Source organism: Micromonospora sp. NPDC007220 (assembly GCF_040634035.1).
In the GTDB taxonomy this organism is placed as follows: Bacteria; Actinomycetota; Actinomycetes; order Mycobacteriales; family Micromonosporaceae; genus Micromonospora; species Micromonospora reichwaldensis.
On the sequence record NZ_JBEYEU010000003.1, the window covers coordinates 34,901 to 459,738 of the forward strand.

Here is a 424,838-nt window from a genome sequence, read left to right on the forward strand (position 1 = left end):
ACTGCGGGGCTCGCAACCCCAGCTCACTCCTCGCGCTCACGGGGCCACCCTTGTTCGCGACTGCGGGGCTCGCAACCCCAGCTCACTCCTCGCGCTCACGGCGTCACCCTTGTTCGCGACTGCGGGGCTCGCAACCCCAGCTCACTCCTCGCGCTGACGGGTGCACACTCCACGATGGTCTCCAGGGCCCGCTCGAAGTCCGCTCGGGAGATGCCGGCGCCGATGGTCAGCCGCAGCCGGGACCGGTTGTCCGGCGTGGACGGGGGCCGGAAACAGCCGACGGCGACTCCCCGGTCGCGGCAGTCGGCCGCCCAGGCGCTCGCCGCCTCAGGGCCGGGAGCGGTGACCGAGACGACCGCGCCGTCGGGGGCGGAGACCGCCAGCCCGGCAGCGTTCAGCCGGCGTACGACCAGGGCGGCCCGCTCGGCCAGCTCCGCGCGCAGGTCGTCGCCGGCGCGGGCCAGCCCGACGGCGGCGTGCACGCCCGCGGCCACGGCCGGAGGCAGCGCGGTGTCGAAGATGAAGGTCCGGCCGGTCTCGATCACGTGCCGGACGAACTCCGCCGGCCCGGCGACCACCCCGCCCGCGCCGCCGAGGGCCTTGGAGAGGGTGGCGGTGACGACCACGTCGGGCTGGCCGGCGAGGCCGGCGGCGGCGACGCCCCCGGCGCCCGCCGGGCCGGTCACCCCGAGGGCGTGCGCGTCGTCGACCAGCAGCAACGCGCCGTGCTCCCGGGCGACGGCGTGCAGCCGGGCCAGCGGGGCCAGGTCGCCGTCGACGGAGAAGACCGACTCGGTGACGACCACCGCCGGCCGGCCGGGCGCGGCGGCGAGCGCGGCGGCCACCGCCGCGACGTCGGCGTGCGGGGTCACCACCGTCTCGGCGCCCGAGATCCGGCAGCCGTCGATCAGGGAGGCGTGGTTGTGGGCGTCGGAGACGAGCAGCGTACGGGGCCGCACCAGCGCCCGGACCGCCCCGAGGTTCGCCAGGTAGCCGGAGGAGAAGACGAGTGCCCGTTCGGCGCCGAGCCAGTCGGCGAGGGTGTCCTCGAGCGCGTGGTGGGCGTCGGTGGAGCCCCGCACCAGCCGCGACCCGGTGGCCCCCAGCCCGTACGCCGACAGCGCCCGCGCCGCCGCGGCGGTGACCTGGGGGTGGGTGGCCAGGCCGAGGTAGTCGTTGCCGGCCAGGTCGACCACGGCGTCGCCGGCGGCCCGAGGTCGCAGCCGGCGGGTCAGCCCCGCCTTCGCGCGTAGTTCGGCGCGGCGGTCGAGCGCCGCCAGCCAGTCCGCCACCGTCACCCCCACGCCGCCCGGCCGGCCGTCGTCGGCCGATTCCGCCGGGCGAAATTACCACCCACGGCCCCGGGCCCGGCGTGTCCACCCCTGCGCCGGCGGCCCGACACGCGGGCCGTTTCTCCCGGCCAGGTGGCCTTGTAGGGTACGAGCCATGCCAGAGATCCTCGACCAGGCCCGAACCCAGGTGCTGGAGAACGGCGTCGGTCTCGACGAGGCCGGCGTCCTCGCCGTGCTGAACCTGCCCGACGAGCAGCTGCCCGCCGCCCTCCAGCTCGCCCACGAGGTGCGGATGCGGTGGTGCGGGCCCGAGGTGGAGGTCGAGGGGATCGTCTCGCTGAAGACCGGCGGGTGCCCGGAGGACTGCCACTTCTGCTCGCAGTCGGGCCTGTTCACCTCCCCGGTCCGGTCGGTCTGGCTGGACATTCCCTCGCTGGTCGAGGCGGCGAAGCAGACCGCGGCGACCGGGGCGACGGAGTTCTGCATCGTGGCGGCGGTGCGCGGCCCGGACGCCCGGCTGATGAAGCAGATGCGCGAGGGCGTCGCCGCGATCAAGGCCGAGGTCGACATCCAGGTGGCCGCGTCGCTGGGCATGCTCAGCAAGGAGCAGGTCGACGAGCTGGTCGACATGGGCGTGCACCGCTACAACCACAACCTGGAGACCTGCCGCTCCTACTTCCCCAACGTGGTCACCACGCACTCCTGGGAGGAGCGCTGGGAGACCCTGCGGATGGTCCGCGAGTCCGGCATGGAGGTCTGCTGCGGCGGCATCCTCGGCCTCGGCGAGACGGTGGAGCAGCGGGCCGAGTTCGCCGCGCAGCTCGCCGAGCTGGACCCGCACGAGGTCCCGCTGAACTTCCTCAACCCCCGCCCCGGCACCCCGCTGGGCGACCGGCCGGTGGTGGAGGGCAAGGACGCGCTGCGCGCCATCGCCGCCTTCCGGCTGGCCATGCCGCGCACCATCCTGCGGTACGCGGGCGGCCGGGAGATCACCCTCGGTGACCTGGGCACCCGCGACGGCCTGCTGGGCGGCATCAACGCGGTGATCGTCGGCAACTACCTGACCACGCTGGGCCGGCCGGCGACGGCCGACCTGGACCTGCTCGACGATCTGAAGATGCCGGTCAAGGCGCTCTCCGCGACGCTGTGACCGCCCAAGTGACGACGAGTGACGCGGTGCCGGCGGCCGACAGGGCGCCGGCCGCCTGGTGCGACCGCTGCGGCGAGGCCGTGGCGGCCGGGTCGCACGACGGGTGCGCGGCGGCCCGGGTGCTGGAGCCGCCGCGCTTCTGCGCGCACTGCCGCCGCCGGATGAAGGTGCAGGTGCTGCCGGTCGGCTGGGCGGCCGTCTGCGTCGAGCACGGCGAGATCCGGGGCTGAGGGCGATGCTGCGGGGCCGGGCGGTGACCCTGCGGCCGGCGACGGCCGCCGACGTGGCGGCGCTCGCCGCGATCCGGGCCACCCCGGAGGTCCGGCGCTGGTGGCGCGGCGGCGACGACCTGGTCGCCGCCGTCCGGGCCGACCTCGCCGACGAGGCCCTGACGGTGTACGCGATCGAACACGACGGCCGGGTGGTCGGCGCGATCCAGTGGTACGCCGAGGACGACCCCGACTACCGGCACGCCAGCATGGACGTCTTCCTCGACCCGGCGGTACGCGGCGCGGGGCTCGGCGGAGACGCGATCCGCACCCTGGTCCGGCACCTGATCGACGAGCACGGCCACCACCGGTTCACCATCGACCCGGCGGCGGCGAACACGGCGGCCGTCCGGGCGTACGCGAAGGTCGGCTTCCGTCCCGTCGGGGTGCTGCGCCGCTACGAACGCGGCGAGGACGGGCGCTGGCACGACGGGCTGCTGATGGACCTGCTCGCCGACGACCTGGCCGACTGAGCCGACCGGGTCGAGCCTCGTCAGCGGCCCGGCGGGGCGGGGCGGATCGTCCGCAGCCATCGTCGGCGCCGCCGCCAGAGCAGCACCGCCCCCAGCACGGCGGCGACAAGCAGGGCCGGCGGCACGGCCACGAACAGGATGACCGGCCGGGCCGGGAACGGGCGAGGGTCGGTCGCCGGAGCGCCGAAGCGGCCGGCCACCAGCAGGTCCCGCGCCACGTCCATCGCCCACACCTGACCGGGCGGGTCGAGCAGCGTCTCGACGTGACCGTCGGGGCGCAGGGCCACCAGTTGGACGTGCCCCGTCTCCCAGTAGCCGGTGTCGTTCCAGTCCGGGAGGTCGGTCGTGCTGGTGCCCGGCTCCGGCTCGTAGCGCAACGCCACCAGTTCGGTCCCACCGCGCCAGCCGAGCGCTCGCAGTGCCTGCCCGCGTACCGGCGGGAGCGCGGGGCCGGCGCCGTCGCGTCCGGTGGCGGCGTCGACGTACTCGACACGCCAGGTGCGGGCGGCCCGCTGGTCCGCGTCGCACCGGGTCAGGCAGCCGTCCAGGTGGAGCACGGCGACGGCTGAGCCGTCGGGGGTGAACGCGCCGATCCCGGCGAGCCGGCGTTCCGGCCCCAGCCGCCTGGACCAGGACGACTCCCCTTCGCGGTCGAGCATGACCAGTTCCTCGCCCGCGCTGACCACGATCCGTGAACCGTCCGGGGAGAAGGCGGCCAGCGAGCCGGTCCGCACGCTCCACCGGTCGCCGAGCCCCGGCCCGAGTTCCCTGGTCGCGCCGCTGGCCAGCTCCAGCAGCACCAGCCGGCTGGGCCGGCGGTCGTCCTCGGCGTCGTGGTCCACGGGTTCCGCCGAGTGGTGCAGGACGAGCAGTGCGCTGCCGTCGGGCGCCCAGGCCACCGGTGTGCCGCAGCAGGTGCCGCCGGCCCAGCCGGTGAAGACCCGGCGGCTGCCGTCGGTGAGGTCGGTGACGCCCACCCAGCCGTCGTTGGAATCGTCGGCGACGTACCGGCCGTCCGGGGAGAGCAGCACCTCCTCCCCCGCGACACTCTCCCGGCCGCCGTAGAGCAACATCCGGTACCGGCCGTCGCGGCCGAGGACCGCGACCTTGCCCTCGTGGTCGAGGCCGTCGACACCGCGCAGGCCGAGGCCGCCGCCGCTGAACAGCAGCGAGGCCGGCCCGGGCGGGTCCTGCTGCACGGTGGCCTGCCACATGTACGGCAGGCCGATCCGCTCCGGCACGCCGTCCGGGGCCGCCGCCGGCGTCGCCCACGGGCCCGGCGCCGTGAGCCCGGCCGGCACGCCGAGCGCGCAGGCCAGCACCGCCACCAGCGCCGCCCCCGCGGTACGCCAGCGGGCCCGCCGCCGCTGCCGCCGCCCGGTGGCCCACGGGTCGCCGGGCAGCCGGGCCGGCGGCATCCGCTCGCCCAGCTCACGCAGCGCGATACGCAACTCCTCGCTCATCGGTCCTCCCGGGTGGTGACGCCGACCAGGTCGGCCAGTTCGGGGGCGTGTGCCCGCAGCCGCGCCAGGGCGTCCCGCGTCTGGCTCTTGACGGTCGAGACCGAGCAGCCGAGTGCGTCAGCGGTCTCCGCCTCGGTGAGGTCCTCGAAGAAGCGCAGCACCAGCACGGCCCGTTGGCGTGGGGCGAGCCGGCCCAGTGCGGCACGGACCACCATCGCGCGGGCGACGCCGGCGGTCCCGTCGGGCATCGCCTGCTCCGGCGGGTCCGCGCGCAGGTCCACGTCCCGCCAGCGACGCCGCCAGAGCGAGACGTGCTGGGTGTACATGGTCCGCCGGACGTACGGCTCGGGGTCGCCGGCCGCGCTCACCCGCTCCCAGTGCCGAGCTACCCGGACCAACGTGAGCTGCACGAGATCCTCGGCCTGGTGCTGGTCACCGGTCAGCAGCCACGCCGCCCGGGACAGCGCCGCGATCCGCCCGGACACGTACGCCCGGAACGACTCCTCAGGGTCCACGCCCACCTCCTGACACGGAGCACGCCCGGCGGTGGCCGCGCGGGTGGGTCCGGCGGGGAGCTTTTCAGGCGTCCCAGATCAGGTCGCCGTCCGGCAGCTGGCGGGCGCCCTCGGCGGGGCGGTGCGGGGTGAGCCGGCCGTCCGGCATCAGGTGGGACACCGGCACGCCGCGCCCCAGCACGGCGACGTCGGCGATCAGCCGCCGGTGGCAGCGCCACCAGACGCTCTCGCTGCACATCACCGCCGTGGTCCGGGCCGCCGCGTCCGCCAGCACCGCCTCCAGCGCCGCCCGGAAGTCTGCGGTACGGGTGTACGCCGCGTACGCCCGGAAGGCGGCGACAGTCCACCAGGTGTCCGGCTCGTCGGTGCCGGCCGGGGTGTGCCGCCGGCCGCCGAGGCGCTGCTCCCAGCGGTAGTCCACGCCGGCCGCCGGCAGCCAGCGGGCCAGTTCCTCGCGGCGTACGTCAGGGTTGGTCCGGCTGGCCGGAAACCGCCGCACGTCCACGACGAGCGCGACCCCGGCGCCGGCCAGCAACTCGCCCAGCCGCTCCCGGTCCGCCGCCCCGTGCCCCACCGTCAGCAACTCCACGAGGAGGGAATGCCCCGAATCGCGAGCGGTTACCGCCCGGGATCTCCGCGCGGGGCGGCGGGAGGCGCAGCCGGCGACGAGGGTGCGACGGGTGTACCCCGACCTTCCGGCCGACGAGGCCGACGCGCTCGACTGGCTGACGTTCGAGCAGGCCGGCGTCGTTCACCACCGCCCAGGCGACCCGTTCGCTGACCGAGGGCACCGTACGCGGACGCGTGCGCTCCGGACGGTGGCGTGCGATCTGCCGGGGTGTCGTGCTGATGGGCAACGGCCGGCTGACCCGGGACCAGCAACTGTGGGTCGCCGTGCTCGCCACCGGGCCCGGTGCTGTCCTGGCCGGCCCGACGGCTGCCGCCGAGGCGGGCGTACGCGGACTGCGGCGCGAGCCGCTGCACGTGCTCGTGCCGGCGCACCGGCGGGCGGGGCGCACCGTGCTGGGCCGGCTGCCGATCGACATGCCGGCGGTCGTCGTGCACCGCGCGTCGAAGCTGCCACCGGCGCATCTCCAGCTCGCCCGACCGCCGCGGACCACCACGGCCCGGGCGCTGGTGGACGCGGCCGCACCGTCGACCAGGCGCAGGCGGCGCTGGCGGCCGGCTGTCAGCAGCGACGGGTCACGCCGGCGGAGTTGTCGGCGGTGCTGGACGCGCTGCCCCGGGCCCGTCGGCGGGCGTTGATCCGGCAGACCGTGGCCGACATCGCCGGTGGCGCGGAGGCGCTCTCGGAGATCGACTTCGTCCGGCTCTGCCGCCGCCACGGCCTGCCCGCGCCTCACCTCCAGCAGCGGCGCGCCGACGCCTCCGGGCGGACGCGGTGGCTCGACGCGTACTGGCGGGAGTGGGGGTTGCACGTCGAGATCGACGGCGCGCACCACATGGACGTCCGGCACTGGGCGGCCGACATGCGGCGCCAGAACGACGTCTGGACCTCGGGGGACCGCGTCCTCCGCTTCCCGGCGTGGCTGATCCGCGCCCGCCCCACCGAGGTGGCCGACTCCCTCCGCCGCGCCCTGACGGCCGCCGGCTGGCGCCCCGAGGGATGAATCTTGGACAGTTGCCGTTCCGCGAGAACGGCAACTGTCCAAGATTCCGGCTGGCGCGGACGGTGACGTCCGCCGGTGGCGCGGACGGTGACGTCCGCGCCCGCCGGGAACGCGGACGGCGATGCGTCCGCGCCAGCCCGCCGGTGGCGCGGACAGCGCCACCGGGGATCAGGCTAGGAGACGGTGCAGGGGGTGCCGTTGAGGGTGAACGCGGCGGGCTTGGGGTTCGATCCGGTGTGGGTGCCGTTGAAGCCGAAGCTGGTCGACGCGCCCGGCGCGAGCCGGCCGTTGTAGGAGAGGCTGGTGGCGGTGACCGCGGCGCCGGTCTGGGTCCACGTCGCCGACCAGCCCTGGCCGACCTTCTGGCCGGCGTGGGGGAAGGTGAAGGCGAGCGTCCAGCCGTCGATCGCGGTGGTGCCCGTGTTGGTGAGGGTGACGTTCGCGGTGAAGCCGCTGTCCCAGCCGCTGGTCGTCCAGGTCACGGCGCAGCCGCCGGACGCGGGCGGGTCGGCGGTGGTGACGGCGACCGGCGCGGACGCCGCCGAGGCGTTACCGGCCGCGTCCACCGCCACCACGTGGAACTGGTACGCGGTCGCGGCGGTCAGCCCGGTCACCGCCAGCGTGGTGCCGGTGGGCGAGCCGACCAGCGTGTCCCCGCCGGCGGCCGACCGGTAGACGCGGTAGCCGGTGACGGCGACGTTGTCGGTCGACGCGGCCCAGCTCAGCGTGAGCCCGGTGGCGGTGACCGCCGAGGCGGTCGGGGTGCCGGGGCGGGTCGGCGCGACGGTGTCGGGTGCCGGGGCGGCCGGCGTGGTCACCTCGGCCACGGGCGAGGCGGCCGAGCGGTTGCCGGCGCCGTCGCGGGCCCGCACGGTGAAGCGGTACGTCCGCTCGGGCAGCAGCCGGGTCACGGCCAGGGTGTTGGTGGCCGAGTTGAGCAGGACGAGCGCGTCGCTACCCACCTGCGCCTGGGTGACCTCGTAGCCGGCCAGCCCGCTGCCGCCGGCGTCGGTGGCCGCGGGCCAGGTGAGGGTCAGCCCGGTCGCGGTGACGGCCGAGGCGACGGGGGTGCCGGGGGTGGTCGGCGCGGTGGTGTCCGGGGTGGCCGGGCCGGGCTCCTCACCCCAGATCCGGGTGGCGCCGGAGTAGAGGGTGACCTTCCGGTTCGGTCCCGCCGTCGCCTGGTACGACGGGTCGTTCGTCGGGTCCCAGGTGCCGCCCTCGGGCACGCCGATCTTGAACTGCACCTCCATCCGGTGCTGCGACTGCCCGGCGGGCGCGATGGTGTGCCCGGTGCAGTCCACCTCGACGTACCAGATGTCGCCGGAGAACTGCCTGGCCGTGGCCGGCGACGGGCAGCCCTGGGTGTAGCCGGGGGTGACCGTGACGGGGCCGGTGCCGTCGGGGCGGAAGTAGTAGCGGAACTTGCCGTCGGTCAGGGCGCGGGCCGGGAAGGCGGACTTGTTGTAGACGATGGCCTTGAGGCCGGTGGCGCGCGGCTCGGCCTGCATCACCGTGGTCTCCACGGTCAGCTCGTCGATGTCGGGCGTCTCGGCGCGGGGGAAGCCGGCGAGCGGGGTGCCGCCGTACTCCTGGGCGAGCCGGGCCAGCGCGGAGCTGAAGCCGGCGTTGTAGTCGGTGGCGACCTCGTTCATCACGTAGTCCGACCGGTTGTCGGTGTACGCGTCGTTGGCCGCCGACGGGCCGCCGACCAGCGCGCCGTAGAGGGTGTGCCGGGTTTCGACGGGCACCGTCTGGCTGTCCCACCAGGAGCCGTGCGCGGTGCGGTGGTGCGGGTTCTTCGGGGAGTTGGCGCCGAAACCGATGACGTAGCTGGAGGCGCGCGGGTTGTCACCGAGGGCGTAGTTGATCTGCCGGACGGCGAAGTCCTTGTAGCGGGCCTTGCGGGTGGCGTCGGTGGTCTTGTCGCTGTAGACGAGGGCCGCGAAGGACGTGTTCGCCGCGTAGCGCAGCGCGCCCCACGAGTCGAGCACGGCCATCCCGCCGGGCGAGTACGGCACCCGCTGCCCGTTGACGCCGACGGTCCAGTAGTCGAGCCAGCGGTTGGCGTCGTCGACGTACTTCTGCTTGCCGGTCAGGTTGGCCAGCAGCACGTACGCCCCGAACTGCTTGTTGTCCCAGGCGATGGTCCACTTGTAGGAGCGGGTGGTGCTCTGGTTCTCGGTGCCGAGCTTGTCGTACTCGCTCTCGGCCTTGGCGAGGTAGGCGGCCTCGCCGGTGGCCCGGTGCAGCCAGATCGCGGACCAGACCAGCTCGTCCTGCCAGCCGCTCCAGGAGCGGTAGAAGCTGGTCGCGTCGGTGATGCACTCGTGGTAGCTCTTGCGCACCGTGTCGGCGAACGTGTGGAGCTGCCTGGCGTGCCCGAGCAGCTTGTCGGCGTAGGCGGCGTCGGTGGGCCGGAAGACCATCGACGCCGCGGCCATCGCCGCCGCCGTCTCCCCCGCCAGGTCCGCGCCGCCGCAGCTCGCGTCGATCTTGTACGCGGGCCGCGCCATCTGCATCACCTCGGCCGGGCCCCACCACTTGTGGTCGTCGTCGCCCTTGCCGACCTGTCCGTAGAGCACGTTGGGCGCCGGGTGCGCCTTGATGAAGTAGTCGTTGACGAAGCGCAGGTTGTTGAGCAGGTGCGGCAGCTGGCCGGAGGCGACGTAGCCGGCGCGGTACTCGACGGCGCCCCAGGCGAGCATGGTGGCGCTGAACGCCATCGGGAAGCCGAACTTGACGTGGTCGCCGGCGTCGTACCAGCCGCCGGTGAGGTCGCGCCCGACGTCGGCGCCGTCGGTGAGCGCGGAGTCACCGCGCCAGGAGACCCGGTTCCAGTCCGGCAGCGGGCCGGACTGCTGCGCCTCGTAGAAGTAGAGCGACTTCTGCAACGCCTCGGCGTAGTTGAAGGCGGCGGCGGGCGCCGCGGCGGCGAGGGGCGCGGTCCGCGTGGCGCCCCCGGCGGCGGGCGTCGCGGCGGAGGCGGGCGCCGGGGCGGTGACGGCGAGGGCGAGGCCGGCGGCGAGGGCGCTGCCGGCGGCCAGCAGGCGGGGCAGCCAGGGCTGCTCGCCCGGCCGGCGCGGACGTCTCGGGTGACGCATGACGGGCTCCTGTCGGTGGCGTCGCCGGCGGCACCTGGGACGGCGCGCGGAATGGTGGTCGGGGCGTGCCGGCGAGGGTGGTGGGGGTGCGGCCACGGGCCCGGGAGCGCTCCCATGGATGACCGACAATGTAATGCGACGGTCGCCGGTTTGTGAAGACGCCTGCGGGGCGCCCGCAGAGCGCCCGCGCAGGGGGGCTGACGGGAAAGCCCTTACCTGCACACCGGACGTACGTCACACCATCGAGATGCATGGATCGAATTACGGCGTACGGGCAGGTCATCGCCGGGACGGGTGGGCGAATAAGCGCGTCGCGGCCGGGCGGGCGACGGGCCGGGCGTTCCGGCATACGAACGTACTGTTGCCCGCCCCTTTCCGGCGCGCGACAGTACGCCCACACCAGCGGTGCCATCGACGTTGCCGCTCCCCCGGCCAACCTGAGGAGATCGCGATGGCTCTACGACTCGCCGACGGCACCGCCTGGTCCGACACCCTCGCCCGCGCGGTGGCCGCCGCGCCCGAGGCGTTCGGCTCCCCGGTCGACGGTGTCACCACCCTGCACAACCTCGTCCGCGGTGACTGGCACGCCGTGGGCACCCCCAGCCCCGTACGCACGCCGGTGGACAACACCGTGCTGGTCAACCTGGCCCGCCTCGACGCGGAGTCCGCCCGCGCCGCGGTCGCGCACGCCGCCGCCGCGCACCGGGCCTGGGCCGGCACCCCGCTCGCCGAGCGCAAGGCCCGGGTCACCGACGCCCTGGACGCGCTCACCGCCCACCGCGACCTGCTCGCCCTGCTGCTGGTCTGGGAGATCGGCAAGCCGTGGCGGCTGGCCTGCGCCGACGTGGACCGGGCGCTGGACGGCGTCCGGTGGTACGTCGACGAGATCGACCGGATGCTCGCCGACGGCCGGGAGCCGCTGCCGGGACCGGTCAGCAACATCGCGTCGTGGAACTACCCGATGAGCGTGCTCGTGCACGCCGAGCTGGTGCAGCTGCTCGCCGGCAACGCGGTCATCGCCAAGACCCCCTCGCAGGGCGGGGCGGTCTGCCTCACCGTCGCGCACGCGCTGATGCGCCGGGCCGGGCTGCCCGCCACCCTGGTCTCCGGCGGCGGCGAGGAGCTGTCCGAGGTGCTCGTCCGGGCGCCCGAGATCGGCGCGGTGGCGTTCGTCGGCGGGCGCTCCAACGGCGGCAAGGTCGCCGCCGCGCTGCTCGACTCCGACAAGCGGCACTTCATCGAGCAGGAGGGCCTCAACGCCTGGGGCATCTGGAACTTCTCCCAGTGGGACCTGCTCGCCGGGCACCTCAAGAAGGGCTTCGAGTACGGCAAGCAGCGCTGCACCGCGTACCCGCGCTTCGTGGTCCAGCGGGACCTCGTCGACGAGTTCCTCGACATGTACCTGCCGGTCGTGCGCTCCGTCCGGTTCGGGCACCCGCTCGCCGTCGGCGACGACTGGACCGCCGGTGACCCGCTGCCCGAGCTGGACTTCGGCCCGCTGATCAGCGCCGCCAAGGCCGACGAGCTGCGCCGCAAGGTCGACGAGGCGGTACGCGGCGGCGCCGTGCCGCTGCACCGGGGCAAGCTCACCGGCGCGCCGTTCCTCGACGGACAGGACACCTCCGCGTACGTGGCCCCGTCGGTGCTGCTGGCCCCGCCCGGCCGGTCCCGGCTCATGCACGCCGAGCCGTTCGGCCCGGTCGACACCATCGTCGTGGTGGACACCACCGACGAACTGCTGGCCGCGATGAACGCCTCGAACGGCGCGCTGGTCGCCTCGCTGGCCTGCGACGACGAGGAGCTGGCCGGCAAGCTCGCGGTCGACCTCCAGGCGTTCAAGGTGGGCATCAACAAGCCGCGCTCCCGGGGCGACCGGGACGAGCCGTTCGGCGGCCGGGGCGCGTCCTGGAAGGGCGCCTTCGTCGGCGGCGACCTGCTGGTGCACGCGGTGACCCAGGGCGGCGACGGCCGCCTCTACGGCAACTTCCCCGACTACAACAGCTACCCGACGACCTGAGCTGCGAGGAGGGCACTCTGTTGACGCACAGCGATGGCAGGGTGCCCTCCCTGACACCCGACGGTCGCCACGGCGACTCGCCTGGTCGCTAGCATCGACAGGTGTCCGCACTCGCGCAGATCTCCCTCGGGGTGACCGACTGCGAGCGGGCCGGCGCATTCTGGGCCGCCGCGCTCGGCTACCGACGCCGCCCGCCCCGCTATCCGGGCGACGACTGGATCGTGCTGGAGCCGCCGCCCGGCCAGCCCGGCGCCGCCCTCGCCATGGACCTCAGCGAGAGCCCGGTCGAGGAGTTTCCCCGGATCCACTTCGACCTCGACGCCGGCGAGGTGGACCTCGACGACGAGGTCTCCCGACTGGTCGCGCTCGGTGCCCGCCGGGTCGACTGGCCGCACTACCCCGCCGACCCGCACCCCACCGAGCCGCCGTACGTGGTGCTCGCCGACCCGGAGGGCAACCGGTTCTGCGTGCAGGGCCGCCACACGGGCGACGGCTGACACCCCACCCGTGCCGTCCGGACGGCGGCGGACCTCACACCCCGTGCCGCGCGGACGCGCCCTCGACCAGCGGAACGGTGAGGGTCACCAGGCCGCCGTCCCGCTCGGCCGGCGTGGGCCGGCCGAGCCGCCGCACGGTGCGCAGCATCGGGGCGTTCTCCGCGTGGACGTGCAGCACCAGGGCCGCGTAGCCGGCCTGCTCGGCGTGCCGGACCAGCCGGCGCAGCAGGGCCGAGCCGAGGCCCCGACGCTGCCAGTCGTCGCGGACCAGCAGCGCCACCTCGGCCTCGTCGCCCTCGGCGAGCAGGTTCGCCATCGCCACGACCGACTCCGCCCCGGTGTCGCCGGCCGGCTGCGTCGCCCCAGCGTCGCCGGCCGTGGCGAGCAGGGTCACGCCCCGGGCCGGCTCCAGCAGCCGGCGCAGCCGGGCCGTGGCCGGCGTCCCCGCGCCGCCGAGGTAGCGCCGGTACCGGCTGTGCGCCGAGCAGCCCTCGTGCAGCTCGACCACGCCGGGCAGGTCGTCGGCGGTCGCGGGCCGTACGGTCGCCTCGGCGCCGTCGGGCAGCACCAGGGTGACCTGCTCGGCGGCCCGGCGCACGACGGCGGCCGACAGCTCGACCAGGGCCTGGGCGCGGGCGTACTCGGCCGGGGTGAAGCCCGGCACGGCGCGGCGCAGCGCGTACGACCCGCCGGCCGGGTCGTCCAGCAGCATGGTGGTGTCGGCCAGCCCACCGCCGCAGCCCGCCGACGCGGGTCGCCAGGCGACCGCGTCCGCGCCGAGCAGGGCGCGCAGCGCCTCCCCGGTCGCGTCCGGGTCCCGCACCAGCCGGGTGGCCAGCCCGAGTGCCCGGGTCGGCTGGTCGGCGAGCCCGCGCGCCTCGCTGCGCGCCACCCAGCAGTCCCGGCCCCGCCCCCGCCGCACGGCGGCGACGAGGCCGGCCTCGTCGAGCGTGTCCGGCGCGTCGACCAGGAAGTCGTCGACGGCGCCCCGCTCGGTGGTGTGCACCTGCACGGCGAGGATGTTGACCCCCCGCAACGCCAGGCTGGCCGTGAGCACCGACAGGTAGCCCGGCCGGTCGTCCACGGTCGCTCGGATCCGCCACAGCGTCATGGTCCGCTCCCTTCCGCCTACGACCCTCGTCGGTGGCTGTTGCGGGCCGGTTGCCCGGGGGTGACGGCTACGGTTCCGTCGCGCGACCTGCGCCACAGTGCCGGCCGTCGGGCCGGCGCAGAGGTCCCCGCTGGCTCAGGTCCGGGCCGGCTCGGCGACGTGGGGCCGGCTCAGGGCTTGGCGGCCACCGGCGGCGCCCCGACCAGGTCGAGCCGGTCGCCGAGGATCACCGCGGCGGCCCGGACGAGCTGCGCCAGCCGGTCCACCTCCGTGGCGTGGAACGCCGCCGCGGCCGGCGTACCGGCGCACTCCCGGGCCACCACCAGCACCAGGCCGGCCCGGCCGAACGGCGCGACCGCGACGTGCGCGCCGCCGGGCGTGCTGATCGCCCGGGCCCGCAGCGGGGTCACCTCCGGCAGCGGCGGCGGTACGGGCGCGCGCCAGCTCGCGTACCCGACGGTCGCCTCCCCGGCGGCCCCGCTCCGGGCGGCCCAGTCCACCGGCACCACCGCGGCGACCGCCCAGTCGGCGGCGAGCAGCCCGGGAACGGCGTCGACCAGCGTGGCGACGCCGTCGACCGGGTTGGCCGCGACCTGGGCCAGCAGCTCGGCGTCCTGCCCGGAGGTGGTGGGCGCGCCGATCGCCCGCCACACCCCGTCCACCCGGACGCCGGGGATCGCCGCCAGCCCGGCGAGCAGCCGCTCGACCCGCGCCGCGCCCGGCCAGACCACGGTGAAGTCGTCCACCGCCCGCCCGCCGAGCCGCTCCAGGACGACCACCTGGACGATGTCCGCACCGGACACGCCCATGGTGCGCGCCACCTGACCGAGCGTGCCCGGACGGTCCGGCAGGGTGACCCGAACTCGCAGCAACATGTCTGAACCCTCCGCTCGGCGGGCCGGCACCGCTGGCCGGCAGGCTGGGCCCCAGCCTGGCCGGTGGGCGTTTCGCCCCTGTTGCCGCGGCATGTCCCGAGGGTCAACTCCCGACCTTGACAACATGGCGGAGCTGCCATCAACTAAACGGATGACCGAGCCGGCCGTCGACGCGCACGGGCCGGGCAGCAGCCCCGCCGCCGCCCCCCGCGGGCTGGATCTCGACCGGCTCGCCGCCCACCTGGCCCGGCACCGGCCCGAGCTGGCCGACGGCCCGCTGCGGGCCCGGCTGATCGCCGGCGGCAAGTCCAACCTGACCTACCTGCTGCACGCCGGCGGGCACGAGGTCGTGCTGCGCCGCCCGCCGCTCGGGCACGTGCTGGCCACCGCGCACGACATGGCCCGGGAGTACCGGGTGATCTCCGCGCTGGCGCCGACCGACGTGCCGGTGCCCGCCGCGCTGCTGCTCTGCGAGGACGCCGAGGTGATCGGCGCGCCCTTCTACCTGATGGAGCGCGTGCACGGCGAGGTGTTGCGCACCCGAGCCCAGACCGACCCGCTCACGGACGGCCAGCGGCGGGAGCTGGCGCTGGCGATGATGGACACCCTCGCCGCGCTGCACGCGGTCGAGCCCGCCTCGGTCGGGCTGGGCGACTTCGGCCGCCCGGAGGGCTACCTCGCGCGGCAGGTCCGCCGGTGGGCCGGCCAGCTCGACCGGTCCCGCAGCCGGCCGCTGCCCGGCATCGAGGAGCTGCGGGACCTGCTCGCCGGCACCGTGCCGGAGGGCGCCAACGCCGGCCGGATCGTGCACGGCGACTACCGGCTGGACAACCTGCTCGCCACCGTCGACCCGGTGGCCGTACGGGCCGTGCTCGACTGGGAGATGGCCACCCTCGGCGACCCGCTGGCCGACCTGGGGCTGCTGCTGACCTACTGGGACGTGCTCGGCGGCAGCGAATCGGCCGCCGGCAACCCGGTCGCCGACGGGCTCGGGCCGCGCGCCGGGTTCCCCACCGGGACGGAGCTGATCGAGCGGTACGCCGGGCGCGGCGACGTCGACGTCGGGCCGTTGCACTGGCACGTCGCGCTCGGCTGCTTCAAGCTCGCGGTGATCTGCGAGGGCATCCACTACCGGCACACGCTCGGGCAGACGCTCGGCGAGGGCTTCGACCGGATCGGCGACATGGTGGCACCGCTGGTCGAACACGGGCTGACCGCCGCCAGGGAGCGTTGATGGACTTCGCCTACGACACCCGCACCGAGCAGCTGCGGGCCGAGCTGACCGCGTTCCTGGACGAGCACGTGTACCCGGCCGAGCCGGTGCACGCCGCGCAGGTGGCCGCCGCCGGCGACCCGTGGGCCCGGCCCCCGGTGATGGCCGAGCTGAAGGCCGAGGCGCGCAAGCGCGGCCTGTGGAACCTCTTCCTCCCCGACCCGCGCCACGGCGCCGGCCTGACCAACCTCCAGTACGCCCCGCTGGCCGAGCTGACCGGGCGCAGCCCGCACCTGGCCCCGGAGGCGCTCAACTGCGCCGCGCCCGACACGGGCAACATGGAACTGCTCGCCGAGTTCGGCTCGCCGGAGCAGCAGGAGCGCTGGCTGCGCCCGCTGCTGGAGGGCGAGATCCGCTCCGCGTTCTGCATGACCGAGCCGGAGGTGGCGTCCTCGGACGCGACAAACATCGCCACCCGGATCACCCGCGACGGCGACCACTACGTGGTCGACGGGCGCAAGTGGTGGTCGTCCGGGGCGATGGACCCGCGCTGCGAGATCTTCATCGTGATGGGCAAGACCGACCCGGCGGCCGACCGGCACCGCCAGCAGAGCATGATCCTGGTGCCCCGGGACACCCCGGGCGTCACCGTGCGGCGGGGCATGACGGTGTTCGGCTACAGCGACGCCTCGCACGGCGGCCACGCCGAGGTCGACTTCGCCGACGTCCGCGTACCGGTGGAGAACCTGGTCGGAGCGGAGGGCACGGGATTCGCGATCGCCCAGGCCCGGCTCGGTCCCGGCCGGATCCACCACTGCATGCGGCTGATCGGCATGGCGGAACGGGCCCTGGAGCTGCTCTGCCGGCGGGCGCTCGAGCGGGTCGCGTTCGGCCGGCCGCTCGCCGAACAGGGCGTGGTACGCGAGTGGATCGCCGAGTCCCGGGTGCGCATCGAGCAGGCTCGGCTGCTGGTGCTCAAGACCGCCTGGCTGATGGACACGGTCGGCAACAAGGGTGCGCACACCGAGATCCAGGCCATCAAGATCGCCACTCCCGCCATGGCCGAGTGGGTGATCGACAAGGCCATCCAGGCGTACGGCGGAGCCGGCGTCAGCCAGGACACCCCGCTCGCCGCCCTCTGGGCCCAGTCGCGGACGCTGCGCCTGGCGGACGGCCCAGACGAGGTCCACCGTTCCTCGCTGGCGAAGCGCGAACTGCGCCGCTGGTCCAACTGACCCCAAGACACCCCACACCGCGCTTCCCGCCCGCTCCCCCAGCCCGGCCCGTTGATCATGAAGTTATTGTCGCGACACGCCGACGTCGAGGGCGACAACTTCATGATCAACCCGGGGGGTGGGTGGGGTGGTGGGTCAGGCGGAGGCGCGTTCGATCAGCTGGGTGTCCAGGAGGATGTGGGGCGACGGGAGCTCGTCGCCGCGGATGCGGCTGACCAGCAGGCGGGCCATCTGCCGGCCCATCTCCTCCACCGGCTGGAAGACCGTGGTCAGCGGCGGCTCGGCCTGCCGGGCGATCGGGGCGTCGTCGAAGCCGATCACCGCGACGTCCTCCGGCACCCGCCGGCCCGCCTCGCGCAGCGCGCGCAGCGCCCCGAACGCCATCAGGTCGGAGGCGACGAAGACGGCGTCGAGGTCGGGGCAGTCCTCCAGCAGCCGACGCATCCCAGCCGCCCCGCTGCCCTCGCTGAAGTCGCCGTACGCGATCATGGCGGGGTCGACCCCGCCCCCGGCGGCCCTGACGGCCTCCTTGTAGCCGGTCAGCCGGCCCAGGCCGGCGCCCATGTCCTGCGGGCCGGCGATGGTGGCGATGCGCCGCCGCCCCCGACCGGCCAGGTGTTCCACCGCCCGCCGGGCGCCGCCCACGTTGTCCACGTCGACGTAGTACGCGGGCTGCGCGCCGGGTTGCAGCATCCGGGCCGGGCGGCCGCCGAGCACGGTGGGCAGGCCGCGCTCCTCCAGCAGGGTGGGCAGCGGGTCGGAGTCGTGCAGCGACAGCAGCAGGACCCCGTCGACGTGCTGGTTGGTCAGGTGGTGCTCGACCCGCTCCCGTTCGATCGGCGACTGCACCATGGCCAGCCAGAGCTGCAACGGGGTCTCCAGCAGCCCCGAGCTGACGCCCCGGACGATGCCGGCGAAGAACGGCTCGGTGAAGACCCGGTCGCCGGATTCCGACACCACCAGGGCGATCGAGTCGGTGCGCTGTGTCACCAGGGCACGGGCGGCCCGGTTTGGCACGTACCCCAGCTCGGCGATGGCCTGCTGCACCGCGGCGCGCGCCTCGGGGCTCACCTGGGGTGAGCCGTTGACCACCCGGGAGACCGTCCCGCGACCGACGCCGGCGCGGGCGGCGACGGCGTCGAGGGTCGGGCGCCCGAGCGACCGGGTGCGCTGCGTTGTCATTGTCTGCTCCTCCGACGGCGGACCGGCCCCGGCGCCACCCCGTGCGGGGTGGCGCCGGGGCCGCCCGTTGATGGCTGGCCCTGGCCTATTGTGCGGCCAGACCGTTGCGTCGGATCACCTCGGCGTACCACCTGGCGCTGGACTTGGGAATGCGGACCTGGCTGTCGTAGTCGACGTGGATCATCCCGAACCGCTTGGTGTAGCCCCAGGCCCACTCGAAATTATCCATCAGCGACCAGGCGAAGTACCCGCGCAGGGGCACCCCGGCCTCGATCGCCTCGTGCGCGGCGCGCAGGTGGGCGTCGAAGTACGCCAGCCGGTCGGCGTCGTCGACCTGCCCGTCGACCACCTCGTCCACGAAGGCCGAGCCGTTCTCGGTGACGTAGAGCGGCAGGTCCGTGTACTCCTCGTGCACCCGGCGCAGCGTCTCCACCAGGCCGGGGGCGTCGATCTCCCAGTTCATGTCGGTCACCGGGACGCCCCGGGTGACGAACCGGACGTCCTCGCTGCCCGGCCAGCACGACGGCGCCCGCCAGTACGGCTCCGGCTCGGCGTCGGGATCCGGCGCGGCGACGACGTGGCGGCTGTAGTAGTTGACGCCGACCACGTCCAGCGGGGTGGAGATGGTCGCCAGGTCCCCGTCGCGCACGTGCCCGAAGTCGGTGACCTTGGCGAGGTCGGCCATCAGGTCCGCCGGGTAGGACCCGCGCAGCAGCGGGTCCAGGAAGAAGCGGTTGGCCAGCCCGTCGATGCGCCGCGCGGCGTCGACGTCGGCGGGCGCCTCGCTGGCCGGGGTGACCGGGTAGAGGTTGACCGTCACCCCGACCTCGGCGGTCGGCCGGGCCGCGCGCAGCGCCTGCACCGCGAGGCCGTGGCCGAGCATCAGGTGGTGTCCGGCCCGTACGGCGTCCGCGCCGTCCGAGCGGCCCGGCGCGTGCACCCCGGAGCCGTAGCCGAGGAACGCCGAGCACCACGGCTCGTTCAGCGTGGTCCAGTAGCGCACCCGGTCGCCGAGCGCGTCGGCGACCAGCGTGGCGTAGTCGGCGAACCGCGCGGCGGTGTCCCGGGCCGGCCAGCCGCCGACGTCCTCCAGCGGCTGCGGCAGGTCCCAGTGGTAGAGGGTCAGCCACGGCTCGATCCCGTGCCCCAGCAGTTCGTCGACGAGCCGCCGGTAGAAGTCGAGCCCCTCGGCGTTGGCCGGGCCGGTGCCGCCCGGCTGCACCCGCGGCCAGGAGACCGAGAACCGGTACGACTTCAGCCCCAGCTCGGCCATCAGCGCGACGTCGGAGCCCAGCCGGTGGTAGTGGTCGCAGGCCACGTCACCGGTGTGCCCCTCGACCACCCGTCCCGGGGTGTGGCTGAAGGTGTCCCAGATCGACGGGGTCCGGCCGCCCTCGGCCGCCGCGCCCTCGATCTGGTACGCGGCGGTGGCCGCGCCCCAGAGGAAGCCGGGCGGGAAGGTCAGCGGCGGACGGTCGTCGACGACGCCGACGGCGGGTGGGCTGGCGGGGTTGCTCACGACTTGACGGCACCTTCCATGATGCCGCCCACGATCTGGCGGCCGAACACGATGAACACGATCACCAACGGTAGAGTGCCGACCGCCGTGGCGGCGAACACCTGCGAGTAGTCGGTGTAGTAGGCGTACGACAGGAAGGCCAGCGAGACCTGGAGCGTCGGGTTCTCGGAGGTGAGCACCGCGTACGGCCACAGGAACGAGTTCCAGGTCTCCATGAACGTCAGCAGGCCGAGCACTGCGGCGGCCGGCCGCAGCGCGGGCAGCACGATGCTCCAGTAGATGCGGAAGGTGCTCGCCCCGTCCACCCGGCCCGCCTCGATCAGCTCGTCGGAGATGGCCTGGGTGGCGTACTGCCGCATCATGAACACGCCGAACGCGCTGACCAGGAACGGCACGGTCACCGCGTAGAGGGTGTCGAACCAGTTGAGGTCCTGGATCATGCCCCAGAGCGGGATGAGGCCGAGCTGCGTCGGGATCATCATGGTGACGATGATCGTCAGCAGCAGGGCGTTGCGGCCCCGGAAGCGCAGCTTGGCGAAGGCGAAGCCGGCCAGCGAGCCGGTGATCACCACGGAGACCGTCACGATGCCGGAGACGATCACCGAGTTGAGCAGGCCGGTGAGGAAGTTCGCCGCCTCGTTGTCGAGTACGCGGCCGAAGTTGTCGCCGAACGACCCGGACGGCGTGACCGGTGGCGGGACGTCGTTGATCGAGTCCAGGCTGCGGGTGGCGATGACCACCATGTAGTAGAACGGGTAAATCGAGAACAGCGTCGCCAGGACGAGCGCGACGTAGGTCAGCGGGCTGGTGCGCCACAGGCGCCGGGATGCCGAGTTCATCTGGGCGTTCCTCACTTCACCGTGCGGCGGACGAGCAGGAAGTTGATCCCCGAGACGAGGGCGATCATCAGGAACATCGCCCAGGCGACCGCGGCGCCGTAGCCGGCGGTGTTGAGGTTCTCGATGCCCAGCTCGTACATGTACATCGCCAGGGTCTGGAACTCGCGCTGGTCGCCGCCGATGATGTTGCCGTTGGCGAAGACGAGCGGCTCGGTGAAGAGCTGGAGCCCGCCGATCGTGGAGAGGATCACCACGAAGACGAAGGTCGGGGTGAGCATCGGCAGGGTGATCCGCCAGAACTGCTTCCACTGGCTGGCGCCGTCGAGCGCCGCCGCCTCGTACAGGTCGCGCGGGATGGCCTGCATGCCCGCGAGCAGGATCAGGGTGTTGTAGCCGGTCCACCGCCAGTTGACCATGGAGGCGATGGCGGTCCAGGAGCTCCAGCGTTCGGCGTCCCAGTCGACCGCGTCGATCCCGACGAAGCTCAGCAGCCAGTTGATCACGCCGAAGTCGCGCTGGAAGAGCATGCCGAAGACGATCGCCACGGCGGCGACCGAGACCACGTTCGGCATGAAGATCGCCATCCGGAACAGCGTGCGCGCGCGCAGGAAGGTGCGGTTGAGCAGGTTCGCCAGGAACAGGGCGAGCAGCAGCTGCGGGATGGTCGACAGCAGGAAGATGCCGAAGGTGTTGAGCGTGGCGTTCCAGAAGTACTCGTCCTTGACCAGGGCGACGTAGTTGTCGAACCCGATGAAGCTGTGGTCGCCGATCAGGTTCCAGTCGTGCAGGGACATCCAGGCGGTCCGCAGCATCGGGTAGAGCCCGAAGATGCCGAAGACCACGAAGAACGGCGCGATGTAGAGGTACGGCGAGTACTTGAGGTCCATCCGGGTCAGCGAGTGCGACCGGGACCGGCGCCGCGCGGGCGGGCGGGGTGGCGGTGCGGCGGGAGACGGCGGCGCCGTCGTGGCCGAGAGGCTCATGCGGGGTCCTTTCCCGGCGTCGGCACGGGCGCGCGCCGACGCCCAGGCGCTCTTACGCGAAAACGGGACGGCGCCGATGGCGTCCGGGGCGGAACGGGGACGGCGCCGGTGGCGTCCGGGTGTGTGGACCCGGACGCCACCTGGCGATGAGGTGGGTCAGAAGGCGCCCTGCGTCTTGGCGTCCTTCGCGAACTGCTCCCAGGCCTTGTCCTTCGTGGCCTGTCCCTGTTCGTACGAGCGCAGCGCCGGCTCGAACGCGTTCTCCTTCACCGCCTGGTGCTTCGGGCCGAGGTGCAGCGGCTGGATCTTGGCGACGCTCTCACCGAAGATCTTGCCGGTCGGCGCGTTGTTGAAGTACTCGTTGGTGTAGGCGAGGAACTCCTGGTTCTTCAGCGCCTCCAGGTTGGTCGGCAGCGGGCCCTTGAGCTTGAACGCCGCCACCTGGCTCTGCGCATTGGTCAGGTACTCGGCGAGCTTCGCCGCCTCCTTGGGGTACTTGCTCTGGGTCGGCACGCCGAGCCAGGAGCCACCCCAGTTGCCGGCGCCGCCGGGCACCGGGGCGACGTCCCACTTGCCCTTGTTCTGCGGGCCGGAGTTGTCCGCGACGATGCCGAGCATCCACGACGGGCAGAAGGTCGCCGCGAAGGTGCCCTGCTTGAAGCCGGCCGACCACTCCGGCGACCAGGTGGCCGTCTCGGCGGTGATCTTGGCGTCGGCCATCGCGACCGCGGTGTCCCAGGAGGTCTTCACCGCCGCGCTCTTGTCCGCGACGACGTTGTCGTCCTTGTCGTAGAACAGCTCGCCGCCCTGCTGGAACATCACCGCGCTGGCGGCGGTGGTGACCGAGTCGAGCAGTCCCTTGCCGGTGGCGGTGCGGTACTTCTTACCGGTCTCGATGAAGGCGTTCCAGTCCGGCCAGAGGGCCGCGACCTGGTCCCGCTCGACCGGCAGCTTGGCCGCCTGGAAGAGGTCCCGGCGGTAGCAGACGGCGAGGCTGCCGACGTCGGTCGGCAGGCCGATCAGCCGGCCGTCGGGCGCCTTGCCCAGCTCCCACTTCCAGGGCAGGTAGTCCTTGCTGTGGTCGGAGACCAGCGGGGCGAGGTCGGCCCAGTTGGCCGGGTTGGCCTTGAACTCGTTGAGGATGCCCTCTTCCAGGGCGACCACGTCGGCCGCGCCCTTGCCGGTGGCGAGCGCCCGCACGATCTTCGGCCGGTACTCGTTGAGCTGGGCGGTCTTGCGCAGCTCGACCTTGATGCCGGTGTCCTTCTCGTACTGCTTGATGATCTCGTCGTAACCGAACTCGCCGAACGTGTCGACGACCAGCTTGGCGGGCTTCTCGCCGGCCGCTGGCGCGTCGTCGTCCTTGCCGCAGGCCGCGAGACCGCCGATGGCGGTTATCGCGGCCAGGGCGGCAGCCGCCATGCGGGTGCGCCGCGTGGTGAGGCTCATCGGAGACCCCTCTTTCGGTGGTGAGGCTGACTGGGTGTGGTGGGGGGTGCCGTGCGCGCCGTCTGCACCGGTCGGGGCCGGTGGTCGACGTCCGGAGCGGGGCGCGGGTGAGTCGTGCCACGTTCGCGGGAGCGCTCCCATGAGATTGCCGGCGGGTGTCGAAGGTGTCAATAGGCCCATGGGAGCGTTCCCAGATCGTTACCGCGTGTGCGTACACCCCGACTGCCGCACGTCGCGGGCCGACCCGCCGGGCGGCGCCACCTGGGCACCCGCCCCGTTGAAGCGGTTCAGCAGGCCCGGACGCGGGCGACGGACACGCTGAGCGGCCCGTCGCGCACCCTGCGTGCGGCCGGAACGCGCCGCAGCCGAACCGGCCCCAACGCGCCGCAGCCGAAGCGGCCGGAACGCGCCACAGCCGAAGCGGTTCAGCGGCAGCAGCGGTTCAGCGGCAGCGGCGGGGGTGCGCGGCGAAGGCGGCGCAGGAGTTCAGCAGAAGCGGCGGGGGCGCGCGGCGAAGGCGGCGTGGCGGTTCAGCAGAAGCGGCGCAGCAGGGTGCCGGCCCGGCCCGCATCGAAGGCGGCCGGGTCGAACCGGTCGCCCACCCGGTCCCGCGCCTCCGGGTGCCCGGGGTGGGCCGGGTCCGTCAACGCGGCCAGCAGCGCCTGGTAGCCGGCCGGGCCGCCGACGTCCTCGGACGGGCACGCCCGCTCGCCGTCCAGGCAGGACGGGTACCGCTCGTCCGGATCGGCCGTGAAGGCGTCCTCCACCACCAGGTCGTGCTCCCACCAGTCGCCGAAGTCGTACGTGTAGTGGAAGCGGCTGCCCTTGCCGAGCACCGCGTCGAGGCGGACGTCCAACTCGTCGCGCAGGGCCAGCTCGCCGTCGGGATCGGGCTCGCCGTACTGGCGACCCTCGATCTCGAACGAGTGCAGGTGGCAGTCCCGCCAGCCCATGGCGTGCTGCACCACCCGGTGCAGCCGGTCGAGGGTGTAGCCGCCCGGGACGAGCACCCTGCGCCAGACGGGCGGCCGGACCCCGGCCAGGGAAATCTTCAGCTGGAAGATCTGACGCGGCATGCTGTCCCATCCTTCCTCGGCATAGGCTGCGGGCATGATCTGCCGAGCGTGCCGGGCCAGGCGGCACGACGACTGTCCGGGGCGGAACTGGTGCGACTGCCAGCACCGTACCCCCCGACCCACCCCTCCCGTCACCGGTCCGGCCGGCGAATGAACGTCGGAATCCCGATTTCGGCGCTCTGGCCGCGGGCGTCGGCGCGACCGCTGGACGACGCCGCGCTCACCGCGCTCTACGGCCGCTCCGACCGCCCCCACCTGCGGATGAACTTCGTGACCAGCGTGGACGGCGGTGTCTCCGTCGACGGCTACTCCGCCGGGCTCTCCGGCGAGCCGGACAAGCGCGTCTTCGGGCTGCTGCGCATGCTCTGCGACGCCCTGCTCGTGGCCGCCGGCACGCTGCGGCACGAGGGCTACCGGGCGGTACGCCTCAACGAGCGGCGCCGGGCGTGGCGCCGCGAGCACGGGCTCGCCGAGTACCCGACGCTGGTCGTCGTCTCCGGCTCGCTCGACCTCGACCCGGCGCAGGCCGCGTTCGCCGACGCGCCGGTGCGGCCCGTGGTGCTCACCCGGGCCGACGCCGTGGCACCCCCCGGCCTGACCGGGGTCGCCGACGTGGTGCGCTGCGGCGACGGCCGGGTCGACCTCGCGGCGGGCCTGGCCGAGCTGCGCCGCCGCGGCCTCGGCCAGGTGCTCTGCGAGGGCGGCCCGCAACTGTTCGGCGCGCTCACCGCCGCCGACCTCGTGGACGAGGTCTGCCTCACCGTCGCCCCGCTGCTGGCCGGGGCGGGCCCGGGGCGGATCACCGCCGGCGACCCCAGCGACGTACGCCACCTGCCGCTGCGACACGTGCTCGCCGCCGCCGACGGGGTGCTCATGCTCCGCTACGCCCGCGACCGACCGTGACCGGGCGGGCACCCTGCGGTTGACGAGCGCCGATGGCGGGGTGGCGTCCGCCGCGTCGCGTGGCAACGTGTCGTACTCCTCGGGCAGGATGCAGGGCGTGTGCCCCGACCGCGACGACCAGCCGACCGGAGTTGCCCGATGACTGACGACGGGTTCGACGGCCCGGGCGAGGTGGTCGGCCGGGTGCTGGGCACCGCCGATGCCACCCCCCTGCAGTTCTGGACCGCGGTCTCCCCTGACAGCTACCTCCAGCTCGACGACGTCGTGGTGACCCGGCGGGAGCTGCCCGACCGCGAGCCGGTGACGATCGCCGGGGTGGTCACGCAGGTCCGCGCCCGGCACGAGGGCGCCCAGTTCGACTCCGACGTCTTCGCCATCGCCGACGGCACGCTGCCCGCGCAGGTGCAGGAGGCCGCCGAGATCACCACGACCCGTGTCGACCCGGAGCTCTACGTGCCGCCGTCGCCCGGTGCGGTGGTGCACCGCGCCGAGGGTGACGCCCGGGCCCGGGCGCTGCACTTCGACCGGATGGAGCGGCGCATCCCGATGGGTATGGGCCGCGACGGGGTGCCGGTCTACCTCAACGCCGACTTCCTCGACGGCAGCCGGGGCGCGCACGTGTCGATCTCCGGCATCTCCGGGGTCGCCACGAAGACGAGCTTCGCCACCTTCCTGCTCTACTCGGTCTTCCGCTCCGGGGTGCTGGGCGGCGACGCCGTCAACGCCAAGGCGCTCATCTTCAACGTCAAGGGCGAGGACCTGCTCTTCCTCGACCATCCCAACACCCGGCTGGACGACCCCACCCGCGCCGCGTACGCGAAGCTCGGCCTGGCCGCCGGCGCGTTCCCGGACGTGCGGGTCTACGCCCCGCCCCGGGTGGGCGACTCCTCCGGCACGCCCGACGTGAGCAGCCGCCTCACCGGGGTGGACAGCTTCTACTGGACGCTGAGCGAGTTCTGCGCCGACCGCCTGCTGCCCTACGTCTTCGCCGACGCCGACGACGAACGCCAGCAGTACACGATGGTGGTGCACTCGGTCACCGCCCACCTGGCCCGGCACGCGCAGCCCGCCGACGGCGGCATCAGCATCGACGGGGTACGGCTCGGCTCGTACGCCGACCTGGTCGACCACGTCGTCGAGCAGCTCAACGACGACGAGACCCGCTCCGACTGGGCCGGCAGTGCCGTCGGGCTGGGCACGGTCAACGCGTTCGCCCGGCGGTTGATCGGCAGCAAGAAGGACCTGTCCCGGCTGATCCGGGGCGACCTGGCCACCCGCCGCCCGCACTCGATCAACACCGCCGAGAGCGCCCAGGTCACCGTGGTCGACCTGCACAACCTCCCGGACCGCGCGCAGCGGTTCGTGGTCGGCGTGACGCTCAAGAGCGAGTTCGAGCGCAAGGAGAAGGCCGGCACCGCCAAGCCGCTGCTCTTCGTGGTGCTCGACGAGCTCAACAAGTACGCCCCCCGCGAGGGCTCCTCCCCCATCAAGGAGGTGCTGCTCGACATCGCCGAGCGGGGCCGCTCGCTCGGGGTGATCCTGGTCGGCGCCCAGCAGACGGCGAGCGAGGTGGAGCGGCGGATCGTCACCAACTCGGCGATCCGGGTGGTGGGCCGGCTCGACCCGGCCGAGGCGTCCCGCCCGGAGTACGGCTTCCTGCCGCCCGCCCAGCGCCAGCGCGCGCTGCTGGCCAAGCCGGGCACGATGTTCGTCAACCAGCCCGACATCCCGGTGCCGCTCTGCCTGGAATTCCCGTTCCCGGCCTGGGCCACCCGGGTCTCCGAGGCCGGCCGCGCCCCGTCCGAGACGCTCCGGTCGATCACCCAGTCCGTCGACCCGTTCGCCGTCGTCGGCTCCGGTGGCGGCACCTCCGACGACGACATCCCGTTCTAGGGGGACATACCCGTGAAGATCCTGCACACCTCCGACTGGCACGTCGGCAAGGTCCTCAAGGGGCAGTCGCGGGCCGAGGAGCACAAGCGGGTCCTGGCCGGCGTGATCGACGTCGCCCGCGCCGAGTCACCCGACCTGGTCATCGTCGCCGGTGACCTCTACGACACCGCCGCCCCGACGCCCGAGGCCACCCGGCTGGTCACCCGGGCCCTGACCGCGCTGCGCCGCACCGGCGCCGACGTGGTGGCCATCGGCGGCAACCACGACAACGGCCAGGCCCTCGACGCGCTGCGGCCCTGGGCCGAGGCCGCCGGCATCACCCTGCGCGGCGGGGTCCGGGACAACCCGGACGAGCACGTCGTCGACGGCACCACCGCCGGCGGTGAGCGCTGGCGGCTGGCCGCGCTGCCGTTCCTCTCCCAGCGCTACGCCATCCGCGCCGTGGAGATGTACGAGCTGACCGCCGCCGAGACCACCCAGACGTACGCCGACCACCTGGGCCGGGTGCTGGGCCGGCTGACCGAGAGCTTCACCGAGCCGGACCGGGTGCACCTGGTCACCGCCCATGTCACCGTGGTCGGGGCGACCACCGGCGGCGGGGAGCGCGACGCGCACACCGTGCTGGGCTACGCGGTGCCGGCGACCGTCTTCCCGGGGACGGCGCACTACGTGGCGCTGGGCCACCTGCACCGCTCGCAGCGGGTGCTGGGCCCCTGCCCGATCCGCTACAGCGGCAGCCCGCTGGCGGTCGACTTCGGCGAGCAGGAGAACGTGCCGTCGGTGACCGTCGTCGAGGTCACCGCGACCACGGCGGCGCAGGTACGCGAGGTGCCGGTGACCGCCGCCACCACGCTGCGGACGGTCCGGGGCACCCTGGCCCAGCTCGCCGAGATGGACGTGCCGGACGCCTGGCTGCGGGTCTACGTGCGGGAGCAGCCGCGCGCCGGGCTGCGCGAGGAGGTGCAGGAGCTGCTCCCGCAGGCCCTGGAGATCCGGATCGACCCGGAGCTGCTGCCCGCCCCGGGCAGCGGCACGCGGGTGGCGCAGCGGGCGGGCCGCTCGCCCCGGCAGCTCTTCGCCGACTACCTGGACAGCCGGGGGCACACCGACGACGGGGTGCGGGAGCTCTTCGACGAGCTCTTCGAGGAGGTCGAGCACTGATGCGGCCGATGCGGCTGGACATGGCGGGCTTCACCGTCTTCCGCGACGAGACCACGATCGACTTCACCGACGCCGACTTCTTCGCGCTGGTGGGGCCGACCGGGTCCGGCAAGTCGACGGTGCTGGACGCCATCTGCTTCGCCCTCTACGGCACGGTGCCCCGCTGGGGTGGGGCGCGCGGGCTGGGCAACGCCCTGGCGCCGTCGGCCACCGAGGCGCGGGTCCGGCTGGTCTTCGAGTCCGCCGGTTCCCGCTACGTGGCGACCCGGGTGGTCCGCCGGGACGGCCGGGGCAACGTCAAGACGGCCAACGCCGGGTTGCAGCTGATGCCGGCCGGTTTCGACGTGACCAAGCTCGACACCGGGCTGAGCCCCGACGACCTCGGCGAGGTGGTGGCCGGCACCCCCGCCGAGATGGAGCAGGCGGTGCTGGAGGCGGTCGGGCTGCCGTACGAGCAGTTCACCAGCTGCGTGGTGCTGCCGCAGGGGCAGTTCGCGGACTTCCTGCACGCCAAGCCGGCCACCCGGCAGCAGATCCTGGTCAACCTGCTCGGCCTCGGGGTCTACGAGGACGTGCAGAAGCGGGCGACCGCGCGGGCCGCGCAGGCCGAGGCGAAGCTGGAGGCGGTCGACCAGGCGCTCGCCGGGCTCACCGACGTCGACGACGCCGCGCTGGAGGCGACGACCGGGCGGGTCGACCGGATGCGGGAGCTGGCCGGGGCGGTGGCGGGCGCCGTACCGGAGCTGGAGGCCGCCCGGGCGACGGCGCGGGAGGCGGGCGCGGCCCTGGCGGCGCTCGACGCCGACCTGGCGGTGCTGGCCGCCGTGCGCGCGCCGGACGGGGTGGCGGAGGTGACCCGGGCGGTCGCGGCGGCGCGGACCGGCGCGGACGAGGCGGCGACGGCCGTGTCGCTGGCCGAGGAGCGCGAGGAGAAGCTGCGCGGCGAGCTGGCCGCCGCCGGCGACGAGAGCGCGCTGCGGCTGCTGCTGCGGGCGTACACGGATCGGGAGAAGCTGGCCGGCGAGGCGGAGGCGGTCCGCGCGGCGGTGACCGGGGCGCAGGCCGAGCACGGCGCGGCGGTGGCGGCGCTGGCCGAGGCGCGGGCGGCGGCCGAGCGGGCCGAGGCGGAGCTGGAGGCGGCCTTCCGCGCCCACGAGGAGGCGAAGGCGACCGACCAGGCGGTGGCGCTGCGCGCGCACCTGCGCGCCGGGGCCGCCTGCCCGGTCTGCGAGCAGACCGTCGCGTCGGTGCCGGCGGTGCCGGCCGACTCGGCGGTGGCCGCCGCGACGGCGGCGGGACGGGCGGCGCGGGCCGCCAGCAAGGCCGCCCAGTCCGTGGTGCAGGAGCGCGACGGCGCGGCCCGGGAGCTGGAGCGGGTGCTGCTGCGCGCGCGGGCCCGCCAGGACCAGGTGCAGGCGCGGCTGGCCGAGCTGGACGACCAGCTGACCGGGGCGGCCGAGCCGGCGGTGCTGCGCCGCGAGCTGGACGACCACGCGCGGCTGCGCCGGGCGCTGGAGGAGTCGGCGGCGGCGGTGCGGGCCGGCCGGGACGCCGCCCGGCGGGCCCGGGCGGCGGTGGACGCCGCCGAGGAGCGGCTGCGGGCGACCTGGCGGGCGTTCGACGCGACCCGCGACGGGCTGGCCCGGTTCGGGCCGCCGACGGCGGACCGGGAGGACCTGGGCGCCGCGTGGGCCGCCCTCACCGGATGGGCCGGCGAGGAGTCGGCGCGCCGCCGCGCGGAGCGGGCCGGGCGGGCCGCGGCGGTGACGCAGGCCGAGGCGGTGGCCGCCGGCGTCGGCGAGCGCATCGCGGGCGTCCTCGCCGCCGCCGGGCTGCCGCCCACCGACGATCCGCTACGCGCCACCGACCGCGCCCTGGAGCGGGCCGAGGCCGACCTGCGCGAGCTGGAGCGGCGCCGGGAGCAGGCGGGTGGCCTGCGCGAGCAGCGGGCCGGGTACGAGCGCGAGGCGCAGGTGGCGCGGGCCCTCGCGGGGCACCTGCGGGCCAACAACTTCGAGCGGTGGCTGCTCGCCGAGGCGTTGGACCTGCTGGTCGACGGCGCCTCGGGCATCCTGCGGGAGCTTTCCGGCGGGCAGTACGACCTGGTGCACGACAAGGGCGAGTTCTTCGTGGTGGACCACCACGACGCGGGGCTGCGCCGGGGCGTGCGCACCCTGTCGGGCGGCGAGACCTTCCAGGCGTCGCTGGCGCTGGCGCTGGCGTTGTCGGAGCAGCTCGCCGGACTGTCCACGACGGCGGCGAGCCTGGAGTCGATCGTGCTGGACGAGGGCTTCGGCACGCTCGACGCGGCCACCCTCGACACGGTGGCCGCCACGCTGGAGAGCCTGGCCGCCCGGGGCGACCGGGTGGTCGGGGTGGTCACCCACGTGCCGGCCCTGGCCGAACGCATCCCGGTCCGCTTCGAGGTCAGCAAGGACGCCCGATCGGCGCGCGTCGAACGGACCGGCCGGTGAGCGGGGCCCGGGCGCGCGCGACGGAAGGATCGCTGCGGTGACCGATCCCCGGTTCTTCGTCGACGCGTGGGATCCGGCGTACGGCGCCTCGTTCGAGGCGGCGGGCGGCGGCGGTCCCGCGGCGCCGAGCAGCGCTCAGGTCGACGCGGACGCCGAGCTGCCGGCGGTCGACTGGCGGGCGATCGGGCCGCGTCCCGGCGTACGGGCCCCCGACGTGGTGCTGCTCGTCGACGGGGTGCGCCGGATCGACGCGAGCGTGTGGACGGCGGAGGACGACGGGGCGTCCTTCCCCGGCCTGGCCGCGTCGTACGCCGCCGGGGTGGTCCGGTGCGACCTGGAGCGCGGCGCGGCGCAGCTGGCCGGCGCGCGGGTCGGCCGGGGGCTGTTCACGGCCAGTCCCTCGGCGGTGGACGTGGTGGCCGGCAGCGTCCGCTACCCGGTGCACCGGGTCAGCGGCACGGGCGAGCTGAACAAGCTCCCGGCCGCCGTGCAGGGGCCGCTGACCGCGCTCGAGGTGGAGGTCTCGGGGGCGGCCCGCACCGACGGCGACCTGCTGGTGGTCGACGGCCCGCTGCGCAACCGGCGGCAACTGCCGCGCACGGTCGGCTACATCAAGACCCAGCACAGCCAGTACCTGGACGCCCGGCTGACCGCCGTGGTCACTCAGCTGGCGGCCGGTGAGCGCTCCCCGGTGTTCAAGCTCGGCACGGCCTGGGGCGGCTGGTCGTGGTATCTGCGGCTGCCGGTGGCCCTCGGCGCGCCGTGGGCGGGCATCGTCCGGATGGAGTGCTCCGCCGAGCTGAGCGTCGACGAGGCGGTGGGGTTGGCCGACCTGTCGCTGGTCACGCTGCCCCGCTTCGCCTCCACCCCCTACAAGGACCCTCGGGCGCCGCAAAATCTGATCCCGATCGCCGGCCTGGAGCGCCGGCTGCGGGCGCTGCTCGGCGACGCGCGGCTGTTGCACCGGGTGCTCACCGCCGCCGCCCGGGGACGGCGCTGATGGGACGCAAGCGGGCGGCCGACACGGTGGCCGCGCGGGTGGACACCGGCCAGGCCGAGCTGGTGCCCGATCCGGACCGGCCGGGATCGTGGACCCTGCTGCTGGACGGCGCCCCGCAGTCGCACGTGGACCTGGCCGACCCCACGCACCTGGAGTTCGAGTACGTCCGGCGGCTCGCCGCCGCGATCGACCTGGTGGCCCCGGCCGGCGCGCCGCTGCGGGTGCTGCACCTCGGCGGCGGCGCGCTGACCCTGCCCCGCTACGTGTCGGCAACCCGGCCCGGCTCCACCCAGCGGGTGGTCGAGGTGGACGGCGCGCTGGTGGAGCTGGTCCGTCAGGCCCTGCCGTGGCAGCCGGATCCCCGGCTCAAGGTGCGGGTGGCCGACGCCCGCGCGGTGCTCGCCGCCAGCCGGGACGCCAGCTACGACGTCGTGGTGGCCGACGTCTTCGCCGGTGCCCGCACCCCGGCCCACCTGACCTCGGTGGAGTACGCCGCCGAGGTGGCCCGGGTGCTGCGGCCCACCGGCTTCCACCTGGCGAACGTCGCCGACGGCCCGCCGCTGCGTCACGCCCGGGCGCAGGTCGCCACCCTCCGGTCGGTGCTGCCCCGGGCCTGCCTCGTCGGCGACGCGGCGGTGCTGCGCGGGCGGCGCTACGGCAACCTGGTGCTGGTCGCCGGCAGGGTCGAGCCGCCGGTGCCGGAGCTGACCCGGCGCGCCGCCGGGGACTGGTTCCCCGGTCGGGTGCTGGCCGGCGGGGAACTCGACCGCTTCGCGGGCGGGGCGCCGGTCGTCCGCGACGCCGACGCCACCGACTCGACCCCGCCGCCGCCCGGGATCTTCTCCGTGCGCCGCTGAGCGGAGTCCGCTCCGTGCGCCGTCGGGCGAGGTGCCCAACGCCGGGTGCGGGTGCGCCGGGTGCGGGAGCGGAATCTTTTCCGCGTGCCGTTGATCCGTTCGCGTGGGCGATGCGTACCAACGGGCGGCCGTGCCCGTGGGAGGCGGCCGATGTCATCGGACACCCGGAGGTCTGCATGCACGCGGTGGCGGCCGGTTGGCACGGCGACAGGGCGCGACCGGACTGGATGTCCGCGCGGTCCCAGTCCCGGCCGGACGCGGCGGCACGCGGGGTCGACGCCCGCCAGGCGCCTCGCCAGAATGGGCCGGTGACGCCGAAATCCGCCCCGGGGCGCCACCAGGCGGCACCGTCCACCGAGGCGGGTCACTCGGACCGACTGATCCGGCTGCTCTACGCCGAGCACGCCGGGCCGCTGCTGGCGTTCGTCATGCGACTCACGGGCGGCGACCGGCAGCGGGCGGAGGACATCGTCCAGGAGACGCTGCTGCGGGCGTGGCGCAACGCGCACCGGCTGGGCGTGCAGGGGCAGGGCTCGCTGCGGCCGTGGCTGGTCACGGTGGCCCGGCGGATCGCCATCGACGAGCACCGCAGCGAGCAGGCCCGGCCCGCCGAGACGTACGACCGGGACCTGACGGCGTTCGCCGAGGCGGACAGCACCGACCGGGTGCTGCGCACGATGACGGTGGCGGACGCGCTGCGTACGCTGAGCCAGTCGCACCGGGAGATCCTGGTGGCCACGTACTTCCGGGGTCGGACGGTGCCGGAGGCGGCCGAGGAGCTGGGCCTTCCGCTCGGCACCGCCAAGTCGCGGGTCTACTACGCGCTGCGCGCGCTGCGCACGGCTCTGCAGGAACGGGGGGTGACGGAATGAGCCGGGCGGACCACATGGACGTCGCGGCGTACGCGCTCGGCGTGCTGGACGAGCGCGACACGGAACGGTTCGAGGAGCACCTCGCCACCTGCTGGGCGTGCGCCGCCGAGCTGGAGACGATGGTGCCGGTCGTGGGCCTGCTCTCCGACATCGACGGCGAGACGATGGCCGCGCTGGAGCAGACCCGTACCGACCCGGCCCTGCTGGACCGGACGCTGGTCGCGGTCCGCGCCCACCGGCGGCGCAACCGGTTCCGGCAGCTGCTCGCCACGGCGGCGGCGGTGCTGGTCCTCGGTGGGGCGACCGGGCTCGGCTTCGCCAGCATCGCCGGTGACAGCGCCCCCGAGGTGGTGGCCGAGCCGACCGCCACCGCGCAGGTCGCCCCGCCGACGGTCAGCCGCTCCAGCGATCCGAACGACCCGGACATCGGCGGGACGCTGCCGGAGGGCGACCCGGTCAACGTCGTCGACCCGACCACCGGCGTCGAGGCGAGCTTCTTCGTCGTGTCGAAGGACTTCGGCACGGGCGTGGACTTCATCCTCGCCAAGCTGCCCGGGCCCCGGACGTGCCGGCTCGTCGTGGTGCGGAAGAACAACAGCACCGAGGTGGTCTCCACCTGGTCGGTGCCCGGCACCGGGTACGGCACCAACGCGCGTCCCGAAAAGCTGAGCCTGTCGGCGTCGACGTCGACGCGACTCGACGACATCAAGCAGTTCCAGGTGCAGTCGGTGGACGCCGGCGGGGTGGCGAGCCCGCTGGTCACGGTGCAGATGTAGCACCCCGTCGCGGAATCGGCGCCGGTCAGCCCGCACGACCGGCGTCGATTCCGCGTGCCGTTTCCACGAATGCCGTTGACGGAAACCGCACTCGTCGCGGGAAACGGATTTCCGGCCCGTTCGGTTCAACGATTTCCCGTGACATCGACCACGCTTTCGCATTCAACCTTGACAACGCTCTATCCGTATTGACCGGTGAACCGCATCAACGAGGAGGGCACGTGGCACAGATGAAGCGAACCGTCATCGTGGCGAGCGCGATGGTCGCGTTGACGGCCTGCGCTCCCGCCGGTTACGAGGGGGCGAACCCGGGCGCGGCCAACCCGGTCGCCGTGACCGCCGCCGAACCCACCGCGGCGGCCGAGCCCTCGGTCTCGCCGTCCCCGGCCGCCGACGCGCCGCCCGCCGACGCGGACCTGACCGAGGAGCTCAACGGCCGGAAGGTCGCCCGGATGGGCAGCGTGGTCACCGACCAGGACGGGTGGATCCTCTACCGCTTCGACAAGGACACCAACGACCCGCCCTCGTCGAACTGCGTCGACAAGTGCGCCCAGTTGTGGCCCCCGGCGCTGACCGACGGCGACCCGGAGCTCAACGGCGTCTCCGACGACAAGGTCGGCACCGTCACCCGTCAGGACGGCACCCGGCAGATCACCCTCGGCGGCTGGCCGCTCTACCGCTACGTCGGGGACAAGAAGCCCGGCCAGTGGAAGGGCCAGGGCGTCGGGGGCACCTGGTTCGTGGTCGCGCCGGACGGCAAGAAGAACCTCAGCTGCCTGCCGCCGGGAACCCCGAAGCCGGTCGCCCCGCCGTCCGACGACAAGGCCGGGCAGGGCGACTCGAACTACTCGTACTGACGTCACGGTCCCGGTGGCCGGTCCCGGCGCGGCCGGTCGCCGCCCCGGGACCGGCGACGGCACCGGGCCGGCGTGCGCCCGGCGGTGTCGCCGGTCACGGGGCGGGGACGTGACAGCATGTGCGGGTGACCGGGACCGAACCCACCGCGCGTCGGGAGCTGCGCCCGCCCGCCGGGTACCGGCTGGCCGCGTCGGTCCGGGCGCTGACCTTCAGCCCGTACGACCCCTGTGCGCGCGTCGCGGCCGGCACGTTCTGGTGGGCCGCCCGCACCCCGGACGGTCCGGCCACCCTCGCCCTGCGGCCGGCCGGCGGCGCCCTGCTCGCCGAGGGCTACGGCCCGGGTGCCGACCGGGTGGTGCAGTGGGCCGACGCGATAGCCGGGCTCCGCGACGACGTGAGCGGGTTCGGGGCGCTCGCCGCCGCCCACCCCGTGGTGGCGCGGCTCGCGGCCCAGCACCGGGGGCTGCGCATGCCCGCCACCGGGCAGGTCTTCCGCCAACTGCTGCGGGCGGTCTTCGAGCAGAAGGTGACCGGCAAGGAGGCCTACCGGGCGTACGCGGCGACGGTGCGGCACTTCGGCGAGGCGGCGCCCGGGCCGATGCAGCCGCTGCTGCTGCCGCCCGAGCCGGCGGCGGTGGCGGCCACCCCGTACTGGGTGTTCCACCCGTTCGGCGTGGAGCAGCGCCGGGCCGAGACGCTGCGCCGCGTGGCGGCCGTCGCCGACCGGCTGGAGCGCTGCGCGGACTCCGCCGAGGCCACCCGCCGGCTCACCGCCGTCGCCGGCATCGGCCCGTGGACCGCCGCCGAGGTGGTGCGCATCGCGTACGGGGACCCGGACGCGGTCAGCGTCGGCGACTTCCACGTGCCGAACACGGTGGCCTGGGCCCTGGCGGGCGAGCCGCGCGGCGACGACGCCCGGATGCTGGCCCTGCTGGAGCCGTTCCGGGGGCATCGGGGGCGGGTCTGCGTGCTGCTGGCGGCCGGTGGCGTCCAGGCGCCGAAGTACGGTCCGCGGATGCCGATCCGCTCCTTCGCCCGGTTCTGACCGGGTCCCGGCGGGCGTCGCGGCGGCGGATGCCGGCGCCGACAGGTGACGACGTGCGGGTCAGGGTCGGGCGCAGAGACGGCGCAGGGTGCGGCCGAGCCACCAGGCGTACGCCCGCTGGAAGGCCCGACCGGCCGGCCCCGCGGCGCGCATGACCCACCGGTCCGGCCGGCTGAACGCGACCACCTCGAACCAGACGCGGCCGGCGGCGTCGCGGCTGACCACGAACGCCTCCTCGCCGCGCGCCGGGTGCCCGGGCAGCGTGCCGTACCCGAAGCCGGCCCGCCGCCCGTCGTCGACGGCCCAGACCACCTCGCAGGGCGCGGCCAGCCGCAGCGGGCCGACGCCCAGCCCGGAGACCACCCGGATCCCGGGCGCGGCGCGCTCGGCGGCGGCGTCGATCCGGATGCCGGCCGCCCGGTGCAGGCGCCAGCCGAGCACGGCGTCCCCGGCCGCCGGGAAGCAGGAGTCGGGCAGCCGGACCCGGTGCCGCACGTGCCGCCAGCCGGCCGGCAGCTCGCCGGTCTCGGTGGCGCCGACGTGCGGATAGGTCAGTGCCGGCACGGCGCACCCCCACGGCTCGACGGGACACCGCCAGCGTACGGGCGGCGCGGGCGGCCCGCCCGACGGCCTGTGGTTGGCTGTCGGAGTGATCATCGAGCCGCGCATCGCTCCCGCCGACGTCACGGACGCCGGCGAGATCCTCACCGTGCAGCGCGCCGCGTACGTCACCGAGGCGCAGCGCTACGCCGACCCGTTCCTGCCCCCGCTGACCGAGACCCTGGACGAGGTGCGGGCCGCGCTGGCGGGCCCGACGACGGTGCTCACCGCCCGGCTCGGCGACCGGCTGGTCGGCTCCGTACGGGCGCACGTCGACGGCGACACCGCGCACATCGGCCGGCTCTCCGTGGCCCCGGACCAGCACGGCCGGGGCGTCGGCGGACGGCTGTTGCGCGCGGTGGAGACGGCCTGCGCAGCCCGGGTGCGCCGCTTCGCGCTCTTCACGGGCGCGGACACCGAGCAGAACCTGCGGTTCTACCACCGGCACGGCTACCAGGTGGTCGGGCACCGCCCGGACGCGAACGGCATCCGGCTCGCCCAGTTGGAGAAGGCGGTCAGTCCCGCTCGCAGCGGCGCCTGAGCCCGTCGGCCTCCATCCGCAGGTAGCGGCGCATCAGGTCGCCGTAGAGCCAGCCGACGGGCCCGGCGAGCGGCCCGGACTGCGTGAGGGCCAACTCGACGCGGCTGCGCCCGTCGGGCAGCGGCAGCACCCGGTGCTCGCCGAGCGTGCGTACCCCCGGGCTGCCCGAGACCCAGGAGAACGACCGGCCCTCGGTCAGCTCGGTGACCCGCCACACCGCCGGTCGCAGCTTCGGCTGCGCGAGCCGGGCGGTGGCGCCCACCGCGAGCGGTCCCGCCTCTCCCCGTTGCGCCCGGCGCACCGAGGGCGTCCACTCCGGCCACCGCTCGACGTCGACCAGCACCGCCCAGACCCGTTCCGCCTCGGCGGCCACCTCCGTACCGGCCTCGAACCGCATCGCGCCCCCTCCCCGTGTCGGCGCCCGGCGGCGCCGCTGCCAGTCTCGACGACGCCGCGCGCGGGATCGTGACGAGGCGCCCGCCGGCCGGTCCGTGTCCGCCGGCGCGCGGGGGTGCCGGGTCGGCGGGTCGCCGGGCGTCCGCCGGGCTCGGCCGCCGCCGGGTCAGGCGGCCTCGCGCAGGTCGGCCAGCCCGAGGGGGGTACGCCGGCGCAGCAGTTCCTCCAGCTCCGCCACGGAGCCGGCCTCGCCGAGCACGTCCTTGCCCCCGCCGAACTGGCGGGGATAGCGGCGCACCAGCCGGTACCGGTAGCGGCCCCGGATCAGCTCGACGCTCACCCGCCACCGCCCGCAGCACCCGCAAACCCACTCCGACACCCCGCGAAGGTAGCTCTGACCTGCACTTTTATGATTCGCCCGGTGCGGTACGAGCGGCGCGCGGCCGGACACGCCACCCGCCGCGCGGACGTGATCTGCCTCACGACTGTCGGTGCGGTCTGGTTGACTGGTCGCCGTGAAGCTGCCGATCAGTCCGCCGGTCGAGCCGATGCTGGCCAAGAGCGTCCCGCGGGTCCCCACCGCGCCGGGGATGACCTACGAGCCGAAGTGGGACGGCTTCCGGTGCATCGTGTTCCGCGACGGCGACGAGGTGGAGCTCTCCAGCCGGGGCGGCAAATCGATGACCCGCTACTTCCCCGAGGTGGTCGAGCAGGCCCGCCGCCAGCTGCCCGAGCGGTGCGCGGTCGACGGCGAGCTGATCGTGATCCGGCGCGACGGCCCGGGCGGGCAGCCCCGGCTGGACTTCGAGCTGCTGGCCCAGCGCGTCCACCCGGCCGCGTCCCGGGTGAGGATGCTGGCCGAGACGACTCCGGCCGACTTCGTCGCCTTCGACCTGCTCGCCCTCGACGACGAGACGCTGCTCGACGAGCCCTATCCGCGACGCCGGGCCCGGCTGGAGTCGGCGCTGGCCGGGGTCCGGCCGCCGGTGCACGTCACGCAGGTCACCACCGACGTCGACACCGCCCACCGCTGGTTCGACGTCTTCGAGGGCGCCGGCCTGGACGGCCTGATCGCCAAGCCGGCCGACCTGCCCTACGAGCCGGGCAAGCGGCTCATGTTCAAGGTCAAGCACGCCCGCACGGCCGACGTGGTGGTGGCCGGCTTCCGCTGGCACAAGTCCGGCCCGGTGGTCGGCTCGCTCCTGCTCGGCCTTCACGACGACGACGGCGTCCTGCACCACGTCGGGGTGAGCGCGTCGTTCACGATGGCCCGCCGCGCGGAGCTGCTGGAGGAGCTGGAGCCCTACCGTGACGTCGGCGCCGACCACCCGTGGGTGCACGGCGACCACGAACGCGGCCAGCGCCTGCCCGGCGGGGTGAGCCGCTGGACGGGCGCCCGCAACCTCGAGTGGGAGCCGCTGCGCCCCGAGCTGGTGGTCGAGGTCGGCTACGACGCCATGGAGGGCGACCGGTTCCGGCACACCGCCCGGTTCGTCCGCTGGCGGCCCGACCGCGAACCGCAATCCTGCCGCTACGACCAGCTCGAGCGGCCCGTACGGTTCGATGTGGACCAGGTGCTGCGCGGCGATCCCACGGTGACCGTGGGGTCCGCCGCCGGTCCGGCGTAGCCTGGCCTGTCGACCCGATCACGGAGGCTCGCTCGTGACCCGCACCCCCGACCGGATCCGCCGGTTCCGGCTCACCCTCGCCGGGCTGGCCGCCGCCGCGCTGGTCGCCGCCGGCTGCACCCTTCCGGCGATCGCGCCCCGGACGGAGGCCGGCGGCGAGGCCGCCGCCCCCGGCACGGCGCCCACCTGGCGGGCCTGCCCGGAGGTGGCCGAGGAGCTGGTCGGGCGCGGGGCGCCGGGCATGCGCTACGAGTGCGCGCGGATCAAGGTGCCGCGCGACTGGGGCACGGGCACGGGCGGCGGGGCGACCGCCGGACCGGGCGCCGGGCAGACCTTCGAGATCGCGCTGCTGCGGGCCCGGTCGACGAAGCAGCGCGACCGGATCGGCTCGCTGGTGATCAACCCGGGCGGGCCCGGCGGCTCCGGCGTGGACACCGCCGTCTACCTCTCCTTCGGCCCGAGTTTCGGCGGCCTGCCCGCCTCGATCACCGACCGGTTCGACATCGTCGGCTTCGACCCGCGCGGGGTGTCCCGCTCCAGCCCGGTCAAGTGCATCCCCGACGCCGAGCTGGACGCCAGCTTCGGCTACGACCCCGACCCGGAGAGCCAGGAGTCGTTCGACGGCTTCGTCGCGCTCAGCCAGAAGATCGGGCGTGGCTGCGGCGACCGCTACGGCGACCAGCTGCCGCTCTACGGCACCGAGCAGGCCGCCCGGGACATGGACGCGGTCCGCGCCGCCGTCGGCGACGACAAGCTGACCTACCTCGGCTACTCCTACGGCACCCTGCTCGGGGCCACCTACGCCCAGCTCTACCCGCAGCGGGTACGGGCGCTGGTCCTCGACGGCGCGGTCGACCCGCGGCAGGGCCTGATCGCCGGCTCGGAGGGCCAGGCCAAGGGCTTCGAGCGGGCCTTCGGCAACTTCGCCACGTGGTGCGCGGCCAACGCCGGGCGCTGCCCGATCGCCCCGGACGCCCGGGCCGCGGTCACCTCGGCGATCGACAAGGCGCGGGTGTCCCCGGTACGCGGTGACGACGGCCGGGAGGCCACCGCGGGCTGGGTCTTCTACGCGATCATCTCGTCGCTCTACACCGAGTCGGGGTGGCAGGAGCTGGCCGTCGCCATCGACAAGCTGGAGGGCGGCGACCCGGGCGACGTGTTCCGCCTCGCCGACGCGTACGCCGACCGGGACTCCGACGGGCACTACTCGAACATGTTCGACGCCAACCTGGCGGTCAACTGCGCCGACGAGGAGGAGAAGCCGAGCCGGGAGCGGATCCGGCAGCTCCAGTCGCAGTGGCGGGCGAAGTACCCACTGTTCGGGCCGGCCCTGGCCGTCGGCCTGCTCTCCTGCACCGAGTGGCCGGGCGGTCGCGACCCGTACCCGACGGGCCGGGCCGACGGGGCGCCGCCGATCCTGGTGGTGGGCACCACCGGCGATCCCGCGACGCCCTACGAGCAGACCCCGGCGCTGGCCGCGATGCTGGGCGTGGGCCGGGTGCTCACCTGGGAGGGCGAGGGGCACACCGCGTACCCGCAGACCTCCTGCATCACCGAGGCGGTCGACGCCTACCTGATCGACCTGACCGTGCCCCGGGAAGGGCTGCGCTGCCCGGCCCGCTGACCGGTCGTTCCGGCGGCAGGTCGGGCAGGTCGATGCCCTGCCGGGCCGCGATCTCCTCCAGCAACGCCCGCATCCGGCGTACGTCGGCCTTCAGCTGCTCCTGCTCCTCGTGTTCGAAGGCGTCGTCGTCGACGATGAGCTGACTGGCGAAGTGCGCGGTGATCAACGGGATGACCAGCAGCACCATTGTCGAGATGAGCAGCGCGGCGAGGGTGCGGCCCTGCCAACTCACCGGGGAGATGTCGCCGTAGCCGACGGTGGACGCGGTCACCACCGCCCACCAGACGGCGTCCGCCGGGCTGCGCTTCTCCACGTGGCCGTAGATCACGCCGGCCACCACGATCATCAGCAGGTAGGAAATGATCAACGTACGGGGCGAGTTGGCGAACCAGACCAGCCCCCGGTAGATCAACCGGAACGGCAGCAGCAGGACGTCCATGGACAGTCATGTTGCCCCCCGTACCCGAGCGCTGCCCGCTCATCGGTCCCGCTCACTGTGCCACGCTGGCGGCATGAGTGACGTGATCTTCCGTGAGGCCGTCCGCGGCGACCTGCCTGCCGTGATCGCCCTGCTCGCCGACGACGTGCTCGGCAGGACCCGCGACTTCACGGAGGTCGACGCCGCGTACGAGAAGGCGTTCGCCGACATCGACGCCGACCCGCGCAACCAGCTGATCGTGGCCGACGCGGACGGTGAGCTGCTCGGCTGCATGCAGCTCACCTACATCCCCGGCCTGGGCCGGCACGGCGCGGAGCGGCAGCTGATCGAGGCGGTCCGGGTCCGCTCCGACCTGCGCGGGCGCGGCGTCGGCCGGCAGATGATCACCTGGGCGGTCGACCAGGCGAGGCAGCGTGGCTGCGCCCTGGCCCAGCTCACCACCGACAAGACCCGCCACGACGCCCACCGCTTCTACCTCAACCTGGGCTTCCTCCCCACCCACGAGGGCATGAAACTCCCCCTCTGACCCCCACGCCCCACGCCCCACGCCCCACGCCCCACGCCCCACGCCCCACGCCCCACGCCCCACGCCCCGGCGATCATGCAGTTGCGGTGCCCCGCAAAAAGGGCAAAGCGGTGAACAACTCCCACCACAACTGCATGATCGACGCGAGCGGGGCGGGCGGCGCGGGCGGCGCGCGAGGGCGGGAGAAGGCGGGGTCAGGTGGGGAGGAGGTGGCCGTCGCGGAGGGTGAGGACGCGGTCGGCGAGGTCGATCAGGGCCGGATCGTGGGTGGCGACCAGTGCGGTCATGCCCCGGGCGTGCACGACCGCCCGGAGCAGGTCCATGATCGACCGGCCGGTCTCGGAGTCGAGTTGGCCGGTGGGCTCGTCGGCGATCAGCAGGTCCGGCTCGTTGGCCAGGGCCCGCGCCACGGCCACCCGCTGCTGCTGCCCGCCCGAGAGCTCGTACGGGCGCTGGCCCGCGTGCCCGCCGAGGCCCACGAGCTCAAGCAGCACCGCCACCCGCTCCTCCCGCTCGGCCGCCGGGACCCGCGCCAACCGCAGCGGTACGCCGACGTTCTCGGCGGCGGACAGGATCGGCACCAGCCCGAAGGTCTGGAACACGAAGCCGACCGTGCCGCGGCGCAGCTCCAGCAGCTCCTTCTCACCGGCGCCGGTGACGTCGTGCCCGGCGACCACCACCCGGCCCGAGTCGGGCCGGTCCAGCCCGCCCACCAGGTTCAGCAGGGTCGTCTTGCCCGCCCCGGAGCGACCGCGCACGGCCACCAGCTCGCCCCGCCCGGCCGAGAACGACACGTCCCGTACGGCGTGCACCGCGTGCTCGCCGCGGCCGAACGTGCGGCTGACCCCCTCCACCCGGACCACCTCGTCGGTGACCGTGGCGCCCGCCACCACCCCGGCCGACCGGTCGTCCGACGTCACGTCGTGCTCGCTCATGATCCCGCCCCGCTGTGCTCGGCGCGGTCGACCGGATCGACCACGCGGTACCGACTGATGCCCCGTCCGCCCACGGCGACGGCCCTCCGCCCGCCCACCGCGCCGGCTTCCCGCCCGCTCACCGTGGCGATGCCACGCCCGCTGGCCGCGCAGGCCTCCCGACCGCTGACCGTGGCGATGCCCCGGCCGCTCACCGCGGCGTCTCCCGCTCGTCCTGCGGCCGGTCGCCCGGGCGTACCTCCACGTGGTCCGGCTCCAGGTTGAGCCGCACCCGGTCGCGCAGCGACAACGCGTCCACGAACGGCGCCGGCAGCTGCATCCGGCCGCTGCGGTCGAGCACGGCGTACTCCTCGCTGACCAGTTCGGTGCTGCCGTCGGCGCCGATCCGCGCGGTCCGGCGTACCTCGGAGGCGGTCCTGCCGTCGCGGATCGCGACGGTCCGGCGGACCTGGGTGGCCACGGCGTGGTCGTGGGTGACCACCACGATGGTGACGCCGAGCTCGGCGTTGATGGTGCGCAGCGCCCCGAAGACGTCGGCCCCGGTCGCCTCGTCCAGCTCACCGGTCGGCTCGTCGGCGAAGAGGACCTCGGGGTCGTTCGCCACCGCCACCGCCACCGCGCAGCGCTGCTGCTCGCCGCCGCTGAGCTGCCCGGGCCGCCGGTCCGCGCAGTAGCCCACCCCGACCAGGTCGAGCAGCTCCCGGGCCCGCTCGCGGTGGGCGCGCCGGCCGCCGCGCCGCCCGGCGAGCCGCATCGGCAGCTCGACGTTCTCCAGCGCGGTCAGGTACGGCAGCAGGTTGCGGCCGGTCTGCTGCCAGACGAATCCGACCATGCTCCGCCGGTAGCTCAGTCGCCGCCGGGTGGAGAGGTTGAGCAGGTCGTAGTCGCCGACCCGGGCGATGCCGGCGGTGGGCGTGTCCAGCCCGGAGAGGATGTTCAGCAGCGTCGACTTGCCGGAACCGGAGGCGCCCACGATCGCCACCAGCTCGCCCCGGTCGATGACCAGGTCGAGCCCCTGCAACGCGACGACCTCCACCCCCTCGGTCTTGAATATCCGGACCAGCCCGTCGCAGACGATGTGCCCACGCAACCGGTCCCGGCCGCCGGCCCGCTCGGCCGCACGCTGGGCGGCCCGCTGTTGCAGGGCGGCCAGGTCCGGCACGGCGGTGGTCTCCGCGGTAGCGGTCATTGTCAGTTCTCCTCTCCGAGCCGGAGCACCTCACCGAGGCGCATCCGGCGGTTGTTCAGGGCCTCGACGGCGACCGCGAAGCCGAGGGCGAGCGCACCGAGCGCGACGACCGCGGCCGCCAGGCCGGGCTCGAACGCCACCCGGACCTCGACCCCGTCGGTGAAGGCGGACAGGCCGAGCACCGGGGTGAGCAACAGCGGCAGGACCGTGCCGACCAGCGCACCGGTCACCACCGAGACGCCCACCAACGGGACCAGCTCCACCAGCAGCAGCCCGCGCCACTGGCGTCGGGACAGGCCGAGGGTGCGCAGCCGGGAGAGCACCTGGCCACGCTCGCGGGCACCGGCGAGCACCGTGAAGGCGATCGCGAGCAGGCCGAGCGCCGTCCCGCCGGCTGCGCCGGCGGTGAAGCCGAAGGCGAGCACGCCGTTCGCGCCGCCCTCGCCCACCTGCCGGCGGGTGTCCGCGAAGGTCAGCACCTCCACGCCGCGCGGGCGCTCCCGGCCGGTGACCGCGCCGCCGGTCTGGAAGCGGGACTGCCCCGCGTCGCCGGCCCGGCGCAGCGCGTCGCCGTCCAGGTCGTCGCCGGCCACCAGGAAGCCGGTCGGCACGGCGGCGTAGTCCCGCCGGGGCAGGGACTGCCAGGGCAGGACGACGAACCGGCTGCTGTCCGCGCGCAGCAGCGGGAAGCTCTCCGCCTGACCGGCGACCCGGAACTCGTACCGCTGGCCCTGGGCGCTGACGAAGGCGGAGCCGTCGAGACCGGCGTCGGCCAGCTCGGCGGCGACCGTCGGGGAGACCACCGCGGGCAGCGGGCCGCCTCCCCCGGCGGGGGCGAGCAGCGCCGCCGGCACGGTCACGTCGACGCCGGACTCGCGGACGATCCGGGCCAGGGCCGGACCGTCGACCATGAGTACGGTCACCCCGCCGAGCCGGGTCTCGGTGCCGACGGCGTCCTTCGCCAGGCGTTGGCCCGCCTCGTGCAGCACCGGGCTCGCGGCACGGACCCCCGGCAGCCGCTCCAGCTCGGCGCCCGTGTCCGGGGCGATCCGGTCCCCCAGGATCAGGGCGTCGGCGGGGACCACCCGGCTGGCGGCCCGGTCCCGGCTCGCCTCGATCCCGGCGGCCGTCACCGCGCAGAACGCCGCGGTCGCGATGGCCAGTACGACGACCACCAGCGGCACGGCGACGACGGACCGGCCGGCCCGGGCGGTGCCCAGGAAGGCGACGCTGCCCCGGGCCCGGGCCGCGAGCCGGCTGACCAGCCGCAGCGGCCACGGGTACAACCGCATCGCGACCACCGCCGCGGCGACGGCCAGCAGCACCGGCACCGAGACCAGCAGCGGGTCGACCTCCCCCGGGGTGAGGCCGCGGCGGCGCAGCAGCACGACCGCGAGACCCGCGAGGACCAGCAGCCCCGCCTCCACCGTGAGGCGACGCGCGGAGGGGCGCGACCGGATCAGGTCGCGCCGACCGGCACCGCCCCTGGACGCGGCGAGGGTGGCCACCGGCAGCGCGAGGGCCACCAGGACGGTCGCGGCGACGGCGGACCACAGGGTCTCGCCCGGTGCCCCCGGGGCGAGGCCACCGACCAGCCAGCCGAGCGCGCCGGCGGGCGGCACCACCAGCAGCGCCTCGGTCAGGCTGCGGCCCGCGCTCGTGGTGGCCGCCCCGCCCCGGGCCCGCAGCAGGGTGAACTCCGAGCGGCGGCGGCGCACCAGCAGCCCGGCGGCCAGCACGACGAGGCCGGCCAGGGTGGCCAGTACGCCCGCGGCGATGACCCCGAGCACCGTCCGGGCGCTGTCCACCTCGGCGGAGAACTGCCGCAGCGGGATGTCCAGCCCCTGGACGAGGTTGCGGCCGCCCGCCTCCCGGGTCATCTGCTGGAGTCCGCCGATCACCTGGTCCAGCTCGCGGGCGTCGACGCCGTCGGCGCCCAGGCGGTAGCGCCAGCTGAACGTCAGCGGCCAGCCGGCGACGGCCTGGCGGTTCAGCGCGGCGCCGTCGACGACGCCGACGGCGATGAAGGGTTGGCCGTCCCCCACCGGCTCGACGATGCGCAGCAGCGGCGGCAGCCCGTCCCAGAACCCGTCGGCGGCGTCACGGGGCTGGAAGAGGCCGACCACGGTGAGCTGGGTGGGGGGCGGGGAGTCGGCGGTGAGCGGCTCCGGCGCGGCGAGGGTGAGCCGGCTGTTGAGCCGCAGGTTCAGCTTGCCGGCGACGTCCGCGGCCAGCGCCACCTGCACCGGCTGGTCCTTCGGCGTGTCGGCCGGCCAGCGCCCCTCGACCAGCGTGCCGGCCTCCTCGATCCCGGTCACGGACCGCAGGCCGAGGTGGACCAGGAGGTTCTTCGCCGCCAGGTCCGGGCCCCGCACCAGGCTGGCCGCGGTCTCCCCGGCGTACCACCGCTGGTCGACCATGCGCCCGACGACCGGCGGCATCGCGCTCTCGATCGCCGCCAGGTCGCCCTCGTGGGCGTCCACCACGGAGGTGCCGTTGTCCGCCGCGGCGAGCGGCCCGGACGAGTACGTCACGTCCCGCTGCTGCGGCGGCACCGCGCCCAGGTGGGCCTTCAGGCCCTCCTGGGCGTGCCCGTTGACGATCCTGGGCACCCCGCTGATCACCAGCGTGGCGACCAGCGTCAACGCCGCGAGGAGCAGGAACTGCCCGCCGTACGCCCGAATCCGGCGGACGACCGCCCCGATGCTCACCACGCCCCGTCTCCGCTCCTGGTCGTCCCTACGCTCCCGGTCACCGGTCTCCCCCGATCCGCAGCTGCGCCACGGCCACCCGCTGTCGGATGCCGAGGGCGATGAACGCGCTGAAGGCGAGTGCCGCCAGCAGCAGGCCGAGCGCGGTCAGGCCGATGGGCAGCCAGGGCAGCACGAAGGCGGCCTCCGGCACCGGCCGGCCCGCGGACGGCGTGAGGATGACCAGCGGGGCCATGGTCCCGCCGACCGCGGCGCCCAGCAGCAGGCCCACGCCGACGCCGATCCCGGCCAAAAAGGTCTGCTCGGCCAGCAGCGCGCGGGCCAGCAGCCGAGGACTCGCGCCGAGCGTGTGCAGCACGGCGAACTCCCCGAGCCGGTGCCGGGCGGTCGCCCAGACGTCGACGATCAGGCCGACCAGGGCCAGCAGCACCGAGCCGAGCGCCGCGGCGAGCAGCCCCGTGCGGGCCCCCTGCCAGTACGGGTCGCCGGCGGCCCGCTCGGCCACCTCCCGCCGGTCGAGCAGCGTGGCGCCGGTCAGGTCGGCCGCCGCGCGGGCCGCCTCGGCGTGGCCGGCGTCCTCGGTGCCCAGCCACCACTCCGGCACCGGCCGGACCCCGCCCCGGTCCCGGATCAGCCAGTCCGCCGCCGCAGGCAGGTCCAGCAGCACGCCCTCGCCGGCCGCGGACGGCACTGCGTCCAGCTCACCGACGAGCGTGACCGGCAGCGTCGCGCCGGACAGCACCAGGTTGACCGTGTCGCCGACGCGCAAACTCAACGCGTCGCGTACGGCCGGGGTCATCAGTGCGGGTACCGGCCGGTTCTCGCCGGCCGGCACCACGGCGAAACGGCTCGGCGGCTGGAACGCGAACCGGCCGCCCTCGCGGTACTCGACCTCCCAGTCGGCCTTCAGCCCGGCGGCCGTGGCCGACGCATCGACCGGTTTGCCCTGGCCGTCGACGGCCACCCACCCGCCGTCCAGCGACGCCGGCCGGGCCGCGCCGTCGGCGCCGACCAGCCGCAGGTCCGACACCTCCAGGCGGTACGCGCGCCCGCGCGCGCTCCCGCCGTCGGCCTCGAAACCGGACAGTCGTAGGGCGCCCTCCCCGGCGGGGACGGCGACGGTGAACGGCGCCGGTCGGCCGTCGCTGCCGCTGTTGCCCGCCGGAAGCCGGAAGGCCAGCCCGTCCGCCCGGGTCAGCAGCACCCAGAGGCCGATCTGGTGCGGCGTGACGGCGTCGCGCACGGGGGTGCGTACCGTGCCGGTGAGCGACCGGGTGCCGGCGGGCAGTTCCAGCCCGGTGGGCGCGCCGCGCGCCCGGGTCAGCCGGTCGAGCAGTGCCGGCGCGGGCTCGTCGGTCAGCCTCTCGTTGAGCCGCAGCACGTCGGCCGCGGCCGCGGCGTCGAGGCTCACCACCGTCGTCGGCAGGTCGGCGCGGCCGAGGCGGATCTCGTCCCGCCAGGCCGGCAGCGCCTCGCGGACGCCGGGCAGAGCGGCGAGCTGACCGGCCCGACCGTCGGGTGCCGAGCCGGTGCGCTCGACGACCCGCAGGTCGGCGCCGACGGTGTGCTCGGCCTGGTCGGCCTGCGACAGCTCGCCGGTGGTCACCAGCGACCACGCCAGGGTGCTGCCGCCGACGGCGAGGGCGAGCAGCAGCACGGGGCCGGCGTGCGGGCGCCGCCCCGCCTGCCACATGCCGAACATGGTCGCGGTCCACGGTCTGCGGTCGACGAACCGCTCGGCGAAGCGGGTCGCGGGCGGCAGCAGCCGCAACGCCACGACCGCGCCGGCCAGCACGCCCAGCGTCGGCGCCGCGACCAGCAGCGGGTCCACCCCGAGCCGGCCGGCCGCCCCGGCGACCGGCGACGAGTACTGGCGCAGCTGGGTCCAGGCCAGCACCGCGAAGCCGACCAGCACCAGGTCGAGGCTGGCCCGCTGGACGCTCGCGGCGCGGGTGGGCCGGGACCGGGCCGCCATGTCGGCGACGTAGGTGCCGGCCCCCCGCAACGTCGGGACGACCATCGCGACCAGGCAGCCGGCGGCGGTGGCGGCCGCGGCGGCCCAGATCAGCGTGGTGTTGCCGGCGGCGAGCGTCAGCGGGGTGGCGCCGCCGGTACCCACGTGCCGCAGCGCCTCGCCGGCGATCAGGGGCCCCAGCACGCCGGCGGGCAGGACGACCAGGGCCGCCTCCCGGGCCGCCAGGCCGGCCAGTTGCCGCCGCGCGGCGCCCCGGGCCCGGAGCAGGGCGGTCTGGCCGCGCCGGTCCTCGTGCAGCAGGGCGGCGACGAGCACCAGCGCGTACCCGCCGAGGACGACGATCAGCAGCAGCGGGGTGGCCAGCGAGGAACGGCCCACCAGGTCGGCCCGGGTGACGCGGTCGAGGAGCCGGTCGATCGCCGTGACGGTCTGGCCGGAGGAGCCCAGCCCGGCCGCCTCGGGCACCTCGGCGAGGGCCGCGGTGAGCGCCTGCCGCACGTCGGACAGCCGCCCCGCGCCGGCCGCCGCCGCGAGGTCCGGCTCGACGACCCAGGACGCCGACACCGAGCCCGGGTACGTGGCGACGAAGTCCGCCGGGTCCAGCACGAACGGCCCGTACGAGGTGCCGGCGTCCGCGGCGCTGCCCGCCCCGACCCCGGGTGCCAGCCGCCAGTACGGGTCGGCCGCGTCGCGGGGGCGCCAGGTCCCGACGAGCACCACGGTGCTGGCCTCGTCGGACCGGCGGTCCAGCATCGGCACCCGGTCGCCGACGGTCATCCCGAGCATGCCGGCGACCTTCTCCGGCAGGGTGACCTGCAGCGGCGAGGCTCCCGGGGCGGGCCAGGCGCCGCCGGTCAGCTCGGCGTGGCGGGGCAGGTCGTCGAGGGCCGCCAGGGTGGCGAAGACCGGATCGTCGTCGTCGCGGGCCACGGGGCCGAGGTCGCCGGTCAGCTCGCGGCCACCGCCGTAGCGGGCGGCGTCGACGGTGACCGGCGCGCCGCCGAGGCCGGCGGCGAACCCGTCCCGGACGGCCCGGTCCCGGGCGGCGAACTCGGCCGCGTCCCGGCCGGCCGCGCCGCTGACCAGGAGGCTGCGCTCCTCGAACGACGCCCCGCTGAGCAGGGCACGCTGGCCCGCCTCGACGGCCCGCCGGTTGTAGTCAGAAAGCCCGGTGACCAACGCGACCGCCACCAGGGCCGCGACCACCGCGGCGAGCAGCAGCCCACGCGCCTCGCGGGCCCGCCTCCACACCAGCTTCATCCGATGCCCTCCCCTGGCCCGTTGTCGGGCCGACGATCAGGGAGAGCGGTGACGTGCCGGGAAAGGTTCGCGCCCGTTACTTGATCGTTATCCGGAGGCGCCCGACCGGTGGGCGGGGCCGGCGACCCGGCGAGGGTGGCGCGGTGCGCGGATGTGCTTCCATCACCGGATGGAGATCGCCCTCACCGCCCTGATGGTGGCCGTCGTCGCGCTGCTCGCCGCCCAGTTGCCCGGCAGGACCGAGCAGGCGCGGACCGCGTACCGGCTCGCCGAGATCGAGCGCCGGCTCCGGCTGGTGATGGACCACCTGGGCGTGGTGGACGCCTCGCCCGTGCCGCCGGAGGTGGGACAGCACCTGGCCCGGGGCGACAAGATCAAGGCGATCGCCGCGTACCGGAAGGCGACCGGCGCGGACCTGCGCTCGGCCAAGGAGGCGGTGGAGGCGTACGGCGACCGCCGGTGACGGCGGGCACGCGTCCCGCCCGTGCCGGCGGGACGGCGGCGATCGGGCGGGCCGGTCAGCGGGGGCGGTCGCGGTCCTTGGAGGGCTGCACGCGCTTCGGCTCGCCGGGCATCTTCGGGTGGTCCGGCGGGTAGGGCATGTCGCCCTGGCCGGCGGTGTCGTCCCGGTCGGCCCACTCCAGCAGCGGGCTGATGTCCCACGCGGTGTCGTCGATGCCGGCGTGCGGATCGCCGCGCTCGGCCAGCCGGGCCGGGACGGTGCGCAGGTCGAAGTCGTCGGGGTCGACGTCGGGCAGCTCGTCCCAGGTGACCGGGGTGGACACGGTGGCCCGGGCGTTGGCCCGCAGCGAGTACGCGCAGGCGATCGTGCGGTCGCGGGCCATCTGGTTGTAGTCGACGAAGACGCGCTCGCCCCGCTGCTCCTTCCACCAGGCGGTGGTCACCAGCTCCGGCCGGCGCCGCTCCAGCTCGCGGGCCAGCGCGATGGTGGCCCGGCGCACCTCCGTGAACGTCCAGCGTGGCGCGATCCGCAGGTAGACGTGCACGCCACGGCCGCCGGAGGTCTTCGGCCAGCCGGTGGCGCCCAGCTCGTCGAGGAGCCCGCGCAGCTCTCCGGCGGCGGCAACCGCGTCGGCGAAGTCGGTGCCGGGCTGCGGGTCGAAGTCGATGCGCAACTCGTCGGGGCGGTCGACGTCGGCGGCACGCACCGGCCACGGGTGGAACACGATGGTGCCCATCTGGGCGGCCCAGGCCACGTGGGCCAGGTCGGCGGGGCAGAGCTCGGCCGCGCTGCGACCGCTCGGGAAGCTGATCGTGGTCGTCCGCACCCAGGGCGGCACGCCGCGCGCGGGCACCCGCTTCTGGAAGAACGCCTCCCCCTCGACGCCCTCCGGGAAGCGCTGCAACGTGGTGGGACGCTCGCGCAGGGCGCGCATGATGCCGTCACCCACCGCGAGGTAGTAGTGGAAGACGTCGGCCTTGGTGAAGCCGCGCTGCGGGAAGATCACCCGGTCGGGGCTGGTCAGCCGGACCTCGTGCCCGGCCACCTCGATCAGTTCGGCCGCAGCCTTCGTGCCACCCATTGCGCGACCATATGCCACACCTCCGACGTCCGACGTACCGTTGGCGGGTGAGTCTTGACGAGAGTGAACTGCCCCGTACCGAGGAAGAGTGGCGGGTCCGGCTCAGCCCGGAGGAGTTCCGGGTGCTGCGGGAGGCCGGCACCGAGCGCCCGTGGACCGGCGAGTACGTCGACACGAAGACGCCCGGGACCTACCACTGCCGGGCCTGCGGCGCGCAGCTCTACCCCAGCGACACGAAGTTCGACTCGCACTGCGGGTGGCCCAGCTTCGACGACGCGATCCCCGGCTCGGTCAAGGAGATCGAGGACCGCAGCCTGGGGATGAGCCGCACCGAGATCCGCTGCGCCCGGTGCGACAGCCACCTGGGTCATGTCTTCCGGGGCGAGGGTTTCACCCCGAAGGACACCCGGCACTGCGTCAACTCCGTCTCCATCCGGCTGGAGCCGCGCGCCGACGCCTGATCCGGCGCCCGGGGTTCAGGCGCCCCGGGCCGGCGTCAGCCCGGCCATCAGCGAGACCTCGGCCGTACGCGACCGCTCGACGCGACCGGCGAAGTCGCGTACGCGCGGGTCGGCGCCGACCGTCTGGTGCGCCCGGGCCAGGTCGGCCGCCGCCTCCTGGTGCGGGACGAGCAGGCCGAGCAGGACGCGGTCGACCTCGCCGTCCGGGGCGGCCCGCAGGCGTGCCATGTCCTCGGCGGCAGTCCCGTGCTGCCCGTGGTCGTGCCGGCGGGCGGCCTCGGCGGCGGCCGGTCCGGCGTCGCGCAGCCAGCCGCGCATCGTGGCGAGTTCGTCGATCTCGGTGACCTCGATGGCGGCGACGAGGGTGTGCAGCTTCCGGTCGGTCACCCGGTCGCGGCTGAGCCGCACCATCTCCAGCGTCTGCTCGGTGTGTGCCGCCAACATGGCCAGGAAGACCACGTCCAAGCCGTTCATCTCGGTCGCGCTGGCCGCGGCCGGCCCCGGCGGCGCGGGGACGGACGACGCCGGGGCGGTCCGCGCGGCGCAACCGGGGACGGTCAGCAGGACGGCGAGCAGGACGACCGTGGGCAGCCGTCGCATGGCGTACTCCGATCCGGGAAGGGATGACGGGTGCGGGCGCCGGGGGGACGGGCCGCACCCGTCCGGTCAGACCTGCGTCCAGAGCGCCGGCACGTGCGGCGGTTCCCAACCGGGGATCGCGGTGTGCGCCTGCCGGCAGCGGTACGTCAGCCCGCCGTAGGTGACCTGGTCGCCGACCTGGTAGGCCCGGCCCGCCGTCCAGCTGCCGCCCGGCGCGGGCGGGGTGGTCGGGGCGGCGGTGGGGGTCGGGGTGGGCGACGGGGCCGGCCCGGTCGGGCTCGGCGTGGGCGACGGGTTGCCGCCCCCGCCGACCTGGAGGTCGACGCAGGAGTAGAACGCGTTGGCGGTGTCCGCGATGTTCCACACGGCGAGGACCTTCTGCCGTCCCGGGTGGCCGCCCAGGTTGACGGTGTGCGAGACGGTGGCGCCGGGCTGCTGCCCGCCGCCGTTGAAGACGGCCACCCGGGTGCCGCCGATGAAGTACTCCCAGTTGCTGGTGGCGTGCCGGGCGGTGTTGGTCCAGGTGAAGGTGACGGAGCTGCCGACCGAGGTGGCGGGCCAGCCCCGGCTGTCGTCGTTGAGGACGGCGAACTGGGCGATCCCCGCGTGGCAGCTGCGCAGCCCCTTCGGCCCCTCGACGCTCTGCGGCTCGTACTTGATCTGCCCGCAGTCGGGGACCCGCCCCTGGGCGCAGAGCGCCTGACGGCTCGGCGGGCCGGACACGTAGCCGTGCGCCTGGGCGGGCGCCGCGACGGCGAGTGCGGAGACGACGGCACCCGTCGCCACGAGCGGGATGGTGATTCTTCGACGCATGGTGGCAGCTCCTTCGGACTTCGGCCTGGTGAGGCGCCATCAACATAAATTAAAGCTTGTTAACAGTAAAGACTCCTGTCGATAGAAACATCGCACCTTCTGCACACGCAGGGTGACCATCAGAGCAGCAACAGGCTGCCCCGCTCGTCCACCCGGTCGGCGGACTCGTCGTCCAGCCAGACGCCACCGGTGGCGAGGTAGCGGAAGCGGTACTCCCCCGGGCCGAGTCGTACGGTGACCGTCCGGGTGCCGTCCCGACGCGGGAGGAGTTCGTGCCGCCCCGGCTCCCAGCCGTTGAAGGAGCCGACCACGCTGACCGGGCCGGGCGGGGTGTCGCGGGGCAGGCTGAAGGTGACCCGTACCTGGTTGCCGAAGAGCTTGTTCCGCTTGATCATGTCGTGTTCCTCCGGGGTCGCGCGCGGTCACCCGGTACAACGCCCGACACGCCGGGGGCGACACGCCGCCACCCCGGAGTGACCTGGGCCGATCCGCCCACCCGGCACGGTCCGGTTGCCGCACGCTCGAGGAAATGTGTCGGCCTTCGGGGGGTTCTGTCGTGGCGACGTGCGAGGTCTGCGGTAACGACTACTGGATGGCGTTCGAGGTGCGGACCGTCAGCGGCGACGTGCACACCTTCGACTGCTTCGAGTGCGCCGCGCACAAGCTGGCGCCGATCTGCGAGCACTGCCAGGTCAAGATCGTCGGGCACGGGGTGGAGGTGTCCGGCCGGTTCTTCTGCTGCGCGCACTGCGCCCGCGCGGAGGAGGGCGCCCGGGGCGCCGAGATCCGCGACGCGGTCGGCGCCCGCCCCGCCTGAGGCCGGCGGTCGGTCGGCTCCCGCCGCCATGGCCGCCCGGTCGGCCGGGCGCACCGGCGGCACGCGGGGCAGCGGGGCGGCTGGCCCACGGGCCCGGCCTACCATCGGGGAGTGCCACAGCCCCCCGTGCCGAGGACCGCCTCGTTCGCCGAACTCGACGCCCGCACCTTCCACGACCTGCTCCGGCTCCGGATCGACGTGTTCGTTGTGGAGCAGGCGTGCCCGTACCCGGAACTCGACGGGCGCGACGTCGAGCCGGGCACCCGCCACCTCTGGCTCGACGACGGCGGCGCGCCCCTGGCGTACCTGCGGATCCTCGCCGACCCGGGCGGCGTGGCGCGGATCGGGCGGGTGGTGGTGGCGCCGAAGGCGCGCGGCGGCGGGCACGCGGGCCGGCTGATGGCCGCGGCGCTGGAGCTGGTCGGCGACCGCCCCTGCGTGCTGGAGGCCCAGTCCCACCTGGTCGGCCTCTACGCCCGCCACGGCTTCGCCGTCGCCGGCCCCGAGTACGTCGAGGACGGCATCCCGCACACCCCGATGCGCCGGGAAGGCATTGACCGAAGCCGATAAATGTGACAGCCTCCGGGCAGAGCCGTCGCGGAAGCCACGCAGCGCGCACGGGAGGGGCAACTCCCGGGCCGTCCGGGCGTCGTCGTCCGACCTCTCCTCCCGGGGGCTCCCCATGTCCACTCAACTTCGCACCTCCCGCCTGGCGTGGCTGCTCGCCGTCGCGGCGACCGCCGTGCTGCTGCTGACCACCGCCCTGGCCAACCCCGTGTCGGCGCACGGCTCCGTGGTGGACCCGGCGTCACGCAACTACGGCTGCTGGCAGCGCTGGGGCAGCGACTTCCAGAATCCCCGGATGGCCACCGAGGACCCGATGTGCTGGCAGGCCTGGCAGGCCAACCCGAACGCCATGTGGAACTGGAACGGCCTGTTCCGCGAGGGCGTCGCCGGCAACCACCAGGCCGCCATCCCCAACGGCCAGCTCTGCTCCGGCGGCCGGACCGAGGGCGGTCGCTACAACGCCCTCGACACGGTCGGCGCCTGGAAGACCGCCCCGGTCTCCAGCAACTTCCGGGTCCGCCTCTACGACCAGGCCAGTCACGGCGCGGACTACATCCGGGTGTACGTGACCAGGCAGGGCTTCAACGCGCTCACCGAGCCGCTGGGCTGGGACGACCTGGAACTGGTCGGCCAGATCGGCAACACCCCGGCGTCGGGGTGGAAGCCGGAGCCCACCGGCGTGTCCATCGAGATCCCGGCGAACGCGCCGGGGCGGACCGGGCGGCACGTCGTCTACACCATCTGGCAGGCCAGCCACCTCGACCAGTCGTACTACCTGTGCAGCGACGTCGACTTCTCCGGTGGGCCGACCAACCCGCCGCCGACGACGCCGCCGCCCACCACTCCCCCGCCCACCACGCCGCCGCCGACCACTCCCCCGCCGACGACGCCGCCGCCCACGACCCCGCCGCCGGCCGGGGCCTGCACGGCGACGTACCGGGTGACCGGGCAGTGGACCGGAGGCTTCCAGGGCGAGGTGACGGTGACCGCCGGTGGCGGGGCCGTCAGGGGCTGGTCCGTGACCTGGACCTACGCCAACGGCCAGCAGGTCACGTCGACGTGGAACGCGACCGTGACCACCAGCGGCACGCGGGTCGTCGCCCGCAACGCGGAGCACAACGGGTCGCTGGCCCCCGGGGCGAGCACCACGTTCGGCTTCCTCGGCTCGTGGTCCGGCACCAACAGCGTGCCGACACCCACCTGCACGACCGTGGTCTGATCCGCACCGGAACCCCGGCCGGGGTCGCAGCCCACTCCCTCCGGGCGCAACCCCGGCCGGCCCGCGTCGGCACCCTCAGGCCGCTGTCGAGCTGCCCCACCGGTGAGACCGCCGCCGGACGCCCGCCCCGCCGCCCACCCGAGCGGCGGCGCGGCGGTGCGGCGGTGCGGCGGGCAGGCGTGCGTCAGACCAGGCAGTTGACGATGTCGGCGACCGAGCGGCGACGACCGGTGTAGAACGGGATCTCCTCCCGGACGTGCCGCCGGGCGCCGGAGGCCCGCAGGTCGCGCATCAGGTCGACGATCCGGTGCAGCTCGTCGGCCTCGAACGCGAGCATCCACTCGTAGTCGCCGAGCGCGAACGAGGCGACCGTGTTGGCCCGCACGTCCGGGTAGCCGCGGGCCATCTTGCCGTGCTCGGCGAGCAGCTCGCGCCGCTCGGCGTCCGGCAGCAGGTACCACTCGTAGGAGCGGACGAACGGGTAGACGCAGACGTAGGAGCGCGCCTCCTCACCGGCCAGGAACGCCGGGATGTGGCTCTTGTTGAACTCCGCCGGGCGGTGCAGCGCCATCTGCGACCAGACCGGCGTGAGCGCCCGGCCCAGCGTGGTGCGGCGGAACCGCAGGTACGCGTCCTGGAGGTCGTCGCTGGAGGCGGAGTGCCACCAGATCATCAGGTCGGCGTCGGCACGCAGCCCCGAGACGTCGTACGTGCCGCGAACGACCACGTCCTTGCCGGCCAGCTCCGCGAAGAGCGCCTCGACCTCGCCGGTGACGTTGTCGCGCAGCGACGGCAGCGGGCTGGTGGCCCGGTACACCGACCACATCGTGTAGCGGATGCTGTCGTTGAGCTCCCGCAGCCGGGCCGCGTTGGTCTGCTCGGTCATGTCCCCGGTCCTCCCAGTGCTGTGATGATCTCCTCGGCCGCCGTCTCGCCGGAGCGGACGCAGATCGGGATGCCCACCCCGTCGTACCCGGCGCCGGCCAGGACCAGGGTCGGGTGGCTCGCCCGCAGGGCCGCCCGCGCGGCGGCCACCCGGTCGGCGTGTCCCGGGGTGTACTGCGGCAGCGACCCGCCCCAGCGCTGCACGTGGCCGGCGACCGGTGCGGGCAGCGGCACGCCGAGCACCGCCGACAGTTCCCGGTGCACGGTGGCGGCCAGGTCCTCGTCGGTGCGCTGCACCTGCCGTTCCTCGCCGTAGCGGCCCACGGAGGCGCGGACGAGCGCCAGCCCGTCGGTGCGGCGCAGGTGGCCCCACTTCGTGGTGAAGAAGGTCGACGCCTTGATCAGCAGGCCCTCGATGCCCGGTACCAGGAAGCCGGACAGCTCCGGCAGCTCCGGCTCGGGCAGCGCCAGGGTGACCAGCGCGACGCTGGCGTAGTCCAGCCCGCCGACGCCCTCGGCCACCCGCGGGGCCGGGCCGCCGAGCAGCCGGGCCGCCGGGCGGGCCGGCACGGCCAGCACCACGGCGTCGACGTCGACCGACTCCGCCTCGCGGGTGGGGCCGACGGTCAGCCGCCACCCGGCCCCGGCCGGGGTCAGCTCGCGTACCGCCGCGCCCCGCCGGATCGTCGCCCCGCTGGCCGCCGCGGCGGCCTCGACCAGCGTGCTGAGCCCGCCGGCCAGGGTGCCGAAGACCGGCGCCCCCGGCGCGCGGGGGGCCGCGGCCTGTGCGGCGCGCACCGCGCCCACCAGGGTGTGCTCCACCCGGGCGGACCGGGCCAGCGCGGGCATGGTGGTGGTCAGGGAGAGGTCGTCGGCCCGGCCGGCGTAGACGCCGCCGAGCATCGGGTCGACCAGCCGGTCGACCACCTCGTCGCCGAACCGGGCCCGCACCAGCGCGCCGACGGAGACGTCCTCGTCCGCGCCGAGCAGCGGGCGGCCGGCGTCGACGTCGGCGTCCGCCGCCGGCCGCGCGACCGTGGCCACCCGCTCCAGGTCCCCGGGTACGCCGACCAGCGTGCCGCCCGGGATCGGGCGCAGCCCCCCGTCGACGACGAGCGCGGCCTGCCCGACGGTGGGGTGCACGATCCGCTCGCCCAGGCCGAGCCGGCGGACCAGGGCCACGGCGGCGGACTCGCCCCCGGCCGGGTCGCGCATCAGGAACGACTCGGCGCCGAATTCCACCGGTGAGCCGGCCAGCTCCCCGGTGCGCAGCTTGCCGCCGAGCGCGCCGGACTGCTCGTACACCGTGATCTCGGTGCCGGCGGGAGCGCGGTCGCGCAACCGGACCGCGGCGGCCAGCCCGGCGATCCCGCCACCGACCACCGCCACCCGCCACGGCGCCCGCATGCGGCTCAGCCCCGGTCGCCCGACTCGGCGGACAGCTCGTGCACCAGGGCGACCACCCGGGTCAGCACGTCGGGGTCGGTCTCCGGCAGCACCCCGTGCCCCAGGTTGAACACGTGCCCGGGGGCGGCCCGGCCCTGCTCCAGGATCCGCCGCACCTCGGCCTCGACCACCGGCCACGGCGCGAACAGCACGCACGGGTCGAGGTTGCCCTGCACCGCCCGCTCCGGCCCGATCCGCCGGGTCGCCGCGTCCAGCGGCGTACGCCAGTCGACGCCCACCACGTCGGCGCCGGCCTCGCCCATCGCGCCGAGCAGCTCCCCGGTGCCCACCCCGAAGTGGATCCGGGGCACGCCCGCGTCGGCCAGCCCGGCCAGCACGCCCGCCGAGTGCGGCAGCACGAAGCGGCGGTAGTCGGCCTCCGACAGCGCGCCGGCCCACGAGTCGAAGAGCTGCACCGCGGACACCCCGGCGGCCACCTGCACCCGCAGGAACTCCAGCGTCACCTCGGCCAGCCGGCCACAGAGCGCGTGCCACAGCTCCGGCTGGCCGTACATCATCGCCTTGGTCTTCGCGTGGGTCCGCGACGGGCCGCCCTCGACCAGGTAGCTGGCCAGGGTGAACGGCGCGCCGGCGAAGCCGATCAGCGGGGTGTCGCCCAGCTCGGCGACGAGCATCCGGACCGCCTCGTCCACGTACGACACGTCGTCGCGGGTGATCGGCCGGATCCGCTCCACGTCGGTCAGGGTGCGCACGGGCTCGGCGACCACCGGGCCGGTGCCCGGCACGATGTCCAGGTCCACCCCGGCGGCGGCGACCGGCACCACGATGTCGCTGAACAGGATCGCGGCGTCCACACCGTGCCGGCGTACCGGCTGGAGGGTGATCTCGGTGACCAGGTCGGGGCGGCGGCAGGACTCCAGCATCGCCACGTTGGCCCTGATCGCGCGGTACTCCGGCAGCGACCGGCCGGCCTGGCGCATGAACCAGACGGGGGTGTGCGGGCCGGACTGACGCCGGCAGGCCCGGACGAAGGGCGAGTCGGCCGGTCCGCCGGGGCGGGGGTCTTCGTCTCGGGCGTCGGCGCCCGTCGTCGTGGTGCTCATCGCGGCCATCGTGCCACGGGGGACGCGACCGGCAGCGGGCAGCGCCGCCTTTTGTGACCCCGGTCAGCCCGCCGGCGGCGGGACCGGCCGGGCGGTGGCGGCGGCCCCGGCGTCAGACGGCGTCGGCGCGCCTCTCGGGCGGGCGGGCGGCCGGCGGCATAGGCTGCCGGCATGGCCCCCCCGATCGCGCTCCCGGAGACCTTCGCCCGCGCGGTCACCGGGCTGCGGTCCGCGGCGCCCCGATCGGAGATCGTGCTGGAGGAGGTCGGCGCGCCGCAGCGGCTCGCCCCGTACACCTTCGCGCTCTCCGCCACCGTCCTGCGCGACGGCGAGGAGGTGGCCTCCGGGCGGCTCATCCTGCTGCACGACCCGGCCGGTCACGAGGCGTGGCAGGGCACCCTGCGGCTGGTCACCTACGTGACGGCGGAGCTGGAGGTCGACCTGGCCGCCGATCCGCTGCTGCCGGGGGTGGGCTGGACCTGGCTGACCGACGCCCTGGAGGCGCAGGACGCGGAGCACCGGGCGATCGGCGGCACCATCACCCAGACCATGTCGACGCGCTTCGGTGACCTGGCCGGGCCGCCCGCCGCCGGCGACATCGAGATCCGCGCCTCCTGGACGCCGGTCGACGACGACCTCGCCCCGCACCTGCTGGCCTGGTGCGCGCTGCTGGCCTCGACCGCCGGGCTTCCCCCGCCCGGGGTGACCGCGCTGCCGGAGCGTCGCCCCGCCGGCGCGGCCTGACCCCGCGACGGGTCACCTCACAGATACTTCTCGGCCTCGTTGCAGACCTTGTCCATGCCCTGGATGGCCTTGTCGTAGGCCGGCTTGTTGCCGTTCGCCGCCGCGGCGAGCGCGGTGGTGAGCTTGTCGAGGCAGTTGGCGATGACCTTCTTCTGCCGGGCCTGCTCGTCCCGGTCGTTGCGGGTGCCGGTGAGGTCCTGCTCGGTGTCGCCGAGCTTGTCCCGGACCGCCTGGAGGTCGGTCTTGAGCTTCTCGATCTCCTTGCCGTTCGCCGTGATGGTGCCGTCGCGCTGGCTGACCTCGCTGGCCATCTTCTTCTCGGTCCGGTCCAGCTCGTTGGTGGTCGACACGAACAGGCCGGTCATCACCCCGCCGAGGACGAAGAGCAGCCCGGCCACGACCGCCAGGACGAGCACCTTGTGACTCTTGCGGGGGCCGCCGGGCGCGGGGGCGCCGAAGGGCGGGGCGGAGCCGGGCGGGGCGGACAACGGCTGCCCGTACGCCGGCCCGGAGGCCGGGGGGACCGACATCGGCTGCCCGAAGGCCGGCCCGCCGGAGGCCTGCCCGGCGTGGGGCGACGCGCTGCCGGGGCCGAAGCCGGGCGACGCCGGCGGCGCCGACTGGGGGTAGCCGGAGGGTCCGGCCGGCGGCGCGGACTGCGGGTAGCCGGCGGGCGGGGCCGGGTTGTACTGCTGCGGCGCCGGGGCGTACTGCTGGCCGGCGTCCTGCTGTTCGGGCGTGTACGGGCGCGGGCTGCCGTAGGTGGTGCCGTGCGGGGCGCCGCCCGACGGCGGCTGACCGGGCGCGGCCGGCGGGTACGGCGGGTAGCCCTCCGGCCCGGTCGGTGGCTGGGACATGTCGTTCTTCCTCCACGTGTGCTGGTCCGGCGTTGGAGCCGCCGGGCCGAGGGGGTGGTTGGGCGCTGACGGGGTCAGCAGATCTTGAAACCGTCGCAGGCGACCTTGATCGGTACGGCGAGACCGATCCCCTCGGCGTTGCGGGCCTTGGCGGTGGCGATGCCGACGACCTGCTTGCTGCCGTTGATGACCGGGCCGCCCGAGTTGCCGGGGTTGATCGGGGCGTCGAACTGGATGACCGGGCCCTCGCCGCCGCCGGCCTCGCGGAAGGCGCTCACCACGCCGGTGGTGACGCTGTCCTCCAGGCCGAGCGGCGCGCCGACGACCACGATCTGCTGCCCGGACTTCACCGCGGCGGACGCCGCGACCAGGCCGGTGAACTTGCCGTTGGTCCGCAGGTGGGCGACGTCGTTGGTCTCGTCGACGCGCACGATGGTCGCCGGGAAGCGCTGGTTGGTGCGCTCCAGGAAGACCTCCCGCTCGCCGGTCTGCCAGAGCGCGTCCACCACGTGGTAGTTGGTGAACAGGTTGGTGCCCCCGCCCGCGGCCGGCTTGCCGATCGCGAACGCGGTGCCGGTGGAGTTGCCGGCCCGGACCCGGAACACGCTGGGCAGCACGGCGCTGGCCACGGCCTCCGGGTTGAACGCGGCGCCGGCCTGCTTCTCCAGCGCCCCCGCCCGGGACTCCAGGCCGTCGAACCGGGTGCCGTCGGCCGCCTGCGCCGCCGCCACCCGGCTGTCGGTGTCGCCCAGCCGGTTCGAGAGCCGGTTGATCTGGTACGCCTGCACGCCCGTCACCACGGCCAGCAGGCCGGCGAGCACGAGCGCGGTGACGGTGAGCCCGCGCCCCTTCGTCGCCGGCGCCGGCCCGACGGGGTACGGCTGGCCCGGCCCGGGGCCCTGGGGGTGGCCGTGGGCGGGCGGCTGACCGGGGACACCCGGCGGCGTCGACCCGGACGCGGGGGGCCAGCCGGGCCCCGGGGGGACCCCGGGGGGCGTCGACGGGCCCGGGGCGGTGGACGGCGCGCCGCCGTGTCCCCAGCCTGCGGCGGCGGGCGCGGCGGCCGGGGCGGGCGCGTTGGCCGGGGCGGTGCCCCACTGGCCCGGCTGCGCCGGCGGCGACCAGGCGGGGCGGGGGGCCGGGGGCTGCCCGGGGGCGCCCGGCGGCAGGTATGCGGAGCCGACCGGCTCGATCCGGGGTGGCAGTGGCCCGGGGCGGGCCGTCCCCGGCGGGAACCCGCCGTCACCCGGTCCCGCCGGGCCCTTGTCCGCCGACCCGTAGCCAGTCATGATCGCCTTGCCCTCCCCGTAGACGCCCCGCTCCGCACGCGGGACCCTGATGATGCCGTACCCGCGCAACGGCCCGATGGACCGTACCTGCGTCAACGGGCTTTGTCTTCCCCTATGTCCGGCCTCCGGAAGGGCATCCGGCGGTCGCCCGGCAACACACACCGGACCGGCTTCACCCACCGCGTCGCGTCGCGCACTAGGGTTGTCAGGTGACCGACGAACCACCCCTGCGCCGTCGGCCCGCCGAAAGCCGTACGGGAAACGATGCGCACCACCCGCCGTCGGCCCGACCGGAGCCGGAGGCCGCGGGGACCGAACAGACCGCCGACGGGCCCGTTCCGCTGACCGCCCCGCGCGAGGGCACACCCCAGCCGGCGGCCACGCCCGGCGAGCTGGACGACGTCGTGGCCCGCTTCGCCGCAGGCACCGGCCCCGTCGCCCTCGACGCCGAACGCGCCTCCGGCTACCGCTACAGCCAGCGGGCCTACCTGGTGCAGCTGCGCCGGGCCGGTTCCGGCACGGCGCTGATCGACCCGCTGCCGCTGCCCGACCTGAGCGCCCTCGACACGGTGATCGGCGAGGCCGAGTGGGTGCTGCACGCCGCCAGCCAGGACCTGCACTGCCTGGCCGAGCTGGGGCTGCGGCCCCGCCGGCTGTTCGACACCGAACTGGCCGCCCGGCTGGCCGGATTCGAGCGGGTCGGCCTGGCCGCGCTGACCGAGCAGCTGCTCGGCTACAGCCTGGAGAAGCACCACTCGGCGGCCGACTGGTCGAGCCGCCCGCTGCCGGAGTCCTGGCTGACCTACGCCGCGCTCGACGTGGAGATGCTGGTCGACCTGCGCGACGCGCTCGACGAGGAGCTGGCCCGGCAGGGCAAGTCCGCGTGGGCGGCGGAGGAGTTCGCCGCGCTGGTGCGCACCGGCGCCCGGCCGCCGAAGGTGCGGGCCGAGCCGTGGCGCCGCACGTCCGGCATCCACCGGGTGCGCGGCGCGCGGGCCCAGGCCCGCGTCCGTTCCCTCTGGTACGCGCGGGACCAGATCGCCGCGCGGCGGGACGCCGCCCCGGGGCGGGTGCTGCCGGACTCGGCCATCGTCGCGGCGGCGGAGCTGGATCCGAGGGACGAGAAGACCCTGCTGACCCTGCCCGGCTTCGGTGGCCGCTCGGTGCGCCGGCTGGCGCGCACCTGGCTCGCCGCGCTCGACGACGCGCGGCAGCTGCCCGAGGACGCGCTGCCGGTCGCCCCGACGGTCGAGGGTCCCCCGCCGCCGCACCGCTGGGCGGAACGGGACCCGGTGGCGGCGGCCCGGCTGGCCCGCTGCCGGGAGGTGGTGGTCCGGATCGCCGGCGCGCACCAGCTGCCGCCGGAGAACCTCATCGCTCCCGACTCGATCCGTCGGCTGGCGTGGGTGCCTCCGGAGGAGGTCACGGAGGCGGCCGTCGCGGAGACCCTCCGGGGCTTCAACGCCCGCGAGTGGCAGATCGCCCTGCTCCTTCCCGCCCTCACGGAGGCCCTCACCGATCCGCCCCCCGCGCCTTGAACCGGCGGTGTGGGGTGGGCCACACGGGGGCGGGTGCCAGTGTTGGTTACTGGCGAGTAGCATCCGGAGGAACACGCCCGTGCCGGCGACCTTCGTCCGGTCCGTAGTGCCGCCTGCCGGCACGGAGGCCGGATCAGGTCGAAGAGGAGGCTCAAGTGCCCCGTGAAGTTCGGGATGTCGTCTTCGTCGACGGCGTCCGTACCCCGTTCGGCAAGGCGGGTGGCATGTACGCCAACACCCGCGCCGACGACCTGGTGATCCGCTGCATCCGCGAACTGCTGCGCCGTAACCCGCAGCTGCCGCCGGAGCGGGTCGAGGAGGTCGCGATCGCCGCCACCACCCAGATCGGCGACCAGGGCCTGACCATCGGCCGGACCGTCGCCCTGCTGGCGGGCCTGCCCAAGACCGTCCCCGGCTTCGCGATCGACCGGATGTGCGCCGGCGCCATGACCGCGGTGACCACCGTCGCCAGCGGCATCGCCATGGGCGCGTACGACGTCGCGATCGCCGGCGGCGTCGAGCACATGGGCCGCCACCCGATGGGCGAGGGCGTCGACCCCAACCCGCGGATCGTCGCCGAGAAGCTCGTCGACCCGTCCGCGCTGGTCATGGGCGCGACCGCGGAGAACCTGCACGACCGGGTCCCGCACATCACCAAGGCGCGCACCGACGCCTTCGCGCTCGCCTCGCAGCAGAAGACCGCCAAGGCGTACGCCAACGGCAAGCTCCAGGACGACCTGGTGTCCGTGGCGGTCCGCGACGAGGAGAACGCCTGGGGCATGGCCACGGTCGACGAGGCCCCCCGCGACACCTCGCTGGAGAAGCTCGCCACCCTGAAGACCCCGTTCCGCCCGCACGGCAAGGTCACCGCCGGCAACGCGGCCGGCCTGAACGACGGCGCCACCGCCAGCCTGCTCGCCTCCGAGGACGTCGCCCGCGAGCTGGGCCTGCCGGTCGCCATGCGGCTGGTGTCGTTCGGCTTCGTCGGCGTCGAGCCCGAGGTGATGGGCGTCGGCCCGATCCCGTCGACCGAGAAGGCGCTGCGCCTCGCCGGCCTGACCATCGACGACATCGGCCTGTTCGAGCTGAACGAGGCGTTCGCCGTGCAGGTGCTCGCCTTCCTCGACCACTTCGGCATCGCCGACGACGACCCGCGGGTCAACCCGTGGGGCGGCGCGATCGCCATCGGCCACCCGCTCGCCTCCTCGGGCGTGCGGCTGATGACCCAGCTCGCCCGGCAGTTCGCCGAGCACCCCGAGGTCCGCTACGGCGTCACCGCCATGTGCATCGGCATCGGCATGGGCGGCACGGTCATCTGGGAGAACCCGCACTGGGAGGGTGGAGACAAGTGAGCGCGCTCGCCGCACCGAACGAGGTCGTCACCCGGGCGCTGCTGCGCCAGGTGAACGTACCGGGGCTGGACCGGCCGGCCGCCCTGATCACCCTGGACAACGGCTTCGACCACACCAAGCCCAACAGCTTCGGCCCGGGCGGCCTGACCAGCCTGGACGAGGCGATCACCGCCGCCCTGGCCGCGAACCCGGCGTTCGTGGCGGTCACCGGCAAGCCGTACGTCTTCTGCGTGGGCGCGGACATCACCAGCCTCCCGCAGCTCGCCGACCGCGAGCAGGCGCTGGAGATCGGGCGGCTCGGCCACCGGGTCTTCGCCCGGCTCAAGGACAGCGAGGTCCCGACCTTCGCCTTCGTCAACGGCGCGGCGATGGGCGGCGGCCTGGAGCTGGCGCTGCACTGCCACTACCGGACGCTCTCCGGTGGGGTGGCGGCACTGGCGCTGCCCGAGGTCTTCCTCGGCCTGGTCCCCGGTTGGGGCGGCACGCAGCTGCTGCCGAACCTGATCGGCATCCCGGCGGCGACCCAGGTGATCATCCAGAACCCGCTGATGCAGAACAAGATGCTCAAGCCGAAGCAGGCCGCCGAGATGGGCATCGCGGACGTGCTGCTGGAGCCGGCGGACTTCCTGGAGCGGTCCCTGGAGTGGGCCGCCGGCGTCGTCCGGGGCGAGGTCACCGTGACCCGGCCCGAGGTCGACAAGGACATGTGGGCGGGCGTGCTCTACTTCGCCCGGCAGACCCTCGACCAGCGGCTGCACGGCGCGGTCCCGGCCGCGTACAAGGCGCTGGACCTGCTGGAGACGGCGAAGGACGCCGACTTCGCCACCGGCACCGCCGCCGAGGACGAGGCCCTCGCGGACCTGGTCTTCTCCGAGGAGCTGCGCAGCGGCCTCTACGCGTTCGACCTGGCGCAGCGGCGGGCCAAGCGGCCGGCCGGCGCGCCGGACAAGGGCCTGGCCCGCCCGGTCACCAAGGTCGGCATCGTGGGCGCCGGCCTGATGGCCAGCCAGCTCGCCCTGCTCTTCGCCCGTCGCCTCCAGGTGCCGGTCGTCATGACCGACCTGGACCAGGGCCGCGTCGACAAGGGCGTCGGCTACGTGCACACCCAGATCGAGAAGGCCGTCAGCAAGGGCCGGATGGACAAGGGCACGGCCGCCAAGCTGTACGGCCTGGTCAGCGGCTCCGTCGACAAGGGCGTCTTCGCCGACGCCGACTTCGTCATCGAGGCGGTCTTCGAGGATCTCGCCGTCAAGAAGCAGGTCTGGGCCGAGCTGGAGAAGATCGTCAAGCCGGAGGCGGTGCTGGCCACCAACACCTCCAGCCTGTCGATCACGGCGATGGCCGAGGAACTGGAGCACCCCGAGCGGGTGGTCGGCTTCCACTTCTTCAACCCGGTCGCGGTGCTGCCGCTGCTGGAGATCGTCCGGGGCGAGCGCACCGACGACGCCACGCTCGCCACCGCGTTCGCGGTCGGCAAGCAGCTGAAGAAGTCCTCCGTGCTGGTCTCCGACGCCCCGGCGTTCGTGGTCAACCGGCTGCTCACCCGCTTCCTCGGCACCGTCTTCGCCGCCGTGGACGCGGGCACCCCGCTGGACGTGGCCAACAGCGCGCTGGACCCGCTGGGCCTGCCGATGCGCCCGCTCGCCCTGCTCCAGCTCGTCGGGCCGGCCGTCGCGTACCACGTGGGCGGCACCCTGCACGCCGCGTTCCCGGACCGCTTCGACGTGAGCGAGAACCTCAAGCGGATCGCCGACTCCGGTCAGCCGATCGTCGTCGACGACCAGGTCAACGACGAGGTGGCCAAGCTGCTCGTGGTGGGCGACCAGCCGCTCACCGCCGAGCAGGTGCGCCAGAACGCGCTCGACGCGCTGGCGCAGGAGATCCGGCTCATGCTCGACGAGGGCGTCGTCGCCGAGGCGCAGGACATCGACCTGTGCATGATCCTCGGCGCGGGTTGGCCGTTCCACCTGGGCGGCATCACGCCGTACCTGGACCGGACCGGCACCTCGGAGCGGGTCACCGGCCAGCGGTTCCTGCCGCACGGGGTGGCCAGCCTGCCCGCCTGATCCACACCGCCCCCCGCGTTCGCGGTGGTTGCCCCGTCCAGCTTGGATGGAGGTGGCCACCGCGTTCGTCGTTGCGGCCGATACGGTCGGGGTCGGGACAGCGGTACCGTGCCGTGGCTGGCTACGATCACCCGTTCGCACCCTCGCCTGGAGCTGATCATGTCCTCACCGCCGGTCGATCCCTGGTCCGGGCAGCCGGAGCACGACGCCCACTACGACTTCCATCCGCCGCGACCGGACGGCTACCCGGCACCGCCCGCCGATGGTTGGGCCTCCCCGCCGCACGGGCAGCCGCCGGCGGGTGGCGGCTGGCCCACCACGCCGCACCCCCACCCCCCGCAGGCCCAGCCGTACCCCGGGCCCACGTCCGCCCAGCCGTATCCCGGGCCCACGTCCGCCCAGCCGTACCCGGGGCCCACCTCGGCACAGCCGCACCCCGGGCCCACGTCGGCCCAGCCGCACCCCACCCAGCCGTACGGCGGCTATCCCGTGACGCCGCAGGGCGGGTTCCCGGCCAGCCCGTACGCCGGCTACCCGCCGCCCCCTCCCGGCGCGGGCCGGCCGGCGAGGCCCCACCAGCTGGTGCTGTCCCTCGGCATCGTCGGGCTGCTGGTGCTCTGCCTCGGCGGAGGTGGCATCGCCTACCTCGCCTACGAGGGCGATCAGGGCGCCGACCCCAGGCCCACGCCGACCGCGTCCCCCACCGCTGCGGCGCCGAGCGCCACGCCGAGCGCCGACACCTCGTCCGAAGCCGCCCCGTCGCCGGAGTCCAGCGACGCCCCGCAGATCAGGGTCGTCACGCCGGAGACCCTCGGGGGCCGCCCGAAGAGCACCGAGCCGACCCTGCGGAAGGCCGCCGACGACATGGTCCGCGAGCTGCAGTCCTCGGTGCGCGGCGAGACCGGCGTCGCCGGCGCCTTCTACGGCAGCGCCGACAAGCGGGACATGGTCATGGTGATCGCCGCCAGCACCTTCGTGCTCAACCCGGAACGGGAGCTCGACGACGCGGTCAAGGGCATCTCGAAGGACCTGGCCGTCAAGCGGTTGACCACCATCGCCCCCGGACCGCTCGGCGGCCTGGCCAAGTGCGGCGACGGCGAGTCCGCCGGCGTGCCGCTGGGCGTCTGCGCGTGGGCCGACCACGGCAGCGTCGGGCTCATCGTGATGTTCTTCTCCTCCTCGGCAGCCACGGCGGCGGAGTTCGTCGCCTTCCGCAGTCAGATCGAGCAGAAGTACTGACCAGCACCCGCCCGGTGCGCGCCGCCGTTCACGACCGACGCGGCACGTCGGGCGTGGCCGGGGCCGCACGGACCACCATCTCCCTCGCGCAGACCCGGAGCTGACCGATGTCCTACCCACCCGCCAACTCCTACCCGCCGCCGGACGGCGGGGGCGGCCCGTACGGCTCGTACCCGCCGGCACAGCCCGGCGGGTACGGACCGCCACCGGCACAGCCCGCCGGGTACGGACCGCCACCGGCACAGCCCGCCGGGTACGGACCACCGCCGCAGGTTGGCGGGTACGGACCACAGCCCCACGCCGGCGGGTACGGACCGCAGGCCGGCGGGTACGGGCCACCGCCCGCGCAGGCCGGCGGGTACGGGCCACCGCCGTACGGGGGCGGGTCGGGGGCGTACGGCGGCCCGCCGGCGCCGCGGAAGTCGAACGCCGGCAAGATCGTGCTGATCTCGCTCGCCGTGGTGCTGGTGCTCTGCCTGGGCGGCGCGGCGATCGTCGCCTTCGCCGTCAAGGACGACGTCAAGGAGACCGTCGACGCCACCCGGACCCGGGTCGTCGCGCCGGCGACCCTCGCCGGGCGGCCCAGGGCGACGGACCCGACCCTCCAGGCCGGCGCCCGGGAACTCGAGGCGGAACTCAACAAGACGATCCCCGGCGCCAGCAGCACCGTCGGCGAGTTCTACGGCACCCTCACCGGCAGGAACCTCGTGATGATCGCCGCCGCGTCCGGCTTGAACCCGGACCCGGCCAAGACGCTCGAGGACACCATCAGGGGCGCGCGCACCAGCGACGTGCGGCTGGGCGAGATGAAGACCGTGGATCCGGGACCGCTCGGCGGCGAGGCCAAGTGCGGCGACGCCAAGGCGCAGGACGTGCCGCTCGGCGTCTGCGTGTGGAGCGACAAGGGCAGCGTCGGCATGGTCATCATCTACTTCAAGACGGGCCAGCAGGCCCACGCCGAGTTCGCCACCATCCGGGGACAGGTCGAGCAGAAGTCCTGACCCGTACGGCAGCGCGGGGGCCCGCCCACGACGGTGGACGGGCCCCTTTCGCCTCAGCCCGCCGTGGCGGCCCGCTCGGCGGCGCTGCGCAGCACGCAGAACTCGTTGCCCTCCGGGTCGGCGAGCACCACCCAGCCCGAACCGTCGGGGCGGCGCTGGTCGGCGACCTGGGTGGCGCCGATGCCCACCAGGCGCGCGACCTCCTCGTCCCGGGTCCGGTCCGTGGGCTCCAGGTCGAGGTGGAGGCGGTTCTTCACCTCCTTGCCGTCCGGCACCGCAACGAAGAGCACCTCCGGTCCTCCCGGGGGCAGCAGCATGGCCTCCGGGTCGCCGGGGAAGTCGTCCGGCTGGCGGGGGCAGTCGAAGACCTGCGCCCAGAAGCCGGACAGCGCGTACGTGTCGCGGCAGTCGATGCAGACGTTGTGGATCCGTGCGCTCACGGGTGTTCCTCCTCGATGGTCGTACCCGCCCGCTCCGTCGCGCCGGCGCCGAGCACCCGCTCGGCCTCCCGCGCCCGGGTCCGAACGGCCGGTTCGAGACGGACGCGCGCCCGGTTCTTCACCGTCCCGGCCTCGGGGACCGGTGGGAAGAAGACGTGCGGGGTGGCCGGCAGCGCCGCCTCCGGACCACCGGGGGCGTCGTCGCCGTGCCGGACGTACCCGGTAACCGCCGGCCAGGAGCCGGAGCGGGCGTAGGTGTCGTGACAGTCGAAACTGGTGTTGTGGATCCGTGGATACACGGAGTTCCTCCGCTGGGGATGAGGCGCCCCGCGTGCGTGAGGGTCAGCCGGCGAGACGGGGCGCGGAGATCATGACGGTGAACATCGACGCACCCCCCTCCGGTCCTCGAGCTGACGCCGTGATCCTTCCATCGGGCCCGTACTCCCCGCAACCCCGGGGTGGCCCGTCACCGCCGGGCGGCCGGCTCCTGGGCGGTGACCGCCGGGGCCGCCTCCGCCGCCGGCAGCGTCACCGTGACCTCCAGCCCGCCACCGGTCTGGGCGACCACCTTCACGGTGCCGCCGTGCGCGTCGCAGACCGCCCGCACGATGGAGAGCCCGAGGCCCGAGCCGCGCGCGCCGGTACGCTCCCGGCCGCCGCGCCGGAACGGCTCGAACAGGCCGGGCACGTCGGCCTGGTCCACCTCGAAACCGGTGTTGCCCACCACCAGCCACGACCGGCACCCGTCCGACCCGGTACGCACCCAGACCCGGCCGTGCAGGTGGTTGTAGCGGATCGCGTTCTCGATCAGGTTGCCGGCCAGCCGGTCCAGCAGCCCGGGATCGCCGACGACCGGCGCGGACTCCAGCGAGGTCTGCACCCGCAGCTTGATCCGCTCGACCTCCCGGCGTACCGCCGACAGGGCGTTGGCGGTGCCGGCGGCGAGGTCGCACTCGGTGCGGCGGCCCAGCCGGCGGCCCGCCTGGGCCTCGCTGCGGGCGAGCACCAGCAGGGCGTCGACCAGCCCGTTGGCCCGCTCGGAGGCGTCCCGGACCACGGTGGCCATCCGGCGGTACTCGGCGGCGTCCGCCTCGTCGTCGCTGAGCGTCACGTCGATCTCGGTACGCATCACCGCGAGGGGGGTCCGCAGCTCGTGCGAGGCGTTGGCCACGAAGCGCTTCTGCGCCTCGAACGCGGCGGCGATGCGGTCCAGCATCTCGTCGAAGGTCTCCGCCAGCTCGGCCACCTCGTCGTCGGCGCCCGAATAGCCGATCCGCTGGTCCAGGGTGGTCTCGCCCAGCCGGCGGGCGGTGGCGGTGACCTGGTGCAGCGGGCGCAGCGCCCGGCCGGCGACCGCGTACGCGCCGGCCACCGCGACGACGCTGATCGCCAGCAGCGCCACCAGGCCCTTGACCAGCAGCTCCGCGCTGGCGGCGTCGAGCAGTTGGCGCTGCCACTGCGCGGCGTCCAGCGACCGGCCGTCCGCCAGCACCACCACGGTGCCGGGCAGCAGCTCGTCGGTCGGGCGCAGCGCGTCGCGGACCAGCAGCCAGGCCAGCAGCACCAGGATCGCGCCCGCGCCGACCAGCAGCACCCCGTTGAGCAGGGTCAGCCGCAGCCGCAGCGTGGGCCGCAGCCGGGCCCGCCGGGTCGCGGCACCAGCGTTCGTTCGCGACTGCGGGGCTCGCAAAACCGGCTCACTCCTCGCGCTCACAGCCCCACCTTCGTTCGCGACTGCGGGGCTCGCAAAACCGGCTCACTCCTCACGCTCACAGCCCCACCTTCGTTCGCGACTGCGGGGCTCGCAAAACCGGCTCACTCCTCACGCTCACAGCCCCACCGTCTCCGCCGTGCGGTAGCCCGCACCGACCACCGTCTCGATCAGCGGCGGGTCGCCGAGCTTCTTGCGCAGGGTCATCACGGTGACCCGGACGATCGTGGTGAACGGATCGGTGTTGGCGTCCCAGACCCGTTCCAGCAACTCCTCGCTGGAGACCACCGCGCCGCGCGCCTTGAGCAGCTCGCAGAGCACGCCGAACTCCTTGTTGGTCAGGTCGACCGGCTGGCCGCCCCGGGTGGCCACCCGGCGGGCCGGGTCGAGGACCAGATCGGCGAGTTCGAGCACCGGCGGCGCGGCCGGGGTGGCCCGGCGGCCGAGCGCCTGCACCCGGGCGACCAGCTCGTCGAAGGCGAACGGCTTCGGCAGGTAGTCGTCCGCGCCGAGCTGCAGCCCCTCCACCCGGTCGGCGACGGTGCCGCTGGCGGTCAGCATCAGCACCCGGGTGAGCGTGCCGGAGGCGGCCAGCTCGGCGCAGATCTGGTCACCGTGCACGCCGGGCAGGTCCCGGTCGAGCACCACCACGTCGTACCGGGTGACGAACGCCATCTCGTGGCCGCTGTCGCCGTCGTAGGCGACGTCCACCGCCATCCCCCGCTTGCGCAGCCCCCGCGCGATCGCGTCGGCGAGGTTGCGCTCGTCCTCGACCACCAGTACCCGCATTCCGGCCTCCTCGCGCCCCTGACCACCCACAACCTAGTGCCGGCAGCCAAACCGGGCCGCACCCGCCGTCCCGGTCCGACCCCGTTGCAGAAAACCTTCGTCGTACGCAATGCTCTTGGCGGCAACCTTCACGACGGATGGGAAGACGCATGACCGACGCGGCGCCGACGATCCGACGGGACGTCACCTACCGGGGCTTCCGCCTTCCCGGCGACGCCGGGCTGGGCAGCCTGTCCGGGCTGCGCGCGGGCGGACGGGGCCTCGAACTGGCCGACCCGGCCGACCGGCTCGACCACACCGACGCCGACGGCCGCACCCGCCGGTACGCGGCCGGCAGCTGGACGTCCCCGCCCGTGCCGGTCGGCTTCGCCGTGCGCGACGTGGTGCCCTCGTGGACCGGGGACACCCCCGGCGACTGCTGGCTGCGGGTGGAGCTGCGGGGCTGGCACGACGACGCGCCGGCCACCGGGTGGTACGTCCTCGCCGACTGGGCGGCCGACGACCACGCGATCCGCCGGACGTCCGTGCCCGGGCAGCGCGACGCCGACGCCCGGGTGGACACGGACACGCTGGTGGTGACGGGTGCGACCGTCACCGGCTGGCAGGTCCGGGTGACCCTGCTCCGGCCCGAGGACGCCGACGCGACCCCGGTGCTGCGCGCGGTCGGGGCGGTCGCCGCGGGCCCGCGCCCGACGGCTGCGGCCGGGGCGTCCCGGCCCACCGCAGCGGGCTCCCCGCCGGTGGCGGCCGGGCCCGCCCCGGTCACCGGGCCCGAGTTCCGCGCCCCGGGTCCGGCCCCTGCGAGTGGGTCCGCCGCGACGGTCCCGGCCGCCTGGGGCACGGTGCTGGACGTGCCGCGCTACTCGCAGCGGCTGCACGCCGGCGCCCACCCGCAGTGGGGTGGCGGCGGGGATGCCTGGTGCAGCCCCACCTGCACCTCGATGGTGCTGGCCTTCTGGGGCGCCGCCCCGGCCCCGACCCGGTACGCCTGGGTGGCTCCGGCCGGCCCTCGCCCGGTGGTGGTGCACGCCGCGCGACACTGCTACGACCACGCCTTCGCCGGGGCCGGGAACTGGCCGTTCAACACCGCGTACGCGGGCCTGCACGGGGTGGACGCCTTCGTCACCCGGCTGCGGTCGCTGGCCGAGGCGGAGGCGTTCGTGGCCACCGGCATCCCGCTGATCGTCTCCGCCGCGTTCAAGTCGGGCGAGGTGCCCGGGTTGGACTACGACACCGCCGGGCACCTGATGGTGCTGGTGGGCTTCACCGCCACGGGCGCGCCGGTGCTCAACGACCCGTACGCCCCGGACGACGACGCGGTGCGCCGGACCGTCGACCGGGACCGGTTCGAGGCCGCCTGGCAGGGTGGCAGCGGCGGGGTGGCGTACGTGCTCCGGCCGCCCGGCGTGCCGCTCCCCCCGGCGCCGGAGCAGCCCAACTGGTGACCCCGGCGGCGTCCGCGGCACCGGACGCGGCGGCTCAACCGGGATAGCGCCAGACGCCGAGCTCGCCGGTCTGCAGCCGGCACACCACCGTCTCGGCCCGGCTGCGGCAGTCCCCGGTCGCGCCGCGGAGCACGTCCAGCACCCGGGCCCGGCCCTCGGCGACGTCCAGCTCGGCGACCACCACCCCGCCACCGGCGGCGGCCGGCCGCACGGCCAGGAGCCGTTCGTCGGCGTGCCAGGTCATCAGCTGCCAGGTGCCCAGGTCGGCCACTTCCCGACCGGTGGCCGCGTCGAGCACGCCCAGCCGGTCGCCGAGGGGCCCGGGCGCGACCGCCAGGAGCCGGCCGCCCTGTGCCGACAGCACCCCGAACCACCGCCCGCCGACCCACCGGAGCGCGCCGGTCGCCGGGTCGAGCGCGACGAACCTGTTTCCCCCGGGCACGCACAACAGCTCGCCGCACTCGGTGACGTGCTCCACCATGGGGACGCGCGCCTTCCACCGCCGCCGCAGCCCGTCCAGCCCGTAGGCGGTCACCACGCCCGCGGCCGGCCGGACGACCAGCAGCAGGTCGTACGCCACCACCACGTGCCCGGAGGCCTCGTCGAGGCCCAGGTCCGCCGCGTGCACCAGTGCGCCGGAGCGGGGGTCGCGCACCTCGACCCGCCCCTCGGCGGGGACCCGGACGATCCGCTCGACCCGCCCGTCGCGGAGACTGTACGTCGCGCCCTCGCGCGTCGTCGGCACCGACCACAGGGCCTGCCCGGAGGCCGGATCCACCGACCGCACGGCGCCGCCCTCCTCCCCGCCGGTCTGCATCAGCAGGATGCCGGCCGGGTCCCACCAGGGGTAGCCGGGCTGCCGCCAGAGCCCGCGGCCGGTCGCGGCGTCCAGGGCGATCGTCTGCCCGTCGTCCTGGTCCCCGGTGACGGAGAAGAGCACCATCCCCGGCCCGGTCTGGACCTGCCAGAACCGGCCCGCCGCCGCGACCCGGGAGCGCCACACCGGGGTGGGTGGGGCGTCGTCCGCCGGCGCCCGCTCGGGCAGGGCGTACGCGCGCACCTCGACGGTCCCCTCGGGCTCCCCCTCGGCCGGCTCGACGACGTAGAGCCGGTCACCGTGCAGGAACGCCTCCGACCCGAGGCGGGCCGGCACGACGAGCCCGACCCGGGCCGGTACCGGGGCGGCCGCCGCCACGGTGGCCACGAGGAACGCGAGCGCCAGCGCGACCCGCAACGGGCGGCCGACGGCGCGCGGCGGGCGGGGCGGCGGCGCCTCGCGGCCCGGCTCGTCACGCACCTCGCCGAGGTCGATGAGCGTCACGCCCGCCCCTTCCGGTCGCGGTCGCCGGGCAGTTCCCACACGCCCAACCCACCGTCCTCGCGCCGGCAGGCGACGAACGACTCGCGAGCGCCGCACTCCCCCACCACGCCGCGCAGTGCCGCCAGCACCCGCACGCCCTCCCCGCGCTCGTCGATCCGGCCGACCAGGTACCGCCCGTCGCGCTGCCGGCGGTGCACGGTCGTCGCGTCGGCCGAGAGCCACGGGGCGCCGGCCCGCCAGCGGCCCAGTTGCCGCACCGGCCGGCCGGTCGCCGCGTCGAGCAGCACGTGCTCCGCGGCGCCACCGGAGGCGCGCCGGACGGCCAGCAGCCGGCCCTCGACGGCGACCGGCCCCAGCGCCGCGTTCTCGCTCCGCCACCGCAGGGCGCCGGTGGCGGGATCGAGCAGCCGGGTGGCGGGCGAGCCGTCGTCGACACAGATCAGGGCGCCGCAGTCGTAGACGTCCGGCTGGTCGGCCGGGCCGCGGGGCACGCTCCACCGCCGGCGCAGGCCGGGAATCTCGTAGCCGCTGAGGACGCCGCTGGCGTCGGTGAGCAGCACCAACTCCTCCGTGACCGTCAGCACGCGGGAGCGGTCGGGCACGGTGGTCGCGGCACGCGCCGCGCCCGTGTCGGGGTCGCGCAGCTCCAGCCGCCCGCCGGCGAGCACCGTCAGCAGGCTGATCCGCTGGTCCCGCCGCGACAGGTGCGCGTCCTCGAATGCCAGCGGCTGCGACCACCGGACGGCACCGGTGGCGGGGTCCACCGAGCGCAGCACGGACGCGCTCGATCCGGCGAAGCCCGACAGCAGCAGGTGCCCGGCCGAGGTGGCGCCGTGCAACTGTCCCGCGCCCCGCCAGCGCACCCCGCCGTCGGCGAGGGAGAGCCCGACCACCTCGGACGCCGTCCGGTCCCCGGCCAGGCCGACCGCCAGCAGGTCGCCGGCCCGGACGGCGTGGAACACCCGCCCCGGCGCGGGCAACGGCACCCGCCACAGGGGACGGCCGGAGGGCAGCCGGTGGGCGGCCAGCCGCGACACCGGATCCCCGTCGGCCACCGTGCCGGGGCCCGACGGCTCCGCCACCAGCAGGACCCCCTCGACGAACAGGAGATTCGCGTCCGGGCCGGCCGGGACCGTGACGCCCGGCGGTTGCGCGGGCCACGGCGCGGCGGCCGCAGACGTCACCAGGCAGAGCAGGGCGACCAGGGCCGGGGCCCAGCGGCGGAGGAACCGGCCCGGACCGGGCCCGGCGGCCCCGTCGACGTCCCGTCGCTCGCCCAGGTCGATGACCGTCACGTGGCGTCCTCCCCGTCACACCGTGGCCTCCGGCGGACCGGCAAATCGGCCGTGGGGGCACCGGCCCGGCAAAAGCGACGCCGGAGCGCCTGTACGATGGCGCGTCGTGGCTGTGCCGGTGGTAGACCCCTCGCTGAACTCCGTCTCCGAGCCCGTCGCGGCCGAGCCGACGCGCCGGCCCCGGCGCAGGCCCTCCCGCGCCGACGTACTGGCCATCGGAGCCTATGTCCTGCTCGGCGTTTTCGTGTGCCTGAACTACTGGGTCGACGTGCAGAACCGGGTGTCGTCGCACCTGCCCACCGACCACAGTTGGTTCGAGTGGCTCTTCTCGCACGGCGCGTACTCGGTGCGGCACCTGGAGAACCCGCTGTTCACCGAGCGGCAGAACGCCCCGGACGGGGTGAACATGATGGCGAACACCTCGCTGCTCGGGGTGACGCTGCCACTGGCGCCGCTGACCATGCTCCTCGGCCCGCAGGTCATGTACGCGCTCTACCTGGGCGGCGCGCTGGCCGCGACCGCCGGCACGTCGTACTGGATGCTGTCGCGGCACCTGGTGCGCTCGCGCGCGGCGGCCTTCGTCGGCGGCGCGTTCCTGGGTTTCGCGCCGGGCATCGTGCACCACGCCAACGGCCAGCCCAACTTCGTCTCGAACTTCCTGCTGCCGCTGATCGTGGTGCGGGTGCTCCGGCTCGGCGAGCCCGGCCGGTGGCGGCGCAACGGGATCGTGCTCGGCCTGCTGGTGGCGTACCAGATCTTCATCAACGAGGAGATGCTGCTGCTCACCGCGCTGGCGTGCCTGGTCGTCGTGGTCGCGTACGCGATCATGCGGCCGGCGCGGACGCGGGCGGTGGCCGGCACCTTCGCCGCCGCGCTCGGCGTGGGCGGCGCTCTGGCGCTGCTGCTGACGGCCTACCCGATCTGGTTCCAGTTCAACGGCCCGCAGTCCTACCGGGGGTTGCAGGGCGGGGTGTTCCACAACTGGGGCGAGGACCTGGCCGCCTTCGTCACCTTCGCCCGCGACACCGTGGCCGGCGACGAGGCGGTGGAGAAGACCATCGGCCTGACCGAGCAGAACACCTGGTTCGGCTGGCCGCTGGTGCTGCTGTCGCTGGTGGCGCTGGTGCTGCTGGTCCGCCGCTCGCTCGCCGCCCGGATCCTCGCGGTGCTGGTGGTGGTCTTCACGGTGGCCTCGATCGGCCCGAAGGTGCGGATCAACGGGGTGGAGACGGAGACGGACGGCCCGTGGGCCTACGTCTCCGACGACCTGCCGCTGGTCGAGATGATGATGCCGACCCGGCTGGCCCTGGTCGTGGCGGCGGCGCTCGGCGTGCTGCTCGCCCTGGCCTGGGACACCGTCGCCGGCAGCGGCCGCCCGCCGGTGCCGGCCCCCCGCGCCGGCTCCGACGGCGACGACCGCGCGGCCGGTGCCGACGCCGCCGGGTCGCGCCGCCGCTGGCTCCGGCCGGTCGGGTACGCGGCCGTCGCGCTCGCCGTGCTGCCGCTGTTCCCGCGTCCGCTGCCCGCAGAGCCCGTCGACCCGCCGCCGCACTTCATCACCGCCGGCGGCTGGCGCCCGTACGTGCCGGAGGGCCGGACCCTGGTGCCGGTGCCGATCCCGAGCAACGTGCACGGCCTGCCCACGCTGCGCTGGAGCGCGCTGACGCAGCACGCGTTCCCGATCCCGGGCGGCTACTTCATCGGGCCGAACGAGCTGGGCGAGGGCGTCTTCGGCGCGCCCAACCGTCCGACCAGCACCCTGATCTACTCCACCATGGACAAGAACGCCGTCCCCTCGCTGACCGACGAGAACCGCCGCCAGGCCGTCGAGGACCTGCGCTTCTGGCGGGCGTCCGTGGTGGTCCTCGGCGCGCATCCCCGGGAGGCGGTCCTGCGCGAGCTGATGACCGCGCTGATCGGCCCGTCCCAGCGCGTCGACGACGTGTGGCTCTGGGACGTCCGGCCGCTCGTCGGGTGAGCCGGCGACCGTCGAGGCTCAGCCGGCCGCCGGGCGACCGGCGGCGGGGCTGAGCCGTCAGCCCACCAGCGGACGGACGTCCCAGACGTGGGCGCCGGCCACCTCCCGGCCGGGCCCGAGCAGCGCGTCGAGCGTACGGCGCACCGGGTCGCCGTGGTGCAGTCCGCCCTGCACCACCAGCGCGGCGCGCCAGTGCCGCAGGTCCTCGACCGCCTGCCGGCGGTGCTCGTCGGTGACCACCGGCACCTCGCCGGTCTCGGCCACCCGGCGCAGCAGCTCGGCGGTGGGGCGGTCCGGGGCGCCCCACCGGGCGGCCGGGTCGTCGGCGCCCCGGGGGCCGATGAAGTAGCCGCCCGGGGCCGGGAAGGCCAGCCCGGTGCGGGCCGACCAGAGCATCGCCGGGCTGAGCCCCGCACCGGTCACCGGCGGCACCGGGACGAGGGTCCGGCCCGGCGGGACGTGGGCCCGCCAGCCGCCCTCGGCCACGAACGCCGGGACTGGCCAGGCCGGCACGGTCCGGATCGGGGTGGGGATCAGCGGCAGCAGCGCGGCGGCCACCGCCCCGCCCCAGAGCAGCCGCACCGGCACGGCGCCCACCCGGGCCTCGGCCCCGTCCCCGGGGCGCAGCCGGTCGGCCCCGGCCGCGGGGCGCAGCCGGTCCAGGGAGAGGGCGAGCAGGATGCCCAGCACCGGAACACAGACCAGCGGGAAGCGCGCCGGCACCGCGTGGTCGAGCAGCGGCAGCTCGGCGACCAGCCGGTACGGCCCGGGGATGCCGGTGGACGTGCCGTCCAGGCGGACCTGCTCGCCCAGCGAGAGCAGCGCGAAGAGCAGCCCGCAGGCGGCCAGCGCGCGGACCAGCGGCCGGCGCCACAGCCAGATCACGATCACCACGGCGAGCACCAGCAGCCCCGGGCCGAAGAAGGAGTTCTCCTCGGTGGGGTTCGGCGCGAGCAGGCCGGGCAGGTGGTCGTCGCCGAGCACCGTCTGCCGCGCCGAGGCGGTGAAGGACGCGGCGTCGAGCTGGTAGCCGTACGCGTGGAAGGGCATCCCCCGGTAGTGGCCCGGGCCGAAGAACTGGAACCACAGCGGGTACGCCAGCAGCGGCAGCGCCACCGCCACCCCGACCGCGAGGCGGCCGAGCAGCGCCGGGGCCCGCCGACGCGCGCTCTCCCGGTCGGCCACCGCGTACGCCAGCGCGAACGTCCCGGCGGCGAGCACCAGGAAGACCAGCACCTCCTCGCCGAGGAAGACCTGGTACGCCACCAGCAGCCCGAGCAGCGTCCCGTGCCGCCACACCCGGCGCGGGTCCGGGTGGAACACCAGCGCCAGGATCACCGGCACCAGGAACTGCGCCGCCATGTGCAGGTGCGCCCCGGCCTGCGCGACCATGCCGGGGGCGAAGCCGCAGAAGAGCCCGCCGACGGCCGCCGCCGCCCGGGAGTCGACGAGCCGGCGGCGCAGCAGCGCGTACCAGGCGGTCGCGGTGCCGGCGAGGCAGCAGACCACGGCCACCAGGAACGCGACCTGCGAGCCGAAGAGCAGGGTGACCGGGGTCAGCGGCACGCCCAGGCCCAGCACCGAGGTGTTGGCCATCAGGTTCACCCCGTCCGGGGCGTTCAGCTCCCCGCTGTACAGCGGGTTCTCCAGGCCCGTCACCGCCCGGGCCGCGCGGGCCAGCATCCACTCGAAGAGGACCTGGTCCCCCGCCTGGTGGAACAGCCGCCCCGGGCGACCCCACTGGCCGAGGGTCAGCAGCACCGCCAGGGCGAGGTAGCCGGCGACGACCAGCGCGTCCGGCGCGCGCACCGGCAGCCGGCGGGACCGCCGGGCGGGTGCCGCCCCGGCGGTGCCGGTCGCCGCCGGGGCGGTCATCAGGTCGGCTGGTCGGTCAGCGCCCGGACGTCCCAGACCCAGACGTCCAGCTCCCGGCGGCCGGGACCGACAAGCTGCTCGACGGTGCGCCGCAGCTGCTCGGAGTGGTGCTGGCCGACCGGGAGCACCAGGACCGCCGCCCGCCAGTGCCGCAGCTCGTCGAGCGAGCGGCGGCGCTGCCGGTCGTCCAGCTTCGGGATGCGGCCGGTCGAGGCGACCTCCTCCAGCAGCCGCCCGACGCCGCTGGGCCGGCCGCCGAAGCGGCCGGGGTCGCCGGTGTTGCCGTTGCGCGGCGCCAGGAAGTAGCCGCCGGGGATCTTGAAGTCGAGGTTGGTGGAGGCGGCCCAGCGCATCCCGTGGGTGTGCCCCATGTTCGGCACCGGGATCGGCACCAGCGTCTGGTCCTCACCGACGTAGCCGCGCCACCGGTCGGCGGTGATGAAGTCCGGTACGGGCGGGCGGGAGGTCACCTTCAGCGGCATCGGCGCGATCGGCAGCAGCGCCAGGACGAGCCCGGCCACGGTGAGCGTACGCAGCGTCCGCCGCTCGACCGGCAGCGTCCGGGAGCGCTCGACGGCGAGCGCCAGCAGGATGCCCACCACCACGCTGGTGATCAGGCCGAAGCGGGTGGGCACCACCGCGTCGAGCAGCGGCAGCCGGACCAGCCACTCCCAGGGCCCGGTGAACAGCTCCCGGTGCCACCAGGACACCCGCTCGCCGAGGGAGAGCACCGCGAAGAACGCCCCGGTCGCGGCGAGCGCCCGGACCAGCATCTCCCGGCGCAGCCAGGCCACGATGCCGACGGCGATCAGGGCGAGGCTCCAACCGAAGAAGGCGTTCTCCTCGGAGTAGTTCGGCGCGAGGTTGACGTTGGCGCGCTCGTCGCCGCCGATCGTCGGCGAGCCGGGCGCGAAGAAGGCCGCGATGTCGTTGCCGTAGTCGCGGACCGCGTCGCTCAGGCCGTGGTACGCCATCGGCCCGGCGAACTGGACGTAGAGCGGGTACGCCAGCAGCGACCCGGCGAGCACGGTGCAGATCGCGAGGGCCTTGGCCAGCGGTCGCCACGCCGCCGACCAGAGCCCGGGCCGCTGGGCGAGCACGGCGAGCAGGAACACCCCGCAGGCGAGCGCCGTGAAGAGCAGGATCTCCTCGTTGATGAACGCCTGGGCGGTGACCATCAGGGCGAGCAGCACGCCGTCGCGCCACGGCCGTCGGGACCGGGTGATGACCAGCACCCGCCAGACGATGAACGGCAACAGGAACTGCGAGATGATGTTGGGGTGCCAGTTGGCGTGCGACAGCATCGCCGGCGAGAACCCGCAGAACCAGCCGCCGACGGCCGCCGCCAGCGGGCTGCGCACGACGTGCCGGGAGAGCACGAAGTACCAGGCCGAGGCCGTGCCGGCGAGCGCGAGCGTGACCAGCACCACGAAGGTCACGGCCGGCCCGAAGAGCAGCGTCACCGGCACCATCGGGATGCCCAGCGCGAGGATGGCCGTGTTGGCCATCAGGTTGACCCCGTCGGGGTAGTTGAACTGCTCGGTGAAGAACGGGAACTCGCCGTGCAGCACCACGCGTACCGAGTGGGCGAGGAAGAACTGCACCTGGGCCGGGTCGCTGCTGTAGAGCGAGGCCACCCGGCCGGCCGGGTCCACCCAGATCTGGCTGGTGACCCACACCGCGGCGAGCAGGAACAGGCCGAAGACCGTGAGGTCCTGCCGACGCCGGGTCCACCGCCGGGGCCGGGCCGCGCCGTCCGCCCCGCGGGCCTCGCCGGAGGGGGCGGCGGCGTCGGTCGCTTCGGTGGCGGCCACGGCCGCGCCGGGAGCGTCGGCCTCGTCGGCGCGGGCGGCCCCGTCCGGCGTACGGTCACCGGCGCCGCCGCCCACGGGCGGCGCCACGGGTTCGGACGCGGGGGCCGCGGCGGCGTCGGATTCCGACCAGGATTCGGCGCGGGTCTCGGCAGGCGTCACAGTCGGCGGAGTCTACCCGAGCGGGACATTCACCCTGAAACCACGGCAGTGTCCTCTGTGGTCGGCATCGCCCACCGCCCGCGACCTGCGCACGGACGGTGGGCGAGGTGGCGCGTCCCGGTGATCCGACATCTCGTACTATGGCGCTTTCCGTTGAACGACGGCTGAGGCGATCGAGGGGGCGTACAGGTGGCTCCAGTCCGCCGGCGCGGCATCACGGCCACCGCACTGCTGACTCTGCTGCTCACCGCGACCGCCTGCGGGCCGGTGGCCGACCGGCAGCCGGGCGACCTGCGGGTCGGCTACGACAGCCTGGACGGCGACCTGACGGTCTGGCCGCCACGCGGCACCCTGGCGGGCGACGCCGCCGTCCGGTCGGCGGTGACGGAGGCGGTACGCGACTGGCGGTCACCGGCCGACGACCGGGTGCACCTGCCCACGTCCGGGATCCTCTGGTCCGGCGAGGTCGGCGGCGCGCCGCTGGCCCTGGTCGCCGCGGACGTGCCCGGCGAGAGCGCCTCCTGGCTGCTCCAGGTCACCACCGAGGACGGCCGGTACGCGGTCACCCGCGCCGCCGAGTACACCGACCCCGGCTACCTCGTCTACTCCGACGTGCTCCCCGTGCACACCTCCGACGGGCGGCGCTACCTCACGTCGGGCCGGGTGCAGCGGCTGCTCGGGCCGGACGGCCGCGCGCTGCGGCACACCGACGGCCTCACCGAGCCGGTGACCGTGCCGGCCTGCCGGGCGGTGCCGGTTACCGCCACGCTCAGGGCCACCGAGGCGCTGCCCCGGGGCCGCGCCGCCGACCGGCTGCTGGACCTCGGCACCGGCACCACCGACCCGCGCTACCCCCTCGTCCGCGACGAGAGCGGCTCCGGCAAGCGGGCCCTCACGGGCCTGGACACCTGCGCGCTCGCCGGCGAGGAGGGCCCGTTCGGCAGCGTCCCCCGGCGCATCGGCGACCGGGACGCGCCGCGCTCGGTCCCGTCGTCGTGGCCGATGACCAAGCTGACCGTACGCACCCTCGGCGAGGTCGCCCTCGGCGGCGGGGAGCCGGCGGAGCTGGAGCAGTTGAGCTGGGAGACGGCCGACGGCACGATGACCGCCGTGGTCTACCGCCCCGCCGACGGGGGCACACCGGTGGTCTCCCCCGCCGACCGCTCCAACCCGTTGCAGACGTACACGCTGCCGGTACCGGGGCAGCCGCTGGCCGTGCTGAGCTGGCGGCCGACCGCTGACAGTTCGCTGTCCACGCCGCCGGACACGCCCCGGCTGGTGGACCGGCCGGGGCTGGTCGTGGTGCCGGCGCCGACCCGGTCGGAGACGTTCAGCCTCGCCGAGGCGGAGAAGACGCACTACCGCTCCCTCGGCGGTCGCTGACCCGGCGTCGGCTCCGCTGACCGGCACGCGAGACGCCGACGGCGGGTGACCCGGTCTCCCGGGGCACCCGCCGTCGGCGGTCTGGAACTCAGTTCTGTGCGGTCGCGTCGTCGGCGGCGATCACCGGCTCGACCGGCTCGACGTCCAGCCGGGAGATCCAGCCGGTGACGTCGCGGGCCACGTCCTGCGCGGTCAGGCCGAGGTCGGCGAGGATCTGCGCGCGGGTGCCGTGCGGGTGCCAGTCGGCTGGCACGCCCAGGTCCTTCAGCGGCACCCGGACGTCGGCGTCCCGCATCGCCTGGGCGAGGGCGTCACCCACGCCACCGACCCGGACGCCGTCCTCGACGGTGACCACGAGGCGGTGCCCGGCGGCCAGCTCGACCAGCTCGGCCGGGACCGGGCGGACCCAGCGCGGGTCGACCACGGTCACCCCGAAGCCCTGCCCGGCGACCCGGGTGGCCACCTCCATGCCCAGGTGGCCGAAGGAGCCGACCGCCACCAGCAGCACGTCCTTGCGCGCCGCCTCGGCCAGCACGTCGACGGTGCCGACCCGGCGCACGGCCGGCAGGTCGGCGGCGACGGTGCCGGTCGGGAAGCGGACGATGGTGGGGCCGTCGTCGACGGCCACAGCCTCGCGCAGCTCCTCGCGCAGGGTGGCGGCGTCGCGGGGCGCGGCGATCCGCAGGCCCGGCACGACCCCGAAGACGGACATGTCCCACATGCCGTAGTGGCTGGGCCCGTCGGGGCCGGTGATGCCGGCCCGGTCCAGCACGAAGGTCACCGGCAGCCGGTGCATCGCCACGTCCAGCAGGACCTGGTCGAAGGCGCGGTTGAGGAAGGTCGCGTAGACCGCCACCACGGGGTGCAGCCCGCCGAGGGCCAGGCCGGCGGCGGAGGTGGCCGCGTGCTGCTCGGCGATGCCCACGTCGTAGACCCGGTTCGGGTGCTTGCGGGCCAGCTTGGCTATGCCGGTGGGCTCGGCCATCGCGGCGGTGATGCCCACCACGTCGGGCCGCTCGTCGGCGATCGCGACCAGCTCGTCGGCGAAGACGTGCGTCCACTTCACCGACGGGGCGGCGACCAGCTTGCCGGTCTCGATGTCGAAGGCGCTGCCGGGGCCGTGCAGGCAGTCGGCCTCGTCCTCCTCGGCCGGGCGGTAGCCGTAGCCCTTACGGGTGACGGCGTGCACGATCACCGGGCCGCCGAAGTTCTTCGCCGCGCGCAGCGCCGACTCGACCGCGGCCACGTCGTGCCCGTCGACCGGGCCGACGTACTTGATGCCGAGGTCCTCGAACATCGCCTGCGGGGCGACGGCGTCCTTGATGCCCCGCTTGACGGCGTGCAGCACCTCGTACATCGGCCGGCCGACCAGCGGCGTCGAGCCGAGTGCCTCCTTGACGGTGTCGAGCACCTTCTCGTAGCCGGGATTGAGCCGCAGCGAGGAGAGGTGGTCGGCGAGGCCGCCGATGGTCGGCGCGTAGGACCGGCCGTTGTCGTTGACCACTATCACCAGCGGGTTGCGGGCGGTGGCGATGTTGTTCAGCGCCTCCCAGCACATGCCGCCGGTGAGCGCGCCGTCGCCGACCACGGCGACCACGCTGCGCTGCTCGCCCCGCAGCGCGTACGCCTTGGCCAGGCCGTCGGCGTAGGACAGGGCGGTGGAGGCGTGCGAGTTCTCGATCAGGTCGTGCTCGCTCTCGGCCTGGCTCGGGTAGCCGGAGAGGCCGCCGCGCTGGCGCAGCCGGTCGAAGCCGGCCTGCCGCCCGGTCACGATCTTGTGCACGTACGCCTGGTGGCCGGTGTCGAACAGGAACCGGTCGCGGGGCGAGTCGAAGACCCGGTGCATGGCCAGGGTCAGCTCGACCACGCCCAGGTTGGGGCCGACGTGCCCGCCGGTACGCGAGACCTTGGCGATCAGGAAGTCACGGATCTCGGCGGCGAGGACGTCCAACTCCTCGGCGGACATCCGCTTGACGTCCTGCGGACCCCGGACGGTGGCCAGCAGCCCGGTGTGGTGGACCGTGCCCTCTTCAACGCTCATGACGCAAGAGTCTATCGGCCGTCCGACACTCCGCAGGCTGGCCCGGACGCCCGCCCACCGACCGGGGGTGCTGAGCGCCTGGTCAGCCCCCGGATGGATCGCGGGCGGCCGGGGGCGTCAGGCCGCGATCCGCAGCCGCCGGGGCGCCGGGACGGCCGGGGCGCCCCGGTACGCCGGCCCGGAGGGGGTCCAGGAGCCCAGCACGGCGGCCCGGTCGGCGCCGGTCACCGAGGGCAGCGCGCCGGGCAGCCCGTGCCAGGAGAGCCAGCCCAGCAGGGCGAACGCGTACGCCTCCTTGGCCTGCGCGGGCACCCCCAGCTCGTCGGTGGTGCGCAGCCGCCAGCGCCCTGCCCCGAGGGCCGCCAGCCGGGCGGTCAGGGTGGAGTTGCGCACCCCGCCGCCGGCCGCCACCACCTCCGCCACGCCGTGCCGGTCGCACTCGGCGGCCACCACCCGGGCGGTCAGCTCGGTCAGGGTGGCGAGCACGTCGTCGGCCGGCACCGCCTCGCCGAGGGCGGCCAGCCGGGCGTCCAGGTAGCCGGCGTGGAACAGCTCCTTGCCTGTCGACTTGGGCGGCGGGGCCGCGTAGTACGGCTCGGCGAGCAGCGCGTCGAGCAGGCCGGGGTGCACCCGACCGGCCGCCGCGCGGGCACCGTCGAGATCGCAGGGGCGCCCGAGGAGGCGGCGGGCCGCCGCGTCGAGCAGCGCGTTGGCGGGCCCGACGTCGTACCCGAGCACCGACGCGCCCGGCGCGAGCACCGTGAGGTTGGCGATGCCGCCCAGGTTGAGCGCGGCGCGTGGGGCCGCGTCGTCGGCCGGGTCGAGCAGCAGCGCGTCGAACGCCGGGACCAGGGGCGCGCCCTGCCCGCTGGCCGCGACGTCCGCCGAGCGCAGGTCGCTGAGCACGGGTACGCCCACCCGGGCGGCCACCCGGGCCACCGCGCCCAGTTGCAGGGTGCCCCGGGCGCGCCCGTCGGCGACCCAGTGGAAGACCGTCTGCCCGGGCGAGACCACCGCGTCGACCGCGCCGCCGGCCAGCTCGACGCCGAGGGCCGCCGCCTCGGCGAAGACCTCGCCGAGGCGGTTGTCCAGCCGGCAGACCGCCTCGATCGTGGTGCTCCCGGGCGGCAGCAGCGCGCCGATCGCTTCGCGCAGTTCGTCGTTGTAGTCGAGGGCGCGGTGCCCCAGCGGGCGCAGCCGCAGCGTGTCCCCGTCGAGGGTGAACTCGGCGGCGGCCACGTCCACCCCGTCGTAGGAGGTCCCCGACATCAGTCCGACGATCTTCATGGCGTCAGGCTAGCGGGCGGCTCCGTCGGGCGGCAGGAGCAGACCGACCAGCTCGACGTGCTGGGTCATCGGGAACAGGTCGAAGCCGCGCAGCACGGTCAGCCGCCAGCCCAGCCCGGCGAAGGTGCGCACGTCGCGGGCGAAGGCGGCCGGGTCGCAGGCCACGTACGCCACCGCGCGGGGACCGGCGGCCACGACGTCGCGCACCACCCGGGCGCCCGCGCCGGAGCGCGGCGGGTCGAGCACCACCACGTCGACCGGGCCGGTGATCCGGCGGCGGGCCAGCGCGGTCTCCACGCGGGCCGGCACGACCTCCACCCGGGGCAGGTCGCGCAGGTTCTCCCGGGCGGCGGCGACGCCCTGCGCCGCCGACTCGACCAGGGTGACACGGCCCGCGTCGCCGACCCGGCCGGCGAGCGCGGCGGCGAAGAGCCCCGCCCCGCCGTAGAGGTCCCAGGCCCGCTCCCCCGGGCGCGGGTCGACCAGCTCCAGCACGGCGTCGACCAGGGTGTCGGCGGCGGCCGGGTGGACCTGCCAGAACGACGACGCCGGCAGCGTCCACTCCCGGCCGGTGGCCACCTCGCGGACCCGGTCCGGGCCGCTCACCGTGCGGGGCGTCCCGTCGGCGACGGCGGTCACGGCCACGTCCCCGCCGGTGGAGGCGACGGTCTCGACCGCGTCCGCGTCCGGCCAGCGCGCCCCGGTCGGGGCCAGCACGGGCAGCTCGCGGATCGCCGGGTGGGCGATCAGGCAGCGGTCGATCGGGACCACCTCGTGCGAGCGGTGCTTGAGCAGGCCGGCCCGGCCCGCCCCGTCGACGGCGTAGCGGACCCGGGAGCGCCAGCCGAGCGGCCCGCCTGGCAGCGCCTCGACCCGGACGCCGAGGGCGTCCAGCTCGGCCTCGGTGAGCCCGCCGAGGCGGGTGAGCTGCTCGCGCACCACCGCCGCTTTCCAGTCGAGCTGGGCGGCCGGGGCGACGTGTTGCAGGTCGCACCCGCCGCACCGGCCCGGCTTCGCGTACGGGCAGGGCTGCTCGACCCGGTCCGGGGCGGCCTCGAGCACGCTCACCGCGTCGGCCCGGACGAACCCCTTGTGCACCTCGGTGACCTCGGCGACCACCCGCTCGCCGGGCAGCGCGTGCCGGACGAAGACCACCTGGCCGTCCACCCGCGCGACGCAGTGCCCGCCGGGCGCGACCGCCCCCACGGTCAGCTCGACCCGCTCGGCCTCCTCCAGCCCCCGGTCGTTACCGTGCGCCCTCACCGTTCACCTCCACCACTCTGGCCGCTCTCGCCGGGCGGCGCGGACACGACGGGCGGGACGCTCGGCGGCAGGGTGCCGCGCGGCGCGACCCGGGGGCCGCGTGCCGGCCCCCGGCTCAGTGTGGCGTCCAGCCGGTCCAGGTCCTTGCCGGCGGTCGAGGCGAGCTGCCACGGCACGCTGGTCACCATCACCCCCGGTTCGAAGAGCAGCCGGCCCTTCAGGCGCAGCGCGCTCTGGTTGTGCAGCAGGTGCTCCCACCAGCGCCCCACCACGTACTCCGGGATGAAGACCGTGACCACGTCGCGCGGCGACTCCCGGCGGACGCCGGCCACGTAGTTCAGGATCGGGCGGGTGATCTCCCGGTACGGCGAGTCGACCACGGTCAGCGGGACGGGCAGGTCCCGCCGCTCCCACTCCGCCTGCAACTCCCGGGTGTCCTTCTCGTCGACGTTGACGGTCACCGCGGTCAGCGTGTCCGGCCGGGTGGCCCGGGCGTACGCGATCGCCCGCAGCGTCGGCTTGTGCAGCTTGCTGACCAGCACGACGGCGTGGTTGCGGGCGGGCAGCACGGCGCGGCCCTCGTCCGGCGGGGTCAGCTCCGCCGCGACCCGGTCGTAGTGCCGGCGGATGCCCAGCATCAGCACGTAGATCATCGCCATCGCGGCGATGGCGATCCACGCGCCGAGCAGGAACTTCGTGACGAGCACGACGATCAGCACCGCGCCGGTCATCGCCATGCCGAAGGTGTTGATCGCCCGGGAGCGGAGCATCCGCCGGCGCGCCTGCGGGTCCCGCGCGGTCCTCAGGTGCCGGTTCCAGTGCCGGATCATGCCGGCCTGGGAGAGCGTGAAGGAGACGAAGACGCCCACGATGTAGAGCTGGATGAGCTTGGTCACCTCGGCCTGGAAGCCGACGATCAGCACGATCGCGGCGACGGCCAGGAAGACGATGCCGTTGGAGAAGGCCAGCCGGTCGCCGCGGGTGTGCAGCTGCCGGGGCAGGTAGCGGTCCTGGGCGAGGATCGAGCCGAGCACCGGGAAGCCGTTGAACGCGGTGTTCGCGGCGAGGAAGAGGATCAGCGCGGTGACCCCGGCGACCACGAAGAGCAGCACCGAGCCGGAGCCGAAGACCGTCTCCCCGAGCTGGGTGGTGACGGTCTTCTGCACGTACCCCTCGGGGCCGGAGATGATCTGGAGCCGCGGGTCCTCGACGAACTGCAGGCCGGTGAGGCGGGACAGCCAGATGATGCCGACCAGCATCGCCACCGAGATGGTGCCGAGCAGCAGCAGCGTGGTGGCCGCGTTGCGGCTCTTCGGCGCCTTGAACGCCGGCACCCCGTTGGAGATCGCCTCCACGCCGGTCAGCGCCGCGCAGCCCGAGGAGAAGGTGCGCAGCAGCAGGAAGACCAGGGCGAAGCCGGTGACGCTGTGCTCGGCCTGGATCTCCAGGCCGGCGCTGGGCGCGCGCAGGTCGTGGCCGAGCACGAACACCCGGACCAGGCCGGTGAGCAGCATCCCGACCATCACGATGATGAAGCCGTAGGTGGGGATGGCGAAGGCCGTGCCGGACTCCCGCAGGCCGCGCAGGTTCACCGCGGTGAGCAGCACCACCGCGGTCACCGCGATCAGCACCTTGTGGGTGGCCACGAACGGCACCACCGAGCCCAGGTTGGCCACCCCGGAGGAGACCGAGACCGCGACCGTGAGCACGTAGTCCACCAGCAGCGCGCTGGCCACCGCGACCCCCGCCCGGGGTCCGAGGTTGACCGTGGCCACCTCGTAGTCGCCGCCGCCCGAGGGGTAGGCGTGCACGTTCTGCCGGTAGCTGGCCACGACGGTGAGCATCACCACCACGACGGCCAGGGCGATCCACGGCGAGAAGAAGTACGCCGAGGCGCCGGCGATGGAGAGGGTCAGCAGGATCTCGTCGGGCGCGTACGCGACGCTGGAGAGCGCGTCGGACGCGAACACGGGCAGCGCGATGCGCTTGGGCAGAAGCGTGTGCTTGAGCCGGTCGGACCGGAACGGTCGACCGAGGAGCAGCCGCTTCAGCAGCGAGGTGGGTCTGGCCACAACGGCCAAGCGTACGACCAGCCGGGTGGGCGTCGTGGGGTGGTCGAGCGCGGCGGGGCGGACCGGCGGAGTACCGTCGGTCCGCACTCGCGCCGGGAACGTGGCAGGCTCGCAGACGGCACGCTCACCGGCCGGTGTGGCGCACCTTGAGGAGGGACGCGGTGCATGTCGTGATCATGGGTTGTGGCCGGGTCGGCTCGACCCTCGCCTACAGCCTGGAGTCCCGGGGGCACTCGGTCGCGGTCATCGACCATGACGCCGACGCCTTCCGCCGGCTCGGCCCGGACTTCGCCGGGATCACCGTCACCGGCGCCGGCTTCGACGGGGAGGTGCTGCGGCAGGCCGGCATCGAGCGGGCGGACGCCTTCGCGGCCGTCTCCAGCGGCGACAACTCCAACATCATCTCGGCCCGGCTCGCCCGGGAGACGTTCGGCGTGTCCCGGGTGGCGGCGCGGATCTACGACCAGCGCCGCGCGCAGGTCTACGAGCGGCTCGGCATCCCCACCGTGGCCACCGTCCGGTGGACCGCCGAACGGATGCTGCGGCACCTGGTGCCGGAGGGGAACGTGGAGATCTTCCGCGACCCGACGAGCACGGTGTCGATCATCGAGGTGCCGGTGCACAAGGACTGGGTCAGCCGGCCGGTACGCGCCCTGGAGGGGGCGACCGGGGCCCGGGTGGCGTACCTGATCCGCTTCGGCATCGGCACGCTGCCGACCCGCTCCAGCGTCGTCCAGGAGGGCGACCAGCTCTTCATGCTGGTCACCGACGACATCGCGGAGACGGTCACGTCGGTGGCGGCGGCGCCGCCGGAAGGAGGGCTGTGAGCATGCGCATCGCCATCGCCGGCGCGGGCAACGTGGGCCGCTCGATCGCGCAGGAGCTGATCGACAACGGCCACCAGGTGATGCTCATCGAGCGCCAGCCCAGGATGCTCCGCCCCGACCGGGTGCCGGCCGCCGACTGGGTGCTGGCCGACGCCTGCGAGCTGGCCAGCCTGGAGGAGGCCGACATCGCCGGCTGCGACGTGGTGGTCGCGGCCACCGGGGACGACAAGGTCAACCTGGTGGTCTCGCTGCTGGCCAAGACCGAGTTCGCGGTGCCCCGGGTGGTGGCCCGGGTCAACCGGGCCGAGAACGAGTGGCTCTTCACCGAGCAGTGGGGCGTCGACGTCGCGGTGAGCAAGCCGCGGGTGATGGCGGCCCTGGTCGAGGAGGCGGTCACCGTCGGCGACCTGGTCCGGCTGATGACGTTCCGGCAGGGCGAGGCGAACCTGGTGGAGATCACCCTGCCGCCGACCGCCCCGTACGTCGGGGAGCCGTTGCGCGCGGTCCCGCTGCCCCGCGACTCGGCGCTGGTGGCGATCCTGCGCGGCAAGCGGGTGCTGGTGCCCACGCCGGACGACCCGTTGGAGGCCGGCGACGAGCTGATCTTCGTGTGCACGGCGGAGGTCGAGGACGCGGTCCGCGCGGTGGTGCTCGGGGCGGACAGCGTCGAGCGCACCCGCGAGCAGCGCTGAGGCGGCGGCCTCAGCCGCCGGGCAGCGCCTCGGACTCCGCCTCCCGGGTGACCCGGCGCACCGTCCAGACCGTGATCAGCAGCAGCAGCACGTACGGCGGGTAACCCAGCACCAGCCGCGCCACGCCGAGCGCCGTGTCCTGGTGGGCGAGGTAGAGCCCCGCCTGCACGCCCACCTTGGCCAGCCACACCACGCCCCACAGCACGGTGAGCCCGGTGAAGGTGCGTACCAGGCGCGGATCGTCGCGCCACTCCGAGCGGCCCTTGGCCACCAGCACCGACCAGATCCACCCCACGAGGGGCTGCCGGAGCGCCGCCGAGAGCAGCAGGGCCAGTCCGTAGCCGATGCCGTAGAGGATGCCGGGAAGGTAGAAGTCGCGTTCGTCGCCGGTGCGCCAGGCGATCGCGGCGCCGACGGCGACGCCGAAGAGCCCGTTGACCGCGTGCCGGACCGGGCGGCGCTGCGCCAGCCGGAGCCCGGCGATCGCGAGGGCCACGGCCACCGAGGCGATCACGGCGGGCCGCAGCTCGCCGATGATGTTGGCCAGCACGAAGACGACCACCGGGATGCTGGACTCGACCAGGCCCCGCCAGCCGCCGAGCTGGTCGGCCATCTGCTCGGCGAGGGTGGGCAGCGGCTCCTCGCCCTGCGGGTCGCTCTCCGGCTGTGCCGCCCGGTGCTGTCCCGTCGTCATCGCACGCCTTCCGTCCGCCGCGGCCACCGGATCACTTCGGCGGTTCCAGCTCGTAGTACGGGTTGTAGATGACCTTGCGGTCGTCGCGCACCGCCACCCGACCGCGCGCGGTCAGGTGCCGGCCGGGCTCGATCCCGGCGATGTGCCGCCGGCCCAGCCAGACCAGGGTGACCACGTCGCTGCCGTCGTAGAGGTCCGCCTCCAGCGTGGGCAGGTTGGTCCGCGGGGTGTAGACGACCGTACGCAGCCGACCGGCCACCGAGACCACCTGGCCCCGCATGCACTGCCCGGCCGGTACACCGCCGTGCTCGGCGCTCTCCCGGCGCAGCTCCTGCGCCTCGATCTCCGCCTCGCTCGCCGTCAGCCGTCGCAGCATGCGGCGCAGCGGACCCCGGCCCTCGTCGGTCGACATGACCTCCGCGTCACCCTCTCCACGCTGGGCCGACGCGTCGCCGGCACCCGGGACGACCCCGGCGACGCCGGAACCGTCCCGCCAGCGTACGCCGACGGGGCCGGTCCCGGCGCGTCGTGACGGTCGGTCAGGCCTCGCGGGGCGCGGGCGCGGGGTTACCGTCGGCCGGTGCCTCGGTGCCCGCCTGGTCGGCCACCTCGCGGGGCAGCCGCAGCGGCAGCGGCTCGCGCACCGGCTTGGCCTCCTGGCCCCGGTCGACCACCAGGCCGTCGAGGCACTCGGCCAGCGGGCCGGCGGCGGCCGGGTCGGTGGCCACCTCGCCCTGGTAGACGCCGCGGACCATCCAGCGCGGCCCGTCGATGCCGACGAACCGCAGGGCGGTCAGCCCGTCCGGGGTACGCACCCGGGCGTGCAGCTCGGTGCCGTACTCGCCCTGGACCTCCTGGGCCGCCGCGCCGTCGTTGAACAGCGACTGGCGGATCTCCTCGCGCACCTCGTCCCAGATGCCCTCGGAGCGCGGCGCGGCGAAGACACCGAGCTGGAGCGCGTTCGGACCGTGCACGAGCACGACCTGCTGGATCACGCCCTCCGGGTCGGCCTGCACCCGCACCTCGACATCCCGCACCGCCGGAATGTGCAGGCTGCCCAGGTCGAGCCGCTGCACCCCCTCGGGCGCCTCGGAGATGTCGTACGGGCCGCGGGCCGGGGTCGACTCCTCGTGCGAGTCGAGGACCTCGGTCGTCCGCTCGTCACGGGCGTGCCGTCCGGCACTGTCCCGCTTCCGGGAGAAGATCACTGCGCCAACCCTCCGCTGTTCGCTCTCACCCTGCCACCTCTTCCGTCCGGCCGCCTGCCCGGTCCCGCTCTTCCCGTCGCACGTCCGGCGACCGCCGTCCGTCCGGCGCCGCCGGGGCCGCGTCCTGCCCGCCGTCCGCCGGGGACGGCACCAGGCCGCCGTGGCCGCCCGTGGAGCCGTGGCCGCCGGTCCCCCGCCGGGACTCGGGCAGCTCGGCCACCGGCCGGAAGTCCGCCCGCGCCACCCGCTGCACGACGAGCTGCGCGATGCGGTCACCACGGGAGATCTTCGCCGGTGTCTCCCGATCATGGTTGATCAGGTTGACCAGGATCTCACCCCGGTAGCCGGCGTCGACCGTACCGGGCGCGTTGAGCACCGTCACGCCGAGTCTGGCGGCGAGCCCCGAACGGGGGTGGACCAGGCCCACGTACCCCTCGGGCAACGCGATCGCCACGCCGGTCGGGACCAGGGCCCGGCCGCCGGGTGGCAGCTCGACGTCCGCCGCGGCCACCAGGTCCGCGCCGGCATCGCCGGGATGGGCGTACGCCGGCAGCGGCAGCTCGGGGTCGAGCTGCCGTACGGGCACGGGTACGACGTCGGTCACGGTTCTCCTCTTCCGTCCGTTTCCTGGGGTGACCCTGCCATCCTGCCGGTTCCGTCGCCCGTCGTGCGCCGTACCCTCGCAGGAGTGAGCCTGTCACCATCCTCGCCGTCCCCGGCGCCGCCCGCGGCGGTGCCCCCGCAGCACGCCGAGCGGCTCGGTCTGCCCTGGTGGCTGTGGCTGGGTGGCCTGGCTGCGGCCACGCTGCTGGCCCTCGAGGTCTGGATGGGCGCCCCCGGCGTCCGCGCCTGGCTGCCCTTCGTCGTGCTGCTCCCGGCGACCGTCGCCGGCCTGGCCTGGCTGGGCCGGATCCGGATCGCCGTACGCGACGACGAGCTGCGGGTGGACGACGCCCGGCTGCCGGTCCGGTTCGTCGCCGACGTCGTCCCGTTGGACGCCGCCGGCCGGCGTGAGGTGCTCGGGGTCGGCGCCGACCCGCTGGCGTTCGTGGTGCAGCGGCCGTGGATCCCCGGCGCCGTGCAGGTGGTCCTCGACGACCCGGCCGACCCCACCCCGTTCTGGGTGGTCAGCACCCGGCACCCGGTCGAGCTGGCCGAGGCGCTCCTCGCCGCCCGCGACGCCGCCCGGACCTGAGTTCGTCCGGCGCCCGGTCGCGCCGTCCCCCTGCCCGACGCCGGTCCCTCCGCTCGGGCCCCGGCCGCCCAGGCGCTGTCCGTCCGTCCGGCCGCTGCCCGTTCGCTCCGACGCTGTCCGGCGGCGTTCGGGACCCTGCCCGTGCTCGGTGCCGGTTGCCCGCTCAGCGGGCGCCGGGGAGGGCCGGCGGGGCGTCCGGCAGGGCCTTGGCCTGGCGACGCAGGTCGCTGCGGAGCTGGTCCGCCATGGTCCGGGTGGCCCGGCGGTTGAGGTAGCTGGCCACCGCCGCCCCGGTGAGGAAGGGCCCGAGGGTGGTCAGGTTGCGGCCGAAGCGCTTGAGCAGCGTGTCCCGCAGCTCCTTGCGCGCGGCGGTGCCCAGCACGGCGCCCACCCCGACACCGGGCATCATCGGGTTGATCCCCCGCTGGCCGGCCCAGGACTGCACCAGCGCGACGGCCCGCTGGGTGCCGCCGCTCGGCACCGGGACCCCGTAGACCTCGTGCAGTTCGCCGATCAGCTTCAGCTCGACCGCCACCACGGCGACCGTCTCGGCGGCCAGCAGGACCGGCGCGGAGAGCAGGGTCGGGGCGACCGCCCACTCGACCGCCGCCACTCCCCCGCCGGCGGCGCCGATGCCGGCCGTCGTCCGCGCGGCGTTGCGGACCAGCCGCTCGGCCAACGCCTCGCCGTCCAGGCCGTCGAAGTGCCGGCGCAGGGTGGCCAGGTCGCGTACGGGCACGTGCGGGGCGACCTCGGCGACCGTGTCGACCATCCAGCGCACCGCGCTCTTCGGCTTGAACAGGTCGGTCAGCCCACGCGCCCGCGCCTGCCCGACGAGCCGGCCGAGCAGTTGCCGCCGGCGCGCCGGCTCGACGTCGTCGGCGGTCAGGGCCGCGACGGTGGCACCCAGCTCGTCCGTGCCGCGCGCGGGCACCGCGTCGGCATGGTCGTCCCGCGCGACGGGGTCGTCCGCGCCGTCGGCGCGGCCCTGGTCCGCGCCACGCGTGCCGCCGGACTCGCTCCGCTCGCTCATGGACCGACCTCCCGAATGGACCGACGTCGTCATGACGGTCACCCGTCAACGAGTCAAGCAGGTCCCCGGGAATGCCGCACGGCGACTCGGGCAGCGGCGGCCCCGACGAGGGAGCCGCCGCTGGTGCGGACGCACGGTGTCAGACGCACTCGCGGCAGATCAGGTCGCCGTTACGCTCGACCGCCAACTGGCTGCGGTGGTGCACCAGGAAGCAGCGGGCGCACCGGAACTCGTCCTGCTGCATCGGCAGCACCTTGACCGTGAGTTCCTCGTCCGCCAGGTCGGCGCCGGGCAGCTCGAAGCTCTCGGCCACCTCGGCCTCGTCGACGTCCACGGCGCCCGACTGTGAGTCGACGCGTCGGGCCTTGAGCTCTTCCAGGCTGTCCTCGCCGAGGTCGACCTCGTCGCGACGCGGGGCGTCGTAGTCGGTGGCCATCGGTTTCACTCTCCCATATCGATGTTGTCGCTTCCGGTTGTAACGCCGGACGACGCTGTTTCGGTTCCGCTGGCCGGCCACCACTTGTGTCGGTCACCCGACCCGAAGACAGCACGGACGGAGGCATCCCCAAGGAACACCCGACGAGCGCGGAACCATACCCCCCCATTTGGCGAGGCATGTATACCGCCCTCGTGGCTGAGATGTACGCCCCCGCACGCGAAGTTGTTCCCAATGTGACTCAGGCGACACGAAGATAGGGGTAGTACTACCCGGTTCCCGGATGGCGCGCCGGCATGTCCGGCTGTTTCCACGCGACGGCCGGACAACCGTTAACCTCAGCGGCGTACTCGACGGCCGGCGGGGCGGCCCGACCACCGGCGGCCGCCACCACCCACCCACTGTCCGGGGAGCACCCTGATGAGCTTTGCACGAGTGCGAGCACTCGTTGTCGTCGGCCTGCTGGCGGTGCTGGCCCTCGTCTTCGTGGTCGTCGCACTGGTCCGCGACACCCAGAGCAGCGCCGGCCTCGCCGGAGGCTGCCCCGAGGGCTGGCCGATGGCCGACGTGACCCTGCGGGAACCCAAGGACGTCAAGATCAACGTCTACAACGCGACCGACGAAGCGGGTCGGGCCAGCACCGTCGCGGACGACTTCCGCAACCGTAAGTTCCAGGTCAAGAAGGTCGGCAACGAGAAGAAGCACATCGACGACATCGCGGTCCTGCGCTACGGCCCGAAGGGCGTCGGCTCGGCGCACCTGCTGCGGGCGTACTTCCTCGACAACGCCGAGTGGGACTACGACGCCAAGCGCACCGACGACGTCGTCGACGTGGTGCTCGGCGGCGGCTTCCAGCAGCTCGCCACCACCACCGAGGTCAACCAGTCCCTGGGCGACCTCGGCGCGCCGGTCGCACCGGCCGAGTCCTGCCCGATGTCCGAGGACGACTGACCACGCCGTGCCCCCGGTCCCGCCGGGGGCACGGCGCCGGCCGGTCAGGGACCGCCCGAGGCGTCCAGGTCCGCGAGGCGGTCGTGCAGCGGCTTGAACAACGCCGCCGGCGCGGCGATCACCAGGTCCGGGCCGGCCGGCAGCCCGCCCAGCCCGGCGACCAGCAGCCCGGCCTCGGTCGCCACCAGGGCACCGGCGGCCTGGTCCCAGGCCGCGAGCCCCTTCTCGTAGTAGGCGTCCACCCGCCCCTCCGCCGCCAGGCAGAGATCCAGCGCCGCGGCGCCGAACCGGCGGATGTCCCGGATGTGCGGGATCAGCTCGGCGACCACCCGGGCCTGGTGCGCCCGGCGCCCCGGGTCGTAGCCGAATCCCGTGGCGACCAGCGCCTGGCCGAGATCGGTCTCCGTGGAGCAGCGCAGCCGCTCGCCGTCGCGCCAGGCGCCCCCGCCGGCGGTGGCCGTCCACTCCTCGCCGGTGCTGACGTTGCGCACCACCCCGGCGACCACCTCGCCGTCGACCTCGGCGGCGAGCGACACCGCACAGTGCGGGATCCCGTAGAGGTAGTTGACCGTGCCGTCGATCGGGTCCACGATCCATCGGACGCCGCCGGGGGCGACCGGGCCGGTCTCCCCCGCCCCGTACTCCTCGCCGAGGACGGCGTCGCCCGGCCGCAGCCGGCGCAGCGCGTCGATCACCTGCCGCTCGACCGCCCGGTCGGCGGCGGTCACCACGTCGGTGACCGTGCTCTTGGTGGCCGCCACCGACACGCCCTCGACCCTCATCCGGTACGCGGTGGCGGCCGCGTCCCGGGCCACCTCGACCGCGATGTCCAGCAGTTCCGCCGGCGCCGAGCGATCCATCGTTCGTCCCCTTCCCGCACGGCCGGGGTGTTCCGGGTCACGCGCTGTACCATCCTTACAAAGTCCACATCTACGTCGAATCGGCGGTCCCCGCCGCCGGTCCGCCGTGCGGCGCGGGATGATCGCCGCAGACGGCGTTACAATTCACCCCTGCCCACGCTGCGACGGACCGCCAACGACCGGCCGGCCCGGGACACGGGGGTCCCTCAACCACATCGCCCGGCAAGGTGCCCCGCTCTGCGTCGGACGACCCGGCCGTGCTCGCTCTTCGCCTCCGGAAGGTCATTCGTGACAGAACCCCGCCAGACCGGCGCCGACGTTCGCTCGCTCACCGACACTCTGATCGCCCACGCGCAGAGCGCGGGCGGCCAGCTCACGTCGGCTCAGCTCGCGCGCACCGTCGAGTCCGCCGAGGTGACTCCGGCCCAGGCCAAGAAGATCCTGCGGGCGCTCTCCGAGGCGGGAGTGACCGTGGTGGTCGACGGCTCGGCGAGCACCCGCCGCCGCGTCGCCGCCGCCCGATCGGCCACTCCCGCGTCCCGGGCCACCACCGCCAAGACCACCAAGAAGGCCGTCGCGCCCGCCCCGAAGCAGGCGCCCGCCGCGGACGAGGCCCCGGCGCCCGTCCCGCGCAAGGCCGCCCCACGCAAGGCCACCGGCACGACCGCCGAGGTGGCGGCCAAGGCCGCCGCGCCCGCGAAGGCGACCAAGGCGACCCGGGCCACCAAGGCGACGGTCGCCGCGGCCGGCGCCAAGCCGGCCAAGGCCGGCGGCAAGGCCAAGGGCGAGGGCGCCGAGGGCGACATCGACCCGGAGGAGCTGGCCGCCGCGATCGAGGACGTGGTCGTCGAGGAGCCGGCGGAGCTGACCCGCGCCGCCGAGACCGACGCCGCCAACTCGGCCAGCGACAACGACTTCGAGTGGGACGACGAGGAGTCCGAGGCGCTCAAGCAGGCGCGTCGCGACGCGGAGCTGACCGCCTCCGCCGACTCGGTCCGGGCCTACCTCAAGCAGATCGGCAAGGTCCCGCTGCTCAACGCCGAGCAGGAGGTGGAGCTGGCCAAGCGGATCGAGGCCGGGCTCTACGCCGCGGAGCGGCTGCGGGCTGCCGACGAGGGCGAGGAGAAGCTCACCCGCGAGATGCAGCGGGACCTGGGCTGGATCTCGCGCGACGGCGAGCGCGCCAAGAACCACCTGCTGGAGGCCAACCTCCGGCTGGTGGTCTCGCTGGCCAAGCGTTACACCGGTCGCGGCATGGCCTTCCTCGACCTGATCCAGGAGGGCAACCTCGGCCTGATCCGCGCGGTCGAGAAGTTCGACTACACCAAGGGCTACAAGTTCTCCACGTACGCCACCTGGTGGATCCGGCAGGCGATCACCCGGGCCATGGCCGACCAGGCCCGCACCATCCGCATCCCGGTGCACATGGTCGAGGTCATCAACAAGCTCGGCCGCATCCAGCGCGAGCTGCTCCAGGACCTGGGCCGCGAGCCCACCCCGGAGGAGCTCGCCAAGGAGATGGACATCACACCGGAGAAGGTGCTGGAGATCCAGCAGTACGCCCGGGAGCCCATCTCGCTGGACCAGACCATCGGCGACGAGGGCGACAGCCAGCTCGGTGACTTCATCGAGGACTCCGAGGCCGTGGTCGCGGTCGACGCGGTCTCGTTCTCGCTCCTGCAGGATCAGCTCCAGCAGGTGCTGCAGACGTTGTCCGAGCGTGAGGCGGGGGTGGTACGCCTGCGCTTCGGGCTGACCGACGGCCAGCCGCGCACGCTGGACGAGATCGGCCAGGTCTACGGGGTGACCCGGGAACGCATCCGGCAGATCGAGTCCAAGACGATGTCCAAGTTGCGTCACCCGTCGCGTTCGCAGGTGCTCCGGGACTACCTGGACTGATCGCGATCGTCAACCGAACGTGTCGTTTTGACCACCTGGCGTGCAACGTCGGAAGGTGATCGTTCGGTTGCACGATTGTGATCGTTGACGTGGCACCCTTGGTGCACGGCACACTGTCCCTGCCATGTGTGACCTCGGTCCCCCGCGGGCACACAGGGAAGGCAGCGCCGGGACAGGGTGTTGCACGATAGGTGAGCAAAGACCGAAGAGAGTGTTCATCGGTGACGACCAGAGGAGGAAGGCGATGACCCCGACCCTCACGCCGCCGCCCGAGACGGTGGCTCCCCCAGCCGCCGATGAACGGTGCGACCGCTGCAATGCTGCCGGCAAGCTCCGGATCACTCTGGCGGGTGGGAGCGAGCTGGTGTTCTGTGGGCACCACGCGAACAAGTACGCGGAGGATCTCGTGAAGATCACCGTGCGGTTCGCGACGGACCCGGAGTTCAGCTGGCGTGGCGCCGATCTGATGGCGAACTGAGATCCGCAAACCCACGACATAGCCGGCCGGAGGCCCCCTGAGGGGGCCTCCGGCCGGCTTTTGCGTCTCCCCCGCCCGGCACGCCCGATCCGCCCGGCACGCCCGATCCCGGGCACCGGTGGCGGGCCGGTCGACAGCCGTCAGAGGGTCTGGACGGTGGCGATGCGTTCCTCGAGCTGCTCGATGGTGGCCTGGGCGCTCGGCGGGCCGCCGCAGAGGCGGCGCAGCTCCGCGTGGATCTTCCCGTGCGGCTGCCCCGTGCGGTGGTGCCGGGCGGCCACGAGGCCGTTCAGTTGGCGGCGTAGGGCGACCCGACGCTGGGCGGCACTCATTGGTGCCGGCGGCGCCGTGGGCGCCGCAGCGGCCGCCTCAGCCGGCCTGGCGGCCCGACGGCGCTGGGCCGCGAGCTGTTCCTGCTGCCGCTTGGTCAGCAGCAGGGCCACCTGGTCGGCGGTGAGCAGCCCGGGCAGGCCCAGGTACTCCTCCTCCTCGGGGGTGCCGGCCTGGGCGGCGGTGCCGAACGAGGCACCGTCGAAGATCACCTGGTCCAGCTCGGCCGTGGCGGAGAGCGCGGCGAAGCGCTTCTCCAGCTCGCCGCTGGCCTGGTCGTCGCGCTGGGCGCGCTCCAGCAGGTCGTCGTCGAAGCCCTCGCGCTCCTTGGGCTTGCCGAGCACGTGGTCCCGCTCGACCTCCATCTCGCTGGCCAGCCCGAGCAGGTGCGGCACGCTGGGCAGGAAGACCGAGGCGGTCTCACCGGGGCGGCGGGCGCGGACGAACCGGCCGATCGCCTGCGCGAAGTAGAGCGGGGTGCTGGCGCTGGTCGCGTACACGCCGACCGCCAGCCGGGGGATGTCGACGCCCTCGGAGACCATCCGGACCGCCACCAGCCAGCGCTGCTCGGACGCCGCGAACGTCGCGATCCGCGCCGAGGCGCCCACGTCGTCGGAGAGCACCACCGCCGCGCGCTCGCCGGTCACCTGCGCGATGAGTTTCGCGTACGAGCGGGCGGTCTGCTGGTCGCTGGCGATGATCAGCCCGCCGGCGTCGGGCATCCCCGCGTTGCGCAGCACGGTCAGCCGGGCGTCGGCGGCTCGCAGCACCTGCGGCATCCAGTCGCCGGCCGGGTCCAGCGCGGTCCGCCACGCCTGCGCCACGAGGTCCTGGGTCATCGGCTCGCCGAGCCGCGCCGCCAGCTCCTCCCCGGCGTTGGTGCGCCACCGCGTCTCCCCCGAGTACGCCAGGAAGAGCACCGGCCGCACGACGCCGTCGCGCAGCGCGTCGGCGTAGCCGTAGACCGAGTCGGCGCGGGATCGCAGCAGGCCGTCGCCGCCCCGCTCGTACTCGACGAACGGGATCGGGTTGTCGTCGGAGCGGAACGGGGTCCCGGTGAGCATCAACCGGCGCTCGGCGCCCTCGAAGGCCGCCTTCACCCCGTCGCCCCAGGAGCGGCTGTCCCCGGCGTGGTGGATCTCGTCGAGGACGACCAGGGTGCGCCGGGTGAGGGTGCGCCGCTTGTGCACGTGCGGCGCCATGCCCACCTGCGCGTACGTCACGACCGCGCCGTGGAAGTCGGCGGAGGAGTGCAGGTCGGCGTTGCGGAAGGCGGCGTCGAGCTGGATGCCGACCCGGGCCGCCGCCTGCGCCCACTGGGTCTTCAGGTGCTCGGTCGGCGCCACCACGGTCACCGCCTCGACGGTGCCGTCGGCGAGCAGCTCGGCGGCGATCCGCAGGGCGAAGGTGGTCTTTCCGGCGCCGGGGGTGGCGACCGCCGTGAAGTCGGGGTCCCGCCGACGCAGGTACTCCACGAGTGCCTTGCGCTGCCATGCGCGCAGTGCCGGAAACGTCTCGATCGCCGGCAACCGGGCCGCCACGGGAAGCTCCTCTCCGACCGCCTGACGGCGGACCCCGGGCGAGGGCCACGGGTACCGCCGCCCATGAAAACGCCTCCGCGCAGTGGGTGCCGCGAAGGCCGACCCAGCATAACCAGCGCCGCCCCGCCGGGCCCACGCGACATACGGGCCACGCCGGTCCCACCGCCTCCGCCCGGTTACGAGCGCCGCCCTGGGTCACTCCCGCCGGCCGCGCATGCCCGTCCTGGACGGCCGCGTGGTCGGCACCGGCGCGGACCACCGGCGGCGCAGCGACACCAGGCGCAGCAGGAAGACGAAGACCGCCGCGGCCGTGAGCCAGCCGGCGTTGGCGTGCCCGAGGGCGTCCAGCAGCACCACGAGGATCGAGCCGGCGAGCGCGGCGACGGCGTAGATCTCCCGCCGCAGCACCACCGGGATCTCGGCGGTGAGCAGGTCCCGCCCGAGGCCGCCGCCGATCGCGGTGAGCATGCCGATCACGCAGGCCCCCACCGCCGGCACCTGGGCGTCGAGGGCCTTGACCGTGCCGGTGACCGTGAACAGCGCCAGCCCGGCCGCGTCCAGCACCAGCACGGTGGTGCGCAGCCGGGCGAACTGGGGGTGCAGCCAGAAGACGGCCGCGGCGGTCACGGCGGCCGTGGCGGCGTACCGCCAGTCGCCGAAGGCCAGCGGCGGCGCCTCGTCGATCGCCAGGTCCCGGAAGATCCCGCCACCGAGCGCGGCCACGAAGCCGACGAAGACGACGCCGAAGAGGTCGAGCCGTTTGGCCACCGCCGCGGAGGCCCCGGAGGCGGCGAAGACCGCCACCCCGGTGAGGTCGGCGAGGAGCAGGGCGGTGGAGGTGGTCACCGGCGAAGGTTACGTGCGCGACCGGGAGGGTCGCCCACGCTCACTCGCCCCAGGAGTCGTAGATCTCCTTGCACTTCGGGCAGACCGGCGAGCCGGGCTTGGCGGCCTTGGTGACCGGGAAGGTCTCCCCGCACAGCGCGACGACGAAAGTGCCCATGACGGCGCTCTCGGCGATCTTCTCCTTGCGCACGTAGTGGAACATCTCGGGACCGGTGTCGGCGTCCTTCAGCTCCGGACGCTCGAGAACCTCTGTGCTCACTTCTGCACCTCCGACCGTCAAGTCTGGCAGGTCACCCCCGCTCCGGTCCACTTCAGGTCGCCCGGACGGGGGCCGTACGGTGGTGACGTGACCGACTTTCACATCCGCTACGGCAGCGAGGTTGCCGACGCCCTGCGCGACGGGCGTCCCGTCGTCGCCCTGGAGAGCACCATCGTCTCGCACGGCCTGCCCCGGCCGGACAACCTGCGGGTGGCCCGCGAGATCGAGCAGGCCGTCCGGGACGCGGGCGCGGTCCCGGCGACCATCGGCATGGTCGGCGGGCGGCTGGTGGTGGGCCTGGACGACGCGGAGCTGACCCGGCTCGCCACCGTCGACGGGGTCGCCAAGCTCTCCGTACGCGATCTCGCCGTCGCCGCCGCGACCGGCGCGGACGGCGCCACGACCGTGGCCGCGACCAGCGCGGTGGCCGACGCCGCCGGGATCGGCGTGTTCGCCACCGGCGGCCTCGGCGGGGTGCACCGGGAGGCGGCGCAGACCTTCGACGAGTCCGCCGACCTGGTCACCCTGGCCCGTACGCCGATCGCGGTGGTCTGCGCCGGGGTCAAGTCGATCCTCGACGTGGGCGCGACCCTGGAGCGGCTGGAGACCCTCGGCGTCGGGGTGGTCGGCTTCCGGACCCGGCGTTTCCCCGGGTTCTTCATCACCGACGGCGGCTTCGACCTGGACTGGTCGCTGGACTCCCCGGAGCAGGTCGCGGACGTGCTGGCGGCCCGCGAGCAGCACGGCGCACACCACGGCGGCCTGATCGTGGCCAACCCGCTGCCGACCGACGAGCAGCTCGACCCGGAGCTGCACGACCGGACCCTCGCCGACGGGCTGGCCCTGCTGGAGCGCGACGGGGTGACCGGCAAGGCCGTGACGCCCTACCTGCTCGCGCACTTCCACTCGGCGACCGAGGGGGCGAGCCTGGCGGTGAACGTCCGGATCATCCTGCGCAACGCCGACCTCGCGGCCCGGATCGCCGTCGCCGCGGCCGCCCGCCGCGCCGGGGCATGACCGCAGGCCGCGTCCTCGTCGTCGGTGACCTGATCACCGACGTGGTGGCGGTGCTGGCGGGGCCGGTGGCCACCGGGTCGGACACGCCGGCGGCGATCCGGTTCAGCGGCGGCGGGCAGGCCGCCAACACCGCGGCCTGGCTCGCCGCGCAGGGCGTACCTGTCACGCTGGTCGGCGCCGTCGGCGACGACGACGCCGGGCGGGACCGGGTGGCCGAGCTGGAGCGGGCGGGGGTCGACTGCGCGACGCGGGTGTGCCCGGACCGCGCCACCGGGACGGTCATCGTGCTGGCCACTGCCGGGGAGCGGTCGATGATCACCGAGCGGGGCGCGAACCTGCGGTTGACCCCGGGGGACGTCGACGCGGCCCTGACGGCGACGCCGGACGCGCGGCACCTGCACCTGTCCGGGTACACCCTGCTGGACGCCGAGTCCCGACCGGCGGGGCTGCGGGCGTTGGCTGCCGCCCGCGAGCGCGGGCTCACCACCAGTGTCGACGCGGCCTCTGCGGCCCCGCTGCGGCGGGTCGGCGCGGCGGCCTTCCTGTCCTGGGTACGCGGGGTCGACCTGCTCCTGGTCAACGCCGACGAGGCGACGGTGCTGGCCGGCGGGCTGGACCCGGCGGCGCAGGGGCGGGCGCTGTCGGCCTCCGCCCGGCGGATCGTCGTCAAGCAGGGCGAGGCCGGGGCGGTCTGGGTGGACCGGGACGCCTCGGTGGCGGTGGCGCCGGCCCGCCGGGTGTCGGTGGTCGACGTCACGGGGGCCGGGGACGCGTTCGCGGCCGGGCTGCTGGCCGCCTGGCTCGACGGCGCGCAGCCGGCGGTGGCGCTGGGCCGCGCCGGCGATCTCGGTGCCCTCGCGGTCTCCCAGATCGGCGCCCGCCCCTCCCCCTGACCTCGGGCCGGAGGGTGGGGTGGATCAGGGCTCGACGTCGATGATCTTGTGCGGACGTTCCTCGGCGGTGAGGCTCATCGGCGGGGTCTCGTCCCGGTGCCGCGGCTGGAAGCGGTTGGCCAGCCGGTGCTCCTCCTTGGGCGGGCGGTCGTTGGCCAGCAGCACGGCCAGCCACGGAATGAGCACCATGCCCAGGGCCACCATCGGCAGCCAGAGCCAGAGCAGTGGGGCCTGCACGCCGACCAGGACGGCACCGACGATCACGCAGGCCACCCGGATGCCCATCATCAGCACGTAACGCTTCTGACGGCTGGTGAGCTGGTCGTCCTGGCTGCGCGAGGCGTCGGTGATCAGGATCGGCTGGTACGCCTGACGCTTCACCACGGACCTCCTCGAGGGGGTTACGCCCCATCCTGTCACCTGCGGCGCGTGATCAGCGAAAATCGCTCGACCCGGCCCCGTGTTACCTGCGTGGTACGCTCGCGCCGTGGGCAGCAGGTTCAGCTTCACCGACGAGGCGTTGGCCAACCTGAGGGTCTACGACGTCACGCCCGGGGAAGTCTGGGAGGCGCTGCACAGCACCCGCCGGGTGATCCGACACCTCGGCGACGACGTGATGGTCGTCTACGCCGCCGCCCGCCGGGGGCGCCGGCTGGCCGTGCTGCTCGCCGAGGCCGACGGCACCGACAACGACTGGGACATCCTCTCCGCCCGCGAGCTGAGCGACGTCGAGGCGAAACGCTACGACGAGGCCGTGCGGAGATCTCGCCGATGAGGAGGCGGTGACGATGAACCGTAACGACGCGACCAAGCAGTTCCACAGCGGCGGTGACCGGCTCGCGGAGCTGATCGACGGGAGCCAGCAGGTGGAGCTTCCCACCCCCGACACCGACACCCCCATGGTCAGCCGCTCGGTGCGCCTGCCGCTGGAGACGTACGAGCAGGTCCGCGCCGCCGCCGACGCGCGCGGCATCGGGGTCACCACGCTCATGCGGCAGTGGATCGAGGCCGGCCTGGCCGACCTGGACGACTCGGCCACGGTCTCCCTCGCCGACGTCCGGCGGGCGCTGGCCGCCCTCTCCCGGCCGACCGCCGCCTGACCCACCCCGTCACGGCGCGGGAAACTCGCCGCCACCGGTCCCGCCGTGCCCGAGCGGCGACGCGGCCGGCTCGGGCGGGCGGCCCCTGCTGCGCCGCGCGTCGGCGGACGCCACCCCCGCCAACACCACGGCGACCAGCGCCAGGGCCACCATCGGTGACACCAGGGTGAGCGCCGGGCCCAGCAGGAGCAACACCAGCAGGCCCGCCACCCGGGACCGGGACACCCGGCCGAATATCTCGTACTCGAAGCGGGCCCGGGCCGCCAGGAAGATCGCCGGGCCGCCGACGACGAAGACCAGCCAGGTCGGGTCGGTCCGGCCGTGCGGGTGCACGATCACCAGTTCGTAACCGACGGCGGTGCTCAGCACGCCGACCACGATGACCAGATGGGTGCTGCTGGCGGAGGTGCCCAGCCGCCCGGGCGACCGGGCCACCCGCAGCGCCTCGGCGAGCAGGTGCCCCGCCCGGTGGAAGTAGATCCGCCAGAGCAGCGCCGTGGTGGCGAAGGCGGTCGCGAAGGCGCCGGCCCGGTCGGCGCTGAACTCCGTGCCGCTGTACGTCAGCCCGATGACCAGGATGGTCTCCCCCAGCGAGATGAGGAAGATCTGCTGGTACCGGTCGGCCAGGTGCTCACCGGCGATCAGCCAGCCGGCGGTGCGCGCCGGGCCCAGCCGGGGCAGCGGCCAGCCGAGCAGCAGGCCGGCGAAGTCGACGACCACGGCGAGCGCCCAGAGCGGCAGGCGCAGCTCCTCCGGCCCGACCGCCCCGGTCAGCCACGGCACGGCCCCCGCGGCGGCCCAGGCGAAGAGCCGCAGCGGGACCGTGCGGCGCGGATGGCGGCGCAGGGCCGTGGCGATGATCAGAGGCCGGACGAGCATCACCGCCAGGTACGCCAACACGAACGAGGCAGCCCGGTCCTCGAACGCCCGGGGCAACGCCACGGCCATCACCATGGCGCCGAACATCGTCCCGACCACGACGAACTGGATCACCGGCTGCTCCGGCTCGTACCGGCTGGTGACCCAGGTGGTGATCGACCAGAGCAGCCACAGGGCCAGGAAGAGCACGCCCGTGCGCCCGATCTCGGCCAGCAGCATCCCGCCGGAGCCTCCGGTGCCCTCGACCAGGCGCAGCGAGACCCGGGTCAGCGCGAAGACGAAGACCAGGTCGAAGAAGAGCTCCAGGAAGGTGGCCCGGGGCGAGCTGTCCTCCGGCCGCAGCAACCGCCCGCCGCGTTCGTCCGTCATCGGCTGCCCGTCGTCGCCATCCTGGCTACAACGACCGCCACGACGGCGCGGTTGCGTCAGCCCCCGGTGGACTTCGCCTTCGCCGCCGCCTTCATCTGCTGCTTGTACTCGCGCACCCGGCGCAGCGAGTCCGCGTCGGTGACGTCGGCCACCGACCGGTGGGCGTCCGGGTCGCCGTAGTCGCCGGCCGCCTCCCGCCAGTCCTTCGGCGTGACCCCGAACCGCTTGCCGAGCAGCGCGACGAAGATCTGCGCCTTCTGCCTGCCGAAGCCGGGCAGCTCACCGACCCGGCGCAGCAGCTCCCGGCCGTCGCCCACGTCCGACCAGAGCCCGGCGGCGTCGCCGTCGTACCGGTCGACGAGGGCCCGGCACACCTCCTGCACCCGGGCCGCCATCGCCTTCGGGAACCGGTGCAGCGCCGGTGGCCGGGCGAACAGGGCGACCAGCGCCTCCGGGTCGTGGTCGGCCAACTCCCGGGCGTCCAGGTCGCGCCCGAGGCGCTGCGCCAGCACGTACGGCGAGGAGAACGCCTTCTCCATCGGCACCTGCTGGTCGAGGACCATCCCCAGCAACAGGGCCAGCGGATCCCGGTTGACGAGTTCGTTGGCCTCGGGGTCGATGGGCAGTGCGAGCGTCATGGCGCCATCCTGCCCTGACCGGCGACCGGCGGAGGTGCGTAGGCCGCAGTTGGCAGGGCACGTGTCGGCCTGCGGGCCAGCACCGGAGCGCAGGTGACCCGGCTGCGTGCGGCCGGGGCCCGGCTCTGATCCGCCGGGTGGCCGGACCCCGCTGCCGGGCACCAGGCAGGATGGCGACGTGGACGGACACGACATGTTGCTCTCCCCCGCCGGCGTCGAGGCGCTACGGACCGCGTTGACGCGGGCCGGGTTCACCTCGAACGGCATCGCCACCCGGCTCGGCCCGCAGGCCACCGGCGGGGTGGCCCGCAACGACTTCCGGGCCGCGCTGCGCGCCACCGAGGACCGCGACCCGCTCGGCACCCTGATCCGGGTGTTCGTCTGCGAGCAGACCGAGCCGGAGGCCGCCGTGGCCGCCGCGCTGGCGCCGCTGTCGCTGGCCGAGGCGCTCGCCGGGGGCCTGGTCGAGCGGCACGGCGACGGGCTGCGGATGGGCGTGGACCTGGAGCCGTACGGGGACGAGTGGTGGGTGCTCGCCGACGTGCCCGCCAGTGCCCGGCCCGGCCGCCCGCTGCACGCCGAGCACGTGCTCGGCATCGGCGGGGCGACGCAGACGCTGATCGGCGCGACCGTCCGCCGGCCCGTCGAGGCCGCGCTGGACCTGGGCACCGGGTCCGGCGTGCAGGCCCTGCACCTGGCCAGCCACGCGCGGCGGGTCACCGCCACCGACCTGTCGGCGCGGGCGCTGCGCTTCGCCGCCACCACCGCCGCGCTCAACGGCCAGGACTGGGAACTCCTCCGCGGTGACATGGTCGCCCCCGTCGCCGGGCGGCGCTTCGACCTGGTGGTGAGCAACCCGCCGTTCGTGGTGGGCCCCGGCACCACCACGCACGTCTACCGCGACTCGGGGCGGGTCGGCGACGCGATCGGCGCGGAACTGGCCGCCGCCGCGCCGGGCCTGCTCACCGAGGGCGGCACCATGCAGTACCTGGCCAACTGGGTGCACGTCGCCGGGGAGGACTGGGGCGAGCGGGTGACCGGCTGGTTCGCCGGCACGGGGCTGGACGCCTGGGTCATCCAGCGTGAGGTGGCCGACCCGATGGCGTACGTCAACCTGTGGCTCACCGATGTCGGCGAGGCGGCCGACCCGCGCCGGATGGCGGACTGGCTGGACTGGTTCGACGCGCACAAGGTGGAGGCGGTCGGCTTCGGCATCGTCTCGCTGCGCCGCTCGGGCCACGACGACCCGATCGTGCGGGTGGAGGACCTGCGCCAGCGGGTGGAGGCGCCGCTCGGCGACCGGGTCGACACGTGGTTCGACCGCCAGGACTGGCTGCGCGCCCGCGACACCGACGGGCTGCTCGCCGCCCGCTTCCGGGCCGCCGAGGGCCTCCAGCTGCGGCAGGAGGCCACCATGGGCGACGAGGGCTGGGCGGTGGACCGGCAGGTGCTGGCCATGCCGCACGGCCTGCGCTGGACCGAGGAGATCGACCCGCTCGTCCTGGCCCTGGTCGGCGGGGCCGACGGGCGGCTGGCGTTGCGCGACCAGCTCGCCCTGCTCGCCGCCGCACACGACGTCACCCCCGGGGAGCTGGCCGAGGCGGCCGGGCCGATCGTCGCGCACCTCGTCGAGCGCGGCTTCATCGAGCCGGTCACCGACTGATGCGGGCCGTGGTGCAGACCGTCGGCCGGGCCGCCGTGACGGTCGACGGCGAGGTGGTCGGCGCGATCGACGACGGGCTGCTGGTGCTGCTCGGGGTGACCCACACCGACACCGTCGAGACCGCCCGGACCATGGCCCGCAAGGTGTACGAGCTGCGAATCCTCGATGAGGAACGGTCCGCTGCGGACACCGGCGCGCCGGTCCTGGTGGTCAGCCAGTTCACCCTCTACGGCGACGCCCGCAAGGGTCGCCGTCCGAGCTGGACCGCGGCGGCACCGGCCGAGGTCGCGGAGCCCCTGGTGACGGAGGTCGTGACGGCGCTGCGCACCCGGGGCGCCAAGGTGGAGACCGGCCGCTTCCGCGCCCACATGCTGGTCGAGAGCGTCAACGTCGGCCCCCGCACGGTGCTGCTCGACATCTGACCGGCCGGGCCGGCGGCCGGCGCCGGATCCCGGTGGCGGAGTCCCGTCGTGGCGCAACACCGCCGCCGCCAACTGTTCACGGGGGTCGGCCGACGACGGTAGAACCATCGCATGTCATCCCCCTCACAGCCCTTCACCTGGGGTCGCACGAGACGGCGGCTCACCGCCGCCGCGGCGGCGACCGGAATGGTCGCGGCCGGCCTCGCCGCGATCCAGGCCCCGGCGACGGCGGCCGGCCCGTCGCCGGCCGCCCCCGCCGCCACCCGGGACACCCACACGGTCACCCTGATCACCGGCGACGTGGTCACGGTGACCACCTCCGCCGACGGCAAGGCCACCGCCGAGGTCGACCGGCCCGACGACGCCACCGGCGGCGTGCGCTTCCGCCAAAGCGGCGACGACCTGTACGTCCTGCCCGACGAGGCCCTGCCGCTGCTGGACAGCGACAAGCTCGACCGGCGGCTGTTCAACGTCACGGACCTCATCGAGATGGGGTACGACGACGCGAAGACCCCCACGCTGCCGCTGATCGCGGCGTACACCCCGGCGAAGGCCCGCACGGCGAAGCCGGCGCCACCGCGCGGCGCGAAGCTGGTCCGCGACCTGCCCAGCATCCAGGGCGCGGCGCTGTCCACCGAGAAGAAGCAGGCCCGCACCCTCTGGTCCACCCTCGCGCCCGCCACGGCGACGGCACCGGCCCGGGCCCTCGGCGGCGGGGTCACGAAGCTCTGGCTCGACGGCCGGGTGACGGCGGCGCTGAAGGAGAGCGTGCCCCAGGTCGGCGCGCCCGCCGCGTGGGCCGCCGGGTACGACGGCAGCGGAGTACGGGTCGCGGTGCTCGACACCGGGGTCGACCCCAGCCACCCCGACCTGGTCGACCAGGTCGACGACAAGGTCAGCTTCGTGCCGGGCGAGGACACCTCCGACGTCAACGGGCACGGCACCCACGTCGCCTCGACGATCGCCGGCACCGGCGCGGCCTCCGGCGGCGGCAACCGGGGCGTCGCCCCGGGCGCGGACCTGATCGTCGGCAAGGTGCTCGACAACGGCGGGTACGGCCTGGACTCCTGGATCATCGCCGGCATGCAGTGGGCGGCCGAGTCCGGGGCCGACGTGGTCAACATGAGCCTCGGCGACGGCTCGCTGACCGACGGCACCGACCCGATGACCGCCGCCGTGGAGACGCTCTCCGCGCGGCACGGCACGCTCTTCGTCGTCGCCTCCGGCAACTCCGGCCCGCAGACCATCGGGTCGCCCGGCACCGCGCCGAGCGCGCTGACGGTCGGCGCGGTCGACAAGCAGGACGCGCTGGCGGGCTTCTCCAGCACCGGCCCGCTGGCCCGCACCGGCGCGCTCAAGCCGGACCTCGCCGCACCCGGCGTCGGGATCGTCGCGGCCCGCTCGCAGCAGGCCGCCGGTGAGGGCGCGTACCAGGGCATGGACGGCACCTCGATGGCCACGCCGCACGTCGCCGGGGCCGCCGCGATCCTCGCCCAGCGGCACCCCGACTGGACCGGGCAGCAGCTCAAGGACGCGCTGATGAGCAGCGCCAAGGGGTTGTCCGACGACTACCGGCCGTACCAGGTCGGCACCGGCCGGCTGGACGTGGCGGCGGCGGTGCGCGGCACCGTACGCGCCACCGGCTCGGCGTTCTTCGGCACCTTCGACTGGCCGCACGAGCCGACCGACGCCCCGGTCACCCGGTCGGTCACCTTCACCAACTCCGGCACCGCCGCCGTGACCCTCGACCTCGCCCTGACCGGCGGCGGCCCGTTCACGCTGGGCGCCTCCACGGTGACCGTGCCGGCGGGCGGCAGCGCCGACGTCGCGGTCACCGGCGACCCGCGCGGCGACGCCCACGGCGAGCTGACCGGCTACCTGGTCGGCACCGACGCCGCCACCGGCACGGCGGTCACCCGTACCGCGCTGGGGCTGCTCAAGGAGAACGAGCGGTACGACCTGAAGGTCAAGCTGGTCGGCCGCGACGGCAAGCCGGCCAGCGCGACGGTCGTGGTGAACCGGGCCGGCGAGCCCAACCCCGGGCAGTACCCGGTCGCCGGCGAGCGGACGCTGCGCCTGCCGAAGGGGACCTACACGGTGGAGGCCGTGCTGGACGTTCCCGGCGAGCGGTCCGACCGGCTCGGCTTCGCCCTGCTGGTGGACCCGGAGACAGTGCTCGACCGCGGCGCCGAGGTGGTGCTGGACGCGCGCCGGGCACGGCTGCTCGACACCGCCGCACCGGAGCGGACCGAGGACCGGCAGCGCAAGCTGGACTACACCGTCGGGTACGCCGACGGCAGCGACTTCCGCGCGGCGTACCAGCTGCCGATCCGCTACGACGACCTGTACGTCCTGCCGACCGAGCGGGTCAGCACGGTGTCGTTCACCATGGCGGCGCGGTGGCGCAAGGGCGAGCCGATGCTGAGCCTGCGCATCCCCGGCCGGTCCCCGGTCGACGCCACGGTCCAGCCGGGCAGCACCATCACCGCCGGCACCGAGACGCTGCGACCCGTCTACGCGGGCACCGGCGCTCCGGAGGCGTACGCCGGTCTCGACGTCAAGGGCCGGGCCGTGGTGGTGACCCGCAGCGACGCGGTCGACCCGACCGCCCGGGCCGCCGCCGCGGCGGCCGCCGGGGCGAAGCTGCTGCTGGTCGTCAACGACGGCGCCGGCATCCTCAACGAGTGGGTCGGCGAGTCCGCCATCCCCGTCGCCACCGTGCACCGCGACGCCGGCAAGCAGCTGATCGCCGCGACCCGGGGCGGGCCGCGCAAGCTGACCGTCACCCGGGTCCCGTACGCCGGCTACGTCTACGACCTGGCCCGGGTCTGGCCCGGACAGGTGCCGGACCGGTCGCTCGCCTACCACCCCCGGCAGCGGGACCTGGGCCGGATTGACGCCCGCTACCACGCGGCCGTCGACTCCCCCGGCTCCGGCTACCGCTACGACATGGTCTTCAGCCCCTCGTTCGGCTTCCCGGAGAGCGAGTCGCACCCGGGCACCCGCACCGAGTGGGTCACGCCCGACGTGGTCTGGCACGAGGTGCACGACCAGGGCGGCTGGACCGACACGGCCTACCTCAACACGTACGCCAAGGGCAGCACGACCAGGCTGGACTGGTTCGCGCCGGCCGTCCGACCGGCCTTCAGCCGGGCGTTCGGGGTGCGCAACAGCCGCTACGGGGACTACATGACCCTGAACGTGCAGGCCTGGAGCCCGTCGGACGACGTGTTGGAGCACGGCGGCAACCTGGAGTGGGGCTCGGTGCCGACCCACCTCAAGCTCTACCAGGGCGACAAGCTGGTGGACGAGAACACCTGGAGCTCGGACCTGCAGTGGACGCCGGTGCCCGCCGGCACGCTGCCGTACCGCCTGGTGCTGGACGCCTCGCGGCCGGCCGACCGGTGGCGGCTGTCCACCCGCACGCACACCGAGTGGGACTTCGTCTCCGGCTCGAACACCGCCGACAACTTCGTCCCGTTCGCGCTGCTCCAGCTCGACTACGCGCTGGAGACCGACCTGCGCGGCGACGTGAAGGCGGGCACCACCCAGCGGATCAGCGTCAAGGCCGGGCCGCAGCCGGGCGGCACCGGCACCGGCACGGTCACGTCGGTCACGCTGGACGTCTCGTACGACGACGGCGCCACCTGGCGGAAGGTCACCCTGAGCAAGGGCGCGGGTGACCGCTGGACCGGCTCGCTCGCCCTGCCGAGGCAGCCGGGTGGCTTCGTGTCGGTGCGGGCCGGCGCCAAGACGGACGCCGGCTTCGGCATCCGGCAGGAACTCATCCGGGCGTACGGCCTGCGGTGAGCTGGTTGGCGGGGCCCCGGGACACGCAGCGTTCCGGGGCCCTTCCCGACGACCCGTCGGCCTTCCCGGGCTGGTCAGGACCGGTGCCGGTGTCCCATACTCTGCCTGCCGCAGCGGGCAGAGGGAGGCAGCCACCGATGCTGGGCGCGTTGGGGCTGAGCCCCGAGGACGAGGCGGTCTACGGCCTGCTGGTCCGGCGGGGCCAGTCCGGCCCGGCCGAGTTGGGCGACGCCCTGCGGAGGCCCGCCGCGGCGGTCGAGGCGGTGCTCTCGCAACTGACCGCGTACGGCCTGGTGAAGCACGGCCCGGAAGGGCAGTTCTCGGTGGCGCCGCCCGCCGTCGCGCTCGGGGCGCTGATCAGCGAGCAGCGGGGCGCCCTGCACAACGCGGAACTCGCGCTGGTCAGGCTCGCCGAGGAGTACCGCTCGTCGATCGCGGGGCGCACCATCGACGAGCTGATCGAGGTGGTCAGCGGCGTCGACGCCGTCCGGCACCGGTTCGCGCAGGTGCAGCACGCCGCCCGCACGCAGGTGCGCAGCTTCGTCACCACCCCGTTCATCGCCGTACCGCCGGGCGCCAACGCGGTGGAGTCGACGGCGGTCGGCCAGGGGGTGCGCTTCCGCGTCGTGATCGACCGGCCGACACTGGCCGAACCGGGGGTGGTCACCGAGACGCTGGAGTCGCTGCGCGACGGCGTCGAGGTGCGGGTGGTCGACCACCTGCCGATCAAGCTGGTCCTGGCCGACGCGGAACTGGCCCTGGTGCCGTTGACCGCCACGCCCGGCGGCGAGCCCGGCGCGGTGCTGCTGCACCGCACCGGGCTGCTGGCGGCGATGGACGCGCTGTTCGAGATCGTCTGGCGGCACGCCCACCCGCTCGACTCCTCGGCGCTGACCGCCCCCGCCGGCGACGACGCCGACAGCCAGGCCGCCGACGGCCCGACCGAACTCGACCGGAAGATCATGGCGCTGCTGCTGGCCGGGCTCACCGACCCGGTCGTCGCCGCCCAGCTCGACCTGTCGTTGCGGACCCTCCAGCGGCGCCTGCGCCACCTCATGGACCTCGCGGGGGTGCAGACCCGGATGCAGCTCGGCTGGCACGCCGCGCGGCACGGCTGGGCCTGACGGGGCCGCGGGCCCGGCGAGCCCGTGGCAGGGCCGGCGCACACCGTGGCGTCAGGAGAAGAGGCCGCGGCGTTGCAGCGACTGACGGATCCAGCCGTCGAGCTGGGGGGTGAAGTCGGTGCGTTCGGCGGTGGCGTGGTCGACGGTGAAGCGGCCGAAGGCGTCCCGGCCCTCGGTGAACAGACCGCCGCGCTTGTCCAGCTCCAGCACCACCTGGATCTGCTGCGGGTCGGTGACGAGGGTGACCTCCAGCTGGTTGATCGCCCCGGCGTACTGCGGCGCCGGGTAGAACTCGATCTCCTGGTAGAAGGGCAGGGTCTGCCGTACGCCGTAGATGTGGCCCCGCTCCACGTCGGCCCGGGCGAACCGGAAGCCCAGCCGCAGGAACGCCTCCAGGATCTTCTGCTGGGACGGCAGCGGGTGCACCGCCACCGCGTCCAGGTCGCCCTTGTCCACCGCGCGGGCCACCTCCAGCTCCGTACGCAGCCCCATCGTCATGCCGTGCAGGTGCTGCCCGTACAGCTCGGTGAGCGGCGTCTCCCACGGCACGGCGAAGCGGAACGGGATGTCGTGGCGCTGCCCCGGGGCGAGCCGGAAGGCGCCGGTCGCGGCCTGCCGGTGGAACTCCTGCGTGGTCTCGTAGTCGTTGTCGCCGCTCTCGACCTCGACCCGGGTGACCAGGCCCAGGGCGACGTACGACACGTCGACGAGGTGGTCGCCGCCAGCCACGTGGATGACGCCCTCCAGCTGGCCGCCGGGGCGGCAGTTCGGATTCGTCAGCACGGTTTCCACGGACGGGCCACCCACACCCATCGCCTGCATGAGCCGCTTGAAGACCACGACACCCTCCACAACCTGTTCGGTACGCCGACGTCGCCGGCGGGCCGGCCGTGCGGGCCGACCGCTGGCACGGTAACCGCCGGCGGCAACCAGCGCTCGGCGACGAGCCGCCCACGCTGAGCAGGGCATCGACGGAATTCGTGTCGGTTCCCCGATCGCCTCACTCCCGTTTCACGCCCCGCCCGCCAAGCTGTGTGTCACACCGGCACCACTGGGCCGGATCCAACGGCACAGACGTGGACACGGGGAGAAACTGAGATGGCCCTGCAGATGACGGAGCACCGGACGCGCCCTGCCGGCACCACCGAGGCCGCGAGCGCCACCGACACCCTGACCGACCTCGACGCCACCGACGAGCGCGGCGTCTCCACGGACCTGGTCCGGGCATACCTGAACGGGATCGGCCGGACGAAGTTGCTGACCGCCGCCCAGGAGGTCGACCTCGCCAAGCGGATCGAGGCCGGGCTGTTCGCCGAGGAGAAACTCGCGACCTGCACCCCCGTCTCGGCGGAGTTGCGGGCCGACCTGGGGCTGATCGTCGCGCAGGGCCGCGCCGCGAAGGACCACCTGCTGGAGGCGAACCTGCGCCTGGTGGTCAGCATCGCCAAGCGGTACACCGGTCGCGGCATGGCGTTCCTCGACCTGATCCAGGAGGGCAACCTCGGCCTGATCCGCGCGGTCGAGAAGTTCGACTACGCCAAGGGCTACAAGTTCTCCACGTACGCCACCTGGTGGATCCGGCAGGCGATCACCCGGGCCATGGCCGACCAGGCCCGCACGATCCGCATCCCGGTGCACATGGTCGAGCAGGTCAACCGCATGGTCCGGGCCCGCCGCGAGCTCTCCGTCTCGCTGGGCCGCGAGCCCACCGTCGCCGAGGTCGCCCGGGCCATGGACATCCCGGAGTTCCAGGTCATCGAGCTGATCTCGTACGACCGGGAGCCGGTGAGCCTCGACCAGGCGGTCGGTGAGGACGGCGAGAGCGCGCTCGGCGACTTCGTCGCCGCCGTCGACCCGAGCGCCGAGCCGGGCGACGCCGCCGCGCAGGGCGAGCTGCGCAACGAGGTCAGCATCGTGCTGTCCACCCTGTCGCAGCGGGAGCAGGCCGTGATCCGGCTCCGCTTCGGCCTCGACGACGGCCGGCAGCGCACCCTCGACGAGGTCGGCCGGGAGTTCGGCCTGTCCCGGGAGCGGATCCGGCAGATCGAGAAGGTGACCCTGCTGAAGCTGCGTGACCCGGAGCGGGCGCAGCGCCTGGAGGCGTACGCCTGCTGACGTTTCCTGGACCACGCGAGGCCCCGGCGGTTCGCCGGGGCCTCGCGTCCGTCCGGACCGTGGTCCTTGATCCCGGCTGCCCGACGGGCTACCAATAGCCATGAACTGGACCCTGGAAGTGGTGGTCGTGCCGGTCTCCGACGTGGACCGGGCCAAGGCGTTCTACGCCGACCGGCTCGGCTTCGCCGTCGACCACGACACGACGTTCGGCGACGACGCGCGGATCGTGCAGCTGACCCCGCCCGGCTCAGGCTGCTCGATCGTGATCGGCAGGGGGCCCCTGCCCGAGATGCCACCCGGCTCGCTCAAGGGCCTCCAGCTCGTCGTGCCCGACCTGCGCCGGGCGCGGGCGGAGCTGGTCGAGCGCGGCGTCGAGGTCAGCGAGATCCAGGTGCTCGGCGAGAATCCGCGCCCGGTGCCGGACCCGTTGGACAACGTCGGCTTCGTCCACTTCGCCGACCCCGACGGCAACGCCTGGTCGGTGCAGCAAATCTCCGACCGGGCGGCCTGACAACTCTAACAATCGATCCCAACGATCGGCACGGCAGTTCCGCCTCCAGGGATAAGCGCAGGCGCGCCGTACGAGTGCGATCGGGCACGAGATCATTTCTCTTCGAGGAGACTCCAGAATTCTTGTACCATCACGGGCACTACAGCGCGCGGATCAACACCAGCCATGATGTCTTGAGGCCTCGCATGGCGTTTGAGGAAAAGCTTTTGACCTCCGGCCGACTTGACTTCCTCACTCAGAATTCCGCTCGCGAGAAACGCGGACCTCACCCTCATCCATTGCGAATTACCCACAATGGAAGGCATGCCATTGCCGTCAGTCTCGGTTACGGTATTGGTCTTCGAGAAAATCCGGCACAGTCGATCAACCAAATCAATAATCTCAGACCGAACCCTCCTTGTCTCAGCGGGAGTACCAGCCGCCGGCAAGCCGCAGGCCTCCAAAGCGGAGCGCATTTCTCTTGGCGAATAGAGCCACCGCTCACCTCCGGCCACACGGATGCCTATTCCGTAGAAGTCGTCCACTGCAAGGCCTGCAAAATCTAAAGTAGTGCTGGACGGCTCTACCAAAGGACGATCGAAGGTCAGGTTACTTGCCGTGCATTGCACGAAGCGGACTCCACTTAGATCGGTGCCCACAAACCTGCAGTCAACAAAAGTTGACTCCTGTAATTCCGTACCAGCGAGGCGGACATCCCCCATGACAAGACCTCTAAACGAAAGCCTCTCGCATCTAAGGCCCGCCACGATTGACGCAGCGAGATTGCCCGCATTGCGGCGGACCTGCTCTACATCACCGTGCGCGTACTTGAGAGAACTAGATAGGCAGTCAATCCGCGTTTGCATGCTGCCGTCTCTTGCCCGCCTTCCTGCAAGCGCTGCCGCCTCCTCAGGAAGTCTGCCCCTGCGCAGAAGGCGACCTAAAGCCGACGGGTCGTTAGCAGCCCAAGTATCTGCGATTGGATCAGCGAGAAAGTATGAATAAAATATGTCATGCTCGAAGGCTAGGCTACCAGGAAGGGTCCCAGGAGACAGGAGAGCCGCCGAAGGTAGCCGCTCTACGACCTCCGCTAGGGCCTCTCCTTGTAGCTCCATGAGCTCGCCCAGTAATCTGCCAAGCTCCTTGACGGAAGAATAAGAAAGCTGCCGGACCTCCTGCCGCCACATTTCTTCGGCAAGTTCCGTCAAGAAGAACCGGAACTGATCCGTTGTAAGAAGCGGGCGGCCCGATCCAGCACGAAGCTTCTTTGTCACTTCACGGTTGATGTAGCCGGCGACAAGGCGATCGAGCAACGTAGCGCCACCCGGAAGAGCGTCCTCCAGCAATACGTCTGCCGTACTCTTCACGAATAGTGGCTTCCCTGCCACCTCCTTCACCTCAGGTGTTGCCAGAACGGCAGAAACTTTGCCCTCAAACTCATCGAGATCACCGCCGACGAGCCCTTGGTCCGCCCCAAATAGCCTGAGGTAATGCGTCCGTCTGCCCTCATCCCAATCGAGGAGCCGAACGCCTTGCAGGTGCCAAGCGTCCGGCGTCTGCTCCAAGACTGTATTCGTCCTCGTCAAGAATTCTTGCTCATAGTAGGAGCTTCGGGCTGCGGTCACCAGGCAACCATGCCCGCTCAAATCAGAGATGAATTTTGCGAGGCTACTAAAGGCCTCCTCATAGCTTCCAATACTGCCCACAAGCTCGTCAAATCCATCGATCGCTACGATCATGGCGCCACAACGAACTAGCGGGCTTATTGCATGATAGGGGAAACGCGCCCGCAAGTCATCCAATTCGGCAGCGAGCGCTTCGTCAAGCTGAGCCAAGCGACGGCCCTGGGCATCAACATACAGCCACAGTGACTCAGTTGCTCCGTTAAGATATTCGATCGCCTTTCTGCGCGCCACGTGACGCAACAGACTTGTTTTACCTACTCCAGCCTCAGCCGAAAGGAAGACTACCAGCGTCCGCCCTTCTCCAGGAACACTAAGCCTCGATAGCAATGAATCGGCATCCTCGGGCGACATTAACCCGAGCGGCTGCTCAAGCAGTTCAGCCAAGGGCGAGACGTAAGGGCCGGCCTGCCCGACGATATTTACAGCGTTCCTTGCAACGCCACGGAGGTCCGCCATGTAGGGACTCGCAAGAAAGCTTCGGTACGTCAACTCCTTGCCATCAACTTCGACTTTCTCAGGGAAGGCCGAGGTGTCGTACTGCAGAAAGAACCGAGCAGATCGGGGTGTTCCATCCTGCATCCATCTTCCCCGAAACCATCGGCCCCCTTCACCCCTAACCACTACTTCTGTAGCAGGATCAGCAAAAGCACCCAGGTCCCGTGCGAGAACCTCAGTGGAGGATTGGCGGTCTGCTTTCATCATCTCCAAGATCCATCCACTAGAAATGTGACGGAGAGGTTCGAGAAATGCGGATCATTGGCGGTCGTGGATCTCCGACGCAACCAACGGAGGGGTGTTCTTGTTTGAGTCGCCAGGGTTAACATAGCAGGCAGATAGTCGTCGTCGTCGGCAACCACAACAACCGTATCATGGCCCCCAATTCTGGCGAAGTGCAGCGCATCCTGCGCGAGCATCTGATCTACCATTTTCTGGCCGCCGTTTTTGTAGGTTCCCACAAGGATTGCCGACGGCTGACATGCGAGAGAGCGAGCTATGCTGGGCCGTACCCGCATCCCCTCCCGCAGGCCCTGCAACCGTCGCAACTGCTTGCGCAGGCGGTTGAACTGCTCAGTTGGATTTCCGATACGGTCAGTAAAGCCGCCATACAATCTGCAGTCGACATCCACGATACCGTCCCGGCGCGGCGCACGTAATGACACCTGCAGCAATTGCCCTACAAGATCCACTAGCTCTTCATAGTCCCGGTCAGTCCTAACTCCTGGATCAACATTGAATACATCCACAAGAGCAATCACATCCGATACGGCAAGCAGTGGGCCGCTACGAGAGGGAGAAGGAATGCCCATGCAGCTACTCCTATGCCCGGAACCGAGCCATGAAGAATCTTCAATAAAGAGTGTTAGTTATATCCAAGAATCCTCCCTCTTTCAAGCGTCACTTGGTGTACCTCACAGGCGGCGGGGGCCGGTGTCGGGGCGGGCCACGGCGGAGCCGACCCGCACGGTGGCGTGCAGCACCGAGATGCCGTCGGGGCGGGCGAGCACCGGGTTGAGGCTCAGCGCGCGGACCCGGGGCTGCTCGTCGGCGAGCCGGCCGACCCGCAGCAGCAGGTCCGCCAGGGCCGCCCGGTCCACCGGCGCCGCGCCGCGGTGCCCGCGCAGCAGCGGCGCCGCCCGGGGCTCGTCGACCAGCTCGGCCGCGTCCAGGTCGGTCAGCGGCACCGCCCGCCAGGCCCGGTCGCCGAGCAGCTCCGTGGCGACGCCGCCCAGCCCGAAGCCGACCACCGGGCCGAACGCCGGGTCCTCCACCAGCTCGACCACGCAGGCCACACCGGGCGGGACCATCGGCTGCACCAGGACGTCCGCGCCGAAGACCGCCGACATCTCCGCGTACGCGCGGTGCACCGTGGCCGGGTCGGGCAGGTCGAGCCGGACCGCGCCGAGGTCGAGGCGGTGCCGCAGACCGGGGGCGGCGGCCTTGAGGGCCACCGGGAGACCCAGCCGGGTCGCCGCGTCGACGGCCTCCGCGGCGGAGCGCGCCGGCACCGACTCGACCACCTCGATCCCGTACGCCGCGAGCAGTTCCGCCGGGTCGAGGGCCTCCGGGCGCAGGGCGGCGTGGGCCGCCTCCCGGTCCACCCGGGGCAGCTCCGGCGGCACCCCGGCGGGCCGGCGCAGCCAGTCGGCGTACGCGGTGACCCGGGCGAGGGCGCGCACGGCCTCCTCCACGCTCGGGTAGGCGGGCACCCCGGCGGGCGTACGGCCGACCAGGAACGTCGCCACGGCCGGCTTGCCGGCGGCGAACGCGCTCGGCAGCGCGGCGGTGAAGTCCGACTCCGTGTCGGTGAGCTGGCCGGGCAGCGGCGGGGCGAACACCACCACCAGCGCGTCCACCTCGCTGTCGGCGCCCGCCTCGGCGAGCGCGGCGGCGAACTCGGCCGCGCCGGCGCGCGGGCCGACGTCGCGCGGGTAGCCCCGGGCGACGGTGAGCCCCTGCGCGGCGCAGGCGGTGGCCGCCAGCCCCGTCAGCGCCGAGGAGTTGCCGACCACGCCTACCCGACGGCCGGCGGGCAGCGGCTGGTGGGCCAGCAGCACCCCGACGTCGAGCAGCTCGGCGACGGTGTCCACCCGGATCACGCCGGAGTGGGCGAACAGCGCGGCGACCGCCACCTCGTCCGGGCCGGCGGAGTCGCCCACCCCGGGCGGCCGGGCCGGCGAGGCGAGCGCCACGACGGGCTTGTCCCGGCCGATCCGGCGCGCCAGCCGGGCGAACTTGCGCGGGTTGCCGAACGTCTCCAGGTACAACATGATCACGTCGGTGCCGGGGTCGTCCTGCCAGTACTGGAGCAGGTCGTTTCCCGAGACGTCGGCCCGGTTGCCGGCCGAGACGAAGCTCGACAGGCCCAGCCCCCGCCGGTCGGCCTCGGCCAGCAGCGCCACCCCGAACGCGCCGGACTGGCTGAAGATGCCCACCCGGCCGGGCACCGGCAGCCGGGGGGCGAGGGTGGCGTTGAGGCGTACCGCCGGATCGGTGTTGGCCACCCCCAGGCAGTTCGGGCCGACCACGCGCATGCCCGCCGCGTACGCCGCGCGGACCAGCGCGCGCTGCGCGGCCGCGCCCTCGCCGCCGGCCTCGGCGAAGCCCGCCGAGATGACCACCAGGCCGTGCGCGCCCGCGGCGGCCGCGTCGGCCACCACCTCCGTCGCCGCCTCCGGCGGGACCGCCACCACGGCCAGGTCGACCGGCACGCCGGCATCGGCCGCCGAGGAGTACGCGGGCAGCCCGGCGACCGTCGTCGCGCCCGGATGCACCGGGACCACCGCGCCGGTGTAACCGCCGTCGCGCAGGTGCCCGAGCACCGCCGCGCCGACGCCCTGCCCGGTGGCGCTGGCGCCGTAGACGGCGACGCCGCGCGGGGCGAGCAGCCGGGCGACGGAGCGGGCCTCGGTGCGGTGCTCCCGGCCGCGCTGCACCTCCAGCGTCGCGTCGGTGGGGGCGATCGGGAAGCTCAGGTGCACCACGCCGTCGGCGAACTGCCGCTGCACCTGGTAGCCGAAGTCGGAGAAGACCCGCAGCATCGCGCCGTTGGCCGGGAGCACCTCCGCCACAAAGTTGGCGATGTCGTTGCGGCGGGCCGCGTCGGCCAGGTGCTCCAGCAGCACCGAGCCGATGCCCCGGCCCTGGTAGGCGTCCTCGACCACGAACGCCACCTCGGCCTCGGGGGCCTGCGGGCCGAGCCGCTCGTAGCGGCCGACGGCGACGATCCGGTCGCCGACCAGCACCACGAACGCCTCCCGGTCGCGGTGGTCGACGTTGACGAAGCGTTGCAGGTCGCGCTCGGGGATGCGCGGGTACGGCGAGAAGTAGCGCAGGTAGCGGGTGCGCTCGGAGAAGCGCGAGTGCATCGCCACGATGCCCGGCCCGTCCGACGGACGGATCGGCCGCAACTGCACGGTGCTGCCGTCGCTGAGCAGCACGTCCACCGGTTGTTCCACAGTGGTCACCTGTGCGGTCCCCTCCGCCCGCCGGATCAGTCGCGCGGGTCGTGCGGATCGAGCCCGAACAGCGGGAAGGCGGTCTTGCGGGCCGCCGCGATCGCCCGGTCCACGGCGCTCGGCTCGCCGGTCGGCTGCCACGGCTCGTACGCCGGGTCCACGTCGTCGGTCATCCGCAGCGGGATCTGCCGGCCCGGCCGGCGCCCGGCGGCCAGCTCCCGCCACGCCGGCGGGGTCAGCGTCGCCGGGTCGATGGGCTCCCCGGCCGCCACCGCGAGCAGGTGCGTCCAGGCCCGGGGCACCACCTCGACCAGCGCGTACCCGCCGCCACCGGTGGCCACCCAGCGGCCCTCGCACAGCTCGTCGGCGAGCGCCCGCAGGGCCAGGTAGGTGGCGCGCTGCCCGTCCACGGAGAGGTTCAGGTCGGCGAGCGGGTCGAGCCGATGTGCGTCGGCGCCGCACTGGGTGACCAGCACCTGCGGCCGGAACGCGCGCAGCACCGACGGCACCACCGCGTGGAAGGCGCGCTGCCAGCCCGCGTCGTCCAACCCGGGCGGCAGCGGAACGTTGACGGCGCTGCCCTCGGCGCCCGGCCCGCCCGTCTCGTCGGGAAAGCCGGTGCCCGGGAAGAGCGCCAGCGGCGTCTCGTGCACGCTGACCGTGAGCACCCGGGGGTCGTTCCAGAAGACCTGCTGCACCCCGTCGCCGTGGTGCACGTCCACGTCCACGTACGCGACCCGCTCGGCGCCCAGGTCGAGCAGGCGGGCGATGGCCACCGCCGGGTCGTTGTAGACGCAGAACCCGGAGGCCCGGGCCGGCATGGCGTGGTGCAGGCCGCCGGCCACGTTGACCGCCCGCCGGGCCTCGCCCCGCCAGACCGCCTCGGCCGCCGCCACCGTGGCGCCGGCGACCAGCGCGCTGGACTCGTGCATCCCCTCGAAGACCGGGTTGTCGGAGGTGCCCAGCCCGAAGCCGGCGAAGAGCGGATCGCGGGGGGCGACCTTCACCGCGGCGAGGTAGCGCGGGTCGTGCACCCGGCTCAGCAGCGCGTCGTCGGCCGGCTCCGGCTTCACCAGCCGCACCCCGGGACGCGCGAGGACGCCCAACTCCCGGGCGAGGGCGAAGGTCAACTCCAGCCGTACCGGGTCGAGGGGATGGTCCCCCATGTCGTAGGCGAGCAGCGACTCGTCCCACACCACCACCGTGTCGTCGGACATGGCCCCATCGTCGCACGCGCGCCCCGGCACGCCCGCGCACGCGCTGCTCAGCCGCCGGGTGTCGCCCGGCGTCCGTTGCCCGTTCAGCCGGTCGGGGTCGCTCCGGTGGCCACCGGGCGGGCCGGGTCGGCGACCCAGTTGCTCCACGAGCCGACGTAGAGCGCGGCGTCCGGCCGGCCGGCCAGGTGCAGCGCGAACACGGCCTGCGCGGCGGTCACCCCCGACCCGCAGTACGCCCCCACCGGCCGGTCCTCGCCCACCCCGGCGGCGGCGAACCGCTCGCGCAGCGCCTCGACGGCGGGGAACCGGCCCTCGGCGACGTACTCGCCGGCGGGCAGGTTCACCGCGCCGGGGACGTGACCGGCGACCGGGTCGATCGGCTCGGTCTCGCCCCGGTAGCGGGGCGCGGCGCGCACGTCGAGCAGGACACCGTCGTCGGCCGCGGCCAGCCGGGCCGCCTCCCCCGCGTCGAGCACCGGCAACGCTCCGGGCCGCACCTCCACGTCGCCCGGCTCCGGGGTCGGCACCGCCGTGCTGACGGGCAGCCCGGCGGCCAGCCACGCCGGGAAGCCGCCGTGCAGCAGCCGTACCGGCCGGTGGCCCGCCCAGCGCAGGGTCCACCAGGCGCGGGCGGCGGCCATGCCGTCGCCGCCGTCGTACACCACGACGGGACGACCGGCGCGCACGCCGGCGGCCCGCAGCGCGGCCTGGAGGGCGGCGGCGTCGGGCAACGGGTGCCGGCCGGCGGGTCCGGGCGGCCCGCAGAGCGCGGTGTCCAGGTCGACGAAGACCGCGCCGGGCAGGTGACCCGCGGCGTAGTCCTCCCGACCAGGCGCGCCGACGAGCCGCCAGCGCACGTCGAGCAGCGTGGGCGGGTCGGCCTGGCCGAGTTCGACCGCGAGCCGACCGGCCTCGACAAGGAGATCATCGGAGGCGGACATGGCATCCAGTCAACACCATCCCGGCGCGGACCTGGCGGTTCGCCGTGGGTCGTTCGGTGAACACCGAGGTAGCATCGTTGGCCGGAGGTCCGCTGACGTGAAGCATGATCTGGTCGACACGACCGAGATGTACCTCAAGACCATCCTCGAGCTGGAGGAGGAGGGGGTTCCGCCGCTGCGTGCCCGCATCGCCGAGCGGTTGGGGCAGAGCGGGCCGACCGTCAGCCAGACCGTCGCCCGGATGGAGCGCGACGGCCTGCTGACCGTCGAGGGCGACCGCCACCTGGCGCTCACCGCGCACGGCCGCAGCAACGCGGTCTCCGTGATGCGCAAGCACCGCCTCGCCGAGCTGCTGCTGGTCAACGTGATCGGGATGCCCTACGAGGAGGCCCACGAGGAGGCCTGCCGGTGGGAGCACGTGATGAGCGACGCGGTCGAGAAGCGGGTCTACGACCTGCTGAACCGGCCGACCCGCTCGCCGTACGGCAACCCGATCCCGGGGCTGGACGAGCTGGGCACGCCGGAGCAGGCGACCGCCGCCCCGATCGAGGGCGAGCGCAACCTGGCGTTCCCCGGGCTGTCGGGGCCGGTCGTGGTGCGACGCATCTGCGAGAGCGTGCAGACCGACGCGGACGTGCTCCGGCAGCTGCACGCCGCCGGCGTCGACCCGGGCGCGACGGTGACGGTGGCGCAGGAGCGCGACGGGGTCTCGATCGACCGCTCGGGCGACCGCATCAGGTTGCCCCGTGAGGTAGCCTCCCGCGTCTTCGTCGCCGCCCACTGACCCATTCCGCGCGTCGCCGGATCGGGCCGGACGCAGCGCGCCCACACCGGTCGACGCGCGGCACGGCTGCCCAGGTCGGAGTCAGAGCGACCGGATGTCGAGTTGCCCGGCCAGCGTGACGAGCGCCTCCGCGAGTCGCTCGGCGTCGGCCCTGGCCGTGTCGCGGGCGGTGGCGTAGCGCAGGGTGACGAGGCGGCCCTCGGCGGCCAGCCAGCCCACCTCCGCGACCGGGCCGAAGGCGCCCTTGGCCGAGGTGGTCCGCCGGTACGCCCGCTGGCCGAGCCCGGTGACCTTGGCCGCCTTCTCCGGCACCACGTCGGCGGTGAAGGTCGCCGCGTCGATCGACGTCCGGGTGACGGTCAGCGTCAACTCCGGCAGGGCCTCGCGACCGGCGCGCACCACGCAGGTGTGGCTGTCGCCCGTCGCGCTGGCCGCCGCGACGTCGAAGCGGACGCCCGCGTGCTGCTCGATCACGCCGAAGTCCAGCAGCCGGCACGCCCCGCCGGAGGAGGCGGCGGCCAGGTCGACCGTGACCGGCGCGGGCGGTGGTACAGCCACCGGTTCCGCCTCCCCGCCGCACCCCGTCACCAGCAGCAGGGTCACCCCGGCGCCCACCATCCGCCCGCGCACGATCACTCCTCCGCTGCCCACCCCGACGTGTCCGCCGGACACCGTATGGCCCGCCAGAGTCACTTGTGAAGACCGAAGGAGCATAGGGGTCCGACATCGGGCGAGGACGCGGCGCGAACCACGCCTTCACCGGCGGAGGCTGTGCGGACCCACCGGTGTCAACGGCCTGAGCACGGTGCGGCTATCGGCAGTCGTGACCGCCGAGAGCCGGGACCGGGTGAGGGCTCAGGCGACCGGACGCATCCGGCCCCAGTGCCACCAGGGGATGGAGAAGCCGAGTTGGTCGGCCCAGCCGAAGAACTTCTCGCTGCGCGGGTAGTACGTGCCGTACCAGAACAACGGCACCCACTCGGTGTCCCGCGCCCACACCTTCTGGAGCTCCCGGTAGTGCTCACGGCGCTCGGCGCGGGTTCCGGCGTTGCGCGCGGCCAGGTAGGCGGCGTCCACGTCGGCGTTGCGGTGCATACACATGTTGTTCTGCCCGCCGGTGGAGTACTTCGTCGCCGTGATCTCCGGGTCCGGCGCCATCGAGCCGCCGACGATGATCAGGTCGAAGTCATGCTGGTCGCGGACCTGCCGCGCCCAGTCCACCGAGGAGAGGCCGGCGAAGGTCGTCTCGAACCCGACCGCGCCCAACTGGCGGCTGATCATCTCAGCGATCGGCCGGTGACCGTGGAACGTGTCCATGTAGAACATGGACAGCCGGCCCCGGACACCCGAGGAGTCTGCGGTGACACCCGCCTCATCCAGCAGCGTGCGGGCCCGCTCCGGGTCGAAGCGGGGGGCCTTGGCGTCGGCGTTGAACGCCCATGATGAGCCGATCAGGTAGTGGCCCCAGGCCTGGGACACCCCGGGGTCGCCCAGTTCGGCGATCTCGTCCCGGTTCACCGCGTGCGCGATGGCTTCCCGTACCCGCTGGTCCTGCCATAGCTCGCGCCCGTGGTTGAAGTCCAGCAACGCCATGCCGGGGCCCCGCCGCTTGAGGACCTCGATCCCGGGAACGCCCTCCACCAAGCCCAGCCGGTCCCGGGTGACGGTGTCCTGCGGCGCGAAGTGGGCCTCGCCCCGGGCGATCATCCGGGCGCACTCGTCGCGGTCCGCGACGATCTTCAGGATGATCCGGTCGATCTCCGGCTGCGGCCCCCAGTGGTTCTTCACCGCCTCCAGGATGATGTGCTCACCCGGAATCCATTCGGCCAGTCGGAACGGGCCCGAACCCACCGGGTCCAGGTTGTGCGGGTTCGTCGCCCAGTCCGTTCCCTCGTACAGGTGCCGGGGCAGGATGTGCGCGAAGATGAAATTCCCCAGGAGTACGAGGAATCCCGCGTTCGGGGTGTGCAGGTGGTAGTCGACGGTGTGGTCGTTGACCGCGACGATCGTCTCCACGTCCCGCAGGAACATCCCACCCTGGTAGCCCATCTTCTTGGCGTGCAGGTGGGTGTAGACGATGTCGTGCGCGGTCAGCGGGGTGCCGTCCTGCCAGCGGGCGGCCTTGTTGAGGTGGAAGCGCCAGCGACGCGACCCGTCCAACTGCTCCCAGTGGGTCGCCAGATCCGGGAACGGGTTCACCTCGTACCACTCGTTCAGCACGACGCGGTTGTAGATGTTGTTGCAAGCCAGATAGCCGGCGCTGCCTGTCACGTTCCGGTATACGTCATTGAACTCCACCGCGTCATGCGGGGTAGCCACCACGAAATCTACGGACATGCGTGCCTCTCTGTTCTGTTGTTCGGTGACGGCTACAGGGCGTCGCCGTGCGGGCACGGCGGCAGGCCGTCGGTTTCCGTCGGCCACCGGCGTTGCAGCATTCGCGGCTTGGCCCGCTCGATCCGGGGGTCCGGCACCGGCACCGCGGCCAGGAGTTCCCGGGTGTACGGGTGCGCCGGCTCGCCGATCACCTGTCCGGTCGGGCCGAGTTCGACGAGCTGACCGCCGTACATCACCCCCACCCGGTGGGAGATGTCGGCAACCACGGCAAGGTCGTGGGCCACGAACAGGTAGGAGACCTGCCGTTCCCGCTGCAACTCCTTGAGCAGGCTCAGCACCTCCGCCTGGACCGACACGTCCAGCGCCGACACCGGCTCGTCGAGCACGATCAGCTTCGGATTCAGGGCCAGTGCGCGGGCGATGGCGATGCGCTGACGCTGGCCGCCGGAGAACTCGTGCGGGAACTTCCGCAGGCTGGCGGCGGGCAGGCGTACCTGGTCGAGGAGCGTCCGGGCCCGCGCGCCGTCCACCGGCAGCCGGTGGATCCGCATCGGCTCCGCGAGCAGGTCCGCCACCGTCATCCGAGGATCCAACGAGGTGTACGGGTCCTGGAACACCACCGAGATCTCCTGCTGCAACGCGCGGGCGGTGGCGCCCTTGCGCTGGGAGACATCCTGGCCCAGGAACAGCACCTGACCCGAGGTCGGCTGCTGCAACCCGAGGATGGTCCGCAGCAGCGTGGTCTTACCCGACCCCGATTCCCCGACGATGCCGAGCGTCTCCGCCGGGCCGACCGAGAACGAGGCGGAGCAGAGGGCGTGCACGATGGCCTGCCCGCGTCGTCGGGCCGCCCTGGGAGCCCGGAAGTGCTTCACCAGGTCCGTGACCCGCAACAGTTCGGCGGACCCGCCGATGGGCGTCTGCGCGCTCATTGCCCCTCCCCCGCCTGACTGGTGATCCGGGGTGCCAACGACAGCAGCTTCCTGGTGTAGTCCGACTCCGGGTTGTCGAAGATGGCGAAGACGTCCCGCTGCTCGACGATCTCGCCCTGGTACATCACGGCGACGCGGTCCGCGATGCCGGCGACGAGGGCCAGGTCGTGGGTGATGAAGAGCATCGCCGCGCCGGTACGTTCCCGGGCCAACGCCAGCGTCGCCATCACCTGGGCCTGCACGGTGACGTCCAGGGCAGTGGTCGGCTCGTCGGCGATGATGAGATCCGGATCGTGCACCATGGCCAACGCGATCGCGATCCGTTGGCGCATTCCGCCGGAAAGCTGGTGCGGATACTGGTCGAGCCGAGCCTCCGCGTCCTTGATCGCCACGCTCTCCATCAGCTCGATCGCGCGCCGTCGCGCCTCGGCCCGTTTGACCGTGCCAGCCAGTGCCATCGAGTCCGCGAACTGGGCACCGATGGTGAGCACCGGGTTGAGGGTGGTCGACGGGTCCTGGAGAATCATCGCGATCCGCCGACCCCGGTATTCGCGCCACTGCGCGAAGCTCAGACCACTGAGCTCGGCGCCGTCGAAGTTGATCGACCCGCTGCCCACCGCGTTGCTGGGCAGCAGCCCCACCATGGACAGCGCGGTGAGTGACTTTCCGGACCCGGACTCACCGACGAGGGCCACCACCTCACCCGGCCTGACCTCCAGGTTGACGGCGTCCACCGCGATGTGTTCACCGAACCGTACGGAGAGGTCCGACACCTTGAGCAGCGGCTTCTGCAATGGTGCCGGATCGCCGGACACCGGATGCGGCTTGCGCCTGCGCAGCCGGCGAGGTGTCGCCAGCGGGTTGGTGGGCGAGGACTTCGGGTTGAAGGCGTCCCGCAACCCCTCGCCGACGTAGTTGACCGACAGCACGATCGTGACGATCAGCAGACCCGGGAAGTAGAACAGCCACGGGCGGGTCAGCACCGCCGACTGTGCGTTGGCGACCAGCAAACCCAGTGAGGTGTCCGGGGGCTGCACACCGAATCCGAGGAAGGACAGGCTGCTCTCGGCGAGGATGGCCACGCCGAACATGAGCGTTCCCGACACCACGATGTGGTCTGACGCGTTGGGCACCAGGTGCCGGAACATGATGCGGATCGGACTCGCCCCCATCACCCGGGCCGCGTCGATGAAGGCCAACTCGCGCATTCCGAGCACGACACCTCGGACGAGGCGGGCGACCGACGTCCACATCAGCGCGCCGAGGACCATGGCCAGGCCGAGCCAGGAGACGCCCTTACCCGCGACGAGCGAGCCCAGGAACGCGGCGAGCGCGATGGTGGGCAGGGTGAGCACGAGGTCGACCGTGCGCATCACGGCCGCGTCGACGAACCGCCCGAAGTAGCCGGCCGCGACACCCATGACGACGCCGATGACACAGGCGATGATCGTGACCGAGCCCGCGATGAGCAGCGACTGCTGCATGCCCCGCAGCACCAGCGCGAACAGGTCACGGCCCAGGGTGTCCGTGCCCATCGGGTGTTGCAGGGACGGGGACTGCGACAGTTCGGGGGTGATGTCGGTGTGGTCGTAGGGCCACAGCGGCGGCACGATGACCGCCGCGAGGATGACGATGAGCAGGACGGCAAGTGCACCCATGCCCACCTTGTGCCGGACGAACCGTCGGAAGGTGACGGCCATCTTCGACGTCCCGGCCGTTGGCGCGAGATCGTTGGCCAGCTCAGGACTTTGCATAGCGCACCCGAGGATCCACAAGGCCGTACAGGATGTCGGCGATCAGGTTGAATACGACCACGGCGGTGGCGGCGATGAGCAACCACGCGAGTACGGCGTTGGTGTCGCGGGTCGCGATCGACTCCAGCAGGAAACCGCCCATTCCGCGCCACTGGAAGACCGTCTCGGTGATCACCGCACCGGAGAAGACGACCGGAAGGTCCAAAGCGACGATGGTGACGATCGGGATGAGCGCGGGACGGACCACGTACGACCTGACGATCCGTCCTCGGCTGAGGCCCTTGAGCACGGCGAACCGGACGTGGTCGCCGGCCAGTCCCTCGGCGACCGCCGCACGCTGGTAGCGGCTCCAGGTCGCGAAGTGGACCAGGGCCAGCACCAGCGTCGGTAGCACCAGGTGCCCGGCGATGTCCGCGATCCGGGCGCCTATCGCCTCCGGTTGTGGCACGGAGACCGCACCCACCGTGTAGAAGAGCTGATAGCCGGTCGCGTCGTTCAGCCCGATCGCCCACTGCTTGAACAACACGGCCAGCCAGAACGACGGCAGCGCGAGAAGCACGAACGCGGTGGGAGTCATGATCAGGTCCGGCCAGCGGCGCTGGTGCAGTGCCGAGACCGTGCCAGCGATCAGGGAGAGGACGAGTGCGAGCACGATGGCCAGCACCACGAGCCGCAGTGTGACGCCGACCCGGGTGCCCAACTCGGCCCCGATGTCCCGGGTCGCGATGGTCGACGGGCCGAAGTCTCCGGTGAGCACCCCGCCGAGCCAGTTCAGGTAGCGCACGGGGAGGGGGTTGTTCAGCCCCAAGCGCTCTTCCTCAGCGGTGATCACCGACTCCGGGACCGGCGGCTGCCGGTCCCGGAGCTCAGCCAACGGGTCTCCCGAGACCGAGATCACAGTGAAGATCACGACGGAGGCGAGCAGCAACACCAGGACGGCGCTGGCGAGCCGTCTAAGGATCAGCCGAAGCATGGCCTCGCTCCTCCTTCCCTCGGGAAGATCTGCATGTTGGGTACCGGGTCCCTAGACGGCGCGGATTCTGCCCCAGTGCCACCACGGCACCGAGTAGCCGACCTGGTCGGACCAGCCGAAGAAGTCCCGGCTCCGGGCGAAGTAGGTGCCGTACCAGAACAGCGGCACCCACTCGGTGTCCCGGGCCCAGATCTCCTGAAGCCGGCGGTAGTGCTCACCACGCTCGGCGAGCGTGCCCGCGGTGCGCGCGGCCAGGTAGGCGGCGTCCACGTCGGGGTTGCGGTGCTGGGCCATGTTGTTCTCGCCCCCGGTGGAGTACTTCGGGGCGGTGATCTCCGGGTCCGGTGCCATCGAGCCACCGACGATGATCAGGTCGAAGTCGTGCTCGCGGCCGATCCGGCGCGCCCAGTCCACCGACGACAGGCCCTCGAAGTTCACCTCGAAGCCGATCGCGCCCAACTGCCGTTTGATCAGCTCGGCCAGCGGCTTGTGGCCGTGGAAGCTGTCCATGTAGAACAGCGACAACCGGGCCCGTACGCCGGACGCGTCGGCCTTCATGCCCGCCTCGTCCAGCAGCGCCCGCGCGCGTTCGGCGTCGTGGGCCGGCGCCTTGGCGTCCGGGTTGAACGACCACTCCACCGAACCGAGCAGGTAGTGGTCCCAGGCCTGGGACACTCCGGGGTCGCCGAGTTCGGCGATCTCCGCCCGGTTCACCGCGTGGGCGACCGCTTCCCGCACCCGCTTGTCCTGCCAGATCTCGCGGCCGTGGTTGAAGTCCAGCAGCGCCATGCCCGGCCCCGGGTCCTTCAGCAGCTCGATGTTGGCCGTGGCCCCGTCGAGCAGGTGCAGCCGGTCCTTGGTCAGGGTGTCCTGCGGGAAGTAGTGCGCCTCACCCCGGGCGACCATCCGGACGCACTCGTCGCGGTCCTTGACGATCTTCAGGATCAGCCGGTCGATCTCCGGCTGCGGGCCCCAGTGGTTCTTGACCGCTTCCATGATGACGTGCTCGCCCGGAATCCACTCCGCCAGTCGGAACGGACCGGAGCCCACCGGCTTGAGGTTGTGCGGGTTCGTGGCCCAGTCGGTTCCCTCGTACAGGTGCCGGGGCAGGATGTGGGTGAAGATGAAGTTGCCCAGCAGGACGAGGAATCCGGCGTTGGCGGTGTGCAGGTGGTAGTCGACGGTGTGGTCGTTGACCGCCACGATCGTCTCGACGTCCTTCATGAACCGCCCGCCGGTGTAGCCCATCTCCTTGGCGTGCAGGTGGGTGTACACGACGTCGTGCGCGGTCAGCGGCGTGCCGTCCTGCCACCGGGCGGCCTTGTTCAGGTGGAAGCGCCACCGGCGCGACCCGTCCAACTGCTCCCAGTGCGTCGCCAGATCCGGGAACGGGTTGATGTCATACCACTCGTTCAGCACGACCCGGTTGTAGATGTTGTTGCAGGCGATGTAGCCGGCACTTGCGGTGGTATTGCGGTAGACGTCGTTGAACTCAATCGCGTCGTGTGGGGTCGCCACCACAAAGTCGATCGTCATCCGGTTCCTCTCTCGCTGAGCAGAGAACTACTTACGAAGTCCCCACTGCTCGATATTCATCGTGGTTCCGTACTTGCTGGGATTGATGAAGATGTTGCCGAACTTGCTGGGATACGCGGCCATCTGCGGACTGGCGAACAGCGGCAGCACCACACCGTCGGACATGAGCGTCCGGTCGATCTCATTCATCAGATCGATCTGCTTCTGCGGGTCCAGCTCCGTCGCGGCTGCCGCGAAGAGTCGATCCGCCTCCGGCGACGAGTAGCCGAACGAGCGGGCGGCCTTGGTGCCGTACCACTGCTGGAGGGAGAGCGAGCCCAGGTCGAGGGCGGTGCCGGTGGCCATGATGTCGAAGCTGCCCGCCCGCAGCGCGGGAGAGTAGCGGGCGCCGTCGGCGGCGTCGATGGTCACGGTGATGCCCAGCGGCTTGAGCTGCGACTGGGTGATCTGCGCGAGTTCCATGCGAAGGACATCGGTGGACAGGGTCAGCATCTTCAGGTCACGCAGCGGCTTGCCGTCCGGGAGGATCAGCTTGCCGTCGGTGATCTTGTATCCAGCCTTCTCAAGGATATCGAGAGCAGCCTTGGTGTCACCCTTGCCGATGTTGAGCTCTTCGGTGTTCTCACGGTAGGCGGGGATGCCACCCACCTTCTGCCCGGGCACGTACACACTGCTCTTCGAGGTCGGCTGATCCGGGGCGAACTGGCCCACGGTGCGCTTGCGCATATCGTCCAGGTTGAGCCCGGTGGAAATGGCCTTGCGTAGCGCCGGGTCGCTCATCACGTCGCCGGTGGTCTTCATGCCGAGGTGGAAGTAGGTGAGCGTCGAACCGAGCAGGACGGTCATGTTGTTCATGGCCCTCACCTGGTTGACGGTGTCGACCGTCGGGTTCTGGTACGCGAGGTCGATCTCACCGTTCTGCAGCGCGGTGATCTGTGCGCCCTGACCGGCGATGTAGCGGGTGTTGATGGTGTCCAGGTGCACCGGGTCGCCGTACCACTTGGGGTTCTTGACCATCGTCATCGAAACGCCGTCCTGGTATTCCTTCACCAGGTACGGGCCGCCCGAGAACTTCGGCACGTTCTTGCCGAAACCGTCGTTGAACGAGGTCGCCAGGTTCCCGTACGACGCGGCCACGTGCGCCGGCAGGATGTAGTTGAACAGCGCCTGCCACTGGGCGAACGGCTGCGAGTAGGTCATCGTCACCGTCTTGCCGTCCGCGCTGGTGTCGACGGACGTGATCAGCGAGTAGCCCTCGGTGAAGGCGGCCTTGCACTCGGCGCACTTCTTCGGGTCCTGCACGGCCTGCGTGTACTCGAAGTCCTTGCCGGTGATGGGTGTGCCATCGGACCAGACGGCCTTCGGTTGGATCTTGTATTCGACCTTCATCGGGTCGGTGCTGACCACCTCTCCCGATTCCAGGAGTGCCTTGTTGAGCACCACGGTGGTGTCCGGGTTGGTCAGGAACGGGTGTGGATAGAACGGCCACTGCTGCTGGCGCTGGCCGGTGGTGTCACCGGCGGCCGACAGCGGGTTCCAGTCCACGGGGGCGCTGGCAGCGGCGATGGTGAGCGTCCCGCCGTCCGTGACCTCGGTCGAAGAGGTCGGAGCGTTGGGCTTGTCGTCGGCGATCTTGGTGCAGCCGGCCATCCCGGCGAGCGCGGCAAGCGCGACAACGGCCACGAGGCGTCGAGGGGTTTTCACTGGCACACGTCCTCTGAGCTGAATGAGTGGTATGCGGCTTTCGTTGAATGCGGCGCGACTCAGGCGGCGGCTGCCAGGGTGGCTGGACTCCGCAGCAGGAACCCCGAAGTGCGAGGTCAACGCACATGAAGCTAAGTTCGGGTTATGTTCTGGTCAACAGAGAAATGTCCATGGACATATTAGCCGGCGGGTTGTTTGACCAGCCACGACATGTTCCTCGGCTGACTCCGACCCGCCCCTGCCCCCGGAAGGACCCACAGCGGGCGAGCGCTACGCCCCGGTTCGACCCCCACCTGAGGCACTACAGTCAGCACCGGCATGCCCCTTCGCCCGAATCACTTCTGGCGCACACCGTCATCAGAGGACACAAACCGTGACACCACCGGCGCCGCTGGACAGCGAGGAATGCCTGCGGCTCATTCAGTCACAGCTCACGCTGCGTACCGCCAACGCGCTGGCTCGCGCGATCATCGACATGATCGCCTCGGGCGAACTGCCGGCACAGTCCCAGCTGCCCACGGTGCGGGATCTGGCGACCCAGTTGGGGATGAGCCGATCGGCCGTGGCGCAGGCATGGAAGACCCTCAGCCTGCGGTACGTGATTGAGACCCGGCGTCGGGGTGGCACCTTCGTCCTGGGGCCACCGCAACCCCCGCGGGCCCGACGGTTCGACAGCATGGTCCGCACGTCGTCAACGATGCCGATCGACCTGGGAAACCTGCGCAGCGACGACCTGACGCCGCCGGATCTGGCTCCGGCTCTTGAGTACGCGCTCGGCAGCCCCGCCCTGCACAACACCTTTGCCGATCCCATCACGCCCGAGCTGGCGGCATCCGTCCGGCCGTACTGGCCGTCCGAGACCAATCACTTCCTCGCCACCCACGGCCCCATTGACGCCCTCGAACTGGCGCTCACCTCGGTGGCTCGCCCCGGCGACCGGGTGATCATCGAGTCGCCCAGCCAGGCGCGGGTGCTCGACATCCTTGAGTCCATCGGCGCCACCGCCGTCCCGATCCGGTACCAGGCGAACGGCCCCGACCTGGACCAGTTGCGGGTGGCGTTGATCAGCAAGCCGGCCGCGATGATCTACCAGCCGAATGGGAGCGCCCCCTCGGGCCGGACCGTGGACGACAACTGGATCGAGGCCGCTGCGGCGCTGCTCCGCGACGAGTCGTTTCCGATCTTTGAGCTGTCACTGACCCCGCTGATGCGGTCTCGACAGCGGTCCCTGGCGAACCACCTGCCGAGCCGGGTCGTCCACATGCAGAGTTACAACTTCTTCTTTGGCGCGGACCTGCGCGTCGCCGTGGTCGGCGGCGGCCCGGAATACATCGAAATGATGTGGATGCGGCTCACCTACTCATCTCGATGGGTCAGTCGAATTCTCCAGCTCGCGTTGGCATTCCAATTGACCGACGCCAGAGCGAAACGCCACACGAGTAAATTCGTCATCGAGTGCAGACGGCGACATGCCGCATTCAGCCAGGCCCTCGCCAGCTACGGGTTCGACGTTGAAACGACTGACGGACCGCACATCTGGCTGCCCGTTCCCGACGAGCATTCGGTCTGTACACGACTCAGCCGGCACGGCATCGTCGTACACCCCGGCAGCTTCTTCGAAGCGGGACCGGTCCTGCAGCAGCACGTGCACATAAACGGCACCGCACTGGGCCGTGGCCTGGACCCCACGGCCCGATTGATCGCCGAGGCGTGTCAGTTGCCCGCGAAGGTTGGCGAGATCTCCTCAGTCTCGGTCCACCGGTGAGTGCCGGGTTGTCGGTAGATCAGCTTGCCGTTCTGCCGTGTCAGTCGTCGACGTACGGGCAGTGCCGGCAGCCGCGACCGCAGCAGATGCCGCGCCGGGCCAGGAAACCCGCGCTGAGCACGAAGAGGCCACTGGTCGGGTCAAGGTAGCCGGCCTCGCCGGCGGTCAGGGCTGCGGCGTGCGCGGCCAGGATCCGCTCCCGTTCCGGGTGCTCCGGCGGCAGCCGGGACGGGTGGGGCTCGGTCAGCGGCCGGTCCGCCAGCGGTCGCCGCTCTCCGGTCACCGGCGCAGTCTAGACACGCGTTCGTCGCCCCTGTTCCAGGCCGGTCGACGCGTCGGCACGGACCGGCTCGGGGGCCGGGACGGGGCGCCGAGCCAGATCGGCGAGGAACGCCGACTCGGCCAGCGTGTCGGTGCCCTGGGTGAACACCACGCCGGTGGCGCCGGCCGTTAACCGGTGGCGTCGGTCCGGGCGGGGCCGGCAGGCTGACCCGATGGACCATCGCCGGGCCGGGCGCCCGCGACGCGCGTCAACCCCCGGGGCGTCGCCGACGCCAGCACGGCGTTCGCTGACGCGGGCCGGGGAGCCGACGTGACGCAGCAGGCGACCACACCTGTCGGGGGTGCCGCCCCGAGACGGCCCTCGCTGCTGCGCAGCCGCAACTTCGGGCTGCTCCTGGCCGGGCAGACGGTCAGCGAGCTGGGCACCCGGGTCTCCAACGTGGCGGTTCCGCTGCTCGCCGTCGGCACGCTCGACGCCAGCGTCTTCCAGGTCGCGCTGCTGACCGCGCTCGCCTGGCTGCCGTACCTGATCTTCTCCCTGCCCGCCGGGATCCTCGCCGACCGGGTCGACCAGCGGCGGCTGATGGTCGCCTGCGACCTGGGCCGCGCGGCGTTGCTGCTGTCGGTGCCGGTGGTCGCCCTGGCCGACCTGCTCACCCTCGGCTTCCTGTACGCGGTGGTCGGGATCTCCGGCGTGCTCACCGTCCTGTTCACCGTGGCCCACAAGAGCATGCTGCCGAGGCTGGTGCCGCCGGACCGGCTCGTGGACGCCAACGCGAAGCTCACCGTCAGCCAGGATTCCGCCGAGCTCGTCGGTCCGACGATCGGCGGCGTGCTCGTCGGGCTCGTCGGCGCCGCGAGGACCTTCGTCGTCACCGGCCTCGCCTTCGCCGTGAGCGGGTTGACCCTGCTGCTGATCCGGGAGGCCCCGGGCGAGCCCGCGCCCCGGCGCGACCGGGTGCCGCTGCGGGTGGAGATGACCGAAGGGCTGGGCTTCATCCGCCGCCAGCCGATCCTGCGCAGCATCCTCGCCTGCACCACCGCCTCGAACTTCTTCGTCATGGCGTCCGGCTCCATCGAGGTGGTCTTCCTGCTCGAGGAGCTGCACGCCACGCCGGCGCTGGTCGGGCTCGTCTTCTCGGTCAGCGCGGTGGGCGGCCTCGTGGTCGGCGCGTTCGCCGGCCGGTTGACCGCGTGGCTCGGCTCGGCCCGGGTGATCTGGGTGGCGATGGCCGCCCCGGGCCCGCTCTACCTGCTCATGCCCCTGGCTCGGCCCGGCTGGGGGATGCTGCTCTACGGCATCGGCCTGGCCGCGTTCTCCGCCAACGCGGTGCTCTACAACGTGGCCACCCTGACGTACCGGCAGCGGATCACACCGCCCGCCCTGCTGGGCCGGGTGAACGCGGCGTTCCTCTGGGTCTGTTTCGGCGTGATCCCGCTCGGCGCGCTCACCGGCGGCGCGCTCGCCAGCCAGCTCGGGCTGCGGCCGGCGCTGTGGATCTGCGTCCTCGGCACGTGGAGCGCCGCGCTCTTCGTCGTCCTCTCCCCGCTGCGGCGGATGCGGGACATGCCGGCGGCCTGACCGGTCGATGCCAGCCCTGGCTCCGGGCGGAACCCGACGCCGGCCGATCAGGTCGCACGCTGCGCCGGGTGGCCCCGGGCACCGGGCCGTCTTCCGTGCGCACGGAAGCACGTTGGCTTTCCGCCCCGCCCGGCCTATGGTGGCTGCATGTGTTCGACCGGTCAGCAGATCAGCACCGCCGTCGTGGTGACGGCGGCGCCCGCTGCTGTCTGCCGGTGCGCCCTGCGGGTGAACGTGGCGACCCGGGTGGTGCGATCCGCGGTCGCACCGTCGTGCGCCGGCTCGGTCGCCTCCCGACTGCCGAGCCCCGCCGGACGTGGCCCTCCGTGAACCGATTGCAACTCTTGCGAACGGCCACCAGGGCGAAGCTATCCAGCTTCGGCCTTTTTTCTTTTTCCCGAGGAGCTACGCCATGACCACGCCCACCCAGTCCAGCGAGCAGAAGTGGCTCGACGACCTGCGTACGACACTGACCAACGACTTCGAGGCGCAGACCGTCCGGCTGACGCAGCTCACCGCCGACACCGGCGACCCGGGCGAGGCGCACACCCAGAGCGCGCTGATCGCCGCCACCCGGCGGAGCATCGAGCAGGTCAGCGGGGCGCTGCGCCGCCTCGCCGAGGGCCGCTACGGCATCTGCGAGCGCTGCTCCGCCGCGATCCCCCGGGAGCGCCTGGAGGTGCTGCCGCACGCCCGCTTCTGCGTGCCCTGCCAGCAGAAGCAGCAGTGACGTACGCGGGCTGCCGTGCCGGCGCACGGCACGGCAGCCCGTCGGGTCACCCGAACCAGGTCATCGCCTGCCCGTGCGGGCTCGTCCAGGCGAGTGGCCGGCCGTCCAGCGCGAGCACGTTGTACAGCGCCTCGTCCGGCGGCTCCGGCAACGCGTCGTGGGGCAGCACGTCCGGAGACTCGTTGGAGATCCAGTGGCCGGGCAGGCGGCGTACCGCGTCGGCGAACGCCGCCCGGCGCGGCGCCGGCACCTGGTAGAGCACGGAGGTGTGGAACACCACGAGCGTCGCGCCCGCCGGCGCCCGCGTGGCCAGCGCGGGCAGGTCGTCCGCCAGGTCGCCGCGGGTGAGCAGCGGCGGGTCGGCCGCGGCGACGGCCGCGGCGGCCCGCAGCCGGGCGCGGCGGTGCGTGTGCTCCGGCCAGATGAGGGCGTCGAGCCAGGCCACGTCCGCCGGCTCGGTCACCCGCAGCGGATTGAGGTCCAGGCCGGCCCGCCACACCACCTCCGGTAGCCGGTCCGGCGGGGCCAGGCCGGAGGCCGCGCAACCGAGGACCGGTTCGCCCGCGCCGAGCGCGTGGTCGCCGTAGCGGTAGGCGTACCGGTCGGGGTAGAGGCAGAGCCCGGCGGACGCGCCGACCTCCAGCAACGCCAGCGGCTGCGGCAACGCGGCGAGCACGGGCAGCAGTACGGCACACCGCCCGGGCTCGTTCGTCTGGGTCGCGCGGGTGCGCAGTTCCGCCTCGATCGCCGGCCAGTTCGCCAGCGCGAAGTCGCGGAAGGCCGCCGGGTCGTCGACCGGCCCGCCGAGCAGTCGTACGACGCCGAACAGCAGGTTCGGCTGCCGCCTGGCCGGCGGGAGCGCGGCGAGCAGGGCCAGCAGTTCGTCGTCGCGGGAGACGACGAGGGACAGGCGCTCGTACGCCGGCGACACGCCGCGCGCCTCCCGGGTGGCGAACTCGACGTAGCTCTCGGCAATCGTCATGCTCCGATGATCGCAGTCGATGCCTCACGACCGGAGCCACCCCCAGGAAATGCCGGTGCAACAGCCCAGCGGGGATATGGGTCAGGTCCTCGGCCGCCACGCCAGGTAGGACCACGTGTAGACGCACAACGACACCGGCGCGCCCTCGATCACGCTCAACTCTCACTCCCCACGGCCACTGCGATGTGTAGGGCGGCCTGTGCGGGAGTGAGGTGCGTGGTGTCGACGACCTCGGCCTCGGCGTGCAACCACGTGCGGGCCGCCTCCGAATAGGCATCGAGGTACCTGAGACGAAATGGTGAAGGGACGGGATGTTCCCCCTCGATGCGCCCGCGAAGTGTGTCGCGGTCGGCATGGAGCACGAAGTGCCTCACCGGGATGGCATGTTGGGCGAGGCCAGCGCTGATCTCACGCCAGTACTGCTCGACCAGGACAGTCATGGGCACCACCAGAGTGCCGCCGGTGTAGTCGAGGACGCGTCGAGCGGTCTCGACGACCAACTGCCGCCACGGCGGCAAGTGCTGGAAATTGTCCGTTTCGGGCAGCCCCGGCGTGATGTCCATGAGTGTTTCGCCGACCTTCTCGGCGTCGAACACCCGCGAGCCCGGGATCAGTTGCTGCACGAGGGCACTGGTCGTTGTCTTGCCTGCGCCGTGGGTGCCATTGATCCATACGATCATGGGACTCGATGCTAACGCCGTGCCGCCGACGCGCCGGCCTTGTGGCTGGGCCTGCTTGTCGCGGAGCAAGCAAGGTGGGCCGGCGGATGTCCACCGGCCCACCTTGTCACTCGTACGTCAGCTGCAGCCGCTGGTGGAGCCGCAGCCCTCGCAGACGTAGCAGCTACCGGCCGGGCGCATCTTCGTACCGCAGGTGAAGCAGAGCGGCGCGTCGGCGGCCTTGCCGATCACGGCCTCCAGCAGTTCGGTGCTGGAACCCACGGACGGCGCCGGCTTGGCGGCGGCAACGTCGGCGGTCTCCTGCGCCGGCTGGGCGATCGGGCCGGTCTTCGGCTCGGTCGGCGCCTCGACCGGGGCGGAGGCGGCCATCGCGGTGAGGTCCGCACCGCTCGCCTCCGCCTCCGCCTCGGCCCGGAGCTGGGTGGCCCGCTCGCTGGCGGTGAAGATGCCCAGTTCCGCGCGGCGCTCGTACGGCAGGAAGTCCAGCGCCAGGCGACGGAAGATGTAGTCCATCACCGAGGCGGCCATCCGAACGTCCGGGTCGTCGGTCATGCCGGCCGGCTCGAAGCGCATGTTGGTGAACTTGCTGACGTACGTCTCCAGCGGGACGCCGTACTGGAGACCGATGGAGATGGCCACCGAGAAGGCGTCCATCACGCCGGCCAGGGTCGAGCCCTGCTTCGACATCTTGAGGAAGACCTCGCCGAGGCCGTCGTCCGGGTAGGACGAGGCGGTGAGGTAGCCCTCGGCGCCGCCGACGGAGAAGCTGACCGTCTGGGACGGGCGCTTCTTCGGCAGCCGCTTGCGCACCGGGCGGTACTCGACGACCTTCTCGACGACCTTCTCCACCTCGGCGGGGGCGGCCTCGGTGGCCTTGTTGGACTTCGCCACCGACAGCGGCTGGCCGACCTTGCAGTTGTCGCGGTAGATCGCCAACGCCTTGAGGCCCAGCTTCCAGCCCTCGAAGTAGATCTTCTCGACGTCCTCGACGGTCGCCTGCTCCGGCATGTTGACCGTCTTGGAGATGGCGCCGGAGACGAACGGCTGGACGGCCGCCATCATCCGCACGTGACCCATCGGGGCGATGGACCGCTCGCCCATCGCGCAGTCGAAGACCGGGTAGTGCTCCGGCTTCAGGCCCGGGGCGTCGACCACGTGGCCTTGGTCGGCGATGTGCTCCACGATCGCCTCGACCTGCTCCTCGGGGTAGCCGAGGCTACGCAGGGCGCGCGGCACCGTCTGGTTGACGATCTGCATCGAGCCGCCGCCGACCAGCTTCTTGAACTTGACCAGCGCCAGGTCCGGCTCCACGCCGGTGGTGTCGCAGTCCATCATGAAGCCGATGGTGCCGGTCGGCGCGAGCACGCTGGCCTGGGAGTTGCGCCAGCCGAACTTGTCACCGATCTTGTTGCCCTGGGTCCACTGCTTCGTCGCCTCACGGACGATCGCGGTGGCCACCGTGCCCGAGGGCTTGATCTCGTCGTTGGCGGCGGCGTGCTTGCGCATGACCCGCTTGTGCGGCTCGGCGTTGCGGGCATAGCCGTCGTACGCGCCGACGACGCCGGCCAGCTCGGCCGAGCGGCGGTACGCGGTGCCGGTCATCAGCGAGGTGATCGCCGCGGCGACCGAGCGGCCCTGCTCCGAGTCGTAGGGCAGGCCGGAGGCCATCAGCAGGGCGCCGAGGTTGGCGTAGCCGATGCCCAGCTGCCGGTAGGCGCGGGTGGTCTCGCCGATCTTCTCGGTCGGGAAGTCGGCGAAGCAGATCGAGATGTCCATCGCGGTGATGACGAACTCGACGGACCGGACGAACTTCTCCACCTCGAAGCCGCCGTCGGCGCGGAGGAACTTCATCAGGTTGAGCGAGGCGAGGTTGCACGAGGAGTTGTCCAGGTGCAGGTACTCCGAGCACGGGTTCGACGCGGTGATCCGCCCGGTCTCCGGGCAGGTGTGCCAGTCGTTGATCGTGTCGTCGTACTGCAGGCCGGGATCGGCGCACTCCCAGGCGGCCTGGGAGATGCTGCGGAACAGGTTCTTGGCGTCGATGGTCTCGATCACCGAGCCGTCGAGCCGGCCGCGCAGGTCGAAGCCGCCGCCGTTCTCCACCGCGGTCATGAACTCGTCCGAGACCCGGACGGAGTTGTTGGCGTTCTGGTACTGCACGCTGACGATGTCGGCGCCGCCGAGGTCCATGTCGAACCCGGCGTCGCGCAGCGCGCGGATCTTGTCCTCCTCGCGCGCCTTGGTGACCACGAACTCCTGGATGTCCGGGTGGTCCACGTCGAGGATGACCATCTTCGCCGCGCGCCGGGTGGCGCCGCCGGACTTGATGGTGCCGGCGGAGGCGTCCGCGCCGCGCATGAAGCTGACCGGGCCGGAGGCGTTGCCGCCGGAGGAGAGCAGCTCGCGGGAGGAGCGGATCCGGGACAGGTTCACGCCGGAGCCGGAGCCGCCCTTGAAGATCAGCCCCTCCTCCTTGTACCAGTCCAGGATGGAGTCCATCGAGTCGTCGACGGCCAGGATGAAGCAGGCGCTGACCTGCTGCGGCGAGGGCGTGCCGACGTTGAACCAGACGGGCGAGTTGAAGCTGAACACCTGGTGCAGCAGCATCCAGGTCAGCTCGTGGGCGAAGATCTCGGCGTCGGCCGGGCCGGCGAAGTAGCCGTACTCCTCACCCGCCGTGCGGTAGGTGGTGACCACCCGGTCGATCAACTGCCGCAGCGACCACTCCCGCTCCGGGGTGCCCACGGCGCCCCGGAAGTACTTGGTGGTCACGATGTTCGCCGCGTTGACGCTCCACGACTCCGGGAACTCGACGCCGCGCTGCTCGAAGTTGACCGAGCCGTCCCGCCAGTTGGTCATGACGATGTCGCGGCGCTCCCAGGCGACCTCGTCGTAGGGGTGCACCCCCTCGGTCGTCCAGACCCGCTCGATCTTGAGCCCCGCGCCGGCCTTGTTGCGTGCCCTGCTGGTTGTCACACCGTCCCCCGACATCTCATCCGCCCCCTCGTCCGCACGGCCACCCGCCGCCCGATCCGACTGTCAACAAACTGCGAAGAATTCAACTGGTACGGCCGGCGGCCTCGGCCGCGTCGGCCCCGGCGCCCTCCCGGGCGCGCGCGGCGGCTCGCAGCGTCTCGATCTCGCGCTCGAAGTCGGCGAGCGAGTCGAACGACCGGTAGACGCTGGCGAACCGCATGTAGGCGACCTCGTCCAGGTCCCGTAGCGGGCCCAGGATGGCCAGCCCCACCTCGTGGCTGGGGATCTCGGCGGCCCCCTTGGCCCGGACGGTCTCCTCGACCTTCTGCGCGAGCAGCGCGAGCGAGTCGTCGTCCACGGGCCGGCCCTGGCACGCCTTGCGCACCCCGCCGACGATCTTCGTACGGCTGAACGGCTCGGTCACCCCGCTGCGCTTGACGACCGCGAGGACCGCCTCCTCGACGGTGGTGAACCGCTTGCCGCACTCCGGGCAGGATCGCCGCCGGCGGATCAACTGGCCGTCGTCGGCCTCCCGCGAGTCGACCACCCGGGAGTCGGCGTGCCGGCAGTACGGACACCGCATCGCACCCGACCTCCTTCGTCGATCGCGGGCCCGCCGACCGCTCGCCGGGCACGCGTCAGCGCGACGGAGCCATCTGCCGATGGTCTTCGCCGTGTCGACGGTGCCGGAGTGCGGTGGGTAGTCGAACCCAACCTGTAGGCGACTTACGCCCGTGTGACTACTACATCTAGGGGTTGACCGTAGGCCGCTGCGGATCGGAGGTCAAGTTGGCCGGCGTGTCCGGCGCGTCACCCGACTCCGGGATCGACCGGCACCGCAACCCGCCGCAGGACCAACCGTCCGACGCCCCTGCGGGTTACCGGTCCGGCCGGTGCGAAACGGCCGACGATCGGACGAAAGTCGAACACCCGTTCGACCCGGCGTACCATTTATCAGAACACGAGTACGAGCGGAGCGGTTTTTCACCCCGACACGCCGAGCAAGGTCGTACAGATGTTTGAAAATGACCGATCTCACCTATACGGTCTTGAACAACCGGGCGCGGAATCCTCCGTCCACCGGTCACCTGCACCACCGCACGCACCAGCATCACCGCACACCAGCACCCCCGCACGCACCACGAGCCGCCAAGGCACCCAGCGCCGACCAGGGAGGACGGACGTGACCGAGGATCGGGCCAGCCGGCCGAAGAGCCCGCAGCAGATCACCGAGGCGGGACCGCCGGCCACCCGACGCCGGGGCGCCGCGCGCAGCCGGACCGGGCAGCCCGCCGTGCGCCCGGTCACCCCGGTGGTCAGTGCCTTCCCCGACCCCGCGACGGTGGATCTCACCGCCCGGCAGCGCCGGATCCTGGAGTTCATCCGCAGCTGGGTCGAGCGGCACGGCTACCCGCCGAGCGTGCGCGAGATCGGCGAGGCCGTCGGCCTGGTCTCGCCGTCCAGCGTCGCCTACCAGCTCAAGGAGCTGGAGAAGAAGGGCTTCCTGCGCCGCGACCCCAACCGGCCGCGCGCCGTGGACGTCCGGGCGCCCGCCGAGGTCGACGACGAACTGGCCCGCTCGCAGCGTCCCGCCCCGGCCTACGTGCCGATGCTGGGCCGGATCGCGGCCGGTGGCCCGATCCTGGCCGAGCAGGCCGTGGAGGACATCTTCCCCCTCCCCCGCGAGCTGGTGGGTGAGGGCGAGGTCTTCATGCTCCAGGTCAAGGGCGACTCGATGCTGGACGCGGCGATCTGCGACGGCGACTGGGTCGTGGTCCGGCAGCAGCCGACCGCCGAGGCCGGCGACATCGTCGCCGCCATGCTCGACGGCGAGGCGACCGTGAAGACCTACCGCCGCCGCGACGGGCACGTCTGGCTCATGCCGCAGAACCCGGCCTTCGACCCGATCCCCGGCGACGACGCCACGATCATGGGCCGGGTCGTCGCGGTGCTGCGCCGCATCTGATCCGCCACCGCGCCGGGTGGCCGCCGTCGGCGGTCACCCGGGCGCCGTGCCGCTCGACTGCGGGCTCTGAGCGTCCGTTGCCGTCTCCGGCAGGGCCCAGCGCCCCGGTAGCGGTCGCCCCGGCAGGCCCAGTCTCACTAGCCGTCGCTCCGGCAGGCCCAGCCTCAGTAGCGGTCGCCCCGGTAGCCCCGGCCACCACCTGGCACGTGACCGTAACCGCGACCGTCGTCGGGGCCGTCGTCGCGCCGGCGGACCGGCCGCTGGCCACGGGGGTCCGATTCGTCGCCCCGACGCGGCGGCTCCGCCCGGCCACCGCCGTAGACGCCACCGCCCGGCTGCCCGCCGCCCCCGTAGACACCGCCACCGGGACGACCGTCGCCCTGGCGACCACCGCCACCCTGGCGTCCGCCACCACCCTGACGCCCGCCACCGCCCTGACGGCCACCGCCGCCACCCTGACGGCCACCACCCTGACGGCCACCGCCACCACCCTGGCGACCACCGCCGCCTGGCGGCGGACCGCCCAGGCTGGGCGGCCCGTCCACAGGCGGGCGACCGCCGCCGTAGACCCCGCCGCCGGCAGCCGGACGGGCGCCACCGTAGACGCCCCCACCGGCCGGGCGGGCGCCACCGGGTCCCCCGCCGGCCGGCGCGGGACCGCCGCGCCCACCGGCCGGGCCGCCGTAGACCCCGGCCGCCGGCGCACCGCCGTAGACGCCGCCCCGGCCCCGGTCGCCCGGCGGAAGGAAGCCGTCGTCCGCCGGCCCACGCCGGTCGTCGGCGGGGACGTCGTCGCGGTCGGCACCGTCGTCGTCGCGGGGAGGCGCCGGCTTGCGCCGGGACCGGAGGATGCCGAAGACACCCGCCGCCACCATCAGCGCACCGATCACCCCCACGGCCGCGATCAGGTACGTGATGTCGCTCAGGCTCAGGCCGTCGACCCAGGACTGGCCGGCCTTCTTCGGCGCGCCGCCACCGCCGGCCACCGGCTTCGCGCCCTCCGCGGAGGGTGTGTAGCCGAGGATGTCGATCGGCGCGTCCTCGTCGAGCTGGCCGCCGTCGGAGACGGTCAGGAAGGTCTTGCCGTCGGGGCTGTAGGTGATCGCCTCACCGAACGGGTCGGCGAGCGCCGTCACCCGGGGCTTGCCGCTGGTCAGGGCCGCCACGACGTTGCCGTCGGTCACGTCGTACTCGAAGGCGTCGGCGTAGGTGCGTACCACCACCCGGGAGCCGTCGGGGGACCGGGCCGCGCCGGTGATCGCGACGCGGCCGGGGGCGCCGAGCCGGTTGTCCGTGTCCGTCTCCGGCAGGCTGATCTCGCCGACCTGTTTCATCGGCACGGCCGGGGTGTCCCCGCTCTTCATCTTCTCGGCGGGGGTGAAGATCTGGGCCTTGCCGGACATCACCTTGGTGATGATCAACGGGTTGCCGTCGTCGCCGATCAGCAGCGCCTCGGCGTCGTGCGGCTTGCCCTCCGGGTAGGAGAGCCGGTGCAGCACCGGCCGCTTCGACCCATTGACCGGCATGCTCCACAGCGCCACCCGCGGGCGACGCTCCCGGCTGGTGACGTTGTCACCGGTGTCGGCGATCCAGATCGTCGTGCCGTCCGGGGAGAGCGCCAGGTCCTCGGTGTCGAACGGCCCCTGACCCGAGTAGCGGACCGGCTCCTTCGCGATCCCGCACTTGGTGTCGAGGAAGAAGATCCGCTTGCGGCTCTCCACGTCGGTGCCGTCGTTGATCACGATGTAGCCGCTCTTGGTGGCCACCAGGCCCGACAGCTCCCGCAGCCGCTCGTCGGTGACCGTGCACCGCTTCTTGCCGGGAGCTGCCGCGAGTGGGGACGCGGCCGAGGCGGGCGCCGCCGCCAGGGCGACTCCGGTACACGCCACGGTCGCCCCCAGCAAGCCGAGGGCGACCGTGACCGAAGAAACAGCGCGGCGCATTGAATCAGTGTCGCATGCCGGGCGTTTCCGACGCGTGACGCCGGGAGGGCGTCACCGGGCGCCCGCGACCGCCTGGTCCTCGTCCGCCCGGAACGGCGCCAACTCGGCGGCGAGCGCCTCACCGACCCGCACGTGCACCAGGGTGCCCTCCGGCAGGTGGGAGGTGCTCAGCACCTCGCCCTGACGGTGCACCCGGGCCACCAGGTCGCCCCGGTCGTACGGCAGCACCGCGCGGACCTCCACGGCCGGGCGGGGCAGCCGCGCCTCGACGGCCTCGCGCAGCCCGTCGATTCCGCGACCCGAGTGCGCGGAGACGAAGACCGCCTCCGGCCAGAGCCGCTTGAGCCGCAGCAGCGTCTCCTCGTCGGCCGCGTCGGTCTTGTTGACCACCAGCAGCTCGGGCAGCCGGTCGGCGCCCACCTCGGCGAGCACCTCGTGGACCGCCCGGACCTGCTCCTCCGGGTCCGGGTGGGTGCCGTCGACGACGTGCACCACCAGGTCGGCCTCGGCGACCTCCTCCAGGGTCGAGCGGAACGCCTCGACGATCTGGTGGGGCAGGTGCCGGACGAACCCGACCGTGTCGGAGAGGGTGTAGAGCCGCCCGTCGGCCGTGGTGGCCTTGCGGGTGGTCGGGTCGAGGGTGGCGAAGAGCGCGTTCTCCACCAGCACGCCCGCCCCGGTGAGTCGGTTGAGCAGGCTCGACTTGCCGGCGTTGGTGTAGCCGGCGATGGCCACGGCCGGCACGGCGTTGCGGGAACGCCTGGCGCGCTTGGTCTGGCGTACGGTCCGCATGCCCTTGATCTCCCGGCGCAGCCGGGAGATGCGGTGGCGGATCCGGCGCCGGTCGGTCTCCAGCTTCGTCTCACCGGGGCCGCGCAGACCCACGCCGCCGCCGGCGCCGCCGCCACGACCGCTACCACCGGTCTGCCGCGAGAGGGTCTCACCCCAACCGCGCAGGCGCGGCAGCAGGTATTCGAGCTGGGCCAGCTCGACCTGCGCCTTGCCCTCCTTGCTCTTGGCGTGCTGGGCGAAGATGTCGAGGATCAGCGCGGTGCGGTCGACCACCTTGACCTTGGTGCGCTGCTCCAGGTTGCGCAGCTGGGACGGCGACAGCTCACCGTCGCAGATCACCGTGTCGGCGCCGGTGGAGAGCACCACCGAGCCGAGGTCGTCGACCTTGCCCCGGCCGACGTAGGTGGCGGGGTCGGGGCGGTTGCGCCGCTGGATCAGCCCCTCGAGCACCTGCGAGCCGGCGGTCTCCGCCAGCGCGGCCAGCTCGGTGAGGGAGTTCTCGGCGTCGCTCTGCGAGCCCTCGGTCCAGACGCCGACGAGGACCACGCGCTCCAGGCGCAGCTGGCGGTATTCGACCTCGGTGATGTCCGCGAGCTCGGTGGAGAGGCCGGGGACCCGCCGCAGCGCCTGCCGCTCCGACAGCTCGAACTCACCGGTGGTGGCGTCGAGCTCGTCGTCCTCGTAGGGAAGAAGGGTCTCCTGGTTGTGCAAGCCGGTCTCCTGTCCGTTCTGTCACGTACCGAGCAATCCTGACATGTGCCAACGCGGAACGCACCCGCTATATGCCCGCTCGAACGGGCCACAAAAGTGGGGGCGGATGCCGGAGGGGCCCGCCGGGGCGAGTAGAAATGCGGGGCAGCCGTTCAGCGTCGACGGAGGGACCCCGTGGCCATCACCCGACTTCCAAGTGCCGGATTCTCGATCACGATTCGGATCGCCGTGCCGGCGGACGCGTCCTCGATCGGCCGGCTGACCACCTCCGTGGGTGAGGCCGGGGCGATCGTCACCGCGCTCGACGTGGTGGACTCCGACCCGACCCACGTGCTCGTCGACCTGACCTGCGACACCGCTGACGCCAGCCACGCCGACCAGGTGGTCGACGCGTTGACGGCGCTGGACGGCGTGGACGTGCGCAAGGTCTCCGACCGGACCTTCCTCCTGCACCTCGGCGGCAAGATCGAGGTCAGCTCGAAGGTGGCGCTGCGCAACCGCGACGAGCTGTCCCGGGCGTACACCCCGGGGGTGGCGCGGGTCTGCATGGCGATCGCGGAGAATCCGGCCGACGCCCGCCGGCTGACCATCAAGCGCAACACCGTGGCCGTGGTCAGCGACGGCTCCGCCGTGCTGGGCCTGGGCAACCTCGGGCCGGCGGCGTCGCTGCCCGTGATGGAGGGCAAGGCCGCGCTGTTCAAGCGCTTCGGCGGGGTGGACGCCTGGCCCGTGGTGCTCGACACCCAGGACACCGACGAGATCGTGCAGATCGTCAAGGCGATCGCCCCGGCGTACGGCGGGATCAACCTGGAGGACATCGCCGCGCCGCGCTGCTTCGAGATCGAGGCGCGGCTGCGCGAGGCGCTGGACATCCCGGTCTTCCACGACGACCAGCACGGCACCGCGATCTGTGTGCTGGCCGCGCTGACCAACGCGCTGCGCGTCGTGGGCAAGCAGCTCGCGGACGTCCGGGTCGTGGTCTCCGGCGCGGGCGCGGCCGGCACCGCGATCATGAAGCTGCTGCTGCGCCAGGGCGTCGGCGACATCATCGCGTACGACCGGCAGGGCGCCCTGCACCGCGGCCAGAGCGGGCTCAACCCGGCCTGGCAGTGGCTGGCCGAGAACACGAACAAGGAGAACTACTCCGGCGACCTGGCCGGGGCGGTACGCGGTGCGGACGTCTTCATCGGGGTGAGCGCGCCGAACCTGCTCACCGGCGACGACATCGCCACGATGGCCAAGGACTCGATCGTCTTCGCGCTGGCCAACCCGGACCCGGAGGTCGACCCGCGGGAGGCGCGCAAGTACGCCGCCGTGGTCGCCACCGGCCGCTCCGACCAGCCGAACCAGATCAACAACGTGCTCGCCTTCCCGGGTGTCTTCCGGGGCATGCTGGACGCGCACGCCGAGGAGTTCACCGAGGAGATGGCGATCGCGGCGGCCCGGGCCATCGCGGACGTGGTCGGCGAGGACAAGATCAACCCGACGGTGATCGTGCCCAGCGTCTTCGACTCCCGGGTCTCCCCGGCGGTCGCCGCGGCGGTCCGCGCCGCCGCCCAGAACCCGGCTCCGGCCCCGGCCGCCGACCCGGGCCCCGCCGACCTCCCCGAGATCGCCGCCGAAGCCAGCGCCACCCCCTGACCCCCCCACCCCACCCCGCCCCGCCCGCCCCGCCCGCCCCGAGCGCCCCGAGCGCCCCGAGCGTGTTGATCATGAAGTTATTGCCCCAGGAAAGCGTTCTCCCCGGCAATAACTTCATGATCAACAGGGTCAGGGGGCGGGGCGGCCCCGGGGCGAGGGCGGGGTGGGGTGGGGCGGGTCAGGCGGATGTGGTGAGGGTGGTGGGGTCCAGGGTGCCGGTGGCTACCAGGGTGGCCGGGCCGGCCAGCCAGCAGGAGTCCTCCGTCACCGTGACCGAGAGGCGTCCGCCGGGGACGTCCACCGCCAGCACACCGGTGTCCCGGCTGGCGTCGCGCAGGGCCACCGCGGCCACCGCGCAGGCGCCCGTACCGCAGGAGAGCGTTTCGGCGGAGCCGCGCTCGTACACGCGCATGAGCACGTGGCCGTCGGTGTCGTCGACGGGCTCGCCGGGGGCCGTGAACTCCACGTTCACCCCGGCGGGGAAGACCGCCGGGTCGACGTCGGGGGCCCGGGTGAGGTCGAGCGCGGTCAGGTCCAGCCCGGCCGGCAGCGCGCAGACCAGGTGCGGGTTGCCCACGTCCACGGCCGTGCCGGGCAGGGTCAGGCCGCCGAGGGTGGCGGTCGCGGTGTCGTACAGCCGGGGGCGGCGCATCTCGACGGCGATGGCGTCGGCCGTGACCAGCGCGCGCACGACGCCGGCCCGGGTGGCCACCGGCAGCGCGCCTTCCGCCGGCTCGGCCAGCCCGCCGGCGACCAGGTAGCGCACGAAGACCCGGGCGCCGTTGCCGCACATCTCCGCGAACGACCCGTCGGCGTTCCAGTAGTCCATGAACCACTCGGCCTCGCCGGCCAGTTCGGCGCCCTCCGGGTGCGCGGCTGCCCGGACCGCCCGCAGCACGCCGTCGCCGCCGAGGCCGCGCCGCCGGTCGCAGAGGGCCGCGACCAGCCCCGGGGTCAGGTCGAGCCGGTTGTCCGGATCGGGGAGGATGACGAAGTCGTTGCCGGTGCCGTGGCCCTTGGTGAACTGCACGCCCCCATCATCGCGCAGCGGCGGGCAGCAGGCGCAGTGCGGCCGGGACCAGCTCCGGCGTCGACGAGTCCAGCCAGTGGATCCGGGGGTCGCGGCGGAACCAGGACCGCTGCCGCCGGACGAAGCGCCGGGTGGCCCGGACGGTCTCGTCGTGCGCCTCGGCCTCGGTCAACTCCCCGGCGAGGAAGCGCAGCACCTGCTGGTAGCCGAGCGCGCGGCTGGCCGTACGTCCCTCGGGCAGGCCGCGCCCCACCAGGTCCCGGGTCTCGGCGACCAGCCCGTCGGCCCACATCCGGTCCACCCGCAGGGCTATCCGCTCGTCCAGCAGCGCGGTGTCCAGGTCCACGCCGAGCTGCACCGAGGGGTAGTACGGGGTCGGTTCGGGCAGCGCGGCGGTGAACGGCGCCCCGGTCAGCTCGATGACCTCCAGGGCGCGGACGATCCGCCGGCCGTTGCCGGGCAGGATCCCCGCCGCGGCGGCCGGGTCGGCCTCGCGCAGCCGGGCGTACAGGGGTGCGGGGCCGGCCTCGGTCAGCTCCCGTTCCAGCCGCTCGCGCACCGCCGGGTCGGTGCCGGGGAACTCGAAGCGCTCCAGCACCGCCCGCACGTAGAGGCCGGAGCCGCCGACCAGCAGCGGCACCCGGCCCCGGGCCAGGACGTCGTCGACGGCGGCGCGGGCCAGCCGCTGGTACTCGGCGACGCTCGCCGGCTCGGTGACGTCCCAGATGTCCAGCAGGTGGTGCGGCACCCCCTCGCGCTCGGCCGGGGTGAGCTTGGCGGTGCCCACGTCCATGCCCCGGTAGAGCTGCATCGAGTCGGCGTTGACCACCTCGCCGTCGAGGGCGTGCGCGAGGGCGATGCTCAGCGCCGACTTGCCGGCCGCCGTCGGCCCGACCACGGCCACGACCGTCCCGGCCGGTGGGCGGGTGGTCACGCCGGCGTCCAGGACGACACGAGGTAGGCGACGCCGTACGGCGCCGAGTGGTGGCGCAGCTCGCCGCGCCAGTCGCCGCCCGTCGCCCGGACCGCGCCGGCCAGCACCTGCCAGGGCGCCCGCCCGGCGGCCTTCAGCTCCGCCGACAGGACCGGGTCCAGGGCGAGCAGGGCCTCGGCGTCCGCGTCGGCCAGGGCGCGGGCGACCCCGTCGTCGTACGCCTCGGCGCGCGGGTCGTCGTAGCCGGGCGACTTCGGGCCGCGGCAGGCCGACCCGTCCCCCGTCACCAGCAGGGCGGTACGCGGCTCCGTCGCCGCGCCGAGCGCCGCCCCCAGCTCGGCGCACTCCGCCGGGGAGGCGTCGGACGCGATGGAGCGGGCCAGCCGGGGCAGCTCGGTGCGGGAGCGGCCGACCAGCCACGCGCCGACGGTCAGGCTCAGCGGCAGCCGCTCGCCGCCGGCGCAGTTCACCTTCCACAGCCGCACGGCCCGGTCGAGGCCGTACCGGCGCAGCGACCCGTGGTCGGCCGCGTTGAAGCGGGTGGTCTCCGGCCCGCCGCCGACCAGGACGATCACCTCGGGGCCGGCGGCGAGCAGCCCGGCGACGGCGGCGTCGCAGGCGGCGCGGAGCTCGTCCAGCTCGGGCGCGGCGGCGCCGGCCAACTCGGGGACGATCAGCGGCGGGTGGGGGCAGACGGCAGCGGCGACCAGGGGCACCCGGCAACGGTATCGGCACGACGGAGCCGGGCGCCCCGCACCCGGGCTCTTCGAGCCGCCGCTGCCGGCCGGTCCCCGCCGGCGGGCCGCCTGCGGGTTCGGGGCGCCACGCCGCCGACGACGCCCGCCCGTCCGGACGCGTCGTACGCCGGATTCCGACACTCCTCCCAGGGAGCCTGTCCGCGGGCGCTAGGACACCGTATGGTCACGGTCGGCGATAGGCGCTCGACGGGAACGGGGTCGTACCTGTGACAATGCCGGGGGAAACTTTGCTGCGCCGTGGCGGCGATCGCGGGACTGCTCCCCGACGCCGGGAGAACGAGGATGGGCACATGAGCGACTGGACTGCCTTCGGACGGGTGGACGCGGACGGCACCGTGTACGTCAAGACCGCCGACGGCGAGCGGGTGGTCGGATCCTGGCAGGCGGGAGCGCCCGAGGAGGGGCTGGCCCACTTCGCCCGCCGCTTCGACGACCTGGTGACCGAGGTCAACCTGACGGAGGCCCGGCTCAACTCGGGCGCGGCCGACGCCGGTCATTCACTGACCACGATCCGGCGGATCCGCGCGTCGCTGGCCGAGGCGCACGTCGTCGGCGACATCGACGCGCTGGCCGCCCGGCTGGACCGGCTCGCCACGGTCGCCGAGGAGAAGGCCGGCGAGGCCAAGGCGGCCCGCGACGCCGCCCGGGGCGAGGCACTTGCCCGCAAGCAGGCCCTCGTGGAGGAGGCGGAGAAGCTCGCCGCCGAGTCGACGGGCTGGAAGACCGCCGGGGACCGGCTCAAGGAGATCCTCGACGAGTGGAAGACCATTCGCGGGGTCGACAAGAAGGCCGACGGTGAGCTGTGGAAGCGGTTCGCCGCCGCGCGGGACGGCTTCACCCGCCGCCGGGGCGCCCACTTCGCCTCCCTCGACTCTCAGCGCAAGCAGGCGCAGACGGTCAAGGAGGAGCTGGTCGCCGAGGCCGAGAAGCTCAAGGACTCCACCGACTGGGCGGCCACCGCCAACCAGCTCAAGGACCTGATGAACCAGTGGAAGGCCGCTCCCCGGGCCTCCAAGGAGGCCGAGCAGAAGCTCTGGGAACGGTTCCGGGGCGCGCAGGACGAGTTCTTCACCCGGCGCAGCGAGGTCTTCTCCGCCCGGGACAACGAGCAGCGGGGCAACCTGGAGCGCAAGCAGGCGCTGCTCGCCGAGGCCGAGGCGCTGGACGTCGACGGCGACCCGAAGGGCGCGCAGGCCAAGCTGCGGGACATCCAGGCCCAGTGGCACGAGGCCGGCCGGGTGCCCCGCGAGGCGGCGGCCGGGCTGGAGCGCCGGCTGCGCGCGATCGACGAGAAGGTCCGCGAGGTGATGGACTCCGCGTGGCGGCGCACCACCAAGGAGGACAACCCTCTGCTCGCCCAGATGCGCGCGCAGGTCGCCGAGGCCGAGGAGCGGCTGGCCCGGGCCCAGGCGGCCGGGGACGCCCGGCGGGTCAAGGAGGCCGAGCAGGCGCTGGCCTCCAAGCGGCAGTTCCTCCAGCTCGCCGAGCAGGCCGGCTGAGCCGGACCGACCCACTGCGACGGGCCCCGAGCCACCTCGGACCGAGCCACCACGGAAGCCCCCGATCCGCCACGGACCGGGGGCTTCCGCCTGTCCGCCCGCAGCCACCCGGGCCGGGCACGCGACGGTTGACGCATCGAGGCGGGCTGATCAGAATGAGCGGCGGAGCCAGGTCCGGCACCGGCGCGAGGGCACCGGCGGCGCACACCGCGTCGTCGGGGGACGCCGGTGGTACCGCGAGCGGCCGCATCCCACGTGGCACGTCCCGTCGCGCCCTGTCCGCGTACTCCCTGAGGGAGCGTGACGGCCGTCGCCCGGTTCCCGCCCGCGCCGCCGGTGGCGGCGGCGGGCAGTTCGAAGTGGAGCTCGCATGCACCGACGCAGCGCCCTCGGCGGCGCGATCACCGCGCTCGCCACCGCCGCGGCCGGCGTCCTCGTCGCCGCCGCCGTCAGCACCGCCCCGGCCGTCGCCGCCCCCGCCGGCACCGGGACCGGCTACCTGCACACCAACGGCAACAAGATCGTCGACAGCACCGGCGCGACGGTACGCATCACCGGCATCAACTGGTTCGGCATGGAGACCGACAACAAGACCTTCCACGGGCTGTGGTCCACGAACCCGTGGCGGGGACAGATCGACAAGATGGCCAGCCTCGGCTACAACACGCTGCGCGTGCCGTACTCGAACGACGCGCTGAAGCCGGGCGCGACGGCGAGCGGCATCAACGACTTCGTCAACCCGGACCTGGTCGGGCTCTCCCCGTTGCAGATCCTCGACAAGGTCATCAACTACGCCGGCGGCAAGGGGATGCGGGTCATCCTCGACCGGCACCGGCCGACCTCCGCCGGCCAGTCCGCGCTCTGGTACACCCCGACGGTCTCCGAGGCGACCTGGATCAACGACTGGAAGATGCTCGCCCAGCGGTACGCCGGCAACACCACGGTGATCGGGGCGGACCTGCACAACGAGCCGCACGCCGAAGGAACCAACCCGGCGGCCACCGGCGCGTGCTGGGGCTGCGGCGACCCGGCGCGGGACTGGCGGCTGGCCGCCGAGCGGGCCGGCAACGCGGTCCTGTCGGTGCAGCCGAACTGGCTGATCTTCGTGGAGGGCGTGAGCTGCCCCAGCGGCGGCCTCTCGAACGTCTGGGACAACGATCCGAGCAACGACGAGGACTGCGGCTGGTGGGGCGGCAACCTGACGAAGGCCAAGGACTTCCCGGTCCGGCTCGACGTGCCGAACCGGCTGGTCTACTCGCCGCACGAGTACGCCACCTCGGTCTTCGAGCAGAACTGGTTCAAGTCCCCCGACTTCCCGACGAACCTGCCGGGCATCTGGGACAAGTACTGGGGTTACCTCTACAAGCAGAACATCGCGCCGATCATGATGGGCGAGTTCGGCAGCACCCTGGCCGACCCCCGGGACAAGGTGTGGCTGGAGAAGCTGATGGCCTACACCGGCACCGGGGTCGACGGGATGTCCTTCACCTACTGGTCGTGGAACCCGAACTCCGGTGACACCGGGGGCATCGCGCTCGACGACTGGACGAACATCAACACCACCAAGCAGGCCATCCTCCAGCCGTACCTGATCGCGCCGGTGGGCGGTGGGGGCGGCCCCACCGGCACGCCGACGGCGACGCCGACCTCGTCGCCGCCTCCGCCGACCGGGGGCTGCACGGGCGCGTACCGGCAGGTCAACGCGTGGCAGGGCGGCTTCCAGGGGGAGCTGACGGTGACGAACACCGGCACCGCGACGGTCAACCCGTGGCAGGTCACCTGGGCCTGGCCGGCCGGGGTGAGCCTGGCCAGCGGCTGGAACGCCACGGTGACCCAGTCCGGCACCACGGTGACGGCGGCGGCCCCGACCTGGGCGGGGGCGCTGGCGCCGGGGGCCTCGGTGACGGTCGGCTTCACCGCCAACGGCCCGTCCGCCGAGCCGGGCGCGGTGAAGCTCAACGGCGTCGCCTGCTGATCCGCCCCTGACGATCGGCGGTCATCCCTCGGGGTGGCCGCCGATCTTCGTGCAGGTAGGGGCGGTCTTTACATCGACGAACATCTGTGTTTACATCGGGAAAGCGCTTACCTGACTGCTCGTGAGCGCCAGCACGGGAGCCGCAACTTCGCGTAGCCAGTCCGCATCCGCGGGGCCGCAGACCGCCGTCCCCACCGACCAGACGCCACCGGGCACGGCGTCGCCGGGTCGGCCCACGGTCCGCGAGCCCGCGACCACCGAAGGGAAGCACCATGCGTACGTCCCGACGTCGCACCACCCTGCTCACCGCCGCCGCCAGCGCCGCCCTGCTCGCCGCGGGGGCGCTGACCACGGGCACCGCACCCGCCTCGGCCGCCCCCACCGGGCTGGTCGGCTGGGCCACCCAGAACGGCGGCACCACCGGCGGCAGTGGCAACCCCGTCACCGTCACCAGCGCCTCCGCCCTGACCAGCGCGGTCGGCTCCAGCAGCGCGGCGGTGATCCGCGTCTCCGGCACCATCTCCTGCTCCGGCATGCTGCGGGTGCGGTCCAACAAGACCATCCTCGGCAACCCCGGCGCGACCATCTCCGGCTGCGGCTTCAACATCAACGGCGACCGCAACGTCATCATCCGGAACCTGACCTTCCGGAACTGGAACGACGACGCGATCAACGTGCAGGAGTCGGCCACCAACATCTGGATCGACCACAACAGCTTCACCAACGGCAACGACGGCGCGGTCGACATCAAGCGGGGCTCGGACTTCATCACCGTGTCGTGGAACCGGGTCTACGACCACGACAAGTCGATGCTGCTCGGGCACAGCGACAGCAACGGCAGCCAGGACACCGGCCACCTGCGGGTGACCTACCACCACAACTGGTTCGACGAGAGCACCCAGCGCCACCCCCGGGTCCGCTTCGGCAACCCGGTCCACGTGTTCAACAACTACTACGACAGCAACGGCGGCTACGGCGTGGCCTCCACGGAGAACGCCGGGGTGCTCGTCGAGGGCAACTACTTCGAGAACGTCGACGACCCGTACCACCTCGGTGAGGGCGACTCCGGGCCGGGCACGCTGGTCGCCCGGAACAACCACTTCGTCAACTCCGGCAGCGGCCAGGCCGGCGGCAGCGTCCGGGCCATCCCGTACTCCTACACCCTGGACGCCGCGAGCAGCGTGAAGTCCATCGTCACGGGCGGCGCGGGCGCGGGTCGGATCCAGGTGTGACCGGCTGAGCACCGGCCGGGGCCTGCGCGCGCAGGCCCCGGCCGGTCGCGGGTCAGTGCGCGGCGCAGCCGGTCGTCGGCGCGGGCGCCGCGGCCGGCGCGCCGATCGTGGGCAGCCCGAGCAGCACCCCCGGCGTACGCGGGGCGCGCCCCGCCTCGGCCGCGTCACCGGCCCGGGTGCGCCGGTGCGCCAGCGGCTCGCCGTCGGCGTTCAGGTGGTGCGGTGCGGCGTAGGTGATGGTGGTGTGCACGACGTCGCCGGGCCGGATCCGCCCGGCGAGGGAACCGGCGTCGCCCTGCTGGCCGTTCCCGCCGGTGGCGAAGTGGACCAGGCGGCCGTCGCGGGCGCGGCCGGACATCCGACCCGTGCGCTCGTCCTTGCGCCCCTCGCCGACGGCGACCAGCACCTCCACGGTCTCCCCCACCAGCTTCTTGTTCTCCGCCCAGGTGATCTCCTCCACGCAGGCGATCAGCCGCTCGTAGCGCTCCTGCACGACCTGCTTGGGCAGCTGACCGTCCATGGTGGCGGCCGGCGTCCCGGGACGCTTGGAGTACTGGAAGGTGAACGCGGAGGAGAACCGGGCCTCGCGGACCACGTCGAGGGTGCGCTCGAAGTCGGCGTCGGTCTCGCCGGGGAACCCGACGATGATGTCGGTGGTGATCGCCGCGTCCGGCATCGCCGCCCGGACCTTCTCGATGATGCCCAGGTAGCGGTCGGACCGGTACGAGCGGCGCATCGCGCGCAGCACGTCGTCGGAGCCGGACTGGAGCGGCATGTGCAGCGAGTGGCAGACGTTGGGCGTCTCGGCCATCGCGGCGATCACGTCGTCGGTGAAGTCCTTCGGGTGCGGGCTGGTGAACCGCACCCGCTCCAGCCCCTCGATGTCGCCGCAGGCGCGCAGCAGCTTGCCGAAGGCCAGCCGGTCGCCGAACTCCACGCCGTAGGAGTTGACGTTCTGCCCGAGCAGGGTCACCTCCAGCACGCCCTCGTCGACCAGGGCGCGGACCTCGGAGAGGATGTCGCCGGGGCGGCGGTCCTTCTCCTTGCCCCGCAGAGAGGGCACGATGCAGAACGTGCAGGTGTTGTTGCAGCCGACGGAGATCGACACCCAGCCCGCGTACGTGGACTCGCGCCGGGTGGGCAGCGTCGAGGGGAAGACGTCGAGGGACTCGAGGATCTCCACCTCGGCAGCCGTGTTGTGCCGGGCCCGCTCCAGCAGCACCGGCAGCGACCCGATGTTGTGCGTGCCGAACACCACGTCGACCCAGGGCGCCTTGCGGACGATCTCGCCCCGGTCCTTCTGGGCCAGGCAGCCGCCCACGGCGATCTGCATCCCCGGGTGCCTGGCCTTGACGGGGCGCAGGTGACCCAGGTTGCCGTAGAGCCGGTTGTCGGCGTTCTCCCGGACGGCGCAGGTGTTGAACACCACCACGTCCGGGTCGTCGTCGGCTTCGGCAGCGCGCACGTAGCCCGCCTGCTCCAGCAGGCCGGAGATGCGCTCGGAGTCGTGCACGTTCATCTGGCAGCCGTAGGTGCGCACCTGATAGGTGCGCGGGCTGCTCGCCGCTGCGGTAGTCATGACCCGGACAGCGTATCCGGGCCCACCGACCGGACTTAACGAGGAGGAGCCGTGTGCCGGAGCATCAAGACCCTACGTGAGCCGTACGTCGCCGAGGTGACCCCGGGCGACGTCGACGCGGCGGCGTTGCAGTACGTCCGCAAGATCTCGGGCTTCCGCAAGCCCGCCGCCCACAACGCCGCGGCCTTCGACGCGGCGGTCGCCGCCGTCGCCGCGGCCACCGCGACCCTGCTCGCCGAGCTGGAGGTACGCGGCGGCCGCTCCACCAGCCCGGCGAGCTGATCCCGCCGCCGGGCCGGGACGGGGGTCTCGCCCCCGCCGGCCCGGCTCCCGGGCTGCTTCCACCGGCCGGCTCCCGGGCTGCCTCCGCCGTGCCGGCACGGGGGCCGGCAGCGGGTGCGCGGGTCAGGCGGCGGCGAGCGCCGGGAGCACCGAGTCCGGCGCCCAGCGCGAGCGGTGGCACTGCGACCAGCCGCGACAGCGGGGATCGGCGTCGGTGCACAGCCGCTGGTCGGCGAGCTCCTCGCCGTCGTCGGTCTCCCGGACGTCGAAGTGCACCGGCCGGATCGTGCCGTCGGGCGCGACGAGCAGGTGCCGCCCGGCGTCCAGCGTGTCGTCGCGCAGCAGGCAGTTGCGGTCCAGCAGCCGCGCCAGCGTGGCGATGCTGCCGTGTTCGGAGAGCCCTTCGGGCACCCCGTAGCAGTCCACGATCGTGGCGAACTCCCCCGGCGCCTGCCAGACGTCGCAGATCACCGCGTACGTCGGCAGGCGGGCGGGGTCCGCCGCCGCCAGGGGCATCACCACCCGGCCGAGCGCCTCGGCCAGTGCCGGGTAGACCTCCACCGGCCGCACCTGCTCGATTCTCCAGTTCCACAGCTCGGTCATGCCGCCTCCTCGCTGTGCTCGTCCCACCGGCCTCCGGATCGGGCCTTACTGACGATGGTGGGGTGCATATGACCTCAGCCGGGGGCAAGTTACCGGTCTGTGACCATTCCGGGCAAAATTTCCCCGAGCGCCATTGCTCCGAGTAGCGGAAAGATGACAGTTTATCGGGTACGGTGGCCCGATCCGGACGCCACACGCCGGGCGGCCCGCCCTCAGCGCACGACGACGCGGTGCTCCCCGGGCGGCAGCAGCTCGCCGATCACGGTGGCGCCCGGCAGTTCGCCGGCGACCAACAGGCCGCCCGAGGTCTGCGCGTCGGCCAGCAGCAGCCGCTCCTCCTCGCTGACGCCGCCGAAGTCGGTCCACCCGGTGACCCACTCCAGGTTGCGCCGGCTGCCGCCGCTGACGTGCCCGTCGCGTACCGCCTCCCGGGCGCCGGCCAGGTAGGGCACCCGGGCCGCGTCGATCGCCACCGTCAGGCGGCTCGCCCGGGCCAGCTTGGACGCGTGCCCGAGCAGACCGAAGCCGGTCACGTCGGTGCCGCAGCGGACGCCGGCCGCCACCGCGGCCCGCGCCGCGTCGCGGTTGAGGGTGGTCATCGCGGCGACCGCCTCGGGGAAGCTCTCGCCGGTGGCCTTGTGCCGGGTGTTGAGCACCCCGACGCCGAGCGGCTTGGTCAGCGACAGCGGCAGCCCCGCCCGGCCGGCGTCCAGGGTGATCAGCTCCTCGGGCCGGACCACGCCGGTGACGGCCAGCCCGTACTTGGGGCCCTCGTCGTCGACGCTGTGCCCGCCGGCGAGGTGGCAGCCGGCGTCGCGGGCCACGTCCTGCCCGCCGCGCAGCACCTCCCGGGCCAGCTCCAGCGGCAGCACGTCGCGCGGCCAGCAGAGCAGGTTGAGCGCGACGAGGGGGGTGCCGCCCATGGCGTACACGTCGGAGAGGGCGTTCGTCGCGGCGATGCGCCCCCAGTCGTACGCGTCGTCGACCACCGGGGTGAAGAAGTCGGCCGTGGTCACCAGGCCGGTGCGCTCGTCGAGCCGGACCACCGCGGCGTCGTCGCCGTGATCGAGCCCGACGAGCAGCTCGGCTGTGCCGGTGGCCGGGCCGAGCCCGGCGACCATGGTCTCCAGCTCCCCCGGGGGGATCTTGCACGCGCAGCCGCCGCCCCGGGCGTACCGGGTGAGCCGTACCGGTTCGGTCATCCCCACATGATCGCCGAACAGCTCCATCCGATGGCAACCGGCGGGCCCCGATCGCGGTCAAAATCGGACTCATGACCCCGTTCTGAACTGGTGTTATCGCTCCGTGACCAACTGAGTTGCGTCCCGCCACATCCCCCCGCCTACAGTTGCCCAACCGGGGGTCAGCCGACCCCGCGCGACGACAGGGACGGTGAACGACGTGACGACGGGCGAACCGCTCATCGTGCTGGACTCGGTCAACAAGTGGTTCGGGCCGCTGCACGTGCTGGACGACGTCTCGCTGTCGGTCGGGCGCGGCGAGGTGGTCGTGGTGATCGGCCCGTCGGGCTCCGGCAAGTCGACGCTGTGCCGCACCATCAACCGCCTCGAACCGATCAGCTCCGGCACGATCACCTTCGACGGGCAGCCGCTGCCGGCCGAGGGCAAGGCGCTGGCGAAGCTGCGCAGCGAGGTCGGCATGGTGTTCCAGTCGTTCAACCTCTTCGCGCACAAGACGATCCTCGAGAACGTCACCCTCGGGCCGGTCAAGGTCCGCAAGGAGAAGCCGGCGGTGGCGCGCGAGCGCGGCCTGGCCCTGCTGGACCGGGTCGGCATCGCGAATCAGGCCGACAAGTTCCCGGCCCAGCTCTCCGGCGGCCAGCAGCAGCGGGTGGCGATCGCCCGGGCGCTGGCCATGCAGCCCAAGGCGATGCTCTTCGACGAGCCGACCAGCGCGCTGGACCCGGAGATGGTCGGCGAGGTGCTGGACGTGATGACGTCGCTGGCCAGCGAGGGCATGACCATGGTCGTGGTGACCCACGAGATGGGCTTCGCCCGGCACGCGGCGAACCGCGTCATCTTCATGGCCGACGGCCAGCTGGTCGAGGACGCGCCGCCGGCCGAGTTCTTCGCCAACCCGCGCAGCGAGCGCGCCAAGGACTTCCTGTCCAAGATCCTCACGCACTAGGCGTCCGTACCTGGAGCGCGCCGTCCCCCGGCGGGTTCCGTCGAAGAAGGAGAAGTGTATGCGTATCACGCGCGTAGCGGCGCTCGCGGCGGCCGCCACCCTGGCGCTCGGCATGACCGCCTGCGGCGGCGACGACGCCGACGAGGGCACCGGCGCCGGCAGCAAGTCCTTCGCCGCCGGCAGCACGATGGAGCGCCTCAACAAGGCCCAGGCCATCAAGATCGGCACGAAGTTCGACCAGCCCGGCTTCGGCCTGAAGGGCCTGTCCGGCAAGCCGGAGGGCTTCGACGTCGAGGTCGCGAAGATCATCGTCAAGGAGCTGGGCATCCCCGAGGACAAGATCGAGTGGGTCGAGGCCCCCTCGAAGGTCCGCGAGGACGTGATCGTGAACGGCACGGTCGACCTGGTCGCCGCCACCTACACGATCAACGACAAGCGCAAGGAGCGCATCGCGTTCGCCGGGCCGTACTACGAGGCCGGCCAGAACATCATGGTGAAGAAGGACGACACCACCATCACCGGCCCGGACTCGTTCAAGGACGGCACCAAGAAGGTCTGCTCGGTCACCGGCTCCACGCCGTTCGAGGAGATCAAGAAGTACGTCAAGGACGTCGCCACCCAGCTGGTGCCCTTCGACACCTACGACAAGTGCCGCGACGCCCTGAAGAACGGCCAGGTCGACGCCGTCACCACGGACAACGTGATCCTGCTCGGCTACATCGCCAAGGACGAGGCGTCGTTCAAGCTGGCCGGCGAGAACTTCACCAAGGAGCCGTACGGCCTCGGGGTGAAGAAGGAGGACACCGACTTCCGCAACTTCGTCAACGACACGCTGGAGAAGGCGTTCGCCGACGGCAGCTGGAAGAAGGCCTGGGACGACACCGCCGGCAAGTTCGGTGCCGAACTGGGCACCGCGCCGACCGTCAACCGCTACTGAGCTGATTCCTGATCTGGAGGGTGGGAGGAAGACCGTCCCGTGAGTGTGCTCATCGAGAGGTTCGACGTCTTCGCGGGTGGTTTCTGGCTCACCCTCCAGATCTGCGTACTCGCCGCGATCGGCGCCCTGATCCTGGGTGCCATCGTGGCGGTGCTGCGGATCTCCCCGGTGCCGCCGCTGCGGGCGCTCGGCACCGGCTACGTGAACATCTTTCGCAACATGCCGCTGACCGTGGTGATGTTCTTCGCCGCGTTCGGCCTGCCGGCGCTCGGCTCCAACGCGGACTTCCTGCGCGTCCCGGTGCTCGACTCGTTGTTCAGCCGGCTCGGCACGGACCTGCCGTACTTCCGGTTCGCGCTGATCGCGCTGGTGCTCTACACCGCGGCGTTCGTCTGCGAGGCGCTGCGCTCCGGGGTGAACGCCGTGCCCGCCGGCCAGGCGGAGGCCGCCCGGTCGCTGGGCCTCACGTTCGGCCAGAACCTGCGTCACGTGGTGCTGCCGCAGTCCTGGAAGGCCTCGGTGGTGCCGCTCGGGTCGGTGATCATCGCGATGATCAAGAACTCTGCCCTGATCGGCTTCTTCGGCGTGATCGGCGACCTCTCGCAGACCGCCGACCAGCTCACCTCGGCCGAGGGCTACGCCTTCGTCCCCGTCGCCATCGGCATCTCGATCGGATACCTGATCATGACCGTCCCCCTCGGCGCGCTCCTCGACCGCATCGAGAAGCGGCAGGCGGTGGCCCGATGAGCCAGCAGAGCGTCCTCTACGACGTCCCCGGCCCCCGGCAGCGCCGGCTCACCCTGGTCGGCAGCGCGGTCGCGACGGTGCTGCTGCTCGTCGGCGCGTACTTCCTGGTCTACCGCCCGCTGAACGACAAGGGCCAGTTCTCGATGGAGCTGTGGGGGCCGCTGATCGACCCCTCCAACGAGAACTTCTCGCTGGTGTGGGAGCGGATCGGCATCGGCTTCAAGAACACGCTGACCGCCGCCGCCCTGGCGATCGTCTCGTCGCTGGTGGTCGGCACGCTGCTCGCGGTGCTGCGGATCCAGCTCAAGAGCCTGACCCGTCGGCGCTTCACGGGTCTCGCCACGCCGCTGGCGTACCTGCTGCGCGGGCTGAGCCTGTTCCTGTCGGCGCTCACCCGGGTCTGCGTCGAGGTGTTCCGGGGCCTGCCCGTGGTCATCACGATCTTCTTCGTGGCCCGCGGCTTTCCCGAGTTCGGCGTCTCGTTCGACACGCTGTGGTACCTGGTCATCGGCCTGACCATCTACAACTCCGTGGTGATCGCCGAGATCCTCCGCTCCGGCATGGAGGGCCTGCCCGGCGGGCAGGCCGAGGCGGCCTCCGCAATCGGGCTCTCCCCGTTGCAGACCACCCGGATGATCCTGCTGCCGCAGGCGTTCCGGATCATGCTGCCGGCGCTGATCAGCCAGCTCGTCGTGGTGCTCAAGGACACCTCGCTCGGCTTCATCATCAGCTACGAGGAGACCCTGAACATCGGCAAGCAGATCATCGGCGCGCTGGACAACCCGATCCAGGTCTACGTCGTGATCGCGGTGATGTTCATCCTGGTGAACTACTCGCTGTCGAAGCTGGCCCAGTACGTCCAGCGCCGGCTCTCCCGGGGCCGCAAGACCGCCGGCACCCCGGCCCAGAACCCGCCCCCGGCCGCGCTCGCCGCGCAGTCGGAAAGCAACGGCCAGGGCATCTGACCCTGAGGTACGACGAAGGGCCGGCCCGATGATCGGGCCGGCCCTTCGTGTTGACGCCGTCAGCGGGCGATCTCGGTGACCCGGGACTCGCGGACCACGGTCACCCGGATCTGCCCCGGATAGGTCAGCTCCTCCTCGATCTGCTTGGCCACGTCCCGGGCCAGCACGGCGGCGCCGATGTCGTCGACGTCGTCCGGCTTGACCATCACCCGGACCTCCCGGCCGGCCTGCATGGCGAAGACCTTCTCCACGCCGAGCTTGCCGGCCGCGATCTCCTCGATGCGCTCCAGCCGCTTGACGTACGCCTCCAGGCTCTCCCGCCGGGCCCCCGGCCGCCCCCCGGAGCAGGCGTCGGACGCCTGGGTGAGGACGGCCTCGATGGTCTGCGGCGGCACCTCGTTGTGGTGCGCCTCGATGGCGTGCACGACGTCCTCGTTCTCGCCGTACTTGCGGGCGAGGTCGGCGCCGATGATGGCGTGGCTGCCCTCCACCTCGTGCGTGAGCGCCTTGCCGATGTCGTGCAGGAACGCCGAGCGTTTGATGATCGGCACGTCCAGCCGCAACTCGGCGGCCATGATGCCGGCGATGTGCGCGGTCTCCACCAGGTGCTTGAGCACGTTCTGCCCGTACGACGTCCGGTAGCGCAGCCGGCCGAGCAGGGTGACCAGTTCCGGGTGGATCTCGGTGATGCCGACCTCGACCAGGGCGTCCTCGGCGGCCCGCTGGCAGAGCTCCTCCACCTCGTGCCGGGCCAGGTCGTAGATCTCCTCGATGCGGTGCGGGTGGATCCGCCCGTCCAGGATCAGTTTCTCCAGGGTCAGCCGCCCGACCTCCCGGCGCACCGGGTCGAAGCAGGAGAGCAGCACCGCCTCGGGGGTGTCGTCGATGATCAGGTTCACGCCGGTGACCGACTCGAAGGCGCGGATGTTGCGGCCCTCCCGGCCGATGATCCGCCCCTTCATCTCGTCGCCGGGCAGGTGCAGGACGCTGACCACACTCTCCGCGGTCTGCTCGCTGGCGACCCGCTGGATGGCGTCGACGACGATGTGCCGGGCGCGCTGCTCGGCGGTGCCACGGGCGTCGGACTCGATGTCGCGGACCAGCAGCGCGGCCTCCCGCTTGGCCTGGACCTCGATCGCCTCGATCAGCTCCGCCCGGGCCGCGTCGGCGGTGAGGCCGGCGACCCGCTCCAGCTCGCGGCGCCGCTGCTCCTCCGCCTCGGCCAGTTCGGCCTCGCGCTGGGCGAGAGCTGCCTCGCGGGCCGACAGGGCCGCGCTGGCGGCGGTGAGCTGCCGTTCCCGCTCGGCGAGGCGCTCCACCTCCTCGGTGTGCAGCCGCTCGCGCTCGTCCATCCGGGCCGCCCGCCGGTCCACCTCGGCGGCCTGCTCCCGGGTGGTGGCGGCGAGCACCGCGACCTCCCGCTCGCCGCTGCGCCGGGCGGTGGCCCGCAACTGCTCCGCGTCGGCCTCGGCCTGCTTGTGGGCCCGCTCCAGGACGGTGTCGGCCTCCGCCCGGGCGTCGTCGAGCACCCGGCGGGCCTCCGCCCGGGCAGCCTTCGCCTCGGCCTTCGCGGCGGCCGCCTCGGTGCGGGCCCCCGCGGCGGCGGACTTCGCCACGTCGATCGTGCTGTTGGCCTCGTCGGCGGCGGTACGCAGGGCCGCGAGGGACTGCTCCTGCCGGTCCTTCTCGGCGATGAAGGCGGGGTCCTCGGGCGCCGGTGCCGCACCGAACCGGCGCAGCGCCCGTACGCCGAGCAGCACCGCCCCGAGCACGACCACGGTCAGGACCAGCACCACGGCGAGGATCAGGATGTCGAACCCGCTCATGCCGGCGCCCCGCTCCGCCCGATGGCCACAGGGCCCGGCCCGGCCGGCCCGCTCATGTCGGGACCCCGGTGGAACTGCGCCGCCTCGCCATGGCCGCCTCCCCTGAACGTCGGGACCGCAGCGACCGTGCCGATGGGCACGCACCCTGCGGCTGTGGACGCCCGACCGGAGCGACTGGCCGTGGGGTAGCTTCCGTCGGCGGTGCCCACGCGGGAGCATCGCCGACGGCCGGGTGCAGTTGTCGCGCCAGCGTCGGACCGGCCAGTCCGAAGCTGCCGCCAATGGCCGATCGGATCGGCCAAAGTGATGCTGTTCCGTTACGCGATCTATGTTGTGCGCTTAGCCTGCGCTTGGTCGGGCAATGTGAGCCTGTATGGCGAGGCTAGGTCTCCCGGGGGGCTCCGGTCAAGAACTCATGATCAAACCCCCCGAACGGAGAGAAGTTGTCACGTCACGCAACGCTGATGCACGCCCGGACACCGACGGACAAAACGGCAGCGGACCGGGCCGCGCGGCGTGTCGGCCCTACTCAGCGCGGCGGCCCGTACGCACCCGCCGACGCGCCACCCGGCGGCCGTGCGCGTACCCGCCGGTGCACGGCCGACCGGCTGTGACGCAACCCTCTGCGCCGCGACGCTCGCCGGAGCCCACGAGGGCACCAATCCCCCCGATCGGGTGGGTCAGCGGGCGCCCGACGCCAGTGCCGCCGCCACCAGTGCGGCGTTGTCGGGCGCGGGCGAGCCGTCGGGCAGTGTCAGCGTGTCCTCCAGCCCGACGCGGCTGTGCAGGCCCCGACCTACCGCCTCGGCCAGCACCGGCCAGGTCGCCGGCCCCTCGGCATGCAGCAGGACCGGTGGGCTCCCGGCCGCATCGGAGGGCAGCGCGGCCAGCATCGCGGCGGCGTCCGCAAGCGCCACCGCCCGGTCCTCGGCCATGCACTCGATCAGGATCCGCCCGGCCGGCACCCGCCACCGCGCGTACGCCCCGACCGCGTCGACCGTCCAGAGTCCCGCCTCGACCATGACGCCCCGCTCGTGCAGCGCCGTCGCCACCGCCTCCGCGCCCGGCTCGTGAGCGTTGACCGAGGCGAAGTCGGGCAGCACGGTCCAGGCCCGGACCGCGGCCACCCGGGCGGCCGGCTGCGCCTCGATCCAGGCTCCGGTGCTCACTCCCACCGGCAGCCCCGGCCGGGCGGCCCGGATCGCGTCCAGCGCGGCGGCGACCACCAGTGGGTGCAGGGACTCGCGGCCGGCGGCGTCCCTGGGATGCACGTGCACCGCCCCTGCGCCGAGCCCTGCGCAGCGGGCCGCGTCGGCCGCCAACTCGGCCGGGGTGACCGGCACCGCCGGATGCTCGTCACGCCCTCGGGCCCCGTTGAGGCACGCCTTCAACACGAAGTCTCCCCCCGCCCACCGCCGGGCTCAGCGGCCCTGCCGCCACACGCCGCCAACACGGGCCCCACCGACGATCTCAGCGCTCCGTCGCGACGCGCCCCCAGCACGAGGTCCCACCGCCAGGGCTGCGGCCCTGCCGCCACGCCTCCAGCGCGGCGTCCTACCGCCGGGCTCCGCGGCCCGTCGCGACGCTCCTTCAGCAGCGGGCCCTTTCCGCGAGCCGGTGCTCCGCTCACCCGGGGGAGCGGTTGTCCCGGTCCAGCTCGCCCTCGGCGTCGGCGAGCGCGTCCGCGTCGATCTGCTCGGCGAACTCGGCCGCCTCGGCGCTCTGCGCCGCGAGCGCGTCCTTCACCGCCCGGATCGCCACGCCCGGCGGGTAGCCCTTGCGGGCCAGCATGGCCACCAGCCGCCGGAAGACCGCGTCCGGCTCGCCCCGGGCGGTGCGCAGCTTCCGCTCGACCAGGGCGCGGGCGGTCTCGGCCTCGGTCTCCTCGTCCAGCGTGCCGAGCGCCTCGCTCGCGACCTCGCCGTCCACCCCGCGCTGGCGCAGCTCGTTGGCGAGCGCACGGCGGGACAGACCCCGGCCGGAGTGCCGGCTCGACACCCAGGCCCGGGCGAAGGCGGCATCGTCGATGATGCCGACCTCGTCGTAGCGGTCGAGCACCTCCGCCGAGATCTCGTCGGAGACGCCTCGCTTCGCCAGCGCCCCGGCCAGCTCGGCCCGGGTGCGGGGCCGGACGGCCAGCTGGCGCAGGCAGATCTCCCGCGCCAGCTCGGCCTCGTCGCGCGGCGGGGCCGGGGGCGCCTCGGGGTCGGTGTCGTCGGTACGGCCGCGCCGGGCCCGACGGGGCCGGGGCGCGCTGTCGTCACCCGCGCGGGCGGGGCTGGCATCCCAGCCCCGCCCGGTGCGGGCGCGTCGTCCTGCCATGGGTCAGGGACCGGTCAGAAGTCGACCGGCGGCAGCTCCGGGCCACCGGCGGCGTCGCCCGCGCCCACCCCGACGCCGAGCTTCTCGAGGATCTTCTTCTCGATCTCGGCGGCGACATCCGGGTTTTCCTTGAGGAACTCCCGGGCCTTCTCCTTGCCCTGGCCGAGCTGGTCGCCGTCGTACGTGTACCAGGCGCCGGACTTGCGGATGATCGCCTGCTCCACGCCCACGTCGATCAGCGAGCCCTCGCGGGAGATGCCCTTGCCGTACATGATGTCGAACTCGGCCTGCTTGAACGGCGCCGCGACCTTGTTCTTCACGACCTTGCACCGGGTGCGGTTGCCGACCACGTCGGTGCCGTCCTTGAGGCTCTCGATGCGGCGCACGTCGAGCCGGACCGAGGCGTAGAACTTCAGCGCCCGGCCGCCCGTGGTGGTCTCGGGGCTGCCGAACATCACGCCGATCTTCTCGCGGAGCTGGTTGATGAAGATCGCCGTGGTGCCGGTGTTGTTGAGCACACCGGTGATCTTCCGCAGCGCCTGGCTCATCAGCCGGGCCTGGAGGCCCACGTGGCTGTCGCCCATCTCGCCCTCGATCTCGGCGCGCGGCACCAGGGCCGCCACCGAGTCGATCACGATGATGTCGATCGCGCCGGAGCGGACCAGCATGTCCACGATCTCCAGCGCCTGCTCGCCGGTGTCCGGCTGGGAGACCAGCAGGGAGTCGGTGTCGACGCCGAGGGCCTTGGCGTATTCCGGGTCGAGCGCGTGCTCGGCGTCGACGAAGGCGGCGATGCCGCCGGCCCGCTGGGCGTTGGCCACCGCGTGCAGGGCCACCGTGGTCTTACCGCTGGACTCCGGGCCGTAGATCTCGACGACCCGGCCCCGGGGCAGACCGCCCACGCCGAGCGCCACGTCGAGCGCGATCGAACCCGTCGGAATCACCGAGGTCTGAACGACCGGACGCTCTCCCAGCCGCATCACCGAACCCTTGCCGAACTGCTTGTCGATCTGAGCGAGAGCAAGGTCGAGTGCCTTCTCCCGGTCGGGCCCTGCGGCCATGTTTGCCACCCCTGCCTTCGCCGGCGTCTTTCCTGAGCTTCGCGTCACGCGGACACGCTAGGCGCTGGGTCCGACAGAAAACCAGCCGACCGGCCGTGAGCTGTGGACGAGCACCCCGCTGTGGACAATAGCCGAACAGGTGTACGAGGCGACAAGCGACACGCGGAAGCCGCGAAACGGCTGCTCAGCGTAGTCGCGCGGGCACCCGGTCGGGATAGGCGGCGCAGACCGCGCGCCACACCACGTGGGTCTGCTCACCCGACGCCAGGGCCTGCTCGACGGTCCGCCCGCCGAGCTGGGAGAGCACCTGGTCGCGGGCGATGCTGGCCGCGTAGCCGGGGCCGAACGCCTCCTCGAGCCGGGTCCAGAAGTCGGTCAGCCGCACGTGATCAGTCCTCCTCGTCCGGTGCCCCCACCGGCACCGGCCGCAACGCTAGCGTCACCAGGGGCACCACCGCGACCGCCGCGAGCCCGGTGAGCACCGGATAACCGGCCGCCTCCACGACAAACCCGCTGACCGCCCCGGCGGCGGCACCGGCGAGCCCCATGGTCAGGTCGGAGAGCCCCTGCACGCTCGGCCGGATCCCCACCGGCACGGACTCCGACAGCAGCGTCGAGCCCGCGACCATGGTCCCCGACCAGCCCAGGCCGAGCAGGAACAACCCGACCGAGAGCCAGGCCGTGTGGTGCCCGGCCGTGCCGGCGACCGCGCACGCCGTGAGCAGCAGCCCGACGCCGCCGAGGATCACCGCCCGGCGACCGACCCGGTCGGTGAGCCAGCCCGCCACCGGGGCGAGGGCGTACATGCCGGCGATGTGCAGGCTCAGCACGAGACCGACCACCCGCAGCACGTCGGCGTCGTCGTGCCACTCGTGCAGGCGCACCGGGGTCATCACCATCACCGCGACCATGACCAGGTGGCCGACCGCCACCGCGACGATGCCGAGCCGGGCGGCCGGCCGCGCGCGTACCACCGCCCAGGCGGCCCGCATGCCCGCACCGCGCCGGGCGGTCGGCCCCGGCGCGACGACGGGGGCCGCCGGGGTGCCGGCCGCCGCCAGCCGGCGCGCCGTGAGCAGCGGGTCCGGCCGCAGCAGCGCCAGGATCGCCCCGGCGGCCAGCACGAGCGCGACGGCGCTGAACGCGAACGGACCGGCCAGCGTCGGCAGCCCCCAGCCGCTGGTGGTGCGGTCGGCGAGCGAGGCGAAGTTCGGCGCGGCGACGGCGCCGAGGGTGGTGGCCCAGACGATCAACGAGAGCTGGCGGCCCCGGCGCGCCGGCTCGGCCAGGTCCACCGCCGTGTAGCGGGCCTGGAGGTTGGCCGCGCTGCCGCCGCCGAACAGGAGCATGCCGAGGAAGAGCAGCGGGACCCAGCGGGTCACCGCGGCGAGGACCACCAGGGCGCCGCCGGCCGCGCCGGTGAGGTACGCGACGACCAGGCCGGGCCGCCGGCCACGCACGGTCATGATCCGGGTGACCGGCACGGCGAGCAACGCCCCGCCCACCACGGCGGCACTGCTGACCAGGCCCGCGACGGCGGTGCCGGCGACGTCGGAGGCGAGCAGCGCCCCGACGGCGACGCCGATGGTCACCCCGATCCCGCCGACGATCTGGGTGACGAAGAGCAGCCGCAGGGTACGCCGCTGGATGGGCGCGACGTCGGCGGCGACGAGCGGCGCGGCGAGGTCGGTGGCCATGGCGGCTCCTTCGAGGTAAGGGGCGAGGTGCCATCTCATCCTTGCGCACCCGCCCCGCCACCCGGCAGCCCGTCGACGTTACAACCCGAGGCCCCGGCCGATGATCTCCTTCATGATCTCGGTGGTGCCGCCGTAGATCGTCTGCACCCGCCCGTCCAGCCACGCCTTCGCCACCGGGTACTCCAGCATGTAGCCGTAGCCGCCGTGCAGCTGCACGCAGCGGTCGGCGACCTTGTTCTGCAGCTCGGTGGTCCACCACTTCGCCTTGGCCGCGTCGGTGACCGAGAGCCGGCCGGCGCCGTACTCCGCGACGCAGTGGTTGACGAAGGTACGGGCGATGGTGACCTCGGTGTCCAGCTCGGCCAGCAGGAAGCGGTTGTGCTGGAACGCGCCGATCGGCCGGCCGAACGCCTGCCGGGAGCGGGCGTAGTCGAGGGTGACGGCGAGCAGCCGCTCGGCGGCGGCCACCGCGACGACCGCGATGCTGAGCCGCTCCCGGGGCAGGTTGGCCATCAGGTGGTAGAAGCCGTGGTTCTCGGTGCCGATCAGGTTCTCCGCCGGCACCCGGCAGTCGTCGAAGAACAGCTCGGCGGTGTCGTTGGCCTTGAGCCCGACCTTGGCCAGCCGTCGGCCTCGGGAGAAGCCGGGGGTGCCGCTCTCCACCGCGATCAGGCTCACCCCGTGCGCGCCCTGCTCCGGGGCGGTACGCACGACCACGACCACCAGGTCGGCCATCTCCCCGTTGGTGATGAAGGTCTTCTGGCCGTTGAGCACCCAGCCGTCGCCGTCGCGGACCGCGCTCGTGCGGATCCCGGCCAGGTCGGAGCCGGCGCCGGGCTCGCTCATCGCGATCGCGGTGACCAGGTCGCCGGAGCAGAACCCGGGCAGCCAGCGCTTGCGCTGCTCGTCGGTGGTCAGCTCGGTCAGGTACGGCGCCACCACGTCGTTGTGCAGGCCGAAGCCGAGCCCCGTGCAGCCGCTGGCGACGATCTCCTCGTCCAGCACGGCGTTGAACCGGAAGTCCCGCTGCCCGCCGCCGCCGTACTCCGCATCGACGTCCATGCCCAGCAGGCCGGCCGCCCCGGCCCGGCGCCACACCTCGCGGTCGACGATGCCGTCGGCCTCCCAGCGCTCGTGGTGGGGCACCGCCTCGCGGGTCAGGAACTCGCGGCACAGCTCGCGGAACTCCTCGTGGTCGCGCTCGTAGAGATGCTGCTCCATGGCGGCAAGTGTGGCACCGCTCACCCGCCCTGCCCAGGGGCCGCCCACCCGGCGCACACGCTGCGTACGCCGCCACCGACGCTGCCGCGGCCCAACCGGCCGTCCGCCGGTCGGGCCAAGGCGAATCTTGGACAGTTGCCGCTCGCGGCGAGCGGCAACTGTCCAAGATTCGCCTTGGGGGCTCCCACGAGGCCGGGCGGCGGAGGGTTACTGTGCGGGCGTGACCGACGTACGGGGATTGGTGGAGGAGTTCAACGCGGCCTGGGAGCGGGGGGACCTCGACGCGGTCGTCGGCTTCCTGAGCGAGGACGTCACGTACTGTCCCAGCGCCTGGGACGGGCCGGCCGGCACGGTGCGGGGGCGCGACGCGGTGCGCGCGGTCCTCGCCAGCCAGCTCGGTCCCGGACCAGGCCCGGCCCTTGGGGCGGTGTGGGCGGACGGCGAGCGGGCGGTCTGCGAGTGGGCGTGGGCGCCGGCCGAGGACGGTACGGTGCTGCGCGGGCTGGACGTCTACCGGGTGCGCGACGGGCGGATCGTCGCCAAGGACGTCCACGGCAAGATCACGACGCCGGACTGACCGCCGACCGGCGGGCACCGGCCGGTCAGCCGGCGAGGGCGCGGGCGGCCACGGTAAGGTCGGCGACCAGCCCCTCGTACGCCTTGTCCTGGTCGTCGGCGCGCAGCACGGCGGACGGGTGGATGGTGGCCAGCAGCCGGGCCGGCGGGGCGTCCGCGACGGCGCCCGCGGAGTCCACCGGCACCCGCCGGAAGTCCTCCGGGTGCTGGGCCGACTCCGGCCAGGGCAGCAGCTCGCCACGCTGGCGGGTGACCCGGAACGTCGGGCCGAGCAGGGCCTTTGCGGCGGTGGCACCGAGCACCACCACGATCTCCGGGCGGAGCTGGGCAAACTCGGCGACCAGCCAGGGCCGGCAGGCGGTGACGTGCACCCGGTCCGGGGTCTGGTGGATGCGTCGCTTGCCGCGCAGCTCGAAGCGGAAGTGCTTCACGGCGTTGGTGAGGTAGATGTGGCCGGGGTCGAGCCGGGCGTCGTCGACCGCCCTGCGCAGCAGCCGGCCGGCGGGGCCGACGAACGGCAGGCCCTTCTGGTCCTCCAGGTCGCCGGGCTGCTCGCCGACGAAGACCACCCGGGCGCCGGCGTCGCCGCGACCGAAGACGGTCTGCGAGGCGTCCCGGTGGAGCTCGCAGCCCCGGCAGCCGGCGGCGGCGGCGCGCAGGTCGTCGAGGGTGTCGGCGCGCGGCGGGATGAACTTCTGCGCGCCCGGCGCGGTCTCGGTCTGCTCGGCCATGGCGACTGTTCTACCCGGTGCGGGAGGGAACACGCGCGGGGACCCGCCGGGAGGGACACGCCGGTGCGCACAAAGTGGACGGTGTGGGCGGAGTGCCGACGCGGCGTCGCCCACCCCGGGCCGTCCGGGGTCGCGGCAGGCTCCCCGCTCACGCCGTGAAGCCGGCGGCGGGGGTGGGCCGGACGGCCCGGGCCACGGCCTCGGCCAGGTCCGGGATCTCCGCCTCGTCGAGCGAGCTGACGGTGATCCGCAGCGCCGGCGGGCCGGCGATCCGGTGCAGCGCGCCGGGCGCGACCGCCCAGCCGGCGTCGCGCAGCGCGGTCAGCACGCTGGTCTCGTCGTCGACCGGCAGCCAGACGTTGATGCCGCTGCGGCCGTGGGCGACCAGGCCGTGGCCGGCGAGCGCGTCGATCAGCCCCGTGCGCCGCCGCTCGTAGCTGCCGGCGGCCCGGTCCACCAGCTCAGCCACGGCGGGGTCCCGCCAGAGCGCCAGGACGAGCCGTTGCAGCACGGTGGAGACCCAGCCGGCGCCGACCCGGGCCCGGCCGGCCACCCGGGCCACGGTGGTCTCGTCGCCGACCAGCACGGCCAGCCGCAGGTCGGGGCCGAACGGCTTGCTCACCGAGCGGACGAAGGCCCACGCCGGGGTCGCCCCGGCGAGCGGGTGCAGCGGTACGCGGGCCAGCTCGGCGGCGTGGTCGTCCTCGATCAGCAGCAGGTCGGACCGGCCGGCGAGCAGGGCGCGCAGCTCCCCGGCCCGCTCGGGGGAGACCGCCGCGCCGGTGGGGTTCTGGGCCCGGCTCGTCACGATCAGCGCCCGTGCGCCGGCGGCGAGCGCGGCGGCGACCCCGGCGACCAGCGGACCGTCGTCGTCGACCGGCACGCCGATCGGCCGCAGCCCGAGCGCGGCGACCAGGTCGAGCAGGTTGGCCCAGCCCGGGTCCTCGACCGCGACCGCGTCGCCGGGGCGTAGGTGCGCGCCGAGCAGCCGCTCGATGCCGTCCAGCGCGCCGCCGGTGACGGTCAGCTCCGTCGCCGGTACGCCGTCGGCGGCCAGCCGCTCGCGGGCCGCCTCGGCCAGTTCGGGCAGCACCCCGGCCGCGGGGTAGCCGACCGGCTCCCCCGCGACGGCGGCGAGGCCGGCGAGGTGCGCCCCGAGGGGCGGCAGCAGCCGCACGTCCGGCTCGCCCCGGGAGAGGTCACGCAGGCCGGGGGCGGTCGGCGGGCGCAGCGCGGAGCGGCGGGACGCCACCGGCGGCCGGGGCCGGACCCGGGTGCCGTGCCGGCCGGCGGTGACCACCAGGCCGCGCTGGCGCAGCTCCTGGTAGGCCCGGGCCGCGGTGGCCGGGCTCACCGCGAGTTGGGCGGCGAGCTCCCGCACCGGGGGCAGCGCGTCGCCGGGGGCGAGGGCGGCGGAGCGGATGCCCGATTCGATGCTGGCCGAAATCTCGGCGGCCGTCGTACCGGCCACCTGATAGCGTGCTGACACAAATCAGGGATTGTACTAGAACAAAGGTCGAGCCATGTACGCACCCACCGACCGGACCACCGCCAGCCGCTCCCGGGAACGAATGAGCTACGACGAGGCCGCCGCGCACGCGATCCTCGACGAGGCGTACGACTGCGCGCTCGGGTTCACCGTCGACGGCGAACCCCGGGTGCTGCCCACCCTGCACGTCCGCGTCGGCGACACCCTCTATCTGCACGGCTCCACCGGCAGCCGGCCACTGCTCGCCGCCCGGGGCGACGGACTGCCGGTCTGCGTCGCCGTCACCCTGCTCGACGGCCTCGTCTACGGCCGCTCGCAGTTCCACCACAGCGCCAACTACCGCTCGGTGGTCGCCCACGGCACCGCCCGCCTGGTCACCGACCAGCGGGAGAAGCTGCGGATGCTGACCGCCCTGGTGGAGAAGGCCGCCGCCGGGCGCAGCGCCGACAGCCGTCCGCCGTCGCGCCGGGAGCTGGCCGAGACGGCCGTGCTGGCCCTGCCGCTGCGGGAGGTGTCGGTGCGCGCCCGCACCGGCGGCGTACGCGACGAGGAGACCGACCTCGCCCTGCCGCACTGGGCCGGCGTGGTGCCGCTGCGGCTGACCGCCGGGCTGCCCGAACCCGACGCCGGGGTGACCGTGCCGGTGCCGGCGTACCTGCGGGAGCGGACGTCGCCGTGGCTCGACCCGGCGGTGCTGCGCGGGGAGCACGTGCTGCTGGAACCGCTCGACCTCGCGCACGCCGACGAACTGCACGCCGCGACCGCCGACCCGGAGGTCTGGCGGCACCTGGGCAGCCCGCAGCCGGCCGACGTCGCCGGCACCGCCGACGGGATCGCCACCGCGCTGGCCGCACACCGGCGGGGCGAGCGGGTGCCCTGGGTGCAGCGCTGCGCGGTGACCGGGGCGGTGGTCGGCACCACCTCCTTCTACGAGGTGGACCCGGAGCGCCGGGCGGTGGCGATCGGCTACACCTACCTGGGCCGGCCCTGGTGGCGCACCGCGATCAACACCGAGGCGAAGCTGCTGCTGCTCACCCGCGCCTTCGAGGAACTGGGCGCGGAGCGGGTGGTCTGGCACACCGACGTCCGCAACGAGCGCTCGCAGCGGGCCATCGAGCGCCTCGGCGCGTCCCGCGAGGGGGTGCTGCGCCGGCACCGGCTCCGCCCGGACGGCTCCTGGCGGGACACCGTGCAGTATTCGATGATCGTCGACGAGTGGCCGAACGCACAGGTCACGCTCCGGGAAAGGCTTCGCCGGACGGCACCCGTGGCCCCATGATGGCGGGCGTGCTGGGCATCACCGACATCTGGACGTACGTGCTGGGCACCGTGGCGATCGTTCTGCTGCCCGGGCCCAACTCCCTCTTCGTGCTCTCCACCGCCGCGCAGCGGGGCGTGGCGACCGGCTACCGGGCGGCCGGCGGGGTCTTCGTCGGCGACGGGATACTCATGTTCCTCTCCGCCGCCGGCGTGGCGTCGCTGGTCCAGGCTTACCCGCCGCTCTTCCTGGTGATCAAGTACGCCGGCGCCGCGTACCTCGGCTATGTGGGGTTGACGATGCTGCGCGGCGCGTGGCGACGCTGGCGGACCCGCAACGACCCGGCCACCCCGCGGCTCATCGACGCCGCGGAGCCGGCGGCGCTGCGCAGCCCCTTCCGCAAGGCGCTGGTGATCAGCCTGCTCAACCCGAAGGCGATCCTCTTCTTCGTCTCGTTCTTCATCCAGTTCGTGGACCCGGGCTACGCCTGGCCGGCGCTGTCGTTCCTGCTGCTCGGGCTGATCGCCCAGGTCACCAGCGCGCTCTACCTGACCGCGCTGATCTTCACGGGCACGTTCCTGGCGGCCCAGTTCCGTCGGCGCCACCGCCTGGCCGCCGGCGCCACCACGGGCGTCGCCGCGCTCTTCCTCGGCTTCAGCCTCAAGCTGGCCACCGCCACCGCCTGACCCGGTCGGGTCAGGTGCCGTCGCCACCGCCGGAGCGTCAGGTGCCGTCACCACCGCCGGAGCGTCAGGTGCCGTCACCGCCGCCGGAGCCGCCGACGCCGGCTCCGCCGGCCGTGCCGCCCAGGCCGAAGCCGGGGTGGATCGGCTCGTCCGGCGGGCGGCTGACGTGCGCCGACCCGGAGAGGGTCGCAGACCAGTCGGCGTGCGCGGCGGCCGCGGCGTGCCGGTTGATCGCCGTACGCAGCCAGGCGTCCACGGTCGCGATCCAGTCCCGCTGGTCGGCGCCGACGTGCCAGACCCGGAACCGGCTGATGCTCTGGTGGGTGATCCCGGCCAGGGCCAGCCGCCGGTCCAGCCAGAGGATCACCTCCAGGCCGGCCGGCTCGGCGATGAAGATCAGCTCCAGCTCGGTGATCGGCCCGGCGTAGAGCGGCGCCACCCAGTAGCCCAGCCGCTGGTGCAGCGGCAGGGTCTGCGCCACCCCCGGCAGCCGCCCGTCGACCAGGCCGGCCTGGCGCATGCTGAAGCCGAGCGTGTCGAGGGCCGCCAGGACGTGCGCCTGGGTGGGCAGCGGATGCACGAAGACCGGCACCATCGCGCCCTGGTCGAGGCGGGGCTCGACCGCCACCTCCGTACGCAGCCCCATCCGCAGGCTGAGCAGGGGCACCCCGCCGAACACGGTCACCGGGGTCTCCCACGGCAGCGGGAACTCGAACGGGATCGACCGGCCCCGCCCGGCCCGCAGCACGAACGCGTCGGCCACCGTCGCCTGGTGGAACTGCACCAGCCGACGGGGCGCCTCCGGGTCGTCCGGCTCGGCCGTGGTGACCAGGCCGAGCCGGACGTGCAGGACGGGTACGTCGGTGGAGCCGGCGACGACGGTGACCCGCCCCGGCAGCCGCAGCCCGGGACGGGTGCTCGCGTTGGCCAGGGCGGTCCGCACCGACAGCCCGGTCCAGTCGGACTCGGGCGACACCCCCGTCAACCGCACGGCACTCCCCCGTCCACGACTGGGCCGGCCCTGCCACCTACGGCCGCCGACCCCGCGCGTGGGGTCACCCCTGGCGTCGCCGACCCGGCGGGTGGGGCCACCCCCATCGTCGCGGACCCGGCGGGTGGCCGCCCCGACTTCGACGAAGAGCGGCCACCTATCCGGTTTCACCTCATGCGTCGACCGCGCGGCACCGGGTCGGTCTCGTCGTCGAACTCGCCGATGACCTCCTCCAGCAGGTCCTCCAGCGCGACGAACCCGACCGGCCGGGTCGGCCCGCCACCGTTGCGCACCAGCGCGAGCTGGGACTGCCGGGCGCGCATCTCCGCCACGGCGTCGCTCACCGACGCCGAGGCCGGCAGGGTGAGGGCGTTGGTCATCAGGTCGCCGGCGGTGACCGCGCGCCCCGTGGTGGTGGCCCGCACCGCCTCCCGGACGTGGACCAGGCCGCAGACGTCGCCGTTGGCGTCCAGCACGGCCAGCCGCGACCGGCCGCTGTCCCGGCTGACCTGCTCGATCCGGTCGGCGCCCTCGTCCCGGCGCACCGTCACCATCTGGTCGAACGGCTCCATCACCTGGGCCACCGTAGTGCCCTGCAACTCCAGCATGCTGGTCAGCATCTGGTGCTGCTCCGCGCCCAGCAGCCCGTGCTCGCGCGACTGCTCCAGCAGCATGCGCAGCTCGTCCGGGCCGTGCACCTGGGCGAGCTGGTCCTGCGGGTTGACCTTGACCAGCCGCAGCATCGCGTTGGCCAGGGCGTTCATCACCGACAGCAACGGGCGGGCGACCCGCGCGAAGGCGCGGAACGGCAGCGCCAGCAGCACTGCCGAGCGCTCCGGGTGGGTGATCGCCCAGGACTTCGGCGCCATCTCCCCGACCACCAGGTGCAGGAAGGTGACGAGACTCAGCGCGAAGATCAGCGCGATCACGTGGCTCGCGGCGGTCGGCAGCCCGACCGCGTGCAGCAGCGGGCTCAGCAGGTGCTCGATCGCCGGCTCGGCGAGCGCGCCGAGCCCCAGGGTGCAGAGCGTGATGCCGAGCTGCGCGCCGGCGAGCATCAGGGACAGCTCGCGTACGCCGTCGAGCGCGGCCCGGGCGGCCCGGCCGCCTCCGGCGGCCGCGTGCTCCAGCCGGTAACGCTTGCTGGCCACCAGGGCGAACTCGGCGGCCACGAAGAAGCCGTTCAACGCCAGCAGGATCACCGACGTGAAGAGTGCGATGCCGGGGCTCATGCGGACACCTCCCCGGGCTCGGCGATCCGCAGTCGGACCGAGTCGGCCACGTGCCTGTCGACGGCCAGCACCTCGACCAGGGCGCGCGGTTCCTCCGCGCCGTCCTCGCCGTCGGCCGGCAGGCTGATCTCCAGCCGGTCACCGACCTCGGGGACCCGTCCCAGCTCCCGCATGACCAGGCCGGAGAGCGTGTCGTACTCCGGCGCCTCGGGCAGCGAGATGCCGGTGCTGTCGGCCACCTCGTCGATGCGCCAGCGGGCCGGCACCACCCACGAGCCGTCCTCCTGGCGGGCCGGGGCGCGCTCTGGCGGGTCGTCCTCGTCCCGGATCGGGCCGACGAGTTCCTCGGCGATGTCCTCCAGCGTGATCACGCCGGCGAAGCCGCCGTACTCGTCGACCACGCAGGCGAGCTGCCGGTGGCCGGAGCGCAGCCGGTCCAGCACCGTCGGCAGCGGCAGTGTCTCCGGCACCAGGAGCGGGGGGCCGGCGACCGCGCTGACCGGGGTGCTCGCGCGCCGCTCCGGGGGTACGCCGAGCACGTCGGCGATGCCGACGACGCCGACGAGGTCGTCGACGCCCTCGGTGCCGCGTACGGGGAAGCGGGACTTGCCGGTGTCGAGCAGCTCGACCACCCGGCTGAGCGGCTCGTGCGCGCGTACGGTGTGCACGTCGACGCGGGGCACCATGACCTCGCCCGCGGTCAGCCCCCGGAAGTCGAGCCCCCGGTCGAGCAGCGTGGACATCTCGTCGGTGAGGTGCCCCTCCTGGCGGGACTCGGCGATGATCTGTTCCAGGTCCTGCGGGGTGGCGCCGCTGGGCAGCTCCTCGATCGGCTCGATGCCGACGCGGCGCAGCAGCCGGACCGCGGCCCGGTCGAAGAGCTTGATCAGCGGACCGGCGACCTTGAGGTAGATCAGGGTGGAGCTGCTCAGGGCCTTCGCGAGGGGCTCGGGCCGGGCGATGGCGAGGTTCTTCGGGGCCAGCTCGCCGAGGACCATCTGCACCACGGTGGCGAGGGTCAGGGCCAGGGCGACCGAGAGCGGGAAACTGACGGCCGTGGAGACGCCGGCCACCCCGAGCAGCTCGGCCAGCCCGGCACCGAGGAAGGGCTCGGCGACGTAACCGACCAGCAGGGCGGTGACGGTGATGCCGAGCTGCGCGCCGGAGAGCATGAACGACAGCCTCGCGGTCACCTCCAGCGCCCGGGCGGCGGCCTTGTCGCCGTCGTCGGCCAGCTGCTTGAGCCGGCCCCGGTCCACGGCGACGTAGCCGAACTCCTGGGCCACGAAGTAACCCGTGGCGACGGTGAGAACGATGATGAGTAGAAGACCAACGACGATCAACACGGGTCGCTCAGGGCTCCCGGGGTCGTCGGGGTCGGGATACGCCGGGCACGACCCGGCTGGCTACTGCTGCCCTCCTGGGCAGAAGAGTCGATCATGCGGCCCATTTTATCGGGATCGGCTGGATAGCCGCTGAAGGTGTGCCGAAGGCCCCTCGACGTTCGCGCGGGTCAGGACGGACCGCCCCCGCCACCCGCAGGGCGGTCGGCGGACGCGAGCTCGTCGGCGTCGAGCAGACCCGGCTCGACCCGGCCGGCCCGGTACGCGGCCCGGCCGATCATCTGGGCCGCCACGGGGGCGGTGGCCAGTTGGAAGATCCCGACCAGCGCCACCATGCCCAGGTCGGCCGGGGTACGCAGGCGCAGCGCCACGCCGAGCAGCAGGAGCAGCACCCCGAGCACCTGCGGCTTGGTCGCGGCGTGCATCCGGTCCAGGGTGCCCGGGAAGCGCAGCACCCCGATCCCGGCGGCGAGGCTCAGCAGGGCGCCGGCCACCAGGCAGCCGCCGCCCAGCCAGTCGGCCAGCGTGCCCCACATCAGGCCTCCCCGTCCTCGCGCACGGCGAAGCGGACCAGCGACACCGACCCGACAAAACCGAGCATGGACAGCGCCACCAGCACCGGCAGGGTGGTGGCGTGGCGGTTCACCGCGGCCTCCGCGCCCACCGCGCCCACCATGGTGGCGAGCAGCATGTCGGCCGCGACCACCCGGTCGATCAGCGACGGCCCGCGGTAGAGCCGGATCAGGGCCAGCAGCGCGGTCACCGAGAACAGGACGGTGAGGGTGGCGGCGAGGAACGTGATCACGGTTCGGGTCCCCTCTCGACGGGATCGGCGCTGACCCGGCGCACCTCGGCGTCGGAGCCGACCGCGCGGACGAGCCGCCGCTCGACGGCGAGGATCCGCTGCCGGCTGCCGCGCAGGTCCTGCGGGCCGTGGGTGTCGAACACGTGCACGTAGAGGACTCCGACGTCCCGGTCCACCTCGACGATCAGCGTGCCCGGCACCAACGAGATCGCCTCGGCGGTGAGCGCCAGGTTCAGGTCGGTACGCACCCGCAGGCGGACCGCGATGATCGCCCCCCGGGGCCGGTAGCCGGGCTGCACCGCGACCCGGGCGACGTGCGCGCTGGCGCTGACCAGTTCGCCGACGAAGCGCACCGCGAAGACGACCAGCGGCCCGGGGCGCAGCCGGCCGCCGAAGCTCACCGGCGGCAGCGGGAAGAACAGCAGCACGGCACCGGCCACCAGCGTCCCGCCCGCGAGGTTGCCCCACGAGAAGTCCCCCCAGAGCAGGCTCCAGACCAGCACCAGCCAGCCGAAGGCGATCAGTCGGTCGCGCCGCCGCCCCCGCCCGCGCGGCGGCGCCCCGGAGGCCGGGGTCACGGGACACCGACCGGCAGCACGGAACGGATGTACGGGGTGCGCTCGCGCAGGTCGACCGCCGCGTCGGCGGTGACGTCGAACAGCGGCCCGGCGACGACGGTCAGCGCCAGCCCCAGCCCGACCAGCGCGATCGTCGCGCCGACCATCAGCGCCGGCAGGTGGACGACCGGCTCGGTGGTGGCCAGCCGGGGGGCGCGCCAGAAGGCGATGTTCCACACCCGCGAGGCCACGTAGAGGGTGAGCAGGCTCGTCACCGTCCCCGCCGCGACCAGCACGCCGGGCAGCGGCTCGCCGGCCGCGACGCCGGCCTGGAGCAGGCCGAGCTTGCCGAGGAACCCGGAGAAGGGCGGAATCCCGGCGAGGTTCATGGCGGGGACGAAGAAGAGGACGCCGAGCAGCGGGGCCGCCCGGGCCAGCCCGCCGATGCGGCGCAGGTCGGTGCTGCCGGCCCGCTCCTCGACGAGGCCGGCGACCAGGAACAGCGTGGTCTGGATGGTGATGTGGTGCACCACGTAGAAGATCGCGCCGGAGAGCCCGGCGACGGTGCTCAGCCCCACTCCAAAGATCATGTAGCCGATGTGGCTGACCAGGGTGAACGAGAAGAGCCGCTTCATGTCGGACTGGGCGACCGCGCCGAGGATGCCGACCACCATGGTCAGCCCGGCCACCACCATCAGCAGGCCGGAGACGTGGCCGCCGGGAAAGAGCAGCGTCTCGGTGCGGATGATCGCGTACACACCGACCTTGGTGAGCAGGCCGGCGAAGACCGCCGTGACGGGGGCCGGCGCCGTCGGGTAGCTGTCCGGCAACCAGGCCGAGAGCGGGAAGACCGCCGCCTTGACCCCGAAGGCGAGCAGCAGCATCAGCTCAAGGGTCAGCCGTACGCCGTCGGGCAGCGCGTCCAGCCGGTGCGCCAACTGGGCCATGTTCAGGGTGCCGGTGGCCGCGTACACCAGCCCCACCGAGGCGAGGAAGATCATCGAGGACAGGATGCTGACCACCACGTACGTCGAGCCGGTGCGGATCCGGGTCTCGGTGCCACCGAGGGTGATCAGCACGAAGCTCGCGGCCAGCAGGATCTCGAAGCCGACGAAGAGGTTGAACAGGTCGCCGGCGAGGAACGCGTTGGTCACGCCGGCGGTCAGCACCAGGTAGGTGGGGTGGTAGATGGTCACCGGGACGGTCTCGCCGAAGTCCCCCTGACCCTGGCCGACGGAGTAGAGCAGCACGCACAGGGTCACCGCCGAGGAGACCACCAGCATCAACGCGGCGAGCTGGTCCGCGACCAGCACGATGCCCACCGGCGCCGACCACCCGCCGACCTGGACCACCACCGGCCCGTGCCGGTACGCCTGCACCAGCAGCACCGCCGCCACCGCCAGCGTGGCGGTCAGGCAGGCCACGCTGACGACCCGTTGCGCCCCGGGCCACCGGGCCAGCAGCAGGGTCAGCGCCGCGCCCAGCAGCGGCACCACCACGGGCAGCGGCACGAGCCAGCTCATCGGGCGCCCCGTCCCGCGTACCCGGTCATCCGGGGCCGTCCCCGCGGTGGAGCCGGCGCGGCGGCTCCGGGTCGACCTGCTCGGGGTCGGCGTCCGGGCCCTCGCCGCCGAGGTCGGCGGCGGTCAGTTCGCTGCGCTCGACCGCATGCCTGATCTGCCGGTCCTCGATGTCGTCGGGGACCTCGTCGTCGCCCGTGAGGTACCAGCTGCGGTAGCTCACCGCCAGCAGGAACGCGGTCAGCCCGAAGGTGATCACGATGGCGGTGAGGATCATGGCCTGCGGCAGCGCGTCGCTCAAGGTGCCGGCGGGCGCCGTGCCGACCACCGGGGCGGCACCCGAGCGCCCGCCGAGCAGGATGAGCGCGTTCACCCCGTTGCCGAGCAGGATGACGCCGAGCAGGATCCGGGTCAGGCTGCGTTCCAGCAGCAGGGTGACCCCGCAGCCGACCAGCACCCCGGCGGCGACGACCAGCACCAGGGTCGGTCCCGCGCCGCCCGTCCTCACGTCCGCTCCCCCTGCCCGTCGACCCGCAGGCCGCCCCCGGACGCGCCGGCCGCCTCGATGTGCCGGTCCACCTCGGCGCCGAGGCTGCGCAGGATGTCCAGCACCAGCCCGACCACGACCAGGTAGACGCCCACGTCGAAGAAGAGGGACGTGACCAGGTAGAAGTCCCCGATCACCGGCAGCCACAGGTTGATCCGGGCGCTCTCGAGCACCGTGCCGCCCGCGAACAGGGCGACGGCGCCGGTGCCGATCGAGACGAAGAGGCCGGCGCCGAGCACCGTGCCGGCGCCGACCGGGGCGGCCTCGGCCAGCTCGTAGCGGCCGCCGGCCAGGTAGCGCACGGCCAGCGCAAGGCTCGCCACCAGGCCGCCGGCGAAACCGCCGCCCGGCGCGTTGTGGCCGGCGAAGAGCAGGAACAGGGAGAAGACCACCACCGTGTGGAAGACCAGGCGGGTCACCACCTCGAGCACGATCGAACGCTGCCGCTCGTGCAGGGTCGACCCGCCGCGCAGCCAGACCCGGTGCCCCGGCCGCTGCACCCGGTTCGGCCGCTCCGGGCGGCGCGGGCGGGGCCCGGTCCGGGAGCGCTGGAAGACCAGGCTGGCCACGCCGGTCGCGGCCACCACCAGCACCGACAGCTCGCCCATCGTGTCCCAGGCCCGGATGTCGACCAGGGTCACGTTGACCACGTTGCGGCCGTAGCCGTGGGTGACGGCCAGGTCCGGGAACTCGGCGGAGATGGTGGGCGCCCGCCTGGCCGAGGCGGCGGTCAGGGCCAGCCCGCCGACCACCACGCCGACCACCAGCCCGATTGTCCGACGCGCCCACTTCGGGCGTCTGGGGCGGGCCGAGAACCGTTCCGGCAGCCGGCGCAGCACCAGCACGAACACCGCGATGGTGGCGGTCTCGACGAGGAACTGGGTCAGTGCCAGGTCCGGCGCGCCGTAGACCACGAAGAGCATCGCCGTGCCGTAACCCGTCATGCCCACCAGCAGCATCGCCGTCAGCCGCCGGCGGGCGCCCACCGCCAGCACCGCCGCGACGGTCACCACCGCCACCACCACGACCTGCACCGGGCTGTCCCAGAGGGCGATCCGTTCCCGCCACGGACGGGTGGCCAGCATCGCCCCGCCGGGCACCAGGACGAGCACGACCAGGATGACGCCGAGGTACTGCGGCAGCGAGCCCCGCTGGGTCGCGCCGGTGACCCTCATGGCCAGCCGGTCGAATCGGCGGATGAGCCACTCGTACCCCTGGTTGCCGCTGACCGGGACGTGCAGCCGGGCCAGCACCGGCGCGAGCGGGCCGCGCAGCGCGAACAGCGCCGCGCCGCCGGCCACGGCCAGCGCGGAGAGGCCGAGCGCGGGGCTGAGGCCGTGCCAGAGCGCCAGGTCCTTGCCGACGACACCGAACGACTCGGCGTACGGGCGGAGCAGGCCGTCGAGGATCCCGGCGGCCGGGCCGGCGGCCAGCCCGACGGCGGCCAACAGGGCCGGCGGGGCGAGCATCGACGCGGGGATCCGCCCGAGCACGGCCGGTTCCACGCCCGGCCGGGTGGCGAATGCGCCCCAGACGAAGCGGGCGCTGTAGGCGACGGTGAGCGCGGTGCCCACCACCAGCACGGCGACGACGGCGGGCCGGTCGGTGAAGGCGGCCAGCACGGACTCCTTGGCGACGAAGCCGACCAGCGGCGGCAGCCCGGCCATCGAGGCGGCGGCCAGCACCGTCACGGTGACGAGCAGCGGCGCCCGTCGCCCCAGCCCGGACAGCTCCCGCAGGTCGCGGGTGCCGGCGCCGTGGTCGATGATGCCGACGACGAGGAAGAGCGGCGCCTTGAACAGGGCGTGCGCCAGCAGCATCGCCACCCCGGCGAGGGCGGTGTCCGGGGTGCCGGCCCCGACGGCCACCGCGATCAGGCCGAGCTGGCTGACCGTGCCGTACGCCAGCAGCAGCTTCAGGTCGGTCTGCCGCAGCGCCGCCCAGCCCCCGGTCAGCATGGTCGCCAGGCCGGCGACCACGACCACCGGCCGCCACGGGCCGGCAGCCGCCAGCACCGGGGCGAGCAGCGCGATCAGGTAGACGCCGGCCTTCACCATCGCGGCGGCGTGCAGGTACGCGCTCACCGGTGTCGGCGCCGCCATCGCCACCGGCAGCCACGAGCTGAACGGCAGCACCGCCGACTTGGACAGTGCCCCGGTGAGGATCAGCACGACCGCCGTGACGAGGTACGCCCCGCCCGGCAGCGGGGCTGCCGTGATCTCCGACCAGCGGTAGGTGCCGGCGTGCCCGCCGAGCATGATGAAGCCCACCAGCATCGCCAGCCCGCCGAACGTGGTCACGGTCAGCGCCTGCGCCGCCGCCCACCGGCTGGAGCGCCGCTCCGTGCTGTGCCCGATCAGCAGGTACGAGAAGATCGTGGTGAGTTCCCAGCAGACGTAGAGCAGCAGCAGGTCGTCGGCGAGGACCAGGCCGAGCATCGCCCCCGCGAATGCCACCAGCACGGCCGCGAACCGGGCCATGCCGGCGGACTCCCGACCGAAGTAGTGGGCGCTGTAGACCAGGACCAGCGCGCCGACGCCACCGACGAGCAGGGTCATCAGCCAGGACAGGGTGGTCAGCCGCAGCGCCAGGTCGACGCCGAGCTGGCCGATCCACGGGTACGTCTCGACCACCGCGCCGCCGTCGTGGACGGCGGGCGTGCGGGCCAGCGCCCAGCCGAACGCCGCCGCCGGCGCCAGCGCCAGCGGGTAGCAGGCGCGGGGTCCCCACCACCGGACGAGCAGCGGCGCGACGAGGGCCGCCACGAAGTGGAGGATCAGCAGTACGAGCACCCGCGCTCCCGGTCGAGGTGGCTGCGGCGCGCGCCGGAGGTGGGACGGCACCTAGGTGCGATCACACGCCAGATCGTCGCCCGGCGGGCGGTTTTGCGCGAATTCGTCCCGTTGTCGCCCGCGTCCGGGTAGCCGGCCCCGAGACGGCCGGCCAGCCGTCAGCCGAGGGGCGACGCGGAGGGGCGGCCGGGCGCAGGCGGGGAGCTGGCCGGGGCGGAGGCGGGAGGGCGGCCGGGCGCCGGCGGAGGGGCGGCCGTCAGCCGACGGCGACGTCGACGGTGGGGGCGACGGGCTCCCGGGCGGGGCGCTCGCGACGGGGCTCCACCAGCAGGTCGGGGCGGCCGAGCTGGACCACGACCTTGTTGACCACCCGCTGGGCGGCGGCGAGGGAGCGCACCGGCAGCAACCGGCCCCGGCTCTCCCGGCGCAGCACGAAGTAGTGCACCGCGGCCCGGACCTGCCCCCGGTCGGCCGCGCTGGCCTGCGCGGTGGAGACGACCAGCTCCCGCAGCGCGGCGGCGAGCCGCTCGGCCAGCTCCAGCTCCGGGCCGGACAGCCCGGTGCGGACGGCAGCGAGGTGACCGTCGACCTTGCGGATGAGCACGTCGGTGCCGGGCTCGAAGCTCCGCTGCTCGACGGTCAATCCGATCTCCTCCACCCCGGGTCGACGCTCCGGGTGAAGTTACTTTATGTTGTGGGGCACAAGCAAGCAGTTAAGTAAGACTTAACGGATTGAACGCGCAAACATCGCGTATGAGCCGGAGCGGGGCAATGGCCCTCCGCCCAGAGCCCCGATGTCACACCGCCGGGGCAGGATGGATGGCGTGACGGATGCGATGGCGGGTTTCGGCGCGGCCACCCGGGAGTGGTTCGGCGCCGCCTTCGCCGCGCCCACCGCCGCCCAGACCGGCGCCTGGGGCTCCGTCTCCGCCGGGCGCAGCGCGCTGGTGGTGGCCCCCACCGGCTCGGGCAAGACGCTGGCCGCGTTCCTCTGGTCGCTCGACCGGCTCGCCCGCGAGCCCGCCCCGGCCGACCCCCGGCAGCGGTGCCGGGTGCTCTACGTCAGCCCGCTCAAGGCGCTCGCGGTCGACGTCGAGCGCAACCTGCGCACTCCCCTCACGGGCATTCGCCAGGCCGCCACCCGGCTCGGCGTCGCCCCGCCGGAGATCACCGTGGGAATGCGCACCGGCGACACCCCCGCCGACGAGCGGCGGGCCTTCGCCCGCACCCCGCCGGACATCCTCATCACCACACCCGAGTCGCTGTTCCTGCTGCTGACCTCCGCCGCCCGCGACTCCCTGCGCGGCGTCGAGACGGTGATCCTCGACGAGGTGCACGCGGTCGCCGGCACCAAACGCGGCGCCCACCTCGCGCTCTCCCTGGAACGCCTCGACGAGCTGCTGCCGGCCCCGGCACAGCGGATCGGCCTCTCCGCCACCGTCCGGCCCGTCGACGCCTGCGCCCGTTTCCTCGGCGGCGCCCGCCCCGTCGACGTGGTCGCGCCGCCCACCGCCAAGACGATCGAGGTCAGCGTCCAGGTGCCGGTGGAGGACATGACCCGCCTCGACGAGCAGGAGCCGCCGGAGGACGACCTCGGCGGCCTCGGCACGCGCCGGGCGTCCATCTGGCCGGCGGTGGAGGAACGCGTCTTCTCCCTGGTCAGGGCACACCGCTCGACCATCGTCTTCACCAATTCCCGGCGTTCGGCCGAGCGCCTCTGCGCCCGGCTCAACGAGCTGGCCGGCGAGGAGCTGGCCGGCGGGCCCACGCCGTCGCCGCGCGGCGCACAGGAGTGGGGCGGCCCCGAAGGGCCGGTGCGCGTCGGCCGCACGCCGGCGGAGCTGATGGCGCAGGCCGGCGCGGCGGCCGGCGCGCCGGCGGTGATCGCCCGCGCCCACCACGGCAGCGTCTCCCGGGAGGAGCGCAAGCACATCGAGGAGGCGCTCAAGTCCGGCCAGCTGCCCGCCGTGGTGGCGACCTCCAGCCTGGAGCTGGGCATCGACATGGGCGCCGTCGACCTGGTGGTGCAGATCGAGGCGCCGCCCAGCGTGGCCGCCGGCCTGCAACGGGTGGGCCGGGCCGGGCACCAGGTCGGCGCGGTCTCCCGCGGGGTGGTCTTCCCCAAGCACCGGGGTGACCTGCTGTCGTGCACCGTGGTGGCCGAGCGGATGGCCGAGGGCGCCATCGAGGAGCTGCACCACCCGCGCAACCCGCTCGACGTGCTGGCCCAGCAGATCGTCGCCATGGTGGCGTTGGAGCCGTGGCGCGTCGGTGACCTGGCCGTGCTCGTACGCCGGGCGGCGCCCTTCGCCGAGCTGCCCGACTCGGCGCTGCACGCCGTGCTCGACATGCTCTCCGGCCGCTACCCGTCCACCGCGTTCGCCGAGCTGCGGCCCCGGCTGGTCTGGGACCGCGCCACCGACACGCTCACCGGCCGTCCCGGCGCGCAGCGGCTCGCGGTGACCAGCGGCGGCACGATCCCCGACCGGGGCCTCTTCGGCGTCTTCCTGGCGGGGGCCGAGCGGGCCGCCCGGGTCGGCGAGCTGGACGAGGAGATGGTCTACGAGTCCCGGGTCGGCGACGTCTTCCTGCTCGGCTCGTCGTCCTGGCGGATCGAGGAGATCACCCCCGACCGGGTGCTGGTCTCCCCGGCCCCCGGGCAGGCGGCGAAGATGCCGTTCTGGAAGGGCGACCAGCTCGGCCGCCCCGTCGAGTTGGGCCGGGCCATCGGCGCCCGGGTGCGTTCGCTGCTGCGGCAGAGCGACGAGACGGCGGTCGCCGCGCTGCGGGCCGGCGGGCTGGACGACTGGGCCGCGGGAAACCTGATGGCCTACCTGCGCGAGCAGCGCGCCGCCACCCGGTCCCTGCCCGACGACCGCACCGTCGTGGTCGAGCGGTTCCGCGACGAGCTGGGCGACTGGCGGCTGGCCGTGCACAGCGTGCTCGGCGCCCGGGTCAACGGGCCGTGGGCGCTGGCCATCGGCCGCCGGCTCGCCGAGCGCTACGGCGTGGACGCCCAGGTGATGCCGTCCGACGACGGCATCGTGGTCCGCCTGCCGGACACGGCGGACGAGCCACCCGGCGCCGACGTGGTGGTCTTCGAGCCCGAGGAGATCGCCCAGCTCGTCGAGGAGTCGGTCGGCACGTCCGCGCTCTTCGCGTCCCGGTTCCGCGAGTGCGCCGCCCGGTCGCTGCTGCTGCCCCGCCGCGACCCGCGCCGCCGCCAGCCGCTGTGGCAGCAGCGGCAACGCGCCGCCCAGCTGCTCGACGTCGCCCGCGAGTACGCCGACTTCCCGGTCACCCTGGAGGCCGCCCGGGAATGCCTCCAGGACGTCTTCGACCAGCCCGCGCTGGCCGAGCTGATGCGCGACCTGGCCGCCCGCAAGGTGCGCCTGGTCGAGGTGGAGACCGCCCAGCCGTCGCCGTTCGCCCGGTCGCTGCTCTTCGGCTACGTCGGCGCCTTCCTCTACGAGGGCGACGCGCCGCTGGCCGAACGCCGGGCCGCCGCGCTGGCGCTGGACTCGACCCTGCTCGGCGAGCTGCTCGGCCGGGTCGACCTGCGGGAGCTGCTCGATCCGGCGGTGCTGGCCGAGACCGAGCGGCAGCTGCGCTGGCTGACCGAGCAGCGCCGCCCGCGCGACGCGGAGGACGTGGTCGAGCTGCTCCGCGTGGTCGGCGACCTGTCGGAGGCGGAGCTGGCCGAGCGGGGCGCCTCCCCCGCGTGGCTGACCGAGCTGGCGGCGGCCCGCCGGGTGCTGCGCGTACGCGTCGCTGGCGAGGAGCGCTGGGTCGGCGTCGAGGACGCGGCGCGGCTGCGCGACGCCCTCGGCGTTGCCCTGCCGGTCGGGGTGGCCGAGGCCTACCTGGCCCCGGTGGCCGATCCGCTCGGCGACCTGGTCGCCCGCTACGCGCGTACGCACGGGCCGTTCGCCGCCGCCACCTGCGCGGCCCGCTTCGGGCTCGGCGTCTTCGTGGTCGAGCAGACGCTGCGCCGGCTCGCCGCCACCGGTCGGGTGGTGGCCGGCGAGTTCACCCCCGACACTGCCGGCAGCCAGTGGTGTGATGCGGAGGTGCTGCGGCTGCTGCGCCGCCGGTCCCTGGCCGCGCTGCGCCGGGAGATCGAGCCGGTGCCGCCCCGCGCGCTGGCCGCGTTCCTGCCCCGCTGGCAGCAGGTCGGCTCGTCCGCGCGGGGGGTGGAGGCGCTGGCCGCCGCCGTGGAGCAGTTGCAGGGCGCAGCGGTGCCGGCGTCGGCGCTGGAACGGCTGGTGCTGCCCGGTCGGGTCGCCGACTACTCCCCCGCCCAGCTCGACGAGCTCTGCGCCAGCGGCGAGGTGCTCTGGGCCGGTTCCGGGGCCATCTCCGGCGGGGACGGCTGGGTCACCCTGGCCTACGCGGACGTCGCGCCGCTGCTGCTCGCCCCGCCCGACGAGGCGCTCACCCGCACCCCGCTGCACGACGCGGTGCTGGACGCGCTCGGCGACGGGCAGGCGCTGTTCTTCCGGTCGCTCTCCGACCGGGTCGGCTCGACCGACGACGCCGCGCTGACCGCCGTCGTCTGGGACCTGGTGTGGGCCGGTCACCTCACCAACGACACCCTCGCGCCGCTGCGCGCGGCACTCGGCGGCGGCGGGGCGCACCGGTCCCGTGCCACCGCGCCGCGCACCCGTTACCGGCGCCCCGGGCGGGTGGCCCTGCCGACGCGTGGGGGCCCGCCGACCGTGGCCGGCCGCTGGTCCCGCCTGCCGGAGCGCGACACCGACCCGACCCGACGCGCCGCCGCCCTGGCCGACGTGCTGCTCGAACGGCACGGCGTGGTGACCCGGGGCGCGGTCATGGCCGAGCAGGTGACCGGCGGCTTCGCCGCGGTCTATCCGGTGCTCTCCGCGCTGGAGGAGCGCGGCGCGGCCCGGCGGGGCTACTTCGTCGAGGGGCTGGGCGCGGCGCAGTTCGCGGTGCCGGGGGCGGTGGACCGGATCCGGGCGCTGGCCGAGCCGGCCGACGGCGGGCGGGGGCGTGGCGGGCCCACCCTGGTGCTCGCCGCGACCGACCCGGCCAGCCCGTACGGTGCGGCGCTGTCCTGGCCGGAGCGGGTGGTCGACTCGGGCGACGGGGCGGCCCCGGCGACCGGGCACCGGGCGGGGCGCAAGGCCGGCGCCGTGGTGGTGCTGGTCGCCGGCGACCTGGTGCTCTACGTCGAACGCGGCGGGCGGACGATCCTCTCCTTCACCGACGACACCGACCTGCTGACGGCGGCCGGGAAGGCGCTCGCCGACGCGGTCCACTCCGGCGCGTTGGGCGCGATGTCGGTGGAGCGGGCCGACGGCGAGGCGGTGCGCTCCTCGCCGCTGCGCGACGCCCTCACCGCCGCCGGCTTCCGGGCCACCCCGCGCGGCCTGCGCCTGCGCGGCTGACCCGCGCCGTCAGCGCAGGCCCGTGAGGACCTTCTCGTACCTGGCGCGATCGGCGGCGGGGGTCTTCGCCTCCAGGTAGTTGAGCACCACCGTGCCCCGCCGGAACGACTGGCCACCCCACGTCTCGGCGATGTCGCTGGCGCTGGTCTCGTCGGGGAAGACGTACACGGTGACGGCGTCGGTCGCGACCAGTTCGGAGCAGCCCAGGCCGAGCCCGTCCGGGCCGCACTCGACCGACCGGTCCCGGGGGTTCGGCACCTTCAGCCCGGCGGCCTTGAACGCGTCGACGACCTGCCGCGCGCCGGGCGTCCCGGTCGGGCGGACCGGCAGCTGGACCGGCGGCGGGCTGGCGGGGCGGCGCTGGGTGGGCCCGCCGGCACTCGGACCCGCCGGACCCGCCCCCGTCGGCCGGGCGCTCGGCGGGGCGGCGGGCGTCGCCGTGGCTTCCGCCGCGCCGGTCGGGCCCGGGGTCGGCACGTCGGCCGGGGTCGACGCCGTGGCGGCCGGCGGCGCGGCGCGCCGGTCCTCCGCGTCGTCGCCGCAGGCGGCGGTGAGGGCGGCGGCGATCACGAGCACCGCGACGGCGGGCAGGCTCCGGTTGGTCACCCCTGGCAGTCTGCCCAACCGGATCCCGTCCCGGCAGTGGCCGGTCGGTCAGTGCGGCTGTCCCATTTCTGCCAGACCGCCCCGGTCGACCGGGGCGGTCTGCCGGCGTCGGTACGATCCCGACCGGGCGACGAGGGGAGCCGACGATGACCGTGGTGGACGGGGCGGACGGGGTGACCGTCCGGCCGGCGCGGGCCGGGGACCGGGCGGCCGTGGACGCGCTGCACGAACGCGAGTGGGGCGGGCCGTACGTCGTCGCCCACGACACCCGGTACGACCTGCGTACGCTGCCCGCGCTGGTGGCGACCGACGGGGCCGGGGCGGTCGTCGGGGTGCTCGCCCACCACGACGACGCCGACGGGCTGGAGGTGGTCAGCGTGGTGGCCGCGACGCCCGGCGGCGGCGTCGGCACGGCGCTGCTGGCGGCGGCCGGCGAGGTGGCCCGGGCCGGCGGCCGGGCCCGGCTCTGGCTCGTCACCACGAACGACAACCTGCGGGCGCTGCGCTTCTACCAGCGGCGCGGGCTGCGGCTGGTGTGCGTGGACCGGGGCGCGGTGGACCGGGCCCGCCGGCTCAAGCCGAGCATCCCGGTCGTCGGCGAGGACGGCATCCCGCTGCACGACGAGTTGGTCCTGGAACTGCCCCTCACCGCCGACGGGCCGGTCCCGGACCTGCCCCTCACCGCCGACGGACGGGTCCCCGCCGGCCGCCCGGTCCACGGTCGGCAGGTCGTCGCCGGCCCGCCCGCCGGCACCGCCCGCGCCCCGTGGATCTCGCTGACCACCGACTACGGCCTCGCCGACGGATTCGTCGCCGCCTGCCACGGGGTGATCGCGCGGCTGGCGCCGGAGGCCCGGGTCGTCGACGTGACCCACCTCGTCCCGCCGGCCGACGTACGCCGGGGCGCGGCGGTGCTCGCGCAGGCCGTGCCGCACCTGCCGCAGGGGGTGCACGTGGCCGTCGTCGACCCGGGCGTGGGCACCACCCGGCGGGGCGTCGCGCTGGCCACGCCCCGCGGGCTGCTGGTGGGGCCGGACAACGGCCTGCTGGTGGAGGCCGCCGAGGCGCTGGGCGGGGTGACCGCGGCCGTCGAGCTGACCGATCCGGAGTGGCTCGCGCCCGAGGTGTCCCGCACGTTCCACGGCCGGGACGTCTTCGCGCCGGTCGCCGCGCGGCTGGCGCTCGGCGCACCGCTGTCCGGGGTCGGCCCGGCGGTCGACCCGGAGTCCCTGGTCCGGCTGCCGGCGCCGGTGCTCCGGCGCGAGGCGGACGGGTTCACGGCCGAGGTGCTGACCGTCGACCACTTCGGCAACGTCCAACTGGCGGCGCCGGCCGACCTGCTGGCGCCGCTGCCGGTCCGGGTCCGGGTGCGACCGGGCGCGGGTGCCGGGCCCGGCCGGAAGGCCGTGCACGGACGTACCTTCGGCGACGCCCGACCGGGCGGGCTGCTGGTGCACGTCGACTCCGCCGGCCGGGTCGCCGTGGCGGTCAACGGCGGCCGGGCGGTCGACCTGCTGGCGGTGGCGCCAGGCGACCTGCTGCACATCACGGCCGGCTGAGCAGCGGGCCGGCCGGACGAGGTGTCGGGCGGGCGACCCGGGCGCCGGGCCGGACCGGAGCCGGCCGGCCCGGCGGGCGTACGCGGGTGGTGGTCAGCAGAGCGGCACGGTGCCGCCGTAGACCGCCGAGACGTACGCGTGGCTGACGTACTGGCCGCCGGTGAGGCGGTTCCACCGGTTGGTGGTCCGGTACGGGCCGGCGACGGTCTGCCCGGTCACGTAGCACTCGATCGGCACGTTGGCGTACCGGGCGGCCAGGCCGCGCACCGCGTACCCCGTGCCGGCGCCTGCGCGGATGTTGAGCGGACCGTCGCCGACCACGCCACGCGGGCCGCCGCCGGTCCACAGGTACGCCACGTCCACCCAGGCGTTGGTGGTGAGCTGCAACCCGTCCCAGAAGGTGCCGTCGGCGAGGTCGACGCCGGCCGGGTTCAACACCACCCGCCCGAACTGGTCCCGCCCGCCGTTGTAGCCGTCCTGGTAGGCCGCCTGTGCCTGCGGCCGGCCCTGCGGAAGGTCCTTCCAGTTCTCCCGGACGGCGCTGAGGTTCCAGTAGTCGTCCCGGGTGTTCCACGGGCCGACGTCCCAGACCGGGGCGTACTCGCAGCGGCTGCCCGTGGTGGTGCAGACCCGCACGGTGTAGTCGCCGGTGTTCGCCGGGGCCAGGGCGCGCCGGGACGGCAGCGCGACGAAGTGGTCCCCGGTCACGATCGTGTGCCCGTTGGCGGTCACCTCGCCGACCAGCCCGATCCGCGTCGCGTACACCCGGTAGGTGAGGCCGGGCGAGGCGGCGACGGCGGCGGCGGTGTCGGCGGTGAGTCGCACGGCGCGCACCTCCGCGGTCGCGCCCGGCCGGCTCGCGGTGAGCACCACCCGGGTCTGCACGCGGGTGACCGGCCGGTCGAAGACCGCCCCGCCGGTGGCCTCGCGCCACTCGGTCCAGCCCGCCGCCCGCCAGCCCCGCACCTGGGCCTCGGCGGTGCCGCCGGCTGCGGTGCGGGCGTCGACGGCCGCGCGGATCCGGGTGGCCGGCCGGGCCAGGGTGCGCGGCGACGCGAGGAAGATCCCCTCGGCGACCGCGCTGCGGGGCGCGCGGGACCGCGCGGGGCGGGGGTCGGCCAGGCGGAGCCCGGCGCGGGTGTGCCGGACGTTGACGTCGTCGGCGTCGACGCGGGAGAGGTCGGTGCTCCACCGTTCGCCGCCGGCGGCGGCGAGCGCGGGGCTCGGGGCGGGTACGAGGGCGAGGGCGAGGATGACGGTCAGGGCGGCGGTACGGGCACGACGTTGGGGCAGAATCATGGGCATTCTCCTCAGAACTCCCTGATCGTGCCCTTGTCGGTAGATCGACAGGAACCACCATACAAATAGCGACACATGCGAATTCGGCTCGGACGAGGAAGGATGGACGGGTGCCCGAAGGCGACACCGTCTGGAACACCGCCCGCGTACTGCACCGTGCCCTGGCCGGCGCCCGCCTGGCCGGAAGCGACTTCCGGGTGCCGCAGCTCGCCGCGACCGACCTCGCCGGCTGGACGGTGCGGGAGTCGGCCAGCCGGGGCAAGCACCTGCTGCTGCGGCTCACCGCCCCACCGCACGCCACGCCACCGCCCGACGCCCCGATCGCACCGCAAGGAGGCGGCACGGCCCCGGCGCAGGGCGGCACGGCCCCGGCGCAGGGCGGCGGTGCGGCCGGGAACGCGGCCCCGGGAGACGACGACGGGGCGCGCTGGACGCTGCACTCGCACCTGCGGATGGACGGCGCCTGGCGGGCGTACGCGCCCGGGGAACGCTGGGCGGCCCGGCCGGCGCACCTGATCCGGGTCGTGCTGCGCAGCGCGCGGGCGGTCGCCGTCGGCTACCACCTGCACGAGTTGGCGCTGGTGCCGACCGCCGAGGAGGAGTCGCTCGTCGGGCACCTCGGCCCCGACCTGCTCGGCACGGACTGGGACCCGGCGGAGGCGGTGCGCCGGTTGGCCGCCGACCCGGACGTCACCATCTCCGAGGCGCTGCTGGACCAGCGCAACCTGGCCGGCGTCGGCAACCTCTACAAGTGCGAGGTGCTCTTCCTGCGCGGCGTCTCGCCGTGGACCCCGGTGCGCGCGGTGCCGGACCTCGCCGGCACCGTCGCCCTCGCGCAGAAGCTGCTCGCGGCGAACCGGGGCCGCTGGACGCAGAGCACCACCGGATCGCTGCGCCGGGGGCAGACCAGCTACGTCTACGGCCGGCGCGCCCAGCCCTGCCGGCGGTGCGGCACCGCGATCCGCAAGGAGGAACTGGGCGAGCGGGTCACCTACTGGTGCCCGGTCTGCCAGCCGGAGCGTCCCGCCGACTGACCCGGCCGGGCCGGTGCGACACGCGCGTGTCCTGCGTCGCGCATGGCGGGTAGCCACCCGCAGCCACCCGGCCGGCGTGTCGGGCGGGACACTCCGCCGGCAGGGCGGCGAGTCGCGTCCTTGCCACGGATTCGGACGATTGGGTACTTCCTAACATCGCCGTCGAGGTCGCATGCTGCGGTTGACTCCTCACGCATCGTCAGCGACGCGCGACCGGTCCGCCACGCCGACGTGGCGGCCGCCGCGCCCGGACACCGGGGAGAGCCATGGAGCTGTTCCGCAGACTCCGGATCCCGTGGGCGGAGCGGGCGAGCGCCCGCGCCGAGCACGACGCCGACGGGACCGGGGCGGGTCCCGTGCCGGCGGCCCGGCGCGCGGCCGAGCCGGTCGCCGCGCCGGCCAGCCTCGACCCGGCCGCCGTCCCGCGCTACTTCGGGCCGCTGCCGAACCAGGCCCGCAGCCCGCTGCCGGTGGTCGACGCCGACGGCTGCGTGCTGCCCGGCACCGGCATCCGCAAGTTCGTCGACGCGCTGCCCCGCCCCGGCGCGCTCGGCCGCACCGAGCTGGGCGCCCACCTGCCGGTGGCGGTACCGGACACCGTCAGCTATCCGGGCTGCGACTACTACGAGATCGGCCTGGAGCAGTACGCGCAGCGGCTGCACCGGGACCTGCCGGCGACCCGGCTGCGCGGCTACCGGCAGCTCAACCTCGGCACGGACGCCCACGGGCACAACACGGTCGCGCCGGCGGGGCGCCCCTGGCACCTCGGCCCGCTCATCCTGGCCCGGCGCGGCCGGCCGGTCCGGGTCAAGTTCATCAACCAGCTCCCCACCGGCCGCTCCGGCGAACTCTTCCTGCCGGTCGACCCGACCGTCGACGGCGCCGGGGCCGGCCCGCTCGACGGCCCGGCGCCCTACCCGCAGAACCGGGCGGTGCTGCGGCTGGCGGGCGCGCACACCGGCTGGACCAGCGCCGGCAACCCCTGGCAGTGGGTGACGCCGGCCGGGGAGATCACCCCCTACCCGACGGGGCCCGGCCTGACCCACGTGCCCGACATGCCGCCGCCCGGCGCGGGCGCCACCACGCTCTACTACCCGAACGAGCAGAGCGGGCGGCTGTGCTGGTTCCACGACAACACCGTCGGCCTGGCCCGGCTCACCGTCTACTCCGGCCAGGTCGCCCTCTACCTGCTCACCGACCCCGCCGAGGAGCGGCTCGTCGCCGACGAGGTGCTCCCCGCCGACCAGCTGCCCCTGGTGATCGAGGACAAGACGTTCGTGCCGGAGGACGCCCAGCTCGCCGGGGAGGACCCGACGTGGGACCGGGACCGCTGGGGCTCCCGGGGCAGCCTCTGGCACCCGCACGTCTACCAGCCCCGGCAGAACCCGCACCGGGCCGACGGGACGAACCCGACCGGCCGGTGGGACTACGGTCCGTGGTCGCGTACGGGCGACGACGCCGGGCAGCGGGAGCACGGCGGTACGCGGCACCGGGCGGACCCCGTGCCGAACCCGCACCACGACCCCGTCGCCGACCCCGACGAGCCGCCGCTCGCGCCCGGCGTCCCGCACCCCTCGGCGGTGCCGGACGCGTTCGGCGACACCGTGCTGGTCAACGGGATCGCGTACCCGTACCTGGAGGTCGAGCCGAGGACGTACCGGTTCCGGATCCTCAACGCCTGCCTGGACCGCGGCCTGAACCTCCAGCTCTACCGGGCTCGCTCCAACGGGCCGATGTGGGACCCGGACGGCGGGCTGGCCGACGCCGACGCCGGCGAGGTGCCGACGGTGGAGGCGGTACGCGCGCCGGAGCGGCCCGCCGGCTGGCCGACGGACGGGCGCGACGGCGGGGTCCCGGACCCGCGCGCCGCCGGCCCGGAGCTCGTCCAGATCGGCAACGAGTGCGGCCTGCTGCCCGCGCCGGTGGTGGTGCCGAACCGGCCGGTCAGCTACCGGTACGACCGGCGCGACCCGACCGTGCTCAACGTCGACGCGCACGCGCTGCTGCTCGCCCCGGGGGAGGCGGCCGACGTGCTTGTCGACTTCTCCACCGTCGCGCCCGGCGGCACGCTGATCCTCTACAACGACTGCCCGGCCCCGCTGCCCGGCTTCGACCCACGCGCCGACCACCACACCGGCGCCCCGGACCGCAGCGCCGAGGGCGGGGCGCCGCCGACCCGCCCCGGGTACGGTCCGAACACCCGCACCCTGCTCCAGTTCCGGGTCGCCGGCACCCCGGCGCCGCCGTACGACCTGGCGCGGCTGCGCGAGCGCCTGCCCGAGGCGTACGCGGCCAGCCAGCGCCCGCCGATCGTGCCGCAGCCGGCGTACGACGTGGCGTTCGGCACCCGGACCGCGCGCGACACGGTGGTCCCGGTGCACGCCGCGACGGTCAGCTTCGTCCCGGCCGGCTCCGCCGCCCCGGTGCTCCTGCCGCTGGAGGTCAAGGCGGTGCAGCAGGTCTTCGAACCGGACCACGGCCGGCTCGTCGGCCGGCTCGGCGTCGGGCACCCGCACGCCGGGCCGCTCTCCCCCACCGTCCTGCCGCTCGGGCCGACCGACCCGGCCACGGAGGTGCTGCACGTCAGCGATCCGGCCGTCGCGGTGGGCGGGCCCGGCGACGGCACCCAGCTCTGGCGGATCCGCGGCAACAGCCGGCAGACCCAGCCCGTGCGGTTCACCGGCTGCGACGTGCAGCTGGTCGGCCGGGTCGGCTGGGACGGCGCAACCCGGCCGCCGCACCCGGCGGAGCGGGGCTGGAAGCAGGTCGTCCGGGTCGACCCGCGCGAGGACGTGATCGTCGCGCTCCGGCCGGTCGCGCCGCCTCTGCCGTTCAAGATCGGCGACAGCGTACGGCTGCTCGACCCGCTACGGCCGGCGGGCGCCCGGACCGGCTCGACCCCGGTCAGCCCGGTCGACGGCCGACCCGCGGTCGTGGTGAACCAGCTCGTCAACCTCGGTTGGGAGTACCACTGGCACAGCCAGCTCGGTGGCCACCGGGACCAGGGCATGATCCGGCCGCTGGTGCTGCGGGTGTCGCCCCGGGCACCGACCGGGCTGACCGCGACCCCCGCCCCCGGCTCGGCCACCGCGCTGCCCGCGATCGCGCTGACCTGGACGGGCAACGGGAGCCGACCACCGGCCACCAGCCACCAGCTCCAGCGGGCCACCGACGCCGCCTTCACGGCGGGCCTCACGGCGATCACGGTGGCGGCCACGGCGACCCGCTACACCGACGCCAGCGTCATCCCCGGGGTGACCTACCACTACCGGATCCGGGCGGAGAACGCGGTGAGCTGCTCCACGTGGTCCAACAGCGTGCCGGCCTCGGTGCATCTCGCCGCGCCGGCCGGGCTGACCGCGGCGATCCCGCCGGCCGCGCCGCTGCGGATCGCGCTGCGCTGGGCCAACCGCTCCTTCGCGACCGGGATCGACGTGCAGCGGGCCACCAACCCGACGTTCAGCAGCGGGCCGGGCACCACCGCGATCGGCGTCGGCGACAACCATCTCGACATCGCCGTCGCCCCCGACACCACGTACTACTACCGGGTGCGGACCACCTATCTCGGCGCCTCGTCGGCCTGGTCGACGGTTGCCCGGGCGACCACCCCGCCGGCGCCGGGCCCGCCCACGGGGGTGACCGCCACCGCGACGGCACCCGGGCCGGACACGGCGACGGTGATCCTCGCCTGGGCGGCGAGCACGCCGGCCGCACCGGGCGCGGGGTTCATCGTGCAGCGGGCGCTGGACCCGGCGTTCGGCCTGGAGGTGGCGACCTTCACCGTCACCGGCCGGGGCTTCACCAACACCGGGCTGGCGCGCGGCGTCACCTACCACTACCGGATCCGGTCGTTCAACGTCGTCGGCAGCTCCCCGTTCACCGGCCCTGTCCCGGTGACCACACCCCCCTGACCCCCGCTCCCCCGCGGCCGTGTCCCCGCGCCGCGCCGCGTCGATCATGCAGTTGTGGTGGGGTGCAAAACGCCCGAACAGGTACCGAGCCGGCACCACAACTGCATGATCGACCGTGCAGGAGGGACGGGGCACTCGGAGGGGCGAGGCACTCGGAGGGGCGGGGCGGGGTCAGGGGGTGCGGAGGGGGGCGCCGACGCCGCGGAGCTCGGTCAGGGCCGTGGCGACGCCGTGCAGCAGGTCGGTCGCCTCGGTGAGCCGGGAGGCGGCCGGGTGCGCGGCGTCGGGGTGGGCTTCCCCGGCGACGTAGCCGGCAGCGGCCACGACGAGCCGCTCGTACGCGGTGACGCCCTGCTCCAGCTGCGCGGTCAGGGCCCGGTGCGCCTCGGCCAGCGGCGGCCGGGACTCGGCCGGGGCGAGCCGCAGGGTGCGCTCGACGCTGGCCACCCGGTCGGCCAGGTCCCGCAGCGACCGGTCTGCCTCGGCGGCCTCCAGCACGGCCGGCGAGGCGAGCCCCGTGAGCCGGCCGGTCATCCCGGCGAGGGTCAGGGCGGCCCGGTCCAGCCGGGCCCACGGCTCGGCGGCGCTGGTGCCGCGCAGCGCCACCCGGGAGCGCACCCGGCGGACCTCGGCCAGCACGCCGGGGCCGACGGGGAGCCGCTCCACGGCGGCCACCAGCTTGGCGCGCGACCGGGCGGCGGCCTCGGCCGGGTCGAGCGGCGGCGGCGCCGGCTGGGCCGCCAGCGCCCGCAGGTCGATCCAGCGCCAGGCGGCGAGCACCAGCGCGCCGCCCGCCCCGGCCGCCCAGGCCGCGTCGGGCAGCCCGAGCCCGGCGTACGGGGTCAGCACGGCGGCGGCGCCGCCCAGGCCGCCGGCCGTGACGCTCCACCGGCGTGCGGAACCCCGCAACCGACTCAGGCGCCGGAAGTACCGCGTGCGCTCGTCTGCCACCTCTGCCTCCTCGAACCGGCCGCTCAGCCGGCGGCGGTGGTGTCTCCGGTGCCACGTTCCCGGCCCATGCTGGCCCGGATCTCGTTCAGCCGGGCGGCGGCCGCCGGGTCGGCGGCCGGCGCGGCGGGCTGGGCCTGCTCCGCGGCCGGTCGTTCCTGCTTGCCGCCGAGCTGCTCGCCGGCCATGCTCGACCGGATCTGCTCCAGGCGGGACGAGCCGGCCGAGTCCAGGGTCGACTTCTGGATCTCCAGCATGCGGCCCTCGACGGAGTTGCCGGCCAGCTCGGCGCGGCCCATCGCCGTGGCGTACCGCTGCTCGATGCGGTCGCGCACTTCGTCGAGCGAGGGCGTGTTGGCGGGGGCGGTCAGCGACGACATCGACTCCAGCGAGCGGGCCACGCTCTCCTGCATCTTGGCCTGCTCCAGCTGGCTGAGCAGCTTGGTGCGCTCGGCGAGCTTCTGCTGGAGGATCATCGAGTTGTTCTCGACCGCCCGGCGGGCCTGGGCGGCGGCGGCGAGCGCCTGGTCGTGCAGGGTCTTGAGGTCCTCCGTGGCCTGCTCGGCCGAGACCAGCTGGGTCGCCAGGACCTGTGCGGACTGCTCGTAGCGGCCGGCCTCGGCCTCGTCGCCGCGGGCGCGGGCCTGGTCGGCGAGGACCAGGGCCTGGCGGGCGTTGGCCTGCAACCGCTCGACCTCGGTCATCTGACGGGACAGCTTCATCTCCAGCTGCCGCTGGTTGCCGATCACGGCGGCGGCCTGCTGGACCAGCGCCTGGTGCTGGCGCTGGGCCTCCTCGATGGCCTGCTGGATCTGCACCTTCGGATCGGCGTGCTCGTCGATCCTGGCGCCGAAGAGCGCCATCAGGTACTTCCACCCCTTGACGAACGGGTTCGCCATCTTTGCGTTGTCCCCTCAGTAGCGTCGCTCCGCCTGGACCGCGCCGGGTACTCCCGGCCGGCTCCGGCGCGGCAGTGGCTCCATCGTCCCAGCCGGACGCCACCGGGGCATCCGTACCGGCGAGCGAAGCGAGCGCCGACGCCGTCCGCGATCAAGGGTACGCGGCGGCGTCGAGGGCGACCACGTGGTGAGGAAGAGGGAGTGGATCAGGCGGCGCAGACCACGTCGCGCTCGCTGCCCCTGACCCGGGAGCTGCGCAGGGTGGCCTTGAGCGGGGAGTCCTGGCGGACCTGGACGGCGACAGTGCCGTCCGAGCTGACCTGGTGGACGCCCCGACCCGTGCTCCTGCGGACGGTGACGGGCGCGGCCGGCTCGTCCTGCACCGGCACCAGCACGCCGGGCATCTGCTCGGCGAGGGCGACGGTGTCGCTGACCTCGCGCAGCAGCTCGGACAGGCGCGCACCGAGGGCGTCGCAGATCGCGGCCAGCAGCTCGCTGGAGGGCTCCTTCTGGCCGCGTTCGATCTCGGAGAGGTAGCCGAGGCTGACGTTGGCGGCGGAGGAGACCTCGCGCAGGGTGCGGTGCTGCCCCTGCCGGCGCGCCCGCAGTGCGTCACCGATCACGCGGCGTAGCAGGACCATTCGCACCTCCCCCTGAGGGACACCACTCTTCCAGGCGGCCCGTCCGGCACGTCGAGCCGGACCGGTCGTCGGAGCCTTCCCGCAACCGTACCCGTTGCGGGCCCCCACGACATCCCACCCCGCCCCTCGGATCCTGGGAAGGGGGTCAGCGGCGGCCCGCGCCGGCCGCGTCGGTCCGCCCGCCGTCGGCCCCGGTTGCCCGGCTGTCGGACCCCGCCGCCCCGGCGGCGTCGGTCTGGTGGATCCGCGCGGCGAGCAGCCGCAACGCCTCGACGACCGCGGCCGAGCGGACGTGGTCGCGACCGCCGTCCAGGTCGAGCTGCCGGACCTCGGTGCCGGACGGCCCTGCCACGGCGACGTAGACCAGCCCGACCGGCTTGCCGTCCTGCGGTTCGGGACCGGCCACCCCGGTGGTGGCCAGGCCCCAGTCGGCTCCGCAGCGGCGCCGTCCGCCCTCGGCGAGGGCCACCGCCACGTCCGGGTCGACCGGCCCCCGGTCGGCCAGCAGATCCTCGGGTACGTCGGCGAGCAGCGACTTGAGCTCGGTGGCGTAGACCACCAGGCCGCCCCGGTAGATGCCGCTCACCCCGGCGATCTCCACGATCGAGGCGGCCAGCAGGCCGCCCGTGAGCGACTCGACGGTGGCCAGGGTCTCGTGCCGTTCCGAGAGGCTGTGCACCACGCCGGCCGCCGGGCTGCCGGCCGGCCGCGTTCCGTCAGCGTCACTGTCCATGTCCCGGATCCTTTCCCCGCCCCGCCGGCCCTACTCATCCTTCCCGACGGGCGCGGCTCCGGGCGGGAGAGGGCGGGGCCGGGGCGGGAGAGGACGGGCGGTACGGGCGCCGGGTCAGGCGGCGGGGCGGCGCAGCCGGAGGGCCTGCGCGACGTAGTCGAAGCCGGTGACCAGCGTGACGCCGACCGCGGCGGCCATGATCCACGGGCCGACGGCGGCGAGCACGGCCGGCATGGGCCACAGGTACCACGTGATGGCCAGGATCTGGAGCGCAGTCTTGATCTTGCCGCCCCGGCTGGCCGCGATCACGCCGTGGCGGATCACCCAGAAGCGCAGCGCGGTGATGCCCAGCTCGCGGACGAGGATCACGGCGGTCACCCACCAGGGCAGCTGGTCGTACCAGGAGAGCAGCAGCAGCGCCGCACCGGTGAGGGCCTTGTCCGCGATCGGGTCGGCGACCTTGCCCACCGAGGTGACCAGGGCGAACCGGCGGGCGATCCAGCCGTCGACCAGGTCGGTCGCCGAGGCGACGGCGAAGATCAGGCAGGCGACCATCCGCCAGCCGGCGTGGTCCATGGCGGAGGCGACCACGGACGCCGCGAAGACCGGCACCAGGACCAGCCGCAGCGCGGTGAGCGCGTTGGCCGCGTTCATCACCGGTACGCCGGCCACCACCGGCGCGGGCGTCGATTCCGTCGCCCCGGTCACCGCCGCGCCCCGCTCCGGCGGCCGTGGCGTACCTGGCACCCCACCACGTGGCTCCCCCGCTCCGTCCGGGCCCGCCGTCACCGTGTTGCGCCGGGCGCCGCCGAGATCATCTCATCCGGGACCGCCACCAGGTCCACTCCCTCGGTGCTGGTCACCGTCGCCCGCACCAGGTCGCCGGGGCGCAACGCGGCCAGGTCCACCCCGCCGTCGGCCGGGGCGACGAGGGTGGTCGAGCCGTCGACCTCGGGGGCCTGGTGGGCCGCCCGCCCCTCGACCACGCCGTCGTCGACCGAGTCGACCAGCACCTCGACCGTGGAGCCCAGGCGTTCCTCGGCGCGCTGCGAGCAGAGCTCGTCGGCGAGCGCGCTGAGCTTGTCGTAGCGACGCTTGACGGTGGCGGCGGAGACCTTGCCGGGCAGCCCGGCGGCCTCGGTGCCGTCCTCGTCGCTGTAGTCGAACACGCCGATCGCGTCGAGCCGCGCCTCGGTCAGGAACCGGACCAGCTCCTGGTAGTCGCCGCGCGTCTCGCCCGGGAAGCCGACGATGAAGTTGCTCCGTGCGCCCGCAGCCGGGGCCAGCGCGCGGGCGCTCGCCAGCAGCTCCAGGAACCGCTCGGTGGAGCCGAAACGGCGCATCCGGCGCAGCACCGGCTCGCTGGAGTGCTGGAACGACAGGTCGAAGTAGGGCGCCACGCCGGGCGTGGTGGCGATCGCCTCGACCAGGCCGGGCCGGGTCTCGGCCGGCTGGAGGTAGCTCGCCCGTACCCGGACGATGCCGTCGATCGCGGCGAGCTGGGGCAGCAGCTTCTCCAGCGCCCGGGGGTCGCCCAGGTCCTTGCCGTAGGAGGTCGAGTTCTCGCTGACCAGCACCAGCTCGCGGACGCCGGTCTTGGCCAGCCACTCCGCCTCGGCGAGCAGCTCGTCCGGCGTACGGGAGACGAAGGCGCCGCGGAAGGCGGGGATGGCGCAGAACGCGCAGCGCCGGTCGCAGCCGCTGGCCAGCTTGAGCGAGGCGACCGGGCCGGTGTCGAGCCGGTGGCGCAGCACCTGGCGCAGGTGGGCCGGGGTGTGCTCGTCGGTCTCGGTGACGCCCCGGACCGGGGTGCCGTGGCCGGGCAGCGACACCCCGCTGTCCCGCCGGGAGACAGGGGTGAGGGGCAGCAGCTCGCGCCGGTCGCGCGGGGTGTGCGCGCCGATCCGCTCGCCGGCCACCACCGCGTCCAGCCGGGCGGCGATGTCCGGGTAGTCGTCGAAGCTCAGCACCGCCTGCGCCTCGGGGAGGCTGTCGGCCAGCTCGCGGCCGTACCGCTCGGCCATGCAGCCGGCGGCGACCACCTTGGCGCCGGTGTCGGCGGCGGCAAGCAGGGTCTGGATGGAGTCCTGCTTCGCCTTCTCCACGAAGCCGCACGTGTTCACGACCACCACGTCGGCGCCCTCGCCGTCGGTGGTGACCTGCCAGCCGTCGGCGTGCAGCCGGGCGGCCAGCTCCTCCGAGTCGACCTCGTTGCGGGCACAGCCCAGGGTCAGCAGGGCGACACGGCGGCCGTCGGCGGGGGAAGGGGAGGTGGCAGACACCATCCGAGGGTACCGGGCGGGCGGCCGGCCGCCGCCAACGGCGGGTCGCCGCGCGCTCCCGGTGGCCACGACCGGCTCAGACCGCCGCCGCGCCCACCCCGACCAGCCGGTCGAGCAGGAAGACCTCCGTGCCAGCCAGGCCGGTCGAGCAGAAGACCGACACCTGGTCCGCGCCGGTCCGGCCGGGGACGGCGCCGGCCAGCACCGCGCCCAGGTCGCGCAACCGCCCGGCGTACGCGGGCAGCGTCGCCAGCATCGGCGGGTCGTACGCGGCCGCCTGCGCCGGCGAGTCGGTGACCAGCAGGTCGGCGGCGTCCAGCAGGTCGGTGCCGAACTCGTGCCGGTCGACCTGCTTGAAGCCGACCGTGTTCACGTGGGTGCCGGGGGCCAGGTCGGCGGCGTCGAGCACGGGGCCGACGGCGGTGGTGGCGAGCACCACGACGTCGCGGTCCCGGACGGCGGCCCGCGCCGAGTCCACCGCCCGCGCCGGCACGCCCAGCTCGGCGCGGACCCGGGCGGCGAACGACTCCCGCCGGGCGACGGAGCGGCTGTGCACGGTGACCTCGCGCAGCGGGCGGACGGCGGCGGCGGCCCAGACCTGGGTCCACGCCTGCCCGCCGGAGCCGATCACGCCCAGGGTGGCGGCGTCCGGCCGGGCCAGGGCGTCCACGGCGACCCCGCCGAGCCCGCCGGTACGCCGGGAGCCCAGCTCCTCGCCGACCGCCACCGCCCGGACCGCCCCGGTGCGCCCGTCGTGCAGCACGACCACCTGCTCGCTCTCCGGGTGCCCGAACGTGTCGTACGAGCGGTAGCCGTACCACTCGCCGGTGAGGTGGCCGGCGGTGAGCACCATCCGTCCCCCGCCCAGCGGCGCGGCGGCCCGGGGCGGGGACACCAGGCGGCCGGCGTACGCGGCGAGCAGGGCGTCCCGCATCGCGGCGACCGTGGTGGGGGCGTCCAGCGCGGCGGCGACCTCGGGATCGGAGAAGAGCAGCGGCATACCCCGATACTGCAAGTTGAAGCGAGGTTCACGTCAACCCGTGGTGGCCCGGCTCACCCCGGAAGCCGCCCGGCCGGTGCTACCGTCGGTCGTGGCGGCCCGAGGTCGCCCCGGACGAGTGGTGGGCGTACCCGGTCAGGCCAAGACGCCCCGCGTGTGTGTACCGAACCCACTCCTCCCGGCCCGCTGGTCCGGGCGCCTACGCAGAGGTGATCTTCCATGGCCTGGATCGTGCTGGTGGTCTCCGGACTTCTCGAGACCGCGTGGGCGATCGCCCTCGACCGCAGCGCTGGCTTCACCCGGCTCGTCCCGTCGCTGGTCTTCGTGGTGACCCTGGTGCTCAGCATGGCCGGTCTGGCGTACGCGCTGCGCGAGATCCCGGTCGGCACCGGCTACGTCGTCTGGGTCGGCATCGGGGCGGTCGGCACCGCCCTGGTCGGGATGCTCGCGCTGAACGAGCCGGCCAGCCTGCCCCGGATAGCCTGCCTGCTGCTGGTGGTCGCCGGCGTCGTCGGCCTGAAGGTCTTCCACTGACCGGCGTCCACAGGGGCGAGGCGTGACGGACGACCACAGTGGGTAGAGCTGTGCCTGGCACCGGAAAGGCTCTCACCCACGGAGGCAGACATGGCCAACATGCACTCGACCGCCCGCCCGCGCACCAACGCCGCCCGCATCTGCACCATCGTGGGCTTCGTGTTCGCGGTCCTCGCGCTCCTGCTCAACCCGCTCATCTTCGGCGTGATCGGGCTGGTCCTGGGCATCGTCGGCGCCGTGCTCGGCGACAAGCCGCTCGGCTGGTACGCCGCCGCCGCCAACGTGGCCGCCATCGTGGTCAGCATGCTGATCATCAACGCCCTCGTCAACAACTGACCCCGCCGCTCCCCCAGCGGAGACCGGGCCCGCCGGCGTGCCGGCGGGCCCGTCGCATGTCCGGCCGGCGGCCCGTCGCGTGTCTGGCCGGAGTCCTAGTCCTCGCCGCCGCGCAGGCCGACCAGGACCTCCTCCAGCTCGTCCGGCTTGACCAGCACGTCGCGGGCCTTGGACCCCTCCGACGGGCCGACCACGCCCCGGGTCTCCATCAGGTCCATCAGCCGCCCCGCCTTGGCGAAGCCGACTCGCAGCTTGCGCTGGAGCATCGAGGTCGAGCCGAACTGCGAGGTGACCACCAGCTCGACCGCCTGCACCAGCAGGTCGAGGTCGTCGCCGATCTCCTCGTCGATCTTCTTCTTGCCGGCGTCCGGCGCGACGAGCACGTCCGGGCGGAACTCCGGCTCGCGCTGGTCCTTGCAGAACTTCACCACGTCGGCGATCTCGCGCTCGGTCACCCAGGCGCCCTGGATCCGGATCGGCTTCGAGGCGCCCATCGGCAGGAACAGGCCGTCGCCGCGGCCCAGCAGCTTCTCCGCGCCCGGCTGGTCGAGAATGACCCGCGAGTCGGCCAGCGAGGAGGTGGCGAACGCCAGGCGGGACGGCACGTTGGCCTTGATCAGGCCGGTGACCACGTCGACCGACGGGCGTTGGGTGGCCAGCACCAGGTGGATGCCGGCCGCGCGGGCGAGCTGGGTGATCCGGACGACCGAGTCCTCCACGTCGCGCGGGGCGACCATCATCAGGTCGGCCAGCTCGTCCACGATCACCAGCAGGTACGGGTACGGGCGCATCTCCCGCTCGCTGCCCGGCGGCGCCTTGATCTCGCCGTTGCGCACCTTGCGGTTGAAGTCGTCGATGTGCCGGACCCCGTTGGCGGCGAGGTCGTCGTAGCGCATGTCCATCTCGCGGACGACCCACTCCAGCGAGTCGGCCGCCTTCTTCGCGTTGGTCACGATCGGGGTGACCAGGTGCGGGATGCCCTCGTAGCCCGTCATCTCGACCCGCTTCGGGTCGATCAGCAGCAGCCGCACCTCGTCCGGCGTGGCCCGGGTGAGGATGGACACCAGCAGCGAGTTCAGGCAGGACGACTTGCCCGCGCCCGTCGCGCCGGCGATCAGGATGTGCGGCATCTTGGCGAGGTTGGCCACCACGTAGCCGCCCTCGATGTCCTTGCCGAGCGCCACCACCATCGGATGGTGGTCGCTGGTGGCGGCCCGCGACCGCAGCACGTCGCCGAGCGCCACGTTCTCCGGGTCGGTGTTCGGGATCTCCACCCCGACCGCGCTCTTGCCCGGGATCGGGCTGAGGATCCGCACGTCCGGCGACTTCACCGCGTACGCGATGTTGCGGGAGAGCTGGGTGATCCGCTCGACCTTGACGCCCGGGCCCAGCTCCACCTCGTAGCGGGTGACGGTCGGCCCGCGGGTGAACCCGGTGACGGCCGCGTCCACACCGAACTGCTCGAAGACGCCGGTGAGCGCGACGATCACCTCGTCGTTGGCCTTGCTCCGGGACTTCGGGGCCGCGCCACTGCCGAGGATGTTCGCCGGCGGCAGCGTGTAGTCGCCCGCCAGCCCGGTCAGCGCGAGCTGCTCGGCCCGCGTCGGGGCGGGCGAGTGCTCCGGCGGCTCCGCCGGCTTGCGGGTGGCCGGAACCCGGCCCGGGGGCTTGCGGGGCAGCACCAGGGTCTCCTGGAGGTCCACCCCGTCGAGGTCGTCGTCGAACTCCGCCGGGTCGGGCGGCGGCGGGGCCGCCCGCTTCGCCGGGCGCTTACGGGGCGCCGGCCGGGCGGGCTCCTCGGCCGTCTCCTCCTCCACCACCGGCGGGGCGATCCGGGTGCCGAACAGCAGGCCGAGCCGCTCCGGGACCTTGTTGATCGGGGTCGCGGTGACCACCAGCAGGCCGAAGACCAGCAGCAGGATCAGCAGCGGCACGGCCACCCAGGCGGTGACCGCCCGCTCCATCAGGCTGCCGACGCCGGCGCCGACCAGGCCGCCGGCGAAGTCGCGCTGGCCCGCGTCGGCCGGGTCCTGTCCGATGTGCAGCATCGCGGCGGTGGCGACCAGCATCGAGGTCCAGCCGACCAGGCCCCGGCCGCGGTGCTCGGGATCGACGGGCTCGCGCATCAGCCGCCAGGCGCCGATCATCAGCAGTACCGGCACCACGACCGAGATCGCCCCGAGGAAGAGGCGGAAGGTGTCGGCCAGCCGCGCGCCCACCGGGCCGGCGCCGGAGAACCAGAGGGCCACCGCGCTGAGCAGGGCGATTCCGAAGACCAGCAGGCCCGCGCCGTCGCGGCGCTGCTCCGGGTCGAGCCCCCGGGCGGAGCCGGCCTGCCGGAACGCCCAGCCGAGACCGTGCGCCATCCCCATCCACAGTGCGCGGACCGCCTGCCCGACCATCGGGCCCGGGCCGGACCGGGCCGCCGGCCGCCGCCGGGGTGCCGCCCGGCCGGCCTTCTTCGCCGGCTGACGGGCACGACTGTTCGTGGTGCCACGCGGCGACGCGCCGCGCCGCCGGCTCGCCTGAGAGGTACGGCCCGCCATAGCATCAACCTAATGGCGTGACCCGGCAGATCGCCGCCTTTCCGGGTCGTGTCCGCGTGTCGCAGCGCGGGCCCCGCCGCGTCACGTGATATCTGCCTCAGAAGGGTTGCCCCCATGGCATCGCCGGGAACCGAGGACGGTCGGGACGGTCACCTGGCCGGGCACCCGGGGACGCTGGAACCGCTGACCGGCGAGCTGATCGCCGCCGTGCTGCACAGCCGGGGATACCGGGTCCAGGCCGACGCCGACGGCGACCTGGTCGGCCGCTGGGACGACAGCCTGATCTGGTTCCTGCGCCCCGGCGCCAACGGGGAACTGCTCCAGGTCCGCACCCTGACCGCGCCGGCGTTCCCCATCGAGTACGTGCCGGCGCTGCACGCCTTCTGCAACGCGTGGAACCACGACCGGCTCTGGCCGAAGGCCTTCGTGCACGTCGAGGACGACGGGCGGGCCCGGATCTGCGGCGAGGTCATCACCGACCTGGAACGCGGCGTCACCGCGCACCAGCTCGACCAGCTGCTCGACTGCGGCATCGCCACCGGCTGCCAGCTCGCCACCGAGGTGGCCCGGCTGCCCGGCGGGGTGGTGGCGTGACGGGCCGCGGCGGTGACCTGGCCGGTCGCGGCCTCGACCCGTTCGGGCTGCCCGGCTGGTGGAGCGGGCTGCGGCGCGGGGGCCGGGGGTCCGACCCCGCGCTGGCCGAAGCGCTCGCCGACGCCCGCGACACCCCCGACGGCGAGGCCCGCAGCACCGAGCTGGAACGGATCGCCGCGCACGCCGACGCCACGGGTGACGACCGGACGGCGCTGGCGGCCAGGTTCGCGCTCATCGAGGCGTACCTCCTGCACGGGCAGCGGTGGCGGCTGGTCGAGCCGGTGCGCCGCTGCCTCGCCACGGTGGAGCGCCGCCCCGACCTGCTGGCCGAAGACCAGGCCGAGCCGCTGCGACGCTACCGGCGCTACGCGGTCGAGGCCCTGCTCGGCTCGCCCCGGGTCGGGCTGGACCAGGCCCGGTCCATGCTGGACGACCTCGCCGCGCGCGCCGCCGACGACCCGGCGGTGGTCGCCGAGCTGCGCTGCCGCATCGCCGACCACCTCGGCGACGAGCCCACCGCCCGGCGGTGGTACGACCGCTGGTCGACGGCCGATCCGGGGCCGGTCGGCGGCTGCCCGGACTGCGCGGCGGCCCGACGGGCGGAACTGCTCGCCGGCTGGGGCGACCACCGGGCCGCGCTGACCGCCCTGCCCGACTCCCCACACGGCGACGTCGACTGCACCGAGCAGCCGGAGCGGACGCTGGTCGCCGGGCTGCTGTCCTGGCTGCGGACCGGCCAGCCGGAGCGGGCGGCCGAGGCGCACGTGCGGGCGTACCGGCGGCACCGGCGGGAGCGGGCCGCCTTCCCGCTGCTCGCGACGCACCTGCGGTGGTGCGCGCTGGCCGGGCACCCCGCCCGGGGCGTCGACGTCCTCGCCGAGCAGCTGCCCCGGCTGGACCGGCCGCACGACGACCTGTCCGCGATGGAGTTCGCCGCCGCCGGTGCGCTGGTCTGCGCCCTCGCCGTGGAGGCGGGGCTCGGCGGGCGGACGGTGCACCGCCCGGCGTACGGGGTGCGGCCGGCCGCCGAGCTCGACGTGGCCACGCTGGGCGCCACCCTGCTCGGGGTGGCCACCGCGCTGGCCGGCAGCTTCGACGCCCGCAACGGCACCGGCCACCAGTCCGGCCGGATCGCGTCCTGGCTGGCCGAACGGCCGGCCGCCGCACCGGTGCCCCTGCCGCCCGACGACGACGCCGACGACGCCGACGACCCGCCCGACGACGTCCTGCCGGACGGGGAGCCACGCCCGCTGAGCCTGGCGATGATCACCGCCGAGCTGGACCGGCGCGGGGACCGGTACGCGGTGGACGACCGTGGCGCCGTCACGGGCCGGTGGGGCGAGGCGCTGATCCAGTTCCGGCGCGCCGGCGAGCGGGGCGAGATCCTCCAGGCCCGGTCCGTGGCGAACCGCCGGCTGCCGGCTGACCGGCTCGCGGAGGCGTACGCCTTCTGCAACGCCTGGAACCACGACCGGCTGTTGCCGAAGGCGTACGTGCACGAGCGGGAGGGCGAGCTGCTGCTGGCCGGTCACGTCGCCACCGACCTGGCGCACGGGGTGGCCCCGGCCCAGCTCACGGTCCTGCTCGACGCGGCCGTGGACACCGCCGTCGCGTACGCCGAGGCGGTCGCCGCCCTGCCCTGACTGCCGGGCCGGGCGGCGGCTCACCGGTGAGGTCCGAAACCCGCCGGACGATCTCCTGCCGCCCTGCTGGACTGGCACCATGACGACGACGCACCACCAGCGCACCGCCCTGCTCCTGCACTCCCTGCACCGCCCCGGCGCCCCGCTCGTCCTGCCCAACGCCTGGGACGTGGCGAGCGCCCGGATCGTGGCCGACTGCGGCGCGGCGGCGGTCGCCACCACCAGCGCCGGCGTCTCGTGGAGCCTGGGCGTCCCGGACGGGGACGAACTGGACCGCGAGCGCGCCCTGGCGGTGGTCGCCCGGGTCGCCGCCGCCGTCACCGTCCCGGTCACCGCGGACATCGAGAGCGGGTACGCCGCCGACCCGGCCGGGGTCGCCCACACCGTGACCGGCGTGCTGGCCGCCGGCGCGGTCGGCGTGAACATCGAGGACGCCGCGCCGGCCGGGACGTCCCCGCTGCGCCCGGTCGACGAGCAGTGCGCCCGGATCCGGGCCGCCCGGGAGGCGGCGGACGCGGCGGGGGTGCGGCTCTTCGTCAACGCCCGCACCGACGTGTTCCTGCGGGCGGTGGGCGACCCGGCGGAACGGCTGGCGGAGACGCTCCGCCGCGCGGTCGCGTACCGGGCGGCGGGCGCGGACGGGATCTTCGTGCCGGGCGTGGCCGACGCCGAGACCATCGGCGCGCTGGTCGCCGGCATCGAGGGGCCGGTCAACGTGCTCACCGGGCCGGGTGGGCTTCCCGTCGCCACGCTGGCGGGGCTTGGCGTGGCCCGGGTCAGCCTCGGCTCGGCGCTCGCCGAGGCCGCGTACGGGCTGGTCCGCCGGGCCGCCACGGAGGCGCTGCGCTCCGGGTCGTACGACTCGCTGGCCGGCGCGATGGGCTACGGCGAGTTGAACGCGCTGCTGGCCTGACGCGGGCCGGCCGGCGACTCGCCGGCCTGCTCGACACGACCGTGGACGCGGCCGACGGGTACGCCGAGCCGCCCTGACGGGCTTCCGACACCGTGCAACCGGAGGCTGGTCCGGGTGGTCTCTCCATCACCGACACCGAGTCTCGGGAGTTCACGATGACGCATCCGTTCCGCGCCGGCGCCGTGGCGGCCACCGCCCTGCTGGCCCCCGCCCTGTTGGCGCTGGTCGCCCCCGCCCCGCCCGCGTCGGCACACGACCCCACACCCACCCCGACCACGACCACGGCCGCCGAGCCGACCATCGTCGCCCGGCCGGATCTGGTCTTCCTCAGCGGCGACCCGTGGCACCCGGCGGGGCCCCTGGAGGTCTCCGTCAGCAACGTCGGAAAGGCGGCGGCGAAGGGCTTCTTCGTCCTGCGTCTGCCGGCCGGGCTGACCGTGACCTCGGGTGGCGACTGCCGCGGCGCCGGGTCGCCCCAGACCTGGGTCTGCGGTGGCACGCAGGTGCCGGCCGGTGGTCGGCAGGTGTACCGGCTGGCGCTGAGGGCGACGGCGGCCGAGCCGGTCTTCGGCGTGAGCAGCTGGGGATCCGTCGCCGGCCGGGACGCCGCCGGTGGCACGGAGGGCCCCACCGACTTCCGCGTCAACTGGCCGGACCGGACGTCGCTGCGGCTGCGGGCCACCGCCAGCCCGGTCGTCGACGCGTCGATGGGGGTGACGGCCCGGGTACGCAACACCGGCACCTTCACTCTCGGCGGCTACTCGCTGAACCTCGTCCCCCCGAAGGGTGTGCAGGTGATCTGGCCGCTGTGCTCGGACAGCGGTCGGATGGCCGGCAAGGGCTGCGAGATCATCCGGTCCGGCGAGCTGAAGGCGGGCGCCACGGACACGGTGCACATCCGCCTCGCGGTCAGCGAGAGGGCGGGGAGCATCCGCCTGTATCTCGCGCCCACCAACCGGTACACCAACAAGGACACCTCGGTCACCGTGCCCGTGCCAGGCGGCACGGGGGGCGGCGCCCCGACGACTCCGCCGGCGGCGACGCCGAGCGTCACGTCCACGCCGAGCGCCACGTCGGCTCCGAGCGCCACGTCGGCTCCGAGCGCCACGTCGGCTCCGGCGACGCCCGCCGGGGATGGGGCCGGGCTGCCCCGCACCGGTCCGGCCGGCACCACGTACGCCCTGTTCGGTGCGGCGCTGCTGGCCCTCGGGGCCGGCCTGCTGCTGCTGCGCCGCCGGCTCGGCCGCCGCTGAGTTCCGCTGGCCGGGGCCGGTCCTCCGGATGGGCTCCGGGTCGGTCGCCGACGTGCACGGGGATGTCGGCGGCCGGCCGGTCGCGGTGCCGCAGGGGTGCGCCCCCGGACCGGCCCGCCACACGGCGACGCCCGCCGGCACACGGGGTGCGGGCGGGCGTCGCGGCGGCGCGGGGTCAGACCTCGACGACGGTGGGGACGATCATGGGCCGACGGCGGTACGCGTCGTTCACCCACCGTCCCACGGTGCGCCGGACGATCTGCTGGAGCTGGTGCGGATCGGTGATGCCGTCGGAGGCCGCCCGGTTCAGGGCCTCGGTGACCAGCGGGATCACCGGGTTGAACGCCTCCGGGTCCTCGGAGAAGCCCTTCGCCGACAGGGTCGGGCCGCCCACCACCTTGCCGGTGACCGAGTCGACCACCACGGTGGTGGCGATGAATCCGCCGTCGCCGAGGATCCGGCGCTCGGTGAGCAGCGACTCGCTGACGTCGCCGACGGCGAGGCCGTCGACGTAGACGTAGCGGCTCTTCACGTGACCGACCAGGCTGGCCCGGCCCTCGACGAGGTCGACGACGTCGCCGTCCTCGCAGAGCACCACCCGGTCGGCGGCGACGCCGGACTCGATGCCGAGCCGGGCGTGCGCGCGCAGGTGCCGCCACTCGCCGTGCACCGGCATCAGGTTGCTCGGGCGGACCACGTTGAGCAGGTAGAGCAGCTCGCCGGCGGGGGCGTGGCCCGAGACGTGCACCTTGGCCACGTCCTTGTGCACCACCACGGCGCCGGCCCGGGCCAGTCGGTTGATCACCCGGTAGACCGAGGTCTCGTTGCCGGGCACCAGCGAGGAGGCGAGCACCACGGTGTCGCCGGGGGCGATGGTGATGTGCCGGTGGTCGCCGCTGGCCATCCGCCCCAGGGCGCTCATCGGCTCGCCCTGCGAACCGGTGGACATCAGCACGATCTGCTCGGGCGGCAGGGTCGTCGCCTCTTCCAGCCCGACGACCAGCCCGGCCGGGATGTTGAGCAGCCCGAGGTCGCGAGCGATGCCCATGTTGCGGACCATGGACCGGCCGATCAGGGCGACCTTGCGGCCGTGCTCGCCCGCGGAGTCGAACACCTGCTGCACCCGGTGCACGTGCGAGGCGAACGACGCGACGATGATCCGCCCCTTGGCCTTCGCGAAGATCGAGTCGAGCACCGGCCCGATCTCCCGCTCGGGCGTGACGAAGCCGGGGATCTCCGCGTTGGTGGAGTCCGAGAGCAGCAGGTCCACGCCCTCGGCGCCGAGCCGGGCGAACCCGGCCAGGTCGGTGATCCGACCGTCCAACGGGAGCTGGTCCATCTTGAAGTCGCCGGTGTGCAGCACCAGGCCGGCCGGCGTGCGGATGGCCACCGCGAGCGCGTCGGGGATCGAGTGGTTGACCGCGAAGAACTCGCACTCGAACGGGCCGAGCCGCTCCCGGCCGCCCTCCCGCACGGTCAGCGTGTAGGGCTGGATCCGCCGCTCGGCGAGCTTCGCCTCGACCAGGGCGAGGGTGAACTGGGAGCCGACCAGCGGAATGTCGGGCTTGTGCGCGAGCAGGTAGGGAACCGCGCCGATGTGGTCCTCGTGGCCGTGGGTCAGCACGATCGCCTGGACGTCGTCGAGCCGGTCCAGGATCGGACCGAAGTCGGGCAGGATCAGGTCGACCCCGGGCTGCTCCACGTCGGGGAAGAGCACCCCGCAGTCGACCACCAGCAGCTTGCCGTCGTACTCGAAGACGGTCATGTTGCGACCGATGGCACCGAGCCCGCCGAGCGGGATGATCCGCAGCCCACCCTCCGGCAGCGGCGGGGGAAGTTCCGCATCGATGTGCGCCTCGGTCACGCGTCCACCTCATTCTGCGACGCCGTCACTCGGCGTCCGTCGTGTCGTTCGATCATTCGGGCAGCTCCAGGCCCGCCGCCGCGCAGTCCGCGCGGAGTTGGGCGATCTCGTCGTCGGTCGCGTCGACCATCGGCGCGCGCACCGGCCCGGCGGGCTTCCCGGCGGCCACCAGGCCCGCCTTCACCAGGATCACGCCCTGGGTACGGAAGATGCCGGTGAACAGCGGCAGCAGCCGCCGGTGCAGGCTCAACGCGGTGGCGGTGTCCCCCGCGTCGTACGCCTCGATCATCTGCTTGGTCAGCGCGCCCGTGAAGTGGGTCGAGGTGCCGACCACGCCCACGCCGCCCACGGCCAGCGAGGGCAGGGTGAGCGAGTCCTCGCCGCTGTAGAAGGCGAGGTTCGTCCGGCTGGTGACCCAGCTCGTGGCGGTCAGGTCGCCCTTGGCGTCCTTCACCGCGACGATCCGGGCGTGTTCGGCCAGGCGCACCATCGTCTCGGTGTCGATCGGCACGCCCGCCCGGTGCGGGATGTCGTAGAGCATCACCGGCAGCCCGGTGGCGTCCGCGACGGCGGTGAAGTGCCGCAGCAGGCCGCTCTGCGGCGGCTTGTTGTAGTAGGGCGTGACCACGAGCAGGCCGTGCGCGCCCGCCTTCTCGGCGGCCGTGGAGAGCTCGATGGTGTGCCGGGTGTCGTTGGTGCCGACCCCGGCCACGACCTTGGCGCGGTCACCGACGGCTCCCACCACGGCCCGGATCAGCTGTTCCTTCTCGGCCTCGGTGGTGGTCGGCGACTCGCCGGTGGTGCCGTTGACCACCAGCGCGTCGTTGCCCTGCTCGTCGACCAGGTAGCTGGCGAGCCGCGCGGCGCCGTCGAGGTCGAGCGAGCCGTCGGCGGTGAACGGGGTCACCATGGCCGTGAGGACTCGCCCGAAGGGGCGGGACACCGCCCGGGCGGACGTGTCAGGGTGGTCGTGCGTCATGCCACCAACCTAGCGGACGACCACCGGCGCCCCGCCGGGGAAGCCCTCAGGACAGCTCGGCGTGCGGGCTCGCCGCGACCTCGGTGCCGTCGGGCAGGGCCGAGATGACGAAGTCGGCGAAGACGTTCGGGGCGACGCCCTGGAGCTGCCGCAGGCACTCCACCGCCAGCTCACGGATCTCCACGTCGGCGTGCTCGGTCGCGCGCATGGCGATGAAGTGCCGCCAGGCCCGGTAGTTGCCGGTAACTACGATGCGCGTCTCGGTGGCGTTGGGCAGCACCGCGCGGGCCGCCTGGCGGGCCTGCTTGCGCCGCAGTGTGGCGTTCTCCACGTCGGCGAAGCGCCGTTCCAGCCCCTCCAGCAGCTCGTTGTACGCGCGCACGCTCGCCTCGGCCGCCTCCACGAACTTCTTGTGCAGCTCCGGGTCGTCGGCGATCACCGAGGGCTCGACCATGGCGGCGTCGCGCTCCGGCACGTACCGCTGGGAGAGCTGGGAGTACGAGAAGTGCCGGTGCCGGATCAGCTCGTGGGTGAACGAGCGGGAGACCCCGCTGAAGTAGAAGCTGACCGAGCCGTGCTCCAGCACGCTCAGGTGGCCGACCTCCAGGATGTGCGCGAGGTAGCCGGCGTTGGTGGCGGTGGCCGGGTTCGGCTTCTTCCAGCTCTGGTAGCAGGCCCGGCCGGCGAACTCCGCGAGGGCCTGGCCGCCCTCGGCGTCGGTCGACCACGGCACGTCGTCGGGGGCCTCGAAGTGCGTCCACGCGACGAGCTTGACCTGGGGCTGCACCATCTCCGGCATTCCTGGGACTGTAGTGGCGTGGCCCCGGCCCGCCCAAGCCAGGCTCGCCCGGTGCAACGTCGATCACGGTGCAATGTCGATGACGGTGCACTGTCGATCACCCGGCTGAGCTGTCGATCACGCGGCCGGGTGATCGAACACGCGGGGCGCGCATCGTTCCGCTGTCGGACGCCGGGCCTGGCGCACGGCCGGCCGGCGTCCCCTCCCGCGCGCTGTCGAGCTGAATCGTTCACGACATCGGCGAGCAGCGACGAGTCGTGGAAACGCCGGGCCGACCGCGGGCGCTCGGGAGCGACCTCGGTCGGACGCCCCGCCGCCGGCAAGCCCGACCGAGTGCGGCCTCAGCGCGCACCACGACCGGCCACACCCGCCGCCAATCGGCCCGACCGCAGAGCGAAGGGCCTTGGCGGCGTGATGTCGTAAACGACTCAGCTCGACAGGACGCACACCCCGAGACGGCTGAGGCGTCCCGGCCTCCTACGGTGACGCCCGGCGCGGCCGGCGACGCAGGCAGGGCGAGCGGCCGGCGACGCGGGCAGGGCGGCCGGCTGGGCTCAGACGTAGAGGGAGGTGAAGGGTGCCCAGGGCAGGTTGCGCAGGATCGTGAAGGCCAGCCAGGCAGCCAGGAAGACGCCGATCACCCGGGAGCTGATCCGCAGCTCGGGCAGGCGCCAGCCGAACGCCTGCCGGCCCGCCCACGCGACGAAGAGATAGGCCAGGAAGGGCAGCGCGAAGACGAAGAGGAAGTGGTGCCGGGCGGCGGCCGGCAGGTCGGCGTGCAGCACGTACCAGAGCGCGCGGGTGCCGCCGCAGCCCGGGCAGTCCAGCCCCGTGGTGAGCTTGAGCAGGCAGGTCGGCGCGGCGTCGGGCGCCGAGCGGGTGGGGTCGCTGATCAGCGCGTAGCCGATGCCGGCGGCGACACAGCCGAGCGCGGCCAGCGGCACCGCCCAGCGCGGGGAGCGCTCGTAGAGGCGGACGACGAAGCGGGTGAGCCGGTCCGGCTCGGCGACGGGGTAGGCCGCCGCCCCCGGATAGGGCGAACCCGGATAGGCCGCCCCGGGGTAGGGCTGATCCGGATGGGGCGCACCCGGGTGGGGCGGATAGGGCGGACCCGGGTGGGGCGGCGCCTGGTCCGTGGGCCGCCCGTCGGCCGGTGCGGCCGGGCCCGCCTGGGGCGGGGCGTCGAGCCCACCCGTCTGCGGATGCGGCGGGAAGGCCGGTCCGTCAACGCTCGTCACGTCGCTCACCGTACACCGGCCACGCCCGCCAGCGCCGCGGCCAGCGGGGCGGCCAGGTCGCCGGCGGCGGGCGGAGCCACCGCGTCCAGGCCCAGCCAGCCGGCGAGGCGGTGCAGCTCGGCGGCCAGCGCCAGCGCGGTCTCGCCCCGGTCGACGCCCGGCTCGCCCCAGGCAGCCGGCACCAGCAGCACACGGGCCTTCCGGTCGGCCTTCAGGTCGACCCGGGCGGTGAACCGCTCCCCCTGCAGGAACGGCAGCACGTAGTAGCCGTGCACCCGCTGCGGCGCCGGCACGTAGATCTCGATGCGGTAGCTGAAGTCGAAGAGCCGCTCGGTGCGGGCCCGCTCCCAGACCACCGGGTCGAACGGGCTGACCAGGGTGTTGCCGCGCACCCAGCGGGGCAGCCGCGCCCCGGCGTGCAGCCAGGCGGGCCGCCGCCAGCCCTGCACGGCGACCGGCAGCAACTCGCCCGCCTCGACCAGTTCGGCGATGGCCTGCCGGGCCCCCGCCACCGGCAGCCGGAAGTAGTCGCGCAGCTCCGGCTCCGCGGCCACCCCGAGCGACCGCGCGGCGATGCCCACCAGCGCGCGGTGGGCCTCCGCGTCGGTCGGCGTCGGCGCGTCGAGCACGGCGGCCGGCAGCACCCGCTCCGGCAGGTCGTAGCGGCGCGCGAACGACGTGGTGCGGTCGGCGGCCGTCACCTCCCCCGCCCAGAACAGGAACTCCAGCGCCCGCTTGACCGCCGACCAGTTCCACCCCCAGTTGCCGGTCTCCCGGGGCGCGTCGTGCTCGATCTCGGCGGCCGTGAGCGGCCCCCGGGCGGCCACCTCGTCGCGGACCCAGGCGACCAGGTCGGGCTGCTCCTGGGCGATCCGCCGCATCCCGCCCCAGGACTCCGAGCGGGCCCGGGCCATCCGCCAGCGCAGCGCCGGATGCAGCCCGACGGGCACCAGCGACGCCTCGTGGCCCCAGTATTCGAACAGCTCCCGCGGGCGGCGGTAGGCGGCGTCGTCGAGCAACGCGGTCGGGTAGGGCCCGAGCCGGCTGTAGAGCGGCAGGTAGTGCGCCCGTTGCAGCACGTTCACCGAGTCCATCTGGATCAGCCCGACCCGGTCGAGCACCCGACGCAGGTGCCGGCGGGTGGGCACGCCCGTGGGCGCGGGATCGGCGAAGCCCTGGGCGGCGAGCGCCACCCGACGTGCCTGGGCGAGCGAGAGCGATTCCGGTGCGGCCATCGTCGGGACCCTAATCCACAGGTACGACACCGGTGCGGACGCTGGACCCGTCACCCGCCGGGGCATAGAACGGACGCATGCTCACGATCCGCCGCGAGGAGCCCGACGACGCCGAGGCGGTCGCCCGGGTGCACATCCACGGCTGGCAGGCCGGCTACGCCGGGATCATGCCCGAGGAGGTGCTCCGGCGGCTCAACGTCACGGCCTGGGCGCAGCGCCGCCGGGACCTCGGCACCGCCGACCCGGAACACCCGTTCACCACCCTGCTCGCCGAGGTCGACGAGAGGCTGGCCGGGTTCACCACGTTCGGCCCGTACCGCAACAACCAGGACCGTGGCGACCTCGACGCCGCGCACGGCGAGGTCGTGGCGATGTACGTCGAGCCGACCCGCTGGGGCGACGGCACGGCGCGGGCGCTGCTGGCCGCGGCGCGCGACGGGCTGGTCGCCCGGGGCTGGTCGGACTACCGGCTCTGGGTCCTGGAGGCCAACCACCGGGCCCGCCGGTTCTACGAGCGGGCCGGGTTGTCACCGGACGGTGAGCGGTCGACCTACCCGGTGCCGCTGGCCGGCGGGCGCCCGCCGGTCGGGCTGGTCGAGCTGCGGTACGCCGGCCGCCTCGACGGCTGACCCGGCGGGCCTCTCCCGGGGCCGGTCGACCGGGTCGGTGTCGCCCACCCGCCGGACCGGCAGGAACGCCAGCAGCGCCAGACTGATCCAGACGTAGGTGTTGCTGCCGAGGAAGCCGTCGAGCCCGGTGAAGTCCTTCTCCCAGGCCCAGACGATCCGGCTGATCAGGAAGCCGTACCCGACGATCGCGGCGCCCAGCAGGACGCGGCGCCGGCGGCTGCCGGCGGGCGCGGCCATCCCGTTGTCGACCAGCAGGATCAGCGCGGGCAGCAGCCAGACCAGGTGGTGCACCCAGGTGACCGGGCTGACCAGGCACATCACCGCGCCCGTCAGCGCCAGGCCGGTCGCCTCGTCGCCGGCGGCCACGGCGGCACGGGAGCGCCAGGCCCACAGCGCCAGCGTGGCGAGCACCAGCGCCAGCCAGGCCAGGGTGCTCGGATGTTCCGGGTTGAGCCGGGCGACCACGCCGCGCAGCGACTGGTTGGAGACGAACGCCAGCTCACCCACCCGGCCGGTGTTCCACAGCGCCTCCGTCCAGAACTCCCGCGAGGCGTCGGGAAAGAGCGCGGCGGCCAGCAGCGTCACACTGGCCGCGGTGGCCATCGAGGTGACCGCGGCGCGCCAGCGGCGGGTGACCAGCAGGTAGACGATGAAGATGCCCGGGGTCAGCTTGATCGCGGTGGCCAGGCCGATGCCCACGCCCGCCCAGCGGTTGCCGGCCGGCAGCAGCCGGAGCAGGTCGATCGCGACCAGGAAGAGCAGCAGCATGTTGACCTGGCCGAAGTTGATTGTCTCGCGCATCGGCTCGTACGCGGCGGCCAGGCAGAGCGCCACGGCGAGGGCGAACCAGCGGGTCCAGCCGGAGCGGCGGGAGACCGGGTCGATCAGCCACCAGAACAGCACGGCGGTGACCACCACGCTGGCGGCCACGCTCACCGCGATCGCCGCCCACCACGGCAGGTACGCCATCGGCAGCATGACCAGGGCGGCGAAGGGCGGGTACGTGAAGCCGTACTGGGTGCCGGGCTTGAGGAAGTCGTAGATCTCCCCGCCGTCGTGCACCCACCAGGTCAGCGCGCCGTAGTAGACCTTGAGGTCGAAGAAGCCGTGCCGGACGGCCGCGACGGACAGGAAGGCGGTCACCGCGACGGCGAGCGTGACGACGCCGACGACCTGCCGGACGGTCCGTGGGGGACCCTGCGCCACCATCGCCTCCCTCGCCCTGCGTAGGCTTCGGTCCCATGGCTCTCGGGTACGTCCGCCCGGCGCGTCCGGAAGACGCCGGCGAGATCGCACGCATCCAACTCGCGACCTGGCGGGTCGCCTATCGCCGGATCCTGCCCCGGCACGTGCTCGACAACCTGGACGAGGCGTGGCTCGCCAGGCGGTGGAGCGCGGCCGTGCAGGAGCCGCCCTCCGGCGCCCATCGGGTGCTGGTCGCCGTCGAACAGGCCGAGCAATCCTATCTGGTGGGGTTCGCCGCCTCCGGTCCGGCCGACGCCGAGGCGCTCGCCCCGGGTGAGCCGGCGGAGGTCCTCGGGCCGGACGTCGCCGCGGTGACGGACCTGCTGGTGGAGCCGCGCTGGGGCCGGCGGGGGCACGGCAGCCGGCTGCTCGCCGCGACCGTCGACCTGTGGCGTGCCGACGGGTTCACCCGCGCGCTGGCCTGGGCCTTCGACGGCGACGCGGCGACCCGGAAGTTCCTCACCAGCACCGGCTGGGAGCCCGACGGCGCGGCCCGCGCGCTGGACGTGGAGGACATGCTCGTCCCGCAGGTGCGGCTGCACGTGGCGGTGCCGGGGGACGCGGATCCGGCGGACGCGACGCCCACCGAGGCGACGCTCCCGGATCTGACGCCGGGTGCGTCGTCACCGATACCGGCGACGCCCGGGGACTGACCTGGCCCGACGGTCACGACCCGGATCGCACCGGGCCGCGCTTTCCGGCCCGCCGGTGCCGGCGATCCGCCGGACACTGTCGGGGGTGTCGCCTACCGTGACCCCATGGTCGCGGTGGCGGCGTCCACGAGAGGGAGGCATCGACATGTTCGCGGACACGATGGCGTGGAGCAGTTTCTCGGTGGACGACCCCGGCCGGGCCGAACGGTTCTACGCCGACACGCTCGGCCTGCGGGTGTCGCGCGACGACGCCATGGGCGGCCTGCTGACGTTGCACCTCGCCGGGGGCCGGGACGTGATGGTCTACCCGAAGGCGGACCACACCCCCGCGGCCCACACGGTGCTCAACTTCCCCGTCGACGACGTCGACCGGGCCGTCGACGAGCTGACCGCGCGCGGGGTGCGGTTCGCGCACTACCCCGGGATGCCCCAGGACGACAAGGGCGTCATGCGCGGCAACGGGCCGACGATCGCGTGGTTCACCGACCCGGCCGGCAACATCCTGTCGGTGATCCAGGAAGGCTGACCAGGTCAGGCTCGGGGCGAGCCCTGGGCGGGCGCAACGAGCTCGACGACCAGTTCCTCGTCCTCCATCGCCCCGGTGGGCACGAAGCCGAGGCTCGTGTAGAGGCGGGCGGCCTGGGTGTTGTCGGGGTGGTAGGAGAGCCGGACGGGGTGACCGCCGTCCTGGGCGCCCAGCCACGCGGCCAGGGTGCGCACGGCCGCCCGCCCGACGCCCCGCTCCTGTTCGGCAGCGTCGACCACCATGCCACCGATCCACCGGGACCCGTCGTCGTCGACGCCCCACATGACGTGCCCGACGACGGTCTCGTCCGCGTACACCGCCAGTGAGGTCCACACGTCGGAGCGCATGGTCAGCAGCAGGTAGCGGGCGGCCAGCGCCGCCACCCACCCGCGCTGGTCGTCGCGCGGGGCGACGTCGGCCACCGCCCGCCAGTTGTCGTCGTCCACCGGGCGCAGGGTCACCTGACGCCCGGCCCGGTCGGAGAGTCCAGAATTGATCATCCGGGCATCCTAGGGATCGTCCGGATACGCCGCAAAGAGTTTGCCCGTCAGTCGAGCAGGGCGTCCAGGCCGACGGTCAGCCCGGGCCGGGTGCGGACCGCGCGGACGGCTAGCAGCACGCCGGGCATGAACGAGACCCGGTCGTACGAGTCGTGCCGGATGGTCAACGTCTCCCCCACGGTGCCGAAGAGCACCTCCTGGTGGGCGACGAGGCCGGTGGCGCGCACGGCGTGCACGCGTACCCCGTCGATGTCGGCGCCCCGGGCGCCCGCGACCTCGTCCTTGGTGGCGTCCGGCACCGGTCCGAGCCCGGCCTCGGCGCGCGCGGCCGCGACCAGCCGCGCGGTGTGCGTGGCGGTGCCGCTGGGGGCGTCCAGCTTGCGGGGATGGTGCTGCTCGACGATCTCGACCGACTCGAAGTGCCGGGCGGCGCGGGCGGCGAACTGCATCATCAGCACCGCGCCGATGCCGAAGTTGGGGGCGATCACCACACCCACCCCGGGCTTGTGGGCCAGCCAGCCACGCACCCGCTCCAGCCGCTGCTCGGTGAAGCCGGTGGTGCCGACCACCGCGTTGATGCCCTGGTCGATGCACCAGTGCAGGTGGTCCATGACGACGTCGGGGGTGGTGAAGTCGACGACCACCTCGGCCCCAGCGTCGGACGCGGCGAACAGGCCGTCGCCCTCGTCGACCATGGCCACCAGCTCCATGTCGGCGGCGGCGTCCACGGCCCGGCACACCTCGACGCCCATCCGGCCCCGGGCGCCCAGCACGCCGACCCGGATCAGCTCGTCCGGGCTCTTCTCCTGCTCGTCAGTCACGGGGCACAACCTATCCCAATCGGGACGCGCGCATCCGGGCGGACCGTCAGCCGCCGGGACGTGCGCATCCGGGGCGCCGGGCAGGAGTGCGGGACGGGTCAGCGCGCGGCGAAGTCGTTCGCGCCGAACGGGCCGACCACGGCCAGCGACATCGGCCGGCTCAGCAGCTCGGCGGCCAGGGTGTTGACGTCCGCCACGGTGACCGCGTCGACCCGGGCGAGCAGCTCGTCGACCGGCATCAGGTGGCCGTAGAGCAGCTCACCCTTGGCCAGCCGGCTCATCCGCGAGCCCGTGTCCTCCAGCCCCAGCACGAACGAGCCCTTGCTCATCCCCTTGCCGCGGGCCACCTCGGCCTCGGTCAGGCCGTCGGCGGCCACCCGGGCCAGTTCGGTCCGGGTCAGCTCCAGCACCTCGTCGACCTTGCCCGGGGCGCAGCCGGCGTAGACGGCGAAGAGGCCGCTGTCGGCGTACTGGCTGGCGTAGGAGTAGACCGAGTAGGCGAGGCCGCGCCGCTCGCGGATCTCCTGGAACAGCCGGCTCGACATGCCGCCGCCGAGGATGTTGTTGAGCACGCCGAGCGCGAAGCGCCGCTCGTCGAGCCGGTCGATGCCGGGGCAGCCGAGGATGACGTGCGCCTGCTCGGTCTCCTTCGGCTCCACCAGCGTGGTGGCGGGCTTCGTGCGTACGGCCGGGGTGGCCGACCGGTGCGGCGCGGGCGTCGCCGGGTCGGTGTCCAGCGGGGTGCCGCGCAGCGCCTGGCGGACCAGCTTGACCACCGTGGCGTGGTCGAGGTTGCCGGCGGCGGCGACGACGATCCGCGGCGGGGTGTAGTGGCGGCGGTAGAAGCCCTGGATCTGCCGCCGGGTCATCGGCGTGACGGTCTCCTCGGTGCCGGAGATCAGCCGACCCAGCGGGTGGTCGCCGTAGGCGGCACGGGCGAAGAGGTCGTGCACCTCGTCGCCGGGCTCGTCGTCGTGCATGGCGATCTCTTCGAGGATCACGCCCCGCTCGGTCTCCACGTCGGCCGGCTCGAGCAGCGAGTCGGCGACCGCGTCGCACATGACGTCGATGGCCAGCGGCAGGTCCTCGTCCAGCACGCGGGCGTAGTAGCAGGTGTATTCCTTGGTGGTGAAGGCGTTGGTCTCGCCGCCCACCGCCTCGATCTCCGCGGAGATCTCCAGCGCGCTGCGCTTGTTGGTGCCCTTGAAGAGCAGGTGCTCCAGGAAGTGCGCCGCGCCGGCCTGCGGGCCCGTCTCGTCGCGCGAGCCGACCGCGACCCAGACGCCGAACGAGACGCTGCGCATCGCCGGGATCGCCTCGGTGAGCACGCGCAGCCCGCTGGGCAGCACGGTACGGCGTACCGTGCCGCCCAGCGGGTCGTCGCTGATGGTGCGGGTCACCGCCCGGGAGGCGCCGCCGGAGCGGGCCGTCCCGGTGCCCCGGTGCGCGGCCCCTGCGGGGCCCGGCGCGGACGCCACCCCCCGTCGATCCGGCGGAAACGGCGCGCTGACGGCCCGACTCACGTGTTGCTCCCAGATCGACGAGGGGTGGGTGATGCGATGGTGCGGTGCGTCAGCTGCGCCGGGTGCGGCGGCGCGGACGCTCGCCGCCCTCGCCACCCTCGCCGCCGCCCTCGCCGCGCTCGCCGCCGCCGCCCGGGCCACGACCGCCCCGGTCGCCGCCGCGCTCACGGTCGCCCCGGTCGCGCGGAGCCCGGTCGTCCCGGTCCCGGCCGGCCGGACGCTCGCCGCCAGCAGCCTCGCCGGCGGCCGGCGCCTCGGCGCCCTCCGGGCGGACCTTGTCCAGGTAGATCTTGCCGCGGGCGTCGATGTCCGCGATCTCGACCTCGACCCGGTCGCCGACGTTGAGGAAGTCCTCGACCTTCTCGACCCGCTTGCCGTCGCCCACCTTGGAGATGTGCAGCAGGCCGTCGCGGCCCGGCAGCAGCGAGATGAACGCGCCGAACGCGGCGGTCTTGACCACCGTGCCGAGGAAGCGCTCCCCGGCCTTCGGCAGCGTCGGGTTGGCGATGCCGTTGATCCGGTCCACCGCCGCCTGGGCCGACGGGCCGTTGGTGGCGCCGACGTAGATCGTGCCGTCGTCCTCGATGGAGATCTCGGCGCCGGTCTCGTCCTGGATCGCGTTGATGGTCTGCCCCTTCGGGCCGATCACCATGCCGATCTTGTCGACCGGGATCTTGACGGTGGTGACCCGCGGGGCGTACTCCGACATCTCGGCCGGGGCCTCGATCGCCGCCTGCATCACGCCGAGGATGGTCTGCCGGGCCTCGTACGCCTGCTGCAGCGCGGCGGCCAGCACGTCCGACGGGATGCCGTTGAGCTTGGTGTCGAGCTGGAGCGCGGTGACGAACTCCGGCGTGCCGGCGACCTTGAAGTCCATGTCGCCGAACGCGTCCTCGGCGCCGAGGATGTCGGTCAGCGTCACGTACTCGGTCTTGCCGTCCACCTCGTCGGAGATGAGCCCCATGGCGATGCCGGCCACCGGCGCCTTCAGCGGCACACCGGCGGAGAGCAGGCCCAGCGTCGAGGCGCAGACCGAGCCCATCGAGGTGGAGCCGTTGGAGCCGAGCGCCTCGGAGACCTGCCGGATGGCGTACGGGAACTCCTCGCGCGACGGCAGCACGGGGATCAGCGCCCGCTCGGCGAGCGCGCCGTGGCCGATCTCACGCCGCTTCGGCGAGCCGACCCGGCCGGTCTCACCGGTCGAGTACGGCGGGAAGTTGTAGTTGTGCATGTAGCGCTTGCGGTTCTCCGGGGACAGGGTGTCCACCATCTGCTCCATGCGCAGCATGTTCAGCGTGGTGACGCCCAGGATCTGGGTCTCGCCACGCTCGAACAGCGCCGAGCCGTGCACCCGGGGCAGCACGCCGACCTCGGCGGTCAGCGGGCGGATGTCGCGCGGGCCGCGGCCGTCGATGCGGACCTGCTCGCGCAGCACCCGGTTGCGCACCTCGGACTTGGTGAGCGACCGGAAGGCGGCGCTGAGCTCCTTCTCGCGGCCCTCGAAGCGACCGCCGAGCTCCTCGGCGACCTTGGCCTTGATGCGGTCGAGGGCCTCCTCGCGGTCGGCCTTGCCGGCGATCTGGAGGGCCTCGGCGACCTCGGCGCGGGCCAGGTCGGCCACCGCCTCGTAGACGTCGTCCTGGTAGTCCAGGAACACGGGGAACTCGGCGACGGGCTTGGCGGCCACCTCGGCCAGCTCGCTCTGCGCGCGGCACAGCTCACGGATCGCCGGCTTCGCGGCTTCCAGGCCGCTGGCCACGATCTCCTCGGTCGGCGCGGTCGCGCCGCCCGCGATCAGGGTCACGGCGTGCGGCGTCGCCTCGGCCTCGACCATCATGATCGCGACGTCGCCGTCCGGCAGCGAGCGGCCGGCCACGACCATGTCGAAGGTGGCCCGGGCCAGCTCCTCCAAGGTCGGGAAGGCGACCCACTGGCCGTCGATGTGCGCGACCCGGGTCGCCCCGATCGGGCCGGAGAACGGCAGGCCGGAGAGCTTGGTCGACATCGAGGCGGCGTTGATCGCCACGACGTCGTAGGGGTGCTGCGGGTCGAGCGCGAGGATGGTCTCGACGACCTGGACCTCGTTGCGCAGGCCCTTGACGAACGACGGGCGCAGCGGCCGGTCGATCAGCCGGCAGGTGAGGATCGCGTCCTCGCTGGGGCGGCCCTCGCGGCGGAAGAACGAGCCGGGGATGCGGCCCGCGGCGTACATCCGCTCCTCGACGTCGACGGTCAGCGGGAAGAAGTCGAACTGCTCCTTCGGCTGCTTGCCGGCGGTGGTGGCGGAGAGGACGACCGTCTCGCCGAGCTGGGCGACGACGGAGCCGGCGGCCTGACGGGCCAGCCGGCCGGTGGAGAAGGTGATCTCACGGGTGCCGAAGGACCCGTTGTCGATCACGGCGGTGCGGGATTCGGTGCCGAGGTTGGTCTCGGTCATGGTGCTGTCGTGCTCCTTCGCATCGGGGGCCCACGACGCGGGGAGCTGCTCAGACGGCCGGTCTTCGATCGAAGCGCCCGGATGGCCGGCGCGAGGCCGGGGTGTCCGGGGGCCACTACCGGAGACCGGTACGCTGACCGGCTCCCTTTTCAGGTGGTCGCGCGGCCCGGTTTTCGTGTGGCGGCGAAGCGGGGGAGCGGCCCGGTCGGGCCACTCCCCCGTCACGTCACCGGCGCAGACCGAGCCGCTCGATGAGCGACCGGTAGCGGTTGATGTCCTTCTTCTGGACGTAGTTGAGCAGCCGACGGCGGCGGCCGACCAGCAGCAGCAGCCCACGGCGGCTGTGGTGGTCGTGCTTGTGCACCTTCAGGTGCTCCGTCAGCTCGGCGATCCGCTTGGTGAGGACCGCGACCTGCACCTCCGGCGAACCGGTGTCGCCGTCGGCGGTCGCGTACTCCGCGCGGATCTTGGCCTTGGCTTCCTGGTCGAGCGCCATGTTCTCCCTGTTTCGTGGGTTGTTCGATGATGTCCGTCGGATCGGTCAGTGGACCGGAAACGGACCGGTACCTCGCACCCGCGGCGTCGTGCAGGCACGCGAGGCCCCACGTCGGTCAGCCGACGTCCCCGCCAGACTACCAGCCCTGCCGGGCGGCGGCCTGTCAAGGGCCGCGACGCGGTCAGCCGAGCACGCGCCGGGTCCGCTCGACGTCCTGGTTCATCTGGGCGATCAACGGCTCGATCGCGTCGTAGCGGATCTGCCCGCGCAGGTGCGCCACGAAGTCCAGCGCCAGCCGCTCGCCGTAGAGGTCGCCGGTGAAGTCGAGCACGTACGCCTCCACCCGCCGCTCCCGGCCGGAGAAGGTCGGGTTGGTGCCCACCGACACCGCCGCCGCCAGGGGCTCGGCGTGGCCCCGGCGCACCAGCCGGGCGGCGTAGACGCCGTCGGCGGGCACCGCCGCGTACCGGTGGCAGAGCAGGTTGGCGGTGGGGAAGCCCAGCTCGCGGCCGCGCTGGTCGCCGCGCACCACCACGCCCTCCACCCGGTGCGGGCGGCCGAGCGCGGCGGCCGCCGCCGTCACGTCCCCCGCGTCGACGCAGGAGCGGATGTACGTGGAGGAGTAGACCGTGCCCGCCTCGGCGACCAGCGGGGCGCCCTCCACGGCGAAGCCGAACGTGCGCCCGAGCCGCTCCAGCAGCGCCACGTCGCCGGCGGCCTTGTGCCCGAAGCGGAAGTTGTCGCCCACCACGACCAGCGCGGCGTGCAGGTGCTCGACCAGGATGTCGTGCACGAACGCCTCGGCGGGCAGCCGGGAGAACTCCGGGGTGAACGGCACCACGCAGAGGACGTCCACGCCGAGCGCCTCGATCAGCTCGGCCTTGCGGGCGGTCTCGGTGAGCACCGCCGGGTGCGAACCGGGGCGCACCACCTCGGCCGGGTGCGGGTCGAAGGTGACCACCACCGACTGCACGCCCAGCTCGCGGGCCCGGGACACGGCGTGCCCGATGGTCGCCTGGTGTCCCTTGTGCACACCGTCGAAGACGCCGATGGTGACGACCGACCGCCCCCAGCCGCCGGGCGCCGCGTCGTACCCCCGCCACCGCTGCATGCCGCTCCTCCCCTGCCTCCGCGGCGGCCCGCACCGGCCGCCGTCCCTCGCTCCCGTCAGGCGGGGGCGAGCACGATCTCCGCGCGGGCCCGGCCGTCCCGCTCGCTGACGATAGCGATCAGCCCGCCGTCGGGGCCGAAGACCGCGTAGGGGCCGGCGATTCCCACCGGGTCGAGCGGACCGCCGTGGGAGAGCACCTTCGCCTCGTCGGCGCCGGCGTCGCGGCGCGGGAAGAACCGGTCGGCCGCCGCCGCCAGCGGCAGGTTCACCACCTCGGGGGCGCGCTGCTCCAGCTGGTCGAGGGTGGCGGCCTCCGCGAGGGCGAAGTTCCCGACGGCGGTACGGCGCAGCGCCGTCAGGTGCCCGCCCACCCCGAGCGCCAGGCCCGCGTCCCGGGCGATCGCCCGGATGTACGTGCCGGAGGAGCAGGTCACGTCGATGTCCACGTCGACGACATCGGGCGCGTCGCGGCGTACCGCCAGCAGCTCCAGCCGGGACACGGTGACCCGGCGGGCGGGCAGCTCGACGCTCTCCCCCTCGCGCACCCGCTTGTACGCCCGCTGCCCGTCGACCTTGATGGCGCTGACCGCGCTCGGCACCTGGTCGATCTCCCCGGTCTGCGCGGCCAGGGCCGCCCGGACCGCCTCGTCGGTGACCTGGCCGGCCGGGGTGGTGGCGATCACGTCGCCCTCGGCGTCGTCGGTGACGGTGGCCTGGCCGAGCCGGACGGTGGCCGTGTAGCTCTTGTGCGCGCCGATCACGTAGGTGAGCAGGCGGGTGGCCCGGCCGACCCCGATCACCAGGACGCCGGTGGCCATCGGGTCGAGGGTGCCGCCGTGCCCCACCCGGCGGGTGCGCGCCAACCGGCGGATGCGCGCCACCACGTCGTGCGACGTCATGCCGCCGGGCTTGTCGACCACGATCAGACCGTCTGTGCTCACGACACCCAAGCCTGCCAGACCGGGCCGGACGCCCCGCCGCCGCCGTACGTCCGCAGCGGCACCGGAGCCGCTCGCCGCTCCGCGCGGCGGCGGAGGCCGCCTCCGATGGTCGGCCGATGTGCCGTCAGCCACTCGGGCGGGATCACGGCGGCGGGGGCGTACGGGATCACGTCCCGGGCGGCCCGGGTGCGAAGATCATGCGCCCTCGACGGACCGTTCACCAAGGACATGCCGATGACCAGTCCCCCACCGGTGGACGAGCCGTCCCCGCCGAGCCGGCCGGCTCCCCTGGCGTCCGGCGACGAGCCGGGGCAGGTTCCGGAGTGGCTGCGCCAGCCGGCCGAGGAGCATCCGGTCGGCGCCCTGGAACGGCTCCGCCTGTTCTGGGAGGAGCACACCCGGGCGGTCACCGCCGTGGTCGGGGGCGGACTGGTCCTCGTACTCCTGCTCGGCGTGGGGTGGTTCGACCTGTGGCGACGGGCCGGGGAGACGCCGCGCGGCTACCCGACGACCAGCCCGCCGCCGGGCGTCTCCGCGACGAGCGACACGACGCCCGCGACGCCCGCATCGCCCGCCGACAACTTCGCGGGCACCCCGGCGGCGGCCTTCGCCAAGGGGGCGGCCGGGATCACGCTGCCGCCCGCCCGGCGGACAGGTGCGTTCAGCGCCACCGAGGTGGCGGCGGCCCTCGCGGACGTCCGCGCGGCGATGCTGCTCGCCCGGCTGGACCGGAAGTTCCTGGCCGGCGGGGAGCTGGACCGGTTCGTGCGGATGTTCGCTCCCGCGACCCGCTCGAGCATGCGAGCCGACTTCCGTGACGACTCCTTCGCCACGTACGCGACCCGGCTGGCCCCGGGTGCCCGGCTGACCGCCGACCAGCCCCGGGTCAAGGGACGGGTCACCTACCGGGCGACCCGGGACAGCGACGGCATCCGGGTGCTGGAGATCACCACCAACTTCGTCTGGGCGTACGCGTTCCGCACCCTCGACCCCACTCCGGGCGCCGGTGTGGTGGTCGTCCACGACACCGTCGTCTGGCACGTGCCGCATCCCGACGACGTCGCGAAGGCGGGCGTCGGGCTCTGGCTCTGGGAGGCGGACTCGTACGCCTCGAACATGGACTGCGCGAAGTTCGACAAGGGTCTGCTGGATCTCGGCGCCCCGAGCTACGGCCTTCCGGTCGACACGGAGGACCCGGACGCGGTGTTCGACCCCGATCGTTCGCTGGACGTCGCAGACACCTGCTGACCCGGACCGGAGCACTCATGACACCCGACACACGACGCGCGCACGACCACCACGCCCCGGTCGACCTCCCGGACTGGATGCGTAACCCCACACCACCGCGACGGACCCTCGGCCGTCGCGTCACCGACCTCGTCGAGCGGCTGCCCGTGCTGCGTGCGGCCCGGCGGTCGCTGTGGCGGTGGCGGGACCGCGACAGGCTGACCGAGTCCCGCCCGATGATCTCGGTGGTCGTGTTCCTCGTCACCGCGATGGCGACGTTCGCCCTGGTCGCCGGGCTCTTCTACTGGCTCTACCTGACCCTGCGCGACACGCTCTGAGGCGGACCCGATGCACACCGACCCGCACGCCGGCACTCCCGGGACCGCCGATCAGGCGCCGCCGGCCGAACGCCCCTCCGCCGCCGACGGGCCGCCGGCCGCCGACCAGCAGCCTCCCGCCAGTGCGGCCGAGGGGCGGCGAGAGGTCCTGTTCGCCGAGGCCGAGCCGGTGCGGCTGCCCGACTGGATGCGGTCGCCGGGGCCGGAACACCAGCCGACCGGGCTGGACCGGGTGCGCTTCTTCCAGGCCCGGCACAACGGCCCGCTGACGGTCGGTTTCGCGTTCGCACTGGCGCTGCTGATGATCGTCGCGGCCGGGTGGATGGTCGTTCAGGTGGCCGACTGGCGTCGCACGGCGACCGTCGCACCGAGCGCGAGCGCGACGCCCGAGCCGATCAGCGCCGTCGGCACCCCACGCGATCTCTTCGCCGGCACCCCGGCGGCGTCCTTCGCCCTCCGGGAGAAGGCGATCGTCCTGCCTGCGGCCACCGCCCAGGGTCCGTTCGACAAGGTCCAGGTACGCGCCGCGCTCGACTCGGTACGGAAGGCGCTCATCGAGAGCCGGCTGGAGACCGCGATGCTGGTCGGCGACACCGAACCCTTCCTCGGCCTGCTGGCGCCAGACTCCCGCGCGGAGATGCGGCCGCACTTCGACAACTCGCGTTTCCTGCACGTCGCCACGAGGATCGGATCCCAGGCGGACTGGGAGTACGACATCCGCGCGCAGGGACGGATCAGCTACCGCGCCAGGACGGTGGCCGGAGTCCGCCTGCTGGAGGTGACCACCGAGTTCGTCTGGACGTACCCGTTCGACGTTATGCGCCGGGCGCCGGCCGGCGCCGGCCTGGTGGCGGTCCGGGACCGGGTGGTCTGGCAGGTGCCGCACCCGAAGGACGTTCCGGCGTCGTCCCGAGGGCTCTGGTTGGCGTCCGCGAAAGCCGTCACCTGGAACGCCGACTGCGCCTGGCTGCGCGACGGCTGGGTGAACGTGATGCAGTGGCTGCCGGACCTGCACGGCCCTCGCGTGCCGGGTGGTGATCCGGGCGACTTCTTCGACCTGGCCGCCCCGATGGCGTCCACCTCGAGGTGCTGAGGCTCAGCGCACCGCGCCGACCACGGCCCAGGCCCCGGAGCGCAGCCGCAGCAGCAGGGCCACCAGCCGGAGCACCACGAAGAGCGTGAGGCCCGCCCAGATGCCGCCGAGGCCGAGGTCGAGCCCGTACGCCAGCCAGATGGCGGGCAGGAAGCCGCCGAGCGCGGCCAGGAGGGTGAGGTTGCGCAGGTAGCGGACGTCGCCCGCGCCGATCAGCACGCCGTCGAGGGCGAACACGACACCGGCCAGCGGCAGCATCGCCACGAACCACGGCCAGGCGAGCATGGCCTGCTCGCGTACCTGCGGATCGGAGCTGAACCAGCCGGGGACCACGCCGGCGCCGGCGGCGACGAGCACGGCGAACGCCACGCCGCAGGCGCCGCCGAGCAGCGCGATCCGGCGGGCCAGGTGCCGGGCCGCGGCGTCCTCGCCGGCCCCGAGGGCGGCGCCGATCAGGGACTGGGCGGCGATGGCGAGCGCGTCGAGCACCAGGGCGGTGAAGAACCACAGTTGCAGGGCGATCTGGTGCGCGCCGACGGCGGCGGCCCCGAAGCGGGCGGCGACGGCGGTGGCGGAGAGGAAGCTGGCCTGGAACGCGACGCCCCGGATCAGCAGGTCCCGGCTGAGCGCCAACTGCTGCCCGATCAGCCTCGGGCGGGGGCGCAGCGAGACCCGTTCGGCGACCAGCGCCCCGGCGAAGAGCACCCCGCCGATGCTCTGCGCGATCACGTTGGCCACGGCGGAGCCGACCAGTCCGAGCCCGGCCGGGTAGACCAGCACCGGGCAGAGCACGGCGGAGAGCACGTTCGGGCCGAGCACGAACATCAGCGGGCGGCGCATGTCCTGCACGCCGCGCAGCCAGCCGTTGCCGGCGGCGGCGAGCAGGAGCCCGGGCGCGCCGAGCGCCGCGACCCGCAGCCACTGCGCGGCGGCGTCGGCCACCTCGCCGGGGCCTCCGGCGAGGGTACGCGCCAACGCCCCGCCGCCGATCTGCATGCCGAGCGCGACCAGCACCCCCACCCCGAGGGCCAACCAGGACGCCTGCACGCCCTCGGCGACGGCGGACCCCCGGTCGCCCGCCCCGAACCGTCGGGCCGACCGCCCCGTGGTGCCGTACGCGACCACCGTGCCGAGCCAGGCGATGAGCGTCAGCACCGTGCCGCCGACGGCGAGGGCGGCCAGCGGCACCCGGCCGAGGTGCCCCACCACCGCCGTGTCCACGAGCACGTAGATCGGTTCGGCGGCCAGCACCACCAGCGCCGGCAGTGCCAGCGCGGCGATCCGGCGGGGCGCGACGGCGCGGGTTTCAAAGGCGACGGATTGGCTCATCGCCGCCGATCCTGGCACGGCCAGGTAAGGATCGCAAGCGGCATGGTTACTTACCAGGAGAGAGGTGGGCGACGGTCACCGCACCGAGCAGGAGCACTCCCCCGACGAGCACCGGCACGGGCAGCGACTCACCCACGATCCAGCCCGCGAGCAGCACGGCGGTGAGCGGCTCCGCCAGGGTGGCCAGCGCGGCGGCGCTGCCGGTGATGCTGCGCAACCCGGCGTAGAACAGGGCGTACGCCACCGCCGTGGTGACCACCCCGAGGTGGAGCAGCAGGCCGATCGGCGCGAGCCGGGCCGGGACGCTGATCCCCTCGGCCAGCGCGATCGGGGCCAGCGCCAACGCGCCGACCGCCGCCGACACGGTGGTGAGCGTCATCGGCGCGACGCGCTGTGCGGCGTGCCGGCTCAGCACCGTGCTGGCGGCGTAGCCCACCCCCGAGCCGACCGCCGCGAGCAGCCCGAGCAGCGGCCGCGGCGCGGTCGTGCCCGGCTCCCCGACCGACACCGTGATCAGCACGAGGCCGAGGACGCCCGCCACCAGGGCACCCAGCATCGTCCGCCCGGGCAGCCGCCGCGCGCGCAGCGACTCCCAGCCGAAGATGAGGACCGGGGCGAGCCCCAGGCTGACCACGGTGGCCACCCCGACGCCGCCCGACGCGACGGCGAGGAAGTACAACGCCTGGTAGCCCCCGAGCCCGATCCCGACGCCGACGAGGGCGACCGGTTCCGACCGCAGCGCCGCGAGCACCGGCCCGAGGCGGCGCGCGAGCAGGGCGACCAGCACCAGCGCGCCGATGGCGAGACGGTGGAACCCGATGGCCGTCGGGGTGAGCGTGGTGGACTCGCGGACGAGCTGCACGGCGACGCCGGTGGTGCCCCAGAGCACGGCGGCGCCGGTGACGTACAGCAGCCCTCGGCGTACGCCGGCCGGGCCGCGGCGCGGGTGCGGAATGGACGGGGACGCGGAGAGGCCAGACAGAGACGTTCGGGACACAGGTGCGCTCCAGGGCGGATCGAGACGCTGACAGGGGACGACGTCTGTCGGAGCGCACGCACGACGAAGAAGAGGCAGGCGTTACCACCTGGGTTCTGCGGCCCCGGTCAGGCGGGCCGCCGTGCGGAGGACCGGCCGCAGTCGCCGCACGCGGGGACGCGACCGGTGGTGGGGCGCTCCGGTCAGGAGCGCGGCGGGGGCAGAACGCCCTGGAACGGCCTCATGCCCGCACCCTAGCGCAGCACCGTCCCGGCGTGCCCCGGGGTTTCGGTGCCCGTCGGCGGCTCGGGCTGGCCGCCGAAGTACTCCGCCATCAGGCGGTCGACCCACTCCGGTTGCCGGACACCTTCCGGGAGGAACTGCCGCATCACCGGCTTGACGTCGAGGACCGGCGTGCCGTCGACCGCGTCCAGTCCCCGTACCCGCAGCTTTCGGCCGCCTGCCGAGACGACTTCGCAGACGGTGCAACCGATCCGGTTGGGCCGTCGCGGACCGCGGTCGGCGAACACCCCGACCTCGGGCAGGTCGACCCGGCCGCGAGGCCGCGACAGCGGCCGGTAGTCCTCCCGTTCGGCGAGGCGGTCGAAGAAGAAGACCACCTCCACGTGGGAGAAGTCGGCGAGCCCGGTGAGACATGCCTCCCCGAAGCGCGGCTCGACCACGATGGTGCTCACCACGTCGCCCCAGTGGTCCGACTCGCCCGCGTCCACCCGCCCGTTGTGAACCCGCCCGATCGGGGTCACGGGGATCGTCGCCCCGGTCGCGAGACACTCGTCGGTCTTCTTCGGGTCGGTCATCGACGGCCTTCCGGTTCGGGTTGGCGCGCGGGAGAGAACGCCGCAGACCGTGCGGCGTTCTCGCCCGCGCGGATCATCTGGTGCGGAGCAGGCGTACCGACAGTGGCGCGAAGACCGCCGTCAGGGCGACGCAGGCGACGAGGATCCAGCCGATCTGCCGGCCGGGCAGGGCCCCGGCCATGAGTTCCCGGGCGGCGGTCACCAGGTGGGTGACCGGGTTGACGTCGACGAAGGCGCGCAGCGGCCCGGGCAGGGTCGCCGGGGTGATGAAGACGTTGCTGAAGAAGGAGAGCGGATACAGCACGGCCTGGGTCACCCCGAGCACGGCACCCGGCGAGCGCATGAGCAACGCCAGCGCCGTCCACACCCAGGACAGGCTCACGCTGAAGGCCACGACGAGCAGCACGGCGGCGGCCACACCGACGACGCCGCCGCCCGGGCGGAAACCGAGCGCGAGGCCGAGCCCCACGACCACCGCCGAGGCGAGCAGGTAGCGCACCACGTCGCCGAGGAGGGCCCCGACGAGCGGGGCGACGGGCCGGATCGAGAGCGTGCGGAACCGGTCGTAGACGCCGCTGGCGACGTCGACGCTCAGAGCGGCACCGGTGGTGGCGGTGGTCACCAGGAGCGTCATGACGAGAATCCCCGGGACCAGGTAGCCGACGTACCTGCCGGTCGAGCCGCCGACCGCGCCGCCGAACAGGTACGTGAACATCACGGTGAACACCACCGGATGGACGGCGACGTCGAAGAGTTGGACAGGGGTACGCCTGATCTTCAGCAGGGCCCGTCGGCCGAACGTCAGGCAGGTGCTCAGCGTGCCCGCCCGGGCAGGACGTGGACGCCTGGCGAGCGCCCCGGGCGACGGCCGGGCGGCGGCGACGGCGACGGGCGCGGTCATCCGGTCTTCCCCCTCGCGGCCGCGTCCACGGTGCTCGGGTGGCCCGTCAGCGCCAGGAACACCTCGTCCAGGCTCGGCTGCCCGAGACCGAACTCGGTCACCGTGATCCGGGCCCGTGCCAGCTCGGTCAGCGCGCGTAGCGCCGCACCGGTGTCCGTCGGCACCTGGACGGTCAGGGCCGCGAGATCGAGGGCCGGCGTCACGGGCCCGCCGAGCGCCTCGGTCAGCAGCCGGTCGGCGGTGACCCGGTCGTCCGGGTCGGCCAGCCGCACGTGCAGCGTCCCGCCGCCGACCGACGCCTTGAGTTCGCTGCTGGCGCCCTCGGCGACGACGGCGCCGTGGTCGATGACGGCGATGCGGTCGGCCAACTGGTCCGCCTCGTCGAGGTACTGGGTGGTCAGCAGGACCGTGGTGCCCTCGGCGACGAGCGCCCGCACGACGCCCCACACGTCGCTGCGGCTGCGCGGGTCGAGCCCGGTGGTGGGTTCGTCCAGGAACAGCAGGTCGGGCGTCACGACGAGGCCGGCGGCGATGTCCAGCCGGCGCCGCATGCCGCCGGAGTACGTCCTGACCAGCCGGTCGGCCGCCCCGGCCAGGGCGAACGCGGCCAGCAGTTCCTCGGCCCGGCTCGCGGCGTCCCCCGGGCGGTGGCCGTGCAGCCGGCCGAGCAGGACGAGGTTCTCGCGGGCGGTGAGGCCCTCGTCGAGCGAGGCGTACTGGCCGGTCAGGCCGATCCGGTCGCGTACCGCGACGGCGTCGCGGACCACGTCGTGGCCGAACACCGATGCGGTGCCCGCGTCGGGGCGCAGCAGCGTGGCCAGCATGCGGATGGTGGTCGTCTTGCCGGCGCCGTTGGGACCGAGGAACCCGTACACCGAGCCGGCGGGGATGCTCAGGTCGATGCCGTCGACGGCCCGCGTCGCGCCGAAGGTCTTCACCAGGCCCGAGGCTTCGACGGCCAGGTGGCTGGAGGACGTCATCGGGCCCAGACGTCCTCGTCGACCAGGTCGCCCTGCTCGGCGGTGACGTCGCGGGCGACGGCGAACGCCGCGGCGGCCTCCGGCAGGCCCGGGGCGCCCGCGAGCGCCGCCCGCAGGGTCTCGGGCGAGTCCCACCGCCACATGTCCACCCAGGTCCGCTCGTCGACGCGGACCAGTCGGGTCTCGGTCGGGCCGTCGTACGCCGCCCGGATCGCCTCGAGGAGCTTCGCGCGCCGCGCCAGCACGGTGTCGGCGTCGGCCGGCTCGGCCGTGAACCTGGTCGTCCGGATGAGAGTCATACCCTTGAGCCTTCCTCTAGAGCTGGTTTTTAGAGTGCGACTCTAGTGTTACAGTAAGGCCATGCAACTGGTCAAGAGCGCCGGCAAGAAGGGCGAGCGGTCGCGGCAGACCCGGCGACGGATCCTCCAGGCCGCGTACGAACTGTTCGTCGACCAGGGTTACGGGGCGACGACCCTGCAGGGCGTCGCCGAGCGCGCCGGCGTCTCCGTGCAGACCATCTACTTCGCCTTCGGCAACAAGCCCTCGCTGCTCAAGGAACTGGTCGACGTCACCATCGCCGGCGACGACGAACCGGTTCCCACGTTGCAGCGAGCCTGGTTCCTCGACGCCGTCGCGGCCGACACCGCAGAGGCGCAGCTACGGGCGCACGTGCGCGGCACCTGCGAGGTGCTCCAGCGGGTCGCGCCGATCATGGGCGTCCTGCGTGCCGCCGGCGGGCAGGACCCGAGCCTGGCCGGCCTGTGGCAGCAGGACAGCGATCCGCGCCTCGAGGTCCAGACCGCCGCGGCGCGCAGCCTCCTGGCCAAACCCGGAGCCCGGGCGCGGCTCTCCGTCGAGGACGCCGCCGACGTGCTCTTCGGGCTGCTGAGTCCCGAGCTGTATCTCCTCTTCGTCCGCGACCGGGGATGGACGCCGGAACGCTGGCAACAGTGGGCCCACGACACGCTGCGCGCACAGCTCTGCGACTGACGCCGGGCCGGAGACGCGGACACTCGGGCCGGGAGGCTGGACGACCAAGCCGGAGACGCGGACGCTCAGGCCGGGGGTAGGGGGTCGAGCCAGCGGGCGCGCCTCGGCGCGGGTGCAGAGCCGGGAGCGCCGGCGAGTGTGTGGCGATCGCGGTGAGCAGCTGCGGACGGGACCGGCGGGGACAGCGCCACACGTACCGGAGGAACTCGACGTCGGTCGTCTCCGGCCAGCCTGCGGGCGGTCGGGACGGCCCGTGGCGCGTTGCGCCCGGCGGCGGCAGAGCAGCCGGCCGAGGCAGAGCAGCCGGCCGAGGTCGCGAAAGACGAGCAGGTCGGCACGGGGCAGTCGGAGTCCGGGCGTGCCTCGTGGTCGCCGTCCAGCACCTACGCCGGCCGGTCGGCGGGTTCGGCGACCGTGGCCCGCCAGCGGGCGTCGCCCTGGGCCACCCAGCCGGGTTGCCAGCACTGCCGGTTCTGGTGAATCTGTGGAAGCGAGCCGGGCTGCCGGTACTGCCGGTCCTGGTGGATCAGTGGAAGGCCGAGCCGGCGGGCGACCTCGCGGGACAGGGTGCTCCTACCGGCGCACGCGGGGACCGTGACGGCCGAGCTGCGCGATTCCGGGGCCGACGGGCGGCGGGCGCACCGGCGCAGTTGTCCGACCTACCGTTGGGCCGGGCGGGAAGCCGCTCGCGGGCCGGGGGCGGCGGACGGCCGCGACCGGAGCCGGATGGGCGGTGACGCTGTCGGCGCGGGACGCCGGCGGCGTCACCGCCGGTCGGCGTCGGTCACTGACGGGTGTCCATGGAGGTCTGCAGCGCGCGGCGCATCTGCTCGCGGGCCTCGTCGGTGGTCTGCGGCTTGGGCTTGCTCGGCATGGTGGTCCCCTTCCAGGGCGTGGGCCGCCGACCGGCGGCAGCCCTCACGGGCGGTCGTGCTGCGCGCCCGGCAGCGGTCCGGGGTCACCGGAGCGGCTGTGGGCAGCGAGAGCCCGGGTCGGTCCGACCCTGGAGGGAGGCGCCACCGGGTGCGGCGACACCGCCCACGGCCAGCGCCGCCACACGACGCCGGCCGATTCCCAAGCTATCGTTCAGTTCCACATGCTGCCCGGTGTTCCCGCGATTTGGACTCATGTTCGTCCGGAGCCGCGCGCGTCACGGGTCCCGGCGGGATGCGGTGGCGCGGTCAGCGGGCCAGGAAGTGCCAGCCCAGCCACCACCAGAAGCCGAACAGGCCGATCCGGCCGACCGGCACCGGGCCCACCTCGTAGCGCATCACGTAGGCGCAGACCTCGCCGATCGTGGGGATCCGCGAGCCCTCGCGGCGGGCCGCCCACTCGACGGCGGCGAAGAGCACCAGGGAAACCAGGAAGCCCCCGATGGCCAGCATCCGCATCATCGCCGCACCAGCCCCCAGAACGCCGACAGCCAGCCCAGCCAGACCGCCGAGCGGACCAGCTGGTCCTCCAGCAGCGGATCGGCCAGCCGCGAGAAGGTGGGAAAGTCGTCCCCCGCCGCCAGCACGAACGTGGTGCCCTCGAAGACCCCGAAGACCACCACCGGCAGGGCCCACCAGGCCGCCGGGGTGCCCAGCCGGCGTGGCGCGGGCCGCCGGGGCACCCGGTTGCTCAGGCCCAACCAGATCAGCACCCCGCCGGTGCCGAGGGTCCAGAGATTGGCCTCGGTCGAGAAGGACGGGAACCGGCCGCCGACCAGCGAGAGGCAGACGAGCACCGGCACGGTGACGGCGGGACGGTCCCAGGCGCGGGGCGCCTCGACGGTGAGGTCGTGGGGCTGTTCCATCCCGCGATTCTCCCCGTACTCGCCGCAACCGGGAAGACGGACACTCCCCGAGCTCTCCCTGATCTTCGGAGTGCCGGGCCCTTCCGATCAGAGCCGGCCGGGGCCGGTCAGCGCGCCGTCGAGCTCCGCGCGGATCCGGTCGACGACCTCGTCGACCGTCCCCGAACCGGTGAAGCCGGCGGCGAAGCGGTGCCCACCGCCGCCCAGCGCGACCGCCACCCGGCTGACGTCGACCGCGCCCTTGCTGCGCATCGACACCGCCCAGTCGCCGGTCGGCGTCTGCTTGACCACGCAGCTCACGTCGGCCTCGGCGGTGCACCGGACCGAGTCGATCAGCGCCTCCAGCACGTACGGGCGCTGGTCGTGACGGGCCAGGTCGTCCTGGGTCGCGTACGTCCACACCAGACCGTGCCCGGCGGCCCCGGCGGGTTCCAGACGGGCCCGGCCGAGCACCTCGCCGAAGAGGCGGACGGCGCCGAACGGCCGGGTGTCGAAGACCCGGCGGGAGATGTCACCGGGCCGGATGCCGGTCGCCAGCAGGCGGGACGCCAGCTGGTGCACCGCCGGGGTGGTCGCCTCGAACCGGAACGAGCCGGTGTCGGTGCTCAGGGCGACGTAGAGACACTCCGCGATCCCGGCGTCCAGCGGGACGCCGAGTCGGGCGAGCAGCCCCTCGGCGACCACCGAGGTGGCCGCCGCGTGCGGGTCCACCAGGTTGATCCGGCCGAAGCGGGTGTTCGACGCGTGGTGGTCGAGCACCAGCGCGGCGCCGGCGGTCTCCAGCCGGTCGACCAGGTCGCCGAGGCGCGACTCGCTGGCCGCGTCGAAGCAGATCACCAGGTCCGGGTCCGGGTACGCCTCCGTCGCCGGTACCAGCAGGTCGAGCCCGGGCAGCCCCCGGAACGGCTCCGGCACCTCCGGCGGGCCGGGAAAGGTCGCCTGCATCCGCCGCACACCCAGCCGCCGCAGCCCGAGCCCGAAGCCGAGCATGCTGCCCAGCGCGTCCCCGTCCGGGTTGACGTGGCAGATCAGCAGCACCCGCCCGTCCGGCGGCAGATCCCGTACGGCCGCGACGCCGGCGGCCCAATCCGCCTCGGTCGGGCCGGAGTCGACCGGTGGCGGCGCCTCGGCGAGGGCGCCACCGGTCGTGCCGCCGGAGGGCTCGGTCACCGCGGGTCCCCGCCCCGGGGCGGGGTCTCCTCGGCGTCCTCGTCGGCGTCGCGCGCCTCGTCGGCGTCCTCGTCCTCGTCCTCGTCCAGCCGGTACGGCTGGGGCTCGCCCGCGTACTCGGCCCGGGCGGCGATGCGCTGCACCTCGGCGTCGGCGTTGCGGGCCTGGGCGAGCAGGTCGTCGATGTGCTTGACCTGATCCTGCACGTCGTCCAGGACGAAGGTCAGCGTCGGCGAGTGCCGCAGCCCGAGCGCCTTGCCGACGGTGCTGCGCAGCATGCCCTTGGCGCTCTCCAGCGCCGCCGCCGTGCCCGCCTGGGCCGCCGCGTCGCCGAGCACCGTGTAGAAGACGGTCGCGTCGCGCAGGTCGGCGGTGATCCGGGCGTCGGTGATGGTGATCATGCCGAGCCGGGGATCCTTGATCTGGCTGCGCACCACCGACGCCACCAGTTCACGCACCCGCTCCGCGTGCCGGCGTACCTTGGCCGGATCCGACATCTTCGCCACCTCCACGGCGTACCGCTCCCGGCCGCCGCCCGGCGACGCGGAGCGCCCCGGAGCCGACGGCCCAACAACTCGAAACACTACCCGCGCGGCCACCCGCACCGCGCGCCGCCGGCACCGTCCCGGCCACCCGGCGGACAGGTGCCGCCGGGTCAGTCCTCTTCGCCGTGCAGCCGCCGGCGCACCGAGAGCAACTCGGTCTCCGGCCGGCCGGCCACCAGGCGCTCGCAGGAGTCCAGCACCTCGCGGACGTGCGACGCCTCGGCGGCCACCACGGCCACGGCGATCTCGGCCCGACCGTGCAGGTCGAGCGCTCCGACTTCGGCGGCCGACACCTCGAAACGGCGCAGCGCCGCCACGATCGGCCGTACATATGATCTCTTGGCCTTGAGCGACCGGGAGTCGCCCGGCAGCAGCAGGTCGAAGACCGCGGTTCCGGTGAACATCGCCCCGGACGATACCCGCACGACCCCCCACATGATCAAGGGGTTTACGCCTTTCGGCGCAAACCCCTCGATCAGTGGTTCAGCGGATCAGGCGCGAACCTTCTCCCGCATCTCGAAGGTCTCGATGACGTCGCCGACCTGGACGTTGTTGTAACCACCCAGGGTCAGACCACACTCGAAGCCCTCGCGCACCTCCGTGGCGTCGTCCTTGAACCGCTTGAGCGAGCTGACGGTGAGGTTGTCCGCCACCACCGACCCGTCCCGCAGCAGGCGTGCCTTGGCGTTGCGCCGGATGATGCCCGACCGGACGATGCAACCGGAGATGTTGCCGATCTTGGACGAGCGGAAGACGTCGCGGATCTCCGCGGTGCCCAGCTCGACCTCCTCGTACTCCGGCTTGAGCAGGCCCTTGAGCGCGGCCTCGATCTCCTCGATGGCCTGGTAGATCACGGTGTAGTACCGGATCTCCACAGCCTCGCGGTCGGCGATCTCGCGGACCTTGTTGGCGGCCCGCACGTTGAAACCGATGATCGTGACCGGTTCGGACGACGCGCTCGCGAGCATGACGTCGCTCTCGGTGATCGCGCCCACGCCCCGGTGGATGATCCTGAGCTGGACCTCCTCCGGGATGTCGAGGTTGAACAGCGCGTCCTCGAGGGCCTCCACGGAACCGGAGACGTCGCCCTTGAGCACCAGGTTGAGCGAGGTCTTCTCGCCCTCCTTGAGCTGCTCCATGAGCGTCTCGAGAGTGGCCCGGCCGCGGGAGTTGGCGAACGACGCCGCCCGCCGCCGTGCCTGCCGCTGCTCGGCGATCTGGCGCACCGTGCGGTCGTCCTCGGCCGCCAGGAACGTGTCGCCGGCACCGGGCACCGCGGTCAGACCGAGCACCAGGACCGGACGGGCCGGACCTGCCTCGGCGACCTGGTTGCCGTTCTCGTCGAGCATCGCCCGGACCCGGCCGTGCGCCCCACCGGCGACGATGGAGTCGCCCGCCCGCAGGGTGCCCTTCTGCACCAGCACCGTCGCCACCGCACCGCGGCCCTTGTCCAGGTGCGCCTCGATGGCCACACCCTGCGCCGGCCCGTCGATCGGAGCGGTCAGCTCCAGCGACGCGTCGGCGGTCAGCAGGACCGCCTCGAGCAGCTCGTCGATGCCGATGCCCGGCTTCGCCGCCACGTTGACGAACATGGTGTCGCCGCCGTACTCCTCGGCGACGAGGCCGTACTCGGTCAGCTGCTGGCGGACCTTGTCCGGGTTCGCCTCCGGCTTGTCGACCTTGTTGACCGCCACCACGATCGGCACGTCGGCCGCCTTGGCGTGGTTCAACGCCTCGATCGTCTGCGGCATGACACCGTCGTCGGCCGCGACGACGAGCACCACGATGTCGGTGACCTGGGCACCACGGGCACGCATGGCGGTGAACGCCTCGTGACCCGGGGTGTCGATGAAGGTCACCGCGCGGTCCTCGCCCTCGTGCGGCACGTGGACCTGGTAGGCACCGATGTGCTGGGTGATGCCACCCGCCTCGCCGGCCACGACGTTCGCCTTGCGGATCGCGTCGAGCAGCTTGGTCTTACCGTGGTCGACGTGACCCATGACGGTCACGACCGGCGCACGGTCGACCAGGCGGTCCTCCGCGACCTCGGCGTCGAGGTCGATGTTGAACTGCGCGAGCAGCTCGCGGTCCTCGTCCTCCGGGCTGACGATCTGCACGTTGAAGCCGAGGTGCTCACCCAGCAGGAGCAGGGTGTCGTCGGAGCACGACTGGGTCGCCGTGACCATCTCGCCCAGGTTGAACATCTCCTGGACCAGCGAACCCGGGTTGGCGTTGATCTTGTCGGCGAAGTCCGACAGCGAGGCGCCACGGGAGAGCCGGACGACCTGACCCTGACCCCGGGGGGCACCCGAGCTCATGGTCGGGGCCGACAGGTTGTCGAACTCCTGTCTGCGCTGCTTCTTGGACTTGCGACCGCGCGTCGGCCGGCCACCCGGACGCCCGAAGGCACCCGCGGCGCCGCCGCCACGGCCACGACCGCCACCACCCGGACGACCGCCGCCGCCGGCCGGAGCACCCGGACGGAAACCGCCGCCCGGCGCACCGCCGCCGCCACCGGGACCGCCACGGTAGCCACCGCCACCGCCGCCGCCACCGGGACCGCCGCGGAAGCCACCGCCACCGCCGCCGCCACCGGGACCGCCGCGGAAGCCACCGCCACCGCCGCCGCCACCGGGACGACCCGCGCCGCCACCGGGACCGCGACCGGCGCCACCGGGGCCGGGGCGACCGGTAGCGGGACGCTGGCTCGGCATGGAGGCCGGGCTCGGACGGGGCGGCATGGAGGCCGGGCTCGGACGCGGCGGCATGCCGGCCGGGCTGGGCCGGGGGCCACCCGGACCGGCGGCCGGAGGCCGCTGCTGCTGCTGGCTGCCCTGGATGCCGAACGGGTTGTTACCGGCGCCGCGCGCCGGCGGACGCCCGCCCGGACGACCACCCGGACCCGGTGCCGGCGTGCCGGGACGACCGGCGGCCGGGGAACCCGGGCGGGGCGGCATGGCACCCGGCCCCGGTCGGGGACCGGGACGGTTGCCACCGTCCGCCGGGGGCTCCCGGCGGACGTTCTCACGCTGCTGCTGCCGAGCGGCCTGGGCGGCCTTGACCGCCGCCTCCTGCTCAGCCTTCAGCGCGGCGGCACGCGCCTCGGCGGCCGCCACCTCGATGTCGTGGGCACTCGCCGGCTTGGCGACCGGGGCCGCGGGCTGCGGCGGACCGGGCACCGGGCCCTTGGGCTTGGGACCGGGCGCCGGCGCGGCCGGCCGCCGGGGCGGCATCGGCTTGGCCGAGACCCGGGGCCCACCGGGGGCCGGGGAGGGCGTCGAGGTCGGGGTCGGGGTCGGCGCCGGGGCGGCCGCCGGTGGGGCGGCTGGTGCCGGAGAACCGGCGCCGGCGACGAATGCGCTACGCAGCCGTCGGGCGACGGGCGCCTCGACGGTGCTGGACGCGGACTTCACGAACTCGCCCATCTCCTTGAGCTTGGCGAGAACGGTCTTGCTTTCGACCCCGAGCTCTTTTGCAAGCTCGTGTACGCGGGCCTTACCTGCCACTGCACTCCTCACTCCGAGGTCGTGCGGGCAGCACCCGCAGCGACCTCACTCGTGCACTTGAAGCCTGGTCATTTCAGGGACTTCATCGTGTGCTCATGTCGGTCGTCCTACCCTGCTAGCGACCCTCGCCCGGTCGGGCTGACCGGACGTAGTGGTTGGCGCATCGACGTGCTCCGCAAGCTCACCGTGGTCGGGGACCCCGGTGAGGCGCAGCGCACGCCCGAAAGCGCGTCGCCGCACCGCTTGCGCGAAGCAGGCCGGATCCGGGTGCATGTTCGCTCCCCGACCCGGCAGCCTGCGGGCCGGATCGGGCCGAAGGCTGTGACCAGCCTCGTCGCCGACCGCGACGATCCGCAGCAATTCGCTGGCCGGCGCACGTCGCCGGCAACCCACACAGGTGCGTTCCGGCAGCGCGCGTCGTACCACTGGAGAAAGTCTACCCCTAGGAGCCCGAGATCGCGCCGCCCGGCTCCGGGACGTGATCAGCTGCGCCCCGGCCGGCGGCACCGGACTGCTCGGCGTCGGACCGGATGTCGATCCGCCAACCGGTCAACCGGGCCGCAAGTCGGGCGTTCTGCCCCTCCCGGCCGATGGCGAGGGAGAGCTGGAAGTCCGGGACGGTGACCCGGGCGGTGCGGGTGGCCAGGTCGACCACCTCGACCCGCAGGGCCTTGGCCGGCGACAGGGCGTTGCCGACGAACGTCGCCGGGTCGTCCGACCAGTCGATGATGTCGATCTTCTCGCCGTGCAGCTCGCTCATGACGGCCCGTACCCGCTGCCCCATCGGGCCGATGCAGGCGCCCTTGGGGTTGACCCCCTGGGTCGTGGAGCGGACCGCGATCTTCGTACGGTGACCCGCCTCACGTGCGATCGCGCCGATCTCGACCGTGCCGTCGGCGATCTCCGGCACCTCGAGCGCGAAGAGCTTCTTGACCAGCGCCGGGTGCGACCGGGAGAGGGTGATCTGCGGCCCGCGCATCCCCTTGGCCACGTGCACCACCACGCAGCGGATCCGCTCGCCGTGCGCGTAGCGCTCGCCGGGCACCTGCTCGGACTGCGGCAGGACGCCCTCCAGCTTGCCGAGGTCGACGCTGACGATGCCCTTCTCGGTGCGCGTCTCGTGCGCCTGCACCACGCCGGTGACCAGGTCACCCTCGCGGCCCACGTACTCGCCGAAGTGCACCTCGTCGGTGGCCTCCCGCAGTCGCTGGAGGATGACCTGCTTGGCGGTCATGGCGGCGATCCGACCGAAGTCGTGCGGGGTGTCGTCCCACTCCCGTACGACGGTGCCGTCGTCGTCCAGCTCCTGCGCGTAGACCAGGGCCGCGCCGGACTTGCGGTCGATCTCCACCCGGGCGTGCGACTCCGCCCCCTCGGTGTGCCGGTAGGCGGTCAGCAGCGCGGTCTCGATCGCCGCGAGGATCGTGTCGAACGGGATCTCCCGCTCGCGCTCGAGTGCGCGCAGCGCCGCGAGGTCGATGTTCACCTCTCCTCGTCCTCCACATCATCTTCGTCGTCGAAGTCGTCGGTGTCGTCCATGTCGTCGGGTCCGTCCGTCTCCTCGATCTCGTCGAGGCGGTGGAACTCGACCTGCACCCGGCCGGGGCCGAGCTCTGCGTACGTCCACGTGGCGCGGCCGGCGTCGGTCTCCAGCACCACGCGCTCGTCGTCGGCCTCGACCACCCGGCCGGTGACCTGCCGGTCGCCGGTGGGCTGCCCGGCGGGTTGGCCGGACGGGGCGCCCGCGCCGCGGGCGGTCACCTTCACCAGCCGGCCGACGTTGCGCCGCCAGTGCCGGGGCAGGGTGAGCGGCCGGTCCACGCCGGGGGAGCTGACCTCCAGCTGGTACTCCCCGGCGACGAGGTCGCCGGAGGCCTCCTCGGCCGCGTCGAGGGCCGCGGAGACGGCCCGGGAGACCTCGGCGACGGCATCCAGGTTGATCCCGCCGTCGGCGTCCACGATCACCCGCACCACGTGCCGCCGGCCGGCGCGGGAGACGGAGAGTTCCTCCAGGTCGTAACCGGCGCCGGCAACCACCGGCTCGATCACCTCACGCAGCCGGGCCCGCCGGGCGGCGAGGTCGCCGCGCGGGCCGCCGGCACGCTCCCCGCCCCGTGGGGCGTCGGCGCGTCGGGGTCTCCCCGCCGGACCCGTCGACCTCGTGGCACGGCCACGCTGCGTCATCTCCGCACCCTCCTGCTGATCGACGGCACCCGGTCGGCCGCCATGCCGGCACGCCACCGGAGCTGACGCGCCGGTGGCTGCGCAGAGCGTAACGCGCCTGCCGCGCGGCGGGCCGGGCGGCGCACCGACGCCGGTCGCCCACGTACGGCCGGTGATGGTGTTGACTTGTCCGGTGGCGACGGGCAGAACGACACGACGCGGCGAGGCAACCGGGCATTCCCGGCGAAAGGTGCTGCGCGCCGGGGTGCTCCTGGCGCTCGGCGGAGCGGCGGCGCCGCTGACCGGTTGCGGCCTCCTGAGCCGCGACGACGACCCCACCCCCGGGCCGGATCCGCTCACGCCGCTGCTCGACGAGGCGCTCCGGCTCGCCGCCGGGCACCGGGACGCCGCCGCCGCGCACCCCGCGCTCGCCGGCCTGCTCACGCCGATCGCCGAGGCGCACCGCGCGCACGCGGCCGAACTCGCCCGGCTCATCGGCGTACCGCTGCCCTCGGCGTCCGCCGCGGCCACGCCCGCCGCGCCGGGCGGCCCGGCGGCGGCACGGGCCGCGCTGCGCGAGGACGAACGCGCCGCCCAGGAGGCGGCGACCCGGGCCTGCGCGGCGGCGCCGGCGGAGCGGGCCGCGCTGCTCGCCTCGATCGCCGCCGCCCGGGCCACGCACGTGGAGGTGCTGAGGTGACCGCGCCCACACCGCCGGGGCCGGCCGGGGCGCTGGGCGCGGTGCTCTCCGCCGAGTACGCCGCGATCTGGGCGTACGGGCCCATCGGGGTACGCCTCACCGGCGCCGCCCGGACCGCCGCGAAGGAGGCGGAGGCCGCGCACCGGCGCCGCCGCGACGACCTGATCGTGCAGTTGAGCGCCGGTGGCGGGAACGTCCCGCCGGACCGGGCCGGCTACACGCTGCCGTTCCCGGTCACCGACCGGGCGAGCGCGCTGCGGCTGGCCGCCGAGGTGGAGGAGCGCACGGCCGCGTTCTGGCGGGCGGTGGTGCCGGCCACCAGCGGCGCCGACCGGGACAGGGCCCTGGCCGCCCTGGTCGAGTACGCCGTACGGGCCACCCGCTGGCGACGGACGGCCGGGATCACCCCGCTGACGGTGCCGTTCCCGGGCCGACCCGCCTGACCGGCCGACCCTCGACGCCCGCTCCGGTTGCGGGTCGCATACCAGGTATGCATACTCCGTTGCCATGTCCATCCGTCACGGGCTGCTCGCCCTGCTCGAACGCGGCCAGATGTACGGCTACCAGCTGCGCGCCGCGTTCGAGGAGTCGACCGGCTCGACCTGGCCGCTGAACATCGGGCAGGTCTACACCACCCTGTCCCGGCTGGAGCGGGACGGGCTGGTCCGGTCGCTGCCCGAGAGCGAGACGGGGCAGCGCCCGTACGAGATCACCGACGCCGGGCGGACGGACCTGGCCCTGTGGTTCGCCACGCCGATCAGCCGCACCGACCGGCCCCGCGACGAGCTGGCGATCAAGCTCGCCCTCGCGCTGACCACCCCCGGGGTGGACGTCCGGTCGGTCGTGCAGACCCAGCGCAGCGCGACCATGCGGACGTTGCAGGAGTTGACCCGGTTGAAGTACGCCAGCGACCGCCCCGAGGACCTGCCGTGGCGGCTGGTGCTGGACGCCATGGCCTTCCAGGCCGAGGCCGAGGTGCGCTGGCTGGACCACTGCGAGACCAGCCTCGTGCGCTACCGTCCGGCGGAGCCCGGCCGCGTCCCGACGACGCCTGCCGAGGCGGTGGACCGGGCGGACGAGGAGGCGCGACGGTGAGCACGGGGAACCGGCCGGCGGACGGGAGCCCGACCACGCCGGTGCTGGACGTGCGTGACGTGCACCGCACCCACGGCGCCGGCGCGGCGGCCGTGCACGCGCTGCGCGGGGTGAGCCTCGCCGTGCGCGCGGGGGAACTCGTCGCCGTGATGGGACCGTCCGGCTCGGGGAAGTCGACCCTGCTCGCCCTGGCCGGCGGGCTGGACGGCCCGACCGCGGGCGAGGTGTACGTGGAGGGCGAGCCGCTCGGTGCCCTCGACCGGCGGCGGCTGGCCCAGGTGCGGCGCCGCCGCATCGGCTACGTCTTCCAGGACCTCAACCTGCTCGGCAGCCTCAGCGCCGTGGAGAACGTCGCCCTCCCCCTCGAACTCGACGGCACGGGCGTACGCCGGGCCCGCCGCCTGGCGCTGGACGCGCTGTCCGAGGTGGGCCTGACCGCGCTGGCCGACCGGTTCCCCGACCAGCTCTCCGGCGGGCAGCAGCAGCGGGTGGCCATCGCCCGCGCGCTCGTCGGGGAGCGCCGGCTGGTGCTCGCCGACGAACCGACCGGCGCGCTGGACTCGCAGACCGGTGAGGCGGTGCTGCACCTGCTACGCCGGCGCGTCGACGCCGGGGCCGCCGCCGTGCTGGTCACCCACGAGGCGCGCCACGCCGCCTGGGCCGACCGGGTGGTCTTCCTGCGCGACGGGGTGCTTGTCGACACGACGGCCCCGCTGGGCAGCGTGGAGCAGCTGCTGAGCGGCAGCGGTCGGTGAGCGCGAGCCGGGGCGGCCGGCTCGCCCGGGCCGCCGGTTCCTGGTGGGCCGCGCTGCGGATCGCCCGGCGGGAGGCCCGGCGGGCCCGGGGGCGTACGGCGCTGGTGCTCGCGATGATCACGCTGCCGGTGCTGGTGCTGAGCTTCACCGCGGTGAGCTGGCGGATGTCCGAGCTGACCCCGGTGGAGCGGGCCGACCGCCAACTCGGCGCGGCCGACGCGGAGCTGAACTGGGTGACGCGGACCCCCCTCGCGCAGAGCACCTGGGCCGAGACCTGGCGTACCGACCCGGACGACGGTCCCTCGGCCGGGCCCGTCACCGCCGGGCAGGTGGCCGCCCTGCTGCCGGCCGGGAGCCGGGTGGTCCCGCTGCGCCGCTGGGTGTCGTTCGACGCTCTGGTCGGCGAGCGGGTCGACAACACGCTCACGGGCCGCGCCGTGGACCTCACCGACCCGCTCGGGCGGGGGCTGGTCCGGTTCCACTCGGGGCGGGCGCCGGCCGGGCCGGACGAGATCGCGGTCAGCCCGGCGGCCCTGCGCCGCCTCGACGCCCGCCTCGGCGACACCGTCACGTCCGGCGACGGCGCCCGCTCCTGGCGGGTGGTCGGGGTGGCCGAGTACCCCGACGACCTGGGCCCGGTGGTGACGCTGCACCCGTCGGAGGGGCGGATGGAGGCCGAGCCGGGCACGAGCTGGCTGGTCGACCTGCCCGGCGACCCCGACGAGGAGCTGTTCCGCCGGCTCAACGCCCACGGCGTCGTGGTGCACGCCCGGGTCCCCGCCCCGGCGTCGGACACCGTCACGTTCGCGCCGTACGGCCGCTCCACCATGGACGTGGAGGGGATGAGCGTCTCGGTGCTCGTCGGCGGGCTGGGGCTGCTGGAGGTGGTGCTGCTCGTCGGGCCGGCCTTCGCGGTCGGCGTACGGCGGCGGCGCCGGGACCTCGCGCTGGTCGCCGTGGCGGGCGGGGACGACGCCCACCTGCGCCGCATCGTGCTGGCCGACGGCGTGGTGCTGGGTGCCGTCGGCGCCGCCCTCGGGGTCGCGCTGGGCGTCGCCGCCGCGTTCGCCGGCCGCCCCCTGGTGGAGCAGCACCTCTTCGGCGCGCGCTTCGGCGCGTACCGCTGGTGGCCGGAGGCGCTCGCGGCGATCGCGGCCGTCGCGGTGCTGGCCGGGGTGCTGGCCGCGCTGGCCCCGGCCTGGACGGCCGCCCGGCAGGACGTGGTGGCGGGGCTGGCCGGCCGGCGCACCCCGCCGGCGCACCGGCGACGCTGGTTGACAGTCGGGGCGGTCCTGGCCGCCGCCGGGGCCGCGGTGGCCGCGTTCGGGGCGGCCCGGACGGCGCCGGCGGTCATCCTGGCCGGCCTCGTCGTCGGCGAGCTGGGCCTGGTCTTCGCCACCCCGACGCTGGTCGGCCTGCTCGCCCGCCTCGGGCGGTCGCTGCCGCTGGCGCCCCGGATCGCGCTGCGCGACGCCAGCCGCAACCGGTCGTCGACCGCGCCCGCGATCTCCGCCGTGATGGCCGCGGTCGCCGGCAGCGTCGCCATCGGGGTGTACCTGGCCAGCGACGACGCCCGGTCGGCCACGATGTACCTGCCGGCCCTGCCGGCCACCACGGTGCTGGTCACCGGGTCGGACGGGGAAACCCTGCCCGACCTGCCCGGGGTCAGCGAGGCCGCGCGCGCCCACCTGGGGGTCCGGACGGTGGCGCCGCTGGCGGAGCCCCGGTGCGGGACGGCCACCGACCTGTGTGTGGTCTCGCCGGTGCTGCCCGCCGAGCGCGTCTGCCCGTGGACGCCGGGCGACAGGCTCAGCCCGGAGCAGCAGCGCCGCGCCCGCGCCGACGCCCGCTGCGCGGAACCCGAGGAGCACCTCGGCCGGTACTTCCACGTCCTGGTGGACGACGGGACGGCCCTGCCGGCGCTCACCGGCGCCGCCCCCGCCGACGTCGCCGCCGCCACCGCCGTGCTGCGGGCCGGCGGCGCGGTCGTGACCGATCCACGCTACGTGCGCGACGGGCGGGTCGACGTGCGGGTGACCCGCGCCGGGCAGGCCCGGCCCGACCCCCAGGCCGTCACCACCGTCGCCGGGTATCCGCTGCCCACCGCGCTGGGGGCGGACCGGCTGCTGCTCTCCCCGGCGGCCGCCGGGCGGCTCGGCCTCGACGTCCACCCGCTCGGTTGGGCGATCGCCGCCGACGGCGTGCCCGACGAGGACCGGCAGGACCGGTTCGTCGCCGCCGTACGTCCGCTGCACGCGCAGGTCGAGATCGACCGGGGCACGCAGGGCGACGCGGGGCGGCCGCTGCTGCTCCTGCTGGCCGCCGCCGCCGGGGTGATCACCCTGGGCGCCGCCGCCATCGCCACCGGGCTGGCGGCGGCCGAGGGGCGGGCCGACCTGTCCACCCTCGCGGCGGTCGGCGCCGGCCCGGGACTGCGCCGGCTGCTCTCGCTCTGCCAGTCCGGGGTGATCGCCGTACTGGGCTCCGCGCTCGGCATCGTCGCCGGCCTCGGCTCCGCGTCGATCATCCTGACCGCCCTCAACCGCCGGTACGCCGCCCTGTGGCCGGTCACGGAGCCGTACCCGGTGGTGGTCCCCTGGACCACGCTCGGCGTCCTGGTGGTGGTGCCGCTGGTCGCGATGCTCGGCGCGGGCTTCTTCACCCGGTCCCGGCTGCCGGTCGAGCGACGTCTCGACTGACGGGCCGGGAGCGGGCACACTGGTCGCCGTGCCCGTACTGGGAGCCCTGACCCGCCGGGTCGGTCACCACCGCTGGTTCGGCGCCGCCGTCCGCCTGCTCGTCCCCGCCGACCGGATGGTGGGGCGGCTCACCCGGGGGCGGGTGGTCGCGCTCGGGCTCATCCCGTCGCTGGTCATCACGACCACCGGCCGCCGCTCCGGCAAGCCGCGCAGCAATCCGCTGCTCTACGTGCCCGACGGCGACGCGTACGTGGTGGTCGGCTCCAACTTCGGCCAGACCCACCAGCCCGGCTGGGCGATGAACCTGCGCGCCGATCCGGCCGCCGAGGTGGCCGTCAAGGGCCGCCGCGTCCCGGTGCGCGCCGACGTCGCCACCGGCGCCGAACGGGACCGCCTCTGGACGCTGCTGGTCACCGAGTGGCCCGCCTACCGCGCGTACGCCCAGCGGGCCGGCGGCCGGGAGATCCTCGTCTTCCGGCTGGTGCCCACCGGGCGCGGCGTGCCGGGCGGGCCGACCGCCCGCGAATAGGCTGGTGCGGTGACCGGCGCCGACGGCGAACCCCACCCCGACGATCCACGGTGGGCGGTGGCCGAACGGGTCGCCGACGCCGTGCGCCGGCGGTTCCCGGCCGACGTGCTGGCGGTCGCGGTGCACGGCCCGCTCGCCCACGGCGACGACGACGGCGGCGGGGACGGCGAGGTCGGACTGCTGGTGGTGACGTACCGGCCCGGCGGCGGGCCGTCCCCGGCGACGCGGCGGGTCGACGGCGTGCTGGTCGACCTGACCGTGGCCGGCGCCGACGACTACCTGCGCCAGGCCCGGGTGATCTCCCCGCTCTGGCCGTTGACCGCCGACCGCTACGTCAGCACCCGGGCGTTGCACGACCCCACCGGCTGGCTGCGCACCCTGCGCGACGAGCACCTGGGCCGGCTGGCCCGGGCCCGGCCGGCCGAGTTCAGCACGGCGGCCCGCCGGGCCTGGTACCGGGGCGGGGCGGCGCACGCCCGGGCCGCCCGGCTGGCCGAGTGGTACGAGACCGACCAGGCGCTGCTGATGCTCGGCGAGGCGCGGCTGGCGGCGGCCACGGTCGCCGGACTGCTCAGCCGCACCTACTTCCGGGACCCGGGCGACGCGGTGCGTCGGACGGGACTGGCGGGCGCGGACATGACCGAGGTGGGCGTCGTCCTGACCCGCCAGGCGGCCGAGCTGGCGGCCCGGGGCCGCCCCGTCGACGGCACGGTCGACGACCTTCTCGACGGCTGACACCGCGCCGGACGGCGCCCGCCGGGCGCCGGGAGGGCCGGCGCGGGAAGGTCAGCCGAGCCCGCCCTGCACGCCGATGAGGGTGCCGACGAGATACGTGGCGCCGGCCGCCGCCGCGCCGAGCAGGAGCTGACGCAGACCGCCGGACCACCAGGGCCGGGCGGTGAACCGGGCGACCACCGCCCCGGCCACGAAGAGCCCGAGCCCGCCGACCGCGAGCGCCAGCCACAGGCTCGTCGCGCCGAACAGGTACGTCAGCAGCGGCACCAGCGCCCCGACCGAGAAGAACAGGAAGGACGAGATCGCGGCGGCCCAGGGGCTCGGCTGCTCGTCCGGGTCGACGCCGAGCTCCTCCCGGACGTGCACCCGCAGCGCCTCCTCCGGATTGCGCCGGACGGCCTGGGCGACCTCCATGGCCAGGTCGGGCGGCAGTCCCCGGGCGACCCACGCCTCGGCCAGCTCGCGCGCCTCCGCCTCGGGGTGCCGCTCCAGCTCGCGGCGCTCCTTGGCGACCTCGGCCGCGACCTGTTCGTTCGCCGAGCGGACGCTGGTGTACTCCCCCAGCCCCATCGAGATGGCGCCGGCCACCAGGCCGGCCACGCCGGTGAGCACGACGCTGCGCGGCGACACCCCGCCGCCCGCCACCCCGGCGATCAGGGCGATGTTGGTGACCAGCCCGTCCATCGCCCCGAAGACGGCGGGGCGCAGCCAACCGCCGGAGACGTCCGCGTGGTGCGCCTCACGCAGCGCCGCCGGGGTCTCCGTCACGGCAGCGTGAGGATCTCGTGGCCGTCCTCGGTCACCACGATGGTGTGCTCGAACTGGGCCGTCCACCTGCGGTCCTTCGTCACCACGGTCCAGCCGTCGTCCCACATGTCGTACTCGTGGGTGCCGAGGGTGATCATAGGCTCGATGGTGAAGGTCATCCCCGGCTCCATCACGTCCGTGGGGCGGGGGCTGTCGTAGTGCGGCACGTAGAGCCCGCTGTGGAACGCCTCGCCGATCCCGTGGCCGGTGAAGTCACGCACGACGCCGTAGCCGAAGCGCTTCGCGTACGACTCGATGACCCGGCCGATCACGTTGATCTGGCGGCCCGGGGCGACCGCGCGGATGCCGCGCATCATCGCCTCGTGGGTCCGCTCGACCAGCAGCCGGGCCTCCTCGTCGACCTCGCCCACGCAGAAGGTGGCGTCCGTGTCGCCGTGCACCCCGTCGAGGTACGCGGTCACGTCGACGTTGATGATGTCGCCGTCGGCGAGCACGGTGGAGTCGGGGATGCCGTGGCAGATCACCTCGTTGAGGCTGGTGCAGCAGGACTTCGGGAAGCCCCGGTAGCCCAGCGTCGACGGGTAGGCGCCGTGGTCGCAGAGGAACTCGTGCACGACCCGGTCGATCTCGTCGGTGCTCACGCCCGGCTTGCAGTGCTCGCCGGCGAGCTGGGTGGCCTGCGCCGCGAGCCGACCGGCGACCCGCATCTTCTCGATGGTCTCCGGGGTCTGCACGTGGGAGCCGCGCCACTCCTGGGGACGCTTCTTGCCCACGTACTCCGGGCGGACGATGTGGGCGGGCACGGGCCGCAACGGGGTGAGCGTGCCGGGGGTCAGCGGCGCACGGACGGTCATGACGCGAGTTTATCGCCGTGCCCGGTGGTGACCCCCGCCACCGCCCGGCCGGAGCGGTTGTTGCCGTGCCCGGTCCGCTGTGCAATTGTGGCTCCGTGGATCAAGGGGATGGCACGTCTCCCGTCTTCTCCGCCACCGCGGAGGTCGACGGCGACCACCTCCGTGTCCTGGTCACCGGCGAGGTGGACATGGCCACCGCCGACGTCATGTTCCAGACCGCGCTGCGGGAGCCGGCCGAGCGGGTGACGCTCGACCTGCGGGCGGTCACCTTCTTCGACTCGGCGGCCATCCACGCCGTGGTCCGGCTGGCCCAGCAGTTTCCCGGCGCGCTCACCGTGCTGCCGTCGCGGCAGGTCCACCGGGTGCTGGACATCTCCGGCCTGGCCGACCAGGCCTGGCTCCGCCCGGCCTGACCCCCGCACCGCGCGCCGTAGGGCCGGTCGCGCGCCGGAGGACCGCCGGCCGCGCTCAGTCCGCCAGCCGCCGGCGCAGCGTCACCTCGGTCCCCTCGGCGGTACGGTGCACCGACAGCTCCCCCAGCGCCTCGATGAGGGACAGTCCCCGCCCCCGGAAGCCCGATCCGGTCGGCTCCCGCCACCGGCCGCTGTCGCGCACCGTGGCGACCACCGTCCGATCGGAGATGGTCACCTCGACGCCGATCGTCGGCTCGGCCGGCTCGACCGGATGCTCGATGGCGTTGGCGGCCGCCTCTGAGACGGCGACGGTCAGGTCGAACAGGTCCGTCTCGCTGACCTTGTGCGCGACGAGGAAGTCCTCCAGCCGCTTGCGCAGCACGCTGAGCCGGGTGGGATCGGCCGGCAGCCGCAGCGCGAACCGGTTGAGTTCCGCCACCTCCAGGGCGAGCACCGCGACGTCGTCGCGCAACGGCCGCCCGGCGATCCGCTCCACCACGGCGTCGATCAGATCGGTCACGTGCTCGCCGGGGGTGGCCGCGTCCTGCCGCAGCGTGGCCAGCGCGGCGTCGATGCCGAGCTGCCGGTCCTCGATCAGCCCGTCGGTGTAGAGCAGCAGGCGGCTCCCGGCGGCCAGCTCCCCCTCGACCGTCCGGTAGGCCGTGTCGGGGATCGCCCCGACCGGCGGCCCGAGCGCCCGGTCGTGCAGGAACGCCACGTCGTCTCCTCGGATCAGCAGCGGGGACGGGTGCCCGGCGCTGGCGTACCGCATCCGGCCGGTACGAGGGCTGAACCACAGGCAGAACACCGTCGCGAAGGAGCGGCCCTCGTTGGTGCCGACGAGCCGGTTGAGCCGGGTCAGCGACTCGCCGGGATCGAAGCCCTCCAGGACGTACGCCCGCAGCGCGTTGCGGAGCTGGCCCATCGCGGCGGCCGCCCGCACGCCCTTGCCGACCACGTCGCCGATCGCCAGCACCAGCTCGTCGTCGCCGAGCGCGACGACGTCGTACCAGTCCCCGCCGACCTCCACGTCGGCGCTGCCCGGCAGGTAGCGGCTGGCCACCAGGGCGCCCGGCAGCTGCGGCAGCGACCGGGGCAGCAGGCTGTGCTGGAGCGTGGTGGCGATGCGGTGCTCGGCCTCGTAGAGCTGGGCGTTCTCCAGCCGCACGCCAACCAGCCGGGCGAGCTGGGTGAGCGCGGCCTCGTCGGTGTGGGTCCCGTCGCCGTCCGGACGCCAGACCCGCAGCTCGCCGAGCCGCTCGCCGGCGGTGCCGGTCAGCGGCAGCACGAAGGACGGCTCGATCGAGGCCAGCCCGCCGCCGTCGGCCTCGAAGCGCATCCCGGTGGCGGAGACCACCACCCGCGCGGCCTCGGCGAGGCTCAGGGCGTGCCGCGCGGCGACCTGGAGCACGTCGGCCGTGGAGCGGGCGGTGTTGACCGCGACCGCCGCGTCGGCCAGGGCCCGCAGCCCACGGATGATCTGGCCGCGGAGCTGGCCCAGCTCGACGTTGGCCCGTACCCGGGCGGTCAGCTCCTGGCCGGAGAAGGGCTTGGTGAGGTAGTCGTCGGCGCCGACCGCGAGCCCGGCGACCTCCTCGGCGGAGCCGGCCCGGGCGGAGAGCAGCACGATCGGCAGGTGCCGGGTACGCGGATCCGCACGCAACGCGGCGACCAGCCCGAACCCGTCGAGCCGGGGCATCATCACGTCGGTCAGCACCAGGTCGAACGAGCCGTCGACGGCGTGCCGAAGCGCCTCCACGCCGTCGGTGACCGCGACCACCTCCCAGGACGGGGAGAGCAGCCGGGTGACGTGCTCGCGCAGGTCGGCGTTGTCGTCGGCGACCAGGATCCGGCCGGCGGCGCCGGTCCCCCGGGCCGAGCCGGCACCGTCGGTCGACCCGGCGGCGCCGGTCCAGAGCGCCGTCTCCGCGACGTAGAGGTCGGCCTGCGCCAGCTCGACCTGCGCCGGCGGGCCGGCGTCGACGACCCGCTCGACCGGCAGGTGCCCGGCGCCGAACGGAACGGTCACGGTGAATGTGCTGCCCTCGTCGACGCGGCTGCGCACGGCCACCTCGCCGCCGTGCATCTCGACCAGCTCGCGGACCAGTGCCAGGCCGATCCCGGTGCCCTCGTGGCTGCGCGAACGCACCCCGGGCACCCGGTGGAAGCGTTCGAAGACCTGCGGCAGTTCCTCCGGCACGATGCCGACGCCGGTGTCGGTGACCTCCAGCCGGGCGGCCCCGTCGACGGCGCGGATCCGCACCCGGATCTCGCCGTCGAAGGTGAACTTCACCGCGTTCGAGACCAGGTTGAGGACGACCTTCTCCCACATGTCCCGATCCACGAAGACCGGCGCCGGCAGCGGCGGGCAGTCCACGACCAGGCGCAGCCCGGTCCGCTGGGTGGCCGACCGGAACGTGCTGGCCAGGCGGGCGGTGTAGTCGGCGAGGTCGGTGGGCTGGTAGCGGGCGGCCAGCCGCCCGGACTCCAGCCGGGAGAAGTCGAGCACCGTGTTGACCAGCTTGAGCAGCCGCAGCGCGTTGCGGTGCATGGTGGCGAGCCGTTCGGTGTACGCCTCCGGCAGCGCCGGGTCGGCCAGCAGGTCCTCCAGCGGGCCGAGCACCAGGGTCAGCGGGGTGCGGAACTCGTGGCTGACGTTGGCGAAGAAGTTGGTCTTGGCCCGGTCCAGGGCGGTCAGCTCGGCGGCGCGGGTGCGTTCCTGCTCGTACGCCTGCTGCCGCCCGACGGCCCGGGAGAGCTGCGCGGCGACCAGGTCGAAGAAGTCCCGGTACTCGTCGGTGAGCGGCTGTCGGCGGGCGACGCCGACGGCCAGCGCGCCCACGGTCTCGTTCCCGGCGGTGACCGGCAGCACCAGCGCCTCACCGGTCGCGTCGGCCGGAGCCTCGGTGAGTAGGTCCGTGACGGCGACGGTGGCGGCGGTGCCGGTGGCGGTGACCTCGGCGAGCCGCGCCGGCGGGGGCGTGGCGACCGCCCGTGGGCCGACACCGCCGCACCCGGTCAGGACCAGGTTCCCGCCCTCGTCGGGCAGGTACACCAGCGAGAACGGCACGTCCGGCCGGTGCCGGTCGAGCACCGCCGCCGCGACCCGGCCCAGCTCGGGCCTGCTGTCCACCTCGGCCAGGTCGGTGCCCAGCTCGGCCAGCAGCCGCAGCCGGCGCTCCCCGACCACCCGGCCCGTGGTCTCGTTGACGATGCAGAAGACGCCGGCGACGGTGCCGTCGGCGGCCAGGATCGGGTCGTAGGAGACGTCGAAGTACGTCTCCTCCAGGAAGCCGCGCCGGTCGAGCGGGAAGGGGTGGTCCTGCGCGCGGTACGACCGGCTGTCCCGCCGGACGCCCTCCAGCAGCGGCCCGAGCACGCTCCAGGTCTCCGCCCAGTGCTCGCGGGCCGGCTGGCCCAGCACGTCCGGGTGCTTGCCACCGATCGTGGGACGGTAGGCGTCGTTGTAGAAGGCGAGCTCGTCCTCGCCCCAGAACATGACGATCTGCGCGCTGGAGGCGAGCATCAGGCCGATCGCCGAACAGAGCGCCGGCGGCCACCGGTCGGGGGTGCCGAGCGGATGGCCGGACCAGTCGAGGCTGCCCATCAACTCGCCCATCTCGCCGCCACCGGCAAAGGCGGCAGCCAGCAACGGGGGAAGATCAACCTCCTGGCCCACCTCGGACGGGCAACCCTCGTCCACGCCCCCCTGGGCCGAACTCATAGTTCCTCCCGCTCCGGCCGTCACCGCCTCGGCCCGGTGATCCGACCGGCCGTGCCCCGCTTGGTACCCCGACGGACGAGCAACGTAACGCATACCCCCCGGCGTGCGCTGTTCACGTCCGCCGCACCGGGCCGCCGTCCCCCGACCGCGGCGTCGCCGGGCCAGGTCCACACAGGACGGCTGGTCAACCGAATCTGGACCAGCGCCGCACTTCAGTCCCGTGCACGGGACGATACGGCCCTGGATGAGAGGCACCCCGGGAGGCGACTGTGATGTGCGACACCCCCACCCGCCCGCCGCTACGGTGGCGGGGAGTGTGTCACCGGCGCGCCGGGCCGGCCCGGCCTTCCCGGGCGGCCCGGACCAGGGCGGCGATCGGTCGTGGATCGGGCTCGTTCTCCGGGTGCCACTGCACGCCCAGCAGGAAGGGCCGGTGCGGATCCTCGACCGCCTCGACCACCCCGTCGTCGGACCAGCCGGTCACCGCCAGCCGGCCCGGGTCGGCCACCGCCTGGTGGTGGTAGGAGTTGACCCGGTCCACCCCGGCCATCACCGTCGCGGCCAGGCTGGCCGGAGCGAACCGCACGCCGTGCCCGCCGTAGACGCCGGGGGCGGGGCGGTGCAGGTCGTGCCCCACCAGGTCCGGCAGATGCTGGTGCAGCGCCCCGCCGGCGGCGACGGCGAGCAGTTGCATCCCCCGGCAGACCCCGAGCACCGGCAGGTCGGTGTCGAGCGCCGCGGTGAGCAGGGCCAGCTCGCCCGCGTCGCGGCCGGGCCGGCTCTCGGTGCGGGGCGCCGGCGGCTGGCCGTACCGGGCCGGGTCGACGTCCGCGCCGCCGGCCAGGACCAGCCCGTCGAGCACCCGCAGCACGTCCGCGTCGCGGTCGTCCGGGGGCAGCACCACCGCCCGGCCCCCGGCCGCGGTGACCGCCCGGACGTACGCCTCGGGCAGCAGCACCGCCGGCACGTCCCGCCACACCCCCCAACCGACCGGCTCGACGTACGCCGTGATCCCGATCAGTGGCCGGCTCACAGCGGGGTGACGTACGCGCCGGTGATACCGCCGTCGACGACGAACTGCGCGGCGGTCATGAAGGACGAGTCGTCGCTGGCCAGGAACGCCACCGCGGCGGCGATCTCCTCCGGCTCGCCGAACCGTCCCATCGGCACGTGCACCAGCCGGCGGGCGGCCCGCTCCGGGTCGGCGGCGAAGAGCTCCAGCAGCAGCGGGGTGGCGACCGGGCCGGGGCAGAGCGCGTTGACCCGGATGCCCTCCCGGGCGAACTGCACGCCCAGCTCCCTGGTCATCGCCAGCACCCCGCCCTTGCTCGCCGTGTACGCGATCTGCGAGGTGGCCGCCCCCATCAGGGCCACGAACGACGCGGTGTTGATGATCGAGCCCTTGCCCTGCCGGCGCATGTGCGGGATGACGTGCTTGCAGCAGAGGTAGACGCTCGTGGTGTTGACCCGCAGCACGCGCTCCCAGGCGTCCAGCCCCGTGGTCAGGATGGAGTCGTCCTCCGGCGGGGAGATGCCGGCGTTGTTGAACGCCACGTCGATGCGCCCGTGCCGCTCGGCCACCCCGTCGAAGAGGTCCCGTACGGCCGACTCGTCGGCGACGTCGGTGGCGACGAACTCGCCGCCGACCTCCTCGGCGGCCCGCCCGCCGGCCTCCGCGTCGACGTCCACGCAGACCACCCGGGCCCCCTCGGCGGCGAACCGCCGCACGGTAGCCAGCCCGATCCCGCTGCCCGCTCCGGTGACCACGGCCACCCGGCCCTCAAGACGACCCCGCACCTGATCACTCCTCCGTCGCGATGAACACGTTCTTGACGTCCGTGAAGGCGTGCAACGCGTCGGGGCCCAGCTCGCGGCCCAGCCCGGAACGCTTCATCCCGCCGAACGGCGTCCAGTAGCGCACCGAGGAGTGCGAGTTGACGCTGAGGTTGCCCGCCTCCACGGCCCGTGCCACCCGCACCGCCCGGCCCACGTCCCGCGTCCAGACCGAGCCGGAGAGGCCGTACTCGGTGTCGTTGGCGAGGCGAATCGCGTCGGCCTCGTCGTCGAACGGGAGCACCGAGACGACCGGGCCGAAGATCTCCTCCCGCCAGTGCCGGTCCGCCGTCGATCCGGCGAGCAGCACCGTCGGGGCGTACCAGAAGCCGGGGCCGTCGGGGCGGGAGCCGGCGAAGGCGATCTTCGCCCCGTCGACGTACCCGGCCACCCGGTCCCGCTGGGCGGCGGAGATCAACGGGCCCATCTCGGCCGTGTCCCGGGCCGGGTCCTCCACCCGCAGCGCGCGCACCGCCGGTTCGAGCAGCTCCAGGAACCGGTCGTACACCGGCCGCTGAACCAGGATCCGCGACCGGGCGCAGCAGTCCTGGCCGGCGTTGTCGAAGACGGCGTACGGGGCGGTGGCCGCCGCCCGCTCCAGGTCGGCGTCGGCGAAGACGAGGTTGGCGCTCTTGCCGCCCAGCTCCAGGGTCAGCCGCTTCACCTGCGCGGCGCAGCCGGCCATGATCCGGGTGCCCACCTCCGTGGAGCCGGTGAAGCAGACCTTGCGGACGGCGGGATGGGTGACGAACCGCTCCCCCACCACGGACCCGGCGCCCGGCAGCACGGTGAACACGTCGTCGGGCACGCCCGCCTCACGCGCCAGCTCCGCCAGGCGCAGCGCCGTCAGCGGGGTCAGCTCGGCGGGCTTGAGCACCACGGTGTTCCCGGCGGCGAGCGCCGGCGCGAAGCCCCAGGCGGCGATGGGCATCGGGAAGTTCCACGGCACGATCACCCCGACCACGCCGAGCGGCTCGTGGAACGTCACGTCCAGCCCGCCCGGCACCGGGATCTGCCGCCCCGTCAGCCGCTCGGGCGCGCCCGCGTAGTAGTCGAGGACGTCGCGGACGTTGCCCGCCTCCCACCGCGCGTTGCCGATGGTGTGCCCGGAGTTGCGCACCTCCAGCCGCGCCAGCTCCTCCAGGTGCGCGTCGACCACCGCCGCGAACCGCCGCAACACCCGCGCCCGCTCCCCCGGCGCCACCGCCCGCCAGCGCCGGAAGGCCGCGTCCGCCCGCGCGATCGCCGCGTCGACCTCCCCGACCGACGTGGCGGGCACGGACCCCACGACCTCCCCGGTGGCCGGATCCACCACCTCACTCAAGCCTGACCCCTCTCCCTCGTCAGAGGCGTTCGAAGCCACGGATCAGCTCCCAGTCCGTCACGGCGGCGTCGAAGGCCGTCAGCTCGATCCGCGCCTGGTTGGCGTAGTGGGCCGTCACCTCGTCGCCGAACGCCTCGGCGGCCACCGTCGAGCCCTCCCAGAGGGCCAGGGCGTCGCGGAGCGTGCCGGGGACCCGGTCGGCGGCCGGGTCGTCGTACGCGTTGCCGGTGCACTCCTCGCCCAGTTCCAGCTCGCGCTCGATGCCGTGCACCGCGCCGGCGACGAGTGCCGCGATCGCCAGGTACGGGTTCACGTCCGCCCCCGGCACCCGGTTCTCCACCCGCATGCCCTGGCCGTGCCCGACCAGCCGCAGCGCGCAGGTGCGGTTGTCCGTGCCCCAGCGCAGCGCGGTGGGGGCGAACGACCCGGGCTGGTAACGCTTGTACGAGTTGATGTTCGGGGCGAACAGGAGGCTGAACTCGCGCATCGTGGCCAGCAGCCCGGCCAGCACCCGCTGCCCGGTCGTCGACAGGTGCGCCGGCCCGTCGCCGAGCATCGCCGAGCGGCCGTCGGCGTCGCGCAGCGAGAAGTGGATGTGGCAGGAGTTGCCCTCGCGCGCGTTCGGCTTGGCCATGAAGGTGATCGACATGCCCTCCTGGGCGGCGATCTCCTTCGCCCCGTTCTTGTAGATCACGTGGTGGTCGGCGCAGGCCACCGCCTCGTCGTAGCGGAAGGTGATCTCGTGCTGGCCGAGGTTGCACTCCCCCTTCGCGCTCTCCGGGGTGAGCCCCGCCCCGGCCATCTCCCGCCGGATGCGGCGCAGCAGCGGCTCCACCCGGGCGGTGCCGAGCAGCGAGTAGTCCACGTTGTACTGGTTGGCCGGGGTCAGGTCCCGGTAGCCGCGCTGCCAGGCTTCCTCGTACGAGTCGCGGAACAGCACGAACTCCAGCTCGGTGCCGGCGTACGCGGTCAGCCCGTGCGCGGCCAGCCGGTCGAGCTGCCGGCGCAGGATCTGCCGGGGCGAGGCGACCACCGGGGACCCGTCCAGCCAGGCCAGGTCGGCCAGGAGCAGCGCGCTGCCCGGCTGCCAGGGCACCCGGCGCAGGGTGTCGAAGTCCGGCACCATGGCGAAGTCGCCGTAGCCGCGTTCCCAGCTCGACATCGCGTACCCGTCGACCGTGTTCATGTCGACGTCGACGGCGAGCAGGTAGTTGCAGCCCTCGCTGCCGTGCGCGGCCACCTGGTCGAGGAAGTAGGGTGCGTGGAACCGCTTGCCCTGCAACCGGCCCTGCATGTCGACCAGGGCCAGCACCACGGTGTCGATCTCATCCTCTGCGACGGCGACCCGCAGCTGTTCCAACGTGAGCGGAGCTTTCCTCATCGGCGGGCCTCCATCACCAAGGTCTACTGGCTGAACCGGTCGACCGTCAATGCCCCGCCGGGCATCCCGGCAACCGCCCCGGAACGCACCCGGGCCCGCCTCGCAGCGTCCGCCCCTGCGCCCTGTCTCTGTCCGTCCGCCCTTGCCGCCCGCCCTGTCCGACCGGCCCCCGTCGAGCTGCCCCGTGCGGTGGGGCAGCTCGGCAGGGGGCCAGACGGCGCACGGCGGCCCCGGCCGGCACGCCCGGCGCCCGCAACTGGGCGGGGCGGCACCGCGCGGGTGGGCAGGCCGCCACCGCGGGTGGGCAGGCCGGCCGAGCCGGGCAAATTGCGTTGCCGTGCCGGCGCGTGCGCCGCATGCTTGAGCCCGTGACCAGGCCCGATCGCGACGGGCCACCGCCGGGCGCTCGGACCGCCCGGCACGCGGCGGCGCGGGGCACGTCACCTCTCTCTCACCGTACGGCGCTGCGCCGTACCCGACGCCCGCCCCGCGCCGCCCGCACCACACCCGCATCGGCTCGAACCGAGCGACCGGCCCGGCCCCGCACTAGTCCGATCCTGCGCGGCCGCCCGCGTCTGCTCAGGTGAGCAGCAGCCCGGCGACCCAGAGCGCGGCGACGAGCAGACCGGCGAGGAACTCGACAAGCATGGACAGGCCGGCCGCCGCGACCGCCTGCTTCGTCGCCGGCCACGCCAGCCGGGAGTCGCCCAACCGCAGCCGCTCCGCCGCCCACACCCCGCCGACGAAGCCGAGCACCAGCCCGATCACCGGGACCACGAAGAAGCCGACCAGGCCCAGCAGCCCACCGACGAGCAGCGACGAGGTGGGCACCCCGGTGCGTTTCAGGTTCCGCCCCGGCCAGGCGTACTTGACGACGGTGCCGCCCGCGGCGACCACGGTCGCGGCGGCGAGCACCGCCCAGCGGCCGGGCCCGGCGCCGCCGAAGATCGCCCAGACCAGCACCCCGCCCCAGCACAGCGGCAGCGCCGGCAGGCCGGGCACCACCACCCCGGCGAGCCCGGCGAGGATCGCCAACCCGGCGAGTACGGCGACCGCCGCCTCGCTGTCCGTCAGGCTCATGCCGTTGCTCCCCGGTCGTCGTCGCCACGTAGCCGGGCGGTGATCTCCGCCGCCGGTGCGGGCGGGCCGAAGAAGCGCCCCTGCCCGGTGTCGCAGCGCAGCGCGCGCAGCCGCTCGGCCTGCACCCCGGTCTCCACCGCCTCGGCGGTCACCCACAGCTCCAGCGCGTGCGCCAGCCGCACCAGCGCGTCCACGATCCGTTCGTCCCGGTGGTCGGGCACCGCCTCGGCGTCCTCACCCCGGATGCCCTCGACGAACGGCCCGGCCAGCTTGAGGCAGTGGATCGGCAGCCGGCGCAGGTACGCCAGGTTGGAGTAGCCGGTGCCGAAGTCGTCGATCGCCATCCGTACGCCGAGGGCGGCCAGCCGGTGCAGCGACCGCAGCGGCTCCCCGGCGGTGCCCATCACCGCGCTCTCCGTCAGCTCCAGTTGCAGCAGATCCGCCGGCAGCCCGGTGGAGGCCAGCGCGTCGGCCACGGTGTCCACGATCCCCGGGTCGTCGGCCTGCCGGGCGGCCAGGTTGACGCTGACCACCAGCTGCGCCCGGGGGAACTCGCGCCGCCACGCCTCCGCGTCCCGGCAGGCCTGCCGCAGCACCCACTCGCCGAGCCGGACGATCAGGCCGGTCTCCTCGGCGAGCCCGATGAACCGGTCCGGCCCGATCAGCCCCAGCTCCGGGTGCTGCCACCGGACCAGCGCCTCCACGGCCAGCATCGAGCCCTCGACCAGAGACACGATCGGCTGGTAGTGCACGACGAACTCGCCCCGGTCCAGCGCGGCCGGCAGTCCGGCGGCCAGGGCGGAACGGGCGAGGTCCCGGGCGCCGCGCTCCGGGTCGTAGACCGCCCACCGGCCCCGGCCCTCCGCCTTCGCCCAGTAGAGCGTGGTGTCGGCGGCCTTCATCAGCTCCGAGGCGCTCGTCCCGCCGACCGGGCACTCGACGATCCCGACGCTCGCCGACACCGCGAGCTGCTGCTCGCCGATGCGGACCGGGGCGGAGACCGCCGCCAGGGCCAGCTCGGCGACACCCACCGCGTCGTCGATCCCGGCGCCGTCGTCGACCAGGATGACGAACTCGTCCCCGCCCATCCGGGCGACGAGGTGGCCGCGGCCCGCGACGCAGTCGGCCAGCCGCTTGGCGATCACCACGAGCAGCCGATCGCCGAGGTCGTGGCCGAGGCTGTCGTTGACCGCCTTGAAGCCGTCCAGGTCGAGGAAGCAGACCCCGACCCGTCGGGCGGCGTCGGCGACGTCGAAGACCCGGCCCAGCGTCTCGAAGAACAGCGTCCGGTTGGGCAGGCCGGTGAGCGGGTCGTGCAGCGCCTGGAAGCGCAGCCGCTGCTGGAGTTCGTGCCGCTCGGTGATGTCCTCGATCATCGCGACGGTGAACCGGGGCCGGCCGTCGTCGTGGCGGATCAGCGAGACGGACAGGTCCGTCCAGACCACGCTGCCGTCCTTGCGGTAGTAGCGCTTCTCCACCCGGGCCCGGTCCTGCTTGCCCTCGATCAGCTCCTGGTAGAGCTCCCACATCCCGGCCGCGTCGTCGGGATGGAACAGTGCGGCCACGTTGGTCTCGCGCAGCTCCTCGATGGAGTAGCCGAGCATGTCCGCGAACGCCTGGTTGACGTCGATGATCTGGCCGTCGACACCGGCGATGCCGATCCCCGTGGCCGCCCCCACGAAGACGGCCCGGAACCGGGCCTCGCTGTCGCGCAGGGCCTGCTCCACGTCGTCGCGGGCCTGCCAGGCCGAGCGGGCGATCCGCTCCTGCTGCGCGAAGGTGCGGTCGCGCAGGGCGCGGGCGAAGCCGGCGGCGAGTGCGCCCTGCAACGCCGCGACCCGTTGCGCCGTCCCGTCCCCGTCGGCCCGGCCCGGCACCACCCGGGCGGCGAACCGGTCGCCGAGGGCCCGCACCGACCAGTCGAGCACCCGGGGCTCGGTCAGGTGCTCCTCGACCAGCGCGCGCCCCACCTCCTCGGCCGGCAGGGGCGAGAAGGGCTCGGCGAGCAGGGCCTGGGCCAGCCGGACCGTGTGCAGGTGCAGCAGGCGCTCGGTCTCCGCCGCGCTGAGGGGCACGAAACCGAGCCGGCGCACCGCCCTGGCCCACTCGGCCGCGTACCACTGGGCGCCCGACCGGCTGAGGTCGTCGCCGCCGGGCTCCGGGACGGCGGCCATGGGCTCAGGCGGTGGGCTGGTCGTACCGGGCGACGCCGCCGAAGGCGCCGAACCGCTCCGGGTGCTCGTCGACGTCGGAGGGCGAGTCGGGGCGCCACAGCGGCATGTGCACCACACCCGGCTCCAGGAGCGTCCAGTCGCCGAAGAAGCTCGTCACCTCGGCCCGGGAGCGCAGCGTGATCTCGGTGTCGGTACGCGCCGAGAGGCGCTGCGCGTCGAGCATCTCCTGCGGCTGGTCCTCGAACGTGGAGTGTGAGACGACCAGGTGGCTGCCCGGGGCCGCGGCGGCCCGGAGGGTGGCCAGGATCTCGCCGGGGCGGTCGGTGTCCCGGACGAAGTGCACCACCCCGGCGAGCAGGATGCCCAGCGGCCGGCTGAAGTCGAGCAGCCCCAGGTCACGGGCTGCGGCCAGGATCCGCTCCGGCTCCCGCAGGTCGCCGTGGATCACCCCGGTCAGCTCGTCGCCGGCGAGCAGCTCCCGGCTGTGCGCCACCGCGACCGGGTCGATGTCGACGTAGACCACCCGGGCCTTCGGATTGGCCGTCTGGGCGACCTCGTGCACGTTGCCCACGGTGGGGATGCCGGAGCCGATGTCGAGGAACTGGTCGATGCCGGCGTCGAGCAGCGTGCGTACGGCGCGACGCAGGAACTCCCGGCCGGCGCGCATGGTCGCCGCCAGGTTCGGGGTCATGCCGGCGATCTGCTCGGCGAGCTGCCGGTCGATCTCGAAGTTGTGCGCCCCGCCGAGGAAGTAGTCGTACACCCGGGCCGCGCTCGGCCGGGAGAGGTCGATCTCGGCGGGAAGTCCGTCCGGCATCTGCACTACTGCACCTCATGGTCGTCGCCGCGGTGCGGGAGGGAGCCGGTGCCGCGGTCACGTGGGGGTACGCGAGGCACCGGCCGACCCGCGGGTCGTGTGGTGCTCACCACTCTAGGCCGCGTACTGCCGGCTCCGGGAGGTCCCATGACCCACTTCGTCGGCCCGTCGGATGTCCGTCACGGACCCGCCCGCCGGCACGGCTCCGCCCCCGCCGGTGACAAGCCCTCGTCGCCCACGGCATCGGAGCCCCCGGACCGGGCGGGCAGCGGCGGCGCCCTGGCCGACCCCGGGTCAGCCGGCGGACTCCAGCAGCAGCGAGATGCCCTGCCCCACGCCGACGCACATGGTGGCCAGCGCCCGCCGGCCGCCCCGGCGGCGCAGCTCCAGCGCGGCCGTCAGCGCCAGCCGGGCGCCACTGGCGCCGAGCGGGTGCCCGAGCGCGATCGCCCCGCCGTTCGGGTTGACGTGCTCGGCGTCGGTCGGCAGGCCCAGCTCGCGCAGCACCGCGACGGACTGCGCGGCGAACGCCTCGTTCAGCTCGATCACGTCGACCGCGTCGAGGCCGAGGCCGAGGCGGTCGAGCAGCTTCCGGGTGGCCGGCACCGGCCCGACGCCCATCACCCGCGGCGGTACGCCGGCCGCGGCGGCGCCGGCGACCCGGGCCAGCGGGGTGAGGCCGTAGCGGGCCACGGCGGCCTCGGAGGCGACCAGCAGCGCCACCGCGCCGTCGTTGACGCCCGACGAGTTGCCGGCGGTCACCGTGCCGCCCTCGCGGAACGGGGTGGGCAGCGCGGCGAGCTTCTCCAGCGAGGTCTCCCGGGGGTGCTCGTCGACCTCGACGAGCTTGGTCTCGCGCCGCCCCGCCGGCACGGTCACTCCCACGATCTCCTCGGCGAAGCGGCCGTCGGCCTGCGCCTTCGCGGCCCGCTGCTGCGACCGGTACGCGAACTCGTCCTGCTCGGCGCGGCCGACGCCGTACGCGGCGGCGACGTTCTCCGCCGTCTCCGGCATGGAGTCGATGCCCCAGTGCTTCTTCATCAGCGGGTTGACCAGCCGCCAGCCGATGGTGGTGTCGTAGACCTCGGCGGTGCGGGAGAACGGGGTGCTCGCCTTCGGCATCACGAACGGGGCGCGGCTCATGCTCTCCACCCCGCCGGCCACCACGAGGTCCGCCTCGCCGGCCACGACGGAGCGGGCCGCGGTGGCGAGGGCGTCCAGGCCGGAGCCGCAGAGCCGGTTGACCGTGCTGCCGGGCACCTCCTCGGGCAGCCCGCCGAGCAGCGCCGCCATCCGGGCCACGTTGCGGTTGTCCTCGCCGGCCTGGTTGGCGCAGCCCAGGATCACGTCGTCCACCCGCGCCCAGTCCACCGACGGGTGTCGGGCGACCAGTTCGCGGATCACGTGCGCGGCCAGGTCGTCGGGGCGGACGCCGGCGAGGGCGCCGGCGTAGCGGCCGATCGGGGTGCGGACACCGGCCACCAGGTATGCCACGGTCATCAGCGCGATCCTTCGGGGGGTGGGAAGGGGCGGGGCGGGCGGTTCCGGGTCGCGGGGACGCCCGGCCGCCAGGATATCCGCGCGCGCAGCGGATAGGTTGGCGGCATGGCCCGGGCCCAGTTCAGCGCAGAGACCAGTGGCGGTGGCGAGTTCGTCCGCCAGCCCAACCGGTTCACCGGTCGGGTCACCCCGGACTCCGACTCCCCGCCCGGCGGCGGGCCGGACGCGCAGGGCCGGTGGCCGCTGGAGGCGGGCCGTTACCGGCTGATCTGGTGCCGGGCCTGCCCGTGGGCGCACCGGGCCCGGATCGTGCGCGGCCTGCTCGGCCTGGAGGACGCGATCTCCCTCGGCACGGTCGACCCGATCCGCGACGAGCGGGGCTGGCGGTTCGCTCTCGACCCGGACGGGTTCGACCCGGTGCTCGGCATCGGCTTCCTCTCCGAGGCGTACCTGGCCACCGACCCCGACTACACCGGGCGGGTCACGGTGCCGGCGCTGGTCGACACGCGCACCGGCCGGGTGGTCACGAACGACTATCCGCAGCTCACCCTGGACCTGTCCACCGAGTGGCGGGACCTGCACGGGCCGGGGGCGCCGGACCTCTACCCGGTCGAGCTCCGCCCGGAGATCGACGCGCTGATGGCGGAGATCCACCGGGACGTCAACAACGGGGTCTACCGGTGCGGCTTCGCCACCTCGCAGGCCGCGTACGACGAGGCGTTCACCGCGCTGTTCGCCCGGCTCGACGCGCTCTCCGAGCGGCTGGCGGGCCGACGCTACCTGATGGGCGACGCGATCACCGAGGCCGACGTGCGGCTCTTCACCACCCTGGTCCGCTTCGACGTGGCGTACCACGGTCACTTCAAGTGCAACCGGCAGAAGCTCACCGAACTGCCGGTGCTCTGGGCGTACGCGCGGGACCTGTTCCAGACGCCGGGCTTCGGCGAGACGGTCGACTTCGACCACATCAAGCGGCACTACTACGGCACCCACGCGGCGATCAACCCGACGGGGATCGTCCCGCTCGGCCCCGACATCTCCGGCTGGACCACGCCGCACGGGCGTGGCTGAGCCGCGCCGGACCGCCCCGCCCCGGGCCGCCGCCGCGTCGGCCTCCGCCGCCTGCGTCGTCGCGGGCGCGGTCGCGGTGACCGTCGCCGTGGTCGCCGGTCCGGGGCCGGGCCTGACCGGGTACGTCAGCGAGGCGGGCGTCACCGACAGCGCGTACGCCCCGGCGTACCGGATCGGGGTCTTCGCCCTGGCGGCCGGGTTGCTGCTGCTCGCGGCGGCGCTGCCCCCGGTGCTACGGGCGGCGGCCGGGCTGCTCGCGGCCGGGAGCGTCTTCGCGCTGGTCTCCGGGGCGGTGTCGTGCAGCGCCGGCTGCCCGCTGCCGCCGTTCGAGCGGGCGACCACGGCGGACCTGGTGCACGGCGCGGCGAGCATCCTCGCGGTGGCCGCGGTGGTCTTCGCGATGCTGGCGGTCATGCTCACCCGGGCCGCGCCGTCGGCGCTGCGCCGGCTGGCCGCGGTGGCCCTGGCGGCGGCCCTGCCGCTGGCGGGCGCGACCGCCGTGGCCATGCTCTTCGTGGGGCGCGGCGGCCTGATCGCCGTCCTGGAGCGGCTGCTGCTGCTGGTGGCCGTCCTGTGGGGCACGGCCGCCGCGACCGCCGTCGCCCTCCGCCGGTGAGCCGGGGCACGTCGCAGCGCCTGAGATGGGGCATCGGCCCCTTCGTGCACCTGCTGTAAGGAGCGTCACCGAGGGGACTCCTTCCGCAGCATCGACGGCCGGCGTTATCCTCGGCGGGCGATGACCAACGTCTGGCACCTGACCGTGCGCCTGTATGTCGACCTCCGACTGCAGGCCAGCGGCGTCTGTCCGGCGCAGCCGCTCTCCTGACGCTGCCCCGTTCCGACCTCCAGACCCTGGGACACACCCTCATGGCTTCCGCCCTGCGCAAGATCCCCTTCTCCGTGCAGATCCTGCTCGGCCTCGTCCTCGGCGTGGCGCTCGGCTTCCTCGCCCGCGCCAACGACCTGAGCTGGCTCACCAGCACCCTCGACACCGTCGGCGGCCTCTTCGTCCAGCTGCTCAAGCTGGCCGTACCGCCGCTGGTCTTCACCGCCATCGTGGTCAGCGTGGTCAGCCTGCGCGGGGTGGCCAACGCCGCCCGGCTGGCCCTGAAGACCCTGCTCTGGTTCGGCGTCACCGCGCTGATCGCGGTGGGCGTCGGCATCGGGCTCGGCCTGCTCACCGACCCGGGCCGCGGCGTCACCCTCGACACCGCCGGCGCCACCGCGCCCACGAGGACCGGCTCGTGGACCGACTTCCTCACCGGCATCGTGCCGACCAACCCGGTCGGCGCGTTCGTCGACGGCAACGTGCTCCAGATCGTCTTCCTGGCCCTCGTCGTCGGCGCGGCGGCGCTGCTGGTCGGCGAGCCCGCGGAGCCGTTCGTGGCGATCAACCGCGCGCTGCTGGAGATCGTCCAGAAGGCCCTGTGGTGGGTCATCCGGCTCGCCCCGATCGGCACCCTCGGCCTGATCGGCAACGCCGTTGCCTCGTACGGCTGGGACCTGGTGGCCCCGCTCGCCAAGTTCACCACAGCCGTCTACGTCGGCTGCGCGATCGTGCTGTTCGTGGTCTACCCGCTGCTGCTGGTGGGCGCCGGCCGGCTCAACCCGGTGCGCTTCTTCGCCGGCGCCTGGCCCGCGATCGAGCTGGCCTTCGTCTCCCGCTCCTCGGTGGGCACGATGCCCGTGACCCAGCGCTCGGTCGAGCGCCTCGGTGTCCCCCGCGAGTACGCCTCCTTCGCGGTGCCGTTCGGCGCCACCACGAAGATGGACGGCTGCGCGGCGATCTACCCGGCGCTGGCCGCGATCTTCGTCGCCCAGGTCTTCGGGGTGGACCTCGGCGTCACCGACTACCTGCTGATCGCCTTCGTCTCGGTGGTCGGTTCGGCCGCCACCGCCGGCCTGACCGGCGCGATCGTGATGCTCACCCTGACGCTGAGCACGCTGGGCCTGCCGCTGGCCGGCGCCGGTCTGCTGCTGGCGATCGACCCGATCCTGGACATGATCCGCACCGCCACCAACGTCGCCGGCCAGGCACTGGTGCCGACGATCGTCGCCGCCCGCGAGGGCACCCTGGACCGGGCCGCGTACGACTCGGCGGGCCGGCGGTCGCCGCTCGCCCCGGCGGACGCCGACGGCGACGGCCCGCGCCGCGCTGAGGAGCTGAGCCCCGTCCCGGCCTGAGCCACCCCGGCGCGCCCCGGGCGGGTCCGAGCCGCCCGGGGCGCTCGCGGTGGGCCCGAGCCGCGCCTGAGCCGCCGCCCGCGCCCGCCCCGACCGTCGCGCCCGGGCCCGGCGCGACCCGACGAGTCGGGGAGGACCCCGCCCCGGGGTCCGCCCCGCATCCGAGAGGATGACCGCATGAGTGTCCTGTTCACCCCGCTGACCCTGCGCAGCGTGACCCTGCCCAACCGGATCGCCCTGGCGCCGATGTGCCAGTACACCGCCGGCCCGGACGGCCTGCCCACCGACTGGCACCTGGTGCACCTGGGAGCCCGCGCGGTCGGCGGCGCGGGTCTGGTGATGACCGAGGCCACCGCCGTGCTGCCCGAGGGGCGGATCAGCCCGCAGGACACCGGGCTCTGGTCCGGGGCGCACGTCGACGCCTGGCGGCCGGTGACCGCCTTCGTCGCCGCGCACGGCGCGGTGCCGGTCGTGCAGCTCGCGCACGCCGGGTTCAAGGCCTCGACGTACCGCCCGTGGGCGTCCCGGCGGGGCGGGGTGCCCGACGCCGAGGGCGGCTGGACCCCGGTCGGCCCGGGGTCCGCGCCGTTCGTGCCCGACTACCGGGTGCCGACCGCGCTGGACGAGGCGGGGATCGCCGGCGTCGTCGAGGCGTTCGCGGCGGCGGCCGGCCGGGCGGTCGACGCCAGGTTCGCGGCAGTGGAGATCCACGCCGCGCACGGCTACCTGCTGCACGAGTTCCTCTCCCCGCTGACGAACCACCGCGACGACGCCTGGGGCGGGGACCGCGCCGGCCGGATGCGGCTCACCCTGGAGGTGGCGCGGGCGGTCCGTGCGGCGGTCGGCGAGGACGTGCCCGTACTGACCCGCGTCTCGGCCACCGACTGGGAGCCGACGGGCTGGACGGCCGAGGACAGCGTGGTGCTCGCCGGCGAACTGGCCGCCGCCGGGGTGGATCTGGTCGACTGCTCGTCGGGCGGCGCGTCGGCCACCGCGACCATCCCGGTCGGCCCCGGCTACCAGGTGCCGCTGGCCGCCCGGGTACGCCGGGAGGCGGGCGTGGCCACCGGCGCGGTCGGCCTGATCGTCGAGCCGGAGCAGGCCGAGGAGATCGTCGCGTCCGGCGACGCCGACCTGGTCCTGCTCGGGCGGGAACTCCTGCGGGACCCGTACTGGCCGCACCGGGCCGCCGCCAAGCTCGGCGCCACCCCCACCTGGCCCGCCCAGTACGCCCGCGCCTGACCTGCCCCTCTCTCAGCCCCGTCCCCGGTCCGTCAGGTGGGGGTGGGGCGGGTGGGTCAGCCGGCCAGGTGGGACCAGTGGGGTTCCAGCTCGCGCCAGGGACCCTGGGCGGCGACCGTGCCGGAGCGGAGGACCACGACGTGGTCGGCCCGGACCAGGGCGGCGCGCTTCGAGGTCGAACCCACCACGGTCACGCCGTGCTCGCGCAGCGCCTGCCACAGCGCCAGCTCGGTGGTGACGTCCAGCGCCGAGGAGACGTCGTCGGCCACCAGCAGCTCGGTACGGGGGGCGAGCGCCCGGGCCAGCGCGAGGCGCTGCAACTGCCCGCCCGAGAGCCGGGTGCCCTTGTGCCCGATCAGCAGCCCGAGCCCGCCGCCGGCCGCCGCCAGGTCGTGGTCGAGCTGGGCGGTCGACACCGCCGCCGCGGCGTCCACCTGGTGGCCGAGGGTGATGTTGTCGGCCACCGTGCCGGAGAGCACCCGGGGCAGCTGGCCGACGTAGCCCACCTGGTGGGGGCGCAGGAACAGCTCCGGCTCGGTGACGGGGTCGCCGTTCCAGGTCAGCCGCCCGGTGTGCGGGGCGATGCCGGCCAGCGCCCGCAGCAGCGACGACTTGCCCGAGCCGACCGGCCCGACGACCAGCACCAGCTGGCCGCGTTCCACCGTCAGGTCGACGTCGCGTACGGCCACCGTCCCGTCGGTGTGCCGGACGCCGAAGCCGGTCAGCTCCAGCCGGCGCAGCGGGTGCCGGGGCGGCACGACGGGCGCCGGGGCGGTCCCCGCGCCGAGGTCCACCCCCGGCACCGCCGCCGAGTACGACTCCACGCCGGTCATCGCCACCGTCCGCCGGGTCCACACCCGCGCCGACGGGATCTGCGAGATCAGCGAGGCCGTCGTCCACGCGAACCAGCGGGCGGCGGCCAGGGTGGCGACCGCGACCAGGGTGGCGCCGGCCGAGAGCTGCCCGGCCAGGAAGAGCGCCCACGCGCCGATCGGCAGCAGGCCGCTGACCAGCGACGGGGTCGAGCGGGACCAGACCTGCACGGAGATCTCCCGGCGTTGCCGGTCGCTGCGCACCACGTCGAGGTCGGCCAGGTGGGCCAGCACCGGGCGGGTGGCCCCGGCGAGTTTGACCGTACGGGCGGCCGACAGCGAGGAGACCAGCGCGGTGGCGAACGCGGCCCGCGCCGCGACGGTGGCCCGCGCCGACCGTTCCAGGTGGGGGCCGAACAGCGTGGCGGCGAGTCCGGAGACGAGCATCGTGCCCGCGAAGAAGAGCCCCGGCACCACGCTGCCGGTGACGGCGGTCATCGTGACCAGGAGCAGCAGCGAGAGCCCCTGGTCCATCAGGTTGTCGGCGAGCTGCACCACCCGCTCGGTGTCGCCGCCCTGGGCCACCACCTCCGCCGGCGTGTGCCGGCTGACCCGACGCGGTCCGGTCTGGCCGTGCACCAGGCGCAGGCTGATCCGCAGCATCTGCCGGACCCACCACTGCGGGAAGCGCAGACCGTTGAGGTACGGCACCGGCAGGGTCACCAGCAGGCCGACGACGATCCCCAGCGCGGGCTTCCACGGGTCGCCCGTGCCGTCGACCACGTCCGCCCAGAGCCACGGCAGCACCGGCCCCTCCAGCCCGAGGAGCACGAGCAGCAGGAACAACGCCAGCGAGGCCAGCCCGTAGCGCGCGTCGTTGAGGCACAGCCGCAGGATCTCCCGCAGCCCGCGCAGCCCCCGCGGGGACGTCGTCTCCGGCTCCCCGGGGGCTGCGGACCCGCCCTGACCCGCCCGGCCGTCGGCCGACCCGACCGGCTCCGTCGGGGTCGCGGGAACCGCCCCGACCGGCGGCACGGCCGGGACTCCGACCGGCGGCACGGCCGTGGGCGTGGCCGACGGAACGGCCGGCGGGCCGACCGGGGGCGTCGCCGGTGGGAGGGCCTCGTCCGGGCCGGTGGTCGGCCACGGGTCCGACGGGCCGGTCAGCAGGTCGACCCCGCCGGAACGACCGCCCGGTGCCGCGTGGGCGTACGCGGTGGCGTGGCTGGTGGCGAGCAGTTCGGCGAAGCGTTCCGAGGAGTCCAGCGGCCCGGCCTCCACGACCGCGCCGTCGGCCATCACCACCACCTCGTCACAGCGGCGTACGGAGGAGAGGCGGTGGGCGATGACGATGCCGATCCGGTCCCGTAGCAACCGCTCGGTGGCCTGCTGCACCCGCGCCTCGGTCACCGGGTCGAGGCGGGCGGTGGCCTCGTCGAGGATCACCACGTGCGGGTCGCGCACCAGGATCCGGGCGAAGGCGACCAGCTGCTCCTGGCCCGCCGAGAGCACGTGCCCGCCGTCGCCCAGCCGGGTGTCCAGGCCGGCGGGCAGCTCGGCGATCCAGCCGTCGAGCCCCAGCTCGCGCAGCGCCCGGGCGGCGGCGTCGAGCAGGTCCGGATCGAACAACGCGACGTTCTCGGCGAGGGTCCCGGCGAGGATCTCGGTGCGCTGGGGCACCACGGCGATCCACCGGCGCAGCGCCTCGACGTCGAGGTCGCACACGTCGTCGCCGGCCAGGAAGACCGTGCCGGGCGGCACGTCGACGGCCCGGGTGAGCACCTTCGCCAGGGTGGACTTGCCGGAGCCCGTCCGGCCGACCAGCGCGTACGAGCGGCCCCGGGTGAAGGTCAGGTCGACGTCGTGCAGCGCGGGGCCGCGCCCGTCGTCGGCGCCCCCGTAGCGGAAGGTGAGGCCCCGCACCACCAGGTCGCCCTCGTTCGGGGCGGCCCCGCCCACGGGCTCCTGCCGGGAGCCCGCCAGCAGCTGCACCCGCCCCCAGGCGCCGAGGGCGTACTGGAGTTCGGGGACCATCCGGCTGACATGCTCGACGGTCATGCCGAAGCCGATGGCCAGCAGCCAGATCGCGGTGAGCCGGGCGCCGTCGACCCGGCCGGTGACCAGTGCCCACGCGCCGCCGAGCACCACGGCCGCGATCCCGGCCCGGATGACGCCGGCGGCCACGGTGGTGACCTGGGCGGACATCCGCCACACGCGCACCCCGCGACTGAGCACCTCGGCGGCCCGCCGGGCGTAGAGGCGCAGCACGTACGGCCGGGCCAGGCTGGTGCGTACGTCGTCCTGGCCGTGGATGGCCTCCTCCATCACCGCGGCGAGGTCGGACCAGGCCTCCTCCTCGGCCATCCGGGCCGGGCCGATCCGCGCGGTGGGCTTGCGCAGGCCGACGGCCAGCAGCACGGTCAGCAGCAGCATCCCGAGGCCGGCCGGCCACCACACCGCGAGGGCGACGACGGTCGACAGCACGCCCGCGGCGAGGCCCTGCGCGATCCGTACGCCCTGGTTGCGCACCGCCGCGGCGACCTGGTAGACGTCGCCGTCGATGCGGTCGAGCAGCTCGCCGACCGGGGTGGTCTCCAGGGTCGGCAGGTCCTGCCCGAGCGCGACCCGGCACAGCCGGCGCCGCACGTCGGCGGACCAGTCGGCGGTCAGCCCGGCCATCAGCAGGCTCACCGCGAGGTCGGTGAGGACGGCGGCGACCAGCGCCACGGCGAGCAGCGCGAAGAACCCGGCGGCGCGGTGCACCAGGACGGGGCCGGCCAGCGCGGCGGCGGCGGCCTGGCCCCCGGCGCCGAGCACGATCAGGCAGGTCACGATCGACATTCGGCGGGGCGAGGTGGCCCACAGGTCCCGGAACAGACGCATGACGGAGTCCCTTCTCCGCAGACCGGGGCGGAGCATCCAGCCTGGTCGGTGGAGCCGGCCGGCTCAACGCATTTACCGGCCGTTCACCTGGCCGGAGGCCGGTGCGTGGGCCGCGCCGGCCGGGAGCCGCCCCGCGCGGACGCCGCGAAGGGTGACTCGGAGCGGACGCCGCACGGATGGCTCAGAAGAGCACGGTGGCGAGCGTGCCGACGGGGCGGAACCCGCAGCGCTCGTAGACCCGGCGGGCGGGCGTGTTGAAGTCGTTCACGTAGAGGCTGACGGTCGGGGCGACCCGCAGCAGCGCGTCGCGCACCACCGCCGCCATGGCCGCCGACGCGATGCCCCGGCCCCGCCACTCGGGGGCCACCCAGACGCCCTGCACCTGGGCGGTCCGGCGGGTCACCACCGCCAGCTCGGCCTTGAACACCACCCGGCCGTCGACGAACCGGGCGTACGCCCGCCCGGTCCGGACCAGGTCGGTGACCCGCCGCCGGTAGCCGCGCCCGCCGTCGTCGGCGAGCGGCGAGACGCCGACCTCCTCGGTGTACATCGCCACCGCCGCCGGGAAGAGCCGGTCGACCTCGCTGGCGCGCACCCGCCGCACCTCCGGGTCCGCCCGCAGCGCCGGCAGCGCGTCGGTCGCCAGCAACGGCTGGTTGGGGCGTACGTCCCGGGCCGGCCCCCAGACGGCGGAGAGGCGGTCCCAGAGCCCGAGCACCGCGTCGGCCCGGCCCACGATCGACGAGCAGAGCCGCTCCTCGCCGGCGAGGAGGTCGGCGTACGCGGCGACGGCCGGCTCGGTGGCGAGCACGGGGGTCAGGTTGCCGCCGAGCCAGCAGATCGACTCCAGGTTGCGGCGGCTGCCGTAGCCCAGCACCCGTCCCTCGGCACGCCACCAGGCCAGGCCACGCGCCGTGATCCGCTCGGCGACCTGCGCGCCCGCGAACGGGTCGAGGTCGAGCAGCCGCTCGACCGCGCGGCGCTCCGACTCCCCCAGTTGGCGTACCGGCACCGTCAGCACGGATACCAGCCTGCCAGATCCGCCCCGTGCCGCGCCGGTCGAGTGACGAGTGGGACGCCTGCACCGTGGCGGCGACGCGGAGCGTACGCCCGGCGGAAGCGCGCCGGCCCCGGCCGCCGGCGGGGGCGGTCGGGGCCGGCGCGCGACGGCGCGGTGGGTCAGTGCACGCTGACGGTGGCGCCGGGGAGCAGGCCGCGCAGCTCCTCGGGCAGCTCGGCGCCCATCTCGTCGGCGATGCGCAGCGCCTCCTCGATCAGGGTCTCCACGATCTGCGCCTCGGGCACGGTCTTGACGACCTTGCCCTTGACGAAGATCTGGCCCTTGCCGTTGCCGGAGGCCACCCCGAGGTCGGCCTCGCGGGCCTCGCCCGGGCCGTTCACGACGCAGCCCATCACGGCGACCCGCAGCGGCACCGGCAGCCCCTCCAGGCCGGCGGTGACCTCCTCGGCCAGCTTGTAGACGTCGACCTGGGCTCGGCCGCAGGACGGGCAGGAGACGATCTCCAGGCCCCGCTCGCGCAGCCCGAGCGACTCCAGGATCTGGTTGCCGACCTTGATCTCCTCCACCGGCGGGGCCGACAGGGAGACCCGGATCGTGTCGCCGATCCCCTCGGCCAGCAGCGCGCCGAAGGCGACCGCCGACTTGATGGTGCCCTGGAAGGCCGGGCCGGCCTCGGTGACGCCGAGGTGCAGCGGGTAGTCGCACTTCTCGGCGAGCTGGCGGTACGCCCGGATCATCACCACCGGGTCGTTGTGCTTGACCGAGATCTTGATGTCGCGGAAGCCGTGCTCCTCGAACAGCGAGCACTCCCACAGCGCCGACTCGACGAGCGCCTCGGCGGTGGCCTTGCCGTACTTGGCGAGCAGCCGCTTGTCCAGCGAGCCGGCGTTGACGCCGATCCGGATGGGCACGCCCGCGTCGCCGGCCGCCTTGGCGATCTCCTTGACCTTGTCGTCGAACTGGCGGATGTTGCCCGGGTTGACCCGGACCGCCGCGCAGCCGGCGTCGATCGCGGCGAAGACGTACTTCGGCTGGAAGTGGATGTCGGCGATCACCGGGATCTGCGACTTCCTCGCGATCGCGGGCAGCGCCTCCACGTCGTCCTGGCTGGGCACGGCGACCCGGACGATCTGGCAGCCGGACGCGGTCAGCTCGGCGATCTGCTGGAGTGTGGCGTTGACGTCGGAGGTGAGGGTGGTGGTCATCGACTGCACCGACACCGGCGCGCCCCCACCGACCGGCACCGGACCGACCATGATCTGGCGGCTGACCCGGCGCGGGGCGAGCGGCGGGGGCGGCACGGCGGGGATACCGAGACTGACAGCGGTCACTTCAGGCACTCACCTTGAGAAGAGCGTGATCGGGTTGACGACGTCCGCGGTGATGGTCAGCAGCGTGAACACGCCACCGATCAGGATCACCGCGTACGTGAGGGGCATGAGCTTGAGGTAGTCGACGCGCCCGGGGTCGGCGCGGCCGATGCGGGCGTAGAGCCAGGACCGGGCCCGCTCGAACCAGGCGATGGCGATGTGCCCGCCGTCGAGCGGCAGCAGCGGCAGCAGGTTGAACACGCCGATGAAGAAGTTCAGCGCGACGAACAGCATGAAGAACCCGATCCAGGCCTTGTTCTCCACGAACTCGCCGCCGAGCCGGCTGGCGCCGACCACGCTGATCGGGGTGTCGATGTCCCGCTCGCCGCCGGTGATCGCCGTCCAGAGGGCCGGCACCTTCTCCGGGATGCGCTTCATCGCCTCGAAGGTGTTCACCGCCATGTCGCCGGTGAAGTCGGCGGTCGCGCCGACCGCGCCGACCGGCCCGTACGTCACCCGCAGCGGGGTGCTGGGCACGAGGCCCACGCCGAGCGCGGCGACCGCGGCGACCTGGCCCCTCGGGTCGTCGAGCGGGGGCCGCTGGGTCTGCGCGAGCACCGTGCTCGTCGTGGCCGGCTGGCCGTCGCGGACGTACGCGATCTGCGCCGTGTCGCCCGGCTTGAGGGCGCGCAGGGTGGTGAGCAGCTGCCCGTAGTCGTTGATCGGCGTGCCGTTGATCCCGGTGATCCGGTCGCCGTCGCGCAGCTGCGCCTGGGCGGCGGGGCTGGCGGGATCGGCGGTGGTGCACTCGCGCAGGGTGTTCTCCGGGACCACGCACTTCGACAGCTGGATGACCGCCGGCTCCTTGCGGATCTCGGCCTCGGTGCTGGGGAACTGCGGGTTGGGCAGGCCGACGCTGACCGCCATGATCCAGAGTGCGACCACGGCGAGGGCGAAGTGGGTGATCGAGCCGGCGGACATCACGATCGTCCGCTTCCACACCGGGAACCGCCACATCGCGCGCGGCTCGTCGGCCGGGTCGACGTCGTCGTCCTGGGGGGTCATCCCGACGATCTTGCAGAAGCCGCCGAGCGGGATGCCCTTGACGCCGTACTCGGTCTCGCCCCGCTTGAAGGACCAGAGGGTGGGGCCGAATCCGACGAAGTACTTGGTGACCTTCATCCCGAACGCCTTGGCGGTGAGCATGTGTCCCGCCTCGTGCAGGCTCACCGAGATGAGGATCGCGAGGGCGAAGAGCACCACCCCGAGCAGGTACGCCATCAAGCTCCTTCCACCGAACCCGCGATGATGATCTCCTGCGCGTGCGCGCGCGCCCACGACTCCGCCGCGAGCACGTCCTCGACGGTACCTGGTTCGTCGAAGTCGGGAGCGTCCTCCAGCACCCGTCGGAGGGTGTCGACGATGCCGAGGAAGGGCAGCCGGCCGGCCACGAAGGCGGCCACGCACTCCTCGTTCGCCGCGTTGTAGATCGCCGGCCGGCAGCGGCCGGCCTCGCCGGCGGCCTTGGCCAGCGCGACGGCCGGGAACGCCTCGTCGTCCAGCGGCGCGAACTCCCAGGTGTGTGCCCTGGTCCAGTCGACGGCGGCGGCGGCGTCGGGCACCCGGTCGGGCCAGCCGAGACCGAGCGCGATCGGCAGCCGCATGTCCGGCGGGCTGGCCTGGGCGAGGGTGGAGCCGTCGACGAACTCGACCATCGAGTGGATCACCGACTGCGGGTGCACCATCACGGCGATGTCGGCGTACGGCACGTCGAACAGCTCGTGCGCCTCGATCACCTCCAGCGCCTTGTTGACCATCGAGGCGGAGTTGATCGTGACGACCGGCCCCATGTTCCAGGTCGGATGGGCGAGCGCCTGCTCGGGCGTGACCTGCGTCAACTCGTCGCGGCGCCGGCCCCGGAACGGGCCGCCGCTGGCGGTGACGACCAGCCGCCGCACCTCGCCCCGGCCACCGCCGCGCAGGCACTGCGCCAGCGCCGAGTGCTCCGAGTCGACGGGGACGATCTGCTCCGGCCGCGTCACCGCCGCCCTGACCAGGGAGCCGCCGGCCACGAGCGACTCCTTGTTGGCGAGCGCGAGCGTACGCCCGGCGCGCAGCGCGGCCAGCGTCGGCGCGAGCCCGAGCGAGCCGACCACCGCGTTGAGCACGACGTCGCAGGGCCACTGCGCCAGCTCAGCCATCGCGTCCGGGCCGGCCACGATCTTGGGAAGCTTGAAGTCGCCGGTGGCCCAGCCGCGCCGGCTCGCCTCGGCGTAGAAGGCGAGCTGGAGGTCCTGCGCGGCGGACGCCTTCGCCACGCCGACCGCGTCGACGCGCAGTTCGAGGGCCTGGGCCGCGAGCAGCTCGACGTTGCCGCCACCGGCGCCGAGCGCCACCACCCGGAACCGGTCCGGGTTGCGCCGCACGATGTCGATGGCCTGTGTGCCGACCGAACCGGTGGAGCCGAGCAGGACGAGTTCCCGGGGCGAAGTCACCGGGCCATTCTTCCCCACCGTCGCTGTGCCCCCGCTGGGAGCCTCAACCCTCGGCGTCGGCCTGCCCCGCCGGGTCTTCCTCGCCTTCCTCCGGCGCCTCCTCGCCGAGCAGGTCGCCCGGGTCGATGGAGAACTCGAACGGCTTCCTCATGACGAACCGGGTACCTGCGGCGGCGGCCGCCACCGGCCGGTACTCCCCCTCGACGAGCTCGAACAACGCGATGGTGGGCACCCGGTTCCGCAGATCGACGCGGAGGAAGAACGGCACGCCAGCGGCGGCGTACTCCCGCGGCCGGTCGATGACGTCCTTGCGACGGTTGCCAGGCGACACGATCTCACCGAGCAGCACGGCGTGCCCGATGTCCATCGTCGTCCGCCCGCCACCCGGCACGTCGAGAATGACGATGTCCGGGATGAAGAGGTCGTCGCCCGAGACGACGTTCGCCTCGAGGTAGAGCCACAGCTTGGCCCGGCGGGCCGCCTGCTTGAGAAAGGTACGCGAGATCCAACTCCGCGTCCTGATGGTCATAACCGGCAGGTGGCGTCACGATCACGCTTCCGCTCAGGACCTCAACCTTGGGGCCGTTGGTCTCCGGCAACAGGTCGAGGGCGAGCTGGGCGGTCCACGGCTCGTCGCGCCACCGCAGCACGTCGAACGACGGCTCGGTGGGCTGCGGCGCGGGTTCGGGCGCGAAAGCCGCCTCGGCCATCCGGGCTCACCCCCTCAGCGGACATTCTGCGCAGTCCAGCCTAGCCGCCGCAGCCCCCGCCGCACGGGATCGCACGCCTGGTCCGACGCCGGACACGCGCAGGCGATCGACGGGCCCGCCACTCGACCAGTCGACGCCGTCAGCGGTGTTCCGGCACCGCCATGCCGACGGCGGTGAACGGCTCGGTGAGCAGCTGGTACTGCTCGCCGGTCAAGTTGCTTCGGGCCTGAATGGCGCGGGCCACGCTGCCCGTGACAACTATGGCGTCCGAGAACAGGTCCGGCGAGTGGGCGTCGAGGTCCGCCAGCCGCGCCCGCAACCCCGACCGCACCGCGTTGTCGATCTCCGAGTTCTGTGCGGCGGAGACCCTGACAGCGTCGCGTGCCGCCCGACCGCCCTGCGGATGCAGATCGAGCAGACGTTCCCACGCCTGCGCGAGGGCCTCGGGCGGCAGCACCACGGCCTGCTGCACGAACCGCCGGGTCGCCTCGTCGAGCACCGTCATCCGTAACCCCTCGCAAATCTCTCGGAAGCCCGGTGAGGGTAGCCCGGCGATCCGACAGGATCCTGGGCGGTCAGGTGGCGACGGAACCCGGAACAGTGCGCCGGATCCGCCCGCAGGAAACTTTCAGTACATCGATGACTGTGGTTGACTTCCGTCATGCGAAGAGGTCTCGTCTGGCTGGCGGCCCTGCTGGTCGCCGCTCCCCTGCTCGTCAGCCCGGGCGTGGCCCAGGCTGCCACCGCCACCCCCTCGCTGGTCATCGCCAGCGACTTCCCCGACCCCGACGTCGTCAAGTTCGGCAGCACCTACTACGCGTACTCGACGAACAACGGCCACGGCAACGTCCCGGTCGCCACGGCCAGCTCACTGACCGGAGCGTGGACCAGGCGGGCCGACGCGATGCCGACCCTCGGCGCCTGGGCCAACGGGGGCCTGACCTGGGCGCCCGACGTGTCACAGCGGGCCGACGGGCGCTACCTGCTCTACTACACCGCCCGCAGCCGGGCCACCGGCCGGCAGTGCCTCGGCGCCGCGCTGGCCACCTCGCCGCTCGGGCCGTTCACCTCCGTCGGCACCGGACCGCTGGTCTGCAACGCCGGCGAGGGCGGCGACATCGACGCGGCGAGCTTCACCGACAGCACCGGCCTGCGTTACCTGCTCTACAAGGACGACGGCAACGCCATCGGCCAGCCGACGAGCATCTGGCTGCAACGGGTCGCGGCCGACGGGGTGACCCTCCAGGGCGCCCGGGTGGAGCTGCTGCGCAGCGGTCGCGCCGAGGAGGCGGGCATCATCGAGGCGCCGGTGCTGACCAAGGTCGGCGCGCAGTACGTTCTCTTCTACTCCCTCGGCGGCTACGGCGGCGACGGCTACCAGACCAGCTACGCCACGTCGGCCTCGCTGACCGGCCCGTACACGAAGGCGTACCGCTCGCTGATGACCACGGCGTCGCTCGACTCGGCCGTGCGGGGGCCGGGCGGTGCGGACGTGGTACGCGAGGCGGGCGGCGACCACATCGTGTTCCACGGCTGGATCAACAACTACTCCGCCCGGGGCATGTACGTGGCGGCGCTGGGCTGGGCCGGCGGCAACCCCGTGGTGCGGGGCAGCCGGGTGCGCTACGAGGCCGAGCGCGGCGCGCTCAACCACTGCGGGGTGCGCGCCGCCCCGAACACGTCGCAGGGCCAGGTGGTGGCGTACATCGACTACGCGGACAGCTGGGTCGAGGTGACCGTCTTCGCGCCCCGGGCCGGCGGGTACCGCGCCCACGTGGCCTACGCGGCCGGCTACGGCGACGCCCAGCACACGCTGACGGTCAACGGCGCGAACCCGAAGGTCGTCACCTACCCCAACACGGGCTGGGACGTCTGGCGGCAGGTGGGCGTCGACGTCACGCTCAACGCGGGCTTCAACACGCTCCGGTTCACCCACCTGAGCCGCTGGGCGGAACTCGACTTCGTCGAGGTGGCGTAACCGGCTGCCCCGCCCGCCCCGGCCCCGGCCGGCCTCGGCTGGGCGGCCGGCCGCCCGAGCCCGCCGGCTCCCCGAGATCTTGGTAGGAAACGGCCCCTGGAGGGGCGCTCTCTTACCAAGATCTCGGGGCGGCGGGACGGCCTCACCGACCGCTTCATCACCTGGGTCCGGGCGCGGTGACCCCACCTGTCAGCACGAAGGTCTCCAGTTCCTCGCCGCCGTACCAGTCCGTGCGGCGGCCGACGTGGGTCATGCCGAGGCGGCGGGCCACCGCCATGGACGCCTCGTTGCCCGGCGCCACCACCGCGTAGACCTCCCGGGTGCCGGTCGCCAACTCCCGGGCCACCAGGGCGCGAGCCGCCTCGGTGGCGTACCCGTGGCCCCACGAGTCGGGGTGCAGGTGCCAGCCCACCTCGATGTCCTCGGTCAGCGTGCCCTCGTCCCGCCCGGGCAGCGGCTTGAGCAGCACCGTGCCGGCCACCACGCCGGTGTCGCGGACCTCGATCGCCCAGGTGCCGTACCGGCCGCCGTGGCCCGCGTGCCGCTCCCGCCACATCGCGAGCCGGTCGGCGGCCTGCGCCGGGTCGGTCAGCGGCAGGCCGGGCGCGCCCAGCCAGCGGGTGACCTCGGGCCGGGAGTAGATGTCGAAGATCCGGGCCAGGTCGGCCGGGCCGACGGTCCACTCCCGCAGCACCAGGCGCTGGGTGGTGAGAACGCTCATGGCCCGTGATCATAATGAGTGACGCGGGGCGGTACGGGGAAAGAAGCCGCGATGGGCGGCGGATGGCAACGGGCGAAGCGGGTCACCAGTGCGGCGTTCCGCCCGCTGCGGGGCCGGGACCTGTCCCTGCACGCCGCCGCCATCACCTTCTACGGGGCGATCGCGGTGGTGCCGGTGGCCCTGCTGGCGATCTGGCTGACCTCGCTGCTGGCGGGCGCCGAGCGGGTACGCCGGCTCACCTCGCACGCCGTGGAGACGCTGCCCGACGCGATCGGCGCGCCCCACGCGGTGCAGGCGCTCGTCGAGGCCGGGGTGGGCCTGACCCCGCTGCTGGCGCTGGCGTCGCTGCTGCCGGCGTCGCTCTACGGCGAGGGGCTGCGCCGCGCCTTCGTCTCGGTCGCCGTGCCGCGCAGCGAGGAGTCGCTGGTCGGCTGGCGGGGCCGGCTGCTGCTGCTGCCGCTGCTGGCGCCGGCCCCGGCCCTGCTGCTGTCGATCCTGCTGGCGCTGCCCACGACCACCGGCCTGGTCCGGCAGGGCGGCTGGACCGGCGCGCTGGGGGTGGTGCTGTCGTTCCTGGCGGTCTGGCTGGTGCTCACCCCGGTGCTGCTCTGGCTGTTCCGGGTGGTCGGCCCGGCGTCGCCGGACTGGCTCTCCGCGCTGGGCGTCGGGTCGTTCACCGCGGCGAACCTCTCCGGCTTCCTGCACGGCTTCGTGCTCTTCGCCTCGCTCCCGATCGACCTGGGGGTGCCGTTCGGGGGCTTCGACGAAATCGGCGCGGGGGTGGCGGTCCTGCTCTGGCTCTACCTCTTCCACGTGATCGTGCTGGCCGGCTACTCCGCCACCCTCGCCCTCTCCGCCTGGCGCGCCCGCCGCGCCGCCCCCCCGCCCGCCGACCGGGCGACGTAGAGGTCTCCGCCGGCCGTGCCGGTGATGTTGTCCACCCCGGTCAGCGGCGCGGCGCCCGCCGGCACCAGCGAGTCGTCGTAGGCCAGGTCGAGGCGCTGGTTCACCGCGTCGTACGCCCACACCCGGTTGGCGCCCTTGGTGGTGAACCAGCAGGTGCCCCGGTCGCACCAGCAGCCCTCGCCGCCGTCGAAGTGCCGTGCGGCGCCGACCTGCCGGCGGGTCGGCACCGGGAAGCCGTCCCGGTCCGGCAGGTCCGATGCCCCGTCGACGCCAGGGCCGACGGGGTATCGATGGAAGCTTCTATTTGGTGAACTCGGCGTGACGGGTCTCCGGGGCCGCCGGCTCAGGCTCGGCGGACTCGTGCAGGCCGAAGCGGCGGTGAAAGCGGGCGAGCGGGGCGGGAGCCCACCAGTTCCAGTGGCCGAGCAACCGCATCGTGGCCGGCACCAGCAGCGCCCGGACCAGCGTCGCGTCCACCACGATCGCCACGATCATGCCGATCCCGATGAGCTTGATGTACGCCATCTCGCCGGTGGCGAAGCCGGCCACCACGATGATCAGCAGGAGCGCGGCGGCGGTGATGATCCGCCCGGTGTGCTGGAGCCCGGCCGCCACCGAGGCGGTGTTGTCGCCCGTGCGGTCCCACTCCTCGCGTACCCGGGAGAGCAGGAACACCTCGTAGTCGGTGGCCAGCCCGAAGAGCACGGCGAGCATGAGGATCGGGTTGCTGGGCTCGATGAACCCGGTCGGGGTGAAGCCGAGCAGGTCGGCGAAGTGACCGTCCTGGAAGATCCAGACCACCACCCCGAACGACGCGCCGATCGACACCAGGTTCATCAGCACCGCCTTGACCGGCAGCACCAGCGAGCCGAAGGCGAGGAACAGCAGCACCAGGGTTGCGGCGGCCATCAGCAGGGCCATCCAGGGCAGCCGGTCGCCGAGGCCGTCGATCAGGTCGAGGTCGACGGCGGGCCGGCCGCCGACGAGCACCTGGGCGCCGTCCGGCGCGGGCAGGTCGCGCAGCGCCCGGACCACGTCCTGCGCGGTGTCGCCGGCCGGCTCGCCCGGGTAGGTCACGGTCAGCAGCGTCGACGTGCCCCGGTTGGCCGCCACCTGCACCCCGGTCACGCCGGGCACGGCGGCCACCCGGTCGGCGAAGGGCTGCGCCTGTTCCGGAGACGCCCCGGAGACCAGCACGTCGATCGGCGAGATCGTGCCGCCGGCGAACTCCGCGGCGACCCGCTCGGAGACGACCCGGGGCTCGGCGTCCGGGGGCAGCACCCGGTCGTCGAACCCGCCGAAGGAGACCCCCAGGAACGGCGCGGCCAGCACCGCGAGCAGCACGGTCACCCCGACCAGGTAGCGCACCGGGCGGCGCATCACGCTGTGCGCGATGCGGGCCCAGGCGCCGCCCGTCTCCCCCGCCGTCGGCCGCCCGCCGCGCGCCCCACGCCGCCACGGCAGCGGTACGCGCAGCGCGTCGATCCGACGGCCGAGCACCGCGAGCAGGGCCGGCAGCACGGTCAGCGCCGCCAGCATGGCGACCAGCACGGCGGCGATCCCGCCAAGGCCCATCGAGCGCAGGAACGCCTGGGGGAAGATCAGCAGGCTGGCCATGGCGAGCGCGATGGTGAGCCCGGAGACCAGCACCGTACGCCCCGCCGTGAGCATGGTGCGCCGGATCGCGGCGGGGGTGTCGTGGCCGGCCGCCAGCTCCTCGCGGAACCGGCTGACCACGAAGAGGGAGTAGTCGACCGCCATGCCCAGGCCGATCAGGGTGATGACGTTGATGGCGAAGACCGACACGTCGGTGACCAGGGTGACCAGCCGGACGGTGACGAACGCGCCGAGGATGGCCAGCCCGCCGATCAGCAGGGGCGTCGACGCGGCCACCAGCCCGCCGAAGATCAGCACGAGCAGCACCAGCAGCACCGGCATGGAGAGCAGTTCCGCGCGGGTGATGTCCTTGGTCGTCTGGGTGTTCGACTCGTGCAGGGCAGCCGTCGCGCCGCCGACCTCGGTCCGTACGCCGGGCGCGTCGAGGGCCGGCCGCAGCTCCTCGTACGCGGCGGTCTTGTCGTCCTTGTCAGCGGCCCGGAGCTGGATCAGCGCGTAGGTGGCCCGGCGGTCTGTGGAGAGCAGCGCGGGGGCCTGCGTGTCGTACCAGGTGGTGACGCTGGTGATCTCGGAACGCGCGCGCAGCCCCGTGACGGTGGCCGTGACCGGGTCGCGGAAGGCCGGCTGGTCGACGGACGCCGTGTCGCTGGACCAGAGCACCACCAGGTCTGCGCCCTGCGGCCCCAGCTCGCGGTCGATCCGTTCGGCGGCCCGGCTGGACTCGCTGGCCGGGTCGTCGAAGCCACCCCCGGTCAGTTGCCCGAAGACACCCGCCCCCCAGGTCGATCCGACAGCGACCAGCACCAGGGCGGCGGCCAGCACCGCCCAGCGCAGCCGCACCACCATGTGTCCCCACCAGGCGAACATTCGCCTCTCCCTCCACAGATGGCTAAGCTGCTACCATCGCTAATTTCAGTGAACGCCGTTAACTATCGCAACGGTGTTTCCTCTGGTCAAGGTGGTTGTCGATGGCCGCACCCACTCGGCGGGAACGCCTGCGCACGGCGACCGTCGCCGAGATCAAGGACGGGGCACGCCGTCTGCTGGTGACGGGTGGGATCGACGCGATCTCGCTGCGGGCCATCGCCCGCGACATGGGCATGACGGCGCCGGCCATCTACCGCTACTTCCCGAGCCTGGAGGCGCTGGTCGCGGACCTCGCCGCCGACCTCTACAACGAGCTGCGGCTGCGGCTGGAGGCGGCTGGGGACGACGCCGGGGGCGAGCCGGTCGCGCGGTTGCTGGCCATGTCCCGGGCGTTCCGCGCCTGGTCGCTGGCGCACCCCGCCGAGTTCGGGCTGATCTTCGGCGCCCCCGTCCCGGGACGGACCGCCTTCGTCGGCGGCCACGCCACCCCGGACCACCCCGGCGCCCGCCTCGGCGCGGTCTTCATCCAGCCGATCCTCGACCTGTGGCGCCGCTCCCCCTTCCGCACCCCGCCCGGCGAACTGCTCCGGCGGCACCTGGACGGGCGGCTGGAGCCGCTGCGGCTCAGCCACGGCGAGGTGCCGATCGAGGTCGCGTACGCCTTCCTCTCGGGCTGGACCCGCCTCTACGGGCTGGTCGCCATGGAGGTCTTCCACCAGTTCGACTGGGCGGTCACCGAGGCCGAGGCGCTGTTCGAGCTGGAACTGGAGACGTTCGCCGCCCAACTGCTGGCCGGCCCGCCCCCGGACGACAGCCCGCCCTCCTGACCTCGCTGGCGTCCGGCTACCGCCCCCGCGCCCGGGTCCGCTCCCGGTGCCCGGCACGGTCGGGGCGCCCGATGTGGCTGCCCTCGCGTCGGGACTCACCGAGCCAGAGGTGCGGCGCGTGGTGGCGGACCGCCGACACCGCCAGGGGCACGTCGGCAGCCTCGAGACGGAGACGGTGGCGCAGGTGGGGCAGCCCGGGGCGGAACGGCGCCTCCTCGCGCACCAGTGTCCACAGCACCGGGTCGTCGCGGTCGATGTGGCCCGTAGGGTACAGCTCCAGGGAGTGGAAACTGGCCTTGTGCCCGTGGCTCGTGAACAGGCCGACGCCGGCGAGACTGTGCCACGGGATGACGTTCCGCCGGTCCCCCTTGTCGAACCACAGGCCAATGTGGTCGACGAGGATCCTCGTCCGCCGTTGCCGCCAGGACACCACGAAGAGCAGGACACCCGGCACACCGAGCGCCGCCAGGGTGCCCGCCGCGACGAGCCCCGCCACAGGTGACCGTGGCTGATGGCTTCCGCCGACGACCGCGACAGCCGCGACGAGGCCGCCGATCCCGGCCAGGACGAGGAACAGGGAGAGCGGCAGGCCGACCCGGGCACGGCGCCGTCCGGTGGGTAGCACCGTGGCGTTCGGGGCGGGGGTGGGCGCGCTGAAGGGTGCTGCCATGGCAGGCAAGCCTAGGCCGACCGGCGGTGGAAGGGCTGACCGGCGGGACCTGTGGGCGCTAGGCTCCACCGGCATGGGTGACGAGCTGCCGCCCCGGGCCGACGTGGTGATCGTCGGCGCCGGGCACAACGGTCTGGTGTCCGCGATCCTGCTCGCCCGCGCCGGGCTCGACGTGCTGGTGCTGGAGGCGGCGGACGTCATCGGCGGGGCCACCCGCACCGAGGCGCCGTTCCCGAAGGTGCCGGGGCTGCGCCACTCCACCGGGTCGTACCTGCTCGGGCTGATGCCGCCGGAACTGCTCGCCACGCTGGACGTGCGCATCCCCGTGCTGCGCCGCGACCCGCACTACTTCCTGCCCACCCCCGGCGGCCCCGGCTCGCCGTACCTGCTCTTCGGCAGCGACACGGCGGCCACCCGCGGGCAGCTCGCCGAGTTCTTCTCCCCCGCCGACGTGGCCGCCGACGACGCCCTCCAGGCCGAGCTGGCCGCGCTGCGCGACGACCTCGCCCCGGCCTGGCTGGCCGAGCCGCTGCCCGTCGAGGAGACCGCCGAGCGGTACGTCCGGCCGGCGCTGCGGCAGGTCTTCGTCGACCTCGTCCGCGGCTCCGTCGCCGACCACCTGGCCCGCTTCGACTTCCGCTCCGAGCTCCTGATGAGCATGTACGCGGTCACCGACGGCCTCTCCGGGCTCAACGCCGGCCCCGACGACCCGGGCACCGGGCACAACTTCCTCGTCCACAACATGTGCCGGCTGCCCGGCTCCGACGGCACGTGGATGATCGCCGAGGGCGGGATGGGCACCGTGTCGCGTACGTTCGCCGACGCCGCCCGGACCGCCGGCGCGACGATCCGCACCGGCACGCCGGTGCATGCGATCACCCTGGACGGCGGCGCGGCCAGCGGGGTCGTACTCGCCGACGGGCGGGAGATCGGCGCGCGGGTGGTGCTCGGCGCGTGCGACCCGTACCGGCTGATGGACCTGCTGCCCGACGGCGTGCTCCCGGCGCCGCTGGCCGAGCGGATGGCGGCGGTCCGCCGGCCCGGCACCACGCTCAAGCTCAACCTGGCGCTGACCGGGCTGCCCCGCTTCTCCTGCCTGCCCCAGGGCTCCCCGAGCCCGTTCGGCTCGACCATCCACCTGCTGCCCGGCTCGGAGTCCCTGACCGGCGGGGGCGGCGAGTCGCCGATGGCGGCGCTGCGCGCCATGTGGGCGGACGTGCAGGCGGGTCGGCTGCCCGCCGAGCCGACCATCGAGTGGTACCTGCACACCACCGTGGACCCGTCGCTGTCCGACGGCAGGGGGCACCACTCGTCGGCGCTCTTCGTGCAGTCGGTGCCGTACGAGCTGGCCGGCACCACCTGGGACGAGGCGCTGCCCGGCTACGTCGACCGCCTGATCGGCATCTGCGAGCGGTACGCCCCGGGCACCGCCGACCTGATCGCCGACGCCGTGCCGCTGCCGCCGCCCGGCATCGAGGCGCACTTCGGCATCACCGGCGGGCACATCCACCACGTCGACAACACGGTCTCGTTCACCGACCGGATGCCGTACGCCACCGGCGTCGACGGCGTCTACGCGGGCAGCGCCGGCTGCCACCCGGCCGGCAGCGTCATCGGCGCGGCCGGCCACAACGCCGCCCGCCGCGTCCTCACCGACCTCGGCCGCTGACCTCGCCGCCGGCCTCGGCGGGGGGCAGGTCGCCGGGACGGTGGATGAGGGAGAGACCGAGGAGCAGCAGGTAGAGCAGAAGGCTGAGGACCGCGTTGACGAAGACGAAGGCGAAGGCGATCAGGTAGAGCAGTGGGCGCAGCAGCAGGCGCCGCGCCACCGCACGGGCCAGCCGGGGATCCAGATCGGGGTGGAGCAGCCTTCGCCGCCGTGCCCACCACCAGCTCAGGTTGAAGAAGATCGACTCGCCGAGCACGGTGCCGAAGTAGAGTGCGGCGGTCAACCGCTGCTCGGTCGGCCCGCCGCGCAGGTTGTCCGACAGCAGGTCGGCGGTGAACGGGATCGCGGCCACGAAGAGCAGCACGAGCAGGTTGAACACCAGCAGCAGCTGATCTACCCGGACCACGTACCGCCACACGTTGTGGTGGCCGAGCCAGATCTGGCCGGCGATGCCGAAGGTGATCACATACGCCAGGTAGGACGGCCAGGCGTGGGCGAGGGCGTCGGGAAGCTCCCTCCCACCGGCCCTCGCCGGGCCGTTCTGGAGCAGTTCGACGGCCATCACCGTCAGCACGACCGCGAAGACGCCGTCGCTGAACGTCTCCACCCGGGAGGCGTCCCGGACCATCTCCCGGTCACGTCGGTACCGGTAGCCGCTCTTGCGCACTCCCTCGGCCACGTCACCCCCTCGTCGACCTGATGGTCACCCGGCGGGGGCGGCGGGCGCGGGGAAATCGCCGTTAGCTGGCCACCTCGCCCGCCGGGGCGGGGGTCTGCTGCTCGCCGGCCCGGTGTGCCCGGACCTTGTGCCCGACGCTGGTCAGGCACCGGCCGCTGGCCAGGTCGAACCTCCAGCCGTGCAGTTGGCAGGTGAGCTGGTCGCCCTCGACGATGCCGAACCGGGTCAGGTCCGCCTTCAGGTGCGGGCAGCGCCGCTGCACCACCCAGTCACCGAGGGTGATGTCCTCGGCGTCGGTGCTCCGCTCGTGCTCGTCGTACCAGCCCTCGGCGTACTGGAGCCGCTCCGTGGAGAGGCACTTGAAGAACGCGTAGACGAACTCGTTGTACTGGCCGATCCGGGCCGCCGAGAAGCGGCAGGAGAGGAAGAGGGAGTTGACCCAGTCCACCTCGCCGATGTGCAGCAGGTGCTCGATCAACGCCCGCTCGGTGCGGAACCGGTAGCGGACCTTCTCGTCGGCGTACGGCCGGACCTGCTTGCCCGGGAAGTCCACCACGATCGACTCGACGCTCTCGCCGTCGTAGCTGACCAGGTCGAAGCGGACCGGGCCGCCGACCCCCTTGGCCAGGTAGATCGACTCCTCAAGCAGGGGCTCGATCCGGCGCTGCATCTCCTTGAGCACGTCCACCTCGGGGTGCCGCCAGGACGCCTTCTCGGCCTCGATGACCGGCCGCTTGCGCTCGCGCATCTCCTCCAGGTGGGCCACCTTGTTGGCGAAGAACTCCTCCACGGGCACCGGGTGTGTCGTGCTGGCTCCGGAGGTGGTGATCTCCGCGACGCTGCCCGGGAGCAGCACGACGCCGTTGGTGCCGCCGACCTTGGCGTACTCGCTCAGGAAGACCGACTGGTCGGGGAAGATGTTGCCCTCGTCGCCGTGGATGTCGTTGAACTGCCACAGCTCGTCGTCGAGGAAGCAGGGCGGGCCGGCGATCGGGAAGACGTGGTCGGCCTTCAGGTCGTCGATGTAGCGCCAGGTGCGGTCGAACTGCCGGTCGCGCTTCTGCTTGCCGAACGCCGTCTTCGCCGCCTGCGGCAGCTCGTAGACCATCGGGTACCAGATCGCACCGGAGAACTGGAGCATGTGCGCGTGCACGTGGCCCAGCTCGGCGAAGGCACTCAGGTCGGTGGGACGGGCGTCGTTCTGGTTGAGCAGCCGCACCCCGTCGTACTCCACCCACAGCGACGAGTCGCCGATCGGGCCGTCGGTCGGGCTGGTCAGCGCCTGAATCATGATCTTCAGGCCGCCGTCCAGCTCCACGACCTGCTCGTTCGGCGCCTTCAGGAACTTGGTGAAGCCCAGCTCCCGCAGCTCGTCCTCCATCTCGGAGGTGGGGAACGCGGGCAGCAGCACGGTGGCGTCCTTCGACACGAAGCGCTTCAGGTGCGCCGCGTCGAAGTGGTCCCGGTGCAGGTGCGACACGTAGAGGTAGTCGACGTCGCCGAGGGCCTCCCAGTCGAGCAGGGAGTTGTCCGGAAACGGGAACCATGAGGCGAAATAGGCCGGATTGACCCACGGGTCGCACAGGATGCTGCCCGCGGCCGTGTCGATCCGCATGCTGGCGTGCCCCGTACCGGTCACTCGCACCGCAGTTCCCCCTCAAAACGACAAACAAGGTGTACGCCAGAAACGCTACCGGAGGGAGTCTGGCGACCTACCCGCGACGCCGGTAGTGCCGATGCGCCCGGGTGGAGCCGGGCCCTTGGTCCCGACGCCGGCGACGCCACCTGCCCGACGCCGGGCACCGTGCCGAAGTCCCTGCCGGCCCTCGTACGTACCCCGGGCCGACGCCCGCCGCGCCCGTGCGGATCGTGCGGTCCGCCCCATCGGTCGGACCCAGCGCCGGGCCCGGCACGAGGCGTGCCAGACTAACCGGAGATCCGATCGCGAGGGAAGGACCGACAGTGGCAGGAAGCGAGCCGGTAACGTCGCCAGACCAGCACAAGCCCGGGCACCGCAAGTCCGGGCGGATCGGCGCGGTGGTCTCCGCGCTGGCCCTGCTGGCGATGCTCTGCGGCAACCACGAGGGCAGGGTCGAGAACATCTGGCTGATCGGCCTGGCCGTGCTGCTGCTGCTCATCGTCATCGGCGACACCGTGCTGCGGCGCAACGGCCTGCGGTCCTGACCGCACCCGCGTCAGCCGGCGTCGCACCGGTCCGCGCGCCGGAGGCCACACGCACGAGGGCCCGCCCCCGACCGGGGAGCGGGCCCTCGCCGTACGCGGATCAGCGGCCGAACAGGATGTCCTGCACGTCCTTGAGCGCGGCGTCGACCTCGGCCTCGAAGTAGCCACCGGGCACCAGCCCGAAGCGCAGCGTGTCCAGCTCCTTCGGGTTCACCGGCATCGGGTTGCGCCCCTGCATGCCGCCCAGCAGCGTGTCGAAGAACCGGTCGACCTGGTCGGGGTCGTACCCGCTGCCGAACCGGCGCACCTGGAAGCTGCGACGGATCTGGTCGACGCGGTAGAGGTCGCTGCCGGGCGGGCCGGCCATCGGCGGGCCGACCATCGGTGGCGGGCCACCGACGGGTGGGCCACCGACGGGTGGGCCAGCGACCGGCGGACCACCCACCGGCGGACCGGCGTGCGGTGGGCCGCCGAAGCCCGGCTGCGGCTGCGGAGGCGGCCCGGCCGGGCCCCGGCCCCGCATGTCACGCGGGTCCCGCTCAGGCATCCGGATCTCGGCGGTCATGTCGGCGCGAGCGCGCCGGCCGGCCTCGAACCCGTCGAAACGCGGCTCGTCCCCATAGCCACCGGGACCGTCGCCGTAGCCGCCCGGGCGATCGCCGTAGCCGCCAGGACCATCACCGTAGCCACCGCCGGGGCCGTCACCGTAGCCACCGCCCGGACCGTCGCCGTACTTGCCGGGGCCGTCGCCGTAGCCACCGCCGGGGCCGTCACCGTAGTTGCCGGGGCGGTCGCCGTAGTTGCCGGGACCATCGCCGTAGTTGCCGGGACCGTCGCCGTAGCCGCTGGGGCCGGCGGGCAGGCCGCGCGGCGGCGGAGCGCCGTGGCCCATCGGGGCGCCCGGTCCCATCGGGCCGGGTCCGCCGGGGCCACCGGGGCCGCGCGGCGGTTCGTAGCCGCCCCGCGGGGCGTCGTAGCCACCGGCGAAGGCACCGGTGGGCTCGTCGTAGCGGCCGTAGCGGTCGCCGGGCGGACCGGCCTGTGCCGGCATCGGCCGGGGCGGCATCGGCTGCGGGACCGGCGACATGCCACGGTCGTCGCGCACCGGGGGGCCCATGCGGTCGGGCGGGCCCATGCGGTCCGGAGGACCCATCCGGTCGGGCGGACCCATGCGGTCGGGCGGACCGAGGCGGTCGGCGTCGCGGGGGTCGCCGCCGCGGCCGCCGGCGCCACCGCGCTCCTCCAGCTCGGCCAGCTGCCGCTCGACCCGGTCGAGGTGCAGGTCGACCTGCCACTCGTCGTAGCCGTTGAAGCGGACCCGGAAGACGACGTCGTGGACCTCCTGGGAGGCGACGGGGGCGCCCACCGGCCGGCCGTCGAGCGTCGCCTCGACCCGGTCCAGGAAGGCGTCGACCTCGTCGACCTTGTATCCCCGGCGGAGCGCCTTACGCCGGAAACGCTGACCCTGACTCGCCACTATGTCTCCTGGTCTCGTTCGCTACGCCCGGTCACGCCTTCTCCCCGGCCCGGTCGGTGTCGGTGTCAATGTCCTCGGCGGCGGCGAGTTGCCCGCACGCTCCGTCGATCTCGCGACCCCGGGTGTCCCGCACGGTCGTCGACACCCCGGCCTCGCGCAGCCGCCGGACGAACTCCCGCTCGACCGGCTTGGGGCTGGCGTCCCAACGGCTGCCCGGAGTCGGGTTGAGGGGGATGAGGTTCACGTGGGTCAGCTTCCCGGCCAGCAGCCGCCCGAGCAGATCGGCTCTCCACGGCTGGTCGTTCACGTCTCTGATCATGGCGTACTCGATCGACACCCGACGCCCCGTGCGGGCCGCGTAGTCCCACGCCGCGTCCAGCACCTCGGACACCTTCCAGCGCTGGTTGACCGGCACGAGTTCGTCGCGCAGCTCATCATCGGGGGCGTGCAGCGACAACGCAAGGGTCACCGAGAGGTCTTCGCTGGCCAGTCGGCGGATGGCCGGGACCAGGCCCACCGTGGAGACCGTGATGTGGCGCTGCGACAGCCCGAGCCCCTCGGGCGCCGGGGCGACCAGCCGGCGGATCGCCGCGACCACTCGGGAGTAGTTGGCCAGCGGCTCGCCCATGCCCATGAAGACCACGTGCGACAGGCGCGGCGGCGAACCCGCCACCGCTCCGGAGGCGGCCACCCCGGCCAGGTAGACCGCCTGGTCGACGATCTCGGCGGTGGAGAGGTTGCGGGTCAGCCCCGCCTGCCCGGTGGCGCAGAACGGGCAGGCCATGCCGCAGCCGGCCTGGCTGGAGATGCAGACGGTGACGCGGTCCGGGTAACCCATCAGCACGCTCTCCACCAGCGAGCCGTCGTGCAGCCGCCAGAGCGCCTTGCGGGTCGCGCCGTCGTCGCAGGCCAGCTCGCGGACCGGGGTGAGCAGCCGGGGCAGGAGCTGGTCGGCGAGCTTCTCCCGGGTGGCGGCCGGCAGGTCGGTCATCTGCCCCGGGTCGCGCACCAGCCGACCGAAGTAGTGGGTGGAGACCTGCTTGGCGCGGAACGCCGGCTCCCCCAGCTCGGCGACCAGGGCGCGGCGGCCGGCGAGGTCGAGATCGGCGAGGTGACGGGGAGGCATCGCGGGCCGCCGCCCGGGGGCGTCGGGGTCTGCGGGAATCAGGGGCAAGCTCGTCATGGCGCGTCCAGTCTGTCACGCCGGACGGCCGACACACCTGTCCGGAGGTGCCGAATCGCCCCCCGCCGCCCGGGCGGGGCCACTGACGACGGGTGATTCACGCCTCACTCCAGCACCGGAACGAAGACCGCCAGGAGCAGGTACGCGGTCGGCAGCGCGAAGAGGATCGAGTCCAACCGGTCCATCAGGCCGCCGTGCCCGGGGAGCAGGTTGCTCATGTCCTTCACCCCGAGATCCCGCTTGATCATGGACTCGGCGAGGTCACCGAGGACGGCGGCGCCGGAGATCGCCAACCCGAAGAGCGCGCCCCACCACGGGGCCACGTCGAGGAGCAGCCAGAGCAGCAGGGCACTGCCCAGCGCCGCGGCGGTGACCGAGCCGGCGAAGCCCTCCCAGGACTTCTTCGGGCTGATCGAGGGGGCCATCGGATGCTTGCCGAAGCTGACGCCGGCGGCGTACCCGCCGGTGTCGGAGAGGACCACCGCGGCCAGCGTCACCAGCACCCGCAGGTCGCCGTCCTCGGGCACCGCCGCCAGCAGCGCGGCGAAGCCGCCGAGGAACGGCACGTACACGGCGATGAGGGTGGCGGCGGTCAGGTCACGCTGGAAGCCGCCCGGCCCGTCGCCGAGCCGCCAGACCATGGTGCCCAGCACGGTCACCAGCAGGCCGAGGCTGAGCGCGTCGGGGCCGGAGAACCAGGCCAGCCCGATGGTGAGCACCCCGCCGGCGATCAGCGGCACCAGCGGCGGGTGCGCGCCGCTGCGGCGTACCGCCCGGGCCATCTCCCACATGCCGATGGCGACCGCCGCGGCCACCACCACCAGGAAGGCGGTCCGGTAGAAGAACAGCGGCACCACGATCAGGGCGCCGAGGCCCACGCCGACGGCAACGGCTGCCGGCAGGTTGCGCCCGGCCCGACTCGGAACGGGCTGCTGGGTCGGGGGCCGGTCGGCGCCGGCCCGGCGTCGACCGCGCTGCCGGCGGCCCGGAGGCGGCACGGGCTCCGGCTCCGGCTCGACGTCCCGGACCGGTTCGAGCTGGGTGGTCGGGTACTCCGAGTCGTCGGGACGGTCGCGGTGGCCGTTCATCGCCGCCGGTTCACCGGCCGCCGCCACGTCGGCGTGCGGGCGGGAGCGGGCCGGCGCCTCGGCGTACGCGTCGGGGAGCACGGCGGGACGGCGGTCCCACCGACCCGGATCGATCTCGGGCTCCGGCCAGGGGAGGGCGGGCGCCGGGGCGGGAGCGGGCGCGTCGGGGCGGTCCCAGCCGCGGGGCTCGGCGCTGCCGTGGGGATCGAGGTGGGACATCACGCACCGAGCGGGACCGGTACGAGATCCACCAGCTGACGCACAACCACAACCATTCCCCTACCCGCGCGACTGTTCCGTCCGGTTGACCCGCCCGACGGCCGGCCGATTCCCACCATTCACCGCAGGGTGCCGGGAATCCTGCCGAGCCTACTGCACCCGCCGATCCCTCACGTCCGACCGGCCCCGTGCCGGCCCGCCGACGACGGTGGCACCGGGCCCGCCGCCCGGGATCGGGCGGTGGAGCGCCGGTGCCAAGACGTCGTCGCCGCCGGTGGAGTGCCGGCGCACGGTTCACACCTCGAGAAGCTCGCTCTCCTTGTGCTTGACCAGGTCGTCGACGGCGGCGACGAAGCGCTGGGTCAGGTCGTCGAGTTCCTTCTCGGCGCGGCGGCCGTCGTCCTCGCCGACCTCGCCGTCCTTGACGAGCCGGTCCAGCTCCTCCTTGCCCTTGCGGCGGATGTTGCGGATGGCCACCTTGGCCTCCTCACCCTTGTGCCGGGCGACCTTGATCATCTCTCGGCGGCGCTCCTCGGTCATCTGCGGGAGCAGGATGCGGAGCTGGTTGCCCTCGTTGTTCGGGTTGGCGCCGAGGTCGGAGTCGCGGATCGCCTTCTCCATGGCGTTGATCTGCGAGTTGTCGTACGGCTTGATGATCACCATGCGCGGCTCGGGAACCCCGATGGACGCCATCTGGGGCAGCGGCGTGGGGCTGCCGTAGTAGTCGATGATGATCTTGGAGAACATGGCGGCGTTGGCGCGACCGGTGCGGATCGCGCCGAACTCCTCCTTGGCGTGCTCGATCGCACGCTCCATCTTCTCCTCGGCCTCGAGGAGGGTGTCGTCGATCACCGGTCTCCTCGCCTCCTTCTGTGCTCGTCGTGGGCTTGTCGTGTCGGAGGGACCGCTGAGGTCGGGTCGGACCGCTCAGGCGGTGATCAGGGTGCCGATCTTGTCGCCACCCACGGCCCGGATGATGGTGTCGTCGCCCTGCGCGCCGAAGACCAGCATCGGCAGGCCGTTCTCCATGCACAGGCTGAACGCGGCGGCGTCGGCGACCCGCAGGTTACGCCGCAGCACCTCGGAGAAGGTGATCGAGTCGAACTTGCTGGCGGTCGGGTCGATCCGCGGGTCGGCGGTGTAGACGCCGTCCACGCCGTTCTTGCTCATCAGCACCACGTCGGCACGGATCTCCAGGGCCCGCTGGGCAGCCACGGTGTCGGTGGAGAAGTACGGCATGCCGGCGCCCGCGCCGAAGATCACCACGCGGCCCTTCTCCAGGTGCCGGATGGCGCGCAGCGGGATGTACGGCTCGGCGACCTGGGCCATCGTGATCGCGCTCTGCACGCGCGTCTCGATGCCCTCCTTCTCCAGGAAGTCCTGCAACGCGAGGCAGTTCATCACGGTGCCGAGCATGCCCATGTAGTCGGCCCGGGCGCGGTCCATGCCGCGCTTCTGCAACTCCGCGCCCCGGAAGAAGTTGCCGCCGCCGACCACCACCGAGACCTGCACGCCGCGGCGGACCACGGTGGCGATCTGCCGGGCGATGGCCTGCACGACGTCCGGGTCCACCCCGATCGCGCCCCCGCCGAACACCTCACCGGAGAGCTTCAGCACCACCCGGCGGGCCCGACCGGGGGGTGGCGCCGTCGGATCGTCCGCCGCCAGACTCCGGTCACTCACAACCTGCGTCATCCGCCCCGCCCTTCCCCATGCGCACGTCCCGTACGCCGCGTACCGCGAAACTGCCGTAGCCGACCCTATGTGACGAGGAGGCCGCGGTGCCTGTCACGTACACCGGCGGCCTCCTCGTCGACGTTCCCTGCCCGCGGGGCGCAGAGCGCCCGGGGCGGCTCAGGCCTGGCCGACCTCGAACCGCACGAAGCGGGTGACCTCGATGCCGGCATCGGCCAGCAGCTGCTTCACCGACTTCTTGTTGTCGGCGACCGACGCCTGCTCGAGCAGGACGTAGTCCTTGAAGAACGCGTTCACCCGACCCTCGACGATCTTCGGCAGGGCCGCCTCGGGCTTGTTCTCCTCGCGGGCGGTCTGCTCGGCGATGCGCCGCTCGGACTCGACGACGTCGGCCGGCACCTCGTCCCGGGTGAGGAACTTCGGCCGCATGGCGGCGATCTGCATCGCCACGCCCCGGGCGTCCGAGTCGGACGCCTCGTCGCCGGCCGTGCTGGTGTACTGCACGAGCACGCCGACCGCCGGGGGCAGGTCCTGGCTCTTGCGGTGCAGGTAGACGGCGGTGGTGCCGTCGAGCTTGGCGAAGCGGTTCAGGACGAGCTTCTCGCCGATCTTGGCGGACTGCTCCTGCACCAGGTCGGCGACGGTCTTGCCGTCCAGCTCAGTGGCGAGCAGCTCCTCGGCGGTGCCGACGCCGCTGCGCTCGCCGTGCTCCACCAGCTGCTGAGCCAGCTCGATGAACGCGTCGGTCTTGGCGACGAAGTCGGTCTCGCAGTTGAGTTCGAGCAGCGCCTTGCCGGAGTGGGCGATCAGACCGTTGGCGGCCGTACGGCCGGCCCGCTTGCCGACGTCCTTGGCGCCCTTGACGCGCAGGATCTCGACGGCCTTGTCGAAGTCGCCCTCGGCCTCGGTCAGCGCCTTCTTGCAGTCCATCATGCCGGCGCCGGTGAGGTCGCGGAGCTTCTTGACGTCCGCGGCGGTGAAGTTGGACATGGCTCTCTCTTCGGTGTTGAGACTGCGGGTGGGTTGGTCCTGGTGCCGGTTACCCGGATCCGGGCGCGACGTGCCCGGCGTACCTGCCGCTCCCCGCCGCCCGGGAGACCGGGCGGCGGGGAGGCGGCGGTGCGGTCACTCCGCGGCGGCGGTCGCCGGCTGCTCGACCGGCTGGGCCTGCGGGGCCTGCTCAGCCTGCTCGGCCTGCGGGGCCTGCTCGACCGGCTGGGCCTGCTCGGCCTGCGGGGCCTGCTCGTCGGCCTTCTTCGGCTCCTCGAGCAGCTCGCGCTCCCACTCGGCCAGCGGCTCGTCGGAGGCGACGCCCGGCTCCGGCTTCTCGTCGCTGCCGCGACGACGGCCGGAACGGGCGATCAGGCCGTCGGCGACGGCGGCGGCCACGACCTTGGTCAGCAGCTCGGCCGAGCGGATCGCGTCGTCGTTGCCCGGGATCGGGAAGTCGACCTCGTCCGGGTCGCAGTTGGTGTCGAGCACCGCGATGACCGGGATGCCCAGCTTGCGGGCCTCGTCGACGGCGATGTGCTCCTTCTTGGTGTCGACCACCCAGATCGCGGCCGGGAGCTTCTGCATGTCCCGCAGACCGCCGAGCGTGCGGGTCAGCTTGATCTTCTCGCGGGAGAGCTGCAGGGTCTCCTTCTTGGTGTACCCGGCGGCGGTGCCGCTCAGGTCACCCAGGGCCTCAAGCTCCTTCATCCGCTGGAGCCGCTTGTAGACCGTCTGGAAGTTGGTCAGCATGCCGCCGAGCCAGCGGTGGTTGACGTAGGGCTGACCGACCCGGGTCGCCTGCTCGGCGATGGCCTCCTGGGCCTGCTTCTTGGTGCCGACGAAGAGGATGCTGCCACCCTCGGCGACGGTCCCGCGCACGAACGCGTAGGCCTTCTCGATGTAGTCGAGGGTCTGGCGCAGGTCGATGATGTAGATACCGTTGCGCTCGGTGAAGATGAAACGCTTCATCTTCGGGTTCCAGCGCCGGGTCTGGTGCCCGAAGTGGACACCGCTCTCCAGCAGCTGACGCATGGTCACGACGGCCATGGTGGGGTACTCCTCGTGGTCCCTGGTTGTCCCGCCCGGCCAGGCGGCCGGGCGTCCTGGCGCCCGGTCGGCGGCCATGGCGGGCCCGACCAAGATCGGGACCAGGGAGGCCGTCGCCCCACGACGACTCGTGGAGAGGGCGCGCGAGGTCGACCGCGCGAGGCGGTCGCCAGTCGACCAGTGTACGCCCCTTCCCCGCCCCCGATGCCTCGGGTGCGGGGAAGGGGTCGGAACGCCCATTTCCGGCACTCGGCGCGCCCGCCCCGGCCGGGGCCAGCCGTCAGGCGGGGCGCTCCTGACGGTCGAGGGTCAGCGGACCGCGAGCGCGGCGGCGACGAAGAGCACCAGGCCCACGGTCAGGTACGCCGTCGGCGGACGCAGCCAGCCCCGGTTCCCCTCCGCGAGCGACAGCCCGCCGGTGCGCAGCCCGTACAGGCCGATCGCGAAGATCGGCAGGCCGCAGACCAGGAAGATCCCCACCACGACGTCGGCCGTCGAGACCGGGTCGCCGGTCACGCCGTTGAGCAGCACCCGCATCGCGGGCACCTCGAACACCAGGACCAGCAGGGTGAAGAGCGCGGCCAGCGCCGGCCGCCGCGTCCGGTAGACCCCGTCGCCCGCCGGCGTTCCCGGAAGCGGGGCGACCACCGGCGGGTACGCCGGCAGCTCCCCCGGCGCGAGGTCGCCGCGGGGCGCGATCGGCGGCATCGGCCCGGTCGGCATCTCCAGCGGGTGCGGGGGCTCGACCGGCCGGACGGGCTCGTCGACCGGCGTCTCCGCCGCGCTCGCGGCCTCGGCCACCCGACCGGGCGCGACGATCGGGTAGCCGCCCAGCGGGGCCGGGCGGGCCGGCTCCGCGGTCCGCTCGACGGGTCCCGCCCCGGCCAGCGCGTCGACGCCCGACGTCGACAGCGCGTCGCGGGCCTCCCTCGACTCCCGGGCGGCGCGCCGGCCCGGGCGGTCGCCGGGCAGTTCCCCGGAGACGTCCGGGTCCGACTCGGCCCGGCGCGAGCGGCTCGTCCGGTATCCCTCGGTCTCCGACCGGGCCTCCCCGAGCGGCGGCACCGCCGCGAAGCGCCCCGAATCGGCCTCGCCGAACCTCCCGGGCTCCGATCCCGTGGCGGGGAACCGGCCCGAATCCTCGGGGCCGGTGACGGCGAACCGGCCGGAATCCTCCGGTCCCGGCACGGCGAACCGGCTCGGGTCCTCCCGTCCCGTGGCCGCGAACCGGCCCGAGTCCTCCGACCCGCCGAAGCGGCCCCGGTCGGTGTCGACGGCCGCGAAACGCCCCGAGTCGGGCTCGACGGCGCCGAACCGGCCGGAGTCGGGCTCGACAGCGCCGAACCGGCCTGAGTCGGGCTCGACGGCCGCGAAGCGCCCGGAGTCGGGCTCCGCCGACGTGCCGAAGCGTCCTGGTTCGCCGCGTCGGGTTCCCGTGGAGTCACCGTAGCGGCCGTCCTCGGCGGACCGGCGCTGCTCGGGGGCGTTCAGGTCGTCGTCCCGGTACCGGCTCTCGGCCGGACCGCGCCAGTCCGCCTCCCCGTAGCCGCTCTCACGGTCACGGTCACGGTCGCGGTCGGCCGGATACCAGCGCGACTCCTGATCTTCGACAAAGTTCCGTCGTCCGTCCACGTCCGGCACGGTATGCGACCGGCTCCACGGGCGCCATTCGCCCCCGGGACATCCGCGCCACCGGGAGCACCGGTCACCCGCCGCCGCTGGCCGGGGACGGCGGCGGCGGGGACGGCGGCGGGCGGGCAGGCCCAGCTCAGCGCCGAACGCGGTGGCTCGTGGCGGCGGTCCACCGAGGCGGACCGCATAGCACGACGAGGGCATGATCGTCCGTTCGTCCACAGTGTGCCCGTCGTCCACAGTTTCCGGGGCACGGGGCGGCGGCTGCCCGCCCGCCGGGTGCACCGTGCCGGACATGACAAAGCGGAACCAGGCGGTCGGCGCGTACGGGGAGCGGTGCGCCGTCCGGCACCTGATCGGGGCGGGACTGCGCCCGGTGGCCCGGAACTGGCGCTGCCCGGCCGGAGAGATCGACATCATCGCCTGGGACGGGCCGGTGCTCGCCTTCTGCGAGGTGAAGACCCGCCGCACCGACGAGTACGGGTCGCCTGCGGAGGCGGTCGTACCGGCCAAGGCGCGGCGGCTGCGCGGGCTCGCCGCCCGGTGGCTCGCCGACACCGGCACCACCGCCGACGAGGTGCGCTTCGACGTCGTCTCCGTACGCCTGACCGGCGCCGGCGCCGCCCGGGTCGAGCACCTCAAGGGGGCGTTCTGATGGGCGGACCCGACCGGACCGGGTGCGGCGTCGAGCGACGGCGGGTGGCGTCGTGAGCTACGCGAAGGTGCTCTGCGTGGGCCTGGTGGGCGTCACCGGGCACCTGGTGGAGGTCGAGGCCGACCTGGCCGCCGGCCTGCCGGCGGTGGTCATCTCGGGGCTGCCGGACACCGCCCTGCACGAGGCCCGGGACCGGGTCCGCGCAGCCGTGGTCAACTCCGGTCAGCGGTGGCCCAACCGGCGGATCACCCTCAACCTGCTGCCGGCCGACCTGCCGAAGTTCGGCTCCGCGTTCGACCTGGCGATCGCGGCGGCCCTCCTGGGCGGCTCCGGCGAGCTGCCGCTGCTGCCCCTGGAACACGTGGTGGTCCTGGGCGAGCTGGGCCTCGACGGCACGGTCCGCCCGGTGCGCGGTGTGCTGCCGATGGTCGCCGCGGCCGCCCGGGCCGGCGTCGGGAAGGTGATCGTGCCGGCCGGCAACGCCGCCGAGGCGGCGGTCGTCCCCGGGGTCCGGGTCCGGGCGGTCGACACGCTGCACCGGCTGGTCAGTTTCATCCGCGACGGCTCGCCCCTGATCGAGCCGGAGCCGGACGGCCCGTCGCCGGCCGGTGGTGGGCCCGACCTGGCCGAGGTCGCCGGGCAGGGGCTGGGCCGGCGGGCACTGGAGGTGGCCGCGGCGGGCGGGCACCACCTGGCGCTGGTCGGGCCGCCGGGAGCCGGCAAGACCATGCTCGCCGAGCGCCTCCCGTCGATCCTGCCCGAGCTGGACGACGAGGCCGCGCTGGAGGTCACCGCGCTGCACTCCATCGCCGGGCTGCTGCCACCGGGCGGCCGGCTGCTGCGCCGCCCGCCGTTCCAGGCACCGCACCACACGGCGACGGTGCCGTCGCTGGTCGGCGGCGGTTCCGGGCTGGCCCGCCCCGGCGCGATCTCGCTCGCCCACCGGGGCGTGCTCTTCCTCGACGAGGCGCCCGAGTTCAGCCGGGGCGCGCTGGAGGCGCTGCGCCAACCGCTGGAGAACGGCCGGGTCCGGCTGGTCCGCAGCCGGGGCGGCGCCGAGTACCCGGCCCGTACGCAGTTGGTGCTGGCGGCCAACCCGTGCCCGTGCGCCAAGCCGGCCGGGGACGCGTACTGCGAGTGCCCGCCGCAGGCCCGGCGGCGCTACCTCAGCCGGCTCTCCGGGCCGTTGCTGGACCGGATCGACGTGCAGGTGAAGCTGCCGCCCGTCCGCGCGGCCGAGCTGATGCAGGCCACCGTCGACAGCGAGCCCTCCGCCACCGTCGCCGCGCGGGTGGCGGTGGCCCGGCAGGCGGCGGCCACCCGCTGGGCGGTGCTCGGTCACCGGCTCAACGCCGAGATACCCGGCCCGTACCTGCGCCGCCCGCCGTGGCGGTTGCCCGGGCCGGACACGGCCGAGCTGCGGGTCCGGCTGGACGCCGGGTCGCTGTCGGCCCGCGGCTTCGACCGCATCATCCGCCTGGCCTGGACGATCGCGGATCTGGACGGTCGGGACCGCCCCGACCGGGAGGACGTCCGGGAGGCCATCCAACTCAGGACGGGGGACGCGACGTGAGCACCGACGAGGAGACCCTGGCCAGGGTGGCGCTCACCTGGCTCGCCGAGCCCGGCACCTGGTCGGTGCACCGGCTGGTCGACCGGCTCGGCCCCGTGGCGGCGCTCGACCTCCTGCTCGACGGGGGCGCGCCGGAGGAGACGCTGCGGAACACCGTGGCGGCCCGTTGCGCGGCCGGCGACGCCCGAGCCGTCGCGGCCGAGGCGCTGGCCCGCACGGACCGCCTCGGCGCCCGGATCGTCGTCCCCGGCGACGACGAGTGGCCCGTCCGGGTCGGCGACCTGCGCCGGCTCCGGCTGCCCGGTGCCTACCGACGGGTGGACATCGAGACCGCCCCGCCGCTCTGCTTCTGGCTACGCGGCTCGTGGCCGCTCGCAGAGGCGTTCGACCGCTCCGTCGCGGTCGTCGGCGCCCGCGCCGCCACCGGGTACGGCACGCACGTCGCCACGGAACTCGGCTACGGGCTGGCCGACCGGGACTGGACCGTCGTCTCGGGCGGAGCCTTCGGCATCGACGCCGCGGCCCACCGGGGCGCGCTCAACGCCGGTGGCCTGACCGTAGCGGTGCTCGCCTGCGGCGTGGACCGCCCCTACCCGATGGGCAACGCGGCGTTGTTCGACCGGATCGCCGACACCGGGCTGTTGGTCAGTGAGTGGATGCCGGGAGCCGATCCGCTGCGGCCCCGGTTCCTCATCCGCAACCGGGTGATCGCGGCGGGCACCCTCGGCACGGTGCTGGTGGAGGCGGCCGCCCGCAGCGGCGCCACCCAGACCACCCACCGGGCGCTCGCCCTGGGCAAGCCCAGCATGGTGGTGCCCGGCCCGGTCACGTCGGCGATGTCCGTCGGTGCGCACGAGACGCTGCGGGAGTACCCGAGGGCCCGGCTGGTGACCGGCGTCGCGCAGGTGCTGGAGGAGGTCGGGCGGATCGGCGACCTGGCGCCCGTACCGCGCGGCCCGCAGCAGCCGGCCGACCTGCTCGACGACGACGCGAGGGCCGTCGTCGAGGCGTTGCCCCGCCGGGGCGCAGTCGGTGTGGACGTCCTCGCCGCGCGGGCCGGCGTGCCCGTCCGTACCGCGCTGCGGAAACTGTCGATGCTCGAGGAACTGGCCCTGGTGCTCCGCCGCGACGACGGGTACGCCCTCGCGCCCCCGCCGGCCGGGAACGCGACCGCCGGACGACCGGCGACGCCGGGGGGACCGTGAACCGCCGTCAGTCACCCTCGAAGCGGATCTCCATCGCGCGGTCCTGCCGGCAGCGCCGCGCCAACCGGTCCAGCCGGCGCACGTGCGTCAGCTCCGGCGTCGACCGCGACACCTCGGCGAGGCAGCGCACCTCGGCGAGGAGCTGCGGCGCCTGGCCGGCAGGGACCACCAGCTCGCCGACCGGATCCACCCGGTCGAGCAGAGGGGTACGCCCGGTGCCACGGACGCGCCGGACGAGGTTCAGCAGTACGTCGTCGGGATCGGGCAGCACCTCGGCCGGCACAAGGCGGCGTCGGTCGGAGCCCACCCCGACCGCCCGGTAGAGGACGACGTCCACCCCCATGCCCGGTCCCCCTTCGTCGAGCCTGGTCCCGTCGCACGGCGACCACGGCCAGGGCCCACACCCGTTGGTACGACAAGTCTGCGCGCACCGGCCGACGCAATCCACCACCCGAGCCGCGCGTCCGCGCCGGGAGCACCCGCGAGCCGGCACGGCCGGTCGCCGACCGGGCGCCCGGACGGCCCGGTGCCCAGCCGGTGGCCGGCAGCCCGGTGCGCTGCCCGGCCCAGTGGCCTGCCGGTGGCCGGCGGCCCGATGCGCTGACCGGCCCCGGTGCCCAGCCGGTGACCGGCGGCCAGGTGCGCTGCCCGGCGAGGTGGCGTCGGGCGGCCAGTGCCGTGCCCGGCCCGGTGGCCTGCCGGTGGCGTCGGGCGACCGTAGGCTGGTCCCGTGCCGCCCGAGGATCCGCCGCCCATCGCCACCACGGCCTCGATCCGCACCGGGGTGTACCGAGGGGTGCGGCCTCCCGTGCGGGTCGGCCAGGCGGCGCTCGCACCTCGGCCCGGCCAGGCGGCGTTCGCACCTCGGCCCGGCCAGGCGGCGTTCGCAGCTCGGCCCGGCGTGGGAGGGACGCGCACGCGAGGCGCACCGGGCGCCCGGCGGGTGGCGGCGAGGGGACCGCGGTGAGCCGGGAGGCGAACGGCACCCGGGCGACCCACGAGGCGCTCCCACCGGCGATGCGCGAGGCGGTGGACGACTTCGCCGGGTACCTGGCCGCCGTGCGTAACCGGTCCGCCCACACCGTCCGGGCGTACGTCGGTGACGTAGTGTCGCTGTTGGACCACGCCCACCGGATGGGCTGCGCCGACCTGCCGGAGCTGGACCTCGCCGTGCTACGCAGCTGGCTGGCGAAGCAGCGGACGATGGGGGCCGCACGGACGTCGCTCGCCCGCCGGGCGGCCTCGGCGCGGACGTTCAGCGCGTGGGCCCACCGCTGCGGGCTGCTTCCCGCCGACGTGGCCGGCGCCCTGTCCAGCCCGCGCGCCCACCGGGACCTGCCGACCGTGCTGCGTGCCGACCAGGCGGCCGCCCTGGTCGAAGCGCCGAGCCGGTTCGCCCCGACCGGGCCGCCACCCCCCGCCGAGGGCGGCTCCCGACCGCCGTCACCCGACGGGGACGACTCAGGACCGTCGTCACCCGACGGGGAGGGCTCCCGACCAGCATCAACCGACGAGGAGGGCTTCCGGCCAGCATCACCCGACCAGAAGGGCGCCCGACCGGCGTCGCCCGCCGACGACGGGTCCGGGCCGGCGTCGCCAGAGTCGTCAGGTCCTCCCCCTGCGGCTGACCAGGTCGCCGAGGCGGTACTGCTGCGGGACCGGGCGCTGCTGGAGCTGCTCTACGGCACGGGAGTGCGGATCAGCGAGGCGTGCGGCCTCGACGTCGCCGACGTCGACCACGCGCGACGGGTCGTGCGGGTGTTCGGCAAGGGTGGCCGGGAACGGGCCGTGCCGTACGGGGTGCCGGCGCAGCGGGCACTCGACGAGTGGCTGCGCCACGGCCGGCCGGCGCTGGCCGCACCGCACTCCCGCGACGCGCTGCTGCTCGGCGCCCGCGGCGGACGGCTCAACCCGACGACGGCACGGCGGATCGTCGGCGGGTACGCGGAGGCCGCCGGCCTGCCCCCGATCAGCCCGCACGGACTGCGCCACTCGGCGGCCACCCACCTGCTGGAGGGCGGCGCCGACCTGCGGGCGGTGCAGGAACTGCTGGGGCACTCGTCCCTGGCGAGCACCCAGATCTACACCCACGTGTCCGTGGAGCGGCTCCGCGCCGCCTACCGCCAGGCCCACCCACGCGCCTGAGTCCCGCCGTCGCAGGCCACCCCGGGCACGAGCCCGAGCAGCCCGGACCGAGCAGCCTGGGAGCGGGAACCGGGGCCCGAACAGCCCGGGCACGAGCGGCCCGGGTGCGGCAGCCGGCCCGACCTGCCGGACAGGCAGGGGCGGGTGCTCAGGTCCGGCGCGGCGACGAGCCCGGCCCGTCGGGGGCCGAGCCCCGGAGCACGACGTGCGGCTCGCGCCCGAGGTCCAGGCACATCCGCACGTCGTCATAGCGTTCGTCGCCCACCTCGATGACGTTCGGCAGCCGACCCCACTCGCGGAAGCCGAGGCGCTCGTACAGCTCGATGGCACCGTGGTTGTTGCCGCGCACTCCCAGCGCGAGGGTCTCGACGCCGGCCTTGCGGGCGTCGTCGATCAGCGCGCCGGTGACGAGCCGACCGATGCCGCGGCCACGGGCGGCGGGGTGTGCGGTGATCTTCTCCAGGTCGGCGTAGTGGGTGAAGATCGGCTTCGGACCGCGCCGCCACGACCCGGTGCCCACCACCCGGTCGTCGAGCACGGCGAGGACGAGCGCGGCGTCGCCGACCTCGACGAGACCGAGCACCCCGTCCAGCCAGGCGTCGGTCTCGGCGCGGCCGGGCGGGACCGCGTACCCGATCGCGCCGCCTCGCTCGGCCACGGCGTGCAGCACCCGGTGCACCTCGGCGCGCAGCTGCCGGTCGGCGGCGGTCGGCCAGCGCAGTTCGACGTCCATGACCAGCGATTCTCCGGGATCGAGGACGGTCGACCGGCACGGGCTCGATGGAACCGCGGCCCGGGCGGGCGCCCGACGGCCCGTACCCGGCGGAACGGCGGCGATGGATCGACCGGTCGCTACGATCACCGGGTGAGCCTCCCGCAGCCGCCCGAGCCGATCGCGGCAGCCCGCCTGCTCTTCTCGCTCGACCCGGCGGTCAGCCACCTGAACCACGGTTCGTTCGGCGCGGTGCCGATCGCCGTGCAGCGGGCCCAGCAGCGGCTGCGCGACGAGATGGAGGCCAACCCGCTGCGCTTCTTCACGCAGGGCCTGGTCGACCGGATCGCCCACACCCGCCGGCACCTGGCCGGGTTCCTGGGCGCCGACCCGGACGGCACCGCCCTCGTCCCGAACGCCACCACCGGCGTGGCGGTGGTGCTCCAGTCGATCGGCCTGCGTCCCGGCGACGAGGTGCTCACCACCGACCACGGCTACGGCGCGGTCGGCCTCTCCATCGCCCGGGAGTGCCGGCGTACGGGGGCGGTCAACCGGACCCTGCCCGTCCCGTTGGCCGCCTCGGGCGAGGAGATCGTCCAGATCGTCCGCGCCGGGCTGCGCCCTGGCCGGACCCGGCTGCTCGTCGTGGACCAGCTCACCTCCGCCACCGCCCGGCTCTTCCCCGTCGCCGCGATCGTCGGCGTGGCCCGGGAGCACGGGATACCGGTCCTCGTCGACGCCGCACACGCCCCGGGCATGCTTCCGGCACCGGTGGGCGACGTCGGCGCCGACTTCTGGGTGGGCAACCTGCACAAGTGGGCGTACGCGCCGCGCGGCACCGCCGTGCTGGCGGTCGCCCCGCCGTGGCGGGAACGGATCGAACCGCTGGCCGTCTCCTGGGAGCAGGAGTCCGGGTTCCCCGGCCGCGTCGAGTGGGCGGCGACGCAGGACTACACGGGCTGGTTGGCCGCGCCGGTGGGCCTGTTCACGCTGCGCAGCCTCGGCGTGGACCGGGTACGCGGGCACAACGCCGCGCTGGCGGCGTACGGCCAGCGGCTGCTGGGGGACGCACTCGGGGTGGCCCCCGCCGACCTGCCGGACCCCGGCGGACCGGGGATCGCCATGCGGATCGTGCCGCTGCCGGCGGGTCTGGGCAGCACGCTCGACGCGGCGCGGGCGCTGCGGGCACGGATCGCCGAGCGGCTCGCCACCGAGGTCGCCGTCATGGCCTGGAACGGACGCGGCTGGCTGCGGCTCTGTGCCCAGGTCTACAACACCCCCGACGAGTACGAGCGGCTCTCGGTGCGGCTGCCCCCGCTGCTCGCCCAGCGCTGAGGGCGGGGTCGTCCCCGTCGAGCGGCAGCAGCCGCACGGGTCCCAGGCCGAGCAGGGCCAGCGGATCCAGGTAGTCGGCGCCGCGCCGCAACCCCCAGTGCAGGCAGGCGGGGGCGGGGCAGCCCGGGTGGCCCGCGAGGAGGGTGCCCAGCGGTGCCCCGGCCGCCAGGGTCTCGCCGGGGCGGACCGTCGGCGACACCGGCTCGTGGGTGGTCCGCAGCCCGTCGGAGTGCCCGACGGTGACGACGGGTCGGCCGGCGACCAGACCGGCGAAGAGCACCGTGCCGGCGCCGGCGGCCCGCACGGTCGCGCCCGGCGCGGCGGCCAGGTCGACGCCCCGGTGCCCGGGCAGCCACGGCCGGGGCGGCGGGTCGAACCGGCGCACCGGGCGCGGGACGCCGTCGAGCGGCCACCGGAACCGCACGGCACCGGCCGGCGCGACCATGGGCGGTGCGACCCCGGGCGGTGCCGCCGGGACGAACGCTCGCCCCGCCGCCGGGACCGGCCGGGCGGCGGGCGCGGCGGGTCCGAGGGACAGCAGGGCCGCGCAGAGCGCGACGGCGGTACGGGCGGCAGGTCGCATGGGCGCAGCCTGCGCGGCACCCGCCCGCCCCCGCCACCCCCGGCACGCTCGCCTGTGGACGACGGTCGTCCTGTGGACGGCCCCCGGAGGGCCGGGCGGTCTGCTAGGCACGCTGCTTCCTGGGCGTGCCCGGCAGCGCCGGCGAGGCCCTAGGCTGGGACGGGCGCACGGCGGAGCCGCCGCCGTCCGGCCGGGGAGGTCCTCGATGACCACTGTGCACGATGCCAGCGGGCCCTCCCGCGTGGCGGAACCCGGCGAGGGCATCACCGCCGAGGAGTTGCAGCTCGCCGCCCGCAACCACGGCATCCCGCTGGAGGCGCTGCGCTACGACGTGACCCCGGCCGGCCTGCACTACCTGCTCATCCACTACGACATCCCGGACCTCGACCCGGACGCGCACGCGCTGACGGTGGCCGGCGCGGTGGACCGGCCGCTGACCCTCGACCTCGCGGCGCTGCGCGAGCGGCCCCGGGTCACCCGCCGGGTCACGTTGGAGTGCGCCGGCAACGGGCGCGCCCTGCTGCACCCCCGGCCGGTGAGCCAGCCGTGGCTGGTCGAGGCGGTCGGCAACGCGGAGTGGACCGGCACCCCGCTGGCGCCGCTGCTGCGCGAGGCGGGGATCGCCGCCGACGCCGTGGACGTGGTCTTCACGGGCGCCGACCACGGTGTGGAACGCGGCGTCGAGCAGGACTACCAGCGGGCGCTGCCGGTCGCCGACGCGCTGCGCGAGGAGGTGCTGCTGGCGTACGAGATGAACGGCGCTCCGCTGCTGCCGCAGCACGGTGCCCCGTTGCGGCTGATCGTGCCCGGCTGGTACGGCATGGCGCACGTCAAGTGGCTGCGCGCGATCGACGTACGCACCGAGGCGTTCGACGGCTACCAGAACGCGGTCGCCTACCGGCTGCGGCGGGACGCGGACGACCCCGGTGTGCCGGTGACCCGGATCGAGCCGCGGGCGCTGGTCCGGCCGCCCGGTTTCCCCGACTTCATGTCCCGCACCCGCGTGCTGCGGCCCGGTCCGTGCACGCTGGACGGTCGCGCCTGGTCCGGCCACGCCCCGGTCGTCTCGGTGGAGGTGACCACCGACGGCGGGGCCAGTTGGCGACCGGCCATCCTGGACGAGCAGGTCGGCGGGGAGTTCGCCTGGCGCCGGTGGCGCTACGAGTGGGCGGCGGAGCCGGGGCGGCACGTCCTCGGGGCCCGCGCCACCGACGCCTCCGGGCGCAGCCAGCCGGTCGAGCAGGCGTGGAACCGGGGCGGCTTCGCCAACAACCTCGTCCAGCGGGTCGAGGTCGTGGTGCTGGCGGGGTGAACCGGGCTGCCGGGGAGGAGCGGGGCGACGGCCGCGCGGCGGTGGGGGCGCCGATGGGCTCGTACGCCCGGCGGTGGGTCAGCCGGGCGGGCGGCGGAGCGGTGGGTCAGCCGCCGAAGCCGGAGTCGGCGGGCAGCGAGATGTCGGGCTTCTCCAGCTCCTCGACGTTGACGTCCTTGAAGGTCATCACCCGGACGTTCTTCACGAACCGGGCCGGACGGTACATGTCCCACACCCAGGCGTCGTGCATCTCGACCTCGAAGTAGACCTCGCCGTCGGAGTTGCGCACGTGCAGGTCGACCTGATTGGCCAGGTAGAACCGGCGCTCCGTCTCCACCACGTAGGAGAACTGGCGGACGATGTCGCGGTACTCCCGGTAGAGCTGGAGCTCCATCTCGGTCTCGTACTTCTCGAGGTCTTCCGCGCTCATCGCACTCCGCCTTCCATGACCACATCTTCCCCCACCGACGCCGGAGGCTGAGGCTGCTCGCCCAACGCCACGCCGACGGTACCCCCTGGCGGGCAGGAGCGCTCCATCGGCTCGTCCCGCCTCGCGTCCGCCGGCCGGCGCGCCCGGGGCGGGGCGCCGTCGCGACCGGACACCGTCGCCACGTTGACGTACGAGAACCGGTGCTCCCGGCACGGCCCCCGGTCCCGCAGCGCCGCGGTGTGTTCCGCGGTGATGTAACCCTTGTGCTCGGCGAACCCGTAGCCCGGGAACGCCCCGTCGAGCTCGACCATCATCCGGTCCCGGGTGACCTTGGCGAGTACGCTCGCCGCCGCGACGCAGGCGGCCACCCGGTCGCCCTTCCACACGGCCAGCCCCGGCACGTCGAGGCCGTCCACGCCGAAGCCGTCGGTCAGCACGTAGTCGGGGCGGGTCGTCAGCGACGCCAGCGCGCGACGCATCGCGGCCAGGTTGCTCACGTGCAGGCCCCGCTCGTCGACCTCTTCGGCCGGGATCACCACCACGGCGTACGCCAGCGCGCGGGCCACGACCTCGTCGTGGATCCGCTCCCGGCTGGCGGGGGTGAGCAGCTTGGAGTCGGCCAGCCCGTCGATCTCGCCGCGGCGGCCCTCGGGCAGGATCGCGGCGGCGGCGACCAGCGGCCCGGCGCAGGCGCCGCGACCCGCCTCGTCGGCCCCGGCGACGTGCCGGAAGCCGCGCCGCTGCAACGCGCGCTCCAGCGCGTAGAGCCCACCCTCGCGGCGCACCACCGTGCGCGGGGGCGTCAGCACGGCGCGTCCTGCGCGGCCGTGGGCGCGGTCGAGGCGGCCAGCGCCCGGGCCAGCACCGTCGTCAGGTCCGGCGGGTAGTATCGCTCGCCGCTGACGGTCAGCTCGTCCGGCGACCACCACCGGTGGGCGGCGACGGTGGCCCGCTCGATCTCGCTGAAGCCGGCGGTGTCGACCTCGTGGCCCGCCACCCGCACCAGGAAGAACTCCTGTTCCTGCCGGTACCACACGCCGTCGAAGGGGAACTCCGTCACGTCGCGGTGCACGGGCGCCCCGAACGCCGGGGCCGGCAGCCGCAGCCCGGTCTCCTCGGCCAGCTCCCGCGCCGCGCACTCGGGGTAGGTCTCCCCCTCGTCCAGGCCGCCGCCGGGGGTGAACCACCAGCGCCCGTGCTCGGGACGGGCCGGGTCGGAGCCGCAGAAGAGCAGCACCCGACCCGCCGCGTCGACGAGCAGGACGCGCGCGGCACGCCGGGGGGTGTAGACGGTCACCGCACCAGCCTGCCAGACGCCGCCGACAACGCACACGCCCGGCGGCCCCTACGGTTCGGGGATGGCCTCGTACGGCTTCGGGACGCTCAGCCAGGTGGCCCGGCCGAACGGCCAGAAGACGGTGAAGGCCCGCCCCACGACCTCGCCCTCGGGAATCGTGGCGACGGTGATGTCCTGACCGGACTGCTGCCAGTGCTCCAGCGAGTCGCCCGACGCCTCGCGGTGGTCGCCCATCACCCAGAGCCGGCCCTTCGGGACGGTGATGTCGAACTCCTCGGCGGTCTTGTCGCCGGGGTAGATGTAGGGCTCGTCCAGCGACTTGCCGTTGATCACCAGCCGGTCCTGCGCGTCGCAGCAGACCACGTGGTCGCCGCCGACGCCGATGACGCGCTTGATGAAGTCCTCGCCGTCGGGGTTGGCGCTCCACTCCATGGGGGCCTTGAAGACGATCACCTCGCCCCGGTGCGGGGACCGGAAGTCGTAGACCAGCTTGTTGACCAGCACCCGATCGTCGATCTGGAGGGTGTTCTCCATCGACGGGGAGGGGATGAAGAAGGTCTGCAGCACGAAGGCGCGCACCAGCACCGCGACCAGGATCGCCACACCCAGGAGGATGGGCAGCTCCTTCCAGAAGGAACTGCGCGGCTTGTCGGTCTGCTCGTCAATCACGGCACGAGCCTACGTTGCCCGGCCCAGCGCCACCGTCCGGAACGCGCGAGAACGGCGAGCGCGACAGCGGTCGGGGCGAACAGCACCAGATCGCCGTCCGGCGTGGGGCGGACCGGGGGCGGGGCGCCGGTGGTGGCGGCCGGCGGGTCGGCGACGTCGTCGAAGGTCGCGGGCACCGACAGGGCGCTCCAGCGCGACGACGGCCAGACCACGGTGAACGCCCGGCCCACCACGTTCTCGATCGGCACCGGGCCCTGGCAGCGGGCGTCCTGGGAGACCATCCGGTGGTCGCCCATGACGAAGATCTGCCCGGGCGGGACCACGATCTCGTCGAAGCGCCGGGACCGGCACTCGCGGGGGTTGGGCGGGATGTCGAGCGGCGAGTCGCGCAGGACGTACGACGACTCGTCGAGCGGCGTGCCGTTGACCAGCACCCGCCCCTCGGCGTCGCAGCACTTCACCCGGTCGCCGGGCAGGCCGATGACCCGCTTGATGAAGTCCTTCTCGCCGGGGCGGCTGACGCCGACGAGGTCGCCGACGGTCCGGCTGAGCTTGCCCGCGAACCCGGGCTCCGGCCCCTCGGCGACCTGCGGGGCCCAGCGGTCGGTGCCCCGGAAGACGACGACCTCGCCCCGCACCGGGTCGCGCACGTCGTAGACGACCTTGTTGACCAGGACCCGGTCCCCGACGAGGAGGGTGTCCTCCATCGAGCCGGAGGGGATGAAGAACGCCTGGAGCAGGAAGGTGCGGATCAGCACCGCGAGGCAGAACGCGACGACCAGCAGCAGCGGCAGCTCCTGCCAGAGGGGCATCTGTCGGCGGGGCCGGCGGGCGCGCCGTCGCCAGGGGTCGACGGCGCCGTCCTCGTCAAGCGTCTGCACCACGCCACTCTCCGGTCAGCAGAAATGACACTACCGCCCGGGAACCCTGTCGGGGCTCCCCGGGCGGTAGTGGTCGTCGCTCCGCCGTCGTGGCGGGACGTCGCCCGGCTGCGCCCGTAGCGACCAGGGTAGTGCGGTCCGGTCGGTACGACATACGCGCAGCTCGGGCGGCGTGGCGAGCGCGAGGTCAGCTCGGCTGCTTCTCGCGCTTCTCCTTGATCTTGGCCTTCTTGCCCCGCAGCTCGCGCAGGTAGTAGAGCTTGGCGCGGCGGACGTCACCGCGGGTCACGACCTCGATCCGGTCGATACCCGGGCTGTTGATCGGGTAGGTGCGCTCGACACCGACGCCGAAGCTGATCTTGCGGACCGAGAAGGTCTCGCGCAGACCGTCACCCTGGCGGCGGATGACGACGCCCTGGAAGATCTGGACACGGGACCGGGCGCCCTCGACGACGCGGGCGTGCACCTTGACGGTGTCACCGGCACGGAAGTCGGGGAGGTCGGTGCGCTTCGACTGGGCGTCAAGGGCGTCCAGGATGTTCATCGCTGCGTCCTCGTGAGGCTCACGGCGCACCGTCAATCGGTGCGCGGGTGGGTGATTCTGATCCCCGGGTGGCGGTCGGTGACCCGACCCCGGTCGGGGATCCTCGCAGCCGGCCGCGGCGCGGCCGGTTGCGGCAACCCCCCTACTTTGCCACATCCCCCGGCGGCACCTGAAATCCGGCCCGGTCCAGCGCGGCGACGTCCCGTTTGTCCAGGCGCTGCGGGTCCACCGCGGCGAGCATGTCGGGACGACGCGTCGCGGTGCGGGTCAGCGCCTCGTCCCGCCGCCAGCGGGCGATCCTGCCGTGGTCGCCGGAGCGGAGCACCTCCGGCACCTCCAGCCCCCGCCAGGTCGCCGGCTTCGTGTACATGGGGGCCTCCAGCAGCCCGTGGGCGTGCGACTCCTCGGCCAGCGAACCCGCGTTGCCGAGCACGCCGGGCAGCAGCCGGGTGACCGCCTCCAGGATCACCAGCACCGCCACCTCACCGCCGAAGAGGACGTAGTCGCCGAGGGAGACCTCGGTCACCGGCATCCGGGTCGCGGCGTGGTCGAGCACCCGCTGGTCGATGCCCTCGTACCGACCGCAGGCGAAGAGCAGGTGCGGCTCGGCGGCCAGCTCGTGCGCCATCGCCTGGGTGAAGGGGGCACCGGTCGGGGCCGGCACCACCAGCCGGGGCGCGGTCACCTCCGCCGGGGCGAGGGCGTCGAGCGCCTCGCCCCACGGCTCCGGCCGCATCACCATGCCGGGCCCGCCGCCGTAGGGCGTGTCGTCGACCGTGCGGTGCACGTCGTGGGTCCAGATCCGCAGATCGTGTACGGCCAGCCGCAGCGTGCCGTTCGCCCGCGCCCTGCCGATCAACGACAGGTCCAGCGGGGCGAAGTACTCCGGGAAGATCGACACGATGTCGACGCGCATGCGGGGGTGCTCCAGCGGTTCTACAGATCGAGCAGACCGGCCGGCGGGTCGACGACGACGCGACCGCCGGCGAGGTCAACCTCGGGGACGATCGCCTTGACGAACGGGATGAGCGCGGTGCCGCCCTCGGGACGGCGCAGCACCAGCAGGTCGGAGGAGGGGGCGTGGTCGATCCGGGCCACCTCGCCCAGCCGGTCGCCGTCGGGGGTGACCACGGCCAGCCCGACGAGCTGGTGGTCGTGGAACTCCTCCGGGTCCTCCGGCGCGGCGACGTCGGCGCTGTCGACCGCGAGCAGGGTGCCGCGCAGCGCCTCGGCGACGTCCCGGTCCAGGCTGCCCTCGAACGCGACAAGCATCCGTCCCTGGTGCCAGCGGGCGGACTCCACGACCAGTTCGGCGGGCACCCGGAAGGCCACCCCCTGCTCGGGCGCGGCCGGCGACGGCTGCGGCGCCACGGGCTCGGTGCGGCGCGCCCGGGGCGTCGCCCCAGGCATGGTGCGCAGCACCATGCCTGGGGCGAACCGCGCTTCGGGCTCGTCGGTCCGCACCTCGACGGTGACCTCACCGCGGATGCCGTGCGGCTTGCCGACCCTGCCGACGACGAGCAGCATCAGTACGAGTCGACGATGTCGACGCGTACGCCGCGCCCGCCGATGGAGCCGATCACCTGGCGCAGCGCCTTGGCGGTCCGGCCGGACCGCCCGATCACCGTGCCGAGGTCCTCCGGGTGCACGCGGACTTCCAGCCGCTTGCCCCGACGGGAGTCGACCATCCGGACGCGTACGTCATCGGGGTGGTCGACGATGCCCTTGACCAGGTGCTCCAACGCCGGACGCAGAGGCATGTCAGGCCTGCTCACCGGCGTCGGCAGCGGCAGCCGGGGCCTCGGCCGGAGCCTCGGTCTTCGGAGCCTCGGCCGGAGCCTCGGTCTTCGGCGCCTCGGTCTTCGGCGCCTCGGTCTTCGGCGCCTCGGTCTTCGGCGCCTCGGTCTTCGGCGCCTCGGTCTTCGGCGCCTCGGCCTTGGCGGCCTTCTTGGCCGGCTTCGCCGGCGCCTCGGCCAGCCCGGCGGCGGCCTTCGCCTCGGCCTCGTACGCCGCGGTGCGGTCGACCCGCTCCGGGGCGACCTTCAGCGGCGGCGGGGCCGGCAGGCCCTTGAACTTCTGCCAGTCACCGGTCAGCTCCAGCAGCCGCTGCACCGCCTCGCTCGGCTGGGCGCCGACGGACAGCCAGTACTGGACCCGCTCCGACTTGACCTCGATCACCGAAGGGTCTTCCTTCGGCTGGTAGACCCCGACGAACTCGATCGCCCGGCCGTCGCGCTTGGTGCGCGAGTCGGCGATGACGATGCGGTACTGCGGGTTGCGGATCTTGCCCATCCGCAGGAGCCGGATCTTTACGGCCACAGTTGTTTCGCTCCTGTTGCGATCTCACCTGCCCGGTACGGGCGGTGCACGGGTGAGTGTCGACCGGCACAGTGGGGTTGGGCCGGAGACTGCTCGGTGGACTGGCGACGTGCCCGGGTTAGAGGGCGCCGGACGCGCGCCGGATACCAGCCAGCCATTCTGCCAGATCGGGCCCCGATCGCTCGCACCGGACCGCCCCCGGTCACCCGCCGGGCGGCAGAAGTGACCGAAAGCACAGTCGCCGGCCGGCGGCCGGCCCCGCCGATCGAGGGCGGTGCGCCACCGGGACGCGCGGGCGGATCGGGCCGGGTCAGCGCACCGGGGGGCGGTCCCAGCCGGGCGGCAACCCGTCGGGGACGGTCCAGTCGGGCGGCGGGGTGAAGTCGCACCAGGTGCCGTCGAAGGGGAACTCCCCCGCCTCGGCCAGCGCGATCACCCGCTTCCCCTCGGCCCGGACGGCGTCGGCGTCGGTCACCCAGTAGTGGTCGGGGAAGGCGAGCCGCTCGGCGAACTCCCCCTCGTCCTTCCACTCCCAGCCCAGGTCGGGGCGGACGACCACGTCGAGGTCCTGGTCCACCATGTCGACGCCGGCGAGCGTGCCGTCGTCCCAGCGCACCCCGGGCTCCTCCAGGTTGACGTACCAGGTGGCGAAGCGGTCGTGCGCGTCGCGGAACCACCACACGGAGTGGGCCGCCCCGGCGGGCAGGAACTTGAGCACGGAGGGGCCGTCCCACCGGCCGGTGGCCAGGCGGTACGACGAGGAGATCCACTCGCTGAACGGCACCGCCCGCATGCCCAGCCCGGCCTCGGTGACCTCGCTCGCGACCGGGGAGTCGCGGGGCACCCAGAGCAGCAGGCCCCGGTCGTCGTCGCTGACCACCCGCGCGGTGCGTACCCAGCCGATCCGGCCCCGGCGCACGTTGCGGTGCACGATCAGCCGCCCAGGTTCGAATCTCACGGACCGACCCTACCGGCCCAGGCCCCCCGCGCCCGCCCACCGCTCCGAGGTGCGAGGAAGGGACCCTTCCGCCACCTCAGGCGTCAGGAAGGGTCCCTTCCTGACGCCTGAGCGAGCTGCCGCGGCACCTGAGGGGTGCGGCGGGGCTCAGTAGGCGCGGGCCAGGATGGCGACCAGGTCGGGCTCGTCCTCGGAGTCGGGCACCGAGCCGTCGGCGCGCAGCAGGCAGCGCACGGTGACGCCCTGGCCGTTCGCCTCCGTCTCGCCCTGCACGCCAACCGCCGACCACGGCACCATGGCCCAGCCGGTGGCTGCCGCCTCGATCGCCTCGGCGAGGGTCGACACCTCGACCGTGCGGGACTTCCGGTGGGCCAGCGCCTGGTCGTGCAGGGCCCGCTGGTCGGCGTCGAGGGCGGCCAGCACGGCGGTCACCACGTCGGCCACCGGCGTCGGGGACTTCGAGCCGTCGGTGCGCCGGACCACGACCGCGTTGCCGGCGGCCAGGTCGCGGGGACCGACCTCGACGCGTACGGGATAGCCGCGCAGCTCGGCGTCGACGGCCCGGCGGCCGAACGGGGTGTCGACGCGGTCGTCGAGCGCGACCCGGACGCCCGCGTCGCGCAACGCGTCGCAAAGCTCTTTCGCCACCTCGGCAGGGCCGCCAGGGCCCTCGCCGTCCTTGACCACCATGACGTACGCCTGCACGGGCGCCAGCTTCGGCGGCACGCGCAGCCCGTTGTCGTCGCCGTGGCACATGATTAGGCCGCCGAGCATCCGGGTGGAGGTGCCCCAGGAGGTCGTCCAGGCGTGCTCCCGGCCGCCCTCGGCCGACGAGTAGCTGATGTCGAAGGCCTTGGCGAAGTTCTGCCCCAGCTCGTGGCTGGTGCCGAGCTGGAGGGCCTTGCCGTCACCCATCATGCCTTCGCAGGTGTAGGTGGCGGTGGCGCCGGCGAAGCGCTCGCGGGCCGTCTTCAGGCCGACGACCACCGGGATGCCGAGCACGTTGACCATCAGGTCCTCGTACGCCTCGTGCAGGATCCGGCGGGCGTAGGCGCGGGCGTCGTCGCGGGTCGCGTGCGCGGTGTGCCCCTCCTGCCAGAGGAACTCGCTGGTGCGCAGGAAGATCCGGGGGCGCAGCTCCCAGCGGACCACGTTGGCCCACTGGTTGAGCAGCAGCGGCAGGTCCCGGTAGGAGTCGATCCACTTGGCCATGAACTCGCCGATGACGGTCTCGCTGGTGGGGCGCACCACCACCGGCTCGGCGAGCTGCTTGCCACCGCCGTGGGTGACCACCGCGAGTTCCGGCGAGAAGCCCTCGACGTGCTCGGCCTCGCGCTTGAGGTAGCTCTCCGGGATGAAGAGCGGGAAGTACGCGTTCTCCGCGCCCGCCGCCTTGATCCGGGCGTCCATCTCGGCCTGCATCCGCTCCCAGATGGCGTAGCCGGCCGGGCGGATGACCATGGTCCCCCGGACCGGGCCGTTGTCGGCCAGCTTCGCCTTGGCGATCAGGTCCTGGTACCAGCGGGGAAAGTCCTCCGCACGGGGAGTGAGCACGCGTGCCATGACCGCACATCCTATGCGTCGGCCGAAGGGACGACGTCATCGGGCGCGACGTCGGCGGTCTCCGCCGTGCCGGGCGGTGCGGCCGGGCTAGGATTCGACCACCATGGGCGAGGTGAGGGACGGCACCCGTTCCCGGGACGCGATCGTCGAGGCCGCCCGGGCATTGACCATCGCGACCGGCTGGGACGGCGTCCGGATGGGCGCCGTCGCGCGCGCGGCGGGGGTCAGCCGGCAGACGGTCTACAACGAGTTCGGCACCAAGGCGGGGCTGGCCGAGGCGCTCGCCCGGCGGGAGGTCGACCGGTTCGTCGGCGACGTACGCGCCCTGCTGCGCGCCCACGGCGACGACGTGCGGGCCGCCGCGCACGCCACCATCTCGCACACCCTCACGCAGGCGGCCGACGACCCGCTGATCAAGGCCGTCCTGACCAGCTCCCGGGGCGGCTCGGACGACCTGCTGCCCTACCTCACCACCCGGTCGGAGCTGGTCCTGACCGAGGCCACCGAGGTGCTGCTGGAGTGGGCCGACGGCGTGCTGCCGGGCGCCGACCGCAACGCCGTCGCGTTCGCCACGGACTCGGTCGTCCGGTTGGTGATCAGCCACATCGTCCTGCCCGGCGCCCCCGTCGCGCAGACCGCCGCCGCCCTCGCCGACCTCGCGGTGTACCTGCTCCTGCACGCGGTCACCCAGGCCCACACCGGCTGACCGGGCGCCGCCCCGGGGCAGCGCCGCGCCGCCGGTCGGGAGCGCCACCGGCCCGACCGGGAGCATCCGCGCCGACGCCCCGGCGCGGCGGGTCAGCGGACGACGCGACCGCGCAGCACGATGCGGGCGGGGGTGCGTACGGCGCGCAGGTCGGCGCGCGGGTCCTCGGCGTAGACGACGAGGTCCGCCAGGCCACCCTCGACCAGTCCGGGAAAGCCGAGCCACTCGCGGGCCCGCCAGGACGCGGCGGCGAGCACGTCGGTGGTGGACATGCCGGCCTGCTCGTGCAGCAGCAGCATCTCCTCCGCGGCGAGGCCGTGGTCGATGCCGCCGCCCGCGTCCGTGCCCACGTAGATCGGGACCCCGGCCTCGTGCGCCGAACGGACCACCTCGGGGAAGCGGTCGCGCAGCGCGAGCATGTGCTCGGCGTAGCCGGGGAACTTCTCCCGGGCCTGCTCGGCGATTCCGCCGAAGGTCCGAATGTTGATCATCGTGGGGATGAGCGCGGTGCCCCGGCGGGCCATCTCGTCGATCAGGTCCAGGCTGAGGCCCGTGCCGTGCTCCACCGAGTCCACCCCGGCGCGCACCATGATCTCGACGGCCGACTCGGAGAAGGTGTGCACGGCCGCGCGTACCCCGGCGGCGTGCGCGGCCCGGACGGCGGCCGCCATGGTGTCGGCGTCCCAGGCCGGGGCGAGGTCGCCCACCCCCCGGTCGATCCAGTCGCCGACCAGCTTCACCCAGCCGTTGCCGGCGCGCGCCTGCACGGCCACCGTCGCCGCCACCTCCGCCGCGCCGACCTCGACGCCGATGTCGCGCAGGTAGCGCTTCGGCGGCGCGACGTGCCGGCCGGCGCGGGCCAGCCGGGGCAGGTCGGGCTCGTCGTCGAGTTCGGGGTACGGGTAGGGCGACCCGGCGTCGCGGATGGCGAGGACCCCGGCGTCCCGGTCGACGCGGGCCAGCTCGCGGGCCTGGTCGAGCGAGGTGATCGGGGCGCCGCCGCGGGCGATGCCGATGTGGCAGTGCGCGTCGATCAGGCCGGGCAGCACGAACCCGCCGTCGGCGATCGTCTCCGCGCCGGCAACAGGGGTGAAGGTGACCCGGTCGCCGACCAGCCACAGGTCACGGACCTCGTCGTCGGGCAGCACCACGCCGCGTACGTGCCAGGCCATGCGTCCTCCGTCTGCGCGAAAGGGGGCGGTCCGCCGCCATTCTTCCCGCCCCGCGCGGGCCGGCGGCGTTCAGCCCTCGTCGCGCGCCAGCAGCCCGGCCCGCCTTGCCGTCAGCGCGGGCAGGTCGACGGAGACCTTCCAGGGCCGCTCGGCGACGAAGAGGTCCTCGGTGTGCGTCACCGCCTCGTACTCGCCGGCGGGGCCGAGCGTGTCTTCCGTGAGGGTCATCCGCTCGTGCAGCGGGTCGACCACCCAGTACGTCCGCACCCCGGCGTGCGCGTAGACCTTCGCCTTGTCGTAGAGGTCGCGGAACGTCGAGGTCGGCGAGAGGACCTCGACGGCCAGCAGCGCGTCCTCGACGGGGACGGGCGAGCGGTCGCCAGCGACACGCGTCAGCGGGGCCGGCCGTCGCCGCCCTTGCCGAGCTTGTTGAAGTCGATCTTCGGCAGCTTGAAGCCCGGCGGGAGGCCCTGGCCGCCGGCCAGGTCGTTCGGGTCCATGCCCGGCGGGAGCTGCGGCATGCCGCCCGGGAAGCCGCCCGGCATCCCGGCGCCCGCCCCGGCGCGCGGCCGGTTGCCGCCCTTGGTGCCCTTGCGCTTGTTCTTCGGCGACTTGGTCGCCTTGCGCCGGCCGCCGCCCGGCAGGCCCATCATGCCGCCCATCTGCTTCATCATCTTCTGCGCCTCGGTGAAGCGGTTGAGCAGCTGGTTGACGTCCATCACCGTGACGCCGGAGCCGTTGGCGATGCGGGCCCGGCGCGAGCCGTTGATGATCTTCGGGTTGGTGCGCTCGGCGGGGGTCATCGACCGGATGATCGCGGTGACCCGGTCGAAGTGCTTGTCGTCGACCTCGGCGAGCTGGTCCTTCATCTGCCCCATGCCCGGCATCATGGCCAGCACGTTGGCGATGGGGCCCATCCGCCGGACCGCGATGAGCTGGTCGAGGAAGTCCTCCAGGGTGAACTGCTCGCCGCCCATCAGCTTGGCGGTCATCTTCTCCTTCTGATCGGTGTCGAAGGCCTGCTCGGCCTGCTCGATCAGAGTGAGGACGTCGCCCATGCCGAGGATCCGGCTGGCCATCCGGTCGGGGTGGAAGACGTCGAAGTCCTCCAGCTTCTCGCCGGTGGAGGCGAAGAGGATCGGCTGCCCGGTGACCTCCCGCACCGACAGCGCGGCGCCACCGCGGGCGTCGCCGTCGAGCTTGGAGAGGACCACGCCGGTGATGCCCACGCCGTCGCGGAACGCCTCGGCGGTGCGCACCGCGTCCTGGCCGACCATGGCGTCGATGACGAAGATGACCTCGTCCGGCTCGACCGCGTCGCGGATGTCGGCGGCCTGCTGCATCATCTCGGCGTCGATGCCGAGCCGGCCGGCGGTGTCGACGATGACGATGTCCCGGGCGGCCCGCTTCGCGTGCTCGATCGAGGCGCGCGCCACCTGCACCGGGTCGCCGGTGCCGTTGCCGGGCTCGGGGGCGTACACCTCGACGCCGGCGCGGCCACCGAGCACCTGGAGCTGCCCGACGGCGTTGGGGCGCTGGAGGTCGGCGGCGACCAGCAGCGGCTGGTGGCCCTGGGCCTTGAGCCAGCGGGCCAGCTTGCCGGCGAGGGTGGTCTTACCGGAACCCTGGAGGCCGGCGAGCATGATCACCGTCGGCGGCTGCTTGGCGAACTGGAGCCGCCGCCCCTCGCCGCCGAGGACGTTGATCAGCTCCTCGTTGACGATCTTGATGATCTGCTGCGCCGGGTTGAGCGCCTGGGAGACCTCGGAGCCGCGCGCCCGCTCCTTGACGTTGGCGATGAAGCCCTTGACCACCGGCAGCGCGACGTCCGCCTCCAGCAGCGCGAGGCGGATCTCGCGCGCGGTGGCGTCGATGTCGGCGTCGGTGAGCCGACCCTTGCCGCGGAGCTTGGTGAAGATCCCGGACAGGCGGTCACTCAAGGTGTCAAACACGCGAACATCCCGTTTGTCAGTGTTCCGGCGGGCACATCGGCGACCGGGCGAGGTGTCCGGCCACCGCTAGGGTAGCCGGCCGGGCCGCACGGCCGCTCCGGGCCGGGCACAGCCGGGGCGCGGATGAGCGCCGGCACGCCCGCGCGCGCCGAGGCTCCCCGGGCCGGCGGGAGGCACATCGTCACACGGCGGCCAGCACCGCCGCCTCCAGACGGGCCCGGGCGGCGTCGTCCGGCCAGCCGCCGACGAGGTAGAAGGCGTCCACCACGTCGCCGCCGAGGGTGGAGATGCGGGCCGCCCGCACCTGGGCGCCGGCCTCGTCGAGGGCGCAGGTGACCCGGTAGAGCAGGCCCGCCGCGTCGGCGGCGCGCAGCTCCAGCAGCACGGCGTCGGTGGCCGCCTCGCGGTGCCACACCACCCGGGGCGCGGCCCCCTCGGACCGCGCCGCCAGGGCCCGGCCGCGCAGCCGCTGGGTGACCGAGACGTCCCCGTTCACCGCGCGGCGCAGGTCGGCGCCGAGGGCGATCGGGTCGGGCGCGAGCCCGTACCGGGGCTGCACGCGGCACTCGACCAGGGCCCGGCCGTCGACGGTGGAGGCGTCGGCGGAGAGCACCTCCAGCCGGTGCAGCGCCAGGCAGCCGGCCACCGTCGCGAGCAGGCCGCGCCGGTCCGCCGCGGCCACCGCCACCCGGTCGGCCGTCAGGTGTACGACCGGCAGGGGCCCCGCCAGCAGGGCCGGGTCGGGGGCGGGCGGGGCGGGCAGCGCGCCCGTGTCCAGCGCGGTCCGTACCCGGGTGACCAGCTCGGCGACCAGTCGGCCCTTCCAGTCCGACCAGGCGGCCGGGCCGGTGGCGGCGGCGTCGGCCCGCACCAGGGCGTGCAGCAGGTCCAGCGTGGTCGGGTCGCCGACCCGCTCGGCCACCCCGGCGATGGTGACCGGGTCGGCGAGATCCCGCCGGGTGGCCACGTCGGGCAGGAGCAGGTGCAGCCGGACCAGCGTGCCGATCAGCGCCACCTCCGGCGCGGGCAGGCCGATCCGGGCGGCCACCGCTTCCGCCAGCGGCACCCCGACCGTGCTGTGGTCGCCGGGAAGCCCCTTGCCGACGTCGTGCAGGAGTGCGCCGAGCAGCAGCAGGTCGGGGCGGTCCACCTCGCGGGTGTGTCGGCTGGCCTCGTAGGCGGTCTGCACGAGGTGCCGGTCGAGGGTGAACCGGTGCACGGGGTTGTGCTGCGGGAGGCTGCGCAGCCGGGTCCACTCGGGCAGCCAGCCCTCGATCAGCCCGTACCGGTCGCAGGTCTCCCAGGCCGGCACCAGGCCGGGACCGGCGCCGAGCAGGGTGACCAGCGCGGCCCGGGCCTCGGCCGGCCACGGCGCCGGCAGCGGCGGGCAGTACGCGGCCAGCCACTCGCAGGTGGCCCGGGCGATCGGCAGCCGGGTGACGGCCGCGGCGGCGGCGACCCGCAGCGACAGGCTCGGGTCGGGGCGTGCCCCGATAGCGGTGCGGGCCAGCACCAGCTCGCCGTCGTGCTCGACGACGTCCCGGGCGACCGGTCGGCGCAGCGGACGCCCGTCGCCGCCCCGGCGGCGGCCGGAGCGGAGCCGGTCGGCGGCGCGGAAGGCGTCGTCGAGGGCGTGGCTGACGGTCCGGGCGTCCCCGGCGACCCGGCGCAGCAGCGTGTCCCCGTCGCCGATCGACTCGGCGGCGCCGGCCCGCAACGCGGCGTCGGACGCGCCGGGTGAGAGCAGCCGCGGGGCGTGCGGCGAAAGCAGGGCCGGGGTGTCGGACCCGCCAGCCGGTGACTGCCGGAGCCCGAGCAGCGCGGCGACCCCGTCGCGTTCCTGGGCGACCAGCCGGTCGACCCGGCGGCCGGCCTGCCGGTGCAGCGCGTCCCGGGTGTCGAGCAGCCGCAGGTGCGCGGCGCGGACGGCGGGGCGCAGCGCGTCGGTGATCCCGGCGGTGGCGATCGCCCGCAGGATGCCCACGTCGCGCAGCCCGCCGGCCGCCTCCTTCAGGTCGCCCTCCAGCAGGAACGCCAGCTCGCCGTGGGCGGCCCAGCGGGCGGCGGTGATCTCGCGGAGCGCCGGGAGCTGGCGTACGGCGGTGCGCCGCCAGTGGTCGGCGGCGGTGCGGACGAGGGTGTCCGCGAGCGCGGCGTCCCCGGCGACCAGCCGCGCGTCGAGCAGCCCGAGGGCCACCTTCACGTCGTCCTGGGCGACGGAGAGCGCCTCGGCGACGGTCCGGACGGAGTGGTCCAGCCGCAGCCCGGCGTCCCACACGGGATACCAGACCGAGGCGGCCAGCTCGTCCACGCCGGGCACCCCGGCGTGCAGCAGGACGAGGTCGAGGTCGCCGTGCGGCGCGCACTGCCGGCGGCCCAGCCCGCCCACGGCGATCAGCGCCACCCCGGGCCGCTGCGGCAGCAGCCCGCGCAGCCACCGGTCGTACGCGTCGGCCCGCGCGGCCCGCGCCGTCGCCCCGATGCCGCCGTCGACGCCGACGACCTCGTCGACCAGGAGGGCGGCGGCGCCGTTGCCGGTGTGTCCCGACGCGTTCTTCCTGGTCGACGAGGTCATGTCAGTGGCCGGTCAGAGCGCGTCGAGGCCGCGCTCGCCGGTACGGACCCGGACGACCTCCTCGACGGCGGTCACCCAGACCTTCCCGTCTCCGATCTTGCCGGTCCGGGCGGCGCCGACGACGGCGTCCACGATCTTGTCGACGTCGATCTCGTCGGTGAGCACCTCCACCCGGATCTTGGGCAGGAACTCGACCGTGTACTCGGCACCCCGGTAGACCTCGGTGTGCCCCTTCTGCCGCCCGTAGCCCTGGACCTCGCTGACGGTCAGGCCGGCCACGCCGAGGGCGTGCAGGGCCTCCTTCACCGCGTCCAGCTGGTACGGCTTGATGACCGCGGTCACCAGCTTCATGTCCAACCCCTCCATCCCAGGAACGTTAACGGGCGACCGTCTCGGCGGCGGACCCGGCGGCCGGCTCGGCCGGCTCGGCAGCCGGCACGGTGGGCTCGGCAGGCGCGGTCGCCGGCTCCGTCGCCGGCCTGGCGCCGGTCAGCCCGGCCATGGCGAACGCGCTGCCCCCGCCGCTGCCGGTGGCCGGCGACAGGTCGTAGCCGCTCTCGGCGTGCTCGGCGATGTCGATGCCGCCGACCTCGTCCTCGGCCCGCAGGCGGAAGCCGATCGTCTTCTCGATGCCGAAGGCGAGCACCCAGGCCACCGCGAAGGACCAGACGGTGACGATCAGGCCGGCCAGGGCCTGCCGGCCGAGCTGGGTCACCCCGCCGCCGTAGAAGAGCCCGTCGGAGGCGCCGATCACGTCGGTGATCGCGCCGTTGACCGAGTTGGTGGCGAAGAGGCCGAGCCAGAGCGAGCCGATCCAGCCACCGACGAAGTGCACGCCGACCACGTCGAGCGAGTCGTCGTAGCCGAGCTTGTACTTGAGGCTGATCGCCAGCGCGCAGACCGACCCGGCGACGAGACCGAGCAGCACCGCCGCCCAGGGGGCGATGAAGCCGCAGGCCGGGGTGATGGCGACCAGGCCGGCGATGGCACCGGACGAGGCGCCGACCAGGGTCGGCTTCCTGTCCTTGATCCATTCGACGACGATCCAGCCGAGCACGGCGGCGGCCGTGGCGAGCTGGGTGTTGATGAAGGCCAGGCCGGCGACCGAGTCGACGGTGAGCTCGGAACCGGCGTTGAAGCCGAACCAGCCGAACCAGAGCAGTCCCGCGCCGAGCGCGACGAGCGGGATGTTGTGCGGCTTCATGCCCTCCCGGGGCCAGCCGAGCCGCTTGCCGAGCACCAGCACCAGGGCCAAAGCCGCCGCGCCGGCGTTGATGTGCACGGCGGTGCCGCCGGCGAAGTCGAGCGCGTGCAGGTCGCCGCCGATGATGCCGCCGCCCCACACCCAGTGCGCGACCGGGAAGTAGACAAGCGTCGCCCAGCCGAACGCGAAGAGCAGCCAGCCGGCGAACTTCGCCCGGTCGGAGATCGCGCCGCTGATCAGCGCGACGGTGATCACGGCGAACATCATCTGGAAGGCCATGAACACGTAGAGCGGGACGCCGATGCCGCTCGGGTTCTCCGCCGTCGCGCCCCAGAGGTCGGTCTCGGCGAGGAAGGTCTTGGTACCGAGGTAGGCGCCCGGGTCGCCCCAGAGCCCGTTGACATCGCTACCGAAGGCGATGCTGAAACCGTAGAACCACCACAAAACGGAGATGAGCCCGATCGCGGAGAAGCTCATCATCATCATGTTCAGTACACCCTTGGACCTGTTGAGGCCGCCGTAGAACAGCGCCAGTCCGGGCGTCATGAGCAGCACGAGCGCCGTCGACACCAGCAACCACACGGTGTTGCCGGAATCGATCGTGGGTGCCTCAGGCACGCTGGCCTCCTAAAGGTGAAGTTCCCTCCTTCACGGCTTCCGGGGCAGCGTCGCCCGTACGCCGGATGGGCGGAAGCCTGCTCGCTCCCTGTTTCCCCCAGCGTCACCCGTCGATTTCCGAACGGTGACGGGTTGTTTCGGACGTGTGAAGAGAAGCTCACCGCCGGCCGGCGCGGCCGACAGCACGGACCGCTCAGCGCAGCGCGTACTCCAGGGCGTTGCGCTCGTAGTCGAGCAGCCGCAGGTCCCGCATCGGCCGGCGCAGGTGCCCCTTGTGCACGATCCGGACGAAGGCCGGCTCACCGGCGGCGGCCATCCGGCGGATGCCCTCCACGTGGTCCACGATCCGCTTGCGGATGGTCCGGATCAGCCGGTGCCGGTCCCGGGGGATGAGCCCGTACGCGTCGGCGAAGAGGCGCAGCCGGCGCGGCCGGTCGGGGTGCTTCCAGCCGAGCGTGATCGAGTCCCGGTCGGAGAAGATCGGCACCCAGGTCCAGGCCGCGTACGCCACGTCGTAGATCCGGGCGCCGGGCGAGGCGAGGTCGAAGTCGATCAGCCCCAGGGTGCCGTCGGGCCGCCAGATCACGTTGTGCGGGGCGGCGTCGTGGTGGCAGATCACCTCGGTGTCCGGCGGCGGCGGTCCGAACGAGCGCCACACCGCGCCCGGCGGCGGGACGAAGCCGTACTGGGCGTCGTGGAACATGCGGAGCATGGTGGCGACGGTCACCAGCGCCTCGTCGGTGACCCAGTGCGGGGCCAGCGGGTACTCCCCGCACTCCCCCTCCAGGTACGACAGGACCTCCCGGTTGCGCTCGTCCATGCCGAGCGCGCGGGGGGCGCCGGTGAACCCGACGTACTCCAGGTGGCGCAGCAGGGCGTGCACCGAGGGCGTCCACGGCCCGGCGTTGCGCCGGACCGTGTCGCCGACCCGGACGACGGTGCTGACGTTCCCGCCGTGCAGCGGGATCTCCTGCGAAGTCACGTACGGTCTCCCGAGGCCCGTCGACGGGTGGCTGGGGTCGCGCCACCCGGCGTAGGCGCGATCGTCGGTCGTCACTGCGAGGTTACGCGTCCCGGGCGAGCGGCTCGGTACCGAGCAGCGCGTCGACGAACTGGGCGGGGTCGAACGGGGCCAGGTCGTCCTTGCCCTCGCCGAGCCCGACCAGCTTGACCGGGATGCCCAGCTTGCGCTGCACGGCGATCACGATGCCGCCCTTGGCGGTGCCGTCGAGCTTGCTGAGCACGACACCGGTCACGTTGACCGCCTCGGTGAAGACCCGGGCCTGCTCCAGCCCGTTCTGCCCGGTGGTGGCATCGAGGATCAGCAGTGTCTCGTCGATCGGGCCGTGCTTCTCCACCACCCGCTTGACCTTGCCCAGCTCGTCCATCAGGCCGATCTTGTTCTGCAGCCGGCCGGCGGTGTCGATGAGCACGGTGTCCACGCCGGTGTCGATGCCCCGCTTGACGGCGTCGAAGGCCACGCTGGCCGGGTCGGCCGCCTCCGGGCCCCGCACGGTCTCCGCGCCGACCCGACCGCCCCAGGTCTCCAGCTGGTCCGCGGCGGCCGCCCGGAAGGTGTCGGCGGCGCCGAGCAGCACGCTGCGGCCGTCGGCGACGAGCACCCGGGCGATCTTGCCGCAGGTGGTGGTCTTGCCCGCGCCGTTGACGCCGACGACCAGCACGACCGCCGGCACGCCCTCCTTGGGCGCGGTCCGCAGGGACCGGTCCAGGGTCGGGTCGAGCGCGTTGACCAGCTCGGCGGCGAGCAGGGCGCGCAGCTCGCCGCCGGAGCGGGTGCCGAGGACCCGGGTCCGCTCGCGCAGCCGGTCGACGATGTCGCGGGTGGCGTCGACGCCGACGTCGGCGGTGATCAGGCTGTCCTCGATCTCCTCCCAGGTGTCCTCGTCGAGGTGGTCGCGGCTGAGCAGGCCGAGCAGGCTCTTGCCGAAGACGTTCTGCGAGCGGGACAGCCGCGAGCGCAGCCGGACCAGCCGGCCGGCGGTCGGCTCGGGGACCTCCAGCACCGGTGCCGGGGCCTCCACCACCGGCGGCTCCACCAGGATCCCGGTGGACAACTCGGCCTCCGGTGCCTGGACCGGCGGGCCGGCCAGGTCCTCCTCGGCCCGGGTGTCGACCTCCGTCTTCGGCAGCGGCGGCTCCGGTCGCCGGCGCAACCGCGGCACGACCAGCCCGATGCCGCCAAGGATCAGCACGCCGAGCAGGGCGAGCGCGATGAGGAGGTATTCGGTCATGCCGGAATCCTGTCAGATGCCGGCGAAGCTGTCCCAGCCACCGCTCCCGACCGGGTCCGCGGAGGCCGGCGGTAGGCTCGCTCACAGCCAGCAGTGGTGCGACCGCCGGCCGGGTAGTAAAGATGAAGTCCGCTCATCTGGAGGTCGACCATGCCCGCGGCACACCTGCTCATCGGCCCGTTGCTCCGCAGGGTGGTCGGCACGACGGCCACCGTCTGGGTGGAGACCAGCGCGCCCGCGGTGGTCACCGTCCGCACCGCCGACGGCGCCGGCGGCACCGCGCCCACCTTCTCGGCGTACGACCACCACTACGCGCTCGTCGTCGTGGAGGGGCTCACCCCCGACAGCGCCACCACCTACGAGGTGCTGATCGACGACGAGGTCGCCTGGCCGGTGCCGAAGGGCGACTTCCCGCCCAGCGTGATCCGCACCCGGGCGGCCGACGACCTCGATCAGCCGGTCCGGTTGGTCTTCGGCTCCTGCCGGGAGACCACCCAGCACGCCACCACCCGGCGGCTGCCCCCGGACGCCCTCGACGCGTACGCCCGGCGGCTGATGGCCGACCCGGCTACGACCGAGGTGCCCGACCTGCTGGTGCTCCTCGGCGACCAGGTCTACGCGGACGTGACGTCGCCCACGGTCCGACGGCTGCTGAAGCGGCGCCGCCGCCGGCCGAAGGGCGCGCCGGGCGACCAGGTGGTCAGCTTCGACGAGTACACGAAGCTCTACCTGGAGTCCTGGCGGGACCCGGAGATCCGCTGGCTCTTCTCCACCGTGCCGAGCGTGATGATCTTCGACGACCACGAGGTCATCGACGACTGGAACACCTCGGCCTCCTGGCGCTCCGACATGCGCGAGCAGCCGTGGTGGGCGGAGCGGATCACCAGCGGCCTCGCCTCGTACTGGGTCTACCAGCACCTGGGCAACCTCTCCCCCGACGAGATCGCCGCCGACCCGGTCTACGCCAAGGTCGTCGCGGCGGAGGACGCCACCGGCGTGCTGCGCGAGTTCGGGCAGCGGGTCGACACCGAGGCCGACCTCGCCCACGACACCGAACGGTGGCGGGCCGTGCAGTACCAGTGGAGCTACGCGCTGGACCTGGGCCGGACCCGGCTGGTCATGCTCGACAACCGGTGCAGCCGGGTGCTGGAGCCGGGCCAGCGGGCGATGCTGCCCCCGGGCGAGTGGTCGTGGTTCCTCGACCGCGCCCACGGCGTCTACGACCACCTGGTGGTCGGCGCGTCCCTGCCCTGGCTGCTGCCGCCGGGCATCCACCACGTGGAGGCGTGGAACGAGAAGCTGGCCGACTCGCGGCGGCCCTGGGTCGCCCGGCTGGCCGAGAAGCTGCGCCGGGGGCTGGACCTGGAGCACTGGGCCGCGTTCCGCCGCTCGTTCGACGCGCTCGGCGCGCTCTTCGCCCGCCTCGGCAGCGGCACCCCCGGCGAGCCCGGCGAGCGCGTCGGGGCCGGCCCGGCGTACGCGCCACCGGCGTCGATCAGCGTGCTCTCCGGCGACGTGCACCACTCGTACGTGGCGCGGGCGCGGTTCGACGACCGGAGCGTGGTCACCCCGGTGCACCAGCTCACCTGCTCGCCCATCCACAACCAGGTCCCGGCCGGGATGCGCCCGCTGATGAAGCTGGGCTGGTCGTCCGGGCCGTCCGGGGCCACCCGGGCGCTGGCCCGCACCGCCGGCGTACGCCGCCCGCCGTTCCGCTGGAAGCGGCTGGCCGGGCCGTACTTCGGCAACGCGGTCGCCACGCTGGTGCACGCCGGCCGGACGGCCGAGGTGACGATCGAGGGCACCACCAGCGACGGCCACCTGCGCGAGGTCATGCGGCAGGGCCTGACCCCCGGCGGGTGAGCCTCCCGCCGCGCCCCGGCCTGCCCACCCGCGCCGGGCGGCCACCGCCCACGCGCCGGCACCCCGATAAACCGCTCGCCGGTTGTCGGAGGTGCCAGCCAGGATGACCGGCATGACCTGGCGAGCACCGGAGATCACCCGGACCCCCGAGCCCTACGTCGGCGACGAGCGCACCATGCTGGAGGGCTGGCTGGACTTCCACCGGCAGACCCTGCTGCTCAAGTGTGCCGGGCTGACCGCCGAACAACTGAAGACGCCCAGCGTCGAGCCCTCCGGGCTCACCCTGCTCGGCCTGGTCCGGCACCTGGCCGAGGTGGAGGCCTGGTGGTTCCGGGAGAACCTCGCCGGCCAGCAGGTCGACTACCCCTACTTCACGCCCGACAACCCGGACGCCGACCACGACGTCAGCGCCGCCGACGCCGAGGCCGACTTCGCCACCTACCACCGGGAGGTGGCGCTGGCCCGCGCCGCCGCCGCCGGCCGCTCGCTCGACGAGACCTTCACCGAGGTCGGCCCGAAGCGCCGGACGTTCAACCTGCGCTGGATCTACGTGCACATGATCGAGGAGTACGCCCGGCACAACGGCCACGCCGACCTGATCCGCGAACGCATCGACGGCGTCACGGGCGAGTAGTAGCCCCCGCCGGGGCGGGACGGAACCGGTCAGTACGCCAGGGCGGCCCGCGCGTACCGCAGGTCGGCCGGGCCGCTCCAGCGCAGCGCCGACAGGCCGGCGACCCGGGCGCCCCGGATCGCCCAGTCCTCGTCGTCGACGAAGAGCACCCGGGCCGCCGGGGTCTCCAGGGCCTCGCAGGCCGCCTGGAAGTACTCCTTCGCCGGCTTGTTCACCCCGACCCTGGACGAGTTGACCACCACGTCGAACTCGTCCGTCAGGTCGAGCGCGGCGAGGTCGGCATCGAGCAGGTCCGTGGCGTTCGTGCCTAGCCCGACGCGGATGCCGCCGGCCCGCGCCTCGCGGACGAAGGCGAGCACCTCCGGGTCCACCTCGCCCCGGTAGCGCTGCCACTGCTCCACGGCCGCCCGGGCCCGCTCGGGGCCGCCCACGGAGTCGGCCAGCGCGTCGGCCACGCTGGCCATCCAGTCGGCGTGGCTGACCCGGCCGGTCAGCACCGGCTGGAGCCGCCCCCACTGCATGGCGATCTCGGTGAGTACGCCGTCGGACAGGCCGTACTCCCGCTCCACCCCGGCGGCCACCGCCGGGTCCCACCTGCGCAGGACGCCGTCGAAGTCCACCAGGAGCGCCGTCGCCCGTTCCCGACCCACTACTCGTTCTCCTCGCCGCGGCCACGCCGCTCGTCTCCGTCGGCCCGGTTGAGCCGTTGGCTGATCACCTGGGTCACCCCGTTGCGCATGGTCACGCCGTACAGGGCGTCGGCGACCTCCATCGTCCGCTTCTGGTGCGTGATGACGATGAGCTGGCTCTTCTCCCGCAACTGGGCCAGCAGCGTGATCAGCCGCCCCAGGTTGACGTCGTCGAGCGCCGCCTCGACCTCGTCCATGATGTAGAACGGGCTGGGCCGGGCCCGGAAGATGGCCACCAGCATCGCCACCGCCGTCAGCGAACGCTCTCCGCCGGAGAGCAGCGACAGCCGCTTGATCTTCTTGCCCGGCGGGCGGGCCTCGACCTCGATGCCGGTGGTGAGCAGGTCGTCGGGGTCGGTGAGCACGAGCCGCCCCTCGCCACCGGGGAAGAGCACGGTGAAGACCTGCTGGAACTCCCGGGCCGTGTCGGCGAACGCGCTGGCGAAGACCTCCAGGATCCGGTCGTCGACGTCCTTGACCACGGTGAGCAGGTCCCGGCGGGTGGCCTTGAGGTCCTCCAGCTGCTCGGAGAGGAACTTGTAGCGCTCCTCCAGCGCGGCGAACTCCTCCAGGGCCAGCGGGTTCACCTTGCCGAGCAGGGCCAGTTCCCGTTCCGCCTTGGCGGCCCGCTTCTCCTGCACCGGCCGCTCGTAGCGGACCGGCTCGGGCACCGGCAGGCCGTCGCGTTCGGCCGTCGCCACGTCGGCCTGGGTGGGCGGGACGGGCTGGGCCGGGCCGTACTCGGCGACGAGGGTCTCCACGTCCAGGCCGAAGTCCTCGGCGGCCTTGGCCTCCAGCTGCTCGATGCGCAGCCGCTGCTCGGCGCGGGCCACCTCGTCGCGGTGCACCTGGCTGGTCAGCCGCTCCAGCTCCGCGCCGAGCCGCTTGGCCGCGCCGCGTACCTCCTGGAGTTCGGCCTCGCGGGCGGCGCGTTCGCGCGCCACGGCGTCGCGGTGCTCCTCGGCCGCGGCGATCGAGGTGGCCAGCCGGGTGAGGGCCTCCCGGGCCCCGCCCGCCACGGCCCGGGCGATCCCGGCGCCCCGGGTGCGCGCCGCGCGCCGGGCCGCCGCGCGTTCCCGCGCGGCCCGCTCGGCGGTGGCCTGCCGGCGCAGGGAGTCCGCGCGGCCGGCGATCGAGGAGACCCGCTCCTCGGCGGTACGCACCGCGAGCCGGACCTCCATCTCGTTCTGCCGCGCCTGCGGCACCATCGCGGCGAGCTGGTCGCGTTCCTCCGTGGAGGGTTCCGCGTCGACGGGGGTCTCCTCGGCCAGCCGCAGCCGCTCCTCAAGCTCGGCCAGGGTGAGCAGGTCCCGCTCCCGGGCGGCCTCCGCGCGGGCCCGGGACTCGCCGAGCCGGTCCGTCTCCGCCTTCGCCGAGCGGGCCGCGGCGCCCAGCTCGGCCAGCCGGCGGGCGGCGGCGTTGCGGTGGCTCTCCGCCTCCCGCTTGGCGGCGGCGGCGTGCTGCACCGTCTCCTTGGCCGCGGCCACCTCGGCGCGGGCGTCGACGAGCTGTTCGCGCAGCTCCGCGCCGGTGACCTCGGCGGCGAGCCGGTTCGACCGGGCCTCCTCGACGGCGGCCTGCACCTCGATGAAGCTGGGCGCCTTGGCCGACCCGCCGGCCGCCGCGTACGCCCCCACCACGTCGCCGTCGGGGGTGACCGCGCGCAGCTCCGGGTTGCCGGCGACCACCTCGGCCGCGGCGGCGAGGTCGTCGACCAGCACCACGTCGCGCAGCGCCCGGTGCACCGCCGGGCGGAGCTGCGGGGAGCACTCCACCAGGTCGGGCGCCCAGCGGGCGCCGTCGGGCAGCTTCGGCCGCAGCGCGTCGGCGGGCCCGTCCATGCCCGGCCCGGCGGGGCTGCCGACCAGCAGGCCGGCGCGACCGGCGTCGGAGATCTTCAGCAGCCGCATGGCCTCGACCGCCTCGTCGACGCCGCTGACCGCGACCGCGTCGGCGAGCCCGCCGAGCGCGGCGGCGAGCGCGGCCTCCTGCCCGGGCGCGACCGTGAGCAGCCCGGCCAGGCTGCCCAGCAGGCCCGGGACCTCGTCGGCGCGGGCCAGCAGCGCGCCCGCGCCGTCCTTGCGGCGCAGGCCGAGGGCGAGCGCCTCCTCCCGCGCCTTCCAGGTGGCGGCGTCCTTCTCCGCCGTCCGCTCCGCGTCGGTAAGTGACCGCACGGTGGCCTGCGCCCGCTCCTGGGCGGCGACCGCCTCGGCGTGCCGGGCGTCGAGGTCGGCGTTGTCCCGGTCCGCCTCGGTGGACTGCTCGGCGACCGCGTCGAGTTCGGCCTGGGCCTGGTCGGCCCGGGCCAGCGCGTCGGCGTGCGCGGTGGCGAGCCGCTCGATCTCCTCGCCGGCGCTGGTGGTCCGGGCGCGGGCGGAGTTGACCTGACCGGTCAGCCGGGCCAGGCCCTCCCGCCGGTCGGCGATCGCCTTGGCCGCGGCGACCAGCTCGCGTTCGGCGGCGGCGAGCTGCCGCTCCAGCTCCTGGCGGTGCTCGACGGCCTCGGCCAGCCGGATCTGGTCGTCGGTGAGCGCGCCGCGCAGCTCCTCCTCCTGCTCCCGGATCCGCTCGGCCTCGGCCTCCAACTGCTCGGGGTCGCGACCGGGGCGCTCGTCGTCGGGGGTGGCGCTGAGGTGCCGCAGCCGTTCCCGGGCGAGCTGCTCGATGGAGCGGAACCGCTCGGAGAGGGCGGAGAGCTTGTACCAGGTGTCCTGCGCGGCGGCCAGCAGCGGCGCGTCCTCGGCGAGGGCCGCCTCCAGCTCGGCCAGCCGCGCCTGCACCTCGGTGTGTTCGGCCTCGACCTGCTCGCGCCGCTCGCGCACGGCGGTCTCGTCGGCGATCTCCCGGTCCAGGGTGGCGCGCAGGGTGGCCAGGTCGTCGGCGAGCAGCCGTAGCCGGGCGTCGCGCAGGTTGGCCTGGATGGCGGCGGCACGGCGGGCCACCTCCGCCTGCCGGCCCAGCGGCTTGAGCTGGCGGCGCAGCTCGGCGGTGAGGTCGGTGAGCCGGTTGAGGTTCGTCTGCATCGCGTCGAGCTTCCGCAGCGCCTTCTCCTTGCGCTTGCGGTGCTTGAGGACGCCGGCCGCCTCCTCGACGAACGACCGCCGGTCCTCCGGCTTGGCGTGCAGCATCCCGTCGAGTCGCCCCTGGCCGACGATGATGTGCATCTCCCGGCCGATGCCGGAGTCCGACAGCAGCTCCTGGATGTCGAGCAGCCGGCAGGTGTCGCCGTTGATCTCGTACTCGCTCTCGCCGGAGCGGAACATCCGGCGGGTGATCGACACCTCGGTGTACTCGATCGGCAGCGCGCCGTCGGTGTTGTCGATCGTGAGGGTCACCTCGGCCCGGCCCAGCGGGGCCCGGCCGGCGGTGCCGGCGAAGATGACGTCCTCCATCTTGCCGCCGCGCAGCGCCTTGGCGCCCTGCTCGCCGAGCACCCAGGCGATGGCGTCGACGACGTTGGACTTGCCGGAGCCGTTGGGGCCGACCACGCAGGTGATCCCCGGCTCCAGCTTGAGCGTCGTCGCGGAGGCGAAGGACTTGAAGCCCTTCACCGTCAGGCTCTTGAGATGCACCTTCTCGATCCTCGTCCGGTGGCCGCCGTACCGTCGCCGGCTGCGCGGACCTGGGTGAACCCGCAGACTAACCCGGGACCGGGAACCGCCGGGCACGCGACCCGCCTGGCGACCGCCGGGCGCCCGTCCCAGGTGACGCGGGCCGGCCCGCCCGGGCGCGGACCATCCGTCGGCCGGAGTCGTACGGGAATCGTCGCGGCGGGCCGCACAAGATCACGAATTGGTGCGGCGAAAAGGGGTGCGGACAGAGCTGCGCGCCGGCACAGAAGTGTCGGCGCGCTCTTTTTGCGTGATGCGATTCAGTTTTGCGATCTGGAGATCAGGTCAGTGCGGGCTCGGCCAGACGGAGCAGATCGTCCGCCTCCGCCGCAGCCGCCGCGAGCCGATCGTTCTCGGCACGCAGCCGCGTGATCTCGAACTCCAGAGCCCGAACCGTGGTACGCAGTCGGGTGACCTCGTCGAGCAGACGCCGATCGGGCGCCGCACCTACGTGGCCGTACAGGGCCTTAGCCATGTTGACTCCTTGATATGCGCTGCCGGAAGGGCCGGCCAACGCGCGCCCAAATGTGTACGCGGCTGTCATCCCAGGCGATTCTGGGCATGACCGGGCGCGACTGGCGACACCTACATATTGAGCCGACACCCCCTCTTTCGTCAAGTTCTCGCAGGCCGTAGATCATTTCCACGTCGACCTGGCCACTTGCCGGGGGGCTGCCACAAGGCGCGGACACACTCTGTCCGGACACCTTGACTCTACGCCTCGGATCCCGGGAAGTCCCCACCCTGCCGTCCGGCTTCCCCTTAACTCTTCCTTAGCCACGTTGCCGCTGTTCACGCCCGCCACGTAGCGTCACCCCGGCCCGCAACCGACCCCCTGGAGGCAGAGGCGTGTACGGCTGGACCGACCCGAACCACCCGGACGGCGCCGACCGGCGCCGCGAGCAGCCGCTGGGCGAGGAGCCGCCGGCCTGGCTCACCGACCGTCCGGAGCCGAGGTCCGCCTACCTCTTCGGGGACGACCCGGAGCAGCCCGCCGACGAGTGGCACCGCGACCAGCCGACCGCCCGCTGGCAGCCCGAGCCCGCCGCGCCGGCCGGGACCTGGCAGCCGCAGACCACCGACGCGACCGCGACCTGGCGGCCCGAGCCCACCGACCGCTGGCAGGCCGAGCCGGACCCCCGCTGGGCCGCCGGGTCCGCCAGCCCGACGGACGGGGCGTACCCGGCGGAGCGCCCCTTCCCCGCGGACCGGACCGCCGGCGCCTGGCCGGTCGACGACCCGACCGCCCCCGTCGACCTCGCCGCGCTCCGGGCCGCCCCGGCCGCGACGGCGCCGGCCACCGCCGAGGGCCGCCACCGCCCCCGCCGCCGCTTCCCCCGCCCGCTGGTGATCGGCGGTGCCGCCGCGGCCGCCACGCTGGTGGTGAGCCTCGGCGTCGGCGCGGTCGCGCTGACCGACGGCCCGGCGACCGACCCCACCGCCGTCGACGACACGGTCGCCGCCGCCCCGGTGCTGCCGGGCGGCGAGCCGGCGCCCGGCGACACGCTCGCCCCGCCCACCCCGAGCGCCACCCCGAGCACCGCGCCGACCACCGCCAGGCCCACCCCGTCGGCCACGAAGAGCACCAGGTCGACTCCTGCGCCGTCGCGTACCACCGCGCCCTCGCGGCGCAGCGCCGAGCGGAGCACGGCGCCGGCCGGCGGCGGCACGAAGGCCCCGGTCAGCAGCGGGGGCGGTAGCCAGGCCAGCCAGGTGGTCGCCCTGGTCAACGCCGAGCGCGCCAAGGCCGGCTGCGGCGCGGTGAGCGTCGACGACAAGCTGACGACCGCCGCCCAGCGGCACAGCCAGGACCAGGCCGACCACCGGAACATGTCGCACACGGGCAGCGACGGCAGCAACGTCGGGACCCGGCTGGACCGGGTCGGCTACTCCTGGCGCACCTACGGCGAGAACGTCGCCTGGAACCAGAAGACGCCGGCCGCCGTCATGGACGCCTGGATGAACAGCTCCGGACACCGGGCCAACATCCTGAACTGCGCCTTCACCGAGATCGGCGTCGGCGTCGCGAACAGCAACGGGCCGTACTGGACGCAGGTCTTCGCCGCGCCGCGCTGAACGCGAGTCGTGGCCGGGGCCGTACTCGTTTGACCGGGTGAGGTACGCCGACACGGCGTACCCGCTCCGGGCGGTGTGCCGCCGCCCGCGACCCGGGAGCTGCCGATGCGGATCCGGCCGCGTACGCGCGCCGTGGGGTGGGGCCTGCGCCGGGCCCTGCCGGCCTGCGCCGCGCTCGTCCTGCTGAGCGTGCTCGCCGCCTGCCGGCCGGACCTGGCCGCGCCCGGTGCCCCGACCGCCTGGCCGGCGGCGTCGGCGGGCCGGTGGCAGTGGCAGTGGCAGCTCAGCGGCGTGCTGGACCTCACCGTCGACGCCGACGTCTTCCTGCTCGATCCGGTCTCCACCACCGCCGCGCAGACCGCCGAGCTGCGCTCCCGGGACCGCCGGCTGGTCTGCCAGGTGCACGTCGGTTCCGTCCTGCCGACCGACCCGGACGCGGACCGCCTCCCGGCCGCCGTACGGGGTGCCGCGTCCCGCCGGCCGCAGGGCCGCTGGCTCGACGTACGGCAGTGGGACGCGCTGCGGCCGGTGCTGGCCGACCGGTTCCGGCTCTGCCGGGGCAAGGGCTTCGGGGCGGTCGCCCTGGCCGACGCCGACGGGTACGCGCACCGGTCCGGCTTCCCGCTCGACTTCGACGACCAACTGCGGTTCAACCGCCGGCTGGCCGAGCTGGCCCGCTCGCTGAGCCTCTCCCCCGGCCTGATCAACGACCTGGGGCAGGTGGCCGCCCTGGCCCCGGACTTCGACTTCGCCGTCAACGAGGAGTGCGTGCGGCTGGACCAGTGCGCCCGGCTGCTCCCGTTCGTCGAGGCGGGCAAGCCGGTGTTCCACGTGGAGTACGCCGGCTCGACGACGGACTTCTGCGTCACCACGCTGGGCTACGGTCTCTCCTCGATCCGCAAGGAACGCCGGCTCGACGCGTGGCGACTCCCCTGCGCGGCGCCCTGACCACCGGCACCTCCTCGCGGGCCGGGCCGGGCGAACGCGCCGCCCGTGCCCCGGAGACCGCGTGGGGTCAGCCTCGCAGGGCCGCCCGGGGGCGGGGCTGGCAGCGCGGGCAGCTGTACGACGAACGGTTCATGAACGCCTCGCGGCGCACCGGTGCGCCGCACCGGTGGCACGGCAGCCCCTCCCGGCCGTAGACGTTCAACGCCCGGTCGAAGTAGCCGCTCTCCCCGTTCACGTTGACGTAGAGGGCGTCGAAGCTGGTGCCGCCGGACTTGATCGCCTCGCCGAGGACGTCCCGGACGTGGCCCAGCAGCCGCAGCGCGGCCGGGCCGGTCAGCGCGTCGGTGGGGCGGGCGCCGTGCAGCCTCGCCCGCCACAGCGCCTCGTCGGCGTAGATGTTGCCCACGCCGGAGATCAGCGTCTGGTCCAGCAGCGCCCGCTTGACCTCGGTACGCCGCCGGCGCAGCGCGGCGACGAACGCCGCGTCGGAGAACTGCGGGTCCATCGGGTCCCGCGCGATGTGCGCGATCTCCGCCGGCAGCTCGGCGCCCCCGGCCGAGACCGACAGGCCGCCGAACGTGCGCTGGTCGACGAAACGCAGCTCGGGACCGTCGTCGGAGAACCGGAACCGGACCCGCAGGTGCGTCTCGTCGGGGGCGTCGGCCGGCTGCACCAGCAGCTGACCCGACATGCCCAGGTGCCCGATCACGGCGTCGCCGCTGTCCAGCGGCAGCCACAGGTACTTGCCGCGCCGGCGCACGTCCAGCACCGTCCGGTCGGTCAGCACGTCGGCGAAGTGCCCGCCGCCGGGCGCGTGCCGGCGTACCGCGCGGGGGTGGCGCACCTCGACGGCGGAGATCCGCCGGCCGGTGACCCACCGGGCCAGCCCCTGCCGGACGGTCTCGACCTCCGGCAGCTCAGGCACGGCCCAGGCCCGCCTCGGCGGTCTGCGCCGTCCCGTCCTCGGGCGCCGGGCCCTCCGGCCCGACCGGCTCCCGCTCCGCCTGCTCGGTGAGCGTCCGCCAGGCCGCCTCGGCGGCCCGCTGCTCGGCCTCCTTCTTGCTGCGCCCGTCGGCCCCGCCGTAGCGGTTGCCGGCGACGACCACCCAGGCGGTGAACGTCTTGAGGTGGTCCGGGCCGGTGCCCTCGATGCGGTACTCGGGGACGCCGAGCCCGAGCGCCGCCGTCAGCTCCTGGAGGCTGGTCTTCCAGTCCAGGGCCGCACCCCGGCCGGCCGACTCGGCCATCAGCGGGTCGAAGAGCCGGTGGATGACGATGGCGGCGGTGTCCAGCCCGTACTGGAGGTAGATCGCGCCGAGCAGAGCCTCCAGGGTGTCGGCGAGGATGCTCGCCTTGTCCCGGCCGCCGGTGGTCTCCTCCCCCTTGCCGAGCAGCAGATAGGCGCCGAGCCCGTCCGGGCCGAGGCCCCGGGCCACGTCGGCGAGGGCCCGCATGTTGACCACGCTGGCCCGCAGCTTGGCCAGCTGTCCCTCGGGCAGGTCGGGATGGTTGTGGAAGAGCGCGGTGGTGATCACCACGCCGAGCACCGAGTCGCCCAGGAACTCCAACCGCTCGTTGGTGGGCAGGCCGCCGTTCTCGTACGCGTACGAGCGGTGGGTCAGGGCGCGCTGGAGCAGCTCCGGATCCAGGCTGACGCCGAACGCGGCTTCCAGGTGACCGACGGACGCCCGCCGCCGCTTGTCGTTGCTCATGATGTGGGTACCTCGGTGTCGGTGGAGCGGTCGGTGCGTTCCTCGCGGTCGCCCGCCTCGGCGCCGTCGAGCAGCGCGCGGACGTGGTCGGTGGCGCGTCGTCGCCAGAGATGGGCGGCCAGCGCGATGCCCGCGGCGACGTCCTCGGCGCGGGCGGCGCCGTGGCAGACGACGACCGTCCCGGCGACCCCGAGCAGGGCCGCCGCGCGCGGGGCGCCGCCGCCGGACGGGGGCCCGCCGGCCATCGCGTACGCACCCTCGATCGCCTTGAGCAGCACGTTACCGGTGAACCCGTCGGTGACCACCACATCGGCGCGCGTGCCGAGGGAGACGTCGTACCCCTCGACCAGGCCGACGTAGCGGCCGTCGCAGGGCAGCGACGCGGCGGCGAGGACGGGATCGGCGAGCCGGCGGGCGCGATCGCCCTTGCCCGCCTCGGTGCCCACCGACAGCAGCCCCACCCGGGGCGCGACGACGGCGTGGGCCACCGCCGCGTAGGCGGCGCCGAGCACGGCGTGGCGGGCCAGGGTGGCCGGGCGCGGCTCCAGCGAGCCGCCCACGTCCAGCAGGACCACCGGGCCGGCGACGGCCGGCAGGGTGGCGATCAGCGCGGGCCGGCGCACGTCCGGCCAGCGGCCGAGGCCGAGCGCGACGGCGGTGACGGTGGCGCCGGTGGACCCGGCGGAGACGAGCGCGTCGGCGACGCCGTCGCGGACGGCGTGCACCACCGCGCGGACGGTGCTGTCGGCACGGGCGGCCACGGGATGGTCGGCCATGCCGACGACGGCGCGGACCGGCCGCACGGTGACCCGGGCACGCTGTGCCGGGTCGAGGGCACGGATCACCTCGCCGGCGGCCTCGGCCGGGCCGACGAGCAGCAGATGCAGGTCCGGGTCGGCGCGCACGGCCCGCAGAGCGCCGTCAACCACGACGGCGGGAGCGTCGTCCCCGCCGAGGAGGTCAACGGCGATCCGCGCGGTGCCCGGCTCCATCGGAACGCCGGCCGGAACAGGCCGGCCGGCGTCGGAGGGAGCCGGGGCACCGGGCGATTGCCAGGGTGCGCGCGCCGCCCGACCAGGGGTCGGGGGCGTCACTCGGCGTCCAGGTCAGACCTCGAGGACCTGGCGGCCGTTGTAGGTGCCGCAGACGGAGCAGGCGGCGTGGGGCAGCTTCGCCGACTTGCACTGGGGGCAGGCCACGGTCGCGACCACGGTCGCCTTCCAGTTCGCCCGGCGGGCGCGGGTGTTGCTGCGCGACATCTTGCGCTTGGGGACGGCCACGGTTCCTACTCCTCTTTACGGTTCAGTTGCGACAGGCCCGCCCAACGCGGGTCGATCTGCTCGTGACTGTGGTCGGCCGGCAGATCGTCCAAGTGCACCCCGCATTCGGGGCACAGGCCTGGGCAGTCCTCCCGGCAGAGCGGGTTGGTCGGCAGCGTGAGCACCACCGCGTCCCGCAGCGCCGGTTCCAGGTCGATCAGATCGCCCTGCATCCGGCCCACCTCGTCCTCGTCGGTCGTGGTGTCCGTGGTGCTGTTCTCGTACGCGTACAGCTCCTGGATCCGCACGGCCAGCGAGTCGTCGATCTCGCGAAGGCAGCGACCGCACTCGCCCCGGACGCGACCGCTGACGGTCCCGGAGACGAGCACGCCCTCGGACACCGACTCCAACCTCAGGTCGAGGTCGAGGTCAGCGCCCTGCGGCACGGCGATCATCTCGCCGCCGAGGTCCGCCGGTGCCGGCACCACCCGCTTTTCCGTACGCAACGCACCAGGCCGGCGCGGCAGCTCCCTCGTGTCGAGGACCAGCGGCGACCTGGGGTTGAGTGTCGAAGGCGTGTGTTTGGGCATAGTCAGACTCCGGCCGGTGAGAGGCCGACAAAAAAGGTTACCTGGGCGACCGCCGTACCGTCGAACCGGGGGCGGCGCCCGCCCCATCTGCCGGCTGGTGAGGTGCCGCTCAGAAGGGTAGCGGGCGGTCCGCCTCCTCCCCACCGAAGGTGCCGATCTCGCGCAGCGCGTGCATCTTGTCCCGCCCGCGTTCTATCGAGGCCAGCGCCCGGGTGAGGAACTGCTCGAAGTTGGCCAGCGCGGTGTCGACGTAGTCGTCGACCTCCTCGCGCAGGCGCTGCGCCTCGGCGCGGGCCTCCGCGATGATCCGCGCGCCCTCGTGCTCGGCGGAGACCGTGATCTCGTTCACCGAGACCAGTCGGGCGTGTTCCGCCTCACCCTCGCTGATGATCCGGTCGGCCTCGCGCTTGCCGGCCTCCATGATCTTGTCCCGCTCGTCCAGCAGCGCGGCGGCCCGACGCAGGTCGGCGGGGAGTTCGGCGCGCAGCTCATCGAGGATCGCGATGAACTCACCCCGGTCGACCATGCAGTTGTTGCGCGACATCGGGACGGAGCGCGCCTGCTCCACCATGGCGATCAGTTCGTCGATGCGATCGAGCGGGTCCACCGGTACCTCACTCCTGTCGTTCGTCGGGCCGACCTACATGATGCGGGCTACGGCCGGTTTCCCGCTGCACACATCATGTCGCGCCCCGACCACAGCGCACCGCTCACCCCGGCCCGGCGCGTCGCGGTACGCCACGGCGCAGTCCCCGCCGGGCACGGTGCCGGCGGGAACTGCGGCCCCGGGCGGTCAGTCGCGCGACGGCGGGACGAGCCGGGCGCTCAACTCCTCGCGGACCCGGTCGGGCACGTGGGCGGAGATGTCGCCGCCCCACTTCGCCACGTCCTTGACCAGGCTCGAGGAGAGGAACGAGTAGAGCGGATTGGTCGGCATGAACAGGGTCTCGACGCCGGCCAGGCCGATGTTCATCTGCGCCATCTGCAACTCGTAGTCGAAGTCGCTGACCGCCCGCAGGCCCTTGATCAGGACGCTCGCCTGCTGCGCCCGACAGAAGTCGACAAGCAGGCCGCGGAACGACTCGACCCGGACGTTGTCGTAGGAGGCGGTCACCTCGCGGAGCATGTCGATCCGCTCCTCGACGGTGAACAGGCCGCTCTTCGACTGGTTGACCAGCACGCCCACGATCACCTCGTCGAACAGCCGGCTCGCCCGGCCGACGATGTCGAGGTGCCCGTTGGTGACCGGATCGAACGAGCCGGGACACACCGCACGTCTCATGATCGGCGACCGTACCAAAGGGTCGTCTCGCCGTAGCGCCGGCTGCGCTCGCCGGTGATGCCCTGCACCCACCCGACGGGTCCCGTGCGGCTGGACCGCTCCACCACCACCAGGGCGTCCGGGGCCAGCCAGCCGCCGTCGACCAGCGCGACGAGCATCGCCGTGATCTCCGCGTCCGGCACCGCGTAGGGCGGGTCGGCGAAGACCACGTCGTACGGGTCGCCGTCCGGGCCGGCCGCCAGCACGGTGGCGACTTTGCCGGTGACCAGCCGGGCGGCCGGCGCGGCGCGCAACGCGGCCACGTTCTCCCGGACCACCCGGGCCGCCCGGGGGTCGGACTCCACCAGCAGCACGTGCGCGGCCCCCCGGGACAGGGCCTCCAGGCCGACCGCCCCGGAGCCGGCGTAGAGGTCGGCGAAGCGGGCGCCGGCCAGGTCGACCTCGGCCTGCACGGCGCTGAACAGCGCCTCGCGCACCCGGTCCGACGTGGGCCGGGTGCCCGCGCCGGGCGGCGCGGCGATCCGCCGCCCACCAAGGGTTCCGGCCACGATCCGGGTCACCGTCGCTCCCTGCCCATGCCTCGACGCTACGCGACGGCCCGGCCGGTGGACGAAGCACCCGAGGCGACGAGCGGACCCGCCACGACCTGTCGGCCCCGCCGGCCCGCACCGAGGGCGCGTCCGCCACCCGGTCGGCGTCCGCACCCGATCAACGCGCCTCGGGGGGACCGAGCACCGACGTGACCGTGACCGGGTCGACCTCGGCCTGGTTGGTCAGCAGCACGAGCCGCCGGTCCGAGTCGGGCAGCCAGGCCGCGAACGCCTTGTAGCCGCCGTTGTCCCCCGAGTGGTGCAGCGCCCGCCTGCCGGCCAGCGGGCCGACGAAGAACCCGTAGCCGTACGCCTCCCCGGGCCGGCCGGTGGGCGCGTGTGGAGCGGTCATCGCCGTCACCGAGGCCGGGGCGAGCAGCCGGCCCCGGCGCGGCACGTCGAGCCAGGTGAGCAGGTCCGTCCCGGTGCACCAGACGTCACCCGCGCCCATGCCCACGGTCGCCAGGTCCCAGGACGGCACCGGACGGCCGCCCTCGTGTCCGACCGCCACGTCCGGCCGTCCGTCGCCCGCACCGGCGAAGCTGCCCGTCATGCCCAGCGGCGCGAAGACCTCCTCGGCGAGGAACTCGGCGTACGGCCGGTCGGCCGCGCGCTCGACGGCCCGGGCCAACAGCACGTAGCCGGGGCTGCTGTAGTGCCACCCGGCTCCGGGCCGGAACAGCGGCGGCACCGCGGCGAACAAGCCGAGCAGGTCGTCCGGCTCAGCCGGGTCGGCGAGATCGACCGCCGGGTACTGCTCCCAGTGGCCCAGGCCCGAGGTGTGGGTGAGCAGGTGGTGCAGCGTGATGGCGGACCATTCCGGCGGCGGGCCGGGCAGCCAGCGCACGACCGGATCGGACAGGCTCAGCGCACCCCGCTCGGCGAGCAGCAGCACCGCCGCGGCGGCCATCTGCTTGCTGATCGAGGCGATCTGGAACCGGGTCCCGGGAGCGCAGTGGACACCGGTGCTCCGATCGGCCACCCCGGTGACCTGTTCCGTCACGATCTCGTCGCCCCGGGCCAGCAGGAGCACGCCACTGTCTAATGAGGATGCCGACATCCTTCGGAGCCTAGATCAGCCCTTCTCCAGGTATTCGGCGCGTTCCTCGTCGACCAGGGCCGCCACCGACGCGGCCAGCGCCGGGTGCCGGGCCAGCTCCGGGTCCTCCTCGACCAGGGCGATCGCCTCGGCCCGGGCGTCGCGGATCAGGTCGGCGTCGCGCAGCAGCGAGAGCAGCCGCAGGTGCGAGCGGCGCCCCGACTGGGTGGCGCCCAGCACGTCGCCCTCCCGGCGCTGCTCCAGATCCAGCTCGGCGAGCTTGAACCCGTCGGTGGTGGAGGCCACCGCGTCGAGCCGCTCCCGCGCGGGCGTGCCCTCCAGCGCCTCGGTGACCAGCAGGCAGAGCCCCGGGGCGGAGCCCCGGCCGACCCGGCCGCGCAGCTGGTGCAGCTGGGAGACGCCGAACCGGTCGGCGTCGAGCACGATCATCACGGTCGCGTTCGGCACGTTGACACCCACCTCGACCACGGTCGTGGCGACCAGCACGTCGAGGTCGCCGGCCGCGAAGGAGCGCATCACCGCGTCCTTCTCGTCGGCCGGCAGCCGGCCGTGCAGCACGCCGATGCGCAGGCCGTGCAGCGGCCCCTCGGCGAGCAGCGGCGCCACCTCGGTGACCGCCATCGGCGGCCGCCGCCCGTTGTCGTCCTCCGGCGGCGGCTCCTCCTCGCTCGCCGGCCCCTCCCCGATGCGCGGGCAGACGACGTACGCCTGGTGCCCGGCGGCCACCTCCTCGCGCACCCGGCGCCAGGCCCGGTCCAGGAAGGCCGGCTTCTCGGCGACCGGCACCACGTGCGAGGCGATCGGCGAGCGACCCTGCGGCAGCTGGGAGAGCGTGGAGGTCTCCAGGTCGCCGTAGACGGTCATCGCCACCGTGCGCGGGATCGGGGTGGCCGTCATCACCAGCACGTGCGGCGGCTGCTCGGCCTTGGCGCGCAGCGCGTCGCGCTGCTCCACGCCGAAGCGATGCTGCTCGTCGACCACCACCAGGCCGAGGTCGGCGAAGTCGACGCCCTCGTAGAGCAGGGCGTGGGTGCCGAGCACGATGCCGGCGGCGCCGCCGGCGACCTCGGCCAGGGCCCGCCGCCGGGCCGCCGCACCCAGCGAGCCGGTGACCAGCTCGACCCGCGTGGCGTCGTCGGCCGCGCCCAGCTCGCCGGCCCGCCCGAGCGGCCCCAGCAGGTCGAGGATGCCCCGGTGGTGCTGCGCGGCGAGCACCTCGGTCGGGGCCAGCAGCGCGGCCTGCCCGCCCGCGTCGACCACCTGGAGCATCGCGCGCAGCGCGACCACCGTCTTGCCGGAGCCAACCTCGCCCTGGAGCAGCCGGTGCATCGGGTGGGCCGTGGCCAGGTCCGCCGCGATCTCCACGCCCACGTCGTGCTGGCCGGGCGTCAGCTCGTAGGGCAGCCGGGCATCGAAGGCGTCGAGCAGGCCGCCGGGCTTCGCCGGGCGGGGCCGGGCCGGCGAGGCGGCGGCGCGGTGCTTGCGCTGCACCAGGGTGAGCTGCACGGCGAAGGCCTCGTCCCACTTGAGCCGGTGCCGGGCCCGGTAGAGCGCCTCCTTGCTGGTCGGCCGGTGGATCTCGCGCAGCGCCGTGTCGATGCCGCCCAGGTTGCGGCTCGCCCGCAGGGTCGCGGGCAGCGGATCCTCCGGCGCGGTGAACGTGTCCAGCACCACCCGGACGCAGCGGGCGATCACCCAGGTGGGCACCGCCGCGGCGGCCGGGTAGACCGGGATCAGCGCGCCCGCGAACTCCTCGATCTCCTCGTTGGCCGCCGCCTCGCCGTCGCCGCCCTCGCCGAGCAGGACGTACTCCGGGCCGTTGAGCTGCCGCTTGCCCCGGAACTCGGTGACCTTGCCGGCGAAGAGCCCCCACCGGCCGGGGCGCAGCTCGCGCTCGCGCCAGGCCTGGTTGCCGAAGAAGGTCAGGGTCAGGGTGCCGCCCGAGCCGTCGCCGACCGTCACCTCCAGCAGGTTGCCCCGGCGCTGGCGCATCGGGCGTACGGCGGTGCGCTGCACCTGGGCCAGCACGGTGGCCTGCTCGCCGACGTCGAGCGACCGGATGTCGGTGTGCTCGCCGCGCTCGTCGTAGCGGCGCGGGAAGTGGTAGACCAGGTCACCGGCGGTGTGCAGGTCGAGGTGCCCGGCGAGGGCCTTCGCGGTCTTCTCGCCGACCAGCTTCTTCAGCGGCGTGTCCATCGTGGCCGGCTCGGACGTCATTCGACCCCCACCAGGAGTGGATAGTGCGGCTGCCCGCCCGGATAGGCCTGCACCTCGACGAACGGCCAGCGCCGCCCGACGTGCTCGCGGACCGCGTCCGCCAGCCCGTCGGGAGCGTCCGCCCCCGAGAGCAGGGTCACCAGCTCACCGCCGCCGCCGAGCATCCGGTCGACCACGGCGGCGCAGGTGTCGGTCAGGTCGGACCCGATCAGGTGCACCTCCCCCTCGACCAGCGCCAGCACGTCGCCGGGACGGCAGGGGCCGGCGACGGTCAGCGCCTCGCGGCGGGCGTAGCAGACCTCGGCGTAGCGGCACGCGCCGGCCGCCTCGGCCATCGCGATCACATCGTCGGCGAAGCGCCGCCCCGGGTCGCGTACGGCGAGGGCGGCCAGCGCCTGCACCGGTGAGCGGGTCGGCACCACGCTGACCTTCACGCCGAGCCCGTGCGCCTCCCGGGCGGCGGCGTTCGCCACCGCCTGCGTGTCGGGGTCGTTGGGCAGCACCACCACGCGGGCCGCCCCGGTGGCGCGGATCGCGTCCAGCAGCTCGCCGATCGACGGGTTGCCGGGCACCACCGTCGCGCCCTCGCCGGCGAACAGCTCGGCGATGCCCGCGCCGGCGGCCACCACCACGGCGGCCCGCCCGTCCGCCGCCGCGGGGGGCGACACTGGTGCGGTCTGGTCGGCGAAGCGGGTCACCGAGATGCGGTGCGGCCGGCCGGCCACCACGCCCGCCTCGATGGCCGCGCCCACGTCGTTGACGTGCACGTGCACGTTCCAGGTGCCCGTGCCGGCGTTTCCGTCGCCGACGACCACCAGCGAGTCGCCCAGGGCCGCCAGCTCCTCCCGCAGCCGGGCCACCGCCTCCGGCCCGGCGTCGAGCAGGAACTGCACCTCGTACGCGTACTCCTCGGAACCGGTCTCGCGCACGGCGGTGGCCGGCGGGCGGACCGGGCGCGGCGCGGGCGCGGGACGCTCGGGGCTCTCGCCGGTCACGACCTCGACCAGGGCGTCGAGCAGCAGGCACAGGCCCTGGCCGCCGGCGTCCACCACGCCGGCGCGGGCCAGCGCCGGAAGCTGCTCGGGGGTGCGCGCCAACGCGTGCGCCGCCCCGCCCGCCGCCGCCCGGACGACCGCCCGCAGGTCGTCGCTGTCGGCCCGCTCGGCGGCGTGCGCCGCCGCGGCGACGACGCTGAGCAGCGTGCCCTCGACCGGGCGGGCGACCGCGGCGTAGGCGGCGGCGGTGCCGTCGCGCAGGGCGGCGGCCAGCTCGCGCCCCCGCACGGCGGGCGCGGCGGCGACGGCGTCGGCGAAGCCGCGCAGGATCTGCGACAGGATCACCCCCGAGTTGCCCCGCGCGCCCAGCAGCGCGCCCCGGGCCATCAGCCGCAACGCGTGCCCGTGCGCGGTGGGCCCGTCCTCCGGGAGGGTGCCGAGGTCCATCGCGAGCGCCTGCTGGGCCGAGGTGAGGGTGAGCACCATGTTGGTGCCGGTGTCGCCGTCGGGCACCGGGTAGACGTTCAGGTCGTCGATCTCGCCCTGGTGGCGCTTGAGCGCGACCAGCCCGCCCGCGCACCAACGGCGGACCGCGGCGGCGTCGAGGGTGTCCAGCACGGCGAGAAGCCTACTGGCGCGCACCGACACGCGCCGGGGTCGACGCGACTCCCACGGCGTGTCCGGCAGCCGCGGCGCACCCACTATCCTCGTGGCGTATCCCCAGGTGCGGCGATGCCGCGGGGGCGGGTGCGGGCCGGGCGACCGGGACCCGCGTCGCGCGGTGCCGGCCCCACCTCGGGCCTGCGTCCGGGGCCGGTTGGTCGGGTCCCGGGTCATCGGGTAACCTGGCCAGGTTGCCCGGGCTGCGCCTGGCGGCGACCTCATGAACGTTTCAATCCCAGGAGTATCCCGTGGCTAGCGTGTGCGACGTCTGTGGCAAGGGACCGGGCTTCGGCCACAACGTGTCCCACTCGCACCGGCGGACCAACCGCCGCTGGAACCCGAACATCCAGTCGGTGCGTACCCCGGCCGGTGGCGGCAACACCAAGAAGTTGAAGGTCTGCACCTCCTGCATCAAGGCGGGCAAGGTCACCCGCGCCTGACGCGGTAGGCCCCAGCTTCACACTCGTCATTGCCGGCGGGCCGTTGCGGTCCGCCGGTTCTGTCGTGTCCGGCGACGCTCCACCTCCGATGCCCGTCCGCGCACAATGCGGGGCGTGCGGCGCGCCGAGGTCCGGAACAGCCCCCGGCGCGAGACGGTGCCGGCGGCCCTCGGCGCGCCGAAACGGGTCAGGGCACGCGCAGAACGGTCAGAGCGTGCGGGCGAAGGAGATGCAGCCCGGGGCGTCGCGGTAGAAGCCGAAGTTCGGGATGCGCTCGTAGCCGGCCGCCGTGTACATGGCGATGGCCTCCGGCTGTTTGTCGCCGCACTCCAGGATGATCCGTTTGCGCCCGTGCTCCCGCGCGGAGCGCTCCACCGCCGCCAGCACCGCCCGGGCCACGCCCCGGCCCCGGACCGCCGGCGCGGTGTACATCCGCTTCAGCTCGGCGGTGTCACCCTCGTCACCGTGGCTGCGCCAGCCGCCGCAGCCGACCGGCTCGCCGCCGAGGTGGGCGACGAGGAAGGCGCCGGCGGGCGGCGCGAACTCGCCCGGGTCGACCGGGGTCTCGTCGCCGCTGCCGCCGTACCGGGCACCGAGGTCGGCCAGCGCGGCGCGGATCAGCCGCTGCGCCACCGGCGAGTCGAAACGCTCGGCCCGAATCTCGATCTCACTCACGGAGTAAAGGGTACGACGCCGATCGGGCCTTACCGAAAGTGGTCCCAGCCAGCGGGTCCGTCGTACGGCCGCCCGTCGACCGTGACACCCGAGCCCTCCGTCACCCGCCCGATCGGCCGCCAGTCGTCCGGCAGCGCCACCGCCGACGGGAAGGTCGCGGCCAGCGCGTGGTCCTCGCCCCCGGCGAGGAGCCAGGAGTACGGGTCGACGCCGAGCGCCTGGGCGGCGTCGCGCATCTGCCGGGGCACCTCGAAGGCGTCCCGGCGCACGTCCACGGCGACCCCGCTCGCCTTCGCCACGTGCCCGACGTCGGCGAGCAGCCCGTCCGACACGTCGATCATGGAGGTGGCGCCGAGCCGGGCGGCGTGCGGCCCGGCCGCGTAGGGCACCTCGGGCCGCCGGCAGGCCTCCACCAGCAGCCGGGGCGTACGGAAGCCCCGGGAGAGCACGGTCAGCCCGGCCGCCGCGTACCCGATGCGGCCGGCCAGGGCCAGCACATCACCGGGCCGCGCGCCGGAGCGCGTCACCGGCGGCCGGCCACCCAGGTCCCCGAGGGCCGTGACCGCGATGGTCAGCGTCGGACTGCCCGACATGTCCCCGCCCACCACGCTCGCGCCGACCTTCGCCGCCTCGGCGGCCAGCCCGTCGGCGAGCTCCTCGGCCCACGCGGGATCCAGCTCGGGCGGCATGCAGAGCGCCACCAGCAGCGCGGTCGGCTGCGCCCCCATCGCGGCGATGTCGGCCAGGTTCGCCGCCGCCGCCCGGTGGCCGACGTCACGCGCGCTGGACCAGTCCCGCCGGAAGTGCCGCCCCTCCACCAGCACGTCGGTCGAGGCCGCGACCCGGCCGTCCGGGGCGGCCACCACCGCCGCGTCGTCCCCCGGGCCCAGCAGTACCGTCGATCCGTACGACAACCGGGCGGTCACCCGGTCGATCAGGCCGAACTCGCCGATCCCCGCGACGCTCATGCCGCTCCTCCGCCGTGCTGCTCGCTCACCGCTTCTCCTTGACCACCGATAGGGATCAGACCTGGTCCGTAAGGTACTTTCTCCCTTCGGGCCGCTCCAGGGCGGCGACGGACGGAGGTCGAGTCGTGGTACAGGCGTACATCCTCATCCAGACCGAGGTCGGCCGGGCGCGTGACGTGGCCGGTCTCATCTCGGACCTTGCCGGCGTGGTACGCGTCGACGCCGTCACCGGGCCGTACGACGTGGTCGTGCTCACCGAGGCGAAGACCGTCGACGAGCTCGGCAAACTCATCGTCAGCAAGGTGCAGATGGTGCCTGGCATCACCCGCACCCTCACATGTTCGGTGGTGCGCCTGTAAGTGGACAAGATCACTGACTCTCCCGTGACCGATTCCGCCCAGCCGGACGAGGTGACCCCCGACCGCCCGACCCGCGACCGCACGACCCGCGGCGCCGCGCTGGTCGCCACGCTGATCGCGCTGCCGGTCACCGTGCTGGTGGGCGCGTTCGCGTTCGCCCAACTCTCCCCCGACGAGCGGGCCGAGCCGGCCGCCACGCCGAGCGCGACCGCCACGAGCGCCGGGCCGCGCTCCACCGCCCCGGTCGAGATGGCCGCGCCGGCGCTGGCCGAACGGCCCGCCACGGTCTGCCGCGCCCTGCTCTCCCAGTTGCCGCCCACGGTCAACGACCTCGCCCAGCGCCCGGTCACGGCCGGCCCGGAGCAGAACGCCGCGTACGGCGACCCGGCGGTCACCGTCGCCTGCGGCGGGGCCACGCCGGCCGTCGACGACACCGACCACGTCTGGACGGTCAACCGGGTCTGCTGGTACGCCAGCGAGGAACGCGACGCCACCGTGCTCACCACCATGGACCGGGAGACCGCCGTCACGGTCCGCGTGCCGCACTTCTACGGGCAGGGGTTGCAGTGGGTCGCCCCCGTCTCGGACACGATCGTGGCCTCCGTGCCCTCCGTCGCCGCCGCCGACACCCCCAGCGGCTGCCGGACCTGACACGGTCTCCGCACCCGGCCCGCCTCGCGTGCGCGGGGCGGGCGGTGGGAAGGGCACCTTCCCGCGCGTCAGGCGTCAGGCGGGTGCTCTTCCTGTGCGTCAGGCGTCAGGCGGGCGCCCTTCCCGGCGCGAGCGGCTCAGTGCAGGCCGACGCCGCGGTGCAGGGCGGTGCGGATGAGGCGGTTGACCAGCTTCGGGTACTCCAGCCCGGACGCCGCCCACATGCGCGGGAACATCGACGTCGGGGTGAAGCCCGGCATGGTGTTGATCTCGTTGAGGTAGACGTCCAGCTCCGGGGTGACGAAGAAGTCGACCCGGGCCAGGCCCGCGCAGTCGAGCGCGGTGAAGGCGCGGGTGGCGTACTCCCGGATCTGGCGGGTCACCCGCTCCGGCAGGCCGGCGGGGATGTCGTACTCGCAGGCGGACTCGGAGTCGATGTACTTCGCCTCGAAGTCGTAGAAGTCGTAGTCCCCGACCACCCGGACCTCGGCCAGCACGGACGCCTCCGGCGCGCCGCCGGCCTCGCCCTCCAGCACGCCGCACTCGATCTCGCGCCCGACGACCGCACCCTCGACGAGCACCTTCGGGTCGATCTGCCGGGCGGTGGCGACCGCCGCGTCGAGGTCGGCCCAGTCGTCGACCTTGCTGATGCCGAACGACGAACCGGCCCGGGACGGCTTCACGAAGACCGGCAGGCCGAGCCGCTCCTTGTCCGCCTCGCTCAACGTCATCCCGTTGCGCAGCACCGCGTACGGGCCCACCGGGATGCCCTCGACGGCGCAGAGCTTCTTGGTGAACTCCTTGTCCATGGCGGCGGCGGAGGCGAAGACGTTCGCCCCGACGTACGGGATGCCGGCCATCTCCAGCATGCCCTGGATGGTGCCGTCCTCGCCGTACGCGCCGTGCAGCACCGGGAAGACCACGTCGACGTCGGCGAGCGCCCTGGGCCCCTCGGTGGGGTCGAGCACCATGAGCCCGTTGCCGGTCGGGTCGGCCCGCAGCACGATGTCGGTGCCGGACTCGGCGGTGATCTCCGGCAGCCGGCGCGCGTTGATCGCCAACTGACCGGGGTCGCCGCTGGTCAGCACCCACTGGCCGGCCCGGGTGATGCCCACCGGCACCACCTCGAACTCGTCCGGGTCGAGGGCGCCGAGAACACTGCCGGCGCTGACGCAGGAGATGCCGTGCTCCGGGCTGCGGCCGCCGAACACGATCGCCACGCGGGTCCTGCCTGGGGTGGTCACTGCGTCACCTCTTCGTACGCGACTGCTCCGGTCGGGGCGCTCACCCGGTTGACCTTACTGTGCGTGGCGGGCACCGGCTGCCGATACCCGGGGACAGCCGGACCGCCGCAGCAACCGGTCAACAAAGGATTCACGCTCCGTAACCGCCCGTACGGGGACGGTGACGGCACGGGGCGCCCACTACGCTGCACGTCCTATGAGCGCTGATCCCCTCATCGAGTCCCTGACGGCGGCCCTGGACGCCCGCCCCGACGACCTGCCGCTGCGCCTGCACCTCGCCGCGCTGCTGCTGGACGCCGGCCGGGCCGGGGAGGCGATCGCGCAGGTCGGGCAGGCCCTCGCCCGGGATCCGGGCAACGGCCAGGCGCAGGCGCTGATGCAGCGGGCGCTGGGCGGCTCCGTGCCCCCGCCGCCGACGCCGGCCCCGGCGGACCCGCGGCCGCCGGCGCAGCGTCCGGCACCGGCCGGGCCCGGCGGTTCCGCCGCGACCGCCGACCAGGATCCCCTCGCCGCCTACGAGCAGGAACTGGCCGACGTGGTGCCGCCGCGGTTCGCCCGCGCCGGCGACGAGCCGGAGCCGGTCGCCGGCCACTCCGACCGGGTGTACGACGTGGAGGCCTCCGGCATCCGGCTGGCCGACGTGGGCGGCATGTCGGCGGTCAAGGAGCGGCTGGAGCTGGCCTTCCTCGGCCCGCTGCGCAACCCTGAGCTGCGCAGGATGTACGGCAAGAGCCTCCGTGGCGGCCTGATGCTCTACGGCCCGCCCGGCTGCGGCAAGACGTTCCTGGCCCGGGCGGTCGCCGGGGAGATGGGCGCGAAGTTCATCTCGCTGTCCATCGTGGACGTGCTCGACATGTGGATGGGCAACTCGGAGCGCAACCTGCACGAGCTGTTCCAGGCGGCCCGCCGCAACGCGCCCTGCGTGCTCTTCCTGGACGAGGTCGACGCGCTGGGGCACAAGCGCTCGCAGGTCGGCTCCAGTTCGATGCGGACGCTGGGCAACCAGCTGCTGGCGGAGCTGGACGGGATGGAGGGCAGCAACGAGGGGGTCTTCGTGCTGGCCGCCACCAACACCCCGTGGGACGTCGACCCGGCGCTGCGCCGTCCCGGGCGGCTCGACCGGGTGGTGCTGGTGCTGCCGCCGGACGCCGAGGCGCGCCGCGCCATCCTGGAGTACCACCTGCGGGAGCGGCCGATCGCGGGGATCGACCTGCGGAAGATCGTCGCCGCCACCGAGGACTACTCGGGCGCCGACCTGGCCCACCTCTGCGAGACGGCCGCCGAGTTCGCGATGGCCGACTCGGTACGCACCGGCGAAGTGCGGATGATCGAGCACCGGGACCTGGAGCGGGCGGTCAAGGAGGTCCGGCCATCGACGAAGCCGTGGATGGCCACCGCCCGCAACGTGGCGATGTTCGCCAACGAGGGGGGCGTCTACGACGACCTGGTCGCCTACCTGAAGCGGCGCCGGATGCTGTGACGCGGACGGCCCGGCGGGGCGCCGGGCCGCGCCTCCCGCCGGGCCGGGCCGCCTGCCGGGCGGCCCTCCCACCCGGCGGGGCCGCCTCCCGCGACCGCACCGCCCTCGACGGCGTCAGCCGCGCGCGTGCCGCCGGCCGATGGCGATCACCTTGACCCGCTGCCGGCCGGCCCGCACCATGCCCAGCGCCATGAACGCGCCCGCGATCCGGTCCGCCGCCTCGCGGCTGCTCGCCCCGACCACCTGACGGCGGCGCTCGGGGCAGTTGCGTTCGTCGCGTCCGGCGCCCTCGGCCGGCCGCACGTCGGTGAGCACCACCAGGAACCGCGTCATCGGTGCCCGCCGGGGCGGTCGGCGCGAGCCTGTCGGGCAGTACGCACGTCGATCCCCTTCCGGCTGACGGGCCACGGGGCGTGGCACGCGGCGATCGGGTACGGGGGAGAAACCCGATCGCCGCGCGCCCCTTCCCCTCCGGTCGCTCACCACCGCCGTCGCCACGACAACCGGCAGTGAGGACGCGATGACAGACTGACAGGTCTACAGCCATGAATGCAACTCTCATCGACGTTCTCTCATCTACACGTTCCCGGCAAGATGTGCGACGATCGATGCATGGCTCCGAAGACCGCCCGTGCCCGGCGACTGGGCATCGCGCTGCGCACCCACCGGGAAGCCGCCGGCCTCACGCTGGAGGCGGCGGCGGACGAGATCAGCAGCACCCGCAGCACCCTGTCCCGCTACGAGAACGCGCAGACGCTGGTCAGCCCCGCCACCGTGCGCGCCCTGCTCACCCTCTACGGGGTCGGCGCGGACGAGGTGGCCGCCGCCGTGCAGCTCGCCAAGGACGCGCGCAAGCCCGGCTGGTGGGTGTCCTACTCGCACCTGCTCGACCGGCGCACCATCGACTTCATCGCGCTGGAGGCCGAGGCCACCGGCATCGCCAACTTCGAGCCCTCGGTGGTGCCGGGGCTGTTGCAGACCGCCGACTACATCCGTGGCGTGATGCGCGGCGGCCCGCACACCCTGCGCGACGACGAGGTGGAGCAGCGGGTCCAGTTCCGGCTCGACCGGCAGCAACGGCTCATCAGCGACCAGCCGCCGATCCTGGACGCCATCATCGACGAGGGCGCGCTGCTGCGGCCCGTCGGCGACCGGTCGGTGATGGAGTCGCAGCTGCACCACCTGGTCAAGATGGGCGAGCTGCCCAACATCACGGTCCAGGTGATCCCGCTCGCCGCCGGCTACCACCGGGGCACCCGGGGCTCGCTGCACATCCTGGAGTTCGCAGACCCGGAGGACCCGATCATCGCCTCGGTCGAGACGGTGGCCGGGCAGATGGTCCTCGACCGGCCGGGCGACCTGCGTACCTGCACCAAGATCATGGAGCACCTGCGGACCGTCGCGCTCAGCCCGGCGGACAGCCGCGACCAGCTCCTCCAACTCCTGAAGGGACGGTAGGACCATGACACCGACGATCAGCGCGGCGCTGGCCGTGGCGCGGTGGCGCAAGAGCAGCCGCAGCGGCGACGAGGGGGCGTGCGTGGAGATGGCGTTGGTCCCGGGCACGGTCGCCGTCCGCGACTCCAAGGACCCGTCCGGCCCCGCACTGCTCTTCCCGCCGGCCGCCTGGGCCGCCTTCGTCGGGGCGCCGCCCGGACACTGACCCCTCCCTCCGGGGGCGCCGGCGCGCCCGCTGACCCGTCGCGCCGGCGCCCCGCCGGCGGCGGTCCCACCGATGGGAGCCGGTGGGGCCGTCGCCCGGCGGGGTCGGCTCCGACGGGGGACGACCGGCCGCACCGCCTCGCATTGGAGGCGGGCGCAGTGCCCTCGCCCGGCGGGGAGGCGGGCGGGTCAGCCCGCGACGACCGGGCGGGGCGCGGGGCCGGCGCGCAGCGCCTCCAGCGCCGCGATGGCCACGCCCCGGGCGCCGGCCATGTCCCGCTCGGGCACCAGGGCGAAGGTGGCCGACGCGGCCTGCTCCTCCCGCAGCACCGTGTGCTCCCGCACCGTCGCGAGGAACCAGTCCCGGAACTCCGGGGCCGCCTCCACCACCCCGCCCCCGACGAAGTACGCATGCGGATCGGTGAAGTTGGCCGCCACGGTGAAGAGTCGACCCAGCGCCATCGCCTGCTGGGTGAACACCTCCCGGGCCAACGCGTCGCCGCGCTCGCCGTAGCCCCGGACCAGCTTCGCCGCCCGCTCCGGCGGCTCGGCGGCCAGCGGATGGTCCGGAAAGCGTCCCAGCCAGTACGGCAGCAGGTTCCGCCCGATGGCGGTCAGCGAGGCGACGCTCTCGGCGTCCCCGGCGAAGCCGCAGGCGCACGTGGGCATCGGCTGGTCCGGCGCGAGCAGCCCGGTCAGCGGAATGTGCACGTGTCCCAGTTCGCCGGCCATCCCGGCCGCCCCGGCGACCACCCGGCCCGCCTCGACCACACCGCCGCCCAGCCCCGTGCCGACGATGGCCGACACCGACGAGCGGCGCATCGCCTCCGCGCCGAAGTGCGCGTGGTGGGCGTAGAGCGCGGCGGCGTTGCCGTCGTTGTGGTAGAGCACCGGCAGGCCGAGCCGCCGTTCCAGGGCCGTCCGCACGTCGTAGCCGCGCCAGGCCGGCTGGGAGAAGTTGGTCGACCCGCGCGACGAGATCACCCCGGTCGCGCTCGCCGGCCCCGGCGTGTCCAGCCCGACCGCGCGCACCGCCGTGCGGGGCACCCCGGTCAGCGCCAGCACCCCGTCGAACGCGCGGGCCAGCGCCTCGATCGCCGCCGCCGGGCCGGCGCTCACCTCGCTCGGGTTCTCCACCAGGCCGTCCACCAGGAACCGGCCGTCCACGGTCAGCACCGTGGCGTTGTTGCTGGTCCCCCCGTTGTCCAGCCCGACGACCACCGGCACGTCCGCACCACCCACGTCAACCCGCCTTCCGCCGCCACGCCTGCCGTGAGGCTAGTTCCCCTTCCCCGCCCCCGCCAGGCCGCGCCCACCGGCCGTACCGGCCCGATCCAGCGCCGTCGCGGCGACGGCCGGGCCCGCGAGGCGACCGGCGGAGGTCAGCCCGGGCGGCGGGCCGAGACGGCGGTGGCGCCCCGGTCGTCGTCCCGGGTCACCGTGGGGTGCAGGCCCACGGCGGTCAGCGCCGCGCGGAGCGCCTCCACCTGCCCCTCCCCCGCCTCGACCACCAGGTGCCCGCCCGGGGCCAGCCAGCGCGCCGCGCCCTCGGCGACGCGGCGCAGCACCGCCAGGCCGTCCGGCCCGCCGTCGAGGGCCACCGGCGCCTCGTGCAGCCGGGCCTCCGGCGGCATCAGCGCCACCGCCGCCGTCGGCACGTAGGGGGCGTTGGCCAGCACCAGGTCCAGCCGGCCCCGCCAGCGCGCCGGCAGCGGGTCGTACAGGTCGCCCTCGAAGACCGGCACGGCCAGCGGGGCCAGGTTGCGCCGGGCGCAGGCCACGGCGGCGGGGTCCACGTCGGCGGCGGCCAGCCAGCGCGGCGCGAGCCGGCGGGCCAGCGCCACCGTGGTGGCGCCGGAGCCGCAGCACAGGTCCACCACGGCCGCCGCCGGGCCGGTCACCGCGACGGCGACGTCGACCAGCAGGGCGGTACGCGCACGCGGCACGAACACGCCGGGGTCGACGGCGATCCGCTCGCCGCAGAACTCGGCCCAGCCGAGCACGTACTCCAGCGGCAGCCCGGCGACCCGGCGGTCGACCAGGCCGGCCAGCGCCTCGGCCGAGTCGGCGGCGGCGATCAGCAACTCCGCCTCGTCCTCGGCGTAGACGCAGCCGGCGGCGCGCAGCCGGTGCACGAGGGCGGGCCGGTCGGGGCGGAAGGAGAAGACGGTCACGGGGCACCTCCGGGCCGGTGTCCGGTGCTCAGCGGCTGGCGTCCAGTGCGGCGGTCACGTCGGCGACCAGGTCGACGGCGTCCTCGACCCCGCAGGAGAGCCGGACGAAGCCGGGCGGGGTGTCGTCGCCCCACTGGGCCCGCCGGTCGGCGGTGGTGTGCAGGCCGCCGAAGGAGGTGGCCGCGGCCACCAGCCGGGCCGCGTCGAGGAACCGCGCCACCCGCCCGGCGTCGCCGAGGTCGAAGCAGAGCACGCCGGGGATCCGTCGCATCTGGACCGACGCCACCGGGTGGGCCGGGTCGCCGGGCAGCCCCGGCCAGCGCAGCCCGGTCACGTCGTCGCGCCCCGCGAGCAGCCCGGCGAGGGCCTGCGCGTTCGCGGTCTGCCGGGCCAGCCGCAGGTCGAGGGTGGCCAGCGACCGGTGCGCGAGCCAGGCGTCGAACGCGCCCGGCACGGCCCCGGTGACGTTCCGCCAGGCGGTGACCGCGTCCCGCAGCTCGGGCGAGCGGGTCGCGACGTAGCCGAGCAGCAGGTCGGAGTGCCCGGTCAGGGCCTTCGTCCCGGAGGCCACCACGACGTCGGCGCCCAGGTCGAGCGGGCGCTGCCCGAGCGGTGTCGCCGTGGTGTTGTCGACCGCCACCAGGGCACCGGCGGCGTGCGCCCGGGCGGCCAGCGCCGCCACGTCGGCGACGTCCAGGCCGGGGTTGGCCGGGGTCTCCAGCAGCACCAGGCGTACGCCGTCGAAGGCCGGGTGCGGGCCGGCGGTCGGGGCGAGGAGCACCCGTACGCCGATGCCCTCCAGCGTGTCGGCGGCGAAGGCCCGGACGGCGAAGTAGCCGTCCGACGGGAGCACCACGGTGTCCCCCGGCCGCAGCAGCGTCAGCAGCAGCCCGGTGATCGCGGCCTGCCCGCTGGCGAAGACCCGGCAGTCGCCCCCCTCCAGTTCCCCGACCGCCGCCTCCAGCAGCCGCCGGGTGGGGTTGTCCGGCCGGCCGTAGCCGTCGGGCGCCGCCGCCGGCCCCGCCCACGGGTCCAGGTGGTACGGCGCGGCGAACACCGGCCCGGGCAGGAACGGCTGGCCGGGAGCCGGCTCGGGCAGGCCGGCGCGGACGCAGCGGGTGCCGTCGTGGTGCTCGGTCACGTCGCTCACTCCGGCTTGGTGGTGCGGCTCATCAGCGCCTCGACGGCGAGCCGAGGGTCCATGCCCTCGTGGCAGACCAGCTCGACCTGCTCGGTGATCGGCATCTCCACCGCGTGCGCCCGGGCCAGGTCGCGCAGGGCCAGCGCGCTCTTGACGCCCTCGGCGGTCTGCCGGGTGGCGACGCGTGCCTCCTCCAGGGTCGCGCCCCGGCCCAGGTGCTCGCCGAAGGTGCGGTTGCGGGCCAGCGGCGACGAGCAGGAGGCGACGAGGTCGCCCATCCCCGCCAGGCCGGCGAAGGTGAGCGGGTCGGCGCCCAGGGCCACCCCGAGCCGGGCCGTCTCGGCCAGTCCCCGGGTGACGAGCATGGCCCGGGTGTTGTCGCCGAACCCCATCGCCACCGCGATGCCGTACGCCAGGGCGATCACGTTCTTCACCGCGCCGCCCAGCTCGCAGCCGATCACGTCGTCGTTGGTGTACGGACGGAAGTAGGGCGTGGTGATCGAGCGCTGCACCTGCGTGGCCCGGTCGGCGTCGGTGCAGGCGACCACGGTGGCGGCGGGCTGCTCGGCGGCGATCTCCGGGGCCAGGTTGGGGCCGGAGACCACCACCACCCGGTCCGCCGCCACCCCGGCGGTCTCCACGATCACCTCGCTCATCCGCCTGGTGGTGCCGAGCTCGATGCCCTTCATCAGCGACACCAGGGTGGCGTCCGGATGCAGGTGGGCGGTCCACTCGGCCAGGTTGCCGCGCAGCGTCTGCGACGGTACGGCCAGCACCACCTGCTCGGCCCCGGTGATCGCCTCGGCGGCGTCGCCCGTCGCCGTGACCCGCGACGGCAGCAGCACGTCCGGCAGGTACTCCGGGTTGCGCCGCTCGGCCCGGATCGTGTCGGCGACCGCCTGGCGGCGGGCCCAGACGGTGACGTCCCGCCCGGCGTCGGCGAGGATCTTGGCGAACGCGGTGCCCCACGAGCCGGCACCCAGGACCGCGACGTGCCCGCTCACGCCGCCGCCCCCGGCCGCCGCCGATCGACGGCGGGGCGCGCCGTCCGTTCCCACAGTGGTGGCGGGGTGCCGCCCCGGATCTCGGTGAGCATGTCACGAAGGCGCAGCATGATGGTGTCGGTCATCTCCTCGAGGACGGCCTTCGTCGGGGTCGACCCGGCCCATCGGCCCAGGTCGACGGGGGGTCCGGCGACCACGGTCACCGGGATCCGGGGGCGCGGGTCCAGTCGGGACCGGCGCGGGTCGAAGATGCGCTCCGGGCCCCACATGACGAGCGGGACCACCGGCGCCCCGGTGGCGAGCGCGAGGCGGGCGGCGCCGGTCTTGCCCTTCATCGGCCACAGCTCCGGTTCGCGGGTGATGGTGCCCTCCGGGTAGATCACCACCGCGCCGCCCTGGTCGAGCGCGGCGACGAGGTGGTCCAGCGACCGCACCGCGTCCACGGTGTTGCGCTCGACCGGGATCTGCCGGCACCGGTGCAGGATCCAGCCGATCACCGGGACCCGGAACACGCTGGCCTTGCCGAGGAACTGCGGCCAACGGCCGGAGTCGTAGACGAAGTGGGCCGCGACGAGCGGGTCGGCGTGCGAGATGTGGTTCGGCACGATGATCACGCCGCCGTCGCCGCGCAGGTGCTCCATGCCGTGCCAGCTGCGCCGGGTCCAGACGGTCATCACCGGCTTGACCAGCACCACGGCGAACCATTGCCAGAACCCCAGCCTCCGCCGTGTCACCGCGCCTCCTCGTGCCGCCCCGCCCCGCACCGGATCCGCACCCGGTGACGCCCGCAGCGGAAATCATGCCTGCTCGACCCGGGTCCGGCCAGAGAGGGTACCGCCGTACGGCTGGCAGGATGGCGGTGTGAGTCAGCCGAGGTGGACCGTGGTGGTGCCCGTGAAGCGCCTGGCCGCCGCGAAGAGCCGGCTGCGGGGGGCGCTGCCGGCCGTACCGCACGAGGAACTGGCGCTGGCCCTGGCCGCCGACACGGTCGCCGCGGTGCGGGCCTGCCCGGCGGTGGCGGGGGTGCTGGTCGTCACCGACGACGCCCGGGTGGCCGAGGCCGCCCGCCGCGCGGGCGCCCGGGCGCTGCCCGACGCCCCCGGCGCCGGGCTGAACGCCGCCTTCCGGCACGGCGCGTCGGTCGCGGGCGGCGGCTGGGTGGCCGGGCTCACCGCCGACCTGCCCGCGTTGCGCCCGGCCGAACTGGCGGCGGCGCTGCGGGCGGCCCAGGCCGCGCCCCCGGGCGTACGCGGGTACGTGGCCGACGCCCCTGGCCAGGGCACCGTGCTGCTGGCGGCGCCGCCGGGCGTGGCCCTGGATCCCCGCTTCGGGGTCGGCTCGGCCGCCGCGCACGCCGCGAGCGGGGCGCTCGCCCTCACCGGGGACTGGCCGAGCCTGCGCCGGGACGTGGACACCGCCGCCGACCTGGCCGCGGCGGCCCGGCTCGGGCTGGGGCCCCGCACGGCCGCGTTGGCCGCCGCCGGCTGCCCGGCCTGAGGGGCGTGTAGCGTGCGGGTCATGCAGGGCACGGTGGCCACCTACGACGCGGCAACCCGCAGCGGGACGCTGCTCCTCGACGACGGCACCGAGCTGGCCTTCCCGGCCCGGGCGTTCGACGCCTCCGGCCTGCGCCTGCTCCGCCTCGGCCAGCGGTTGCGCGTCGAGACCGACGACACCGGCGCGGTGGTCCGGGTGACATTGCCGACGATGGCCTGAGCGGCTGGTCGAAGTTCATTTTGCGTTAACCGCATCCGGGTGATTATGGGCAGGTGAGCACCCCTCGCAAGCCCTCCGCCAACCGACCGTCCACCGACCCGGCCGCCCCCCGCAACGGCACCCGGTCCCGGGGCGCCGACGGCCGCTTCCACGCCGACCCGACGGCCGCGACCCCGGAGGCGGCGCCGGCCGCGACCCACGGCGAGGCGCCCACAGCGACCCCGGGCGGAGGGTCCGCCGCGACCCCGGGCGGAGGGTCCGCCGCGACCGGCTCGGCCGACGCCGCCGGTGCCGGCGGTGCGGCCGCCTCCGCCGGGCTGGAGGAGGTGCTGGATGCGGCGCCGCCCGTCGAGGCGCCGGCGCCCGACCTCGTCGACGAGCCCCCCGCAGCGGAGCCGCTGCCGGAGGACCGCTTCCTCAACCGGGAACTCTCCTGGCTCGACTTCAACGCCCGGGTGCTGGCGCTCGCCGAGGACCCGCGCACGCCGCTGCTGGAGCGGGCCAAGTTCCTGGCCATCTTCGCCAGCAACCTCGACGAGTTCTACATGGTGCGGGTCGCCGGGCTGAAGCGCCGGCTCCAGGCCGGCCTGCCGGTACGCGGCGGGGACCGGATGCCGCTGCGCACCCAGCTGGAACTGGTCGCCGGGAAGGCCGCGACGCTGGTGGCCCGGCACTCGGCCTGCTTCACGGACGAGGTGCTGCCGAAGCTGGCCGCCGAGGACATCCGGATCCTGCGCTGGGCCGACCTGGACGACCCCGAGCGGGAACGGCTGCGCGCGTACTTCCGGGAGCAGATCTTCCCGGTGCTGACCCCGCTGGCGGTGGACCCGGCGCACCCCTTCCCGTACATCTCCGGGCGGTCGCTGAACCTCGCGGTGGCGGTCCGCGACCCGGACGGCGGCTCGGAGTTCTTCGCCCGGGTGAAGGTGCCGAACAACGTGCCCCGCTTCGTCCGGGTGCACCGCGACCTGCCGGGCGTGCGGATGCTGCCGGTGGAGGACCTGATCTCGGTGCACCTGGGGCAGCTCTTCTCCGGCATGCAGGTGGTCGAGTGCCACCTGTTCCGGGTCACCCGCAACGCCGAGGTGGAGGTCGACGAGGACCGCGACGAGGACCTGCTCCAGGCCCTGGAACGGGAGCTGGCCCGGCGCCGGTTCGGCCCGCCCGTGCGGCTGGAGGTGGCCGCCTCGGTCTCCGACCACGTGCTGGAGCTGCTCGTCCGCGAGCTGGACATGCACGACCAGGAGGTGCTGCGGGTGCCCGGCCTGCTCGACCTCTCCGCGCTCTGGCAGCTCTACGACGAGGCCGACCGGCCGGACCTGAAGGACCCGCCGTTCGTGCCGGCCACCCACCCCCGCCTCACCGAGGGCGAGGTGCCGCGCAGCGTCTTCGCGACCCTGCGCGACGGCGACATCCTGGTCCACCACCCGTACCACTCGTTCGCCACCAGCGTGCAGCGCTTCATCGAGCAGGCCGCCGCGGACCCGGACGTGCTGGCCATCAAGCAGACCCTCTACCGCACCAGCGGCGACTCCCCGATCGTGGACGCGCTCGTCGACGCGGCGGCCGCCGGCAAGCAGGTGGTGGTGCTGGTCGAGCTGAAGGCGCGCTTCGACGAGGTGGCCAACATCGGCTGGGCGCGCAAGCTGGAGCGCGCCGGCTGCCACGTCGTCTACGGCCTGGTCGGGCTCAAGACGCACTGCAAGACCGCCCTGGTGGTACGCCAGGAGGGCAACCAGATCCGCCGCTACTGCCATATCGGCACCGGCAACTACCACCCGAAGACCGCCCGGCTCTACGAGGACTTCGGCATGCTCACCGCCGACCCGGAGATCGGGGCCGACCTGACCGACCTGTTCAACGTCCTCACCGGCTACAGCCGGCAGACCGCGTACCGCCGGCTGCTGGTGGCGCCGCAGGGCATCCGCAGCGGCCTCATCGAACGCATCGAGCGGGAGATCGCGCACGTCCGGCTGGGCATGCCCGGGCTCGTGCAGATCAAGGTGAACTCGCTGGTCGACGAGAAGATCACGGACGCGCTCTACCGGGCCTCCCGGGCCGGCGTCCACGTGGACCTGGTGATCCGGGGCATGTGCACACTGCGCCCGGGGGTGCCCGGCCTCTCGGAGAACATCCGGGTCCGCTCGATCCTGGGCCGGTTCCTGGAGCACTCCCGGATCTTCCGGTTCGGCAACGACGGCGACGCCGAGTTCTGGATGGGCTCGGCCGACCTGATGCACCGCAACCTGGACCGCCGGGTCGAGGCGCTGGTGCGGGTGAGCGACCCCGTCGCCCGGGCCGAGCTGGACCACGTGCTGACCGCCGCGATGAGCCCCGACGTGGACGCGTTCGAGCTGGCGGCGGACGGCACCTGGAGCCGGCGTACCGGCACGGCCGAGGAACCGCGGGTCCACCTCCAGGAGTTGCTGCTGCGTCGCGTCGGTGGCACGGCGGGCTGACCGGTACCCGCATAGGCTGACCTGATGCTGGATGAGCGGGACGCGGCCGGCCCCGGCCGGGGCCGGCCGCCCGGGTTCCCCGACGCCGCGCCCCCGATCCGGGCGGCGGGTGGTGTCGTGTGGCGCCCCGCCGACGACCCCGGGCCGGTCGAAGGGCCGGCCGCCGGGAGCACGGACGCCGCCCCGCGCGGTCAGGTGCTGGTCTGCCTCGTGCACCGGCCCCGCTACGGCGACTGGTCGCTGCCCAAGGGCAAGCTGGAGCCGGGCGAGCATCCGCTGCGCGCCGCCGTGCGGGAGGTGGCCGAGGAGACCGACGTCCGGGCGGTGCCGCAGGTGCGGCTGCCCACCGTGCGCTACCGCAGCGAGGGCCGCCCGAAGGTGGTCGACTACTGGTCGATGCGGGCGGTGGGCACCGGCGGCTTCCAGCCGGGCACCGAGGTCGACGACGTGCGCTGGCTCGGCGTGGACGAGGCGCTCCGGCTGGTCAGCTACCCGCACGACGCCGAGGTGCTGGCCGCGTACGCGGCCCTGCCCGCGGTCACCGGGACGGTGGCGCTGGTCCGGCACGCCCACGCCGGCAAGCGGGCCACCTGGTCGGGCCCGGACACCGGCCGGCCGCTCGACGCCCAGGGCTGGGCGCAGGCCCACGCGCTCGCCCCGCTGGTGGCGCTGGTCCGGCCGGCGCGGCTGCTGTCGGCCTCGGCCCGCCGCTGCGTACAGACCCTCGACCCGGCGGCGGCGCTGCTCGACCTGCCGATCGAGATCGACGGCGACCTGGACGAGCCGCGGCCGGGCCAGCAGCCCGACGAGTGCGCGCTGGCCGCCGCCGCCCGCCTGGCCGCGCTGGCGGCCACCGGCGAGCCGGTGGGGGTGTGCAGCCAGGGCAAGGTGATCCCGGGCGCCCTGGCCCGGCTCAGCGGGCGGCCGGGCGACTTCACCACCCCGAAGGGCGGCGGCTGGCTGCTCGCCTTCGCCGGCGACCGCCTGCTCGCCGGCGACCGCCTCTGACCGCGCGGCCACCGGGGCCGGCCGGTCCCGACCGGCCCGCTGGGCGGCGGGTCAGGCCGCCCCGTCGGGCGGCGGGCAGCGGGCAGCGGGCGGCGGTCAGGCCGGCCCGTTCGGCGGCGGGTCAGGCCGGTGGCAGGGTCAGCGTCACCGCGACCGGCAGGTGGTCGCTGGCCGTCCCTGGCGGGGCCGCCGCGTCGCCGGCGGCCAGGTCGGGCGTGACGAAGACGTGGTCGATCTGCTGGCGCGGGGCGTCCGCCGGGCTGGTCGGCAGGGGGCGGGCGGCGGCGAGCGCGTCGACCAGACCGGCCCGGGTGAACTCGGCGAACGCCGGGTCGCCCGGCTCGGTGTTCAGGTCTCCGGCGACCACCAGGGGACGGCCGGCCGCGTACCGCACGGCGAAGTCGGCGACCGCGCGGGCCTGGACCACCGGGTCCTCGCCGGGCGGCGGTTGCAGGTGGGTGGCGACGACCGCCAGGCGGACGCCCGCGCTGAAGTTCACGGTGACGCCGAGGGCCTGCGCCCCGGTGGGCGCGCCGACCGCCGGCAGCGGCCGGGTCCGCGCCGCGTCCAGCGGCCACCGGCTCAGCACGGCGTCGCCCCAGAGCGGATCGGCGGCCGGCGCGAAGACGTACGGCATGTCCAGCCGCTCCGCCAGCAGGTCGAGCGTGTCGTGGCCGCCGTTGAGCAGCCAGCCCCGGTCCACCTCGCTGAGTGCCACGACGTCGGCCCCGGCGACGGCCCGCGCCAGCGCGTCCGGGTCGAAGCGGCCGTCCATCCCGAACCCCATCCGGACGTTGTACGCCGCCACCCGCACCGTCTCCGGCGGCCCGTCCCGGTTGGTGGCGGAGAGCAGCTCGTCGCTGGCGACCGCGGCCAGCAGCGTCACCACGGCGGCGGTGGCGGCCGTCCACACCGGCGGCAGCGGCGACCGGGCCGGCCCCGGGGTGGGACGCCTCGCCAGCGCGACGGCGGCGACCAGCACCGCCACCGCCACCGGCACTCCGGCGTTGGGGTGGCCGAGGTCGTAGGCGGAGTAGTAGGCCACCGCCGCGACGGCGAAGACGAGCATCCCGGCGACGGCGGCGTACCCGCGCCGCCCGGCCGCCCGCGCCGGGGCCGCCGCGCCACCGGCCGCCCGCGCCGGGTCCTGCCCAGCGCCGTCGGGGACCGGGGTGCGGGCTTGGTCCGCGCCGTCGTCGCCCCGCCCGTCCGCCGCACCGGCCGACGCCAGGCAAGCGCCGAGACCGACGGCGGTGAGCAGGACGGCCGGCAGCAGCAACTCCCCGCGTCCGAGGGCGACGAGGACGGCCCCGCCGACCAGGGCCACCGGCCCGAGCCACCGCCAGGCGCCCCGGCGGGGCGGGGCCAGCGCGGCGAGCAGGAACCCGCCGACCGCCACGGCGAGCGGGGCGGGGCCGAACAGCGGCACGGTGGCCACCCCCACCTCGTCGGCGGGATCCGACCGCAGCAGACCGAACTGGTACGACGTCGCCGTCCGGGCGACCGCCGGGGAGAGCGCCACCATGCCGGCGAGCAGCAGCGCCGGCCCGGCCAGCAGCCAGCTCCGTACGCCGCCCGTCCCGGCCGGCGGCGCGGGCCGCGCCTGCCCCGCCAGGAAGAGCCCCGCGACCCCGACGGCCGCCAACCATGCCGGCCAGTCCCCGAAGAACGCCGAGCGGTACGTGTCCAGCACCGTGTGCAGGACGGCCCCGACCGCCAGCCCGAGCGCCAACCCGGGCACGGGGCGATCAGTGCCGGCGGCGGCACCAGCGAGCCAGACCAGCCCGGCGAGCAGCCCGGCCGTGGCGAGCCAGAGCTGGAGCCGCCCGCCCGGCTGGCCGTTGACGGCGAGCCGGGCCACGACCAGCAGCACCGCGGCGACGAGTGTCACGGGGCGGGCGCCGACCCGACGGATCAGCGCGGGCGCGGCCAGGGCGAGCAGGAACCAGCCGAACGCGAACGCCCCCAGCAGTTCGGCGGGGGTCGAGGCGGCCTGCCCGAAGATGGTGATGACCGCCGGCAGGAAGACGCGCAGCACGTCGACCAGGAGCACGACGCCCAGGGCGAGGGTGACGGTGGTGAGGTGGCGGTAGCGCACCGGGCTGCCTTTCGCCGACCGGAAGGGGTGCGGCGATTCTGCGGGCGGGGCACGGTCGGGGTCAACGGGTGGGGGTGGACACGGCGAAGGGCGCCCACCGTCGGTGGACGCCCTTGTCGTACCGCCAGGGTCAGCGCTTGGTGGCGGTCTTCTTCGCCGCCGCCTTCTTTGCCGGCGCCTTCTTCGCCGCCGCGCTCTTGCTCGCCGTCGCGGTGGTCTTCTTCGCCGCCGTGGCCTTGGTCGCCGCGGTGGTCTTCTTCGCCGGGGCGGCCTTGGTGGTCGCGGTCTTCTTCGCCGCGGTGGTCTTGGTCGCCTTCGCCGCGGGGGCCTTCTTGGCCGCCGCGGTCGCCTTGGTCCCGGTCGCCTTGGTCCCGGTCGCCTTCGCGCCCGCTGCCTTGGCCCCGGTGGCCTTGGCTCCGGTGGCCTTGGCACCCGTGGCCTTGGCACCCGTGGCCTTGGCACCCGTGGCCTTCGCCCCGGTGGCCTTGGCACCCGTCGTCTTGGCCGCCGCGGTGGTCTTGGTGGCGGACGTGGTCTTGGCGGCGGCAGCCGTGGTCTTCTTCGCCGCCGCCGTGGCCTTCGGCACCTTGCCGCTGGCCACCATCTCCTTGAAGCCGGCGCCGGGACGGAAGGTCGGGACGGATGTCTTCTTGACCTTCACCGCCTCGCCGGTCCGTGGGTTGCGCGCTGTTCGGGCGCCCCGGACGCGCTTTTCGAACGCTCCGAATCCGGTGATCGCCACCTTCTCGCCCTTGGTGACCGCCGCCTGGACCTCAGCGAGGACCGCGTCGAGCGCGGCCGTCGCCGTCTTCCGGTCCCCCAGGCGAACGGCGAGCGCCTCGATGAGCTCGGCCTTGTTCACGACTTCCTCCCGATTGTGCAACTGACTCGACGCGAGCCATTCTGCGCGCACGGTATGCCCTGTGCTGCCGGGACACAAACATTCGGTCGAAAAAAGCCCTTGTGTCGTAACGGATTCGCCCCCACCGGTGAGACCGGCGGGGGCGGAAACCGCTGTGGGATCGGGCGTACGGCTATGCGACCGAGGGCAGGAACGGCGGCCGGGCGGCCTCGAAGGCGCTGATCTCCGCCTCGTGGCGGAGGGTGAGTCCAATGTCGTCCAAGCCCTCCAGCAGCCGCCAACGGCTGAAGTCGTCCATCGGGAACGACCAGGTGGCCTCGCCGACACGCACCTCGCGGGCGGTCAGGTCCACGGTGACGGGGGTGGTCGGGTCGGCCTCCACCAGGTCCCAGATCTCCTCGACCGCCTTCAATTCCAGCTCGACCGGGAGCAGCCCCTCCTTGAGGGCGTTGCCCCGGAAGATGTCGCCGAAGCGGGGCGCGATCACGGCACGGAACCCCCAGTCGCGCAGCGCCCAGACGGCGTGCTCCCGGGAGGAGCCGGTGCCGAACTCCGGACCGGCCACAAGAATCGACGCACCCGAATAGGTTTCATCGTTGAGCACGAATTCCGGGTCCTCCCGCCAGGCGCTGAACAAGCCGTCCGCGAAACCGGTCCGGGTCACCCGCTTGAGGTACACGGCGGGGATGATCTGATCGGTGTCCACGTTGGATCGCCGCAGCGGCACGGCGGTGCCCGTGTGGGTGGTGAACCTCTCCATCTGGGTGCCCTTCTACAGGTCGGCGGGAGCGGCCAGCCGGCCGGCCACGGCGGTGGCGGCGGCGACCGGCGGGGAGACCAGGTGGGTGCGTCCGCCCCGGCCCTGGCGGCCCTCGAAGTTGCGGTTGGAGGTGGAGGCGGAGCGCTGGCCCGGCGAGAGCGTGTCCGGGTTCATCCCCAGGCACATGGAGCAGCCGGCGAAGCGCCACTCGGCGCCGGCGTCGGTGAAGACCTTGTCCAGCCCCTCCGACTCGGCCGCCTCGCGCACGGCGGCGGAACCGGGCACGACCAGCATCCGCACCCCGTCGGCGACCCGCTGCCCGCGCAACACGTCGGCGGCGGCCCGGAGGTCCTCCAGCCGGCCGTTGGTGCAGGACCCGACGAAGACCACGTCGACCGCGAGGTCGCGCAGCGGGGTGCCGGGGCGCAGGTCCATGTACTCCAGCGCGCGCCGGGCGGCGGTCCGCTCGGCCTCGGTGACGAACTCCTCCGGGGTCGGCACCACGGCACCCAGCGGCGCACCCTGGCCCGGGTTGGTGCCCCAGGTCACGAACGGGGTGACCGCGCCGGCGTCCAGGGTCACCTCGGCGTCGAAGGTGGCGCCCTCGTCGGTGGGCAGGGTCCGCCACCAGGCCAGCGCCGCGTCCCAGTCGGCGCCCTTCGGGGCGTTCGGCCGCCCCTTCAGGTACGCGAAGGTGGTCTCGTCCGGCGCGATCATGCCGGCCTTGGCGCCCCACTCGATGGACATGTTGGCGATGGTCATCCGCCCCTCCATGGACAGCGACCGGATCGCCTCGCCGCGGTACTCGACGATGTGCCCGCGGCCGCCGCCCGTACCCACCTGGGCGATCAGCGCGAGCACCAGGTCCTTGGCGGTGACCCCGGGACCGAGCTGCCCCGTCACGTTCACCGCCATCGTCTTCGGCCGGCTCTGCGGCAGCGTCTGGGTGGCCAGCACGTGTTCGACCTCACTCGTGCCGATGCCGAACGCGAGCGCGCCGAACGCGCCGTGGGTGGCGGTGTGCGAGTCCCCGCAGACGATGGTCATGCCGGGCTGGGTGACGCCGAGCTGCGGGCCGATGACGTGCACGATGCCCTGGTTCTCGTCGCCCAGCGGGTGCAGCCGCACCCCGAACTCGGCGCAGTTGCGGCGCAGCGTCTCGATCTGCGTACGCGAGGTCGGGTCGGCGATGGTGAGCAGGTCGCCGCGCCGCAGGCGGAACGACGGGTCGGCGTACCCCGTCGGGGTGTTGTGGTCCTCCGTCGCGAGCGTGAGGTCGGTGCGGCGCACCCGGCGCCCGGCGAGGCGCAGCCCGTCGAAGGCCTGCGGGCTCGTCACCTCGTGCAGCAGGTGCAGGTCGATGAAGAGCAGATCGGGCTCGCCCTCGGCGGACCGTACGACGTGCGCGTCCCAGACCTTCTCGGCCAGGGTCCTCGGCTCGGTAGTAGTGACTCCCACCATCTGGACATCCTAAATTCTGGGAGGTAAGTTTCGGCTTGTGGGACACAGTATGAGCGGTGTCGGCGTTCTCGACAAGGCGGTGGTCATCCTGGCCGCCTGCGTCGACGGCGCCAGCCTGGCCGAACTCGTTGAACGCACCAAGCTGCCCCGGGCCACCGCGCACCGGCTGGCGCAGGCGCTGGAGATCCACCGGATGCTCGTCCGGGACACACAGGGTCGATGGCGTCCCGGCCCGCGCCTGGGTGAGCTCGCCAATGCCGCCCCGGACGTGCTCCTGACGGCGGCGGAGCCGCTGCTGGCGGCGCTGCGGGACGCGACGGGCGAAAGCGCCCAGCTCTACCTGCGCCGCGCCGACGAGCGCATCTGCGTGGCCGCCGCCGAGCGGGCCAGCGGCCTGCGGGACACCGTGCCGGTCGGCTCGGTGCTGCCGATGACGGCGGGCTCCGCGGCGCAGATCCTGCTCGCCTGGGAGCCGCCCGAGGCCGTGATGCCGCTGCTGCCCCGGTCGAAGTTCACCGGCCGCACCCTGGCCGAGGTACGCCGCCGGGGCTGGGCACAGAGCGTCGCCGAGCGGGAGGCCGGTGTGGCGAGCGTCTCGGCGCCGATCCGCGACCGCACCGGTCGGGTCATCGCCGCGATCAGCATCTCCGGCCCGATCGAGCGCCTCGGACGCCGCCCCGGCGAACGCCACGCGATGGCCGTGGTCCGAGCCGGCCAACGCCTCTCCGGCCTCTGACGCCCCCACCCACCCCACCCACCCGCCGGCTCACCCACACCGCCGCCCATCGGCCCCGACGTCGACCAAGAAGTTTCCGCCCGGGTTCGACCCCGGACCGGGCGAAAACTTCTTGGTCGACACGACCGGCAGCGGCGTGGCCAGGGGCGGGGGTACCGCGCGCGGGGACAGCCCGGGCGGGAGGGTGGAATGCCGAACGGCCCGTTCCACCGGAGTGGAACGGGCCGTTCGAGATGTAGCCCCGACCGGATTCGAACCGGCGCTACCGCCTTGAGAGGGCGGCGTCCTGGGCCGCTAGACGACGGGGCCAAGACTTCACTGCTTCCACCGCCCTTGCGAGCGGTGCCGCTGTAGTCTAGCGGCGGCCCCCACCGGGACGGAAATCGGGGCGACCGGACGGTCGTCCCGGCACTCCACCACCCGGACGACCAGGATCGGACGACCGGAGACCACGCTTCGGCCGAGGCCACGACCGGCCGGAACGGAAACCGGTCGCCAGCAGGGGCGGACCCGAGCCGCACCACGGCGGGGCGGAGACGGGTCGGCCCGCAGGGGCGAGCCCGAGCCGCACACGGCGGGTCGCAGCCGCCGGCGTTTGCCACCCGTGTCGCGGCGGCAGGCAACCACGCGGCAACGAACAGCGCCGGCGTGGGACATGCGAAACGACCCGCCCCACCGGAGTGGAACGGGCCGTTCTGAGATGTAGCCCCGACCGGATTCGAACCGGCGCTACCGCCTTGAGAGGGCGGCGTCCTGGGCCGCTAGACGACGGGGCCAGAACTAACTTGCGGCACCACTCTGCTCGAGCGGTGCCGCTGGACTCTATCAGAGAGAACCCCGATCCCCTGAACGGGAACCGGAGTCGTCTCCTACGAGATCCAGCGCCCGAAGCTCTTGCGAACCTCGGCTGCGCTGGGGTACCAGGACTCGAACCTAGACTAACTGAACCAGAATCAGTCGGGCTGCCAATTACCCCATACCCCATTGGCCCCTTGCGGTGCCGGGATCAAACTTTACCCTCCCGGTGCCAGCAGGCCAAATCGAGTCCCCCAAACCGCCCCTGAACTGCGGAAACGGGGCCTCGACGCGGATCAGGCGACGGGCACCACCGGGTTGGTGAGGTCTCCGATCCCCTCGATCCGCACGGTGACCGTATCCCCGTCCAGCAGCGGGCTAACCCCGGCCGGCGTGCCCGTGAGCACCACGTCGCCGGGGAGCAGCGTCATCACGTGCGAGACGTACGACACCAGGGCCGGCACGTCGAAGACCATGTCGCGGGTCCGGCCGAGCTGGCGGACCTCCATCTCCTCGGGATTGCGACCCACCTCACAGCGGATCTCCAGGTCGCGGACGTCGAGCCCGGTGGTGATCCACGGCCCGATCGGGCAGAACGAGTCGAAGCCCTTGGCGCGGGTCCACTGCCCGTCGGAGCGCTGGAGGTCCCGGGCGGTGACGTCGTTGGCGCAGGTGTAGCCGAAGATGGCCCGCTCCGCGGCGGCCCGGTCGGCCCGGCGGGCGCCCGGCGCGCCGATCACCACGGCCAGTTCGGCCTCGTGCTCGACCTGCTTCGAGAAGATCGGCAGCCGGATCGCGTCCCGGGGCCCGATCACGGAGGTGGACGGTTTGAGGAAGAGCAGCGGCTCCTTCGGCACCTCGCTGCCGTGCTCGGCGGCGTGCTCGGCGTAGTTGCGGCCGACGCAGACGACCTTGCTGGGCAGGATCGGCGAGAGCAGGCGGACGTCCGACAGCGCCCAGCGGGCACCGCTGAAGGTGATCTGGCCGAACGGGTGGCCCTCGATCTCGGCGATGGTCAGGCCCTGCGGGCCCGCCTCCGCTTCGCCCTCGACGACCCCGAACGACATTCCCTTGGCATGAGCAAAACGAGCGATACGCACCAGGCCAATCTAGCCCCGGCGACCCGCGACCCGGCCGAGGCCGCAGTCAGGCGCGCCCGGGACGCCGGGAGGGCGCACCCTACGACACCGTCCGCTCGCGGGGGCGGAGTTCGCGACTTCGTACCCGCCCGGTGTCGTCGCGCCCCTAGCGTCGGCTCCGGAGGTTCGTTCGTATGCCTGCATCGACACGACACCACAGGGCCCTCGCAGTGTTCGTACACTGCCTCGGCATTCTCTCCGCCGTGCCGGCACTGCCGGCGGCGGCCCCACCCGCGGCGGCCGCGCCACCACCGGTGGTCGCGCCGACCCCGGAGCCGGCGATGCCGTCGGCGCCGCCGGCGGTGCCCACCCCGACCCGGGCCGCCCCGCCGGTGGCGAAGCCGCCGGTCACGGTCGCGGTGGTGCCGGAGAGCACGCCGGCGCCGCGCTACCGGATCCAGGTCCGCAACAGCGGTGGCACGCCGGTGGACACCACCGTCCGGCAGGAACTGCCGCCCGGGGCCTCGGCGACCGCCATCACCGCCGGGGGCCGGGCCACCCGGGCCGCCCGGGGCACCGGGCAGTCGGCCACCGAGGTGACCTGGCAGCTGAAGCTGCCCGCCCGCAGCACCACCACCCTGGGCACGGCGCTCACCGCCGCCGCCCCCGCCCGGCCGCTGACCGCGCCGGCCTGCGCCTACGCCCGCGACGGCAGCCGGCCGTACGACTGCGCGACCGCGACCTGGACCGCGGGCGTGCCGGCCGCCGCGCCCCAGCGTTCCGAGACGCCGCCGTGGCGCCGGACGCCGGTGCTGCTGGCCGGGCTCGGCACGGTGACGGTGCTCGCGGTGGGCGGGGTGTGGACCTGGCGCCGGCGCCGCCGACCGGTCGCCGCGGCCCTCTCCGGCCAGCATCCGGGGACGGTCTACCCACGCCCGGCCGCGCCACGACCGGAACAGCTCCGCCGCAAGCCGTCCGTCTGGCTGATCGTCCCGGTGGCCGCCGTCGTGCTCGCCGGCACGGTGGGCACCGCCGCCTGGACGGCCACCCGGCAGGTCGCGGCCGTCGACACCGACAGCCAGCCGACCAGCGGCGCGTGGCTGGGCCAGGGGGTCAACGGCGCCGTCGGCGAGCCGCTGCGCGAGTCGGCGTTCGAGTTCACCGTGTACCGCGTCGCGTGCGAGCCCGGCGCCACGGCCCGGCAGTGCGAGGCGACGGTCGGGGTACGCAACCTCACCCCGGAGCAGCAGAGCTGGCACGGCCGGCTGCAACGGGCGTACCTGCCCGACGGCAACTTCGTCAGCACCGACGAGCAGGCGACCCGGGCCGCCAACCAGGGCCGGGACGTCTTCGCCCAGCCGATGGCGGCCGGCAGCCGGACGGTGCTGCCGCTGGTCTTCACCGTCGCCGGGAAGGCGCCGCCGGAGCAGCTTGAGCTGCGCAGCGGGGTGTTCTCCGCCGGGGTCCGGGTGGACGTGCCCTGACCGGGCGCCGGGCGGCGGTCGTACCCTTGGCTTCGTGACCGCCGCCCTCGCCCCGCCGACCTGGGTTGCCCTCCTGGAGGCGCACGAGAGGCGTGCGGACGCCCTGACCGCAGGCCACCGCGCCCGCAGGGCCACGGGGGAACGCCACGCGATCGACGACTTCCTGTACGACTACTACGGCACCCGGCCCTCGGTGCTCCGCCGGTGGCACCCGGGCGTGGGCGTCTCCCTGGCGCCGGGCCCGGACGGCTCCGCCCCGCACCGGCAGTGGCGTTGGTACGCGACGGCGGCGGACGGGGCGGTGAGCTTCGACGTCGCGGCGTTCCTCGTCGACCGGGCCGAGTCGGTGCGCTTCATCCACCGCCTGTTGTCCGCGATCGCGTCGCGACCGGCCTTCACCGGCTGCTTCGGCCTGCACGAGTGGGCGATGGTGTACCGCCAGCGTGAGCATCGGCACCCGCTCCCCCTGCGACTCGGGCAGGAGGGCACCGACGCGGTCGTCGACTCGCACCAGATCCGCTGCACGCACTTCGACGCGTACCGTTTCTTCACCCCGGACGCGGTCGGCCTCAACCGGCTCCGACCCACGAGGGAGAGCCAGGTGGAACTCGACCAGCCGGGCTGCCTGCACGCATCGATGGACTGCCACAAGTGGGCGACCAAGTTGGGGCCCGCGGTTCCGGGGGACCTGGCGCTCGACTGCTTCGAGCTGGCGAGGGACATCCGGCTACTCGACATGCAGGCGTCCCCGTACGACTTCTCCTCCTACGGGCAGCCCGCGGTGGCCATCGAGACGCCGGAGGGCAAGGCCGAGTACGCGGCGCGTCAACGCGAGTTCGCACAGCGTGCCGGCCAGCTACGCGCCCGGCTCATCGGTGTCTGCGCGGCGCTGCTCGAACAGGCGGCGCCATCGACACGGGTGGGGGCGTGACCCCCTGAGCCAGCGGTCTGCCCGCTGAGCCGTGGAGCTGGCCGCCGGGGACCCCGTCGATGACGGTGAGGAACACCGGGCCCCGTGGGGAGTCTCGGGTCAGTCGCCGTCGACGCGGCGGTCGCGCTTGCGCTGTGACCGGCGCTTCTTGTCGGCCAGCCGGCGCTCCTTCGCGCCCCGCGACGGGCGGGTGGGCCGGCGGGGCGGGGGCGGCGGGGCGGCGGCCTCGCGCAGCAGCGCGGCCAGCCGTTCGCGGGCGGCCTCCCGGTTGGCCAGCTGCGCCCGGTGCTCGCTGGCGGCCACGGTGAGCACGCCGTCGACCAGCCGGCCGGCGAGCCGCTCCAGCGCCCGCGCCCGCAGCGGCTCGGGCACGCCGGGCGAGGCGGCCAGGTCGTAGCTCAGCTCGACGCGCGAGTCGGTGGTGTTGACACCCTGGCCGCCGGGCCCGGACGACCGGGAGAACCGTTCCCGCAGCTCGGCGGCGGGAACGGTCCACCGGTCGTTCACCCGCAGTCCGTCGTCCACCCCCCGAGGCTAGCGCCCCTGCCGGACGCTCGGGGTCGCGGACGGGCCCGGAGTCTGCGCGGGTGGGTCGGGACTCCCGTCGGAGTCGGCGGCGGCGTACGCGACCGCCCCCACCAGCAGCAGGGCGATCACCCCGATCTTCGTGGTGGCCGCCTTGATCAGCAGCCACGCGGCGCTCCGGGCGCCGGGCACGGTCTTCTTGACGGTCTGGTAGTCGGCCCACCCGCGTCGTGCCCGGGCGTACGCCGACCCCACACCGGTACCGATCAACAGGCCCACCAGCAGGAGGACCACGATTCCAGGACGCTCCACCCGAGCCAGTTATCCATACTCAGCGTGATATTTCCATTGGCCGATCATTTCGCGCCGGGTATCCGACAGTTTTCACATTCCCGGGCCGCCCCCGACGGCAGGCCCGCAGCTCAGCCACCCTTCCCGATGATCGTGTCGGCGGTCTGCTGCACCTGTTCGATGGGAATGGCGAAGCCGATGCCGATCGAGCCGTTGCCGTCGATCGTGGCGATGGCCGTGTTCACCCCGACCACCTCGCCGCGCGCATTGACGAGTGGGCCGCCCGAGTTGCCCGGGTTGATCGAGGCGTCGGTCTGCACGGCGGTGTGCCGGTTGTCGCCGAGGCGTACCTGCCGGTCCAGGGCGCTGACGATGCCGGCGGTGACGGTGCCGGACAGCCCGAGCGGCGAGCCGACCGCCAGCACCGGCTCCCCCACCCGGGTGGATCCCGGCTTGGCCAGCGGCAACGCCGCCAGGCCGGCCGACGGCGGCACTCGCAGCACGGCGAGGTCGCTGCGCGGCTCCCGCCCGACGACCTCGGCGGCGAACCGCCGCCCGTCGGGCAGTTCCACCGTCACCGAGCCGCCGCGCCCCTTGGCCAGGATGTGGTCGTTGGTGATGATGTGCTGCTGGTCGTCGACGGCGAAGCCGGAGCCGGAGGCCGAGGCGCCGCCGGCCCCGCCCACCAGCACCGAGACCACCCCCGGCACGGTCTTCCCGGCCGCGGTCACCAGTTCCGCCGGGACCGGGGCCGCCGAGGCCGCCGCCGGGCCCGGGGCCTCGTCGCGGCCGGCCACGATGCCGCCGGCCACCGCCCCGGAGGCGGTCGACAGGGCCACCACCGCCAGCGCGGCCAGCACCCGCCCGCGCGGGCCGCGGCCCGCCGAGCCACCGTCCGGTCCGGGCCCGCCCCACCGGGCCCGCCCGTCCGGATCCAGCTCCGGCGAGATGAACCAGGGGCCGCGCGGTTCGCCCAGCCCGGTCTGCACTGCCATGCGTACGCTCCTCACGTGTCCTTCTCGACGGTGGCCGTACGGGGTCAGGGCAGCCGGGCGAACCAGCGCATCGAGCCGGCCGCCGCGCCCATGGCGAACACCAGCCCGAGCCCGATGAACCGGGCCGAGACGTCCTGCCGTTCGATGCGGTAGCCGACCGAGGTCCCGATGTCCTCGTAGACGGCGCGCAGCTCGTCGCTGGTGCTGGCCTCGTGGAACACGCCACCCGTCTCCTCGGCGACCGCGCGCAGGGTCTGCCCGTCGACGGGCACCTGGATCGGCCGGCCACCCCGGTCCACCGTGCCGCCCGGGGTGCCGAAGGAGATGGTGTGCACCGGCACCTTCATGTCGATCGCCTCGGACGCCGCCTCCATCGGGTCGATGCCGGACGTGTTCGCCCCGTCGGAGAGCAGGATGATCCGGGCCGGCGGCGGGTCCTTCGCCGCCTGGCTGTCGAAGCCCTTCACCGCGCCGAGCGAGGTGCTGATGGCCTCTCCGATGGCGGTGCCCTGCACCCCGGTGGCCCCCTCGACCAGCCGCTCGACGCCCTCGTGCAGCGCCTCCCGGTCGGTGCTCGGCGGCACCAGCACCGCCGCGCTGCCGGCGAAGGCGACCAGCCCGACGTTGAACTCGTCCGGCAGGCCGTCGACGAAGCGCCGGGCGGACTCCTTGGCGGCGCTGAGCCGGTCCGGTTCCACGTCGCCGGCGAGCATCGAGGTGGAGACGTCCACGGCGACCATCACCGTGGCCCGTTCGCGGGGCACCCGGACCTCCGCCGTGGGCCGGGCGAAGCCGACCACCAGCAGCGCCAGCATGGCCACGAAGAGCCCGGCCGGCACGTGCCGCCGCCAGGCCGGACGGTGCGGCGCGACCCGGTCGAGCAGCCGCAGGTTGGTGAAGCGGACGGCGTACCGGCTGCGTCGGCGCTGCATGAGCAGGTAGCCGCCGGCCAGGGCGAGCACCCCGAGCAGGAGCCAGAGCCGGGCGGGCGACTGCCAGATCACGCCGCACCTCCCCGGGCCGCCCGCGCCGGGGCGGCCGCGAGGCGCCGCTGGGCGTGCACGTGCCGCACGATGTCGGCGCCCCAGTCCCGGTCGGTGCGCAGCGGCAGGTGCGTGGCCCCGCTGCGGCGCAGCGCCTGGCGTACCTGCTCGCGCTGGGCGGTCGCGGCGGCGGCGTAGCGCTCGCGCAGCGCGCGGTCGCCGGTCCAGACCTCGCGCCGCCGCCCGGTCTCCGGGTCGACGAGGGTGACCAGGCCGACGTCGGGCAACTCCAGCTCCCGGGGGTCGGTGACCTGCACGGCGAGCACCTGGTGCCGCGCGGCGAGGCGGCGCAGGGGCACCTCCCAGGACGGCGCCTGCCGCGGGTCGTCGGGCAGTCCGTCGAGGAAGTCCGAGACCACCACGACGAGGCCGCGGCGCAGCGCCACCCGGTGCACGGCGGCCAGCCCGTCGGCCATGTCGGGGCCCGCCGGCGCCGGCTCGTCGCGGTCGTGGCCGCCGACGCGCGGGGCGTTCAGCAGGGCCCGGAGCAGCCCGAGCAGATGGGTACGTCCGCTGCGGGGCGGGAACCGGCGCAGCCCGTCCGGGCCGAGCACCTGCGCGCCGAGGCGGTTGCCCACGCCGCCGGTGAGGAAGCCGACCGCCGCGACGGCCGCCACGGCCAGCTCCCGCTTGTCCAGCTCGGCGGTGCCGTACTCCATGCTGGGGCTCGCGTCGACCAGCAGCCAGGTGGTCAGTTCCCGGTCGGCGTCGACCTCGCGCACGTGCGGGACCGTGGTGCGGGCGGTCACCGCCCAGTCCATCCGGCGCACCTCGTCCTCACCGGGCCGGTACTCCCGGCTGCCGGCGGTCTCGCTGCCGGGCCCGGGCAGCAGGCCGCGGTACCGGCCGTGCAGCAGCCCGTCGAGCCGGCGCGTGACGGTCAGCTCCAGCCGGCGCAGCCGCCGGTCCCCGGTGAGGTCGGCCAGTCCCGGGTCGGCCGGCCCGGGGGCCGGCGCGGTGGCCCCGCGCCACCTCATGCCGCCGCCAGGTCGGCCGCGTGTTCCGGCTTGGCGGTGGCGACGCGCGGCGGCGGCACGACCTCCACCAGCCGCCGGACCACCGCTTCGGCGGCCACCCCGTCGGCGACCGCGTCGAAGGAGAGCACCAGCCGGTGGGCGAGCACGTCGACGGCGAGTTCGCGGACGTCCTCGGGCAGCACGTACCCGCGACCGCGCAGGAGCGCCTGGGCCCGCGCGGCGCGGACCAGGCCGAGGGTGGCCCGGGGGCTGGCCCCGTACGCGAGCAGCGGGGCGATCTCGGGCAGGCCGAACCGGCCGGGGTCCCGGGTGGCGAAGATCAGCCGGACCACGTACTCGGCGATCGCGTGGTGCACGAAGACGTGGGTGGCGCGGGCCTGGAGGTCCCGCAGTCGCTGCGGGTCGAGCACCCGCCGGGCGACGGGCCGGTCGGCGCTCATCCGGTAGAGGATGGCGAGTTCGTCGGCGTCGCTCGGGTAGTCGACGACGACCTTCATCATGAACCGGTCGCGCTGCGCCTCCGGCAGTTGGTAGACCCCCTCCGACTCGATGGGGTTCTGGGTGGCCAGCACCAGGAACGGCTCGGGCACGGGATAGCTGTGCCCGCCGATGGAGACCTGCCGCTCGGCCATCGCCTCCAGCAGGGCGGACTGCACCTTGGCCGGGGCCCGGTTGATCTCGTCGGCGAGCACCAGGTTCGCCATGATCGGGCCCAGCTCGATGTCGAAGTCCTCGCGCGACACGCGGTAGATCCTGGTGCCGACGATGTCGGAGGGGACCAGGTCCGGGGTGAACTGGATCCGGGAGAAGGTGCCGCCGACCACGGTGGCCAGGGTCTGCGCGGCGAGCGTCTTGGCCACCCCGGGCACGCCCTCCAGGAGGCAGTGCCCGTCTGCGATGAGGGCGGTGAGCAGGCGCTCGACGAGCCGATCCTGCCCGACGATCACGCGTTTGACCTCGAAGAGCGTCTGTTCCAGGTCGGCCGGGGTCGCATCGGGATCGGCCGGGCTGGGCACGCTGGCCAGGGTGTCCGAGATGTCCGTCACGGTGCTTGCTTCCCGTGCCGGTGGTCGGACAAACGTCGGATTATCGGCGCGGGGACGGCCCTTAGCGGCCCGAACCGGGACAACCCTCCCGACCCGGCCCCCACACCCCGAGCCCGCGTCGCCCACACCCCCTGAGCCCCGCGCGGCGGGCGGCGGCGGCGCGGCGGCGCCGGCCCCCGCACCCAGGTGAGGGGGCCGGCGTCGTCAGCGGGTGCTCAGTTGGCGATGACGAGGTGGAACGGCCGGTCGGCCCCGTTCCCCGACGAGCTGCGGGTTTGGACGAAGACCGCGTTCGGCGTCTGGAGCCGCGGCGCGACGGAGATCTCGCCGCCCGGGGGCACGTTGTACGGGTCGGTGGTGCCGATGGTGGCCACGAACGTCTTCAGCGAGACGTTGTAGTTGAACACCACGTGGTACTCGCCGGGGCCGTACCGGGTGGCGGAGACCACCTCGGGCGACCCGCGGAGCAGGGTGCCGTTGCTGGCGACGACGGCGGAGGCGACAGTGCCCGGCGCGCTCGCCAGCGCGGAGGGGCCCTGCGCCAGCGCGGCCCTGGCCTTGCGCGCCTCGGCGGGGGTCACCGCCGGCTGGCTGCCGGAACCGGGCTGGCGGGCGGCCGGCTGGGCGACCTCGGCGGGCGCCTGCGCCGCCGGCTGGGCGACGGCGATCCCGCCTCCGGCCAGGGTGAGCGCCAGCGCGGCGAACGCCACCGCCACCGCCTTGCGTCGGAAGAGTGTGGTCATGACAGGTCTCCCTTTTGTTGACCGTGCGGATTCGACCGACCCCACTTGAAAGCGGGACGGTTGACTTCCATTTTTTCGGGCCGGGAAAATAGCGACAACCGCCTGGAGCCCACACCGTCAGGCCGCACCTAGATGTTGCCGCTTCAACGATTTTCACCGGCTCTGAGCAGGTATTACTACTCAGAGTTTCGACGTCTCAACCCACTGGAAGGTAGCACCACGAAATGCCGTGGGTCAATAGTCGATCACGCCCCGTCAATTACTCGAATCGTGATCGCATAATTGTGAGAAGCGAACGCTGGACCATTCACGAAAGTGTCACGCGAGATGCTTCGGGGCCGCCGCGTGGGCGCGTTCGGGACCGCCGGCCGGGCGCTCGGGCGCTATCCTCCGGCCGTGATCATCGAGACCGCGCGGCCGGCGACGGGCCGCCGGACGGCGCCGCTGCGCACCGCGCTCTGCTGGGCCGCCGTCGCGCCCGGGGTCGCCTGGGCGGCGGTACGACTGGGCGGTCTCGACCGGGGGCCGCTGGTGCAACTGCTCGCCTTCACCCCGTACGCCGCCGCCGGGAGCCTCCTGCCGCTGGTGCTCGCGCTCGCCCTGCGGCGCCGGTGGCCCGCGGTGGTCGCGGCGCTGGTCACGGCGACCCTGGTGGCCGTGGTGGCGCCCCGGGCACTGCCGTCCGGCCAGCCCCCGGCCGGCGGGCCGACGGTGCGGCTGCTGACCGCCAACCTGCTCGCCGGGGCCGGCGACGCGCGGGCGCTGGTCGACCTGGTCCGGCGGCACCGGGTCGACGTGCTCGCCGTGCAGGAGTTCACCCCGGACGCCGAGGCGGAGCTGGACCGGCTCGGCCTGCCCGGGCTGCTCCCCCACCGACAGCTCCACCCGCAGACCGGCACCGTCGGCTCCGGCCTCTACGCGCGGTTCCCGATCAGCGACGGTGGCGTCCGGCACAACCGCGGCGGCTGGGGCTTCGACCAGGCCTACGGCACGGTGGCGGTCCCCGGGGCGCCGGCGGTCCGGGTCGAGTCGGCGCACCCGTCGGCCCCGTACGCGGTGGACCAGGTCGGCCACTGGCGCGCCGACCTGGCGGCGCAGCCGCCCGCCACCCCGGACGGGCCGCTGCGGATCCTCGCCGGCGACTTCAACGCCACCCTCGACCACGCCCCGCTGCGCGCCCTGCTGGACACCGGCTACGTCGACGCCGCCGATCAGGCCGGCGCGGGCCTGGTCGGCACCTGGGGCCCGTACGACGGGGACCCGATCCCGCCGGTGACCATCGACCACGTGCTGGTCGACCGGCGGATCGCGGTGCGCGCGGTCACCGTGCACCCCGTGCGGGGCAGCGACCACCGCGCCGTCCTCGCCGAGCTGCGCCTCCCGGCCGGGTGAGGCTCCCGGCTGCCGGTGCGCGGGGGCCGGGGCGGCTCAGACCCGGGCGCGGTCGAGGCCGTAGGTGAGCGCGTCGACGAGGGCGTGCCAGGACGCCTCGACCACGTTGGGGTGCACGCCGACCGTGGTCCAGTCGCGGTTGCTGCCGTCGACCGTCTCCAGCAGCACCCGGGTCACCGCGCCGGTGCCGTGGGTCCCCTCCAGGATCCGCACCTTGTAGTCGGCCAGCTCGAAGTCGCGCAGCTCCGGGTAGTGCCGGGCCAGCCCGACCCGCAGCGCCTCGTCCAGGGCGTTGACCGGGCCGTTGCCCTCGGCGGTGGCGATCACCCGCTCCCCGCGTACGCGGATCTTGACGGTCGCCTCCGAGACCACCGCGCCGTCCTCCCGGTGCTCCACCAGCACCCGGTACGACTCCAGCGCGAACGGCCTGGCGGGGGCGGTGTCCAGCTCCGAGCGGACCAGCAGTTCGAACGACGCGTCGGCGGCCTCGAACGACCAGCCGTCGGCCTCCAGCTCCTTGACCCGCCGGGTGACCCGCGACAGCGCCTCCGGATGGCCGGCCAGGTCCAGGCCGAGTTCACGGCTCTTGAGCTCGACGCTGGCCCGGCCGGCCATCTCGGTGACGAGGATCCGCATGTCGTTGCCCACCACCTGTGGGTCCACGTGGTTGTAGAGCAGCGGATCCACCTTGATCGCGCTCGCGTGCAGCCCCGCCTTGTGAGCGAAGGCCGCGGCCCCGACGTACGCCTGGTGGGTGTCGGGGGCGATGTTGGCGATCTCGGCGATGGCGTGGGAGACCCGCACCATCTGCCCCAGGCAGCCCTCCGGTAGGACGGGCAGCCCGAGCTTGAGCTGGAGGTTGGCGACCACGGCGAAGATGTCGGCGTTGCCGGGGCGCTCGCCGTAGCCGTTGGCGGTGCCCTGGAAGTGGCGTACCCCCGCCTCCACGGCGGCGACGGTGTTGGCCACCGCGCAGGCCGTGTCGTTCTGGCAGTGGATGCCGAGCAGTTCCGGGCCGACCCCGAGCCGCGCGGTCAGGTCGGCGATGGCGGCGGTCACCTGGGAGGGCAGCATCCCGCCGTTGGTGTCGCAGAGCACCACCCGCTCGGCGCCGGCGGCGAGGGCGGTCTCCACGACGGCGGCCGTGTACGCCGGGTCGGACCGGTAGCCGTCGAAGAAGTGCTCTCCGTCGACGAAGACCCGGCGCCCCTCGGCCACCAGGTGCGCCACCGTGTCGCGGACCATCGCCAGGTTCTCGGCCCCGGTGGTGCGCAGCGCCCGCTCGACGTGCCGCAGGTCCGCCTTGGCGACCAGGGCGATCGCCGGCGTCTGCGCGTCGAGCAGGCCACGGACCTGCGGGTCCTCGCCGACGGCCACCCCGGCCCGGCGGGTGGCCCCGAACGCGACCAGCAGCGCGTGCTTCAGGTCGAGTTCGGCGCGTGCCCGGCGGAAGAACTCGGTGTCCTTCGGCACGGCGCCCGGCCAGCCTCCCTCGATGAAGCCGACCCCGAACTCGTCGAGCAGGCGGGCCACCGCGAGCTTGTCGACCACCGAGTAACTGAGCCCCTCGCGCTGGGCGCCGTCGCGCAGCGTGGTGTCGTACACCTGGAACGTCATCAGGGAGTCCTTTCGGAGCAACAAAAAGACCCCCCGCGGATGCGGGAGGTCTGCGCGCTCGGCGGAGGGGAGGCCGGCGCGCTAGGTGCGAATAATCAGGTCGGTGCTGGTCACGATCGCCACTCTGCCATCTGGGACCCGGTTTTGGGAGGCGTAATCCACATGGCGGGACGGTGACGGAGGGTCCCGGTACCGCACGGGTGACCGGCTCGCCGGCACGACCCGCCGTCGGTGATCGACTTCACAAGTCACCCGGCCGCCGACCGGCGGAAACGGAGCTGCGGAAGTATCTGGAACCGATCCAGTTACCGGCCTCGTGCCGCTGTCAAGGAGGACCTGTGCTCACTGTCGGTGACCGCTTCCCCGAGTACGAACTCACCGCCTGCGTGTCGCTGGACGCCGACAAGGCGTTCGAGTCGATCGACCACAAGTCGCACCAGGGGAAGTGGCGCGTCGTCTTCTTCTGGCCGAAGGACTTCACCTTCGTCTGCCCGACCGAGATCGCGGAGTTCGGCCGGCTGAACGAGGAGTTCGCCGACCGGGACGCTCAGGTCCTCGGCGTGTCGGTGGACAACGAGTTCGTCCACTACGCGTGGCGCAAGGACCACCCGGACCTGCGCGAGCTGCCGTTCCCGATGCTGAGCGACGTCAAGCGTGAGCTGACCGCCGCCTGCGGCGTGCTCGGCGAGGACGGCGTGGCCCAGCGGGCGACCTTCATCGTCGACCCGGACAACGAGATCCAGTTCGTCATGGTGACCGCCGGCTCGGTCGGCCGCAACGTCTCCGAGGTGCTGCGGGTGCTCGACGCCCTCCAGACCGACGAGCTCTGCCCGTGCAACTGGAACAAGGGCGGCGACACCCTGGACGCCACCAAGCTCCTCGCCGGCGCCGGGGCCTGACCATGGGTCTGGACGCGGTCAAGGCGGCTCTGCCCGAGTACGCCAAGGACATCAAGCTCAACCTCGGCTCCACCATCGCCACCAGCACGCTGAAGCCGGAGCAGGCGTGGGGCACCGCCCTGGCCTGTGCCGTCGCGGCGCGCAACCCGGTGGTGCTGCGCGAGATCGCGGCCGAGGCGGCCACCCACCTCGGGCCGGAGGCGGTCGAGGCCGCCAAGGGCGCCGCCGCGATCATGGCGATGAACAACGTCTACTACCGGGCCAAGCACCTGATCGGCGACGAGCAGTACCAGTCGATCCCGGCGCGGCTGCGGATGCAGATCATCGCCAAGCCGGGCGTGGACAAGGCCGACTTCGAGCTCTGGTGCCTGGCGGTCTCGGCGATCACCGGCTGCGGGGTGTGCCTGGAGTCGCACGAGAAGACCCTGCGCAACGCGGGCTTCAGCCGCGAGCAGGTGCACGAGGGACTGCGCATCGCCGCCGTCGTGCACGCCGCCGCGGTGACCCTGGACGCCCAGGCCGCGCTCGCCTGACGGGTACGACACGCAGGGCCGGCGCCGCGATGCGGCGCCGGCCCTGCGTCGTCCCCGGCACCGGCCCCGGGTCTTGCTCCGGCGTCCGCCCCGCGTCGTCCCCGGCGTCCGCCCCGCCGTTTCCGGTGGGGACGGCCCGGGTAGCTCCTCGGGAGCAGACGAGAGACACCCGGACCGGCGAGACGACTGGCGACAGTCGGGGCAGGAGTTGTCAGATGGACAGGCTCGACCCGCACAGCACCCACGGCAGCCCGGACCCGCTGCGCGGCGGCGGCCAGGGCGAGTTCGCCGGCGGCGCCCCGGCCGGCACGTTCGACCCGTGGCGCTACCGCGACACCGCGAGGGTCGCCGACGCCGACCTGGTCGGCTACAAGGTCGAGGCCACCGACGGCGGCATCGGCAAGATCGACAGCGCCAGTCACGAGGTCAACGACAGCTACCTCGTGGTGGACACCGGGCCGTGGATCTTCGGCCGGAAGGTCATGGTCCCCGCCGGCACCGTCAACCACGTCGACCACGACGAGCGCAAGGTGTACGTCGACCGGAGCAAGGACCAGATCAAGGCCGCCCCGGAGTACGACGAGACCGCCGACACCGACCCCACCTACCGGGACCGCCTCGGCGGCTACTACGGCGAGACGTACTCGGCCATCCCGCCCGGCACCGCCCGCTGACCGGCACGGCGCGCGACGGCCTCCCGCGGATCGTGGGAGGCCGTTACCGTGTCAGCGTGGACTCCATCGAGGTCGGTCGCAGGATCCCCTTCTCCGCGACGTTCAACTTCCGCGACGTGGGCGGCCACGTCGGCCACGACGGTCGCACGGTGCGCCCGGGGCGGCTCTACCGTTCCGACTCGCTGCACCGCATCGACGACACCGACCGGGAGGCGTTCGCCGCCCTCGGCGTCCGCACGGTCATCGACCTGCGCCGCCCGTACGAGGTGGAGCGTGACGGCCGCGTCCCCCACTTCGACGGCCTGACCTGGCGCAACATCCATCCGGAGCACGCGGAGTGGGGCGAGCGGCCCTACCGTCCCGGCACCGACCTGGCCCGCTACCTGGCCGACCGGTACGCCGACCTCGCCGGGACGGGCACCGCCGGGCTCGCCGAGGCGATCGGGCTGATCGCCGACGACGCCAGCGCCCCCGTGGTCGTGCACTGCGTCGCCGGCAAGGACCGCACGGGCATCGTCTGCGGGCTCACCCTCGCGGTGCTCGGCGTCGCCGACGACGACATCGCCGCCGACTACGCCCTGAGCACCGAGGCCGGCGAGCGGTACCGCGCCTGGTTCGAGGCCACCGGCCAGCGGGCGGGGCACACCCTGCCGGTGCTGACCTGCCCCGCCGAGGCCATGACGCTCTTCCTCGCCGAGCTGCGGGAGGCCCACGGCTCGGTGGAGGGCTACCTGCGCCACGCTGGCGTCACCGACGCCCAACTCACCGCGCTGCGCGAGCACCTGCTGACCTGACCCCACCCTCCCGTGACGGCGCCGCCCCCGCACCGGGCGGCGCGGGGGCGGGGGACGGTGCCGTCAGGGGCGGATCAGAGGATGCGGCGGACCCAGCCGTGCCGGTCGTCGGCCCTGCCCCGCTGAAGGTCGACGAGCTGCTGGCGCAGGGCCGTCGTGACCCGCCCGGGCTCGCCGCCACCCACCAGGAACTCGCCGTCGGGGAAGCGCACCTGCCCGATCGGGGTGACGACCGCGGCGGTGCCGCAGGCGAACACCTCGCGGAGCCGGCCGCTCGCGGCGTCCGCCTGCCAGTCGGCGAAGCTCACCGGCCGCTCCTCGATCCGGTGCCCGGCGTCGGCGGCGAGGGTGAGCACCGACTCCCGGGTGATGCCGGGCAGGATCGTGCCGGTCAGCGGCGGGGTGACCACGGTGCCGTCGTCGTAGACGAAGAACACGTTCATGCCGCCCAGCTCGTCGACGTGGCGCCGCTCCACCGCGTCCAGGAAGACCACCTGGTCGCAGCCGTGCTCGATCGCCTCGGCCTGCGCCACCAGCGAGGCGGCGTAGTTGCCGCCGCACTTCGCGGCGCCGGTGCCGCCCGGGGCGGCCCGGGTGTAGTCCGGGGAGACCCAGACCGTCACCGGCTTCACCCCGCCGGAGAAGTACGCGCCGACCGGCGAGGCGATCACCACGTAGAGGTATTCGTTGGCGGGCCGGACGCCGAGGAACACCTCGCTGGCGAACATGAACGGCCGCAGGTAGAGGCTGCCGTCCTCGCCCTCGGGGATCCAGCCCTGGTCGGCGTCCACGAGCTGACGCAGCGAGTCGACGAACGTCTCCTCGGGCAGCGGCGGCATCGCCATGCGCCGGGCGGAGGCGGCGAACCGGGCCGCGTTGGCCTCCGGGCGGAACATGGTGACCCCGCCGTCGGCCGTCCGGTAGGCCTTCAGCCCTTCGAAGATCTCCTGCGCGTAGTGCAGCACCGCGGCGGCCGGGTCCATCGGGATCGGCGCCCGCGCCTCGACCCGGGCGTCGTACCAGCCCTTGCCGTCGGCGTACCGGATGGTGACCATGTGGTCGGTGAAGACCCGCCCGAACCCCGGGTTGGCCAGCAGGGCGGCCCGGTCTGCGACGGATACCGGCGCGGGATTCGGACGGATCTCGAAGTCGAGCTTGTCACCACCGCTCATCGCGCTGACCTCCCTGCGGGACTACGGCACACGGGTCCGCATGCCGAGAAATCTGGTGCGAGAAACTTACCCCGAACGGTCGTTCAGCGGGTAGCGCCGCCCGGCGTACCGGCAGCGTCGGACGGGTGCGCGCCGTCGGACCGGGGTGCGACCGGGCAGCGCCGCCGGACCGGGGTGCGGCCGGGCGGCGTCGTCGGAACCTCGGCGTAGGTGGCCGGCGGCCTCAGGAGGTGGCGTACCCGGCCAGCCGGTCGCCGACCTCCTCGGTGCGCAGTGCCGCGCCCGAGGCCCGGCCGGCCAGTTCCACGCCCACCGCCGCGGTGACCCGGGCGGCGGCGTCGGCGTGCCCGAGCTGGTCGAGCAGCAGGGCCGCCGAGAGTACGGCCGCCACCGGGTCGGCCACGCCGCGCCCGGCGATGTCCGGCGCCGAGCCGTGTACCGGCTCGAACATCGAGGGGTACGCCCCCTCGGGGTTGATGCAGCCGCTGGCGGCCAGCCCGATCCCGCCGGTGACCGCGGCGGCGATGTCGGTGAGGATGTCGCCGAACAGGTTGTCGGTGACCACCACGTCGTAGCGCTGCGGCTGGGTGACCAGGAACATCGCGGCGGCGTCGACGTGCTGGTACTCCGTGGTCACGTCGGGGTGCTCGGCCGCCACGGCCTCGAACGCGCGCGCCCACAACGATCCGGCGTGGGTGAGCACGTTGGTCTTGTGCACGAGGGTGACCTTGCGCCGCTCCCGGCGCGCGGCGCGGGCGAAGGCGTCGCGGATCACCCGCTCCACGCCGTGCCGGGTGTTCAGGCTCTCCTCGGTGGCTACCTCCGCCGGGGTGTCCCGGTGCAGCGCGCCGCCGGCGCCGGCGTAGAGGCCCTCGGTGCCCTCGCGGACGACCACCAGGTCGACCTCGCCGGGCTTGACGCTCGCCAGCGGCCCGGCCACGCCGGGCCAGAGCCGCGACGGGCGCAGGTTGACGTACTGGTCGAAGGCGAAGCGCAGCTTGAGCAGCAGGCCCCGCTCGAGCACGCCCGGCGGCACGGTCGGGTCGCCGACCGCGCCGAGCAGGATCGCGTCGTGCCCGGCCAGCTCGGTGAGCACCGAGTCGGGCAGCACCTCGCCGGTGCGGTGCCAGCGGGCGGCGCCAAGGTCGTACTCGGTGGCGTCCACCCCCGGCAGCACGGCGTCGATGACCTTCAGGGCCTGCGCGACCACCTCGGGTCCGATCCCGTCCCCGGCCACCACCGCGATCCGTGCCACGTCCCTGTGCTCCCTCGCCTCGCCGTTTCGTCCGACCGTACGCCGCCGTCCCGCCTCCCGGTACGGACCTTCCAGAATGCGGGAAAGGAGGATGCACAGGATCCTCCCAGGTGGCATTCATGGGGGGGTCATCTCCGCTGCCTAGCGTGATGACGAGCGGGTCAACGGGGGCCCGTGACGGAGGCCGCGAGGACGCGGCCGGCGTCAGCGAGGGAGCAACGTCATGCGGATCGACCAGCAGCCACGGACCCGATGGGTGGACCAGTCGGCCTTCCAGCCGCGCCGGCCGGACCTGCGGCTGGGCGCCCGCAGTCACCGCGTGGACCGGCCCGGCGCCGTCGGCGAGGACCGCATCGCCGTCCAGCACGCCGTGCGGACCTCCACGGCGGAATACTCGCTGCTGCTCAACGCCCCCGAGTGGCTGGGCCGTCGCGGTGTCGGGGAGGCGCTGCGGGACGCGGTGGCGGAACTGCGGGCCATCGACCTCACCTACGGCCCGACCCGGCCGGAGAGCCTGGTCTCCCGGCTGCGCCGGGGCGAGATCAGCCCCGACTCGTACCCGCCGCTGGCCGACCTGGTGGACCGCTGCGCGGCGATGCGGGCCGCCACCGACGGCTGGTTCGACGCCTGGGCGGTGCCCGGCGGCTTCGACCCCGGCGGCCTGCTCGGCGGGTGGGCGGTGGAGCGGGCCGCCGCCCGGCTGCGCGCCGCCGGCATCCACGACTACGCCGTGCTCAGCGGCGCCGACCTGGTCGTCCGCGGGCACGCGGCGCACGGCGGCCCGTGGCGGGTGGCGGTGCACCACCCGACGGACCAGCACCGGGCGCCGCTCGTGCTGGAGATGACCGCGGGCGCGGTCGGCACCTCTGGCGTGAGCGGCCGGCAGGGGCACGTGGTGGACCCGCACACCGGGGAGCCCGCCGACCAGCTGGCCGCCGCGACGGTCGTCGGGCCGGACCTCGCCGTCGCCGACGCCTACGCCACCGCGCTCTACGCCGCCGGGCCGGCCGGCCTGGACTGGTTCCGCGACGGGTCGGACTACCGCGTGCTCTTCGCCCACCGCCGCTGAGCCGGTCCCGCGTCGGCCCGGCGAGTGGGCCGGACGCGCGATCGGCCCCCACGGTCTCGGCAACGACCGTGAGGGCCGGTCAGCGACGAGTGCGCGTGGCTCGCGCAATCGAGGGGTGCGGGCCGGTCGGCCCGACGTCGACCTCGTCACCCGAAGACGGGCCCACGCCGCGAGCTCGGCCAGTGACCGCACCGATACGCTAGCGAATCGACGCAACTCAACGCAAGGGTCTCCACAGCGGACCGTCGTGACTGGAGCGTGCCGATCCGGGCCGGCGGGCCGATTTCGACGCGGCGAACGGCGGATGGCACGCTGTCCGCCGTGAGTTTCGACCTGAGCGTGTGGGCCCTGGCGGACGGGGCGACACCCGAGGACGTGCGGGCGGCGGTGCTGCGGTGCCGGCAGGGACAGCACGTCGACCGGTACCCGGACCCGCGGGTGGTGGCGTTCTACCGCGCCATCACCGGCAGCTATCCGGACCGGCCGGCCGGCCCCGGCACCCCGTGGGCGGTGGCGCCGCTGCACGCGGCCAGCGACCACATCGAGCTGAACCTGCACCCGACCTGCGAGGACCAGGTGCTGCTCGACATCGAACGGCTGGCCGGCGCGTACGACCTGATGCTCTTCGACGCACAGGACGGCTCGGTCTACCCGCCGCCGGCCCGCCTGCCCGGCTGACCATTCCCCGGACACGACGAGGGGCCCGGCGGATCGCCGGGCCCCCGCTGTCGTGCGCTCAGGTCACTCGTCGCGCAGGTCCGCCGCGCTGGCCGCGACCGCGCCGATCGACTCCGCCGCCGAGGTGAGCAGGTCCGCGCCGAGCGCCTGGTCGACCGTGAGGGTCATCAGGGTCTCGCCGCCGGCCTCGCGGCGGGCCACCTGCATCGCCGCGATGTTGACGCCGGCCTCGCCGAGCAGCGTCCCGACCGTGCCGACCACGCCCGGGCGGTCGACGTAGCGCAGGAAGACCAGGATGCCCTCCGCGCCGATCTCCACATCGAAGCCGTCGACCTCGGTGAGCTTGAGGACGTCGCGGCCGCCGGCGGTGGTCACCGTGCCGGAGACGCTGACCGTACGGCCGTCGGGCAGCGCGCCGCGGACGGTCACCAGGCTGGGGTGGTCGACCGCGTCGGACTGGGCGACCAGCGTGACCTCGACGCCGCGCTCGGCGGCCAGGTGCGGCGCGTTGACGTAGGTGACCTGCTCCTCGACCACCGAGCTGAACAGCCCCTTGGTGGCGGCGAGCTTCAGCACCGACACGTCGTGGTTGACGATCTCGCCGCGCACCTCGACGGTGACGCTGGCGGCCACCCCGCCCGCGACGGCGGTGAAGGCCCGGCCGAGCTTCTCGGCCAGCGGCAGCAGCGGCCGCACGTCCTCGGCGACCACGCCGCCGGCCTGCACGTTCACGGCGTCCGGCACGAACTCGCCCTGCAACGCCAGCTTCACGCTCTTGGCCACGGCCAGGCCGGCCTTGTCCTGCGCCTCGCCGGTGGAGGCGCCCAGGTGCGGGGTGGCGACCACGTTGTCGAACGCGAACAGCGGCGAGGAGGTGCAGGGCTCCTTGGCGTAGACGTCCACGCCCGCGCCGGCGACCCGGCCCTCGGCGATCGCGTCGGCCAGGGCCTGCTCGTCGACGAGCCCGCCCCGGGCGGCGTTGACGATCCGGACGCCGGGCTTGACGACGGCCAGCTCCTTCTCACCGATCAGACCGACGGTCTCGGGGGTCTTCGGCAGGTGGATCGAGATGAAGTCGCTCTCCCGCAGCAGCTCCTCCAGGCCCACCAGGCGGACGCCGAGCTGGGCCGCGCGGGCCGGCTGGATGTAGGGGTCGTACGCGATCAGCCGGGTGCCGAAGGCGGCGATCCGCTGGGCGAAGAGCACGCCGATGCGGCCGAGGCCGACCACGCCGACGGTCTTGCCCTGGATCTCGACGCCGGTGTACTTCGACCGCTTCCACTCCCCCGCCTTCAGCGCCGCGCTGGCGCTGGCGGTGTTGCGGGCCACGGCGAGCAGCAGCGCGAGGGCCTGCTCGGCGGCGGAGACGATGTTGGAGGTGGGAGCGTTGACGACCATGACGCCCCGCGCGGTGGCGGCCGGCACCTCGACGTTGTCCAGACCCACGCCCGCCCGGGCGACGACCTTCAGCCGGGGCGCGGCGGCGATCGCCTCGGCGTCGATCTGGGTGGCACTGCGCACGATGACGGCGTCGGCCTCGGAGAGCGCCGAGAGCAGGGCCGGACGGTCGGTGCCGTCGACGTGACGGACGTCGAAGTCGTGGGCGAGCACCTCGATGGCGGCGGGGGCGAGTTCTTCGGCGATCAGTACGACAGGAGTCATTGGTCCTCGTAGTTGTCGTCAGAGGTGGGCCGGGCTGCGGGACGCCGCGCTGCGCCCTGCGCTGATCCGGGCCATGGCCGTCAGGTGCCGGCTACGCACCTACCCCGCGATCGTAGGGGGCCGGCCGGCCGGCATGTCCCGGACTACGGGGTGAGTGCCCTCACAACGGGTGACGACGCGCCGGTGAACGACGCGCGGCGTGGCGGTGCGCACAGAAAGCGGCCCGGTCCGGGCGCCGGGGAGAGCGCCCGGGCCGGGCCGCCGGGGGTGTGCGTCAGGCGGTCTCGGTGATCGGGCGGTCGACCCAGCTCATCATGCCGCGCAGCTTGCTGCCGGTCTCCTCGATCGGGTGCGCCGCGCCCTCGGCCTGCCACTTGCTGAAGTTGGGCCGGCCGGCCTCGTCCTCGGCCACCCACTCCCGGGCGAACTCGCCGGACTGGACCTCGCTGAGGATCTTGCGCATCTCCTCCTTGACCCGGGCGTCGATGACGCGCGGGCCGCGGGAGAGGTCGCCGTACTCGGCCGTGTCGGAGATGCTGTAGCGCATCTTCGCGATGCCGCCCTCGTACATGAGGTCGACGATCAGCTTCAGCTCGTGCAGGCACTCGAAGTAGGCCACCTCGGGGGCGTAGCCCGCCTCGGTGAGCACCTCGAAGCCGGTCTGCACGAGCGCCGCCGCGCCGCCGCAGAGCACCGCCTGCTCGCCGAAGAGGTCGGTCTCGGTCTCCTCGGTGAAGGTGGTCCGGATGACGCCGGCCCGGGTGCCGCCGATGCCCTTGGCGTACGACAGGGCCAGCGCGAGGGCGCTGCCGCTGGCGTCCTGCTCGACGGCGACCAGGCAGGGCACGCCCTTGCCGTCGGCGTACTGACGGCGGACCAGGTGGCCCGGACCCTTCGGCGCGACCATCGCCACGTCGACGTCGGCCGGCGGCTTGATCAGGCCGTAGCGGATGTTGAAGCCGTGGCCGAAGAAGAGCGCCTTGCCCGGGGCCAGGTTCGGCGCGATCGACTCGGCGTAGATGCTGCGCTGGGCGGTGTCCGGCGCGAGGATCATGATGACGTCGGCCTCGGCCGCCGCGTCGGCCGGCGTGAGCACCCGCAGGCCCTGCTCCTCGGCCTTGGCCCGGCTCTTGGAGGCCTCCGGCAGACCGATCACCACGTCGACCCCGGAGTCGCGCAGCGACAGCGCGTGGGCGTGGCCCTGGCTGCCGTACCCGATCACCGCCACCTTGCGGCCCTGGATCAGGCCCAGGTCGGCATCGTCGTCGTAGTACACCTCAACGCTCATGATTTCCCTTTCGTACGGCGGCCCGGGCGGCCCGTCGTGGATCTGTGCGGTGTCGGTCCCAGGCGGCGCTACGCGCCGGCACTGGTCGGGCGGTCCCGGCCGGCGCGGGGCGCCGGCCGGGTCGGGGTCAGGCGGCCCGGAGCGAGGGTCCGGCGGTGATGGAGCGCGAGCCGCGCCCGATCGCCACCAGCCCGGACTGGACCATCTCCTTGATCCCGAACGGTTCGAGGTCGCGCAGCAGCGCGTCGAGCTTGTCCGGGGTGCCGGTGGCCTCGATGGTCAGCGTGTCCGGCGCCACGTCGACCACCCGGGCCCGGAACAGGCCCACCGTCTCCAGCACCTGGGCCCGGGCGGCGCGGTCGGCGCGCACCTTGACCAGGAGCAGCTCCCGGGCGACCGAGACCTGCGGGTCCAGCTCGACGATCTTGAGCACGTTGACCAGCTTGTTGAGCTGCTTGGTGACCTGCTCCAGCGGGGACGACTCGGCGTTGACCACGATGGTGATCCGCGAGACGTCCGGGTTCTCGGTCTCCCCGACGGCGAGACTGTCGATGTTGAAGCCGCGCCGGGAGAACAGTCCGGAGACCCGGGCCAGGACGCCCGGCTTGTTCTCCACCAGGACGCTCAGGGTGTGCATGGTCATCAGATGTCATCCTCGTCGAAGGCCGGGCGGACGCCCCGGGCGAACATGATCTCGTCGTTGCTGGTGCCGGCGGCGACCATCGGCCACACCATGGCGTCCTTGCCGACGACGAAGTCGATGACCACCGGTGCGTCGTCGATGGCCATCGCGGCGGCGATGGTCGCGTCGACGTCCTCGGCGTTCTCGCAGCGCAGGCCCACGCAGCCGAGGGCCTCCGCGAGCTTCAGGAAGTCGGGGATGCGGTGCTTGTGGGTGCCGAGGTCGGTGTTGGAGTAGCGCTCCCCGTAGAAGAGGGTCTGCCACTGCCGCACCATGCCGAGGTTGCCGTTGTTGATCACGGCGATCTTGACCGGGATGCCCTCCAGCGCGCAGGTGGCCAGCTCCTGGTTGGTCATCTGGAAGCAGCCGTCGCCGTCGATCGCCCACACCACCGTGTCGGGCTTGCCGACCTTGGCGCCCATCGCCGCCGGCACCGCGTAGCCCATCGTGCCGAGGCCGCCGGAGTTCAACCAGGTGTACGGCTTCTCGTAGGAGATGAACTGCGAGGCCCACATCTGGTGCTGGCCGACACCCGCGACGTAGATCGCATCCGGGCCGACGAGCTCGCCGAGCCGCTTGATCACGTACTGCGGAGAGAGGGTGCCGTCGGCCGGCTCCTCGTAGCCCAGCGGGTACCGCTTGCGCAGGTCGTCGAGCTGGGTCCACCAGTCGGCGAGATCGGCACGCCGGCCGGCCGCCTGCTCGTTGGTCACCGCCGCGATCAGCTCGTCGATGACGTGCCGGGCGTCGCCGACGATCGGGACGTCCGCGTGCCGGTTCTTGCCGATCTCGGCCGGGTCGATGTCGGCGTGCACCACCGCCGCGTCCGGGGCGAACGAGTCCAGCTTGCCGGTGACCCGGTCGTCGAAGCGGGCGCCCAGGGCCACGATCAGGTCGGCCTTCTGCAGGCCGTAGACCGCGGAGACCGTGCCGTGCATGCCGGGCATGCCCAGGTGCTGCGGGTGCGAGTCGGGGAACGCGCCGAGGGCCATCAGCGTGGTGACCACCGGGATCCCGGTCTGCTCGGCCAGCCGGCGCAGCCCCTCCGTGGCGCCGGCCTTCAGCACGCCGCCACCGATGTAGAGCACCGGGCGCCGGGCGGTGGCCATCAGCCGGGCCGCCTCGCGGATCTGCTTGCCGTGCGGGTGCAGGGTCGGGCGGTAGCCGGGCAGGTCCAGCGTCGGCGGCCAGGTGAAGGTGGTGGGCGCCTGGAGGACGTCCTTGGGGATGTCGACCAGGACCGGCCCGGGCCGGCCGGTGGCGGCCAGGTGGAACGCCTCGGCCAGCACCCGGGGGATCTCCTCGGCCTCCTGCACCAGGAAGTTGTGCTTGGTGACCGGCAGGGTGATGCCCTGGATGTCCGCCTCCTGGAAGGCGTCCGTGCCGATCGAGGGCCGCGCGACCTGACCGGTGATGGCCACGATCGGCACCGAGTCCATGTACGCGTCGGCGATCGGGGTGACCAGGTTCGTCGCGCCGGGGCCGGAGGTGGCCATGCAGACCCCCACCCGGCCGGTCGCCTGGGCGTAGCCCGTGGCCGCGTGCCCGGCGCCCTGCTCGTGGCGGACCAGGATGTGCCGGACGGTGGAGTCGTAGAGCGGGTCGTACGCCGGCAGGATGGCGCCGCCCGGGATGCCGAAGACGACGTCGACGCCGAGCGCCTCGAGGGACCGCACGAGCGAACCGGCGCCGCTGACCTGGGCCGGAGCGGGTGTGCGTACCCCCGGGACGGCCGGGGTGGCCGCGGTGCGGGCGGCGCCGGCGTGCTCGGCGTCGCTCGCGGGCTCGGCGACCGTGCGGGCCCGCCGGGCGGAGTGGGCGAGTGTCTCTGGCGTGGGTCTCGTCATGGCGGTTCAGGCCTTCGGCTGGAGTGGGTGCGGCTGTTCGAGCGGGTGACGCGGGGCGACGCCCGGCGTCGATGGGTCCGACGGCAACAAAAAAGCCCTCGTGCAGGTTGCACGGGGCCAGCGCACTCTCGACGTGGAGAGTGCGCTCAGGTAAGTACTCGCAGCGACCGGTACGACGACATGCGGCAAGCCTGACGCATCTCACGCGATGAGTCAACTGATCCCACATGTTGGTTCACGGACCGCCGGGTTTCACCCATCCGGGGCGCTAGGAACCCTGCTCCACCTGCGCGGACCCCGGCCCGGAGGGGCGCGTGGCGGGCAGCGTCGGCAGCCGCCGGGGCGGCGGCGCCGCGGGCGGGCCGGCCGGGGCGGGCGTCGGGGCCGGGCGGGCCCCCGGGGACGTGGCCGCCTCCAGCATCGCCTCCAGGTGCTCGGCCGGCACGCCCCAGCCGAAGAGCGCCCCCTGGCCGAACCGGCAGCCGGCGGCGACCACGGCGGCCAGCTCCGTCGGCGTGGTCACCCCCTCGGCGATGACCTCCAGACCGAGCTGGTGGCCGAGGCGCATGACGATGTCGACCATCGGCGCGAACGCCGGGCCGTCCCGGCCCACCGGACGCACCGGCTCGTGCTCCGCGACCAGCCCGTGGTCGATCTTGAGGATGTCGATCGGCAGGCGGCGCAGCTGGCCCAGCGAGGAGTACCCGGCGCCGAAGTCGTCCAGCGCGATCCGGACACCCGTCAGCCGCAGCGCCGTCAGCCGCCGGATCAGCTCGTCCAGGTCCGTCGCGACGGCGTGCTCGGTGACCTCCAGCACCAGCCGCTGCGGCGGCACCCGGTGGGCGCGCAGCGCCTCGGCGACCTGGACCACGTACTCCGGGGCGTGCAGCTCGCGGGGGGACACGTTGACCGAGACCCAGACGTCGTGGCCGTCGGCCAGCCAGCGGGAGAGCTGGTGGCACGCCTGGTGCAGCACCCAGGCGCCCAGCTTGGCGATCATCCCGCACTCCTCGGCCAGCGGGATGAACTCGTCCGGGCCGACCTTGCCCAGCACCGGGTGACGCCAGCGCAGCAGCGCCTCCGCGCCGACCGGGCGCACCGAGGGCAACGAGGCGACCGGCTGGAACACCAGGCGCAGCTCGTCGCGCTCGATCGCGCCGCGCAGCTCGTGCTCCAGCGTGGTACGTCGGCGCAGCAGCTGGTCGTACGCGGCGTCGTAGCGCTCGATCCGGTTCTTGCCGCGCTGCTTGGCGTAGCGCAGCGCCAGGTCGGCGTGGCGCAGCAGCAGCTCCACGTCGGGCTCGCCCGTCCAGCCGGCCACCCCGATGCTCACCGACAGGAAGACCGGCCCCTCCGGCTGGTCGTAGGCGCGCCCGAGCACCCCGAGCAGACGCTCGGCGACCCGGTCCGCGTCGGCGGGCTGGCCGTGCATCAGCACCGCGAACTCGTCGCCGCCGAGCCGGGCTGCCACGTCGCCGGGGCGCAGGTTGGCGCGCAGCCGCTCGCCGACCTCGGCCAGCACCGCGTCGCCCACGTCGTGGCCGCGCATGTCGTTGACGTGCTTGAAGCCGTCGAGGTCGAGCCCGAGCAGCACGCAGGGGGCGCCGGCCTCGGCGCACCGGTGCAGCGCCTGCAACAGCCCCCGCCGGTTGGCCAGCGCGGTCAGCTGGTCGGTGTGTGCCAGCTCGCGGAAGTGCGCCTCCCGCTCGGCCAGCCGCCGGGCGTAGCCGCGCACGTCGTGCAGCGTGAGGTACTGGCGGGTCACCAGGGCGAAGCCCTCCACGCTGCCGGCGACGATGCCGAGCGCGTCGAACCGGCCGTCCTGGAGCAGGTGGTACATCGCCGAGGCGGCCATGGCGAACATCGGGACGAACGCGTACGCGCCGTCGCGGCGGATCAGGTCGGGCGGCGGCCGGTCCGCCGCGTCCGGCCGGCGGGCGGCCGACGCGGCGGCGACCAGGCCGGCGGCGAGCACTCCCGCCCCGACCAGCGCCATGCCCGGCCCGGCCTGGCAGAGGCCGGTGGCGATGCCGAGCCCGCCGCAGGTCACGGCGGTGGCCCCGGCGCCGACCCAGGCGGCGCGACCGCGCGGCGGCGGGGCGCGGAAGGCCACGATCAGGGCGAGCCCGGCGGTCAGGACCGCGCTGACCGTGGCGAGCAGGATCGGCACGCAGGCCACCGGGGTGGCGTCGCCGAGCAGCCGGGTGGGCTCGGAGAAGACCACCCAGCCGACGAACCAGAACGCCGTCGCCATCACCAGGCCGTCGAGCGCCAGCCGGACGGTGGCCGCCGCCGCGGCGGCCACGCCGGGCAGCCGGAGCAGTCCGGCGGAGAAGAGCAGCCCGCTGGTCGCCGTGCCGATCGACACGACGCCGGCCCAGCCGGTGTGCCCGTCCGGGGCGTGCCCCGCGTGCCCGGCGGTGGAGAGCGCCACGGCCACCCCGACCAGCAGGGTGACCAGCGCCACCCCGGACGCGGCGGCGAGCAGCGCGTACGCCTGCCGGTGCGGCCCGGCGCTGCGCCGGGCGCCGACGGCCGACAGCGCGGTGGCCGCCGCGGCGACCAGCCCGCACAGCACCGCGACCGCGACCATGCCCGGGGGGAACTGCACGTCCCAACTGTGCCGGATGTGCGCGCGGCGTGGGGGGCCGGGTGTGCAACCTTTGGGACACGTCGCGCACGGCAGCCGGCCGTCCCCGCGACGGTGTAACACTTGTGGGCATGCCTGAGCTGCGGTCGAAGACCTCCACGCACGGTCGGACGATGGCCGGCGCCCGGGCCCTCTGGCGGGCCACCGGGATGACCGACGACGACTTCGGCAAGCCGATCGTCGCCATCGCCAACAGCTTCACCCAGTTCGTGCCCGGTCACGTGCACCTCAAGGACATGGGCGGTCTGGTCGCCGAGGCGGTGGCGGAGGCCGGCGGGGTGGGCCGCGAGTTCAACACCATCGCCGTGGACGACGGCATCGCCATGGGCCACGGCGGCATGCTCTACTCCCTGCCCAGCCGGGAGCTGATCGCCGACGCGGTGGAGTACATGGTCAACGCGCACTGCGCCGACGCCCTGGTCTGCATCTCGAACTGCGACAAGATCACCCCGGGCATGCTGCTGGCCGCCCTGCGGCTGAACATCCCGGCCGTCTTCGTCTCCGGCGGGCCGATGGAGGCCGGCAAGACCGTGGCGATCGAGGGCGTCGTGCACTCCAAGATCGACCTGATCGACGCGATGATCGCCTCCTCCAACGAGGCCGTCACCGACGACCAGCTCGGCGAGATCGAGCGGTCGGCCTGCCCGACCTGTGGCTCCTGCTCCGGCATGTTCACCGCCAACTCGATGAACTGCCTCACCGAGGCGATCGGCCTGGCACTGCCGGGCAACGGCTCGACGCTGGCGACCCACGCCGCGCGCCGGTCGCTCTTCGTCGAGGCCGGCCGCACCGCCGTGGAGATCGCCAAGCGGTGGTACGACGGCGACGACGCCTCCGTGCTGCCCCGCGCGATCGCCAGCCGGGCCGCGTTCGAGAACGCCGTCGCGCTCGACGTGGCGATGGGCGGCTCGACCAACACGATCCTGCACCTGCTCGCCGCCGCCCGCGAGGCCGAGCTGGACTTCGGCGTCGCCGACATCGACGCCGTCTCCCGCCGGGTGCCCTGCCTGGCCAAGGTCGCCCCGAACTCCCCGAACTACCACATGGAGGACGTGCACCGGGCCGGTGGCATCCCGGCCATCCTCGGCGAACTGGACCGGGCCGGCCTGCTGCACCGGGACGTGCACGCGGTGCACTCCCCCAACCTTGAGCGCTGGCTCGCCGACTGGGACGTCCGGGGCGGTTCGCCGACGCCGGAGGCGGTCGAGCTGTTCCACGCCGCCCCGGGCGGGGTGCGCACCGTCGAGCCGTTTTCCACCACCAACCGCTGGTCGTCGCTGGACACCGACGCCGCCGGGGGCTGCGTGCGGGACCTCGCGCACGCCTACAGCGCCGACGGCGGCCTGGCGATCCTGCACGGCAACCTCGCGCCGGACGGCTGCGTGGTGAAGACCGCCGGGGTGCCCGAGGAGTGCCTGACCTTCCGCGGCCCGGCCAAGGTCTACGAGTCCCAGGACGACGCCGTCGAGGCGATCCTCAACAAGCGGATCGTCGCCGGCGACGTGGTGGTGATCCGCTACGAGGGGCCGAAGGGCGGCCCCGGCATGCAGGAGATGCTCTACCCCACCTCGTTCCTCAAGGGCCGGGGGCTGGGCCGCTCCTGCGCGCTGCTCACCGACGGCCGATTCTCCGGCGGCACCTCCGGGCTCTCCATCGGGCACGCCTCCCCGGAGGCGGCCTCCGGCGGGCTGATCGCCCTCGTCGAGTCCGGCGACGAGATCGTCATCGACATCCCGGGCCGGTCGATCGAGCTGAACGTGGCCCCCGACGTGCTGGAGGCCCGGCGCATCGCGCAGGAGAAGCGCGACAAGCCGTACACCCCGGTCGACCGGCAGCGGCCGGTGTCCGCGGCGCTGCGCGCGTACGCCTCGATGGCCACCTCGGCCAGCGACGGCGCCTACCGCCGCGTCCCGGAGTAGCCGCCGCGGCGGGCCGTCTTCGTGAGCGGGTACCCGTGCTCCCGGGACGGTGACGCCGTACGACCCTTCGCCTGGGGCGAAGGGTCGTACGACGCTGTCGAGCTGAGTCGTTGGTGACATCAGGCGGTGACGTCCGGGCCGCGCCGCGCCACCAGCCGGCGGCGAATCGTCCACGACGTCAGAAGGACAACGGTGTCGTGCACCGGGTGCGACGCATCCGGGACCGTCGCACCCGTGGCAACCGAGGGCTCAGCCGGCGAACAGCGTTCCGAGGTCCTTGTACGCCTGGTCGAAGCGGGCCATCGCCGCCGCGATGTTGGGCTCCGGCTGCGGATCACCGAGCGCCTTCTGCATCAGTTCGAGCCCGCCAACCAGGTTCTCCCCGCTCGCCACCAGCGACGGCTGCGGATCCGGGTCGCCGTGGAACTTCTCGTTCTCCAGGTCCGCCCAGCCGACCTGGCGGAGCTTCACCTCTGAACCCTCCAGCAGTTTCGCCGACGACCAGAAGCTCTCCGTCGCCAACTCCCGCAGGCGCTCCGCCTTGATCGGGTCCACGGCCTGTGCCGCCTCCCCCAGCAGCGACATGCCCCGACCCAGCCGGTTCAGATACTCGAAGCGCTTCTCCGGGTCGATCCGGTCCCACAACTCGTAGACCGGCGGGCAACTCAGACACTCGATCGGCCCGATCGGTCTCGGTTTGAACTCCGGCAGCACGATCTCATGACAGTCGAAGATCGGCCGACCGCCGAACTCACCGACCTGGAAACAGATCTTCACCGGCTGACCAACGGCACTGGCTGGTGTGGCCGGTACCAGCAGCGCCGCAGTGACGACGAGCGCCATCGCGAGCAGTATGCGACGAAAACGACTCATGTAATACCTCCCGAGAGAGACGTCGATGCCTCGTCATTGTTGCCTGTCGATGCAATGAGGCGCAGCAAGGACGTTTGTCCATCCCGTAACCGCACCCCGAGCAGGACTGTCGGATGGGCAACACTTCCTGGCTCCACTGAGGAGTGCGGCGTCGAATTGAGCCATGTCCCCCGATCTTTGCCTCGGCACCGGTGAGCGACCCGGAGCGGCGCAGTGAACCAGCCGAGTCCACCACCTTCGGACAGACGGGTCGTGCTGGTGTCGACGGCTGCCGGCGTGGTGGGCGCGGTGGCGGGCGTCATGCAGTACCTGACCAGCGCCGGCGCCTGGGCCGTGGTGGCGGTCGGGCTCGCCGGCCTCGCCGCGGCCTGCTGGGCGCTGGGGTGGCTCTGGATGCAGCGCCGCCCCGTACTCGCCACCGTGGTGGTGATGATCCTGGTGGTCCTGTCGGCGGTGACCGGCGCGGCCACCGACCGCATCGTGGGCCGGAGTACGGGTAAACCCACGACGGTCGCGGCGACCCCCAGCCCCGACGACCGACCGACCAGCGCTGTCCCGACGTCCCCCACCTCAGCGCCGACCTTCCCGGCGACACCGACCGGCCGTCCCACCGACCCGACCGACGCCCCCGCTCCGAGCAGCACCGTGAGCCCGACCTCCGACGGCGTGAAGCCTCCGAGTCGCGCCGACGAGGGAGTCACTCTCTCGATGAGCTACTCCCTCGACCTCGACTCCACGGCTACGAACTGGAACGTCCAGTACGGTTATTCGGCCGGCCAGGGCCTGGACGTGTATCTGAACCGCGGGACCCCACCGGTGCGGACCCCTGGTGACGTCGTCGTGATCGACGGGACGCCGTCCGAAAGCGCCTGCGAGACGTCCGTCACCCGACAGAACGACATCCTCAGCGAACAACTCCGGACAGACCAGTCCTTCTGTGTGCGGACGACAGAAAAACGTTGGGCGTGGTTGACCGTCAAGCGCTACGAACCAGGGAAGACGTTCACCTTCGACGTGATCGTCTGGTAGCGGCGGGCACGGGCCGCCAGTCACCACCCCGACCTCGTCGCTGCCGCTCGCACTTTCTTCCTCATCCGGAGCGTGACGACGCTGCTCACCCAGCCCTGGCCGCCTCCTGAGCGTCGTCGCCGGCCAGGCCTTCTCCGCCGGGCAGCACGACGGCCCGGGCGTACCGGATCGCGGCCGGGGTGTCGGGGAAGACCAGGCCGTCGCGGCGCAGCCGACCGGCGACGCCGAGAGTGGCCAACACCTTCAACTCGCAGCGTCGACCGAGCCCGCCTCAGTACGCGACCAGGGCGATGACCAGCGACGACACGGCGGCGGCGAGCAACACCACGCCAGTGGCGAGGCCGACCACCGCACTCACCGCGACGGCGCGGGCCCGGGCCACCGGCACCGCCGCCAGCGCCACCGCCGTCACCAGGGCGGCGACCACGTGGACCAGCGGATAGTCGATCAGCGCCGCGACCGGGAACAGGTGCAGGCCCACCACGAGGGCGACCCAGACCGGGATCAGGTCCCGTCGGCGCCGCAGGGCGAGCAGCCCGGCACCGAGCGCGGCGACGCCGAACTCGATGCCCACGACGACTCCGAAGGCACGGCTGGTGTCGGCGTCGAAGGCCGTCGGGTCGGACCAGCGCCGCCAGGTCAGGATGCCGCCGGCGACCGCGGTGAGCAACGAGAGCACCGATCCGGCGCCGAGGAACGGTGGCCACCGCCGGGGCGGCGCCTCCTGCGCCCAGCCGAACCAGCCGGACGCGAAGAAACCGAACACGACCGCCGTGGCCGACGCGTCACGAATGTGCTCCGCGATCATGGTTCTCCCTGTGGCTGGTGCGACCTCCGGCGGGTCGGCTCCCGCCCCCGGCCGGCCCTCCGCTGCTGGTAGATCCTTCCCCAGACACCGGGCCGCCCGCCCTGGGGGTGCGCCCGACGGAGATCTTGGTACGGAACGGCCCCTCCGGGGGCCGAATCTTGCCAAGATCACCGTCGTGGCACCGGCCGGGTCAGCCGGCGATGTCGTTGACGCAGCGTAGGACGGGGCGGGTGGTCAGGGCCGCCGGGTCCAGCGGGGCGTCCGCGCGCACCGTGAACGTGGCCGTCTCCCCCGGCAGGAGGGTGACCAGCGCCTCGTCGGCCTCGGCCGCCGGGCCGAGCCGGTCCGGGAAGAGCGTCAGGTCCCGCAGGACCGTGCGGGCGGTGACCCGGACCCGCTGGCCGCCGTCGACCGACTCGACCGCCGCGTCGTACCGGGCCGCCGGCCAGTCGGCGTCGCGGTCCTCGGCGAAGAACCAGAGCGCCCGCTCGGCCGTCCCGCCCGCCTCGGCCACCAGCAGCTCGCGCCGGGCCTCGTCCGGCCGCGCCAGCTCCGCCGGCAGCGCCAGCTCGATCCTGGCGTACGCACCGACGTCCAGCTCCAGCGTGGTCTTCGCCCGGGGCTCGCCGGTCAGGGTCAGCCGGGTCACCGATGCCGTCGCCCGCCACGGGGTCGACCCGTCGTTGACCGCGACCAGGGCCAGGCCGCCGTCGCGGGGCTGGACGGTCAGCAGCCGGTCGGCGTACGCCCGTCGCAGCGCGTACCACAGGGGCTTGCGGCGGCCGTCGCCGTCGACGGCCGACCACGAGGTCACCGGCCAGCAGTCGTTGAGCTGCCAGACGATGGTGCCGGCGCAGACGTCCCGGTGGGAGCGGAAGTGCTCGACGGCGAGCTGGATCGCGCGCGCCTGGTTGAGCTGGGTCAGCCAGTGCCAGTCGTCGAAGTCCGCCGGTGCCGGCAGGTGCGCGTCGAGCCCCCGCCGGAGCTTGGCGTCGCCGTCGATCGCCTTCTGGTGGTGCGCCATGCCCGGCGAGTCGGGTGCGAGGGGCTCGTCGGACAGCGCCCGGCGCAGCGTCGCGTACGCGGGCGGGGCCTGGTAGCCGAACTCGGCGACGAAGCGCGGCACGTACTCGCGGTACTTCGTGTAGTCGTCGGTGTTCCAGACGTCCCAGATGTGCGTGGTGCCGTGCGCCGGGTCGTTGGGGTGGATCTCCTCGCGGCCCGACCACGGGCTGCCCGGCCAGTACGGCCGCGTCGGGTCCAGCTCGCCGACGATCCGGGGCAGCAGCTCCAGGTAGTAGCCGCGTCCCCAGGTGCGCCCCGCGAGGGGCTCCTGCCAGTCCCAGTCGTGCCAGCCCCAGATGTTCTCGTTGTTGCCGGTCCAGAGCACCAGCGACGGGTGCGGGGCGAGCCGGACCACCTGCTCGGTGGCCTCGGCGGCCACCTCGGCGCGCAGCGGCTCCTCCTCGGGGTAGGCGGCGCAGGCGAAGAGGAAGTCCTGCTGCACGAGCAGGCCCAGCTCGTCGGCGAGGTCGTAGAAGTCGTCCGACTCGTACCGGCCGCCGCCCCAGACGCGCAGCAGGTTGACGTTCGCGTCGGCGGCCTGCCGGAACCGGTGCGCCAACCGGTCCCGGGTGATCCGGGTGGGGAAGACGTCGTCGGGGATCCAGTTCATCCCCCGGACGAAGACCGCGGTGTCGTTGACGTGCAGGGCGAACGGGGTGCCGTGCGCGTCGGGGGTGGTGTCGAGGCGTACCGAGCGGAACCCGATCCGCTGCGACCAGGTGTCGAGCGGGTGGTCGTCGGCGTCGTGCAGGGTCACCTCCAGCGGGTGCAGCGGCTGGTCGCCGTACCCCCTGGGCCACCAGAGCGCCGGGTCGCGGACGGTGAGGGTCAGCACGGCCGTGCGCTCCCCCGCCGGGATCGTCGCCTCGGCCGCCGCGCCGGCGACGGTCGCCCGCACGGTGAGCGACGCGGCGCCGGCCCGTTCGACCTCGACGTGCAGCTCCACCCGGCCGTCGCCGGCCTCGACGGTCACCAGGGGACGCACGACGGCCAGCCGCGCCGTGGACCAGGCGTGCAGCCCGATCTCCTGCCAGATGCCGGCGGTGACCAGGGTCGGCCCCCAGTCCCAGCCGAAGTTGCAGGCCATCTTGCGGATGAACGGGAAGGGCTCCGGGTAGGCGTTCGGCCGGTCCCCGAGCCGGTCCCGCTGCGCCTCGGCGTAGCGGTAGGCGGAGTCGAAGCGTACGGCCAGGGTGTTGGACCCGGCGACCAGCAGCGACCGGACGTCGAAGCGGTGACCACGGTGCATGTTCTCGGCGCGGCCGGCCTCGGTGCCGTTGAGGGTGAGCGTGGCGACGGTGTCGAGGCCGGCGCAGACGAGGTCGACCCGCTCGTCGCCGCCCGGCCGATGGGTGAAGGTGGTCTCGTAGACCCAGTCGGTGCGGCCGATCCAGGCGAGCCCCTTCTCGTTGTCGTCCAGGTACGGGTCGGGGATCAGGCCGGCGGCCAGCAGGTCGGTGTGCACGCAGCCGGGAACGGTGGCCGGCACGGCGCGGCCCGCGATCGCGGCCGGCACCTGCGGCCCCTCCACCGCCCGCAGGGTCCAGCCCTCGTGCAACGCTTGCCGGGTCACGACTTCACCGCGCCTTCCATGATTCCTCGGACGATCTGACGGCCGCCGATGAAGAGCATCACCAGCAGCGGGAGGGTGGCGACCAGGGCGCCGGCCAGCACCCGCCGGTACAGCACGTAGTTGCCGCTGGCGAGGTCGGAGAGGGCGACCATCGAGGTCGGGTAGTCGGTGCCGCCGAGGGTGATCAGCGGCCACTGGAACTCGTTCCAGGTGGCGACGAAGGTCAGCAGGCCGAGCACCGCCATGGCGGGCCGGACCGCCGGCACCACCACGCTCCAGAAGATCCGCATGGTGCTCGCGCCGTCCATCCGCGCGGCCTCGACCAGCTCGTCGGGGACCGCGTCGAGGATGAACTGCCGCATGTAGAAGACGCCGAACGCAGTGACCAGGCCGGGCACGATCACCGCGAGGAGGGTGCCGTTCCAGCCGCCCTCGCCGGGCATCCGGCCCATCAGGATGTAGAGGGCGACGACGCCGAGCTGGTTCGGCACCGTCATGGTCAGGACGACCATGACCATCAGCGCGTTGCGCCCCTTGAACCGCAGCTTGGCGAAGGCGAAGCCGGCCAGCGCGCAGAAGAAGAGCACCGACGCCGTCACCACCGACGACACGATCACGCTGTTGCCGAGCGACTGGAGGAAGAACACGTCCTGCATGGAGAAGACCTCCCGCAGGTTGGTGACGAGCTGACCGCCGGGCAGCACCTGCGGCGGGATCTGCGCCAGCGCCTCGTCGGTGTTCGTGGCGATGACGAACATCCAGTAGAGCGGGAACGCCGAGAACGCGATCACGACGCTCAGGAACAGGTAGGTCCAGACGGTGCCGGGCATGTGCTGCGGCGCCCGGCCCATAAGCGCCCCCCGCCGGGGATTCGAGGCGCTCACCTGTGCCACCTTTCGTTCGCGACTGCGGGGCTCGCAAGCTCACTCCTCGCGCTCACCGCTTACCACCTCCCAGGCGGTTGGTGATGACGGCGTTGATCGCCGCGACGAGCAGGATGACCAGGAAGAGCGCCCAGGACATGGCGGCGGCGTAGCCGAGGTTGAGGTCCCGCCAGCCGACCTTGTAGATGAGCTGCGCGACGGTCTGCCACTGCCCGTCGTCGCCGCCGAGGCCCAGGGCCGGGTTGGCGTCGAAGAGCATCGGCTCGGTGAACAGTTGCAGGCCGCCGATGGTGGAGAGCACGACGGTGAAGATGACCACGGGCCGGATCATCGGCACGGTGATCCGCCACAGTTGGCGCCACGGCCCGGCCCCGTCGACGGCGGCGGCCTCGTAGACGTCGCGCGGGATGGACTGCATGGCGGCCAGGTAGAGCAGCGCGTTGTAGCCGATCCACTTCCAGTTGACCATGGTGGCGATGGCGATCCACGAGGACCACTTCGCGGACCGCCAGTCGATCGGCTCGGTCTCGCCGATGCCGAGCAGCGACAGCGCCCAGTTGGCGATGCCGGTGTCCCGGGCGAAGACCACGGAGAAGATCAGCGTGGAGGCCGTCACCGGGGTGATGTACGGCAGCAGGACCCCGACCCGGAACCAGGTCTGGGCCCGCAGCTTCCGGTTCAGCAGCGACGCGACGATCAGCGCCAGCAGCAGCTGCGGCACGGTGGAGAGCAGGAAGATGCCGAAGGTGTTGGCGAGCGCGTTGAAGAAGTCGTCGTCGGTGAAGAGGCGGCGGAAGTTCTCCAGCCCCGCCCAGCCGGTGAGCGTCGGGTCGTCGAGCCGCCAGTGGCGCAGGGCGACGACGCCGTTGAAGACGATCGGGAAGAGCCCGAAGACGGCGAAGAGCAGGAAGAACGGGGCGATCAGCAGGTACGGCACGTAGCGCACGTCGAAGCGGTACAACCGGGTACGCCAGCCGCCCGGCTCTGGTCGGCGGCCCCGGCGTTCGGCCGTCGCACCGGGCTCCTGGCCGGGCCGGGGCGCCGTGGGGGCGGCGCGGGTGGTGGACATCGGGGCACCTCCAGGCACCGAAGTAAGGGCCGGTCGGGGCGCGGCACGGGCCCGCCCCGACCGGCGCGCGGTCAGGACCTGGCGGCCTTCTCGGCTTCCTTGACCGCCTCGGTCCACGCCTGGTCGGGCTTGCCCTTCAGGTTTCCGGTGGCCAGCCGGTTGAGGACGTTCTCCACCGCCACCCGGGTCGGGCCGTTGCGCTTGCCGAGGTACTGCGGGGTCAGGCTCTCCGCGGTCTTGGAGAAGATCTGACCCACCGGGGCGTTGTTGAAGAAGGGGTTGGTGAAGTCTTTGATCGCCGGGTCCTGGTAGAGCGCCGGCTGGGAGGGCAGGTTGCCGACCTTCTTGAAGATCTCGATCTGCTGCTCGGGCTGGATCAGCCACTCGACGAACTTGTACGCCTCGTCGACGTTCCTGCCCTGCTTGGGGATGGTCAGGAACGAGCCGCCCCAGTTGCCGCCCCCGCCGGGGATCGCGGCCACGTCCCACTTGCCGCTGGTGCCGGGGGCGGTGTTCTTGATGTGCCCCTGCATCCAGGCCGGGCAGGCGAGCACGGCGAAGTTGCCCTTGACGAAGCCGCTGTTCCACTCGGGCGAGAACGCGGTGAGGTTGGCCGAGAGGTCCGCGGCGATGGTCCGGGCCGCCACGTCGAAGGCGACCTTGGGGCCGCCGTCCATCTTGAGCGCCTCGCTCTCGTCGTAGAAGCCGACCGGCTGCTGCCCGAGGACGGGGTTGAAGATGTTGGTGCCGGCGTCGATGAACTTCTTGCCGCTCTTGGCCGTGTACTGCTGGCCGACCTCGATGAACCTGTCCCAGGTGGGCCAGAGCGCGGAGACCTGGTCGCGCCCGGTGGGCAGGCCGGCGGCCTTGAACAGGTCGGTGCGGTAGCACATGGCCAGGCCGCCGACGTCGGTGCCGAGGCCGATCTGGGTCTTGCCGTCGGGCGTCAGGGTCTGCTTCCACTTCCACGGCAGGTACTTCTGCTCGTACGTGCCGGCGCCCTTGTCGAGCAGGTTGACGAACTTGTCGGCCTGGCTGCGGAACTGGACGACGAAGCCCTCGTCGACGGCGGCGATGTCCGGCGCGCCGGAGCCGGCGACGAGCTTCTTCTGGAGATCCTCGTGCTGGGCGTTGTACTCGCCGGTGTTCAGGCTGATCTTGACGTTCGGATTGGCGTCCTCGTACTTCGCCTTGAGCTCGTCGAGCCCGAAGTCGCCCCAGAAGTTGATCTTCAGGGTGACCTGGCCACCTGCCTGGGAGTCGCCGTCACCTCCGCTGTTGCCACTGCACGCCGCGACCATGACCAGGCTGACCGCGCCGACGGCGGCCGCCCTGGCCCAGTGCGTCAAGGACCGTCTCATGTCATCCTCCGCGCCAGATGGGAACGCTCCCGACATCGAGAGTCGTTGACTGAACCGGATAAGTTCCGCCACCGTACGGGGCAGTTTCGGCGCTGTCAACGGGCAGTCACGATCGGTGTCTCACGGTAATCTGCACCGGTCGTGGGAGCGCGATCATGGGAGGTGGAGGCATTCCTGCGAGACAGCGGAACGCAGGCTGGCGGTGCGGCAAGGGACCGAGCCGAACCACACCAGATCACTTAACCGGGAAAGCCGGCGACCGGCCCGACGCCGCGCACCGGTCGCGCCGGCCTTCCCCGCGCCGGGTGCAGTAGCGTGGACCGCCGCCGGTCGCCCCGGCCTCGTGGTGACACCCGCCCGGGCGGGAGAGTTGGAGGAGTACGCCGGTGAAGCGACCCACGATCGCCGACGTCGCCCGCCGCGCCGGGGTGTCCAAGGGGGCGGTCTCCTATGCGCTGAACGGCCAGCCCGGGGTCTCCGAGGCCACCCGGCAGCGGATCCTCGCCATCGCCGCCGAGATCGGCTTCAACCCGAGCCGCGCCGCCCGCTCCCTCTCCGGGGCCACCGCCGACGCGGTCGGCCTCACCCTCTGCCGCCCCGCCCGCACGCTCGGCATCGAGCCGTTCTTCATGGAGCTGATCAGCGGCGTCGAGGCCGAACTCTCCGCCCGGTCGTACGCGCTCACCCTCCAGGTCGTGGCCGACCAGGAGGCGGAGGTCGCCGTCTACCGCCGGTGGTGGGGTGAGCGCCGCGTCGACGGCGTCCTCGTCTGCGACCTGCGCGCCGACGACCGCCGGGTGCCGGTGCTGGAGGAGCTGGGCCTGCCCGCGGTGGTGATCGGCGGCCCGGGCGGCACCGGCGGGCTGGCCAGCGTCTGGTCCGACGACGCGGCGGCGCTGGTCGAGACCGTGGAGTACCTGGTCGCCCTCGGCCACCGCCGGATCGCCCGCGTCGGCGGCCTGCCCGCCCTGCTGCACACCGAGATCCGCACCGAGGCGTTCACCCAGGTGTGCCGCCGGCTCGGCCTGGCCGACGCGGTCACCGTGCCGTCGGACTACACCGGCGAGGAGGGGGCGCGCGCCACCCGGCGGCTGCTCAGCTCGGCCGGCCGCCCCACCGCCGTGATCTACGACAACGACGTGATGGCGATAGCGGGGCTGTCGGTGGCCCAGGAGATGGGCCTCGCCGTGCCGGGCGAGGTGTCCATCGTGGCCTGGGACGACTCGCCGCTCTGCCAGCTGGTGCACCCGCCGCTGACCGCGCTCGGCCGGGACATCCCGGCGTACGGCGCGCACGCCGCCCGGGAACTGCTGGCGGTGATCGGCGGCGCGCCGGCCCGGCAGGTGCAGGACGGGACCGCCCACCTCACGCCTCGGGGCAGCACGGCCCCGCCGCGCGCGAGCTGAGCCGGACCGCGCCGACCCGGGCGCCCCGCCCGTCGGCCTCCCGGCCGGGGCGACGGCGTGAGCCGTAGGCGCCGTCCACCTTAACCGGTTAACTGACCACTCCGAGGTGCGCCGTAGCGGCCGGAGCCGCCATCCGTCCGGCTCCGCACGTCCGGGGCCGGCGGGCCTCTGTCCGATCAGTGTGAACGTCTGGTGTCGTGACGTTGATGGTGGTAACTTTCTCGCCACTTGCAAGACCTTGCAGAAACATTCGTCATCCTGTGACGTGATCCGTCACGTCACTGTCCGGTCCGGACAATCCCCCACAGTCGACGGCTGTCACGCAAGGCACCCCGTCCCCCTCGGCCCTCGCCGACTACCACCCCCGAGGAGCTCCGATGCATCCCAGCACCGGACGACGACGACGGACGATCGCGGCCGCGCTGGCCGCCGGGATCGCCGTCGGGCTGGCCCCGCTCAGCACCGCCTCCGCCGCGAACTCCGTGACCGTCTACTACCGACCCGCCGCCACCTGGACCGGCCAGGTCAACGTCCACTACGCGCCGGACGGCGGCGCGTGGACGGCCGTGCCCGGGGTGGCGATGGAGGCGGCGTGCGCCGGCTGGCGCAAACGCACCATCGACGCCGGTACCGCCACCGGCCTCCAGGTGGTGTTCAACCACAACGGCGCCACCTGGGACAACAACCGGGGCGCGAACTACCGCACCGGCACCGGGACGGTGACCGTCGCGGACGGCGTGGTCGGCACGGGCGACCCCTGCGCCGGCACCCCCTCGCCCACGCCCACCCCGTCGAACCCGCCGGCCGGCCGGACGGCCGACGTCTGGTACCACGTCGGGACCAGGGGCTGGGCCGCCGCGAACATCCACTACCAGCCCGCGGGCGGGGCCTGGACCACCATCCCCGGCGCGCCGATGCAGGCCGGCTGCGCCGGATGGGCCCGCCGGGTGGTCGACCTCGGCACCGCCGCCACGCTCCGGGCGGCGTTCAACAACGGCGCCGGCGCCTGGGACAACAACAACGGCGCGGACTACACCCTGGGCGCCGGGGTGAGCACCGTCAAGGCGGGGGTGGTGACCGCCGGCGCGGCCGCACCGTGCCCGCCCGACACGCCGGACACCACCGCGCCGTCCACCCCCACCGGGCTGGGCGCGACCGCGAACGGGGTGCGCGTCGCGGCCTCCTGGGCCGCGGCCACCGACGACCGCGGGGTCACCGGCTACCGGCTCACCCGCACCGGCGGGTCGCAGGGCACCGTCACGGTGACCACCGCCGGCACCGGCCACGTCGACGACGCGCTGAGCCCACAGACCCGCTACGAGTACACCGTCCGGGCGTACGACGCGGCCGGCAACACCTCCCCGGCCAGTGCCCCCGTGGCGGTCACCACCGGCACCAGCACGCCCCCGCCCGCGGCCGGCACCCCGCTCGGCGGCGACCCCCGCGAGGACAGCATCTACTTCGTGATGACCGCCCGGTTCGCCGACGGCGACGCCACCAACAACCGGGGCGGCAGCCAGCACGTCAAGTCGGGCAACGCGGCCAACGACGACCCGATGTTCCGCGGCGACTTCAAGGGCCTGATCGACAAGCTCGACTACGTCAAGGGGCTCGGCTTCTCCGCCCTCTGGATCACCCCGGTCGTGCTGAACCGGTCCGACTACGACTTCCACGGCTACCACGGCTGGGACTTCCAGCGGGTCGACCCGCGGCTGGAGAGCCCCGGCGCGAGCTACCAGGACCTGATCAACGCCGCGCACGCCAAGGGGATCAAGGTCTTCCAGGACGTGGTCTACAACCACAGCTCCCGCTGGGGCGCCAAGGGCCTGTTCACCCCCACGGTGTACGGCGCCCGCGACGAGCAGTGGAAGTGGATGTACAGCAAGCAGGAGCCGGGCCGCTCGTACGACCCCATGGTCGAGCACCCCGGCACCGACCCGGAGCTGACCCCGGCGCAGAATGCCCTCGCCAAGGGACGGCCCTACAACGGCGACGTCTGGTCGACCACCGCGCCGACCGGCAACCAGTGCCCGCGTTGGGGTGCCCCGGCCGGCACCAGCCCCGAGGGCTTCCGCCTCTACGAGTGCCAGTGGCCGACCCCGACCAGCAAGCTCTTCCCGGCCGACCTGTACCACCAGTGCTGGATCGGCAACTGGGAGGGCGAGGACTCACGTAGCTGCTGGCTGCACGAGGACCTGGCCGACTTCAACACCGAGAACGCCACCGTGCAGAAGTACCTGATCGACACGTACAACAAGTTCATCGACATGGGGGTCGACGGCTTCCGCATCGACACCGCCGTGCACATCCCCCGCGTCACCTGGAACCGGCGCTTCCTGCCGGCGATCCAGCAGCACGCGCTGGCCAGGCACGGTGAGAAGGGCCGGGACTTCTACGTCTTCGGTGAGGTCGCCGCGTTCGTCAACGACAAGTGGAACCGGGGCTCGGTGAACCACTCGGCGCAGTTCTTCACCTGGAAGGAGCGCAAGGAGTACAGCCCCGACGACGTGCGCGCCGCCATCGAGCAGTACGACCACGAGCAGCTACTCGGCCCGAACGGGCAGCCGACCAGCGACAACGCGTTCCTGCGCGGGAACACCTACCACGCGCCGGACCACTCGAAGTTCTCCGGCATGAACGTCATCGACATGCGCATGCACATGAACTTCGGCGACGCGAACAACGCCTTCGGCAACGGCAAGGACTCCGACGACAGCTACAACGACGCGACCTACAACGTCGTGTACGTCGACAGCCACGACTACGGCCCGAACAAGTCGAACACCCGCTACACCGGGGGCACCGGCGCCTGGGCGGAGAACATGAGCCTCATGTGGACGTTCCGGGGTATCCCGACGCTCTACTACGGCTCGGAGATCGAGTTCCAGAAGGGCGCGAAGATCGACTGCGGGCCGACCTGCCCGCTGGCCACCACCGGGCGCGCCTACTACGGCGGTCACCTGGCGGGCACGGTCACCGCGGCGGGCTTCGGCCGGGTCGCCTCGGCCACCGGCCCCGTGGCCAGCACGCTGGACAAGCCGCTGGTCAAGCACGTGCAGCGGCTCAACCTGATCCGCCGGGCAGTGCCGGCCCTGCAGAAGGGGCAGTACTCGACCGAGGGGATCAGCGGCAACTCCATGGCGTACAAGCGGCGCTTCACCGCCGGCGGCGTGGACAGCTTCGCGCTGGTCACGGTCTCCGGGAGCGCGACGTTCACCGGCGTGCCCAACGGCCGCTACACCGACGCGGTCACCGGCGACGTCCGGACGGTCACCAACGGGACCCTGACGGCGACGGTCAGCGGACAGGGCAACCTGCGGGTGTACGTGCTGGACCTGCCGGGCAACCCGGCGCCGGGCAAGGTCGGCGACACCGGCCCCTACCTGCGGTGACGCCGGTGTCGAAGGCGGCCGGACCGGCCGCCTCCGACACCACCGGCGGGGCCGCCCCCCCCCCGGGGGGGGGGGCCCGCCCCCCCCCGCCCCCCGCCACCGGGGGTTAGATAGGGAGGGGGGGGGGGTGGGGGAGAGTGTGTTT

At 74.0% G+C, this 424,838-nt stretch carries 380 protein-coding genes, 3 tRNA genes, 3 pseudogenes and 1 riboswitch; of the genes and pseudogenes, 140 read left to right on the top strand and 246 right to left on the bottom strand.

Features of this window, described 5'->3' with window-relative positions; translation table 11 throughout:
• Nucleotides 1–95: 95 nt before the first annotated feature.
• Entirely contained in the window at nt 96–1,292 is a 1,197-nt protein-coding gene (locus ABZ573_RS08550) for an 8-amino-7-oxononanoate synthase (RefSeq protein WP_358116842.1), read from the bottom strand.
• Between the two features lie 154 nt (nt 1,293–1,446).
• Here ABZ573_RS08550 and bioB point away from each other — a divergent pair, with 154 nt between their 5' ends.
• Genes bioB through ABZ573_RS08565 form a run of 3 tightly spaced genes read left to right on the top strand, consistent with a single transcriptional unit; the run spans nt 1,447 to nt 3,184 of the window.
• Complete coding sequence (gene bioB, locus ABZ573_RS08555; RefSeq protein ID WP_151456275.1) at nt 1,447–2,442, top strand: biotin synthase BioB; 996 nt, start codon at nt 1,447–1,449, stop codon at nt 2,440–2,442.
• A complete protein-coding gene (locus ABZ573_RS08560; protein ID WP_358116845.1) occupies nt 2,439–2,672 on the top strand; it encodes a hypothetical protein in 234 nt (77 codons plus the stop codon). Before bioB ends, ABZ573_RS08560 begins: the two co-directional genes overlap by 4 nt.
• 5 nt (nt 2,673–2,677) lie before the next feature.
• Nucleotides 2,678–3,184, top strand: a complete 507-nt coding sequence (locus tag ABZ573_RS08565) for a GNAT family N-acetyltransferase (protein WP_151456277.1) — start codon at nt 2,678–2,680, stop codon at nt 3,182–3,184.
• 20 nt (nt 3,185–3,204) lie between these two features.
• On the opposite strand, the gene ABZ573_RS08570 is transcribed toward ABZ573_RS08565, so the two are convergent.
• From ABZ573_RS08570 to ABZ573_RS08580, 3 genes are all read right to left on the bottom strand, one after another.
• Nucleotides 3,205–4,647, bottom strand: coding sequence for a hypothetical protein (locus ABZ573_RS08570; RefSeq protein WP_327030927.1), 1,443 nt, complete (start codon nt 4,645–4,647; stop codon nt 3,205–3,207).
• Entirely contained in the window at nt 4,644–5,162 is a 519-nt protein-coding gene (locus ABZ573_RS08575) for a SigE family RNA polymerase sigma factor (RefSeq protein WP_358116849.1), read from the bottom strand. Before ABZ573_RS08575 ends, ABZ573_RS08570 begins: the two co-directional genes overlap by 4 nt.
• A gap of 64 nt (nt 5,163–5,226) precedes the next feature.
• Nucleotides 5,227–5,751, bottom strand: coding sequence for a DUF488 domain-containing protein (locus tag ABZ573_RS08580; RefSeq protein WP_358116852.1), 525 nt, complete (start codon nt 5,749–5,751; stop codon nt 5,227–5,229).
• Between the two features lie 215 nt (nt 5,752–5,966).
• Between ABZ573_RS08580 and ABZ573_RS08585 the strand changes: the two genes are divergently transcribed.
• Entirely contained in the window at nt 5,967–6,428 is a 462-nt protein-coding gene (locus ABZ573_RS08585; RefSeq protein WP_358116855.1) for a hypothetical protein, read from the top strand.
• The gene (locus ABZ573_RS08590; RefSeq protein ID WP_358116858.1) at nt 6,389–6,793 is read left to right on the top strand and encodes a hypothetical protein; all 405 of its coding nucleotides are present in this window, start codon (nt 6,389–6,391) and stop codon (nt 6,791–6,793) included. The genes ABZ573_RS08585 and ABZ573_RS08590 overlap by 40 nt, the downstream gene beginning before the upstream one ends.
• Nucleotides 6,794–6,966: 173 nt before the next feature.
• On the opposite strand, the gene ABZ573_RS08595 is transcribed toward ABZ573_RS08590, so the two are convergent.
• Nucleotides 6,967–9,897, bottom strand: a complete 2,931-nt coding sequence (locus ABZ573_RS08595) for a glycoside hydrolase family 9 protein (protein WP_358116861.1) — start codon at nt 9,895–9,897, stop codon at nt 6,967–6,969.
• A 451-nt stretch (nt 9,898–10,348) separates the two neighbouring features.
• Between ABZ573_RS08595 and ABZ573_RS08600 the strand changes: the two genes are divergently transcribed.
• Complete coding sequence (locus tag ABZ573_RS08600) at nt 10,349–11,914, top strand: aldehyde dehydrogenase family protein (protein ID WP_151456868.1); 1,566 nt, start codon at nt 10,349–10,351, stop codon at nt 11,912–11,914.
• A gap of 101 nt (nt 11,915–12,015) precedes the next feature.
• Entirely contained in the window at nt 12,016–12,411 is a 396-nt protein-coding gene (locus tag ABZ573_RS08605) for a VOC family protein (RefSeq protein WP_151456869.1), read from the top strand.
• A gap of 34 nt (nt 12,412–12,445) precedes the next feature.
• Here ABZ573_RS08605 and ABZ573_RS08610 read toward each other — a convergent pair whose 3' ends face one another.
• Both ABZ573_RS08610 and ABZ573_RS08615 read right to left on the bottom strand, forming a co-directional pair.
• Nucleotides 12,446–13,522 carry a GNAT family N-acetyltransferase gene (locus tag ABZ573_RS08610; protein WP_151456870.1) on the bottom strand — a complete coding sequence of 359 codons (1,077 nt, stop codon included), beginning with the start codon at nt 13,520–13,522 and terminating at the stop codon, nt 12,446–12,448.
• A gap of 170 nt (nt 13,523–13,692) precedes the next feature.
• Entirely contained in the window at nt 13,693–14,397 is a 705-nt protein-coding gene (locus ABZ573_RS08615) for an amino acid-binding protein (RefSeq protein WP_151456871.1), read from the bottom strand.
• Nucleotides 14,398–14,548: 151 nt separating this feature from the next.
• On the opposite strand from ABZ573_RS08615, the gene ABZ573_RS08620 reads away from it, so the two are divergent.
• Together ABZ573_RS08620 and ABZ573_RS08625 are read left to right on the top strand one after the other, a co-directional pair.
• A complete protein-coding gene (locus tag ABZ573_RS08620; RefSeq protein WP_151456872.1) occupies nt 14,549–15,631 on the top strand; it encodes a phosphotransferase family protein in 1,083 nt (360 codons plus the stop codon).
• The gene (locus tag ABZ573_RS08625; RefSeq protein WP_358116866.1) at nt 15,631–16,845 is read left to right on the top strand and encodes an acyl-CoA dehydrogenase family protein; all 1,215 of its coding nucleotides are present in this window, start codon (nt 15,631–15,633) and stop codon (nt 16,843–16,845) included. The genes ABZ573_RS08620 and ABZ573_RS08625 overlap by 1 nt, the downstream gene beginning before the upstream one ends.
• Nucleotides 16,846–16,980: 135 nt before the next feature.
• Here the strand turns inward: ABZ573_RS08625 and ABZ573_RS08630 are convergent, their stop codons facing one another.
• The 6 genes from ABZ573_RS08630 to ABZ573_RS08655 all read right to left on the bottom strand — a co-directional run bounded on the left by ABZ573_RS08630 (nt 16,981) and on the right by ABZ573_RS08655 (nt 23,893).
• Complete coding sequence (locus ABZ573_RS08630) at nt 16,981–18,027, bottom strand: LacI family DNA-binding transcriptional regulator (protein ID WP_151457313.1); 1,047 nt, start codon at nt 18,025–18,027, stop codon at nt 16,981–16,983.
• Nucleotides 18,028–18,112: 85 nt separating this feature from the next.
• Entirely contained in the window at nt 18,113–19,546 is a 1,434-nt protein-coding gene (locus tag ABZ573_RS08635; RefSeq protein WP_358116869.1) for a GH1 family beta-glucosidase, read from the bottom strand.
• Complete coding sequence (locus tag ABZ573_RS08640; protein WP_151457311.1) at nt 19,543–20,385, bottom strand: carbohydrate ABC transporter permease; 843 nt, start codon at nt 20,383–20,385, stop codon at nt 19,543–19,545. Before ABZ573_RS08640 ends, ABZ573_RS08635 begins: the two co-directional genes overlap by 4 nt.
• Before the next feature lie 11 nt (nt 20,386–20,396).
• Nucleotides 20,397–21,368, bottom strand: a complete 972-nt coding sequence (locus ABZ573_RS08645; protein WP_151457310.1) for a sugar ABC transporter permease — start codon at nt 21,366–21,368, stop codon at nt 20,397–20,399.
• Nucleotides 21,369–21,524: 156 nt separating this feature from the next.
• Nucleotides 21,525–22,817: an extracellular solute-binding protein gene (locus ABZ573_RS08650; RefSeq protein ID WP_151457309.1), complete on the bottom strand. Its 1,293-nt coding sequence runs from the start codon at nt 22,815–22,817 to the stop codon at nt 21,525–21,527.
• A gap of 530 nt (nt 22,818–23,347) precedes the next feature.
• The gene (locus tag ABZ573_RS08655; RefSeq protein WP_151455585.1) at nt 23,348–23,893 is read right to left on the bottom strand and encodes a plasmid pRiA4b ORF-3 family protein; all 546 of its coding nucleotides are present in this window, start codon (nt 23,891–23,893) and stop codon (nt 23,348–23,350) included.
• Between the two features lie 150 nt (nt 23,894–24,043).
• Here ABZ573_RS08655 and ABZ573_RS08660 point away from each other — a divergent pair, with 150 nt between their 5' ends.
• The 10 genes from ABZ573_RS08660 to ABZ573_RS08705 all read left to right on the top strand — a co-directional run bounded on the left by ABZ573_RS08660 (nt 24,044) and on the right by ABZ573_RS08705 (nt 35,732).
• Nucleotides 24,044–24,796, top strand: coding sequence for a pyrimidine reductase family protein (locus tag ABZ573_RS08660; protein ID WP_358116873.1), 753 nt, complete (start codon nt 24,044–24,046; stop codon nt 24,794–24,796).
• Nucleotides 24,797–24,934: 138 nt separating this feature from the next.
• The gene (locus ABZ573_RS08665; RefSeq protein WP_327030916.1) at nt 24,935–26,689 is read left to right on the top strand and encodes an ATP-binding protein; all 1,755 of its coding nucleotides are present in this window, start codon (nt 24,935–24,937) and stop codon (nt 26,687–26,689) included.
• 12 nt (nt 26,690–26,701) lie between these two features.
• Nucleotides 26,702–27,850, top strand: coding sequence for an exonuclease SbcCD subunit D (locus ABZ573_RS08670; RefSeq protein ID WP_151455588.1), 1,149 nt, complete (start codon nt 26,702–26,704; stop codon nt 27,848–27,850).
• Nucleotides 27,850–30,324, top strand: coding sequence for an SMC family ATPase (locus tag ABZ573_RS08675; RefSeq protein WP_358116878.1), 2,475 nt, complete (start codon nt 27,850–27,852; stop codon nt 30,322–30,324). The genes ABZ573_RS08670 and ABZ573_RS08675 overlap by 1 nt, the downstream gene beginning before the upstream one ends.
• A gap of 37 nt (nt 30,325–30,361) precedes the next feature.
• Nucleotides 30,362–31,324, top strand: coding sequence for a hypothetical protein (locus ABZ573_RS08680; protein WP_132233139.1), 963 nt, complete (start codon nt 30,362–30,364; stop codon nt 31,322–31,324).
• The gene (locus tag ABZ573_RS08685; protein WP_327030913.1) at nt 31,324–32,181 is read left to right on the top strand and encodes a fused MFS/spermidine synthase; all 858 of its coding nucleotides are present in this window, start codon (nt 31,324–31,326) and stop codon (nt 32,179–32,181) included. The genes ABZ573_RS08680 and ABZ573_RS08685 overlap by 1 nt, the downstream gene beginning before the upstream one ends.
• 176 nt (nt 32,182–32,357) lie before the next feature.
• The gene (locus ABZ573_RS08690; protein ID WP_151455592.1) at nt 32,358–33,053 is read left to right on the top strand and encodes a sigma-70 family RNA polymerase sigma factor; all 696 of its coding nucleotides are present in this window, start codon (nt 32,358–32,360) and stop codon (nt 33,051–33,053) included.
• The gene (locus ABZ573_RS08695) at nt 33,050–33,829 is read left to right on the top strand and encodes a zf-HC2 domain-containing protein (protein WP_151455593.1); all 780 of its coding nucleotides are present in this window, start codon (nt 33,050–33,052) and stop codon (nt 33,827–33,829) included. The genes ABZ573_RS08690 and ABZ573_RS08695 overlap by 4 nt, the downstream gene beginning before the upstream one ends.
• Nucleotides 33,830–34,050: 221 nt before the next feature.
• Nucleotides 34,051–34,686, top strand: coding sequence for a hypothetical protein (locus ABZ573_RS08700; RefSeq protein ID WP_151455594.1), 636 nt, complete (start codon nt 34,051–34,053; stop codon nt 34,684–34,686).
• Nucleotides 34,687–34,811: 125 nt separating this feature from the next.
• Nucleotides 34,812–35,732 carry a DNA-3-methyladenine glycosylase 2 family protein gene (locus tag ABZ573_RS08705; RefSeq protein WP_358116883.1) on the top strand — a complete coding sequence of 307 codons (921 nt, stop codon included), beginning with the start codon at nt 34,812–34,814 and terminating at the stop codon, nt 35,730–35,732.
• Nucleotides 35,733–35,792: 60 nt separating this feature from the next.
• On the opposite strand, the gene ABZ573_RS08710 is transcribed toward ABZ573_RS08705, so the two are convergent.
• Nucleotides 35,793–36,296 (bottom strand): DUF1990 domain-containing protein, encoded by a 504-nt coding sequence (locus ABZ573_RS08710; protein ID WP_327030911.1) that lies wholly within the window; start codon nt 36,294–36,296, stop codon nt 35,793–35,795.
• 85 nt (nt 36,297–36,381) lie between these two features.
• Between ABZ573_RS08710 and ABZ573_RS08715 the strand changes: the two genes are divergently transcribed.
• The gene (locus tag ABZ573_RS08715) at nt 36,382–36,873 is read left to right on the top strand and encodes a GNAT family N-acetyltransferase (protein WP_358116886.1); all 492 of its coding nucleotides are present in this window, start codon (nt 36,382–36,384) and stop codon (nt 36,871–36,873) included.
• Here ABZ573_RS08715 and ABZ573_RS08720 read toward each other — a convergent pair.
• Together ABZ573_RS08720 and ABZ573_RS08725 are read right to left on the bottom strand one after the other, a co-directional pair.
• Nucleotides 36,848–37,270, bottom strand: coding sequence for an SRPBCC family protein (locus tag ABZ573_RS08720; protein WP_151455598.1), 423 nt, complete (start codon nt 37,268–37,270; stop codon nt 36,848–36,850). The genes ABZ573_RS08715 and ABZ573_RS08720 overlap by 26 nt on opposite strands.
• A gap of 165 nt (nt 37,271–37,435) precedes the next feature.
• On the bottom strand, nt 37,436–37,648 hold the full coding sequence (locus ABZ573_RS08725) for a hypothetical protein (RefSeq protein ID WP_132233121.1): 213 nt from the start codon (nt 37,646–37,648) through the stop codon (nt 37,436–37,438).
• A 136-nt stretch (nt 37,649–37,784) separates the two neighbouring features.
• Between ABZ573_RS08725 and ABZ573_RS08730 the strand changes: the two genes are divergently transcribed.
• Complete coding sequence (locus tag ABZ573_RS08730; protein WP_151455599.1) at nt 37,785–38,897, top strand: ATP-dependent DNA ligase; 1,113 nt, start codon at nt 37,785–37,787, stop codon at nt 38,895–38,897.
• Nucleotides 38,898–38,952: 55 nt separating this feature from the next.
• The gene (locus ABZ573_RS08735; RefSeq protein ID WP_225852303.1) at nt 38,953–40,521 is read left to right on the top strand and encodes an alpha/beta hydrolase; all 1,569 of its coding nucleotides are present in this window, start codon (nt 38,953–38,955) and stop codon (nt 40,519–40,521) included.
• Here ABZ573_RS08735 and ABZ573_RS08740 read toward each other — a convergent pair.
• Nucleotides 40,448–40,960: an ion channel gene (locus ABZ573_RS08740; RefSeq protein WP_327030909.1), complete on the bottom strand. Its 513-nt coding sequence runs from the start codon at nt 40,958–40,960 to the stop codon at nt 40,448–40,450. The genes ABZ573_RS08735 and ABZ573_RS08740 overlap by 74 nt on opposite strands.
• 73 nt (nt 40,961–41,033) lie before the next feature.
• Here ABZ573_RS08740 and ABZ573_RS08745 point away from each other — a divergent pair, with 73 nt between their 5' ends.
• Nucleotides 41,034–41,486: a GNAT family N-acetyltransferase gene (locus ABZ573_RS08745; RefSeq protein WP_327030908.1), complete on the top strand. Its 453-nt coding sequence runs from the start codon at nt 41,034–41,036 to the stop codon at nt 41,484–41,486.
• A 194-nt stretch (nt 41,487–41,680) separates the two neighbouring features.
• Here ABZ573_RS08745 and ABZ573_RS08750 read toward each other — a convergent pair whose 3' ends face one another.
• The 4 genes from ABZ573_RS08750 to ABZ573_RS08765 form a co-directional block, all read right to left on the bottom strand.
• On the bottom strand, nt 41,681–42,421 hold the full coding sequence (locus tag ABZ573_RS08750) for an ABC transporter ATP-binding protein (protein ID WP_358116891.1): 741 nt from the start codon (nt 42,419–42,421) through the stop codon (nt 41,681–41,683).
• A 190-nt stretch (nt 42,422–42,611) separates the two neighbouring features.
• Entirely contained in the window at nt 42,612–43,610 is a 999-nt protein-coding gene (locus ABZ573_RS08755; RefSeq protein ID WP_358116893.1) for an ABC transporter ATP-binding protein, read from the bottom strand.
• Between the two features lie 2 nt (nt 43,611–43,612).
• Nucleotides 43,613–46,324 (bottom strand): FtsX-like permease family protein, encoded by a 2,712-nt coding sequence (locus tag ABZ573_RS08760; protein ID WP_358116896.1) that lies wholly within the window; start codon nt 46,322–46,324, stop codon nt 43,613–43,615.
• Nucleotides 46,325–46,361: 37 nt separating this feature from the next.
• Entirely contained in the window at nt 46,362–49,556 is a 3,195-nt protein-coding gene (locus ABZ573_RS08765) for an FtsX-like permease family protein (RefSeq protein ID WP_358116899.1), read from the bottom strand.
• Nucleotides 49,557–49,725: 169 nt separating this feature from the next.
• Here ABZ573_RS08765 and ABZ573_RS08770 point away from each other — a divergent pair, with 169 nt between their 5' ends.
• Entirely contained in the window at nt 49,726–50,019 is a 294-nt protein-coding gene (locus ABZ573_RS08770; RefSeq protein ID WP_132233105.1) for a hypothetical protein, read from the top strand.
• A gap of 55 nt (nt 50,020–50,074) precedes the next feature.
• On the opposite strand, the gene ligD is transcribed toward ABZ573_RS08770, so the two are convergent.
• Complete coding sequence (ligD, locus tag ABZ573_RS08775; protein ID WP_151456707.1) at nt 50,075–51,100, bottom strand: non-homologous end-joining DNA ligase; 1,026 nt, start codon at nt 51,098–51,100, stop codon at nt 50,075–50,077.
• Nucleotides 51,101–51,147: 47 nt separating this feature from the next.
• Here ligD and msrB point away from each other — a divergent pair, with 47 nt between their 5' ends.
• Complete coding sequence (gene msrB / locus ABZ573_RS08780; protein WP_311413415.1) at nt 51,148–51,561, top strand: peptide-methionine (R)-S-oxide reductase MsrB; 414 nt, start codon at nt 51,148–51,150, stop codon at nt 51,559–51,561.
• Nucleotides 51,562–51,576: 15 nt separating this feature from the next.
• Here msrB and ABZ573_RS08785 read toward each other — a convergent pair whose 3' ends face one another.
• From ABZ573_RS08785 to ABZ573_RS08795, 3 genes are all read right to left on the bottom strand, one after another.
• Nucleotides 51,577–52,161: a DUF305 domain-containing protein gene (locus tag ABZ573_RS08785; protein WP_358116904.1), complete on the bottom strand. Its 585-nt coding sequence runs from the start codon at nt 52,159–52,161 to the stop codon at nt 51,577–51,579.
• A gap of 66 nt (nt 52,162–52,227) precedes the next feature.
• Nucleotides 52,228–52,974, bottom strand: coding sequence for a lytic polysaccharide monooxygenase (locus ABZ573_RS08790; protein WP_327030902.1), 747 nt, complete (start codon nt 52,972–52,974; stop codon nt 52,228–52,230).
• Between the two features lie 119 nt (nt 52,975–53,093).
• A complete protein-coding gene (locus ABZ573_RS08795) occupies nt 53,094–53,369 on the bottom strand; it encodes an isoamylase early set domain-containing protein (protein ID WP_132233095.1) in 276 nt (91 codons plus the stop codon).
• A gap of 161 nt (nt 53,370–53,530) precedes the next feature.
• Between ABZ573_RS08795 and ABZ573_RS08800 the strand changes: the two genes are divergently transcribed.
• The 3 genes from ABZ573_RS08800 to ABZ573_RS08810 all read left to right on the top strand — a co-directional run bounded on the left by ABZ573_RS08800 (nt 53,531) and on the right by ABZ573_RS08810 (nt 55,577).
• Nucleotides 53,531–53,791: a Prokaryotic metallothionein gene (locus ABZ573_RS08800; RefSeq protein WP_151457740.1), complete on the top strand. Its 261-nt coding sequence runs from the start codon at nt 53,531–53,533 to the stop codon at nt 53,789–53,791.
• Nucleotides 53,792–53,902: 111 nt separating this feature from the next.
• Nucleotides 53,903–54,361 carry a GNAT family N-acetyltransferase gene (locus ABZ573_RS08805; protein WP_327030901.1) on the top strand — a complete coding sequence of 153 codons (459 nt, stop codon included), beginning with the start codon at nt 53,903–53,905 and terminating at the stop codon, nt 54,359–54,361.
• Between the two features lie 112 nt (nt 54,362–54,473).
• Complete coding sequence (locus tag ABZ573_RS08810; RefSeq protein ID WP_358116909.1) at nt 54,474–55,577, top strand: lytic polysaccharide monooxygenase; 1,104 nt, start codon at nt 54,474–54,476, stop codon at nt 55,575–55,577.
• A gap of 184 nt (nt 55,578–55,761) precedes the next feature.
• On the opposite strand, the gene hemQ is transcribed toward ABZ573_RS08810, so the two are convergent.
• From hemQ to hemE, 3 genes are read right to left on the bottom strand one after another with little or no spacing between them, the layout of a single operon-like run.
• Nucleotides 55,762–56,463: a hydrogen peroxide-dependent heme synthase gene (gene hemQ, locus ABZ573_RS08815; protein ID WP_151457526.1), complete on the bottom strand. Its 702-nt coding sequence runs from the start codon at nt 56,461–56,463 to the stop codon at nt 55,762–55,764.
• A complete protein-coding gene (hemG, locus tag ABZ573_RS08820) occupies nt 56,460–57,869 on the bottom strand; it encodes a protoporphyrinogen oxidase (RefSeq protein WP_358116912.1) in 1,410 nt (469 codons plus the stop codon). The genes hemQ and hemG overlap by 4 nt, the downstream gene beginning before the upstream one ends.
• Nucleotides 57,870–57,874: 5 nt before the next feature.
• Nucleotides 57,875–58,972, bottom strand: a complete 1,098-nt coding sequence (gene hemE, locus ABZ573_RS08825) for a uroporphyrinogen decarboxylase (protein WP_327030898.1) — start codon at nt 58,970–58,972, stop codon at nt 57,875–57,877.
• A 171-nt stretch (nt 58,973–59,143) separates the two neighbouring features.
• Between hemE and ABZ573_RS08830 the strand changes: the two genes are divergently transcribed.
• Entirely contained in the window at nt 59,144–59,716 is a 573-nt protein-coding gene (locus ABZ573_RS08830; RefSeq protein WP_151457523.1) for a DUF3000 domain-containing protein, read from the top strand.
• Nucleotides 59,717–59,733: 17 nt separating this feature from the next.
• Here ABZ573_RS08830 and ABZ573_RS08835 read toward each other — a convergent pair whose 3' ends face one another.
• The gene (locus tag ABZ573_RS08835) at nt 59,734–60,573 is read right to left on the bottom strand and encodes a hypothetical protein (RefSeq protein ID WP_327030897.1); all 840 of its coding nucleotides are present in this window, start codon (nt 60,571–60,573) and stop codon (nt 59,734–59,736) included.
• A gap of 74 nt (nt 60,574–60,647) precedes the next feature.
• Nucleotides 60,648–61,862, bottom strand: coding sequence for a trypsin-like peptidase domain-containing protein (locus tag ABZ573_RS08840; RefSeq protein WP_327031174.1), 1,215 nt, complete (start codon nt 61,860–61,862; stop codon nt 60,648–60,650).
• A 209-nt stretch (nt 61,863–62,071) separates the two neighbouring features.
• Between ABZ573_RS08840 and ABZ573_RS08845 the strand changes: the two genes are divergently transcribed.
• From ABZ573_RS08845 to ABZ573_RS08865, 5 genes are all read left to right on the top strand, one after another.
• Nucleotides 62,072–63,400, top strand: a complete 1,329-nt coding sequence (locus ABZ573_RS08845) for a ribonuclease D (RefSeq protein WP_151457453.1) — start codon at nt 62,072–62,074, stop codon at nt 63,398–63,400.
• 155 nt (nt 63,401–63,555) lie between these two features.
• Nucleotides 63,556–64,752 (top strand): thiolase family protein, encoded by a 1,197-nt coding sequence (locus tag ABZ573_RS08850; RefSeq protein ID WP_358116917.1) that lies wholly within the window; start codon nt 63,556–63,558, stop codon nt 64,750–64,752.
• The gene (locus tag ABZ573_RS08855) at nt 64,749–66,818 is read left to right on the top strand and encodes a 3-hydroxyacyl-CoA dehydrogenase NAD-binding domain-containing protein (RefSeq protein ID WP_151457455.1); all 2,070 of its coding nucleotides are present in this window, start codon (nt 64,749–64,751) and stop codon (nt 66,816–66,818) included. Before ABZ573_RS08850 ends, ABZ573_RS08855 begins: the two co-directional genes overlap by 4 nt.
• Before the next feature lie 159 nt (nt 66,819–66,977).
• Nucleotides 66,978–68,057, top strand: a complete 1,080-nt coding sequence (locus tag ABZ573_RS08860; RefSeq protein WP_358116920.1) for a hypothetical protein — start codon at nt 66,978–66,980, stop codon at nt 68,055–68,057.
• 107 nt (nt 68,058–68,164) lie between these two features.
• Complete coding sequence (locus tag ABZ573_RS08865) at nt 68,165–69,058, top strand: hypothetical protein (RefSeq protein WP_358116923.1); 894 nt, start codon at nt 68,165–68,167, stop codon at nt 69,056–69,058.
• Between the two features lie 53 nt (nt 69,059–69,111).
• On the opposite strand, the gene ABZ573_RS08870 is transcribed toward ABZ573_RS08865, so the two are convergent.
• The 4 genes from ABZ573_RS08870 to ABZ573_RS08885 form a co-directional block, all read right to left on the bottom strand.
• Nucleotides 69,112–69,498, bottom strand: a complete 387-nt coding sequence (locus tag ABZ573_RS08870; protein ID WP_151452467.1) for a VOC family protein — start codon at nt 69,496–69,498, stop codon at nt 69,112–69,114.
• Nucleotides 69,495–69,797 (bottom strand): VOC family protein, encoded by a 303-nt coding sequence (locus ABZ573_RS08875; RefSeq protein ID WP_358116926.1) that lies wholly within the window; start codon nt 69,795–69,797, stop codon nt 69,495–69,497. The genes ABZ573_RS08870 and ABZ573_RS08875 overlap by 4 nt, the downstream gene beginning before the upstream one ends.
• A 167-nt stretch (nt 69,798–69,964) precedes the next feature.
• Nucleotides 69,965–71,188 (bottom strand): HAMP domain-containing sensor histidine kinase, encoded by a 1,224-nt coding sequence (locus ABZ573_RS08880; protein WP_358116929.1) that lies wholly within the window; start codon nt 71,186–71,188, stop codon nt 69,965–69,967.
• A gap of 138 nt (nt 71,189–71,326) precedes the next feature.
• Nucleotides 71,327–71,998: a response regulator transcription factor gene (locus ABZ573_RS08885; protein ID WP_151452465.1), complete on the bottom strand. Its 672-nt coding sequence runs from the start codon at nt 71,996–71,998 to the stop codon at nt 71,327–71,329.
• 149 nt (nt 71,999–72,147) lie between these two features.
• On the opposite strand from ABZ573_RS08885, the gene ABZ573_RS08890 reads away from it, so the two are divergent.
• Entirely contained in the window at nt 72,148–73,443 is a 1,296-nt protein-coding gene (locus tag ABZ573_RS08890; RefSeq protein ID WP_151452464.1) for a peptidase C39 family protein, read from the top strand.
• A 34-nt stretch (nt 73,444–73,477) separates the two neighbouring features.
• Here ABZ573_RS08890 and ABZ573_RS08895 read toward each other — a convergent pair whose 3' ends face one another.
• A complete protein-coding gene (locus ABZ573_RS08895) occupies nt 73,478–74,764 on the bottom strand; it encodes a PQQ-binding-like beta-propeller repeat protein (protein WP_327030890.1) in 1,287 nt (428 codons plus the stop codon).
• Nucleotides 74,761–76,059, bottom strand: a complete 1,299-nt coding sequence (locus tag ABZ573_RS08900) for a PQQ-binding-like beta-propeller repeat protein (protein WP_358116933.1) — start codon at nt 76,057–76,059, stop codon at nt 74,761–74,763. The genes ABZ573_RS08895 and ABZ573_RS08900 overlap by 4 nt, the downstream gene beginning before the upstream one ends.
• 118 nt (nt 76,060–76,177) lie before the next feature.
• Between ABZ573_RS08900 and ABZ573_RS08905 the strand changes: the two genes are divergently transcribed.
• The gene (locus ABZ573_RS08905; protein ID WP_358117323.1) at nt 76,178–78,037 is read left to right on the top strand and encodes a glycosyltransferase family 87 protein; all 1,860 of its coding nucleotides are present in this window, start codon (nt 76,178–76,180) and stop codon (nt 78,035–78,037) included.
• 57 nt (nt 78,038–78,094) lie between these two features.
• Here the strand turns inward: ABZ573_RS08905 and ABZ573_RS08910 are convergent, their stop codons facing one another.
• Both ABZ573_RS08910 and ABZ573_RS08915 read right to left on the bottom strand, forming a co-directional pair.
• The gene (locus tag ABZ573_RS08910) at nt 78,095–79,912 is read right to left on the bottom strand and encodes a hypothetical protein (RefSeq protein WP_358116936.1); all 1,818 of its coding nucleotides are present in this window, start codon (nt 79,910–79,912) and stop codon (nt 78,095–78,097) included.
• On the bottom strand, nt 79,912–81,885 hold the full coding sequence (locus ABZ573_RS08915; RefSeq protein ID WP_358116939.1) for a hypothetical protein: 1,974 nt from the start codon (nt 81,883–81,885) through the stop codon (nt 79,912–79,914). The genes ABZ573_RS08910 and ABZ573_RS08915 overlap by 1 nt, the downstream gene beginning before the upstream one ends.
• 189 nt (nt 81,886–82,074) lie before the next feature.
• Here ABZ573_RS08915 and ABZ573_RS08920 point away from each other — a divergent pair, with 189 nt between their 5' ends.
• Nucleotides 82,075–83,268, top strand: coding sequence for a hypothetical protein (locus ABZ573_RS08920; RefSeq protein WP_151452459.1), 1,194 nt, complete (start codon nt 82,075–82,077; stop codon nt 83,266–83,268).
• Between the two features lie 88 nt (nt 83,269–83,356).
• Here the strand turns inward: ABZ573_RS08920 and dxs are convergent, their stop codons facing one another.
• The 4 genes from dxs to ABZ573_RS08940 all read right to left on the bottom strand — a co-directional run bounded on the left by dxs (nt 83,357) and on the right by ABZ573_RS08940 (nt 89,931).
• A complete protein-coding gene (dxs, locus tag ABZ573_RS08925; RefSeq protein ID WP_327030886.1) occupies nt 83,357–85,309 on the bottom strand; it encodes a 1-deoxy-D-xylulose-5-phosphate synthase in 1,953 nt (650 codons plus the stop codon).
• 117 nt (nt 85,310–85,426) lie between these two features.
• Nucleotides 85,427–86,596, bottom strand: coding sequence for an anhydro-N-acetylmuramic acid kinase (locus tag ABZ573_RS08930; protein WP_358116943.1), 1,170 nt, complete (start codon nt 86,594–86,596; stop codon nt 85,427–85,429).
• 9 nt (nt 86,597–86,605) lie between these two features.
• Nucleotides 86,606–87,859, bottom strand: a complete 1,254-nt coding sequence (locus ABZ573_RS08935; RefSeq protein WP_358116946.1) for a TRAM domain-containing protein — start codon at nt 87,857–87,859, stop codon at nt 86,606–86,608.
• Nucleotides 87,856–89,931, bottom strand: coding sequence for an APC family permease (locus tag ABZ573_RS08940; protein ID WP_151452455.1), 2,076 nt, complete (start codon nt 89,929–89,931; stop codon nt 87,856–87,858). The genes ABZ573_RS08935 and ABZ573_RS08940 overlap by 4 nt, the downstream gene beginning before the upstream one ends.
• 161 nt (nt 89,932–90,092) lie before the next feature.
• On the opposite strand from ABZ573_RS08940, the gene ABZ573_RS08945 reads away from it, so the two are divergent.
• Both ABZ573_RS08945 and ABZ573_RS08950 read left to right on the top strand, forming a co-directional pair.
• Complete coding sequence (locus ABZ573_RS08945) at nt 90,093–90,758, top strand: TrkA family potassium uptake protein (RefSeq protein WP_151452454.1); 666 nt, start codon at nt 90,093–90,095, stop codon at nt 90,756–90,758.
• Nucleotides 90,759–90,760: 2 nt separating this feature from the next.
• Complete coding sequence (locus ABZ573_RS08950) at nt 90,761–91,450, top strand: TrkA family potassium uptake protein (RefSeq protein WP_132233250.1); 690 nt, start codon at nt 90,761–90,763, stop codon at nt 91,448–91,450.
• Between the two features lie 10 nt (nt 91,451–91,460).
• On the opposite strand, the gene ABZ573_RS08955 is transcribed toward ABZ573_RS08950, so the two are convergent.
• The 4 genes from ABZ573_RS08955 to dut form a co-directional block, all read right to left on the bottom strand.
• Nucleotides 91,461–92,144 (bottom strand): DUF3159 domain-containing protein, encoded by a 684-nt coding sequence (locus tag ABZ573_RS08955; RefSeq protein WP_151452453.1) that lies wholly within the window; start codon nt 92,142–92,144, stop codon nt 91,461–91,463.
• A gap of 31 nt (nt 92,145–92,175) precedes the next feature.
• A complete protein-coding gene (locus ABZ573_RS08960) occupies nt 92,176–92,556 on the bottom strand; it encodes an OB-fold nucleic acid binding domain-containing protein (RefSeq protein ID WP_151452452.1) in 381 nt (126 codons plus the stop codon).
• 127 nt (nt 92,557–92,683) lie between these two features.
• On the bottom strand, nt 92,684–93,352 hold the full coding sequence (locus tag ABZ573_RS08965; protein ID WP_151452451.1) for a DUF3710 domain-containing protein: 669 nt from the start codon (nt 93,350–93,352) through the stop codon (nt 92,684–92,686).
• Nucleotides 93,353–93,377: 25 nt separating this feature from the next.
• Entirely contained in the window at nt 93,378–93,956 is a 579-nt protein-coding gene (dut, locus tag ABZ573_RS08970; RefSeq protein WP_358116951.1) for a dUTP diphosphatase, read from the bottom strand.
• Between the two features lie 90 nt (nt 93,957–94,046).
• On the opposite strand from dut, the gene ABZ573_RS08975 reads away from it, so the two are divergent.
• Nucleotides 94,047–94,547: a DUF3093 domain-containing protein gene (locus ABZ573_RS08975; protein WP_327031172.1), complete on the top strand. Its 501-nt coding sequence runs from the start codon at nt 94,047–94,049 to the stop codon at nt 94,545–94,547.
• 163 nt (nt 94,548–94,710) lie between these two features.
• Here the strand turns inward: ABZ573_RS08975 and ABZ573_RS08980 are convergent, their stop codons facing one another.
• Nucleotides 94,711–95,580, bottom strand: a complete 870-nt coding sequence (locus tag ABZ573_RS08980; RefSeq protein WP_358116954.1) for a hypothetical protein — start codon at nt 95,578–95,580, stop codon at nt 94,711–94,713.
• A gap of 139 nt (nt 95,581–95,719) precedes the next feature.
• Nucleotides 95,720–96,016 carry a DUF4193 domain-containing protein gene (locus ABZ573_RS08985; RefSeq protein ID WP_013284790.1) on the bottom strand — a complete coding sequence of 99 codons (297 nt, stop codon included), beginning with the start codon at nt 96,014–96,016 and terminating at the stop codon, nt 95,720–95,722.
• Between the two features lie 435 nt (nt 96,017–96,451).
• Here ABZ573_RS08985 and ABZ573_RS08990 point away from each other — a divergent pair, with 435 nt between their 5' ends.
• Complete coding sequence (locus tag ABZ573_RS08990; RefSeq protein ID WP_192581217.1) at nt 96,452–96,967, top strand: LytR C-terminal domain-containing protein; 516 nt, start codon at nt 96,452–96,454, stop codon at nt 96,965–96,967.
• Nucleotides 96,968–97,011: 44 nt separating this feature from the next.
• Here the strand turns inward: ABZ573_RS08990 and ABZ573_RS08995 are convergent, their stop codons facing one another.
• Nucleotides 97,012–97,827 carry an inositol monophosphatase family protein gene (locus ABZ573_RS08995; RefSeq protein ID WP_151452448.1) on the bottom strand — a complete coding sequence of 272 codons (816 nt, stop codon included), beginning with the start codon at nt 97,825–97,827 and terminating at the stop codon, nt 97,012–97,014.
• 288 nt (nt 97,828–98,115) lie between these two features.
• Between ABZ573_RS08995 and ABZ573_RS09000 the strand changes: the two genes are divergently transcribed.
• Together ABZ573_RS09000 and ABZ573_RS09005 are read left to right on the top strand one after the other, a co-directional pair.
• Complete coding sequence (locus ABZ573_RS09000) at nt 98,116–99,726, top strand: RNA polymerase sigma factor (protein ID WP_358116956.1); 1,611 nt, start codon at nt 98,116–98,118, stop codon at nt 99,724–99,726.
• A gap of 244 nt (nt 99,727–99,970) precedes the next feature.
• Entirely contained in the window at nt 99,971–100,204 is a 234-nt protein-coding gene (locus ABZ573_RS09005; protein ID WP_074474066.1) for a hypothetical protein, read from the top strand.
• A 140-nt stretch (nt 100,205–100,344) separates the two neighbouring features.
• Here the strand turns inward: ABZ573_RS09005 and ABZ573_RS09010 are convergent, their stop codons facing one another.
• The 3 genes from ABZ573_RS09010 to ABZ573_RS09020 form a co-directional block, all read right to left on the bottom strand.
• Nucleotides 100,345–102,075 carry a DEAD/DEAH box helicase gene (locus ABZ573_RS09010; RefSeq protein ID WP_327030882.1) on the bottom strand — a complete coding sequence of 577 codons (1,731 nt, stop codon included), beginning with the start codon at nt 102,073–102,075 and terminating at the stop codon, nt 100,345–100,347.
• A gap of 195 nt (nt 102,076–102,270) precedes the next feature.
• Nucleotides 102,271–102,921 carry a TRIC cation channel family protein gene (locus tag ABZ573_RS09015; protein WP_151452445.1) on the bottom strand — a complete coding sequence of 217 codons (651 nt, stop codon included), beginning with the start codon at nt 102,919–102,921 and terminating at the stop codon, nt 102,271–102,273.
• A 40-nt stretch (nt 102,922–102,961) separates the two neighbouring features.
• Nucleotides 102,962–103,180, bottom strand: coding sequence for a DUF3039 domain-containing protein (locus tag ABZ573_RS09020; RefSeq protein ID WP_089001394.1), 219 nt, complete (start codon nt 103,178–103,180; stop codon nt 102,962–102,964).
• Nucleotides 103,181–103,267: 87 nt separating this feature from the next.
• Here ABZ573_RS09020 and ABZ573_RS09025 point away from each other — a divergent pair, with 87 nt between their 5' ends.
• Complete coding sequence (locus ABZ573_RS09025) at nt 103,268–104,197, top strand: pseudouridine-5'-phosphate glycosidase (protein WP_358116959.1); 930 nt, start codon at nt 103,268–103,270, stop codon at nt 104,195–104,197.
• A complete protein-coding gene (locus ABZ573_RS09030) occupies nt 104,194–105,090 on the top strand; it encodes a PfkB family carbohydrate kinase (protein ID WP_132233019.1) in 897 nt (298 codons plus the stop codon). The genes ABZ573_RS09025 and ABZ573_RS09030 overlap by 4 nt, the downstream gene beginning before the upstream one ends.
• A 24-nt stretch (nt 105,091–105,114) precedes the next feature.
• Here the strand turns inward: ABZ573_RS09030 and ABZ573_RS09035 are convergent, their stop codons facing one another.
• The gene (locus tag ABZ573_RS09035; RefSeq protein WP_151452442.1) at nt 105,115–105,471 is read right to left on the bottom strand and encodes a DUF3099 domain-containing protein; all 357 of its coding nucleotides are present in this window, start codon (nt 105,469–105,471) and stop codon (nt 105,115–105,117) included.
• Between the two features lie 106 nt (nt 105,472–105,577).
• On the opposite strand from ABZ573_RS09035, the gene ABZ573_RS09040 reads away from it, so the two are divergent.
• Both ABZ573_RS09040 and ABZ573_RS09045 read left to right on the top strand, forming a co-directional pair.
• Nucleotides 105,578–105,865, top strand: a complete 288-nt coding sequence (locus ABZ573_RS09040) for a hypothetical protein (protein WP_225851882.1) — start codon at nt 105,578–105,580, stop codon at nt 105,863–105,865.
• Between the two features lie 13 nt (nt 105,866–105,878).
• The gene (locus ABZ573_RS09045; protein WP_132233013.1) at nt 105,879–106,190 is read left to right on the top strand and encodes a hypothetical protein; all 312 of its coding nucleotides are present in this window, start codon (nt 105,879–105,881) and stop codon (nt 106,188–106,190) included.
• A 9-nt stretch (nt 106,191–106,199) separates the two neighbouring features.
• On the opposite strand, the gene ABZ573_RS09050 is transcribed toward ABZ573_RS09045, so the two are convergent.
• A complete protein-coding gene (locus ABZ573_RS09050; RefSeq protein WP_151452440.1) occupies nt 106,200–107,438 on the bottom strand; it encodes a low temperature requirement protein A in 1,239 nt (412 codons plus the stop codon).
• 56 nt (nt 107,439–107,494) lie between these two features.
• Nucleotides 107,495–108,076: an HhH-GPD-type base excision DNA repair protein gene (locus tag ABZ573_RS09055; protein ID WP_327030879.1), complete on the bottom strand. Its 582-nt coding sequence runs from the start codon at nt 108,074–108,076 to the stop codon at nt 107,495–107,497.
• A gap of 178 nt (nt 108,077–108,254) precedes the next feature.
• Between ABZ573_RS09055 and ABZ573_RS09060 the strand changes: the two genes are divergently transcribed.
• The 4 genes from ABZ573_RS09060 to ABZ573_RS09075 all read left to right on the top strand — a co-directional run bounded on the left by ABZ573_RS09060 (nt 108,255) and on the right by ABZ573_RS09075 (nt 115,095).
• A complete protein-coding gene (locus ABZ573_RS09060) occupies nt 108,255–109,739 on the top strand; it encodes a methyltransferase (RefSeq protein ID WP_327030878.1) in 1,485 nt (494 codons plus the stop codon).
• Entirely contained in the window at nt 109,739–110,161 is a 423-nt protein-coding gene (gene dtd, locus ABZ573_RS09065; RefSeq protein ID WP_151452438.1) for a D-aminoacyl-tRNA deacylase, read from the top strand. The genes ABZ573_RS09060 and dtd overlap by 1 nt, the downstream gene beginning before the upstream one ends.
• 111 nt (nt 110,162–110,272) lie before the next feature.
• On the top strand, nt 110,273–113,971 hold the full coding sequence (locus ABZ573_RS09070) for a S8 family serine peptidase (protein ID WP_358116964.1): 3,699 nt from the start codon (nt 110,273–110,275) through the stop codon (nt 113,969–113,971).
• Nucleotides 113,972–114,108: 137 nt separating this feature from the next.
• Nucleotides 114,109–115,095, top strand: a complete 987-nt coding sequence (locus tag ABZ573_RS09075; protein ID WP_151452436.1) for a helix-turn-helix domain-containing protein — start codon at nt 114,109–114,111, stop codon at nt 115,093–115,095.
• A 51-nt stretch (nt 115,096–115,146) separates the two neighbouring features.
• Here the strand turns inward: ABZ573_RS09075 and ABZ573_RS09080 are convergent, their stop codons facing one another.
• Nucleotides 115,147–115,935: a sporulation protein gene (locus ABZ573_RS09080; RefSeq protein WP_151452470.1), complete on the bottom strand. Its 789-nt coding sequence runs from the start codon at nt 115,933–115,935 to the stop codon at nt 115,147–115,149.
• A gap of 270 nt (nt 115,936–116,205) precedes the next feature.
• On the opposite strand from ABZ573_RS09080, the gene sigB reads away from it, so the two are divergent.
• Nucleotides 116,206–117,210: an RNA polymerase sigma factor SigB gene (sigB, locus tag ABZ573_RS09085; RefSeq protein WP_151452469.1), complete on the top strand. Its 1,005-nt coding sequence runs from the start codon at nt 116,206–116,208 to the stop codon at nt 117,208–117,210.
• Nucleotides 117,211–117,310: 100 nt separating this feature from the next.
• Nucleotides 117,311–117,721, top strand: coding sequence for a VOC family protein (locus ABZ573_RS09090; protein WP_132233001.1), 411 nt, complete (start codon nt 117,311–117,313; stop codon nt 117,719–117,721).
• Nucleotides 117,722–117,813: 92 nt separating this feature from the next.
• Here the strand turns inward: ABZ573_RS09090 and ABZ573_RS09095 are convergent, their stop codons facing one another.
• From ABZ573_RS09095 to ABZ573_RS09115, 5 genes are all read right to left on the bottom strand, one after another.
• The gene (locus tag ABZ573_RS09095) at nt 117,814–119,964 is read right to left on the bottom strand and encodes an ATP-binding protein (RefSeq protein ID WP_358116966.1); all 2,151 of its coding nucleotides are present in this window, start codon (nt 119,962–119,964) and stop codon (nt 117,814–117,816) included.
• A gap of 119 nt (nt 119,965–120,083) precedes the next feature.
• Complete coding sequence (locus ABZ573_RS09100) at nt 120,084–120,692, bottom strand: hypothetical protein (protein WP_358116969.1); 609 nt, start codon at nt 120,690–120,692, stop codon at nt 120,084–120,086.
• A 102-nt stretch (nt 120,693–120,794) separates the two neighbouring features.
• On the bottom strand, nt 120,795–123,350 hold the full coding sequence (locus ABZ573_RS09105) for a GNAT family N-acetyltransferase (RefSeq protein ID WP_358116971.1): 2,556 nt from the start codon (nt 123,348–123,350) through the stop codon (nt 120,795–120,797).
• 26 nt (nt 123,351–123,376) lie between these two features.
• Nucleotides 123,377–124,558 carry an acetoin utilization protein AcuC gene (locus ABZ573_RS09110; RefSeq protein ID WP_358116974.1) on the bottom strand — a complete coding sequence of 394 codons (1,182 nt, stop codon included), beginning with the start codon at nt 124,556–124,558 and terminating at the stop codon, nt 123,377–123,379.
• 83 nt (nt 124,559–124,641) lie between these two features.
• On the bottom strand, nt 124,642–125,499 hold the full coding sequence (locus ABZ573_RS09115) for a sulfurtransferase (protein ID WP_358116976.1): 858 nt from the start codon (nt 125,497–125,499) through the stop codon (nt 124,642–124,644).
• Nucleotides 125,500–125,596: 97 nt separating this feature from the next.
• Between ABZ573_RS09115 and ABZ573_RS09120 the strand changes: the two genes are divergently transcribed.
• Entirely contained in the window at nt 125,597–126,283 is a 687-nt protein-coding gene (locus ABZ573_RS09120) for a metal-dependent transcriptional regulator (RefSeq protein WP_327030871.1), read from the top strand.
• A gap of 81 nt (nt 126,284–126,364) precedes the next feature.
• On the opposite strand, the gene ABZ573_RS09125 is transcribed toward ABZ573_RS09120, so the two are convergent.
• The 7 genes from ABZ573_RS09125 to ABZ573_RS09155 form a co-directional block, all read right to left on the bottom strand.
• Nucleotides 126,365–126,913: a hypothetical protein gene (locus tag ABZ573_RS09125; RefSeq protein WP_358116978.1), complete on the bottom strand. Its 549-nt coding sequence runs from the start codon at nt 126,911–126,913 to the stop codon at nt 126,365–126,367.
• 225 nt (nt 126,914–127,138) lie between these two features.
• Nucleotides 127,139–128,602 (bottom strand): ABC transporter substrate-binding protein, encoded by a 1,464-nt coding sequence (locus ABZ573_RS09130; RefSeq protein WP_358116981.1) that lies wholly within the window; start codon nt 128,600–128,602, stop codon nt 127,139–127,141.
• Between the two features lie 50 nt (nt 128,603–128,652).
• Entirely contained in the window at nt 128,653–129,552 is a 900-nt protein-coding gene (locus ABZ573_RS09135) for an ATP-binding cassette domain-containing protein (RefSeq protein WP_358116984.1), read from the bottom strand.
• Complete coding sequence (locus ABZ573_RS09140) at nt 129,549–131,252, bottom strand: dipeptide/oligopeptide/nickel ABC transporter permease/ATP-binding protein (RefSeq protein ID WP_358116987.1); 1,704 nt, start codon at nt 131,250–131,252, stop codon at nt 129,549–129,551. The genes ABZ573_RS09135 and ABZ573_RS09140 overlap by 4 nt, the downstream gene beginning before the upstream one ends.
• Before the next feature lie 40 nt (nt 131,253–131,292).
• Nucleotides 131,293–132,279, bottom strand: a complete 987-nt coding sequence (locus tag ABZ573_RS09145) for an ABC transporter permease (RefSeq protein WP_358116990.1) — start codon at nt 132,277–132,279, stop codon at nt 131,293–131,295.
• 51 nt (nt 132,280–132,330) lie between these two features.
• On the bottom strand, nt 132,331–133,815 hold the full coding sequence (locus ABZ573_RS09150) for an ABC transporter substrate-binding protein (protein WP_358116993.1): 1,485 nt from the start codon (nt 133,813–133,815) through the stop codon (nt 132,331–132,333).
• A 27-nt stretch (nt 133,816–133,842) separates the two neighbouring features.
• On the bottom strand, nt 133,843–135,639 hold the full coding sequence (locus ABZ573_RS09155) for an ABC transporter family substrate-binding protein (RefSeq protein ID WP_358116996.1): 1,797 nt from the start codon (nt 135,637–135,639) through the stop codon (nt 133,843–133,845).
• 253 nt (nt 135,640–135,892) lie between these two features.
• Here ABZ573_RS09155 and ABZ573_RS09160 point away from each other — a divergent pair, with 253 nt between their 5' ends.
• Nucleotides 135,893–137,284, top strand: coding sequence for a PLP-dependent aminotransferase family protein (locus tag ABZ573_RS09160; protein WP_358116999.1), 1,392 nt, complete (start codon nt 135,893–135,895; stop codon nt 137,282–137,284).
• A 40-nt stretch (nt 137,285–137,324) separates the two neighbouring features.
• On the opposite strand, the gene ABZ573_RS09165 is transcribed toward ABZ573_RS09160, so the two are convergent.
• On the bottom strand, nt 137,325–137,567 hold the full coding sequence (locus ABZ573_RS09165) for a DUF5522 domain-containing protein (protein ID WP_358117002.1): 243 nt from the start codon (nt 137,565–137,567) through the stop codon (nt 137,325–137,327).
• 309 nt (nt 137,568–137,876) lie between these two features.
• Here ABZ573_RS09165 and ABZ573_RS09170 point away from each other — a divergent pair, with 309 nt between their 5' ends.
• Both ABZ573_RS09170 and ABZ573_RS09175 read left to right on the top strand, forming a co-directional pair.
• Nucleotides 137,877–139,148 carry an MFS transporter gene (locus ABZ573_RS09170; protein WP_358117005.1) on the top strand — a complete coding sequence of 424 codons (1,272 nt, stop codon included), beginning with the start codon at nt 137,877–137,879 and terminating at the stop codon, nt 139,146–139,148.
• A gap of 412 nt (nt 139,149–139,560) precedes the next feature.
• Nucleotides 139,561–139,878 carry a TraR/DksA C4-type zinc finger protein gene (locus tag ABZ573_RS09175; protein ID WP_151452426.1) on the top strand — a complete coding sequence of 106 codons (318 nt, stop codon included), beginning with the start codon at nt 139,561–139,563 and terminating at the stop codon, nt 139,876–139,878.
• Between the two features lie 46 nt (nt 139,879–139,924).
• Here ABZ573_RS09175 and ABZ573_RS09180 read toward each other — a convergent pair whose 3' ends face one another.
• From ABZ573_RS09180 to nrdR, 4 genes are all read right to left on the bottom strand, one after another.
• Entirely contained in the window at nt 139,925–140,860 is a 936-nt protein-coding gene (locus ABZ573_RS09180; protein ID WP_358117008.1) for a DUF2332 domain-containing protein, read from the bottom strand.
• A gap of 155 nt (nt 140,861–141,015) precedes the next feature.
• Nucleotides 141,016–141,540, bottom strand: a complete 525-nt coding sequence (locus ABZ573_RS09185; protein WP_358117011.1) for an AAA family ATPase — start codon at nt 141,538–141,540, stop codon at nt 141,016–141,018.
• 117 nt (nt 141,541–141,657) lie between these two features.
• Nucleotides 141,658–144,531 (bottom strand): vitamin B12-dependent ribonucleotide reductase, encoded by a 2,874-nt coding sequence (locus ABZ573_RS09190; protein WP_358117014.1) that lies wholly within the window; start codon nt 144,529–144,531, stop codon nt 141,658–141,660.
• 67 nt (nt 144,532–144,598) lie between these two features.
• A complete protein-coding gene (gene nrdR, locus ABZ573_RS09195; protein WP_132232964.1) occupies nt 144,599–145,099 on the bottom strand; it encodes a transcriptional regulator NrdR in 501 nt (166 codons plus the stop codon).
• Nucleotides 145,100–145,699: 600 nt separating this feature from the next.
• On the opposite strand from nrdR, the gene lexA reads away from it, so the two are divergent.
• Nucleotides 145,700–146,482: a transcriptional repressor LexA gene (gene lexA, locus ABZ573_RS09200; protein WP_151452422.1), complete on the top strand. Its 783-nt coding sequence runs from the start codon at nt 145,700–145,702 to the stop codon at nt 146,480–146,482.
• A 164-nt stretch (nt 146,483–146,646) separates the two neighbouring features.
• Here the strand turns inward: lexA and ABZ573_RS09205 are convergent, their stop codons facing one another.
• Both ABZ573_RS09205 and hflX read right to left on the bottom strand, forming a co-directional pair.
• On the bottom strand, nt 146,647–148,425 hold the full coding sequence (locus tag ABZ573_RS09205; protein ID WP_358117017.1) for a hypothetical protein: 1,779 nt from the start codon (nt 148,423–148,425) through the stop codon (nt 146,647–146,649).
• 51 nt (nt 148,426–148,476) lie between these two features.
• Nucleotides 148,477–149,928: a GTPase HflX gene (gene hflX, locus ABZ573_RS09210; protein ID WP_327030861.1), complete on the bottom strand. Its 1,452-nt coding sequence runs from the start codon at nt 149,926–149,928 to the stop codon at nt 148,477–148,479.
• Nucleotides 149,929–150,102: 174 nt separating this feature from the next.
• Between hflX and ABZ573_RS09215 the strand changes: the two genes are divergently transcribed.
• Nucleotides 150,103–151,569 carry an NAD-dependent malic enzyme gene (locus ABZ573_RS09215; RefSeq protein WP_089001418.1) on the top strand — a complete coding sequence of 489 codons (1,467 nt, stop codon included), beginning with the start codon at nt 150,103–150,105 and terminating at the stop codon, nt 151,567–151,569.
• 178 nt (nt 151,570–151,747) lie between these two features.
• Here the strand turns inward: ABZ573_RS09215 and dapF are convergent, their stop codons facing one another.
• The 3 genes from dapF to ABZ573_RS09230 are packed head-to-tail and all read right to left on the bottom strand — an operon-like array spanning nt 151,748 to nt 154,249.
• Entirely contained in the window at nt 151,748–152,599 is an 852-nt protein-coding gene (dapF, locus tag ABZ573_RS09220) for a diaminopimelate epimerase (protein WP_358117020.1), read from the bottom strand.
• Between the two features lie 7 nt (nt 152,600–152,606).
• Entirely contained in the window at nt 152,607–153,533 is a 927-nt protein-coding gene (gene miaA, locus ABZ573_RS09225) for a tRNA (adenosine(37)-N6)-dimethylallyltransferase MiaA (protein WP_327030859.1), read from the bottom strand.
• The gene (locus tag ABZ573_RS09230; RefSeq protein ID WP_358117023.1) at nt 153,530–154,249 is read right to left on the bottom strand and encodes a hypothetical protein; all 720 of its coding nucleotides are present in this window, start codon (nt 154,247–154,249) and stop codon (nt 153,530–153,532) included. Before ABZ573_RS09230 ends, miaA begins: the two co-directional genes overlap by 4 nt.
• 332 nt (nt 154,250–154,581) lie before the next feature.
• On the opposite strand from ABZ573_RS09230, the gene ABZ573_RS09235 reads away from it, so the two are divergent.
• From ABZ573_RS09235 to ABZ573_RS09245, 3 genes are all read left to right on the top strand, one after another.
• On the top strand, nt 154,582–155,790 hold the full coding sequence (locus tag ABZ573_RS09235; protein WP_151453956.1) for a DUF349 domain-containing protein: 1,209 nt from the start codon (nt 154,582–154,584) through the stop codon (nt 155,788–155,790).
• 370 nt (nt 155,791–156,160) lie between these two features.
• Nucleotides 156,161–157,765, top strand: coding sequence for a cellulase family glycosylhydrolase (locus tag ABZ573_RS09240; RefSeq protein ID WP_358117025.1), 1,605 nt, complete (start codon nt 156,161–156,163; stop codon nt 157,763–157,765).
• A 272-nt stretch (nt 157,766–158,037) separates the two neighbouring features.
• Nucleotides 158,038–158,997 carry a right-handed parallel beta-helix repeat-containing protein gene (locus tag ABZ573_RS09245; protein ID WP_327030858.1) on the top strand — a complete coding sequence of 320 codons (960 nt, stop codon included), beginning with the start codon at nt 158,038–158,040 and terminating at the stop codon, nt 158,995–158,997.
• A gap of 52 nt (nt 158,998–159,049) precedes the next feature.
• Here ABZ573_RS09245 and miaB read toward each other — a convergent pair whose 3' ends face one another.
• The gene (gene miaB, locus ABZ573_RS09250; RefSeq protein ID WP_151453953.1) at nt 159,050–160,576 is read right to left on the bottom strand and encodes a tRNA (N6-isopentenyl adenosine(37)-C2)-methylthiotransferase MiaB; all 1,527 of its coding nucleotides are present in this window, start codon (nt 160,574–160,576) and stop codon (nt 159,050–159,052) included.
• A 51-nt stretch (nt 160,577–160,627) separates the two neighbouring features.
• On the opposite strand from miaB, the gene ABZ573_RS09255 reads away from it, so the two are divergent.
• Nucleotides 160,628–160,858, top strand: coding sequence for a DUF2277 family protein (locus ABZ573_RS09255; RefSeq protein ID WP_151453952.1), 231 nt, complete (start codon nt 160,628–160,630; stop codon nt 160,856–160,858).
• A 123-nt stretch (nt 160,859–160,981) separates the two neighbouring features.
• Here the strand turns inward: ABZ573_RS09255 and ABZ573_RS09260 are convergent, their stop codons facing one another.
• Together ABZ573_RS09260 and selD are read right to left on the bottom strand one after the other, a co-directional pair.
• Entirely contained in the window at nt 160,982–161,461 is a 480-nt protein-coding gene (locus ABZ573_RS09260) for a hypothetical protein (protein WP_151453951.1), read from the bottom strand.
• Nucleotides 161,462–161,673: 212 nt separating this feature from the next.
• Entirely contained in the window at nt 161,674–162,663 is a 990-nt protein-coding gene (gene selD, locus ABZ573_RS09265; RefSeq protein WP_327030856.1) for a selenide, water dikinase SelD, read from the bottom strand.
• 190 nt (nt 162,664–162,853) lie between these two features.
• On the opposite strand from selD, the gene ABZ573_RS09270 reads away from it, so the two are divergent.
• The 4 genes from ABZ573_RS09270 to ABZ573_RS09285 are packed head-to-tail and all read left to right on the top strand — an operon-like array spanning nt 162,854 to nt 166,258.
• Entirely contained in the window at nt 162,854–163,609 is a 756-nt protein-coding gene (locus ABZ573_RS09270; RefSeq protein ID WP_151453949.1) for an amino acid ABC transporter ATP-binding protein, read from the top strand.
• Nucleotides 163,610–163,667: 58 nt separating this feature from the next.
• Nucleotides 163,668–164,546 (top strand): glutamate ABC transporter substrate-binding protein, encoded by an 879-nt coding sequence (locus ABZ573_RS09275; protein ID WP_151453948.1) that lies wholly within the window; start codon nt 163,668–163,670, stop codon nt 164,544–164,546.
• Between the two features lie 39 nt (nt 164,547–164,585).
• Nucleotides 164,586–165,293, top strand: a complete 708-nt coding sequence (locus tag ABZ573_RS09280) for an amino acid ABC transporter permease (RefSeq protein ID WP_151453947.1) — start codon at nt 164,586–164,588, stop codon at nt 165,291–165,293.
• Nucleotides 165,290–166,258: an amino acid ABC transporter permease gene (locus ABZ573_RS09285; protein WP_151453946.1), complete on the top strand. Its 969-nt coding sequence runs from the start codon at nt 165,290–165,292 to the stop codon at nt 166,256–166,258. Before ABZ573_RS09280 ends, ABZ573_RS09285 begins: the two co-directional genes overlap by 4 nt.
• A gap of 59 nt (nt 166,259–166,317) precedes the next feature.
• On the opposite strand, the gene rny is transcribed toward ABZ573_RS09285, so the two are convergent.
• The 7 genes from rny to ABZ573_RS09320 all read right to left on the bottom strand — a co-directional run bounded on the left by rny (nt 166,318) and on the right by ABZ573_RS09320 (nt 174,385).
• Entirely contained in the window at nt 166,318–168,084 is a 1,767-nt protein-coding gene (gene rny, locus ABZ573_RS09290) for a ribonuclease Y (RefSeq protein WP_358117032.1), read from the bottom strand.
• Between the two features lie 680 nt (nt 168,085–168,764).
• Nucleotides 168,765–169,478: a 3-keto-5-aminohexanoate cleavage protein gene (locus tag ABZ573_RS09295; protein ID WP_358117035.1), complete on the bottom strand. Its 714-nt coding sequence runs from the start codon at nt 169,476–169,478 to the stop codon at nt 168,765–168,767.
• Nucleotides 169,479–169,710: 232 nt separating this feature from the next.
• Nucleotides 169,711–170,406, bottom strand: coding sequence for a regulatory protein RecX (locus ABZ573_RS09300; protein WP_358117038.1), 696 nt, complete (start codon nt 170,404–170,406; stop codon nt 169,711–169,713).
• Nucleotides 170,407–170,420: 14 nt separating this feature from the next.
• The gene (gene recA / locus ABZ573_RS09305) at nt 170,421–171,467 is read right to left on the bottom strand and encodes a recombinase RecA (RefSeq protein WP_311414238.1); all 1,047 of its coding nucleotides are present in this window, start codon (nt 171,465–171,467) and stop codon (nt 170,421–170,423) included.
• A gap of 184 nt (nt 171,468–171,651) precedes the next feature.
• Nucleotides 171,652–171,852, bottom strand: coding sequence for a DUF3046 domain-containing protein (locus tag ABZ573_RS09310; protein WP_151453943.1), 201 nt, complete (start codon nt 171,850–171,852; stop codon nt 171,652–171,654).
• Between the two features lie 4 nt (nt 171,853–171,856).
• Nucleotides 171,857–173,164: an MFS transporter gene (locus ABZ573_RS09315; RefSeq protein ID WP_358117041.1), complete on the bottom strand. Its 1,308-nt coding sequence runs from the start codon at nt 173,162–173,164 to the stop codon at nt 171,857–171,859.
• A gap of 78 nt (nt 173,165–173,242) precedes the next feature.
• Nucleotides 173,243–174,385: an acyl-CoA dehydrogenase family protein gene (locus ABZ573_RS09320; protein WP_357577348.1), complete on the bottom strand. Its 1,143-nt coding sequence runs from the start codon at nt 174,383–174,385 to the stop codon at nt 173,243–173,245.
• Nucleotides 174,386–174,605: 220 nt separating this feature from the next.
• Here ABZ573_RS09320 and ABZ573_RS09325 point away from each other — a divergent pair, with 220 nt between their 5' ends.
• On the top strand, nt 174,606–174,962 hold the full coding sequence (locus ABZ573_RS09325; RefSeq protein ID WP_358117044.1) for a nuclear transport factor 2 family protein: 357 nt from the start codon (nt 174,606–174,608) through the stop codon (nt 174,960–174,962).
• 25 nt (nt 174,963–174,987) lie between these two features.
• Here the strand turns inward: ABZ573_RS09325 and ABZ573_RS09330 are convergent, their stop codons facing one another.
• Both ABZ573_RS09330 and ABZ573_RS09335 read right to left on the bottom strand, forming a co-directional pair.
• Nucleotides 174,988–175,692: a UdgX family uracil-DNA binding protein gene (locus ABZ573_RS09330; RefSeq protein ID WP_151453939.1), complete on the bottom strand. Its 705-nt coding sequence runs from the start codon at nt 175,690–175,692 to the stop codon at nt 174,988–174,990.
• Between the two features lie 148 nt (nt 175,693–175,840).
• A complete protein-coding gene (locus ABZ573_RS09335) occupies nt 175,841–177,181 on the bottom strand; it encodes an aminotransferase class I/II-fold pyridoxal phosphate-dependent enzyme (RefSeq protein ID WP_151453938.1) in 1,341 nt (446 codons plus the stop codon).
• 34 nt (nt 177,182–177,215) lie between these two features.
• Between ABZ573_RS09335 and ABZ573_RS09340 the strand changes: the two genes are divergently transcribed.
• Together ABZ573_RS09340 and leuE are read left to right on the top strand one after the other, a co-directional pair.
• Nucleotides 177,216–178,460, top strand: a complete 1,245-nt coding sequence (locus ABZ573_RS09340) for a bifunctional pyridoxamine 5'-phosphate oxidase family protein/GNAT family N-acetyltransferase (protein WP_358117048.1) — start codon at nt 177,216–177,218, stop codon at nt 178,458–178,460.
• On the top strand, nt 178,457–179,125 hold the full coding sequence (gene leuE / locus ABZ573_RS09345) for a leucine efflux protein LeuE (RefSeq protein ID WP_311414232.1): 669 nt from the start codon (nt 178,457–178,459) through the stop codon (nt 179,123–179,125). Before ABZ573_RS09340 ends, leuE begins: the two co-directional genes overlap by 4 nt.
• A 64-nt stretch (nt 179,126–179,189) precedes the next feature.
• On the opposite strand, the gene ABZ573_RS09350 is transcribed toward leuE, so the two are convergent.
• From ABZ573_RS09350 to ABZ573_RS09395, 10 genes are all read right to left on the bottom strand, one after another.
• Nucleotides 179,190–180,116: a sporulation protein gene (locus ABZ573_RS09350; protein ID WP_358117053.1), complete on the bottom strand. Its 927-nt coding sequence runs from the start codon at nt 180,114–180,116 to the stop codon at nt 179,190–179,192.
• Between the two features lie 167 nt (nt 180,117–180,283).
• Nucleotides 180,284–181,348, bottom strand: a complete 1,065-nt coding sequence (locus ABZ573_RS09355; RefSeq protein WP_151453934.1) for a hemolysin family protein — start codon at nt 181,346–181,348, stop codon at nt 180,284–180,286.
• The gene (locus tag ABZ573_RS09360; protein WP_151453933.1) at nt 181,345–182,694 is read right to left on the bottom strand and encodes a hemolysin family protein; all 1,350 of its coding nucleotides are present in this window, start codon (nt 182,692–182,694) and stop codon (nt 181,345–181,347) included. The genes ABZ573_RS09355 and ABZ573_RS09360 overlap by 4 nt, the downstream gene beginning before the upstream one ends.
• Nucleotides 182,695–182,861: 167 nt before the next feature.
• Entirely contained in the window at nt 182,862–183,227 is a 366-nt protein-coding gene (mnhG, locus tag ABZ573_RS09365) for a monovalent cation/H(+) antiporter subunit G (RefSeq protein WP_358117057.1), read from the bottom strand.
• The gene (locus ABZ573_RS09370; RefSeq protein WP_151453931.1) at nt 183,227–183,496 is read right to left on the bottom strand and encodes a monovalent cation/H+ antiporter complex subunit F; all 270 of its coding nucleotides are present in this window, start codon (nt 183,494–183,496) and stop codon (nt 183,227–183,229) included. Before ABZ573_RS09370 ends, mnhG begins: the two co-directional genes overlap by 1 nt.
• The gene (locus tag ABZ573_RS09375) at nt 183,493–184,074 is read right to left on the bottom strand and encodes a Na+/H+ antiporter subunit E (RefSeq protein ID WP_151453930.1); all 582 of its coding nucleotides are present in this window, start codon (nt 184,072–184,074) and stop codon (nt 183,493–183,495) included. Before ABZ573_RS09375 ends, ABZ573_RS09370 begins: the two co-directional genes overlap by 4 nt.
• Complete coding sequence (locus ABZ573_RS09380; protein WP_151453929.1) at nt 184,071–185,576, bottom strand: Na+/H+ antiporter subunit D; 1,506 nt, start codon at nt 185,574–185,576, stop codon at nt 184,071–184,073. Before ABZ573_RS09380 ends, ABZ573_RS09375 begins: the two co-directional genes overlap by 4 nt.
• 25 nt (nt 185,577–185,601) lie before the next feature.
• Nucleotides 185,602–186,081, bottom strand: coding sequence for a Na(+)/H(+) antiporter subunit C (locus ABZ573_RS09385; protein WP_327030839.1), 480 nt, complete (start codon nt 186,079–186,081; stop codon nt 185,602–185,604).
• Nucleotides 186,078–188,912 carry a Na+/H+ antiporter subunit A gene (locus ABZ573_RS09390; RefSeq protein WP_151453927.1) on the bottom strand — a complete coding sequence of 945 codons (2,835 nt, stop codon included), beginning with the start codon at nt 188,910–188,912 and terminating at the stop codon, nt 186,078–186,080. Before ABZ573_RS09390 ends, ABZ573_RS09385 begins: the two co-directional genes overlap by 4 nt.
• Nucleotides 188,913–189,168: 256 nt before the next feature.
• The gene (locus ABZ573_RS09395) at nt 189,169–189,555 is read right to left on the bottom strand and encodes a hypothetical protein (protein WP_327030837.1); all 387 of its coding nucleotides are present in this window, start codon (nt 189,553–189,555) and stop codon (nt 189,169–189,171) included.
• A gap of 193 nt (nt 189,556–189,748) precedes the next feature.
• Between ABZ573_RS09395 and ABZ573_RS09400 the strand changes: the two genes are divergently transcribed.
• A complete protein-coding gene (locus ABZ573_RS09400; RefSeq protein WP_358117328.1) occupies nt 189,749–194,323 on the top strand; it encodes an ATP-dependent helicase in 4,575 nt (1,524 codons plus the stop codon).
• Nucleotides 194,324–194,332: 9 nt separating this feature from the next.
• On the opposite strand, the gene ABZ573_RS09405 is transcribed toward ABZ573_RS09400, so the two are convergent.
• Nucleotides 194,333–194,929 (bottom strand): hypothetical protein, encoded by a 597-nt coding sequence (locus ABZ573_RS09405; protein WP_358117063.1) that lies wholly within the window; start codon nt 194,927–194,929, stop codon nt 194,333–194,335.
• Between the two features lie 146 nt (nt 194,930–195,075).
• Here ABZ573_RS09405 and ABZ573_RS09410 point away from each other — a divergent pair.
• Both ABZ573_RS09410 and ABZ573_RS09415 read left to right on the top strand, forming a co-directional pair.
• A pseudogene (locus ABZ573_RS09410) lies at nt 195,076–195,441 on the top strand (GNAT family N-acetyltransferase); the annotation flags it as partial.
• A 258-nt stretch (nt 195,442–195,699) separates the two neighbouring features.
• Nucleotides 195,700–196,488, top strand: a complete 789-nt coding sequence (locus ABZ573_RS09415; RefSeq protein ID WP_358117331.1) for an SAM-dependent chlorinase/fluorinase — start codon at nt 195,700–195,702, stop codon at nt 196,486–196,488.
• 93 nt (nt 196,489–196,581) lie between these two features.
• Here ABZ573_RS09415 and ABZ573_RS09420 read toward each other — a convergent pair whose 3' ends face one another.
• Complete coding sequence (locus ABZ573_RS09420) at nt 196,582–197,787, bottom strand: hypothetical protein (RefSeq protein WP_151456996.1); 1,206 nt, start codon at nt 197,785–197,787, stop codon at nt 196,582–196,584.
• Nucleotides 197,788–197,897: 110 nt separating this feature from the next.
• Here ABZ573_RS09420 and ABZ573_RS09425 point away from each other — a divergent pair, with 110 nt between their 5' ends.
• Nucleotides 197,898–198,821, top strand: coding sequence for a zinc finger domain-containing protein (locus ABZ573_RS09425; RefSeq protein ID WP_358117065.1), 924 nt, complete (start codon nt 197,898–197,900; stop codon nt 198,819–198,821).
• Nucleotides 198,822–199,087: 266 nt separating this feature from the next.
• Complete coding sequence (locus ABZ573_RS09430) at nt 199,088–202,732, top strand: hypothetical protein (RefSeq protein ID WP_358117068.1); 3,645 nt, start codon at nt 199,088–199,090, stop codon at nt 202,730–202,732.
• 171 nt (nt 202,733–202,903) lie between these two features.
• On the opposite strand, the gene ABZ573_RS09435 is transcribed toward ABZ573_RS09430, so the two are convergent.
• The 7 genes from ABZ573_RS09435 to ABZ573_RS09465 form a co-directional block, all read right to left on the bottom strand.
• Nucleotides 202,904–203,683 carry a hypothetical protein gene (locus ABZ573_RS09435; RefSeq protein ID WP_327030832.1) on the bottom strand — a complete coding sequence of 260 codons (780 nt, stop codon included), beginning with the start codon at nt 203,681–203,683 and terminating at the stop codon, nt 202,904–202,906.
• Nucleotides 203,684–203,706: 23 nt separating this feature from the next.
• Nucleotides 203,707–204,579 carry a PspA/IM30 family protein gene (locus tag ABZ573_RS09440; RefSeq protein ID WP_327030831.1) on the bottom strand — a complete coding sequence of 291 codons (873 nt, stop codon included), beginning with the start codon at nt 204,577–204,579 and terminating at the stop codon, nt 203,707–203,709.
• Nucleotides 204,580–204,785: 206 nt separating this feature from the next.
• Nucleotides 204,786–205,220 carry a helix-turn-helix transcriptional regulator gene (locus ABZ573_RS09445; RefSeq protein WP_151457765.1) on the bottom strand — a complete coding sequence of 145 codons (435 nt, stop codon included), beginning with the start codon at nt 205,218–205,220 and terminating at the stop codon, nt 204,786–204,788.
• A gap of 145 nt (nt 205,221–205,365) precedes the next feature.
• Complete coding sequence (locus tag ABZ573_RS09450; protein ID WP_151457871.1) at nt 205,366–205,953, bottom strand: CinA family protein; 588 nt, start codon at nt 205,951–205,953, stop codon at nt 205,366–205,368.
• 114 nt (nt 205,954–206,067) lie between these two features.
• Entirely contained in the window at nt 206,068–206,661 is a 594-nt protein-coding gene (gene pgsA / locus ABZ573_RS09455; RefSeq protein WP_192581643.1) for a CDP-diacylglycerol--glycerol-3-phosphate 3-phosphatidyltransferase, read from the bottom strand.
• Nucleotides 206,662–206,738: 77 nt separating this feature from the next.
• Nucleotides 206,739–208,238: a 30S ribosomal protein S12 methylthiotransferase RimO gene (gene rimO, locus ABZ573_RS09460; protein ID WP_327030829.1), complete on the bottom strand. Its 1,500-nt coding sequence runs from the start codon at nt 208,236–208,238 to the stop codon at nt 206,739–206,741.
• A gap of 73 nt (nt 208,239–208,311) precedes the next feature.
• Nucleotides 208,312–209,235, bottom strand: coding sequence for an ornithine cyclodeaminase family protein (locus tag ABZ573_RS09465; RefSeq protein WP_327030828.1), 924 nt, complete (start codon nt 209,233–209,235; stop codon nt 208,312–208,314).
• Between the two features lie 89 nt (nt 209,236–209,324).
• A riboswitch (guanidine-III (ykkC-III) riboswitch) is annotated at nt 209,325–209,390 on the top strand.
• Nucleotides 209,391–209,454: 64 nt separating this feature from the next.
• Between ABZ573_RS09465 and ABZ573_RS09470 the strand changes: the two genes are divergently transcribed.
• Together ABZ573_RS09470 and ABZ573_RS09475 are read left to right on the top strand one after the other, a co-directional pair.
• On the top strand, nt 209,455–209,769 hold the full coding sequence (locus tag ABZ573_RS09470; RefSeq protein WP_132232868.1) for an SMR family transporter: 315 nt from the start codon (nt 209,455–209,457) through the stop codon (nt 209,767–209,769).
• A gap of 90 nt (nt 209,770–209,859) precedes the next feature.
• On the top strand, nt 209,860–210,105 hold the full coding sequence (locus ABZ573_RS09475) for a hypothetical protein (RefSeq protein WP_151457196.1): 246 nt from the start codon (nt 209,860–209,862) through the stop codon (nt 210,103–210,105).
• A 95-nt stretch (nt 210,106–210,200) separates the two neighbouring features.
• Here ABZ573_RS09475 and ABZ573_RS09480 read toward each other — a convergent pair whose 3' ends face one another.
• Nucleotides 210,201–212,651 (bottom strand): DNA translocase FtsK, encoded by a 2,451-nt coding sequence (locus ABZ573_RS09480; protein WP_151457195.1) that lies wholly within the window; start codon nt 212,649–212,651, stop codon nt 210,201–210,203.
• 114 nt (nt 212,652–212,765) lie between these two features.
• On the opposite strand from ABZ573_RS09480, the gene ABZ573_RS09485 reads away from it, so the two are divergent.
• The 4 genes from ABZ573_RS09485 to ABZ573_RS09500 all read left to right on the top strand — a co-directional run bounded on the left by ABZ573_RS09485 (nt 212,766) and on the right by ABZ573_RS09500 (nt 217,054).
• The gene (locus ABZ573_RS09485; protein WP_151457194.1) at nt 212,766–213,245 is read left to right on the top strand and encodes a YbjN domain-containing protein; all 480 of its coding nucleotides are present in this window, start codon (nt 212,766–212,768) and stop codon (nt 213,243–213,245) included.
• Nucleotides 213,242–214,888: a YbjN domain-containing protein gene (locus tag ABZ573_RS09490; protein ID WP_358117077.1), complete on the top strand. Its 1,647-nt coding sequence runs from the start codon at nt 213,242–213,244 to the stop codon at nt 214,886–214,888. Before ABZ573_RS09485 ends, ABZ573_RS09490 begins: the two co-directional genes overlap by 4 nt.
• A gap of 79 nt (nt 214,889–214,967) precedes the next feature.
• Nucleotides 214,968–215,801, top strand: coding sequence for an isocitrate lyase/phosphoenolpyruvate mutase family protein (locus ABZ573_RS09495; RefSeq protein ID WP_358117080.1), 834 nt, complete (start codon nt 214,968–214,970; stop codon nt 215,799–215,801).
• 155 nt (nt 215,802–215,956) lie between these two features.
• Nucleotides 215,957–217,054, top strand: a complete 1,098-nt coding sequence (locus ABZ573_RS09500; RefSeq protein ID WP_358117082.1) for an LPXTG cell wall anchor domain-containing protein — start codon at nt 215,957–215,959, stop codon at nt 217,052–217,054.
• A gap of 175 nt (nt 217,055–217,229) precedes the next feature.
• Here the strand turns inward: ABZ573_RS09500 and ABZ573_RS09505 are convergent, their stop codons facing one another.
• The 5 genes from ABZ573_RS09505 to ABZ573_RS09525 all read right to left on the bottom strand — a co-directional run bounded on the left by ABZ573_RS09505 (nt 217,230) and on the right by ABZ573_RS09525 (nt 223,169).
• Nucleotides 217,230–218,918 carry a ribonuclease J gene (locus ABZ573_RS09505; RefSeq protein ID WP_151457406.1) on the bottom strand — a complete coding sequence of 563 codons (1,689 nt, stop codon included), beginning with the start codon at nt 218,916–218,918 and terminating at the stop codon, nt 217,230–217,232.
• A 52-nt stretch (nt 218,919–218,970) separates the two neighbouring features.
• A complete protein-coding gene (dapA, locus tag ABZ573_RS09510; RefSeq protein ID WP_358117085.1) occupies nt 218,971–219,897 on the bottom strand; it encodes a 4-hydroxy-tetrahydrodipicolinate synthase in 927 nt (308 codons plus the stop codon).
• Between the two features lie 46 nt (nt 219,898–219,943).
• On the bottom strand, nt 219,944–220,687 hold the full coding sequence (gene thyX / locus ABZ573_RS09515) for an FAD-dependent thymidylate synthase (protein WP_151457408.1): 744 nt from the start codon (nt 220,685–220,687) through the stop codon (nt 219,944–219,946).
• A gap of 563 nt (nt 220,688–221,250) precedes the next feature.
• The gene (locus tag ABZ573_RS09520) at nt 221,251–221,934 is read right to left on the bottom strand and encodes a DUF2752 domain-containing protein (protein WP_358117088.1); all 684 of its coding nucleotides are present in this window, start codon (nt 221,932–221,934) and stop codon (nt 221,251–221,253) included.
• Nucleotides 221,935–221,939: 5 nt separating this feature from the next.
• Nucleotides 221,940–223,169 (bottom strand): crosslink repair DNA glycosylase YcaQ family protein, encoded by a 1,230-nt coding sequence (locus ABZ573_RS09525; RefSeq protein ID WP_151454656.1) that lies wholly within the window; start codon nt 223,167–223,169, stop codon nt 221,940–221,942.
• 77 nt (nt 223,170–223,246) lie between these two features.
• Between ABZ573_RS09525 and ABZ573_RS09530 the strand changes: the two genes are divergently transcribed.
• Entirely contained in the window at nt 223,247–223,798 is a 552-nt protein-coding gene (locus ABZ573_RS09530) for a GNAT family N-acetyltransferase (RefSeq protein ID WP_151454657.1), read from the top strand.
• Here ABZ573_RS09530 and ABZ573_RS09535 read toward each other — a convergent pair.
• Nucleotides 223,697–225,004 carry a glycosyltransferase 87 family protein gene (locus tag ABZ573_RS09535; protein WP_151454658.1) on the bottom strand — a complete coding sequence of 436 codons (1,308 nt, stop codon included), beginning with the start codon at nt 225,002–225,004 and terminating at the stop codon, nt 223,697–223,699. The two genes, ABZ573_RS09530 and ABZ573_RS09535, sit on opposite strands and share 102 nt — an antisense overlap.
• Before the next feature lie 35 nt (nt 225,005–225,039).
• Between ABZ573_RS09535 and ABZ573_RS09540 the strand changes: the two are divergent.
• Nucleotides 225,040–225,597, top strand: a pseudogene (locus tag ABZ573_RS09540) (GNAT family N-acetyltransferase); the annotation flags it as partial.
• A gap of 244 nt (nt 225,598–225,841) precedes the next feature.
• On the top strand, nt 225,842–226,222 hold the full coding sequence (locus ABZ573_RS09545) for a VOC family protein (protein WP_151454659.1): 381 nt from the start codon (nt 225,842–225,844) through the stop codon (nt 226,220–226,222).
• A 5-nt stretch (nt 226,223–226,227) separates the two neighbouring features.
• Here the strand turns inward: ABZ573_RS09545 and ABZ573_RS09550 are convergent, their stop codons facing one another.
• The 7 genes from ABZ573_RS09550 to truB all read right to left on the bottom strand — a co-directional run bounded on the left by ABZ573_RS09550 (nt 226,228) and on the right by truB (nt 234,051).
• Nucleotides 226,228–226,722: a GNAT family N-acetyltransferase gene (locus ABZ573_RS09550; protein WP_358117093.1), complete on the bottom strand. Its 495-nt coding sequence runs from the start codon at nt 226,720–226,722 to the stop codon at nt 226,228–226,230.
• Between the two features lie 47 nt (nt 226,723–226,769).
• Complete coding sequence (gene dapB, locus ABZ573_RS09555) at nt 226,770–227,543, bottom strand: 4-hydroxy-tetrahydrodipicolinate reductase (RefSeq protein ID WP_151454661.1); 774 nt, start codon at nt 227,541–227,543, stop codon at nt 226,770–226,772.
• Between the two features lie 98 nt (nt 227,544–227,641).
• Nucleotides 227,642–229,066, bottom strand: a complete 1,425-nt coding sequence (locus ABZ573_RS09560; RefSeq protein ID WP_327030819.1) for a pitrilysin family protein — start codon at nt 229,064–229,066, stop codon at nt 227,642–227,644.
• Nucleotides 229,067–229,115: 49 nt separating this feature from the next.
• Nucleotides 229,116–231,503: a polyribonucleotide nucleotidyltransferase gene (locus ABZ573_RS09565; RefSeq protein WP_151454663.1), complete on the bottom strand. Its 2,388-nt coding sequence runs from the start codon at nt 231,501–231,503 to the stop codon at nt 229,116–229,118.
• A 226-nt stretch (nt 231,504–231,729) separates the two neighbouring features.
• Nucleotides 231,730–231,999, bottom strand: a complete 270-nt coding sequence (rpsO, locus tag ABZ573_RS09570) for a 30S ribosomal protein S15 (protein ID WP_121396038.1) — start codon at nt 231,997–231,999, stop codon at nt 231,730–231,732.
• Nucleotides 232,000–232,180: 181 nt separating this feature from the next.
• Nucleotides 232,181–233,110 carry a bifunctional riboflavin kinase/FAD synthetase gene (locus ABZ573_RS09575; RefSeq protein WP_132232840.1) on the bottom strand — a complete coding sequence of 310 codons (930 nt, stop codon included), beginning with the start codon at nt 233,108–233,110 and terminating at the stop codon, nt 232,181–232,183.
• Nucleotides 233,111–233,166: 56 nt separating this feature from the next.
• Complete coding sequence (gene truB, locus ABZ573_RS09580; protein ID WP_327030817.1) at nt 233,167–234,051, bottom strand: tRNA pseudouridine(55) synthase TruB; 885 nt, start codon at nt 234,049–234,051, stop codon at nt 233,167–233,169.
• Between the two features lie 234 nt (nt 234,052–234,285).
• On the opposite strand from truB, the gene ABZ573_RS09585 reads away from it, so the two are divergent.
• The 3 genes from ABZ573_RS09585 to ABZ573_RS09595 are packed head-to-tail and all read left to right on the top strand — an operon-like array spanning nt 234,286 to nt 236,709.
• Entirely contained in the window at nt 234,286–235,299 is a 1,014-nt protein-coding gene (locus ABZ573_RS09585) for a hypothetical protein (RefSeq protein WP_358117098.1), read from the top strand.
• A gap of 17 nt (nt 235,300–235,316) precedes the next feature.
• Nucleotides 235,317–235,616, top strand: coding sequence for a hypothetical protein (locus tag ABZ573_RS09590; protein WP_358117101.1), 300 nt, complete (start codon nt 235,317–235,319; stop codon nt 235,614–235,616).
• Between the two features lie 10 nt (nt 235,617–235,626).
• Nucleotides 235,627–236,709, top strand: a complete 1,083-nt coding sequence (locus ABZ573_RS09595; RefSeq protein ID WP_358117104.1) for a hypothetical protein — start codon at nt 235,627–235,629, stop codon at nt 236,707–236,709.
• Between the two features lie 3 nt (nt 236,710–236,712).
• On the opposite strand, the gene ABZ573_RS09600 is transcribed toward ABZ573_RS09595, so the two are convergent.
• From ABZ573_RS09600 to ABZ573_RS09625, 6 genes are all read right to left on the bottom strand, one after another.
• Complete coding sequence (locus ABZ573_RS09600) at nt 236,713–238,038, bottom strand: MATE family efflux transporter (RefSeq protein ID WP_358117107.1); 1,326 nt, start codon at nt 238,036–238,038, stop codon at nt 236,713–236,715.
• Between the two features lie 46 nt (nt 238,039–238,084).
• Complete coding sequence (locus ABZ573_RS09605) at nt 238,085–239,035, bottom strand: DMT family transporter (protein WP_358117110.1); 951 nt, start codon at nt 239,033–239,035, stop codon at nt 238,085–238,087.
• Between the two features lie 233 nt (nt 239,036–239,268).
• Complete coding sequence (locus ABZ573_RS09610; protein ID WP_358117113.1) at nt 239,269–239,832, bottom strand: SAM-dependent methyltransferase; 564 nt, start codon at nt 239,830–239,832, stop codon at nt 239,269–239,271.
• Nucleotides 239,833–239,905: 73 nt separating this feature from the next.
• The gene (locus ABZ573_RS09615) at nt 239,906–240,733 is read right to left on the bottom strand and encodes an ABC transporter permease (protein ID WP_151454670.1); all 828 of its coding nucleotides are present in this window, start codon (nt 240,731–240,733) and stop codon (nt 239,906–239,908) included.
• Nucleotides 240,730–241,713: an ATP-binding cassette domain-containing protein gene (locus tag ABZ573_RS09620; RefSeq protein WP_358117117.1), complete on the bottom strand. Its 984-nt coding sequence runs from the start codon at nt 241,711–241,713 to the stop codon at nt 240,730–240,732. Before ABZ573_RS09620 ends, ABZ573_RS09615 begins: the two co-directional genes overlap by 4 nt.
• Complete coding sequence (locus ABZ573_RS09625) at nt 241,710–242,012, bottom strand: hypothetical protein (protein ID WP_151454672.1); 303 nt, start codon at nt 242,010–242,012, stop codon at nt 241,710–241,712. The genes ABZ573_RS09620 and ABZ573_RS09625 overlap by 4 nt, the downstream gene beginning before the upstream one ends.
• Before the next feature lie 61 nt (nt 242,013–242,073).
• Here ABZ573_RS09625 and ABZ573_RS09630 point away from each other — a divergent pair, with 61 nt between their 5' ends.
• Entirely contained in the window at nt 242,074–242,703 is a 630-nt protein-coding gene (locus ABZ573_RS09630; protein WP_358117120.1) for a TetR/AcrR family transcriptional regulator, read from the top strand.
• A 1,181-nt stretch (nt 242,704–243,884) separates the two neighbouring features.
• Here ABZ573_RS09630 and ABZ573_RS09635 read toward each other — a convergent pair.
• The 9 genes from ABZ573_RS09635 to rimP all read right to left on the bottom strand — a co-directional run bounded on the left by ABZ573_RS09635 (nt 243,885) and on the right by rimP (nt 251,906).
• Entirely contained in the window at nt 243,885–244,094 is a 210-nt protein-coding gene (locus tag ABZ573_RS09635; RefSeq protein ID WP_192581395.1) for a DUF6186 family protein, read from the bottom strand.
• Nucleotides 244,094–244,501, bottom strand: coding sequence for a hypothetical protein (locus ABZ573_RS09640; protein WP_132232822.1), 408 nt, complete (start codon nt 244,499–244,501; stop codon nt 244,094–244,096). Before ABZ573_RS09640 ends, ABZ573_RS09635 begins: the two co-directional genes overlap by 1 nt.
• Nucleotides 244,502–244,588: 87 nt before the next feature.
• The gene (locus ABZ573_RS09645; RefSeq protein ID WP_327030809.1) at nt 244,589–245,671 is read right to left on the bottom strand and encodes a bifunctional oligoribonuclease/PAP phosphatase NrnA; all 1,083 of its coding nucleotides are present in this window, start codon (nt 245,669–245,671) and stop codon (nt 244,589–244,591) included.
• Complete coding sequence (gene rbfA, locus ABZ573_RS09650; RefSeq protein WP_358117123.1) at nt 245,668–246,168, bottom strand: 30S ribosome-binding factor RbfA; 501 nt, start codon at nt 246,166–246,168, stop codon at nt 245,668–245,670. The genes ABZ573_RS09645 and rbfA overlap by 4 nt, the downstream gene beginning before the upstream one ends.
• Nucleotides 246,169–246,326: 158 nt before the next feature.
• Complete coding sequence (locus tag ABZ573_RS09655) at nt 246,327–246,620, bottom strand: DUF503 domain-containing protein (RefSeq protein ID WP_091620728.1); 294 nt, start codon at nt 246,618–246,620, stop codon at nt 246,327–246,329.
• A gap of 87 nt (nt 246,621–246,707) precedes the next feature.
• Nucleotides 246,708–249,722 carry a translation initiation factor IF-2 gene (infB, locus tag ABZ573_RS09660; protein ID WP_327030808.1) on the bottom strand — a complete coding sequence of 1,005 codons (3,015 nt, stop codon included), beginning with the start codon at nt 249,720–249,722 and terminating at the stop codon, nt 246,708–246,710.
• A gap of 93 nt (nt 249,723–249,815) precedes the next feature.
• Nucleotides 249,816–250,148 carry a YlxR family protein gene (locus tag ABZ573_RS09665; RefSeq protein WP_132232814.1) on the bottom strand — a complete coding sequence of 111 codons (333 nt, stop codon included), beginning with the start codon at nt 250,146–250,148 and terminating at the stop codon, nt 249,816–249,818.
• Nucleotides 250,149–250,164: 16 nt separating this feature from the next.
• Nucleotides 250,165–251,208 carry a transcription termination factor NusA gene (nusA, locus tag ABZ573_RS09670; protein ID WP_358117128.1) on the bottom strand — a complete coding sequence of 348 codons (1,044 nt, stop codon included), beginning with the start codon at nt 251,206–251,208 and terminating at the stop codon, nt 250,165–250,167.
• Complete coding sequence (rimP, locus tag ABZ573_RS09675; RefSeq protein ID WP_151455948.1) at nt 251,205–251,906, bottom strand: ribosome maturation factor RimP; 702 nt, start codon at nt 251,904–251,906, stop codon at nt 251,205–251,207. Before rimP ends, nusA begins: the two co-directional genes overlap by 4 nt.
• A 229-nt stretch (nt 251,907–252,135) precedes the next feature.
• Between rimP and ABZ573_RS09680 the strand changes: the two genes are divergently transcribed.
• The 7 genes from ABZ573_RS09680 to ABZ573_RS09710 all read left to right on the top strand — a co-directional run bounded on the left by ABZ573_RS09680 (nt 252,136) and on the right by ABZ573_RS09710 (nt 258,398).
• The gene (locus tag ABZ573_RS09680; RefSeq protein ID WP_151455957.1) at nt 252,136–252,585 is read left to right on the top strand and encodes a hypothetical protein; all 450 of its coding nucleotides are present in this window, start codon (nt 252,136–252,138) and stop codon (nt 252,583–252,585) included.
• On the top strand, nt 252,582–253,028 hold the full coding sequence (locus ABZ573_RS09685; protein ID WP_151455949.1) for a ferritin-like domain-containing protein: 447 nt from the start codon (nt 252,582–252,584) through the stop codon (nt 253,026–253,028). Before ABZ573_RS09680 ends, ABZ573_RS09685 begins: the two co-directional genes overlap by 4 nt.
• A gap of 64 nt (nt 253,029–253,092) precedes the next feature.
• Nucleotides 253,093–253,680, top strand: a complete 588-nt coding sequence (locus ABZ573_RS09690) for a PadR family transcriptional regulator (RefSeq protein WP_358117132.1) — start codon at nt 253,093–253,095, stop codon at nt 253,678–253,680.
• Nucleotides 253,677–254,435: an ABC transporter ATP-binding protein gene (locus ABZ573_RS09695; RefSeq protein ID WP_192581482.1), complete on the top strand. Its 759-nt coding sequence runs from the start codon at nt 253,677–253,679 to the stop codon at nt 254,433–254,435. Before ABZ573_RS09690 ends, ABZ573_RS09695 begins: the two co-directional genes overlap by 4 nt.
• Nucleotides 254,432–257,134, top strand: coding sequence for an FtsX-like permease family protein (locus ABZ573_RS09700; RefSeq protein WP_358117135.1), 2,703 nt, complete (start codon nt 254,432–254,434; stop codon nt 257,132–257,134). The genes ABZ573_RS09695 and ABZ573_RS09700 overlap by 4 nt, the downstream gene beginning before the upstream one ends.
• A 28-nt stretch (nt 257,135–257,162) precedes the next feature.
• Nucleotides 257,163–257,663 (top strand): nitroreductase/quinone reductase family protein, encoded by a 501-nt coding sequence (locus ABZ573_RS09705; RefSeq protein WP_327030804.1) that lies wholly within the window; start codon nt 257,163–257,165, stop codon nt 257,661–257,663.
• A 9-nt stretch (nt 257,664–257,672) separates the two neighbouring features.
• Entirely contained in the window at nt 257,673–258,398 is a 726-nt protein-coding gene (locus ABZ573_RS09710; RefSeq protein WP_327030803.1) for a nucleotidyltransferase domain-containing protein, read from the top strand.
• Nucleotides 258,399–258,449: 51 nt separating this feature from the next.
• Here ABZ573_RS09710 and ABZ573_RS09715 read toward each other — a convergent pair whose 3' ends face one another.
• Nucleotides 258,450–259,166, bottom strand: a complete 717-nt coding sequence (locus tag ABZ573_RS09715) for a VIT1/CCC1 transporter family protein (RefSeq protein WP_132232798.1) — start codon at nt 259,164–259,166, stop codon at nt 258,450–258,452.
• Nucleotides 259,163–260,020: a type I methionyl aminopeptidase gene (gene map / locus ABZ573_RS09720; RefSeq protein WP_132232796.1), complete on the bottom strand. Its 858-nt coding sequence runs from the start codon at nt 260,018–260,020 to the stop codon at nt 259,163–259,165. The genes ABZ573_RS09715 and map overlap by 4 nt, the downstream gene beginning before the upstream one ends.
• 95 nt (nt 260,021–260,115) lie before the next feature.
• Between map and ABZ573_RS09725 the strand changes: the two genes are divergently transcribed.
• On the top strand, nt 260,116–260,433 hold the full coding sequence (locus ABZ573_RS09725; RefSeq protein WP_327030802.1) for an STAS domain-containing protein: 318 nt from the start codon (nt 260,116–260,118) through the stop codon (nt 260,431–260,433).
• Nucleotides 260,434–260,488: 55 nt separating this feature from the next.
• Here the strand turns inward: ABZ573_RS09725 and ABZ573_RS09730 are convergent, their stop codons facing one another.
• From ABZ573_RS09730 to pcaF, 9 genes are all read right to left on the bottom strand, one after another.
• Nucleotides 260,489–264,157 carry a SpoIIE family protein phosphatase gene (locus tag ABZ573_RS09730; RefSeq protein ID WP_358117141.1) on the bottom strand — a complete coding sequence of 1,223 codons (3,669 nt, stop codon included), beginning with the start codon at nt 264,155–264,157 and terminating at the stop codon, nt 260,489–260,491.
• Between the two features lie 319 nt (nt 264,158–264,476).
• A complete protein-coding gene (locus ABZ573_RS09735) occupies nt 264,477–265,190 on the bottom strand; it encodes a gamma-glutamyl-gamma-aminobutyrate hydrolase family protein (RefSeq protein ID WP_151456922.1) in 714 nt (237 codons plus the stop codon).
• On the bottom strand, nt 265,187–265,954 hold the full coding sequence (locus ABZ573_RS09740; RefSeq protein ID WP_151456923.1) for a 3-oxoacyl-ACP reductase: 768 nt from the start codon (nt 265,952–265,954) through the stop codon (nt 265,187–265,189). The genes ABZ573_RS09735 and ABZ573_RS09740 overlap by 4 nt, the downstream gene beginning before the upstream one ends.
• Before the next feature lie 4 nt (nt 265,955–265,958).
• Nucleotides 265,959–267,314: an aldehyde dehydrogenase family protein gene (locus ABZ573_RS09745; RefSeq protein ID WP_327030799.1), complete on the bottom strand. Its 1,356-nt coding sequence runs from the start codon at nt 267,312–267,314 to the stop codon at nt 265,959–265,961.
• 19 nt (nt 267,315–267,333) lie between these two features.
• Nucleotides 267,334–268,695 carry a glutamine synthetase family protein gene (locus ABZ573_RS09750; RefSeq protein WP_358117146.1) on the bottom strand — a complete coding sequence of 454 codons (1,362 nt, stop codon included), beginning with the start codon at nt 268,693–268,695 and terminating at the stop codon, nt 267,334–267,336.
• 579 nt (nt 268,696–269,274) lie between these two features.
• On the bottom strand, nt 269,275–269,775 hold the full coding sequence (locus ABZ573_RS09755; protein ID WP_327030797.1) for a DUF456 domain-containing protein: 501 nt from the start codon (nt 269,773–269,775) through the stop codon (nt 269,275–269,277).
• On the bottom strand, nt 269,772–271,949 hold the full coding sequence (locus ABZ573_RS09760) for an EAL domain-containing protein (RefSeq protein ID WP_151456928.1): 2,178 nt from the start codon (nt 271,947–271,949) through the stop codon (nt 269,772–269,774). The genes ABZ573_RS09755 and ABZ573_RS09760 overlap by 4 nt, the downstream gene beginning before the upstream one ends.
• Nucleotides 271,950–271,953: 4 nt before the next feature.
• Nucleotides 271,954–272,772, bottom strand: coding sequence for an SAM-dependent methyltransferase (locus ABZ573_RS09765; RefSeq protein WP_358117149.1), 819 nt, complete (start codon nt 272,770–272,772; stop codon nt 271,954–271,956).
• A 288-nt stretch (nt 272,773–273,060) separates the two neighbouring features.
• On the bottom strand, nt 273,061–274,266 hold the full coding sequence (gene pcaF / locus ABZ573_RS09770) for a 3-oxoadipyl-CoA thiolase (protein WP_358117152.1): 1,206 nt from the start codon (nt 274,264–274,266) through the stop codon (nt 273,061–273,063).
• A gap of 105 nt (nt 274,267–274,371) precedes the next feature.
• Here pcaF and ABZ573_RS09775 point away from each other — a divergent pair, with 105 nt between their 5' ends.
• The 4 genes from ABZ573_RS09775 (at nt 274,372) to ABZ573_RS09790 (ending at nt 278,763) form a co-directional block, all read left to right on the top strand.
• Nucleotides 274,372–275,337 (top strand): glutathione S-transferase C-terminal domain-containing protein, encoded by a 966-nt coding sequence (locus tag ABZ573_RS09775; protein WP_358117155.1) that lies wholly within the window; start codon nt 274,372–274,374, stop codon nt 275,335–275,337.
• The gene (locus ABZ573_RS09780) at nt 275,330–275,953 is read left to right on the top strand and encodes a DUF998 domain-containing protein (RefSeq protein ID WP_358117158.1); all 624 of its coding nucleotides are present in this window, start codon (nt 275,330–275,332) and stop codon (nt 275,951–275,953) included. Before ABZ573_RS09775 ends, ABZ573_RS09780 begins: the two co-directional genes overlap by 8 nt.
• A 263-nt stretch (nt 275,954–276,216) precedes the next feature.
• Nucleotides 276,217–277,521, top strand: a complete 1,305-nt coding sequence (locus ABZ573_RS09785; protein WP_327031166.1) for a dicarboxylate/amino acid:cation symporter — start codon at nt 276,217–276,219, stop codon at nt 277,519–277,521.
• Nucleotides 277,522–277,698: 177 nt separating this feature from the next.
• Nucleotides 277,699–278,763, top strand: coding sequence for an NADH:flavin oxidoreductase/NADH oxidase (locus ABZ573_RS09790; RefSeq protein WP_358117161.1), 1,065 nt, complete (start codon nt 277,699–277,701; stop codon nt 278,761–278,763).
• Between the two features lie 56 nt (nt 278,764–278,819).
• Here ABZ573_RS09790 and ABZ573_RS09795 read toward each other — a convergent pair whose 3' ends face one another.
• The 7 genes from ABZ573_RS09795 to ABZ573_RS09825 form a co-directional block, all read right to left on the bottom strand.
• Nucleotides 278,820–282,458: an ABC transporter ATP-binding protein/permease gene (locus tag ABZ573_RS09795; RefSeq protein ID WP_358117164.1), complete on the bottom strand. Its 3,639-nt coding sequence runs from the start codon at nt 282,456–282,458 to the stop codon at nt 278,820–278,822.
• A 181-nt stretch (nt 282,459–282,639) separates the two neighbouring features.
• A complete protein-coding gene (locus ABZ573_RS09800) occupies nt 282,640–283,479 on the bottom strand; it encodes a DUF4081 domain-containing GNAT family N-acetyltransferase (RefSeq protein WP_151456564.1) in 840 nt (279 codons plus the stop codon).
• Between the two features lie 158 nt (nt 283,480–283,637).
• On the bottom strand, nt 283,638–284,810 hold the full coding sequence (gene ispG / locus ABZ573_RS09805) for a flavodoxin-dependent (E)-4-hydroxy-3-methylbut-2-enyl-diphosphate synthase (protein WP_089001519.1): 1,173 nt from the start codon (nt 284,808–284,810) through the stop codon (nt 283,638–283,640).
• Between the two features lie 9 nt (nt 284,811–284,819).
• Nucleotides 284,820–286,070: a site-2 protease family protein gene (locus ABZ573_RS09810; RefSeq protein ID WP_151456565.1), complete on the bottom strand. Its 1,251-nt coding sequence runs from the start codon at nt 286,068–286,070 to the stop codon at nt 284,820–284,822.
• Nucleotides 286,070–287,284: a 1-deoxy-D-xylulose-5-phosphate reductoisomerase gene (gene dxr / locus ABZ573_RS09815; protein ID WP_358117167.1), complete on the bottom strand. Its 1,215-nt coding sequence runs from the start codon at nt 287,282–287,284 to the stop codon at nt 286,070–286,072. Before dxr ends, ABZ573_RS09810 begins: the two co-directional genes overlap by 1 nt.
• A gap of 43 nt (nt 287,285–287,327) precedes the next feature.
• Nucleotides 287,328–287,813 carry a Uma2 family endonuclease gene (locus tag ABZ573_RS09820; protein ID WP_327030790.1) on the bottom strand — a complete coding sequence of 162 codons (486 nt, stop codon included), beginning with the start codon at nt 287,811–287,813 and terminating at the stop codon, nt 287,328–287,330.
• A 320-nt stretch (nt 287,814–288,133) separates the two neighbouring features.
• Nucleotides 288,134–288,499 (bottom strand): hypothetical protein, encoded by a 366-nt coding sequence (locus tag ABZ573_RS09825; protein ID WP_358117170.1) that lies wholly within the window; start codon nt 288,497–288,499, stop codon nt 288,134–288,136.
• A 156-nt stretch (nt 288,500–288,655) separates the two neighbouring features.
• Between ABZ573_RS09825 and ABZ573_RS09830 the strand changes: the two genes are divergently transcribed.
• Nucleotides 288,656–289,972 carry a family 43 glycosylhydrolase gene (locus ABZ573_RS09830; RefSeq protein ID WP_358117173.1) on the top strand — a complete coding sequence of 439 codons (1,317 nt, stop codon included), beginning with the start codon at nt 288,656–288,658 and terminating at the stop codon, nt 289,970–289,972.
• Nucleotides 289,973–290,129: 157 nt separating this feature from the next.
• On the opposite strand, the gene ABZ573_RS09835 is transcribed toward ABZ573_RS09830, so the two are convergent.
• Nucleotides 290,130–290,693 carry a GNAT family N-acetyltransferase gene (locus ABZ573_RS09835; protein WP_151456570.1) on the bottom strand — a complete coding sequence of 188 codons (564 nt, stop codon included), beginning with the start codon at nt 290,691–290,693 and terminating at the stop codon, nt 290,130–290,132.
• 51 nt (nt 290,694–290,744) lie between these two features.
• On the opposite strand from ABZ573_RS09835, the gene ABZ573_RS09840 reads away from it, so the two are divergent.
• Nucleotides 290,745–291,599, top strand: coding sequence for a YhjD/YihY/BrkB family envelope integrity protein (locus ABZ573_RS09840; RefSeq protein WP_358117176.1), 855 nt, complete (start codon nt 290,745–290,747; stop codon nt 291,597–291,599).
• On the opposite strand, the pseudogene ABZ573_RS09845 reads toward ABZ573_RS09840, so the two are convergent.
• Together ABZ573_RS09845 and ABZ573_RS09850 are read right to left on the bottom strand one after the other, a co-directional pair.
• Nucleotides 291,590–291,856, bottom strand: a pseudogene (locus tag ABZ573_RS09845) (translocation protein TolB); the annotation flags it as partial. The gene ABZ573_RS09840 and the pseudogene ABZ573_RS09845 sit on opposite strands and share 10 nt — an antisense overlap.
• Nucleotides 291,857–291,899: 43 nt before the next feature.
• Nucleotides 291,900–294,083: an MMPL family transporter gene (locus ABZ573_RS09850; RefSeq protein ID WP_151456828.1), complete on the bottom strand. Its 2,184-nt coding sequence runs from the start codon at nt 294,081–294,083 to the stop codon at nt 291,900–291,902.
• A 101-nt stretch (nt 294,084–294,184) separates the two neighbouring features.
• Between ABZ573_RS09850 and ABZ573_RS09855 the strand changes: the two genes are divergently transcribed.
• Nucleotides 294,185–294,910, top strand: coding sequence for a TetR/AcrR family transcriptional regulator (locus ABZ573_RS09855; protein ID WP_151456829.1), 726 nt, complete (start codon nt 294,185–294,187; stop codon nt 294,908–294,910).
• 16 nt (nt 294,911–294,926) lie between these two features.
• On the opposite strand, the gene ABZ573_RS09860 is transcribed toward ABZ573_RS09855, so the two are convergent.
• On the bottom strand, nt 294,927–295,580 hold the full coding sequence (locus ABZ573_RS09860; protein WP_151456830.1) for a hypothetical protein: 654 nt from the start codon (nt 295,578–295,580) through the stop codon (nt 294,927–294,929).
• A 73-nt stretch (nt 295,581–295,653) separates the two neighbouring features.
• Here ABZ573_RS09860 and ABZ573_RS09865 point away from each other — a divergent pair, with 73 nt between their 5' ends.
• A complete protein-coding gene (locus ABZ573_RS09865) occupies nt 295,654–297,249 on the top strand; it encodes an NAD(P)/FAD-dependent oxidoreductase (RefSeq protein WP_358117181.1) in 1,596 nt (531 codons plus the stop codon).
• Here ABZ573_RS09865 and ABZ573_RS09870 read toward each other — a convergent pair.
• Nucleotides 297,230–297,877 (bottom strand): TMEM175 family protein, encoded by a 648-nt coding sequence (locus tag ABZ573_RS09870; RefSeq protein ID WP_358117336.1) that lies wholly within the window; start codon nt 297,875–297,877, stop codon nt 297,230–297,232. The genes ABZ573_RS09865 and ABZ573_RS09870 overlap by 20 nt on opposite strands.
• 112 nt (nt 297,878–297,989) lie before the next feature.
• On the bottom strand, nt 297,990–299,573 hold the full coding sequence (locus ABZ573_RS09875) for a Rieske 2Fe-2S domain-containing protein (protein ID WP_327030783.1): 1,584 nt from the start codon (nt 299,571–299,573) through the stop codon (nt 297,990–297,992).
• Nucleotides 299,574–299,890: 317 nt separating this feature from the next.
• On the opposite strand from ABZ573_RS09875, the gene ABZ573_RS09880 reads away from it, so the two are divergent.
• Nucleotides 299,891–300,112 (top strand): DUF2631 domain-containing protein, encoded by a 222-nt coding sequence (locus ABZ573_RS09880; protein WP_121396083.1) that lies wholly within the window; start codon nt 299,891–299,893, stop codon nt 300,110–300,112.
• A 100-nt stretch (nt 300,113–300,212) separates the two neighbouring features.
• Here the strand turns inward: ABZ573_RS09880 and ABZ573_RS09885 are convergent, their stop codons facing one another.
• The 8 genes from ABZ573_RS09885 to ABZ573_RS09920 form a co-directional block, all read right to left on the bottom strand.
• On the bottom strand, nt 300,213–301,589 hold the full coding sequence (locus tag ABZ573_RS09885) for a DivIVA domain-containing protein (protein ID WP_358117184.1): 1,377 nt from the start codon (nt 301,587–301,589) through the stop codon (nt 300,213–300,215).
• A gap of 31 nt (nt 301,590–301,620) precedes the next feature.
• Nucleotides 301,621–302,772: a 23S rRNA (adenine(2503)-C(2))-methyltransferase RlmN gene (gene rlmN, locus ABZ573_RS09890; protein ID WP_132232738.1), complete on the bottom strand. Its 1,152-nt coding sequence runs from the start codon at nt 302,770–302,772 to the stop codon at nt 301,621–301,623.
• Between the two features lie 104 nt (nt 302,773–302,876).
• Entirely contained in the window at nt 302,877–304,079 is a 1,203-nt protein-coding gene (locus ABZ573_RS09895) for a phosphatidate cytidylyltransferase (protein WP_358117187.1), read from the bottom strand.
• A gap of 294 nt (nt 304,080–304,373) precedes the next feature.
• A complete protein-coding gene (frr, locus tag ABZ573_RS09900) occupies nt 304,374–304,931 on the bottom strand; it encodes a ribosome recycling factor (protein WP_151456851.1) in 558 nt (185 codons plus the stop codon).
• Between the two features lie 75 nt (nt 304,932–305,006).
• Nucleotides 305,007–305,774 (bottom strand): UMP kinase, encoded by a 768-nt coding sequence (gene pyrH, locus ABZ573_RS09905; protein WP_089001535.1) that lies wholly within the window; start codon nt 305,772–305,774, stop codon nt 305,007–305,009.
• A gap of 159 nt (nt 305,775–305,933) precedes the next feature.
• Nucleotides 305,934–306,764: a translation elongation factor Ts gene (gene tsf, locus ABZ573_RS09910; protein WP_151456852.1), complete on the bottom strand. Its 831-nt coding sequence runs from the start codon at nt 306,762–306,764 to the stop codon at nt 305,934–305,936.
• Nucleotides 306,765–306,899: 135 nt separating this feature from the next.
• Nucleotides 306,900–307,814: a 30S ribosomal protein S2 gene (gene rpsB / locus ABZ573_RS09915; RefSeq protein ID WP_151456853.1), complete on the bottom strand. Its 915-nt coding sequence runs from the start codon at nt 307,812–307,814 to the stop codon at nt 306,900–306,902.
• A gap of 309 nt (nt 307,815–308,123) precedes the next feature.
• Nucleotides 308,124–309,446 (bottom strand): hypothetical protein, encoded by a 1,323-nt coding sequence (locus tag ABZ573_RS09920; protein ID WP_225852442.1) that lies wholly within the window; start codon nt 309,444–309,446, stop codon nt 308,124–308,126.
• A gap of 295 nt (nt 309,447–309,741) precedes the next feature.
• Between ABZ573_RS09920 and ABZ573_RS09925 the strand changes: the two genes are divergently transcribed.
• The 3 genes from ABZ573_RS09925 to ABZ573_RS09935 are packed head-to-tail and all read left to right on the top strand — an operon-like array spanning nt 309,742 to nt 312,879.
• Nucleotides 309,742–310,101, top strand: a complete 360-nt coding sequence (locus ABZ573_RS09925) for a YraN family protein (protein ID WP_151456854.1) — start codon at nt 309,742–309,744, stop codon at nt 310,099–310,101.
• 52 nt (nt 310,102–310,153) lie between these two features.
• Nucleotides 310,154–311,674: a YifB family Mg chelatase-like AAA ATPase gene (locus ABZ573_RS09930; protein ID WP_151456855.1), complete on the top strand. Its 1,521-nt coding sequence runs from the start codon at nt 310,154–310,156 to the stop codon at nt 311,672–311,674.
• Entirely contained in the window at nt 311,671–312,879 is a 1,209-nt protein-coding gene (locus ABZ573_RS09935) for a DNA-processing protein DprA (protein ID WP_358117193.1), read from the top strand. The genes ABZ573_RS09930 and ABZ573_RS09935 overlap by 4 nt, the downstream gene beginning before the upstream one ends.
• A 7-nt stretch (nt 312,880–312,886) precedes the next feature.
• Here the strand turns inward: ABZ573_RS09935 and ABZ573_RS09940 are convergent, their stop codons facing one another.
• A complete protein-coding gene (locus ABZ573_RS09940; RefSeq protein WP_358117196.1) occupies nt 312,887–313,222 on the bottom strand; it encodes a hypothetical protein in 336 nt (111 codons plus the stop codon).
• 674 nt (nt 313,223–313,896) lie between these two features.
• Between ABZ573_RS09940 and ABZ573_RS09945 the strand changes: the two genes are divergently transcribed.
• A complete protein-coding gene (locus ABZ573_RS09945) occupies nt 313,897–315,024 on the top strand; it encodes a tyrosine-type recombinase/integrase (protein ID WP_358117339.1) in 1,128 nt (375 codons plus the stop codon).
• A 148-nt stretch (nt 315,025–315,172) separates the two neighbouring features.
• On the opposite strand, the gene ABZ573_RS09950 is transcribed toward ABZ573_RS09945, so the two are convergent.
• Nucleotides 315,173–315,757, bottom strand: coding sequence for a GNAT family N-acetyltransferase (locus tag ABZ573_RS09950; RefSeq protein ID WP_358117199.1), 585 nt, complete (start codon nt 315,755–315,757; stop codon nt 315,173–315,175).
• Between the two features lie 132 nt (nt 315,758–315,889).
• On the opposite strand from ABZ573_RS09950, the gene ABZ573_RS09955 reads away from it, so the two are divergent.
• Nucleotides 315,890–317,071 carry an aminotransferase class V-fold PLP-dependent enzyme gene (locus ABZ573_RS09955; protein WP_327030774.1) on the top strand — a complete coding sequence of 394 codons (1,182 nt, stop codon included), beginning with the start codon at nt 315,890–315,892 and terminating at the stop codon, nt 317,069–317,071.
• Here ABZ573_RS09955 and ABZ573_RS09960 read toward each other — a convergent pair.
• Nucleotides 316,959–317,654, bottom strand: a complete 696-nt coding sequence (locus tag ABZ573_RS09960; RefSeq protein WP_358117202.1) for a M23 family metallopeptidase — start codon at nt 317,652–317,654, stop codon at nt 316,959–316,961. The genes ABZ573_RS09955 and ABZ573_RS09960 overlap by 113 nt on opposite strands.
• Before the next feature lie 205 nt (nt 317,655–317,859).
• Between ABZ573_RS09960 and ABZ573_RS09965 the strand changes: the two genes are divergently transcribed.
• Nucleotides 317,860–318,966: a sulfite oxidase gene (locus ABZ573_RS09965; protein ID WP_358117205.1), complete on the top strand. Its 1,107-nt coding sequence runs from the start codon at nt 317,860–317,862 to the stop codon at nt 318,964–318,966.
• A gap of 106 nt (nt 318,967–319,072) precedes the next feature.
• On the opposite strand, the gene ABZ573_RS09970 is transcribed toward ABZ573_RS09965, so the two are convergent.
• The 12 genes from ABZ573_RS09970 to proS all read right to left on the bottom strand — a co-directional run bounded on the left by ABZ573_RS09970 (nt 319,073) and on the right by proS (nt 327,627).
• The gene (locus tag ABZ573_RS09970; RefSeq protein ID WP_007075222.1) at nt 319,073–319,396 is read right to left on the bottom strand and encodes a DUF2469 domain-containing protein; all 324 of its coding nucleotides are present in this window, start codon (nt 319,394–319,396) and stop codon (nt 319,073–319,075) included.
• On the bottom strand, nt 319,393–320,205 hold the full coding sequence (locus ABZ573_RS09975) for a ribonuclease HII (protein WP_151457076.1): 813 nt from the start codon (nt 320,203–320,205) through the stop codon (nt 319,393–319,395). The genes ABZ573_RS09970 and ABZ573_RS09975 overlap by 4 nt, the downstream gene beginning before the upstream one ends.
• A complete protein-coding gene (locus tag ABZ573_RS09980; protein ID WP_358117208.1) occupies nt 320,199–320,693 on the bottom strand; it encodes an NUDIX domain-containing protein in 495 nt (164 codons plus the stop codon). Before ABZ573_RS09980 ends, ABZ573_RS09975 begins: the two co-directional genes overlap by 7 nt.
• Nucleotides 320,694–320,741: 48 nt before the next feature.
• Complete coding sequence (lepB, locus tag ABZ573_RS09985; RefSeq protein ID WP_151457074.1) at nt 320,742–321,362, bottom strand: signal peptidase I; 621 nt, start codon at nt 321,360–321,362, stop codon at nt 320,742–320,744.
• Nucleotides 321,359–322,246 (bottom strand): signal peptidase I, encoded by an 888-nt coding sequence (gene lepB / locus ABZ573_RS09990; protein WP_151457073.1) that lies wholly within the window; start codon nt 322,244–322,246, stop codon nt 321,359–321,361. The genes lepB (ABZ573_RS09985) and lepB (ABZ573_RS09990) overlap by 4 nt, the downstream gene beginning before the upstream one ends.
• Before the next feature lie 184 nt (nt 322,247–322,430).
• Nucleotides 322,431–322,787, bottom strand: coding sequence for a 50S ribosomal protein L19 (gene rplS, locus ABZ573_RS09995; protein WP_101414582.1), 357 nt, complete (start codon nt 322,785–322,787; stop codon nt 322,431–322,433).
• Nucleotides 322,788–322,929: 142 nt separating this feature from the next.
• Entirely contained in the window at nt 322,930–323,703 is a 774-nt protein-coding gene (gene trmD, locus ABZ573_RS10000) for a tRNA (guanosine(37)-N1)-methyltransferase TrmD (RefSeq protein WP_327030771.1), read from the bottom strand.
• 20 nt (nt 323,704–323,723) lie between these two features.
• The gene (rimM, locus tag ABZ573_RS10005; RefSeq protein ID WP_192581565.1) at nt 323,724–324,311 is read right to left on the bottom strand and encodes a ribosome maturation factor RimM; all 588 of its coding nucleotides are present in this window, start codon (nt 324,309–324,311) and stop codon (nt 323,724–323,726) included.
• 2 nt (nt 324,312–324,313) lie between these two features.
• Nucleotides 324,314–324,574, bottom strand: a complete 261-nt coding sequence (locus ABZ573_RS10010; protein WP_172862164.1) for an RNA-binding protein — start codon at nt 324,572–324,574, stop codon at nt 324,314–324,316.
• Nucleotides 324,549–325,106, bottom strand: a complete 558-nt coding sequence (gene rpsP / locus ABZ573_RS10015; protein WP_358117212.1) for a 30S ribosomal protein S16 — start codon at nt 325,104–325,106, stop codon at nt 324,549–324,551. The genes ABZ573_RS10010 and rpsP overlap by 26 nt, the downstream gene beginning before the upstream one ends.
• 310 nt (nt 325,107–325,416) lie before the next feature.
• The gene (locus ABZ573_RS10020; protein WP_327030769.1) at nt 325,417–326,064 is read right to left on the bottom strand and encodes a DUF402 domain-containing protein; all 648 of its coding nucleotides are present in this window, start codon (nt 326,062–326,064) and stop codon (nt 325,417–325,419) included.
• A gap of 147 nt (nt 326,065–326,211) precedes the next feature.
• Entirely contained in the window at nt 326,212–327,627 is a 1,416-nt protein-coding gene (gene proS / locus ABZ573_RS10025; protein WP_151455322.1) for a proline--tRNA ligase, read from the bottom strand.
• Between the two features lie 103 nt (nt 327,628–327,730).
• Here proS and ABZ573_RS10030 point away from each other — a divergent pair, with 103 nt between their 5' ends.
• On the top strand, nt 327,731–328,333 hold the full coding sequence (locus ABZ573_RS10030; RefSeq protein ID WP_151455321.1) for a TetR family transcriptional regulator: 603 nt from the start codon (nt 327,731–327,733) through the stop codon (nt 328,331–328,333).
• Nucleotides 328,334–328,425: 92 nt separating this feature from the next.
• On the opposite strand, the gene ABZ573_RS10035 is transcribed toward ABZ573_RS10030, so the two are convergent.
• The 8 genes from ABZ573_RS10035 to ftsY all read right to left on the bottom strand — a co-directional run bounded on the left by ABZ573_RS10035 (nt 328,426) and on the right by ftsY (nt 338,106).
• Nucleotides 328,426–329,505: an amidohydrolase family protein gene (locus ABZ573_RS10035; protein WP_358117215.1), complete on the bottom strand. Its 1,080-nt coding sequence runs from the start codon at nt 329,503–329,505 to the stop codon at nt 328,426–328,428.
• Nucleotides 329,506–329,574: 69 nt separating this feature from the next.
• Nucleotides 329,575–329,901, bottom strand: a complete 327-nt coding sequence (locus ABZ573_RS10040) for a Uma2 family endonuclease (protein ID WP_358117342.1) — start codon at nt 329,899–329,901, stop codon at nt 329,575–329,577.
• Entirely contained in the window at nt 329,898–331,457 is a 1,560-nt protein-coding gene (ffh, locus tag ABZ573_RS10045) for a signal recognition particle protein (RefSeq protein ID WP_151455319.1), read from the bottom strand. The genes ABZ573_RS10040 and ffh overlap by 4 nt, the downstream gene beginning before the upstream one ends.
• Nucleotides 331,458–331,638: 181 nt before the next feature.
• Nucleotides 331,639–334,032: a [protein-PII] uridylyltransferase gene (locus tag ABZ573_RS10050; protein WP_358117218.1), complete on the bottom strand. Its 2,394-nt coding sequence runs from the start codon at nt 334,030–334,032 to the stop codon at nt 331,639–331,641.
• 12 nt (nt 334,033–334,044) lie between these two features.
• Nucleotides 334,045–334,383: a P-II family nitrogen regulator gene (locus tag ABZ573_RS10055; protein ID WP_176733926.1), complete on the bottom strand. Its 339-nt coding sequence runs from the start codon at nt 334,381–334,383 to the stop codon at nt 334,045–334,047.
• A 25-nt stretch (nt 334,384–334,408) separates the two neighbouring features.
• Nucleotides 334,409–335,854, bottom strand: a complete 1,446-nt coding sequence (locus ABZ573_RS10060; RefSeq protein WP_358117221.1) for an ammonium transporter — start codon at nt 335,852–335,854, stop codon at nt 334,409–334,411.
• A 193-nt stretch (nt 335,855–336,047) separates the two neighbouring features.
• Nucleotides 336,048–336,911 carry an aminoglycoside phosphotransferase family protein gene (locus ABZ573_RS10065; protein ID WP_192581443.1) on the bottom strand — a complete coding sequence of 288 codons (864 nt, stop codon included), beginning with the start codon at nt 336,909–336,911 and terminating at the stop codon, nt 336,048–336,050.
• 7 nt (nt 336,912–336,918) lie between these two features.
• Entirely contained in the window at nt 336,919–338,106 is a 1,188-nt protein-coding gene (gene ftsY, locus ABZ573_RS10070; protein WP_151455318.1) for a signal recognition particle-docking protein FtsY, read from the bottom strand.
• 150 nt (nt 338,107–338,256) lie between these two features.
• On the opposite strand from ftsY, the gene ABZ573_RS10075 reads away from it, so the two are divergent.
• Together ABZ573_RS10075 and ABZ573_RS10080 are read left to right on the top strand one after the other, a co-directional pair.
• Nucleotides 338,257–339,969, top strand: a complete 1,713-nt coding sequence (locus tag ABZ573_RS10075) for an alkaline phosphatase D family protein (RefSeq protein ID WP_358117225.1) — start codon at nt 338,257–338,259, stop codon at nt 339,967–339,969.
• Between the two features lie 112 nt (nt 339,970–340,081).
• Nucleotides 340,082–340,603, top strand: a complete 522-nt coding sequence (locus ABZ573_RS10080) for a DinB family protein (RefSeq protein WP_151455316.1) — start codon at nt 340,082–340,084, stop codon at nt 340,601–340,603.
• 29 nt (nt 340,604–340,632) lie between these two features.
• Here the strand turns inward: ABZ573_RS10080 and ABZ573_RS10085 are convergent, their stop codons facing one another.
• The 3 genes from ABZ573_RS10085 to ABZ573_RS10095 all read right to left on the bottom strand — a co-directional run bounded on the left by ABZ573_RS10085 (nt 340,633) and on the right by ABZ573_RS10095 (nt 345,378).
• Nucleotides 340,633–341,253, bottom strand: a complete 621-nt coding sequence (locus ABZ573_RS10085; protein ID WP_151455315.1) for an HAD-IA family hydrolase — start codon at nt 341,251–341,253, stop codon at nt 340,633–340,635.
• On the bottom strand, nt 341,253–344,864 hold the full coding sequence (gene smc / locus ABZ573_RS10090; protein ID WP_358117228.1) for a chromosome segregation protein SMC: 3,612 nt from the start codon (nt 344,862–344,864) through the stop codon (nt 341,253–341,255). The genes ABZ573_RS10085 and smc overlap by 1 nt, the downstream gene beginning before the upstream one ends.
• A gap of 319 nt (nt 344,865–345,183) precedes the next feature.
• On the bottom strand, nt 345,184–345,378 hold the full coding sequence (locus ABZ573_RS10095) for a hypothetical protein (protein ID WP_091621030.1): 195 nt from the start codon (nt 345,376–345,378) through the stop codon (nt 345,184–345,186).
• A gap of 374 nt (nt 345,379–345,752) precedes the next feature.
• Here ABZ573_RS10095 and ABZ573_RS10100 point away from each other — a divergent pair, with 374 nt between their 5' ends.
• Together ABZ573_RS10100 and ABZ573_RS10105 are read left to right on the top strand one after the other, a co-directional pair.
• A complete protein-coding gene (locus ABZ573_RS10100) occupies nt 345,753–346,979 on the top strand; it encodes a CAP domain-containing protein (protein WP_358117232.1) in 1,227 nt (408 codons plus the stop codon).
• Between the two features lie 105 nt (nt 346,980–347,084).
• The gene (locus ABZ573_RS10105; protein WP_327030763.1) at nt 347,085–347,927 is read left to right on the top strand and encodes an endo alpha-1,4 polygalactosaminidase; all 843 of its coding nucleotides are present in this window, start codon (nt 347,085–347,087) and stop codon (nt 347,925–347,927) included.
• 67 nt (nt 347,928–347,994) lie between these two features.
• Here ABZ573_RS10105 and mutM read toward each other — a convergent pair whose 3' ends face one another.
• The 11 genes from mutM to ABZ573_RS10160 all read right to left on the bottom strand — a co-directional run bounded on the left by mutM (nt 347,995) and on the right by ABZ573_RS10160 (nt 358,250).
• On the bottom strand, nt 347,995–348,852 hold the full coding sequence (mutM, locus tag ABZ573_RS10110) for a bifunctional DNA-formamidopyrimidine glycosylase/DNA-(apurinic or apyrimidinic site) lyase (RefSeq protein WP_151455408.1): 858 nt from the start codon (nt 348,850–348,852) through the stop codon (nt 347,995–347,997).
• The gene (rnc, locus tag ABZ573_RS10115; RefSeq protein WP_151455409.1) at nt 348,845–349,639 is read right to left on the bottom strand and encodes a ribonuclease III; all 795 of its coding nucleotides are present in this window, start codon (nt 349,637–349,639) and stop codon (nt 348,845–348,847) included. Before rnc ends, mutM begins: the two co-directional genes overlap by 8 nt.
• Nucleotides 349,636–350,631, bottom strand: coding sequence for a phosphate acyltransferase PlsX (locus ABZ573_RS10120; protein WP_151455410.1), 996 nt, complete (start codon nt 350,629–350,631; stop codon nt 349,636–349,638). Before ABZ573_RS10120 ends, rnc begins: the two co-directional genes overlap by 4 nt.
• Nucleotides 350,632–350,745: 114 nt before the next feature.
• Entirely contained in the window at nt 350,746–350,919 is a 174-nt protein-coding gene (rpmF, locus tag ABZ573_RS10125) for a 50S ribosomal protein L32 (RefSeq protein WP_018786309.1), read from the bottom strand.
• 5 nt (nt 350,920–350,924) lie between these two features.
• Complete coding sequence (locus ABZ573_RS10130) at nt 350,925–351,488, bottom strand: DUF177 domain-containing protein (protein WP_151455411.1); 564 nt, start codon at nt 351,486–351,488, stop codon at nt 350,925–350,927.
• A gap of 109 nt (nt 351,489–351,597) precedes the next feature.
• Nucleotides 351,598–352,095: a hypothetical protein gene (locus tag ABZ573_RS10135; RefSeq protein WP_132232640.1), complete on the bottom strand. Its 498-nt coding sequence runs from the start codon at nt 352,093–352,095 to the stop codon at nt 351,598–351,600.
• A gap of 186 nt (nt 352,096–352,281) precedes the next feature.
• Complete coding sequence (coaD, locus tag ABZ573_RS10140; protein ID WP_132232638.1) at nt 352,282–352,770, bottom strand: pantetheine-phosphate adenylyltransferase; 489 nt, start codon at nt 352,768–352,770, stop codon at nt 352,282–352,284.
• A complete protein-coding gene (rsmD, locus tag ABZ573_RS10145; protein ID WP_132232636.1) occupies nt 352,767–353,330 on the bottom strand; it encodes a 16S rRNA (guanine(966)-N(2))-methyltransferase RsmD in 564 nt (187 codons plus the stop codon). The genes coaD and rsmD overlap by 4 nt, the downstream gene beginning before the upstream one ends.
• Nucleotides 353,331–353,478: 148 nt before the next feature.
• The gene (locus tag ABZ573_RS10150) at nt 353,479–354,393 is read right to left on the bottom strand and encodes a serine hydrolase domain-containing protein (protein WP_358117241.1); all 915 of its coding nucleotides are present in this window, start codon (nt 354,391–354,393) and stop codon (nt 353,479–353,481) included.
• A gap of 42 nt (nt 354,394–354,435) precedes the next feature.
• Nucleotides 354,436–356,637 carry an ATP-dependent DNA helicase RecG gene (recG, locus tag ABZ573_RS10155; protein ID WP_358117244.1) on the bottom strand — a complete coding sequence of 734 codons (2,202 nt, stop codon included), beginning with the start codon at nt 356,635–356,637 and terminating at the stop codon, nt 354,436–354,438.
• The gene (locus ABZ573_RS10160; protein ID WP_327030760.1) at nt 356,634–358,250 is read right to left on the bottom strand and encodes a DAK2 domain-containing protein; all 1,617 of its coding nucleotides are present in this window, start codon (nt 358,248–358,250) and stop codon (nt 356,634–356,636) included. The genes recG and ABZ573_RS10160 overlap by 4 nt, the downstream gene beginning before the upstream one ends.
• Nucleotides 358,251–358,543: 293 nt before the next feature.
• Between ABZ573_RS10160 and rpmB the strand changes: the two genes are divergently transcribed.
• Entirely contained in the window at nt 358,544–358,735 is a 192-nt protein-coding gene (rpmB, locus tag ABZ573_RS10165; RefSeq protein WP_011905179.1) for a 50S ribosomal protein L28, read from the top strand.
• 207 nt (nt 358,736–358,942) lie between these two features.
• Here the strand turns inward: rpmB and ABZ573_RS10170 are convergent, their stop codons facing one another.
• On the bottom strand, nt 358,943–359,410 hold the full coding sequence (locus ABZ573_RS10170; RefSeq protein ID WP_358117247.1) for a GNAT family N-acetyltransferase: 468 nt from the start codon (nt 359,408–359,410) through the stop codon (nt 358,943–358,945).
• A gap of 29 nt (nt 359,411–359,439) precedes the next feature.
• Nucleotides 359,440–360,378, bottom strand: coding sequence for a thiamine-phosphate kinase (locus ABZ573_RS10175; protein ID WP_327030758.1), 939 nt, complete (start codon nt 360,376–360,378; stop codon nt 359,440–359,442).
• Nucleotides 360,379–360,503: 125 nt separating this feature from the next.
• Between ABZ573_RS10175 and ABZ573_RS10180 the strand changes: the two genes are divergently transcribed.
• Both ABZ573_RS10180 and ABZ573_RS10185 read left to right on the top strand, forming a co-directional pair.
• Nucleotides 360,504–360,737: an Lrp/AsnC ligand binding domain-containing protein gene (locus ABZ573_RS10180; RefSeq protein ID WP_132232626.1), complete on the top strand. Its 234-nt coding sequence runs from the start codon at nt 360,504–360,506 to the stop codon at nt 360,735–360,737.
• Nucleotides 360,738–361,388, top strand: a complete 651-nt coding sequence (locus ABZ573_RS10185; RefSeq protein WP_327030757.1) for a DUF3515 family protein — start codon at nt 360,738–360,740, stop codon at nt 361,386–361,388.
• A 137-nt stretch (nt 361,389–361,525) separates the two neighbouring features.
• Here ABZ573_RS10185 and ABZ573_RS10190 read toward each other — a convergent pair whose 3' ends face one another.
• Nucleotides 361,526–362,632 (bottom strand): D-alanine--D-alanine ligase family protein, encoded by a 1,107-nt coding sequence (locus ABZ573_RS10190; RefSeq protein ID WP_327030756.1) that lies wholly within the window; start codon nt 362,630–362,632, stop codon nt 361,526–361,528.
• Nucleotides 362,633–362,828: 196 nt separating this feature from the next.
• Between ABZ573_RS10190 and ABZ573_RS10195 the strand changes: the two genes are divergently transcribed.
• Nucleotides 362,829–364,112 (top strand): ATP-binding protein, encoded by a 1,284-nt coding sequence (locus tag ABZ573_RS10195; RefSeq protein WP_151455421.1) that lies wholly within the window; start codon nt 362,829–362,831, stop codon nt 364,110–364,112.
• A 114-nt stretch (nt 364,113–364,226) separates the two neighbouring features.
• Here the strand turns inward: ABZ573_RS10195 and ABZ573_RS10200 are convergent, their stop codons facing one another.
• Nucleotides 364,227–364,445, bottom strand: a complete 219-nt coding sequence (locus ABZ573_RS10200) for a hypothetical protein (protein ID WP_121396133.1) — start codon at nt 364,443–364,445, stop codon at nt 364,227–364,229.
• A 279-nt stretch (nt 364,446–364,724) separates the two neighbouring features.
• Between ABZ573_RS10200 and ABZ573_RS10205 the strand changes: the two genes are divergently transcribed.
• Both ABZ573_RS10205 and ABZ573_RS10210 read left to right on the top strand, forming a co-directional pair.
• Complete coding sequence (locus ABZ573_RS10205) at nt 364,725–365,570, top strand: helix-turn-helix transcriptional regulator (RefSeq protein WP_151455423.1); 846 nt, start codon at nt 364,725–364,727, stop codon at nt 365,568–365,570.
• 4 nt (nt 365,571–365,574) lie between these two features.
• Complete coding sequence (locus tag ABZ573_RS10210; protein WP_358117253.1) at nt 365,575–365,775, top strand: DUF397 domain-containing protein; 201 nt, start codon at nt 365,575–365,577, stop codon at nt 365,773–365,775.
• Nucleotides 365,776–365,963: 188 nt separating this feature from the next.
• Here the strand turns inward: ABZ573_RS10210 and ABZ573_RS10215 are convergent, their stop codons facing one another.
• From ABZ573_RS10215 to ABZ573_RS10235, 5 genes are all read right to left on the bottom strand, one after another.
• A complete protein-coding gene (locus ABZ573_RS10215) occupies nt 365,964–367,016 on the bottom strand; it encodes an ROK family protein (RefSeq protein WP_358117256.1) in 1,053 nt (350 codons plus the stop codon).
• Nucleotides 367,017–367,156: 140 nt separating this feature from the next.
• Nucleotides 367,157–367,948 carry a putative protein N(5)-glutamine methyltransferase gene (locus ABZ573_RS10220; RefSeq protein WP_358117259.1) on the bottom strand — a complete coding sequence of 264 codons (792 nt, stop codon included), beginning with the start codon at nt 367,946–367,948 and terminating at the stop codon, nt 367,157–367,159.
• A 28-nt stretch (nt 367,949–367,976) separates the two neighbouring features.
• Complete coding sequence (locus ABZ573_RS10225) at nt 367,977–369,098, bottom strand: cystathionine gamma-lyase (protein WP_358117262.1); 1,122 nt, start codon at nt 369,096–369,098, stop codon at nt 367,977–367,979.
• The gene (locus ABZ573_RS10230; RefSeq protein WP_151456690.1) at nt 369,095–370,093 is read right to left on the bottom strand and encodes an NAD(P)H-dependent glycerol-3-phosphate dehydrogenase; all 999 of its coding nucleotides are present in this window, start codon (nt 370,091–370,093) and stop codon (nt 369,095–369,097) included. Before ABZ573_RS10230 ends, ABZ573_RS10225 begins: the two co-directional genes overlap by 4 nt.
• The gene (locus tag ABZ573_RS10235; protein WP_151456689.1) at nt 370,090–370,827 is read right to left on the bottom strand and encodes a lysophospholipid acyltransferase family protein; all 738 of its coding nucleotides are present in this window, start codon (nt 370,825–370,827) and stop codon (nt 370,090–370,092) included. Before ABZ573_RS10235 ends, ABZ573_RS10230 begins: the two co-directional genes overlap by 4 nt.
• A gap of 127 nt (nt 370,828–370,954) precedes the next feature.
• On the opposite strand from ABZ573_RS10235, the gene cofC reads away from it, so the two are divergent.
• From cofC to ABZ573_RS10255, 4 genes are read left to right on the top strand one after another with little or no spacing between them, the layout of a single operon-like run.
• Nucleotides 370,955–371,590 (top strand): 2-phospho-L-lactate guanylyltransferase, encoded by a 636-nt coding sequence (gene cofC, locus ABZ573_RS10240; protein WP_151456688.1) that lies wholly within the window; start codon nt 370,955–370,957, stop codon nt 371,588–371,590.
• Between the two features lie 21 nt (nt 371,591–371,611).
• The gene (locus ABZ573_RS10245) at nt 371,612–371,809 is read left to right on the top strand and encodes a cold-shock protein (RefSeq protein WP_192581542.1); all 198 of its coding nucleotides are present in this window, start codon (nt 371,612–371,614) and stop codon (nt 371,807–371,809) included.
• Between the two features lie 53 nt (nt 371,810–371,862).
• Nucleotides 371,863–374,268 (top strand): RNA degradosome polyphosphate kinase, encoded by a 2,406-nt coding sequence (locus ABZ573_RS10250; protein ID WP_151456687.1) that lies wholly within the window; start codon nt 371,863–371,865, stop codon nt 374,266–374,268.
• Nucleotides 374,269–374,292: 24 nt separating this feature from the next.
• On the top strand, nt 374,293–375,276 hold the full coding sequence (locus ABZ573_RS10255) for an NUDIX hydrolase (protein WP_358117267.1): 984 nt from the start codon (nt 374,293–374,295) through the stop codon (nt 375,274–375,276).
• A gap of 121 nt (nt 375,277–375,397) precedes the next feature.
• On the opposite strand, the gene ABZ573_RS10260 is transcribed toward ABZ573_RS10255, so the two are convergent.
• The 4 genes from ABZ573_RS10260 to leuC form a co-directional block, all read right to left on the bottom strand.
• Complete coding sequence (locus ABZ573_RS10260; protein ID WP_358117270.1) at nt 375,398–377,374, bottom strand: endonuclease/exonuclease/phosphatase family protein; 1,977 nt, start codon at nt 377,372–377,374, stop codon at nt 375,398–375,400.
• A gap of 130 nt (nt 377,375–377,504) precedes the next feature.
• The gene (locus ABZ573_RS10265) at nt 377,505–378,236 is read right to left on the bottom strand and encodes an HU family DNA-binding protein (RefSeq protein WP_358117345.1); all 732 of its coding nucleotides are present in this window, start codon (nt 378,234–378,236) and stop codon (nt 377,505–377,507) included.
• Nucleotides 378,237–378,408: 172 nt separating this feature from the next.
• Entirely contained in the window at nt 378,409–378,996 is a 588-nt protein-coding gene (gene leuD, locus ABZ573_RS10270; protein WP_151457654.1) for a 3-isopropylmalate dehydratase small subunit, read from the bottom strand.
• A 12-nt stretch (nt 378,997–379,008) separates the two neighbouring features.
• The gene (leuC, locus tag ABZ573_RS10275) at nt 379,009–380,457 is read right to left on the bottom strand and encodes a 3-isopropylmalate dehydratase large subunit (RefSeq protein WP_327030749.1); all 1,449 of its coding nucleotides are present in this window, start codon (nt 380,455–380,457) and stop codon (nt 379,009–379,011) included.
• A gap of 49 nt (nt 380,458–380,506) precedes the next feature.
• Here leuC and ABZ573_RS10280 point away from each other — a divergent pair, with 49 nt between their 5' ends.
• Nucleotides 380,507–381,193 carry an IclR family transcriptional regulator gene (locus ABZ573_RS10280; RefSeq protein ID WP_013284529.1) on the top strand — a complete coding sequence of 229 codons (687 nt, stop codon included), beginning with the start codon at nt 380,507–380,509 and terminating at the stop codon, nt 381,191–381,193.
• A 236-nt stretch (nt 381,194–381,429) separates the two neighbouring features.
• Here ABZ573_RS10280 and ABZ573_RS10285 read toward each other — a convergent pair.
• The 4 genes from ABZ573_RS10285 to ABZ573_RS10300 form a co-directional block, all read right to left on the bottom strand.
• Nucleotides 381,430–381,502, bottom strand: a tRNA-Glu gene (locus ABZ573_RS10285).
• Between the two features lie 394 nt (nt 381,503–381,896).
• Nucleotides 381,897–381,969 (bottom strand) — tRNA-Glu (locus ABZ573_RS10290).
• A gap of 136 nt (nt 381,970–382,105) precedes the next feature.
• Nucleotides 382,106–382,177, bottom strand: a tRNA-Gln gene (locus tag ABZ573_RS10295).
• A 107-nt stretch (nt 382,178–382,284) separates the two neighbouring features.
• The gene (locus tag ABZ573_RS10300; RefSeq protein ID WP_151457599.1) at nt 382,285–383,088 is read right to left on the bottom strand and encodes a fumarylacetoacetate hydrolase family protein; all 804 of its coding nucleotides are present in this window, start codon (nt 383,086–383,088) and stop codon (nt 382,285–382,287) included.
• Nucleotides 383,089–383,261: 173 nt separating this feature from the next.
• On the opposite strand from ABZ573_RS10300, the gene ABZ573_RS10305 reads away from it, so the two are divergent.
• Together ABZ573_RS10305 and ABZ573_RS10310 are read left to right on the top strand one after the other, a co-directional pair.
• A complete protein-coding gene (locus ABZ573_RS10305) occupies nt 383,262–384,551 on the top strand; it encodes a hypothetical protein (RefSeq protein ID WP_151457600.1) in 1,290 nt (429 codons plus the stop codon).
• Between the two features lie 34 nt (nt 384,552–384,585).
• The gene (locus ABZ573_RS10310; protein WP_358117275.1) at nt 384,586–385,482 is read left to right on the top strand and encodes a 3-methyladenine DNA glycosylase; all 897 of its coding nucleotides are present in this window, start codon (nt 384,586–384,588) and stop codon (nt 385,480–385,482) included.
• 99 nt (nt 385,483–385,581) lie between these two features.
• On the opposite strand, the gene arfB is transcribed toward ABZ573_RS10310, so the two are convergent.
• The 7 genes from arfB to ABZ573_RS10345 all read right to left on the bottom strand — a co-directional run bounded on the left by arfB (nt 385,582) and on the right by ABZ573_RS10345 (nt 391,102).
• Nucleotides 385,582–386,007 carry an alternative ribosome rescue aminoacyl-tRNA hydrolase ArfB gene (gene arfB, locus ABZ573_RS10315; RefSeq protein ID WP_132232586.1) on the bottom strand — a complete coding sequence of 142 codons (426 nt, stop codon included), beginning with the start codon at nt 386,005–386,007 and terminating at the stop codon, nt 385,582–385,584.
• A gap of 9 nt (nt 386,008–386,016) precedes the next feature.
• Nucleotides 386,017–386,319 carry a hypothetical protein gene (locus ABZ573_RS10320; RefSeq protein WP_151457529.1) on the bottom strand — a complete coding sequence of 101 codons (303 nt, stop codon included), beginning with the start codon at nt 386,317–386,319 and terminating at the stop codon, nt 386,017–386,019.
• Nucleotides 386,320–386,429: 110 nt separating this feature from the next.
• Nucleotides 386,430–387,293 carry a trypsin-like peptidase domain-containing protein gene (locus tag ABZ573_RS10325; RefSeq protein WP_151457530.1) on the bottom strand — a complete coding sequence of 288 codons (864 nt, stop codon included), beginning with the start codon at nt 387,291–387,293 and terminating at the stop codon, nt 386,430–386,432.
• Between the two features lie 44 nt (nt 387,294–387,337).
• Nucleotides 387,338–388,297, bottom strand: a complete 960-nt coding sequence (locus ABZ573_RS10330) for a VWA domain-containing protein (protein WP_151457531.1) — start codon at nt 388,295–388,297, stop codon at nt 387,338–387,340.
• Nucleotides 388,294–389,313, bottom strand: coding sequence for a DUF58 domain-containing protein (locus ABZ573_RS10335; protein ID WP_151457532.1), 1,020 nt, complete (start codon nt 389,311–389,313; stop codon nt 388,294–388,296). The genes ABZ573_RS10330 and ABZ573_RS10335 overlap by 4 nt, the downstream gene beginning before the upstream one ends.
• Complete coding sequence (locus ABZ573_RS10340; RefSeq protein ID WP_358117280.1) at nt 389,310–390,359, bottom strand: MoxR family ATPase; 1,050 nt, start codon at nt 390,357–390,359, stop codon at nt 389,310–389,312. The genes ABZ573_RS10335 and ABZ573_RS10340 overlap by 4 nt, the downstream gene beginning before the upstream one ends.
• A gap of 215 nt (nt 390,360–390,574) precedes the next feature.
• The gene (locus tag ABZ573_RS10345) at nt 390,575–391,102 is read right to left on the bottom strand and encodes a hypothetical protein (protein WP_151455711.1); all 528 of its coding nucleotides are present in this window, start codon (nt 391,100–391,102) and stop codon (nt 390,575–390,577) included.
• Between the two features lie 402 nt (nt 391,103–391,504).
• On the opposite strand from ABZ573_RS10345, the gene ABZ573_RS10350 reads away from it, so the two are divergent.
• Nucleotides 391,505–392,494 (top strand): endonuclease/exonuclease/phosphatase family protein, encoded by a 990-nt coding sequence (locus ABZ573_RS10350; RefSeq protein ID WP_358117348.1) that lies wholly within the window; start codon nt 391,505–391,507, stop codon nt 392,492–392,494.
• Between the two features lie 36 nt (nt 392,495–392,530).
• Here the strand turns inward: ABZ573_RS10350 and cimA are convergent, their stop codons facing one another.
• Entirely contained in the window at nt 392,531–394,111 is a 1,581-nt protein-coding gene (gene cimA, locus ABZ573_RS10355; RefSeq protein WP_327030743.1) for a citramalate synthase, read from the bottom strand.
• Nucleotides 394,112–394,449: 338 nt separating this feature from the next.
• Between cimA and ABZ573_RS10360 the strand changes: the two genes are divergently transcribed.
• The 4 genes from ABZ573_RS10360 (at nt 394,450) to ABZ573_RS10375 (ending at nt 397,011) form a co-directional block, all read left to right on the top strand.
• The gene (locus ABZ573_RS10360; RefSeq protein WP_151455713.1) at nt 394,450–395,010 is read left to right on the top strand and encodes a peroxiredoxin; all 561 of its coding nucleotides are present in this window, start codon (nt 394,450–394,452) and stop codon (nt 395,008–395,010) included.
• A 2-nt stretch (nt 395,011–395,012) separates the two neighbouring features.
• Nucleotides 395,013–395,543, top strand: coding sequence for a carboxymuconolactone decarboxylase family protein (locus tag ABZ573_RS10365; RefSeq protein WP_132232570.1), 531 nt, complete (start codon nt 395,013–395,015; stop codon nt 395,541–395,543).
• Nucleotides 395,544–395,758: 215 nt separating this feature from the next.
• Nucleotides 395,759–396,217: a PRC-barrel domain containing protein gene (locus tag ABZ573_RS10370; protein WP_121396159.1), complete on the top strand. Its 459-nt coding sequence runs from the start codon at nt 395,759–395,761 to the stop codon at nt 396,215–396,217.
• A 56-nt stretch (nt 396,218–396,273) separates the two neighbouring features.
• Nucleotides 396,274–397,011: a tyrosine-protein phosphatase gene (locus tag ABZ573_RS10375; RefSeq protein WP_358117286.1), complete on the top strand. Its 738-nt coding sequence runs from the start codon at nt 396,274–396,276 to the stop codon at nt 397,009–397,011.
• Nucleotides 397,012–397,085: 74 nt separating this feature from the next.
• Here the strand turns inward: ABZ573_RS10375 and ABZ573_RS10380 are convergent, their stop codons facing one another.
• Both ABZ573_RS10380 and ABZ573_RS10385 read right to left on the bottom strand, forming a co-directional pair.
• Nucleotides 397,086–398,183, bottom strand: a complete 1,098-nt coding sequence (locus ABZ573_RS10380; protein WP_358117289.1) for a branched-chain amino acid aminotransferase — start codon at nt 398,181–398,183, stop codon at nt 397,086–397,088.
• Between the two features lie 223 nt (nt 398,184–398,406).
• Nucleotides 398,407–399,438, bottom strand: a complete 1,032-nt coding sequence (locus tag ABZ573_RS10385; RefSeq protein ID WP_151455716.1) for a 3-isopropylmalate dehydrogenase — start codon at nt 399,436–399,438, stop codon at nt 398,407–398,409.
• A gap of 223 nt (nt 399,439–399,661) precedes the next feature.
• On the opposite strand from ABZ573_RS10385, the gene ABZ573_RS10390 reads away from it, so the two are divergent.
• Nucleotides 399,662–400,507 (top strand): FAD:protein FMN transferase, encoded by an 846-nt coding sequence (locus ABZ573_RS10390; RefSeq protein ID WP_358117293.1) that lies wholly within the window; start codon nt 399,662–399,664, stop codon nt 400,505–400,507.
• Nucleotides 400,508–400,828: 321 nt separating this feature from the next.
• Nucleotides 400,829–401,185, top strand: coding sequence for a hypothetical protein (locus ABZ573_RS10395; RefSeq protein ID WP_327030737.1), 357 nt, complete (start codon nt 400,829–400,831; stop codon nt 401,183–401,185).
• A 63-nt stretch (nt 401,186–401,248) separates the two neighbouring features.
• Here the strand turns inward: ABZ573_RS10395 and serA are convergent, their stop codons facing one another.
• The 5 genes from serA to ABZ573_RS10420 form a co-directional block, all read right to left on the bottom strand.
• Nucleotides 401,249–402,847: a phosphoglycerate dehydrogenase gene (gene serA / locus ABZ573_RS10400; protein ID WP_151455719.1), complete on the bottom strand. Its 1,599-nt coding sequence runs from the start codon at nt 402,845–402,847 to the stop codon at nt 401,249–401,251.
• Nucleotides 402,848–403,121: 274 nt separating this feature from the next.
• Nucleotides 403,122–404,135 (bottom strand): ketol-acid reductoisomerase, encoded by a 1,014-nt coding sequence (gene ilvC, locus ABZ573_RS10405; protein WP_151455720.1) that lies wholly within the window; start codon nt 404,133–404,135, stop codon nt 403,122–403,124.
• Nucleotides 404,136–404,262: 127 nt separating this feature from the next.
• Nucleotides 404,263–404,778 (bottom strand): acetolactate synthase small subunit, encoded by a 516-nt coding sequence (gene ilvN / locus ABZ573_RS10410; protein WP_089001623.1) that lies wholly within the window; start codon nt 404,776–404,778, stop codon nt 404,263–404,265.
• Nucleotides 404,778–406,664 carry an acetolactate synthase large subunit gene (locus tag ABZ573_RS10415; protein ID WP_151455721.1) on the bottom strand — a complete coding sequence of 629 codons (1,887 nt, stop codon included), beginning with the start codon at nt 406,662–406,664 and terminating at the stop codon, nt 404,778–404,780. Before ABZ573_RS10415 ends, ilvN begins: the two co-directional genes overlap by 1 nt.
• 268 nt (nt 406,665–406,932) lie before the next feature.
• Nucleotides 406,933–409,275: a bifunctional diguanylate cyclase/phosphodiesterase gene (locus ABZ573_RS10420; RefSeq protein WP_358117298.1), complete on the bottom strand. Its 2,343-nt coding sequence runs from the start codon at nt 409,273–409,275 to the stop codon at nt 406,933–406,935.
• A 110-nt stretch (nt 409,276–409,385) separates the two neighbouring features.
• Here ABZ573_RS10420 and ilvD point away from each other — a divergent pair, with 110 nt between their 5' ends.
• On the top strand, nt 409,386–411,233 hold the full coding sequence (gene ilvD, locus ABZ573_RS10425; RefSeq protein ID WP_358117301.1) for a dihydroxy-acid dehydratase: 1,848 nt from the start codon (nt 409,386–409,388) through the stop codon (nt 411,231–411,233).
• Between the two features lie 249 nt (nt 411,234–411,482).
• On the opposite strand, the gene ABZ573_RS10430 is transcribed toward ilvD, so the two are convergent.
• Entirely contained in the window at nt 411,483–412,076 is a 594-nt protein-coding gene (locus tag ABZ573_RS10430; protein WP_151455343.1) for a hypothetical protein, read from the bottom strand.
• A 288-nt stretch (nt 412,077–412,364) separates the two neighbouring features.
• Here ABZ573_RS10430 and ABZ573_RS10435 point away from each other — a divergent pair, with 288 nt between their 5' ends.
• Nucleotides 412,365–413,135, top strand: a complete 771-nt coding sequence (locus ABZ573_RS10435; RefSeq protein ID WP_358117304.1) for a hypothetical protein — start codon at nt 412,365–412,367, stop codon at nt 413,133–413,135.
• A gap of 85 nt (nt 413,136–413,220) precedes the next feature.
• On the opposite strand, the gene ABZ573_RS10440 is transcribed toward ABZ573_RS10435, so the two are convergent.
• The 6 genes from ABZ573_RS10440 to ABZ573_RS10465 all read right to left on the bottom strand — a co-directional run bounded on the left by ABZ573_RS10440 (nt 413,221) and on the right by ABZ573_RS10465 (nt 419,895).
• Nucleotides 413,221–413,376, bottom strand: a complete 156-nt coding sequence (locus ABZ573_RS10440) for a hypothetical protein (RefSeq protein WP_192581447.1) — start codon at nt 413,374–413,376, stop codon at nt 413,221–413,223.
• Between the two features lie 30 nt (nt 413,377–413,406).
• Complete coding sequence (locus tag ABZ573_RS10445; protein ID WP_358117307.1) at nt 413,407–413,943, bottom strand: hypothetical protein; 537 nt, start codon at nt 413,941–413,943, stop codon at nt 413,407–413,409.
• 190 nt (nt 413,944–414,133) lie between these two features.
• The gene (locus ABZ573_RS10450; protein WP_358117310.1) at nt 414,134–416,581 is read right to left on the bottom strand and encodes a glycoside hydrolase family 2 protein; all 2,448 of its coding nucleotides are present in this window, start codon (nt 416,579–416,581) and stop codon (nt 414,134–414,136) included.
• The gene (locus ABZ573_RS10455) at nt 416,578–417,411 is read right to left on the bottom strand and encodes a carbohydrate ABC transporter permease (RefSeq protein ID WP_225852275.1); all 834 of its coding nucleotides are present in this window, start codon (nt 417,409–417,411) and stop codon (nt 416,578–416,580) included. Before ABZ573_RS10455 ends, ABZ573_RS10450 begins: the two co-directional genes overlap by 4 nt.
• A gap of 106 nt (nt 417,412–417,517) precedes the next feature.
• Complete coding sequence (locus ABZ573_RS10460) at nt 417,518–418,534, bottom strand: sugar ABC transporter permease (RefSeq protein ID WP_151455347.1); 1,017 nt, start codon at nt 418,532–418,534, stop codon at nt 417,518–417,520.
• Nucleotides 418,535–418,605: 71 nt separating this feature from the next.
• Entirely contained in the window at nt 418,606–419,895 is a 1,290-nt protein-coding gene (locus ABZ573_RS10465) for an extracellular solute-binding protein (RefSeq protein ID WP_358117313.1), read from the bottom strand.
• A gap of 386 nt (nt 419,896–420,281) precedes the next feature.
• On the opposite strand from ABZ573_RS10465, the gene ABZ573_RS10470 reads away from it, so the two are divergent.
• Both ABZ573_RS10470 and ABZ573_RS10475 read left to right on the top strand, forming a co-directional pair.
• Nucleotides 420,282–421,301, top strand: coding sequence for a LacI family DNA-binding transcriptional regulator (locus tag ABZ573_RS10470; protein WP_151455349.1), 1,020 nt, complete (start codon nt 420,282–420,284; stop codon nt 421,299–421,301).
• 377 nt (nt 421,302–421,678) lie between these two features.
• Nucleotides 421,679–424,693, top strand: coding sequence for a carbohydrate binding domain-containing protein (locus ABZ573_RS10475; RefSeq protein ID WP_358117316.1), 3,015 nt, complete (start codon nt 421,679–421,681; stop codon nt 424,691–424,693).
• Nucleotides 424,694–424,838 lie beyond the last annotated feature (145 nt).

What these genes read in the sequence shown, in the direction of transcription:
- bioB (WP_151456275.1), top strand. Translation starts at nt 1,447, where the DNA reads ATGCCAGAGATCCTCGACCAGGCCCGAACCCAGGTGCTGGAGAACGGC.
- ABZ573_RS08565 (WP_151456277.1), top strand. Translation starts at nt 2,678, where the DNA reads ATGCTGCGGGGCCGGGCGGTGACCCTGCGGCCGGCGACGGCCGCCGAC.
- ABZ573_RS08570 (WP_327030927.1), bottom strand. Translation starts at nt 4,647, where the DNA reads ATGAGCGAGGAGTTGCGTATCGCGCTGCGTGAGCTGGGCGAGCGGATG.
- ABZ573_RS08595 (WP_358116861.1), bottom strand. Translation starts at nt 9,897, where the DNA reads ATGCGTCACCCGAGACGTCCGCGCCGGCCGGGCGAGCAGCCCTGGCTG.
- ABZ573_RS08600 (WP_151456868.1), top strand. Translation starts at nt 10,349, where the DNA reads ATGGCTCTACGACTCGCCGACGGCACCGCCTGGTCCGACACCCTCGCC.
- ABZ573_RS08610 (WP_151456870.1), bottom strand. Translation starts at nt 13,522, where the DNA reads ATGACGCTGTGGCGGATCCGAGCGACCGTGGACGACCGGCCGGGCTAC.
- ABZ573_RS08615 (WP_151456871.1), bottom strand. Translation starts at nt 14,397, where the DNA reads ATGTTGCTGCGAGTTCGGGTCACCCTGCCGGACCGTCCGGGCACGCTC.
- ABZ573_RS08620 (WP_151456872.1), top strand. Translation starts at nt 14,549, where the DNA reads ATGACCGAGCCGGCCGTCGACGCGCACGGGCCGGGCAGCAGCCCCGCC.
- ABZ573_RS08625 (WP_358116866.1), top strand. Translation starts at nt 15,631, where the DNA reads ATGGACTTCGCCTACGACACCCGCACCGAGCAGCTGCGGGCCGAGCTG.
- ABZ573_RS08630 (WP_151457313.1), bottom strand. Translation starts at nt 18,027, where the DNA reads ATGACAACGCAGCGCACCCGGTCGCTCGGGCGCCCGACCCTCGACGCC.
- ABZ573_RS08640 (WP_151457311.1), bottom strand. Translation starts at nt 20,385, where the DNA reads ATGAACTCGGCATCCCGGCGCCTGTGGCGCACCAGCCCGCTGACCTAC.
- ABZ573_RS08645 (WP_151457310.1), bottom strand. Translation starts at nt 21,368, where the DNA reads ATGAGCCTCTCGGCCACGACGGCGCCGCCGTCTCCCGCCGCACCGCCA.
- ABZ573_RS08650 (WP_151457309.1), bottom strand. Translation starts at nt 22,817, where the DNA reads ATGAGCCTCACCACGCGGCGCACCCGCATGGCGGCTGCCGCCCTGGCC.
- ABZ573_RS08655 (WP_151455585.1), bottom strand. Translation starts at nt 23,893, where the DNA reads ATGCCGCGTCAGATCTTCCAGCTGAAGATTTCCCTGGCCGGGGTCCGG.
- ABZ573_RS08660 (WP_358116873.1), top strand. Translation starts at nt 24,044, where the DNA reads ATGAACGTCGGAATCCCGATTTCGGCGCTCTGGCCGCGGGCGTCGGCG.
- ABZ573_RS08665 (WP_327030916.1), top strand. Translation starts at nt 24,935, where the DNA reads ATGACTGACGACGGGTTCGACGGCCCGGGCGAGGTGGTCGGCCGGGTG.
- ABZ573_RS08675 (WP_358116878.1), top strand. Translation starts at nt 27,850, where the DNA reads ATGCGGCCGATGCGGCTGGACATGGCGGGCTTCACCGTCTTCCGCGAC.
- ABZ573_RS08685 (WP_327030913.1), top strand. Translation starts at nt 31,324, where the DNA reads ATGGGACGCAAGCGGGCGGCCGACACGGTGGCCGCGCGGGTGGACACC.
- ABZ573_RS08690 (WP_151455592.1), top strand. Translation starts at nt 32,358, where the DNA reads ATGCACGCGGTGGCGGCCGGTTGGCACGGCGACAGGGCGCGACCGGAC.
- ABZ573_RS08695 (WP_151455593.1), top strand. Translation starts at nt 33,050, where the DNA reads ATGAGCCGGGCGGACCACATGGACGTCGCGGCGTACGCGCTCGGCGTG.
- ABZ573_RS08720 (WP_151455598.1), bottom strand. Translation starts at nt 37,270, where the DNA reads ATGCGGTTCGAGGCCGGTACGGAGGTGGCCGCCGAGGCGGAACGGGTC.
- ABZ573_RS08740 (WP_327030909.1), bottom strand. Translation starts at nt 40,960, where the DNA reads ATGGACGTCCTGCTGCTGCCGTTCCGGTTGATCTACCGGGGGCTGGTC.
- ABZ573_RS08745 (WP_327030908.1), top strand. Translation starts at nt 41,034, where the DNA reads ATGAGTGACGTGATCTTCCGTGAGGCCGTCCGCGGCGACCTGCCTGCC.
- ABZ573_RS08750 (WP_358116891.1), bottom strand. Translation starts at nt 42,421, where the DNA reads ATGAGCGAGCACGACGTGACGTCGGACGACCGGTCGGCCGGGGTGGTG.
- ABZ573_RS08755 (WP_358116893.1), bottom strand. Translation starts at nt 43,610, where the DNA reads ATGACCGCTACCGCGGAGACCACCGCCGTGCCGGACCTGGCCGCCCTG.
- ABZ573_RS08765 (WP_358116899.1), bottom strand. Translation starts at nt 49,556, where the DNA reads ATGAAGCTGGTGTGGAGGCGGGCCCGCGAGGCGCGTGGGCTGCTGCTC.
- ABZ573_RS08770 (WP_132233105.1), top strand. Translation starts at nt 49,726, where the DNA reads ATGGAGATCGCCCTCACCGCCCTGATGGTGGCCGTCGTCGCGCTGCTC.
- ligD (WP_151456707.1), bottom strand. Translation starts at nt 51,100, where the DNA reads ATGGGTGGCACGAAGGCTGCGGCCGAACTGATCGAGGTGGCCGGGCAC.
- ABZ573_RS08785 (WP_358116904.1), bottom strand. Translation starts at nt 52,161, where the DNA reads ATGCGACGGCTGCCCACGGTCGTCCTGCTCGCCGTCCTGCTGACCGTC.
- ABZ573_RS08790 (WP_327030902.1), bottom strand. Translation starts at nt 52,974, where the DNA reads ATGCGTCGAAGAATCACCATCCCGCTCGTGGCGACGGGTGCCGTCGTC.
- ABZ573_RS08795 (WP_132233095.1), bottom strand. Translation starts at nt 53,369, where the DNA reads ATGATCAAGCGGAACAAGCTCTTCGGCAACCAGGTACGGGTCACCTTC.
- ABZ573_RS08810 (WP_358116909.1), top strand. Translation starts at nt 54,474, where the DNA reads ATGTCCACTCAACTTCGCACCTCCCGCCTGGCGTGGCTGCTCGCCGTC.
- hemQ (WP_151457526.1), bottom strand. Translation starts at nt 56,463, where the DNA reads ATGACCGAGCAGACCAACGCGGCCCGGCTGCGGGAGCTCAACGACAGC.
- hemG (WP_358116912.1), bottom strand. Translation starts at nt 57,869, where the DNA reads ATGCGGGCGCCGTGGCGGGTGGCGGTGGTCGGTGGCGGGATCGCCGGG.
- hemE (WP_327030898.1), bottom strand. Translation starts at nt 58,972, where the DNA reads ATGAGCACCACGACGACGGGCGCCGACGCCCGAGACGAAGACCCCCGC.
- ABZ573_RS08830 (WP_151457523.1), top strand. Translation starts at nt 59,144, where the DNA reads ATGGCCCCCCCGATCGCGCTCCCGGAGACCTTCGCCCGCGCGGTCACC.
- ABZ573_RS08835 (WP_327030897.1), bottom strand. Translation starts at nt 60,573, where the DNA reads ATGTCCCAGCCACCGACCGGGCCGGAGGGCTACCCGCCGTACCCGCCG.
- ABZ573_RS08840 (WP_327031174.1), bottom strand. Translation starts at nt 61,862, where the DNA reads ATGACTGGCTACGGGTCGGCGGACAAGGGCCCGGCGGGACCGGGTGAC.
- ABZ573_RS08860 (WP_358116920.1), top strand. Translation starts at nt 66,978, where the DNA reads ATGTCCTCACCGCCGGTCGATCCCTGGTCCGGGCAGCCGGAGCACGAC.
- ABZ573_RS08865 (WP_358116923.1), top strand. Translation starts at nt 68,165, where the DNA reads ATGTCCTACCCACCCGCCAACTCCTACCCGCCGCCGGACGGCGGGGGC.
- ABZ573_RS08885 (WP_151452465.1), bottom strand. Translation starts at nt 71,998, where the DNA reads ATGCGGGTACTGGTGGTCGAGGACGAGCGCAACCTCGCCGACGCGATC.
- ABZ573_RS08890 (WP_151452464.1), top strand. Translation starts at nt 72,148, where the DNA reads ATGACCGACGCGGCGCCGACGATCCGACGGGACGTCACCTACCGGGGC.
- ABZ573_RS08910 (WP_358116936.1), bottom strand. Translation starts at nt 79,912, where the DNA reads ATGACCGCCCCGGCGGCGACCGGCACCGCCGGGGCGGCACCCGCCCGG.
- dxs (WP_327030886.1), bottom strand. Translation starts at nt 85,309, where the DNA reads ATGAGCGTTGAAGAGGGCACGGTCCACCACACCGGGCTGCTGGCCACC.
- ABZ573_RS08930 (WP_358116943.1), bottom strand. Translation starts at nt 86,596, where the DNA reads ATGAAGATCGTCGGACTGATGTCGGGGACCTCCTACGACGGGGTGGAC.
- ABZ573_RS08950 (WP_132233250.1), top strand. Translation starts at nt 90,761, where the DNA reads ATGCGCATCGCCATCGCCGGCGCGGGCAACGTGGGCCGCTCGATCGCG.
- ABZ573_RS08955 (WP_151452453.1), bottom strand. Translation starts at nt 92,144, where the DNA reads ATGACGACGGGACAGCACCGGGCGGCACAGCCGGAGAGCGACCCGCAG.
- ABZ573_RS08960 (WP_151452452.1), bottom strand. Translation starts at nt 92,556, where the DNA reads ATGTCGACCGACGAGGGCCGGGGTCCGCTGCGCCGCATGCTGCGACGG.
- ABZ573_RS08980 (WP_358116954.1), bottom strand. Translation starts at nt 95,580, where the DNA reads ATGAGCGAGCGGAGCGAGTCCGGCGGCACGCGTGGCGCGGACCAGGGC.
- ABZ573_RS08985 (WP_013284790.1), bottom strand. Translation starts at nt 96,016, where the DNA reads ATGGCCACCGACTACGACGCCCCGCGTCGCGACGAGGTCGACCTCGGC.
- ABZ573_RS08995 (WP_151452448.1), bottom strand. Translation starts at nt 97,827, where the DNA reads ATGGATCGCTCGGCGCCGGCGGAACTGCTGGACATCGCGGTCGAGGTG.
- ABZ573_RS09005 (WP_074474066.1), top strand. Translation starts at nt 99,971, where the DNA reads ATGACCCCGACCCTCACGCCGCCGCCCGAGACGGTGGCTCCCCCAGCC.
- ABZ573_RS09030 (WP_132233019.1), top strand. Translation starts at nt 104,194, where the DNA reads ATGACCGCAGGCCGCGTCCTCGTCGTCGGTGACCTGATCACCGACGTG.
- ABZ573_RS09045 (WP_132233013.1), top strand. Translation starts at nt 105,879, where the DNA reads ATGAACCGTAACGACGCGACCAAGCAGTTCCACAGCGGCGGTGACCGG.
- ABZ573_RS09050 (WP_151452440.1), bottom strand. Translation starts at nt 107,438, where the DNA reads ATGACGGACGAACGCGGCGGGCGGTTGCTGCGGCCGGAGGACAGCTCG.
- ABZ573_RS09055 (WP_327030879.1), bottom strand. Translation starts at nt 108,076, where the DNA reads ATGACGCTCGCACTGCCCATCGACCCCGAGGCCAACGAACTCGTCAAC.
- dtd (WP_151452438.1), top strand. Translation starts at nt 109,739, where the DNA reads ATGCGGGCCGTGGTGCAGACCGTCGGCCGGGCCGCCGTGACGGTCGAC.
- ABZ573_RS09070 (WP_358116964.1), top strand. Translation starts at nt 110,273, where the DNA reads ATGTCATCCCCCTCACAGCCCTTCACCTGGGGTCGCACGAGACGGCGG.
- ABZ573_RS09075 (WP_151452436.1), top strand. Translation starts at nt 114,109, where the DNA reads ATGCTGGGCGCGTTGGGGCTGAGCCCCGAGGACGAGGCGGTCTACGGC.
- sigB (WP_151452469.1), top strand. Translation starts at nt 116,206, where the DNA reads ATGACGGAGCACCGGACGCGCCCTGCCGGCACCACCGAGGCCGCGAGC.
- ABZ573_RS09090 (WP_132233001.1), top strand. Translation starts at nt 117,311, where the DNA reads ATGAACTGGACCCTGGAAGTGGTGGTCGTGCCGGTCTCCGACGTGGAC.
- ABZ573_RS09095 (WP_358116966.1), bottom strand. Translation starts at nt 119,964, where the DNA reads ATGCAGGATGGAACACCCCGATCTGCTCGGTTCTTTCTGCAGTACGAC.
- ABZ573_RS09100 (WP_358116969.1), bottom strand. Translation starts at nt 120,692, where the DNA reads ATGGGCATTCCTTCTCCCTCTCGTAGCGGCCCACTGCTTGCCGTATCG.
- ABZ573_RS09110 (WP_358116974.1), bottom strand. Translation starts at nt 124,558, where the DNA reads ATGTCCGACGACACGGTGGTGGTGTGGGACGAGTCGCTGCTCGCCTAC.
- ABZ573_RS09115 (WP_358116976.1), bottom strand. Translation starts at nt 125,499, where the DNA reads ATGTCCGCCTCCGATGATCTCCTTGTCGAGGCCGGTCGGCTCGCGGTC.
- ABZ573_RS09135 (WP_358116984.1), bottom strand. Translation starts at nt 129,552, where the DNA reads ATGAGCGCGCAGACGCCCATCGGCGGGTCCGCCGAACTGTTGCGGGTC.
- ABZ573_RS09140 (WP_358116987.1), bottom strand. Translation starts at nt 131,252, where the DNA reads ATGGCCGTCACCTTCCGACGGTTCGTCCGGCACAAGGTGGGCATGGGT.
- ABZ573_RS09145 (WP_358116990.1), bottom strand. Translation starts at nt 132,279, where the DNA reads ATGCTTCGGCTGATCCTTAGACGGCTCGCCAGCGCCGTCCTGGTGTTG.
- ABZ573_RS09150 (WP_358116993.1), bottom strand. Translation starts at nt 133,815, where the DNA reads ATGACGATCGACTTTGTGGTGGCGACCCCACACGACGCGATTGAGTTC.
- ABZ573_RS09175 (WP_151452426.1), top strand. Translation starts at nt 139,561, where the DNA reads ATGACCACGCCCACCCAGTCCAGCGAGCAGAAGTGGCTCGACGACCTG.
- ABZ573_RS09180 (WP_358117008.1), bottom strand. Translation starts at nt 140,860, where the DNA reads ATGACGATTGCCGAGAGCTACGTCGAGTTCGCCACCCGGGAGGCGCGC.
- ABZ573_RS09185 (WP_358117011.1), bottom strand. Translation starts at nt 141,540, where the DNA reads ATGATCGTATGGATCAATGGCACCCACGGCGCAGGCAAGACAACGACC.
- ABZ573_RS09190 (WP_358117014.1), bottom strand. Translation starts at nt 144,531, where the DNA reads ATGTCGGGGGACGGTGTGACAACCAGCAGGGCACGCAACAAGGCCGGC.
- nrdR (WP_132232964.1), bottom strand. Translation starts at nt 145,099, where the DNA reads ATGCGGTGTCCGTACTGCCGGCACGCCGACTCCCGGGTGGTCGACTCG.
- ABZ573_RS09205 (WP_358117017.1), bottom strand. Translation starts at nt 148,425, where the DNA reads ATGCGCCGCGCTGTTTCTTCGGTCACGGTCGCCCTCGGCTTGCTGGGG.
- ABZ573_RS09235 (WP_151453956.1), top strand. Translation starts at nt 154,582, where the DNA reads ATGAGCGACTGGACTGCCTTCGGACGGGTGGACGCGGACGGCACCGTG.
- ABZ573_RS09240 (WP_358117025.1), top strand. Translation starts at nt 156,161, where the DNA reads ATGCACCGACGCAGCGCCCTCGGCGGCGCGATCACCGCGCTCGCCACC.
- ABZ573_RS09245 (WP_327030858.1), top strand. Translation starts at nt 158,038, where the DNA reads ATGCGTACGTCCCGACGTCGCACCACCCTGCTCACCGCCGCCGCCAGC.
- miaB (WP_151453953.1), bottom strand. Translation starts at nt 160,576, where the DNA reads ATGACTACCGCAGCGGCGAGCAGCCCGCGCACCTATCAGGTGCGCACC.
- ABZ573_RS09260 (WP_151453951.1), bottom strand. Translation starts at nt 161,461, where the DNA reads ATGACCGAGCTGTGGAACTGGAGAATCGAGCAGGTGCGGCCGGTGGAG.
- selD (WP_327030856.1), bottom strand. Translation starts at nt 162,663, where the DNA reads ATGACCGAACCGGTACGGCTCACCCGGTACGCCCGGGGCGGCGGCTGC.
- ABZ573_RS09275 (WP_151453948.1), top strand. Translation starts at nt 163,668, where the DNA reads ATGCGTATCACGCGCGTAGCGGCGCTCGCGGCGGCCGCCACCCTGGCG.
- ABZ573_RS09285 (WP_151453946.1), top strand. Translation starts at nt 165,290, where the DNA reads ATGAGCCAGCAGAGCGTCCTCTACGACGTCCCCGGCCCCCGGCAGCGC.
- rny (WP_358117032.1), bottom strand. Translation starts at nt 168,084, where the DNA reads ATGAGCGGGTTCGACATCCTGATCCTCGCCGTGGTGCTGGTCCTGACC.
- ABZ573_RS09300 (WP_358117038.1), bottom strand. Translation starts at nt 170,406, where the DNA reads ATGGCAGGACGACGCGCCCGCACCGGGCGGGGCTGGGATGCCAGCCCC.
- recA (WP_311414238.1), bottom strand. Translation starts at nt 171,467, where the DNA reads ATGGCCGCAGGGCCCGACCGGGAGAAGGCACTCGACCTTGCTCTCGCT.
- ABZ573_RS09315 (WP_358117041.1), bottom strand. Translation starts at nt 173,164, where the DNA reads ATGGCCACCGACCTCGCCGCGCCGCTCGTCGCCGCCGACGTCGCGCCC.
- ABZ573_RS09320 (WP_357577348.1), bottom strand. Translation starts at nt 174,385, where the DNA reads ATGGAGCAGCATCTCTACGAGCGCGACCACGAGGAGTTCCGCGAGCTG.
- ABZ573_RS09330 (WP_151453939.1), bottom strand. Translation starts at nt 175,692, where the DNA reads ATGGCCGAGCAGACCGAGACCGCGCCGGGCGCGCAGAAGTTCATCCCG.
- ABZ573_RS09340 (WP_358117048.1), top strand. Translation starts at nt 177,216, where the DNA reads ATGTACGCACCCACCGACCGGACCACCGCCAGCCGCTCCCGGGAACGA.
- leuE (WP_311414232.1), top strand. Translation starts at nt 178,457, where the DNA reads ATGATGGCGGGCGTGCTGGGCATCACCGACATCTGGACGTACGTGCTG.
- ABZ573_RS09355 (WP_151453934.1), bottom strand. Translation starts at nt 181,348, where the DNA reads ATGAGCCCCGGCATCGCACTCTTCACGTCGGTGATCCTGCTGGCGTTG.
- mnhG (WP_358117057.1), bottom strand. Translation starts at nt 183,227, where the DNA reads ATGTGGGGCACGCTGGCCGACTGGCTGGGCGGCGGCTGCCTGGTGGCC.
- ABZ573_RS09380 (WP_151453929.1), bottom strand. Translation starts at nt 185,576, where the DNA reads ATGAGCTGGCTCGTGCCGCTGCCCGTGGTGGTGCCGCTGCTGGGCGCG.
- ABZ573_RS09400 (WP_358117328.1), top strand. Translation starts at nt 189,749, where the DNA reads ATGGCGGGTTTCGGCGCGGCCACCCGGGAGTGGTTCGGCGCCGCCTTC.
- ABZ573_RS09420 (WP_151456996.1), bottom strand. Translation starts at nt 197,787, where the DNA reads ATGATTCTGCCCCAACGTCGTGCCCGTACCGCCGCCCTGACCGTCATC.
- ABZ573_RS09430 (WP_358117068.1), top strand. Translation starts at nt 199,088, where the DNA reads ATGGAGCTGTTCCGCAGACTCCGGATCCCGTGGGCGGAGCGGGCGAGC.
- ABZ573_RS09440 (WP_327030831.1), bottom strand. Translation starts at nt 204,579, where the DNA reads ATGGCGAACCCGTTCGTCAAGGGGTGGAAGTACCTGATGGCGCTCTTC.
- ABZ573_RS09445 (WP_151457765.1), bottom strand. Translation starts at nt 205,220, where the DNA reads ATGGTCCTGCTACGCCGCGTGATCGGTGACGCACTGCGGGCGCGCCGG.
- ABZ573_RS09450 (WP_151457871.1), bottom strand. Translation starts at nt 205,953, where the DNA reads ATGGACAGTGACGCTGACGGAACGCGGCCGGCCGGCAGCCCGGCGGCC.
- rimO (WP_327030829.1), bottom strand. Translation starts at nt 208,238, where the DNA reads ATGGTGTCTGCCACCTCCCCTTCCCCCGCCGACGGCCGCCGTGTCGCC.
- ABZ573_RS09465 (WP_327030828.1), bottom strand. Translation starts at nt 209,235, where the DNA reads ATGCCGCTGCTCTTCTCCGATCCCGAGGTCGCCGCCGCGCTGGACGCC.
- ABZ573_RS09470 (WP_132232868.1), top strand. Translation starts at nt 209,455, where the DNA reads ATGGCCTGGATCGTGCTGGTGGTCTCCGGACTTCTCGAGACCGCGTGG.
- ABZ573_RS09475 (WP_151457196.1), top strand. Translation starts at nt 209,860, where the DNA reads ATGGCCAACATGCACTCGACCGCCCGCCCGCGCACCAACGCCGCCCGC.
- ABZ573_RS09480 (WP_151457195.1), bottom strand. Translation starts at nt 212,651, where the DNA reads ATGGCGGGCCGTACCTCTCAGGCGAGCCGGCGGCGCGGCGCGTCGCCG.
- ABZ573_RS09485 (WP_151457194.1), top strand. Translation starts at nt 212,766, where the DNA reads ATGGCATCGCCGGGAACCGAGGACGGTCGGGACGGTCACCTGGCCGGG.
- ABZ573_RS09495 (WP_358117080.1), top strand. Translation starts at nt 214,968, where the DNA reads ATGACGACGACGCACCACCAGCGCACCGCCCTGCTCCTGCACTCCCTG.
- ABZ573_RS09500 (WP_358117082.1), top strand. Translation starts at nt 215,957, where the DNA reads ATGACGCATCCGTTCCGCGCCGGCGCCGTGGCGGCCACCGCCCTGCTG.
- dapA (WP_358117085.1), bottom strand. Translation starts at nt 219,897, where the DNA reads ATGACGCACGACCACCCTGACACGTCCGCCCGGGCGGTGTCCCGCCCC.
- thyX (WP_151457408.1), bottom strand. Translation starts at nt 220,687, where the DNA reads ATGGTGCAGCCCCAGGTCAAGCTCGTCGCGTGGACGCACTTCGAGGCC.
- ABZ573_RS09525 (WP_151454656.1), bottom strand. Translation starts at nt 223,169, where the DNA reads ATGGCCGCACCGGAATCGCTCTCGCTCGCCCAGGCACGTCGGGTGGCG.
- ABZ573_RS09530 (WP_151454657.1), top strand. Translation starts at nt 223,247, where the DNA reads ATGCTCACGATCCGCCGCGAGGAGCCCGACGACGCCGAGGCGGTCGCC.
- ABZ573_RS09545 (WP_151454659.1), top strand. Translation starts at nt 225,842, where the DNA reads ATGTTCGCGGACACGATGGCGTGGAGCAGTTTCTCGGTGGACGACCCC.
- ABZ573_RS09550 (WP_358117093.1), bottom strand. Translation starts at nt 226,722, where the DNA reads ATGATCAATTCTGGACTCTCCGACCGGGCCGGGCGTCAGGTGACCCTG.
- ABZ573_RS09565 (WP_151454663.1), bottom strand. Translation starts at nt 231,503, where the DNA reads ATGACCGAGACCAACCTCGGCACCGAATCCCGCACCGCCGTGATCGAC.
- rpsO (WP_121396038.1), bottom strand. Translation starts at nt 231,999, where the DNA reads ATGGCGCTCGACCAGGAAGCCAAGGCCAAGATCCGCGCGGAGTACGCG.
- ABZ573_RS09575 (WP_132232840.1), bottom strand. Translation starts at nt 233,110, where the DNA reads ATGCAGCGGTGGCGGGGGTACGACGCGGCGCCCGGCGGCTGGGGGCGG.
- ABZ573_RS09585 (WP_358117098.1), top strand. Translation starts at nt 234,286, where the DNA reads ATGACCAGTCCCCCACCGGTGGACGAGCCGTCCCCGCCGAGCCGGCCG.
- ABZ573_RS09590 (WP_358117101.1), top strand. Translation starts at nt 235,317, where the DNA reads ATGACACCCGACACACGACGCGCGCACGACCACCACGCCCCGGTCGAC.
- ABZ573_RS09595 (WP_358117104.1), top strand. Translation starts at nt 235,627, where the DNA reads ATGCACACCGACCCGCACGCCGGCACTCCCGGGACCGCCGATCAGGCG.
- ABZ573_RS09600 (WP_358117107.1), bottom strand. Translation starts at nt 238,038, where the DNA reads ATGAGCCAATCCGTCGCCTTTGAAACCCGCGCCGTCGCGCCCCGCCGG.
- ABZ573_RS09610 (WP_358117113.1), bottom strand. Translation starts at nt 239,832, where the DNA reads ATGACCGACCCGAAGAAGACCGACGAGTGTCTCGCGACCGGGGCGACG.
- ABZ573_RS09615 (WP_151454670.1), bottom strand. Translation starts at nt 240,733, where the DNA reads ATGACCGCGCCCGTCGCCGTCGCCGCCGCCCGGCCGTCGCCCGGGGCG.
- ABZ573_RS09620 (WP_358117117.1), bottom strand. Translation starts at nt 241,713, where the DNA reads ATGACGTCCTCCAGCCACCTGGCCGTCGAAGCCTCGGGCCTGGTGAAG.
- ABZ573_RS09625 (WP_151454672.1), bottom strand. Translation starts at nt 242,012, where the DNA reads ATGACTCTCATCCGGACGACCAGGTTCACGGCCGAGCCGGCCGACGCC.
- ABZ573_RS09630 (WP_358117120.1), top strand. Translation starts at nt 242,074, where the DNA reads ATGCAACTGGTCAAGAGCGCCGGCAAGAAGGGCGAGCGGTCGCGGCAG.
- ABZ573_RS09635 (WP_192581395.1), bottom strand. Translation starts at nt 244,094, where the DNA reads ATGCGGATGCTGGCCATCGGGGGCTTCCTGGTTTCCCTGGTGCTCTTC.
- ABZ573_RS09640 (WP_132232822.1), bottom strand. Translation starts at nt 244,501, where the DNA reads ATGGAACAGCCCCACGACCTCACCGTCGAGGCGCCCCGCGCCTGGGAC.
- rbfA (WP_358117123.1), bottom strand. Translation starts at nt 246,168, where the DNA reads ATGTCGGATCCGGCCAAGGTACGCCGGCACGCGGAGCGGGTGCGTGAA.
- ABZ573_RS09655 (WP_091620728.1), bottom strand. Translation starts at nt 246,620, where the DNA reads ATGTTCACCGGAACCGCGGTCTTCGACCTGCTGCTGCCGGGCGACTCC.
- rimP (WP_151455948.1), bottom strand. Translation starts at nt 251,906, where the DNA reads ATGACGCAGCGTGGCCGTGCCACGAGGTCGACGGGTCCGGCGGGGAGA.
- ABZ573_RS09690 (WP_358117132.1), top strand. Translation starts at nt 253,093, where the DNA reads ATGTCCATCCGTCACGGGCTGCTCGCCCTGCTCGAACGCGGCCAGATG.
- map (WP_132232796.1), bottom strand. Translation starts at nt 260,020, where the DNA reads ATGACCGTCCGTGCGCCGCTGACCCCCGGCACGCTCACCCCGTTGCGG.
- ABZ573_RS09730 (WP_358117141.1), bottom strand. Translation starts at nt 264,157, where the DNA reads ATGAGTTCGGCCCAGGGGGGCGTGGACGAGGGTTGCCCGTCCGAGGTG.
- ABZ573_RS09750 (WP_358117146.1), bottom strand. Translation starts at nt 268,695, where the DNA reads ATGAGGAAAGCTCCGCTCACGTTGGAACAGCTGCGGGTCGCCGTCGCA.
- ABZ573_RS09755 (WP_327030797.1), bottom strand. Translation starts at nt 269,775, where the DNA reads ATGAGCCTGACGGACAGCGAGGCGGCGGTCGCCGTACTCGCCGGGTTG.
- ABZ573_RS09760 (WP_151456928.1), bottom strand. Translation starts at nt 271,949, where the DNA reads ATGGCCGCCGTCCCGGAGCCCGGCGGCGACGACCTCAGCCGGTCGGGC.
- pcaF (WP_358117152.1), bottom strand. Translation starts at nt 274,266, where the DNA reads ATGACCGTGGCATACCTGGTGGCCGGTGTCCGCACCCCGATCGGCCGC.
- ABZ573_RS09775 (WP_358117155.1), top strand. Translation starts at nt 274,372, where the DNA reads ATGGCCCGGGCCCAGTTCAGCGCAGAGACCAGTGGCGGTGGCGAGTTC.
- ABZ573_RS09790 (WP_358117161.1), top strand. Translation starts at nt 277,699, where the DNA reads ATGAGTGTCCTGTTCACCCCGCTGACCCTGCGCAGCGTGACCCTGCCC.
- ABZ573_RS09795 (WP_358117164.1), bottom strand. Translation starts at nt 282,458, where the DNA reads ATGCGTCTGTTCCGGGACCTGTGGGCCACCTCGCCCCGCCGAATGTCG.
- ABZ573_RS09810 (WP_151456565.1), bottom strand. Translation starts at nt 286,070, where the DNA reads ATGGCGTACCTGCTCGGGGTGGTGCTCTTCGCCCTCGCGATCCTCATC.
- ABZ573_RS09820 (WP_327030790.1), bottom strand. Translation starts at nt 287,813, where the DNA reads ATGACCATCAGGACGCGGAGTTGGATCTCGCGTACCTTTCTCAAGCAG.
- ABZ573_RS09825 (WP_358117170.1), bottom strand. Translation starts at nt 288,499, where the DNA reads ATGACGGTGCTCGACGAGGCGACCCGGCGGTTCGTGCAGCAGGCCGTG.
- ABZ573_RS09830 (WP_358117173.1), top strand. Translation starts at nt 288,656, where the DNA reads ATGCGAAGAGGTCTCGTCTGGCTGGCGGCCCTGCTGGTCGCCGCTCCC.
- ABZ573_RS09835 (WP_151456570.1), bottom strand. Translation starts at nt 290,693, where the DNA reads ATGAGCGTTCTCACCACCCAGCGCCTGGTGCTGCGGGAGTGGACCGTC.
- ABZ573_RS09840 (WP_358117176.1), top strand. Translation starts at nt 290,745, where the DNA reads ATGGGCGGCGGATGGCAACGGGCGAAGCGGGTCACCAGTGCGGCGTTC.
- ABZ573_RS09850 (WP_151456828.1), bottom strand. Translation starts at nt 294,083, where the DNA reads ATGTTCGCCTGGTGGGGACACATGGTGGTGCGGCTGCGCTGGGCGGTG.
- ABZ573_RS09855 (WP_151456829.1), top strand. Translation starts at nt 294,185, where the DNA reads ATGGCCGCACCCACTCGGCGGGAACGCCTGCGCACGGCGACCGTCGCC.
- ABZ573_RS09860 (WP_151456830.1), bottom strand. Translation starts at nt 295,580, where the DNA reads ATGGCAGCACCCTTCAGCGCGCCCACCCCCGCCCCGAACGCCACGGTG.
- ABZ573_RS09865 (WP_358117181.1), top strand. Translation starts at nt 295,654, where the DNA reads ATGGGTGACGAGCTGCCGCCCCGGGCCGACGTGGTGATCGTCGGCGCC.
- ABZ573_RS09870 (WP_358117336.1), bottom strand. Translation starts at nt 297,877, where the DNA reads ATGGTCCGGGACGCCTCCCGGGTGGAGACGTTCAGCGACGGCGTCTTC.
- rlmN (WP_132232738.1), bottom strand. Translation starts at nt 302,772, where the DNA reads ATGACGAGCTTGCCCCTGATTCCCGCAGACCCCGACGCCCCCGGGCGG.
- ABZ573_RS09895 (WP_358117187.1), bottom strand. Translation starts at nt 304,079, where the DNA reads ATGTCCCACCTCGATCCCCACGGCAGCGCCGAGCCCCGCGGCTGGGAC.
- pyrH (WP_089001535.1), bottom strand. Translation starts at nt 305,774, where the DNA reads ATGACGCAGGTTGTGAGTGACCGGAGTCTGGCGGCGGACGATCCGACG.
- tsf (WP_151456852.1), bottom strand. Translation starts at nt 306,764, where the DNA reads ATGTCCAACTTCACCGCCGCGGACGTCAAGAAGCTCCGCGACCTCACC.
- rpsB (WP_151456853.1), bottom strand. Translation starts at nt 307,814, where the DNA reads ATGGCCGTCGTGACCATGCGTCAGCTGCTGGAGAGCGGTGTCCACTTC.
- ABZ573_RS09925 (WP_151456854.1), top strand. Translation starts at nt 309,742, where the DNA reads ATGACAAAGCGGAACCAGGCGGTCGGCGCGTACGGGGAGCGGTGCGCC.
- ABZ573_RS09940 (WP_358117196.1), bottom strand. Translation starts at nt 313,222, where the DNA reads ATGGGGGTGGACGTCGTCCTCTACCGGGCGGTCGGGGTGGGCTCCGAC.
- ABZ573_RS09945 (WP_358117339.1), top strand. Translation starts at nt 313,897, where the DNA reads ATGCGCGAGGCGGTGGACGACTTCGCCGGGTACCTGGCCGCCGTGCGT.
- ABZ573_RS09950 (WP_358117199.1), bottom strand. Translation starts at nt 315,757, where the DNA reads ATGGACGTCGAACTGCGCTGGCCGACCGCCGCCGACCGGCAGCTGCGC.
- ABZ573_RS09960 (WP_358117202.1), bottom strand. Translation starts at nt 317,654, where the DNA reads ATGCGACCTGCCGCCCGTACCGCCGTCGCGCTCTGCGCGGCCCTGCTG.
- ABZ573_RS09965 (WP_358117205.1), top strand. Translation starts at nt 317,860, where the DNA reads ATGACCACTGTGCACGATGCCAGCGGGCCCTCCCGCGTGGCGGAACCC.
- ABZ573_RS09970 (WP_007075222.1), bottom strand. Translation starts at nt 319,396, where the DNA reads ATGAGCGCGGAAGACCTCGAGAAGTACGAGACCGAGATGGAGCTCCAG.
- rplS (WP_101414582.1), bottom strand. Translation starts at nt 322,787, where the DNA reads ATGAACATCCTGGACGCCCTTGACGCCCAGTCGAAGCGCACCGACCTC.
- trmD (WP_327030771.1), bottom strand. Translation starts at nt 323,703, where the DNA reads ATGCGCGTCGACATCGTGTCGATCTTCCCGGAGTACTTCGCCCCGCTG.
- proS (WP_151455322.1), bottom strand. Translation starts at nt 327,627, where the DNA reads ATGGCACGCGTGCTCACTCCCCGTGCGGAGGACTTTCCCCGCTGGTAC.
- ABZ573_RS10030 (WP_151455321.1), top strand. Translation starts at nt 327,731, where the DNA reads ATGGGCGAGGTGAGGGACGGCACCCGTTCCCGGGACGCGATCGTCGAG.
- ABZ573_RS10035 (WP_358117215.1), bottom strand. Translation starts at nt 329,505, where the DNA reads ATGGCCTGGCACGTACGCGGCGTGGTGCTGCCCGACGACGAGGTCCGT.
- ABZ573_RS10050 (WP_358117218.1), bottom strand. Translation starts at nt 334,032, where the DNA reads ATGACCTCGTCGACCAGGAAGAACGCGTCGGGACACACCGGCAACGGC.
- ABZ573_RS10055 (WP_176733926.1), bottom strand. Translation starts at nt 334,383, where the DNA reads ATGAAGCTGGTGACCGCGGTCATCAAGCCGTACCAGCTGGACGCGGTG.
- ftsY (WP_151455318.1), bottom strand. Translation starts at nt 338,106, where the DNA reads ATGACCGAATACCTCCTCATCGCGCTCGCCCTGCTCGGCGTGCTGATC.
- ABZ573_RS10075 (WP_358117225.1), top strand. Translation starts at nt 338,257, where the DNA reads ATGCCCGCGGCACACCTGCTCATCGGCCCGTTGCTCCGCAGGGTGGTC.
- ABZ573_RS10080 (WP_151455316.1), top strand. Translation starts at nt 340,082, where the DNA reads ATGACCTGGCGAGCACCGGAGATCACCCGGACCCCCGAGCCCTACGTC.
- ABZ573_RS10095 (WP_091621030.1), bottom strand. Translation starts at nt 345,378, where the DNA reads ATGGCTAAGGCCCTGTACGGCCACGTAGGTGCGGCGCCCGATCGGCGT.
- ABZ573_RS10105 (WP_327030763.1), top strand. Translation starts at nt 347,085, where the DNA reads ATGCGGATCCGGCCGCGTACGCGCGCCGTGGGGTGGGGCCTGCGCCGG.
- rnc (WP_151455409.1), bottom strand. Translation starts at nt 349,639, where the DNA reads ATGAGCAACGACAAGCGGCGGCGGGCGTCCGTCGGTCACCTGGAAGCC.
- ABZ573_RS10120 (WP_151455410.1), bottom strand. Translation starts at nt 350,631, where the DNA reads ATGGAGCCGGGCACCGCGCGGATCGCCGTTGACCTCCTCGGCGGGGAC.
- ABZ573_RS10130 (WP_151455411.1), bottom strand. Translation starts at nt 351,488, where the DNA reads ATGCCCAAACACACGCCTTCGACACTCAACCCCAGGTCGCCGCTGGTC.
- coaD (WP_132232638.1), bottom strand. Translation starts at nt 352,770, where the DNA reads ATGAGACGTGCGGTGTGTCCCGGCTCGTTCGATCCGGTCACCAACGGG.
- recG (WP_358117244.1), bottom strand. Translation starts at nt 356,637, where the DNA reads ATGACGTCCGAGCCGGCCACGATGGACACGCCGCTGAAGAAGCTGGTC.
- ABZ573_RS10175 (WP_327030758.1), bottom strand. Translation starts at nt 360,378, where the DNA reads ATGAGCGTCGCGGGGATCGGCGAGTTCGGCCTGATCGACCGGGTGACC.
- ABZ573_RS10195 (WP_151455421.1), top strand. Translation starts at nt 362,829, where the DNA reads ATGAGCGCTGATCCCCTCATCGAGTCCCTGACGGCGGCCCTGGACGCC.
- ABZ573_RS10200 (WP_121396133.1), bottom strand. Translation starts at nt 364,445, where the DNA reads ATGACGCGGTTCCTGGTGGTGCTCACCGACGTGCGGCCGGCCGAGGGC.
- ABZ573_RS10205 (WP_151455423.1), top strand. Translation starts at nt 364,725, where the DNA reads ATGGCTCCGAAGACCGCCCGTGCCCGGCGACTGGGCATCGCGCTGCGC.
- ABZ573_RS10210 (WP_358117253.1), top strand. Translation starts at nt 365,575, where the DNA reads ATGACACCGACGATCAGCGCGGCGCTGGCCGTGGCGCGGTGGCGCAAG.
- ABZ573_RS10245 (WP_192581542.1), top strand. Translation starts at nt 371,612, where the DNA reads ATGCAGGGCACGGTGGCCACCTACGACGCGGCAACCCGCAGCGGGACG.
- ABZ573_RS10255 (WP_358117267.1), top strand. Translation starts at nt 374,293, where the DNA reads ATGCTGGATGAGCGGGACGCGGCCGGCCCCGGCCGGGGCCGGCCGCCC.
- leuD (WP_151457654.1), bottom strand. Translation starts at nt 378,996, where the DNA reads ATGGAGAGGTTCACCACCCACACGGGCACCGCCGTGCCGCTGCGGCGA.
- leuC (WP_327030749.1), bottom strand. Translation starts at nt 380,457, where the DNA reads ATGGTGGGAGTCACTACTACCGAGCCGAGGACCCTGGCCGAGAAGGTC.
- ABZ573_RS10280 (WP_013284529.1), top strand. Translation starts at nt 380,507, where the DNA reads ATGAGCGGTGTCGGCGTTCTCGACAAGGCGGTGGTCATCCTGGCCGCC.
- ABZ573_RS10305 (WP_151457600.1), top strand. Translation starts at nt 383,262, where the DNA reads ATGCCTGCATCGACACGACACCACAGGGCCCTCGCAGTGTTCGTACAC.
- ABZ573_RS10325 (WP_151457530.1), bottom strand. Translation starts at nt 387,293, where the DNA reads ATGGCAGTGCAGACCGGGCTGGGCGAACCGCGCGGCCCCTGGTTCATC.
- ABZ573_RS10335 (WP_151457532.1), bottom strand. Translation starts at nt 389,313, where the DNA reads ATGAGGTGGCGCGGGGCCACCGCGCCGGCCCCCGGGCCGGCCGACCCG.
- ABZ573_RS10345 (WP_151455711.1), bottom strand. Translation starts at nt 391,102, where the DNA reads ATGACCACACTCTTCCGACGCAAGGCGGTGGCGGTGGCGTTCGCCGCG.
- cimA (WP_327030743.1), bottom strand. Translation starts at nt 394,111, where the DNA reads ATGACGTTCCAGGTGTACGACACCACGCTGCGCGACGGCGCCCAGCGC.
- ABZ573_RS10365 (WP_132232570.1), top strand. Translation starts at nt 395,013, where the DNA reads ATGGGTCTGGACGCGGTCAAGGCGGCTCTGCCCGAGTACGCCAAGGAC.
- ABZ573_RS10370 (WP_121396159.1), top strand. Translation starts at nt 395,759, where the DNA reads ATGGACAGGCTCGACCCGCACAGCACCCACGGCAGCCCGGACCCGCTG.
- ABZ573_RS10380 (WP_358117289.1), bottom strand. Translation starts at nt 398,183, where the DNA reads ATGAGCGGTGGTGACAAGCTCGACTTCGAGATCCGTCCGAATCCCGCG.
- ABZ573_RS10390 (WP_358117293.1), top strand. Translation starts at nt 399,662, where the DNA reads ATGCGGATCGACCAGCAGCCACGGACCCGATGGGTGGACCAGTCGGCC.
- serA (WP_151455719.1), bottom strand. Translation starts at nt 402,847, where the DNA reads ATGACTCCTGTCGTACTGATCGCCGAAGAACTCGCCCCCGCCGCCATC.
- ilvC (WP_151455720.1), bottom strand. Translation starts at nt 404,135, where the DNA reads ATGAGCGTTGAGGTGTACTACGACGACGATGCCGACCTGGGCCTGATC.
- ilvN (WP_089001623.1), bottom strand. Translation starts at nt 404,778, where the DNA reads ATGACCATGCACACCCTGAGCGTCCTGGTGGAGAACAAGCCGGGCGTC.
- ABZ573_RS10415 (WP_151455721.1), bottom strand. Translation starts at nt 406,664, where the DNA reads ATGACGAGACCCACGCCAGAGACACTCGCCCACTCCGCCCGGCGGGCC.
- ilvD (WP_358117301.1), top strand. Translation starts at nt 409,386, where the DNA reads ATGCCTGAGCTGCGGTCGAAGACCTCCACGCACGGTCGGACGATGGCC.
- ABZ573_RS10430 (WP_151455343.1), bottom strand. Translation starts at nt 412,076, where the DNA reads ATGGCGCTCGTCGTCACTGCGGCGCTGCTGGTACCGGCCACACCAGCC.
- ABZ573_RS10445 (WP_358117307.1), bottom strand. Translation starts at nt 413,943, where the DNA reads ATGATCGCGGAGCACATTCGTGACGCGTCGGCCACGGCGGTCGTGTTC.
- ABZ573_RS10455 (WP_225852275.1), bottom strand. Translation starts at nt 417,411, where the DNA reads ATGCCCGGCACCGTCTGGACCTACCTGTTCCTGAGCGTCGTGATCGCG.
- ABZ573_RS10460 (WP_151455347.1), bottom strand. Translation starts at nt 418,534, where the DNA reads ATGTCCACCACCCGCGCCGCCCCCACGGCGCCCCGGCCCGGCCAGGAG.
- ABZ573_RS10465 (WP_358117313.1), bottom strand. Translation starts at nt 419,895, where the DNA reads ATGAGACGGTCCTTGACGCACTGGGCCAGGGCGGCCGCCGTCGGCGCG.
- ABZ573_RS10475 (WP_358117316.1), top strand. Translation starts at nt 421,679, where the DNA reads ATGCATCCCAGCACCGGACGACGACGACGGACGATCGCGGCCGCGCTG.